Below are 356138 nucleotides of genomic sequence, written 5' to 3'. Positions count from 1 at the left end.
GCAAACATCGACTTGAGATCCTCATCAGTCATCTGACCGATCATTTGCCACGGCATCGGCGGGAGAATCTCGCGACCCGTACCGGTGTGTTTGCCGTTGCGCATCGCATTAACAAAGTCGTCTTCGGTCCACTTGCCAATACCCGTGTTCGGGTCGGGTGTCAAGTTGGCAGCGAACGAAACGCCCCATGGACCGGCCCACGCCGTGAAGTCGGCATTACGGCCCACGACCCAGCCATTGGGATCGGGCAATCCAGCCGCGGAATCGCTGCGACCGGCAGATTCGCTCTGTGGCCAGACAGCAAGATTGACGATCCGGTTCGGTCCCTTCGGGCCATACTTCTTGGGTGAATGGCAGTCATTACACGAGCCGGAATTTACCAAGTACGACCCGCGTTTGATCATTTCGTCCTTGGTGAGCGGCTTGTCGGCGCTGCTTTGGGCGCAATTGCAACAATCAAAGCTGCAGTAAGAAGAGAAAGTGATAGGACGGTTTTGACTTTGTCAGTCGCATTAGGTACTCCTTGTGAATATTACGGTCGTAATTTAGGAGCACTTATGGTTGTGTCAATAAATACAGAGCCATGGAGGCTATATTCGAGCAGGTTTTGATACTCGCGTTTACGAACAGATAGTCGAGTTTCTTGAAGTACGTTATTCCCGTCCCGGTCGATTTGCAGCACCGCCAGAATGCTTCCTGCGGTAATTCCACGCTGTCAATCTGCTTCATCTTCTTCTTACCCTCTTTTTGACGCTCGATCAGTTTGCGTTTACGGTGATGTCGCCGCCATAGCATTTTGCCGTGACGTTCTTGCGCATGGCGCGGACTGTCTCGCGCGCGACGACTTTGGAGCCGATTGCCGCCTGGATGATGACTTCGAACATCTGTCGCGGAATCAACTCCTGCAGTTTTGAGCAAAGTTTGCGGCCCCAGACTTGGGCGCGGTCCTGATGAATCAAACACGACAGCGCATCGACCGGTTCGGAATTGAGCAGGATGTCGAGTTTCTGCAATTTGCTGGTGCGCATTTCGAGGGAAATCGTAGTCGAGCGAAGCATATCCGCGCGAAATCGATTTGAGTTTGTCGTGGAAATCGAAGATGATCTCCGATAGTGGCAAATTAAATTCCAGTGTTGCACGCGCCGGATCGGGATAATGTGTAGCTTTGAATTCGCCGCGGCGTTCGGCGATAATCTTCATGATGCCGCCGATGTATTCCACCGGCGTGATGATTTGAGCCGCGACAAACGGTTCTTCGATATGGTCGATCAACATCGGTGAAGGCATCTTGGCCGGGTTATCGACCTTGACGATTTCGCTGTTCTTGGTGTAAACGTGATACTCGACGTTGGGCACCGTGTTGACAATCGTGACGCCGTATTCGCGTTCAAGGCGATCGTGCACAATCTCGAGATGCAACAGCCCAAGGAACCCGCAGCGGAAACCGAATCCCAATGCCAGCGACGATTCCGGTTCGAAAGTTAAGGACGCATCATTGAGTTGGAGTTTCTCCAGCGCTTCGCGGAGCTGTTCATAGCGTTCGGTGGTCGCGGGATAGATACCGGAAAAGACCATCGATTTAATTTCTTTGAAGCCCGGCAGCGGCGTTGGAGCACCATCTTTAGCATAGGTGATTGTATCGCCGACTTTGGCATCAGCAAGGTGGCGGATGTTGCAGACGATGTAGCCGACCTCCCCTGCGGTGAGTTTTTGGCCGGTTTGCGGTCGATGATCAAGTGGCCAACCTCGTCGACTTCGTATTCCGATTCCGGTGGAGAAAACTTGATGACATCGCCCTTCTGACTTCGCCATCGACGACACGCAAGTACGGAACGGCGCCGCGATAACTGTCGAACTTGGAATCGAACACCATCGCCTTCAGAGTTCCGTTGGGATCGGTGGATGGAGCCGGAATGCGCTGAACGATGGCTTCGAGAATCTCATGAATCCCGATACCCATCTTCGCGGAGGTGAAGGATATCTTCCTTCTTGCCGCCAATGAGATTGAGAATCGACTCGGCGACGCGCTCCGGTTCGGCGTGGGGAAGATCAATCTTGTTGAGTACCGATATGATTTCCAGATTCTGGTCAAGCGCTTTGTAGAGATTCGACAGCGTTTGCGCCTCGATTCCCTGAGAGGCGTCAACAACCAAGAGTGCGCCCTCGCAGGCGGCAATTGAGCGGGAGACTTCATAGGAGAAGTCGACGTGGCCGGGAGTATCGATCAAATTTAGGATGTACTTGTGCCCGTCATTAGTGATAGTGCATGCGGATCGCATGTGCTTTGATCGTGATTCCGCGCTCTTGCTCGAGATCCATATTGTCGAGCATTTGCTTGTGAGTGACGTTGATAGTGCGCGTCATTTCCGAGCAAGCGGTCCGCGATAGTTGACTTGCCGTGGTCGATATGTGCGATAATCGAGAAGTTGCGTATGTTCTTTACTAATTCCATCGGCCTATTTACGGTGCAAAGAGGGGTAATGTCAAGAGTTCGTGCTGTCTGATTGCGGTTTTTCGGGGAAGAATTTCGTTCGTTTCGGCGGCACGATTGGAGGCATCTTCGGTAAGTTTGACCTTGTCCTCAGAATATGCTACCAGCAGAAAAGCCAATAACTGCGAATTGGTGACGATATTGATACCGTAAGAAATCATCAGAAACAGGATCCCCAACACACCAATAGCGATGACTAATGCGGCGACTTGCTCGGTTCCGGAAACTGAAGAGAGCCAGTCGAAGTGCTTGAGGTTGTATACGATAGGCATTTGGGGGTCATAGCTGATGCACGAGCCGGGATACAGAGTCGTGAAGAAGCGAATCACGTTCTGGATTGGGTCGAGGGCGCTATAAGGCGCTGACGATGATGCTGTTTATCTTTCTCGCCGCCAAACCAGCCTGCAAGGAAGTTGGTTAACTGTAGAGCGCGAGCAAAGAAATAGCCGATCACAAAGATGCCAATTTTTGCGAGAAGCAGCCCGGAGATAGTCATTCCCAACCAGCGTAAGGGCTGCGTCCAGATGACATTGTAAATATAGAATGTCGCTCCGAAGGTTTCTTTCTCGCGGGCGACAATGATTGCCGGGAGTGTCAGGCAAGACGTCGCCAATCCAAAAGCAAGGAAGACGAGGAAGAGCGACCACAGAAAGAATGGTACGATGTAGAGCACTGCATAGAGAAGTTCACCGATTCCCGGAATCAGTGATACCAAGCTGACTACACCTTGAACCAGCGTTAAAACTGCTATCAAAAGCAGTACCAACTCCGCCTGAAACCCACATGGGCATCAAGTTGGAACGAGCGTCATTCGCTGCATCCCCTTCGAGAAGAAGTGGTTTCCGCGAAGATGCTCGGAAACCAAGCTTGGCTACTGTGAGGTTGCCGTAGTCATACTGACAATGAATGCGATAATTCCGACAATCCAAATTGCGCAGCTGTACCCAATGTTCCAAGCCCAAAGAAAGAACGGGAAAGAGCCTGAACTGGCTCCAGACTGAGGATAGTTGTTGCCCGTCGACTAGCAGGGCAAGGTAAGCGAACACGAGATAAGCGGCGTAGCCGAATGCCAGCGGCTGTGCCTGAGCAAGCAAGCACTTGCCGGACAAAGCCATACGTGGGGCTTTGAGAATGTCCCAGAAATCGTATCTCAGTTCAGAATTAGTAGCCATAGTGAATCATAAAGGTTAGGGATTTGGTGAATTTAAGTCAAGCGAATTAGGACAAGGTGAACTTGCAACTCTCTCGCGATGGTCAGATTAGGCAGTAAATGACAAAAATCGGCACTTATCAATTCGTAGAAATTGTGATAATCACCATATCAATTCGGGAAGTTGTGTTACATGCGGAATTTGATTTCAGTTATCGCGATTGTAGTGGCAGCATTGTCTTGTTCGAATGCGGTCGACAATAGTCGCGAGGTTGGTCAAGTAACCGGCAGGGTCTTGCTCGAGGATACGGAATTTCCGATTCCGAAGGTCGAGGTGAAGCTGGGTGATTACTCATTTACGACCGTAACAAATGGACAATTCAGCTTCTCTGTGGTTTCCGCGGGGGTTTATCAAATCTCAGCATACAAGTCGGGTTACCACCTGTATACTGATTCTTTGATTGTCTCCGGATCGACCGAGTACGAAGTCCGACTGTTTCGGGTAGGCAGTCCTAGGTAAGAAAAATTCCCTCGACTCCTTTCAGCTCATTTCAACCCCGCATAATTGACCGCTTTTGGGCTTTACTAAATTAGATTTAAGACTATATTATCAACGCTATTTCTTTAGATCTCTTACTCTGGAGTTACCTGCCATGAGAACCACGTTAAAATTTGTCACAATTCTAACTCTTCTACTGTCAACTGCAGCAATCGCCTCGGACCTTGTGAAAGTCACGCTCAGCAACCGGGATGACGCACAATTGCTCAGGAGTTACAGCCCCGATGCTGTACTCAAGACGAATTCCGGCTATCTGTTAATTGCAGAGCCTTCAACCACCGCACAACTTTCGGCATCTGGATTGAAAGTCGATACTGTAGCTTCAGCAGTCAACCGCGACGAGCTTGCACTTGACCTTCGTCTCGATAACTACAACCAGTCGAGATATTCAAGTGTCTTCTCCGAAGGCGCTATTCGCGTCTATCGGGTACCGGGTGGATTTGATCCGACTCGAGAGGATCAACCGACATTGCTCGCCTTGCCGCATCAGCCGCTCCGGATAGTTTTTGAAGAGTCGAGCTTGAAAGAATTCGTAGCACATGACCAGTCGTCGACTCCAGAGAGATTGTTAGGCACAATCCAGCAGGATTCGCTCTATTCATACACTGCTCGCCTGCAATCCTATTATCGCCGTGTTGCCGGTTCGTCAAGTATTTTCCTTGCAAGGGATTGGATCAAGGCTAAGTTCGAGTCGTTCGGATATGATTCGGTTTATCTCGATGGCTGGAGTCAGTATTTTAACGGTAAGACAAACCAGTGCTACAATGTCGTGGCGACCAAGGTTGGAACAGTATATCCGGAGATTGAGATTATTGTCGGCGCTCACTATGACGGAGTAACAACCTCGCCTGCCGGATGATAACGGTTCTGGGACGGCCGGAGTGTTAGAAATTGCCCGCGCTCTTTCCGGACACGCCGACAGAAGTCACAATCAAGTTCATTACTTTTGACGCAGAAGAATGGGGACTCTACGGCTCGTACCACTATGCCAATGCTGCGGCAGCTCGCGGTGATCAGATTCTGTTTATGTTCAATATGGACATGATCGCAAACATCTCAAACACGAATCGGGCGACAGTGTATAGTGGTGCCAACACGACATACGCCAGCATGTGGAACGGTATTGCTCAAGCAAGCTATGGTATCACTGGGTATCTTAGCGGCAACTCGAGCGGATCGGACCACTATCCATTTACGCAGAACGGGTATACAGCAGTCTTCATCATAGAATACAACTTCTCAAGCGTCTATCACTCAGCACGCGACAGCACCACATATATGAATTTCGAGTACATGACGCGGATGGTGCGCGCATCATTGGCGACAGTCGTCCAAGGCGCCAACTCAGGTGACTTTGATAACGACGGAGTTCTGAATGGTGTCGATAACTGCATTTATGTCGCGAATGCCTCGCAAGCCGACCCCGACCTCGACGCAGTCGGCAGTTCCTGCGATAACTGTCCTGATGTTTATAATCCGCTTCAGGAAGATGAGTATAATGACGGTATCGGCGACTACTGCGATGGCAGAGTGCACATTCTAAGCTATAATATGCCGCCAGCCTATCGGATGGAGAGTTACTTCTGCCAAATGGAAGCAATCGGCGGAGTTGGGTCTTACAGCTGGGCTTTCCTTGGAGGAGATCTTCCCTTTGGTCTGACATTCAACAGCCCCCCAAGGTACGCTCACAGGCGTTCCGACATTTAATGCCGATTACTACTTCACAATAACTGCGACGGACGCGGGTAGTCCAGCTAAATCAGACACGTTGAGCCTGCATATCGCCGTTACTGATGCACCGCCTCCAGACTATATTTGCGGTGATGCAGACAACAGCGGGTCGGTCAATATTTCCGACGTCGTGAGGATAATCAATTACATCTTCTCCGGAGGTACAGTGCCGGATCCGCTCGAATCGGCAGATGTTGATTGCAACTCGAGCGTGACGATTTCCGACGTAGTCTATCTGATCAGTCACATCTTTTCCGGCGGACCAGTGCCTTGTGCCGCGTGTCTGCCTTAGCACCAACAACAAATCGAATTTCGGATCACAAACATTAAGGGCGACCGGTTGGTCGCCCTTAGTGCATTAGCGGTAACTGAATGAATCGTTTACTATTGTTCGATAGGGTTACTCGCGATCATCATCATCGTCATCATCACGCTGGCGTCCGCGGGATGGTGCATTTCCACCCGGCAAATTCATGTCATAGTTGCGACGCTGTTTGTTGACCATGATGTGGGCCAAGCGCAATGGCTCGGAAGACGATATCCACGCAAGAGGTCGATAACCGTCTTGACTGCCGTCTCAACATCGATCTTGTGACCGGGGAGACAAAGAGCGGTTTGACATTTTCGCGTGATCTGATGGCGCGCCCGACTTCAATATTGCCAAGATAGATGGCAGCCGTCTCGCCGACTTCATTCCCAAGAGCATCGACCTTGCCGACAAGAATCTTTTTGGCGCAGCCGATCGTCGGCATCTCGAGCATCACACCCATGTGCGACGCCATACCGATACCGCGCGGGTGATCGATGCCGTGACCATCAAAAATAAAGACATCGGGCACAAATTTGAGCCTGCTCAGGGCTTTTGAGATGACGGGACCCTCTCGAAAGTAAAAAAGTCCGGGTACAAACGGGAAGGTGATTTCCGCTTGAGCGCGAACTTTTTCGAGTAGTTCCATCTCGGGTACTTTCATGACAACGACCGTGCAAAACGCGGTGTTGTCTTTTTTTGAGTAGGCGACATCAACTCCGCCTACGAGACGAAAAGAGGTCTTCCGGTTTAGTGCTCACCAAGGGAGCATGTTTTCTTGAAGACGCTCGGCCTCTTTTACATCGTCTGTCCAAGAATGTAGACGATTGAACTTCATTCCAATTCCTTCTACTGTACATTTTTTACTGCTCTGCAAGGGTGCGGCAAAACTGTGCTGTTGTGGGAAACAGGAGGCAGTCACCGTGGTACCACTTCATTCCAAATTGCCTGACCCGTTCGCAGTATACAAAAAGGTGGACAATATAGTACTCACTAATCTAACAGATTTCAAGGCCATAACAGTATTCTCCAAATGACTAAGTACCCGGGATCAACTCTCCAGGACATAATAGGCTGGGACATAAAGAACTGGAGCGTCGCGCTCAGAACGTGGGACAAGGTACTTTCTCAAGTCCTGCAAGGAGCCTCGGCGCTGGAAGTCGGCGCTCGAGAAGGAGGCTTGTCGCTCTACTTCGCACTCAAAGGATTCCGTGTAATTTGCAGCGATGTCGAGAACCCACGGGCGACAGCGGAGATTCGCCACCAGCGCCACGGCGTTTCTCATCTGATCAATTACGCTGCTGCCGACGCGACGCGATTACCGTTTGATAGTGGCCGTTTCGATGTAGTCGCATTTAAGTCGATTCTTGGTACCATTGGCCGCAACGACCAAATAAACCATCAGGCAAATGCTATCAGCGAAATGTACCGGGTTCTTAAGCCGGGCGGCATCCTGCTTTTTGCTGAAAACCTCGCCGGTACTGCACTTCATCGATTTTTCCGAAGGATGACTAAATGGGGAGGATATTGGCGCTATGTCACGATTGAAGAGATGCAGCAGTTTCATGGAGGGTTTTCTCACTTCAATTATGCGACTTTTGGATTCCTCGGCACGTTCGGACGCAATGAATTTCAAAGAAAGACTCTCCATCACATAGACAAAATCATTGACCCCATTCTGAAAGATCACCATAAGTACATAATATTCGGCCATGCAAGAAAGTGAAGGATGCCTGTAACGACTACCAGGCAATTGAGGAACAATTTTGCGTAACCGGTTACGAACATTCTTGCGATATTATCGTATAGCTAAACCATGTTAGAAACCACCGAGCAGAAACGTACCGACTTTACCGAAGGTTCCGTTGCAGCCTCCGTGCTGAAGATGGGGCTGCCGTCGATGATCGGGTTCCTGGCCCAGCATCTCTATTCAGTTGCCGACATGTTCTGGGTGTCGCGCCTACCGAATGGCGAAACCGGGGTTGCCGGTGTGACTTTCTTCATGAATCTGCTCTGGATGCTTTTTGCCTTCAACAGCCTCATTGGGCCTGGCTCTGTTGCGATAATCTCTCGGCGATATGGCGAAAAGGACTTCGACCGGACAGAAACAGCAATTAAGGAAACACTGATTCTGAAACTGTTCTTTGGGATACTGCTTAACCTCACAGGACTGTACTTCCTTCCGGACTTTCTCGAACTCCTCGGTGCAAAGGGGCAAGCATTAGAGATGGGAATAGTCTATGGCAGGATCATGATCATTGGTTTGCCGATTATGTATTCGGTTTACACGATTTTTACGGCCCTCCGCTGTGTGGCGAATCCGAATTTGGCGATGGCGCTGATGCTGGGGTCAAACATCCTCAACGTAATTTTGGCGCCGCTTCTGATGTTCGGCTGGATGGGTCTTCCGCAGTGGGGCATTGCCGAGCGGGTGGGCGACGGTGATCAGCGTCACAGTCACGTTTATTGTTGGCATTGCTCTGTTCTTCTCGAACAAAGTAAATGTCCGGCTCCACCTTCGCAGCAAAGTACCGATTTCGATTGCCTCTATGTGGACCATGATCTGGCTTGGCGTCCCGGCCTGGTTGGGCGAACTCTCATTCTCTCTATCCCGCTTGTTGATTACGCCGATCGTTGCCGGATTCGGCACGACTGTCGTTGCAGCCTATGGAGCGAGCATGCAAGTCATCGGGTTTGGGATGTCGATCATTGTCGGCATTGGACTTGGGCTGTCGTCTCTGATTGGACACAATATCGGCGCAAAGAAACTCGACCGCGCCAAAGCGACTGCCGACCATGCTGTTTTGTTATCGTTCGGAATTATGGCTGCGATGGGAATTCTGACCTTTGTCTTTGCGGGAGCGTACATGCGGGTGTTCTTTGAGAGCGAAGAAACGGTCCGCCACGGTGTTAACATTCTGCGTATTACGGCGATCAGTTTCCCGTTCTTTGGCGCATTCTTGATGCTTGAACAGATTCATCTTGGCGTCGGACTCAATGCGCCATACATTGTATTCAGCATTATCCATTCGTGGCTTTTCCAGGTACTACCTGCAGTCATGTTGACGCAGCTGCTTGGCTTCAATGAGACCGCCGTTTGGTGGGTTCTTACCGGCTCGGGAATTTTGACAACGATACTGTTCTACTTCTATTATCGCCGCGGCCGATGGTTGACGGCAAAGGTTTAGGCAGTTGATTTCCTATTCAGGCAACTTCGGTGATGATGTGTTGCAGTTTGATGTTGTAGGAGGTAGATTCATTAAATGACTTGGCGGCTGATCAACTTCTCAATCTGGTTTACGTTTGCCTGCGGTGTCTTCGCGCTGATGGTTCCCCACTTGATCGTCAATGATGCCCTGATTTCCCTGGGCGAACGTTCCGGCCGGATCGTAACCGACAGCACCTACTTCGTCGCTGTCAGCATTCTCCGCGTCGCAGGACTGCTGTTTTTGGCTTTTGCTATGTCGATGAAGATTCTAATCAAGCTAGGCTGGACGATGGAGAATCTCAGAGTGACACTGACAATTGTTGCCATCAACATTTTCGTCTGGGGCGGAAGCTTCATCTTCCTGATTTCAACGAAGAGCGCAGTGACACTGTCAGTGACAGGATTGGCGCTGTTGATTTGGCTGGTGATTCCGTTGTTGTTGCTCTTCGACTACAAGAAAACCGACTCGTGGCAGTCGGTGAAGTAGTAAACCGAAACTCGACTCATGAATCAAATCGGAGAGTGAGGGATTCGAACCCCCGGTCCCTTGCAGGACAACGGTTTTCAAGACCGCCGCATTAGACCGCTCTGCCAACTCTCCTGACGAGAATATATTCCTCGCACAGCCTCCGCGCAACCGAAAACCTATGCCCCAGAAATGTGATTGACGGCCAGCCACACAATGTCCATTTTACCCACGGATACTTTATGAACCTATAGACCGTTGCGACCAAGAGTCGTCGAGGAGACATTATGTCAGAAGGCTTCGTGCTGATTCGCACAATCGCAGACTTCGAAAATGGTGGAATAACGAATCAACAGCGACCCGGAAAATTCTTGGGGCTCTAACCGACGCCTCGCTAAGTCAGTCCGTCGCCAAGGACCACCGCACATTGGGTCGTATGGCCTGGCATATCATCCAGACTATGGGCGAGATGCCGACCCGCCTCGGTCTGAAAATCGACGCACCCGACGAACACTCTCCGGTTCCCACCAGCGCCGCCGCCATCCAGCAAGCGTACGACAAGGCCGCAACTTCGCTCTTGGCGACCATCAAGGCGAACTGGAATGACGAAACCCTCCTCCAGGAAGACGACATGTACGGCTCGATCTGGACGCGCAGCTTCACCCTCTTTGTTCTGATCGGCCACGAGGTTCATCACCGCGGCCAAATGACTGTGCTTATGCGTCAGGCCGGACTGAAAATTCCAGGAATTTACGGTCCATCGCTGGAGGAATGGGGCAATTACGGGATGCCGGCACCGGCGGTGTAGCGCACAAATCACGGTATGAGAAGGGGCAGGTTAGAGTGACCTGCCTTGTTGCTTTGTGAGTCTCACTTGCAGTCCGCGCAGGGTTGGGGTCCGCCGGCAAAAATGTAATTTATCAAGTGGAAGTAGTAAGGTTTTCCAAGATATGCGTCGGGACAAGACCGAGAATAGATGTGGAGCTTGCCGTCACAGAGGTCGCCCACGCCATCATAGTCTTCATCCCGCTGTTGAGAATTGCCAACGTTTGGACAATTGTCACACAGGTTGCCGACCGAGTCAGCATCCGAATCCTCCTGTTCGGGATTGCCTACTAACCAGCAGTTGTCGAGAGCATTGGCGATTGCGTCGGCGTCGGCGTCAGGATCGCAGGAATTGCCCAGCAAGTCGCCATCGACATCGCCCTGGTCAGAATTGGCAATTGCCGGGCAGTTATCGTCAGGACACTGATTGCCGGCCTGCTCTGGATCTCCGTATCCGTCGGAGTCACTGTCAACACAAGCAATCTGCGGGCCAAACGTTGTCACCCCGAAGACACCCCACTCGCTTCCCGAAGCAATTTTGCGCCACTTGTACCAATGCACGTTGTGATCCCACGTGTCATAGATGCCATATTCTTGCCGGGCTTCATCGTAGCCGATTGCGGTCACAAAGTGGTCAGTCCAGCCGTCGCCCTCAGTGTCCACCAAAAGCACCAGCGGATGGAGGAGGTCAATCTGATCTTTGAATAGTTCCCAACTGTAATTATCAAAAAGAAAGCTGCCGGCGTTGATGGTTGTTCCGGGGAGTCGATAGAGGAATTATTGCCGCAAAGACGATTCAACGTCATTGAACCAACTCCAACCGTAGTAGTTATAACTCGCGCTTCGGGAGGTGAGCATGAAATCCGCCAGGCAATTGTTGGCGTGCACCTGGCCGGTCTCAGAGCGATCCGGCTGCAAAGCTCCGGGCGAAGCATCAATCGGGCAGGAGTAGTCGCGAAAGTGATCCGATGCACTAATACCGCAGCCTTCATTTCCGCCGTCGGTCGCCATCATCTCGCTGACTTCAATAGTCTGTGTGTTTGCCGATCCCGAAATCAGGTTGGGAAATGCAAAGCCGTCCCAGAAGCCCAGCACCATACCGGCGGCTGTCGGGCCGCAACCGTGGTGCCAAATGTAGGATGGGACGCCGCCGATGACTTTGCGGGATTTGTCGGGCGGGCGCAGGCCACGGTCGATCCCTGCCGGCGAGAACGGTCCGCTTGTGCTCTGCTGGCCATAGACTTCACTCGTGGTGATGGCAATAATCACCGAGAATGTCAAAACAGCGGTCCAGCGCATCGCAAAACCTCCGCGTTCGGCTTGGGTAATAGACGTTATTATCCATATAATAAGGCCTTGGGTGCAATTTGTCAATATGCCAGTTTCTTCCGGGCAAAGGTCTAATCTTTTCCAAAGGAAACACCGGCATCGGGGCTGATTGACTTTGCGGTTGCCGAAGTGTATCTTTTCCCAGCACCTATCAAGTCCCTTGGACAAGACCGAGGGGAAAGGACAACGACCGTGGAAACGATGTGGGCCGGAGTAAAACCGGAACGGGCGGCGGGAGCCGATTTTCGTGAAGTCAAAATTCCTCAGATAAACGACAACCAGGTACTGATCAAGACCATTGCGTCTTCCATCTGCGGTACCGACAAGCATATCTACAATTGGGACAAATGGGCGCAGGGCCGCCTTAAACCACCGTTGATTTTCGGCCACGAATGTTGCGGCGAAGTTGTCGAAGTCGGCAAAAATATCCGCGGTCTCAAACTCGGCGACTTCATCGCCGCCGAATCACACATCCCCTGCGGTGTATGCAAACAATGCCGCATGGGCAACATGCACATCTGCGACAATCTCGTCATCCTCGGTGTCGACACCGACGGCATCTTTGCCGAATACGTCGCGCTCCCGGAAATCGTCTGCTGGAAAATCGACAAAGGAATGGACCCGGCAATCGCCTCGATCCACGAACCCTTCGGCAACGCGGTCTACACCACCATGTCCGCCAATGTCTCGACCAAGCGCATCGCCATCATCGGCGACGGCCCCACCGCGGCGTTTTCCTGCGGTATCGCCAAAGCCGTCGGCGCCGAACGAATCTACAATATCGGCATGCAGGATTTCAATCTCGATATCTGCAAGCAGATGGGCGCCCACGTCTCGATCAATGTCGCCAACGACAAGGATTTCAAGACGCGCATCTGGGATGAAACCTCCGGCGGCGTCGATGTCGTCCTCGATATGGCGGGCAACCAGAAGTCCGTCGAAACCGGATTTGAAATTCTCCGCAAAGCCGGTACTCTCGTGATGTTCGGTATTCCGCCCGATGCGGTGATGATCGATGTCAACAAAGCCATCATCTTCAAAGGCGCAACCGTGATCGGTATCAATGGCCGCAAGATGTTCGAGACCTGGTATCAGATGCAGGCGCTTCTCGATGGCGGCATGGTTGATCCGCGCCCGGTGATTACCCATCGCTACCCCTTCAAGAATTTCCTTGAAGCCGTCGACATGTTCGCCACCGGCAGTCAACCCTCCGCCAAGGTCGTGCTGATGATGGAGTAGGAGGATGTCAGGGCTTGAAATACTCGTGAATCTCGCTGGCGTGCTTGGGCTAGCTCTGAGCATACTTGTCTTCATCTTAACAAGGTGGGAAAGACGAAGAAGACTGACGCTTGTACTCGTGAAGGGTGACACCAGTAAGTTTCCAAAGGAAATTGAGGGCCGCGAAGAGGATCAAGAGTTGATCGTTTTGCAGATAGTAAATGAAGGCGCCAGACCGCTCATTATAGATGCTGAAAGTCTCCAAATCAGTGTGAATCAACGGAGCATCCGAAGGCATGATTGTGATTGGTTGGGAATCGATTCAATTCCGGTACCCCTAAACCCACGCACGAGCTGTAACGTAGCGCTGTACTTAGAAAGCTTTGAGGAGTTGTCTGGACTGATCGAGCACAGTGACTTGAGAAAGGTTGACAGCCCCGAAGAATGTGTCTTCATAGTGAAGGCGAGTGTCAAGAACATTGAAGGTAAGAAGTACGCCACGCGTCACGATTTTCAGTATAGCGCACTCGTTAGTGAGTTCTGGAATCGCAATGGATGAACAAAGCAACATTGTACCACACCCAAACAGTGTGCCCCACACAACGGGTTGGCTTGATGATTCGAGCGGCTCACTTCGATGCACCTGTACTCTCTCAAGTGCGCCTAAACTAAACCCACTTGGCGGGGGATTTGAGGTTTGCCACCAACAGCCAACCCTTCGCCAAGTTCGTGCTGATGATGTAGTAGGGGGCAGTAATAAAGATACGAGTTTCCAGTTTGCACACGTCCTAATTCTGAAAGGGAATTGAGATGATTCCTTCTTCGATTAAGATCAGACATATACGGTCGGCCATCGCGGAGATTGATGCGCAAGGAATACCTCGCAGGCGAAAATCCTATCGTTATGACTTGAAATACGGAGAGAGGCGTTATCCGCCGAAGCTCGTGATTTCAATTGCGGCCAAGTATTCAGAAGGCAAGGAGTTCAAACGTGGCTTCAATGCAGTTGAGGCGAAGAACTGGTTCAATCGGCACTCATTCGAAATCATCGAAAAATCTCACGGACGAGAAATCCACAGAATTCTAATCGCGGGAGAAAACGAGGAGTCCAATTTTGCAGAAGGACGCGTAAAGTACCGCATGCACCGTTCATTGGAAAGAGACCAATCGATAGTCCGAGCCGCAAAGCGAGAAAGAGTGAAGAAAGTTGGAGAGTTGCGTTGTGATGTTTGCGATTTCTCCTTTACAGAGAAGTATGGTGAGCTTGGCGCCGGCTACATAGAAGCACATCATACAGTTCCTGTCAGTTCAATTCGTGGAAAGCACAAGACGAGAATCTTGGATATTTCACTGGTTTGTTCAAACTGCCACCGAATGCTACACCGGTCAAAACCGATGAAGTCTATCATGGAATTGCGACGGGATATTACCGCAAATCAGTGATACTGTGATCGTACCCCACCCTGCGGGTGGGCTTGCTGATTCGAAGGGCACATGTGTCCCCCCCAACTGGTGGGCTTTTGATTCGCACGGCTCCACTCGAGGTGCCCGCAAACTCTCCGGCGATCCAAAGCCAATGCCGCTTGCGCTTCGCTGGGTACAGATTTTCCTATTGAGAAAGAGGCACACTTGTGGGCAAAAAGAATACTAAGGGAGAAGGTTCGCGTGAGCCTGCAAAGGCTGCATCACAACGAGTCAAAGCATGTCCAATGTGTGGGGCAGAAATACCGCAAAGCGCAAGATCATGTCGGTTTTGTGCTCACCAGATGGGAGAAGCCGCCAGAATTGCCTCTTGGGGAAATTTGTTTCTCACCCCGCTAGCATCTTTAGCAACGGTTATTATGGCGGCATTGACCCTTGTTATTGTCTGCGATACTTCCGAGCAGTTCAGGCAACAACAAGTACTTGTACAATCGCAGGTTGCTGCCAACCGACCGGACATTTCAATCACTTGTGAAGGAGAAGAAATCTATCCCTCATGGATTGACAGTCTTGGGAGTTACGGTCGTGTACTATCAATCTGTCTGAATATAGCCAACAATGGTAAGTCTCGTGCAGATTCATGCATCATTGTCGTAAGGCCAACTATTGTGAGGATTCTCAAGAACATGCCGTTAGATTCCAAGGGTCGAGCGGTTGAACTTGGTGATTTCCACGTTAGTCAACTCTACGTCGATCCGTTGTCGCCGAATGCCAAACAATCACCATGTATCTCTCTGGGCGAAGTTGCCAGTCGTATACTACAAGTTCCAGGTGTCAACTTTGCAGAAATCACATTTGAGTTGACATTTGACGTTTTCTGGGCAGCAGGCACGCTTTTGGAGTCAACTAACCAATTATACACACTCATTTGGGGACAATCCTCAGAGACAACTTGACGGTGATTTTGACTCACGTGCTTTGACTACCATACGAATTCCCCGTACTTGGTGAGGATCCTTGTAGTTGCGTCAGGTCTTGACTCGGACGCGACGCTGCGCCGCACTTAAGCTCTCACTCCCATCGCGAACGAGTTGTGACCTGACGCTGCAGTTAAGTAGGTCAGGAGCCCCGTGCTCCTGACATCACGCCTGTCCCGCGCTCTAGCTTAGTAGGTCGCGCCCTCTTAGCGCGTGACCTACAAGACTAATAGAAGCAGGTCAGCCTTCCCATCCCGCCTCAAACGGGAGGAACCCGACATTCCGATTGTGGGTCTGACTTCAGTCGGGCACTCTTCTTGCATCAGTTGGTAGGTCAGGAGCCCCGTGCCCTGACATTGTGTTGTACTGAACACACCTTCCGCTTCGCGACTGGTGCCGAAGTCCCAATCCCCAAAATGACAATAAAAGCGGATGTCATTCTCTATTTTGATTGACATTTTATGACCGAATAGTTGATTATCCGTAGAGGGCAATGTCATGAGCACAAGAATTACCTGCTCCAAATGCGGGGCGACAATCATCGAGCACCTACTCAAGCCGAGTGAGCAATCCGAGTGTCCGCGTTGCGGTCAAATGAACACCGTGCCGAATCACAGCGACACTACTGATTCGTCGTCATCTGGTCCGAACGCCAATTCCAAGCGTCGTGATGGAATCCCCAACTGTTCGCCATAATCTCGCGAACCCACTGAAGCGCCTTGCTGCCCAGTTGATCAATACAGCGGCGCTCATTGTAGGTTTTCCTGCTCGGGATGGTAACGAGCAAAGTTGCTGAATCGACTTATCCATTAAACTACTGGGTTCCTGCGATTATTCTCGTTGCTTTGCAGATCTACTTCTTGACAAGGGATGGTCAATCAATTGGCAAAAAGATTCTCGACATCAGAATCGTGATGAACGATAGTGGCGTCAACGGCGGATTTGTCCCCAATGTCCTGCTGCGTGTGTTTGTCAACACGATTTTTGCTCTTGTACCGTTGTATGGATTGGTGGACATACTTTTCATAGCTCGCCACGATTATCGCTGTATTCACGACTTGCTTGCGGGCACGGTAGTAATCGAACCAGTAAAGATACCGCCGGTAGGACAGTTCTGATATAGTTGTGGTTCTGTGCGCGGCAGCCTCTCCTCGTCTGCCCGACTCCCTCTCCCTTGGGAGAGGGCTGGGGTGAGGGCTTCGCGGGAGGTGAGGGCGGTTTTTCTGAAACAAAAATTCCATTGTGGATTTCATCCTCCGCAAATTAATTACCTTTAATGAATTGAAAGTGCTCGACAAAGGCGGCGAGCCGGCAATTAGAGTAAGGCGGTTGTATGCAGAATAATCAATGGTGGGAGCACCTCACTCCACTGCTCTACGTATTCGTCATCATTGCGGCTGCCGGATTGGTGATCAGCGCCACAGTTCACGTCTGCGGATTGGCAGGCTACGATATATCTGAAGGCAGATCCGAATACCTTTTCTTCGGGGTATTCGCAGTGTTTCTCCCCACTGTCTTAGTTACTAACGGAATGGCACGCGAGTTCAAACAAAAGGACTTGTGGAAGGCAGTTCTAAGGGGTTGTCCGCCTTGGATGAAGTACATCATCTACGGATGCTTCGCCTACGCGCTATTAAATTTTGCAAGATTTGCCTTGGGTCATGCAGTCGCTCCGGATGGTAGTACTCCAGAAACAAGCATCAAGGAAATCACCATGATGACGGGTCACATTCTGCCGTTTTATGCGATTGCTATGGGCACGCTTTATTCCGCGATTCAAGTTAGCAAAAGCGATCCGCAGCGACGTTGTTCCAATGGCCATCCGGTGTCACCATCAGCATCATTCTGCGACCAGTGCGGCGCAGAAGTCAAGCCAACACTCGCGCTTTTCAGCTCGACTTCGCCCCCCCCTCCTTGCGCCTGGACTCGGCAATCACAGAGAAGATTCTACTCGTAGGGGCGCGGTTCCCTCGCCCGTTTCCCCCTTTTCTGTCCGTCCTACGCCCCCCCGAGTTTGCGTCAGGTGCGGGTCGGGGCGGCGCCGCGCCGCACTTAAGCCCCACTTCCCGCGGGGGCGGTGGTGCCCGGACGCCGCAGTGCCTGTAGCCCGGCGCCCCTCGTGGGCGTTCAAGTTTCCTTTTCCCTTCTGGGGGGGGCAAAGCTGACCACAAAAATCTGTAGCTATCCACTCGACATTATTTTTCGCGCCAATAAGTGAAGGCACTGATGTTCGCTCAGAAGCGCCAGCTTTGCCGGCCCAACAAAGGCTTCGCAGTGAGTTCGCAACGGCCGTTGCGGTTCAACAATCTCGATCTCACGGCGAGCAATTGCCGGGGCAAGTCTGCAGTAGGTAGCCCCGCCTGCAGATGCAAATGGTCTCTGGTGCGAACACCGGTTTCGGTGATTAGCGTCAGCAATCCCGATTAACCCGGGTTACGCCGTTTTATTGAGTAAGTCACGTAGCGGAAACAGATTAGAATAGGAAACGATCACGAACTAAAAGAAATCAAATTCCAGACCTACAGAGTCGGATTAATTTCCACCACAAAGCAGGTAAGAAACTTACCCGATTCATGGAGAAGTGTAACCAAATTCCCATCTTCAGTGGGAACAATCCCTCTCTTTTTGTCAAAAAACCGGTTGTTCAAATCCTGTGCTCAATCGTTGCGCAAAAACCGCCTTCCTAAGATACGCCCCAGCAACGGCATATCTGGCTGTACCGAAAATGTAACGTGTTGAAACACTTTGGCCGCCCCTTTGCGATAGTTCCTCCCGAGGACAACTGGCACATTACCCGGGGTCAGCTCGACTCTGAAGGAGGAAACTTGAGGAGATCACCGCGTCATCTACTGTACGTTCCAGCACTATTGGCGCTGCTGGTCATCTCTTTGTCTCTGGTCGTTATTACCGGCTGTACGACCAACAGCATCGCCCCGACAACGGTCTCGACACAGGACAAGCTCGATTGGCTCAACGAAACGATGATCGACGACCAGCCCCAGCGCGGCGCTGGGTTCAATGTCATCGACTGTCCGATCCTGTTTGACACGACCTTGGTAAAGGAAGTGAGCCCTTACGGTTCGCAAATCGACATGGTGAACGGCGCCGAAAAGATCGGTTTCTCACTCCCCTACGCTGCAGTGAAAAGCCCGATTACTTTGACTATCCGAGTCACCAAGTACCAGGCGCCATTCGGCAAGTTCTGGATGCTTGAATGCGGTCCTGATGGAACGAAGTTCAAGTACCCGCTTTATGTTCAGCCAAACTCGCATGTTACGAGTACATCCAGCTCAGTACTTTTCTACTTCAATCCGGATTCAGAATTGTGGGAAGTTCAGCAAATCGAAGCCGAAGCCTCGCCGCAGTTGGCAATCGAACACTTCTCGAAGTACGGTATCAGCGAATAAGGGGGATCGAAACACCCAATCTGCGAGCCCCGAATGGTGTGCATTCGGGGCTTCTTCTTTGTATCTGCTTTTTCAGGATTCCCGATAGAATGTGATTGCCCGCCCAATTTGGCACCGCTATCAAGTACCGGTAACATCTTTGAACCAGCAGTGGAGGAAACAGAACATGTCTATGACTGACCGGGAAATCATCCGGCATCTACTGGCGACATTGGCATACCGTGCATCCAAAACTCTTCGCGGTGCGCCCGAGTCATTCGCCGACTTCAAAGCCAGCCCCAACGGCAAGACATCCTTACAGATTGTCGCACACATGGGCGACCTGTTCGATTGGGCATTGAGTATCTCAATTGGCGAACCCAAATGGAATCCCGCTGTGCCGCAGGGATGGCAGGAGGAGTGCAAACGCTTCTTCGTCAGCCTCAAGAAGTTCGATGACTACCTCGCCTCCGAATTGCCGTCCAATTTTGAACTAACCAAGCTGGTTCAAGGTCCTATCGCCGATTCCTTGACTCATACCGGACAATTGGCAATGATGCGCAGACTTCACGGCTCGCCGATGAAGAGCGAAAGCTATATCCGTGCCGACATCGTGATTGGCAGAGTTGGTTACGAACAAACTCCGGCAGAAACAAAGTACGAGTTTGATTAATACTCGCGATATCATATCTTGACTGGCGAAGGAGCACTATGACAAACGAAATTCTCGAACACTTTCGCCTGCTCGACACGCCAGTTTTACTGCATGCCGCAGCTTTTGAACTGTGCGAGTACTCATCGGAAGCGCAGGGCTTCCTGCGCGCAGCATTACTCGAACGCGGTGTCGATGAAACGCAGATCAGAGCCTACCGCCTCAAGATGTTCCCCTTTCCGACAATGGACGTTGACTGCGAAAAGTGCGGCGAGAAACTCACCATCGAACGTCAGGAACTCAACGAAGGTACTTTGACCTGCCCCGAATGCGGCACAACCCAGTTGGTACCATATCCAGAAGTATCCATCGATGATGAGGTCCATTCACTGACCGGGCGCCGAATTGATGTGAACGCGAGCCTTACGAATGATCCTGAACAAACTTCGGCATCGGAACTGGTGAATGATCCTCTGGCGAAAATGTATGGATATGGCGACAGCGTTCCCAACATCAGCCCCGGTGACAAACCGGAAGTCGAAGAGGTCCGCCTATTGGAAGAAGGTCTACCTGATACAGTCTGCGCCAAATGCGCTGTTGTTCTCGATCCGGAGCACACCTTCCTTGTTGACGAAGATTTCTTCTGTGAAACGTGTTTCAGCAAACTCGTACCTTCTGAATTGGAAGGCGGCGAAGAGGACGACAATTCCTGAGGAACTTTCACATCGCCTAGTGCCTAATCTGTGAGACTCTCGTGGCTATAAGCATATTTGACGACAAAGCACACCCGCCTCAAGAGGATGATCTCAGCGAGGTACTTGGCAAGACTTACAAACTTTGGTGCGCACTCAAAGATCACGTCATCGCAGAATACGCTCCGATCTCGCCGGAATGGGGATTCGCCAGCAAAAGCACTGGCTGGGGATTGCGCCTGAAGGGTGAAAAACGGGCAGTGCTCTACATGACACCCTGCAAGGGCTACTTCCTTGCATCATTTGCCCTTGGCGAAAAGGCGGTAGCGGCGGCACACGCCGCAAAATTGCCTGCTGCCATGCTCGAAGTGATCGACAAAGCGCCGAAATACGCCGAAGGTCGTGGCGTTCGCCTTGAAGTCCGAACATCCAAGGACGTAGATAGCATCAAAAAGCTCGCCGTTATCAAAATGGCACACTGATTCGATTGATTCTCACTCCTACAGTCACAGTCTCTGATTCACGCCAATCACAATTCTATGAGAGGCCAAAAGTGAATTTTTTCACAATAAAGAGGGACAAAAACGTCTTATTTGCTTGCCGGATTCAGGAGCGGTAGATATATTCTCGAAGACAACCTGAAGGCGATCTTACCCCTAATGTTGTGGAGGCGAGGGCGTGACTCATATCGGGAACTTCGAACAAACCTACAAATCCTTCGAATGGCAGCTCGCTGAACGCGAGTTGGACTATCAAAGTGGAAAAACGATTAATATCGGGGCATACTGCAGTGATCGAATCTGCAGTCTTGGCAAATCTCAGAAGACAGCTTTAATCTGGAAATCATTTACCGGCGAACGGCGAGACTATACGTTTGACCAGATGCGCAAACTAACCAACGGCATCGCCGCATTCCTCGGAAATCAAGGAATCAAGCCCGGCGAGCGAGTTTGTCTCTTTATGGACAAGATTCCCGAACTCTACTTCGGGTTTCTCGGTGTATTGAAGCTCGGCGCTATCTCCCAGCCGCTATTCTCGGCTTTCGGTCCCGAGTCGCTTTTTACCAGACTTGAAGATGCGCAGACAGCGGCGATTATCACCCAGCGCAAGCATGTTTTCAAAGTTCGCAAAATCTTGCCGGAACTGCCAAATCTGCGGTTGATCATCGTCGTCGACGATGACGGCGTCAAACCGTTGCAAGAACACGAAATTGCGATGCACATGAACGACTCGATGGCGCTCGACAGGTACGATGTGTATCCGTCTGTCGCTGAAACGCCTTCGGTGCTGCACTATACATCAGGCACGACCGGCAAGCCCAAAGGCGCACAGCATGTTCATTACTCGCTGATCTCGCAATACATCACGACACGCTACGCGCTCGACCTGATGGACGATGACATCTATTGGTGTACTGCCGACCCCGGCTGGGTAACCGGCACGTCGTACGGCATCATTGGACCGTGGTCTTGTGGAGTCACACAGTGCGTCCTTGATGAAGGCTTCAGCGCTGACAATTGGTATCAGTTCATTCAGGATTGCCGCGTTACCGTTTGGTACTCAGCGCCAACAGCGATACGCTCATTGATGAAAGAGGGCGAAGAGGCTGTTCGCAAGTACGACATGAAGAGTCTGCGGCACCTTGCTTCGGTCGGTGAGCCGCTCAACGCCGAGGCTGTCTTGTGGTCGCAGCGGGCATTTGGCCTGCCGTTCCACGATACTTACTGGCAAACTGAAACGGGAAGCATCGTAATCTCCAACTATCCAGGCATGAAGGTCAAACCCGGATCAATGGGAAAACCATTCCCGGGAATCACTGCAACCGTGCTGGACATGAAGACGCATCAGCCAATCACCCGCACCGGCATTGTTGGATTGATCGCACTCAAACCCGGCTGGCCGGCAATGATTCGCGGTTACTGGAACAACAAGGAAACCTACGACAAGAAGTTCATCAACGGCTGGTACATCTGCGGTGATCGGGCAAGCATTGATGACGAAGGTTACTACTGGTTCGTGGGTCGTGACGATGACGTAATCAACACTGCCGGACATCTCGTCGGTCCATTTGAGATCGAGTCTGCACTACTTGAACATCCTGCAGTCGCTGAGTCTGCCGTCGTTGGCAAACCGGATCCGGTCAACATGGAAGTTGTGAAAGCATTCGTTACGCTCAAGTCGGGGTTCGAAACTTCCAAGGAACTCGAACTCGAAATCATGAACTTTATTCGCAAGAAGCTATCCCCATTAGCGATGCCGCAAGAAATCGAGTTTGCACCTTCGTTGCCAAAGACACGCAGCGGCAAGATCATGCGCAGACTTTTGCGTGCGAAAGAATGGGGACAAGAAATTGGTGATACGTCAACTTTGGAAGATGATATGTAAGTGAGGAGAAGTGTATGTCTAATATCAAAGAAATTGTACTCGACTATGTGAAGCGTGAATACCTTGAAGATGAAGATCAAGTAATCGACTTCGACACGCCGCTCATTTCCGGCGGTATTGTCGATTCATTCTCGATGGTCTCACTCAAGGTATTTCTCGAAACCAGATACAAGATCCAGATTCCTGACGCCAAGGCGAGCCCGAAGGCATTTGATTCGGTAAATAAGATTGTCGCCCTGCTCAAGGAATTTAACGTGGAATAGGTGTTATATGGCATTTTCTGCATCAGTTCGCGATGCCTACCAGACCCAACTAAATGAAATCGTCTCGGCAGGTATTTTCAAGGAAGAACGCATTATCTGTGCGCCGCAAGGCTCGGACATTGAGGTCGAGTTTCCGGCGGGTTCAGCACATAAGCGCGTCATCAACATGTGCGCCAACAACTACCTTGGATTGTCCTCGCATCCAGAGGTAATTGCAGCCGCCCGCAAAGGTCTGGATGAACGCGGCTACGGTATGTCGTCGGTTCGCTTTATTTGCGGCACTCAAGATGTTCATAAACAGCTTGAAGAGAAGTTGACAAAATTCCTCGGCACCGAGGACACCATTCTGTTTCCATCATGCATGGATGCCAACGCCGGCGTGTTTGAAGCTGTCTTGACAGATCAGGATGTTATGATTGCCGATCGTTTGGTGCATGCGTCGATCGTTGACGGCATGCGCCTGTGCAAAGCGCACCAAGACACATACAAGCACTCCAACATGGAGCACCTTGAAGAGAAGCTTCAGCTTCATCAGGACAAGCGTTTCCGATTGATAATCACCGACGGATCGTTCTCAATGGACGGCGACTTGGCGCCGCTCGACAAAATTGTCGAACTCGCCGAGAAGTACAATTCCATGGTGTTCCTCGATGACTCGCACGCTTCTGGATTCATCGGCAAGACTGGTCGCGGTACACATGAGCACTTTGGAGTCGTCGGCAAACTCGACATTATAACAACGACGCTTGGCAAAGCCTTGGGCGGTGCTTCGGGTGGTTGCGTTTCTGGTCGGAAGGAGATCGTCGAAATGTGCCGACAGAAAGCTCGGCCTTATCTCTTCTCAAATACCATTCCTCCGGTGGTTGCCGTCGGAGCCAGTCGTGTCTTAGACTTGATTAGTCAAACAACCGAGAGACGCGACAAACTGGAACGCAATACCCTGTTCTGGCGCAAGGGCTTGACCGAAGGCGGCTTGATCATCAAGGATGGCGAGACACCTATCGTGCCAGTTATGTTGTTTAATGCCAAATTGTCGCAAGATTTCGCCCGTGAGCTGTTCCAAGAGGGCATTTACGCTGTCGGATTCTTCTTCCCGGTCGTTGCCAAAGGGCAAGCGCGAATCCGCACACAACTCTCTGCGGCGCACGATCAGCATCACTTGGATAAAGCCTTGGCCGCCTTCATCAAAGTAGGCAAGAAGTTTGATATTCTGCACAAAACCAAAGAGCAGATTATCGAGAAATACGGGCTTTAGTCGCAACTAACCAACTCAAGCAGGTGCCGGTTTCGCTCAAAGATCCGGCACCTGTTTTCTTAGGTGTATCGCCGATTCCACCCGCATCAAATCTACAAAAGCTGTTTACATACGCTGGGCAATGCTGTAGAATATGCCCCAACAAGGAGACTGTATGTACCAGCGTGCCAAGTATGACTTCAGTTCAGAGCTATCAAATATCCGCGATTCCGGGATCTTCAAGGAAGAACGGATCATTCGCTCAGCACAAAACGCTCACATCAGCGTTTCGTTGCCGAGACAACAAGAAGTTACTGACGTTCTCAATTTCTGTGCGAACAACTACCTCGGATTGGCTAATCATCCGGCGATTCTCGCCGCCGCCCACAAGGCGCTGGATGATTACGGATTCGGCTTGTCTTCCGTTCGCTTCATCTGCGGCACCCAAGATCTCCATATCCAATTAGAAAAGAGAATCACCGAATTCTATCAAACCGATGATGCAATTCTCTATTCATCTTGCTTCGACGCCAACGGCGGACTTTTTGAGTGCCTGCTCGGAGCCGAAGACTGCATCATCACCGACAGCTTAAATCACGCCAGTATTATCGACGGCATCCGACTTTGCAAAGCCAAGCGATACATCTATGAACACTCCGACATGGCCTCGCTGGAACGAAATCTGATTCGCGCCCGGGAAGGCATGGATATTTGGGATCATCCCGGACTTTCAGACCGCCCTCAGCCTTCGCGCAACATCTTGATCGCCACCGATGGCGTCTTCTCGATGGATGGCGACATTGCCAAGGTCAAAGACATTGTAGCTTTGGCAAGAAAGTACGACGCGATGGTTATGGTCGATGAAAGTCACGCCACCGGCTTCTTGGGAAAGACGGGACGTGGATCGCTGGAGATTAACGAAGTGTTGGGTGAAGTCGAGATTATCACTTCGACACTTGGCAAAGCTATGGGTGGAGGCTCCGGTGGATTCACAACGGGCAAGCGCGAAATCATTGAGTTGCTGCGGCAAAAATCGCGGCCGTATCTCTTCTCCAATACCGTAGCTCCGGCACTGGTGGCGGGAAGTATCGCCGCCTTCGATTTGTTGTCGAACAGCGACGATCTGCGTGAACGGCTGATGGCAAATACACAGTATTTCCGCAAAGAGATGAACGCGCGCGGATTCGATATTGTGCAGGGCATTCACCCGATTGTGCCGATCCTATTCCGCAGATTTGAGAACGACGCCGAGTTATCACAGCATATGGCGCGCGATCTCTATGATGAAGGAATCTACGTCGTCGGCTTCTTCTATCCGGTAGTGCCGAAGGGCGCAGCTCGCATTCGTGTACAACTATCCGCCGCCCACACGCAAGAGCAGATCGATCGGGCGCTGGCAGCATTTTCCAAAGTCGGCAAAAAGCACGGCGTGATTTCTTAAGGAATATTCAATGAGCAAGATTGCACTCATCACCGGAGCATCATCCGGTATCGGCGAAGCCACCGCACGCAAATTAGCAGACAGCGGCTGGGACCTAATTCTGGCAGCGCGTCGTTTCGAGCGGCTGGAGAAACTTGTCTCGACCTTCAAGGTCGAAACGCATCTCCTCCAACTCGATGTCCGCAATCGCGCCGCAGTTGATTCTGCTATCTCCGGTTTGCCGGAACGCTGGCGAAACATCGAATTGCTAGTGAACAACGCCGGACTGAGTCGACACCTTTTGAAGCTTCACGAAGGCGACCCCGTTGCATGGGATGAGATGATCGACACCAATGTCAAGGGTCTGCTCTATGTCAGCCGCGCCGTAATCCCTGGAATGGTGGCGCGTGGTCGCGGACATGTGATCAACGTCGGTTCAATCGCCGGCCACGAGGTTTACCCCAACGGCAATGTCTATTGCGCGAGCAAGTTCGCAGTCGATGCACTGACCAAGGGTATGATGATGGATTTGGTCGATACACCGATTCGCGTTTCGACAGTCGATCCCGGCTTGGTTGAAACTGAATTCTCGATGGTGCGATTTTACGGCGACACTGAGCGTGCCGAGAAAGTCTATCAGGGGCTTCGTCCCTTGACCGGCGATGATATCGCCGAGACTATCGAGTGGATTGCTTCGCGCCCGGAACATATTCAGATTGCCCAAGTCGTCATACTCCCCAAGAGCCAGGCCGGCGCAATGGTCGTCCACCGCAAACAATAATTTCCACGGAGCACATATGTCCAAAAAAGTAATTGCTACAGATAACGCCCCAAAAGCAATTGGTCCATACTCACAGGGAATCGTACTGACCGAGTGCAAGAATCTCATCTACTGCTCTGGTCAGATTCCGATCGATCCCGCCGTTGGGAAAGTGGTCGAAGGGGACATCACCGCCCAGACGCATCAAGTATTCAAGAACATCACTGCCATTCTCACAGCCTCCGGTTCCAGCCTCAAGAATGTAATCAAGACAACTGTGTTTCTGAAAAACATGGACGACTTCAAAGCAATGAACGAGGTCTATGCCGGTTACTTCGACGGCGAATTTCCTGCGCGCTCAACAGTCCAAGTCGCAAAGTTGCCGCTCGATGTCTCGGTCGAGATCGAAGTCATCGCCTACCTGGCATAATCAGAAGGCACCGTTTTTGCGGTGCCCGTGGAGATACATCAACTTCATACGATTGAGCTAATATGCTTCCAGTTACACTTGAATGGATCGGCGCAAAACAATTCGAAGCCACTAACATTGAAGATGTCAAGTTTCGAATGGATGTTAAGAAGAAGGGCGGCGGCGCAGGGATTTACGCATCTCCGACCGATCACTTGTTGGCAGCGGTTGGAGCTTGCAGTGGAATTGACGTCGTTGGCATTCTTGATAAAATGCGCCAAGAACTGACATCGCTGCGAATTGATGTCATTGGCGAGCAGGTCGAGGAGAATCCGAAATACTTCAGATCGATTAAGATCACCTACTTGCTTACGGGAACGAATCTCGACCGCGCCAAAGTCGAGCAAGCGGTCACGCTATCGCAGGATAAGTACTGCTCGGTCCGCGCGACTCTTAGCGACAAGTGCGTCATCACGACAGAGATCGTTATCAGTTAACGACCGAATTCCTTGTGTGCAAAAGGATGAACGCGATCATTCGGACCGATCGGCTTGGCATTGCGAATATCGTGTGCCAATGCTACCGATGGGCGAGCCGCCTCTAATCCAAATCCGCCACCACCAAGTATCTCCCGATAGACAACAGTGTGCAAATCGGTGAAGCCGCCCGAGAATTCAATCTCGCTGCCGTCAATCGTGATCGAACGAAACGTGGTTTGCTTCTTGGCAACGACATCGGCAGGCAGATCGTTCTTGTCGATTGACAGATACCAGCGCACCACCGCATTCTGCAGTTCGATAAATCCACACGCTTTTGTCGGATTGCTTAAATGAACTTCACTCTTCTGGACATCACCAAACAACCAGATCAACAAATCGAAAAAGTGGATGCCGATATTAGTTACCAAACCACCCGAACGCTCTGTCTGTCCCTTCCAAGAAACGATGTACCAGCCGCCTCGGGATGTAACATAGGTCAGATCAATCTCGCGCTTACGATTTGACGTTACCTGCATGATCTTCGACTTCAATTCGACGAGTGAAGGATGTACCCGCAGCTGAAGAATCGTAAACACGCGCCGGCCGCTCTCTTGTTCCAGCTCTTGCAAGGCATCGATGTTCCAAGGGTTGAGCACCAGCGGCTTCTCACAAATGGCATCCGCACCAACGCGCAATGCAAATCGCACATGCGCATCATGAAGATAATTGGGCGAACAAATCGTGATGTAGTGAACGCGCTTGTCGTCTCCCTGGCGGCGCAATTTCTCAATGTGGCGGTCGAATCGCTCGAACTCGGTGAAGAACTTGGCTTCATCAAAGAATGAATCGAGTATGCCGACGGAATCGTTGGGATCGACAGCGGCAACAAGAATGTTTCCGGTTTCCTTAATGGCTTTCAAGTGCCGTGGCGCAATGTACCCAGCGACACCAGTCATCGCAAAATTACGTGGCATAGCAAATCCTCATTTCCAAGTCTAATATTCCTGCCAGTTGCGTTCGGCGTTCGCTATGACGCCAAGAAAGATCCAACTGGTCAGCAGTGACGATCCCCCATAGCTGACAAATGGCAGTGGCACACCGGCCACAGGCAAGAGCCCGACCACCATTCCTATATTCACAAACATTTGAAACGCCAATGCTGCAGTCGCCCCGATTGTCACCAGCCCCATGAATTCGCTCCGGACTTTCAAGGCGGTCTGTAGTCCTCTGAAGAACAAGAAGCCGAACAACGCGATGATTATCACGGCCCCCAACATGCCAAACTCTTCGGCACCGACCGAGAAGATGAAATCGGTATGGCGCAGCGGCAAGAAATCCAGCTTGTTTTGACTCCCAGACATGTAGCCTTTGCCCAATAATCCGCCAGAGCCGATAGCAACCTTCGATTGAATAATCTGGTAACCGGCGCCGAGGGGGTCTTGCCCTGGGTCGAGGAAAATCTTGATACGCATCTGCTGATAGTCGTGAAGATGATTCCAGGCAATCGAGCTGAGAGCCCCGACGAATAGATTCAGGCTTACGAGAAGAATGGTAAATGTTGGAGACTTGCGCACAATCAACAGCGCGGCGACGATCAACAGCACGAAGAAAATGATCCAGGCGTACATGCTCGATGACGCGATCATGCTGATAAACGGCGTGTAGAACAATAACAGATAGCGCGCCGGTAAACCCGCCCAGAACATCATCGCCGAGAAGATCACGGTGAAGATAATCGACGAACCAAGATCGGGTTGACGCAAAACTAAGAATGTCACAAATCCGCACATCGCGGTAGCCGTGAATATCTTGCGCAAATTCGAGATCGGTCGCCGGCTGTAACTCAAGTAGCGGGCAAGCGCGAACAAGAATCCAACCTTAGCCAGCTCCGAATGCTACGAGGCCCAGTAACAACACACAGCCGATCGCATAGTAGACATAGCCAAAGATTTCATGAAATCGCATCGGTATGCGCAGCATGGCAATGAACACGCCCATACCCATTACCAGCCAAACGATTTGCTTTGCCCAATCATCACGAAGTCGCGGATCAGGCGAGTCGTGGTTGGCTGAGTACACGAGGAAGACTGATATGATCGTCAATAATGCCGCGGCGATGAATATCGTCAAGCTGCCTGAGTTGAATGTGTCCTTTGTCAGCAACTTCATAGTTGAACAATGTCCTCAAGCAACGGCGGCGGCGGAGGCGCCAAAAGTCCCGTTTTCTGGAAATAGCGGATGAAGACTTGTTGCACAATCGGTGCAGCAGCTACACTTCCGTGACCGGCATTCTCGACGATAACACAACCGACAATTGTCGGTTTATCAAACGGTGCAAACGCACAAAAAAGCGCGTGCTCGTTGCCGTGTGGATTTTGTGCCGTTCCGGTTTTGCCGCCCATTTCTATTCCCTCAATTCGGGACCGAGCGGCCGTCCCCGATCCACCTTGCACGACGCGGCGGCATCCTTCTTTGAGAATAGTCAGCGTCGATGCCGAAAACGGCAGTTGTCGCGAGATTTCCGGCGTCACCTGTGTCAACTCGCCGTTGGCGGACTCAATGTAACGCATTAGGTGCGGTCGATATATGCTTCCATTGTTGACGATGCCGCAGTAGAACTGCGCCAGTCCCAGCGGTGTCACGAGCAGCTCGCCCTGACCGATTCCAAGGTTCAACAGCACTGCCTTGGTCCAACCGTTCTTGCCGTATGCCTTGTTGTACCATTCTTCAGTTGGGACAAAGCCGGCGCGTTCTGCCGGAATGTCGATTCCAGTCAGTACATCAAATCCGCACTTCTTGGCCATGTCGCTGAAGTTCTTTAAGCCGAGTTTCAATCCAACTTGATAGAAGTAGGTATCACAAGAGACTTCCAGAGCACCGTATACATCCTGATTGCCGTGCCCGGACTTCTTGTGGCACTTGAAATAGCGATTACCGAATTGATAACCGCCATAACATGCTTTGAACGGCGTATGAGGTTCGATTAGTCCCAACTCCAGCGCCGCACCGGCCGTCAACAGCTTTGAAGTTGAGCCGGGCGGATATGTCCCTCGGATCACGCGATCCAGAAGTGGTCGACGCTCATCGGTAGATAGTTCTTGATAGGCGCCGCGCGGAACGAATCCGGAAAACAAATTGGCATCATAGTTTGGCTTGGAGACCATTGCCAGAATTTCGCCATTTTGGGGATTGATGAAAATCGCCGCGCCCGACAACGAATCTCCGAACAAAGAGTCGCACAGAATTTGCAGATCAAGATCGAGACTGAGTCCGAGTTCTGATCCGGGAATTGGGTCCTTATTCGGCTTCGATTGAAGCGGACCAAGAATTCGGCCGGTCGCGGATACTTCTTGGTAATCGACGCCGTCGATTCCGCGAATCGGCTGGTCATATTGCTTTTCCACACCGGCTCTGCCAATCATTGACCCGATTCGAAATTGCGTCTTGGTTTCCCGCTCATCAACTTCTCCGGTGTAACCAATGATATGTGCGGCGATGTTGCCATAGGGGTAGGTACGAGCGTGATCAAGCTGGTACATGACGCCCGGAAATAGTTCGTTCGATTCTTCGATGATGCAGACCGATGCAAACTCTATATCGCGCCTGATCGGAATCGGCTCGAACTTGCGCGAACGGCGCTCGTTGACTTTTTGCTCAATCGTCTTTCGCTCGAGGTCGAGCAAAGGAGCAAGCTCCTCAGAAAGTCGCGAGAGTTGCCGGACTTCAGAAGGTATTACGGAGACAGTGTAAGCGGGGCGATCGGTGGCGAGAGTTCTGCCTTCGCGGTCAACAATCTTGCCGCGCATTGCCGTTCTCGGCACAAGTCGGATGCGGTTTTCTTCCGACATCTGAAAATAGTAGTCATAAGAGACAACCTGCAATTGAATGAGCTTCCCGACCAGAAGCAGAAAAATGCAGGCCATGATTCCGGCAACAATCTTTCCGCGAATTGACTTGGTAGTCGGGTCAATCAACTTTCCTTCTCCTGACATCGACCTTGATTTCAAGATCGAGAATGAAGAATACCAGGAATCCTACTGCTGAAGTATATGCCAATGTCGGCAATGAGCTCTCGAGATATATCTGCATCACAGTACCTATATCGAACGAATGTGCCACTAACTGATACAGCAACTGAAAAACGGTTTCTGTTCCAATCAGCACATACATTCGACTGCTTAACATCTCAAGGTTCATTTGCTGTTTGAGCTCATATACAATTAACGCCAGCCCAAATCTGATAAACGCACCGAAACCGAAAGTCTCAGGATTCAACGCATCAACTATCAAAGCGACCATCAGTACCGCTGGAAATGCAATCTGGAAATCTTTTCTCAAGATGATCAGCAGGATGATGATCATCACAAAATCGGGTGCTATCCCGAGAATCGACGTTATGTTAGCCAGGATTGTATGGCAAAATGCCGTCAGGAAGCCGAGCAGGACAAAAAGGAGTGCGCTAAAAACCACCGGTTGTCGCCTCCAGTGGTTCCATAATCATCACGACGTCGAGTGCGCCGAAATCTACAAACGGCTCAACGCGAATTTGCTTGAAGAATGCTGAAGACGAGACTTCGATGGTGTCGACAACTCCAATGTTGATGCCTTCTGGAAACACTCCGCCAAGCCCCGAGGATACGATTGTGTCGCCTTGCTCGACATCGGCATCAAGCGAAACATCGTCAAAGTACAAGCCGCGACCTGAGTACCACTTGACGATACCGAGCGCCTGCGTGCGGGAATCGCGCGCTGCCACCCGGCAGTTGGGGCCGACCATGAGAGACACTGTTGCAACACGCCCGGATGAGCTGGAGACTTTTCCGACGATACCGTGCTCATCAACCACTGGCCGGAACCTCTGCAAGTCTTCGCCGGCACGAATTACCGCTGTCGAAAGCCTGCGCCCCTGGTCAAAGGCAACCACGTCAGCCGGTATAATTCGATAGCCGTCGCGGGGAACAACGGCGAGCATTTCGCGGAAGCGCTTGTTCTCTACGCGATCAAGCTCGTTGCGTTTTTCTTCGAATTTAAGCCGGACTATCTCAGCTTGCAGATCGACGTTTGCGTCGTAGACATCGAGAAGTGATGTGACCTTGTTTGAGACGGCCCAAAAGGGAGAATAGAAGAAACCGTGAATGATTGAAGTTACAAATGTCTTTTCACCAATCAGGAAAGCTGACAGCAAGAGCGGAATCAGCAGTCCTGATACTGTGAGCAGGAGCTTGCGATTGCGATATAAGCGACCGGTTGTCCATTTCATTGAACTTATTCAATCGTATCGATAATCTGGAGCAGCTCTCCGGGACTCTTTACTGTCATCAATTTCTCGCGGTTCTTTTCGGACTTCATCAAGTACGAGAGATGTGCCATTACTTTCAAGTGTGCACCGATTGCATCTTCAGGAGCCGCAATCAGAAAAAACAGGTGCACCGGCTGTTTGTCCATCGCTTCAAAATCAACACCCTTGTCCGAGCGTCCAAATGCGATCACGATTCCCTTGGTGGCTTTCGTCTTGGCATGCGGGAACGCAACGCCGTAGCCGACGCCGGTTGTTACCAGGTTCTCTCTCGTGACGATGTCTTTGAGCAACAGGCTCTTATCTTTGACCAGCTTCGAGCTGCCGGCCAGTTCAACGAGCTCTTCGATGACTTCGTTCTTGTTTGTAGCCGCCAGATCAAACGAGATTAGTTGTTCTTCACAGAACTTTGACAGTTTCATTTTATTCTAAACTCCTTGGATATGTACTCATTCGCAATCCCCGCTCCGGGTTTGCAGAAGGATGGGAATACCGGAATTGATGCGATATCGCGAATGGCATGATATGCATTCCAGCGAGTTGTCCGGTACATTGTGGCTCAAATTGCCCTTACACTTCGGACAAGCGCAAAGCGACAGTTGTTCGGGTGTAAATGTGCGGTGGACAGAAGAATCAGATTTCATCGTAGATTCCGATTGCCCGGAATTTCTCCAGACGCCGCCGCAATAGCTCTTCTGTTGATAGTTGCTTTAGTTCTTCAAGCGATGCAAACAGCTCGCCTTTGATGATCTGTCCGGCTAATTGATGGTTGCGGTGTACTCCACCGGTAAACTCAGGAAGAATCTTATCAATAACTTTCAATTGCATCAAGTCAGTCGCGGAAAGGCGCAGTGCCTCAGCCGCATCGGGTGCCTTGGCGTTGTCACGCCACAGGATCGCGGCACAACCTTCGGGAGAAATCACCGAATACCACGAATTCTCCAGCATCATGACTTTGTCGCCAATCCCGATACCCAATGCACCGCCCGAAGCGCCCTCACCAATAATGATGATGATAATCGGCACCTGCAGTTTGAACATTTCGAGAATGTTGCGGGCGATGGCTTCTGCCTGTCCGCGCTCTTCAGCCTCAACACCGGGAAATGCACCGGGCGTGTCGATGAAGATTACTATCGGACGTCCAAAACGAGCAGCAGTACGCATCAAACGGAGGGCTTTGCGATAGCCTTCAGGATGCATCATACCAAAATTGCGTTCAAGCTTTTGTTTAGTGTCACGACCCTTTTGCTGACCGACAATGAGGACTTTTTCGCCTTCCAATTTGCCGAATCCGCAGATAACAGCCTTGTCATCAGCGAAGCCGCGATCACCATGTATTTCCAGGAAATCAGAGAAAATCAACTGGATATAATCCATCGTATACGGGCGCTTCGGATGACGCGCCAATTGTACACGCTGCCAGCGCGAGAGCTTGGAGAATATCTCCGACTGGAGTTTCTCAAGCTTTCGCTCCAGAGAAATGATTTCGGAATTCAACTCGACGCCACCGCCGGAGGAGAATTCCTTCATCTCCCGGATTTTTTTCTCCAATTCTATGATTGGCTTTTCAAATTCCAAATAAAATCCGCCTGCAGCCAAAATTACCGCTCCTCCTTCCGGGATAGAAGCAGAAACCAGCCAGCTACAATGAGCATAAACAGCACCAATATAGAGAATACGATACGACGGTCAAATAGAAAAAGAGTAAATGCAAATATTTGCAGGGTTGCCGCTACGGCCCAGAACGTGAGGACTATCTTGAGCTTACCGACTCCGCGTGTTTGAAGCAGGTGAAATGAATGGCGCAAATCGCCTCGCGTGATCGATTTCCCCGTGAATAGGCGTCGAAAGAAGGTTAACACCAGTTCGGCAAGAGGAACACCCAAAGTTAGCAAAGGGACAAACATCGCTACAACCGTGTAGCTCTTAATCGGGCAATAAATTGCCGCAACCGCAAATACGAATCCCAGAGATTGGCTCCCAGAGTCGCCCATAAATGTTGTCGCCTTGGGAAAGTTGTATCTCAGAAACCCTAAGGTTACGGCTATTACCAGAATCGCCATAACCTTCACGACGAGGATATTCAGTGCGATGGCTGTGTAGAGCAGGCCAATTGCCGTCAAAGTCGCCAGTCCTCCGGCGAGTCCATCCATACCGTCCACGAAATTCATCGCGTTCATGATTAGAATCAGCCAGAGGGTCGTTGCCAAGATCGATAAAGGCCAAATCAGATCAATTGACCCATAGAAGGGAATATAGAAAGTGTGGATTTGCAGCCCCCCCGACCACAGAATCAATGCGGCAGTAATCTGAATCGCGAACTTAAATCGCGCACGAAGGGGAGTGAAGTCGTCAATGAGATTCCCGACAAATACAACCAAGTGAGCGGCGAATATCGGGAGCAGAAACGGCTGAAATTCCTTCGCGAATTCAGGCAGTGTCAGAAGCGCAGCGCCCATTCCCAGCCAGAATACTCCGAATATCACCCAACCGCCGACAAATGGCGTCGGCGCCGAATGGCGTTTGCGGCCCTTCGGTATGTCGAGCCAGTTTCTTCTTCGTGCCAGATCGCGCAGTGGCGGTGTGATCGCAAGTGTCAGAAGCAGTGCAGCACCGGCAATAAGCGACATCGTAAGTATCACTTATGACGACTCTCTTTGTTGACGAGTTGGCTCACAGTCACTAATAGGAGATTACCTGCAAGTTGCACTGCCAACCACAAATTGGCGAACTTCTCCGTCGGGTAATGTTTGCGGAAGTACTTCCAGATCGAGAGATGGTGGTGGTACTTCATCTTCAGCCGGTGCTGTTTTGTCGAAGCGCCCCAAATGTGATGAACGCTGATATCGCCCAGATACCATACCGTCTTGCCCAGATCATGGAATTTGCGGCACAAATCGGTATCCTCGACAAACATGAAATACCGCTCGTCGAAACCACCGACCTCTTTGAAAAGCTCGCGCCGCACCAACATGAAGGTCGCAGCCATAGCTTCGACCGGCTTACGTGAATCGTCTGCCGGAAGCGTATAGTCATCACCGCGCTGGATAAATGCTCCGCGCGAAGATTGAATATTCTTATGCGTCGGGAATCTGCGAATGGGCGAATGAGTCTGTCCATCGGGAGAGACGGTCCGCGCCGAGCAGGCTGCCGCATCCGGATTTTCATTCAAGAACTTGACCAGGCGCGGAATGACATTGGAGTCGATGCGGCAATCGGAGTTTGCAAACAACAGGAACGGATTCTCGCTCGCTTCCACTGCGGCGTTGCTGGCTCTGGCAAACCCGAGATTCTCCTCAGAGTCAATGATTCGCACAAAGACGTTTTTGCCGCCGACAGCGAACTTGCCGTTAGGTCTGCAGCCATTGTTGAAGACGATAACTTCGTAATCGATCTGGCGGGTGAATTCCTTGATTGAGTCTATCAAGGCTCGCACAAGTTCAGGCGTGTTGTAGTTGACGACTATAATCGAGACTTTTGTGGAAGGCTCATTCATTTGGCAATGCCAAAAAGTCTCTTCAGGCGATGCGGTATCGATTTGATTCCAAGAAACATGACCATGAACACGGCTTCGTAAATGATCTTCTTCGAGAACTTCGAGTGACCGGCTTCACGCTCGACAAAGATAATCGGGAATTCGCGAATCGTGAATCCCTTGAGCCAGGCGCGGAAGCTCACTTCGATTTGGAATGAGTACCCATTTGAGCGGACAGCCTCGAATTCGAGCGATTCGAGCACTTCACGCCGAAAACACTTGAAACCGCCGGTGGCATCCTTCACCGGCAAGCCTGTGAGGACGCGCGAGTAGAGATTGGCAAAATATGAGATCGCCCAGCGGGTCTTCGGCCAGTTCTCGACGCCTCCGCCCTTTACATAACGGGAGCCGAGCGAGAGATCGCAGGTTTCAATGTTCTTGAGATGGTCTGCCAGGTACTTTGGCTGATGCGAGAAGTCGGCATCCATTTCGAGGATGTAGTCATACTTCTGCTCAATTCCATATTTGAAGCCAGCAGGCCGGTGCCGTCGGGCGAGTTGTCATCAACAATCAAGATTTCGATGCGCGGATCAACCGCGACTATCTGACCGGTGATCTTCTCGACATTGTCTTTCTCGTTGTATGTCGGGAGCAGTACAAGTGCGCGTGCGCTCAAGCTGTCGTTCCTTTCTTGCGGCGTTCATAGAAGAGGCAGCCTGCCAGTCCTGCAATAGAGGCTAGCATTGTTACAATGGTCAGCATCCGTCCAGTCGCAAAGCGGGGCCAATGGTAGTGGAACACCACTTCGTGCGTTCCGGAATCCAATGATACAGCGCGAAACGTGTGGTTAGCAAGCAGCAACTTCTTGTCAACACCATCGACACTGACCTTCCATGCCGGGAAGTAATTTTCTGATACGTACAGGAGACCGGGCGAGTTGAGTGTAACACGATAAACCTGGCGTTCGACTCCGTGCTCGACAATTTCAACCGTTTCGGCAGTGCTCAAAGGCGAAAGCGCCGGTCGTATCTCGGGGTCTTCATAGAGAATCAACTTCTCGCGGAACGGAAACTCCGGGCTGAGCAATGTGCTCAAGTCATCCTGAGTTTGAGATCCGAGAATGTAATCGTGGAATATCACGGCTCTGGGAAGCACATCAGGAATCCGGTACATGACAACTTCATTGTCGTAGGTCTTGACGATGCCGCCCGTTTCGGGCAGTTTCATGCCGCGATCAAACATGGCATACTTCGTATTCGCCAATTGAAACGGCTGATAGTTGAGATTCTGGCCCTCGAACAGGTTCTTGAACGCGAGCCCGCCGATGAATTCATCGTACGTCTTCAACTGCGCGCCGTGATAGCCGACCAGAAGTTCGATTCCGTTCATCGGCAGGAAACTCCGCGAGGCAAAGGTCTGGCGGGTGAAATCCATGACCCGGAACGGTTCGGTCTCCTGCCGCAATTTCTGCACGACCGGAAGATTGGGCGGGAAGTAGCGATTGTACTCGGCAATATCGATGAAGCGGAAATCAACCCGCCACAGGTCCACCAGCGAAAGGAAGATCAATCCAACGACAGCGATTCGCCCAAGTCTGCCGGCAGAATATCCGCTTACCAGATACCAACAAGCCCAACTTATAATCGCAACCAGCCAGAACGAAACTTGAATCGTGCCGATCATGCCGGCCATTGCTTGATAGTTGTCGGGTGACATGTCGGAGTAGAAGATTGACCGGTACATCGACATCATCGACTCGCCGGCCATTGTCGCGAAGAGCGCTTTGACTGTAAATACCGCCGCGACGATGAGAAGCGCTTTGCCGAGTTTGGGGCCAATCGTCGCTTTCTTATCGGTGCGCAAGTTGGTCAAAGCGTCAATGGCAAATGCCGCCAGCAATGCAAATGAGAAACTGAAGAGGAACATGATCATTGAAGGTGCGCGCATCTTTTGGACATTGGGAATGATAGCATAGAATAGATGAAACATCGGCGTCGTTGCACCGAGCGCGTAGATAAGCGCAAACACTCCCAACCCCAATAGGAACCATGTCTCGCGTTTGCGCCACAAGGCGATACAGAGAACACCCAAGAGCAACGGCACAAAGCCGGAATATTCCGTATTGTCCTTAAACGCATTGCGTCCCCAATAAGCGCCGCCATCTTTGCCGTCGTCGACTCCCGCAAACAATGGAATGATTTGGCCGAATGCTTCTTCGGGATGCATTGACCACGAGGTTGCCCATTCGTAGCCGCTTCGTCCCTCGGCGCCCTCGCCGGCTCGCGGCGAAAACTCCGAGATGTATTTGTATCCCGGCCACATCTGAATCGCAGATCCCAGCAGTCCGATCACTACGGCACAAACAAACATCGTGGTAATCAGACCGGTCCGGACGACACCAACCTTGTCTTTGAACATGAAAATGATTCGATACAGCGCGAAGAAGCCCAATGCCCAGAGACTGAAATATGCCATCTGCGGATGGGGCGTGAGTATGATAAATGCAATCGTAAGTCCGAGTCCGAGGAAGTACTTCAACTGGGCCGTGGCAGTGCCGCGATTAAGCAGATGGAACGCCAGTGGGAACAGTGCCGTGACGAACATTTTGCCGTCGTGTCCTGGTGCAACCAGTGAAACCAGATAACCGGAGAACATATATGACACACCAGCGAACGCCGAAGCCAGTCGTGACAATCCAAAACCACGAGCGCACACGTAAGAGAACAATCCCGCCAGCCAAACATGCAGCATCAGGCCGAGTCCAAGCGCCTTGTGCAGCGGGAAGATCATCTTCAGGAAGAATGTCGGCAGATAGAATATGTCGCCGTGGAACGAGTCGACCGGAGGAATTCCGCCAAACAGATACGGGTTCCACATCGGCGGGTGAAGCGGCAGGAATGCGCCTTGATTCTTGAAGAAATCGGTTATGTATTCACGAAAGAAGACACCGGCTTGAATTGTGTCGGATCCTAACAGCATCTCCGACGAAGCTGAGAAAACGAATTTCCAGAAGAGGATGAGCGTGAAAAGAAGGGTGGCGCCGGCGTAGATCCAGAAGAAGTTATTGCTCTCTTCCAATTCACGCACAATGTCGTAGCGACTTTCAGAACGCTCCGATGCCTGTTTTCGTTTTACCATTTTCTCAATCTTTCTACTTTACTCGCCAAGCCAAGACAGTGCAGATAACTTCTCCGAGCATCGACCATAGTCGTGCACCGATGACCGCAATTCCTGCTCGATCAGCGCCGATTATCGGCGCCAACAGGATGATAAGAGCGGCTTCTCGCGCACCAATTCCCGCCGGCAGGACTATCGCCCAATAGCCGACGAGATACGCCAATGTCCAGGCGCCGATGATTTCGACTATACTGAAATCGTATCCGGGTAGGATCGACAACAGAAATAGATAGAAACTGACACCGTACAAATTCCAAGTGACAAAATAAAAGATCAGCACCTTCATTCCCACCTTTTTTTCGAGGCGGAAATCGACCGGTGTCTGCCGCATTAATCGTGTGGCAAAGTTGATGCAGGCGTGAAGCCAACGCGGCTGAAGAAACACCACCAGAAACGCAGCCATTGCGGCCACGCCAACCCAGGCAAATCCAATATAATCCTGGTACTTGGTCGCGGTTTCGAGTACGAACAAGTAGATTACCACAATCAACAACCCCGGGGGAGTCGCAAACAACTGGCTCAATATGAATGAGACTGTCGCTTCTTCCTTGGTGATTCCTTCTTTGGCGGCGAGATAGATCATTCCAAACAACTGCCAAATACGACCGGGAAGATAGCGTCCCAGTTGGGCGAGATAGGCGATCTTGAACGCTTTGTTGTATGTGATCGACTTGCCGAAAAATCCGACTATAGTTGACCAGATAGCTGACTGGGCATAAAGAACCACTTGCATCAGCAGGAGCGATGCAATCAGGAGCCAGTAATTGATCTTCCACTCAGAAGGATTGAACTTGCGAAAACTATCCGCGAATACCGGCGCCATGAAGTAGGCTATTACCGCCAGAATCACGATTTGTATGATTCGATTGAGGATCTTGCTTTTCGTCATAATTGCCACAACTGCTTGACCTTATACCATTTGGCGAGGCGATTGTCAAGCTCGTTGCACCCGACCTTCAAAACGAGTAACCGACCCTGATTATATGGAAGTTGATTCCAGAATTCGGACGTTTTATGCTCGCATTGGAGTGGTGCTGAAACATGTATGCAAAATCAATGAAGTTTGCTCGCCCAATCTCGAAACCAATTCCGGCATGATCGCCAAACTGGAAGTTTGTCGAGAGTACTCTGCGGCGCATCTGAATATCACTGATATAGTGCAAACCGACGCCGATTTCTAAGTACGGTCTGATTGTCTTGGAGCGGGAAGTCCCTTGCAGTCGCAAGATTGGAGTCGCAGAGAGATTGGTGATTTCGCGATCACCCTTCCACATTCCAAACGCCAGTTGACCGACACCAACGACCTCGATCTTGTCGCTTCGCCATAGTCGCGGTTGGAAACTCCATTGAGCGTCGAGACGCAGCAGTTTGGTGTTTTCTATTCCTGCGCCATAGCCGAATTCGACGGCGATCTCGCGGAATCGGAATACACCAGCTGAGCAGTCAGACCACAACGACGAGAGGAACATACTCATCGCGAGCAGCAACGCCGCAGGAAGGAATCGTCTTGACTTTTGCACTATTTAAGTCTATGTTATTCTTCGCAAACAAGCAACAATGCTTGCAACTGGTTTTGACGGACCAGCCGCAAATCTCCCTCACACCGGCGGCCCGAATACCATGGTGTACACCAACTTACACAGAATTACTCAGAACATAACGCGCGTCACTGTATTCCGGAGACGCTTCATGACCGAATACATTAGTTAGACATATTCTTGGAGGAGTTAATGCCCACAGCGACATCGTGGTTGAATCTACTTGGGAAGTGTTTTCATGGTGCCGGAATGGCGATTTTTGCCATTCTGTTAATGACAGGAGTTGCCCTGGGAACGGGTCAACCCGCCACCCAGATTAGCCAGACCAGTTCACCTTTCAGATTGGTCGAAGATAGCCCGACAGAATCGACTGCGAAGTTGCGTATCAGCCAGTCTGATTTTTTTGACCTGCGCTTGGGTGCTGTCGACAGATTCGTCGATGTCCCGGTGCGCGATGGTGAAATTGTCCGGCTGCGCATGGAGCGTTTCTCCATCGGTGCGCCTGACATCAAGTTCTTGATTGGTTCAAGTGCCGGTAGTATTGAAACCGAGCGACCGGACGTCATCATGTATCGCGGCTCTATTGAAGGTGAGCCGAACTCCCACGCCTATCTGGCATTCTCGTCTACCGGCATGTCCTCCGGATACATTCGTACCGGCAGTGGCGAGACTTTCTACATAGCACAAACTCCACAGGAAGCTGTCAAGGGTTGGAACGGCGAGATCATCGTCCATTCGCAGGCGGCCGGTATTGACCTCCCGGATGGCGTTGTTACTTGCGCGGTTGAGCCGCCGTCTGATTTCGAACCGCAGGGATTGGCGAAGCGGATGGCTTTTGCCGGTCGCGGAATGCGTATGGCGAGGATCGCGATTGACACTGATCAAGAGTATTTCCAGATTTTCAATGACCTCTCGTCGGCGCAAAGTTACGCTTTGATCGTCATGGGTGCGGTCAGCGATATCTACATTCGCGACTTCAACATGAAGATGCTCGTCAGCTACGTACGTATTTGGCCATCAGGCGGCGAACCATTCGAAGCTGATAATCTTGGCGGTTTCCGTACTCACTGGGAGTTCTCGGAAGATCCTTCACCATTCAACTACGTTCACCTATTCAGCGGTCGTCGCGACTTGTCATACGGCGGTGTGGCTTATGTCGGCGGCACTTGTTCAGGAAGCGCGACCTATGGAATCAGCGGATTCCTTAATGGCAGTTTCCCGACGCCGTTCAACTCGCCGCGCAATTCTAATTGGGATGTGATCGTCGTCGCGCATGAAATGGGGCACAATTCCGGAACATACCACACCCACAACGGCTATACGCCGACCATCGACGAATGCGGAAACGGCACGCCTTCGCGCGGGTCAATCATGAGCTACTGCCATACTTTTGCAGGATATACAGCCAACACCGACCTTTGGATGCACACCCGCGTCGAAGAAGTTGTCGAGGCTGAGTTTGATGCGCTGAACTGCTATAAATACGACTGCAACAATAATAACATCTCTGACGAAATCGACATCTTATCGGGCAGTTCGTTCGATACAAACAGCGATGGCGTTCCTGATGAATGTCAAGACTGCAACAGCAATTCGATTCTTGACCCGGTAGAGATCGCCGGCGGCGCTCCTGATCTTGATGCCAACGGCATTCCAGATGTTTGCGAAGCCGACTGCAATAACAATAACCGGCCGGATCACTACGACATCTTTCTCGGGTCATCGGCGGACGCCGATGGCAACAACGTCCCGGATGAGTGCGACCCGGACTGCAACAACAACAACGAAAACGACTGGGTTGATGTTGAGAGCGGGACATCCAACGATTTCGATCGCAACGCCATTCCCGACGAGTGTCAGGACTGCAATAATAATAGCATCTCGGACTGGATTGATCTCAAGCGGCAGTACAATCTCTTCGTAGCCGATCAGGTTCAACGCATTCGCGAATTCCACCAAGCAAGCGGATATCCCGTTCGCGACATTTTTCTTGGTGCCGCTACGGCGCCTTACGATGCCGTGTTCAACAACAGCAATCGGCTGTGGGTATCCGACTTCAACGGCAATCGCATCTTCCGAGTTGACGTAGATAGCGCGACCGTATCGACATTTGTAAGCGCTGGATTGGGATCGTTAAGCGCTCCAACATTCATGACCGTTCGGCCCTCGAATGGCAACTTGATCGTGTCATCAAGCGGCAATACCCGCGTCATCGAATACGATCAGGCAACCGGTGCGGTGGTCGCGACCTTGGTTACACCCTCGCATCCGGGTGGACTGTCCCAACCTTATGGCGTCTTGATTAGCCCAAGCGGCACTCTTGTGGTAGCGAGCAGCGGCAGCAATGCGGTGCTCGAGTACAACGCAACTACCGGCGTCTTTATCAGAGTGCTCGTCACTTCCGGTTCTGGCGGATTGAGCCAGCCGCGCGGAATTGCGTATCTGCCAAACGGCGACTTATTGGTGGCAAGTTTTGGATCGAACCAAGTGCTTCAATACAATGGCAGCACCGGAGCGTTCATTCGCGTTTTCAATGACCTGCAGGCGCCTTCAAGTCCATTTGGCGTCAAGGTCGGACCGAATGGAAACGTCTATGTTTCCGAAAACCAACTCGGCGGAAGTACGCCGAGAGTTATCGAGTTCCTGCCTACCGGTCGCTATGTCCGGCGCGTAGTTCGCGGTAATAACTCGGGGCTGGTGAATCCTGCAGGATTCGCATTCCGTCCGGGATCGAGTTTGGATTGCAACCGCAATAACCGCCTTGATGTCTGCGACATTGCGACTTTTGCTTCAGTCGACATGAACTTGAACGGAACGCCCGACGAATGTGAAACGGCTGACACGGATGGCGACGGAGTCGTTGACGGTCTTGATAATTGTCCGGCCCTTGCCAATGCGAGTCAGCAAGATTTGGATTTCGACGGAGTGGGCGATCCGTGTGACAATTGTCCGACAGTACAGAACAAGAATCAGGCAGATTCCGACAGTGACGGTATTGGTGATGCTTGCGACAACTGCCCGACAATTGCCAATCCGCTCCAGGAAAACGCCGATGGTGATTTACAAGGCGACGCCTGCGATGCTTGCGTGAACTCAGGCGATGTCGACATTGATGGTATCTGCGATGACATCGACAACTGCTCGTCGGTTGCCAACCCGAATCAGGCAGATTCCGATTCTGACGGAATGGGTGACGTCTGCGATGTCTGTCCGCTTGACAATGTCAATGATGTCGATGGCGACGGTGTCTGCGGCAACATCGACAATTGTCCTTCAATTCAGAATCCCAGTCAAGCCGATTTCGACAGCGACGGCAGAGGTGACTTGTGCGACAACTGTCCTGATATTGCCAATCCCGGTCAAGAAGACGCCAACAGCAACGGCGTTGGCGATGCTTGTGAAGCTCTTTGCGGCGATGTTGATGCCAGCGGCAGTGTGACGATTTCAGACGTGGTCTACCTGATCAACTTCATCTTTGGCGGCGGCCCGAATCCGGATCCGAATGCGGCTGATGTTGACTGCACAAACACGATAACGATCTCAGACGTCGTCTATTTGATCGCTTATGTATTTGGCGGCGGCCCCAGCCCATGTGCCTCCTGTCCATAGGTCTTGGAGTTTGAAATCTAAGTAATCATTTTATGGGCGGCCCAAGTGCCGCCCATTGGTTTTGTTGGAGCATTACTCAGGGAAGATCTTTTGCGGAAGTTCTCAAAGAAGACCGGCATACCATTGCGACGCGGCGAACGCTCCTTGCGTCCGAAATTGCCAGCGCCTTCTGTTGAGAACAAGGCTGGCCGACCGGTGCGGTCGCGCTTGGAAAAGTGCTGTGCGGAGTTTCTGGCGGAGCGTAACATCAAATTCATCTATGAGCCGCTGTTGTTACTCTCAGGAAAGCAATATCGCCCCGATTTCTACCTACCCGACTACGGACTCTTCATTGAAATCTGCGGATTCACCCACATGCCGTTTTACCGCGATCGCGTCGAGCTCAAGCAGAAGGTCTATACTGCCCAGGGACTACGCTGTCTATTCATCGAGGCCCGCTCGGAGAAATCGCTCAAGGATCAGCTCGCCACAGCTCTCTTTTCAGCTGCGCCACTTCCGACCTAAGAAAAACACTACAATTCATTAAACATTGCCGGCTCTTGCTCGTATTTATGTAAGTACTTACGTAAATAGATCTCATTGGTCGTACTGGGTTTGGCCTAGTTCATTTCGAGTGGAGGCAACAGTGTTTCGTTGGTTAACAGCTATTAGTTTGATTGTAGGGCTCTTCAGTTCGGTTGCGCTTGAGGCGGCTATTCACTCCGTACCAAGCTCTTATCCTACAATTCAGGCTGCGATAGACGCCTGCGGATTTCAGGACACGGTAATTGTCTCAGACGGCTATTACTACGAGAACATAAATTTCCGCGGTAAGCTCATCGTCGTCGCCAGCGAATTTGTGATCGACGGCGATCCGGCCCACATTTCCAACACTGTAATTGACGGCAGTCAACCGGCGCACCCGGACACCGGCAGTGTGGTTATCATTGGATCAGGAGAACTGGACGGGACAGCGTTGATTGGTTTCACTATTACGGGAGGCACAGGCACACTCTGGTTTGATATTTCCGACAGTCAGATTTACAATGAAGGCGGCGGCGTCCTGCTTGAGTCCAATGCGACCGTGATGTACAATCTCATCATCTACAACCAAGCGATTCACAAACCTGGCGGAACTACCGAGGCGGGAGGCGGCGGAATTCGCGCCGGCTTCGGCTCTCCGAAGATTCGCAACAATGCGATTATGTGGAATGAAGGACGCTATGGCGGGGGATTGGTGTGCTTTCACGCGGACGCCGTGATACAAAACAACGTCTTCTTTCGCAACTCGGGCGGCGAAGCATTTGGCGGCGCAGGAGTCTGGATATGGAACAATCCGGTTCAGTCAATACTTGAGAACAACACCATTGTCTATAATAGTTCCGCTTCGACCGGAGGCGGACTCTCGGTACAGGGAACAACGGTTCTGGCAAGAAACAACATTATCTATGGCAATACGGGAGGACAGATTGCCGGATCGCCGACCGTTTCTTTCAGTTGTGTTCAGGGAGGATTTGCCGGCACCGGGAATATCAATGCGAACCCGATGTTTATGGCACAAGGATTCTACCTTCAGAGTGGATCGCCTTGCATCGATGCCGGAAACTCAACGCCGACCTTTAACGATCCCGAACATCCCGACAGCACCGGAGTCGCTCTCTGGCCGTCGCGAGGCGGGCTGCGAAATGACATGGGCGCGTTTGGCGGACCGGCTCGCGCTGACCTGCCGTGGAACCTGACCGATCTCGATGTGGATGGCGCGCACGATCTCAATGACAATTGCAGACGATTGAGCAATCCCACGCAGAGCGATCAGGACAGCGACGGACCCGGCGATGAATGCGACAACTGCCCGGCAGTTGCTAATGCCAACCAGTCTGATTTAGACAGTGACGGCGTAGGCGACTTGTGCGATCCCGATGCCGATGGGGACGGATTGTCGAATGTCGATGACAATTGTGACTTCGTAGTTAACCCGGGTCAGGAAGATGGCGACGCCGATTCTACGGGTGATGTTTGCGACAACTGCATAAGCACCGCAAATGCAGAGCAGTTTGATGAAAATCACGACGGAGTCGGCGATGCATGTGACGGCCGATTGCATATTCAGAGTTACATGCTTCCAAATGGCTACAAGGGTGTCCCATACAATTATCAATTCACTGCAATCGGCGGCACGACACCGTACACATGGACTTTCTTTGGTGGAGACTTGCCGTTTGGATGTGTCTTCAATGGGGGTGCTGCGGGAACCGTATCCGGAACACCCACATTTAGTGCGACATACCTATTCGGTATCTCAGTTCAAGATGCTGGTGCAATACCCTTGAAAGACACGATCTTTGTTTCCGTGACCATAGTCGATCCGCCATACATCTGCGGAGATGCCGACAATAGCGGATCGGTCACCATTTCTGACGCAGTATACTTGATCAATTACATTTTCTCGGGCGGGCCGGCACCAAATCCGATCGATTCAGGTGATACAGATTGTTCGGGGCTGGTGACAATTTCGGATGCGGTTTACCTAATCAGTTACATTTTCTCAGGCGGGAGCGTGCCGTGTGCCGCCTGTCCATAGCGGGCAAGATTACTACATCTCGAGCTGATGTTGTGAGGACGTTGATCAGTGTCGAGACTAAGCCGGGCGGATCACAAGTCTGCCCGGTTCACTTTTGTGGGAAATGATGATTCTGGATTGCCGAGACTACTTGGCTTCCAGCTCCAGCAGTTCTTTCTTCGCCTTTTTGAGTTTCTTGTAAAGGTGATCAATCTGCTTGTGATCCGGCTGCGGTCGTTTCTGTGCCTGCGCGTATTCTGTTTCGAGATTCTCGATCTCGCGCTTTAGGGCAGCTATCTTGTTTGCCATTCTTGGCTCCTCTCTTCTATAGCACCGTCGGCCGGTGCGAATCTACGAGGCGTGACTTTCAATGTATTCTACGGCGCGACGAAGTCGTGCGACAACTCGTTCCTTGCCGATAGCTTCAAGCATACCAAAGAGCGACGGCCCTCCGGTCACACCGCTGGCTGCCAGTCGGGTCGGGTGAATCAAGACCGCGGGTTTTACGCCCAATTCTTCGGCAAGACTACGAAGGGCAGCTTCAGCCGAATCGTGCGTGAAATCGCTGATTGCTGCGAATTTCTCGGCGAGTTTTGTCATGTGAACCGCGGCGTCTTTTGTGAATGCCTTTTGGGCGCCTTTTTCATCATACTGGAAGTTGTCGACAAAGAAGTAAGTGCAGGCCGGCACGAACTCCGTGACAAGTTTGCAGCGCTCTTTCAGCATTCCCATGATCTTCATCAACCATTGCCAGCGAGTCTCCAAGTAATACTTCGTCGTGAGTCCGGCTTCGACTAACAACGGCGCGACCATTTCCGCCAGCTGATGATCGGTCTTCTCCATGATGTATTGGCCGTTTAGCCACGTCAGTTTTTCCGGATTGAAAATTGCGTTCGAAGCGTTAATGCCTTCGAGAGCAAACGCATCGATCAGTTCCTGTCGCGTCATCTTCTCGCGATCATCTTTTGGCGACCAACCCAGCAACGCCAGGAAATTCAGAATCGACTCAGGCAGATAACCCTCGTTTTGGTACTCATCAACACTCTTGTCGCCTTTACGTTTCGAGACCTTGGTTTTGTCCGGGCGAAGTATCAACGACAGGTGTCCGAAGATCGGCAATTGCCAGCCGAACGCCTGATAGATTTCTTTCTGCAGGAAGGTATTGGTAATATGATCGTTGCCGCGAATTACATGCGTAATGCCCATGTCGTGATCATCCATCACGACGGCAAAATTGTAGATCGCGTTGCCATCGGTCTTGAGGATGATGAAGTCATCGAGGTCGTGATAGTCTTTTTCCATTTTGCCAAGCACGACATCATCAAAATGCGCAATGCCGCTCAGCGGGAGCTTCAGCCTGATGACAAATGGTTTGCCTGCGGCGAGATTTTCAGCGACTTGTGATTCAGATAAGTCGCGGCAAGTGCGTTCATAGTGATAGTCAGTCTTGGCAGCTTGAGCGGCTTCGCGCTTGCGTTGTAAATCTTCGGCAGAGCAAAAACAGCGATAGGCTTTGCCCATTTCAACCAACTGATGAGCAAACGGACCGTAGGTGTGCAGACGAGTTGATTGGTAAACGATCTCTTCGTCCCAGTTCAGTCCCAGCCAACGCAATCCATTGAGGATGACATCGACAAATTCCGTTTTCGATCGCTCCTGGTCGGTATCCTCGATACGAAGGAGAAACTTGCCGCCGTGATGGCGGGCGTAAAGCCAATTGAATATTGCTGTGCGCGCAGTGCCGACGTGGAAATATCCGGTCGGCGAAGGTGCAATTCGCACGCGGACTTGATTTGAATTCATAGTCGATAATCCTGTGATGGTTCGGTTGGAGTCTGGTCGTCCGGCGGTTGAGTCGACGGCGGTTCCGGTTGTGGTGCGGGAGGAGTTGTCGGTATTGGCGCAGGGACTGGTGCGATTGGCGCCAGAGTGGTGGTCGACTCAATAATGGAAGCGAAGTCCAGTTCGAGTCCGCCCATTGTTCTTGCCGAGAAATTGTAAACGACCACCAGTATAAATGCGAAAATGGTGTTGATTATCGCGGCGAAGAAAGCAACGAAGAACGGGACAAATATCGCTAATACCCCGAACATACTGGACAATTGGTCAAACTCGCTGTCGCGAAATGCTGCCGAAGGCATTGATGAGATCATGAGCAACAGGAGGGCGTAGAAGCAGCCGACGATAAAGCCGAACACGAGGTTGATCAGGAAGGAGATCTTGATCGTCGCCCAGAGCGAAATTCGTTTTAGTTCCAGTTTCATTTCAACTCCTTGATAATCCGCACGATACGTGGTTTCGCCAACGCCAGCAAGCGGTTTTTGGCTGACGGGAACCAATCGGGGCATGCTCGATAGGCTTATGGAACAGGAGGTCAAGTTTCTTGTTAGAAGGGTGATTAGAGGTTATATTCCCACGCAAGGACGTCGAAGTATATGAATATGAAGAAAGTTGCAATGATAGCGGTTCCAAGCGTTGTGCTGGCAGGCGCCGGTTACGCTTACTACTATTTTATTGGTTGCCGAACGGGCACCTGAATGCTGACTTCGTCGCCGGTGGCGTCAACAGTTTATGGAGCAGTCTTCGGAGCCTTATTAGGTGCCTGGTTCAGCGAGGGAAAGGTTTAGCATGCCGATTTATGAATATTCCTGCAAGGAATGCGGTCGCAAGTTCGATTTGTTAGTTACGAGCGAACGATATGCGGATGAGCAACACTGTCCGCATTGTGCCTCAGATCGCCTGGAAAGACTTTTCTCGACATTTGCATCGGGTGGCAGTAAAGCGAAGTCCTCCGGTTGCGGATGCGGGAAATCCAAGTATTCCTGACAGTAAGAAATCAGCGGGCGGTCGCTCGCGTTACCAAGAGTATTGAAGCCTCGGTTAATGCCGGGGCTTTCTTATTTGTGGAGATTATGTCGTTGCTGCAATCGGGATACGACCGGTCGATTCGTGTGCCGTAGCCGGATCGGCGATTGGGACGGTAATTGTGATAGTTGCACCGGCATTCGGCTGGGAATCGACGACGATGTTTCCGCCGTGGTTACGGATGACCTTGCGAATAACTGTCAGCCCGAATCCGTGGCCATGCTCTTTCGTGGTGAATCGATCGCGGAACGCTTTCTGCAGATTTTCCTGGCTGAATCCACAACCATTGTCGACTACGACGAGGGCAAATTCGTGTTTTTCCTTGTCGTACTTGGTTGTGAGCTTGATTTGTCCGTCGCGCCTGTCGGCGCCGATGGCGTCAGCGGCATTATTGAGCATGTTGTAGAGAACTTGTTGAATCTGCGACTGATCGATCAAGACCGGCGGCAAGTTCAGATCGAGGTCGAGATCAATGATGATCTTTCCGAAGCGTTTCTGATGGCGCGCAAATGTGACGATTTCGTTAATCATGACATTCAGATCGGCGGTGTGCCTCTTCGTGTCAAGCTTGCCGGCATCCGAAAGCGAATTCGTGAACTTCTCGAACTTGCCAATATTTTTCTTCACGTTCTCCAGGTACTTCACTGAAGTTTCCGGATAGGTGCCAGCCGCCTTCATTTCGAACAATTCGACGTTGGAGAGAATGATCGCGATGAAGTTGTTGAGTTCATGGGCGATTTCAGAAGACATCATGCCTTGAGTAGCTGCGCGTTCGAGTCCGACGAGATGATCCTTGAAATCCTCGAGACGGCTCATGGCGTCTCGTGCCTCTTGCAGCAGGATCAGGTTATCAAGCGAAATGGAACTCAAACTGAGCAGTACCGTCAGCATCTGTCGATCCACTTCATTGACGGTCATCTCTGCATCAGTGCGGACCACCAGTATCAGTTTCAGTTTTTCGGTTGCAGGCAACGAGAAGAAGCAAAGAGTGCCCTTGCCGGCGCGCAGTGCTTCGCAAATATGGGAGCATGATTCATTGGAAGAAAGCTGCGAGAGAAATGGATGGCGATCGATGCTGCCGGAATATTCTGTTTCACCGCCTTCGATTAGATCACGCGGGAAATTGCTGATTGGAAAACCATCTATTGTAGCGTTGATGATGTTTCCGTCGCTCTTTCCCATCGTAATGCGCAGTTGGTCGGCGCCCTTGTTATGGAAGAAGACCAGGCCTTCCTGCAGACTGAAATGGAATAAGGCAAAACGAAGAATTAACCCAGTCAGAGATTCGGCATCGCCGGTGGTGTAGAGTGCACCCATCAATTCGGAGAGATGCTGGAGGCCGTTGGAACCCTGCTTCTTCTGAATCTCTTTGCGTTTGGCGTATGCGGCATTGACGGAATTGCGAATTTCGGGAAGCTCGAACGGCTTCATGATGTAGTCGTAAGCGCCGGTCGCGATTGCTTTCTTAGCGGTCTCAACATCGGCATAACCGGTCATGAAGAGAATCCCGATCTCCGGATCGGCCTCGAGCGCCTTCTTAGCCAGAGTGATGCCATCCATCTCCGGCATCTTAATATCAGTCAGAAGGAAATCAAATTTCTCCGAGCTGATCAGACGCAGAGCTTCCTTGGGAATAGAGGTAGACGAAATCGTATGCCCGACGGTTGAGAGAGCGTCGCTGGCAAAATGGAGTACAATTTCTTCGTCGTCTACAATTAAGATTCGAGCACTTTCGCTGGCGATTTTGTCGCTCCTTGCTTCGATGCGCTTTTTGAAGCGGCGATTTCTTCGACCCGCTGTAATACCGCTCGAAGTTCTGCCAAATCGAACGGTTTGCAAATGGTGCCGACGACAGCCTGGTTGAGTGTCGCGTGGCTTAACTTGTCTGGATAGCTGTCAGTAACGATTACGAATGTGGCCGGATCGGTTTCATGCACTTTCTTCGCGGTTGTGAGACCATCCTGCCGCGGCATATGCATGTCCGTAAAGACCAGATCAAAATGTTGTTTGGCAACCATCTCAACCGCTTCGATGCCATTGGTGGCCTTGTCGACCACATAGCCGTCGTTGCGCAGTACATCCACTAATAGATCGCGGATGATCTCCGTGTCGTCAACGACGAGAACGCTGCGAATTTGGCGGTTGCCGTGATTCATCATGATCCTACTGCCGCGTGCACAGCCTTTCGAATTTGTTCAATTGAAAAAGGCTTCTTGAGAAAGTCACTGGCGCCGGCCTGTATACATTCAGAGGCTGTCTGAAGCGAGGCGTAGCCGGTGACTACAATGACCTTAATTGACTTGTCAGTTTCCTTGATCTTTTTCAGCAGTGTCAAGCCGTCCATTCCGGGCATCTTGAGGTCGGTAATGACGAGCCCAACCGGGTTGTTGCTGATCATCAACAGCGCTTCATCGCCGTTATGTGCCCCAAGCGGCTCCTGCGTCGAAAAGACTTCGAGCAGGAACTCCCGCATAACTTCCTCATCATCAACGACTAAAATCTTTCTAGTGTCCGTCATGATTTATAGGTCCCTATTGAGCTAAGATGTAGCTTTTGCTGTTATTCTGGCTGTCTCTCTTACAATCGGTAAAACTACCGTGAAAGTTGAGCCCGTGCCGACAGTTGAATCGAGTTTTATGTCGCCGCCGTGATCACGGATGATTCCATAAGAAACAGACAGGCCCAGGCCGGTACCTTCACCCACCTTCTTGGTTGTGAAGAATGGCTCGAATATCTTGTTTCGGTTTTCCTCCGGGATACCCACTCCGCTATCGGTGAAGGAGATTTCGACAGCGCCGCTAAACTCTCCTACCGGCGGGTTGAAGCTTGTTGTCACTCTCAGGTCTCCGCCCGAAGGCATTGACTGCATGCTGTTTATCAGAATATTCGTGAATACCTGCTGGAGCAGATTGACGTTTCCGAGCACTCTTGGAAGACCCGGCTGAAGCGACACGTCAAGATGAATATCCTTCATACCCAATTGGTGCGAGGTGAAAACAAAGGTCTCTTCCAACGCCGAGTTGACATCGACTAGATCGAATTCCATTTTGTCGGACGAGCGGCTGAATTTTAGCAGATTCTTGACAATCATCTTACAGCGGCGCGCCTGTAGTTCGATGTCTGATAGATAGCGTTGGAAAGCGGTGAAATCTTTTTCCACCAATTGCCCACCGGCGAGTTTCTCAAGCGCAAACTGCGCGTAGCCGAGAATGCCACCAAGCGGATTGTTCAACTCGTGGGCAACACCTGCCGCGAGCTGTCCGACAGCGGCCATTTTCTCCGACTGAATGACCTGTTTCTGAACTTCTTCGAGCTTCTGTGTCCTCTCACGGACTTTTTCTTCCAATGTCTGATTGTGCAGCTCAAGTTCTTTCTGAGTCTTTTCGAGCGAGTCGCACATCGTATTGAACGCGAGCGCCAGTCGTTCAAGTTCGGCGTCGGTCTGAACATGAACGCGCTGGGACAAATCGCCCGCAGCCAACCGTTCCGTTGCTTCTACAAGAGTGTTGATCGGACTGGCGATCATCTTGACAAGAGTGACCGAGAGGAGAATACCCAGCATCACCAATAGCAGTGTGAAGTAAACGATCATTTGCCGTGTTTCAGCGATCTTTGCCTTGGTTTCGCCTGCGCTGATCGCGATGCGAACATAGCCAATAGTCTCGCCCCGTTGATTCGATTCCTTGGCGATGCTGGCCGATCCCAGTTCTTCTTTCGAAACTTCCGGCGTATGAGCGACGACTGTTGCGATGACTTCAATGCATTCACCGGCGTTCGGCAAGATCAGTTCGCGAGTTTCGACATTGTGTCCGTTGTTGCCGGAAGAGTCGCTTACAGCGAGAGATTCTTTGTCTGATTGAATGACGGAATCCGGGATGTTATCACTGAGCCCTTGCGCCAGTAGTACGGCATCGGAGTTGTATATCTGGGCAAACAGGATATCCGGTTCGGTTCGCATACCTTGAATCAAGCCGTCGAGCTCGGAGCTGATTTCCAGCATGACGCCAAACTCGGCGTTGTGAGCCAGGTTGCGTGCCAGCGAACTGCCCCGCTGCTTCAATCCATAAGTTGCTGTCTGAGAGAATTCCTCAAGCAGGAACATCGACAGCAGAAGCGAACTCACAACCAAGAGCGCGCTTACGCCGAGAATCAGCCGCCACTTAAGGCCCAGAGTGTCATGCAATGATCTAAGCAGTGACATCAGTAGGTCTCCTTGGCAACGCTGATCAACTCGGGTGCGAAGTCTATGTTAAGTAGTTTCCCCGACTTGAGATTCAAGTAGAGATAGACAACATCCGGAACCGTCGGCTTGATCGTGCTAACACTTTTTCCGTTCATAAGTGCCAACGCTAATTCGCCGGCCTGTCTCCCAATAAACTTGTAGTCAGCTTCCAGACAGAAGAGCGCGCCGTTTTCGACGAAATTCTGATTGAATCCCATAATCGGAATCTTGGCGCGAAGGGTCTCTACGAGAGTGTGGCGGATGAACTGTGGTGAGGATAGGAGCTCGTCAGCTATTGTCCAGATACCATCGGCAACGCGGCAGAGGCTATCGATCGCAGCCGGCAATTCCTTTGACGTGCCAATTTTGATTTCGACCAGTGTAAGCCCCAGTGTGGCGCAAGCCTTGCGGGCTTCTTCCACCAGTCGTTGCGAGTTGCTGGTGTAGACAACACCGATACGTTTGAGGCTTGGTATGACAGCTGAAAACTTCTGAATCTGTTGGAGAACGGGAATGTCGAGTGCAGCACCCGTAACATGGCCGCCGGGATTATCCCAGGACTTGATGAAGCCGGATTCAATCGGATTGAGCACCTTGGCAAACACAACTGGTATCGCCGGGAAATTCTTGTCAGCAAAAGCTGTTGCGGTGCTGCCGATGGTAATGAGAATATCAGGTTTCAGTGCGGCGACTTCGCTCTTCTGCTTTTCGTCAATGGCGGAAAGGTAGTGTTGGAACATCTCGCAAGGCGGGTCGCAACTTTTAAGCGACCACTCCAAGCCGGAGATAGTCCTCTGGGTATGCTTCGTCGAGTCTGAATAAAGCACAGCAATGCGCTGTCCTGCAATAACCGGCGCATCAACGCCGAAAACTGCAAGACAGAGCGAGCAGACGACTGCCGCTGCAATATGTCTCATGAGTTTACTCTCACTCGGAGAACAAACTTCGAGAAGATTGTCAGGTTCGGATTATGCTCACCCGGCGCTTTGTGCGCCATCCGGCACCCTCCTGGTGAAGGTCACTTGTTAGTCACAGAAGATAAATGAATGCATAACCTTACCGGTGCAAGGTTAACTCATTCGCACTGGCGATCCATCGTAGTGGCTTCTGCTCTAAGAATTTATCGGTAAGCAAAGATTCCCCTTAACCTTTATCAGAGAAGTTTGCACCGCTCTGAAACGAATAATCAGAAAAAAACTTGGTTCAGACCGCTTGGCCCCTAATCTGCATTCAACTTGAAACGCAAAGCAGCCGGCTGTCTGCCAAGATGCAGACCAGTCATAGTTTGTCGCTTCATCGATGTTTCATTCGTATTGCAAAAAACTCGAATTTTGTCCCTCCAATCGTTAAAAAAGGTTACGAGGTACCGATACATTCTGTGAGATCAGCAATCAGCCGAAGTCATCGGTGAATGTAATTCCTGCGACGACTCACATCTTTGATAAAGTATCCGATGACCCGACGCCTTCTGCGGGAGACTAACCGCAAACCAGCGCAAGAGAAATAGCTGATGTCGTTAACGAAAGCAACAGCCGGAGGTAGCTTGAGTAAGATTCTCAGACTCATATGTTCGCTCGGAGTCATTCTATTAGCGAATGGGGCTGCAAGTCTCGAGGCCAAGACGACGGGAAAAATCTCGGGAACCGTAACCTCGGCAGAAAGCGGCGAACCGCTTCCGGGTGCGACGGTGTCCATCGTTGGGCAGCCTATAGTAACGGTAACTGACCTTGACGGCGAATTCTATCTCCTAAATCTTCCGGTTGCTACCTATGATCTGGCCGTCGAATTGATCGGGCACAAGACCGAGATTCGCAGCGGACTCAAGGTACTTCTTGATCTTACCACTCCAGTCGAAATCGTGCTACAACCGGAAACCGTAAAACTTGATAGCGTTGTGACGGTATATGCCGAGCGACCGCTAATACAGAAGGACATGACTGCTTCAGTTCGCTCTATCAGCAGAGAAGAGCTCGAGCTTCAGCCGAACTCGCGGAACATCGGGCAAGTTATTCTAAGAATGAACGGCACCGTTGCCGACCGCGATGGCGGACTGCACGTTCGCGGCGGTCGATTCGGTGAAGTTACCTACTACTTTGACGGTATGCCGGTACAGGATCAATTCTCCGGCGGGCTCGGTACACGAATCAATCCGGATGCTTTGGAAACTGTCAGCTTGACGAGCGGCGGTTATTCATCGGAGTACGGTGAAGCACTATCAGGTGTTGTGAATGCTCTTACTCAAGAAGGTTCAAGCACCTATGCAGGTAAGCTGAAGCTGGCCGACGGACTCAGCAAACCATACAATGTCAGAACCGGCGAATTCGACAAGACCAGACGCACTGACAATTATTACGGCGTGTTCAATCTGTCCGGTCCGATTCCATTATTGCAAAATGATCGGGCGAATTTCTTCAATTCAATTGAGTACTGGAACAACGGCGGATACCTTCCGCATAACCAGGCCGAGAGCTGGACTCTTACCACAAAGGTAACGCTTCGCCCTCTGCAGAATCTCAAAGTCACAGTGTATTCCAACATCTACGAGCGCGAGCAAGAGCGTTATGAACATCGCGACGTAAACGGCTATTCATACGACTTTGCACTTCAAAACTCCGGACTAATCAAGAACGACGCCGCACGTTTTGGCGGCAGCGCCACGCTTCAACTGTCCACCAACACAGTTGTGTCGTTCAGGGCAGGTTACTTCGAGACCTCGACGAAGTTGGCGCCAGATCATCTGTTCGATGTCTATTGGGACAAGTGGCCCGGGTACTCGGTAGATGAAAATGGAAATTACAATGGCACAATTCAGGACAACTATGCAGTCGACTCGACTTACTACTATAGCGGTTACGTTAACGATACCTTGTTCTATCCGTACTACCTCTATCGTAAGTCATCGTACAAGTCGGCTGGATTCGATGTATTGTCGCAGGTTGATAAGTACCATCAGTTGAGCGTCGGCGGCGAGTTCCGCCAGAACCGCCTCATTTGGGACAACAAGCAGTTCTTCAATGTCCGGCCTTACGGAGAAAAGTACGATGTTGGGCCGAGCTATGCAGCGGCGTACCTGCAAGACAAGATCGAACTTGGCTACATGATCATAAATGCCGGATTGCGGCTCGATTATCTCAATGCAGAAATCGACTATTGGGAAGATCCAGGCACCAAGGAGAAGCGCCTTCGCTCCAAGAGCAAGACTCACATTTCGCCGCGAGTTGGTTTCTCACATCCAGTTTCCGAGAACACGCTGTTCCACGCCAACTACGGTTACTATTACCAGGTGCCGCAGTACCCGTTCATGTTCACCAACCTTCAGGCTGACTTGACAACCGGTTATCCGATTGTTGGTAATCCGGATATGGAACCGGAGAAGACGGTTTCTTACGAGTTGGGTATTACACAGAGATTGGCTGACGACATTCGTCTCAACGCTACCACTTATTACAAGGACGTCTCCAATCTCGTTTCGAGCCGTTCAATCGTAGCGCCTTCAGGAACCTACACGCAGTATTACAACGGCGATTATGGTTCGGTCAAAGGTCTGGATTTTGCTGTAACGAAGACCGGCAACCAGAATCTCAACGGATCAATCAACTACTCCTATATGGTTGCTGAAGGCAACTCATCCGACGCAAACGAATTCTATTACAACTACTTCACGCAAGGCGACGATGCGCCGGTGATTCCTGTTCAGGAATTCCCGCTCTCGTTTGATCAGCGCCATACGCTAAACATCAACTTGGATTTCCGGGTGCCGCGAAACCAGAAGATCACACTGTTCGGCGTCAACATGCCGACCGCGTGGGGACTCAACACATTCTTCACCTATGGATCGGGAATGCCGTACACTCGCACCGACGAACAAGGCATGCGTCTTGGCGGCTTAAACGAAGGCAGGATGCCCGCTACCTATCGGGTCGATATGCGCTTCGACAAGGACTTCTACCCGTTCAGTGGAAAGACGAGCAAGCTGCGGTTTTTCGTCGAAGTCAACAATCTTCTCGACCGGCGTAATGTCGTGAACGTCTATTCGCGCACCGGACTTGCTGACATCGATGGCTACAACTTCGGCTTAAGCTACGACCCGCCCGGAGATGCAACTCCCGAAGACGTCAATGATATTCGACGCCTCTTGGCAAAAGATCCGCAGAATTTTGATACGCCAAGAAGCATTCAGTGGGGGTTGGAATGGATATTCTAAACCGTGCGAAAGTGCAGAGGATGAAACCCATGCATAGTGGATTATCGATAGTCGCCGTTTGCGTTGCCGCTCTACTCGCGATTTCGGGCGGCGGGTTGTTTGCCGCCTCGGCGGGTTCGCAAGTTCCTGCTCCGGAATTGCAGGATCTAATCACGCATGACAAGGGCAATATCAGAACGACAGTTTCCAACTGGGGCACAATCGGCGGGTTAAGCCATCTCGGATTTCCTTCAGGTGAATGGCCGAAGGGCTCAGGACATGACTACCTTGCAGAACTGAAATACTGGATGGGTGCAAGTGTCGTGTCGGGCGATACGCTTCTGGCTGACTCAGACGATGACTACGCTCCGCTCACATCGTATGCGACCGCGACTGATTATCGTATCCGGCTTTCGACCGATTCGACTCGCTACGAATTCGACCGCGACGACACTACCGGTGCCGGGCGCGACAATCCTGCATACGGCTGGCGTCACTATGATCCGCAGACCGGTGAATGGGTATACAATGAAGTCTGGGATCCGCAGACGGAGAGCTTCTATTCCGGCGGACCATCATCATTGCAAGAAAGCATCTATCGTTTCAATGATGCCGGTCTCGGTTCGTCTTTGATGGGTCTGGAAATGGTCCAGACAATCTATCAGTGGAATTACAGCTACAACGAAGATGTTATGTTCGTTGTTCTCGATATCACGAACAAGAGCGATAACGATTACGAAAACTTCGCTTTTGGTCTCTACTGCGATTTCGACATCGGTGGGCCGGATGGTTCGGGAGAGAATGGCCGTCTCGGCGACTTGGTCGCTTCTGACACTTCTCAGAATTTGGCTTGGACTTACGATGCCGACGGATATGATCCGGGCTGGGGTCCGAGTGTTGTTACCGGTGTGATGGGTACACGCTACATCGAAACTCCCGACAACATCGGTATGACAGCATTTCGTACCGGCGAGTGGGAGCGAATCGAGAATACAAATGATCGCGAGAAGTATGCCTACATCACCGATCACATCTATGAAGAATCGCTGCCGCCGACAGATCAATACTATGTCCAGGCAACTTCGGGAATCAATCTCGAAAAAGGCAAAACCATCAGAATCGGATTTGCCATTATCGCAGGATATGATGAAGAAGATTTTCGCAACAAGTCCAAGATAGCACAGACTGTATACTCCAATCACTTTGTCGGTCCGACGCCGCCGAAGCCATCAAAGCTGACGGTGCTTTCTGGCAATAACGAAGCGCGTTTGTCATGGGACAATACCGCGCCAGAAAGTGTTGACCCGCTTCTGGGAGTCGCTGACTTTGCCGGCTACAAGCTATACCGCTCCACGGATCAAGGCGCCAGTTGGGGCCGTTTGGTCCGCAACAATGACGGCAGCCTCGGACCCGATTATGTTCCGTTGGCTATCTGGCGTGTTGAAGACGCTTCAGAGCCGATTCCTCACACCTATGTTGATACTGCGCTCGTCAACGGATTCGAATACTGGTATTCCGTAGTCGCATTCGACAAAGGCGATTCCAGCGCCGGCGTGGGACCGCTTCAAACCGCGTATGGCCGACCCGGTTCCGATGACAACGCCGGAGCGGCAGTGCCGAGATCTAATCCGGCGGGCTATGTTCCCGTCGAGAGTACATTGAGGCATGAGGTCGAAGGCGGCGCAACCGCATCCGATGGAAACGTTGTTCCAGTACTATTTGACGACTCGCAATTCAGCGGCGAGGAATATGAAGTTGGATTCAAGGAAGACATGTACACGACATCGTGGTATGTCGTGAATCGTACGACTGGAGATACTCTGGCAGTTGACATGACCGACCAGAGCGGCGACTTGGCACAAGCCCCTGTCGTCGATGGTGTGCAAGTATTCGTATTCAATGGCGAAAGAGAACCGCGTCACTTCAAGCAGGTGAGTTTCTCCGCAGGCGCCGACACGACGCTGGAACTCGGATATTCCTACGGTCCGATGGGCAGCGCATTTGGCTTCCCGATCGGCGGCGATGTCCACTTCCGTTCGACATATCAGTTGCGCTTTACGGCGACAGGATCACTCGGATATTCGTTCTATGACGATGTAACACCAATCAACTTGCCGTTTGAAGTCTGGAATACGACCACGAATCAGCAAGTGCTCGCCGAGATATATCACCTTGATGCCGACGAACCGGGCTGGGATCCGCGAAATCGCGATTACATCTCGATCGTCAATGTGCCATACGACAACCAATCGCACCCCGAGGCGTTTCCTTATGGACACTCGTGGTTCTTCCGATTGGACACAGCCAGCTACAACTACCGAGTTGGCGATGTTTTTGAAGTTGGCGGCGCTCCAGTAAACGGGGCAGACGACAAATTTGTATTCAACATTCCTTCCGTGAATAAGGAAGCGGCCTCGGCTGCTCTCGATCAGGTTCGCGTTGTTCCCAATCCTTACGTTGCGCGCGCAGCCTGGGAAACCGTGGAAGGTGAACGCCGGTTGGAGTTCGTCAATCTACCGGCTACCGCGACGATCAGGGTCTACACGCTCGCAGGTGATCTTGTGCAGACTCTCGAACATGACGGCTCCGGCACCTTTGTTTGGAACATGTTGACGAGTAACGGGCAAGGTATAGCGCCGGGTCTGTACTTCTATCATGTTGAATCACAAGTGGGCGAACGCGTCGGCAAGTTTGCGGTGATCAAGTGAGAGCCAAGGAGAAATCGAATATGCGCAAATTCAGTATCATAATCGGTGTCGCAGTCGCATTGTTCGCGGCTTCATCACTGCATGCGGACGAGTTCTCCAAAGTGGGAACGTCGGGAGCGCAGTTCCTGAAAATTGGAGTTGGCGCCCGTTATACCGCGATGGGAGAAGCTTCAGTCGCCAATGTCAGCGATGCCTATGCTCTCTACTGGAACCCGGCTGCGCTTGGCGGAATGACTCAATCGCATCTGGAGTTCACAACAATCTCCTATGTCTCCAATGTGAACCTGAACTACGTGGCATTTGCCAAACCTCTCAGCTTCGGCACCATCGGTGCGGCAGTGACAGCGTTGACCTCCGGTGACATGGAGATCACGACTATCGAAGAGCCGAACGGAACCGGCAAAATGTTCTCAACCTCCAGCTATGCAATTACGCTTGGATACGCGCGCCAATGGACAGAGTTCTTCTCGTTTGGTATGAGCGCAAAATATATCACTGAGAGAATATCCGAAGTACGCGCCAGCGGAATCGCTTTCGATTTCGGAACGTTGCTCCGGCCGGGATATCGCAATCTGCGAATCGGCATGAACATCTCCAACCTTGGCCAGGAAATGAAATTCAGCGGTCCTGAATTGAACTTCAACTACAACCCTTCCGGCGACAATGAAAGCGTCGACAATGCAAAGGGTGTTCTGGATGTTGATTCCTATGACTTGCCGTTGGTGTTTCGCATCGGCGCAGCTTACGACATCCAATACTCACCGAGCACTCGATTGACATTCAGCGTCGAAGCACGCGACCCATCGGACAATGAACAGCAAGGATCGTTCGGAGCGGAAGCCGCATTTCAGGAGACATTCTTTGTGCGCGGAGGATGGCAGCTCAATCAAGAGGAGCAATCGGCCACGGTGGGCGCCGGTCTCGCACTTAAGGTGTGGAATTCGACCGACTTAAGTCTAAACTATGCCTTTGCGGATTTCGGAAGATTAAATTCAGTTCATCGCTTCTCATTTGGACTCAGATTCTAAACACAGCATCAAGCCAACAGAATGGAAGAATGGGCGACCGATAGGTTGCCCATTTTTCGTTGTTTTATAGCGAATTGCTGTCCCCACAACTCCCAGAAATGTCTTTGCTACAAAGTCACAAGATTCGATATTATCTATTACCGAATACCGCGCAGGAAACTTTCCTGATTTGCCAGCGTTGTATTAAGAACATCATCGAAATGAAGGTATCTTTAATATGCAATCCATTGGAGGAATGATGAAATTTGTCCGTTACATTGCGGCTGGCGCTGCTGTTTGCTTTGTCGCCGCCTGCAGTCAAATGCAGAAAGAACCGACGGCACAGGTCTATGTCGAGCCCGCGGAAGTTCTGGCTGCAAATGATTCCGCCGAGGCTCTTGCTGCGGCGCTCGCCGATCAGGCGAAGTTTGAAGACTACAAACCAGTATATGAACACTTCATTGCCTTGAATCCCAATTCAACCGATCTGCACCGGGAGTTCCAGGCGTTGTTCAACGGTTTCCAGCGCACAGAAGAGAGAAATGCCTATTACAAAGCTTTGTATGACGCCGATCCGAAGTCCGCGATGGCGACCTATCTCTACGGTCGTTGCCTGGGTGGCATGGAATCGATCGAATACTTCAAAAAAGCTACCGAACTGGATCCTGACTATTTCTGGGGCAACTTTGGTATGGGCGCGGCCCTTGTGTCTGCAAATCCTCCCGATACTGCCAAATCGATCGAGTATTATCTCAAAGCGATGGCTTTGAACCCGTCATATCCGACAACCTATCCGCAGATCGCCGGAATCTACATGGCGCAAAAGAACTATCCCGAGGCACTGAAATACGCAAAGCTCTATGCAGTGACCTCGCCTGATCAGTATCGGCCTGTCGCAATGCAGTCTGATATTCTGAACTCCATGGGAGATAAGAAGGGGTCGGAAGAAGTGCTCGTGAAGTTTGCCCAGGCATATCCGGAAAACGGACAGGTTCGGAAAGACTTGGTCGAACTCTACAAGAAGCAGAATCGCTTCCCAGAAGCAATTACCAATCAACACGCTATTGTGGCTTCATCGACTAAGCCTGGAGACGCATTGGTTGAGCTTGGTAAGATATACGCGATGGCGAATCAGCCGGATTCCGCTCTCACTTATCTCAATCTGGCTGCTGACCAAGGGTATGGCGACTATCGCCGCCTGATGCGCAACGAGACTCTAGCGGCTGTTCGTTCCTTGGGAGGTTTTGACGATCTGATCAACCGACTCAAGGTTGCTTCGCAGGCTCAGCGCGAGAAGCGTCTTGCGCCGATAATGGCGGATGCTGAAGGTAATCGCATGAAGGCAGTGTCAGAGGTTCTCAGTACACCGGCTCCTGCATTTGCTTTTGTCAATCTTGAAGGCCAGACTGTCTCGCTGGAAAGTTTGCGCGGCAAGGTTGTCGTTATTGATTTCTGGGCGACCTGGTGCGGTCCATGCAGAATGACGATGCCGTTGTTACAGGAGTTCGTCGAACGCAAGCCGGAAGGCGTAGAATTCATTTCCATGGACGTTTGGGAAGACGACACCACCAAGGTTCGTCCGTATCTCGCCGACTATGGTTATACTTTCAATGTGCTCTTCGGCAATGCCGACGTCGCATCGCAGTATGAGGTCACTGGTATTCCGACGTTGGTCATCATTGATAAGGACGGCGTGATTCGCTATCGCCATGTCGGTTATGATCCGAGCGCAGACCAGGTATTGCTCTGGCAGGCTGAAGAGTTGGCCAAGAAGAACGCCCAATCGACGACCTAAAGTAGAAACGAGTTCGTAATTTCTAAGGGCAGTCGAGAGACTGCCCTTTTTGATTTTACTACTTTAAGGCTGGGCGAAATCGCAACAGATCACTGACCTGGCCAGAGTCTGCGTCAATCCCGATTCCATAGTTGTCGAAACCGAATTGATCTGATGTTCTTGCAGGTCGCAGCCAGGTTGTGTTGTTCTCACAGTCGGGCCGATTTGTGCGGGTTCCGGTGCTATCGGCGACATCCAAGTATTGATCAGTGCCGCCAATATCAATCAAGATACCGAATGATTGCGCATAAGAGATAAACGGCGCTGTAGGTCGGGGAGTCCGGTAGTCTTCGCGAAACGAAGCGTCACCCATTCCGTCTGTTCCCTTTGACAATTGATAGAGATCATCACCGCCGAGGTCGAACAGGAATGAATTGGAACGAATCTGTGCATTGGCGATGGAGATGATTTTGCCGGTGTAAGTGTCGTTGCCTTGCCAATCAGCCATCAGTGTTACTGCGAAGTCCCAGCCGAAAGACAATCCCGCGCCGGCGGTTTCAAACAGCTCGTGCCGGTCATTGCCCGACTCATCAAACACAGCGCCGATACAGTAGTGCGCTCCAGAAGCCTGCGTGAAGTAGCAGCTTCGATAAAGATCGTCGCCTTCGACATCGTAGAGAACCCCGATACCAAACCAGTAGCCGGTGCCGATACTCCAATTGCCTGAGTAGTATTCGTCGTTGCCGTAGCAATCAATCAGTGCTCCAAGTCCGCCTGCCCAACTATGGCCGTCGGAACCGTCACCGCGCCGACCACCGCCCCAGCCCTGAGCGTTGTTGGCATTGATCCTCATCTGCGAATGGTAATCCCCACGGTTAAAGACCTCCGCCAGCGGCTCGGCTTTGTAGTAGTCATTGCCGCGGAAATCGGCGAGTATGCCGATTCCTCCGCCAATTCCGCCAGCACCTTGTCCGTCGCCGGCGAGATAGTAGTTGTCGTCGCCGACGCGGTCAATCAGCATTCCAACTCCAAAGTAACCGCAGCCTTGTCCCGACACTTTCAGTTGGTAGTCGTCGTCGCCTTCAAAGTCTGCGACCATACCGGTGCCAAAGACGCCGATGCCTTGTGACAATCGGTTGGCAGCGTATTTGTCATTGCCGCGTGTGTCGATTACGATGCCGGTCCCGCAGACACCATACCCGAGAGTACGAGTGCTCAGGCTGTCGCCGTAGCTGTCGGCGCCGTCGAGGTCAATGATCGCGCTGATTGGAAGACCGGGTCTCGAACCGCCGCCATCGAGATAGACGTCGTTGCCGCCAAAGTCGCAGATCAGCAAGTAGCCGCCCGATCGGTAGGTCGAATTGCCTTTGTCGCCGATCACGATTTGCCCAAGGGGCGTATTGATGGTAATGGTCTTGAAGTTGTCTGGGACGGAGAGCTTCTGGAGCTTCTTGGCGGTCAGGTCGGAAGCTGCGATGGTCTTGAACGAAGAGTACACCAACGATTGCCAGTCGATTGTTGATGCGCAGTCGTCGAGTTGAGGATAGTAGATTTGACCGTCACCTTGTGTCGCATCAAGATTCTGAATCTGAAAGATTTCCTGGACAATTCGATGCGGAACGTTCCGGAATGCAAGTTGGTGATAGCTGTTGGCCTCGACAATATTCAGTATCCATAGCGCCAACACTTCTTTGATCGCTGGACTTAAGAGTGCGGTTTGTTCTTCCAAGCGCGAGCGAGAGATCTCAGATTCTGATTTCGCCCCGAATGTGCGGTATTCCAATTGCGAGCCGGTTGATTCATACAATTTCTCGATAGCGTCAAAGAGCGGCGATTCTCCGCTGACCGAGTCGATCAAGTTGGCAGAGTAACTGCGGAAGCCGCCAATTTTGCGCTCCCAGCCCAAATGATAAGAAAGCTGATAGAGAGCAGAGTTTGACGTATTGGAGAAGACCGAGTCTTCCATGTAATACATAAAGGAAGATTTCATTGACTGGCTGTAATCATAAACGCGCATCGGCTCGGCAAAGAGGTCATCAAATGCAGGGAGCTTGTGCGGTATCACAAATGGATAGCGATTCCAATATCCCTTGGGCTGATAGCCGAGATCGCCCCGGTCCTTACCGACCAACGATAGCGCCGAGTCAAGCAGATCCGTTGAATTTGCAGTTGTGTTAAAGACAGCAACTAATGTAAGAATCAGAATTAGGCATCGAATCATGGTTCCTCCCGAACTTAACGAAACGTATTGCGTCACTTGGCTTCGCGCAACTGCTATTGTCTCATGCCGTCGTTGACGAACATTCCGCTTTGGCAAACGGGTCAGTTTGAATATCTTAAGATAGTCAGGAGATTGAATGGCAGTACTCAGGAAGAAAATCATCGTCCGCTTGCACGACACCGATGCCGCAGGATTACTCTTTTTTGCGCAGCAGTTCTTCTATATGCATGATATCTATGAGGACTTATTGCACACAATCGGAGCGCCGATGGAAGATCTTGATTGCCAATGCCGATTTCTTCGTACCGATTGTGCATGCCGAGTCGCAGTATTTGCTCGGGCTAATCGTCGGCCAAGAGTTGGAAGCGAGTGTTGTCATTGCAAATCTCGGCAATTCGTCATATACGCTTGAGTATGAGTTGAAGAACACTGCCGGTGAGCTCGTCGGCAAAGCGAAAACGGTCCATGTAACAATCGACCGCAGTACCCGCAGGAAGATATCGATTCCGCAAGATTTCCGCGCCCGACTTTTGAAATTTCAATCGGCGCCGTAGACTTTCACTATCTGCTTAAGATTTTGCCAACTGTTCAAGTGCGGCGCGGTCAATTTTGTCTAGCGTGGTTCGTGGAAGTTGGTCTAAGACGATTATTCTATCCGGAAGTTTGAATTTTGCCAATTGGCAGGACAAGAATTTTGCGATGTCGCGCTCGTCAATGCTGTTGATGTTGGCGCTCTCGATGAACAACACTGGCCGCTTCCCCCAGTCGGCATTGTCGATAGCAATTACAGCCGCAGCCGTGACGCCGGGAAATCCAACAACCAGTCGCTCAATTTCTTCGGGGAAGATGTTTTCTCCACCAGAGATGAACATTCCATCTTTGCGTCCCAAAACTGTCAGAAAGCCATCTGCGTCGATAGAGCCAATATCTCCTGTTCGAAACCAATTGTCGTCAGTGAGCGGCAAGTTCGCATCACCGGTGTAACCGAGGCAGACAACTTTGCCGCGAACACAAATTTCGCCGACGGCCGAGCCTGGCCCGCTTTCGATTCGAATTTCACGATAGGGCAGAGCCCTACCGCTGGTGGCCAATATTTCTAAAGGGTCACCGAGCTTCGTTGCTGTAACTTGCGAAGCTGTTTCGGTCATGCCGTAGCTTACTATGACGGGAAGCCGCAACTCGCGTATGGTGCGGAGTAAGCTTTCAGAAACAGGTGCCCCGCCAAGGAGAATGGCCTTGGGTAATTTTGCGAAGCCGCGACCATTACGCTCACGCAGTAGCTGAGTCAACATTGATGGTACGAGCGAAAGGTGAGTGACGGCGCCGGCATCGATCAGGTTGTTCAATTCCTGTGTATCAAAACGGCGGCTCACGAATATTTGCGCTCCTGCCAAAAGACATCTGAACACGATTCCCAATCCGCCGACGTGGAACAACGGCAGCGACAGCAACCAGGTATCACCGGGTGCCAACGGCAGATTTTCGTTTGAGCCGAGGGCATTGTAATGGAGATTGCCGAAGCTCAGTCTCACGCCCTTGGCAGTCCCGCTTGAACCGGAAGTAAAGACTACGACGCAATCTCGACTCGGCTGAATGTCGATTGGGTCGCGAGTGACAATGCCTTTTGGTGCTGAATTGATCAGGTCAGAAATACTGATTGTCCGCGGATGGAGTTCGCTTGCAGTCTGCTGATTTGCTTCGTCAGTCAATACCATCGCGAAATCGATTTGATTTAGTTGTCGCTTAAGCTCGACGCAATGTAGCCGCGTGTTCAGGGGAACACAGATTGCGCCGATTCGAATCAGCGCCATCAACACAACAACATATTCGATCGAGTTGCCGCTGAGAATCGCGACATGACTGCCAGTGCGTACTCCTTGTTGCTCAAACTCGTGTGCGATTGACGTCACCAAGCGGTCAAACTCGTCAAACGTCAGCGAGCGATTGGCATCACAAATAGCCGGAGCGTTGGGAGAGGAAATCGCGGCTTGTCTAAGTGGGCAGTTAAGCAACTTCGATCTCGTTCAGATATTGGAGATTGTCAGGATGTTTCTCAAGTGCCACCCCAAGGCCGGGTCGGCTCGGGAGCGACAGATATCCCGCACTCAAGTCGCCGATCGAGTGGGTGAGCTGGCTTACAAACAACCCTGCCGTATCCAAGCCACAGGCGTCGCGCACCTGCAATGCACAGGCAATGTGTATGGCGGTAGTTACGCCGATTGCGGTGTCCAATGAAGACGTAACAACAATCTCCTTTCCCGATTGGATGAGTCGTTCGCAAAACTCAATCGCCTCGACGATACTTCCCATCTGCGATGGTTTGATTATGGCAACATCAAATGAATCGAGAAATTCCGGTGACAGTAGCTCGATGCGTCTGGTGTCGAGCGCACGATTGTAGATACTGATCAGAGTCTCATCAATGGCAATGGGAATTGGCGAGTTGCTGCGCAGGCGAGCGAGATTTGCCAAGGTAGCGTCTTTGAGCGGCTCTTCGATGTACTCGATATTGAAAGCCGCCAAATGTTGAGTCAGCATTGTAGCACTTTCAAAGTCATAAGCACAGTTAGCGTCGAGTCGCAGTTTGGCCGAAGAGCCGATCAACTCCCTTATCTCGCTAATTCTGCGAACGTCATCATCAATAGAAGTGCTTCCGATTTTGAGCTTGAACGTGCTGTAACCTTCGACACACTTAGCCTTGATGTCCGAGTCGGTTGTATTGCCCGCAATGACGGCATTGAGCGCTACTCGTTGCGTCGCGTTGGCTCGAATCCACTGAGCCATTGTGATACCGGCGGCCTGTGCACAAAGGTCAGCCATAGCTGAATCGAATCCGAAGACCACGCAGGGAGGAAGATCTTGCCACTTGCAACTCCGCTGCTGTAACTCTTGCGGAGAATCAGGAAGCTTGGAGTGTTGTAGTTCTCTTGCCAATGCAACAGCGGCGCCAGTGCAATCATCAATAGTCTCGCGACTGAATCCCGCGAGCGGCGCAATTTCGCCATAACCCACGAATCCGCCAGTTGCCGTGAGTTCAAGAATCAGTCCGCTTCGATTTTGCAGTATGAATCGCGATGTCACAAACGGGCGCACGAAAGGGATGTCATAGCGATAGATGCGAACCGCTTCAATCTTCATAACAGCCAGCCGATTGCAAACAGCGCAGAGTAAACGGCCAGCACTCGTCCCGTTCCAGCGAGCGCCGAGTTGAGAATGGCACCTTCTTCTTTGAGTACGAGCCGCATAACGGGAATTGCCGGAATGACTGCCGCAACGGCGATCATCGCGAGCCCATGCGATCTTGTGACTGCGAATGCTATCGCAGGATAGACCAACGCCGCCGCTACAAGAAGAAGGTACTGCACTTCAGAGAAGCGTCTGCCAAAGCGAACAGCAAGCGTACGCTTGCCGGTGACAGAATCGGTTTTGATGTCACGGATATTGTTAACCACAAGAATCGCCGTGGAAAGTAGCCCCGGCGACAAGCCGCAGAGAATGACTTCAGCCGTAACTGTCTGAGACATGACGTAGTATGTCCCGCCCACGGCGACCGGTCCGAAGAATATCAACACGAAGATATCGCCGAGTCCGTTGTAACCAAGCGGATAGGGACCGCCGGTATACAACACGCCGAACAGTATCGACAGAAGACCAATCGCTACGATTGGCCAGCCGCCGCGAAAGACGAGGTAGATTCCGATTGTGAACGCGATGCCAAATGCGAGTATCGTCGCATTGCGCATTTGCGCTGGCGTAACCAAGCCTGCCTGAGTAACTCGCAGCGGTCCGAGTCGTTCAGCGGTATCTACGGATTTCTTGAAATCAAACAGATCGTTGGCGAAGTTGGTGCCAATTTGGATGAAAATCGCACCAAGCAAGGCAGCGACTAACGATGCAATGTGAACAAAGCCGTCATCGATTGCAACGGCGGCTCCGATCACTACTGGAGCAACCGCAGCCCAAAGCGTTTTTGGCCGCGCCGCCAGAATCCAAATCTGCAGGCGCGAGTAGTTGGGGGATGGGCTGTTCATGGAAGAGATTACGGATTTCGTTTGAACTTCGAGAAGTCCGGCTTGCGCTTTTCGACAAAAGCGTTGCGACCCTCTTGTGCCTCGGGCGACATGTAATACAACATCGTCGCATTACCGGCCAATTCCTGGAGACCCGCCTGTCCATCGCAGTCGGCATTCAGTGCCGCTTTGAGACATCGCAGTGCCATCGGACTATTGCCGAGAATCTCGCGACACCAAGTCACGGTTTCTTGTTCGAGTTGATCGTACGGAACGACGCAATTGACAAGTCCCATATCGAGAGCCTGCTGAGCGTCATATTGACGGCAGAGGAACCAGATTTCACGTGCTTTCTTCTGGCCGACTAGTCGCGACAAGTAGCTTGCGCCATACCCGCCATCGAACGAGCCGACTCGTGGTCCGGTCTGGCCAAAACGCGCATTGTCGGCGGCAATTGTGAGATCGCACATAATGTGAAGCACATGCCCACCGCCAATGGCATATCCAGCAACCATGGCGATGACCGGTTTTGGCAACGTCCGAATTTGTCTCTGCAAGTCGAGTACGTTAAGACGCAGCACACCGCCATCATCCTTGTAACCGGAATCACCGCGAATCTTCTGGTCACCGCCCGAACAGAAAGCGTCTTTGCCCTTTCCAGTCAATATGACAACACCAATATCGGAATCTTCGCGGGCGTCAGCAAACGCGTCCGACATTTCTTTGACGGTCAGGGGCCGAAACGCATTGCGGACTTCGGGACGGTTGATCGTGATCTTGGCGATCCCATCTGCTTTGTGATATTCAATATCCTTGAAGTTCCCGGCGCTTTGCCAGTTTATGCTGCTCATTAGTATCTCAGTCTCCTTCTGTCGTTACGGCTTGTGAAGCCTCTCGCCAAAGAATCGCAGAATCGTGGTCGTGAACGCTTCCGGATGTTCGAGATGGGTATTGTGACCGGCATCTCCGATCATTTTCCACTCACACAGGCGAATTTGCTCTGACATAATACGATTGATTCGAGTGAACTTGTGATCCAATGCACCGCAAACAAGGAGCGTCGGAACAGAAATCTGTTCAAGTTTGTCCCAAAGAGAAGGCTGCCTTCCCGTACTGAGTCCCTGTAGCGCAGCCGCAAGCCCTTCGACATTATGTATGTGCCGGGAAGCTTTCAGGCGCACGAGTTTGTCTTCATGGCGATTCAGCGACTCAAATAGCGGCGCTTTGTACCAATCATCAAGGAACGTATCTAATCCTTGGACGCGAAGATGATATGCGCGATCATCATCCAATGCAGTTCGAACCCGGCGTTCGTATTCATCTTCAAGACCGGGACCAGTGCTCTCAAGAACCAGCGCTTGAACACGCTGTGGGAAGTGCAACGCTGTGTACAGGGCGACGCGTCCACCCATGGAGTAACCGACTACTGTGGCCTTGTCGATACCGAGTTTGTCAAATAGCGCAATGATTCCTTCGGCGACTGATTGAATTGTGATCATCTCCCTGCGTATCGGAAACCCGCTGCGGCCATGCCCCGGCAGATCGGGCATGATACAGCGATAATTCGACGCCAGTTGATCAACTACGTCTTGCCAGTCATCAGAGAGTCCCATGAATCCGTGTAGGAATAGAATCGGATGTTCGATCTGAGGTCCGCGTTCTTGATAGTACCAATCCATAGATTTGTGACCCGCCATATCTTTAGAATTGTTTTTCAATCTTGTTCCTCACCGCGTCCCAGAGCATTTGGTGCTGTCGGACATTTTCGTCGCGCGAGCAATGTACTTCAATCAGAGTCGACTTCTTCGACTTCAGACTGTGCCGATATACTGTCGCAAAGTCCTTGATGCTGGAAGGGTAGTGATACTTCAGACCAAACATCTCCGCCGCATTTCGGAAATCGCATCCATGCGGTGTCGCAAAGAACTTTTCAAAGTGACGCGAAGCCGAAGCGACCGGAAGCATCGAGAATATTCCACCGCCATCGTTATTGATCACGACCATAATCACAGGATAGCGTGATTCCCGTAAAAGCGCCAACGAGTTGAGGTCGTGCAATGATGCCAGATCGCCAATCAATAAAGTCACTGGTAAGGAGAGGCCATCAGAAAATCCTACCGCAGAGGCAATCGTCCCGTCAATTCCGTTCACGCCGCGATTTGCAGTAACGTGCAGCCGGAAGTCAGACTGTCGCGCAACGACATCGGCCTCGCGAATCGGCATGCTGGTTGCCAAGAAAACGCCGCGCTCTGCGTTATTGAGTCTGAATACTTCGCTGATTACTTGAAGTTCTGATAACTCTTTATTTGAGGCTGGATTCAGCTCTTTGAGACAAAGTTGTGCGATCTCGTCATATTTAACGAAGTCCGAAAGTAGCTCGGAATCGGGTATACCGCCAACGGTTGCTAGCTGCTCGGCGAACAGTACCGGGTCGGCGACAATTTGATGAGTTGCTTTGTGACCTGGGTCGACACGGTCGGGCCGGTCTGTAACAATCACGTAGCTCGCCGTTGCGCTGGTTGCAAACTGCATCAGTGATTTCGAGATTCCGGCTGTGCCGAATTGCAGGACGATGTCTGGAGCCAGGCGCGACCGAATGTCTGTGTGTCGGAGATATGAATCAGAATGACAGATGATGCAACTGCTTTTGATTCCCGTAAATCTTGTTCCTGAGCAGATGTCCGATAACAGCGGCCAATGCAGTTGTTCGGCCAATGTAACGATTGGTGATACGTCGCAGTGCGCCGCAAGCGTGCCTGCGATTATGACGCCGCGTTTTGCTGAACGCAGTTGCTCGATAATAATATCGATTGATGGCTGTGGGGCGACTTGTTCGCTGCTGTGATACGCCGTATGTGGTGATTGACCCATTCGCCATTTGTCGATCGATTTCGTGTACTCAGAGTAATCTTGTTCCGTCCCAAGCGGTGCGAGTGGTTCGCGAAACTGACAGTTGACTTGAACCGGTCCCGGAAATGAATGCAGTGACTTCTGAACTGCTATGCTTCGATAAGGGCCGGATAGAAATTGGCTACCGCAGTACCGGACGTGCAAATCAGCACCGCCGGGCGACCGGTCGCTTTCGCAAATCCCAGTGCGCGAAACGCGCTGCCGCGTTCGTCAAAATGTACAGTCGAATGTACATCGTCGCGTTCCGCTACGGCAATCGCCAATGGTGTCGAACGCGATCCGGGTGATAGGCAGAATTCCGATACGCCATTGCGGATAAGTTCTTCGACAATAAGCCGTCCCCAAAGATGATTCAGATTGCAAGCCTTCACGCATTCAGTCCATTTCCACTCATCAGAATGGAGTGCAGCTTGTCTTCAAGTTCTTGCCATTCTGCTTCCGGGTCCGATTGGCTGACAATCCCAGCGCCAGTGAAGAGACCTATTGATTGATTGCGAATCACGGCAGAACGAATGCCAACCGCCAGCTCGCACTGATCCGCACCAATCACACCTATGGCAGAAGCATACCAGCCGCGAGAAAACGACTCGATCTTGCGCAGCAACTCCCGCGCAGCCTGTTGGGGATTGCCGCAAACAGCAGCGGTCGGGTGAAGCGCTTTCAGTGCGCTGCCGGAGGTAGCATTGTCATTGAGGATAACTCGAAACTCGGATATCAGATGTTGGACACGAGCGAGCTTCATCACGGATGCCGAAGATGAAAATTCAATCTTCTCGCACAGCGGCTGAAGGGACTCCGTGATTCCTTCCACAACGATGCTCTGCTCGATCCGGTCCTTGACGTTGCTGCGGAGACGATTCTCCAGGGCGAGGTCTTCGATTTCCGATTCGCCGCGTCGAATTGTTCCAGCCACGGCTTCGGTACTCAACAACTTGCCGTTGCAATAGAACAACCGCTCCGGCGAAACGCTGACAAAGGCAGCTTCCCGATTTGGCGCGTACATGATGCGATAGCAGTTGGCGGCGCCTCCGGCAAATTGCGAAAGAAGTTGGATCGGTTCGATTCCACCCTTGACCTGAAAATCAGTACGACGTGCCAGGACAACCTTGTCAATCTGCCCGGTCGCAATTGCGTCCATCGAACTCTCAACCGCGTGTTGCCAATCTTCCCGGCACGGACTATCAATTCGCCCGGACAATTCCAGTTCGCAATTTTGGATTGAAGCGGAACCATCGAGTGTATTCAGCAATGTTGTGATTCGTCTCAGATTCGTATTTTGATCGTCGGTTGGATTGCGGAGAATAGTAATCAATGCAGTTGTCTGGCCATTTTCGGTGATGACAGACACCTCAGGAAGGTGAATGCACTGCTTGGGGAAACCCTTCCAGGTATCATCGAGCGGCATGTCGGAATCAAAAGTCTCACCGACGAAGGCGCGCAATGTTCCATCCTGATCAAACTTGCGAAGCATTGATTGGACTTCATCAAGTCGTCCCGCAAATGTCATTTCCCGCCAGTTGTATCCGCCAAGCAGGTCGCCAGTTCCGCCAAACTCAAAAGTTCGGTCGCGATTGCTCCAATAGAATCGTAGCGGCGAGGTGTTTGAATTTAGCCATGCGAGGATATCAAATCGATTAAGGGGAATTCGAATAATCAACGGAAAGAGTGATTGGGATTGATCCTGCAGACCAAAACGCGACTCTTCATTCGCGATCAGTTCGGCTATTTTGTCGTGGTCAAACAGGATGGAGGCGCTATTCATGCAGATCGCGATCCGAATTGTGATTGAAAAGCGACTGGCGAGCGGCAAATATCTGTCTTGCCCGGATAACCAGCGATTCAAATTGATCAAGATCAAGTGCTTGCTTGCCATCCGACAGAGCCTTGCTTGGCTCCGGATGAACTTCGATCATGATACCGTCACTTCCGGCAGCAATCGCGGCCAATGCGAGTGCTTCAACAAGATCAGTTCGACCTGATGCGTGTGACGTATCAGCAATAACCGGGTATGCCGTTTTAGCCTTTGCCAAGACCAACGCGGCAATATCCAGCGTGTGAGCAAACTCAGGCTCAAACGTTCGAATACCGCGTTCGCAGAGCAGAATCTGGTTGTTGCCGCCGCGACTCACATACTCAGCAGCCGATAGCCATTCGGACAGAGTCGCTGACATGCCGCGCTTGAGCAACACCGGTCGATTGACGGAGCCGAGCGCCGTCAACAACGTGTAGTTATACATATTGCGCGAACCGACTTGGAGAATATCGGCATACTCTGTCACAGTGTCGATCTGCGTGCGATCCATGACCTCGGTTATCACAAACATACCATGAGCGTCAGCCTGTTCGCGGAGAATTTTCAGTCCGGCGGTTCCCATACCCTGAAAAGAATCAACCTTGGTCCGTGGTTTGAAAGCACCACCACGGAGAAATTTCACACCAAGTCGGCTAAGTCGCTCGGTAATCGCTTGAACTTGTTCCGACGATTCCACAGCGCACGGTCCGGCGATAATAGTCAACTCGCGCCGATCAAGAATTTGATCATAGCATGGCAGTTCAGCGTGCCGAATCAAGTTGATGGACGAGCCCTGAATGCCGGCAGCTTTGATTTTGGAGTCGACTTCCGGCGTAATTCTGCCCAGCACCCGCACCACTGTTCGGTCGTGCTTGGACAATTCGAAATCGATTCCCGCATCATTCAGAATTTCCAGAAATGCGGCTGACTTATCGTCGGTATGGGCGAAGCTATAGATCAATTTTTGATTCCCGTGTAGAGTGAGACAATCCCAAGAGTCAACGGACGACATTGTACATCAGTAAATCCCGCCTTCTGCATCAATTCAACAAATTGTGCCCCGTGAGGATACGTCTCGATAGTCTTGTTCAGATAGCTATATGCATAGTTGTCGCCCGAGAGCCAGCGGCCAATAACAGGGAGTATGCGGCGGAGATAGAAGAGATGCAGCGATCTCAGTATTCTGTTTTTGGGCAGAGAGAACTCGAGCACTATGAGTTTGCCATTGGTGCGCAGCGTTCGTTTCATCTCACCAAGACAAAGCGAAGTATCGGGCATGTTACGAATACCGAACGCAATCGTCGCCGCATCCATGGAACCGTCGGCGACCGGAATGTTCATTCCATCGCCGCAAGCCAACAAGATTTGATTGGATAGTAGGCCGCGGGATACTTTGGAGTATGCCAGGGCAAGCATCTGCTCGGCTCTGTCGATTCCAATCACCTGTCGCCTCGTCGTTGCCTTAGCTGCGGCCATTGCAATGTCGCCGGTGCCACAGGCCAAATCGAGAACACGCAGGTGCTTCTCATTATCCAGCTCCCTGATGGCAACTCGACGCCAGTAAAGGTCCATTCCGAGCGACAACACACGATTGAGCAGATCATAACGCGTGCTAATCTTGTCGAACATGCGATAGACGTCGACGCGTGACGGCGACTCGATCGGGACCTTTATAGCAATCTCCTTCATCTCATTCCACTCTTCCGGCGGTGTCAGATTGCCGGATAGCTGTCTAATATACGTATCAAATGGTGCCGAAGCAACCGCTTCTCTTTAGGAGCTAAGCGTTTACTTCGCAAGATGTTATGCGGGAAACTGCCTGATTCGGCTTGGATGCGGAGACCTGAAATCAGGTTGTATTATGATGTTGGTGTTGAATGCAGATGCTGGCTATTTGCAACAGCTATCGAATTTTGGTCAGGAATGGGAAGGGTAACTGAGAATGTTGTGCCTTTGCCGACGGAGCTTTCTACAGTGATCTCTCCGCCAAAGGAGTTGATGATATTCTTGCAGATTGAAAGCCCGAGACCAGTACCATGAACTGCGTCCTTACCCCAAACACCCTTGGTCGAGAAGAACGGGTCAAAGATACGGCGCATGTTCTCAGGAGAAATTCCGGCACCAGTATCGCCGATCTTGATTGTGACGGTACTTTCGGTGCGCGATGCTGAGATGGTGATCACGCCGCCGTCTGTAATTGCCTGACTGGCGTTGATGATTAGATTCAAGAACAGCTGCTGTGCTCTATTAGCAGAGACCATCACTTTCGGCAGTTCCTCAAAGTGGGTCACAATTTCGACTCTCTTCTCAGCCAGTTCCTTGCCGGTGAAGCGCAGCGTCGATTGAATCACTTCCCAGAGGTCGATCAACTCAAGATCATTTTGGCGCTGGCGAGAGTAGGTGAGAAGGGACAGCGCGATTTCGTTCGCTTTTTCGCCGATGGCAATAATCTGCTCGAACGCCTCGCGTGCTTCTTCCATACCGTCAGGTTCTTGCAAGCAGTCCATTGCGAAACTTGCGTTTCCTATGATACCGGCAAGATAGTTCTTGAATTCGTGTGCAATGCCGGCTGCAAGCGTACCGATGGAAGTCAACTTGTCCGCTTCCATCATTCGCTCACGGCGATCGTAGTCTTCAGTCAAATTGCGGGCGATAATTGAGTACGATTCAGACCCGCCGACAAAGACGCGGCTTACAGACAATTGCAGCGGGAAATCACCTTGATCCGAATGACTTCCAACAGTCTCAAATGACAATCTCTCGCCTTTGGTTGGAAGCGAGCGCTCACTGAATCCTGGTACAAGTTCTTCGAAGCGCCTTCCGATAACCTCCGATGCCGGTCTGCCGAACACAGATTGAGCGGCGTCATTGAAGATCTGTACATTGCGATCACCATCTATAACGATAATGCCGTCGCCGGCGGAACTCAGAATTGCCTCCAGCCTGGCTTCGTTTTCGACAATGCGCTGTTCGGCAAACTTTCGTCCGGAAATATCTCGAAGAATGGCTACGTACTTAACGGTGTCGCCGAGTTGAAGCGGACTTATAGCAATGTCCATCGGGAAGACATAGTCGCCGGTTCGAAGTCCAAGCACCTCGTGTACACCGCGAAGCAGCGTGCTGGCGCTGTCGGAATCAGATTGCTGCAGGAGGTCAAGGTATCTGCTGCGGTGCGGCTCGGCAACGAGGTTGACAATGTTGGTGGCAATCAGTTCTTGTTCGCTTGTCTCAAAGATCTTTGTTGCGGCCGGATTGGCAGACTCGATGTACCCGTCGTGATCAGTCAGGACAATTCCATCGACCGCTGACGATACGAGTGTATTGAGCTGCATTAGACTGTCGCGCAATGCGCTCTCCATCCGGATTCGTTCACTGACATCGCGCACCGATGCCAGCACTATCACATTACCGGAAATAGAAAGTCTTTTCAGCGTAACTTCCGTGTCAATCTCCCTGCCGTCAGTGCGAAGGTGTCGCCATGTAAATGACTGTTCGTGCCCGGCTTCAGCAGCAGCCAAGTATTCCCGTGCTGCTTCCTCTGATAGGCGTCCATCCGGCTGGAACTCGGGTGAGTAATCAGCAGGAGTCAGCCCGACAATTTCCGACCTTCTGCACCCGAACATTTCAGCGCCGCGTTCATTGCAGTCCACGTAAAAATCTGCTATCAAGTACAACCCTTCGCCGGAGCTTTCAAACAGAGTTCGATAGAGGGCTTCGCTCTCGCGAATTCGTTCTTCATTGCGCCGCCGCTCGGTAACATCTTCCGCGATTCCGAAGAATTCTGAAGGTTCGCCCTGGTCGCCGGGAATCTCAACGACTGACAGTCGTGCCCAGATAGTTTCGCCATTCTTACGAATGTACCTCTTCTCAAAGTGTACACCCGAACTCGAAACTTCATGCGCATCAGCGACCAGACTTGCACCCATCTCAACATCGCCCGGATGCGTTATTGACGCCCAAGTCATGCCGCGTAATTCATCTGCGCTATATTGAAGCATTCTTTGGAACGCGGGATTGGTCTCGCGTATCGTGCCGGTGTGGTCGGTGCCGGCAATTCCAAATCCGGCTGAATCGAACAATCTGCGGAAGCGTTCCTCGCTAATTCGCAATTCTTCCGCAATCTGCCTTTGTTCGGTGATATCAACCAGCATTCCGTTCCAGATAGCAACTCCGTTTTCGCGGCTCTGCAGTAATGCTGAGCCTCTGATCCAGCGCTCTTCGTCTCTGACAATGCAGCGGAACTCATGGTACCAGTAATTGTCTGGAACCCGATAGTCCACCAATAATTGGTAAATGCCGCCAACATCATCGGGGTGAATGGCACTGAAAATTATTGCCGGATCAGCAGTTATCGTCTCGGGAGCCTGACCAAACACGTTGATCGCACTATCACTGATAAATGTGAAGTTCAGTGATCTGTCAGCACCGATGCAGCACTGGTAAATAACGCCGGGCAACCCCGCTGTCAATTGGCGAAGTTGATTGGCACTTTGTCGAAGTGCCTCTTCCATCTTCTTGCGTTCAGTGATATCAATGCCCACGGCCACTAATCCCGCACACGAGCCATCGAGTTTTCGGACCGGTGCCTTATGCAAAAGAATGTTAACTATCTCGCCGTTTGCAGTCGGGATAGCACCCTCCTCAACGATTTCGATTTGGTGCTCCATAAGGTCGCGATCACGCGCACTGATCCGGTCGCATTCAGAGTTGGGGAAGACTTCGTAAACCGATTTTCCAATGAGCTCTACTTCCTTGATTTCGAAATAGCGTTCAAACGCGGAATTACATCCCTGATATCGCAGATCCCGGTCCTTGTAGTACACTGGCAGAGGAATGGCGTTGAGCATTTCGTGTAACCGATTGTTGACCTCATCCAGTTCCAGTTCAACGCGTTTGCGGTCAGTAAGGTCGCGAATAATGCATGAAAGGTGCTCGAGTTCACCTTCGGCGTTGCGATGGGCCGTGAATACCAACGATGCGGGAATCTCCTTACCTTGATAGTTAAGTAATGTAGCTTCACCCTGCCAGATACCGTCGCGGATTACGGTTGGAAACGCAACGTTGCGGATGAGTTCAACAGACTCCGGTGTATAGTGCTTGCCAATATCCAACTTCGTTATCGGATGGGATGCGGTGTCGCCAACAAACTCGCTACAGGCGCGGTTCATATAAAGGTAATCATAGTTCGGATTGATGATTGCAACGATGTCCGTGGTCTGGTCAAATAGATTCTTGAAACGCTTCGATTCGTTAAGCGCCCTTTTCCAACTGCTGACATCCATGCCAAAGATGGCAACTCTGACTACTCTACCCCTGCCGTCCAAAATCGGGCGGAAGTAAACATGCGTATAATTGCCTTCAAACGATTGCACGAAGTCGCACTTTTGTCCGGTTTCCACAGTCTTGCGGAAATGCATCCAACTTTCATGGACCAACTCTTTAGGCACAATCTCGTAGCCTAGTTTGCCAAGTAACTCTTCTCGTCGAAGCCCGACACTTTTTGCTAATGCATTGTTGACTGCCAGCACGCGCCCATCGCTATCGAGCAACAATGCAACGCCCGGGCTGGCGTCTATCATGGCGCGCAGGGTTTCCTCGCTCTCGGCGAGATTGTCAACGGCCTTCTTGCGTGCCGTGATATCGAAAATTGCGCCATCAAGCCAAGTCGGTTTGCCTTTCGAATCGACAGCCACTCGGCCGCGTTCTGACAACCAGACGATTTCACCACTTGCATTGATAATGCGATACTCGAGGCTGTAAGGCGTTCCGTTCTTGAGAGCGGAATCCACCACAGAAGTCATTTTGTCAACGTCAGCCGGGTGTATGATACTTCCAAATCGACGAACGTTGTTGTTAACAAAATCCGAAGCCGGATAGCCGGTAATGCGTTCGACATTGTCGCTAATGTATTCGACCGGCCAGTCTTCAGCAATTCGTGAACGGAATATCACGCCGGGGATGTTGTCAACAACCGCGCGATAACGGTTTTCGCTTTCTGTCAGCATGGCGAATTGACGAGTGCGGTCGCGTTCTGCGTTCGAAAGATTTCTTGCCAAGACCAGTCCGAAGATCGCTAGAAATGCGACAACGACCAGCGAAACAGCGTTGATTGCTCCCTCTGTCGCTTGCCACTCTTCAAGTTGTTGATTGAATCGATCTGTATTGCGGCCGACGATGGCCATTCGTTCACTGCGAATTGCGTTGATAGCGGCAATGCAAGCGTGGAAGTTGCGTTCCCACCTGCCTTCGATGCCGATGAACAGTGAATCGGATTTTCTCCCATTGGAAAGGCTAGCCAGCGAGGGCAGCCCGTCCAGCGTGTCGATAGATTCGGACAGTCCAGCAAGCGAAGCGTATATTGGGCCGCACTCACTCGACGCAGTTGATGGCACTGGGAAGGACTGAAGTGCCTTGATCGATCTGCGAATGCGTTCAATATGCTTGCGGTATTCCAGCTCGGTCTGAACTGACTCGGCAATTAATTGGCCTGTGGTGTGTTGGAATCCGATTAAGTCAAGGGATGATCTAATGGAGTCTTCAGTTGAACGCCATGCGAGCCAACGATCGTTGAATTCGAAATTTGCTTTAGCGCCTTTTTCCATTCGTTCATCACCGAGATAGGTGATGGTCTTCACGACGGCTGAAAACACTATGACAATATAGAACAAGTAGAGCCAACGCTGACTGCTTCCAGTTCTGCGTTGCGATTGCGCTGCTGTTGATTCTATATTTGTCTCAGTACGCGCCAGATTCACTGCCTACAATGCCTTTCGCCAGATTGGCAAGCAGCCTCTCTTCGAACAAATGCCCGACGCGGCAGTCTTGCCTTTACCCCTTAGCTCATTCAACTCAACCAGCATGAGCTGATTCTCGCTCGACTGGTCTACTATTGTCTATCGGATAATCTCAGAAAACAATGAGGCGAACGAGGTTAAGTCGTAACGAAGAGTTTCAACTGTTTCACTGTGAATCAGTTAGCTGTGGTTCTGAGTCGAGTAATCGGGCGAACAACCGGGTATTATTGGGTATCGGGCGATGGGCGAGAACTCCGTCGTGCCACCGTTTGATAAACTCGGCATTATCGGAGATGTCTTCGAAATGTGAACTCGAGTATGCTTCTGCAGATCCAGTATAGGCCATTGGGACCAGAACATACGCGAGCCGCACCTTTTGATTATGCATAAAATTGAGCGCATGCTCAATCAACAAGATCTGTAGCTCATGGCGGTTGTAGTCGGGATAGAGATAGGGGCCGACAATTTCACACTCGCCGTATTCAATCGAGATACGCACGTAGCCGAAGGGCATGTGGTCTTCGAATCCAAGAAAGTAATGAGTCGAACTCTCAGTGGCATGTTCGCGAAGTTCACTGTAACTGTCTGTGGTGAGCAGAAGTGTGTCTTCACTAAGCTCGCGCTCTGCATTCTCGCGAATGTCAACGAGCAAGGTCAACGCGTGTTGACCGGCACGAACTATGCGTAGATTAGACATGGGCAAAGAGCAGCTTTATTACTCTGCTGGATGAGATAGGAATCACAACAATTGTCACTGGAGCATGGTTAAGGCGGTGTTTCACTTGAATTCGTATCCTGATGAAGTGCCCGTTTTGGCACGACAGGGACAATCAAGTCCAATCTAACTTGAAATCGTCTGATCCCGCTCCGGGCCGGTGGAGAGAATACTAATCTTGGCTCCGGTAAACTCTTCTATCTTCTTGAGATAAGCCTGTGCGTTGACATCTAACTCCGCGAATGACTTGGCGTTGCCGATTGGCTTTTTCCAGCCGGGCATTGTCTCGTATACCGGCTCAACATGCTTGAAGTGGAAGTTAGATTGAGGCGGCGTATCGCAGATCTTTCCAAAGAAGTTGTAGCCGACACAAACCTTGATTTCATCAAGTCCATCGAGAACGTCCATCTTCATAAGCGCGATATCGTCAACACCGTTGATCCGTACTGCATACTTGAGAAGCACAAGGTCAATCCAGCCGCAGCGACGCGGTCTTCCCGTAGTTGAACCGTATTCATTACCTTGTTCGCGCAGGCGGTTGCCGGTGTCATCCAGCAATTCCGTGGGGAACGGCCCGCTGCCGACACGTGTCTGGTATGCCTTGACGATACCGGTGATACGTCCGAGATGCTTGCAGCCGATTCCGAGTCCGGTCAATACACCGCCGATTGTCGTATTAGATGAAGTGATAAACGGATACGTGCCGAAATCGACATCGAGCAATGTGCCCTGCGCTCCTTCAAACAGAATCTTCTTACCTTTGTGAATCGAGTCATCGAGGAACTCGGCGACATCGCAGATAAGCGCTCTGGCTTCTTCACGCTTGGCTACGAAGGTCTCGAAAGTCAGTTCGATGTTTGGTCTTTGATCCGCCGGGAGTTTATCGAAGATGTGTTGCTTGAGATCGAAGTTTTCCTTGATCTTGCAGCGCAAGACGTGGTCGTCGAAAATGTCTGCGAACTGGATGCCGCAGCGTCCAATCTTGTCGAGGTAGGCAGGGCCGATGCCGCGCTTGGTCGTTCCCAGCAGTGCATCGCCGCGGGCTTCTTCCATCACAGCATCAATGATTTTGTGATACGGCATGACAAGATGTGCGCGCCCGGAAACCATGATCCGCCCCGCGACCTTGATGCCGCGATCTTCCAACTCCCGCATCTCTTTGAAAAGCTGAAACAGATCGAGCACTACACCGTTGCCGATGATGCAGATTTTGCCCGGATGCAGAATTCCCGAAGGGATAAGATGGAGTATGAACTTGTTGTCGCCAACTTTAACCGTATGTCCAGCATTGGCGCCGCCCTGACAACGGGCAACTATGTCATAGTCTTTAGACAACAGGTCAACAATCTTGCCTTTACCTTCGTCGCCCCATTGCAATCCGAGTACAACTCGATTCGTCATCTATTCTCTCCCATAGTCAACTTTCAAATTACTGATGCCACCCATTCAAGCACTCGCTGTTTGCCGTCGCCGACTTCAATCGAAAACGCGATCACCTGCTCTCGCGGGACGCTCAGGTCCTTCGCAAGATTGATGATCGCCTGCGCTCGCTTGCTGCTCGGCACCTTGTCGGCTTTGGTCAGAACATACAGATGATTCTTCACAAGCGGTTGAGTCCATTCGTGCAGCATGATATCGAGATCGGTTGCGGGATGGCGAATATCGATGAGATGTGCCAATCCCTTCAGTGCCTGGTTCTTCTCGAAATAATGCTCGAGCATCCTTTGCCACTTCTCGCGTTCGATCTTACCGGCGCGGGCATAGCCGTAGCCGGGCAGATCGACAAAATAGCAGCGCCGATCGCTGAGATAGTAATTGATTGATTGAGTCTTGCCGGGTGTTTGTGAGACCTTGGCGAGATTGCGCCGATTGAATAGCTTATTCAACAGCGATGACTTGCCAACATTGGAGCGGCCCGCAAACGCAACCTGCGATGGGCCTTCCAGAATTAATTGATCCGGCAGATAGGCAGTCCTATCCAGCGTTACCTGTGTCAGGAATTCACTCTCTTACTCTTAAGTTTCTACCGGTGAGAAAAGGTATGGAAATTACTTCGGGAAGGCAAGCGCTAAAACTTCGGAGGCGTTTTTTACATAGTGAATTTTCAACTTCGAAGTCAGGTCTTTCGGCAGTTCTTCGATGTCCGGTTGATTTGCAGCCGGAACGATCACATTCTTGATCCCTGCCCGCAGTGCCGAGATAAGTTTGGCGTTCAGTCCGCCAACCGCAAGTACCTCGCCTGAAAGCGTGATTTCGCCGGTGTAGGCGACACCCTTGGCCGGGAGTTTGACCAGAAATGCCGAACACAGTGCCACCAATATGGTTATGCCCGCAGATGGACCGTCTTTTGGGACAGCGCCTTCAGGGAGATGAAGGTGAACATCTGATGTCTTGAAAGACTCCTTCGGGATATGCAGCTTGTCAGCCTTGGACTTCAGGTAGGTAAATGCCGCGCGAGCCGACTCTTGCATCACATCGCCCAGTTTTCCGGTGAGTGTAACGCGACCGGTGCCGTCTGTTAATACGACTTCGACTGGCAGGATCTCTCCGCCAGCGCGAGTCCAAGCCAAACCAATCGCCTTGCCGGGTATCATTCGGCCCAATTCGGTTTCGTGATACTTGCGGACGCCGAGATATTTCTTGAGATCGGCTTTGGTAACCGTGAAGCTCTTCTTCTTGTCGCCCTTGGCAATTCGTTCGGCAATCTGGCGCATCACTGAGCCGATCTGCCGTTCGAGTTCGCGTACTCCCGATTCGCGAGTGTAGTCGCGAACAATGGCGAATGTTACCGGTCGAGCAATCGAGACTTTGTACTTCTCGAGGCCATTCTCTTTCTGCTGTTTTGGAATCAAGAACTTCTCGGCAATCTGGACCTTTTCAAGTTCTAGATAACCAGGGAGATCAATCATTTCCATTCGATCGAGCAACGGCCTGGGAATACCTGCCGTGGTGTTGGCGGTCGTAACGAAAAGAATCTGAGACAGATCAAACTCGCATTCGAGATAATGATCCTGAAATGTCGAATTTTGTTCCGGGTCCAGGACCTCGAGCAGCGCCGAAGCCGGATCACCGTGGAAGTCGGAGCCTATCTTATCGATTTCGTCTAGCAACAACACGGGATTGTTGCTCTTGACCTTCTTTAGCATCTGAACGATTCGGCCTGGCATGGCGCCGATGTAGGTACGACGATGTCCGCGGATTTCCGCTTCATCGCGCATTCCACCCAGCGACATACGTGCAAACTTGCGATCGAGGGCATGCGCAATCGACTTGCCCAGCGAGGTCTTGCCAACGCCCGGAGGACCGACAAGGCATAGAATCGGACCTTTCACGTTCTTGGATAGTTGCAGTACGGCGAGATGCTGGAGTATGCGCTTCTTGGCTTTTTCAAGTCCAAAGTGTTCGCCATCAAGTATTGTCTCGACGGCGCCGAAGTCTGATCTGTCAACGGTTCTCTCGTTCCACGGCATCGCCAGAATCCACTCCAAGTAGTTCCGGATAACGTTGGCTTCTGCCGAAGATGCGTGCATTCTGCTCAGACGGTTGACTTCTTCAAGAGCCTTTTTCTGTACTTCAGCCGGCAATCCCAATTTCTTGATCTTCTCTTCGTAATCGGTAACGTCCGCCGAATCATCGAACTGGCCGAGTTCTTCCTTGATGACCTTGAGCTGATGCTGAAGATAAAATTCACGCTGTGTCTTGTTCAGCGATTCCCGCACGCCGGTATCGATTTCCTGCTCCAGCTTGAGGATTTCAATTTCTGAGGAGAGATTCTTTGCCAGAAGCTCAAGCCGCTTGGTGACCGAGACGATTTCCAGCATCTTCTGTCGCACGTCGATTGGGAGTAAAAGATGCGCGGCGATAACATCGGCGAGTTTTCCGGGGTCACCAACTTCCGTGGTGTACGACAGAATCTCGTCCGGCAGCCGGCGATTTAGATTCACATATTCAGTAAATGATGTCGTGACGGTTCGCGCCAATGCCTCAATGCGAAGATCGTCTTTCTCAAGTATGTCGTTGACGACCTTGACATAGGCGCCGATATAGCCGTCGCTGGATGTCAGCCGCTTCACGCTGGCGCGGCCAATGCCTTCCATCAGGACTTTCATCGTACCGTTGGAGAGCTTCATCACTTGAAGCACGCGCGAAATCGTACCGAATGTATAGAGATCGGATGCTGACGGAATCTCCGTTTCCTTGTCGCGTTGCGCCAGAAGCAGAATCTGCTTGTCGCGTACCATCGCCTCTTGCAGGGCATCAACGGAGAATTGTCGTCCGACAATCATCGGATACACCATGTACGGAAACACAATGGTATCCCGCACCGGCAGCACCGGAAGGAACTCCTTGATTGTCAGTTTCTCCGAACCGTATTGATAAATCATGGGTTTGGTCAGGCGCTTTGCTTGCCTGACTTGGACGACCGCTCGATAATCGGCGGCGCTCCGGCAGAGATCGTTTCGTCAGTGATTACGATCTTGGATACATTGCGATAGGAAGGAGCTTCGTACATGATGTCGAGCATCTTCTCTTCAAAAATCGAACGCAGTGCACGTGCTCCGGTCTTCCGCTTGCGGGCAATCTTGACGACTTCCTTAAGAGCTTCCGGTGTGAACTCAAGCTCGATACTCTCAAGCTGAAACATCTTTGTGTATTGCTTGGTCAGGCAGTTCTTTGGCTCGGTCAGAATCTGCAGCATTGCTTCATCTGATAGCTCATCCAACACGGTAGCCACCGGCAAACGTCCGATCAACTCGGGAATCAAACCGTACTCCAGCAAGTCTTCTGTCTCAACCATGTGCAGCAGGGCGCTGGAATCATCGGTGCTGACATCACGGCGGTCGACCTTGAATCCAACTTGCTGTTTACCGACACGACGGGCGATGATCTTCTCAAGACCATCAAATGCGCCGCCGCAGATTAAGAGAATATTTTTGGTGTCAATATGCACAAATGGCTGTTCTGGGTGCTTGCGCCCGCCTTTCGGGGGGATATTCGAGACGGTGCCTTCAAGCATTTTCAGCAGACCCTGCTGAACGCCTTCACCGGAAACGTCGCGAGTGATTGAAGGATTCGCCGACTTGCGCGCGATCTTGTCGATTTCGTCAACAAAGATAATACCGACTTCGGTGCGCGATTTGTCGTAGTCAGCCGACTGATACAGCCGAACCAGGATGTTCTCGACATCCTCGCCAACATAACCTGCCTCGGTAAGTACCGTGGCATCGGCGATGCTGAATGGCACAGAAAGCATGCGTGCCAATGTCTGCGCCAGAAGTGTTTTTCCCGTTCCGGTCGGACCGAGCATGAGAATATTGGATTTCTCCATCTCAGTCTCGCCGATCTCGGTCTGGTTGAATATGCGCTGATAGTGATTATACACTGCGACCGATAGAGTCTTCTTGGCGCGATCCTGACCAATCACATACTGGTCGAGAAAGGCGCGAATTTCTTTCGGTTTGTAGATCTTTACCGGACGTTGGACCGACTTGCCGCGCGGCGTATCGTCGATCATTTCATGCGTCATCTCGACGCATTGATCGCAAATGAATGCGTTGTATCCGGAGAATAACTTCCGGACACTGTACGCATCTTTACCGCAGAATGAGCAACGCTCGACGCGCTTGGCGCCATTAGTCATAGCCTGATCCTATTAGGCTGCTGCGAAGCTAAGCCTTCTTAACGTAGAGTTCGTCGATAATACCGTAATTCTTCGCTTCTTCGGAAGACATGAAGTAGTTGCGGTCGGTATCGGATAAAATCTTCTCCAGCGGTTGGCCGGTGTGCTTGGAAAGCAATTCTGAAAGCCGCTGCTTGTGCTGTACTGCTTCCTTGACCTGAATCTCCAAATCGGTCACCTGACCCTGGGCGCCACCGAGCGGCTGATGAATCATGATTCGCGAGTGGGGAAGCGCAGCGCGTTTGCCCGTTTCGCCGGCGGCCAACAGGAATGCTCCCATTGAAGCGGCCAAGCCCATGCACAGCGTCGATACCTTCGGCTTGATGAATTGCATGGTGTCATAAATCGCCAAACCGGATGTGACAACACCGCCGGGCGAGTTGATATAAAGGAAGATGTCTTTGTTCGCGTCTTCAGCTTCAAGGAACAACATCTGTGCAATCACGAGATTTGCAACGTTGTCATCAATCGGCGTACCGAGAAAGATGATGCGGTCCTTGAGCAGGCGGGAGTAAATGTCGTAGGCGCGTTCACCGCGTCCAGTTTGCTCGACAACAATCGGAATCAGTTGGTTTCTCAAAGTAAATTCCTCCTTGAAGTCACTATCACGGCTGGATGATCGAGTCGACAACCGTCTCAACAGTCGAGCCGGCGATAATGAAGTCAATAACCTTGTTTTCCAGTATCGTTTCCTTAAGGTCGGCAATTCGACGATTTTCCGTAATCGTTTTGCGCGCCTCCTCCAGCGTCATCTTATAATTATCGGCAAAACGCTGCAGCCAGGTATCGATATCCGATTGTTCTACGCGGATATTCTCTTTTCAGCAATATCATGGAACAACAAATCCCAACGAATTTGGCGAATTCCAACAGCGCGATATTGTTCGCGAACTTCCGCTTCATCAATCGTTTCCTTGGAATTCTTACGCATATCCTCAATCAATCGTTCAAGATACCGCTCCACCATGGCTTCCGGCAGTTCGAAACGATTCTTGTCGATAACTTCCTTAATGGTCTCTTCGCGAAGCGAATCGTGCGATTCCTTGGATTTACGCGCCTGTATATCCGATTTCAACTTCGTCTTGAATTCGTCGACGGTTGTGATTGATTCGTCAAACTGCTTGAAGAACTCGGTGTTCAACTCGACGAGTTGGAGATGCTTGACGGCTTTCAGTGAAATCTTGAACCGAATCGTACTGCCCGAGAATCTCTTGTCGAAATGCTCTTCCGGATAGACGATTTCAATCTCGGTCTCGGCGCCGGCATCAAGTCCGCTGATCTGCTTGGCAAATTGGCTGGCGACGTCGCCCTCGACCAATTCCAACTGCACGTTCTCGAATTTCTTGGTGCCCAGGTTTCCAGCGCTGTCGCTGAGAACTTCAAGGTCGGCAAGAACGAAGTCACCCTTCTGTGCGGGACGTTCCACTGATTCCAGCGAAGAGTTTTTGCGCTGGACATATTCTAACAGGTCGTTGACTTCGGAATCTTTAACAGTGTCGTCCGGCTTCTTCAAGGTGAAACCGGTATACTTCTCTAATGTGATTTCGGGACGAATCTCAAATTCGGCTGTGTAAGTGAGCGCCTTGCCTTCTTCAAAATCAACATCAAGAATCTTCGGATAGTCGACCGGAGTCACGCCGGCTTGAGAAATAGCTTCCCGGTAAGACTCATCCATCAAGTCTTCGAGAACGTCACGCGCTGCTGCCGCTCCATAGCGGGCTCGAATTGTAGCAATCGGAGCTTTTCCCTTACGAAATCCCGGAAGTTCGACATCGTGTTTAAGTTTGCGGTAGACAGCGTCAAACTTCTCCTGAACGACATCCTGAGTTACCGTAATTTTGAGGGTGCGTTTGCATTTTTCCCCCTGAGCAAGTTCGAAATTTACGGGCAAGACGAATCCTTTCTTGCGATAAGTATGGTGCGAACGGGGGGACTCGAACCCCCACGGTTATTCACCACTAGATCCTTAGTCTAGCGCGTATACCAATTCCGCCACGTTCGCACGTAGTCTTTCCTGAAGAGCCACTCTATCGATACGGAGCAGTCTGGAATTGGACGACCAGTCCGTTCTTAGAAGCCAATTTGCGAAAGGGGGGACTCGAACCCCCACGGCCGAAACCACCAGATCCTAAGTCTGGCGCGTCTACCAGTTCCGCCACTCTCGCTCATGCGACAAGTCGGAAGCAACCAGTAAACACCGCTCTATATCCGACTCGACGAGCGCTCTAATGTATACGTCCACTCCATGAGTGTCAAGCGAATAGTAGACGTCGAAACTGATGAACATCGCAGTTCAACGCCTTACCGTACCATTTGTTAGCTGTCGACATCCGCAGCCAAAAAATCCTTGAAATTCGCGGCAGGATTCGTATAATAGTCTCTCTCCCAAGCGGGAGAAATTGGAAACTGCCGACTATGGCGCTATCGTCTAGTGGTTAGGACGGGTGGTTCTCAGCCATCAAACCGGGGTTCGACTCCCCGTAGCGCTACCATATAATGCTCAATGGCTCTGTATTCTTACAGAGCCATTTCTGCTTTTAATCACTGGAAATCTCTACTTTGTGAAGCTACCACAAATAAGAAGCCGCACCTGACCGAAGTCAGGTGCGGCTTACTTTATGATTCATCTGATATGAAAACTCACATCAGAATGTACTCACAAATTACGGGCAGAACGGAGCCGGACCACCGCCGAAGATGTGGGCGATCAAGTACACGGCGTCAGAAATGCTGATACCGCCGCTACCGTTGGCGTCGCCAAGACACGGCTGAGCCGGGGCTGGGCCACCACCAAAGATGTGGGCGATAATGAACACGGCGTCAGAGATGCTGAAGCCGCCGCTATTGTTGGCGTCACCGCAGAGACAGTTTGCGCAAGTGATGAGATTGTTGTCGCAAAGGAAGTCGTAACCGCCATCCACTACGGTATTAAGAGCAGTTGTATTGCTCGCAACACCAGCCTGAACACCAGCAACAATCACTGCGAACTTAAGCGAATCGCTGGTGGCGCCATTGATGACTTGGTCGCGTGCGAGAACGAGAGTCATGCTCAAGTCTTCCACAGCACCTGACGGCCACTGGTGGGCAGCCGCGGCAGTGAATGAACCAACGGTCAGAGCTTCCATCTTGTTCCACAGTGAGTCATTCTCCCAACCTACTTCAGGATAGATGTAGATCGGGTTGGAGACTACGAAACCGCCGACGACCGGGTTGCCGTCGTCACGAACGCCACCGAGGGCGCCATAGCGGATTTCGTTGTTAAGCGGAGATTCGAAGTCTGAACCAGCCTGGAAGACCATCGAACGGGTAGCGTCGCCGCCGCCACGGTTGTCGGAACCTGTGTCTGCCGGGATATCCCAGTCAGCATAGTAACCGACGGTAAGATTGTTGATCGTACCGGCCGGACCATTCGGGCCCTTCTTCAAGGTGAAGACGAGAGCGTAGAAATTGCAAGTGCCCGGATTCTTCGGGGCATAGTAATCGGATCTGAACTGAATGGTTGAGTCGCGGTTGTAACCTTGACCTGACGCGTATCTGTAGTTAGCAAACGTCGTCGAATCATAGGTCGTGGTCGGGCTCGCGGCATACAGGAATCCGTACGGGTTGCTGACGGTCGGAAGACCAGCAGAACCGGCACCACCAAATGTCGAGTAGGTCAAGTTGGTGGCACTGTTACCAAGAATAAGGAAACCGTCATACAGGTAGTCGGTAGCATCAGAGAAATAGCTGAATCTGCTGCCGTCAACGTTGTCGGCGATTTCAGAAGCCTGGTTGACATTCATTCTATTGCAGGAGGTGCGAATCGCTTGATCCACCGGCAAGTAGAAGTTCGTGAAGTTATACAGATCGACCGGAACATTGATAACCTTTGTGCCGGAATCGTACGTGAAGGTCACGGTTGCCTGGTAGAGACCCTGAGCTCCCGGACCAGTTGCACGAAGACCAATGTTTTCAGTGTTCGGCGAACCGACTGGGACTGTTCCAGCCGGAACCGGACCCTGCGTACCGCCGAATGCCAACCAACCAGAGCCACTGATGTAGCTGATCGCTGACGTGTGCGGCGACGGAATGTTGCCAAGGTTGGTCAAGAGAACAGCAGTGTCCTTGATGCCAGCCGGAGCCGTGTGGAACGGATAGCGAACTTCGGACGGGGCTGCTGAGAGTGACTGGAAGGTCACCATGTTGGAGCAACCAAGCGACATCGCCTTGATCGGGTTGTCGGTGGCAGCACCTTGAGTCTGAACGTTGATACCGGCATCGCGGTCCTCAAGGTAGAGGATGCGAAGCGAATCGGTAACATGCTCAATCGAACCAAGGTTGATTTCCGAACGGCAAGCGCCAGCGGCGCAATTGTAGGACGGTCCAGCCGCTCTGGTGTTGGTAAGGTTGGAGTCAGGACCCCAAGTCAAACCGGCGGTCGAAGATGCCTTGGCGAACAGGTCATAGTTAGCATATCCGCCCGTCGAGCAGTCGCGATAGACTTCAACGTTGTTCGCGTCAGTCACGTTAAGCTGCTTCGAGAAGATTGCATAGAGTTTGCCCTGGCATTCAGAAAGCGTGACCTTTGTAACGGTGCCGCTCTGTGCGAGACAGGAAGCAGTAGCATCGGAACCTTCGGTAACGATCGATGAAATATTGGAGCACTTGTCCCAGTGACGAATTCTGCCCGGGAAGTAGTAAACCGAATTGCCGAGCGTGTCTGATGCCCAGCGGCTCTGGAACAGAACATGCAAGCAACCGTCGGCGGCATAAAGACCGGAGGTCTCATAGCCGCGCTCAAATCCAAGGTTGAACATCGGATCCGGAGTGTTGGCAAAGTTGTAAATCGTGGTAATCGGACCCCAGGTTACGCCCAGGTTCGTTGACTCGCGATATACGACGTTGTCGTTGATACCGGAAGTATCCGGAGCGGAAACCCAGTGACGCGGTCTGGTGTAGACGATAGCGACGCGCTGGTCAGCCTGATCCGGATGAGCAATCACGGTAGCCGTGATGCCTGATACTGAGTCAATGAATGCACCAGTTGCAGCGGCAACCGGCTGGTGGCTGTTAGCCTGTGAGCGATTGTAGATGAGAGACTGATAACCAGTCAAGTCTGACGCAGCGACAATCGGCGACTCGTGAGAGACGACATGGGCGAACCAATCGCCATCAGCTTCACGGTCGACAGCGATACGCGGCCAGATGTAGTTACTGGTTTCCGAGCTAGCTGTGAAGATAGCCGATGAATCCGGATAGACGGTTGATGATGCATAGGCGGCAGCAGCGCAGCTAAAGTCGATACCGGCAAGGGTACCGCCGCTAGCAACTACGTGCCAAACACCAAAACCACGTCCGTCGCCGGCAACACCGAGATCCGGGGAAACCGCCACCTGGAGTGGAACCGGTACCGGTCGCAATAGCGCCACCCGGGATGTAAGAAGCCGCAGCGATGAAACGCGTTGCAGCCGGCTGAAGGTCAGCCCATACAGCGTGAACGTTTCCGGAACAACCAATGGCAATCTGGCGCATCTGGCTCTGGTTGCCGGGAAGATCGTAACGGGTGGTAACGCCAAGGTCAACAATACCATTGGCGGCTTGGAATCCAAGCGAACTGGTAACAGAAGAATTCGGTCTGCCTTCGCCGACACCACCGTAAGCATACGGATCGTCAGCACCGCCAACCGGCGCCGGTTTTGCGGCTTGTGCAGTAGCGACTTCATTGACAGCCGTGTTTGAGCCTACTTTGGCCTTGGCTGCGAATGTCGGGACGCTAAGCAGCGACAGAGCGAAAATTGTTAGCATTAAAAGAGTCGAGATTCTTCTCGTCATCTTTGTGCTCCTTTCAGAGTGAAAGATCGTTGCAACTTTAAGTAAAAACCGTGTCGTTTACTGAGAATGGACAATTCTGCCTGCCGGGCTACCACCTCCTCAATCCAATTTCGTCCTCAAGTAGGAGAAACAAGTTTCAGGACTCAAATTCATTTCCTATTTGTGCGTCTATGCAGCAAAGGCTTATTGGCACTGACGCGCTCCAACTAACACAAATGTGTAGGTGGAGCCGCATGAACTGTCAACGAACTACATCTTGTGAGGCTTTGATGCGGTTCTTGAACCAGACAGGGAGTCAGTGTCGAATGATACGTATTCCCAGTTACCAATATATAGATTTGGACCGTGATTTGGCAATAGGAATCTTGATGTTTTCTCACCATTTCGTCGGGCTAACTTGGTCTATGTTAAGGCGTTTGCATACGCACGACGACGTGACACCGAGCGCTTCAACACTTTGACTGTGAAGATAGGACGGACAATGGCGATATTTCGTCAAGTGATTCGACCTCAATTTTCATTACATGTTCCATAATCAGGACTTAATCCAACCTCATAATGTACCATATCGAAAAATAGCACAAGACAGTGGAACGCCAGCAAACTATTGACAGTCAAGCGATTGAGATTTTTAGAATTTTTGACGACGAATCAATATTGAGAAAAAATTCACAATATTGCGCTTTTTTCTCGTGACAATGTCGATGGAATTGAATAGGTTTGTGTCGAAAGTTCCCGGGAGGGACCGACTTGTGATGAGGACTGAGAGACTGTACCGTTCGGGTCCAAATTTGCCCTGATCCGCGGCTCTTAGATGTCAAATCCGAGAACGAAGCCCAAGGACAATAAAGTATGAGTGCTTCCGAATCTTTAGAAAAGTCAAAGTTTGTACTGCGAGTCGATCAACTTCAAAGCTTGATTGATTCACTTCGTACGCGCGGTTACCGAACTGTCGGGCCGGTTATCCGCGACTGCTCCGTCATTTATGACGAAATCGAGCATGCCGAACAATTGCCGCTTGGCGTTGCTGATGAGCAGGAAGCCGGATTCTATCGCGTAAAGAAGCGCAAAGAGGCCGGCTACTTCACGTACGTAGTAGGTGCACAAAGTTGGAAAAAGTACCTAATTCCTCCACGCTACACTCTTTGGAAGGCGGCGCAGGAAAACGGTGAAATGAAATTGCTCGCCGATGAACCGACGGAAATACCGCGCTATGCATTCTTCGGTGTTCGCCCCTGTGAAATTGCGGCAATCGCAATTCAGGATCGCGTCTATCAAGACGGGCCTTACGTCGAGAATCTCTACAAAGAGCGACGCAGCGCGATTGCGGTGATAGCCGTGAATTGTGCTCATCCCGGCGGCACTTGTTTCTGTGTTTCGATGAACACTGGTCCGGAAGTAAATTCCGGATTTGATTTGGCGCTAACTGAGCTTCAAGATTCCGCGCGACACATCTTTGTCGCAACTACCGGTTCTCCACTTGGTGTTGATATTGTCAAATCCCTCAAGCTTGATGCGGCAACTCCGGCGGACGTAGCTGATGAAGCTTCCGTGATTAAGCGCGCATCCGCCAAGATGGGACGCAAGATCGACACTAGTCACATCAAGGAATTGCTTCAGCGCAATGACGAACATCCGCGTTGGACCGATGTCGGCAATCGCTGCATGAACTGCTCCAATTGCACCATGGTTTGCCCGACTTGTTTCTGCATGACCGTCGAGGATACTACTGACATCACCGGCAAGACTGCCGAACGCACGCGTCGATGGGATTCTTGCTTTACAATCGAGTTCTCGCACATCCATGGCGGCGCAGTCCGCACATCCGCGTCGGCACGCTATCGCCATTGGATGACTCATAAATTGGCTTCGTGGCAGGACCAGTTCGGTGTTTCCGGCTGTGTCGGCTGCGGCCGTTGTATTACCTGGTGCCCGGTCGGGATTGACATTACCGAAGAAGCTGCGGCAATTCGGGCGTCATCTCGAGGAGAATGAAACAACTCTCTGTTTGATAGGAGAAGTCAAAATGGAAACACTTGAACCGATTCTTGCCGAGCACCCGTTTATTAAGGGACTCAAGCCGGAACACATCCAACTGATGGTAGGTTGCTCACGCAATGTGAAGTTCGATGCCGGCGAATTTATCCTGCGCGAAGGCTACGAAGCGAACGAGTTCTACATCATTCGTCATGGACAAGTGAATCTGGAAATTCACAGTCCCAAGCGGCACGCAGTAACGATTCATACAGTTCGTGAAGGTGATATCTTGGGCTGGTCCTGGTTATTCCCGCCCTATCTCTGGCATTTTGATGCCCGTGCGATGGAGCTAACTCGTGCGATCGCGCTTGACGCCAAGTGTCTGCGTACGAAATGCGAAAAAGATCCAAGTCTCGGCTATGAGTTGGCCAAGCGGCTGGCGCACGTTATCGAGCATCGGCTGCAAGGCGCGACACTGCAGTTGTTGGATTTATATAGCAGCACCGACTGAAAGGTTTCTTGATATGAAGACGACAGAAGCCGGCCCGATGGTGCCAACCATGGCGCGAGTCAATCGGATCCGGAAAGAAACACACGATACATTTACTCTTGAGTTGCACCCGGCGTATGGGCAGGAAGTCCACAACTTTGCCGCCGGACAATTCAATATGATTTACATTTTTGGATTTGGCGAAGTAGCTATTTCGATCTCCGGCGACCCGACGAATCCCAAGCCGCTGATCCACACGACGCGTGCGGTGGGAAACGTCACTAAAGCAATGGCGAAACTGAAGGCCGGCGACATGATCGGAATCCGCGGGCCCTTTGGCACCGCCTGGCCGGTGAATCACGCCGAAGGTAACGACATCGTGCTGGTTGCCGGCGGCATCGGACTGGCGCCGCTGCGCCCCGTAATCTATGAGATTCTCGCTAACCGCCGCAAGTACGGGAAGTTGATCTTACTGTACGGAACACGCACTCCGAACGACATCCTCTACCGCAAGGAGCTGGAAAGCTGGCGCTCGCGTCTAGATATGGAAGTCTATGTCACAGTGGATCGTGCTGCTGCAAATTGGCAGGGAAACGTCGGTGTCGTTACAACACTGATTCCTAAAGCTGGATTTGATCCGCAGCAGACGACGGCAATGATTTGCGGTCCCGAAATCATGATGCGCTACGTGGCGCTGGAGCTGCAAAAACGCGGTGTGCCGATGAGCAGCGTGTTTGCCTCGATGGAAAGAAACATGAAGTGCGGTGTTGGGTTGTGCGGTCACTGTCAGATGGGACCAACATTCATTTGCAAGGATGGTCCGGTTTATCCCTATGACAAGATTCGCGAACTGCTGCTGAAGAGGGAGATATAGTTATGACATCGCGTCCCAAACCAAAGGTAGCAGTCTGGAAATTCGCCTCCTGCGATGGTTGCCAGTTGAGTCTGCTCGACTGCGAAGATGAGTTGTTGTCCGTCCTTGGCGAGATTGAGTTATCTTATTTTCCGGAAGCGACACGAATGGTCGTTAAAGGACCTTACGATATCTCTCTGGTCGAAGGGTCGATAACCTCCTCGCATGACGCGGAGCGCATCCACAAAGTGCGACGTGCTTCCAAGAAGCTGGTTACTATCGGAGCGTGCGCAACTGCCGGAGGAATTCAGGCGCTGCGCAATTTTGCCGATGTGAAGGACTTCACTTCGATAGTGTATGCTTCACCGCAATACATTGAAACACTGAGCCACTCGACGCCGATCCAGAATCATGTTTTTGTAGATTTCGAATTGCGCGGTTGTCCAATCAGCAAGTCGCAGTTGCTCGAAGTCGTCAGCGCGTTTCTACATGGACGCAAGCCGGTGACTCCGCCGCATGCCGTTTGTCTTGCCTGCAAGCTAAATGGTACGGCTTGCGTGATGGTGGCACACGGCACACCATGTCTCGGTCCGGTAACTCACACCGGTTGCGGCGCCATTTGCCCGGCGTTCCATCGCGGCTGTTACGGCTGCTTTGGACCGAAGGAAACTCCCAATACCTCTTCGCTTAGCTGTCAATGGGAGAAACTCGGCGTCGATAGCGGCACTTTGATGCGCGCTTTCCGAAGTTTCAATGCCTATGCCGAGCCATTCCGAAAGGAGAGTGAAGCCCATGAAAGGAAGTAGAACCATCAAGGTCGACTACCTTGCGCGCGTCGAAGGCGAAGGCTCGTTGTTAGTGAAAATTACCGACGATCGGGTGACCGATCTGAAGTTCAAGATATTCGAACCGCCACGGTTTTTTGAAGCATTCCTGCGCGGACGCGACTTCCGTGAAGCTCCCGATATTGCGGCACGCATTTGCGGAATTTGTCCGATTGCTTACCAAATGAGCGCCGTTCACGCGATGGAAGACATCTGCGGAGTCAACATCGAAGGCCAATTGCGTGAACTGCGCCGTCTCATCTATTGCGGTGAGTGGATTGAAAGCCACGTCCTGCATGTTTATATGCTCCATGCGCCGGATTTCCTCGGATATGAAGACGCAATCCAGATGGCAAAGGACTTTCCCGATGCCGTCAAGACTGCACTTGCTCTGAAGAAAATCGGCAACGACCTGATGACTTTGGTCGGCGGCCGCGAGATCCACCCGATCAATGTCCGCGTCGGTGGATTCTACCGCGCCCCGGAGAAATCTGAATTCGCGGCAATTACCGAACGACTTAAGTGGGCACACGACGCCGCAGTCGGAATGATCAAGCTGGTATCAACTTTCGAATTCCCGGAATTTGAGCGGGAATACGAATTCGTTTCATTGCGCCATCCGAATGAGTATCCGCTTAACGAAGGACGGCTGGTTTCCAATCACGGATTAGACATTGCCGTTCGCGAATACGAACAGCATTTCGCCGAGGAACATGTACGTCACTCCAATGCTTTGCATTCGGTGATGAAGGGTCGTGGACCCTATTTCGTTGGTCCATTGGCGCGCTACAACCTCAATTTTGATCGTCTTAGCCCGGAGATTCAACAGGCTGCCCGCGAGGCCGGTCTTGAGTCGACGTGCTACAATCCGTTTAAATCGATCATCGTTCGTTCGGTCGAGACTTTGTACGCGATTAACGAAGCGCTGCGAATAATCGAAAACTATGAGAAGCCGGAACGGCCGTTCATTCACGTTGCGCCCAAAGCCGGAACCGGATGCGGATGCAGTGAAGCTCCACGCGGTATTTGTTTTCATAGATACAAGATTGACGATCACGGCATCATTCTGGATGCAAAGATTGTACCGCCGACCTCTCAGAATCAGAAGACGATCGAAGAGGATCTACGGCAGTTTGTGCCGAGATTCATTGACCTCAATGATGAAAAGCTGACCTGGCAGTGCGAGCAGGCAGTCCGCAACTACGACCCCTGTATCTCATGTGCCACGCACTTTCTTAAACTGAAAGTCGAACGAAGCTGAACCAAACTTTGGCGGCAGGTTACTTTGCCTGCCGCCAAAGGAGATAAATTGTGAAGCGTCTGTTAATTGGAATAGGCAATCCATTTCGTCGCGATGATGGCGTCGGAATTCACATTGTCGAGAAGATGCGTACCCTGCTTCCGCAAGGCATCGATGTTCTCACACAGTCGGGCGAGGGCGCAACATTGATGCAAAGTTGGCTGGACGCTGATCAGATCGTAGTCGTTGATGCAGTTCGCTCTCAATCAACACCGGGCAAGATTCACGAGATTGACGCTTCGACGCACCGCGTGCCGTCAGAATTCTTCCACTACTCTTCGCATGCTTTTGGAGTCGCCGAGGCGATTGAATTGTCGCGCGTTTTGAATCAGCTCCCGCGTCGGGTTGATGTCATCGGAATCGAAGGCAAAGACTTCTCTGAAGGGATTGGCTTGACAGCTGAAGTTGACGCCGCAGCTGAGCAAGCGATAACTAAGATCAGTTCCCTCCTCGGAGAAATGTGCTGATGAAGGAACGCCGAACGAACTCAATAGCTGCAGCCCATCGTTTGCTTATTAGGGTGTCGGGCGCTGTTCAAGGTGTCGGCTTTCGCCCATTTGTCTATCGACTCGCCCGCGATTTAGATTTGACGGGGTTTGTTGCAAACAATTCGCAGGGAGTAACTATTGAGATAGAAGGCGAGAGAAGCGTACTTGAAGAATTCAATCGACGATTCAGAAGAGAAACTCCTCCCCGCGCTGTTATCAATGAACTCTCGGAGCAATTCATTCAGCCGCTGGGTAGCGGTGAGTTCGTGATTGCACACTCCGATCAAGTCGGCAGCAAGACGACACTTGTTCTGCCTGATATCGCGACTTGTGATGAGTGTCTAAGCGAGATTTTCGATCCGCAAGATCGCCGCTATCTATATCCGTTTACGAACTGCACCAATTGCGGACCACGGTATTCGATAATTGCCTCTCTTCCTTATGACCGCGCCAACACAACGATGAACATTTTCACGATGTGCGAGAAATGCTCGGCGGAATACTCTGATCCTGCCAATCGCCGGTTTCATGCACAGCCAAACGCTTGCCCGACATGCGGTCCAAGCCTCGAACTTTGGGACAGCGATGGCAAGACGACTGCAACGGGACAAGACGTTGTCGATGAAGCGATCAAAATAATTCGCAATGGAAAGATCTTTGCACTCAAGGGGCTCGGCGGATTTCAACTGCTGATCGATGCCGCAAACTCCGACGCAGTTCGTGAATTGCGAATCAGAAAGCGACGCAGCAACAAGCCGTTTGCGTTGATGTATCCTTCAATCGATATGGTCAAGCAGGATTGCGAACTGACTCAGTTGGAAATCAATCTACTCAGCAGTCCGGAATCGCCAATCGTGATTTGCCGTAGACGCAGCTCCGTTCGCGAAATCGCTGCCGAAGTTGCGCCCGGCAATCCCTATCTCGGCGTGATGCTGCCATACACGCCATTACATCACATACTGATGCGGCAGTTTAATCGTCCGGTTGTGGCGACCAGCGGCAATCTGTCGGAAGAACCGCTGTGCATCGATGAACGCGAAGCGCTGCTTCGACTCAAGGGAATCGCCGATTGCTTTCTGGTACATAATCGACCGATTCGCCGCCATGTCGATGACTCAGTAGTGCGCGTAATGGCTGGGCGAGCGCAGGTGATTCGTCGTGCTCGAGGCTATGCACCGCTTCCAATCGTGCTCAATCAGGAATTGCCCGAGTCTGTCGCTGTCGGTGGTCACTTCAAGAACGCAGTTGCGATTGGCAAAGGACGACACATTTTCGTCAGCCAGCATATTGGCGATCTTGAGTCTCTCGAATCAAATGCGGCTTTCAAAGAGTCCCTGCGTGATCTTGCTGATCTCTATGAATTGGAGCCAACATACATTGGTCACGACCTGCATCCTGATTATTCATCTACTTTGCATGCAGCAACTCTCTCAGGGCAAAAGGTAAGCGTCCAGCACCACTATGCCCATGTGCTTAGTTGCATGGCCGACAACAATATCGATGCCCCAGTATTGGGAGTATCGTGGGATGGCACCGGTCTTGGCTTGGATCGGACAATCTGGGGAGGGGAATTTCTTGCCGTAGACGCTGTTTCATTTGAGCGCGTCGCCTACTTCAGGCCGTTAGCACTTCCGGGCGGTGACATTGCCGCCAAGGAACCAAGGCGATCGGCGGCTGGTGTTCTGTATGAGATCTGCCGCGACTCGATGGGAGATTGGCGCAAATTGCTTCCGAAGAATTCCTTCAACGACAACGAATCAGAAATCGTCTGGCGGATGTTGAGCCAGAGCCTCAATGCGCCGCGGACTTCGAGTGTCGGGAGGCTGTTTGATGCCGTCGCGGCGATACTCGGATTCTCGCACAAGTGCAGTTTCGAGGGCGAGGCCGCGATGATGCTGGAATTTGCTATCGGCGATGAAGACACTACGGCATATTATGAATTCGAACTGAAGGAGCTTCTTGCCGGATATGAGATTGACTGGCGTCCAATGATCGTTGCTATTCTTGAAGATCACAAGTCCGGGGTGAATGCATCTTTGATCTCTGCGAGATTCCACAACACTTTGGCCGAGATCATTGTGGCGATAGCATATAGAAACCGATTGAAGCGTGTTGTGTTAACCGGCGGCTGCTTTCAGAACAAGTACTTGCTCGAGCACTCGATATCACGGCTTCGGTCGAGCGGATTTACACCTTACTGGCACCGACAGGTTCCAACCAATGACGGCGGTATTGCCGTCGGCCAAATCGTCGCTGTTGCGCGAAGCGTGGAAAGGTAGCTCACGATGTGTCTGGCAATTCCCGGTAAGGTAACTTCCATCGAGGGCGACGACCCGATCATGAAGACCGGACGCATCGATTTCGGCGGTGTGATCCGCGAAGTGAACCTCTGCTACGTTCCCGAAGTCAAAATCGGCGATTACGTTGTCGTGCATGTCGGATTTGCTTTGAGCATTGTCGATGAAGACGAAGCCAACAAAGTATTCGAGTATCTTCGCCAAATCGGTGAAATCGAACTCCCGGATGAGTCTGAAGAATGAAATACATCGACGAGTATCGTGATGCCGAAGCCGCATTGGCGCTGGCTGCGGAAATAAAGAAGATCACCACTCGCGATTGGACGATCATGGAAATCTGCGGCGGGCAAACGCATTCCATCGTCAAACACGGCATCGACCAGTTGCTGCCGTCCCGTATCACGTTAGTGCATGGCCCCGGTTGCCCGGTTTGCGTCACACCGATAGAAGCTATTGATACTGCCTGTGAACTGGCAGCTCGGCCAAACATCATACTCTGCTCGTTCGGCGATATGCTTCGAGTGCCCGGCTCGCATACTGACCTGCTCAAGGTCAAAGCCGGAGGTGGTGACGTTCGAATAGTCTATTCACCTTTGGATGCGCTTGAAACAGCAAAGAGGAACCCCGAAAAGGAAATCATCTTCTTCGCGGTGGGATTCGAGACAACGGCTCCGGCAAACGCTATGGCGGTGTACCGCGCGGCCAAGGAGCACGTCACCAACTACTCGCAATTGGTTTCGCAAGTCACTGTTCCGGCAGCAATGGCGGCCATACTAGGAGACGAAGAGAATCTCGTAAACGGATTTCTCGCTGCGGGGCATGTGTGTGCGGTGACCGGCTATGACGAATACTATCCGTTGGCGGAGAGGTATAGCGTTCCCATCGTAGTGACCGGATTCGAACCTACGGATTTGCTTCACGGAATCTTGATGTGCGTTCGTCAATTGGAGGAGGGACGCCATGAAGTCGAAAATCAGTACTCACGAGCTGTCAGTAGATTGGGCAACCAGCCTGCTCAAGAAGTTATGCGCGAAGTCTACGAAATCTCCGATCGAAACTGGCGCGGAATTGGTGTCATACCGGGAAGTGGTTTGAGATTACGCGATAGATATGCAGCATTTGATGCTGAACGTAAATTCGAAATTCACTCCGTTCCAACCGCCGATTCCGCCGACTGCATCAGCGGGACAATACTCCGAGGTCAGCGCAAACCGACCGACTGTCCTGCATTTGGGACACGATGTACACCGGAATCGCCTTTGGGAGCTACAATGGTTTCGAGCGAAGGCGCTTGCGCGGCGTATTACCGGTACCGAGCAAAGTCTTAGGAAGTAGGTACGAGATTGACTGAGCCCAAATTCAACCTGTCCTGTGCCAGACCGCTTAACGACAGCGACAAAGTCCTGATGGCTCACGGCGGCGGCGGGACATTGATGCATCAGCTGTTGGAGCGCGTCATTGTAGCGCCGATTGACAATGCGTTGCTCGCTTCGCGGCACGATGCTTCGGTATTGCAGGTCGGTCAATCGAAACTCGCCTTCACAACCGATTCGTTTGTTGTCAGTCCGCTCTTCTTCCCCGGCGGAGATATCGGCAAGCTTGCTGTTTGCGGTACCGTGAATGATCTCGCTATGGCCGGCGCGAAGCCTCTCTATTTGAGTCTTGCATTGATAATAGAAGAAGGGCTTCCGATCGAAACACTGAGCCGCGTAATGGAGTCGATTCGTGCAACCGCAGCCGATTGCGGAGTGCAGATTGTTACCGGGGATACCAAGGTAGTCGAGCGAGGCAAAGGCGATGGGCTTTTCATTAACACTGCCGGAATCGGATTGGTAGAACATGATCAAGTGATTGCTCCATCGAAAGTGACAAGCGGCGATGTGATAATCCTCTCCGGGGATATCGGCAGGCACGGTATCGCGATAATGGCGCAACGCGAGAATCTGGGACTTGAATCGACAGTGGTGAGCGACTGTGCGCTATTACATCGCGAAGTGCTTGCGCTGTTGGCTGGCGGAATTGAAATACATTGCCTAAGAGACCTGACTCGCGGTGGATTGGCGAGTGCATTAGTTGAGATTGCCCAATCGGCAAGGATGGAAATCGAAATCAATGAGAGTTCAATCGCCGTATCCGAGCCGGTACGGGCAGCGTGCGAATTGCTCGGCTTCGATCCGCTCCACGTAGCAAACGAAGGTCGATTTTTGGCAATTGTACCCGGCAAAGCGGTTGACGAAGCTGTTAAAATTCTAAAGTCTCTGTCCCCTGAGAACTCGCCGCAGATAATCGGTACGGTGTGTAAGTCCAATGACTCGCAGGTGGTACTCGTTACGCCTTACGGAGGCAAACGAGTAGTAAATATGTTGTCCGGCGAGCAGCTTCCGCGCATTTGTTAACGGGTCTAACAGAAGCCGATCCCAATCCTAACACAGAATTAACGTCGACCCGTATAGATATCTTTTGCTTTGGAAACGTAATTATACTACTATCGCGTCGAAAGGAAGATGGAGTAATCATGGCGAAAGATAATATCCTGGTTATTGAAGACGAGGAAGATATTCTTGAGCTGATTAACTATAATCTCGGAAAAGAAGGCTATCGCGTAACCGGAGTGACATCCGGCGAGGATGGTCTCAAATCAGCCAGAAATAATCTCCCCAGCCTTGTTGTTCTTGACGTTATGCTGCCGGGCCTCGATGGTTTGGAAGTCTGCAAAATGCTCAAGAACGACGGCAAGACTCAGCACATTCCGATCATTATGTTGACCGCCAAGAGCGAAGAATCGGACGTTGTCACCGGTCTGGAAGTTGGCGCCGACGACTACATCACCAAACCTTTCAGCCCAAAAATTCTGATCGCCAGAATCCGCAATATCCTGCGCCGCAAAGCCAGAGAAGCTGACCGGGCAGTGACCACAATCAAGGTCCACGATATTGTGATACATCCGGGTCGTCATGAAGTCATGGTTGCCGGCAAGTCGGTTGATCTGACTTTGACGGAATTCCAGATACTACAATTCCTTGCCCGCCATCCGGGTTGGGTGTTTACACGATACCAGATCGTCAATGAGATTCGCGGTGATGAAACTATTGTCACCGACCGCTCAGTTGACGTACAAATAGTGGGACTGCGAAAGAAACTTGGCGACGCAGGCCAATACATCGAAACTGTGCGCGGCGTAGGTTACAAATTTCGGGAGTAATAGTGGCCCGTAAGCGGCTACTTTGGCAAATCTATCCTTCTTATTTGCTGATTACCGCAGTATCGCTTATTGCGGTAAGTTGGTATGCCTACCATTCACTGCGAGAATTCTACAAAGATCACATCATTGCGGACATGCAATCGCGGGCCGCACTCGTCGAGCGAGCAATTACGCCGCCTCTTATAGAATCTGACCTTCAACGCGTCGATGCACTTTGCAAGGAGTTAGGAACAAAGTCGGCAGTGTATTTGACGGTGATTGCTGCAAACGGCGTGGTTCTCGGCGATTCGCATGGCGATCCGGCCAACCTCGAGAGTCAGTCCGGCAGAGGCGAGGTCGAGTCAGCGCTTTCCGGTTCAATTGGAGTTGATCGCAGATTTGCAAGTCGCTTCAATTCGGAGATGCTCTTTGTCGCGGTGCCCGCCGTGGACAAGGGGAAAGTACTCGCAGCCGTTAGAATTGCCGTACCCGCATCATTTCTTGATGAAGCTTTAGACGGCGTATACTGGCGGCTTGGAGTCGGCGGTTTAATCGTCGCACTGTTTGCCGCGGCTGTCAGCGTTCTGGTAGCCAGGAATATCAGCAAACCGCTTTTGGAGATTAAGGCCGGAGCCGAGAGAATCGCACAGGGTGATCTCGAGAGTCGAGTCGCCGTTCCGGAATTCCAGGAAATCGCCGGACTGGCAGTTGCCATGAACCAGATGGCCGTGCAACTGAGCGACCGATTTCGAACCGTCCAGCGTCAGAATCTGGAGCAGGAAGCGATTGTCTCAAACATGCTCGAGGGCGTTATTGCGATGGACGCCGATCAGAAGTTGATTAGTCTCAATCGTGCCGCTGCCCGGTTTCTTGGTCTGGAAGCAGAAGATGCAATCGGAAAGAGCATTCTCGAGGTTATTCGTAACAGCGACCTGCAAAGATTGATCGCCAAGACTTTTGTAGTTGGTGAGCCGGTTGAAGGTGATGTCACTTTGACCGATCCGGTTCACGGTGAGAAATTCCTGCAAGCCCACGGTACGCTTATGCGAGATTCAGAGCGGGAAGTTATCGGAGCGCTCTTGGTGCTGAATGATGTAACTCGCACGAAAAAGTTAGAAAATCTTCGCCGCGACTTTGTGGCAAACGTTTCGCACGAGTTGAAGACACCGATCACGTCGATCAAAGGCTTTGTAGAGACTCTGATTGAAGGCACGACGATGAGTGTCGAAGAATCGCAGCGGTTCCTTCAGATTATAGCCCGGCAGGCAAACCGCTTGCACGCCATTATTGAAGACTTGCTGAAATTGTCTCGCATTGAGCAGGAATCGGAGCGAGGTGAAATCGCTCTTGAGTTGGAGCGACTTCACGAAGTGCTGCAAGCAGCGATAACTTCCTGTGAGCTGAAAGCTGCGACCAAACAGATCAAGATAACACTCAGTTGCTCCGAGACGATTCAGGCGCGCATTAACGCGCCGTTGCTGGAGCAGGCAATTGTCAATCTTATCGAAAACGCGATCAAGTACAGCGAGCCGAATACTGAGGTTGCGATTTCAGCGGGTATCAGCGATAAACTGCTGCTAATCAGCGTTCGCGATCAAGGCAACGGTATTGCCAAAGAACACTTACCCCGGTTATTCGAAAGATTCTACACAGTGGACAAAGCTCGTAGTCGCGCTCAAGGCGGCACCGGGCTTGGGTTGGCTATTGTAAAGCACATAGTCTTGTCGCACGGTGGCAATATTGGCGTTCAAAGCGAGCTTGGCAAGGGCAGCAACTTCACCATAAGTCTCCCTCGGGCATAGACTTCGGACCGCCCAAACGATTCCGTGACAATCAATTAATCAAATCCTAACAGAATCCTAACACAATTGACCTTTATAGTGTGTTCAATGGATGAGATAAATCTCAGGAGGACTATATGAGAAAATCACTTTTGACATTAATGTTTGCAGGAATACTCACGGTATCAGTCACAGCCGCCAACATCACAATGAAGGGCTCCGATACGATGGTTCGCCTTGGACAGCGCTGGGCTGAAGAGTATATGAAAAAGAATCCCGGCAGCGTGATCCAAGTATCCGGAGGTGGTTCGGGAACCGGAATTGCCGCCTTGTTTAATGGAACAACGGACATCTGTATGGCTTCACGCGACATGAAGCCAAAGGAATATGCTGATGCCAAAGCGAAGAATCTTGGTGTAGCGCGCATTGCGGTTGCACTGGATGGAATTGCTATCTTTCTGAACAAAGAGAATCCTGTGGCCGACTTGTCAATCTCTCAGTTGAGAGCGATCTATACCGGCGAGCTTACGAACTGGAAAGAGGTCGGCGGCCCCGATGCCACGATCATTCTCTACGGACGTGAGAACAACTCTGGTACCTATGCTTACTTCAAGGAACACGTCCTTCAAGAAGACGACTTTGCTGATCGTTGCCAGACTCTTCCGGGAACCGCATCAGTGGTTAACGCTCTCACCAAGGACACAAAGGGAATCGGCTATGGCGGTATCGCTTGGGCGACTACCGTCAAGCATGCCGGTGTAAAATCGACTGACACGAGCAAGGCAGTCCATCCCACGATGGAAGCGGTATCAAGCGGCGAGTATCCGATTTCGCGCGAGCTTTATTTCTTCCTTCGCGGCGAACCGACAGTCGAAGTAAAGAACTTCATCAATTGGGCATTATCGCCTGAAGGCCAGAAAGTCGCCGAATCGGCGGATTACATTCCATTGAAGGCCGAAGCTGCCAAAGCGAACGTGCTGAAGTAGGCCGGAAGGTAATAGGAAAAAGCCAACTCAATGGACGCACGCTATCAGTTCAAACCCAAGTCAAAGTGGCGGGAGAAACTTGGCGAGAAATTCATCGCCATCAATGCTTTCTCCGCGCTGATTGGAATCACGCTGATATTTGTGTTCATCTTCAAGGAAGCGATTCCGATCTTTACCAGCGCTGAAGTCCATGAAGAAGTCACATTCGACAAAATGTTGACTGCTCAGGTGTGGAAAGAGGGGCAAGAAGCGAAACATACCTGGCAGCCAAACTCCAATATTCCCAAGTACTCCCTGATGCCGCTTTTTGTCGGCACTCTCAAAGCAGCATTGATAGCAATGTTAATTGCCGCGCCGTTAGGAATTGGCGCCGCAATTTATTCGTCGGAGTTTGCATCGAAGCGAATGCGAGAGATAATAAAACCGGTTATTGAATTGCTCGCGGGAATACCATCGGTTGTGCTGGGGTTTTTTGCCTTAATCATACTTGCGACGCTCTTGCAGGACCTGTTCGGCTTGACTTATCGGCTAAACGCGCTCAATGCCGGTATTGCACTTGGCATTGCCATTATCCCGATCATCTTCACAATTTCCGAGGACGCGATGAACTCCGTCCCCAGTTCCTTGCGGGATGCCGCACGCGCGCTGGGCGCCAATCCGTGGCAAGTTTCCTTCACGATGGTCCTGCCGGCGGCAATGCCGGGGATCGCAGCAGGCATTGTTCTCGGCTTCGGGCGTGCAATCGGTGAAACAATGATCGTTTTGATGGCTTCGGGAAATGCCGCGATCTTGTCGGGCAGTTTTGTCGAGTCGATTCGCACTCTTTCTGCGACAATCGCGGCTGAATTGGCTGAAGTTGTGTTTGGCAGCCCACACTATAACGTGTTGTTTTTGATAGGGACCTTGCTCTTCCTCTTCACATTCGTTACGAATCTCGGCGGAGAACTTGTCCTTGCCAGATTGAAGACTCGCTTTCAGGGAAGGGCACGATGAGTCGCGTTCCTACCTTGCCAGAGCCAACTAGCTTCGTCTCCAAGTTAGAGTTCCAACCCAAAACACAGGGGTATTTCCCGCGTGGGCTCACGCTTGCGGCAACGATTATCGTTATTCTGATGTTAGTTGTCATCCTCGGTAATGTCATCTTTGGCGGTATCGGGACAATCAGCTGGGAGTTCCTTTCGCAGGCGCCCGAGCAGGGGCTTGAAGCCGGCGGAATCTTTCCGGCGATTATTGGCACCGTATTTCTTGTGATCTTGATGGTCATTACCGGTGTTCCGATCGGAGTGATGACTGCAGTCTACCTTCAGGAATACACCAGCCCCGACTCAAAAATCACTCGCTTAATCAGAATCGCAATCAACAACCTTGCCGGAGTACCATCGATTGTCTTTGGACTTTTTGGATTGGGGTTCTTCATCGGATTTATTGGCAACAACATTGACTCGCTCGTTCTCAATTCTCCAACACCAATCTGGGGACAGCCGGCTATCATCTGGGCTGCGCTGACATTAGCGATGCTGACTCTGCCGGTAGTAATCATTTCGACGGAAGAGGCGCTAAAAGTCATTCCGCGCGAGCTCAAAGATGCCTCTTATGCGCTCGGTGCGACCAAATTGCAGACAATTGTTAGAATACTCATACCGCAGGCGCTTCCCGGTATCTTTACCGGAGCGATTTTGGCAGTAAGCCGCGGCGCCGGCGAAGTTGCGCCGATTATGTTTACTGGTGCCGCATACTATCTACCCTACTTGCCCGACAAACTCACCGACCAGTTTATGGAACTTGGCTACCATGTGTTTGTCATGGCGACTCAGTCACCCGACGTCGACAAGACATTGCCGATTCTTTACGGCACCGTTTTGGTGTTGCTTGTTCTGACGTTTCTGCTAAATTTTGTGGCGATCATGATCCGATCGCGGATTAGGTCGCGGCGGGTCAGTGCATAGTTCAGAATTCGAAATCCAGTCGGAGGAGACTGTAAAGAAAATGCCTCCTGATACAATCGACAGCATCAAGGTCAAGATGGAAGTTCGCGGTTTGAACTTCTTCTACGGGACAAACCAAGCGTTGCGCGATGTCTCCATCGACATCGAAGAGAAGAAGGTCACCGCCTTTATCGGACCGTCCGGTTGCGGCAAATCAACGTTCTTGCGAACTCTCAATCGGATGAACGAAACAATTCCCGGTACAAAGATGAACGGTTCGGTGAAGCTCGACAATATCGATGTCTACAATGGTTTTCGCGATGTGTCGCAATTGCGAACCCGTGTTGGTATGGTCTTTCAGAAATCGAATCCATTTCCCAAGTCGATCTTTGATAACGTCGCCTATGGTCTGCGAGTTAATGGAATTAAGGACAAAGGTTTGATTGCCGAAGCAGTAGAGGAGACTCTCAAGAAGGCGTTTCTTTGGGAAGAAGTCAAAGACAAGCTAAACGTCAGCGCTTATATGCTTTCCGGCGGCCAACAGCAGCGCCTGTGCATTGCACGTGCTCTCGCGGTGCGTCCGGAAGTTCTTCTCATGGACGAGCCGGCATCGGCGCTCGATCCGATCTCAACTTCGAAAATTGAAGATCTGATTGGTGAATTGAAAAAAAACTATACAATTGTCATTGTGACTCATAACATGCAGCAAGCCGGTCGAATTTCCGACTCGACCGCGTTCTTTTATGAGGGTCATCTGGTAGAATTTGGACCCACCAGACAGATTTTCACTAAACCTCTAAAGAAACAGACCGAAGATTACATCACTGGCCGTTTCGGTTGATTTAGGAAGAAATTAGGTGTATGCAGCATTTACGTCGTGAAGTTGACAGACTCAAGAGAAAACTACTGGCGCTCAGCGCTTACGTGGAGGAGTCTGTTCAACGCGCGGTCAAATCTGTTTCAGAACGCGATGAGAAACTCGCTCAACGCGTCATCGACACCGATTTCGAGATCGACGAGATGGAAGTTGATGTTGAGGAGGATTGCCTAAAAATTCTTGCTCTTCATCAGCCGGTCGCAATCGATCTACGCTTCATTATCGCGGTTCTCAAAATCAATAACGATCTTGAACGCATCGGCGATCTCGCAGTTAACATCGCCGAGCGAGCAGTATCACTCTCCAAACGCGACAAGATTAACTCGCCCTTCGATTTCCAAACAATGGCCGAAAGAGTACAGAAAATGCTGCAAAAGGCGCTTGATGCACTCGTAAACGGCGATGCCAAACTCGCCCGCGAAGTGCTTGTTTCGGATGACGAGATCGATGAAATGAACCGGCAGATGTATGATTCAATCAAAATGGGGATTCGCCAGGACCCAGACAACGTCGACACGCTGATACAAGTGCTTGCTATTTCACGCAATCTCGAGCGAATTGCCGATCATACCAGCAATATCGCCGAAGATGTCATCTATATGGTCGATGGCGACATTATCCGCCATGGACATCGACAATACTAAGTTTAGCAGTTGCTAACCCGCCTTCATTTCCCGCTGTTATCGCGGACTATAAACTCCAATAAAATTGGTTGTTATTCTTGCAATCGCGGTCTAGTCCGAATATATTCTTCGCGGCGTAGATTATAACATCGGGAAGGTATCCCTATGACCGAATTGAGCCTGTTTGGGCGATTGCGCAAATTGCGTATTCTGCCGCCACGGGATGAAGAAGTGTATGCGATCTTCGAACAGATTGGCGATACGATCACAGAAGCGGCACTACTTCTCACAGAGCTGTTTAACCCCGACAATCGCAATGGCCAGGAATTGGCTTACCAGATAGAGAACTGCCTGACAAAATGTCTGCAATTGGGCGAGACAGTCGAGGACACGCTGGCGCGAGCGCAACAGCCGCCGTTCGCCCGGACCGAGATTGCTCAGTTCGCTAACAACTGCGTCCATATTGTCAAGTTCATCAACCATGCTGCCAATCGCTATGTCATCTATGACATTCCGTCTTCTGACAAGGAGATGAGAGAGCTGGCAGCGATCATACGCGAAGCCTGTGATCACATAGAGGGAGCTGTTAAGTCCTTGAGAAAGGACCGGCGAATCGAGCCGTTCTCGCGTGCGGTCGATCAACTCGAGACAAGAGCCGACGAAATCTATCACGGCGGATTGCATCGTCGCTTCCAAGAGATTCGCACAGACCGTTCAAACCTTGAGTCGAGAATTCAGGATACGCCGCCGACTGCCGAGCCGCAGGCAATACTGAATTTGATTTCGGCAAACGTCGAATATACCCGCCATGTGGCTGTGTTCTTCATTCTGCGCCAGGTGTATGCGGAACTCGAGCGCGCCATCGACTCTTGCACTGACGCTACCGACACGCTGAAGCGTATGGTCTCGGACAATGTCTGATCAGCTTCTCCTGATTCTGATTATTGCCGCCGCGTTGATGTACGACTTCGTGAACGGATTTCACGACGCCGCCAATGCTATCGCGACCACTGTATATACCCATGCCCTCTCGCCTCGTAACGCGATCATCATGGCGCGAACGCTCAACTTCGTCGGAGCTTTGACACATACCGCAGTCGCCTATACAATCGGCAAGGGAGTGGTTGACAGTAACTTCATTACCCTGCCGCTTCTGTTCGCCGCAGTGATGGGGGCGGTACTCTGGGGATACTTTACTTGGTATTTTGGTTTGCCTTCATCTTCGACTCACGCCTTGATTGGCGGCTTGGCTGGGGTTGCACTATTCGAGAACGGTTTCGACTTCTCTGTACTCATCGAGTCGGGCATGCGCAAGATTCTGATCGCGATGGTAATTTCACCGATCGCGGGGATTGTGATTGGATTGATACTCATCACAATTCTCAGTTGGATTGTCTGGCGAATGCACTATCGAACAACCGCAAAATTCTTCAAACGGTTGCAGGTCGTGTCAGCGGCCTTCGTGTCCACAACGCACGGCATGAATGACGCTCAGAACGCGATGGGTGTGATTGCGATTGCATTGATGTCTGCCGGCGCTATCACCGAGTTTCACGTGCCGATGTGGGTGCGGATTGCTTCAGCGTTCATGATCGGACTGGGAACTTCCGTTGGCGGCTGGCGCATTATGAAGACAATGGGGCGCAAGATGACGCGCTTGAGCGAACCAATCGACGGTTGCGCTGCCGAAACAGCCTCTGGAACAGTCATTTTGGTCGCATCGCTGATCGGTGCGCCGATTTCGACGACTCAGGTCGCTACTGGATCAATCGCCGGTACAGCCATGGCTTATCGAATTGGAAATGTTCGCTGGTCAGTAATGGCTAATATTCTGCTCGCTTGGGTATTCACATTTCCCGGCGCCGCGTTTTTTGGAGTGTTAGTGCTGTTACTTATGCGGCTTTTCACCGGCTAATTTATCCTGCTACTTGACAAACTAAACAAAGAACGATATCAAGCGTATCAATTGCTATGCGACTAGTCAACGGCTTCATAATTGCGATTGTCATTCTGTTTGCTTCTCCGGCGGTTCGCGGCGGGGATTTTCAGTATTTCATAACCGGCGGAGTGGCATACCCGGTCTACGACAAGGAACTGACCAATCTCTACAATGCCGGTTTGCACCTCGGCATTGGTCTCGGCTATACACTGACCGATCAATTGATGCTGTTGGGAAACATCCAGATTAGTAATCTTCCTCTCGATAAAGAGGCATACCTCAAGTCGATTGATGCATTCGAGAAGAACAATCAGGTGGAAGAGGGAAGCGCATCCGTGTTAACCGGATCGCTTAATCTCAAGTACTCGTTTTCGCGGGCAAGGTCGGGCGAGTCGCTGTTCCTGACGGGCGGAGCGACTGTGGCGCGATTTATTGCAGGGGATATTCTTTTCTCGGAAAGCGTGCAGAATGACGTTATCCAGACCGTGATCGACGGCAAGGGGCAATCGGCATTTGGATTGAATGCCGGCGCGGGATTCAATGTGCATCTTAGCTCCAAGAGCTTCCTATTTTTCGAAGCACGATACACCGTATTGTTCACCGATAAGCCGCGGGTGCATATTATCCCACTGCAGTTTGGTGTAGCGTTTCGATAGAATTCCGTATCATCTAACTCGCTAAATCTCATTGCGTTGCATTCTCTCAGAGCATGAAATCTCGCTTTGATGTCCCTTCAAAGTAGTCATTTCTCATTTCCCCCTTGATTTTTCCGCCGTCACCCTTATTATAAAGGTTCTCTTTTTGGAGGATGGGATGCTGAACGCTCTTAAGATAATTGCCGGTACGGCCAACCTGCCTCTCGCACAGAAGATTGCCCAATACACGGGAGTGCCGTTGACCGAATGCGATGTCCGGCGATTCTCTGACGGCGAAGTGCGGGTGCAGATCAATCAGAATATCCGTGGTTCGGATCTGTTCATTATTCAACCGACGAACCCGCCGGGTGAAAACCTGCTGGAATTGCTGATCATGATCGATGCCGCGCGGCGAGCTTCAGCCAAACGCATCACCGCTGTAATACCGTATTACGGCTACGCTCGGCAAGATCGTAAAGATCAACCGCGCGTTTCGATAACCGCCAAGCTGGTGGCGAATCTGATCACCACTGCCGGTGCCGACCGCGTAATCACGATGGACCTGCACGCTTCACAGCTGCAGGGGTTCTTTGATATACCGCATGACCACTTGTATGCGAGCCGGATATTCTTCGACTATTTCCGCGCCAAACGAATCCAGAATCTGGTTTCGGTTTCGGCGGATGTCGGCTCGATCAAGATGGCGCGCGCATTTGCAAAAGAGCTTCATTGCCCGCTGGCAATCATTGACAAGCGGCGCATCGAAGCCAACGAAGCCGAAGTCTTGAATATCATCGGCGACGTCAAGGACAAGAACGTCATCATCCGTGATGACATCGTTGATACAGCGGGCACGGTCGTTTTGGGTGCGGAAGCCCTCAAGAAGCAGGGTGCTCTTGATATATTAGTATGTGCTACGCACGGAGTTTTGTCGGGAAAAGCCATCGAACGAATTCAGGATTCGCCGATTACCGAGATGGTAATTACCGATACGATACTGCGCGACATCGACAAGCTGCCTTCCAAGTTCAAGGAGTTGTCGACAGCGGATATGTTCGGCGAAGCGATTCGCCGCATCTGGCACGAAGAATCAGTCTCGAAGTTATTTGATTAATTAATAGAGGAGTAACGATGAACGAGTTACATTTGGATGCCGAAGTTCGCTCCGGCGCCGGAAAGAGCGTGACGCGCAAAATGCGTACGGCGGGCAATGTCCCCGGCATTTTGTATGGTCTTGAAGACAAGCCGGTCATGCTGGGAATCAATAGCCGCACCCTGCACAAGATGCTGCACAGTGCTTCGAGCGAAAACGTGCTGGTCGATCTGGCTATCGGCAAGAGCAATGCCGTCAAGGTACTGCTCAAGGATGTTCAGCATCATCCGGTCACCAACAAAGTCGTGCATGTCGATTTTCAACGCGTCGATCTGACCAAGAAGATCATCATCGCGGTGCCGGTGCATCTTATCGGTGTTGCTGATGGTGTGCGCTCCGGTGGTGGTGTGCAGGAATTCATCATGCGCGAACTGGAAGTCTCCTGTTTGCCGACCGACATTCCGACGCACATTGAAGTCGATGTCAGCAAGCTGGGAATCGGCGATGCCGTGCATGTCGAGGACCTAAAGCTGGAAAAAATCGAAATCGTTTCCGGATCCGCATCGCACGATCGTCTCGGTACAGCCGCCGACTGTTTCGAAGTTGCCGGAAGCCGGCGAGGGTGTTGAAGGCGCTGAGACTGACGAAGCCAAAGAGCCGGAAGTTATCGCCGAGAAGAAGGCGGAAGAGCGTCAGAAGGAAAAAGACGACAAGAAGTAGTCTTAACTTCTCACCAATCTACAAACGGTCGACAGCAGTGTCGGCCGTTTTTTTGTTGGTGGACTGTTACGGAAGTGCAATGGCGATCAGGGATTCAATCATCGCACGGCTTTTCCAGGATTTGATTTCGCTTTCCCGCTTCATAGCTAATGAACGATCAGGAAACTGCTCCGTGTAGACCAATTGCCACGGTCGACCCGATTTGGTGGAGATTGAGCGTCCGCCATTATGCCGCTTCAACCGATCGTCAACATCGGCTGCGATTCCGGTGTAGAAGTGCCCGTTCTTTTCACTGCGAAGTATGTAGAGATATACTGCCATTTCCCCGGGTCAAAATCTGGGCAGTACTGGATTCGAACCAGTGACCCTCTGCGTGTAAAGCAGATGCTCTAACCAACTGAGCTAACCGCCCAAAGTCTATAGTCTTGTCCGGGTATTGAGCTCATCCAGTGACTCTCCCGATGAAGTCGGGATGCTCCAACCAACTGAGCTAACCGCCCGATGTTTGGCATTATACTAAATGAATTCTTGAAGGGCAACTGAAGAAGTTGATGTTAGTGAAACCGAGCTTCCGTTCTAGAAATTGTCTGCCTGTTTCCGGAGAGGAACCAGTGACTCTCCCGATGAAGTCGGGATGCTCTAACCAACTGAGCTAACCGCCCGATATTTGGCATTATACTAAATGAACTCTTGAAGGGCAACTGAAGAAGTTGATGTTAGTGAAACCGAGCTTCCGTTCTAGAAATTGTCTGCCTGTTTCCGGAGAGGAGCCAGTGACTCTCCCGATGAAGTCGGGATGCTCCAACCAACTGAGCTAACCGCCCTGAAGCTTTGATGTGTGTTAGCGAGTAATTTATGGCGGACCCGACCTCACTCTCTACATACTCTTGTGAGTTTCAGCTTTTCAGAGCGGTTTCACTATGCTCTAACTGACGGAAGACGTTGGAACACATTAGAGCACTGCTGATCAATCGATCCTATTTCGCTTGTTTTGATACCTTGATGTACTCCTGTAGCGCTTCGATATAGACCGCATAAGCCTGTCGCCCCACGGCCGTCAGAGTGAATCGGGTCTTCGGCTTTCTGTCCTCAAATGCTTTCACTACACGAACGTATTTGGCCTCTTCCAGTTTTTGGAGATGGGTACTCAGATTGCCATCGGTGGCACCGGTCGAATCTCGCAGAAACACAAAATCCGCCTCCCGAACACCGGCTAAGATTGTCATCACCGCCAATCGTAGGGGTGCGTGTATCATGAGATCAAGTGGCTCTAAGGATTTCATCGTCATTGAACGTCACTTTGCATTCAGGCTACGCGCGCTTCGCCACAGAAGGTATCCAGGAACTAAATAGCCCGGAATCACAATGGATGCCATTATTAGCGGATGGTATTTGTCGGGGAGTAGCATCATAATGACAGCTCCACACCACCAAGACAATCCACCCAACTTGAACGACAAGAGCCCCATGATGTGTCCCGAAGAGTAGACGGCAATTCCTGCCAAGAGAGAAATCAGAACGTACGTTGCTCGTGGCGGGAAATAGTGTACAATGGGATTGCCGAAGAGGATTACCGCGGCAGCTATCCCAGTGGCGAGCCACACACCATCGTAAGTGTGTTCCGCATAGGTCTGGACATGCGCACGATTTCGGTGCCGAATCGTTAAAACGCCACTGACGATGCCCCCGATCGGCATTAGGATCGCCCAGGGAAGCCAAATGTCTCTTCCCGGAGCCCTTAGTTCCAATATGTAGGTTGATATACATGCGACAAATAGCAGCGCCCCCCACACGAGGTAATAGGCACTTCTATCGACTACCGTGGACTTGGTACGCGCGATCATATCGCTTGCAATGGCCAGCATTTTGAGGGCGTCCGAATCTTGCTCTCGTGCGTTTTCCATCTTCTTCCTTTCTGTTAACAAAGTACTCTGTAAATCAAAGTACTTGGAACATACGTAACCTGCAAGCAGTTTGTTGCAAGAGACTCTAGTCCAACATTGATGTTTCAGTCACGGCGCGAAGATGACAACCGCCAAATCCGGGCTCGACTCCCGTTGATCGAGTGTTCGGACTCTTGAAGGCAGTTTAGGAGGAGAAAGTGATCTGGCAGCGAGTTTTCTGAGCGTGAGGTTAGCGGTTTTAGCGCTCGGTTAATTTATCGGGAGTTAAGAAGATATAAATGGCGGGGTCGACGAGACTTCCCGATAAATCGGGACGACCTTCCCGACGAGTCGGGACAGGCATTCTATTGATGTCAGGATTTATGGCGGGGTCGACGAGACTCGAACTCGCGACCTCCTGCGTGACAGGCAGGCGTTCTAACCAACTGAACTACGACCCCGTAAAACTAACTTATGTCTTCTCGGTCAGCGACCTTCCCGACGAGTCGGGACAGGCGTTCTAACCAACTGAACTACGACCCCGGCAAACTTGTCTTGTAGGCGCGCCCTACGCCGATTGATTTCCTTCTGCTTGAGCCGGCTTGTCCTTAATCATGATTCCAATCGGAATCAGGACACAGTAACCGAGCACGAGCAATATCGGCGCCAGCGTAATCGAACCGGAGGCGAGGGCAATGAATCCTAAGATGATCGACGCAAGCGCCGCACCAAGGATCATCCAGTTCTTCTTTCCAAACGGCAGCTCGTCACTTTGACGAGATGCTCTAACTTTCTTCAACTGCGCCATCGGGCCTCCACAGAGAAATGCAAATTACCATTAATTCGGCGTTCGTCAAGCTAATTTTTCCGCTCAGATGCAGACCAATTTCCTGCACCCAAAGTCATTCTTTATACGTCAATCAACGAACGCGGATTTCATATCACTTGCGGCACGATGCGAAAACTTATTAACTTCTTTGGAACAACGCGACTCCCGGGGCGAAACGACTGTATTAGCAGGAGTATGACTAAATGACTACATTTCTGGTTTGCGGCGCCGGACTGATGTCCAAGGCGCTCGTATATGATCTGATCAAGTTCTCTTCACCAACAAAGGTGATCCTTCTCGACATTGACCAAGCACGCCTCGACTCGATTAACGGCGAGAAAGTCGAGAAGCATCGTGGTGACCTATCCGACAAGGCGTTTTTCGAGCCGTTTGTCCGGGAGGCTGATATTGCCGCCGGCTCCGCCAGTTACAAGCTCAATCGTGCCTTGACTGAATGCGCAATCCGACACAAAACCCATTTCATCGACCTTGGTGGCAACAATTCAGTTGTCGATGCTCAATTTGCGCTTTCTGATCTTGCAGCAGCAGCTGGAGTAACAATTATTCCTGATTGCGGCCTGGCGCCGGGAATGGCTTCGGTCTTGGCGGCTGATGGCATTTCGCAGTTCGACAAAGTGGAATCGGTCAAGCTGCGTGTTGGCGGACTTCCTCAAAATCCGAAACCGCCGCTCAACTACGCTATATTCTTCTCGCCGGAGGGACTGCTGAATGAGTATCGCGAGCCGACAGTTGTGCTTCGCGACGGACAACTGACGAAGTTGCAGAGCTTGACGGAAGGCGAACGACTTTCGTTTCCGCCCAACTTCCCGGAACTGGAAGCATATCACACTTCCGGTGGCGCATCGACCTTGCCGTTTACTTTCGAGAAGAAAATCAGCGAACTCGACTACAAGACGATTCGCTATGTCGGTCATTTCGAGAAGATCAAATTCCTCTTCGAAATCGGCATGGCAGACGAAACCAAGTATGATGTCGACGGCGCAAAGCTGAGTCCTGACCAGATGCTGCGCAACGTGCTGCAGAGACATCTGCCGTCAAATGCTCCCGATGTGGTCTTGGTGTTTGTCGAAGTCGTCGGTATGAAAAACAATCGCCGCCAGACTGCTACATATTATATAGAAGACTACCTCGACAAAGCGACCGGCCATTCGGCGATGCAGCGCACGACGGCATACTCAGCCGCGATTGTGATGCAGATGATTGCCGAAGGCTCGATCAGTACACGCGGCACGCTTCGCTCGGAACAAGGCATCGATCACCGACGCTTCATCGAACATCTCGGCGAACGCGGAATCGGCGTGAAAATCGAGCTTAAATAGCAGTTCTCCAGCCATTCACTTATGGCGGATATGAGTCTCAATCCGCCATAAGAACCAATGCCCCTAATCATCCGGTGAAACTTCACAGCCGAAATCGCGTAACCACTATTGGTAATTCAATGTCGAATGATAATAAGATTCACTCATAAGGACTGATACATGAAGAAGGTAGTACTATCAGTATTGGTTGTCGCTATCGTGGCGGTAATTGTACTGGTGATGTTTAATCGCGGCGACTCCAGCAAGCAGACGGCTGCGAACGGAGTCAAGGTCGAGAAAGGCGAGATCATCGAAAAGGCGATGGCAATCGGAACGATTCAGCCCTACAAAGAAGTCCTCGTCAAGTCAAAGATCTCCGGAATCGTCAAGCGCCTTCATAAGGAAGTCGGCGATGTGGTTAGGGAAGGCGAACTACTGATAGACATTTCGCCCCAGCCGACGCCGCTTGAGTACACAGAAGCTCAGCGCTCCATCGACGTGGCGCAAATCAACTTCGACAATGCCAACACGGCGTTCAATCGTTCCATCGAGCTCTTCGACAAGAAATTGATCTCCAAACAAGAATACGATGACCGCAAGGTCAGTTTCGAGCAGGCGCAGTTGCAACTTAATCTCGCCAAAGAGCGGATGCAGTTGCTTGAGAACGGCGCCATCAAGACTGCCAATGTTAATGTCGAGAGTACGATCCGCTCCCCCATCACCGGGTCGGTACTTTCGAAAAACGTCAATGAGGGTGATCCGGTGGTGCCGCTCACCTCCTATCAGGACGGTACTGCTCTGATCACCCTTGCTGACATGACCGATTTGATCTTCCGTGGCACTGTCGATGAGATCGATGTCGGCAAGCTCACCGAAGGTATGCCCGTGACTTTGAAGGTTGGCGCATTACCGAAGGATACTGTCAGCGGCACATTGTGGCGGATTTCCCCGAAAGCGCGCAAAGAGCAATCGGCAACTGTGTTCGATGTTGAAGTGCGATTCAAAGACGTCGACCTTTCCAAGCTCCGAGCCGGTTACTCGGCTAATGCTGAGATCATCATCAAGGAAGCGCGCGACATCATCGTAATTCCAGAACGCCTCGTAGACTTCCGCAGTGATTCGGCATTCGTTCAGGTGCTGGACTCGATCGGCGGCAAGAAAGAGCGTGCCATTGAAACCGGGCTTTCGGACGGTGTGACGATACAGGTCACGACCGGATTAGCCGAGGGTGAGATGCTGGCGGAAAAATCGGGAACAGTGAATCCGTTCTAATATGCAGTTAACATCGCTGAAACTCTACATGAAGCAGTTCCTGCATGACTTGCGGGCACAAAAACTGCGCACATTCCTGACTCTGGTCGGATTGTCGTGGGGCACTGTGACGGTAATCTGTCTGCTTGCTTTCGGCTATGGATTGCAGAACAACCAGCAGGAACAGATGAAAGGGCTTGGCGACAATATCGTCATCATGTGGGCAAGCAACACCAGCAAACCGTATGCGGGTTATCCCAAGGGCCGTTGGTTTGGTTTTGTCCCTGAAGACATCAACATGATGCGGCAGAACATTCCAGAGCTTGAAGCCGTCTCGGGTGAGTTTCAACGCGGTAACATCACGATTCGCAATGGTAAGAAATCGAAACTCATCCAAATTTCCGGCGTTGATCCGGAGTTCGCACCGATGCGGACCATTGCTCCTGAGCCGGGCGGGCGATTCTTGAATGACATCGATGTCAACGACAAGCGTCGCGTTATCTTCCTGGGCAACGAATTGCGCGACGAAATATTCGGAGCAGAAATTGATCCGGTGGGACAAGCAGTGTTGCTCGACAATGTACCCTACACGGTTGTGGGCGTCATGGTGAAGAAGAAGCAGGATTCGTCTTACTCGGGCCGCGACAAGGATAAGGGCTTCGTTCCGACGACAACATTCCAGACTGCGTATGGCGACAGATACCTTGACAACATCGTATTTCGCGCGAAAACACTGGAGATTCACAAACAAGCAGTTGACCGAACTTATGAGGTCTTTTCCAAGAGATACAAATTCGATCCGACTGATCGCGAAGCATTGGCAATGTGGGATACGGTCGAAGACAATGGCTTCATGGTGTTCTTCGTCGCGATGAGATTATTCGTCGGTTTTGTCGGTTTCATGACGCTCATGGTCGGCGGAATCGGTTTGGCTAACATCATGTATGTAGTCGTCGAAGAACGAACCAAAGAGATCGGTATCAAGATGGCGCTTGGCGCCAAGAAGGGCTTTGTGCTGTTCGGATTCATTTTCGAGACATTCATCTTAACGACGATAGGGGGCGGCATTGGCTATGGAATTGCCCAGATAATCATTTCAGTCGCGCCCATGTTTGACATCAAAGACTATGTCGGTACTCCGACTTTGTCGCTACAGGATAAACTTGCTGTTGTCGTGATTCTGGGATTCATCGGCCTGATGGCGAGTTTCTTCCCGGCACGTCGAGCTGCCAACATGAACCCGGTACAGGCGTTAAAGCTGTAGTATGATCAACTCTCTGCTGTTCGTCAGGTTGTTCTGGCGCGACTTGCGCGCCAACAAGAAGCGCATGACGCTTACGCTGATTGCGGTGCTGTGGGGTACATTGTCAATCGTACTGTTGCTGGCATTTGCAGAAGGCCTCAAGGCGCAATTCGCCGAGAATAGCAAAGGACTTGGCGAAGGCATCCTGATAATTTGGGGTGGCCAGACAACGGTTCCATACGAAGGTCTTGGCAAGGGACGGCGAATTCGATTCTACCCCGAAGACTTGCAAGAAATCCAGCGGCAGATTCCCGAAATCGAAAAGGTCGGAGCTGACTACTTCAATTGGGGGACATCGATCAGCTATGGAAAGAAGACCATCTCTGGAAGAACCAACGGACTATTCCCAAGTTTCGAAACGATGCGGGCACACTATCCGATGCCGGGTGGACGCTTCATCAATGAACTGGACATGAGCAAACGCCGCCGAGTGGCATTTCTGGGCGATAAGATGGCGACGGAGCTGTTTGGGATTGAGGACCCTGTCGGCAAGATTATCACAATCGACAATATGCCGTTTACCGTTATTGGTGTGCAGGTCAAGAAACAGCAGATGGGTTCCTATTCCGGTCCCGACAACAACAAAGTTGCAATTCCCGCGACTACACATTCGGCAATCTGGGGCAATCTCCGGTATAACAACCTTGTGATCAAGCCGCGCGATGTAAACCAATCGGAGTTTGTTAAGTCGCGAATCTACGAGGTCGTCGGCAAGCGGCAGAAATTTGATCCGAAGGACAAGGCCGCAATGTCGATCTGGGATGTAATCGAGGGTCAGAAAACGATGGACAAAATCATGCTGGGACTTCAAGTGTTTTTCGGCGTGATGGGTTTCTTCTCATTGTCGATTGCCGGAGTCGGAGTCGCCAATATTATGTATGCTGCCATCAAAGAGCGTACTGTGGAGATCGGTGTCAAGATGGCCCTCGGCGCCAAGAAGCGCCAGATTATGGGACAGTTTATTCTTGAAGCAGTTCTGATTTGCGGTATCGGCGGGCTCATCGGAATACTGGTGGCGCAGGGCGTATGCGGGTTCTTTGAAAGAGTAGACCTCAACAACGAGGCACTGACATGGTTAGGGAAACCGACTATTTCGATGACAATAGGTTTGGTAACAGTTACGATTCTTGGATTCATCGGCCTGATTGCGGGGTTCTTCCCGGCGCGAAGAGCGGCTTCGGTGAACCCGGTTGAATCGCTGAGATACGAGTAAGCACGAGGTAATGACACAATGATAAAGATGAACGGCATTAGAAAACTCTACGCCACCGGCAAGGTCGCAGTTGAAGCTCTCAAGGGATTGGATCTTGAACTAAAGGGCGGCGAATTTGTCAGTATTGTCGGACCGTCCGGTTCCGGCAAATCGACTCTGATGAATATCGTCGGGTGTCTGGATACGCCATCCGAGGGTGAATTCTTCCTCGATGGCGAGCGGGTAGACCAATTCAATGGTAATCAACTTGCCGAAGTCCGGAACAAGAAGATTGGATTTGTATTTCAGAACTTCAACTTGTTGCCGTATGCGACTGCTTACGAAAATGTCGAATTGCCGATGATCTTCGCCGGTGCATCCCAGAAAGATAGAAAAGAGACTGTCACGCGGTTGCTTACTCGCGTCGGGCTCGGTGACCGTATGGACCACAAGCCGACAGAATTGTCCGGCGGTGAAATGCAGCGCGTGGCGATTGCTCGTGCGTTGGCAAACAGCCCAAAACTAATCCTCGCAGACGAGCCCACAGGCAACCTCGACTCCAGATCTGGAGCGGAGATTATGAATATCTTCGAAGAGCTGTGGAAGTCGGGAACGACGATACTGATGATTACCCACGACCCTAATGTCGCCAAGCGGACCAAACGGACGATCATGATCAAGGACGGCGTCATTGTGCAGTCCCTTAATGGCAACGGAAACGGCTCATCCGAGCAACATTAGGGCGGTAAATTGGGCAATCTGCGCCCTAATTGCCTCAAAATTCTGGTCATTCCTCACTAAACACATTAGTATAAGTCTTGATGGCGAAACTGCATTGTCTGGATCTGGTCAAGACCTATCGCAAACGCAAGGTCGTTAACGAAATCTCGATCGAAGTCAACCAAGGCGAGGTTGTTGGACTTCTCGGACCGAACGGCGCCGGCAAGACAACGACATTCTATATGGTGATCGGATTCATCCGTCCGCAGTCAGGCAAGGTTCTGCTGGATGACCGGGTTATCACCGGATTGGCTATGTATCGCCGCGCCCGATTGGGTATAGGCTATCTAGCGCAGGAACCATCGATTTTCAGGAAATTGACCGTTTGGCAGAATGTCATGGCGGTTGCGGAAACGCTTAGATTGCGCAAGAAGGAACGTGTCGAGCGGGTTACTGGGATATTGGAAGAACTGGATGTTCTGCGTCTCGCCAAGTCCAAAGGATATCAGCTTTCGGGTGGCGAACGTCGCAGGGTCGAAATTGCCCGCGCGTTGGTTCTAAGGCCAAGTTTCTTGCTCCTGGATGAGCCATTTGCCGGAATCGACCCAATTGCAGTAGAGGATATTCAGCGTATAATAGATACCTTGAAGAACAAGGGACTCGGAATTCTAATTACTGACCACAATGTACGCGAGACATTGCAAACAATTGATCGGGCTTACATCATGTGCGATGGCAAGATACTTAAGGCTGGAACGGCGGAGTATTTGGCATCAGATCCGGAAGCCTGAAAGATTTATCTGGGCGAGAGTTTCCGGTTAAATTGACCGCGAGATTAGCCGATAACTGAAGTAACAGATAGCAGGAAGCGTTAACATCATACAGGGCAACTAGATAATATGCGATTGGAACTGACTCAGAAACTCTCACTCAAGCTCGCTCCACAGCTCATTCAATCGCTGAAAATGCTCCAGATGCCGATCCTCAAGCTCGAGCAGGTGTTGCGCCAAGAACTCTCGGTCAATCCTCTCCTTGAAGAAATCGAAGTCCAGGAACTCGAACTCGAGCAAGACAAAGCTGCTACTGATCTCGTAGCCGAGACTCCCGCCAAAAAAGACGATGAGAAGATTGACTGGGATGAATATCTCCGCGACAATGAAGACTACAATTATAAAGAATTCAAGACCGGTGACGGCGAAGAGATGCCGGAGTTTAGCGTTGCCGGTGAAAAGTCTCTCTATGAACATCTGCTTGAGCAGTTAACCTATCTCAAACTTACGGGAGATGATATCGAAATCGGCGAGTTTATCATTGGTAATATCGATGAGGCCGGTTATCTCTCCTGTTCGATTGAAGAATTGGGCGAGCAGCTCAAGGTCGATCCGGAAAAGGTCGAGCGGATACTGATCAAGATTCAGCGTTTTGACCCGCCCGGTGTCGGTGCGCGCGACTTAAAAGAGTCGTTATTGCTGCAGTTGCGTGATCGCCACATCGATAACAATCTGGTCTATCGAATCGTCGAAGAGCATCTCGAATCACTCGATAAGAAGAGCTTCCAACAGCTATCGAAATCAATGGGCGTTTCGCTCGAGCGGGTGCAAGAAGCAATGGAAGTCATCAAAGGACTTTCGCCGCGTCCGGCTTATGGCCGTTTCTCGCGTGCCGCCGCCGCAGTTGTCCCAGACTTGATTGTCGACAAGGTCGGTGATGAGTGGGTGATTTCGCACAATGACCGCAACATCCCGCAACTGCGCGTTAACGCCGGTTACAAGGAACTGCTCAAACGCGGCAATAATACACCCAAAGAGACAAAGGTATATGTCCGCGAGAAACTCGAACAAGCTCGCTGGCTGTTGAATGCCATCAACCAGCGTCGCAACACAATGATTCGCGTCATGCATGCCATTGTGACAGAGCAGATGGAGTGGTTTGAGCGCGGAGTAGAGCATCTTCGCCCGCTCACTATGGAAGACATCGCCACCATCGTCGAAATGAATGTGGCCACGATTTCGCGTGTATCCTCCGACAAGTACGTGCAGACTCCGCACGGCGTCTTTGAGATAAAATACTTCTTCAACTCCGGTGTGAAAATGCAGGATGGCGAAGAGGTAGCCAAGCGTTCGGTGAAGCAGCTAATTGAGGAAATCATCGCCAAGGAAGACGCGGCCAAACCGTTGTCGGATCAGGAGATATTCCAGATGCTGACCGAAAAGGATATCAAGATCGCCCGGCGCACGGTCACCAAATACCGCGAAGAACTCAAAATCTTGCCGGCGCGTTTCCGCCGCCGTGCAACCTAAAAAGTGATCGCGCCGGCAGAGGCGCTTTCGGACCCGATTGGCATTTTTTGATAGAAGAGCACATGGTCCTCCAGAATCAACTTTCTTTTCTTTCGAAACCCCGTTTAACATCATATATACAGCGCTGACCCATGGATAGAAATATGGCATTGGAAATGGTGCGGGTGACTGAGGCGGCAGCGCTTTCCTGTGCCCAGTGGATGGGGCGCGGCGACAAAGACTCAGCCGACCGGGCTGCTGTCGAGTCGATGCGCGAACGCTTCAATGCCCTCGATTTCAATGGCACAGTGGTAATCGGCGAAGGGGAACGCGACGAGGCACCGATGCTCTATATCGGCGAGAAGGTCGGCAAAGGCACCGGCAAGGCGATGGATATTGCCCTTGACCCTCTGGAATGCACCGATTCTTGCGCTTATGGCCGCCCGAACGCCATGTCGGTCGTGGCCTTGGGACCGAGCGGATGCTTCCTGCACGCTCCGGATACCTACATGGAGAAGATCGCTGTCGGGTATCAGGCGCGCGAAGCTATCGACCTCGACAAGCCGTTTGAGACCAACCTCCAGCAGATTCGCGAAGCCAAGAAGATGAAAATGGAAGAGTTGACGATTGCCGTCCTCGACCGGCCGCGACATAATGATTTAATTGCACGAATTAGGAAACTTGGAGCCCGTATCCGGCTTATATCAGATGGGGACGTTTCGGCAGCAATTGCCACTGCCCGGCCCGATACCGGCGTAGATGTATTGATGGGTATCGGCGGCGCCCCGGAAGGCGTTTTGGCTGCGGCGGCATTACGATGCCTCGGTGGAGAGATACAGGGCAAATTGCGCTTTCAGAACAACGAAGAGCGCGAGCGCGCGACCAGAATGGGTGTCAAAGATCTGGACAAGATTTACAAGTCCGACGAACTGGCGATGGGACACGATGTGATGTTCTGTGCGACCGGCGTCACCGACGGCGAACTGCTCGATGGAGTACGGTTCAGCCGCGAAGGCTCAAACACCCACTCGGTGGTGATGCGCCTGCAAACACGCACGATCCGTTTTATCGAAACATTTCACCACTATCACAGTGGACCTGAATAAACTTTTTCGAAGGATAATATCCTTCAGTGGGAAAGGAGCCGTTTATGCAAATCAAAGTCACCGGACGGCGTTATGAAGTGGAGGACAAGATCAAGGCGCGGGCAATTAGTGAAATCGAGAAGTTGGATAAGTTTTTCGACAACATTATTTCCGCCAATCTCGTGCTGTCGCAGGACGCGTTTCGCTGCGAGGGCGAGTTGACCATGACGGTCTCAAAATCGAAATTAGTGTCGAAGGCTTCGACTGAAGATATGTTCGCAACTATCGAAATGGTGACAGATAAGATGGCTGCGCAACTGAAGAAGCACAAAGGCAAACTCAAAGAGCGCGATCAGAAGGGTCTTTCTGAGAAGAAAGCCAAGGTTGACCTTTCAACAAAGGTTGACGAGGTCGAGTACTAAGCGCTGATTCTGAAATTGTATCCAGAAATAACGGCGGTGGGAAGCGATTCCTGCCGCCGTTTTGTTGTCTAAACCGAGCGCAAATGAAGCAAGAAGTCTGTGGGTCCGACTTCAGTCGGACATTTGCATTGACCACCATGAACAACGCACAGCAAACATCGGCGTCTGTTACCTGCCTGTAAGCCTACTGGAGTTTCTCAAGTCCTCTCTTGAGGTCATAGTCGGGAGTACTGGGATCGAGAGGAAGCACCTTTCTCAGCTTCGAATGTAGAAGCGGAGGTAGCGGAGGCGGGAATTCGATTCCGTTTTCGTTACAAACACGTTCCAGCGCCGGCCAGCCGACCATCGTGAGAGCGCGTCTCTCGATTATGTTTGCTGAATCAGGCTCGACAATTGTGGAATCCTTTTCTAACCGGGCTCTGAACGGCTCAGAAAGTTGGAAGAGAAAGATAGAGATTGCCGTAATGCGTATTCCGAATTCAGACACAAACTCCGGGTCATACTCGTCCGAATTGACGTATCTTACAAACACCGAGTCAAATGATTGTGTCGATCGGCCCTTGGTCTTGTAGCCGAGTCCCGTGATGAACTTGATCAGCGCAGTATCGTCCTTCCATCTGCGCAAGGTATTCATCACTTCAAGTGCTTTGCTTTGAGTAGAATCGTGAACCGCTGTCGAGGTTTTCGCCATTGTATCGGTTACAGGCTGCGATGTGACATTCTTGTCCTGAGCTTGCGCGTCTTGGCACAAGCCCAGTGCGACAAGAAATAGAATGACAGCCAAAGGTCGTATCATTTCAATAGTCCTATTTCACCTTAGTCGAAACGAGTATGTACGTGACGTCTGCCGACCACGGACTATCCCACCGCAAGCGGTGGGGCACCTGTCTCTGACTTGACTTCTGGGACGGCCGATGGGCGTCTGCCACCCACGGAGCCTCATCCGTCCTGCTCAAATCTATATTATTTATTGCTTTTCACATTCAAGCGCATAGATTGACTTCCGAGGAAAGCAATTATGGCCGCACTTACCGTTGAAAAATTAATGAAAGAACGTCGAGAGATTCTCGACATGACGCTACTTGCCGGCGCCGAAGGCGTCGACCGCGCAATCCAAACCAACGAAATCTTCCGCCCAGGTCTGGCGTTGGCAGGTTATACCGACAGATTTGCCTATAAGCGCGTGCAGGTATTCGGTGAAACCGAGCTGACATATCTGACTTCGCTGTCGCCGAAACAGCGCACCGAATCGATGGAGAAACTCACTTCGTTTCCGGTGCCGGTTTTGGTTGTGACCAAGGGAATCGCTCCGACAAAGGAAATGATGGAAGTTGCCGACCGCGCCAAAGTGCCGCTATTGTCAACGCGGATGTCGACAACCGACTTCATCACGCGCCTTTCGACAATTCTCGATAACATCTTCGCGCCATCAATAACCAAGCACGGCACGCTCGTCGATGTGTACGGCGTCGGCCTGTTGTATACCGGCAAGTCGGGAATCGGCAAATCGGAATGCGCACTCGACTTGGTCGAGCGCGGACATCGCCTGGTCGCCGACGACATGGTCAAGATCACCCGCAAAGCGCAATCGACAATCATCGGGCAGAGCAACGAACTGCTGGGGCATCACATGGAAGTGCGCGGCATCGGCGTAATTGATATCGAGAAGCTGTTTGGTATTCGCGCTATCCGTTTGCAGAAGCGCGTCGAGGTTGAGGTCCGGCTCTCGGTCTGGGAAGGCGGCTCGCAGTATGAACGCCTTGGATTGGAAGAGCGCTACACGACGGTGCTTGGCGTTGAAATTCCGGTCGTCACGATTCCGATTTCGCCCGGCAAGAATATCACCGTCATTTCCGAAGTGATCGCGATGAATCATATGCTCAAGGTCTATGGTGAAAACGCGGCGGAAGCGTTGTCCAAGCGCCTGTCGGAACGCATCCACCGCCAGCAAATGACGATGGACTATCTCGAGTCGGATTTCGAATAGCTGAATCACCGTATCCCGTTGATATGATGTGCCTTCCCGGCGGCAAGCTCGCCGGAGCGTTCCGATTTCTGGAACTGTAACTCCCCCAACACCGTTTAATGTATCGAATCGAATTCGCTGGTGAACTTACCGGCGGGTTGCGTATAATGTAGCGATATGACGCAGGTAGAAGCGTCGCTTGAAGTGAAAGTGATGGAGGTTTTGAAATAATGAACACAATGAAAACGACCTTCCTGATGGCCTTGTTGATGGTATTGGCTGTCGGGATTGGTTACGCGCTGGGCGGTCAAGGCGGAATGGTAATCGCCTTCGTCTTCGCGCTGGGAATGAACTTTTTCAGTTATTGGTTCTCGGACAAGATCGTCCTCAAGATGTACAAGGCGCAGGAAGTCACCGAAGCCCAGCAGCCGCGTCTTTACAATATGGTGCGCGAATTGGCACAGCGGGCAGAGTTGCCGATGCCCAAGGTTTACATCGTTCCGAACGACACACCGAACGCATTCGCGACCGGTCGTAATCCGGAGCACGCGGCGGTAGCTGTCACGCAGGGAATCATGCGCATTCTGACCGAGCCGGAACTTCGCGGTGTGCTTGGCCACGAGCTGGCGCATATCAAGCATCGCGATATTTTGATCGGCACCATCGCGGCAGTGTTTGCCGGTGCGATTTCGATGCTGGCCCACATGGCGCAATTTGCGGCGATTTTCGGCGGCGGACGATCCGACAACGATCGCGGCGGTTCGCCGATAGCTGTCATCGCGATGGCGATTATCGCGCCGATTGCGGCGATGATGATTCAGATGGCAATTTCGCGTTCGCGCGAATACTTAGCCGATGCCGGCGGCGCCAAGTATCATGGCAATCCCAATGATTTGGCGAATGCTCTGCGCAAGCTGCATACAGCGGCGCAAAAAGTGCCGATGGATGCCTCCCCAGCGACGGCGCATATGTTCATCGTCAATCCGCTCTTTGGCCGCGGCGGGATCACCAGTTTGTTCTCAACGCATCCGCCGATGGAAGAGCGCGTCAAGCGGCTTGAGCAGATGAGATTTGCATAATACAGTATTCGTAAGTATGTGAAATGGTGAGCGGCAGATGGCAACGTCTGCCGCTTTATTATTGTGGCGGATTGTGACCAGGATATCGTCAAAAATATCCCTAACCACCCCACCCAACAAAACCATACATTTTCCCACCAAGAGCATCTTAACCGCAGATTCGCGGAGGAATATTATGTCATCGCTTCGTTACAAAAAATCGACTTCTTCATATCTCTTAATCATCGCGTTTATCATCGCATTGGCTGCGACACTGACCGCACAGGAATCACCACAACCGCCGATGGCGACCAAAATTCCCAAGGCCGACACGACTCTCGGTGATGTGCGCATCGACGACTACTTCTGGCTGCGCGACAAATCTGATCCCGACGTGATGGACTATCTCGACGCTGAGAACGACTACACAGTCGCGATGATGAAAGACACTGAGGCATTACAAGAAAAGCTCTATAACGAATTAGTGGGCCGAATCAAAGAAACGGATTTGAGCGTGCCGGAACGCATTGACGACTACTACTATTATTCGCGCACCGAGCAGGGCAAGGACTATCCGATCTATTGCCGCAAGAAGGGTTCGCTTGATGGCGCCGAAGAAATTCTTCTCGACCAGAATGTTCTCGCGGCAGGCATCGGCTACTTTGATGTCGGCGGATTCTCGGTTAGTCCCAATCACGAGCTGTTGGCATACACGGTTGATACCACTGGATCGGAAGTCTACGAATTGCATGTTAAGAATCTGGTGACTGGAGAATTGCTTCCTGATCGTATCCAAAATGTCGGCACCAGCATTGCCTGGGCTAGCGACAACGCGACATTTTTCTATGATGTCATTGACGAAACGTATCGGCCGTACCGTGTCTATCGTCACGTGCTTGGCACAGAATCGACCGCGGACGTGCTGGTCTTTGAAGAACTCGATGAGCATTTCTTCCTCGATGTCACGCGCACGCGGGACAAGCAGTGGATATTAATCAGTCTTGGGAGCAAGACCTCAGCCGAAGCGTGGTTCATCAGCGCAGCGACACCGCTTGCGGAGTTCAAGGTAGTCGAGCCGCGTACAGGAGAACTGGAATATTATGTTTATCCGCACGGCGACACGTTCTTCATTTTGACCAATGACAATGCGGTCAATTTCAAGATCGTTGAGGCGCCTTCTGCAAATCCTGCAAGAAGCAACTGGAAGGAATTCATTCCTTACGACGACAAGATCAAGATTGATGCTATCTACTCATTTGCCAACCATTTGGTAATCCAGCAGCGTCAGAATGGCCTTCAGGAAATGAAAGTGGTCAACCTGAAAGACAAGACCGCTCACAATGTGGAATTTCCAGAACAGACCTACTCAATTGCCGGTGACGCCAATCCGGAATTCAACATAAGTCTGCTGAGATTTAGCTATCAATCGATGACGACTCCCAAGACCGTTTACGATTACGATATGGAGAAACGTACACGCGTGGCACTCAAGACCACCGAAGTCCTCGGCGGGTTTGATCCGGCCAACTATCAGTCGGAAAGAGTATTGGCGACAGCGCCGGATGGAGTGCAAGTTCCAGTCGCGGTCGTTTATCGCAAAGACAAGTTCAAGAAGGACGGGACGAATCCGCTCTACTTGTATGGCTACGGTGCTTATGGTGACCCGCTTGATCCGTGGTTTTCGTCGAATCGTATCAGCCTGCTCGATCGGGGAATGGTGTTCGCCATCGCACAGACACGCGGCGGCGGCGAGATGGGACGTCAATGGTATCTTGACGGCAAGCTGCTCAAGAAGAAGAACACCTTCACTGATTTCATCGCCTGTGCCGAACATCTGATCGCAGAAAAATACTGCGCCAAAGACAAAGTCGTAGCGAATGGTGCTTCCGCAGGCGGTTTGTTGATTGGTGCGATCACCAACATGCGTCCCGACCTCTGGAAGGCGACAATCGGGGACGTGCCGTTTGTCGATTTGATCAACACAATGCTCGACCCGACGATTCCATTGACAGTCACCGAATGGGAAGAGTGGGGCAATCCGGCAGAAGCCGATTACTACCCCTACATGAAATCGTATTCGCCGTATGACAATGTTGTCGCGAAGGACTATCCACACATTCTGATAACGACAAGTTTGAACGATCCGCGTGTTGCTTATTGGGAGCCCGCGAAGTGGTGTGCCAAGTTGCGTGCCAACAAAACTGATAGTAATTTACTCTTGTTCAAGATCGATCTTGATGCTGGACACGGCGGAGCGTCGGGTAGGTATCAACAATTCCGGGAGATCGCGTTCGAATATGCGTTCGTACTCAAGGTCTTAGGAATAACAGACTGAAGAAGCCCGATATCAATCCGTAACGGCTTTGTACCGAGTGCAGACTTGGTCCGTATAACACTATGAACAAAAAGGGATTAGGCGGCTAAGGGAGTGCCTGCCTTTACCGATAATAGAATAGAAATATTCTCGATCGGGTGAAGGCGCATTGACTCAGTCTATAAGAACACTCTTTCCACGCTTGGAAAACATCTATATCGGCTCGCGGGCTATTACTGCAGCTGCGGTAGTTGCCTGGATGCTGTCGACTTCGACAGCAAACGAGGTCCAGCGCGAGATTTCTTTTGCGTTGGTGATATTTGCGCTGCATCTCTCGATCTTCTCGTTGATCTGGAAGTACAAGCCGAAGATCATCTCTGAGGTTTTTACTTACTCTTTGATCTTCGATGTCATCTTCGTCACATACTTGATCAAGTTCACCGGCGGCGCTGAGTCCAGTTTCTATCTCCTGTATTACTTGAACATCATGTTCTCGGCATACTATTTCAATTTGAATTTCTGTGTCGGCATTTCGATTGCGGTAACCACGTTGTATATGATCAGCAACCCGGAGCTGTTAACCCAAGTGTCACCAGTAGAACTTGGACTGCGTCTCGGTTTTGCCTGGTTCTTTGCTTATGCAGTGGGTTTTGTGTCGCGGCACATGAAGCAGTCGGAATCCAAGTTGCTCAAGTTGCTCGACTCGCTAAATGAAAGCACGACTGAACTGGAACGATCGCAGGCGCGCGTCGAAAAGATTTACGAAACTTCGCGGGTGCTTGGCGAAATTCACGATGACCAGGAAATTACGCACAACGTGTTCCACATCGTCGACTCGATTCTCGGCTTCGAAATGTGTTCGATTCAGCTCTGCTCGCCGGATCTCAGCTACCTGTATGAACGCGGTCGTCTCGAGGATGGCCTGCGAAAGACCTCGCATCTGCGCGAGATAATCGCATTGGACGGTCTTGTGGGCGAAGTTGTTCACACAGCCGAATCGAAAAGACTGATTGATCTTGACCAAAACGAGGGCTATATTCCGACTATCAAGGACGCCAAGAGTGCACTAATTGTGCCGATGATCTCACATGGAAGGGTGATTGGTATTCTTCAAGCCGAATCTACACGAGTGAATCGCTTCAGCGATATCGACCAAAAGGTTGCTTCGATTCTTGCAGCATCTGCAGCGATGGCGTATGAAAACAGCCGCCTCCACAACGAACTCGAAAAGATGGTCGTCATCGACGACCTGACCGGAGTATACAACTACCGTTATTTCTCCGACCGGCTTGCCGACGAAATCAAACGCGCCACCCGCTACCGTCAGCCGCTGTCGCTAATCATGGTTGATATCGATTGGTTTAAGCGCATTAACGACACCTATGGGCATGAGTGCGGAAACGTTATCCTCAAGGGTATTGTCCGCGTCGCCGCTTCCAACATTCGCGATACCGATACGCTGGCGCGGTACGGCGGTGAAGAGTTTATCATCATCCTGCCTCAAACAGATCACGATGATGCACGGACCATTGCCGAGCGTATACGCTCCGAAATCGAACGGTCGACATTTGGCGACGGTATCAAGCATCCCAAATTGAACGCCACCGTATCAGTCGGTATCACGACATATCCCGACAACGGACATGGCGAAGATGAACTCGTGCAGCTGGTCGACCGGGCCATGTATCTCGCCAAAGGCAGCGGAAAGAACGCCGTAGTCACAGTCTAATGAGCGAACTTCGCCGCCAACTGGGCTCATTGATCGTCTGCGGTTTCGACAATGCTGTACTTCCCGCAAATCTGAATTCGCTTCTCGAGCAAGGCAGCTTGGGCGGAATCATACTCTTCGCCCGGAACTATGTCTCTTCTTCCAAGCTAACCAGTCTTACCAAGACAATCTCAGCAGTTTCAAATGGAAGAGCCTTTATCGCTGTCGACCAGGAAGGCGGTCGTGTCGTGCGTTTTGACGGCGATTTTCCGGTGTTTCCGTCACCCCTCCATTTCGGAAAACGCAATGACCTTGAAGGATTGTTAAACGGGACAAGTGTTACTGCGAAAGCACTGCGCACGCATGGAGTGAATTTGAACCTCGTCCCGGTATGCGATTTGGATCCCGAGGATTCGGCTCATGTACTTCATTCGCGGGCTTTTTCGCACGATGTTAAGATTGCCTCTGATTGCGCCAAAGCTCAAGTTGAAGTGCTCAAAGCAAACAACGTAATCTCCTGCGCCAAACATTTTCCGGGACTCGCATCCGCAACCGGCGATCCCCACTTCCAGGTGTCGTTTTCAGCAAGGACACTTGAGGAGTTTCGCAAATCCGACTATGAGCCGTTTCGTGCGGCAATTGCTGCCGGAGTCGATATGATTATGCCGACACACTTGCGCGCGCCGGCACTTGACGAAAGCAACATCGTGACTTTCAGCCACAAAGTGTTGCAGGACGAACTGCGCGGACATCTTGGATTCACCGGGCTGATCATAAGCGACGACTTGCAGATGCTTGGCGCACTTGAAGGTGTTAGCCAAATTGAAGCGGGGAAGTTGGCGCTCGCAGCCGGATGTGATTTGCTAATCTATGCTAATCTGCAAGAAACGATAGAGAGTCTTCTTGATGGTCTGGAAGCTTGCGCTACCGCTGACGACAAGCTGCGTGAGCGAATTTCCGAAAGCTATCAACGAGTCGTTGCGTTTCAGAACAATAATCCGCAATACTTCTCCGCATGAAATCGCTGTCGTTGGAATCACTTCTCCGGAAAGAAACCCGCATGACGTTGGGTTTGATGTCCGGCACCTCAGCGGATGGTCTTGATATTGCGTACTGCGAGGTCAACGCACAAAAACGCTCACTCAAGAATCTCGCGAGCGCGACAATATCTTATCCCGTACCGCTTCAAGAGACGGTTCTCAAAATTGCGCGCGACGCGAGCGTGAATCTATCCGAGTTAATCGGACTCTCATATTATCTCGGCCATTTCTACGCAGATGCGATTGAGCAATTCTGCCGCGAACACGACCTCCCTACAGACAAGATTGATCTCATCGGAAGCCACGGTCAGACCATTGCGCACTTATCAATGCCGATTCAATTTCTTGACCGCAAAGTTTGCGGCACGCTTCAGATCGGTGAAGCCGAAGTCATTGCAAAGCGACTTGGTGCGGTCACCATCTCCGATTTTCGCAGTGGCGACATTGCCGTAGGCGGGTCGGGGGCGCCTTTGGCGCCAATATATCATCAGGCAATTTTCGCCCGTGAAGGTGAAACTAATGTCGCTGTCAACATCGGCGGGATCGCGAACATTACAGTCCTCAAGAGCAATGGCGAGTGCGTTGCATCCGACACCGGTCCGGGAAACTCTCTCCTCGATACTGTCGTTAGGCAACGAACGGGAAAGCACTTCGATGCCGACGGCGCATTGGCGTCTTCTGGAGCAATTGATGCAAAGTTGCTGGATGAGTTGCTAAGGGCTGAAATTTTCCAGCGCAGACTACCGGTATCGCACGATCGAGGCGAGGTATTGCGTATTCTTGAATATCAGACAGTCGCGTCGCAACTTGCAAATCTCGACACTCAATCAGCACTTGCAACATTAAGTGAAATGACTGCGCTATCAATTAAACACGCAACAGAACATCTGCTCGACGGAGCAAGAGCAACATCTGTCATAGTCTGCGGCGGCGGTGCGCACAACCGATTCCTGATGTCGCGTTTGCGGCATCATTTTGAAGGTGTGAAAGTGGAAGGCGCAGACGCATTCTCATCGAATGTTGACTTTGTGGAAGCTGAAGCATTTGCGTATCTTGCCAACCTGACGTTGAACTCACAGACCGGCAATTTGGCACAGGTCACCGGTGCATCGCGAACGGCAATCTTGGGAAAGATTTCAATGCCATGAAACTGAAGATACTTCTGATACAGATCTGCGCAATGTTGCTTGTGTCATCATGCGCCCGGATGAACTATGCACTACGACAAGAGGGCTACGATAAACTCAAGCAACCGATTATCCGAGTGCGGGTCCTTCATACGAAGAACGAAGTTCAAGTCGGTGCCAAAGGTGATTGCGTCGTACGCACCTGGAACATCAATGACGAAAAGTCGGCGTACTATTCGGCTGTCAATGTCGCGGTGAGGCCGGAAGGTCAATACCTCGCGCTGTATGATCTCAAAGGCAACCGGCTTGAATCCAAACTTCGCCGCGTAACTGTCGTTGCTGAGAAGAAGAGCTGGCTGTGGCTCGACAAACGAAAATTCCGTGGCATCTTCGAGTTCTACTCCGACGGTCACGATACGATGTATGTTGTCAACGTGCTGCATGTCGAGGACTACCTTCGCGGCGTATTGGCGCCGGAGATCGGCAGGCGCAAGCCGGAGGAGATTGAGGCGGTGAAGGCTCAAGCGGTCGCGGCAAGGACTTATGCCTTGGCGACACGCAACAAGTATCCGGACAAGGAATATGATCTTGTTAACGAAATTCTCGATCAGGTGTACACCGGCGTCGAGGGCGAATTTCGCCTTTGCGACAACGCACTCAAGCAGACACGTGGGGAAGTGATGAAGGCCGACGGCAATCTCATCGATGCCTTCTATCACTCGACTTGCGGTGGTCATACTGACAACATTGAAGACGTGTGGGAGAAGAGCGCGAAGTCATATCTCAAGAGTGTGGAGGACGACACTTTCTGCAACTGGTCAAAGTACTACACGTGGGACGAAGAGTTTCCGGCAGCGACACTGCTCGGCAATGTCCGCAGCTATCTGAAGTCCACCGGGAGGACAAGCTCGCGCCTTGGCAGCCAACTGCAGGATCTGCAAATTGAGTCGCGTTCTATTGGCGGCCGTATAGCTTCGTTGAATATTGTCACCGAAGCAGGTAAGACGAATCTTGGCAAAGATATCATTCGCTGGGCATTTGCCCGTCCCGGATTACCGGGCATTCTCAGATCATCGGACTTCGAACTGGACCTAAAGCGTAACGCCAATGGCCGAATTTCGACCGTTTCGATTCATGGCCGAGGCTACGGGCACGGTGTCGGTATGTGTCAATGCGGAGCAATTGGTCGTGCGCGAGCGGGTCTGCCATACGACCAAATCCTAACCCATTACTACACCGGCGTACAGATTCAAAAATTGTATTGAACAAGATCAAACAACTTTCATATCTAAGGGGGATGCGAAAGTATGTTCTGATTCTATGTGTTGCCGTAACGGTTGCTTTCTGCGTAAGCGCCGAACTGCAAGCCAGTATCAAAAACCGCCCCTTTTCGTTACAGCTTGTTCTGAATGGAATCCAGCCGGCACTTAACGACTCCGCCCAAATCTGGCTATTCAGTCCGTACTGGGGCGCCGATGTGCAGTACATGGTTTCACAACAATTCGCGATTGTCGGCGCATTTCGCAGCGGCAAGATCTACAACGACTCTGTCAGCACATCACTCTTTAAGTTCAACAATGATCGCGCCAATCGACGTTGGTCGCTCACCGGAATTTCTCTTGGTCCAAAATTCTATCTAAATCAACGCGGGCATACGACGCCGTATGCTCAGGCTCGATTTGAAATGCTACTCTGGAACATCAAGTCACATCCTGCCAATGAAGCAATCGTCGTAGAAAACACCGACGGCAATGCCCGAGATTACAAGGCAACCGAGTTTGGTATTACAATTGGACTGGGGCTGGAGCAGCTTCTCACTGATCGCGTCGCGTTCTCTCTGGGAGCGGAATACACGCACTTTGCCGGCATCGGCGCTGACTTTGCACAGTGGGTAAAGAACTCGCGTTCTCGCGCCATTCTCCAATTCGGTATCGGGGTTTCCATCCACTTCGGCGGCAAGGGCCGGAGTATGCTTGAAGAAGCCGAAAAGAAACCGCAGAATCCAAATCGCATCAGTCGCAAGGTCTATGAAGAAGATGCAGATGAAGAGAAAGACACTGTTATAGCTGTGCCGCCGCCTGTGCCGGTGCGAGTTGATACGGTGCAATCGGTACCGGCTCTTGTGGCTCCGCCTGATACCGACAAAGATTCTGATGGTGTGGTCGATCTGCTCGACAAATGTAAGAACACACCAATCGGCGCAATCGTTGATCGCGATGGTTGTCCGCTCGACTCCGATAATGACAAGATTTTTGACGGAATCGACCGCTGTCCGCAGACATTGCCGGCTGATGTTCGACATGTCGATAGCACGGGATGTGCTCCTGACTCAGACGGCGACGGAATTGCCGACCATCGCGACTTGTGTCCGAGTACGGCCAAGGGAGTCGCCGTCGACAGCAACGGCTGTGTCTTGGACTTAGACAATGATGGCGTGGAAAACTCGATAGACAAGTGCCCTGATTCTTCAAAGGAGCTTCCAATTAATCAGGATGGCTGTCCCGATCTGGTGAAGATATTTGAGAAGCAAGTCTTCCACAAACTCTTCGATGCCGGTGAGGTAAAAATTAGATCTGATCAGACTGCGGTGTTTGATTCCATTGTGAAGATGCTGAAGATGTTTCCCGAAGTCTCGGTAATGGTCAATGGGTACACGGACGACGTCGGTCCTGATGACGGCAATTTGCAGCTATCACAGAAACGTGCCGACGCTGTGAAGAACTACCTGGCAAGTGCCGGTGTGGCAGATAGCCGAATCACATCTATTGGACGCGGCGAAAGCAATTTCATGGCTTCAAACAGAACGAGGAATGGACGCGAGCAGAATCGTCGCATCGAGCTTGAATTCAAATTCTGAGTAGTCTGACCGCTATTGTACAGCAACAGCTTCAGCGACGACTGGAGATTTCCTGCGGAATACTCTGATCACGATTGCACCAACGCCCACTGACCACGCCCCCAGATAAATGAACCATCCAAGCACCGGTATCTTGAATAAGAGCGCGAGAATGAGCATGCCGAGTACCAACGACCAACCCAGTGAGACCTTCTTGCCTTTGCGAATGAGTCCGATGAGAAATGCACCGAGTGCAATCGAGGCGAAAACTTTTCCAATGAAGAAGAGAAGGGCATAGACGGTAAATCCGGCTAGCGCGACCGGCAGTCCGAGCAGGGTAATCCCGGTCAGTACAATCAACACCGGCATCAGTGCAATGATCGCGAGTCCAAGGAACCCGGACACCGCGCCGTTCGTGCGTATCTCATCGACAACCGAATAGACTGCTCCACGACTAATGACAATCACGAGAATCCCCGTCAGGATCGAGCCGACGAGAAACACTATCGACCAGAGTATCCCTCCCGGCGGTGGTATCCAATCGGCAATCCCGCCGGATTCGCCATCGCTGGTGCGTTTCTTCCACCGCGTTTCGCCGAGAATCTGTGACTCCGCAGAGACCTTTGCTTTTGTCTTCGATTCATAATTGAAATCGCCGCCGATGTAGGCACCGGGAGCGATTGATATCTTGTTGGCCTCGATCTTGAGGTTGCCCTCGATACGGCCAGTCACAGTCACAATGTTGGCATATACATAGGCGTCGGATCCGATGGTGCCATCGAGAAAGACTTCCGTTCCAAAGGCTGCGATATCGCGGCCGATTTCGGCATCCGATCCGAGAGTCACTTCACTTGCGAACGCAACTACATCACCTTCCACACGGGAGCTGATGTTTACCGACTGCGCAAATGCGCGCAAGGAACGGCAGATTTCACCGTTCACGGCGATGCGCTGACCGACTGCATTCAAGTTACCATCGATCATGCCGTCAAAAGAGAGGGTCCGTGATGCTGCCAGCAGATCGCCATACAGGTTACCGTCGAAGTTGACGGTACCGGCGGCCAACATCAGGTCTTCCTGAATGTCGCCGCTCAGATATATTTCGTCAGATGATTGGAATCGAAATGCAAAAAGGGGACTGCTAACAACGAGTCCGATGATTACGGTAATGATGATATCGCGAACGCAAAGTAACCGCACTAATTGATTTCTCCCTTAGTTAATATAACGATAACAATTCCGCGAGGTTACCTTAATCTTCAATCTTTCTGGTCGGGCTTTCGCTTGGCTTCACGGGCAACTGTGGGGATAAACGGTCCCGTCCGTTCAACCGTGGGGATACCAAGTATGGTCCGGGCATGATTCAGCGAGTCATGCAGATTGGCGTGAACATTATCATCGCCGATGGCTTTGATCAATTCGGAGCTAGTCAGCGCGAACAGTGGTTGAGCATGAACGCCGGAGAGAATCAGCGAAATCTTGTGTTTGCGGCAATTCTTAAGCACCTGTTCTAATGCGTGAATTCCGGATGAGTCTATGACCGGCACGTTGCGCATACGCAGTATCAGCACCTTGGGCGGTTTTTCGATGATCTTGATCGACTCCTCGAATTTGTAAGCTGCGCCGAAAAACAGCGGACCATTGATTTCGTATACTTCCACACCAGCCGGTACCTGCTGTTTGTTGATAGCGAGCGGGTCGTCGGATTCCTCGACGTCATCTTTGAATTCTCTGGTGATAACTCCGATGTTGGTCACTTCGGACATGCGCTTCATGAACAGAAACGCCGCGAGCACCATGCCGACTTCGATAGCGACGGTCAGATCAATCATCACTGTCAGTCCAAAGGTTGTTAGCAGTACCACGACATCGCTTTTGGGACCGCGCAGCAGACCGAGGAATGATCGCCATTCGCTCATGTTGTATGCTACTATGACCAAAATCGCGGCCAATGCTCCCAAAGGAATGAGCGACACCCATCGGCCAAAGAAAAGCATAATCAGCAAGAGCACAACTGCATGAGTCATTCCGGCGATTGGTGTACGGCCGCCGTTTTTGATGTTAGTTGCGGTACGGGCAATCGCTCCGGTGGCGGGAATGCCGCCGAAAAGCGGCGAGGCGATATTGGCAACACCTTGCGCTACCAATTCCATGTTGGAGCGGTGCTTACCTCCAATCATACCATCAGCAACAACAGCCGACAGCAATGACTCGATACCTGCCAGAATCGCGATTGTCGTCGCCGGACCAATGAGATTCTTCACGGTTTCAAAGTCGATCTTGGGAAATGTCGGAGTCGGCATCATCGACGGAATTTCACCGAAACGGCTGCCAATTGTCTCGACCGGAAGATTGAAGAGCTGAACCACTGCAGTCGCGCCGATTAGGGCAACCAAGGTTCCGGGAACGCGATGAGTGATCTTTGGCCAGATCATGATTAACAACACTGTTCCCAAGCTAATCGCAAGAGTGGATGGGTTGATCGTGTCAAGATGAAGGGGGTAGGAAATCCATTTCTCAATGAAATCGGTAGGGACATCTCCCATTTGAAGGCCGAAGAAGTCTTTTACCTGAGAAGAGAAGATAATGACGGCAATTCCCGAGGTGAACCCCACCACCACCGGATGTGGAATGAATTTTATCGCCGATCCAAAGTTCGCCAGCCCCATGATAATCAGAATGATCCCAGCCATGATTGTCGCAATCATCAACCCGTCAAGGCCATACTGAGCGACGATGCCATAGACGATTACTACAAACGCACCGGTGGGACCGCCAATCTGGACCCGGCTGCCGCCGAGCGCCGAAATCAAGAACCCCGCGATGACTGCTGTGAAAAGACCTTTTTCCGGAGAAACGCCGGAGGCAATCGCAAAAGCAATCGCAAGCGGCAATGCAACTACGCCGACTATGACCCCGGCGGTCAAGTCAGCGGTGAACTGCTGGCGGTTGTAGTTTCCTAATGTGGTAAAGAGCTTGGGTCTTAACATATCAATTCCAAGGGCGCCAAGTTATAGTACCATAAAGGCCCATGAAAGAGAAAAATGTCGCTGAATTCATTCTGCTCTTTTTTTGAACCGCCTTCTCCCGCTTTCGACAGTTAGAGCGAAGGATATGATGGAAACTGAGATTATGATGAATCCGCTTGAACAGCACAATTCCCTTTACCAGTTGGCGTACAAGAAGTTCATGAACAATGAAATGGAATATGCACGCCAGTTAGCACTCGAAGCGGTTTCTAAAGCGCATGAATTTTATCTCGATAAGCACCTGTCGGTGCCGGTAGATAAATTCAGTTGCAGGGCGCAAAGCCTTTTGGAAATGATTGAAGAGCGTTCTCAGGTGGCCAAGAAGTGAACGCTTGGGATAGGGTCGGCGGATGGCCATGGGCCTCGAGCAAACCGTCGACCCGCCCGATCCGATAAATCGCGTCCTAAACTCCACTCTCCCACACGAAGCCGAATGCCCGATTCGGCGAGAAGCGGTCCGCCCCCGACGGACCGCTTCTCTATTGTATAGCCACAATTCACATGCTGGGAAACGTATTACCTTACAGAGCAAAGGCAATCTTGACAGATTCGCTAAGGATTGTTATTCTGCCTTTCAATTAATAGGAGACCGAATTGGCAATTTCGACACGAGGACGATATGGCGTAAGAGCGCTTTTGGCGATTGTAAAAGCCAACGGTCCGCTCTCAACTGCCCATATCTCCAAATTAGAAGATATTTCGCTCCCATACTTGGAGCAGATTTTTAACAAACTCAAACGAGCCGGAATCGTTCGCGCCAAACGGGGCGCCCAGGGTGGATACCTGCTTTCACGACCTGCTGAGACAATCTCGGTAGGCGAGATCATTGCTATACTTGACGGTCCCGTAAAGTTCAGCCAGTGTCACCATCCGGACCACGAGGAAGAATGCGAGAAGAAGGACATTTGTGCGTCCCGTCGCTTTTGGTCCGATTTGGAAAACGATGTCAACAGCAAGCTACACAAGACCTCTCTGCAAGATCTCAAGAATATTGAAACCGGCCTGATCGAACAAGTGCAGGCGCACGACAGTGAAGCGAATCTACTTCGATCATAACAGCACCACGCCTCTCGATCCTCGTGTTCTTGATGCAATGATGCCGTATCTGCGCGACAACTACGGCAATGCCTCATCGGTGCATTCGGTTGGTCAGTCGGCACGTGCTGGTCTGGAGCAATCGCGCGAAAAGCTTGCGTCGTTGCTTGGCTGTCGACCGGAAGAATTGTATTTCACATCCGGAGCTACAGAGTCGAACAATATCGCCATCAAGGGTGTCGCCGAAGCACTCGCTCACAAGGGCCGTCATATCATCACGACAAAGACGGAACATCAGGCAGTGCTTGAACCGTGCAAGTATCTCGAAAAGCACGATTACGAAGTTACCTATCTCGATGTGGACTCGCAGGGCTACGTCGATGCCGACCAATTGAGTTCGTCAATTCGCAACGACACGACTCTCGTCTCGATCATCATGGCGAATAATGAAACCGGGACGTTGCAGGATATCGCAAAGTTGGCGAACATCGCCAATGAACGGAATGTGTACTTCCATACGGATGCTGTACAAGCTATTGGCAAGATGCCAGTCGACCTGAATGCGCTTGGAGTTAGACTCGCATCCGGCACAGCGCACAAGTTCTACGGACCGAAAGGAGTGGGATTTCTGTACGCGAAAGTCGGCACTCGTTTTCTGCCGCACACTCATGGCGGCGCGCACGAACGCGGCAAACGCGGCGGCACCGAGAACGTCGCAGGAGCAGTAGGAATGGCGACTGCGCTTGAGTATAGCCTGAAGGATCTCGACAGCATCTCATCACGAATTTCAATACTTGCCGAAAAGCTGACTCGTGGAGTACTCTCGACAATTCCTGATTCGCGTCTTCACGGCGACCCAAAACGTGGCAACCAGGGAACAATGTTCTTCACGTTTCCGGGTGCTGATGGCGAAGCCATCATTCTATCGCTTGATATGGCGGGAATTGCCGTGTCATCGGGTTCAGCTTGTACTTCCGGCGCTACCGAACCGTCGCATGTTCTCGTCGCGATGGGAGTTCCTCCACAGGAAGCGTCTTCCGCGATCAGATTCTCTCTTGGCAAAGACAATACCGAAGAGGAGATTGACTTTCTTCTTGAGACACTGCCTCCAATTGTAGAGCGCCTGCGTAAGATGTCACCACAGTATGTTGCGAAGTAAGAAGCGATATCATCAATGACCGATAACTCCAAAACACTCGTTGCAGTTGCCATGTCGGGCGGAATCGACAGCTCGGTAGCCGCTGTGATGCTGAAACTTCAAGGCTACAATGTTATCGGACTGACGATGAAATTGTGGGACTTCGCCGAGGTCGGCGGCGAGGACAAACAAGTCTCGCGCCGGTGTTGTTCGCTCGAGATGTTTGATGATGCCCGCAGTGTCTGCTTCAAGTATGGCATACCGCACTATGTTCTCAATATGCACAAGGATTTCCACGACACGGTGATCAACGACTTTGTCTCGGAGTATGTTCAGGGACGCACACCGAATCCCTGCGTCGTCTGCAACTACAAGATCAAATGGGAACTGCTCGAGAACAAAGTCAAGCAACTTGGCTGCGACTATCTCGCGACCGGCCACTATGCGCGTATCGAGCACGACGAAACGAATGGCCGCTACCAGATTCTCAAAGGCATCGACCCGACCCGCGACCAGTCGTACTTCCTATGGGGACTCAAGCAGGAATCGCTGGCGCGGACAATGTTTCCTCTCGGCGATCTGCACAAGACGCAAGTGCGCGATCTTGGCCGCGAATATGGGTTGATCAATGCTGAACGCGAAGAGTCGCGCGAGATTTGTTTTGTGCCCGACAACAACTACTCGCGACTGGTCGAGAAGAAACATCCCGAGCTTGCCAAGCCGGGCAACATCCGCGACACACAGGGCAAGGTCGTCGGTACGCACGAGGGATATTTCCACTACACGATCGGCCAGCGCAAGCGGATTCAGATCAACACCACCGAGAAGAAGTTCGTCACCGCGATCGATGCCGCGAACAATGAGATTGTGATCGGCGACGAGGATGATCTTTTGGTTGAGACCTTCGAGGTCAAAGAGGTCAACTGGGTGGCGAAAAACCCGACCGGAAATGGCGAGTCGTTTGAGTGTCTGGTGCGCATCCGCTATTTGCACAAACCGGTGCCGGGCACCGTCACACTCTTGACAAACGGCAATGTAGAAGTTAAACTACATGATAAGCAACGCGCGGTGACTCCCGGTCAAAGTTGCGTTTTCTACGATGACGACATCGTGCTGGGAGGCGGCAAGATCGCGTAATTACAAAAGGAAGCGTTATGTTCGCAGGCGGGATTCTAAGGGTTGGCATCTTCACACTGATTATCTCCACGACATTATTAGCAGAGTCGATACCGTTTGACTATTGGTATGGGCGGATTATTGGTGGACACCAGACGACACTTGAGTACAACGAGACCGAATGGGATCGTTCGATAATGCAGTTTAGTCATCGTATTGGCGATCGAGGTGACTTTGACGCCGCCGCCAACAGGTTCTTGAGAGTTTGGCCCGATTGGAGCGCGTCGCCAACTGCATTTGAGCCGCGTTTCTCCGGAAAGCTGCAGCTATCCAAATCAGTGCGCATTGATTTACCAACTGTCGATTACAACTGGTCGCAATGGACCAGAACTTACAGATCGGGCAGGAAAGTGTATGATTCGACCTCTGCGGATGTTAAAGTAGGGCTGACCTATCTCCAAGATGGCGGGATAAGATATGATGAGGAGAGGTCATCATTCCTCTACCTTGAGGGACCATTTCTGACAAAGGGGCAAACCTATGTGTCAGGGACGGCACGATTCAAAGGCAGAGACAAGTCGATCTATGAGCGTTCTCAGGTTCCATTCGTCAGGCTTGGCTCAGCTCAGAATCAGGACTCTGACAAGCTATACGTCTTGGACGTTACAGCGCACCGCGGCTATACTGAGAACATCGTTCTGGGAATCTCAGGACACTACAAGCGGACAACGAGAAACGAAGACATGTCAGTACTCGAATTCCGGATTAGTGGAGAGGACTTCGTAGACACAAGTGTATATACGAGGTCAGACAAAAGAACCGGAAACGAAGCGCGGTTCGCTTTTGATGCACAGTACTTGCTTAGCCCCAGCGCATGGTTTCTCGGGTCTTTTCAATATCGCCATGATGCATTCGTGCAAACTCACAAACGCGACGAGAATTGGCCTTCGTTCGAGTCTGGATACGAAGTGATGCACGAATCGTTTGGCGCTGATCTGGATCTGCGATTCAACTATTTTAGTAAGACTCCAAAAGTTGAACAACAGAAGATACTGGACAACTTCTCCGGCCATTACGACAACCAACTTGATGCCGGGACGTGGTCTCTTGAGGCTACTGCAAACTGGTCTGTCACAGAACTCCAATCCAACTACTCTACGCTCCTTGCGCTCAACACCAGTTTGGTTCGAGACATGAATGACATCAGCGTAGCCGCAAATCTCACTTATCATACTTTGCCAAACCTGCATTTCGAAGCAGGCCTATCCTTTAGAACGCAGACTGATTCCGTATTCAACTTTGCCAATCCCACGCAGTTCCAGCAACTGCGTTCGAAGTTTGCCGCGACATATCAATCGTACACATGGAACCCTCAACTTCATCGCGACATCTCCTGGGATCAAGTAAACGATTTCGACTATGTGCTGGGACCGCAGCTCAGAAGCGGCGACTGGCGAGTCTCCGCCTTCGTGTTGCCCCGTACAAGAAATCGAGTGAAACCAAGGACTGGGGTTGGCTCCCCGGAAGTTCGCACTTGACCTGGAAGGACGATTGGGAGACTGGGCTTGATGTTGCGGCGGGCGTGGTGCGCGGAATGGAGGCGGGAATGCGGATTAGATGGAATCGATCCGAGTATGAATACCCGTGGTTTTCAAGTTACATTGAAGAGCTGACTATTACGCTCGAGTGCTTCGCTTCAAGTGAAGCGCTTTCCTTCGCCTTGCCGGATTCTTCGAGAATCACTATCAGCGAGAGATTACACAATATCATAGGTCGGGTGGCTCCCCCGGGATTGGTCGCTGGCACTTAAGACTGATGTCTTTTTCTGATAGAAATCCTTCCGATTTGCCGCAATAGATACGAGGAATTGGGTGTCATATCCTTGACACCGGCGAACATCGATATTATTATAGACATAAGAATCTACATGCTCTCGACACAAAAAGGAGAATGCCATGATCGGCAAGAGAAGATTTCTCATTGGGCTAACTTTCGCGCTGTGCTTCTTCGCGCAAGCCGAAGCCGATTCGATACCGTTTGACTATTGGTATGGGCGGATTATCGGGCGCACGCAAATACAGTCGATACATGACGCCTTCAATGACGAGCGCGGGACATTGACGACAAGTCTCAGAACCGGCTATGGAGATGCGTTGAGCATAAATCTCGGGCCATTGTTAGTACTTGGTCCGACTAGCGAGTCAAACGTTTTTGAGTTGGAGTTTTTGCGTCCACAGTTGAGCGCAGTCGTCGGACTGGGACCGAGAATGCGATTGAATACTGATAATCTTGATTGGCAGGATGAATCTGAATTCGCGAGAAATGGAGTGAATTTCAATTTCACCAAACAATCACAGTTTGTCTCGGACCAAACCTTGCGAATGCTTCACAAGGATGTCGAGTATGATGCCGAACGTTCCCTCTATCATTATGATGCAGGGATTCTCATGCAGCCGGGAAATTGGAGTCTTGATGTAAGGCTGCAGACATCCATTAGTGATTACTCGCGGAACGGTCAGGGGATGCTTTATTTCTATCAGGGTGGCGATATGTTTCAGAAGGTTGTAGAGGAAAATGATTCGCGAACCTGGATAGCCCGCGCGGTATCAAGCTATGGTGTTAGTCGCAAGCTTCAACTTACATGGGGGCTGGAACACAACCATGGCAACAATCCTGTATACCGCAATAGTCATTTGTATGAGCCGAGCAACCTTGACTCGCTTGTGGCGAACTCGACAGAAGAGCGAGAGACTAAGATCCGCAATAGCGAGATATTCATCGAGCCGGTGTTTCTTCAGAGCAATCACCACTGGGCAAGTATCATGCTGGCTTACCTAAACGATAGCCGAACGGTCGTCACCGAAGCAAGGAATGGAATCAAGACTGAGAATCCGGTCACAGCGCTGACCACTAGCGCTACTGACAATGACATCTATTCGATATCGTCAAAGCACACTTGGATATCCAAGCACACTCCAATTGCTCTTCAGCAAATCCTCGATGATCACGGCGCATACTACAACCATCGGCTTGCGCCCGGAACCTTCAGGGTGAATTCATCTCTTGCCCTCAACCTCGAGCGTCGCCACTCGAAGTTGGAACGCGAACGAGTCGGAAGTCCCGTTCGCGAAGTCAGATCATATTTCACACGCGTTGACCGAATCGCGGCATGGAGCGAAGCTACCTATTTTTCGAAATACAACCTCGATCTGAAACTGCGATTTACGCTGAATCGCGAGGCAACTGGTGGCAATGAGATTGGAAACGTGGTGGCAGACTATCACACTCAAACACATAGTTTCGATTTGCAGTTGGCGTATTATTCGTTTCGTTGGAGTCCGGACAAGCGACAGTCGATCGGCTGGGAGAAGGTCAGTGACATTGACTATCTCTTAGGTCCATTGATGCAGCCGGGTGACTGGAGTGCTTCGTTATCAGTCAGGCCGCCTACACATCGTTGGACAGCGAGCTATTCCGACAATAATGTCTTCAATTTCTTCAAAGGCGAATCTGACAACAGGTGGAGCGTGACGCAAACGAGCGCTTTCGGGGTATGCGAAGGCGTCGAACTCGGACTGGATGTCTACTATCAGCAGGAAGTAAGTTCCTACGAGGATGAGACTGAACTACGGAGCGACTTCCAGAGTTGAAGTTTGGGTTGTCGAACCGCAATTTCAATGGCAGCCGGGGACACACTTCAGAGTAAATTTCAAAGCCAGCGAAACATATATAGATGAAGATCATGCTGTTTGGTACGGCGGCTCAGAAACACGGGAGCATCAATACCGCCATTACTGGGCAATGCGGGTCGTCTACACCATCCTCATTTGAGATTTCGGTGATTGACAGCATAGGTCGAATCGCTTAGAGTAGTGCTTTGTGAGTAACAATCCTTGAGCGAGGTATACGTATGGTCAAACTTACCTATCATGGGCATTCCTGTTTTGAGATATCAGACGGTCAGCACAACTTAATCATTGATCCGTTCATTACCGGCAATCCATTTGCGAAAGTCAAGGCGAGCGACATTCATACAAACTTTGTCATCGTGACGCACGGGCACGGCGATCATTGGGGCGACACGGAACAACTCGCCAAATCCAACCACGCGACGGTGATCTCGAATTTCGAGTTGGGCGACTATGCCGCAAGGCAGGGATGCACGAATCATTCACTGCATATCGGCGGCAAAGCGAACTTTCCGTTCGGGTGGGTGAAACTGACAATTGCGCATCACGGCTCGACGCTTCCCGATGAGATCAGTTATGGCGGCAATCCCGCCGGAATCCTGCTGAACATCGGCGGGAAGACAATCTACCATGCCGGTGACACCGGGCTGTTTCTCGACATGAAGCTGATCGGCGAGATGAATGCCATCGATCTGGCATTGCTTCCGATCGGTGACAACTACACGATGGGGCCAGTCGATGCAGCCAAAGCAGTGGAATTCCTCAAACCGAAGCAGGTTGTGCCGATGCACTACAACACATTTCCTCCAATCAAGCAGGATCCCAACGACTTCGCCAAGCTGGTGCGGGCACAGGGGATAGAGTGCGTAGTAATGACATCGGGAGACACGCTCTCGATGTAGTTTCCGCCTCAACGAACGGCCGCCAGTTTTTTGTACTGACTCCTGTCCAATGATTCGTATGTTGAACGCACCGGTGCGTCGCGAATCAGACATAAACGAACTTGAGTTATTAGCCAAGGTCGCCCAAGGGGATAGGACTGCCTTCAAAGCGCTGTTCGATTCCCACTCGAGCTATGTCTATAATGTATGCTATCGCATGCTTGGCAATGCTGCCGACGCCGAAGAAATCTCCCAGGACGTGTTTCTGACATTGTGGCAGAAAGCCAAGAGTGTTCGCGGCGATGCCAAGATTTCAACGTGGCTACACCGGGTCGCAATCAACAAGTCGATCAACCACCGCAAACGCGGCGGCGTATTCAGTAGAATCAAACAGATTATGTCTATCGATACCGAAGAAGTCTCATTAGCTGAACAGCTTCCCGCGCCGGAATCCGAGCGTCCCGATATGAAACTGGAGACCCGGGAAGCCGGTGAGCAGCTGGCATCGCTGATGGCGGAGCTTCCGGATCGACAGCGGGAAATCTATTTGCTGCATAAACTTGAGGGGCTTAGTTATAAGGAAATTTCCGAGGAAATGGAACTCTCGCTCTCGTCGGTAGAGTCGCTAATGCACCGGGCCAAGCAGAACTTGCAGAAAGTGATGCTCAAGCGCTTCAAAAACAAGCGCAAGTAAGTTGCGGATGCTAATGTCCAAATTACGAATGATGGAGGATACACTTGAATAGATGTAGTGACATAGAAAGCAGATTGATGGAGATCCTGGAAGGGGACCTCAATCAGGCAGATTCCGCGGCTGTTGCAGAACACCTGCGCGAATGTGCCGACTGCCGAAGTCTGGTCGCGCAGTATCAGCCCTTATTCAAAGCTGAAGTCGAGACTGTTCTTCCCGTACCGGAAACTCTCTGGCGCGGAATTCAGAATACCCTCAACAAGCTCGAAGAGGGCCGTCAGTCACAGCCTACCCTGTTTCCCAAACGGCGGCCCTTGTTCGGCTTTGCTATCCAGGCATTCGGTGTCGCGACGGCTATTGTCGTTGGAGTCATCCTCGGCTGGACGCCGGAAACACAGCAGGCGACTTATGAGGATGAGTATGCCTCATACTATGCCGGTGCTTTGTCCTCCTCCGCTGAGCCGATCGCTGAAGTTTATCAACAGGTGAGCGAGAGCGAAGGGGAGAACCGATGAAGATCCGCACATTAGTCTATCTGGTGATTCTCCTTCTTGCGGTAAACGTCGCAGCCATATCGACAATCATCTATTATCGAGTATCAGCACCACGGGGCGAAATGAGAATGCCATTTGTCCCTGGAGATGGTCCGCCGCCGGGAGAGATGCCGAATCTATCGAAGGAAGAGATGAAGATCATGATTGAATCGCGGAAACAAGTCGACAGCATGGTTGCGCCATTTGTCGATGAGATGAGTATTCATCGCCGCGAATTGATGGATGAACTGAAAAGTGACGATCCCGACACTGCCCGGGTTTTTCAACTGATAGAGAAGATTGGCGTACTGCAGGGCGCCATCCAAAAACAAATGGTGGAGCAGTTTCTGAATGACCGCGATTCGTTTCGCCCTGAACAGCGCGCGCGGCTCCTTAAGATGATTGAGGAGCGCAGCCGTTGGCAGGAGCGGAGACAAATGTGCGGTCGAAAGATGAATCGTGATCGTTAGGTGAGTGAATTTCGAAAGGAGCAAATTATGAAATGGAAACTCGCAACAATTATCGCCGTGCTAACCCTGGCACTGGCAGTAGCGCTTCCGCTTTTCGCACAAGAAGCCGATGAAGTGGAAATCGAAGACGATGATATTGTCTGGGCCGGCGGATGGGGACACGGCGGCGGCCATGGTGACGGACCGGGCAAGGCGATGATGGAAGAACTGGCGCTGACCAAGGACCAACTCAAGAAAATGGACGAAATGCGTTCGACACATCGCAAAGAGATGATTCCAATTCGCGCCCAACTGCAAGTCAAGCAGATCGAGTTGAACGAGCTGTTTACATCCGATGCCGCAATCGGCACAATCAACAGCAAGATCGACGAAATCAGCAAGCTGAAGACCGACATGGCCAAGAAGAAAGCGGCTCACCGTGTTGCAATGCGCCAACTTCTCACGCCGGAACAGCGCGAGATTTGGAACAGCATGCCGGGTATGAGAGGTAAGATGGGCGGTCATGGCAAGGCGATGATGGAACGCGGAATGAAAATGAATCGGATGGACTGCGATGAACGCGGACCACGCGGCGGCGGAAGAGGTCGCGGACTCTAAAAGCGTCAACCTAACCTCCTGTGGAGCGGGCACAGATACCGCTCCATTTCATAGGCCGGTGGTTTCCCCGAGTAGGAACCGCCGGCGTTTTGTTGATATCTGAATCTTAGTGCTGTCGGCGATACAGCAGGTGAGTCTTCTCCGAAGCGGGACCGTCGTAGTCAATCTGCAAGTAACGTTCGCGAAGCAACTGCGAATTCAATATTGCCTGCGAGGTTGGGTAGTCCCGCGCAATGAATATCCAATCGGCTCGAACAGAGTCAGCAAATGCCAGCTGTTCGTTCCTGCGATTGTATTCGATGACTTGCGGCGAGACCAGACCATCACGATCAATTATCTTCCCGCGAAAGTGATAACCAAAGTGCCCGATATCTTCCGCGAGCACGGTGTCGTTGGCGTCCACATGGGCGTTCAGGTATTCTGCTGCGGCTATGTGGTTGGATGAGTACCAGGCCATCTCGCTGTTCAACGCGGAAATCTTAGCGTATGAAACGGACGCCAAGGAAATTGCAATCGCAATCGAAATGTAGAGCATGATACCCTGAAGTTTGAATCTCCGTCCGAGCATCGCACTACATCTCGCGAAAACTACAAAAATCAACGGTAGCGCAGGCGCACCATACCAATAGAAGATTCTCGGCGAGAAGATCGCCAGACCTGCCACCAATCCGATGGCAGTGAGTGCGACCCAGGCAATCCGGTCTTGCTTCATCGCCAGCCAGATTGTTAAGCAAATCAACACTCCATAAGCAATTAGTCCCAGATCCGGACCGAGAGTCATCAATTCGCCGACCCGATCGAAAACATCAGTCCCGGCTTTTTGGTATAGTACCGCTTTTGCACTTAGTGAATTTGGTATCGCTGTCCCGAAGTAGGAATAAGCGAAAACGAGCCAGCCGCTGATGAGCGCAATCGGTAATGCGAAGGCTCGCCAGATGCGCGGCGCGCGCTCCACAAATGCGACGAACATGACGACTGCGAACAATCCGATTCCCTCGGGGCGCGTTAGTGCTGCGACACCAGCAGCTATGGCTGCTGTTTGGTAGTGTCGTCGAATTAGTTGATACAATGTGAGCACGATCAACATCGTGAACAAAGCCGTCTCGAGTCCGCTGATGTCGCTGATCAAACTGCGCGGATATAGCGAGTACAATATCGCAGGAAGAAACGCGGCCGGCCCTGCGCAACTTTCTTGCCCGAAACGAGCGAGCGCAAATGTGGTTACACCGGCGCAGATGATTGAGATTGTGATAGCTGCACTCGGAACTGGAATGCCTAATACGGCAAGACCTGCGAGCAGAAGAGTAAACAAGGGCGTCGTTGTTCCGCAAACTCGCTCTCCTATATTATAGACGAAACCATTTCCTGCTGCGAGGTTCTCGGCATAACGAAACGTGATCAGCGCATCATCGACCTGATAGTTGGTAACAAAATACACGACAACTCGCGCGAGTACAGCTAACGCTACGAGTGCGAAGACTGCCGTGGTGTTATTGCGGTTCGGTGTGTTCATGGATTCTGCTCAATAGATAGCGTCGAGCTTCGGGCAACGATTGCTGAAGGCGATACTTCGTGAAGCCGCCATTAAGCTGCTGTTCGCTTAGATTCCACGCGTCCATGATAACCGGATCAACGATCAGGTGCTCAACGCCTCGCGAGTCAGCGTAGCTTTCGAGAAACGATATCGACTTATTCCCTCCAGCAGCGCGGTCAGCGCCCCACCATGATTGAATGATGAAGTTGCCTTGTTGCATGAAGACAAAGTCAAATGGCGCCATTACCAATGAGGCTGGCTGCATTTCCTTTGCCATTATCGCATTCACTTCAATTTGATTCACTTGTTTAGGGATGGCTTCATAAACAAGCGCGAAACATCCATAAGCTATGAATAGCACTGACCATACTCGGAACGCCGTAGCGGCATGACGTTGCCAATTCGACATTGGATTTGAAATCGCGAAAGATACTTGAGCGATAATGATCGCCATGAACGGTACAATCGGAATCATGTAGCGAGTGAACTTCGGCAGCGGCGAAGCTGCAAGTACAATGGCGGTGACAGTTAGGTAAATGAACAAGAAGCGGTTCTTGCGCCAGACGTCGCCGCGCACAAAGGGAAGAGATAATAAGAACAAGACGGTCAGTCCGATCACTTCCGGTTTGCGCAAGATTCGTTTATGCTCGGTCAATAGGTTAACGAGCGGTTGCCACCAGTCGAAGCTGAGAGCGGTCGTCATCAGCGGATTGTGAATGGTCTGTTCTATGAACAATTCACGATCGGTGAAGTAGCCTGAGGCATAAGGAGAAAACCCGATCACGCCAAAAACCAATACGAAAACTGCCGCTGTCAACTTGCGGTCAATCAGCAAGGCGACAAATCCGGCAATCACAAAGACAAATCCGAACGCATGAGTCAGCCCCGCGAACCCGGCAAACAAACCAGCAAGCGCATAGTAGGCAAGATTCTGAGTCTGCCTTGCTTTCTCGATAGTGAAATAGCTTAACACCCCGAATAGCAGGAGGAGCGACTCTGGGCGGAATTCGAGCATTTGGAGCCAAAATACCGGAGTGAGGAGCAAGATTGCGACCACCTTCCAACTCAAGACCCGATCCTGTCCTTGCCTTAACTGCCAGAATAGAATTGCCAGCGATAACAAACCGGCGAGAAAGGCAATACTGCGGAGTTGATAGAGTCCCCAACCGGCGATCTGTGACGCCCCTAATCCGCTCCACACCAATAGCTTATGATACACGACAATCTCTTGGTCCAATGGGGGGCAATCTCGAAAAAGCTCAGATTCGATGTGTCCGGTCTGATCCAAACTCCAGATCTGCTGACCGATCCAGGCCTCGTCATTGTGTATCTGACGGCTCCAAAACGCCAAAATCAGCACCAAAATAGCCAGTAAACACAGGGCTAAAGTGAGCCGATGCCGGGTAATGTCGGATATTTTGTTGTCTGCCATCTACTGGGAAGATACATTTTAACGGTCAATTTACAAGAAAACCGACTGGTAAACGGGGCTAAATTGCCCTTGATTGTCGTAATTGGGCGAGATTTGCCCATAATTCAGCACATAAAATTCGGAAAAACTGTTGCAGTTTTTGCGGTTGGGTTGTATAATGTGCATGAGGTTCGCCTCAGTTGTGTATCGACAGGGGAAGCGCTTGACTGATTCCATTGGGTGTATCAGTGAAGTAGGAGAGGACTGCTTCCCCTCGTTGATTTTTTTTAAGGGGTCAGAATTAATCCAGAAGTTGAAACAAGAGCAAAGACAGAGTGAAATTCTGCGTTCGGTCGGTTTATCTGCGCCGCACTTACCTGAATCGATAGTAGCTGTACATGTGATCGAAGATAGGCAACCGATTTGTCGGGCTGTACCAATCGCCGACTTCCATTAACTTGGCACCCATCTTTGATACCACCGGAATCATTCCAAAGGGATTGAACATTCCGCCGGATTTGAAGAATCTATGCTGCAATTCGAATCCGCTTTCGCCGAGAATCTGATCAAGTCGCTTTCTGCTAATGAAGTTGAGATGCTGAGGTGGACAGTACATGTGCCAGCGTTTTCCGACTGCGTCAATTAGCTTGCGTTTGAGACATTCCCTCGTTGGAATCATAATCGCAAGTACGCCACCCGGTTTAACCAATTGCGACAGCTTTGCAAGAAATGCAGACGGAACCTCTAAGTGCTCAATCACCGCATAACAGGTAACCACATCAAACGACTTCTCGAATTCAACTTTTTCCAGATAGTTCTGATGAATCACCAAACCGCGCGATTGTGCAACCTGTGCCGACCGCGTCGAAAGTTCTACTCCCACTCGGAGAATATCGGAGGGCCAGTGCATCAAGAAATCACCGGTACGACAGCCGACGTCAAGGACGGACCTGGGAGGCGAACTTGCGTACTCCTTTATTACTTGCGTTTCGCGTAGCCAATAGCGGGACTGCTTGAAAGTCCCTTCATAGATTTCCGCCTTGGATCCGGCTACTTCAGCATAGAGTTTTTCGAGATCGACCGCATGTTGATGCAGGTCAAAAAATGCCGACGAGCAGCCGCGACATTCGTATAGTGCATACTCGAAGTCAAAATGCGGACTCTTGACATTCTGGATAGATTCGACCTGCTGTGAACCGCAGAACAGACAGATCACTTAAACAGCTCTGATGCCTTGACGATGACGATATCTTCCGGCAGGAGCTTCAGGTCGAGACTCTTGATCTCATCGTTTATCGACTTTAGTTCACCCTCTTCCGAGCCTGAAGGCAGTTCCAATACAGTGTCCAGCGACAACAACTGTTGTTTGGCGAGTTCACCGTTTGAGACCACGGCCACAATCAGCACACTTTGAGGAAATAGATTGTCAAGCGCCACAGTTTGCAGTTCACTGCGCGGCACTCGATTGATATTGTGCTTGAACTTGTCAACAAACTCAGGGAGATTATACCATTTTTCATCGAGCCGCATCCCGAGTTGCCGGTCTGGAGTCTCCATCAAGAAGGCAAAGTTATTGGCAACGTAATCCTTGGTGCGATCAATCTCTTCAGCAGCCAGCGGATTGGTTGTGAGCTTTGTCATTTCAGATAACATCAATTTAATACAGAACTCAAAGTTCGACTCTTTGGGGTAGGTCCACATCTGGAAATACTGATCATTGCGGACAATTCCATTATCCATCAACTTCGACCAACCCAGCGGCCTAAAGTGCTCGATGTAAGCGTAGGCACCATAGGCCAAGCCTCTTTCAGCGCGGACAGTCCGGAAAAGCCGGCCGAACATCTCACGATGTTGGCCAAGATAGCAACCGAGCAATCGCATCGGATAGTACTGCGGTGACGTACGGTTGTCCTCCAACACGTGGCCAATTCTCAGATGCGACTGAGTGCGATTTTCCTTCTCGACCAGAATCACCTTCGGCGTCTTGGCAAGTTTAGGAGCGACATCTGATCGCAGAACTCTTCCTGCCGGAAAATTCCCGAGGTCGGTTTTGAAACGTTCGATAAGCGAATCATCCACATCTCCGCCAATACCGGCCAGCACATTGCCGCGGACGAAGTTGGCGTGATAGAATTCGACGGCGTCGCGGCGATTGAAATTGCGTACAGCTTCAACGGTACCTTGCACTGCATGACCATAGCGATGGCCCTCGAATGCGGCATTCTCGAATACGGTCTGCGACAACAGCGCGTCATCTTCGCGAATTCGACCGATCTCTTCAATCTGCTTCGCGGTTGCTTTTCGAACCTCATCCTCTGGGAATGCCGGTTCCGTCAAGATTTCGCGAAAGATGCTATAGAATTCACCGGCGTTTTCGGACAATGTTCTTCCGGTTATGACGACGACTTCTTTATCCACGGCGATATTGATTTCAGCGCCAATCTGATTCAGTCTGCGATCGATTTCAGCGCTCGAGAGATTTCGCGTACCTTTGTCAAGGAGCTTGGCAGTAAAGTATGCCAATCCCGGTTGGTCAGCCGGATCAAGCGCCGAACCGGCATTTATCATGACCCGGTAGTAAATCACCGGCAGTCCCGGTTTCTTCAGAACAACAATCTGATCATCTGCTACTGTACCGCATCCAATTGAGAAACCGGCCAATACCAAGACGATAACGGCAAGGAATAGCGCCAAACCAGTCTGAAAACTACGGCTGGATCGACGGAGATTACTCTTCGAAGCATTTTCGATCTTTCTCATGGTCACTCCTTAAATCCCGCTCTTTGGCACAAGCGTTACTACTGTTCTATTGGTTGGCGCGAAGACTTCCGAAGCGAGACTGCGTATTTTCTCTGCTGAAACGGAAGCATACAACTCGAAGAGCTTCATCAAAGTGCGATAGTCGTCGTTGATAACCCGGTGTACACCCAATGATGATGCAATACGTGACGGGCTATTGAGACCGAAAATCATACGAGCACGCGAGTTGTTCCTGGCGCGATCCAATTCCTCGTCAGAAATCGGAGTTGAACTTATGACGCGCAAGGCACTGTAAACAGAATCAATCACGGCCGTAAGGGATGCGCCTTTTCGCAATCGTGCAGAGATAACTTCGATGCCGGGGTCTTTGCGCATTTCGCCGTCTCCGCCAATCGATTCGACGAGCAACAGTTCATCCTTCAGCAATCGGGTGAGCCGTCCGGAGTTGGAGAAGAGCACCTCATTGATCAGGTTGATCGCCGCAAGGCTTTCCAGATCTTGTTTGGTGGATGGCAAATGGAACGCGATTCTCATCAGCGGCGAAACCTCGTCATCCTTCCAGGTGAAGCTCTTAGTTCGCTCGCCTGTTTGTGCAGGCTCGGGCAGCACAAGTGACGTGTATGCTTCACCCTGCTTCCAGTCGCCGTAGTATTTCTCGACCAACTTCTTGGTCTCTTCGACGACAACATTGCCGGATATCACCAAAATGCAATTGTTGGGCACGTAATGACGATTCTTGAATTCAAGTCCGTCGTCTGACGTCATGTTTTGTTCAAGGTCTTCTTCCCAGCCAATTACCGGATGGTGGTAGGTGTGAATCGTATAGGCGAGCCGCTCCAATTCAACACTCAAGAAGCCATCCGGATCATCGACGACTCCGCGACGGCGCTCTTCCTTGACAGGCCCAAGTTCGGTGCGAAATGTCTCATTAGTGAAGATCAAATTGCGGATTCTGTCGGATTCGATGTCCAGCATCTTGTCAAGGAAACGAGATTCAGCGTTCAAGAAGTACGCTGTATAGTCGTTGGTCGTCCAGGCATTGGTTTCGGCGCCCAGCGGAGAAACGGCATCAGAAAACATCGGATACTTCTCCGTGCCGCGAAACATCATGTGTTCGAACACATGCGCCAACCCGGTGACTCCGGCGCGGTCCTCATCGCGCGAACCGGCATTGACAAATGTGAAGACGCTGACTGTAACAGCCGTTGTGTCTGGTGCGATCAGCACTGTTAAGCCATTACTGAGTTTGCTTTCGTCGACTGCGAGGTCAAAACCTGCCGCCATTGACTGAGCGAAAGCTGTCAGTAGTAAACCGGTTAATATTGCCATGAGTAGGCGCATCTGCGTTGCTCCGTTCGATAAAAGAGAATAATTGCCTTAAGCTAAATCGTACCGGCTCGTCGGTCAAGCATTAATGGGCTCACTTTCCCTTGAACCCGCCATTCAGATGCTTCAAGCCGCCAGATTCTGGACTCCTGCGTCGATTTGAAAGAAAGGCAGCCGTGGTTTTGACGAGAATTTCGAGCCCAAAGTGAGCCGCCCCGCTTTCGTTTTTCATGGTAGAATCGTATACTATTCTTGTGAAAGTCATTTCCCTCCTAATCGCGATCGTTCTTACTGCAGCGATATCACTTCAGGCAGCTACCTTCCGGTTCACGCCGGCTGTTGATTCGCAAGACAAGGAAATGCGCCTGGTTCTGGAGGTCGCGGCTTTGCGACTTGCCAAAATGCTGGGTATATCCTTCAATGACACGATTGACATTGCAATAGTCCAAAGCCAGGAGGAGTTCGACGCCCTGGCCGGCGGCAAGATCCCCGAATGGGGCGCAGGCGCGGCAATACCTTCGCGTAACCTGATCATTCTGCGTCAGCCAATGATGAATCGCTATCCCGGCAACACGGCAGACCTACTGCAACATGAGCTGGCGCACATCGCTTTGAGTCGGAAGGTCAATACGGCGCGTCTCCCCAGATTTATCGATGAAGGATTTGCCTCGTGGTTTGCCGGTGAGTGGACATTTGCCCACGTCACCACTGTTGCTTCCGCGCAGATAACGAAGTCAATCCTGCCGTTACGCGATATTGATGACGTGAATCGGTTTCATCAGGGCGAAGCGAATCTGGCGTATGCGCAGAGTTATTTAGTAGTCAATTTCATATTCACTCGCTACGGCGAATTGGCATTTCTCGACCTGCTGGACGCCTTTTCTGCCGGTCAGAATATGAGCGAGGCGTTTCACAACACTTTCGGAGTTTCGTTCTGGCGATTCGAGTCCGACTATCGCAAATTCCTGTCGGACAATTACACGTTGTTTGCTATAATCTCCGACATGTCGGGACTCTGGATCATACTTGCTTTGATTGTCGTTTTCGGGTGGATTGTCATTCGCAAGCGCAAGAAGACGGCTATTGATCGCTGGAAAGAAGAAGAAAAGTACCAAAGCACCGACTTTGACTATTCCGGATCGGACGATGAGCCATGGAAAGACTCTGAAGAAGATTCAACACGTTATTGAGTATTTGTTTGTCCGCGCCTTTCACCTGCTTGTCAACTTAACGCCGGACAGATTAAAGAAACCCTTTGCCGGCTTTCTTGCTGGTGCCGCACGATTACTTACGACAAGTCGTGTCGAAGTAGCCCGTCGAAATCTGAATCTGGTGTTTTCCGAGTCGACTCCCGCCGAGTTCAAGCCGATTATTCGTGCAGTCTATCAAAACATTGCAAACAACGCCTTCGATGTAGCGGACGCCAAATCGGCATTGGCGCGGATCAATACACCGCCACATGCACTTTCTCAACTTGAAGCGATTAGGACCATATTGTCTACTGGTCGTCCAGTCGTGTTTGCGACTGGTCATATCGGGAATTGGGAGATCCTCGGCCAGCACATCGGTCGCGAATTCAAAGAGTGCCGCTTCGTTGCGCAGGAACAGAGCAACAAGCTGGTAGACCGCTATATCAACCAGTTGCGCATTGCCCAAATGGAGAATAACACCATCATCCATAGCCATGCTGCAGCGAGAGAACTTCCGCGTGCTCTCAAAAACGGCGCCCCGATTCTCTTGGTAGCTGACCAGGATGCCGGAACCGAGGGAGTGATTGTCGACTTCATGGGTACACCGGCATCATATCATCGCGGAATTGCATCTTTCAGCTACCATTATAATGCGCCTTTGGTACCCATATTTCTAATTCGCAATGGCGAGAAACTGAATCTAACAATTCCGGCTATTGTCGAACCGAATCGAAGCGCTCCACGAGAAGAGGAGATAAGCCGGCTACTCGGTGCCTTCTCTGCACATCTTGGCGATGCTGTCAGACGTTATCCCGGGCAGTGGCTCTGGACGCATCGACGCTGGAAGTCCACAATTGGCAAATACTGAGAAAATCGGACGGTTCTCACGTACGTCTGAATTGGACTTGACAGCCCGCCCAAACTGATCAATATTCGTGAATAACATTACACTGTCATACCAAGGAGGCAACAGAGTGAGTATGAATAAGAAATCCGAATTGTCGCGCCGCCTGATCATCGTGGGTCTATCAAGTCTGATGCTGATTGCGACCCTCGTCGGTTGTGGGAAGAAAACTGAATCGACGCTTCCGCCCGTTAACGAGGAAGTCAAGGCACAGGATGCGGCAAAGCAGTCTGATGCGGCTGCCGGTGCGGCTTCCGATGCAGCCGCCGCAGCGGAAGAGCAGTCGTCATCCGGATGGGTGATTAAGGATCTAATTAATGTCCGCAGCAAACCCAGTACGACGTCAGATGTGGTGGCGCAATTGCCGCGCGGCACCGAAGTCAAACTTGTCGAGTTGACGGACAAGTGGTGGAAAGTGCAACTTGCCGATGGCCGAACCGCTCATGTTTATGAGACGCTCCTGACTACCGAGCGTTATGTCGATCCGTGGACGAGATTCAAATTTGACGCCAGTCGCGTCGATCCGGCGCTTAAGATCATTTCGGGCGTTGCCGGCATTGATGGGGAATCCCCTTCTGCTGCAATGACGGTATCTGCTGATGAATGGAACTCCCTCGCGGCTGAAGACCAGCGCAAGACTGCGGTATCAGCATTCAACTATTGGAACGATTGCCTCAAGAAATGCGGATATGACCCGAAATCGGCGGTCATCGTCTTCCGTGATGCTGCAGCAAAGGAACTTGGCCGAGTTCAACTGGCAGCAGGCAAAGCTGAGTTTAAGGCTGCGCAGTAACTATCGCCCTTGAAGGCTCTTGTATAGATCCATCATTTGGCGAGCGACAGTCTCTTCACGGAATTTCTGGGCGTGTGTGTAGCCCCCGGATATCATCTTAGCCCGCAAATTTGAATCGCCGAGGACTTTTCGCAAGGCCTCGGCGATTTCTTCTGAGTTTTTTGAATTAACATAGATACTCGCCGGACCACCGGCTTCGTTGAAACAGCCGCCTTCTGACGTTATTACCGGCGTTTTGCTCCATAGTGCCTCAAGTATCGGATTGCCGAAGCGTTCAAAATGCGAAGGATATACCAATGCTTGCGCCATCTGGTAGATTGCGGGAAAGTCAGAGAAGGCGACGTCGGATCTGATCTGAATGCGGTCGCTCATGCCGGAGGATTCCACGAATCGTTCAACTTCTTTTTGATAAGCAGTGCCGCGTCCAAGCGCGACCAGAAACAAGTCGTGTGTTTTCCTAAGGGCGGCGATTGCCTTGACCAGCCCGAGGAGATTTTTGCGCTCTTCAATCGAACCAACGTAGAGGACGAATTGCGAGGGAAAATTGTAGCGCGAACGCACTGCGGACTTTTCGTTTTCGCCAACAGACTGCGAAAAACTCTGATCGCAGTTTTGGTAGATGACGACAATCTTCTTTGGATCCGTCTTGTAGAATTCCACGATGTCGCTTTTGGTTTGTTCACTAACTGCGACAATAGCATCCGCCACGCGGCAGGCGTAGCGAGTCTTGATGTCATAGATTCGGCGGTCCAGGCCCGGATAATACTGCGGGTAACGCTTGAAGATCAGGTCATGAACCGTGACGATCTTCGAAGTTCTGATTCGACCTATGCCAAACGGCAGTTCGTTGCTGAGCCCGTGGAAAACGTCAATTTTATCGCGCTTAATATCACTGCAAACTCCGAACGACCTCCAAATGCCGCTAAGTGTTCCAGCATAGATCCCTTTCGGAACCGAGATTGTCGCGTTTGGGGTGTTCTTGAGGAAATCCAGTCGAGGATTTTCACTCAGCCCGGGAGAATACAACTTGAATACATCTTGCGGGTATTGGACAGCCAGCGTCCTGATCAGTGTTCGCGAGTAGTTGCCCAGGCCGGTCATGTTGAAGACCGCCCGTTTTGCATCGAATCCGATTTTCATAATCGTCATATGATATCGATTCGCACGAGCCAAGTCAATCTTCCAAGACGTTGCTCCCGGTCTTGATATTGATTAGATTTGATTGATGTCAACGAAGCGAGTTCGAAAGATTTCCGTAATCGGCACAATCAACCGCGACACAGTTGTTCGCCCCGATGGATCGCGCTCGCAGGGATACGGTGGAATACTCTATAACTTGATTGTTCTGTCGCGGTTGGGAGGGGATAGGCTGATCATCGTGCCGGTTGCGAATATCGGTCGCGATCACGACAAGAAAATTCGAGCAATTCTGCAGAAATTGCCGCAGTTACAACCATTCGCACTTCGAACAGTAAATGCTCAGAACAATCATTGTCTGCTCAAGTATCAAGATGCTTCCAATAAGACAGAAAAACTATCTGGCTGGGTAGGTGGTGTGAGCCGGAGTCAGTTGCGAAGTGCTGTTGACTCGGACTACATCTTGGTCAACTTCATTTCCGGAAGTGACATTTCAACTTCGAATCTAGCTTGGCTCCGCAGCGAATCGACAGCACAAATATACATAGACTTCCACTCGCGCACTCTCGGTCGCCACGCCGATGGTACGCGCTACCTTCGGCGACCAAAGGATTGGCGGGATACAGTTCGGTGCGCAGATTATCTGCAGATGAATGAACTTGAGTTTCGGCTGCTATCGAGCCTGACGCCATCCTCCGAAAATTGCCGTCGATTCATGACCGAAGAAATGGCCGATACAGCGAAAGCGCTTCCTGGTAACACTTGGAAGTGACGGCTGTATCGCGAGTTGCCGACGAGGCTCTCGAATTGTCTCGCGACGGGTTGAACCGAAAACTCGAAGCAAGGTAATCGATACTACCGGATGTGGCGATGTGTTCGCGGCGGCATTTTTGTCGGCATCGTCTGCAGGGTTAACGATAATGAAGGCGGCAAGGATTGCTGTCGATGTCGCAACGTTCCGGGCAGAAAATAGCTCGGTTGACGATATCGATTTTGGCCGATTTCGAGCCGTGACATAGCTATGACAGTTTCAGCTTGAGACAGTATTGATGTAGATTCTATCGTATCAAATGCATCCTCTCGATGAAACTTATAGTGCCGCAATTCGTAATTATATCCGGGTGGCGGATGTCAAAACGATTCGCTGTGGAAGGACACAAATTGTGAGAATTAGAAGTACAGTCAGCATTTTCGGAATCGCCCCGGCGGCGCTGGTCGTTCTTGCTTTAGCAGTAACGGTATCAGCTGAAAGCGTCCAATTTGTCAAGGTGCGCGATTTTCGAAAGGGAGAGCTGTACTGCAAGGGATTTGAAGTCAAGAAACCAACCTCAATACATATTAGTGCAATTGGCGCAGCTTCCAGCAATGATCAATACCTGTCTGCATACGCGTGGATAATTCCGGCTGGGAACCTTGAGCCAGTATGGATCATGGATGACAGCAATACCGATGAAGCCGAAGCCGATGACCGGCTGCGTGAATATGACCGAAATCTTGAGCTTGAACCGGGCCAATATCAGGTCTACTACTACGCAGGACCAGTCAACAGCTGGGACGGGGTGAATTTCTCACTCGATTGGGATCAATTTAAACAAGCACTCGAGGATGTAAAAAAGGAGCTTGGCAATAAGGCGGAAGATCTGGCCAAGCTTGAGAAGCAGTTAAAGGAAAATAATTGGAATGTGACTATCGATAGTGATTGGTCTCATGAGATGGAAGAGCTGCTTGCCGAGTATCGGCTGGAAATCAGCGGCGACAACAATGATATCCGCAGCACTACATGTTCCTTTACTTCTGACCGCGTTATAGCCGAAATACTTCATCCTGATCACGAGCAATATACTTCTGTGGGATTCTCGCTCGCTAAGCCGATGGACATTGAGGTCCAATGCATCGGCGAGATTCCCGACTGGAGCGATTCCTACGCCGATTATGGCTGGATCGTCAATGCTGACACAAGAAAGCGCGAATGGTCGATGTCAGACGAGCATCTTCGCTGGGCAGGCGGCGGCGAGAAAAACAAGATGGCGCGCCGGACCTTCCGTTTGGACAAGGGTAACTATCTACTCTACTACGTAACTGACGATTCACACGGCTATGATGATTGGAACTGCCCACCGCCCTACAATCCTGAAGCTTACGGTGTACGTGTAACCGCTGTCGCCAAGAGCGATTTGGCGTCGGTCTCGACTTATCGAGAAACGACTTCGCAAATGGCTCTGCTTTCGATCGTTCGTGCGGGCGACGACTTCATGGAGGTGAAGCCCTTTCGCGTCAAACAAGATTGCGATGTTCGGGTCTATGCCCTTGGTGAGTACAGTTCAGGCAGCGGCGATTTTGCTGATTATGCGTGGATCGAAAGACTCGGTGACTCAAGACCATTCTGGCTAATGCAGGAGCGTAATACGGAGTCAGCCGGCGGAGCCAAGAAGAACCGCCTGGCTGATGAAGTCGTGACTCTTCCAAAAGGCGATTATGTCTTGGGGTATGTCACAGACGATTCACACGCCTACGGCGCGTGGAATGCCGGGGCGCCTTATGACCAAAAGAATTACGGTGTTACATTGTTCGCTGCCAACAGCTCTTTCGATCGTTCGTTGATATCAGAACTTCAGGAGGAGGCTGAGTCGAAAGACGTTTTGGCAAGAATTGTCCGGGTTGGCGATGATGCCGACGAAACCACTTCGTTTACATTGGACAAACCCACCCGTGTCCACGTAGTCGCGATGGGCGAGGGCTCAGACGATGACATGTACGACTACGGTTGGATAGAAAACCTACAGACCCGCGACATCGTATGGGAAATGACCTACCGCAAAACAAGTTCTGCCGGTGGCGCTGACAAGAATCGAATTGCCGACACGCAAATCTATCTCGACGCCGGGACCTATCGACTGCACTACGTTTCGGATGGATCACACTCATTCGGAAACTGGAACGCAACAAAACCAAGGAATCCTCAGTATTGGGGAATTTCCGTTATGCGCGCCGAGTAGGTAACGCTTTACACAGCAGCAGTTTATGGTGAGTTGTTGCTGTCGGGACGCTTCGCTGATTCCTAACGATTCTATTACTTCTGCCGATAAACCTACTATGTACAAATCCATAAATGGTGGCTAGGAATGTATCTATGACGCAAGTTCTGAGTCAAGCGGCAGTGACTCCATTTGGAGTCCTCAAGACAATTCGATACATGGTAAACTCGACCCCGGAGTTTCTCGAGGTAATCCATACTGTCAACGGTATCGTTGGAACCGCGAACCGCCCCGAAGATGTTGAACTGATTCAGCAGCTTGCCGTTTTTTCTGTCATTCCGTTACCGCATTCACAGTCTAAGTTCATTGCATGTTTCGAGATTCCCAGTGATCTCCTCGGACACAACAGCTCGCGGAAAGCTGTTCAACTCGACTATTCCGAGTATGCCAACAAAGGGCACTTGCCGCAGATCATCAATAAGCAGCCCAACGTACTGTTCATTTACAATGTCAAGACGCTCTTCGACATCAACTTCTCGCTATACCAATTCGAGGCGACATTAGCCCCGACCATACCGCAATCGCAATGGATGCGAGTTCGTCGTTCCACTTCGATTATGGTAAGCCCCAGCGAGGTTGTAGGTACGCCGTTGCGTATGGTCATTGCCGCCGAAGCCAATCCGGCTTTGCCGATAGTGCCACCGGCAAGCTGATAAAATCGACCACATCGTCTCTTCAATCCCTTGGAAAAACCAGATATTTCCAACACTTCATTTCGTATAGATGTATATTCCCGTCAGGCGAATCTGTTCGCAGACGCGATAGGGCACCAGCTTCGGCGTACGACAATCAGGAGAGACGAGAAATGACATCGAAATTAGAAGAACTATACGCAAATCTGATCACTCACATCGGAGAAGATCCCAATCGTGAGGGCCTGAAAAAGACTCCTGCTCGCGCTGCTCGCGCCTTTGAATTCATTATGAAGGGCTATGGCGAAGATATCGGCGCCATTATCAATGATGCATTGTTCGAGTCGGATACGCGCGAACTCGTCGTTGTCAAAAACATCGAGCTCTATTCAATGTGCGAACATCACTTGTTGCCGTTCTTCGGAAAATGCCATGTCGGATATATCCCTGACGGAAAGGTGCTCGGGCTATCAAAGGTTGCCCGCGTAGTTGACGTCTTCGGCAGAAGGTTGCAGATTCAAGAGAATCTCACCCGCCAGATTGCAAACACGATCCAAAGATACACAGGCGCAATTGGCGTAGGCGTGGTCATCGAAGCGCAACACCTTTGTATGATGATGCGTGGTGTCGAGAAGCAAAATTCGGTAATGGTCACATCGTCAATGCTCGGGGAACTTCATGAAGATCCAGCTACAAGAGCCGAGTTTCTACACTTAATCGGTCGTTAGACTCTAAAATAGGACTCAAAGTCCCTCCAACGGTTCAGTCCTTCTTGTTGAATCCCAAACAACTTCGCCATTATTTGTCTCACATTATACCGTGACTTTGTGAAATATTTCTCTTGACAGTCACCGGCAAAGTCGATTATTTTCATCGTCGATAAAAACATCGACGATGAGCCCGAGTTGCAATGCCATCCAGTTGACTCCACGGCAATCCTCGTCGATGCTACCCTCCGATTTTGAGTACTTATATTTTTTGAGGTCGTATGACTGAAGCAATCAAGGCCTTCTCGCCGTCTGAGTCCGAGTTGCGTGCAGCATTCTGGGGACAGGTAGACACCTTTCCAGATGGGCACAAGATCAAGAAATGCCTCCAATGCGGAACCTGTACCGGTGCCTGCCCAGTGTCTGAATTCATGGATATCACGCCTAGACAGACCGTGGCGATGTTCAGGGCTGGGAGGTTAGAGGACATCCTTCGGAGCAAGACGATCTGGATTTGCGCTTCCTGCTATTCATGTACTGTCAGATGCCCAGCCGGCATCAAAGTCACTGACACAATGTATGCTCTGAAACGAATCGCCATGCAGCGAAACATTTATCCGGAAAACTTTCCCGTCCATAGCTTGTCATCGACATTCATGAACAATGTCTACAAGTATGGGCGCAATTATGAGCTCGGTCTCGGCGTGAAGTACTTTATGCGGTCACAGATTGTGAAATTATTCACGACGGCCGGCTACGGGCTGGCAATGATCAAGCGCGGGAGAATGGGGTTACTTCCCAAGCGAATCAAGCGCGTGAATCAAATTCAAGCCATCATCAAAAAAGCTAACGAATTTGGAGATATGTGATGCCAGAATATGCCTACTATCCCGGGTGTAGTCTCGAACACACTGCAAGTCCGTACGACAAGTCAACTCGCGCCGTGTTCAAGGCACTGGGAATCGGTCTGAAGGAAATCGAGGACTGGAATTGTTGCGGTGCAACGATGTACATGTCGGCAAAGAAAATCGTTGGTTACTCGATCAGCGCTCGCAATCTCGCCTTGGCTCAAGAAATGGGCCTTGAGATTTGTGCCCCGTGCAGCAGTTGCTACACGATTCTAAGAAAGACCAACAAGCAAATTGCCTGGAATCCCAAAGAAGGCAAGAAAATCAACGAGGCACTTGCTGCCGCTGGACTCTCATACACCAAGCCGGTCAAGGTGCGGCATCCTCTCGATATTCTAATCAATGACATTGGAATCGAGACAATCAAGAAATCGGTTAAACGTCCGCTAAGGGGACTCAAGGTTGCTCCTTACTACGGCTGTCAGATTGTCCGACCTGACGGTTATTTCGACGACAAAGACGATCCCCAGACGATGGACATACTAATCCGCGCCCTCGGTGCGGAAGCAGTGAACTACCCTCCAAAGGTGCGATGCTGCGGCGGAATGTTGATGACAACTAACGAGCAGATTGCCGAGAAGCTTTGCCACGAATTGCTGTTAGCAGCGGCAGAGAACGGCGGCGAGATCATAGCAACTGCCTGTCCGCTTTGCCACGTCAACCTCGAAGGGTTCCAAGGCAAGATCAATACGCGTTATTCAACCAGCTTCAATATCCCGGTGATCTACTTCACTCACTTGGTCGGAATTGCTTTGGGTTTGTCACCTGAGGAATTGGGACTCGACAAATTGCTAATTGAGCCCACCAAGTTGATGGCAATGAAAGATGTGGTGACCGTATGAACCAATCGCAAAATGGATCAGAAATCCGTGTTGGCGTCTATGTCTGCCACTGCGGAAACAACATTGCCAAGATGGTTGATGTCGGCAAAGTCGTTGATATGGCTTCAACGCTGCCCGGTGTGGTAGTCTCCCGCCAATACAAATTCATGTGCTCGGAGCCTGGCCAAGAGTTGATTCAGAAGGACATCAGAGAACTCAAGCTGAATCGCATTGTCGTCGCAGCCTGCAGTCCGCTTATGCATGAACCGACTTTTCGCAAGGCGTGCGAAGGCGCAGAACTCAACCGCTACCTTTTCGAAATGGCGAATATTCGCGAACAAGTCAGTTGGGTGACGCTTGATCCCAAAGCCGCAACCACCAAAGCGATTGCACTCGTCAGGGCGGCAGTTGCGCGAGTCCGACTTCATGAGCCGCTCGAAATGCGCCGCGTTCCGATCAAGAAGCAAGTACTGATTGTCGGCGGTGGTATCGCCGGGATTGAAGCCGCTCTTCAGATTGCCGACGCCGGATTCAAAGTGATCCTTGTCGAGAAAGAACCGACGATCGGCGGACACATGGCGCAATTCGACAAGACATTCCCGACACTCGATTGTGCGGCTTGTATTCTGACTCCGAAGATGGTCGCTGTTGGCAAGCATCCCAATATCCGACTTCTCACCTGGACTGAAGTTCAGGAAGTCTCTGGATATCTGGGCAATTTCACAATCAAACTCAAGAAGAAACCGCGATACGTTGACGCCACGAAATGCAATAGTTGCGGCGCATGCTTCGAGGCTTGTCCAAGCGTTCCGACGCCGACGCGCCGTCGCATGATGCTGGGCGATCGAGTTTACCGAGAAGGACGTTTGCTTGATGTTCAGGACAAGTGGCGGATGGGACCGAAACATGATCTTTCAATTCTGACCTCGGCTCAACCGATGCCAGAAATCGATCTACTGCCGGCGGAGGTGAAACAGTCATGACGACTATGATTAATACCGAGCAGGAAGGCTACGATGTTCAAGAAGCGATTGATCAGATTGTCGCAGAGTACGGCGCCAAGCCTTCGGCGCTCATAATGATATTGCAGGACATTCAGAAGCATTACCGATACTTGCCGGAGTCCGCTCTTCGGGCTGTTTCAAAAACGATGAAACTACCGCTGGCTCAGATTTATGGTGTGGCGACGTTTTATCGAACATTCAGTCTCAAACCCAAAGGCAAGAATCACATTTGTGTATGCACCGGTACCGCGTGCCACGTTCGTCAAGCGACCGTCATAGTTGATAAACTCGAGCGCGACTTGAAGATCATGCCCGGTGAGACCACACCAGACGGCGAAATCAGCCTTGAAACCGTCAATTGCCTCGGCGCATGCGCACTTGGGCCACTGGTGACTGCGAATGAAGTCTACTACGGCAACATGACCGTATCGAAAACCGAGACAATGCTCAACGATGTTCGCGCCGGGCGGGTTCGTAAACCAGAGGAGGCGAAGTGATGTTGGAAATTAAGCTTCAATCTCCTAAGGACTTGGCAAAACTGCGCGAGAAGATTCGCAGTGATCGAAATGCGAACAAGACGGTACTAACAGTCTGCGCCGGGACCGGCTGTCTGGCATGCGGCTGTGCGGCAGTAACAAAGGTGTTTCGTGAAGAGATTGCCAAGGACCACATGGAAAACGAGGTCGAGATCAAGACCACCGGTTGCCATGGTTTCTGCGAGCGCGGCCCATTGGTTGTCGTTCAACCCCAGGGCATCTTTTATCAGAAAGTACGTCCGGCTGATGCGAAACTGATCTGGGATCAGACAGTCAAGGGCGGGCATCTGGTTAACAAACTTCTCTATCGCGATCCGCAGTCGCAACAGGTCATAAAGCTTGAGAAGGATATTCCATTCTACAAAAAGCAGATGCGCCTGATTTTCGGGCGGAACGGATTTATGGATCCGACGTCAATCAATGACTACATCCTGCTTGGCGGCTATCAAGCAATGGTTCAGGCGCTGACGCAAATGAGCCCGGAGCAGGTAATTGATGAAGTCAAGAAATCCGGATTGCGTGGTCGCGGAGGCGGTGGCTATCCCACGGGCAGAAAATGGGAGTCGTGTCGGCAGGCCAAAGGCGAGCCGAAGTATATCATCTGCAACGCTGACGAAGGCGATCCGGGCGCGTTTATGGATCGCTCGCTACTCGAGGGCAATCCGCATATGGTCATCGAAGGGATGGTCATTGGCGCGTTCGCAATCGGTAGCAGCGATGGATTCGTCTATGTCCGCAACGAGTATCCGCTTGCCGTAAAGAATCTGACCATTGCCATGCACCAAGCACGCGAGTATGGACTGGTAGGGCAGAACATCCTCGGGACCGGGTTCAATTTCGAGATCGAAATCTCCCGCGGCGGTGGAGCGTTTGTCTGCGGCGAGTCAACTGCGCTGATGGCATCGCTGGAAGGAAAGGTCGGAGAACCGCGCGCGAAGTACATCCACACCGTCGAGGCCGGGCTCTGGGAGAAACCGTCCAATTTGAACAATGTCGAGACGTGGGCGAATATCCCAGTCATCATTGAAAAAGGTGCAGAGAAGTTTGCTGCCATTGGCACAGCCAATTCGAAAGGTACAAAGGTCTTTGCACTGACCGGCAAGATCAACAACACCGGTCTTGTCGAAGTACCGATGGGAATCACGCTGCGCGAAATTCTCTACGACATCGGCGGCGGTGTCCCGAACAAGAAACGATTCAAAGCTGTTCAAACCGGCGGGCCGTCCGGCGGCACTCTGATTGTGGAAACATCGGAATCCTCTGTTCACGCCAGCATGGTTGCCCACGGCGATATTCGGGAAGAGGATGAACCAGTGAGCCTTCTCGATTTGCCTGTGGACTTTGATGAACTCACCAAAGCCGGTTCGATGATGGGATCCGGCGGCATGATCGTGATGGATGAAGATTCCTGTATGGTCGATGTCGCGCGTTACTTCCTGAAATTCCTGCAGGAAGAATCTTGCGGTAAGTGCGTCCCGTGCCGCGAAGGCATTGTCGTTATGCTCAACATCCTCAATAAAATCTGCGAAGGCAACGGTACGATGGAAGATATCGAATATCTCGAAGAACTCTCGCAGGTAATCATCGATACCAGCTTGTGCCAGCTCGGAGGTTCGGCGCCAAATCCGGTGCTTTCGACAATCCGTTATTTCCGCCAGGAGTACATCGCGCACGTTCGCGATAAGCGGTGTCCGGCGGGTGTCTGCAAGGAACTGGTGGCTCACGCCATCGATAACACTTGCACTGGCTGTCATGCTTGTGTCAAGCCGTGTCCGACCAATGCGATTGTCGGCGAGCCCAAACGTCTGCACATGATCATTCAGGACAAGTGCATACAGTGCGGCGCGTGCTATCAGATTTGTCGCTACAACTCGATCAAACGCGTCAAGCGCGGAGAGGGCGACAAGATTCAGCAGCGCGCACGGGAGATTTGGCAGCCCAAGGAAACCGCGAAACAACCTTCGGGCGTGGCATAGGAGAAGATGATGACAACAGTTAAGATCAAAATAGATAGCCAGGTGATCGAAGTCGAAGAAGGCTCCTATGTGCTTGGCGCTGCACAGTCGCTCGGAATCGAAATTCCAACCCTGTGCTACTATCCGCACATGAGTCCTTACGCGGCTTGCCGAATCTGCGTGGTCGAGGCACGAAACGGAAAGGGCTGGAGCAAGATTGTAACCGCCTGCAATTATCCGGCATGGGAAGGTCTCGAAATCTACACCGATACTCCGCGCGTGATCAATGCACGACGCACGAATCTGGAAATGCTGATGGCAAATTGCGCCCCGGTGCCGCTACTCGAACGTATGGCGACGAAGTTCGGTGTCAAGGTACCGCGCTGGGGACACGGGACCTATACCTGCATTCTTTGCGGCTTGTGTGTTCGCATTTGCGACGAAGTAGTCGGTGCTCATGCATTGACATTTGTCAATCGCGGCCGCGACCGGGATGTATCAACGCCGTTTCATCTCAACTCCGAGGCCTGCATTCTTTGCGGCGCATGCGCCAAGCACTGTCCGACCGGACATATCAAAATGCAGGATATCGAAGAAAGAGCAATCAATCACCGCGAGTTGGGACTTGGCCCGAACGCGGCAATCACTCTGCCGTTCCGTCAAGCAGTCCCGAACGTGCCATACATCGTTCGCGAGAACTGCATCCACTACAAGACCGGCGGCTGTATGATTTGCGCCAAAGTCTGCCCAAAGGACTGCATCGACTACGGCGACCGGGCCGAGATTGAGGAAATCGAAGTTGGCGCCGTCGTGCTGGCAACCGGCTTCGATGATTTCGATCCAACGCCAATGAAACAGTACGGTTATGGAAAATACCCGAATGTCGTTTCTTCAATTGAATTTGAACGAATGAACAATGCTGCCGGTCCAACCGGCGGAAAGATCTATCTGGAGAATGGGGAAGAGCCGCGCCGAATTGCGATCATTCACTGCATTGGGAGTCGCGACGAAAATCACCACAAGTACTGCAGCCGCGTGTGCTGTATGTACGCGCTCAAATTCTCGCATTTGATCATGGAGAAGACCAAAGCTGACGTCTATCAATTCTACATTGATATGCGCGCCTTCGGCAAGGGCTACGAGGAATTCTATCAGCGCATTCTCGACGAGGGCGGCAATGTCATTCGCGGAAAGGGCGCGGAGGTTGCACCGGCGAGTCAAGCACAGAAAGCCGACGGTGCATTGATTGTTCGTTGCGAAGACACAATGATCGGCAAGTATCGCGAAGTACCGGTCGACATGATTGTGCTGTGTACCGCGCTGGAGGCACGCGCCGATGCAAAGGAGATGGCACGTCGGTTCAATATCTCCACCGGCGCTGACGGCTGGTTTATCGAATCGCATCCAAAACTGGCTCCGGTGTCAACTTCGACAGAGGGCATTTTCCTTGCAGGTGTGTGTCAGGGCGCCAAGGATATTCCAGATTCGGTTGCGCAAGGCTCGGCTGCTGCTGCACAAGTGATGAAGCTTCTGTGCCAAGGCGAAGTTTTAATGGATGCTACCTATGCGGAAGTGCAGGACGAGTTATGTTCCGGCTGTAAGATCTGTAACGACATGTGTCCGTATCACGCCATCGACTTCGATCCCGAAAAGAAGATCAGCCATGTCAATTCCGCACTATGCAAGGCTTGCGGCACCTGCGTCGCCGCCTGTCCTTCAGGTGCAATCAAGGGACGTCACTTCACCGATGAACAAATCTATGCGCAGATCGAGGGGATATTGTCATGAGCTTTGAACCAAGAATAGTCGGCTTTCTCTGCAATTGGTGCAGTTATACCGGCGCTGACTTAGCCGGCACTGCGCGAATGCACTATCCGCCCAACGTGACCAGCATCCGTGTCATGTGCTCAGGTCGAGTCGATCCAGCGTTCATTCTGGACGCTTTCCGCCGCGGAGCCGATGGGGTGTTGATTTGCGGTTGTCATCCCGGCGATTGCCACTATATCGAAGGCAACTACAAGTGCATGCGTCGGATGCCGCTTACGCAGTTGTTGCTTCAGCAATTGGGTATCGATCGCAATCGCATGCGCCTTGAGTGGGTTTCGGCCTCTGAAGGCGGTCGATTCCAGGAAGTGATTACGGAATTCACCGAACAGATTCGTGCCTTGGGACCATTGGAACTGCACGACTACCATTTCGATCCCAATGCCGAGGAGGTGCATCAACATGTCTAAACCTAAACTGGCAATATATTGGGCTTCCTCCTGCGGCGGCTGCGATATCGCGATTCTTGATATCGAGGAGAAGATCCTCGCTGTCGCAGATTTCTTCGACGTCGTTTTCTGGCCCTGTGCGATGGATATCAAATACGACGACGTCCGTGCTATGGAAGACAAGTCGATAACGCTGACTTTGTTTAACGGCGCCATTCGTACGAGCGAGAACTATGAACTTGCGGAACTGCTGCGGCAGAAATCTGTCGTATTGGTGGCTTTCGGAAGTTGCGCCGGTGAGGGGTGCATCCCAGCGCTGGCAAATTTCTTTAATAAGGAATCGATTCTCGATTACGTCTATCACAAATCACCATCCCTCGCCAATGGCGGCAACGTTGAGCCACAGCCCGAAGTGCAGGTTCCGGAAGGTACAATCACCATCCCGAAATTCTGGAATACCGTGCGGTCACTTGATCAAGTAGTGGAAGTCGATTATTATATTCCCGGCTGTCCGCCGCAATCAGATCAAATTGTGAATGCCGTATTGGCGGTGATAGATATTCTCCAGAACAACAAGCCGCTTCCCCCCAAGGGAACGGTGCTCGGCGCAACTGACAAAAGCTGTTGCGACGAATGTCCACGCGAACGCAATATCAAGAAAATCAAATCCTTCACTCGCCCATTCATGAAGGTCACTGACCCGAACTTGTGCCTGATGGAACAGGGCATCGTCTGTCTCGGACCGGCGACGCGTTCCGGCTGCGGGGCAAAGTGCGTTAAGGCCGGGATGCCGTGTCGAGGGTGTTACGGTCTACCGGCAAATATCAACGACCAAGGTGCAAAAATGGTCACCGCGTTGGCGAGCGTAATTGATTCGACTGATCCGGAAGAGATCGAGCAGATCATCAACACCATTCCCGATCCGCTTGGTACATTCTATCGCTTCAGTATGGCCGGATCACTTCTGCGGAGGGTGCAAGTATGAAGAGCATTGTCATAGATCCGATCACGCGCCTTGAAGGTCACGGCAAGATTCACTTGTTCGTCAATGACGATGGCGAACTCGCCAATTGTTACTTTCAAGTTCCGGAACTTCGCGGATTCGAGAAATTCTGCCAAGGTCGTCCGGTAGAAGAGCTGGCGCGCATCACGACGCGCATTTGTGGTGTCTGTCCAGATGCGCATCATATGGCTTCTGCCAAAGCCGCAGACGCAGTATACGGCGTCACGATACCTTCAGCTGCGCGCAAACTACGCGAGTTGGTGTACAATGCATTTTATGCCGGCGACCACACGACGCACTTCTATGCGTTGGGAGGACCGGACTTTGTCTGCGGTCCTGATGCCCCTAAGGCAGAGCGGAACATTCTCGGTGTGATTGCCAAGGTCGGACTTGATGCCGGCAAGAAAGTGATCGCCCAACGCGCCCGCGGTCAGCGCGTCATCGAGATTATCGGCGGGAAGAAGGTCCATCCCGTAACGGCAATCCCGGGCGGGATGAGCAAGCGAATCAGCAAAGAAGAACAGCAGGAGATCATTAAGATCGGCGAAGAGATGGTTGAGTTTGCTAAGTTCACAATTCAAGTGCTGAATGATGTCGTACTCGCGAACAAAGCCTACCTGGAAATGATCCTATCAGATTCGTACGCACATCAGACTTACAACATGGGATTGGTTGATGCCAACAATCACGTCACCTTCTACGACGGCAAGGTCCGCGTAACTGCTCCCGACGGCACCGAACACGCCAAGTACGAACCGAAGGACTATTTGCAATATGTTGAAGAGCGTGTCGAACCATATTCCTATCTCAAGTATCCTTATTTGAAGAAGATAGGCTGGAAGGGATTCGTCGACGGCATGGACTCCGGCGTTTACAAGGCGACGCCTCTTGCACGGCTTAATGTCGCCGAAGGCATGGCGACGCCGCTCGCGCACGCTGAATACGAACGTTATTTCGAAACGCTCACCGGAGATCGAACTGGCAAGACACCGGTCAATTCCACTCTGGCAACACACTGGGCGCGTGTGGTCGAGTTGATGTTTGCCTGTGAGGCGACACTCGAACAGGCGAAAGATGAAGAGATCACTTCGGATCATGTTCTTGATCCCCCGACAAGTATCGTCGGAGAGGGTGTCGGTATCGTCGAAGCGCCGCGCGGCACATTGACGCATCACTACAAGACTGATCAGAATGGTATCGTCACCGAGGCGAATCTCATCGTCGGCACCACCAACAATAATGCGCCGATTACGATGTCGATTAAACGCGCCGCAGAAGGACTCATCAAGAAGGGAACTACTATCACTGACGGCGTTCTCAATCGGATCGAAATGGCGTTTCGTGCTTATGATCCTTGCTTCGGTTGCGCCACTCATTCACTGCCGGGCGAGATGCCGCTGGAAGTCGTGGTTCACTCAGCCGAAAGCGGCGAAATTATCAATGTCGTCAGGAGACAATGCTGAAACCAATTCTCATCCTCTGTCTCGGCAACGAAGTGTTGTCGGATGACGCTTTTGGCCCGACGATTGCCAAGACGTTGATTCAGCGGCAGCGCGAAGATGATCATGTCGAAGTAATCTTCGCGCCGGTCGCAGGATTCAGCCTCTTGGATCTGCTAAGCGGCAGGGATAAGGCGCTCATCATCGACAGCATTGTGACTGGGAAAGAGCCAGCAGGAACACTGCACTATTTCCCGTTGGGTGACTTGACACCTTCTCGCAATCTCACCACCAGCCACCAAATGAGCCTGCCGACAGCGATGGAGTTAGGGAGGCAGATGGGATACCAGATGCCGGAACAGATAGACGTTCTCGCTGTCGAGGTCGCTGATGTAACGACGTTGAACGAAGAGATGACAGAACCTATCAAAGCCGCCGTCGCACCGGCGATTGTTAGGATCGATAAATGGTTGTTCAACAACAGAATCAGGGAAACCAATGTCAACCGAAGAACGCAAGTCGCCCTCTAACGAGGGCCCTCCGAAAACCTGCCCTGAATGCCTTGGTCGCGGCTGGGTCGATAACAGATGTCTCACGCCGAATCACGCCCACGTCTGTCTGTACTGCTTCGGTAAGGGGCAGGATGCTTCCGGCAAAAATTGTTACGCGTGTGGCGGCACCGGATTAATTGAAGTCCGGCAGTCCGACAAGAACCCATGCCCGTTATGTGCCGGTGCCGGCGTGTATCCGGTACCGGAGTCGATGAGCATGAGGGAGTTTGCATTCAGGCCGCACCGCACGTGAATCCTATCTGACTCCTATTGACTTTCCTGACTTTAGACTTTATTCTGACTAACTTCGACAGCGCCACCATCCGGCGCCATGGTTGTCAATTTGCGGAGTAGTTAGTTGCCAAGAGCCTCGTTACATACGCTTGGATGTCGGCTCAATCAAGCCGAAACAGCTATCATAGCCAACAGTCTCGCTTCGCGCGGATTCGAGATCGTCGAATTCGGCGAACCCGCCGACGTGACCGTTATCAACACCTGTACAGTCACCGAGCAGGCGGATTCCAAATGCCGGCAAGCTGTTCGCGCGGCGTTGCGAATCAATCCAACGACCTTTGTCGCAGTTGTCGGCTGTTACGCCCAGAGTGGTGTTGAAACCATCAGCGGCATCCGCGGAGTTGATTTGATAATTGGCAATGAACATAAACTTCGAGTCGGCGAGTTTCTCAATGGGCTGAACAAAAACCATTCGCCGCAAATCATTCATTCGCCGAAACTGCCCGATAAAGAATTCACCATCGAAACCAGCGGGCTCTATACATTCAATACTCGCGCGAACCTGAAAATTCAGGATGGCTGTAACTACTTCTGCTCGTTCTGCATCATCCCCACCGTGCGGGGCCGTGCCCGCAGTCGCAATTTCGACGATATCATTCGCGAAGCTGAAGCGCTGGTTTCCGCCGGCCATCGTGAACTTGTCCTCACCGGTGTCAACATTGGAACCTATAAAAACGACGGGAAGAACCTTCTCAAGGTAATTGAACGCCTCGAAGCAATCGACGGTCTGGCGCGTATTCGAATCAGCTCGATTGAGCCGACTACGATTGGCGCTGAACTGGTGCGCTATATGGCGTCTTCAGAAAAGCTTTGTCACTACTTGCATGTTCCGCTGCAAAGCTGCGATGACAAGATTCTTTCGTCAATGGCGCGCAAACATACTATCAAGCCGTTCGCGAAATTCATTGAGTGGTCGGCCAAGCTGATTCCCGATATCGGTCTTGGTACTGATATCATGGTTGGGTACCCGACTGAAGGCGAGACCGAATTCCAGAATACTCGCGATGTTTTGACTGACTTGCCCTTTTTCTATTTCCACGTCTTCACCTATTCCGATCGTCCCGGTACGCCCTCCTGGGATTTGAAGCCAAAGGTCCCTCATCAGGTAAAGAAGGCACGCACGCGCAATTTGATTGAGTTGTCCGAGCGCAAACGACGAGCATTTTACGCAGCGCATGTTGGACAATCAGTCAGTGTGCTGTTTGAGACGCAGGAAGATGGCTACTGGACGGGCTATACGGAAAACTATATGCGAGTGCACGTCAAGTCGGAGCGTGCTTTGGAGAATCAAATAGTATCGGTACAGCTTTCGCATCTTGAGCACGACCGCTTGATTGCTGCTCCGACGACGAGCAAAACGCTAATTGTTGCGTAGCGCAAACTAAACTACTCCCCGCCATTCGAGTTCAATTGGTGCAATAACGATGTCGCTTCGTCACGTCGATAGTTGACATCGATACAGCGTTGAAGCGCCGATCGGGCAGCGTCCCTGTTTCCAACTTCTGTATACAACACAGCCAATTGCATTGTGACCTGATACTGATCAGGAGCGAGCAACGCCATGCGCTCGTAGACAGAAATTGCCCCTTGCAAGTTATTGTTCTTGATTGCGTCCGAAGCCTCCAATGTCAGTAGTTGAAATTGCGCCTCGGTGTTTGCTTTGTCGAGCCCGAGCATTTGGTTGAAAACCGATTTCGCAGCCACAGTATTCTGAAGTCGCAGTTGTGCGGTTCCCAGCCCGCCGAGCAGTTGCAGCCGCTCCGATTTGCGCAGCGTTGGCAATAGCAGCGTCGGTTCGATAACTGAAATCGCATAGCGCTGTTCGTCGCGATTCGCAAAGTATGCTGCGAGTGCGCTCGAGAGCGATGGTTCTCGGATCGCATTGACCATTCTGATAGTGCGGTTGTACAGTCGGTCTGCTTCGGATTGATCATGACTTGTTGCTGTCTCGGCCGCAGCCAAGCTGTAAACTGCGTACATCAGCGCCTCCTTGGGGTCGTACAGCGCAGGTGGATTCTCGAAATCGACTTGTGGTTCGATTCGCGGCAGTTGAATTGTGGAATCCACAACGTAAACCAAATCTCGAGCGATGAGGCCCTCGCGAATTCGCGGGAAGTCGTTGTCGAAATTCATCAATTCGCGCGCCATTACAACGGGACGCGTATCGGAACTGATGGCATGACTCAGCAAGTCGGGGAAGTTCGTCCAATCGCCTTCAAACTGATACCCCAGTTCTCGCTGCAAATGACTCATCGTCGGCAGGTGACCGTACACGCTACAGTCACTTCGGAAATTCTCAACGTAGCGCAAGTAGAGCGTTGAGAACATTGAGTTATCGCTTCCACAGAATATGACGCCTCCCGGTGGAACGTTCTCGAATAGGTCCTTTGCATAGAGTTCAGATTTGGTGCGATCCGAAAGATCGGAGCGGTCGAAGTTACCGACTGTGGCAACGACGGCAATAGCCGATGCAATCACTGCCGCACCTACTGCGGCGATTCGCCCGAAGTTGATCAGCCAGACAAGAAGTTCAAACAGCCAGATCATCGCTACGATGATCGTGGGCAAGTAATAGGGTGCAATGTCGCTGATCGTGTAATTGAAATTGAGTGCGCAGTTTGCAAGTACAATTGAAGCGAGAATGACGGTGACTCTTGGCTCTCGTCGAGTTTGGATGACAATTCCACCCAGCGCCAACGCAATGAAAGGAAGCACCAATTCACTTCCGAATTGGCTCCACAGTCGGTGAAAATAGGGAATCAGATCGGCAAAGTCAGGAGAAGCGACGAACCGTTGATAAGTCTCGGCAAACATCTGCTGTTTGAGGCCGGTTAGTCTTTGCGGATTGTACCAACTCATCACGAGATCGAATTTGGCGCGGATCATCAGATAGGCATACAGAGTGCCGGGAATCACACCGACGACAGCCGCCACGAGAATCGTCCGCAAGTTCAAGATCGAACGCTTGGTGAAAGTCGCTACTGCAAACGCCGGCAACAAAGCGAGTAACGACAGGTGATTAGTCAATGACAGTCCCAGCAGATATGCTGAAAGTAGGAAAAACCGCCGCTCGCCGTTTTGTACGAAGCGAATCAAGGAGAGAATAATGGCAACGGCGAAGAATGCCGCCAACGCATAGACCTCGAAACCGGTCGCAGTCGCCCACATGGTTCGGCTTGCAGCAAATGCAACTGTAACAGCAAGGGCAGCGACATAGATTGCGATTCCGCGACCTGAGACAAATCTCAATAGCAGAATGTAGAGCATTCCACAAGCTGACGCGGCAAACACTGCACTCAACAAATTGAGCGCAACTATGGGGCGCATGAAGAAGAACGCTTCGCTCCAGATACGCCCGACGATTGTCAATAGTGGGTAGCCCGGCGGGTGCGCAATCTGGAGCTTTGCGGCAGCAAGCGCGAGTTCCGGCGCATCGCCTATCGGTATTCCACGGCACACAGTTGCCAGATAGAGACACAGTGGCAACGCGAAAGAAAGCGCCGCGAAATACTTCTTAGTTTGCGGAGTGCTGATCACGCAAACAATATACACGCAATCTTGGAATTGAAAATGAGAGACTGAATTCTAATTGAGCAGAAAGTTCTATCGAATAGAAGAAGTCTTTGAAGTCTTAGTGTTCGTTGCCGGCTGGGTGTCGAAGACTGATGAGTTAAATGCCTGAGCAATCGACTTTGCCTTCTTGCCGCCAATGCCTTTAATCTTGGCAAGTTCAGGCTCGGCAGCAGTCGCGATAGCGCGAAGAGTACCAAACTTGGCTATCAATGCCTTGGCGTCTTCTTCCTTGATACCTGGAATCGCCGACAGAACCTGCATTTGAACTTCGGCATCGATTTCTATAGTCGAATCGTCCGGTGTTTCTTCGGAGTCATTACCCATCTTCTCGGCAGTCGACGCGAACGCCACCTGCTTCATCATTAGAGCAAGGTACTTTCCGGTTTCTTCGGGAGTGCTGGAGAAAATAATCGGAATACGATTTACAAAGGTCAGATAGGTCACACCGGAGCGGCCATGTGTTGTCGATGATATTGTCGATGCGGGTCTGTCGCCTTCAACGATGTAAAGCGGGTCAGGGAAGGTCCTCTTGAATTCCGGCGCGGTCCGGTACACCAGCTTGTTGGACAGATCATCCATGAATGCCGGAACTGTGCGACGGATAACCGCAATTCGTCCGGCAATCAGATAGTCGATTAGCCGCAGTGCTGTGTATCGGATGTTGATTCCTTCCTTTTCCAGGAAGGCGGTAACTTCCGAGCCTTTTTCTCTGATATTGGCGATGAGTATATCACTCGCACCGGACACGTAATCCTCCAAGCGGTTGCATTGTAATGTGTGGCTTCATTCTCTATCAACGTGCGGACAACCAGATTGCCTGCAAAATCTGCGCTTACGCGCACTGACGACATTCTAAGAGATGCTGGGTATTTAGCCGTCTATCCGACCTGTTCAGGTCAGCGAAGATAGTAATATCTAACGAATGCTGATTCGAAAATCAAGAGAATTATTTCACTATCACTATCTTGGACAGTAGCAGTGAGTTAAGTCTTGCGTTCTTTCTTCTTAGCAGCCGGGAATAGGATGTTGTTGAGTATCAATCGATATCCGGGCGAGTCCTTGAATAACTCCAATTGGGTCGGCGGATCACCAACCATGTGCTGGTAATCTTCCGGATCGTGCCCGCCAAGAAAAGTAAAAGTTCCTTTTCCGTAGTTGCCGTGAACGTAGCGGACCTCGTCTTGTCCATCTACTTCTGCAAGAATCGTCACGAACTTTTTCAGAAGCGACTTACGAAAAGCTGTGGACTGTCCCATGAATCCTTTGACCACACCAACATGGTCCTGGACCAGCATCGTCGGCACCGGGTCGAGCTTTGCGGAGAAATCGAACAATTGAAAGTAATCAAGTTCCGGAACCGCAGCATACTTCTGTCGGTCGGGATAGGTGTCGATATCAGAGTGCTTGTACTCAAGCGGATTCACTGACAAATCAAAATTCTCGAACGCCATGCACTTGCCAAAATCAAGTTTGCCCTCGTAGCCCGGATCAATTGCATCGCCGTCAAATTCCTTCGGAACAATGTCGGTGTTTTGAGCCGCCAGCGCGATATCGAATGTCTCCGGCGCCGAACACATCGAGAACATGAAACCGCCGCGGGCGACGAAGTCTTCGACCGCCAATACAACGGCGCGCTTCATATCGGAAACCTTGCGGTAACCGAGCGTTCGTGCTGTCTGTTCGTTTGTCGCGACTTCTTGCTGGTACCATAGAGTATTGCGGAACGAGTTATGGAACCTGCCATATTGCCCGGTGAAATCCTCGTGATGAAGATGCAGCCAGTCGTACTCTTCCAACTTACCGTCCAGAACCTCTGGATCCCAGAGAGTCTTGTACTCGATCTCAGCATACTGGAGAGCCAGTGTCACGGCATCGTCCCACGGCTCGTTGTTTGGCGGACTATAGATCGCCACTGCCGGCGCTTTCTCCAGCAATACCGCTTCCATGTTGTTCTCTTCGATAGTGGCACGCAGAAGCGCCTCATCGCCGGCGTCAATTGTCGTTGAAGCGACGCCGCGCAGAGCGCATAAATTCTTAATACCTTCGAAATCATCCAACAGGAATGAACCGCCGCGATAATTCAACAACCACTCGACGGGACGATTCTGTTTAAGCGTCCAGAATGCGACGCCGTAGGCCTTGAGGTGATTCGTTTGTTCGCGATCCATGTAGATCAAGATCTTATTGGCAAAGGCGTGCGAGCAGATTATTGTCAATCCAATGAGCGAAATTATTAGAAATCGAAATGTCTTCATAAGTCCCATGTTTGTCTATTTACATCTTGATTATACAGGGTAGTTGCAGTTTCGCCCAAGTCGTCGGTACGATTATTTTCTACCCTGTTCGCGAGCTTTCTTCCTGATTTCTTCCCAGTATTCGAGCCGTTCCTTGATCTTCTTCTCGATCCCAAACTCCGACGGTTCATAAAAATCCCGCGTCTTGAGCTGGTCGGGAAGATCTGATTGGCCAGTTATGGCATTGTCAACGTCGTGCGCATATTGATAACCTTTGCCATATCCGAAACCCTTCATCATTCCAGTAACGGCATTGCGGATATGGTACGGCACTTCGTATGCCGGTTCTTCTTCTACGGTTTTCATTACTTTCTTGTACGCCCTATATATTCGATTGGACTTAGGGGCGGCGGCAAGATAAACGACTGCCTCAGCAATCGCGAGCTCTCCTTCCGGCGTGCCGAGAAAGTGATAGACCTCCTTGGCATTCAAAGCGACTGCCATTGCTGTCGGATCCGCAAGTCCAACATCCTCGACGGCAAATCGCACCACACGTCTGGCGATATAGAGCGGGTCCTCTCCGCCGGCGAGCATCCGCGCCAGCCAATATAGCGACGCATTCGGGTCAGAGTCGCGCATCGACTTGTGGAGCGCTGAAATCAAGTTGAAGTGCTCTTCGCCTGACTTGTCGTATAGTAGTACTTTCTTCTGTTGCACCTCAGTGATTCTCTCCAAAGTGATATCAGCTGAGCCCTTTTCCCAGTTGGGATCGGCCTCGCAAGCCAATTCCAAGAGCGTCAAAGCGCGTCTGGCATCGCCGCCGCTTACTTGTACGATGTATGATTTGGCATCGTGACTGAGTTCGACCTTCTTGGCGCCAAGGCCTCGTTCTTTGTCAGACAATGCGCGGGTGATAATCTTCTCCAGGTCGTCGGAATCAAGCGGTTTGAGCAGATACACTTTAAGTCGTGACAAGAGCGCGCCTACAACTTCAAACGAAGGATTTTCTGTCGTCGCCCCGAGAAGGACGATTTTCCCCGACTCGACGTACGGCAGGAAAGCATCCTGCTGGCCCTTGTTGAAGCGGTGAATCTCATCGATGAACAGCACTGTGCGCTGGCCATACAGTGCTTCAGTCTTCTCAGCTTCCGCCATCACCTCTTTGATTTCTTTTATTCCCGAAGTCACTGCAGAGAAGAAAATGAACTTGAGATTCAGAGTCTTGGAGATCAAATAGGCAAGAGTGGTCTTGCCGGAGCCGGGTGGTCCCCAGAATATAGCCGAGTGGATTCTACCCTTGTCGAGCAGTACGCGCAGGGGCTTGCCGTCATCCATCAGATCGTGCTGTCCGACAAACTCGTCGAGCTTTTCCGGGCGCATTCGCTCAGCAAGCGGCGCATTGCGCTTTTTCTTCAGCGGAACATCATCTTCAAACAAATCGCTCACCGGTTACTTCCTTGTTTTTGCACACTGCCAGACTGAGGCGCCAATCAATATACCGATAAACTCAACCGGGTGCAATCGTTCCCTCGGCACAAATCAGCAATGAGATGATGAGCTAGCGTGTTATCCGCCTTGAAGATATCTCCGGTGCGAAAAATGCCCAACAATCATCACTAAAGTCGGTCCAACTGCTTCCGATAACTTGTGGGACAGCGCAAGGTGGTATTAACCCGGACATTGTGGATTCATTTGATAAACATCTTGGCAATGTACTATGGAGATTTCCCTGATGTCGAGAAACTCTATAGCCGCTTTAACCGAGGCTTGAACAAGATTAAGGTCGTAGTTGATGTCGACGAGAACAGCGATTGTTCACGAGAAAGCTTTCTTGACCTCTACCGCTCGATGGCGGGCATCTTCCCTTCCATTTCCAAACATTCTTGCTGTGAAGGCTGGGAATCAGCGCCACTTTACGCTGCCAGCGAACAGGGAGTCGCAGTGAAGCGAATCGGCGAACTGGCAGATTTCCCGCATCTCCTTGAACACTTGATGGTGGATGTACAGTGCAATGTCGGCCAAATGCCAAGTTGCTCAGGCATCACCTGCGGTTGGAAAAAGCCCGAGAGCCGTTTCGATCTATTCGTCGAATGCGCCGATCCTCGCATCGGCATCTTTGCCGCCTGCTTCGCGGCCAATCTGATGAACAACTTCATCGCCGGCAACCCGATTGAGGACGACGCGCATCTCCTTCTTGAAGTCGCGAGTATGATCTCAGTATTCCCGGAAACCAAGGAAGAAATCGTCAAGCTCGCTTCAGCATTGAGCGAGTCGGTCGAGAACATCAGTTCAGCGATCGACCAGCTTGCGCACTTCCACTACTTTGACAACGGAGCCCAAAGTGTCTGACAATAAAATCCTAAAGCAAATTCATCCGAAGCACCCGGTGGTCCTCAAGACAGACACAGCTCGTTGCGATCTCGACAATCGCGAAGGCTATCGCATGGTGTTTTCGTGCAATCACAACGAATTGAAAACAGGCAGCAAGGCGCAAACGAACCCTCGTTCGTGACCTTGTATCATCTCTAAACCCCATCTACAGGAGGAACCATGTACTGGTTCAACTTCAACGATTTCCGTTTCTTTGAGCGCCCGGTCTCTTCGCCGCGCCAGTTGAACGAAGGCATCACCGCCCTCGTGTTCAATTCCATCAACACCCGCGCCAAAGTTGAAGGCGTCAATCCGGAAACCGGCGAGTATCGCATTGTCCTTCAGGGCACGCTTGATCTGGACCGCGGCTGGAACACCGACCGCTACTAAGCTTGTCGCGAAAGTCGTAAGCAGGGAGGCACCACATCGGGGTAACTGGCAAGGATGATATTCTGCCCCGCGAGTAGGAACAGTAGATGCTGATCTGGCACAAATGTTCAGACAGCCACATGTAGTAACATTGTTTACAGGAGATTGACCAATGAGAAAATTCAGCGTCACAGACGTCAATTCGATCGAAAAGGCCCCAACCTCACCGGCCAAGCTTCAACAGAAGTTCACTGAAATCCTGCTCAACTCGACCACCTGCCGTTGCAAGGTCGAGACCGTCAATCCGCAGACCGGCGAGTACCGCGTAGTCCTCTACGGTACTTTTGACTGCGGCACCGAAGAAGGCTTCGGCGGCGGCAACTAAATTCTGATTATTCCGAATACAGATACATAGTCAAAGAGCCGGATTCTCATTGAATCCGGCTCTCTTATTTTCGTTGCCCGGCTATAATGTCAGTCTTCGATATGAATCGTCTTCGGCAGCGGCAAATCGACAGCTTCACCGCGCAGGCGCACCATTCGCGCCGGACTACCGACAACCGTTGCGTCATCAGGAATATCACACATGTAGATAAATGAGTTCGCGCCAATCCTCACCCGATTGCCGATCTTAACCGGACCGAGAACCACAGCGCCTGTGCCGACAAAGACCTCGTCGCCGAGCGTCGGGTGGCGTTTGCCTTTGTGTTTTCCGGTTCCGCCCAGGGTAACGTTGTGGAAGAGCACGCAGTCCTTGCCGATCTCAGCCGTCTCTCCAACAACCAGAGCCATGCCGTGGTCGATGAAGAGTCCTTTGCCGATTGTTGCTCCAGGATGAATTTCGATACCGGTCAGGAAGCGCGAGGTCTGAGAGATGACTCGCGCGATGAATCGAAATCCCCATTTGTAGAAACGGTGAGATACTCGATGAAAGAGAATCGCGTGAAGACCGGAGTACAGGACCGGTTCAATTCCGCGTGCCGCTGGATCGTTGCGGTAAATTGCTTTGATATCTTCGAATGCCATAATCAGAATGTAACAAAGGTTGAGGACAAAAGAGTAGTTAATCTTTCTGTCGCACTGAAACGACACGAATTGTGGGACTGCCGGTCGGACCATTTGATCGGAATGCCGCCCACTTCGGTTGCTTTCCACCGCTGAGATCGCGGAATTCAGGCAATGATTGCAGCACCTGGGCATCATCCTTTGACAACTTCCGGTTAATCAACAGGTCAGTCATTCCATCTTGAGTAATCGTGCCTTCGATGGAATACTCAATGTCGTCAGAATCAAATTCCAGTTGATTGAACCGAAGGGTTTGATCAGCAAAGTCAAAGTTGGCAACAAGATCATCAACTTGCCCCTTGTCAAACGCCTTGATTCCAAGGAAATCCTCAAATCTCTGCGAGAATTCGAAGGCTGAAATTTTGCCGTCTTCAATTATGACTCTGCCCTTTACATTCAGTGTCGGGCGACGTGTTTCCACTGTGAGTCCGCGGCCGCGAGCGACGAATTGGATATCCATATCCCCGGAGAGTGTCTCGCCAAAAGTGGTACAGCGATTGAGAATCTTCGCAGTCGAGATATTCTTTCCGCGAAGGTCCAATTCGAAGTCTGGATTCAAGAGCTCGTTGAAGTCATAGATGATTTCGCCGTTCATTGTGCCATCGAAAACCTGAACATTCAAGGTATCGCTGTAGACAATCCGGTTTGTTACGGAAACATGCGATTCAAGCGACTCAAAATCGACTTCTCCCGCGCGTCCGGCCATAACACGGATTTGTCCGCTGGCGTCGAAATCGACGAGCTGGTCAACGAAGCGCATGACTGCACTCGTGTCATTTGCGTTGACAGCGCCCTTGTTGAACGATGCCAACGTGTCAAAGTCAAAGTAGTTGCTGGAGAGACTGAATTCAAAACGAGGACGCTTGCGTGCCTTGCGGCTTTCCGTCAACACCAGCGGGAAGTCGGTCACGTTGCCGTACACTTGGAGTCGGTTCGATCCGATACTCAAGTCGAATTGCGGTATCTGCACATAGTTTCCGCTGAAGTGCATTTCGGTATTCAAGGTATCCAGCGACCAACCAGCGGCAGAATCTGCTACCGACATTCCCGTTATCACCATTGAACCGAACACGCGACCCTGGTCTGGCGCGGACGGCTTGACGAATCCGGACAGATTGGTTTCGACAAGTCCAGCAAACGCGAGTTCGGGCTTTGCATTGAGGATTCGAGCCAGAGTTGCGGCATCGCTTGTCAGATTGATTTCACCGGAGTATGTCGGGTCGTCGTAATTGTCGACAGTAAACCGGAACGATGCCGGCGATGAGCCGATGGATCCCGCTTCCGTGAAAAGTGAGAGCGTCTGTTCATTGAAATTTGCCTCGAGCAGCTTCATCCGCAGATCAATACTCTTCTCCGGCAGAATACCGGTGAAATCTGTAACCGTAACCTTGCCGCGAAGACTGCGGCTCTCAGGTATTCCTGCTTTCCCGGAATAGGCGACATCGACTCGAATCTGCCCGCCGAGATCAAGATCGCGAAGAAATGGTATCGCCGCCAAGACGCGAGAATCGGCACATCCGGCAAGGTCCGTCCGCTCCGATAGAACTCGAAGATTAACGGATGGGGAAGAAGTGACTCGCCCGACCGAGCCTTCAAGCCGCCCGGCGAACTTGTCGAGCCGCCACTCGCATCGCCGCAGGGAAAGGGAATCTTTCGACAGTGAATAGTAGCCCAGCCAATTGGCGGAAAGTGCTTTCGGCTGGATCAGGAAGTTGCCGGCGCCTGCCCAGACAAACATCGAGTCGATCTCCAACTGGCCCGAAATTTCAGACTGCCTCTCACCAAGAAGATCGTAGTTGAGCTTAACATTGCCGAACAGCAGTCGAAATCCGGTCGAATCGTCCCTGACCAGAAGTCTGCCGTTGTCCAGTCTGAATTTGCGGCAGAGCGGCTCCTCAAATTGTTGTTGTTCATTCGGCAACATCGCCCGGGCTGAGAAGAAATCGTAGTTAACGGATCCAAGAGAATCCTTGAACAAAAGCATCTCCCAACCGTGGATCGTGACTGACTTAACTTTAATCCGGCCCAACAAAAGCGGAAGATATTGCAGATTTGCATCGATACGTTCAATCGTCGCTAACGGACGACTCGCAAACGGTTCCTTGTTGGCGATGGTGACATCGGCTATACGCACACCAATAGGGAACAGTCCCAGCTCCGCCTTGCCGATCTTGACCTCGCGATCCAGCATCGCCGATATTTTCGGCACAATTGCCTGACTTATCGCAGCGGGTGAAACGAGCAGCTTCACCGAAATCAACGCAACTACGATGACTGCAAAAAGTGAAATTGAGAAGATTATAAGAAGGCGTTTCCAGTTCATACTTGTCCAAGATCAGTTGTTTGCGCGTTTGAAGCAAAACTATAATTGCCAATCGTCATGGCGTTTTCGCGTATCTCACCATTGTCACTCAGGAGCGATTCCGTATTTCTTGAGCCGATAGAGCAGAACATGACGCGGGATAGCGAGCAATTCAGCTGCCTTGGTTCGATTGCCATTGCTCTTTTCCAAAGCGCTCAGTATGAGACTCTTCTCGGCTTCGTGAAATGTGACAGTCTGGGGTGTTTCAGTCTTTTCCGGTTCTACTGAAAAATCCTTCGGCAAATCCGATTTTGTCAGCATATCGCCGTGACGAAGTACAACCATCCGTTCTATGAGATTTTCCAATTCGCGAACATTGCCCGGCCAGTGGTGCCTGGTCAGAATCGTCATTAACTCCGGGTCTATTCGAACATCCGATCTTGGCGCATGACGGTTCAGAAAATGGCTCGCCAGCAGAGGGATGTCTGATGACCGCTTACGAAGACTCGGCACGTGAATGGGAATGACATTGAGTCGGTAAAACAAGTCCTCCCGAAATTTGCCGTCGCTCACACGTTTTTTCAAGTTCAAGTTTGTCGCTGCGAGGATGCGAACATCGATTTCGCGGCTTGTTTCGCTGCCGACCGGGGAAATCACCCGCTCTTGTATGGCGCGGAGAAGCTTTGCTTGCAGATCAATTGCGAGTTCGCTGATTTCATCCAACATCAACGTTCCACCGCCTGCGATTTCAAACTTCCCGCGTTTGTCTTTCGCGGCTCCGGTAAATGCACCTTTGACGTGTCCGAACAACTCGGATTCGAGCAAGTCCCTCGGCAAAGCCGCGCAGTTTACCGCCACCATTTGCGAACTCGCTCGTGGGCTCAGTGCGTGAATTGCTCGCGCCACCAGTTCCTTGCCGCTACCCGATTCGCCGGTAATCAATACAGTCGCGTCGGTTGGAGCGACTTGAGTGATGATCTCTTTTAGTTCATGCACCGGTTCCGAGTCGCCGATGATCTCATTTAATCCCGAACGGAAGTTTAACTCCGCCTTGAGGCGCGAATTTTCGTCCTCAAGTTTCTTGAACTTGAGTGCCTTGCCGATTGTCAGAAGCAATTGCTCGTCATCGAAGGGCTTGGTCAGGTAGTCGAATGCGCCAAGTTTGACCGCTTCTACTGCCTGCGGTACCGTTGCGTAGGCGGTCATCAGAACTACCTTTAATGTCGGCTCAAAATTGCGCACTTTCTCAAGAAGCTCAATTCCCGTCAGTCGAGGCATGCGAATGTCGGCTAGCAGAAGGTCATAAGAATGAGCTTTGACCTGTGACAATGCTTCCTCGCCATCAGCGACGGTGGTAACCTCAAAGCCATTCTTCTTCAGTTTGAATTCCAGAACGCGCCGCAATGCAGCATCGTCGTCAGCCAAAAGAATTCGCATCATCTCAGCGAATCACTTTTCTGAGGCAGTTCAACGGTCACTGTGGTGCCCGATAGCTCTTTGCTCTGAATCTCGATGCTTCCGCCGTGTGCATCGACAATTGACTTTGCTATCGCAAGCCCAAGCCCACTTCCGGAAGCTCGCGTTGTAAAGAACGGCTCAAAGACTCGTTCAAGGTCACTCGGACTGATTCCTTGACCTTGATCGCAAAATGTCATTTCGACACTATTGGCGCGGTTGCGCAAGCGGACACTAATCTTCGTGTCGGCTTTTGATGCTTGAATTGCATTCAAGACGATATTGAGAATTAGTTGATGCAGCTTCTCTCGATCGCCCTCAATCACAACGCCTGTCTCGACTTCATCAGCGATATGAATTGAGTCCTTGGATGCTTGTGTTTCGAGTTGTCGCAAGCTTGACAGAAGCAATTGAGAGAGATCAATTCTCTCCAATCGCGTTGGCTTCGGGCGAGCGAACTCCAGGAACTCGGTAACGGTTCCGTCCATTCGTTTAATCTCACGAAACAGAATTTCTCGAAATTCAGAGCGATCATTCTCTGCAGTGTTCGCGTCGCTGATGATCTCAACAGCGCCCTTTATCGACGCCAGCGGGTTCTTGAGTTCGTGGGCGACACCGGCAGCAACTTGTCCGACCAATGACAATTTCTGCGAACGCTCAAGTTGGAGCTGCATCTCTTGTTGTCTGCGTCGCGCACGCCACTCGCGATCTATTAGTGCACCGATTAGCAACGCCAGTGCGAAGTAGAATACGATCTCAACTAATTCGCCGGCGAAGTTGTGTTCACTTGATCTCGACCCGAAAACATAAGGCAGAACCGTGATGGTTATTGCTGTGGCTGTCCAGATTCCACCGCGGAGCCCAAACCAGGCGGCAGCGATGACGATGGGGATATAACAGAAGCGGCTATGGACAGCGTGAATCCAATGGGCGTCGCCGAAAATCGGCTCGAGCACGAATCCGTAGTGGATTGCCGTGGTCAACACAGTGATCGCTGCAATGATTGCTATTTTGTAACGCTTGTCGTCGATACTGATCAAGACAGTTCCTCTCAAATGCTGAATCAAAGCAACACCGATGCCGCAATTTAAAAGCGGACCAACGCCGCTTCCAAGTCGATGTTGGAGAACGATTCAGCCAACTTTATCCGACAAGATTCTACGTAAATCGACCTGGCGAATTGGAGAATATTCTACAACGATGGAGATTATTCTACAATCTTTGCCTACAGGAGACCATCATAATTCGATGTAACAACCTGATAGACAACGACTTATGACTACTGGTACAATTTTTGTTATGTAAAGGGTGTGAGCCGAATTCTTGCAAACATAATTATCGCGGTCTGTATTCAGGCCAGCGTTCTTGGTGCGGAGTCGCGCGCCTCCACCGAGCCATCCGATTCAACGATTGTGTTTGGCGTCGATTCGACTGCGACGCTTGACACCTACATCGGGATTGCACTCAAGAACCGCAGTGGTTTGAAGTCAAGCCATGCAAAGTGGCAGGAATCACTCGCGATGAAGGGTTCTGCCGGAGCACTCGAAAATCCGATCTTGAGCTACTCGTACGGTTACAACAAGTTTTCTGAACCGGTCGGACCGGATCGACAGAAATTCGGAATCATGCAGCCGCTTCCGTGGTTGGGTCTACTCGGAGCGAGGAAGAACGCTGCAGCGTTGAATGCCGATGCTGACTATCAATCTTTTCTCGCCGAAGAGCTGGCAACGGTCTATGCCGTCAAGTCAGCCTATTATGAGTACTACTACGTCGCCAAGCAGTTGGCTTTGACTTCCGAGAGTTTCAATCTGATGCGACAGTTCGAAGAGGTCATTCGCACGCGTTACCAGGCCGGACTGGCGATGCACCCTGATCTGATCAAAGCTCAACTGGAACTTGGACAGATGGAAGAGATGATCCGCAGTATGGAGCAGATGCTTCTTCCGGCAAAGGCGCGCATTCTGGCATTGCTGAACTTACCGCAAGACGCGAGACTTCCCGAGCCAATCGCTCCGGCTATCTCGGAAGTCCAGTTCTCTACTGATTCGCTTGTGAGTGTCGCTGAAAGAAACAGTCCGAGTCTGTCATCGATTTCCAAACAGATCGAATCGCGACAAGCCGAAGTTTCTGTCGTCAAGAAGATGAGTTATCCGGAGCTGATGCTCGGTATCGAGTACGAGAGAGCCACCTTGTTGAATGATATGACCTTTGAAGAAGAGACGATGAACGAGTACATGCTCACCGTTCAACTTTCGTTGCCGATCTGGTTCGGCAAAAATCGCGCTATGCGTGATGCAGCGCGTGCGCGTGTAAGAATGAGCGAGTTCATGCACCAGGAAGAGCGAAACGAGATCGCGTCGATGATCGCAATGGCAAACTTCGAGTATGCGGATGCATTGCGAAAACTGCGCCTCTATCAATACGGTCTGATTCCAAAGGCGAAAGAGGCTCTCGATGTTTCGATTACTTCCTACCAGTCAGGGCAAATTGACTTCCTGATGCTTCTCGATGCGCAGCGTCAATTGTTCGATTTTGAGCTAACAGCGGAACGCGCCAAAGTCGATGCAGCCACGAAGATTGCAGAATTGGAAATGATCACCGGGACAAGATTAGTATTAAACAGTAACAAATAAATATCCACGGAGGAATCTCATGACATTACGCAAAATCGCATTAGCGATCATCACGCTCACGGTCGTTGCGGCCTTTTCGGCGTTTGGTGAAGACGCCAAGGTCGAATCCAAGGGTGAACCGGCTGTCACTCGACTGTTTATACCGATATTCAAGGACAGCGCGTCTATCACTGCTGTCCAGCCTGCATTCCCAAGATCAAGGCCGAGCCGGATAAGTACTTCAAGAAGTCCGCTGCCGAAGGAATAGTGTTCCAGAATATCCAGACCGCCTGTCCGGTCTCCGGAGATTCACTCAAAGGCAAAACGATCTTCTCCGATTTTGAAGGACGCCGTGTTTACTTTTGCAGTGACAAGTGCAAGAGCATGTTCACCGGCAAAGAACAGCAGTTCCTGAAGAAGCTGGATGAAATGACCCCGGCCCCGAAGGAAGAGAAAAAGCAGCCGACTGGACATGAAGGTCACAATCACGGTTAGTCCGAACAAAAACCTAATGGGCGGAGCCAACAAACTCCGCCCGTTGCAAAGAGCATCAAATCAACGCAGGGAGTTTGAAAGTCATGAGTGAGTCCAGCAGTCGAGGAAATCTTGTCAGGCAACCGGCATTCTGGATTGCCATTGCTGTCGTGACGGTTGTTGCATTCGCTCTTGGTGCTTTGATTTCAGGCGGCAAGTCCGGCGCGACCGAAGGCAGTGAATCGGCGGAGACAGCCAAGGCGCCGGAAGTCTGGACTTGTTCAATGCATCCCCAGATTCAGCTTCCCAAGCAAGGCAAGTGCCCGATCTGCTTCATGGACTTGATACCCGTCGACGCGGCGGGAGGTGATGACCTTGGTCCGCGCCAAATCAGAATGTCCGAGTCGTCGATGCAGCTTGCTCAGATCACCGTGTCTCGAGTTGTGCGCGGCAATGCACAACAACAGCTAAGACTCTTCGGTAAACTCGCAGTCGACGAAACCAGACTCTCTCGCATTTCTGCACGAGTCGGCGGGCGCATCGACCGACTCTACATCAATACCACGGGCCAGCAAGTGAAGCTCGGTGAGACGATGCTGGAGCTGTACTCGCCGGAATTGCTGTCGGCACAAAAGGAGCTCATTGCAGCAAAAGCGTCACTTGCCGGAATTGCACAATCGAATAGCGACATTCTTAAGAGCACCGCTGAGTCCAACGTTCGTGCTGCCGTCGAGAAGTTGCGCCTGCTGGGATTCACGAATGAACAGATTGCCGGCATTGAAACGCAGTCCGACGTTTCCGAACACCTGGCAGTGAAAGCTCCCGAAAGTGGAATTGTCATCGAGAAAATGGTAGTCGAGGGTCAATATGTTGAACCCGGCATGGACTTGTTCAGAATTGCCGACCTCTCCAAGATGTGGGCGGTTTTTGAAGCCTATGAATCCGAGATTTCGTTTCTCTCTGTCGGCGACGAAATCCGTTTTGTCGTTGAGTCATTTCCCGGTGAACAATTCACTGCAAAGATCGATTTCATCAATCCAACTCTTGATCCGATGACTCGCACAGTGCAAGTAAGAGCAATCGTTAACAACACAAATCGACAGCTGAAACCAGAAACGTTTGCAACGGCGATAGTCAATACGACTACAGCATCTGATGATGCTTCTGCTCAGTCGCTCTTGGTGCCTGCGACGGCAGTGCTGTTCACTGGGACACGCGCCGTCGTGTATGTGCAGCTGCCCAGCGAAGAAGGCCCGTTGTTTGAGGGCCGCGAAATCACCATCGGCAAGCGTGTCGGGGATCAATACATCGTAGTCGAAGGATTGAATGAAGGAGACATGGTGGTCACCAACGGTGCGTTCAGGCTCGACAGCGAACTGCAGATTCAGGCGAAACCGAGCATGATGTCAGCGCCGGATCGTTCAAGCTCTGTCTCCACCGGTCACGATTCACAACTTCATGCGGTTGCTGAAACACCTGATGACAATGTCGTTTCGACATCCGCACGCAACGCACTGACTCCCCTTTACAACGACTACTTCAAATTCCAAATGGCGCTGGCAGACGATGATCTCGATGCCTCGCGGAAGCATGCCAGTCAACTTGAAAAGACAATCGCGAGTGTCGATATGTCGTTATTCTCAGGCTCGGCACATGACCAGTGGATGAAACTGTCAGCACAGATGACAAAGTTTTCAGAGATTGCTGCGAAAGCCACTGATATTGAAGGCGCACGCGATGCGTTCTTCCATCTTTCCAACGCGGTCATTGATCTACACAAAACTTTCGGTCACGGTAGCGATATGAACTACTACCTGACATTTTGCCCGATGGCTCGCAATAACAAAGGCGCCTATTGGCTGCAGACTGTCGACACGGTATACAATTCTTTCTATGGCGACATGATGTTGCGTTGTGGCGAGATCAAACAGGCGCTCAAGCCAGAGAACTAATCGATGAACGATCCCTATCAAATTCCTGATCCGTCCAAGATGTCGTTGATCGACCGCATCATCGCCTTCTGCCTCGACAACAAGCTGGTTGTCCTGTTAGTGACGTTGGCTGTGCTCGTCTGGGGAGTGATAGTAGCGCCGTTCGATTGGGATATTGACTTTCTTCCTCGTGATCCGGTTGCCGTCGATGCCATTCCCGACATCGGCGAGAATCAGCAGATCGTCTTCACCGAGTGGGATGGCCGCTCAGCACAAGATATTGAAGATCAGATCACATATCCGCTAACCTCGGCATTGCTGGGTCTACCCGGCGTCAAGACTGTTCGCAGCTACTCGTATCTCGGGTTTTCGACGATCTACATCATCTTCACCGACGATGTTGAGTTCTATTGGTCGCGAACGCGCATACTTGAGAAGCTAAACTCACTGCCCTCTGAAGTTCTCCCACCGGGTGTGAAGCCGACTCTCGGACCAGATGCAACTGCGTTGGGGCAGGTCTTCTGGTACACTCTTGAAGGTCGCGACCCTACTGGCAAGGCAACTGGCGGGTGGGATCTGCACGAACTGCGATCGATTCAGGATTGGTCCGTGCGCTATACTCTGCAATCAGCGGAAGGTGTTGCAGAGGTTGCTTCTATTGGCGGTTTCGTTAAAGAATATCAAGTCGATGTCAATCCCAGTGCCTTGCGCGCCTTCGATGTGATGCTCGAAGACGTCTTTGAAGCAGTGCGCAAATCCAATATCGATGTCGGCGCCGGAACGATCGAGATCAACAACATCGAGTACACGATTCGCGGCGTCGGATTTCTCAAAAGTGTCGCCGATCTCGAGAATTCAGTAATTAAGCAAACCAACAATCTACCGGTTCGCATCAAGGATGTTGCGACAGTCTCGCTTGGTCCAGCGATGCGCAGGGGAATTCTCGACAAGGGCGGGGCCGAAGTCGTCGGCGGTGTTGTGGTCGCGCGATTCGGAGAGAATCCGCTGGCGACAATCAAGAACGTCAAGAGCAAGATTGCCGAGCTATCCGCCGGATTGCCGCAGAAAACCTTGGCTGACGGCACAATCTCAAAAGTCACAGTTGTGCCATTCTATGACCGTACCGGCCTTATCTACGAGACCCTCGGCACACTCAACTCTGCTATCGTAGATGAGATCATCGTCACAATAATCGTTGTGCTGGTGATGGTGATGCACCTTCGCAGTTCGCTGCTGATATCGGGGCTGCTGCCGGTGGCTGTGTTTGGGTCATTCATCGGAATGAAGCTATTCGGTGTAGACGCAAACGTCATGGCGCTTGCGGGAATTGCGATTGCCATCGGCGACATTGTCGATATGGGGATTGTCATCTGCGAAAACATATTGCGCCACTTTGACGAAGCTCCTCCCGGAACGTCGCGACGCAACATTATCTTTAGAGCAACTTCAGAGGTCGGTTCAGCAGTTCTTACAACCATTGCAACCACGGTGGTTTCATTTCTGCCGGTCTTCACGATGATTGCCGCCGAAGGGAAGATGTTCAAGCCGCTGGCTTACACCAAGACATTCGCCCTGGTCGCATCGGTCGTTGTCGCGCTGACTATCGTTCCTGCGCTTGCGCACTTGATGTTCAGCAACCCCGGCAAGCAGAAACGAAGTTCGCGACTCATACCAATTGGGCTCGGCGTGGCGGGAATTGTATTGATTTCAATGTGGTCTCTTTGGTTGGCAGGATTGATGCTGATTGCAATCGCGGGTTACATGATCTCCAAACCAATGCTGTCCGACTCGCTTCAGACCAAAATGCCAATGTACATCAACTATGCTCTCGCGCTGTTTGTGGCGTCGATCCTTGCAAAGCACTGGATGCCGCTCGGAGTCGGCACCGGCGAATTCTTGAATTTTATTTTCGTCGTCTTGGTTGTAGGCGGAATACTTGCACTATTCCTATTGTTCATCAAGGCTTACCAGCCGGTACTGCGTTGGTGCTTGAACAACCGGCTATTGTTTCTCTCGATGCCGACCGCGTTGACGATTGTCGGATTTATCATTTGGCTCGGATTCGATTCCATATTTGGATTCATGCCGAACTTCATTCGTTCATCCTCGCCTTATGTAGCCGTGAACCACGCCTTTCCCGGAACCGGCAAGGAGTTCATGCCCGACCTCGATGAGGGCTCTTTCCTGTATATGCCGACGACAATGCCACACGCGTCGATTGACGAGGCGCTCAGCATACTGCAGCTTCAAGACAAATCCTTCGAGAGTATTCCGGAAGTCGAATCAGTAGTCGGCAAGTTGGGACGCGTCGAATCCTCGCTTGATCCTGCGCCAACGTCGATGATCGAAACCGTCATCAGCTACAAATCCGAGTACCTCAGCGATGAAGACGGTAACCGCCTCAAGTTTCGATTTGATGAAGACTCGAATGCCTTTGTCCGAGACCCAAGCGGCGAGCTGATTCCAGATGATGATGGCAAACCGTTTCGCCAATGGCGCGAACATATCCGCTCGACCGACGATATCTGGAAAGAAATTGTGGCCGCTGGAAAATTGGTCGGTGTCACGTCAGCGCCAAAATTTCAGCCGATTGCGGCACGCATTGTCATGTTGCAGTCTGGCATGCGCGCACCAATGGGAGTCAAGATCAAGGGGCCGAATCTCGAAACTGTCGATGCTGTAGGCTTGGAAATTGAGAAACTTCTCAAAGAAGTTGGCTCGGTAGAGCCTGCGACAGTCGTCGCCGACCGTATCGTCGGCAATCCATATCTCGAAATCGAAATTGATCGCGACGCGATTGCACGTTACGGTTTGACAATTCGCGATGTGCAGGATGTCATCGAGGTTGCTCTTGGCGGCATGCCGATTACTACCACCGTCGAGGGCCGCGAACGCTATCCGGTGCGGGTACGATATCAACGCGAGTTGCGAAATTCGATCGAGGAAATTGCTCGCGTACTGGTGGCAACATCAGATGGCAAACAGATTCCTTTGATCCAGTTGGCGAGCATCAACTACGTTCGCGGGCCGATGATGATCCGTTCCGAGGATACATTCCTCACCGGATATGTCATCTTCGACAAGAAACCCGGAAGTGCTGAAGTTGATGTTGTCGAGGAAGCCGACGAATTTCTGAAAGCGAAAATCGCTTCCGGCGAGTTCGTCATTCCGTCCGGTGTGAGTTATAGCTTTGCCGGAAGCTACGAGAACCAGATACGTTCCGAGAAGACACTTCTCATTGTGATCCCGCTCGCGTTGTTCATCATTTTCATGCTGATATATTTTCAGTTTCGGGACGTGCCGGTTACGATGCTGGTCTTCACCGGAATCTTTGTAGCGTGGTCGGGTGGATTCCTGATGATGTGGTTCTACGGGCAGGAATGGTTCTTCAACTTTTCGCTCTTTGGCGAGAATGTCCGCGAATTCTACAATATCAAGATGTACAATCTGTCCGTCGCAGTCTGGGTCGGTTTCCTCGCGCTTTTCGGCGTCGCTACCGATGACGGCGTTCTGATATCTACTTACATCAAGCAGGTGTTCAAGGACAAGAAACCAACCTCGCCGGCAGAGATACGTGAGGCGATAATCCTCGCCGGCTCCAGACGAATCCGTCCGGCATTGATGACCGTGGCGACAACTCTGCTGGCACTGATACCGATATTGACAGCTTCCGGCAAAGGCTCTGATGTGATGATTCCTATGGCGATACCGTCATTTGGTGGCATGACCATTGCAATCATCACAGTGCTAACCGTGCCGGTATTGCACAGCTATGTGGCGGAATATCGGCTCAAACGCGGCCAAGAGTTGTAGTCGCCATTGTTACAGGAAATTCAAAGGGGAGATTAGTAGCGAAGGCCGGGACTATCCGGTCCCATAAGAACAGTGAACTCGCGCAACAGTTGCGGGTCAAAGTTGTTTTTCATTCCATGCATCAACTTCAAAGCAGAAAATGTCTCAATAGCTGATTGGTAGACTCGCTCCGTAGTAAGTGCATCGAAGACGTCGGCGATGGCAACTATCCGGCTGTAAGGGTGCATGTCCGCCTCGACCAGCCCGAATGGATAGCCTGAGCCGTCGATTCGCTCGTGGTGATGCAGGACCGGGTAATAGGATTCCTCGTGAATCAGATCTGTTTCCCGCAAGATGTCGCCGCCCCAACCGGGATGTTTCTTCATGATTTCAAATTCAGAGCGATTCAGCGAAGTGCGCTTTGTGAGTATCCGTTCCGGTACCTTGCTCTTGCCGACATCATGCAGAAGCGCTCCGGTTCCGAGCACAGTAAGTTCGTTTCGATCATCAATTCCGAGTTGTCGAGCCAGCGCTAACGAGAACGTCGCCACGTTTACTGAATGCGTGTACGTGTAGTAGTTGAACGAAGTGATCTTCATCAGACTCAAGAACGCATCGCGCCCCTTGAGAATGTAGTCGATAGTATTCTCGACCAACCCCTGACTGCGTTTGATGTTCTCGGAGTAAGTCGGATTGGCGAGAACGTCCTTAATCAGCGCTTTCGACGTGTCGTAAAGAATCTCAGCTTTTTTGACTTCTTCTATCTTGGGGTCAGATAGGATGTCCGACATGTTCTCTTCGATGTACCGTTGGTATGCCGCTTTGGAATCGTGGGCGATGTAGATATGCTGGACATTGTTCTCACGCAGTCGCTCGAGGTTTTCATAGGTAAAGGGAAGCGTTTGCGAGCGATACAAAACCAGTTCACGGCCGACGTAGATGTAGATATCGAATCCCAGTATCTTGTCGATTCGCAGCGATTCGACATGAATGGGGATAAACGCCGGCTGACCAGCCTCCTGGCGCTTCTTCAGCAAATGTTCTGATTGCGAGAGCATCAAGAGAAGTATCGACAAAGGGTTACGGTTACTTGAAACCAAAAAAAACCGGCCCTGCACTTGGCAGGACCGGTCCACAGAAAGGGAGGGGCCAACAGGCTACACTAAAGAGGAGGAATTTGTCAGCTGCCGTAGCTCTTGACTAACATCATGACCGACTGCAGCGAGGTAGTAATATTGGTGAGGGCTTTTGAGTATCTTTTCAACAGCTCGGAGTACTGCCAGCGCATCGAAAACGCCTTTTCCGGAAAATCGAACAGATCCAGCAACGTTTTGCGGTAGATCTCGTCGAGATAGCGCACGACATCGTAGGTGTATTCCGGCAGATCGTCGTCGGTGGCATTGCCTTTGCTGAGTTTATCGCGATAGGCTTCGACCTTCTCGAGTACGACAGTACCGAAGCACCAGGGTGACATTACGACGCCGAAATTGTTGCCTTCGCTGTAGAAGTCATACACCGTGCGGAGAAGAACTTCGATGACCTTTTTCCGGGCATAGAGATAAGCATGCAGTTCATTCTGGTGCGGCTGCAACTCAGACAGTTTCACTTTGACATCTTTAAGGTCTGCGAGGGCGCGTGTTTCAACTTGTTCCAGGAATCCGTAATAGTCCTCGAAGTAGACCTTTACATTTTCACTCAGGGTGTAGATGAAGTAACCTCCATCGTCCTTCTTCACTCGCGGCTCAACGCTCTTCTCGAAGCGGTTTGCGGCGAATCCTCTCTTCATGTCTGTTGCTATCATTGTAGTGTTTCTCCTTCCCTCTCTATCGTTCACGAAGACACTCTTACGCAATAGCTGTGCCGAGCGCGAATTTCCGCCAACAGACGCAGGGAGGTAAGGAATTGTGTTGAGGATAAAGGGGTTACGGGCGCCAGGCGAAAAAATGCCCGAAGAAGCTGCAATGCACACTATGCGCGCGATTGCACTTTCATCTGCAGACTATGCAATGACGTGAACAAAGATTCAGAAGCAGTTTACTTGGGAACTCGAAGGAGTAGGAAAAGTCCCAGCACAAAGAACACAGCATTAGTGCCCCAGGCAGCAACCAATGGCGAGATAATCCCGTTGTGTCCCATCTCAATAGCGACTTTTACCATAGTGAAAAACACGAACGAGATTCCCATCGACAATCCGAAACTGATACCAATGCCCGCACGGCGCGGATTTGACGCCAATGCCACACCTATAAGAATGATGATCACATTGATCAGTGGGAACGAAGTCTTATTATAGAGGTCCACCGTTTGCGGTGTGACATCTTTACCGAGTGCACGACTAACAGCGATAAACCGCTGCAGTTTGAAGTAATCCATCGAGTAAGCATCCTGCCGGGTGAACCAATCCTCAAAGAAACCCGGCTCTTCGCGAAATCCGATGAATGTCATCGAATCGTGAGTAATCGACATAATCGGTTGGCTTGCCGAATCAAGATCGCCTATCTCCTTGACTGCCACACCTGTGCCAACCCAAACAGAATCACGCCATTCGAGCTTTTGCGCTGTGATGATCTGCTTCAGTGATCGACCGGCAAAAGTCTGAATCAGCACATCCTCGCCGGTGGCCGATTTGGACACGTAATTGCCAAACTGAAAAATACGTCCGTCGAGACCCTGGAACAACTGATTGCGATAAACTCCGGCGCTTTCGCTTTTGCGTCGTTCAATGCGTTCAGTCTTGATGATGTTCTTTTGATGATTGGCCTCCGGAAGAACCAGCTCGCCAAATACCCACAGCCCGCCGGCAATCACGAAACCGGCCGTCATAAGAACAACGGCAATACGATAGATTGAAATGCCGGCCGCTTTCATGGCAGTCAGTTCATTTGTCTTTGCCAACAAACCTATTGAGAAAATCGCCGCCAGAAGCGTCGCTATCGGGCAGGTCAGAACTACAATGAATGGGGTGAAATACAGATAATAAAGCGCAATATCCGACGCCTTCGCGCCGGACTCAACATACTTGCCGATATTCTCAACTAGATTGACGAGGTCGAAGATCAGAATAAAGCAGGCTATAGCGACAAAGAATGTCAGGAAGAAGCGCCTGAGCAGATATCGGGCGAGTATGCTCAACTGCGCTTGCTCCGCCAGAAGATCGTCTGCAGTGCCGCCAGAAAACTTTTCTCGCTTCGCACCCAGTAGATAAGAATCAACCCGACGCCTACCATCAGAATGTTTGCCGTCCACATTGCCACCCACGCCGGAATCACCAATCTATCTGCAAGCTGTTCACCGCCGATGAGAAATGCCCAATAGACTGTGAAGAGACCGATTGAGATACCAACTGAAAGCGCCATACCGCCGCCGCGACTTACGACACCAAGTGGCGCGCCAATCAGGATAAACGCCAAACAAGCCGCCGGAAGTGAGTATTTCTTATGAATCTCCACTGCATACTTGGAGATCAGTTTGATGTTCGTCGCTATTTGTGTTCGCCGAGTCTTGAACAACCGCGTCATTTGAACAATCTTGTTATAGGACTGTCCGACGGCGTAGGTGAGCCACTCGCGGGCACCGCGATTGTCACCTTCGACGAACTTTGCCGGCGCGCTCAATACAGTCAAGAGTGAAGAATCAGTGTCGAGTACTACGGCATTGCGATAGTCGGCAATTTCCTTTTCCCAGGCGTGCACCTTCTCAAGCATCTGCGGCGCCGACATCTCGCGGTCACCGCGATAGTCCTGCTGGGTTTCTTTCAATCGCGTGTCGAGATTTCCAACTTTGAATGTTTGCGAACGAAAGGCAGAGATTCGATAATCACGGGCGTTGTCGCGATCCTGTTCGTGTACTTGTCCGCTCATTAGATGAAACGTGATCATTTCGTCGCGAGGAGAGAATTCAACTGTTCCGGAATCGGCGGTTATCGTGCGATTTAGATTCTGATTGGTGCGGTCATATATCACCGCACCCTTGATCCTAGATGTCTTGTGGTCAATGTCTTCCACTAAGACGATGTATCCGGGGATGTCATCCACGAAGACGCCGGGTTGAATCTGAAGAGCAGGGCGTAGCCTGCCAATGTCGCTTCTCAAATTCGATGCCATGTGATTGGCTTCAGGCAAGACATCGTTGTTAAACCAAATCAATCCGCCGCCAATCAATGAAGCCGCAACTACGACCGGGATCATCAGCCGGAAAATGTCTATTCCCAGCGATTTGATAGCGAGTATTTCTTTGTCGCCAGTCATCCGGCCAAAGGCCATCAATGTTCCTACCAATACAGCCATCGGAACTGCCAATGCCAACATCCAAGCGAGATTCAATACGAGAAACTTGACAACGGTCCAAGTTGACAAATCCTTGCCGATAATCAGTTCCAGCATGCGCGGGATGAAATCGATAATCAGGACAAATGTAATAATGAAGAAGGCGAATAAGAAGGGACCGAGATGCTCCCTAAGGATGTAGCGCGTTAGAATCCACACAGAACATTCTACAACTGTCGCTTAGGCATCGGCAAGGGAAATTGTTGCGCTCAATGAGAGTGAGAGCTCAGTCCGACCAACAGCGCCATTGCTGCGACCCCAAGTATAATGCAGATAAACTGACCAACCGAATTGGAGAGCTTAACGTCGTGCTGAAGCTCTGGAATCAAGTCGGAACCGGCAATGTAAAGAAATCCACCGGCAGTAACCGGAATCATCGCTTCAGTAAGATGCCCGATACTCGGTCCAAGAGACAGCACGGCTATTGCCCCGACCATGGCAACAGAAGCTGACAGGAAGTTAAAGATCAAAGCGCGCCTAACCGTCATGCCGCTGTGAATTAGAATGCCGAAGTCACCAATTTCCTGAGGAATCTCATGGAGTACTATTGCTACTGATGTGGTCAGCCCCAGCGGTATACTCACCAGGAATGTCGAGCCGATCAGCACGCCGTCGATTAGATTGTGCAGGGCATCGCTGACAATATTCAGCGTAGCCATTGGATGTGTATGCTGATGCGAAGTCACGTGGCAATGCCGCCAGCGAAGAAACTTCTCCAAAACGAAGAAGATCATGATCCCGACAACTATCAGCAGCGACGTGGTTATCGATGACTCGCTGTGATGGAAGGCCTCGGGAAGCAGATGAATAAACGCATTGCCGAATAATCCGCCGACCGCAAATGCTACAAGATAGAGCGTGATTCGTTGGAGTCGATCGCGTGATAGCGACATCGTAAAGACGCCAACCAGCGAAATCAAACTCACCACTGCGACGCTGACTAAGGTATATGTCCAGACTTCCAATGAATCTCCTGTTACACACCATTCCGGCAAACTTGCTTGATACTTATAATGTGATCTGTCGGAGGCATCGCCAGTGTACAGCAGATGTCGGTAGCCGTCAAGCACAAACATATCAGTCAGACTTCGAGTAGAATCTCAGTTATGTCCCGCACACCAATTAGACCCGACAGTGCCCCAACCATTCGAGCATTATTACTTCGTTGGTTTGCTCGAAACAAGCGACCCGATCCGTGGCGTCTCAATCCCACACCATATTCGATTTGGGTTGCGGAAGTTATGCTTCAGCAGACCGTTGTTGCGGCAGTCATACCTTTCTATACTGCCTGGATGAGGAAGTTTCCCGACGTTCAAAGTCTGGCAGACGCTCCAGAGAAGGACGTTCTGCGTCAATGGGAAGGTCTCGGCTACTACTCACGTGCGCGCAATTTGCGCAAAGCCGCGCAGGTATCTGGTTGAGCAGTACGACGGAAAATTGCCACAACAATTCGATGAACTTGTCGGTCTTCCCGGAATCGGTGACTACACGGCATCGGCGATTATGAGCATCGCCTTCAAGAAGCCATATCCGGTTCTCGACGCAAATGTACGTCGAGTGGTAAGTCGCATTCTCGCAATTCAAACAGAGGACCACGCGACTTCACAGAAAATCCGCGAATTCCTTCAAGTCGTGATTTCCAAGAAGAAGCCGGGTGAATTCAATGAAGCGATGATGGAACTCGGCCAGACAATCTGCCGGGCGCGAAATCCGATCTGTGAGCGATGTCCAATCAAGAGCAAGTGCCGAGCGAATGAACTCGGTATCCAATCGGAAATTCCGATGAAGTTGTCAAAGGCAACAATTGAGAGGCGATCACTGGTGTTCATACTTCAATACAGGGACAAAATCCTACTTCAAGAAAATCTCAGCGGTCTGTTTGCCGGAATGAAGTCTCTGCCGCGGATTGCTTATTCTGGGAAGTCGCCGAAGTTTGCGGCCAGCAAATTCCTGCACTTAAGAGGACACGATAAGTTCGAAATCATAGGAAGACTTAAGGTTAGGACACACAAGTATACCAAATACTCTGATCGGCTCACGCCAATAGTTGTCGAACTTCAAGGCAAGATTGGACTCAAGATGGGCAATGTTTCTTGGGTTATGCTGAATAGTCTGGATGAACACCCGCTTCCAGCAATCGATAGGAAAATTGTCGCCGATTTCCTGAATCTGGTCAAGTCTAATCATAGAATAAATCATCAATTATTTTAATTCCCACCTTCAAGATTTCCTTTTGGTGAAAGCAACTTTCGTGTAAATTGCTTCGTTCCTGCGGCGCTTGCAAAACGCGACCGTCTGAAACGTTTGAAGTCACTGACTTCGACACAAATGATAAGGTTGGTTTAAAATGTCACCGTACAAAACACCCGATGGTAAAGTACTAATCACCCTGATTCCCGGCGACGGTATCGGACCTGAGTGCGTTAACTCGGCGAAGAAAATGATCGAAGCTACAGGTGCTCCGATTGCCTGGGAAGAGCGCGCTGCCGGTGAAAGCGTTTTTAAGCAGGGTATCCCTTCCGGCGTTACTCCCGAAACGATCGAGTCGATCAAGAAGACGCGCCTCGTATTGAAGGGCCCCCTTGGCACGCCGATCGGTTATGGCGAGAAGAGCGCAAATGTCACACTGCGCAAACTGTTCGAAACCTACGGCAACATTCGTCCGGCGAGAGAAATTCCGGGAGTCACGACTCCATACACTGGCCGTGGCGTTGATCTTATTGTTGTTCGTGAAAATGTCGAAGATCTTTACGCCGGTATCGAGCATATGCAGACACCGGGCGTCGCTCAGTGTCTCAAGCTGATTTCGCGCAAAGGTTGCGAGAAGATCGTCCGCCTTGGATTTGAAGTTGCACGCGCCGAAGGCCGCAAGACCGTTCATTGCGCCACCAAAGCCAATATCATGAAGTTCACTGAAGGCACGCTTAAGCGCGCATTCGAGGCGATCGCACCAGAGTATCCGGATATCGAATCGTACCACATCATTATCGATAACTGCGCTCACCAGCTCGTTAAGAAGCCGGAACAGTTTGATGTCATCATCACGACCAACATGAATGGCGACATCATCAGCGACTTGAGCTCTGCATTGATCGGTGGACTTGGATTCGCCCCGTCGGCAAATCTCGGCACCGATATCGCCATCTTTGAAGCCGTTCACGGATCGGCGCCGAAGTATGCAGGCAAGAACGTCATCAATCCGACCGCGGTCGTGTTCTCCGCAGTGATGATGCTTCGGTACATGGGATTATTCACCGAAGCCGCAACGATTGAAAACGCCGTGCTCTTCACACTCGAGGAAGGCAAAGTCATGCCGCGCGATGTCGTCGGCGACGCCAAGGCTGCTTCGACCACTGCTTACACTGACGCGATCATTGCCAACTACGGCAAGAAACCGTCAAAGGTACAGATCCGCGACCATAAGCCGATCAAGATGCCCGATGTTTCCTCCAGACCAGATTTCGTGGTTGCCAAGACGCGCAAGGTCGTCGGACTTGACCTCTTCGTCGAATGGGGTAAATCAGTAGACGCACTCGGCAAAGGTATGGAAGCCGTCCTCGAAGGCACTCCGCTCAAGCTGAAGATGGTCTCCAGCCGCGGTACCAAGCTGTATCCTTCAATGGGAACGATCACCGACACGGTTGATGCCTTCACTTGTCGTATCTTAATGCGTGATGCCGGCAAGGACATGACCGACGAGGTACTCGCCGCGATTATGCAAAAGATGAGCGGCAAGTTCACATGGGGACATATTGAGAAGCTGCAAATCTTTGACGACAAGGATGGCTTCACCAAGGCCCAAGGCGAAGACTAAACTTCGTACCGTCCTCTTAATAGAAGATTGGATAGATATGCGGCGGGAAGCAATTCCCGCCGTTTTCTTTGGTTCACATACGCAACGATCAATCTGTTTCCCGCCCGTCAGTCTCTTTAAGTTAGTGACGGTTCACCGATTCTCCCTTTAGTCCATAATCGACAGCACCGGCCCCGTAACTTGTTGCCCTAAATGTTGAAACAATGTATCTTCTTAGTCGATGATTGAATATGGACTCACTTTCACTACCGAAACCGGGATTTAGTTAATAGTGCCAATAGACGATTCAGACGACAAGACAAGAGCTCACGTTGCTCTGACAAGCGGAACGATGATCTCGCACTACCGGATCATTGAGAAAATCGGTGCCGGAGGAATGGGTGAAGTCTTTCTCGCCGAGGATACCAGACTCAAGCGAAACGTCGCACTGAAATTTCTGCCATCCCATCTTGTGTTACATGAAGAAATCAAGACCCGGTTTTTGCGAGAAGCACAAGCTGTTGCCAAGCTGAATCATCCTAACATTGTCACGATCTATGATGTAAGCGAATTCAACGGCAGGCCATTCTTTGCGATGGAACATGTCGAAGGGAATTTACTTCATCACTTCGCCCACGAAAAACCGTTGCCGCTCGACACGGTTGTGGATTACGCCATTCAAGTGTGCCAGGGAATCGGCGAGGCGCACCGCGCCGGCGTAATTCACCGGGATATCAAAGCCACCAACATCATCGTTGATATCAAGGGACGGGCTCGATTGCTTGATTTTGGTCTGGCAGCCGTTGCCGGGGACGACAAGTTGACGAAGACCGGCTCTACGCTCGGCACCGTAGCGTACATGTCGCCGGAGCAGGTTTCAGGACGAGATATTGACCAGCGATCAGACCTGTTTTCCTTTGGTGTCGTTCTTTATGAATTGCTCGCAGGGCGCACGCCCTTCCGGCGCGACAGCGAAGGCGCAACTCTTAGGGCAATAATGCAGGATACACCGGAACCACTAGGGCGCTACAAATCGGACATCCCGCAAAAGCTTCAGCAAATTCTCGACAAGCTGCTTGAGAAAGACCGTCAGATGAGATATCAGACGGCTGAAGATATCATTGCTGATCTGAAACGGCTCGCTTATGACTCACAGCAGACCGGAAGTCACCCTCCGCCCAAAGCGGTCAAATCACACCTTAAAGTGTATGTCGGAGCGGCGATAGTCGTTGTTGTGGTAGTTTTGGCCGTCTACTTGATCCCGCGGTCTCAATCGAGTCATTCAGAGACAACCAATGCCATGCCGATGATTGCGGTTTTGCCATTTGAGAACTTGGGAAGTCCCGATGACGAATATTTCGCGGATGGCATGACTGAAGAGATCACTTCCCGCCTGGCCGGTATTGAAGGTCTCGGCGTGATTTCCCGTACGAGTGCGATGCAATACAAGAAATCTGGGAAGAGCCTAAGTCAGATCGGAAGCGAGCTTGGAGTAAATTACGTCCTTGAGGGAACTATACGATGGGCAAAGTCAGGCGGACAGACTAAGGTCAGAATTACGCCACAACTTATTCGAGTGTCGGATGATCGCCACATGTGGGCTGACAACTACGAGCGAGCATTAATGGAAGTATTCGCTGTGCAAGCGGAAATCGCCTCACAGATCGTCGACCAACTTGGATTGACGCTTCTTGAACCAGAGCGTGAAAAACTCGCGGATAAACCGACGAGCAATGAGCGAGCATATGAGTATTACCTTAAAGGAATCAGCGGCTACCGACAAACCGACCAGGGATTTAAGGCGAGGACAACCTACGCGGCTTATTTTGACAGTGCTGTGATGCTGGATCCCGAGTTTGCTTTGGCTCACGCGGAAAGATCAATTGCCTATACTTGGCTCGGTTATGAATTGAGCTCGCCGGAGAAGAAAGCAGTAGCACGTCAGGCAGCCGAAAAGGCGTTGCAGCTAAATGCAAAGCTTCCTCAAGGTCACCGCGCACTCGGGACCTACTACAATGTAATCGAAACTGACTACAATCAGGCGCTGGCAGAATTTGAGATTGCCAAATCGGAACTCCCCAATGATCCCGAACTCTTAGCCGGCATAGCGTTCGTTCAGATGCGCCAAGGTAGATTCTCGGAATCGCAAAGCAATTATCGCCGTGCCGCCGAGCTTGATCCACTTGAAGCGCGAAGGCATATGGAGTTGGCTGGTTGTCTCGGTCTTACCCGCTCCTTTGACGAGGTGGAAGCATCAATCAATCGCGCCATTGCGCTAGAACCAACCAGGTCTTCCCACTATACTTCAAGAATCAATTACTACGGGACACGCTATGGCGACCTGGACAAGATGGAGCAACTTGCCCGGCAGACCCTTAAACACGTTGATACTCTGAGTCTGTTTTCGGAGAATTCGTGGCTGTTTTTCCGACGTCTTCCTGATCTACCCATTGATTCACTCTTTGCTCGCCATCTGCGCGAACTTCGAAACGAAGCAAAGCCCCAGGATTTTCACCTGAGCGTGAGCTTTATGTACCGATTACGCGGTGATTCGGCGCTGTCTCTCGCGCATGCCGATTCGGCCAGACAACTTCTTGAAATTGCCATTGATGACCAGCCCGATGACCCCCATCTTGTTTCTCCTCTCGGAGGGGTGCTCGCAATATTAGGGGAATGCGACCGGGCAGTTGAAATGGGGCATCGAGCCATGGACCTTCTCTCAGTTGATAAATGCCACTGGTGAGGACCTTCAATGGTCATGGTCATGGCCAATGTTTACGTGATGTGTGGACGGTACGAAGAGGCAATCGAAAGACTCGACTATCTCCTATCAATTGAATCAGGTCTCACGACAAATGACTTCAAGTTGAACGAGGAATTCAAGCCGCTGTGGGATCTTCCAGCTTATCAGGAAATGATCCGCAAGCACGCCACCTCCAACCTGCCGTAATACTCCCGGTTCGCAATTGGCTGAATAGCCAGGCCATTTGCGGAGTATGACGCGGAGACGTCGCTTTTGCTTTTACTTCAGACTTGCTGTTCTGTTGACTTGGGAAGAATTACGCGGACCTTTTCGATTCGCTGGCCACCGACGCGTTCGACGACGAACTCAATCCCATCGGAAGCGACTTTCTGACCAACATCCGGCAACGAACCAACGAGGTCGTAGATGTAACCGCCAACCGTCTCGAATTCTTTTTCCTCCAGTTTCAGATCGAGTTGATCGGACAAATCATACATCGAAAGATTCGCAGATACCACATACTCGGTATCCGAGACCTTGACAATGTCAGCTTCTTCCGAGTCGTGCTCATCTTGAATGTCGCCGACAATCAATTCTAACAAGTCCTCTAATGTCACCAGTCCAGCTGTGCCGCCGTATTCATCGACGACAATTGCCATGTGAACCTTTTGGACTTTAAACTCTTCGAGCAGTTTCGACAATTGCTTGCTTTCGGGAACGAATAGTGCCGGTCGTGCAATTTGTGTGACGTCCGTATCAAGAGAAGGCAGCGGTGACTGTTTGAATAGATCCTTCACATGCAGTATTCCCACGATGTTGTCGATTCCGTTTTTGCATACCGGCAGGCGTGAATAGCCGGTTTCAGCTACGACTTCACGAACTTCGGCGAAACTAGTGCCCGTTTCAAGGAACTTGATCTCAATGCGCGGAATCATGACTTCGCGAACTTCCGAATCCGCAAGGTCGAACACGTTGACGATCATGTCGCGGACGCTCTCTTCCATAGCCGGTTCGTCGATACCCGCCGAATCAGCCAGCTCTTCGATGGCGCGCTCGACGATTTCTTCCTTGCGTTCATCGAGGTCCTGCTGGTCAATCAAGCTGCTTTTGAATTTAATGATTGACGACACTGCCGGTGAGGCCAAGGTGACAAAACTATAGAGCATCCATGCCTTTGATGCGATGATGTCGAGTTCACGTTCTTGCTTGAGATTCGGAGCGATGACTGCAACAAGCGTAGTGTAAACAAACCAGCCGATGACTATCAGGGCAATCTCGATCGCATACTTTTGGATGCTTGGTACTTCGAAGCTCGAGCCGATGAGGAACCATAGTATGGTTGAGACGATCAATGATCCCGACTGGATCAGTGTCGCAGTCACCACCAGTCGCTTGGGATTCGTCATGAGTTTCTGAACGGTTTGCTGTTTCTTTTCCGGAAGCGATTCGATGAATTTCTTTTCATCGTGGTCGGACAAATACAATCCGCCGGCCGCGACTGCAAACACATACGACAAGTAGTACAAAATCAGGATCGCAAAAAACGCGGCAACGAATATCATCGCTTGCTCCTCGCATCCAGCATTGCCAGATACTTGTCTTCCTTGGCGGCCATGATCGCGCGTTTTTGTTTTGTCGGATGGTGTATGCCTTGCAGGTGCAGCAATCCGTGGCAGAAAAGCTTGTGTATCTCTTGTGTGGGAGTGATTCCATACTCAGCGGCATTGCGGCGCGCCTCTGGAATCGAGATGTATATTTCGCCTAAGAGCGGGTCAGAATCGTCTTCCATAGCAAATGACAAAACGTCGGTTGTTTTCTCCTTTCCGCGAAACTCGCGGTTGAGTTCATACATACGACTGTCATCGACAAAAATCAAGTTCACATTTTTATTACATCGCTCGCCCTTGAGCACCATCTGCGCCAACTGCGTCAAACTCTTGCGGGGTATGCGGGTATTGGAAACGCTGTTGTGAATTGTGATGGTCGGCATCAAGCGGGCTTTTCTTCTTCGCGCGTGGGATAATCAACGCGACTGTGGAATGCCCCCATCAACACCTTGGCAAACGCATCCTCGATGCCTTGAAGGTCATTTAGGGTAAGCGTTGACTCCGAAAGTTGTCCTGATTGAAACTTGTCGGTAATCAACCGCTTAATCAAGTTGCGAATGCGCGCCGGTTTCGGATCATCCAACGTGCGAGATGCTGCTTCTACCGAATCGGCGAGCATTAGGATCGCCGTCTCGCGCGACTGCGGTTTGGGACCGGGATACCGGAACTCAGCGTCAGAGACTTCTTCATCGGGACGAAGTTCTTTAGCTTTGTTGTAGAAGAACGACATCAACGACGTGCCGTGGTGTTCTTCAATGAACGCGATAATTCGATCGGGCAAATCGTTTTCTTCTGCAAGTTCTCTTCCGCGCGTGATGTGCGACTTAATCACAATTGCCGACATTGTCGGCGACAACTCATCGTGTTTGCTGCGCAGTCCCATCTGATTTTCAACGAAGTACTCAGGGATTTCCATCTTGCCGACATCGTGATAATATGCTCCGATTCGCGCCAACAGTGAATTCGCGCCGATTGATTCCGCTGCTGCTTCGCATAAGCTACCGATCACAAGTGAATGATGATAGGTGCCGGGTGATTCGAGTGCCAGCCTCTTGAGAAGCGGATGATTCATGTCGGACAATTCCAGCAATGTGATGTTTGTCGTGAACGAGAAAAAGACTCAAACAACGGCAGTACAGCCATCGCAATAAACGAAGACGCCGCAGCGTTAATCAGCGAGTATCCGCATTGCTGAAGTACAAAGTCGCCCGACGCAAACTTCAGCGACTCCAGCAGGTACGCTGTCGCTGCCAAAGCCAGCGATATGTACAGCGCTCCGCGATAGAAGTCCGACCGCTTTTTTACTTTCTGCATCGTAAATGCTGACACCAAACCGGAAACGACGATCACAAAGCTGATTTCAAAATTGAATTGGAAGAGAATTCCAAATAGCACTGCTTCTGTGAGCGTGACCAGAATCGCGGTCGAGAAGTCGTAGAGAATAGTCACTAATATGATTCCTGCAGTGACCGGTATCAGATAGTTGGATATGCCAGCCTGTTCAGTAATGAGATATGCGGCGACAACCGTTACAAGAATCACCAAAAGCAATGGGAAGATTCGAATCAATACGAAGTCATCTTTGCCGCGCATAGCGCGATACGCAAAGAGGAAGCTCATGAACACAAATGCGACAAACAGGAATCGGGCCAGTATTGGCAGCAAATATTGCAGCAGGCCGGCCTTGGCGCCTGTTACAGAACGATGTTCTGCCAGTGCATTCAGCCATTCCAGATGCGTCTTGGTAACCGGTTCATTCTTGGCAATGATTCGCTGTCCAGCTTTGAACCATACTCGTTCTTGCGATACAGCGGCCAACGCTTCTTCTCGTTTTTGAGTGGTCTCTTCCGGCGAGTAAGTCAGATTCGGCACCAAGAATTCAACAGCGATGTCATAAAGCCAACCGGCGCGGACATTTGCATCTTCCGCGTGAAGGCTCAAATCGGCTTCCAACTCCTTACGATTTTCCGCGAGCCCGCGAATTTGATCGGCGGCATACAGTGAAGCACGGGATTCTCGATTAATCTGTGCTGTCTGGTAGTTCGATGGTACGGCGGTATCGGCAACCGCTACGCCGACAAGGTAGCGATCTTCAAGTGCCTTGCGGATTACCCGCTTCTTCTGCTGAAGACTGTCCGCGGCTACCAGTCGACGCAGTACGCTTTCCTCGATTCGCGGGTAGAACAGGCGCAGCCGATCGGCTCCGCGCTCGACGTTTTTGATCCGTTGTTTGACGCTGTCGGCGAGGAAGAACAATCGATCCAATGCCCGAAATGCAGAGTCGACCTTTGTTTCGTCATATGACATTACGGCCGGTAGCGAGCCGATGACTTCGCGTCTTTCGAACTCTAACTCAGCTTCAGTCTTGTAAACGGGAAACTCGAACGGGGCGATGATATCATCGGTGGCGATGTCGCCAACTTGCGGAGTCGACGGCGGCGCGAACACATGCGCCATGGGAAACAAGAACGATGTGAAAACAATGGCGAATGCGATCACCAACACCAGCCAAAAACGGCTGGCGCCTGATGGCCCGTGCGTCGCCCGCTCCTGCGGATTCGTCGACGCACCTTCCGCATGCCTATGCGGAGGAGATCAAACATAGATTATTTCTGCCCGGTCTCGTAACGATCGAAAGCGCGGATGATTTGCTTCACCAGGCGGTGACGCACTACGTCCTTGTCGGTCAAGTAGGAGAACTTGATCTCGGGAATGTCCTTGAGGATTTTCTGAATGGCAACCAATCCTGATAGTCGCTTTCTGTCGAGGTCGATTTGTGTGACGTCGCCGGTGATGACTGCCTTGGATCCTTCACCTATGCGCGTTAAGAACATCTTCATTTGAGCGACGGTGGTGTTTTGCGATTCGTCCAAAATGACGAACGCCGTATTAAGAGTCCGTCCGCGCATGAACGCCAACGGCACAATCTCGATTACACCTAATTCCATCAGCTTCTTTATCTTATCGGCAGGAAGCATATCATGTAAAGCGTCGTAAACCGGGCGAAGGTACGGGTCAACCTTGGCGCGGATATCTCCGGGTAGAAATCCCAATGATTCTCCAGCCTCCACAGCAGGACGAACAAGGATGATTCGATTGTAGAGCTTGCCTTTAAGTCCGGCAACTGCTTCTGCAACAGCGAGATAGGTCTTTCCAGTACCGGCGGGACCGATTCCGAAAACGATATCGTGCTTCTCGATTGCCTCAATATACTCACGCTGACCGATCGTTTTGGGCGAATATCGGCTTTCACGATACTTGAAAGCGCCGAGGAAATATCCAGCTCGGTCGCCGGTCCTGACCAGATTCCTTTATCTGCGAGATCGCATAGTTCAGGTACTGGTCAGAGATTTCGCCTTTGCGCTGAAGTCTTTCGAACAAGTCAAAGAACAAGGTCTCGGCCTGCGCGGCTTCCGGTCCGGTTATGGTAATGGCGTCTCCACGGGCGACGACTTGGACATCAAAACTGGCTTCGACTGTTCTGAGCAGGTTATTATTGCCTGTAAACAGGGTGCGGGGATCGACACTCTTCAGTTCGATCTTTTTTTTCTATGGGGTCACTCAAGCGGTTTTTCGTACCTCGATTTCTCGAAATTCTGCCCTAAACACGTTGTCACGTCCTTATCGAACGTGACCAACGAGAATACGTTCCTCAAATAGATTCTGTCAATTGAGGGCGCTAAAATGTATCTGATTACTTCTTCTTGTCAATACTTATCGCAAGCGACAGCTCTGCCAGCTGCTCCGGTTCGATTTCGGTCGGCGATCCGTCCATAAGTGACTGTGCTGCAGTCGTTTTCGGGAACGCAATCACATCCCGAAGGGACTCTGATTCCGTCATAATGCCGACAATGCGATCCAAACCGAGACCCATTCCACCGTGAGGCGGGGCGCCGTACTTGAGCGCTGTCAAGCAGGAATCCAAACATCCGATCGGCGCGGGCATCATCCATTCCCAAGATATTCAGGATCTTCTTCTGCATATCGGAGCGATGATTGCGAATGCCGCCGGAGGCAAGCTCGAATCCATTGCACACCAAATCATACTGATTCGCTCGCACTTTTGCCCATGGATGATTCGGGTCACTCAAAGGTGTCGACGTAGTGAAGCCTTCTTCCAAGAGACCCATATCAGCTTCGCGTGGCGAGGTCACTATATTGTGCATCGCATCAAATCGGCCCAGTTCAGAATGGTACTCGAACAATGGAAATTCGGTAACCCAGAGGAACGAGTACTTCGACTTGTCAATAAGTCCGAATTTCTTACCGCAGTAACTGCGAACACGCCCAAGTATTCCTTCGGTTGGCAGCTTCGTACCAGCGCCGAGCATTAACAGGTCGCCGTCCTTGATATTGCCGATTTCGCGAAGTTTCTTCACGACATCATCAGTCAGGAACTTCTTGATCGGCGACTTGATTTCTTCAGCAAATGCAATCCAGGCGAGACCTTTTGCACCGGCGAGCTTCGCCTCGTCTTCGATTTCTTCCAGTTGCTTGCGTGATAGACCGGCTTGACCCGGAGCAATCACGCCCTTGACAACTCCGCCAGTCGCCAACGCTTCGGCGAACACTTTGAATTCGGAACCGGCGAACGCTGTCGAGAAATCAATCAGCTTCATTTCGAATCGGCGATCCGGTTTGTCGGAACCATATTCGCTCATGATCTGATCGTAGGGGAAGCGCGGGAACGGCGTCTCGATCTCGACATTCAATGTCTCTTTGAACGAGTACTTCATCATCCCTTCGACCATTGTGAAGATGTCGTCCTGTGTGACGAAGGACATCTCCAAGTCGATTTGCGTATGCTCCGGCTGGCGATCGGCACGCAGGTCTTCATCACGCAGGCATCTGGCAAGCTGAAAATAGCGGTCAAAACCGGAAATCATCAGGATTTGCTTGAACAATTGCGGCGACTGCGGCAATGCATAGAACTTGCCGGGATGGACGCGCGAAGGCACAACATAGTCCCTTGCTCCTTCGGGAGTCGAGCGCATCAGTAGCGGTGTTTCGATTTCAAGGAATTTCTCGCCATGCAGATACTGCCGAACTGCAAATGCGAAGCGATGGCGCAATTCAATCTTGTCGGCAAGGAATCGCCTGCGCAGGTCAAGATAGCGATAGGTTAGGCGCAGGTCTTCGTTGGCGGCGGTGTCTTCTTCGATTTCAAAAGGCGGAGTTTCTGACTCGGCAAGCAATTCGAAGTCTCTGGCGTCGACTTCGACATCACCGGTGGAGAGATTGGCGTTAATCATGCCTTCCGGACGTTTGACAACGTTTCCGGTGACACTGATCACATATTCGCCCCGCAGGCGCGAGGCGATTTCCATTTTATCGGCAGAAAAGTTATCAGGATGGAAGACTACTTGTGTCACGCCATAGCGGTCGCGCAAATCAACAAATAGAATGCCGCCGTGATTGCGGTATCTCTTTACCCAGCCATTAAGAGTGATGCTTGAGCCGGCGTGCTCTTTGCGAAGTTCCCCGCAGGTATGTGTGCGTCGTAATTGCGAAAACGGTTTCATCCTCAGACCTATCAATCAATGCCAATTGGTTTCCAGCGGACGAAACGTGAACTATCCAGCGCATTTCACGCAGCCGCTGATTGGCGAAGATAACAAAATCGGGCGACTTTCAAAGGGAAAATCCGCGCAGCTGTACCCCCGTACTGTCTGGTGGAAGCGAACATTTTGGGTTTCCTTTTCGATATGCTATGCTATAATGGAGCGGCATGACAACAATCGAATCAACATACAAAGGCTCAGGCGTTTGAATCTGCTTTCCATCATTTGCATTGCCATAGCACTGGCGATGGATGCGTTCGCCGTTGCTATTGCTGTTGGTTGCCGCATTCCCAAGCTGACGTATAGGCATTACTTCCGCTCTCATTCCATTTCGGGCTGTTTCAAGCACTTATGCCGCTTCTGGGCTGGTATCTGGGCACCAAGGTCGAGCACTTGATTGTCAACATTGATCACTGGGTTGCCTTCGGTTTGCTGGCCATAATCGGGGCAAAGATGATTCAGGAATCACGCTCGCACAAAGACGAACTGAACTCCGCTTTGAAAGATCCGACTCGCAAGTGGTCCCTGATGCTTTTGTCAATTGCGACGAGCATCGATGCTTTCGCGGTCGGTTTGAGTATGGCGCTTATGAATGTTGAAATTGTGACGCCAATAATCATAATTGGCATTGTCGCGTTGGCGTTCACAATCGCCGGAATGATCTGCGGCAGACGCCTTGGCGGTTATCTCGGTCGGAAAGCCGAATTGATCGGCGGACTAATTCTAATTGCCATAGGCATCAAGATTCTCATTGCTCATTCGAGCTAAAATCACCCCCGAATTCGTATTCGCATTTAACATATCGGTGCCAGGATTCGTAGACAGAGTATTACGACAGGAGAATCAATGGACTATTATCAAATTTGGTGCAATCTAAAGGAGTCCCACAAAGACCTCGAATTTTGCGAACACGTCTCGAGTTACCTTGGCTACCTTCAGAAACAGGGGAAACTCAAGGGATTTACCATCGCCCGACGCAAACTGGGATGGGGACCTGCAGAACTGGGAGAGTTCAACATAACAATAATGACCGACAATATGGCTCAATTGGATGAGGCATTCCAGCACGTCGCAACTCGCGACGGCGAGGTTGAGCGATTGCATCGAAATGTATTTGCGGAAGTGACCGATTTCCGGTCGGCGCTCTATCGCGATTTTCCCGACAGTGTCCGGTCCAAGGGATAGGTCATAGATCCGATCGTCTCAATGCGGCGGGAATCGGAAGAAGGTTAAGAGACGGCCTTGATTCGCGCCGCTCGGCTTATTATAATATCGCAGACGTTCTCAAAGAGACTTAACGTGTTTCACGAGGAGATACATCAATGTCGAAACAAGCCATGACTGAACTTAAACAGATCATGAACGAGGTTTCATTGATTGGCTCGACAGCCGCACTACTGGGCTGGGACGAGCGAGTCAATATGCCACGTAATGGTTCCGCTCACCGTGCCAATCAGCTTGCCTATATGGCTGGACTCTTGCACGAAAAATTCACCGCTCCCAAAGTTGGTGACTTGTTGAAGACCGCAGAGGGCAGCGCTATAACCAAGGATCCGCTGGCTGCGGACGCTGTTATTGTACGCGAGTTGCGTCGTGTCTATGACAAGAGGACCAAGGTACCCGGGAAATTGGTTGAAGCCATTGCTCACGCCGAGACTACCGGTCAGAGCGTCTGGGTGAATGCCCGCCGCGACAATGATTTCAAATCGTTCTTCCCGCATCTCGAGAAGATGATCGATCTCAAGCGTCAATATGCCGAAGCCGTCGGATACAAGGACGTGGCTTATGATGCCTTGCTCGACGATTACGAACCCGGCGCAACAGCAAAATCGATCACCGTTGTATTTTCGGAGTTCCGTAAAGGAGCTTGTCGACTTCGTGACGAAGATTCGCAATGCCCCGAAAAGACCTGATGTTTCGATTGTCGAGCGTGAATTCTCGATCGATCGCCAACGCATCTTCGGCGAGACAGTTGCCGCAGCGATAGGATTTCCGTTTAGCGAAGGCCGGCTTGATGTCACAGCTCATCCGTTCTGCTCAGGTATCGGCCCCGGCGATTGCCGCATCACCACCCGCTATAATCCCAAGCATCTTGGTCAGGCGCTTTTCGGCACTATGCACGAAGCCGGCCACGCGCTTTATGAACTCGGACTGCCGCGAGAACACTTCGGTACACCGATGGGCGAAGCGGTGAGTCTCGGCATCCACGAGTCGCAGTCGCGCATGTGGGAAAATATGGTTGGCCGCTCCAAGCCGTTCTGGAAATTCTTCTTCCCGCTGGCACAGCAGACTTTCTATGAAGCCTTGGGCGATGTCGCGTTTGATGACTTCTATTTCGCTATCAATGATGTGCAAGCTTCATTCATCCGCGTTGAAGCCGATGAAGTGACTTACAATCTGCACATCCTGCTCCGCTTCGAGATAGAGCAGGGAATCTTTGACGGTTCGATTAAGCCGAAGGATCTTCCGTCCGTGTGGAATGAGAAGTTCACCAAGTACTTTGGAATCACTCCGAAGTCTGATTCTCAGGGTTGCTTGCAGGATATCCACTGGGCAGCGGGTCTGTTCGGTTATTTCCCGACCTATGCCCTGGGCAATCTTTACGCTGCGCAGTTCTTCGCCAAAGCCAAGAAGGACATTCCTGATTTAGATGAGCAGTTTGCCGCAGGTAAGTACCTGGCACTGCTTGATTGGTTGCGGAAGAACATCCACAGCCAGGGTCAACGCTACCATGCCGAGGACCTAGTTAAGGTCGTTACCGGCAAAAAGCTTGATCACAAACCGTTGATGGGTTATTTGGAGAAGAAGTTCAAGCCGCTATACGGCGTGAAGTAGATTCAACATTCAATCTATTTAGTGAGGGACGTGGAACACTGCGTCCCTTTCGTTTTTGTTGATCAGAATCTTAAGGGGACGTGAGAAATCACCCAGCGGAACTTACCCGACGATGTTCGTGAGATATCATCGACCGTCTCAACACGGATCTTCACCTGTTCGCCGAGTATGTCCTGCAGCGACTTTCTAACTGAAGTCAATTCTTCCTGCCTAAAATCACTTCTGGGGACTAACCGAAGTACGATGTTGTGAGGGTCTTCCTGGACAATCTGGAGATGCTCGACAGAAACGAGGTCTTTGGTGGCAGTTCCCAGAGCCGATGGTGACAAATATCGGCCATCCGGTGTGGTGACTATATCCTCATCCCGAGTTGTGACATCGTGAATTCGCGGGAAAGGTCTGCCGCATGGGCACGGCTCTTCGTAGGCAGAGGACACGTCGCTGGTGCGGTAACGGATCAAAGGTTGGGCATAATTGTGAAGTCCGGTTGCGACTATTCGACCAAAGCCTTTACTATGGGGTGCTTCCCCGTCTCCGACGATTTCCGTATAACCGAAGTCAGTATCAAGATGTTTGCCTTCGTGGTGACTGCACTCGGTGGCAAAAATCACGCGCTCCGACATGCCGAGGAAATCGAACACCTTACAGCAAAACGCCTTCTCGATCGCTTCTCGCTGAGTTGACAGCAATGGCTCTGCAGATGTGAATACCGCTTTGACTGGAAAAGTCTGCCCGTGTCTATTTAGGTAAGAGGCAACGAACGAAAGCGTAGATGGAAATCCCTCGATTGCTTTGGGGCGAAACTTTGCAAGTTTATCCAGATAGAATCCCATGTTCTTATGCGCGAGATGGAAGGCTGAGAAGAACAGATGGTTCAGTACCCAATTGTGTCTCCAATATGGAGGACGCTTGACGGTCGCCGGTACAATCTGTCTGCCAATGAAGTAGGCGATCCGATCAAACGGCTCAATTCCGCCTTGTCGTTTCTGCCGCCAATCAACAACGGTCTTCATCAGACAGACCTTTTTGTCCCAGACGATTCTGACCGGGTTTGCGGTCGTTCCTGAAGTATAACCTACGATTATATCGGATTTCCTGTAATTGCGCGCTACCAAATCTTCGCTATTGTCCGCCATCATTCGGCGAGTGAGTATAGGTAGTTTCTCGAGGTCGCCGGCGTCTCGGATGTCGGCAGGGGAAAGACCTCGATCCGACATAACCCGTTTGTAATAGGGGACATTCTCGTAACAATGCTTGATTAGTGATTGGGTTTGTTCTGCCTGGTAGGCTTCAAGCTCCGCTGGGGTAATTGGGCATGGGATTCGAATTCGCGCAAGAGAGTCCGAAACTCTTTGCCATACTCGCGAAAATACAATTTGGCGCCATAGAGTGAAACCGCCAAGACTTGTATAAGCCAGGGGCTCGCTAAGTATAGATTGTGGAAGACTCCTGCCAAGTACTGATACCCTCATCGCAAATTGAATGAAGTAAATGCCGCTGCTTATCGATCGAATATGCTTGTTAGCCTACTTTCAAAACATATCCATTCCGTCGCTTGTTCCCAATTGGCTCTATTTCGATTGTCGGCATCGATACATTCGCAGTTAATCAGAGATTGAATTTATCCACAAATAAACGCAATTGTACACAGAGAGATTACTGGCAGTACCCAAATCGGCCTCACTTTTTTCTTGACCTTTCCGCCGTCCGTGCCTATCGTTTTTCGACACTACGTGGGAGGGTCATGGATTATTCTGCCCAGCAGACAAGTAATCGCATTTCCGGGGTGGAAACTGGTTCCGGTGCAACGGTCAAACCAGGATACGACTTCGCGCGCCAGGCGGAGAAAATGATCGCCGCTGGACAACTCGATGAAGCCTACAATCTGCTTCAAGCGGGCATTGGCGTATTTGGCGATTATCCGTCTGGATTCCAGATACTGGGTGATCTGTATCACCTTCGCGGCAATCAGGTGGCGGCGACTTTTACCTATTTCGAAGCCTTACGGCGCGAACCAGACAATCCGCGTACTCTGCTGAGCTTGGGGGACGTCTTCCGAGCAGAAGAAGGCAATGTTAACGAAGCGCGGAAGTACTATCTTCAGGCGGCGGCGTTGGAAGCAGACTCCGAGACGATAGCCGCCCGAATGAAAGACATCGGCTTCTTCGAGGTTGAACAACCCGAATTGGAGCACGATTTTCTGGCTACCGAAACCGCTGCCGATCTGTTCCGCATGCAGGGGTACTTCGACAAGGCAAAACAGATTTACCTGCATCTGCTTAAGGAAACGCCGGCAGATCAACACCTACACGACAAACTCAAACTTTGTGGATAAGGAAAACATGCAAGTTAGAATTAAGAAGCTTCAGGCGCTGATAAAAAGCCTCAATCTCGATTGCCTGTTGGTAACCGAGTTGTCGCAAATACGCTACCTGTGCGGCTATACCGGCTCCAACGGTATTCTGGCAGTGTTCGCGAATGAAGCGCATTTCGTGACCGATTTCCGGTACAAGGCGCAAGTTGGCAAGGAAGTCAAGAGCGCGAAGATCATGATCGCTCAGCGCGATCTGTACACCGAACTTCCGAAGATCAAGCCATTAAACGCCCCGAATCTCCGTATCGGATTTCTCGAAGCGTATATGTCGGTCAAGAATCTGGGTATGCTCAAGGCGTTGCTTCCGAACGCGCTGTTTGCGCCAACCACCTTCATTGTTGAAGCAATGGCTTCGGTGAAGGACAATGATGAAATCAAGAACATCCAAAAGGCGGTAGATATTGCCGATGTCGCGTTTGCTCGAATTCTGCAAATCATCAAGCCGGGTATTCGCGAAACAGAGGTTGCGGCTGAACTTGAGTATCAGATGAAGATGCTCGGATCAGAGGACCCGTCATTCGAGACGATTATCGCCTCCGGCTACCGTTCCGCGTTGCCGCACGGGCGCGCCTCGTACAAAATCATTAAGAAGGGGGAATTCGTAACCCTCGATTTCGGCGCCATTTACGCCGGATATCATTCCGACATCACCAGAACGGTGGTTGTCGGCAAAGCCTCTGCCCAGCAGAAGAAAATCTACAATCTCGTTCTTAAGGCACAAATTGCTGGAACTCGCAAAGCCAAGGCGGGTTTAAAAGGCTCTGCTGTGGATAAGCACGTTCGCGACATCATCGCCAAGGCTGGCTACGGTAAGAATTTTGGACACGGTTTAGGGCACGGAATCGGATTGCTGATTCACGAAGAGCCTCGCCTTAGTCCGCTGTCAGACACAGTGTTACAGCCCAATATGGTCGTTACGGTCGAGCCGGGTGTATACATTGATGGCTGGGGCGGCGTCCGAATTGAAGATGATGTGGTAATTACCAGAAACGGCTGCCGGGTCATGAACAAGGCCGATAAGTCGTTGCTGGAGCTATAGTTTTTGCAAAAACATTCGATAATCAGGAGTAGGGTTGATTCAACCCGGTCATAGAAACTAATGAACGAAGAAACTATCCGGAAACTGGTGAAGTTGGTGGAATCGTCGGACATTGAATCGCTAACTGTCAGAAATTCGCTGTGGTTTAGCAACGTGACGATCGTGAAGCGCAGTCCCGAAGTCAGCAATGGCTCGAACGGCGGCTCGCATGGTCATATCTCGATTGCCAAATCGCACGTAGTTCCGACTATGCCGACGATTGAGGTGGCTGCCCCTGCTCCTGCTCCGCAGCCTATGCAGGCAATGCCGCAACCACAACCTGTAGCGCCGCCTGCGGTCGCTAAAGGTAAGGAGATCAAGTCTCCGATGGTTGGAACGTTTTACATCTCGCCCGAACCGGGTGCGCCGCCTTTTGCCGAAATCGGCACGCGCATCACCAAGGGTCAGACGATCTGCATCATCGAAGCAATGAAGCTGATGAATGAGATCGAGGCGGAATTTGACGGCGTTGTCGTCAAACGCATGGTGGAAAACGCACAACCGGTGGAGTTTGGTCAGTCGTTGTTCATCGTTGAACCGACCTAAATCCTGAGCTACTAACTCATCGGTCTGGTTTCCGGAATAACCGAAGGAGAGACCGATGAATCTGCGTGACATGCTGGTAGAGATGCAGCACCTCGCTGCATCCGACCTGCACCTGCGTGTTGGTATCAAGCCCACTTTGCGCGTGCACGGCAAGCTCATTGCCATTAACACCGATCCGATCTCAAAGGAAGCGATGACGGAAATCGTATCGCAGATCCTTTCCCCTGAACAGCAGAAACGCTTCGCCGCCCGCAACGAAATGGACTTGGCGCTCTCCGTCACCAAGCTCGGCCGTTTCCGTATCAACATCTATCGGCAGCGCGGCACGCCCGGTATCGCGATTCGTGCGGTCAATACGCTGGTGCCTTCGTTTGAAGATTTGAATCTGCCCGACGTAATCACTGATCTTTGCGATGCCCGCCGTGGTCTGGTGATTGTCACCGGCACCACCGGTTCCGGCAAGTCAACCACGCTCGCCGCGATCATCGAGCATCTCAATTCGAATCGCGCCGAGAACATCGTAACTATCGAAGACCCGATCGAATACATCTATAAAGACAAGAAATCTATCATCTGCCAGCGCGAGGTCGGCGCCGATTCGGAGAATTTCGCCGCCGCATTGCGCCACGCGTTTCGTCAGGATCCCGACGTCATTCTGATCGGTGAAATTCGAGACGCCGAAACGATGGGTATCGCCCTCGCCGCCGCCGACACCGGACATCTGGTGCTGACGACTCTGCATACGATGAACGTGGTCGAGACAATCACGCGCGTGATTTCATTTTTCCCGCCGCACCAGCACCAGCAGATTCGTCTGCTGCTTGCCGGCACACTCAAGGCGATCGTCTGTCAGCGTCTTCTGCCGCGCGCAGACACACCGGGCCGAGTTCCGGCGGTCGAGGTTTGTGTTTCGACCGGCGCCATTCGCGATGCCATCATCGATCCGATGAAGACCTCATCGATTATCGAGTTCATCGAGGGCGGCAACGTGCAGTATGGCATGCAGTCGTTCGACCAGTCGATCATGAAACTGTATCGCGGCGGGCATATCACTTACGAGGATGCCATGCGCAACGCCAGCAACCCGGATGACTTCGATCTGCGCATCAAGGGAATTACCGGTTCGTCAGAGACTGCCTGGACGGCATTCTCGGCGGGACAACACTAAGAGCTTTCCCCAACAGCTTGTTTCATCAACGGTCCGAATCGAAAGGTTTGGACCGTTTTGCTTGGTCCCCCACCGCTCAGGGACTGTTGAAAACCCATCCCGTGTCATTCGAACCGCACGCGGGGAATCTGTGTCTTGCTAGCAACACGAACAGATCTTCCGGGGAAGAGACTTTCTCAACAGCCCCTGGGTTGGCGCACTTCAAGGTCGTGTTGCTGTTGAATAGTCTGTTTTGTTTTCGATCTGATTCCTTTTCTATATCGTTCTTTCAATAAATCGGCATAGCGCGCGCTAATCGGCACATCGCAATGTGACCGAACCCGATGTTCCCTTCAGAGTCCATTTGCATCTGCAAGCGGGGCTACCTCTTGCAGACTTGCCCCGGCAAGGGCTGACAGCGAGATCGAGATTGTTTAACCGCAACGGCCGTTGCGAACTCGCGGCTCACACTTGTTGGGCCGGCAAAACTGGCTCACTGACGAAACATCAGTGCCTCTACCCTTACCGACAAAAAGAAATCTCGACATAGTAGCTACAGATTTTTTTGGGGAGGGTGGGTTGTGAAGTGTCAGGCGGAAAGTCAGGAGCACAGGGCTCCTGACCTACTTGGCTAAAGCGCGGGACAGGTCGCTGCGAACCCGACCTACGGACTATGAACGGGGAGATGTCACAATTCCGAACCGCACTTCGGACACTTTGACTTGAAGCCGTTACACTTTTCGACATCGTTTACGCCTATTCCGATTCCTACTCGCGAATTGCATTGTGGGCAACGAAACTTTGCAGTCACAATAGAGATGAATAATGCCCATAGGAACCCTCCCCAGGCAAATGCTTCATGTATGTAATATGCAGCGATAACGAACGCCGCCAACCCAATCGGAAGCAACACGAACGAGAAGATGAATCTCTTACGCTTCAATTTGCCCACAGTTCTACCTCCACACAAGTTCGTAGGTCCGAACCCATGTGGTTCGGACACTCCCTTCAATCGCAATCACCGTCGTTGACATTTATGATAACGCGATTGAATATGATCATCAAGTGCCTTAAATGTATCTCGACACGATGGGCTTCACAAGACGTCCGAACCACAGGGGTTCGGACCTACTCTGCTCGACATAGTAGCTACAGATTTTTTTGGGGGAGGGTGGGTTGTGAAGTGTCAGTTTGGTAGGTCAAGCGCTCTCGGCGCTTGGCCCTTACAATTTTGTCAAGCCCCAAGAGGGCTTGACCTACGAACTCTACATAGTCAAAAGCGAAAAACTAATCCCATTGGAAATACTATTCAAGAAGGCTGTTTCAGTTTCGTTAAGGTCAATACCTATGCCTGGATTGTCGGTCTCAATCCATATCAAGAAACTGACACTAAAGCGAGCATCTTCTTTGTATCTCTTCAAGATTTCTATCTTAGGCAATAGAATAGATTTGAGAAATTCGATATGGTGACCAATTGGGGGAGAATGCTTGGAAGTCACCAAGTCCCCTTTTCTGAACGACCGGTCAGGAAGCATACCAAGTTCGTCAGAAATTGTGTCCAAATCAATCTCGTGCGAAGTAATAGCAAATTCTATAAACGTTTTGAATGTGGAGCAATCTTTTTCCATACTCTTAACTCTCAAGGGTAAATAGTCAAACAAGTTTCCAATGACCTCTCCCGTATGCGGGTTGCGTAAATCGCCATTCCCCATAATCTTAATATGAAAGTTTGGTAGGTCAAGCGTTCTCGGCGCTTGGCCTTTATGACTCAGTCAAGCCCCAATAGGGCTTGAGTTACGGACTAACAACTCCCTAACTCTTTCCATAGAGTTCGTCATTTAAGTGGTCGCAATAGAGGGTCCGCTCTATAGAGCGTCAAGAGCGTAATCACTCTGACCTACCTTACATAGTCAAAAGCGAAAAACTAATCCTATTTGACACACTATTCATAAAAGCTAATTCAGATTCACCTAGATCAAGACCGATAGCTGAGTTATCGGTCTGAATCCATATCCAAAAGGCGACACTAAATCGAGCATCCTCCTTATATCTCTTTAGTACATCTATCTTAGACAAGAGAATTGACTTGAGATATTCAATGTGGTGGCTGATCGTCCCATCTTTAGCTTCATAAGATTGCGACTGGATCGCCCAAAGAGAATAGGGCTTTTTGCCTACTCGGGGAGAATGCTTGGAAGTCACCAAGTCTCCTTTTCTGAACGACCTATCTGGGAGAATTCCAAGTTCGCCTGAAATGGTGTCCAAATCAATGTCTGGCGAAGTGATAATGAAATCGATACTCGTCTTGTAAACAAAGCAATCTTTTTCCATACACTCCCTTCATTCGCAATCACCGTCGTTGACATTTATGATAACGATTGAATATGATCATCAAGTGCCTTAAATGTATCTCGACACGATGGGCTTCACAAGACGTCCGAACCACAGGGGTTCGGACCTACTCTGCTAGCCTATACGCTTCCTGTAGAACCACATCTTTGGAAAGCAGGAATGAATGCGAACTGAATTTCCGAGCTTCATAATTGGAAAGTTGACTACTGTTGTCTCCGGAATCGCTGAATTCGCATTTACTCGACCACCACCCTCGTCGCACTCCGGTTGGAACATGACGAAGTGAGTAGAGTAGAAGCTGTAGTGACGGTATCCAATATCGCCAAATCGAAATGTCCCCGTATCGACGAATACTTTTCCTCCACGACTTCCGTACTTGCGAACATAAGTAGTATCAGAGTATAAAAAGAGGGAGTCATACACCGCTGACCCAAAATTCGCCTCGTAGGCGCCTATCACATCTTCAAAACTCATCTGCTCGGACATCACGCCGGGCCCTCGCACGAAACGACTATGAGACTCATCCCCAAAATTACCAGTATTGCGCTTAGTTTGATCATTGGAGTAAAGTAGCTCGAAACACCTATTTTGAGCAAGTCAATTCATACAAGACATTTCGAGGGGTTTCGACAATCGCGGTACGAGTTTCCCCTCCGTGAGGACGCAACAAGACGTCCGAACCACAGGGGTTCGGACCTACTTTGCTGTCAAGCCCCAAGAGGGCTTGACCTACAAACTACAAACTTCTGGTCGCCCCCCTACCACTCATCCGGCCTGCCATCTCGATACCACCGCGACCACTCCAGCCGCCGTGTGGAACTGCATTCCGGTATCTCGCGACAAAGCCGACAGGGCGCTGCGTTTTTCTTCGGGATCGCCAACCCACAGCACATTGATCAGCATCCGCACCACGATCTTGTCGCGATTGCGAGACAGATAACCGCGCAACTGCGCGGCGCGCTCGGCTTTGGTGGGCGTCTCGAAACGAACATCCAACGCGGGCGCTCCCGGTAGAATCGACATCAGGGTCTCGTCATAGTGCCGCGCAACCAGATTCGAAGCACCGGCAATCTTGTCAATCAGCCTTGTCCAAATTCGCAGCGAAGAAATCTCTTCGACGACATCAACGCGCGCAGTGTCAGACCACTTCTGCCACTGAATACACGCCTCACGCATCGCCGTTCGATCGTGGGAATTGACCCGCAATGGTGTAGCTCCTGAGACAGCATCAAGATAGGTTAGCATCGCCGACCACGTCTCTGTCTGTGTGGTGTCGGTCAAGGTCGGCATCCAATCCACCACAGCTCTTGCGACGTTCATGCTGGGGATTGCCGAAATCGGCAGATGCAAATCCGGCGGGCAACTTCTCAATACCAGGAGATCAAATTGAAAAATCGGCGGCAGTTCACTATAGATCGCGGTATTCTCAAGCGAACTGCTGAGCAGCACGAAATCGCATTCGGGAATGCCCCGCATAAACGAAAACGGCCAGTGGTTGCGGTCTGCCTGAGCGACAGTAATGTACTTGGCATTTTGACCGGAGTCCGATTCCAGTTCGCGCAAAATCGAAGTCGCCATAAGAGGTTTGCCGTAATATGCAGGCAACCTCCGATAGAGCAATGGCGCGTCGAAAAACGCGATGATACTCTCGTCAGGATGCAGACTTCGATAGTCACGAATGTTCTCTGCAAGACGAACAGCATTGGTCGAGTCCGCCGTGAAATCTCCGCCGCAGTGACTTGGCATCGGCACAATCTCAAACTCGACATTATTCCACCACGCATCGCGGACCTTGGCGGCTTTGAGGCGATGGCGAACATTGCCGAGTCGCCAATAAAATTCCAAATCAGCAGTCGTGAATGACGAATCGCACATATTCGATGCTATCGCGATGTCGCGATAGTCCCACGATTCCATGTAGTTGTTGGCACGATTCAGAGAGAGCGAATCGATGTTCAGAATCAGCGTTATCTTCTCAAGCCCGCGAAGTACTGTGTCGAATCTGTCGGTTCTTGCCTCAGACCAGTAGTCGAGAAAATTGGCGATGGTCAGCCGAGACAATTCTGGAAATTCTTGCTGATCGGCGATGAACAGCAAATCGCCTCTGGACAAATCGCGTGCAATCTGTGCGTTGATGTTGCAGCGGGTGGTGTCGGCATCGTCTCCGAATTCAATGCCGAAGGAGTTGCTTGAACTGCCATTGCGAAAAGTCACAATGAGAAGCAATACGGCTATTGCCAAAAAGAGCGACAGGAAAGCAATTACGAAATGAAGATGGCGCCTTTTCATTACATCAAGTCTCCGCCCTTTGTGGGTCGTCTTGTCGATGTTGGAGTTTCAAGATACTCCAAGGACTGCGTCGAAGCAAGCGAGAGATGCAGTTTTTTGGTTTGTGAAAACGAGACTCGTAGAACGCTCGAAAGAGGCTATGCAGTTACCAAACGAATTTTGTCTCTTAGTTCAGCAATGTGCTTTTCGGTTAAGAAGAAGTAGTTTACGCTCTTGTCGCCCGCTTTTCGCACACGCAATGACTCACCGTCGTACCAGAGAATTTGATAACCGGAATCGCGGAAAATCTGTGTGACCTTGGCTGCGTCGCTGTCCGGTTCGTCTGGATTCGTAGAGAATTCGATCAGCCAGGAGGGTTTCGATTTCGCAATAACCTGCTCGGCGCTTCGAACCGCGGACAGCTCGTGTCCTTCGACATCGCACTTTACGAATTTCACCAAACCAATCACCGATTCAAGTACAGAATCGAGCCGGCGCGCTTCAGCTTCAATTTTTGGAGTGTTGTCATTTTCCTCGTCAGTCACGATGCGCGCCAGATAGTGGGATTCTCTGCCGTCGGGATAGGTTGGGATTTCCATTCTCAAGCGGCCCTCTTGGCTGGAAATCGCGAAATTGAAGCTCTTCACATTTGTCAGCTTAAGGCGGCGAATGCTCGAAGAGAGAATCTCGTAGGTATTTGGCACTGGCTCAAAACAGTATACTTTGCCATCGTGACCGACAAGGTCGGATAGGATCTTGGTGTAGTCGCCGATGTTGGCTCCAATATCGGCAACGATGTCAGATGGCTTGACCAGGTGTTTGAGAACCGCGAAATCCAGTTCGTCGGTTTCAGAAAGGGCGCGCAACTCGCGGGCGTAGTAGACTTTCTTGGCGTATAGATAGAGCCCGCTCGGCAATATCTTGCCTACAGCACGACCACACTTCTTTATCAGAGAATTCAGACACTACCTCCTGCGGGTTCGATACCTGGAATTGAGACAGGCGACACCGCCGTCCGCCATTCCGGATCAATCCGACAAAATTCGACCCAATTTAGCGTGAAACATTTCGCTACGCACCAACTTTTCGAGGTAAGTCAGAATTTAACTTCGTTCACGAACATGTCCCTACTTGGCAGTTCCTGCGAGTGTCCGCAAGTACGGCAATTGTCCCGCCAATCCGAGTTTGGTCAAATATTCAGTATCGGCATGGGTGAACTTAGGATCGCGATCGGGTAAGTTCTGATCGTGATCGAAGGCATTGGCAATATGCACTGATGCCAAAATATTGACCATCGGACAAGTGCTCTTTGCCGGAGTGTCGTGGAGTGTGACAGCTTCGAGAATGAGGTCCGATAGCCCCCAAAGCGAAAGCAAGTGTGCGCCGATTTCGCAATGACTGACACCCAGAACCTGCTTCTCAGCAGCGTGCATCGGAATCTTCTGTTGTTCGGCGATCTGTATTGACTGGGAAAGCTCTTCCCGGAAATTCGTCATCATCACTAACTTACCGATGTCATGCAGCATTCCCGCCATCAGAGCGTCTTCGGCTTGTTTGCGGCCAAGGCCAAACGCGTTGGCATAGTGGCGGGCACTTGTTCCGACTGCGAGGCTATGGTTGTAGATAGATTCAATCGAGAAGCCGGGAAGGCCGGGATCATCAAATTGGCTGAATACTCCAGCGGTAAGAACCAGACTCTTGACCGTGTCCATACCCAACATATTGGCAGCTTGCAGAGGGTTTTCTACTCGAGTCGATACTCCGAAAAACGCGGAATTCGTCATCTGCAATAGTTTGGCGGTGATACTGACATCTTGCTTGATCAGATTGGCGACCTTCTGCATTGATGCCGTTTCTGACTGCATTTCTGCGACCAGTTGGTTGTAAATGCTGGGCAGAGTCGGAAGCGTTCGGATTTGGGAAATCCGCGCGTGAAGCTTGTCGTCGGTCAGAACGGTTCTGAGTGCCAGCGAATTGCTGATCTGCATCCGCAGTGTTTCGATTTTGATCGGTTTGGCAATGAACTGATGCGACTGCGCGACAGCCCTGAGAATACGCTCGCGATTGTCATCTGCCGTCAATACAAATCGAACCGCCCCGGGTTGTATCTCTCGTGCTTTGGATAACAGATCCGACGCTTCCATATCGGAGAGCGACAGGTCGGTGACCATCAAATCATAGTTCTTATCCTGCAGTGCAGCCAGCGCTTCGCCGCCATTGGCGACAAAGTATAAATTCCAGCCACTATCTGGTTTGCCCAGCCCAAAGCGAAGATCATCTGCTATATCCTGTTGTCCGACAATGAGCGCATTCTGAGATGACATCTGGAGGCCTTTCGTCTGGATGTAGTTCACCGTGAATGCTGATGCCTTGCAATTTCTGGCAACAGCCGATTCGCCAAATTGACTGTAATTTGAGCTAGGGTAACCGGGCGCAAGCCCCACCAGACTGCCGTTTGGCAGCCGAGGTCGCACCGCTTAGAATAGTTATCGGGTGAAGAGCGTGATTCTTAAGGGCAGAGTGGTTCGGAACCGCCTAAAAGTAGATATCTCAAGAGAGTCACGGCATCGGAAACGGTAAGGTAGAGGTTGCCGTCCGCATCGCCATTGCTGAGTGTTTGCGGTGCTGTTCCGCCGGAGAATATGTGGTCTACCAACAGAACCACATCAGCAAGATCTATTGCAGCGTTTCCATTCGCATCACCACAAACGATGTTTCTTACCGGAACCGTAAACGAGTACTCGATTATCGGCGCGTCGTCCTGATTTCTGCCGCTCCAACTAACGCTAATGGTTGAATCGCCATCGTCTGAGACGGTCATTAAGCCGAAGTGGCCGCGCCCAGCAAAAGCGCCGTGGCTGTATGGTCCTCCTTTAATGCTGCCGGTCTGATCAAGTGCCGCGGCATGAAAAACAGGAAATGCTGCCCTTTCTGAAGTTGAATAATCACTGTTGGTTCCATCGTCAATTGCCAGCATATGTGCGTCCCCGGAAAGCATACAAAGGCCGCGAATGTCGTTGTCAGCGATAAAATTCGCTATCTCCCGCCGTTCATTGGTATACAAGTACCATCCATCATCGCCGGTATTGCCAATCCAGGGAAGCGTATTTACCCAGACAATTAGCGGATACCGACCATTGGCAACCAGTAGTTGCCTCTTGAACCACTCCTTTTGCGAAGCTCCAAGCATTGTCTTTGTCGGATTGTCAGTTGAAAATGCAGGGCTCCTTGCCGAGCGCATATCACAGACTATGAAACGCACACGACCAATCGAAAACGCGTAGTTTATCGGGACATTTCCTTCGCCGGAAGAAAGTGGATAATGGGGCAGGTGCTCCCGGTAAGCCAATCTCGCTGCCGATTTGCTGGCGGAAGTTGAATCTGAGTTGTTGGGACCATAGTCGTGATCGTCCCAGATATAGGCTATCGGTATGTCGCGATAGAGCGCTGCCTGAGGTGGCGAGGCCATTACGCTCTCGAAGGCGTTTCGATACAGGTTGATATTGTTTGCGGCTATGTTTTGATAATGCAGGTCGCCCAAATGAAGGAACAGCACAGGATCATGCGATCTGATTGTATTGAATACCTCATGTGTCGAGCCGGTCTGCGCACAGGAAGCCAGTGCAATTGTAAACGAGTGCGGCCCATCTGCAAAAGTCCTTGATCGGCCGTATGCAGTCGTGTCTTTGACTCCGTCGATCTCGAATCCATAGTAGTAGTCAGTGCCGGGTAACAGACTGTCGATGCGTAGCTTAACTATCCGGTTGTTCTTGATGCCGAGAGCGGTATCAAGCGAAGAATATGTTGGTGAACTCAAGTCCGAATTGAGGCTCACGATCAGGCGAACAGCCACGCTGTCGACAGATGTCCGTGCATTGACTCGGAATGAAGATTCTGTAACTGCACCTGACCACGACCAGTTGACCTGTGCCGATTGGGCGATTGCACTGAAAATCGGCGTCATCAACAGGATCAGAATCAGTGGATGGGAATAGCGGAAATTGCGCGAAAAGTGCTGGCTGCAAATTTGAGATATTATCGATTCGAACAGTTTATTTATCATTCAGAACAATATCGTCCGAATGGCCGAAAAGGCAAGATTATTGAGTCTGATAGCCCCGGAACCTGCCCAATTATCAGGGCAGATAAAGCCATTAAATCACCTTGCTTAGTTTTTCAGAATCTCGTACTCTATCCGGCGTAAGACGCCGTTTAGCGCTACGACTATTGGTCAGGAGAAGGAATTGTTCAAGAAAATCCTTATTGCCAATCGCGGCGAAATCGCCCTTCGCATCATTCGCGCGTGCCGTGAATTAGGTGTGCCTACAGTCGCCGTCTACTCGGAAGCCGACATTGATTCACTGCATGTCCGTTTTGCTGACGAAGCAGTTTGCATTGGTCCGGCAAAGTCCGCCGAGAGTTACCTTGATCCCAAACGAATCATCGCTGCTGCTGAGATTACCGGCGCGGTAGCAATTCATCCCGGCTACGGATTTCTCTCCGAAAACGCCGCATTTGCACAGATCTGCAAAGAGTGTGGAATAACATTTATTGGTCCGGCGCCTGACGTGATTCGTCTTCTCGGCGACAAGGTGCAAGCCAAGCAGACTATGATCAAAGCCGGCGTTCCAGTAGTGCCCGGGAGTGACGGGGGTATTGCGGATGTTGACGATGCATTGAAGATTATCGCTGAGATTGGATATCCGGTTATTCTCAAAGCTGCTGCCGGCGGCGGTGGTCGCGGCATGCGCATTGTTAAGCAAGCTTCAGAATTGGAATCAGCGTTTCGAACCGCACAGATGGAAGCCCAGGCTGCTTTCAACAATCCGGAAATCTACCTTGAGCGTTTTGTTGATCGTCCACGACACGTTGAGTTTCAGATACTCGCCGACAACCACGGCAATGTAATTCATCTCGGCGAGCGCGATTGCACGGTACAAAGACGGCATCAAAAACTGATTGAAGAATCACCTTCGCCAGTCATGACTCCGGAATTGCGGAAGAAGATGGGTGCCGCGGCAGTTGCCGGCGCCAAATTCGCTGGATACCAGAATGCCGGAACTATCGAGTTCCTTGTAGACGGCACAGGTAATTTCTATTTCATGGAAATGAATACCCGCGTTCAGGTCGAACATCCGGTCACGGAAGAAGTCACCGATATCGATATCATCGTCGAGCAACTTCGCATTGCCGGCGGCGAGAAACTCTCCTTCACGCAGGAGCAGGTCATATTCTCGGGCTATGCCATTGAGTGCCGCATCAACGCCGAGAATCCCGACAAGAATTTTGCACCATCCCCGGGGTTGATTACGTCATTTCATGTGCCGGGCGGCCACGGTGTGCGGGTTGACACCCATGCCTATGCCAAGTATGTCGTTCCACCGCACTATGACTCGATGATTGCCAAGCTGATCGTCAAAGACAAGAACCGGCAAGATGGTTTGCGTAAGATGCTGCGGGCATTGGATGAATTTGTGGTCGAGGGCATTTTTACGACCATCGATTTTCAGAAAAAAATCATTGCAGACCCGGTATTTCAATCGGGAATGTTTGACACTAGTTTCGTAGAAGATTATTTTAAGCGCTCCAAAGAAGGGGCGCAAAACAAAGACAAAGTTGTTTAGTCTGGAGGAGCCATGGTAGTCCCGGAAGGCCTGAAGTATACAAAAGAACACGAGTGGATCAAGGTCGAGGGTAACGTTGCAACCATCGGTATCACCGATTTCGCCCAGGGCGAACTTGGCGACATCGTTTTTGTCGAATTGCCCAAAATCGGACAGGCGCTTAAGCAGATGCAGGCGTTTGGAACCATAGAGGCCGTAAAGGCTGTCAGTGAGATGTTTGCGCCGGTTTCCGGCACCGTTAAAGAGATTAATTCAAACCTTGAAGCGGATTCATCAGTTATAAATAAGGATCCGTATGGCGCCGGCTGGATGATCAAAGTCGAGAATTTTCCGGCTAATGAGATTAATGCCTTGCTTGACGCCGCTACTTACAAGAAGCTGTTAGAGGACTAATATGACTTACGTTCCCCACTCCGATAATGAACGACAGCAGCTGCTGAAGGCCATCGGAGTCAGCCGGTTTGAAGAACTGCTCGAGGGTGTTCCGGAATCGGTCCGGCTAACACAGAGGCTCAATCTTCCCCGGGCACTATCCGAATTCGAAACGCTGAAGATATTGGATGGCCTCGCTGCCAAGAATCACATCGGCCCAGAGTATGCCAATTTCATGGGCTGCGGTGCTTATGACCACTACATCCCTTCGATTGTGGGACATCTTGTCGATCGCTCGGAATTCAAGACTGCCTACACTCCGTATCAAGCCGAAGTTGCTCAAGGTACGCTGCAGGTTATCTATGAATTCCAATCTTTGATTTGCCGGTTGACCGGCATGGAAGCTGCGAACGCTTCGATGTACGACGGCGGCTCAGCTACTGCTGAAGCAGTGCTGCTTGCGCTCAGCGCCACCAAGCGCCGGAAGGTCGTTGTTTCTTCGCTTGTGCATCCGCATTACCTCGATTGCGTTAAGATCTATCTTGGCGGCAATGATATCGAAGTAGTCAGAGTGAAGCATGATAAGGGAAACATTGATCTTGATGATTTGCGGAGCAAGATCAAGGACGCTGCTTGCTTCGTTTTCCAGAATCCAAACTTCTATGGTTATATCGAGCCGACCGAGAGCCTTCCTCAAATCGTTAAGGATGCCGGAGCGCTTTTGATCGCGGTGACATCTCCGATTTCGTTGGCATATCTCAAAGCACCATCTGAGTACGATGCTGATATCGCGGTCGGCGAGGGTCAAGCACTCGGCAACAGCCTGATGTTTGGCGGGCCATATTTTGGTTACTTCGCGACCAAGAAGCAATATCTGCGTCAAATGCCGGGAAGACTTGCCGCAATGACCAAAGATCGCAATGGCAAACGCGGTTACTGCCTGACTCTGCAAACCCGCGAACAGCATATTCGCCGCGACAAGGCAACCTCCAATATTTGCACCAATCAGGCTCTCTGTGCTCTTGCCGGAACCATCTATATGGCGACGATGGGCAAGGAAGGTCTCAAAGAGGTAGCCAGCCTCTGCGTGAATAAGTCTCACTACTTGAAAAATTCACTTTGTTCTGTAGATGGTGTTTCTATCGCATTCGATCGACCATTTTTCATGGAATTCCCGTTGCGGCTGCCAGAACCGGCTCGAGACATATTCGACCGGCTTCTCACCAAGAAGGTGTTTGCCGGTGTGCCGACCTCGCGTTTCCTTTGGGAAGAGGATCTCCTGATCGTCTGTGCAACTGAAACACGCACAAAGTCAGAGATGGATAATTACCAACATGCACTAAAAGAGGTGATGGTCAAAGATGCCGTTCTGCCCCAACTGTGAGACGGAATATAAGGGACACGTATCGGTGTGCCCCGAATGTGGCGAACATTTGGTCGAGATGACCGAGGATGAAGAGCTTGATGAAGAACTGGACGGCGACGAAAGCGAACAAATCTTGCTTTACCGCTCGCCCAGTCCGGAAGTGACTGACGAGTTGACTGATGCCCTGCGCGATGCCGGCATTGCGTTTGACTTCCGTCCAGTCGTTGGCCGCGGCAGTGTTGCCGGAAGCGTTAAGTCCCTCTATCGCGGTCAAAACATCGACGGCGAATTTTACGTAGGTGAAGATGACATCGATGCGGCGAAGGAAATAGCCGAATCGATCATCGGCGATATCGAAGAGGATATCGTCTAAGACAGTAATCCATTTGTAGTACTCTCCATCAATAGAAGGTTTTGTATGGCAAAATCACGTGGCAAGAAAGATGATGAAGAGCGCTCGAGCAAGGCTCCCAGGGGCCGAAAGAGCAGTTCTGAGCCGATTACTGAAGAAGCACAACAGGAAATGGATGATTCCGATTCTATCCTGTTGCTGAAAACAGACAATTACCTGCAAGCACAATTCCTGATTGGCGCCCTCGAAGAGGAAGAGATTCCTTTCGTTGCCAAGCGCCTCAGCTCCACCGATCCAACTCGGGGTGCAATTACGCATGTCGCTTATGACGCCCCCGGCTCCGCCGAGATTTATGTCAGCTCCGAAGATTACGACCGTGCCAAGGATCTACTTGAATCGCTTGAAGGCGACGGCATCGCGAACTTCGATGATGACGATGATGAAGAAGAGGAGTCAGAGGAGAATTTCTTCGAGGACGACGACGAAAGGTAATCTATGAAACTCCTGGGTACGCTTCTGCTATTGCTGACTATGTGCGCGCCGCTCGCGGCGACGCAGAAGATTGGCGATATCGTTTTTCAGACGAACTTCGATTCGCTGATGCAGACATCCCATGATCAGAATCAGACGATACTGATCAAGTTTTATACCGAGTGGTGAAAATGGTGCAAGGTTATGGCGGACTCGACTCTGCCTGACACCTACGTTCAGAAGTTTCTGAAGAATTTTGCACCAGCAGTTATTAACGCCGAGGTCGATACGATCACAGCAAATCGCTATGGAGTCAAGAGCTACCCGACGACGCTCATACTGAATCGTCAGGGCCAGGAGATTGACCGTCTGGTTGGCTATTTTCCACCAGAAGAGTTTGTTGCCGGTGTCACAAACGCACTCGCTGGAATTGGAACCCTTGATGACTTATTGCGCAAAAGCGAAGCTGAACCGGTGGTTGACAATATCTACGAAGTCGGGCAGAAGTACCGCTGGCGCGGCGAATATGATCAAGCCGCCAGTTTCTTCAATAGAGTGATGGCTATGGACCCAACAAATGCATCCGGTAAGTCAGCTGAATCGGCATACAATCTTGGTCACATGAAGTACAAACTCAAAGATTACCTTTCGGCAGTTGAACTTTGGAAGAAAATGGTCGCCGCATATCCGTCCGATGAAATCAGTATCGATGCCGAATTGATGACTGCATACAGCTACCAGAAAGCTGGCGACTTCAAGAACGCACAAAAAGAGTATAAAGCCTTCTTAAAGAAGCATCCAGATACAGAGGAAAAGGAGTGGATTGAAGAACAATTCACTGCCATGAAATCAAAGAAGTAGGAATTATGAATTATAACGATGGCGCAACCATCTTCGAAAACTCCCGCCCCGGCCAAAAAGGGTATACACTTCCAAAGTGTGATGTCCCCGAACTGCCGATGGAAACGACACTCGGCAAAGCGAACATGCGCGCCAAGGATGTCGCCTTTCCGGAAGTTGCCGAAAACCAGGTTGTGCGGCACTACATCCGTCTGTCGACTCTGAATCATCACATCGATAAGGCGATTTATCCGCTGGGTAGCTGTACCATGAAGTACAACCCCAAGGTGAATGAAAAGGCCGTTTCCAACCCGGGTTGGGCGCAGATGCATCCATTCCAGCCGGCACGCTCGTCACAGGGCGCACTCGAGTTGATGTACAACCTTGCTCGCATGCTGGCGGAAATTTCCGGTATGCACGAGGTCACTCTCCAGCCGACTTCCGGTGCACAGGGCGAGTTCTGCGCTATCCAATTGGCGAAAGCATACTTCACGCATAAAGGCGAAAATCGCCACAAGGTTTTGCTCCCTGACTCAGCGCACGGCACAAATCCGGCATCAGTGATGATGTCCGGCTGGCAGCCGCACGAACTCAAATCAAGCGATCAGGGAATTCTCGACCCGCAAGTGCTTGAAGCAGCTCTCGACAATGAAGTTGCGATGATCATGCTCACCAATCCCAACACCGTTGGCTTGTTCGAACGCGAGATTCTTCGTATCGCCGAATTGGCGCACGCCAAGGGTGCGTTGGTCTATATGGACGGCGCGAACTTAAATGCACTTATGGGCATCGTTCGCCCCGGTGATATGGGCTTCGATATGCTTCATATCAATCTGCACAAAACATTCAGCACTCCTCACGGAGGCGGGGGACCGGGCGGCGGCGCAGTTGGCGTCAAAGATTTCTTGTCGCCGTATCTGCCAATTCCAGTCGTCTCTCGCGACGAGAAGCAATACTTCTTTGACTATGATCGCCCGCTGACGATTGGACGTATGCATTCATTCTATGGCAACTTCGGTTCGATGGTGCGGGCGTATACCTACATTCTCATGAACGGCGGCGAAGGATTGCGACACATTTCCGAGACCGCGATTATCAATGCCAACTATCTGCTCAAGCGTCTGCGCCCGAAGTACAAAGTCGCATTCGATCATGTCTGCCAGCACGAGTTCGTGTTGTCGGGAGACTATCAGAAGAAGCTGGGCATCAAGGTGACCGACATCGCCAAGCGCATGCTTGATTTCGGTGTCCACGCGCCGACGACTTACTTCCCGTTGATTGTCAGCGAAGCGTTGATGATCGAACCGACCGAAACCGAAAGTATCGAGTCGCTTGATTATCTCGCCGATGTGTTGCTTAAGATCGCCGAGGAAGTCGAAACGAATCCCGACATCGTCAAGAACGCACCGCATACCACACCGGTATCGCGTCTCGACGAAGTTGGCGCCGCCAAGGAGCTGAACATCAGCTATCCGGTGGCGTAGACCGCAGAATCTTCTCCATCGCCTTGCCTTTGGCGAGTTCGTCAATCAGCTTATCCAAGTAGCGTATCTTCTGCATCAGCGGATCTTTGACATCTTCTACACGAACGCCGCAGACTACACCCTTGATAAGAGCTATATTCGGATTTATAGCTGGGGCTTGCGCAAAGAAGGTCTTGAAGTCGTTTTCCAGTTTGATTTGTTGCTGTAGTCCCTTCTGGTCATATCCGGTCAGCCAACAAATAATCTGGTCAACTTCTTCTTTGGTGCGGTTCTTGCGTTCCGCTTTTTGAATGTAATGCGGATAGACTCCTGCGAATTTCATCGCGAAAACTCGGTCGTTGTTCATAGTAATTCCTCCTGCGTAAGGGCCGGTAGCCCACCCGGAGCGAAGCGCAGGGTGGGAATGTTTGCTCCGAGTCCATCTTCAATCTTATCGATTTGAGGCACAAATTCCAGCGACAAGTTGACCCAGTCACGAAATATCGTGGTGTCGAGGACTGCACATCTCCGATCGAGAAGGGAGTATGTAGCGGCGTCAGGTCACATCCCGGACGGTCGTCTGTCGATTTCTGCCGGGCTCTTCGGCGTCCGGGACAAGACCTGACGCAACAACGGAAAGCGGGCAGACGGGGACATCTGCCGCGCACAAAACCTGGATTCCCGCTTTCGCGGGAATGACAGCATAGAGAGATCCCTGTATTCACATGCAGCGTGGGCAAACGGGGACGTCTGCCGCGCACAAAATGGCAGACACTCCATCATGATCGTTCACCCTTCATCACCCCACGATCTCCACGATTTCAGTTGCGCCAAAGCCGCCGAAACGCTTAATTTCAGCCGATGCGGGGCGATTTTGCGTTCGAGCGAGATAGCAGATATTCTTTGAATCTGTAGGCGAATAAGGAATCAATCGATGAAAGTTACTTCACACGGAAGCAGTAAGACCTTGGAAGAACTGGGTCTCAACAATCTCGGTAATGTGTACTGGAATGCCACGACCCCGCAACTCTACGAAGAAGTCGTCCATCGTCACGAAGGCTACATTGCCCATCACGGCGCGCTCGTAGTCCGTACCGGTCAGCACACGGGGCGTTCCCCCAACGACAAATTCATCGTCAAGGATTCCATCTCCGCCGACAAGGTCTGGTGGGGCGAAGTCAATAAGAGCTTCGAGCCGGAGCAGTTCCATACGTTGTTTCATCGCTTGCAGGCATACCTGCAGGGCAAAGACATCTTCATTCAGGATTGCCACGCCGGCGCCGACATGAAGTTCCGGGTCCCGATCCGTGTCATCACCGAAGATGCCTGGACCTCGATTTTTGCCCGCAACATGTTCCGCCAAATTCACGATCCGGGCGAGCGCGATGCTCACGTTCCGGAGTTTACAATTCTGGCAGTGCCGCGCTTCCGCGCCATTCCCGAATTCGACGGAACCCGCAGCGGCGCGTTTGTCATCTTGAATTTCGAACGCAAACTGGTGCTCATCGGCGGAACGGCCTATGCGGGCGAGATCAAAAAATCGGTATTCACGATTTTGAATTACTTGCTCCCACATCACGGCGTGATGCCGATGCACTGCTCGGCGAATATCGGCAAGGCAGGTGATTCGGCTCTGTTCTTCGGACTCTCCGGCACCGGCAAAACGACGCTCTCAGCCGATCCGGAGCGGATGCTGATCGGTGATGATGAACACGGTTGGTCCGATACAGGAATTTTCAATTTCGAGGGTGGCTGCTACGCCAAGGTAGTACGACTTTCGGCTGAGAATGAGCCGGAGATTTATGCCGCGACCCGAACATTTCGGGACGATTCTCGAAAACGTCGGATTCAACATCGACACGCGCAAAGTCGATCTCGATGATGTCGGTCTGACGGAAAACACGCGCGCAGCATATCCGCTGAGCCACATCAGCAACTCGGTTCCGTCTGGTGTCGGCGGACATCCCAAGACTATCATCATGCTGACGTGCGATGCATTCGGCGTACTTCCTCCGGTCGCCAAACTGACTCCCGAACAAGCGAGCTACCAATTCATCTCCGGATACACCGCCAAAGTCGCCGGTACCGAAATGGGGATGGGCAACGAACCGAAGGCGACATTCAGTACTTGCTTCGGCGCGCCGTTTATGGCGCTGCCGCCGTCGGTTTATAGTTCGCTCTTGCGCGAGAAGATTGCCAAACACAAAGTCTCATGCTGGCTGGTGAACACCGGCTGGAGCGGCGGCGGATTTGGTGTCGGCAAGCGCATCAGCTTGCCGCACACTCGCGCGATCATTCATGCTGTGCTTTCTGGCGAACTCGACAAGGCTCCGATGGCGATGGATCCGGTGTTCGGAATTAGCGTTCCGCAATCTTGTCCCAACGTCCCGACTGAAATTCTCAATCCGCGTAACACGTGGAAGGACAAAGCCGGATTTGACAAGCAGGCACAGGACTTGGCGATGATGTTCCACAAGAATTTCGCCAAGTACACTGAAGGCGTTCCCGAAGAAATCAAGTCTGCCGGGCCGACCTTCAAGGGTTAGAATAAGTCGTAGAAATTGACGTTCAGGGCAGGATTACTCTGCCCTGAATGATTAAGGGGTCAATAGCTTCTGAGCATATAACCGGTAAGCCGTTTGATAGTAGGCGATCGCGTCCAACAGCAATGTCGAATCGGATTCTATTGGCAGTGCTGTGAACTTTCCATCGACCGAATCGCGGTCCCAAAGCCCGTTCTCCATTTTGATTCCCAATAACGCGAGCCGATTGTTCCGCAATAATGCCACATCGCGGTTATGCGATAATAATGCGAAGTCGTTGCCTTGATGTGGTTCGAGGAGTGAGCGGCCGAAGAACTTGCTTGAGTAGCTGAAATTCAACACATCAAGCAAAGTGGGTGCCAGATCCATCTGCGAACCCAATGTCTCGACTCGCTGTCCAACAGGAATCAAGTGCCGGGCAATAAAAGAGTATAGGAATCCCGTAGGAATCCATCGGAATCTGTTGCCAACCATACACCCGGGGTCCGTGATCGCCAAGAAATACAAAGATCGTGCTGTCAAAAAAATCATGCTCTTGTGCTTTGCGAACGAAATCGCCCATCGCGAAATCAGCATAGCGGACAGCGTGCAATCGTTCCTGCTTCTTCGGGTCGAAAGGAATCTTTCCTTCCGGGTAGAGATAGGGCTTGTGGTTGGAGACGGTTATCATTGTGGCGAAAAATGGTTTGCCAACAGAGTGGAGCGAATCGAATACGGACAAGCTATTGTCGAAAAGATCCCCATCGCACACGCCCCAGATTGTCTCAAAACTCACGTTCTTGAAATCACCCTGATCGAAGATTTGGTCAAAGTTATTGCTCGACGCGAATTGCTGGAAGTTATCAAAGTACGATCGACCGCCATATAGGAATATGGTTTGATATCCGTTCTTTTTCAGTACTGATGGTAGACTGAATAAATTTTCATTAAGCGGCCTCTTTACAATTGACTGGCCGGGAATTGGCGGAAAGCTCAAGAGGCTCGCTTCGACGCCTCGGACAGTTCGATTCCCGGTAGCGTAGATGTTGGTGAAGAAGAGACCTCTTGCAGCAAGAGAGTCGAACTCCGGCGTGCAAGCCGGTCCTTCCGGATGCAAGCTGCCGACGAATTGCGAACCAAAGCTTTCTTCGAGGACCAGCACAATGTTGAACTTGCTTAATACTCCCGGATCGATGATTTGACGAGTAATGTTGAGACTATCAATATGATCACTGAAGGTCGCATTCGCTGCCGTCAATTGCGAGCGGAGTAGGGCAGTTGCATCGCGATCTGAAATCCGGGAATAATAAACATCGTAATCGAGGTGGTTGGTGAATGCTGAATAGAAAAAGGAATACACTCCGTTTGCAGTAATCTCGTTCAAGACGCGATTGGTCGAAACCTTCGAAAAATTGATATTCAGCCCCAAATATCCAATACCAATTGCCAGAGTGTACAGACCTATCAATTTAAGCCGTGCAGGGACTGACTTTGAAGTACTCCATGCTTCCCGCAAACGAGGCGTCGCCCAATAGGTAACCAGGCAGGTTATCAAGAACACGACGATCAGAATTTCCAGAACTGGATATGAATCCCAGATATTTACGAATACTTCATGTGGGTAGAGAAGGTAGTCGACGGCAACGTAGTTGAATCGAGAGTTAAATTCGTCGAAGAAAAATAGCTCGACTACTGCCAGATAAATCGTCCCGTAAGTGAAAATGAAGAATCCGAACACCAGTAGCCAGCGCACCGGTGCCCATTGCAGGAATCGCTTGGGGAGAAAGCGCGAGAAATAGGGCAAGCAAAGCAGTCGCGCAGAAGGCGATAAACACATCATACAAGAATCCCGTCAGCAGGGACAATGGACTAATCCACAAACTGGAATCAATTTGCGACCAATAGTAAATCACCAGAGCTAGTCTGGTAATCTGGGAGATTGCAAGTATCAACAAGACTGCAATCTTGAGCTCTGCCCAAGGGTTTGCCAAGAGCCATACTAATATTGACCGAATTGAATTGTTCTTCAGAAAGTTCGCCTTGAGAAAAGATTGACGAATCGAGTATATCTAACTCAACGATATCCGAAAAAACTATCTCGCTAGAAATCTAGATTAGCCTCGTCCACTGTCGGGAACTTCTGGATGAGCATGGTGTTATCATCCGTAGATTCGGTGAATGAATACAAAACCAGTCTATTTACGATTGTTTATTAATTGCAGTAAATCAAAGTACCTCACAACTCAGGAGATCTAATGAATCGTGTCGCAACACTTCTCGTCGCTGCTTTACTCACCTCGACCTCGCTGTTTGCTCAGACTTGGGAGATCGATAAAACCCATTCGAACGTCGGATTTACCGTTACGCATATGGTAGTCAGCAAGGTCAGAGGCAATTTCAATACGTTTAGTGGAACCGTCAACTTCGACGGCAAGGACTTCGCCGCTGCTTCGGTTGATGTGACCATTGATCCGAAGTCGATCGACACCGGCAACGAACGCCGCGACGGCCACTTGAAGAGCCCCGATTTCTTCGCTGCCGACTCACTGCCCGAAATGAAATTCAAGTCGACCAAGATAACCGGTCTCGGTGAGAAGAAGTTTGAAATGGTCGGTGACTTGACGATGCGCGGAGTCACGAAATCCGTCACTCTCACCGGCGAATTCCACGGCACAGTCGCCATGAAGGAAGGCGCCAAAGCCGGTTTCTCGGCTTCCGGTAAGATCAATCGCCAGGATTGGGGCGTTTCCTGGAGCCGCAGTCTCGATGCGGGTGGATTGGTTGTCAGTGATGATGTAGAAATCGTTCTCGAAATCGAAGCCGACAAAAAGATGTAGCTTCGAAAGCTGTATAGCAATTAAAAGGCCGATGGAACACGTTCCGTCGGCCTTTGCATTTACAATGTTAAGTGGTCTGTGACTTACCAGCCACGATCCTTGCGCAACCCCATAATTTGACCGACGTGGTTCTCGCCGTGACCAGCATAGATTCTCAAAAAGTCTTCGAGTACCATTTCGCCGTTTTCCGGATGATATGCCGTTCTGCCCCATGCTGATTCTGGCAACGAATCGAGCAAACCACACCAGCGCTCATGAAGACCGGAGATGATGTTAAGCGATGCCTGAATCGGGTATTTGCTGGCTTCGCGCGTTCTCGCCCATTCGTCTTGTTCGTATGCCTTGATGGTGGGATGATTTTCGGTCAATACCAATTTCATTCGAACGAATGCATTCATGTGCGAATCGGCGAGATGGTGAACGACCTGCAAGATTGTCCACTTGCCCGGACCATAAGGAGTATTCAATTGTTCATCGTTCAGCCCTTTTAACCGCCTCACGTACGAGCGATGGCAACGCCCTGATCTTGTCAATCATCTGTTTTCTGTCTTTGTCTGTGAGCATCGCATTCGGCATTACTTGCTTCTCCTCGTTTTCTTCCTGGCTGCAGCTACTGCTTTCAACATCCACTCGCGCAAGAGCTGGTTATCTTCAATAATCCGCTCCGGCACGGAATAGTACTTCATTGAATAGGAATCTTCACCAAACGGACGAAATGGCTCCATCTGTTCAGACTCGTAATCCTTACGATTCTCATTATTCACTTTGAAATATAGAGTGTCATTATCTATTAACGCAAAAAAAGTTATATCGAAATAGATACCCACTCCGCCAAACATGCGCCGAGCGGTCACCGCTCCAACGGTCCCCATTCTCTCAAGAACGTATTCTAGATAACTGTTACTGACGGCCATTTGTGCCTGCCCAATTGGAAGTTACACTTCTAATTACGCGCCCGGTGGTCGTTCGTCAAATCAGTGTCACAAACCGCATATGACGTCGTATGGAACGAGCCGTTCCGAGCAGTCCTGTCGATTTTTCTGTAAAAAAATCTAAAAAATCCACTTGACGAGTCGATACAGTAATAGCATATTGACATGCGATTAGGTTGTTATGATATCGAAGACTGGAATACATGCCCTCGCGGCACTCACTAAACTGGCGACATTGACAAATGGCGACTATGCAGGCGCGTCCGATATCGCAGACGATATCGGTGCTCCCAGAAACTACTTGGGGAAACTACTCAAGACGTTGGCAAGTAATGGATTACTTGTCTCGCAGAAGGGCTTCAATGGCGGGTTCCGGCTCGCGAAAGACGCCGACGATATCTCGCTTTTCGATGTCATCGAGCCGATCGACAAGGTAAGTCGTTGGGGAAACTGCTTTATGCGTTCCGGGTCCTGTTCCGAGGAGAGCCTTGCGCCGTCCATAGCAGATGGAAGATCATCAGGGAAGAATACCTTGGATTTCTTCACGAAACGTCCATCGCTGATCTGGCATCGAAGAAGGTAACCCTTTAATGCCTTTCATTTTGCCAATAATCAGATATGTGGATGTGATTTATTCTATTTCGCAGCAGATTGAACTAGTTGATATAATTGTAATCCCGAGGAGGGAAAAGTGAGACCTACACAAATACTAAGCAGCGAACATCGAGTAATCGAGGTCGTCCTCGATAGTCTCGAACAAATGGTCATCCGCAGTCGCGGAACTTACACGCTTGATCGTGCGCTCGCTGAGCAATTCGTCGATTTCATTCGGACCTTTGCTGACGGCTGTCATCACGGCAAAGAAGAGAATCATCTGTTTACAGCACTCGAAGAAAAAGGCGCTTCTCGCGAGAATGGACCCGTGGGAGTAATGCTGCATGAACACACTCTCGGTCGGAATTTCGTCGGGCAGATGTCAGCAAATATCAAGGCGGCCGCACTGGGAGACAAAGTTGCATTGCAGATATTTCTGATCAACGCGGAAGGCTACATTCAGCTTCTTCGCGCCCACATTCTCAAAGAAGATCAGATTCTATTCCCGCTTGCAGACAGTCTCTTCACCGACGAAGACCAGATTCGCATTGGAGCGAGTTTTGACCACGTCGAATCGCATCACATGGGAGAAGGCACGCATCAGAAGTATCTGGATCTCGCCAAATCATTGGCTGATGAATTCGGCGTAAAGGCCGACGCACTTCACGGCTTGGTCTCGTGTGGTTGCAGCCATTCCAAGAAACAGCAATCCGTTAACCAAACTCAGGCAGTTTAACCGGTAGAGCCGGGTGGAGAATTGAAATGAGAAAACTATGGATGGCTTTTACCGCAGTAGTGTGTCTCTCATTCGCAGTACTGGGGTGGGCAGGATTCAAAATCTATCAGGAGAAACCTCCGCTTCCTGATCAGGTGATAACAACCGACGGCACCGTGGTTATCGACCGCGGCGTCATAATGGAGGGGCAGAATGTCTGGCAAGCGATGGGAGGTATGGAGATTGGCTCGATCTGGGGGCACGGAAGCTATGTAGCTCCCGACTGGACGGCTGATTGGCTTCATCGCGAAGCTGTGTTTATACTCGAAGAATGGTCAGCGACCGACTTTGGAGTCGGGTTTGATCAGCTTGATGTTGAACGCCAGGCAGCATTGACAGCACGACTTAAGAAACTGATGCGGACAAATACTCACGACAAGAGTAGCAACAACATTGTCATTGATCCGATTCGTCAGCGCGCGTTCGAAGCAAATCTCACGCACTACAGCGACATATTTGCAAATGGCAATACCAAATACGCCATTCCCTCAGGGACTGTATCCGATCCGAACAAACTACGACAGATGGCTTCGTTCTTCTTTTGGACATCTTGGGCGGCATCCACGAATCGTCCCGATGATGTGATGTCGTACACGTCTAATTGGCCGCATGAACCGCTGGTCGACAACGTTCCGACCAGCGATGCAATCATCTGGACGGGCTTCAGCATAATCATGCTGTTAGCAGGCATTGGAATGATGGTCTGGTATCACGCATCGCAGAAGAAAGAACCGATTGCCGAGAAACTGCCGGAACAAGATCCGCTCTTCTCGTTCAAACCAACTCCGTCGCAATTGGCAGTAGTGAAGTACTTCTGGGTGGTAGCGGCATTATTTTTGGTTCAGATGATGATGGGAATTATCTCTGCCCACTATGGTGTCGAGGGTGACGGATTCTACGGCATCCCGCTCGCGAAATGGCTGCCCTACGTCATTACCCGAACGTGGCATACCCAGTTGGGCATCTTCTGGATAGCGACAGCCTGGCTTGCAGCCGGATTGTACATCGGGCCCGCGGTTGCGGGCAAGGAACCTAAGTTCCAGCGCCTGGGAGTCAACATCCTGTTTGGCGCGCTGATCGTCGTCGTTGCCGGTTCAATGACCGGCGAATGGCTCAGCGTCATGGGCAAAATGACCGGCGACAATTGGTTCTATTTTGGTCATCAGGGTTACGAATACGTTGACCTTGGCAGGATTTGGCAAATCGGCCTGTTAATCGGACTCTTTCTCTGGGTATGGCTGGTCGGCCGCTGCATCTTGGTTGCTATGCGCAAGGGCGGCGACCAAAAGCCGCTGATGACGATGTTCTTGATTGCATCGGTTGCGATTGGCGCATTCTATGCCGCCGGTCTGATGTGGGGTAAAGGCACGCATCTTTCGATGGCAGAATACTGGCGCTGGTGGGTGATTCATCTTTGGGTCGAAGGCTTCTTCGAAGTCTTTGCGACTGTCGTAATTGCCTTCCTATTTGCAAGGCTGCAGCTAATTCGCCTCAAAACGGCAAACTCTTCGGTGATTTTCGCCACGACCATATTCTTGACCGGCGGAATTATCGGAACGCTGCATCACCTCTACTTCTCCGGCACACCGACTGTTGTCATGGCACTTGGAGCAGTGTTTAGCGCCCTTGAAGTCGTTCCTTTGACAATCATTGGTTTTGAGGCCTGGGATAATATTCGACTGGCGCGAGCAACACCTTGGGTGATGCGATATCGCTGGCCGATCTACTTCTTTGTCGCTGTGGCGTTCTGGAATATGGTCGGAGCCGGATTGTTCGGTTTTATGATCAATCCTCCCATTGCCCTGTACTATATGCAAGGATTGAATACGACACCGGTACACGGACACACCGCGCTCTTTGGCGTGTACGGTATGCTCGGAATCGGTTTGATGTTGTTCTGCCTGCGAGTCCTCTATGTCCGCCAAGACTGGAAAGACAATGTCATAAAGTACGGCTTCTGGGCGATAAATGTCGGCCTGTTGGCGATGGTGCTTCTGAGCCTCCTGCCGATTGGCTTTATCCAGACCTGGGCATCGGTAGAGACCGGGTATTGGTACGCCCGCTCGTCAGATCTGCTGTATTCGCCAGCTGTAGAGGTGTTTAAGTGGTTGCGCGCCCCCGGGGACACTATCTTTGCAATTGGAATTGTAATCATTGTGCTCTTTATTTTCGGCCTTCGGACTGGCCATTCGCTCAAAAAAGGAGCCCAATTGGACGAGCCGAAGAGATAATTCCTAACTGACTGAACAGCACCAGGGCGGGTCAATAAACCTGCCCTGGTGATTTATTCTCCTGCTAACTCAGAATTTACGCTTGACGTATATTCAACACAGCGTATCTTATTAGAGTAGACAACAGCCAAACAACAGATCTGAATTACTGATTTCGATGACACGGTTTTTTTCCGCCACGGCGGAACGACTCAAATTTTCTTGAGTCGAGTCGAAACTTTAAATAGCGGACATTGTTTGACTGTAGTGAGAGGAGGAAAGGCTGTGACAGCAAAGAAGATGGGTGCGATGACTTTTTGGGTGATCGCAGCAATGGTGGCCGTTGTGTTGATGGCTGTGCCGGCTTCAGCGGGTCCCAATGACAAGGATGATCTCTATGCTACTGGAATCACCAGCGGCAAGACGAAACCAATCCTCGACATTGAGAATCGCATCTCGCCGCCGACTAATGATCGACCGATCAAGAAGGTCGACCCTACTCGCCGACTTGTTACCGACACCACGAAGACAATCGAAGACGCTTCGCGATATCAGCTCTATATTGAGCCGATATATCCGCGCCAAGCTCGATTGGTAAACAAGGAAGCCACTGTTGAGGTCAACATCACATTCGACAAGAAGGGCAAGATGAAAGACGCTCGCGTCGTCAATTGCACAACTCCCGGTTGGGGATTTGAGCAAGCAGTACTTGCCGCCTCGTTGGAATCGAAGTTGTCCGGACATGGCGAGCGCGAGATTACGGTCAAGGCGACACTGAAGTTCAAACTTCAGAGCAAATAAGACATCACGAATTAGTTCTTGTTAGCCCGATTTCGTTGAGTGAGTTTACAGCTCAATGAAACCGGGCTGTTTTATTGGCGCTGAATTTGCAATCACATACAAGAGGATCTGATACAAACGAAAATGGCTCCGAAGCACGGAGCCATTTTCATTAAGGTCGTATCGTAGGCGGTGTTACAAACACGCGGCGCACGGCGCCGGTCCACCTGAGAAGATGTAAGTAATCATGTAGACCACATCGGATATCGTCATTGTACCGCTGCAGTCGGCATCACCGTGGATAAGCGTTTCCGGAGCAGTACCGCCTGAGAATATGTAGGCGATTAGGTACACAGCATCGGAGATACTTAATGCATCACTGCCGTCGGCATCGCCGCACTGAATTGCGCGGATCGAGAATGGACGGTCGTTCACCGCAAGCGATTGATCTTGAACTCGTGCCGTGAAGTCCATCGTTCCTGCGCTCAACGGTGTTCCCGATACCAGACCGCTCGTCGAAATCGCCAGACCGGTTCCCGAAAGATTGTCACCGAGATCAATCCACGTCTTCGTACCGGTGCCGCCGTCACTGCTCAATTGCTGGGAGTATGGTACACCGACCTGACCATTCGGCAGGGAAGTGGTGGTAATCACAAGCGGATTTGATTGCGGCGGGAAGACTACCAAGTCGACCCATGCCTTGTCACTGCCGCCGGTTTGTGATCCGTCTTTTTCATATTTCCAGAGGAATGTACGCGTTCCCGGAGTAACCGCATAGCTGGCTTGTGTCCATGCCACTGTCCCTGACCAAGCGCCTTTTTCGACTCCATCAATATAGAATCGCAGCCAGTCCCAATTGGCTTCAGAAGATACCTTATAATAGAACGAAATGTTGGTCGAAGACGTCACTTGCTGAGTGACCGACATCGTTGAGGATTGACTGTTGCCAATAGCTCCGCTTGCAGCGGAGTAATTGCCTTCATATTGTCCGGTAGAGACTATTGTCCATGGCAGATTGCCGCCCATGATCCAACTATAGGCAGTGAAGTTGCCGCTCTCAAAGTCATCAACCGACTGGCCGACGATGAGCGAGAAGAATGTCGAATCAACATATCCGCCATCAGCAGTTACATCGACCCGGAAACTGACTGAATGGTTTTGCGGGCAAAGCGGCGAAACGTCGAATGCATAATTGCTATTCGACTGAGCCGTACCGCCCATTTCCGCGATCATTGGGTACGTTGAAGTATTCTGTGTAATGGTAACATACGAATCGGCTGTGCTGATAACTCCCTGAGCATTGACTGCATCGCCGCCGCCGTCGTTTCTCAATGTAAGCCTCATGGTGACATTGTCGCCAGCACTAATCGCGGCCGGCGCGTCGTCGTCGACATAATAGACGATCGGAATCTGCGGTACAGGCTGGAGTTGTGCATTGACTGTCACAGAACCGCTAATCGAAGTTACAATACCAGAAACAGTCTGCGATACATAACCCGGCGCGCTGAATCGAAGCGACCAAACGCCCGAAGCAATCATTCTATGGTAGTTGCCGTGAGTGGGATCGGAGCGAACTTCACTCGAGTCCTGATCGTGTCCAACAACTGTTACAAAGGCTCCTAACGGAAAGCCAGTTTGAGCATCGGTGATCACGCCCTTGATGCCAAACAGCGCCTGTTCAAGGTAGCGCAGAAACGAGAGGCGGTTGTAATTCCAAAGTGCTGGAAGTTGGGCCGCCGGAAGAAGTTTGGTGTTGGAGATTTCGATGGTGACCTCGCGGCAACCGCGCCAGTAATTCATAAAGTCTTGGCGCCCGCCTTCGACTTCATACCAATCATAACCGTTGGTAATTCCGTCATTGTAGCCGTTAATATAGGCGGTAGGGGCTGCAGCGACCTGACAAGTGTCCGCATATTGATGCGAAATTGTCTGCCACCAAGAATCATCAGGATGGCGTCTTACCCAAGTATCCCAAGGATAGTTTACAACTTCTGTTCCGCCGTGGAAATTTGCTGAAATCACGAAGCTACGGGCATTCGCAAAATTCATCATAGCAATCGTTTCCACCTGATAGACTTCACCATCCGGATGCGGCCCGCCCTTGGGATCCGGGAAGTTGCGGTTCATATCAACGCCATTCGCATTTCCGCGCCAAGCTCCCGATACGGTCGTATTGCCGCTGCGATACGTTCCGTCCGGGTTCGCCAGTGGGTTAATATAAATTTCCATGTTGTTGACCATATTCTGAATGCGGGAATTGCCGGCGGTATAGCCGACCATTAAGGAATCAATTAAGCGAAGCATCAACACATAGCCGGTCGTTTCGTCACCGTGAATTGACGATGTGAAAAAGACTTCTGGCTCGTTTTCTTCTGTAGTTACGTTGTCGGAAACCTTAATTGCGAGCAGCTGCCGACCCTGATTAGTCGTCCCGATCGTAACCAACTGGCATAGTGTCGGATAATTGGTTACGAAGTCGTTCATCATCTGGACGTAAGCAGTATAGGTCGGGTAGACATCCCATGCCATCGCATCCCGCGAGTTATCGCCCATAGCGACTTCGCCGACGTCTCCCGGATTGGGCAACAATTCGTATTGATAGCCCAGGGTTTTGAAGAGTTCGAACTGCTTGTCGTTTGCGTAGGCGTATATGAGTTTGCCGTCGACTGGACCGCACTCATCTAATGAGATCAATTTCGTAAGGGTGGAAATCTCTTTGCGATCCTGAATTTCGAATCGGAAGTAATACTGATGCAATTCAGCGGCTTGTAAACAAGATGCAAAGAGTATCAGACTTAGCAGGCCAAGCTTAAGCGCTTTGAACATGGATTCTCCAATCATCGGTGCAAGTAGTCCTCACGTAGATGAAGACGCGGATTGTGGTACTAGCTCGACTGCTAAAATAGCCAAATTCAACGATTTAGCAAGCGAAAAAGCGGCTTCGCACCGATCGATACACTCCGCATTTTACTGTTTACTCTTTGTTGTGCAACTACTTCAATCCGGCGCTTGATACTTGAGAAATTATTCACATTTACGAGACGCAATTGAAACCTTATCCACTCATTCGCAGTTTATACTAGGACATTTCGGCGCTTTCTCGTATTAAAGAAAGCGATTGACGGCAGGTTAACTTTACATAAACTATGGGCACGTTATGAGCGAATTCAAGACAGGAAACGTCGATCTTTCAGCACTGAAGATCGACAAGACAAGCAAATCCGGCGCACCTGGCAGAGGCCGTAAGTGGCTGCATCTGTTGTGGTTGTTATTGCCGGTTGTTGTGTATTTTGGGTATCAAGTTGCTATCAAGCAGGTAACTCCCGCGACCAAAGTCAAAGTTGCGACTGCACAAATGTTGACTGGCAGCGAAGCTTCCGCCGAGCTTGTCGCGACCGGATATGTTGTTGCGCAAGTCAAGGCAGCCGTGGCATCCAAGGCTACCGGTAGACTTGAAGTGCTTAATGTTGAAGAAGGCGACATTGTCGAAGCTAATCAGATTCTGGCCATCCTCGATAACGATGACGTAAAAGCTGATCAGGCGCGGGCGATTGCCAATCTTGCCATGGCGCGTGCTGATTCGGCTGATGCCGCAATCAAGCTCAATCGGGCAAGTGAACTAATCAAGAGCGGTTCGACGACGCAGGATGTCGTTGATGCCTCCAAAGCTAACTACGATCGCGCAACAGCATCGGTCAGCGTGGCACTTGCCGGCGTTCGTTATGCCGAAGTCGCGGTTGAGAACACGATTATTCGCGCTCCATTCGACGGCACAGTGCTATCGAAAGATGCCGATGTCGGAGAAATGGTCGCTCCTTTTTCATCGGCCGGTTCTTCCCGAGGCGCAGTGGTGACACTGGCGGATATGACCTCACTCGAAGTCGAAGCCGATGTCTCAGAGTCGAACATATATAAGGTCAAGGTTGGTGCGCCCTGCGAGATCATTCTCGATGCGTACCCGAACGTTAAATATCCGGCTGCGGTCAAGAAGATCGTGCCGACGGCGGATCGCTCGCGTGCGACAGTCATGACCAAAATCGCGTTTACAAAGATAGACGAAAAAGTGTTACCGGAAATGTCGGCGCGGGTGAACTTCTTGCCCGAGAAATCGCCGGCCGCCGAAGTCCAGCAACCAGCCGTCATCGCCATTCCCAAGACTGCAATTACGACCCGCGAAGGGAAGAAAGTTGTATATACGCTAGTCGGTGAATATGTTCAGGAAACTGCCGTCCAAATTGGCCGTGAATTAGGTACTTTCACCGAGATTTCCACTGGAGTCGCCGTTGGTGATCGAGTAGTTCTTTCTCCGGCGGGCGGAATGAAGTCCGGCGACAAAATCGAAATATCACAGTAGTTGGCATAAAAGGAATCCTATGGCACAGACATTGGTTCAAGTTCGCGGTGTATCCAAATCGTACTACCGCGACTCACTCGAAATACCCGTATTGCGCAATATCAGTTTTGATATACCGGAAGGCGAGTTCCTTGCATTGATGGGACCATCCGGGTCAGGCAAGACGACATTGCTTAACTTGATCTCTGGTATAGATCAACCCAGCGGCGGCGATCTCGTCGTAGCCGGGGAGAATATTGCTAAGATGAGCGAAGGCCAATTAGCAAAGTGGCGTTCACAGCATATTGGGCTGGTATTCCAGTTTTATAACTTGCTGCCGGTGCTGACCGCGTTCGAGAATGTCGAACTGCCGCTGCTGCTTTACAAGCTTTCCAAAGCTGATCGCCGCAAACGAGTGGAGACCGCACTGAATATCGTCGGACTCGGCGATCGTATGGATCACTATCCGCGCCAGCTCTCCGGCGGTCAGGAACAGCGCGTTGCAATCGCCCGCGCCATCGTGACCGATCCGACATTGCTGTTGGCAGACGAACCGACCGGCGACTTGGACAAAGTCTCGGCTGAGGAAATCATGACATTGCTCTCGCGGCTCAACAAGGAATTCAACAAGACCATCATCATGGTCACGCATGATCCTCGAGCTGCCGAGAAAGCACATTCGATTCGTAATCTCGATAAAGGCGAATTGGCGTAGGTGCGGCGATGTTACTAAATCTGATTTATCGCAATTCATTCCGGCATAAGCTGCGGACGATACTCACCATCGTCGGACTCGCTGTTGCTGTAATGGCGTTTGGGTTAATCCGCACAGTCGTCGATGCTTGGTACGCTGGTGTAGAAGCCTCCGCTCCTGACCGGCTGATAACGCGCTCATCCATTTCGATTACCTTCACGCTCCCGCTCTCTTACAAAGAGCAGATTGAGAAGATCGAAGGGATCAAGGCCGTTACCTATGCGAACTGGTTCGGAGGAGTTTATGTCGATGCCAGCAACTTCTTCGCACAGTTCGCCGTCGAAAAAGGCAATTACTTCAAGGTGTTTCCCGAATTCATCATTCCCCCTGACGTGATGGACGCTTTCAATTCCAACATCAAAGCCGTTGTCGTCGGTCAGAAACTTGCCGACCGCTTCGGCTGGAAGGTTGGCGACCGGGTCACTTTGATTGGCACCATCTATCCCGGAAACTGGGATTTTGATGTCGTCGGCATTTACAAAGGCAAGGATCAAACTACGGACGAATCAACCTGGTTCATGCGCTGGGATTATATTGATGAAACAATGAAGCAGCAGATGCCGGGTCGTGCCGGCGAAATTGGCTGGTATGGTCTGCAACTCGCAGACCCCAACAAAGCCGCAGAGGTCTCCGCCGCCGTCGATGCGCGATTCAAAAACTCATCTGCTGAGACATTGACCGAAACCGAAAAGGCATTCCAGATGAGTTTCGTTGCGATGTCTGGTGCAATACTCGTGCTTCTCACCGTGATGTCATGGCTCATTATCGGCGTTATTCTGATGGTGCTGGTCAATACAATGGCAATGACCGCGCGCGAAAGAACATCGGAATACGCCTTCATGAAGTCGATGGGCTTCCAGGGTTATCACTTATGGGGCATGATCTCCGGCGAAGCGATTGTAATCTCCCTAACCGGCGGACTGCTTGGTTTGGTGTTTCTCGCCGGAATCGTTGATGTCATGAAAGCCGGCCTCAGCGCATGGTTCCCGGTATTCAAAGTCCAGCCGCTGACGTGGATTCTGGTTGTGTCGCTGGCAATCGCCATCGGGTTGATTGCTTCCGCTTTCCCGGTACTAAAGGCGATGCGGATGCGAATTGTTGATGGCCTGCGAGTAGTGGATTAAAGAGGTGAAATGATGATTCCTGCAAGTTATACATTTAGAAATGTCACGAAGCACAAGGTCACCTCGACTCTGACAATCTTCGGTGTCGCGTTGGTTGTGTTCGTTTTTGCGGCGGTATTGATGCTGGCACACGGCCTTCTCACTACATTGGTATCGACCGGAAGTGATGACAATATTGTCATTATCCGCAAAGCTTCCCAGTCGGAAGTTACTTCGATTATTATGCGCGAGCAGGCCGATATCGTCTCGACGTTCCCCGAGATCAAACTTGGACAAGACAACAAACCGCTCTTCACCAATGAGCTGTATGTCCTGATAAGTCTCGTGAAGCGAGACGATGATGGCAGTTCAAACGTTACAGTTCGCGGCGTTACTGAGAAATCACTTGAAATGCGTCCCGACATCAAAATCACGGAGGGCCGCATGTACAAGCCCGGCACTGCCGAGATCATTGCCGGCAAGTCGATTGCCAATCGTTTCAAGGGTTGCCAAGTTGGCGAGACTGTGCGTTTCGGTTCACGCGACTGGACAGTGGTTGGATTGTTTGATGCACAAGGCTCTGCATTCGACTCAGAAATCTGGGGCGACATCGAGCAGATGATGGATGCCTTCCGCCGTCCGGTTTACTCATCGCTGACGATGAAACTTGCGGATCCTTCGAGTATGTCCGCAGTGACCTCGCGCATCGATGCCGATCTGCGATTGCAGCTTGAGGCAAAACCGGAGAAGGAGTACTACGCGGCACAATCGACAGCGACAACGCAATTCATTACTTATGTCGGTGTTGCGATCTGCGTGATATTTAGCTTCGGAGCAATTGTCGGCGCGATGATCACCATGTATGCCGCTGTTGCGAATCGTACCAAAGAGATCGGCACCCTGCGTTCACTTGGCTTCAGCCGGTTGAGTATCTTGATGACATTCCTGTTTGAAGCGTTCGTCATCTCACTAACCGGTGGTATATTGGGACTGGTCGGCGCCAGTTTCCTGCGTTTTGTCGAGGTCTCAACGGTGAATTTCAATACGTTCTCTGAACTGGCATTTAATTTCCGATTGAACATCCCGACGATGGTGGTTTCCATACTATTTGCAGTCATAATGGGCTTCTTGGGCGGTTTCTTGCCGGCAGTTCGGGCGTCACGCCTCAAAATTGTCGACTCGTTGCGCGCAACTTAGTCCACTTTTTTGCCGATATTAATCCTGTTGACACTCATTTCGCAGGATGATATATTCGATTAGGATTTCACTGGGACATGGTGAAATGGTATCACAACTGACTCTGGATCAGTTTTTCGGGGTTCGAATCCCTGTGTCCCAGCCAATTAACTCCCCTTCAATAACTTAGCAATTCAGATCTCGCCGGTACTACTTGAAAGTTGGAGATGTGATGCTGTTTGTTTGCTCACTCACTTTGTGTTTGAAGACGTTTCCTTAGATCGGGCGATCTCCTTTTTATCGCCGCCAAACTGAATTCCGATCCCTTTTAGAAATTCATAAGGCGGCTCACCGCCTGCAAACACAAAGACATAGTCGTTCACAAGCGCGAGTTCACCAGATTTTGTCACGAGTACGACTTTGTCGGTGCCAATCCGTTTGACTTGCGAATCGAACACCGCTTTGATTTTGCCGCTTTGAATCAACTTGGTAACGGCGGTCTCGTTCTTCTTTTTTATTCGATAGAACGCGTCGCGACGATATGAGATAGTGACGCGATTGTTGGGCTGGCGAGCCAGTCCGACTGCTGCTTCGATAGCCGAATCTCCGCCACCAACAATCAGTAAATCGCGACCATTGTATGATTGGGCATCGACCAACTGATACATCACTTTGGGGAGTTCTTCGCCGTCGACATTCAATTGGCGCGGTGTGCCGCGACGACCAATCGCAATCAGAACATTTGAACAAGAGTAAGTAGAGCGATTGGTTGAAACCGCGAAGCCGATTGGATCCGAAGCAACACCAATCAGCTTTTCGTTACTGTGAAAACTATCAGCGATCTTCGTCCGCAGTTGATCCCAGAGATCAATGAGAAATTCCTTGCTATACTCGTCCTTCTTGAGCTGACCGTATATGGGCAAATCCAACGGCTGTGTCATCACCAATTTGTTGCGCGGGTAATGACGAATCGCTCCGCCCAGATCATCTTGATCGATTAACAAGTAGCGCAGTCCAAGCTCCTGCGATCGCAGAGCTGCAGTAATTCCGGCTGGGCCGGCGCCAACAATCACAACAGCGTATTCACTTCGCATTCCCTGGGTGCGCACTCGATCCGCAATTGTATCAATGACCAGCTTGCCATGACTCACGGCATTTCGAATCAGTGAAATTCCGCTTAACTCGCCCGCAACGAAAATGCCGGGAACCGTTGTCTCCATCTTCTTGCTCAGTATCGGAATATCAGGACGGCTGCGGACATCGCCGAGTCCGACCTTAATGGCTCCAACCGGACACTCCTTTTCGCAGGCGCCATGTCCAACGCAGCGTTCTCCATTGATAATTGTGGCGACTCCGTGTACGATGCCGATCACGTCGCCTTCGGGACACACCATTGTACATGTTCCACATCCGATGCAGAGGCTGGAATTTATGAACGGGAATTGGGAACGTGGTCGATCAATTCCCAAAGCGCGAGCTTCCGCCTTGCGTTCGGCAGCAAGCTTGCGTTCGATCAAGAACTTGCGGACGTACACGCCGATGATGATCGAAGAAATCGCAATTGTTATGACCCATGTATAGACTGATTCCACGTTAACCCTCAATCACTTCCGAATCAAAAACGTCTGCCGATTTCGGCGCGGAAAGTATACCCGTCTGTGTCGTCGCCGGAATTCTGCTGAAACAGCAGATCCGCATACCAATTTCGAATGGCTTCAAGGCGAAGAACTCCTTCCCACCATTTATTGCTGCGGGAATCCCCGTTCAAGCTAAGATCATATCGATACAGTCCATTTGCTGCTTCCAGAGTCAGCACCTCCCCGAATCGTTGCGCCACCCGGATGCTGTAATTGTAGCCGTCGTTTGTCGGACCGTTGAACTTGGAGTAGCGTGCGCTGATCCGAGTTTGAGATGTTGGAATTCCCGACTTGCTCGCATAGAAAACCAACGATACGGTCGGATCCGGGTCATCAGCTGCTTTGCGGTATCCGATCTGCGAATTAAAATTGAGCTGGAACGGCAGGTTGAGATACAGGTCCGCTCTTGCACCGCGCCGCAGTTGATCGTCAAATAGACTGTCAGCAATCGATTGTTGGACGTATGTCCAGTAGTTGCGGCGTGTATCGTAGGACGATCCAACTGTAACTTGCTTGCTGATACGCCAACGTGCACTCAAGTACACACTTGATACTTCCAATCCAGCACCGCTTCGCTCTTTCCGCCAGCCGCGATTCAAGTCGACTTCAAACTGGTTGCTGAACCAAAGGCCTCTTCCAACTTTTAATGAGCCTTGCAAATGCAGTAGTTCGCGGCTGATACTGCTGCCGTGATACTCGCCGGCGAAGGCTGCATATTGTTCAAACTGCGTGGCATTGTTACTGCGGACTTCGTAGCCGACATAGCCGCCATATTTCTGAAGCGTAATTTCGTCGGATGAGTACTGCCAACGCGGTTTGACTCCGCCCGATAGTCCGATATGCCAGCCCGATCCAACATGTCGATCAATTGCGGCGCCATCGACATAGCCGACGCGAGTCAGATGTCGCGGCAGGATTCTTCCGACTTGGAAGGAAGTCGTATTGTCGACACCGTCGTAGGACAAAGACAACTCATATATGCGGTTGTCCCATTCGCTATTCGAAGCGCCGGAGGAATAACTTCTCGAGCGATCGTCATATTGCCCGCGCGTGCGAATGACCAGCGTCATCGGTTGAGACCATAAATTGTTGGCACGGAGATTGAGGCGCATAGTCGATTGGCTGAAGTCAAGGCCGCCGCCAGACTCATCATGTTGCTTCATCCACTGAAGCGCAGCCGAACCATACACGCGGGTAGCCTTGTTATCGCGTTTGGTCCGAGTGGTCGTTGTTAATGGTGCGGTACTTGGGATAGTCGCGGTACTGGTCGCATCGCTGTCGGCGGGCGCCGTTTCCACGCGCTCCACCCGACTGACCACTACAAGAATCTGACCCGTCTTGAGTTCTGCTTCTCCGCTGATGATCTTGCAAGAAGCGGAGTGATCGGATGCATAAGCAACTTCCAAAAGGACGACAAGACTGTCACCGAGATACAACCCTACCCGGTCACCTTGCACAAGGCCGTCTGCTTTGCCGCCCTCAAGATACACTCGATCAATTGAACGGTATTTAACTCGGTACTCGGTTGGAAGTGGCGTAGCCTGTGAGTAACACTCAGTCGAGTGCGAAAGCACCAAAGTGACAACGGCAAATAGTATGGCGTTCCAGATTGATCGGCGCGCCATCTATTCTCTACCGTCCGGATGGCAATTTAAGCAGGCTGCACTTTGCCAGGAATATCCGGGGCGTCCACGATGTTTGTCGTTCATTTCCGTCTGATTGTGTTCATGGCAGAAGATACATTCAAAGACAGCATAGTTGTTAGGGTTGACGTGGCAGTCATTGCAGTTATCCCATGCCTCACGATGCTTGCCCGAGTAGATGGGGAAGTACTGGGAATCGTGATCCCAATCTGCCGGCGTCCACGCCGTCGTTGAGTGACAGGTTTGACAGTCAGTCGGGAAGTTTGCTGCAGAGTGACTCGGTGTCGTGGTGCCATTGTATGTATCCTGATGACAGGAGAAACACAAAGTCGGCGTTGCAACATAACCGCCCGAGTGGCAGGCGATGCACATGAGTCCGACATGTGCGCCCGTAAGCGGGAAGTTGGTCGTGCTGTGATTGAAAGTCGCCGGCTCCCAGGCAGTGGTCGTGTGACACTCTGTGCATAGATGCGAAAAACCGTTCGTGACGTGATTGGGGTCCGTCACCGCCGCAAAATCGCCCTGGTGACAGCTATAACAATCAGCCGGAGTATTGGTATATCCCGCGGAATGACACGCGACACACTGCAATCCGGTGTGCCCGCCCGTCAGAGCGAACCCTGTCGTGTTGTGATTAAACGTCGAGGGAGCCCAGGCGGAAGTCGTGTGGCAAGTCACACAGTTATGGTCAAAGTTATTGGTCGCGTGGTTCGGATCTGTGACGCCTTCAAAATCGCCTTGATGGCAGGAGTAGCAGGCCGCGGAGGTGTTTGTGTATCCCGATCCATGACATGAGAGACACTGCAGTCCGGCGTGCCCGCCAGTCAACGGGAATTGAGTAAGATTGTGGTCAAATGTCGCCGGAGTCCACGCTGTGGTACCATGACAATTTGTGCAAAGCTGATCAAAGTTATTCGCCACGTGGTTCGGTTCGGTAACTGCCGTGAAGTCACCGGAGTGACAGCCATAGCAAGTCTGGCTGGTTCCGACATATGTTTGCGAGTGGCAAGAAATACACTGAAGCGAAGTATGTGCGCCGACCAACACAAATCCGGTTGTCGTGTGGTTCCAGTTTGCCGGCTCCCAATTAGTGGTCCCGTGACAGGTCGAACAGTTATTGTCAAATCCAGCACTTGTATGATTCGGATTGACGGCGGCAGTAACATCGCCCTGATGGCACGAAATGCAAGTGTTCGGAGTATTGACATACCCGGAGGTGTGGCACGTTATGCAGTCAGTCGTAGCATGCGCCCCGGTCAACGCAAATCCAGTCAAGCTGTGATTGAAATTGCTCGGTTCCCACGCTGTGGTCGAGTGACACGTGACGCAGTTGTGGTCAAAGTTGTTCTGTTCGTGATCCGGATCGGTCGTGCTGGTGAAATCGCCACTGTGGCAATCAAAGCACAAATTCGGCGTACTCACGTAACCGGAAGAGTGGCAAGAAATACACGCGAGCGAAGTGTGAGCCCCTGTCAGTGCGAAGCCGGTTGAGCTATGATTGAAATTGCTCGGTTCCCACGCTGTTGTCGAGTGACACGTGACGCAGTTGTGGTCAAAGTTATTCTGTTCGTGATTGGGGTCGGTCGTACTGGTGAAGTCGCCGCTGTGGCAGTCAAAGCACAGACTTGGAGTGTTAGTGTAACCGGTTGCATGACACGAGATACATGCCAACGATGTATGCGCACCCGTCAAATTGAATCCTGTTTGGTTATGATCAAAGTCGGCAGGCTCCCAAGCTGTTGTCGAGTGGCAACCTGTGCAATCATTCGAGAAGTTGTTCTGCTCGTGGTCCGGATCGGTCGTCCCTGCAAAATCCCCACTGTGGCAGTCGATGCAAAGTGACGGGGTGTTGGTATAGCCAGCGGAGTGACACGAAATGCAGTTGGCGGATGTGTGCGCTCCAGTCAAGATGAAGCCCGTACTTGAGTGGTCAAATGACGAAGGCTCCCAGGCCGTCGTCGAGTGGCAACCTGTGCAATCATTGGAGAAGTTGTTCTGCTCGTGATCCGGATCGGTCGTCCCCGCAAAATCCCCACTGTGGCAGTCGATGCAAAGTGACGGGGTGTTGGTATAGCCAGCGGAGTGACAAGAAATGCAGTTTGCCGATGTGTGCGCTCCGGTAAGGATGAAACCCGTAGTTGAGTGGTCAAATGACGAAGGCTCCCATGCCGTCGTCGAGTGACAACCTGTGCAATCATTGGAGAAGTTGTTCTGTTCGTGGTCCGGATCGGTCGTCCCTGCAAAATCACCGCTGTGGCAGTCAATACAAAGTGTCGGCGTGGTGGTGTATCCGGCCGAATGACACGAAATGCAGTTTGCCGATGTGTGCGCGCCGGTAAGAATGAATCCCGTGGTTGAGTGGTCAAATGACGAAGGCTCCCATGCCGTCGTCGAGTGACAACCTGTACAATCCTTGGAGAAGTTGTTCTGTTCGTGGTCCGGATCGGTCGTCCCTGCAAAATCCCCACTATGGCAGTCGATACAAAGTGTCGGAGTGTTGGTATAGCCCGTCGAGTGGCACGAAATGCAATTTGCCGATGTGTGCGCGCCGGTCAGGATGAAACCAGTGGCTGAGTGGTCAAATGACGAAGGCTCCCACGCTGTTGTGGAATGGCAACTTGTGCAGTCGTGGTCAAAGTTGTTTATCACGTGGTTCGGATCTGTTGCTGATGCAAACGCTTCGCCGTGACAATCGAAACACTGTGTGCTTGTCCCAACATAACCCCCGCTATGGCAGGAGATACAAGCCAATGGCTGGTGCGCGCCCGTCAATGCAAATTGGGTCTGGTTGTGGTCAAATGTCGCCGGAGTCCAGGCCGCGTTTGAATGGCAGGAAAGGCAGTTGTGATCAAAATTGCCGCCTTCGTGATCCGGATCGTCCGCCTGTGCGAAATCGCCGGAATGACAAGAAAAGCACTGTGGCGAGGTGTCGGCGTATCCGCCTGAGTGACAAGACTGGCAATCAAGTCCAACGTGACCGCCTTCGAGAGGGAATCCGGTAAGTGTGTGATCATAACCGCGCGGATCAACCGGTACCCAGCCCGCCGTTGTATGACAACCGGCACAGTCGTGGCCAAGTCCGTTAGTTACGTGATTAGGGTCGGTTGCTGCCGCAAATGACATCTGATGGCAGGAGTAACAATCGTTGACTGTATTGGCAAAGCCGCTACTGTGGCACGATTGACATTCCAGATCGATGTGTGCACCGTTAATAGCAAAACCGGTTTGATCGTGATCAAATTCCGCAGGCTCCCATGCTGTCGTGGTGTGACACTGCTGACAATCGTGACTGAAGTCCGCTGCCTCATGGTCGGGATTGTCGGTTGCGGCGAAGCCGCCGCCATGACACGAATAGCAGTCTGAAGCAGGTATTCGTGTAGCCGTCGCTGTGGCAGTTCTGGCATGCCAATGTCGTGTGTGCGCCGGTAAGGGCGAAGCTCGTCGCACTATGGTCGAAATCGGCCGGCTCCCAAGCGTTCATATTGTGGCATGTCGTGCAGTCGTGATCGAAATTTCCCGCCGTATGATCGGGCTCGTTTGCGTCAGCAAACGCTGAACTGTGACAACTGAAGCAATCACTTGCCGTGTTTGTATAGGAACTGCTGTGGCAATCCTGGCATTCGACTTTTGTGTGCGCACCTTCGAGTGCAAAGCTGGTCACGTTGTGGTCAAATGTTGCCGGTGTCCACGCAGTCATCGTGTGACAAGTACTGCAATCTTGTGAAAAATTCGCGGCTTCGTGATCTGGGTCTGGTGCACCGAGATAATCGGCGCTGTGGCAAGAGTAACAATCAGTCGGCGTTCCGGCAAACTGGGTCGCATGACACGAGGCGCAGTCAAGACCCTGATGCCCGCCTTCAAGTATCGGGGTTGGGGGATGGTCGAATCTTGCCCCTTCCCAAGTAACTGCAGATGAACGATGGCATTGTACACAGTCGCTGTCGAACCCCGCCAGCACATGGTTGGGATCGGTAGTTGTGTTGAAGTCGCTCTCGTGGCAAGATTGACATTCCGCCGAGGTGCCGGCATACTGCTCGCTTAGTTGACCCTGATGGCAGGACTGACAATCGACAATGGCGTGAACTCCCATTAATGGAAATCCGCGCGTTGCGTGGACCTCGAAAACTTCTTGCTCGTTCTGCCATCCGCGAGTGGTGTGGCAATTCTGACAGGTTGATCCTAATTGCCCGTTGTGCGGATCAGCATGGCATGAAGCGCATTCATCTGGAGTTTTCGCGAAGGTGAGATCGTTATGGCAGGCAATACACTTTATCTGTTTGTGTTTACCGGACAAGGGAAATCCTGTTTCGTCGTGACGGAACTTGGTGTCTGTCGGAATCTCTTTCCAGTTTCCGGTTGAGTGGCAGGTCGCACAATCGAACTTGATATCGCCGTGGGGGTTATCACCCTGGGCGATCGCAAGAATTGTGAGGCCGGCGGCGAAAGCAATTGTCAGGCAGACTCTTAAGAGAGTCATCTTGACACCATCCAGATTTAGAGTTTGCCGGTCTTTGTATCGTGGCAGTCTTTACATTCAGTACCTAATGGCTTGTATCGGACCAAAACAGTCGATTCTTGAATGACATTTCCATGACATTGGTTGCATGGCACTTTCGCATGCGCACCATCAAGACGATACCGCGAGTCTCGGTTATGGTCAAATTTCGAGGCCTTCCAGTTGTCAGTCTGGTGACAACGGTCGCAAGCAGTCTGTTCATTAACAACAAACTGCCCGCCATGAATATCTTTATGACATTCGTTGCAGATTCTTGGCAGTAGCTCGAAAGTCAGAAGTGATACATTAGTTTTATCATTTTTGTTCCCGTGACAATCGAGGCATTTGACACCTTTATGCCGCCCGGTGAGCGGGAACTTGGTCGAGTCATGCGCAAAAACTGATTCCTTCCAGCTCTCGACATTATGACAGCTTTCGCAGCCGCCGCTGCCTACCCACTTGTCTACCTTGCCATTGTGAGGATCCCTATGGCATGATTTGCAAGCAACATCATTGAAAGCGAATTTGTACTGCCGTGATGTCTTGCCCGTTGGCGTAGTCACATGACAGCCATCGCAAGGAACCGCAATATGTGCGCCTCGAAGTGGATAGTCGCAACTATCGTGTTGTTCAATAGTAAATATTCCGGGACGAAATCCATCCACATTGTGACAACGTTCGCATTTGGCTCCGCCGGGACTTTTCACGAATGCGCCTTGGTGGAAGTCAGCGTGGCAATCGCTACAGTTCGAATAGGCTAACATTTTGCGAGGTTCTTCCTGCTTGTGGCACTTCGCACACTGCAGCGGCGCATGCCGTCCGATGAGTGGGAATCGCGTTTTGCTGTGATCGAATTTGCTATTGTTAACCGTTCTCCAGCCTCCGGTATTATGACACCCGGCACAATCCGGTCCAAGGCGATTGGCGTGCGGATCCTTGTGACAGGAACTACATTCGGAGTAATTGAGGCCCGTAAACTTCTGGTACGATGTGTCAGCAACCACCGACTTATCGCTAAGAGCAGGATGGCACTTCGCACACTCGACCTTCTGGTGCTGGCCCGAGAGTGGATACTTTGTCATCTGATGATCGAAAGAAATAGCTGGTTTCCATGCCGTGTTAGAATGGCAGGATTCACACTTTTCGGAAACCTGGCCGCGATGTTCGTCAAAGTGGCAGCTCTTGCACTGCGTCGAAAGTCCGAGAAAGGTCCGGTTCGGATCTTTCCGCACATCACCTTCCTTCAAGTCAGGAACAACGTTCTTGGCTATATGACATTGCCGACACTGTAGCGGTTTATGCGCTCCGCTTAGTTCGTATCCCGTAAGCGAATGGTCGAAAGCAGCTTCACCGTCTTTCCAATATATCAAAGCAAATTCACGACCATGGTGCTCGACATGGCACTCTTCACACACTCTGTATTGATTGGTGCCGTGGAGGCCGTCGAGTTCGTTGAGTTGTTTCTGGATTAGTGTGTGGCAGGTCAAGCAATTCGGACTAATCTGTTTTCTGTCGGAACCGTGGCACGCGCGGCAGTTGTCGAGACCCTCGAGGTGACTGTGTGCCTGCGAAAGGTCACCCGGAGATAATTGTGCAAACGCCGAGGCTGACATTAAGATAGTGACGGCCACAATTACTCGCCAACAATTGAGCGATCTCATGCTTTACGATAACCCTGCAAATCCTGTCCAGAAGGCAATTCCGATGTGAACACCCATAATCAGGTACATTATTATAGCAAACGGCTTGTGAACGACATGCCAATAGTGAAACACTTCGCGTGTTCTGTCCAGCATCTCAATTCGTCGCGCAAGCGAGGCGCGCTCGAGAGCGAGCCGGGCAAGTTGCTTTAGTCCGCGGTCAACAGAGGCAAACGATCTCTTCATCTCGGACATTAGACGACGTGCAAGCATCGGTCGGGTGATGTCCGCGATGATTGCCCCAAACAGAAGCCTGACAAACGAGCCTTCAGTTGAGATTAGTCGTTTCGCCAATGTCTCAAGCTGAGCCAATTGTTCCGGCGCCAGTCCATATTTGTCCCTCAATACCTCTGTCGTCAACTGCATCTGTTTGTCGATTTCGGCCATTGTCAATTCGTCCCCCTCCTGATTGCGGGGAATAAGCTGATACAGATACCGACCTACGTAACCACTCAAAGCAACGGCGATCATTGACCAAAACGCCACAGCGATCAGGCCTTGCACCTTGAATGACGAATGAAGAATGATGAACAACGGCCCGCAGACGCCAAGATAAATATGTAGTTTCAGCCAATTACGCAGCGTGACGCTCTTGCCGAGCAGCTTGGTGCGCTTTCGAAGAGAGTAGGTTAACATCAATATCATCATTGCCGAGCCGACATAGCCAAATACTATACCAAGACTTCCTGCCGGTCGCAGCGCACGATAGTCCTCGTGATGCGGACGCTCAATGTAGGGTGTGCCGTAATAACTCGAACCGGAGGCGAGATAGTAGACAATCGACAGCAAGGTCAGGATATACAGAATGATTAAGAATCTTTTCATCGGCTCCAAACTCGTGTAAACATTCTACGTTAACGGCAATGTGATGCGTTTTACACGATTATCGGCTGTTTGGACCATAAAAATGAACCGGCCCAAGAAATTTGCACAAAGAGACCAAGTGACTTAGAGAGGGCTGTGTGGAATCATCGTGATTCATCGCGAAGGCGTTGAATCTGATCGACTACTCGATTGTGCGGAGCCGGTATCCGATTCCCGGTTCTGTGGCGATTAGATCTTGCGGAATCGACGCCGAATCTAGCTTCTTTCTCAACTGCCCAAAATACACTCTCAAATATTGTCGCTGCTCTACAGCGGATGGCCCCCAAACCTCTCGCAAAATCTGAGTGTGCGTTACGACTCTTCCGGCATGGCGGGCAAGAAGCCGCAAGAGATTGTACTCGGTGGCTGTCAGATGCACCATCTCGTTATCCACTGTTACGATGCGGGCAGCGAAGTCAATTTTGAGCGGACCCGATACAAACACTGACGATTCTTCACCGGGATGTGCATGTCTAAGCGCGACTCGTACCCTTGCCAGCAATTCCGCCGTGCTGAACGGTTTGGTCAAATAATCATCTGCGCCGGCATCAAGGACTTTGACTTTATCGACGTCATTATCTCTGACTGTCAGGACGATAATCGGAATCGAGGACCATTCGCGAAACCGACGGATGAATTCATCGCCGCCCATGTCGGGCAATCCGAGATCGAGAATGATGACTTCGGGCTTGAATGCCACTGCATCGCGAAGACCGTCGTTTGCTGTCGCTGCATCAGCAACATGATATCCGTCCGCTTCAAGACAGACTCGCAGTAGTTTGCGAATAGCCGGCTCATCATCAATGACGAGGACTTTGATTTGGTTGCTCATAGAGTTGTCTCCCCGGAAAGACCCGACGGTTGGCTCTTCGTCGGCAAGTCGATTGTAAACTCGGCGCCGCCGATACTGCGATTGGCTACTCTAATTCGACCTTTGTGCAATTCGACAATATTCTTTGCAAGCGAAAGCCCGAGCCCGATTCCACCGGAAGGACTATCGGGAAGCCGCCGAAACTTCTCAAAGACGTTTTCTAGCTCTGAGGACGGAATACCAGGTCCCTGATCCGCTACGGCGATAGACAGATACTCCTCAGAAGTCGTCGCGGAGATCTTGATGCTGGAGTTCATGGGCGAGTACATCGCTGCGTTGCGCACAAGATTGGAAAGCGCATGCATTAGCAAACCGAAATCTCCATTGAGTAGAATTGAATGTTCATCAGCTTGGACCTTTATCTGGCGCTCAACTAACAGACTCTGATTTTGCTCCACAGTTTCCTTGATCAACTCTTGAACGTCAAACCACTCGAGATTCAACCTGAGTGTTCCTGATTGCAGTCTTGACATGTCGAGTAGATTCTCGATCACATGGTTGAGTCGATCGGCCGAGGCCATGATTTCTTCAGCCAGTGTGTCGCGATTTTCGCTATTCGATTGCAGCTTCGGGTCGCGCAGAGCCGCGGCAAATCCGATTATGGAAGTAAGCGGTGTGCGCAACTCGTGCGAGATTGAGTTAAGCAGAGTCTGATGAAGTTTTTCGGATTCCTCCAAGAGAGCCAGGTCGCGATTCTGCAACTGAAGAACCTCACGTTGGACAACGACTGCAGTTTGGTGGCACAATGCGTAAAGCAGATCGTTCTGATCGCGGGAAAGTTCAGTCGGTTCAATCGGGCGGAACAGAAGTACTCCAAGTTTTTGTTCACCTACCTGCAATGGAATACACAGCGAGCGAACTTGCGAGAGCGTTTCCGTCGACCAACCGGCCGGTTTGCCATTTTCGAAGACCCATGCTGCGACGGCCCAGTCGTTGACGTCCATCTCAATAGCATTTGTACGAGTTGTTCTGTCCAATCTCCCACTCTTGATCTTGGGAATCAATAGGCACGATCGCGCTTGAAACAACCGTTGCGTTCGGCGGTCAACCTCTTCCTCAATTTGCTCCATCCCCTGAATTTCGACCAGAGACCGGACGAAATCGAAAAGCACCTGCGTCCGCATTTCACGTTGGCGCAACAATCTCTCATGATTGATCCCACGCGCAGTCAATACACCGGTGATAGTGGCGACCACAAAATATGCTGTGAACATCATGAAGTCTTCCGGTGCGCTGATTGAAAACGTGAATCGCGGCGGAATGAAGAAGAAATTCCACATTATCGCGCTGAGCGTAGCGGCAGTGAACATCGCCGCGAGAGAACTGCGAAATGCCAAGAACAGAATTGCCAGCAAGTAGAAGAAGCCTACTGCGCGATATCCGATAAGCGGCGCAAGAAACCAGTTCAATACCGACACTCCCGCTACAGTGGCGAGCGCTGTCAGAATTGGTGCGAAGTCTACGCGTGGTGGCGCGATGATCGGTTTGCGCAGCGACTCGCTTATCTCAAGATGCGGACGGATAACATGAATATCGATGTCGAGCCGGAGACGCACAAGTCGATCGAGAATCGTTCCGCCGCCAAAGAGATCGCGCCAAAAACGACGGTCGGGCCGCCCAACGATGATCTGCGTGGTGTCGCGCTCGCGAGCGATTCGCGCAATCGCGGCAACAGCATCCGGGTCGGCGGTTGTTACAACTTCGGCGCCTAACTCCTGCGCTAACCGCAGATTCTTAAGAAGTTGCTCTTGATCTTCATGAGAAAGCGTTCTTCCGGTTTCGACATTGAGAGCTACCCACGGTGCGCGCATCGCGCTTGCATGGCGTCGCGTCGCACGAATCAGGTCTTCAGAAAACGGACTGTGACTGACAGCTACCAGCAGTCGCTCAACTGTATTCCAGCGGCCGGAAATGAGCAGGCTTTGGCGAAGGCTCTGTAGTTCATTTTCGACACGCTCGGCGGTTGCCCGCAATGAGAGTTCACGCAATGCGGTGAGCGATTCCTCTTTGAAGAAATTATCGGCGGCAGCTTGCTTGCGTTCTCCTAAGTAAACCTTACCTTCGCGAAGCCGTTTCAACAACTCTGCCGGAGAAATGTCAATCAATGTAATTTCATCAGCGCGTCGAACCACGGAATCAGGCACGGTTTCCCGCACCGTCACGCCCGTTATGCGTCTAACGACATCATTCAGGCTGTCGAGATGCTGAACATTCAGCGTCGAGTATACATTGATGCCGTGTTCGAGCAGCTCCAGAACATCCTGATACCGTTTGTGATGTCTTGATCCGGGAACGTTGGAGTGTGCAAGCTCATCAACGAGCACGAAGGCTGGCTTTCGTGCAATTATCGCATCAATGTCCAATTCTTCAAGTTGCGTTCCCTTGTAATCAAGGACGCGGCGCGGAATAACGGCAAGTCCAGTCAGCAGTGCTTGTGTCTCAGCCCGGCTATGAGTCTCCACAACTCCAACGACGACATCGGCTCCGTTAACATGAAGCTCTTGCGCGGCTTTCAACATGGCGTATGTCTTGCCGACACCGGCGGACATACCAAAGAAAAGGCGCAGTTTACCTGCGCGCTCTCTGGCTTCATCGTTTTGCAGCGCCGTCAGAATGCGCTGTGGATCTGGTCGATCGTGGTCTGTCATTTTCTTACGCTTAAGAATAGCGAATCAACAGCAAGATTCAACAGGAATACATTCACACGTGGCTGACCTATAAATCCGAAACTATAGGGTTCAACTCGCATTTCAACCAACTGCTGAAGCTGTGCCAGTTTCTCGGAACTGAGTCCGCGCACTCTCGCAACACGGTCAATCTGGTAGCGGGCAGCTTCAGGCGAGATATGCGGATCGAGTCCACTACCTGATGCCAGTAGCAAATCGTCCGGTGGTTGTGCGCCGCCGTTCGCCTCGGTCAATAGCGCCCGACGGGATGTTATCTGTTCAAGTAGAGCCTTGCTTGTCGGGCCAAGATTTGTGCCGCTTGATGGTTGGGGATTATAGCCGATTCCGGAGGGACGTGGCCAAAAGTACGAAGAATCGGCGAACTCCTGAGCAATAAGCTCCGATCCAATCAACTTTCCACCAGAGTAAGTCAGGCTTCCGTTGGCTTGATGAGGGAATAGTGCCTGCGCTGCCCCCAGCATGATCATGGGGTAGAGCACGCCGGTCACAACTGTCATTACGATGATCAGTTTTGCTGCTATGATAAACGTCTTCATTGAAAATCCACTCTTAACAAGTTATGAGATTAATCCCAATTGGGTAACAATAATGTCGATGAACTTGATTCCGACAAACGGTGCAATCAAGCCGCCCAATCCATAAATTAGGAGGTTCCGTCGCAGTACGGCAGCCGCTCCCATGGGCCGATACTTGATTCCTTTCAAGGCAAGCGGAATCAGAGCCACGATAATCAGCGCATTGAAAATCACGGCGCTAAGAATTGCGCTCTGCGGTGACTCAAGCTGCATGACATTGAGCTGTGCCAAAGGTCCAACCGATCCGGCAGTAGCATACAACACACTGAACATCGCCGGCACGATGGCAAAGTACTTGGCCACGTCATTGGCGACGCTAAATGTCGTTAATGCTCCGCGCGTCATAAGCAACTGCTTGCCGGTTTCCACGACCTCTATCAACTTGGTGGGATTCGAGTCAAGGTCAACCATGTTGCCGGCTTCGCGCGCGGCCTGCGTTCCTGTATTCATCGCCACGCCAACATCGGCCTGTGCAAGGGCCGGGGCATCGTTGGTACCGTCGCCGGTCATGGCAACCAGATGTCCGTTTGCCTGCTCTTCGCGAATGCGATTGAGTTTGGCTTCGGGACTGGCTTGCGCCATGAAATCGTCAACGCCCGCCTCCGCAGCGATTGAAGCTGCCGTTAGTGGATTGTCTCCTGTCACCATAATTGTGCGAATGCCCATGGAGCGTAATTGTGCGAATCGCTCCTTGATTCCGCCCTTAACGACATCCTTGAGATGCACCACGCCGAGAACAAAGTGTTCTTCGGAGACTACCAGCGGTGTGCCGCCGGACTTTGAAACGGCCTCTACAATCGGATTGATCTCCGAAGGCCAAGTGCCGCCGTTGCTTTCGATGTGATTCTTGATCGCGTCGCCCGAACCCTTGCGCAAAGTGCGTACCGGTTCGTCGCTTTCCAGCACATCAACACCGCTCATGCGCGTCTGCGCACTGAAAGGAACAAAACGCGCAAGATGCGGCGGCAGATTCTCTGCACGCAGACCGAATTTCTCCTTTGCCAATACGACAATCGATCTGCCTTCTGGAGTTTCATCGCTCAATGAAGCCAACTGCGCCGTTTCAGCAAGGGTCTGTGCCGGCACTCCGGGCACTGGTATGAATTCCGTTGCCATGCGATTGCCAAAGGTGATCGTACCTGTCTTGTCCAGCAACAGCACGTCAACATCGCCAGCTGCCTCAACAGCGCGGCCACTGGTGGCGATAACGTTCTTTCTGATCATGCGATCCATACCGCTGATTCCAATCGCGCTAAGCAGTCCGCCGATAGTCGTCGGGATAAGACACACCAGCAGTGAAACCAAGATCGGAAGCGTTACAACCGCCGACAAATCCTGGGCCGCTTCATTGCCGCTGTAGTCCGCGAACAATTTGAGCGTAGTGACAGCAAGCACGAAGATTATGGTAAGCCCTGATAACACCAGGCTCAGCGCGATTTCGTTCGGCGTTTTCTGCCGACGAGCGCCCTCGACAAGGCCAATCATGCGGTCAAGGAAACTCCGGCCCTGCTCTGCCGTTATCCTTACCACAATACGGTCGCTGATTACGCGCGTTCCGCCGGTCACTGCGCTGCGATCTCCGCCCGATTCACGAATCACCGGCGCTGATTCACCGGTAATCGCCGATTCATCTACCGACGCGATTCCTTCGACAACCTCGCCGTCACCGGGAATAACATCGCCTGCCTCGCACACTACCTGATCGCCAAGTTTGAGAACTCCTGCATTGACCTTTTCCTCGCGGCCACCGGCGGTGAGTTTTCGCGCAATGGTTGCCGTCCGCATGCGTTTCAGGCTTTCGGCTTGCGCCTTTCCCCGGCCTTCGGCAACTGCTTCGGCAAAATTCGCGAATAGCAGGGTAAAGAACAGCCACAGGCAAATCTGTAGATCGAAGCCCGAGTAGTTTCCCTTCATCACATTCACGACAAAGCTTATCGCCGTGAGTATCGTTCCGATAAGAACGACGAACATCACGGGATTTTTAATCTGCGCCTTTGGATTCAATTTACGAAAAGCATCAATTGAAGCTTGTCGCAGTAGTGCGCCGTCTAACAGCATATTTGATTTCGTTGTTGTAGTCACTTTCCACCCGCCTAAAAAGTAGTGCCCGAGAGCATTAGTAGATGTTCAAGTATTGGCCCAAGCGCCAGTACCGGGAAGAATGTCAATGCGCCGACAATGAGAATGGTTGCAGTCAGAATCAATCCGAATGTCATTCCTTCAGTAGAGAAACTCCCCGCCGTCAGCGGTGTCGCTTTCTTTCGCACCAGACTTCCCGCGATCACCAACACCGGCAGGATGACACCGAATCGTGCTAATAACATGCAGAGTCCCAGTGCGACATTGTAGAATGGCGTGTTGGCATTCAGTCCAGCAAATGCGCTGCCATTGTTGCCGCTTGCCGACGAGAATGCATAGAGAATTTCACTCAGCCCATGAGGACCGCGATTTGCGAGACTGCTTAAGCCCATTGACGTTGAGGAGGCAAGCGCCGCTCCGATCAAGATGAGTGCGCATGGCAAGATGATTGCAATTGTCGTCCAGCGCATTTCCAAGGCTTCGATCTTCTTGCCGAAGTACTCCGGTGTCCTGCCGACCATCAGCCCGGCCAGAAACACCGCGAGCAGCACGAACAATATCATCCCGTACATTCCGGCCCCGACGCCGCCGAAGATGATCTCGCCCAGCATGATGTTGAACATCGCGATACCGCCGGTAATCGGCGACATGCTTGAGTGCATGGCGTTCACCGAACCGTTGGACGCTACTGTTGTGAAGTTGGACCAGATGATGCTGTTCACGATTCCGAATCGCGTTTCTTTGCCTTCGAGGTGTGCGACTCCCAGCGCGCTGTTGTTCGAGAATTCGGCGTATGCAGAGAATCCGATAAATGCAATCAGCATTATCATCATCACACCATACAATACCCAGGCATGCTTACGAGAGCCGACCATCAAACCAAAAGTGTACACCAGCGCCGCCGGAAGCATCAGAATCGCCAATACCTCGAACCAGTTGGATATCGGCGTTGGGTTCTCGAATGGATGCGAACTATTAGTATTGAAGAATCCACCACCGTTGGTGCCGAGTTGCTTGATTGCAATTTGCGAAGCTGCCGGTCCCATCGGCAAAATTTGTTCTTTGCCTTCGATGGTCGTCGCCATTTGGTAGCTGTCGACATTCTGTATTACACCTTGTCCGACGAGTACCAATGTCCAGACGATTGCAAGCGGCAGGAGGATATGCACGGTCGACCGTGTCATGTCGGTCCAGAAATTGCCCAGTGTGCCAGATGTTTTTCTCGAAATCCCGCGTGCCAAAGCAGCCAAAACCGCAATGCCGGTCGCAGCGCTGACAAAGTTCTGCACCGTCAACCCGATCATCTGAGTCAAGTAGCTGAGCGTCGTTTCCCCGGCATAAGCCTGCCAATTTGTATTGGTCGTGAAACTGATAGCAGTATTGAATGCGAGATGCCATGACGTCGCCGGAAGATTCTGCGGGTTGAGCGGCAACAAGTGCTGCAGCATCTGGAGCAGAAACACGATGACAAATCCGCAGAGATTGAATAGCAACAGCGCCGAGGCGTATTGCTTCCAACTCATCTCTGCTTTGGCGTCAATGCCGCTTACTATGTAGGTCAGATTCTCTAACACCTGAAATGGTCGAAGGTACTTTGCTCCCTGTCCGGTCAGGATGTTGTAGCAGAAACGCCCAAGTAGGGGAGTCAGAATGATCAGTGCCGCGATTAGAGCGGCAATCTGCAAGAAGTCATTGGTAATCATGTGCTACATCTCCTCAGCCTTGAACAGGCAATACACGAGGTAGATCAGAAGCAGCACCGCTACAATTCCACCTAACCAGAATTCCATAATTGTCACCCGAATAATTTAGAAATACAAAGGTTGGCTTTCGAGACCTTCTCGAAAACTCAGTGTTATTAACGACGATTAAAAATTACTCGATAGTAAAGACACTACTTGGAAGCGTAAAGAAATCGTAAAGTAAATCTGCTTAAGTCGGTGTGGAAAAGAACAGGGAGTTGATTGCCTGCTATCCTATTGCGTTCTCGCGATATGACATCACGCGAAGCATCGTGCTGACAATTTTGAAGGAATTGGCTGAGGCTACTTTGAGGTACTCGTCGAAGTCATCGGTCGCGCCGTCGCCGCCGGTGTCGGAAATCGTTCGCAGGATCGCGAACTTCACATCGTTGACAAAGCAGGTGTAACCGACAGCGGCACCTTCCATCTCAGTGGCAACCGCGCCGAATTCGCGCTGTAACCAATCAATATCGCGTCGGTCCGTGATGAACTTGTCTCCGGAACAAATCGAACCAACGATTAAATGCGGAGCGTTCTTGTCATTCTGGAAGATATCGTCATAAGCATAGCACATGAATTTGATCAACTTCGGATCCGGCTCGAGCAATCGACCGATATCCGGCAGTTCACCGTGGCGGCGGCCAAACGCGGTCAAATCGAAATCATACTGCACGACATGATTCGCGACCACTAAGTCGCCGCGCCGCAAGTTCGAAGTCAGTGCGCCGGCCAGCCCCGTGAAGATGATCATGTCGATATCAAAACGATCGATCAGTATCTGCGTGCTGATAGTGGATTTCACTTTGCCGATTCCTGCCTGCAGCAACACAACTTCCTGCTCGTTTATCGTTCCGACATTGTATTCGGTTCGGGCGTAACTGTAGGTTTTCTTGATCTCCATGTTCTGCTTGAACAATTCGATCTCTTCCGCCATCGCTCCAATGATACCAATCATCTTGATTCAAACCCTGCGATTACGGTTCTGGCATACTCAATGGCCCCGAAAAGGGAATGGTCGCGATAATTTCCGCATTCCTTGGCGGTCGTTGCCGGAACATCCTCCCAAGCTGTGGCAGTTACACGCTTGAGCGAATTGACTAACGCCGTCTCTACCCGCTTGCTGTCGACTTCGCCCCAGACCGTCAGGTAGAAACCGGTGCGACAACCCATCGGCGAGAGATCAATAATGCCGTCGAGATATTCGCGCATGTAAGTTGCCAGCAGATGCTCCAAAGTGTGCAACGCGGCAGTGGGAATCGCATCTGTATTCGGTTTAACAAAACGCAGATCGAATTTCGAAATGATGTCACCTTTGGGACCAGTTTGGTGCCCCGCCATACGTACTTGCGGAGCGGGCATACTCAAATGATCAAGCTGGAACGATTCAACCTTATTCGCCATAGTAGCTCTTTCGGCTAATTTGGTGAGATATTGATTTGGGCGCTCAATTCGATTCAGCGCCTCACAGCGTGTGCGCGATCCACACCTAAGTCTATGATAGAGGTCTTTTTACGGCAGTCTAAAATACCCGCTTTGAGTCCTTGACTTCACCCGAATATCTGGCCTTCTTTCGAAGCGTTCTCCGCCGCCGGGCGGAAAGAAAGGAACTGCAATGAAACGCTTCGAACTTAAGGTTGACCCACTCACCAACGAGATTTACTACGCTGTTCCGCATAAGGGAAACGCGCTGGTCTCTGACCCACTTTTGAATAAAGGCAACGCCTTTTCCAATGTCGAACGGGCCGAATTTGATCTGGTCGGATTGTTTCCCGATCGGGTTGGTACGCTCGACGAACAGCTAACTCGCAACTATGATATATTCAAAACCAAAGCAACGGATTTAGGTCGCTATGTATCACTGCTGGCGCTTCTCGACCGCAACGAGACAGTGTTCTATTCAACGCTGTTGAAGCACCTCGAAGAGATGCTGCCAATCGTCTATACACCAACTGTCGGTCAAGCTTGTCTGACTCTGTCACACATCGTAAGACGCTGGCGCGGAATCTTCGTCTCGCCGCGCAACGTTGATTCCATTGAACAGATTCTCGAAAACGTCGGACTGCCGAACGTATCGCTCATCGTAGCAACCGACGGTGAGAGAATTTTGGGACTCGGGGATCTTGGCGCCGATGGCATGGGCATTCCAGTCGGCAAAATCTCGCTCTACGTTGCCGCTGCCGGAATTCATCCGGCATCGACTCTGCCGGTTATGATTGATGTCGGCACCAATAATGAGCGACTCCTTGCTGATCCGCTTTATATCGGCTTGCGTCAGCCTCGGCTCACAGGAGATGCCTATTACGAAGTTATTGAACGATTCGTGCAAGGCGTGAAGCGTGTATTCCCGCGAGCACTCTTGCAGTGGGAAGACTTCGGCAAACAACATGCTGCAACTCTTCTCGATCGTTACCAGAAACGGATTCTGAGCTTCAATGATGATATTCAGGGCACCGGCGCTACAGCCGCTGCCGCACTTCGAACTGCGTTTAAGACCACTGGTCGTGCACTCAAGGACGAGCGGATCGGAATCCTCGGTTTCGGTCAAGCCGGGAGCGGTGTTGCAAACGCGCTGGTCTCACTTTTGGTTGCTGAAGGTGGAATGTCACAGGCTGAAGCCCGCCGCAACATTTACGCGGTCGATATCAATGGACTACTCATGGAAGGCGACAAGGCTGATGAGTATCAGTCAAATTTCCTCCAACCGAGCGATGCCATTGCAAACTGGCCGGTTTCAAAAGACCGCAATCCCAACCTCGCCGAAGTCGTCAAGCACGCTCGAATAACAACTCTCATCGGTCTTTCGGGTCAGAGAGGTGCATTCACCGGCGATATTCTCAGCGCGTTGGCAAACAACTGCGAGCGCCCGATTGTACTTGCTCTCTCAAATCCGACTTCTTGTTGCGAAGTCCTTCCCGAAGAAGTCATGGCTGCGACCAATGGGAAAGCGTTGATGGCGACCGGCAGTCCGTTCAAGCCGTTCATTATCCCGGATGGTCGCGAGGTCATAATTTCCCAATGTAACAATCTCTATGTCTTCCCCGGAATGGGACTCGGCGCCATTGTCAGTCAGGCACAACATGTCACTCACACGATGTTCTATGCCGCGACATGCGCGATTTCTGAAATGGTAAGCTCTGAAAACAGGGCGAAGGGTGCCCTCTTGCCGCCGTTGACTGACATCCGCAGTGTCTCGTTCACCGTCGCATTGGCGGTCGCTAAACAAGCGCGGGATGAAGGAATAGGCATGAATGTCTCTGACGAACACCTAGCAGGCTTGATTCAAAGTGCCATGTGGGTTCCGAGATACTACCCATATCGCTACTCAGGTCGCTAATCGAATTAATTTCGATTTTCAGTAGTTCTGCTCAATTCGCAGGACTACTGGAACCCCCGCCGGTATTCATGTACGTGAGAATTAGAGCAATGGTGTTCTTGTAGTGACTGATTCGAATGTAGCTACTTGCGCTTCATGTATTTCCAGTGGCTTCCCGTGCTGAGTTGGCTCATGAATTTCTCAAACATGGCAAACGCCTGCTTGTCTCTCTTCAATGTTTTCAAGAAGTCCCGGACTTTGACTTTTGCGTGCTTCCCCCCCCGTTGAAGCCTTCTTTGTCAGTGAGTGCTTTCTGTCGCTGGGGAGATCAGGTGCTCGTCCCTAGGCCGCTCGGGCCTGTTTGGACTCGGGGCGGGAGAGTGCGAGTCGGCTTGGCAAAATCGCCGACTGATATCTCCCTTGGGTCTTTGTCACCTCAACTCAATTGGTGCGCATCCAGCCGATCTTGTCGCCTTCCTTGATTCCAACTCGATCGCAGTATCCTGCGTTCACTTCGAGCACAAACTGAGCCGGGCGGGAGGAAGGATACTGTGTCTCCGCGTACGGTGTCGTATTCTTATGAATTGTGACAATCTCATTGCTGGAATTTATGAAGATCATGTCCAGCGGCAGAATTGTGTTCTTCATCCAAAACGACTGCTGTACGTCAGTCGGCCAAATGAAGAACATGCCCTGATTATCTTCCATCGACGTACGAAACATCAGCCCCAAACGGCGCTCTTCGAAGGCCTCGGCAAGTTCAATATCGATGGTCGTAATATACGTGCCATTTGCCGAATAGAAGGATAGCAATCCTTCCTTGAGAAACTCCAGCCGCATCAGCGATTGGTAGCTGCCTTCGCCGGCATCAGAATTCTGCGTTGTGCTCGAGTTTTTGCTATCGCGTGTTAGAAAAATCGCTGCCGCGATACCCACGATGGCTATTATTCCGATGATTATCAGTCGTTTCAGCCCCGAGCGCTGGTTGCGAGTTGTTGCCGGGGACGACTTCTTACTTTTTCGTTTTGGTGCTGCCAATGTTGCCTTCCAGTATTAGTTACTTCGAACATTGATACGCCCTGGTCTTGGCACAGGACGAATACAATATAATCAGAAGGCTGGCAGTTGTCTAAACTACTTTACGCGTTGAAAAACGAAATCAATGCCCGATTCCTTGCCTTTGCGCAGTCCTTCAATGCGGGCATGCAACGAATCGGCAGTGGGATGGCGATAGATAATGCGCGTTGGAAAATCGTGTTTCGGGTTCTCCCAGACTGTCGTAACGGAATCCTGACGCGTCATTTTAAAGTATACCGGCGCCGGATTGTGTGAGACATCAGATATGTAGAAGAGTCCTGAGTCCGTTGCGGCAATCAGCAGTTTCTCGGAGATTGCGGTGTCCTTGCCATTGATGCTAAATCCCATGCCCTTGAATCGGTTTTCTGAATCGATTTGCCATGATTCATACGCCGCATTTCCACCTATAGAAGCTTTCCAGCTTCCGATGAGCCAAGAAAGGCGCTTCATGGCATCGAGAGACGCTTTGGCTGTTGCTGCCTTATCCTCCGAATGGGCCGAAGAAAAAACAGTAAGAATGACGATCAGACAAAAACTCGCGAATCGCATTTGCTGCTCCTTGAAAGTGCTACAACTCTTCAATACTTATCGTACAAGCTATGACGAAATTACGACACATTGGTTTCATGGAAGAGCGTTTTTTTGGAGGAATGATGAAAACTATGATTCTGGCCATTGGTTTGGCCGCTATTCTGGCAGTCCCGTGTTTTGCGGCGATCAAGAACGAAGTAGTCGAGTACAAGCAGGGCGACACTGTTTTGGAAGGATATCTCGTATATGACGACGCCATTTCCGGTCCGCGGCCCGGCATCATCATTATTCATCAATGGCTGGGGCTTACCGACAATGAAAAAATGCGGGCCAAGATGCTTGCCGAGCTCGGATACGTTGCCTTCGCGATCGATATCTACGGCAAGGGCGTACGTCCCAAAGATGCCGGTTCTGCCGGTGCAGAGGCCGGCAAGTATCGCCAGGATCTGCCGCTGTTCCGCGAACGCATCAATGCCGGGCTTCAGACGCTTCTCAAGAACAAAAACGTTGACCCGAAGCGAGTAGCTGCGATTGGTTACTGCTTCGGTGGTGGGGCGGCTCTCGAACTGGCACGCAGTGGAGCCAATATCGCTGGAGTCGTTTCCTTTCACGGAAGTCTAACAACTACCATGCCCGCAGCAGCCGGCAAAGTCCCTGCCAAGATTCTGGTATGCCACGGAGCAGATGATCCATTTGTACCGATGAAGGATGTAGAAGGATTTTTGAACGAAATGAGAGCAGCAGGCGCCGATTACCAGTTCATCGCTTACAGCGGCGCCGTCCATGCCTTCACGCAAAATGAAGCCGGCAACGACAATTCCAAAGGCGCTGCCTACAATGAAAAAGCCGACAAGCGTTCCTGGCAGGCCATGAAGGATTTCTTCGCCGAGATATTCTAAGTCCAATTGCGGTGGACCGCCGGTTCCGGCGGTTCTGCCGATTGACAAATTACCAAAATAGACTATGTTGGTACAGGATACTTGCCTAACGGGCGTTCTGTGCCGAACTATGTATCAAATGAGGAAATTTATCAATCGCTTCCAGCACATCACGCTACTTGCGATATTCACCTGGCTCATATCGTCCGGCAGTCTCAGCGCCCAATTCACCCGTGAGACTAACCCCTTTCCTATCGTTATCGGCGCAGATACGCTTGATTATCCCTTTTGGGGCGGTATCAACAACCCCAAACCTTCTCTTGTCGATTTCGATGGCGACTCACTGTTTGACCTGTTCATTGGCGAAACTAACGGTAAGCTCAATTATCTTGGGAATATCGGCACGTTGACAACACCTATTTGGTCGCCGATTGCAGATCGATTTGCGCAGATCAGCATCGGTACCTGGCATCGTTTTGTCGATCTCGACGACGATGGCGATTTCGATCTTCTTTGCGACAACAACAGCAACGGCGTGATGTTTTATCGCAATCAAAGTGTCGGCAATGTCATTAACTTCGTTCTGGTGAATTCATCATTTGAAGGCATCGTCACCGGCGTCAACAACACTCCCGCTTTGACCGACATTGATAGCGATGGCGATTTCGATTTCTTCATAGGTGATCCAGGGGGACAATTGGTGTTCTACCGAAACACCGGCTCCGCAACGACGCCGACCTTTACACTGGAATCGACTTTCTACGACAGCATTCTTGCCTTTCCGGGTGGCGGCGGAGGTTTCAACAGGCCGTCCGATCCCCAGCATGGTTTCAGCGCTATCAATTTCGTCGACATTGATGATGATTCCGATCAAGACATAATGTGGGGCGATCTTTTCAACACCAATCTCTATCTCTTTGAAAATGCCGGCACAGCATCACTATCCGATTTCGTTTATCAAACGGATACTTTCCTTTCGCCGGCATACTCGACTCTCGGATTCAATCACGCTCCGCTTGCCGATGTCGACAACGATGGCGATCTCGACATGATTCTCTCGCCTGCCAATGGCGAATTCATCGACAACCTAAAATTTCTGCGCAACACCGGCACAGCGGCGAGCGCCAATTTCGTACTCGAACAACAAAATCTCATCGATAATATTGATGTCGGCCGCAGCGCATTTCCGGACATGGCTGATCTTGATGGCGATGGCGACCTCGACCTGTTAGTCGGCGGCGGTGACGGCACTATTGCCTATTTCCAGAATGTTGGTAGCCGCACAGCACCGAAGTTTGTTCGTATCACATCCAGCCTCGCCGGAATCGACGTTGGTTTTTCGGCTATGCCCGCCTTCGTCGATTGGGACAACGACGGCGATTTGGACATTCTCATAGGAAATGAAAACGGATTCATTCAATACTGGGGCAACAACGGCGATGAGTGCACGCCAAACTTCGTAAACATCACCAATCAGCTTGCCGGGATCAAGACCGACCAATTGGCCGTACCTGTGCCGGTCGATCTCGACAACGATGGCTTGAAAGATCTAATCGTTGGTGAGTGGGACTTTAATGGTCTCGCGAACATCCATCTATATGAAAACACCGGCACCTCCGGTAGCCCGGCACTTACGCTAATCACCAAATTCGTCATCAAGAAAACAGCGCGCGACTTCACGCTGCCATGCGCCGCTGATTGGGATGGCGATGGCAAGATTGACCTGATAGTTGGTGGTCGGCTGATGGGTCTGACGTGGTTCCGTAATACGGCGCCTGGCGGTGTCTTTCCCGATTCGTTAACTCTGATTGCTCAACCCGACATCATCGCCGGCAGCGACGTTGGCTGGCGCGCGGCAATGACCTTCGGAGATATCGACTCAGACGGCGACCTCGATCTTCTTGTTGGCGAGGAAGACGGCGGCGTCAATTTCTTTCGAAGAGATGGCGGCGACCAATTCCTGATCGGCGACGCGGACAATTCTGAGTCGATCAGTATCTCCGATGTGGTACGGATAATCGGCTACATTTTCGGCGGCGGTACTCCTCCTGACCCGCTTCTTAGCGGTGATGCCAACTGCACTGGTGGATTGAGCATCTCCGATGCCGTGTTCCTGATCAGCTACATTTTTGGAGGCGGTCCGGCTCCATGTGCGTCATGCACTGGTACTTAACAAGAACCGGTTGTCTTCGTATATCTCGGTAGAACAATCATCATATTGGAGTTGAGAATTGATGCGTTATACAGCTTGGTTTGCAGTACTGATAACGGTCTTGATGCTGATGACCGGATGCAGCGACAAAGGAAATGATACGGAAAATCCAGTCCTCGGTCCGGATGGCAAACTCTACGTGCTCAATCAGGCCGACGCGACCATTTATGTCTACGACACTGAGACAATGACCAAGGTCAAGACAATCGATACTCATATCGCCAAGCCGCACTACATTTCCTTTACACCGGATGGACAGTATTACTTCGTAATGACCGTCGACCTTTCCGGCAAGATTGCCAAATTCAGTGCCGCGACCGACGAGTTCATTTCGGAGTTTGACTTAACTGCCGCTGCGCAGGCAGTCTATCCGAATCAGCGCAGCGTGATTCCGGCCGGCATGTGCATCACCGGTAACAGCCAATACGGCTACATGTGCGATTACACTGCCGGCTCTGAACGCGGGCACATCTACAAAGTCAACCTTGCGACAATGGCAGTTGAGAAGAAAATCCAGTCCGGCGCTCAGACCCACGAGCTTTTGAGCACTACTGACGGCAAGGTGATCGTTGCCTGCAATCTCCGCTCTGATGACATCACTCTGGTCTATACCGACGAGGACTCCGTCACGTTCGTGCCGATAGACCCCGCTCAGCAATCCGATCCTTCTAATCCACGCTATGGACCATATTGCGTAGCTGTCGACCATCATTTGCAAAAAGCATACATCTCATGTCTCTATGCCAACCAAGTTCGCATTCTCGATATCTACTCGCGACAGATCATTGACTCGATCGAGATTCCGGTGACAGCAGGAATATCCACCTCTGGTCCGGCGATGATACACCATTCGCACAATGGCAACTATCTTTTTCTCACCACTCGTTGGGGTAACACCGTTGTGATTGTTGACCTTTTCCAACGCCAGGTAGTCGCCGAAATTCCCATCGGTGTCGGCCATCCCTTTGGCATTGCCATGTCCGATGATGACAAACGGATTTACGTTGCGGCGTCAGGTCAACCGCCGAATCACGGTTACATGTATGAGATTGATGTCGCTACGTTGAAAGTTCTCGACTCAACCGAGGTTGGCGTCGATTCGTGGGGAATTGGCTGGAAGGCTGACTAACTACAATCGAAGGCCGACTAACGATTGACTCGTGCCGAGTCAATCATCTGGCGCATTTCTTCGAGTCCCGGGAAATTGTGATCAATTGCGTCCGCCGTGTCGAGATAACTCGCTGCACGCATCAAGTCGTTCGTTTGATAGTAAACTGAAGCAAGATTGAAATAGGTTGCCGGATTTCCCGGCTCTTGTTCCCGAACAAAACCAAACTCGCGGAGAGCTTCTTCAATGCGCCGCTGACGGGCGTATACCTGGCCGAGATTGGCACGCGCCGCTACCGAGTTTGGCGCGTACTGCAAATATCTCTGAAATTCTTCTTCAGCTTCTTGGCGCATATCAGCCATCAAATAGACCTCAGCCTTAAGGAATATGGCTTCAATATTGGTCGAGTCGGCAGCGAAGGACTTTTCATAGATATCTGCCGCTTGAGTAAATTCGCTCAGTCTGACATGAAGTGACGCATATTCATTATAAGCCCAATTGGCTTTTGGGAATTCTTTTATCACTCGAACGAGTACATTATTCAACTCTGCAAGTTTCTGTTTTCGCTTCATTAGGTTGACAATATTCTTTAGCGGCCGGTCATCGCTTGGATCAACGGCGACGGCGCGATTGTAGTAGACAATTGCCAACGAATCATTGCCCTGCTGAGCGAAAATCGAGGCAAGACTGCTGTACGGTCGCGGCGATCTTGGATCTATGCGCAATGCAGCATCATAATTTGTTTTGGCTTCTTCCAACCGGTTGGCTGTCAGATGGGCATTCGCGGCAAACATCCTTCCTTCAAACTCAGAATCAACAGTTGGTATCAATCCGGGGATCTTTGCGACGCCGTTGACGATAACCACCGCGGCAACCAAGATCGATAGCCAGGTATAGAAACGACGGAATTCCTGCTTCTGGTATAAGCCCACCAATCCCCAGAATCCTGCCGCTGACCAGATGATAATGAACGGCACGAACAATATCCGTTGGAATGCGAATGGGGCTAGCAATAGCGATACTAACACCAATCCTGTCGCCGACCATACCAACAGAAGCTGTTTTCGATTGTTATGTCTAACCGCCAAGAAAGCGAGGAATGCGAAAGGCAGTATCAGTCCGAAAGGAATCGACAAGAACTTGTCAAACAACAAAACTTGAAGAGGCATATTTTGACTGGCAAAGTAGTAGATCGGTCGATCTGTCGAAATTTCGTAGCCACTAATCAAGCAGGCAAGCTTGCGCAGTTCCAATCCGAGCCAGTCAAGCGGATGGCTGAATATGTACCCGACAGCTTGACCCAGCCAAATTCCGCCCATTTCAGATGCGGAAAATTCACTCACCTTGGTTCTCTGAGTGGCTTCGAGCGCATTAGAATAACTCTGACCCAGTTCTCGAACTCCGTTGGGTAGTATGAAGTCCCTCCCTGTAGCGCCCTCCTGATTGGCGATCGCCATCCTCACACCGATATCAGTGAGGTAAGGGACTTTTTCACCGCCGAGCGTGTTGTTGCGAATCGCAAACGGTACCGTGACCACCACAGCGGCGATCAACATTGCTAACGTGTGGCTGAGACGGAATTTCTTTTTGCCTGCACCGTCTCGATAAATCCAGAATCCGGCCACTGGCACAAGTACTAGAGTCTCTGGGGTTGCGGCGCCGGAAAGTGCCAACGTAATTCCCGCAGCCACTGCGAGGAAAACTCGGTGGCCTTCTTCGTACTTCATCAGCAGGTATGTTGCGAGCAAGATTAGAAACACCGTGAAACTAACGGGAAGCAGCTCAGCATCGAAGAATATTAACGTACCGTAGAGAGCCGCAATCAACCCTGCCGTGATTGAAATACGTTGCGTGTAGAAGCGGACCGAAATCAGGTATATCAATATGGCGGAGATCGAGCCGAGAATGCACTGTATCACGAAAGACTGGAAGATTGGATTGCTGACCATTGAGTAGATTTGCGACAACACCAGTGAATAGAGCGGAGCCTTAAATACAGCTTCGTGCCCTAGCTGTGAATCCTGAAATATTGAAACAGCGAGGTTATGGAATTGCAGCAGGTCAAAGGTCAAGAAGCCGAAGGTCGGCGTGCCGGCGGCTGCATTGACGTAGATCAGCCTTGCCGCCAATGCAACGACAAACACGACAATCGATCCCAGCAGACGATCCTTAGATGTAACTGTCGTATCTTGAATTCGCTTCGCCATCGCCTACAATAATATCGAATCTGAGTTTCCCAATCAAGATGAATCGCTATCAGCCGAACCATCCTATTCTACGCCGTTTGTCCTTTCCACGGTCGGCCGATATCACTATCTTGCGGCAGTGAAACTCTCGTGTTACGTTCATGTGCCGTTTTGTGCACGTATCTGCACCTATTGCGATTTCTATCGAATCGTGCATGATCCAGTATGGGAAAAACGATATATCGAGGCGATCTGCACCGAGATGGATATCCGGTTTGAGCAGTTGCAGAAATCGCATCCCGGCGAAGAAATTCTGCTCGATACGATATTCTTCGGCGGCGGCACCCCTACGGTACTTTCAAGCGACTCTTGGTCGACAATCGTTTCGCGACTCAAGCGATATGCCGGTTTCTCGCCCGACATAGAATTCACTTCAGAAGCCAATCCGGAATCTTCCACAGTCGAGAAGCTCTCGTTGTTGACTTCGCTTGGAGTGAACCGGACTTCTTTTGGAGCGCAATCTTTCAACTCTGCGAATCTCGAACGACTGGGGCGATTGCACAACGCCGAACAGGTCGGCATAGCGGTAGCGAATGCTCGACAGGTTGGAATTGACAACATATCAGTAGACCTCATGTACGGACTACCCGACGAAACGGACGCTTCTCTTGAATCAGATCTACGCACTGTGGTGAGCCTCGAACCGCAGCACATTTCATTCTATTCGCTCATGCTCGAGGGAAATGTCCCGCTGAGGTATCAAGTGGAGCGCCGCGAAGTTCCGTTGCCGCCTGATGATCTGATTGCCGATCGCTACCAGCGAGCCGTAGAATTCCTTGCGCAATCCGGCTACGATCATTACGAGATTTCCAACTACGCTCGCGACAATCAGCGTTGTCGCCACAATCTTGCGTATTGGCTTCAGCGCGATTACATCGCATTCGGACCCGCGGCAGTCGGCACGATCGGAAGTCTCCGCTACAAGAATGAACCTGACATTTTTCGATACGTCAAGAACCTCGCCGTGAACAAACTGCCCGTTGCCGATGAAGAAGAAGTCACCTCTCCTAAGCGCTTAATCGAGTCGATTATGCTGTCGTTGCGCCTAAGCAGCGGCCTGAACACAGACATTTTGAAATCGGAGTTTGGTTACGACATCTCAGGAGTCCGCCGCAGTCTAATCGATGGACTCAAGTCGGCTGGGGACATTATCGAAGAGCATGACCATCTCCTGTTGACCACCAAGGGCATGTTTCGCGCGGACATGATCGCATCTTCGCTTCTGCCTGATTTTGTGTGACAACAAGTTCATCAATCGGTAGAAGTTCCGTCTGCTGGCAGTCCTAAGTATCGCGATAATCCTCACGGATTGTTGAGCATCGCCCTTGACAGGGATTGCCGCAAAGAGTATAATTGTGTCGAGTTTTGTAAATCAAATGGGCGGGTAACACAGGACTTCACTGCAATTCGCAGCTCTTGGACAAGTCTGGGTTGACCGGATGTAGTTATATGTGTGTAACGCGGTTCATAAGCTGGAGGGGTAATCCTAATGGATGATGAAAAAGCGGGCAAACGAAAATTTGTTCATGATTGGGATCATTGGGAGCGACTGATTGATTCAGCCACTGAGCCCGTCGCCGTGGTTGATGCTGAGTCCATTGTTCACTACTGCAATCAGCACTTCAGGGAGCTTGCGCCCGGGCTTGATTCTGGCAACAACTTTCTAAAGCACCTGAACCCGATCAATCAGGAGACTCTGCAACAGTTTCACCATGCATACTCGGGGCACAAAATCCACTACATCCAGCTGGCTCTCCGTGGTGCGGAAGGTGTACGCTGGCTCCGCGTTCGGGTACTTCCAGCATCAACAGACGGTGTCCCTGCCCGCTACTTTGTCCACTGTAACGATGTCACCGATATTGTCAGCCACGACGAAGAGTTGCGTCGCCGCGATGCTATGCTGCAAAAAGCCGAGCAGCTTGGAAGTCTGGCAAGTTGGAGTTGGAACGTTAAAGAGGATCAGGGATACTGGTCAGACAATCTTTATCGGATGACTGGGTATGAACCGCAAAGTCTCGTTCCAAATTACGATTTGTTTCTCAAAGTTGTGCATCCGGATGATCGGGAGATGTTGCTGAAGCATTTTCAGGCGGCTCTCGAGCCTGACCAGAGCACATTGATTAGCGACTACCAATTGGAGTTTCGCCTCGTCAAAACTCAAAGCGGACACTCGATGGTACATGGTCGAATCGAAGTCGAACGCGATGTATTGGGTAATGCGGTAAACATGTCCGGTGTCTTGCTCGATATCACCGATCGCCAACAAATACAGGAAGAGCTCCGCATCAGCAAGGAACGTTGGCAGTTTGCGCTCGAAAATGCCGGTGACGGTGTTTGGGACTGGAATCCGCAAACCGAGAAAGTCTTTTTCTCCAAACGCTGGAAATCCATGATCGGATTTGAAGACCATGAGATCGGAACTTCGCGGGATGAATGGTCAAAACGTGTTCATCCTGATGACTTGCCCCGCTGCTTCACGGATCTCGAAGAACATTTCTCGGGCAGAGTGCCGTTCTACCACAATGAGCATCGCGTCCGCTGCAAGGACGGCAGTTATAAGTGGATTCTGGCTCGCGGCAAAGTCGTCGAACGCAATACCGATGGATCTCCCAAGCGAATCATCGGAACCCACACGGACATGACTGATCGGCGTAAAGCGGAGCAGGATCTTAAGCAAAGCGAAGCCCTCCTTGACGCCGCCGGGCGAATGGCCAAAGTTGGCGGTTGGGAAGTCGATGCCAAGACGCTTCAAGTGGCTTGGACAAAAGAGACCTACCGCATTCATGAGGTGCCGTTCGATTACAAACCGCGCGTGGCGGATGCTATCAACTTCTACCACCCCGATGACAGGCCCATAATCGAGCGTGCTGTGGACAACGCGATCAATCACGGCGTACCATTCGATTTGGAACTTAGATTCATTACCGGTAAGGGCAGAGAGCTGTTTACCCGCGCTATTTGCACACCAGTTTACGAAGACGGCAAGGTGGCCAAGCTAATCGGCAATTTTCACGATATTACAGAGATCAAGCAAATGGAATTGGCACTGATTGCCGCCAATGAAAAGCTCAAACGCGATCATCAACTGCTTGAAGAACAAAATATCGCGATGCGCGTGGTGCTTTCGCAGATTCAGGAAGAAAGCAACAAAGTCAAACAGCAAATCGCGCAAAACATGGATCGAATCATCAAGCCGGCTCTGGCAAAACTGCGAGCCTCAATCGGCGATCGCGGTCGTCCTCAACTGGATGCTTTGGAAGCTGCGCTCACCGAGGTCACATCGCCGTTCGTATTCGAAGTGGAGCGGCAGTTCATCAACCTTACTCCCCGTGAGATGGAAATCTGCAACCATATCAAGAATGGCCTGCGCTCAAAGGAAATCGCGGATCTCCTCAATATCTCGGTACAGACAGTCGAAAAATTCCGGCAAAAGATCCGCAAAAAGCTAAAGATCGAAGGCACGTCAGCCAATCTCTCCAGTTTCTTGAGGTCGCTGAAGAGCTAACACAGGACTCCCCGTGGACATTGTTGTCAGCTTAAAGCAAGTTACTCGATACGTTCCGACCGGAAAACTTGCGAATCTGAATCAAACGTGAGTACCTCTGCTCCGCAAAACTCTTTTGCGCCATAATTACTTAGCCATCCCCCGAGATTACAGAAGTGGACTTGTCTGCCAGTCCCAGTTGAAAATGCCGGAGCGCCTTCCAATCCGCCAATTTGCCACGAAATCGGTCGATGGGTGTGACCAAAAACTAAGCGGTTCGGATTATCGGTTAGTTCTGGTTCAATTTCCTTCAATTCTGCGCAACACGAACGGAAGTAGCGTTTGAACCGCTCTTGCACGTGTGCCTCATGCACGAACTTTTCGTTGAAACGGGTCGGTTCAATTTTCAAGATGGTATCAATGATTCGTGACCTAAGCTGTCTTAACAGCGCATCAGTCACGATCTCGTCAATCACGTACCTACCTGGAATCAGTTTGTCAATCCTGGCGAGAATACCATCCAAGTATCGTTCGATTCGCTTTATGTCCCGACTCCGGGCATCGCGCTGAAGAGGAAGTATAACGTTCCTCGTCAATGGACCGGCTTGGCCCGCACCACTGCAAGCCAACTGGTTGAACGGGAAGTTTATCTCGACCAATTCCCGAATTGTCGGAATGCCTGTGATTCCCATGTCTTTGCCAGCAATTTCTAGTGCCCACTCTCCGAGCATCGACCAATACTCTTCAAGGTAATGTCCGTGAGTGAGCAGTACTGAACCTTGATCTGTGAGCAGGTAGAGATTGGGGTACGCCAGAGCAAAGTTCAACACTTCACCAGTACATGATTCATCACTTTGCGACTCCAAGGTGATGCTGTCGATGAAGGTCCCGCCGTAGCCGTAGCGATAATTGGGTGACGGTTTGATTCCATGCAATCGGAATTGCACGCCAGGCGTTTTGCTTCTTCCATCAAGGACACCCGGGACGGAATAGAGGAAGTCGTGTGCGTTTTTTCCGGCAGCTATTCGCCGAATGACGTTTACTTCATACTCGTATAAATGCCAGACATCGGCATCGTGATTTCCGGGAACGTAAATGATGCTTTGGGCAATTCCATCCTTCTGAATCTGCCTGAAGAACGTCCGGGCAACTTCGAAAGACTCGCGATAGCTGCAAACGGAAAAATCGAGAATATCGCCAAGCACGACTAAGAAATCGTTGTCTTGTCCCGCGGCCTGTCGAAACTGCTCGTACCGCGAACCGATTATTGGATCGCTTCTGCTTGATAGATCCTTGAATGTTGCGAGCAGACAATCGGGGTCGCCAAAATGAGTATCTGAGATAACCGCCAGCTTCATGGTAACAAGTATTTACTCCTTTCTTGGTTACTTAACAAGGTGCCTCCATAAATACCTCCCGAAAAAAATCTAGACATAGTTTGTAGTTGTCGAAGTCTCAATAGCCGGATAGATTGACCGGTATGCTGGCATTAATTGATAAATCCAAGGTCTCCACTCCAGAGCAGGAGATTTACCTCGCTAAACGCTATGTTGCCGGCCAAACCGATGTCTACCGGCAAGTTGACAATTGGATTAATCAAGTAACGCGGCTGTCAATTTGGCACTTTGTCGAAGAAACTGAGGACACCAATTCGGTGGTTCACTTAAAGCTGTTTTCTTCACTCAAGGCTTCTAAATTCCGGGGAGAATCGACATTTCGAACCTATGTACAGCGTATTGCCCGATACACTTGCATCGATCAGGTTCGCAGCCAACGCGTTCAACGCGATGCAGATCCGGAAGATTTGCCAGTGCCAAGCGAATCTGAAGCCCCCGACATCATCCACGAGCGTTCGGTTGAATACCAAATTTTCCAGAAGATATTCCGCTCTATTGATCCCGAATGCCAGAAGCTGTGGCGAATGGTCTTCTCTGAGTCGTTGAACTACAAGGAGATAGGCGGAAAACTCGGACTGCCGGAGGGTACTGTCAAACGCAAGGTTCATGAATGTAAGAAGACGGCCATGGAAATGAAAGAAAAGTTGATTTAGAATGAACCGCAGCAAGCTCCTCTCGACAGTTCTCTTTGAAAGGAGAACTCGGCGATGAGTGTCAACAACGAGATTATTGAAATGATACCTCTGCTCGTGCAGGGTAAACTTAGCAAGCCAGAGACCGAACGAATTGAGGCGGAAATCTCCAATTCCAAAGCTCTACAAGCTGAATACTCGTTTTGGCAAGGTATCTATGCGATCCGTCGCTCAATGCCGAAATTCGACTTCTCCAACCATCCCGCTGTCGAAGCTCTCGACCGTTTCGCGCTTGGTCGAATCAATCAATTCTCTTCTGAGTACACAGAAGTTGCCGTGCATCTTCAGCAGTGTCCGTCTTGCAGCAGCGATATTGAGCTTCTGCGATTGGCAGTCAAGTCTCTTCCCGAAGATCCTGGCACCGAAGCAGTCAGTGAAAAACGAAGCTGGCTGTCTCAACTTATTGGATCGGCGGCGATCTCGAAGATTGTCGCTCCCATCGCGCTGACCTTGATTCTTGTTCTCAGTGCTGTGGTAATGTTGAATCGCCCGGGAGAAGAGTCCCTGCTTGTTCGCGTCTCGCTCACCATGCAGAATGAAAAACGCTCCATTGCGGATGAGGGACAGGTACCTGAGATGCAAGTGGCTCTGCAAAAGAGCACTCGCGAACTCATATTCGCATTCCCGACAGATCGGGTCGAACTCCCTGACTATCACTACAGCATAGATCTCAACCGTCGCGGGGGCGGCACGCACAATCTGGAAAACCAACAGCTTGAGTGCCTTCCGACGGAGTTACTAAATCAGTGCGAACTGAAAGTCACCGATAGGGACGTCCTGAACGTGTTGAAGGAAGGCGGAAGTTTCTCGCTTTCAATTAGAGAAGAGTTCCCTGAAGGCGTTAGCCTCGTGCCGGCTGAATATGAATTCTACTTCAATGTCTCGGTGAGCGAATAACAGGCGCTGCGATTCTCGTCATTTCTCGATTCCCCTTTGATACTTAGGCTCAAGCAGCCAACTCAGTAACGGGTGCTCATCTCCAGTGCCTTCTTAAGATCAAGACACAAGTAGGATCCCACACCTTTCCCACGACGTTTAGCAGTCTGCTCAAGAATGTACTTGATGCGATCATGCCTCAATGAGGCGTCGCTGTCGTTCGCTACCATCAATGCTATTGCGCCAGCTACCCGTGGCGCAGAGAAGCTGGTGCCTTCTTCCATCACGAAGTACTCGTCTCGCAAAAGCGTTTTTCTTCGTCGGGGGTCATTGACTTGAATCATCACATCTTTGGAAGCTGCAACTTTGATCCATGCGCCTTCAGCATAGATGTCCGGCTTGTTGACTCCCGCCTTGGTAGGACCCCGGCTTGAGAAGTGAGAAATCTCGGCAGGATCATAGCACGTTGTATAGTCGGTAGTGGAACCAAAAAGATCGCGCCACGAAACAACGCCGTTGTTTATTGAGCCCACGGTCACCACATCGCTAACATTGCCTCCGGATCGTATTTTGAACTGATTCGTATGGTCCTTGCGGCTGATTGCCTTTGTTAGCTCCGGTGGATTCAAGTATGTAACATATCCGTGCCAAACTCCGGAATCGCCCATCATCTCTACTTGCCATGCACCGCTTCGTAGGTTGCCGGCACTGCCTGTTTCTGAATTCAGGGTGTCATTGTCGCGCAGGATAATCCGCACCGCTCCCCATTTCTCCATGCGATTGCGATTGTTGGATATCATCACAAAGCCGTCATCGCTGACTTGCCGCAACGTACGCGCATCTGGTGAAATCGGACCGAATTCCGTGCCTGATGGCGAAGTCAGTTTCACAGTGTATGCGTTTTCGACCGGATACCACAATTCGAGGATACAGGCATCGTCAGCGGGTTTGTCTTCCGTAGTCTCGATCTCGAGCTCAAACGATGCAGTCCCAGCTTTGTGCACGTGCATCCGGTTGTTCTCATCGCGGCACGGATTGTCTTCCTCATAGTTCTCGTTTCCGGCAACAGCAACAATTCCCTTTAGTAATCCACCTCCGAGATTGGCATCAAGTTCGCCCTTCAGAATCTGTGCCAAAATGCCTGTCTCGCCATCTTTGGCGCCGCCCTTTGGTAAGTATGACAAGGAGATGATGTAGGGCTGTTGTCGTTCTTCTGCTATCTTCTTGATGAAGTCGATGCCATACGCCAGCATCATTTCATCAAAGTTGAAGTAGTCGACCTTGACCACCACCAGATCGGCATCGGGAGCCGCGCCGCAGGTATTGCCCGCTGCAACCGAAGCAACCATTGTTCCGTGGCCGTCAAAGTCGTGCGATGCACAATCTCTGGAGTTGATTTCTGCGCCTGTATAAACCGAGCCGAGCACGGAACCGTCTTCAAATCCATAGTTGTTGCGGGACGAGTCGAGTTGATCCCATAACGCAATGATCTTGTGTCCGTTCTGGCGGCGAAACTCCGGATGAGTGAAGTCAATACCGGTATCAATCAAGCCGATAATGACGCGCGAATTTGCTACCGCACCTGCGGAATCAAGAGATTCTATTTTTTTTTTACGCTGTTATCTTGGGAGGGTAATTGCGTGGTGGCACGCGCTGCGTAACCATCCGGCACAACCGGTTCGATGCGCTGAACAAAGTTCAGGTTTTCGATTTCGGGAAGCTGCAACAAATTGATTCGAGCGGCAAGGATATTGCCGAACTTAGTCAAGGAGCGAACGTCTTTGGACTTGAGTTGATCCAGATCAGCAGATTGAGTAGAAGATTCAGTAGTTATGAACACCTTCACCCAAAGTGTATCGCCAAGAAGTTCAAACTGTATGGCGTCGCGATATGAGCGGATAACATCAATGCCGGATTCGTCAGCCAAGTACGAATAGTACAGATCGTCGAGATTGTTCAACGACTTCGTGAGACGTACTGAATCAGCTTGAGCCGACGCTGCGAAAAGCAACGCTATCAGAATGAATGTCATGAACTTGCTAGTCATCTGGACCTCAAGTAGTTTGAGTTGGAAAATAAAGTCAAGATGAATGCTTTGATTAACGAATTTCTAACAATTCACTAACGCAAGGTACACGCAAATCGACGTTAGCGCAGCGATTCACCCAAAGTGAGCCTAAATGGAGACCAGTAGTAGGGGTGACGGTGGCGTAGTCGGGGAGATGCTATCATCTCTAGTTTGGCAGACCGAAGAGCCTCGGCATAGCCCTTATTGATATTCTCGTAGAAAGTTTTCATAAACGTCGCAGTTGTGAAGTCCTCGACCTCCCAGAGCGAGACCAGCATGTTTCTTGCTCCGGCTTGCATAAATGCCTTCACAAAGCCCTCGATACCTTCGCCAATGTCGAGTTTGCCGCCGCCTGATTCACACGATGACAAAACCACCAAGTCGGCAGACAGATTGAGCTCGCCTATCTCTGCCAGGGTAAGTGCATTCCCAAAGTCAGTAGAGAGCGTATCAGTCGAAAGCCAAATCTTTGATCGGCGCGGATTGTTGTAGTTGATCGTTGAGTGCGTTGCAACATGGACGATGTCGTAGTCCGACAATCTCAGTTTCAGTAATTCTGATTTGGTGGCATCGGCGGCAGTCAGAATTGTGCAGTTGGATTTGCCAAAAATGTCGCTGATCCAATCGACTTCACGGACGCTAAATGGCAACTGCTTCTGCTGTGTGTCGTTTCTTGGATCGGCGAGCGCCAATAGTCTGCGGCTCTCTTGCGCAGTCGTTTTGCTATTCGTCGAGCTATACAAGAAGAGCGACGGAATCGAAGCGACTGACGCATATTCAATCAGATACTTGCTATCGCGTCGAAGTGCTTCAAACGGCAGCACGTTTAGTATTCCGTCAGCAGATACCAGGATGTGGTCATAGTCGCCGAAAGGAAGCACGGAGTCTGGCAGAAGCGGTTCACCCAGGACGTCAGCAATGATCAAAAGGTTATCCAGCAGAGATTCGTCTTTTATTGATGTTTGAATCAAGCGGGCAAACTCGGAAACCAAGTTGGTGATCTCGCTTCGTCCGGCAATCTTGTGTACAGCAATCTGTTTCTGGTCGATCCGAACGACATAGCCGGCATCCGGCGCCAATAAAAATGACATCAATGCGGTACGCGCATCCGGGAGAGTCTTCTGGATCTTCCGAATCGCCATCGGCGACGGCGCAAAGGATCTCTCGGACCCGGGATCTGCAAGACTCTGCTTCAGGCGCAGGTTTGCCAATTGAAGTTCCAGCTCTTGCAGCGAAGCAAGTTTGCGCTTGATTGATTGGCCATCCCCATCGTCTGCAAGAGTCTGCTCAATCTGTTCCAGCGAGCGCAATAGGCGCAGTTCCTCTTTCTTCAATTTCGTCTCTGCCGGAGACGCGGGAATCTCGTCGTTGCTTCCCAATGCATCGAGAAGTCCACGCGACTTCGCTTTTTCGATGTAGACAAGAAGTGAGTCCTCGGCGCCGGCAAGTTGTCCAGACTCTCGCAGATGGTAAAGCGCTGTTACCATTTGTTCGTAGACAAAGCGAGAGCGACCTTGAAAACTCGTCCGCAATTGCGGATCGGGTATGCTTCCACGCGATTGTTCGGAACGCGCTATGACTCCGGCAAGAGTGTGGAATGCAGACAACCACTGCTTTTGGTCTGCGGCAAGTGCCGCGTTGATTATCTCAACGCGCTGAACATTGGAGTAAGTCGAACAGGAGTCGAGAAGTGACTTAGCTTCTGCGAGATACTTGCTTGCTGCCGTTATCGAACGATTCTGTCGTGAAAATTCCGCCCGCAAACAGAGAAAGTCGATTCTGCGCTGAACAGATTGTGATTCGGAGCCAATTGATTCGGCACTATCAAGGGCACTCATTGCGCCGCTGTGGTCTCCTTGCAGTTGACGTAAGTGCGCCAGGTGCGTGAGTGATGATGCGAGCCGCCGATTGTCGCCGGCAAGTTCTGCGATTTGCAACGCTTGGCGAACGTAAACTTCGGCAGTCGCCAAATCACCGGTTGTCATGAATAGTTCTGCGAGATTACTCAGTGTCTCAGCAGATTGAATCCGCATCGCAAACTGGTTGCGGATTTCCAATGCCCGACGATAGTAGTCGCTTGCCTGTTCGAGATCACCGAGCCTTTGGTGCAGCGAACCGAGATTGTGGTAGATTGTCGCCTGTGCGATGCGATTGCGAGTGGACGCCGCCATCTCTTGAGCGGTGACGTAATGACTCATCGCCTCCGTGAACCGACCCATTGCCGACTCAAGGGATGCGATGTTCTGCAGTATTGCCAGCGCCAATCGGGAGTTCTGCGACTTGCGTGTCATTTCAAGCGCGGTCGAGTATTGGCTCAAGGCGCTATCGACTTCACCCTCAAGTTCGGCGACAACGGCGGAGCAATAGAGGAAACGCTCGTTTTGTTGTTGTGACAATTGCCTTTGCGAGAGCTGTCGGGCTTCACTTAGCCACTCTCGCGCAGTCGAAATGGAAACGTCGCGAGCAAACGCCGGAATAATCATTAACAGTGATTGGATTACCTTAGTCGAATCTCCAATTTCGCGCCGCAACTGCAAAGCTTGCTCGGCAAATCGAAGGGAGCTCGTCTTGTCACCAATCGAGAGGTAGACTGAGGCGATATTGAAGAGCGCGTCCGAAGTACCTGCACGATCGCCAAGTTCGGTCTTAATGACACGCGCCGAGTCGAAATAGTCGCCGGCTTTGAGGAATTCCCCTCGTTGCTCGTGAAATCTACCAACAAGACTGTAGCCCCGCGAGAGTCCATCCTGATCCCCGATCATACGACTGACAGTAATTGCCTTGTCCAACAGTTGTTTCAAACTCTCAGCGCCGGACATGTCGGTACTCGAAGCTCCGGCAAAATGCCAGCAGTTTACTGCGGAGGACGAATCGCCAAGTGCGAGAAAGCGTTCTGCCAACTCGCGCATATCGGCAACGAACCGATTGCGTTCCTTGGGTTCGCCTCCGAGTCCCATCTGATTCGTAGTGAATTCCAATTTCAGCTGTTGTCTTGCCGACCACTGCTTGCTGCGCCAATTGCTGAATTTTGCGCACTGCCGAATGTAGAAGTCATCTCCAAGTCTGTCGAACACGAATTGCGCGGCATTATTCAATTCCAGCAACTGAGCTGAGTCGCCACCGTCGAAGTATTCTTCCAACCCGCGCTGGAGATAGCGGTAAAGTTCAAACCGACTTTCAAATTCGAGTGAGTCGCTTTTCAGCGAATCAAGTTGCACGTTACTCTGTGCCAAGATTGAATCACAAAGAAACACTGCCAATAGAAACAGCAGGCAGACAGTTCGCCCGACGTAAACCAAAGTCAATTTCATGTTGCGTACCATCATCGAAGGCAATCTATATCGCATTTGTCCGATGAACAAGCGCCATGCAACACGCAAAAAAATCAACGGTTTTATCCAATTTGTCTCAAAAACACCTTTAATCTTGGCAATCCTATCCTTATATTTTGTGTCAGCAGGCGTTTGGTAACATTACCAATCTTTCTACATTCTTAGAGCCTGCATACAGGAGCATAAATGACGTTTGAGAATAATGAACGGTTCTCCGGAAGTTACGCGCTTTTGAAAGTCCGTGATCGCCAGGAACGATTGAAAGTAATTCAAACTATCGCAGATTTTCGGCAGGTCATTTCGGCCGATGCAGTTGATGGCGAGTATGATATCGTACTTCTCATTCGAGAACTGCCCGGTGCCAGCATCGACCAGTTTGTCAGGAACACAATTCACAGTATCGACAAGGTCGATTCCGTCGAGGTCTGTCATGTTGAATTGACAGTCGATGGTGTCAACGATGACGACACCAAGTCTGCCAAATCCGCTAAATCCTATGCGGAATGCTTCCTGTTTCTCGAGACAGACCGACAGCACTTTGAGGACATTTTCAGCGCCATAAGTGTATTAAGCGCTGTAACTTCCTGCGAAGTTGCCAGTGGCCAGTTCTCGCTCGTTTTGCGAATGGAAGCCGCTACATTCGATACGCTTGAGAAGATCATAAATGAGAGAATCCGCCCTCTTCCCGGTGTTCTTCGTGCAAAAGAAAGCCGCATCATAAAGCTTGCTGGTGTCTAAGCCGACACTAATACAAGATAAATTGACTCAGAAATCCATGAATGGGATGGAAAATATCCATAAACCGGACGATTTTGCTTGCGATTTTTTTCACAAAGAGATAGCTTTGCCAAAGGGAACGCTTACCGACCGACACCATTTGGAATTAGCGGTGTGATCGTCTCAGCGCTCTACATTAGGAGATAGATTGATGGAGACGAAAGACAAAGAATTCAGACCATTTAATATCGATATCTGGAAGCACGATGGCCACGCGGGAGCCTTAATCCCGTTGCTCCAGTCGGCACAAGACACTTACGGTTATGTATCCGAACGTGCAATCGACTATATCAGTCATGTGACCGGAATTCCCCCGGCAGAGATCTATGGCGTAGTCACATTCTATGCGCAGTTCCGCACAAAGCCTCTTGGTGAAAAAGTTATCAAGGTCTGTAACGGTACGGCATGTCACGTCAACGGCGTCAAGGAAATCGCAAATACGCTCAGCGACGAACTCGGAATCAACTACGAAGAGACAACCGAAGACGGCAAATTCAGCATGGTCTCCGTCGCGTGTCTCGGTTGTTGCTCATTAGCACCAGTAGTTATGGTTAGCAATGAGACATTCGGACGTTTGACACCTCAGAAAACGCGCAAGCTTGTGCGCGACCTGAAGCGGAAGTAGGGAAGGCGAAGCTAATATGGCAATAAAAACAGTAATGGTAGGGCTGGCAACTTGTGGCATCTCTGCCGGTGGCGAAAAAGTATTCGAGGCTTTCCAAAAAGAACTTCAGGAAGGTGCAGATTTTCTCCTGCGCGAGACCGGCTGCGTCGGCATGTGCTATCGCGAAGTGCTGGTTTCGATTTCCAATGGAAATCAGGAATCATACTTGTACGGCGAAGTCACGCCTGATCGCGTCAAGCGAATTGTCGCTGAACACATACAGAATGATACTCCGATAGACGAATGGCTCGTTTCCGGCGTCGACCGGGAAGTCGGCTTCTTCGATAAACAAGTGCGCATTGTCCTTCGCAACTGCGGCGTGATCGATCCAAGCTCATTGGAAGAGTATCTCCAAAGCGGCGGCTATAAGGCAGTCGAAAAAGTTGTCAAAGAGATGACACCGGAACAGGTCATTAAGGAAGTTCAGATTTCCGGACTTCGTGGCCGCGGTGGCGGTGGCTTCCCTACAGGGAAGAAGTGGGAACTGACCCGCGCGAGTGTCTCTGAGAAGAAGTACATCATCTGCAATGCCGACGAGGGCGACCCTGGAGCGTTCATGGATCGCTCAGTTCTCGAGGGCGACCCGCATTCTGTCCTAGAGGGAATGATGATTGCCGGATTCGCAATCGGCGCTGACGAAGCATACATCTATTGCCGGGCAGAGTATCCGAAGGCCGTCGCCCGTTTGCGACTGGCAATCTCACAAGCGAAAAAGCAGGGACTGCTTGGTGCAAACATTTTCGGAAGCAGCTTCAATTTCGATATCAAAGTTAAGGAAGGCGCAGGTGCTTTTGTCTGCGGCGAAGAAACTGCGCTGATTGCCTCGATTGAAGGTCGCCGCGGCATGCCGCGATTCCGGCCGCCATTCCCGGCACAGCAGGGCCTTTGGGGCAAACCGACGAACATCAACAACGTTGAGACATTTGCGAATATCCCCTGGATAATTCTTAACGGCGGTTCTGCTTATGCTGCCTACGGCACCGATGACAGCAAAGGCACCAAAGTCTTCGCTATGGCGGGCAAAGTCAAGAGGACCGGTCTGGTCGAAGTTCCGATGGGGATGAGTATCAATGATATCATCTTCAAGATCTGCGGCGGTATCGTAAACGACAAGAAATTCAAAGCTGTTCAAATGGGCGGACCGTCGGGTGGTTGCATTCCCGCTTCGCTTGGCGAGACTCTGATTGACTACCAGCAAATTAACAAGACCGGAGCGATCATGGGCTCCGGCGGTATGGTCGTGATGGATGAAACCACCTGTATGGTGGATGTCGCGAAATTCTTCCTCGCCTTCACGCAGGCAGAGTCGTGCGGCAAGTGTACGTTCTGCCGAATTGGCACCAAACGCATGCTCGAAATACTTGAGCGCATCACCGAGGACAAGGGCAAGGAAGAAGACCTTGTCACGCTTGACCAACTTGGCGAACAGATAAAGATCGCATCCCTCTGCGGGCTCGGACAAACCGCGCCAAATCCGGTGTTGTCAACTCTGCGATATTTCCGCGACGAGTACGAGGCGCATATTCGGCAGAAGAAATGCCCGGCGCATGTCTGCTCGCCGCTGCTGACCTACACGATTGACCAGGAAAAGTGCAACGGCTGTATGCTCTGTCCGCGCTCTTGTCCGACCGATGCGATTATTGGCGAGAAGAAGCAGCCGCACAAGATTCTTCAGGAACTGTGTATCCAGTGCGGCAAATGTTTCACCGTCTGCAACCAGGACGCGGTTATCAAGGATTAAGGTGAATTATGATTACGATTACAATTAACGGAAAAGAAGTCACCGCTGATCCCGGCAAGACAATTCTCGAAATCGTCCACGATCAAAAACTTGATTCAATTCCGACCCTGTGTTACGACAAGAAGCTCGAACCGTTCGGATCATGCTTTTTGTGTGTTGTCGAAGTTGAAGGTATGAGCAAACTCGTACCGTCCTGCGCCACCAAACCGTGGAATGGAATGGTACTCAAGACTCGCTCACCCAAGGTTGTCGATGCCCGCAAGACTTGCCTGGAGCTGCTGGTGTCCAATCACCATGCCGATTGCTTCGGTGCATGTCGATTGAATTGCCCTGCCGACGTCGACATTCAGGGATATCTGTCGTTGACGTATCTGGGCAAGTATCACGAGGCAGTCCAGCTCATCAAAGAAAAGAATCCGTTCCCATCGGTCTGCGGTCGTGTTTGCACTCGCAAGTGCGAGTTGTCATGCCGAAGAAAATTGATTGACGATGCCGTTGGGATCGACTATCTGAAACGATTCTCCGCCGACAAAGACCTTGATGACATGTGGACGCCGGTTCCGAAGCCGCGCAATGGTAAGAGAGTCGCCATTATCGGCGGCGGTCCCGCCGGATTGACTTGCGCCTATTACCTTACGCTTGAAGGTTACGAGCCGACAGTGTTTGAAGCATTACCCGAACTCGGCGGCATGTTGCGCTACGGAATTCCAGAGTACCGACTGCCCAAGGAAATTCTCGATAAAGAAATCAAGTGGATCACGGATCTCGGCGTCGAAGTACACACCAATACCAAACTTGGACGGGATATCACGATTGACGCGCTATTCGAGCAAGGATTTAAATCGGTGTTCGTTGGACTTGGCGCCCAACTCGCCAAGAGTATGGGTATCGCTAATGAGCAGGTGAAGAACGTGCTCGGAGGCGTGGATTTCCTCCGCGATGTTACAATGGACAACGCTCCGGCTATAAAGGGGCGAGTCGTTGTTGTCGGAGGCGGCAACACTGCCATCGATGCGGCGCGAACCTCATTGCGTCTCGGTGCTGACGAAGTCGTACTTCTGTATCGCAGGACACGCAAAGAGATGCCGGCAAACGAAATGGAAATCGTCGCTGCCGAAGAAGAGGGAATCGTATTCAAGTATCTTGCGGCGCCGACCAACATCAATTCCAAGGATGGTGTTCTTCAGTCGATGGAGTGCATCGAAATGGAATTGGGCGAACCGGATGCTTCCGGTCGTCGTCGTCCGGTCGAGAAAAAGAATTCCAATTATACGCTTGAATGCGACTTTGTGATTTCAGCCATTGGACAAGAGGCCGATCTCGCCGGTGTCGATGGTGACAAAGAAGATGACAATCACATCGAACTGAGCAAGTGGCACACAATCATTGCCGCTGAAGGCACTTTCAGGACCAATCGTCCCGGTGTATTTGCGGGTGGTGATGTCGTCACCGGTCCCGCTGACGCTATTGATGCTGTCGCTGCCGGGCGAATGGCTGCGTATGCCATTGAGCGCTTTATCGAGACTGGCCATTACGAACGGCTCAAACCGCTATTCGCCAGCCGCAAAGATAATCTCAAGGCGTTTACGACCGAAGACTTCTGCGATCCGCAAACGAGCGAACGAATACACATCAAGGAATTGCCCGTCGCTGAAAGAATTCATTCCTTCAAGGAAGTCGAACTCGGACTTACGGAAGACCAGGCAAAGTTCGAAGCCTGCCGCTGTATGGAATGCGGCTGTCAGGTCGCGCTTGAATGCAAGTTGCAGGATTACTGTGGTGAGTATGGAGCTGATCAAAAACGATTCGTGGGCGAGTTTAATCGGTACAAGGTAGATACGCGTCATCCGTACATCACACTCGACTCCAATAAGTGCATCAACTGCGGACGCTGTGTGCGTACTTGCGCCGACATTCTTGACGTCTCGGCGTTAGGGTTCGTTAATCGCGGATTCCGTACCATGGTCAAACCGGCGCTTGAAAAAGCTCTCGCCGACACGAACTGCGTTTCCTGCGGCAATTGCGTCGATGTCTGCCCGACTGGCGCGATAGTCAATAAACTGCCGTTTGGCCGTTCAGGACCCTGGGTCATGAACCGTGTCAAGAACGTCTGCAACTTCTGTTCAATCGGCTGCAATGTCGAAATCAATGCCAAGACCGCCGACTTGTTCTTTGTCTCCGGCTCTTTCGAAGGCGAACCGAACTTCGGCGAACTTTGTGTTCGCGGTCGTTATGGATATCAACAACTGCTCGGCAATGAACGACTCCGCAAGCCATACGTTCGCAAGGGTGGTGATCTGGTTCCGGCCACTTGGGAAGAGGCCTGGGAGCGGATTGAACAAGGCTCGAAGGACCTTCGCCTCGAATACGGACGCAAGGCAATGATGGTATCAGCGTCGCCCAAACTTACTGATGAAGAGTTGTACCTTGCAGGCAAGCTCGCTCGCGTCACACTCGAGACCAACTCGATTGGCAGTTTCCAGCATCTGGCGGCCGAGGCTGACTTTCATGCTCTCGACAGCGTCATGGGTGCAACTGTGTCGACTTGCGGCACGGCTGAGTTGGAAGCAGCCGACTTGATATTGTTGGTCAATTGCGATCCATTCATAGAAAATCCGGTTCTCGGTTTCCGACTCAAACGCATGCTCAAGAAGGGCAAGCAGGCGATCGTGATCAACTCCGCTGATATCGGCATCAATCGCTTCGCAACGCAATGGCTTGACCCGCGTCGCGGAACGGCAACGTTGCTTCTCAACGGACTGATGGCTGAAATTGTGCGTCACGGTGGCGACGATAAGCCATATCTCGAATCGCGCACGAAGAACTATGATCGTTTCCGCCGCTACATCGAAGTTATAAATACCGATGAAGTCTCTTCGGTCACTGGCGTTCGGACTACTAAGATTGAAGAGTGCGCAAAATTGCTTTCAGCGAAGAACAAGAAAGTCGTCGCAATATACAATCACGATAGCCGCCGCGATCGTTCATCAAATGATCTCAAGGCGCTGACCTCGCTGATGCTAATGACTGGACGTATCGGTACTGAAGGCAACGGCATGATCTTGCTGACCAGCCAGGCAAACACACGTGGAATGCATATCGCAGGGTTTGACCAGAAATTGCTTCCGGGTGAAACGCTGATCACGCCTGAGTCTTTCTCCAATTTGTCGGCATTGTGGCACAATGATCTCGAGTGCTTGAAAGAATGGCAATGGCAGGGATTTCCGTACAGACTTTGAAAATGGCAGTATTAAAGGCGCGGTCATACTCGGTGAGAATCCGGCAATTGACTCTGCGTGGTACAAACGTATTGAGAAACTTGAGTTCCTTGTGGTCGCCGATTTATTCATGACCGAGACTGCGAAACTTGCAGACGTTGTCCTTCCTCTCAATAGCTATGTCGAGGATGAAGGCACGATGACAAACTGGGAGGGATTGCGTCAACCGCTGAAACCGCTCAGCAAGCCGCTCACCGGCCACAGCAACATTGACGTTATCGCCCGAATCATGCAGTCAGCCGATGGCGGCGTCCACGGTGTGACCTACTCGCATGAGTTCCTTGCCAAAGAAATGCACCAGCTGATTCCTGAACGCAATCAGAAGGTTGATAATGCGGCGAAGTTCCGGCAGCGTTTTCCGACTGTCGATGGATTGGCGAGTTTCGAGATATATCCGACGCAAGTCAAGGCGACCGATGTCAAGTACCCCAATGTATTGGTGCTTGACGAACGCACTGACGCCAAGTTATCACAGGTGTTCGGAGATAAATAAATTCAGGTGAGAGGGAATCAAGGTGCGGCAGTCGAGCGAGACTGCCGCACTTCTGCTTTTCTGGCGGGAACTTACGACTTCTTTTCCACTTTGTTGGATTTGAGAAGTTCTTCAATTTTGCCGGTAATCTCATCTCCTGTCGGTTCGACCTTTGAAGGCCAGCGCGCCACGAGATTGCCGTGTTGATCGATGAGAAACTTGCTGAAATTCCACCCAATCTCACCCGGAATTCCGGAAGACTCCGTCAGATATTTGAACAACGGGTGAATGTCGTCACCTTTGACACTGACCTTTGACATCATGGGGAATGAAACGTCGAATTTCGTGGAGCAGAATTCCTTGATCTCTTCGTCAGTCCCCGGCTCCTGGCCGCCGAAATTGTTTGCCGGGAATCCGACGACAACGACTCCCTGCTCTTTGTACTTGTCGTATAGCGCTTCGAGTCCAGTATATTGCTTGGTGTAGCCGCATTTGCTGGCCACATTCACTATCAGCACAACCTTGCCGTCAAACGCACTCAGATTGGTTGTTTCGCCATCAATTGTCTTGAAGGGAACAACTTTGTAGTTTCCTGCGGCTTGGTCGGTCATCAATTTCTCCGTTTTAGCTTCTTTCTTCGCGATTTGTGACGGTGTTCCAGCCAACGCCAGACCAGCCAACAAGATTGCGGCCACGCCTATTGTAGTCAATTTTCTCATGTCAATCCTCCGTGTAATATTAAAGTTACTCGTTTATACGTTCGAAGGAGCGGCGATAGTGGTATCGACAGCAATAATCGGTGATTGACAAATTGGAGTATATCGAACTATTTTGCAGTGAAAACTACACTGCGGAGGATAGGTATGGCAGCCAAAAGCAAGAAGCACGACTGGTCGCAGTTTGTTCTGCGGGTTTATATCAACGCCAAGCCCGAAAAGGTGTTCAAAGCTTGGACCGATGACAAGGTCGTGTCCAAGTGGTTCACCCAGAAGACAGTCATTGAGCCGCGCAAGGGAGGACGCCTCTATTTCGAATGGCTGGCTGGGGACAAACTCGAAACCAAGGTCAAACAGATTCTGAAAGACAAGAAATTCATCTTCCCGTTTGGTAACGATGGCACAGAAGTTTCAGTGACCTTTAAGAAAGACGGAAAAGGCACTCTCTGCGAGTTGAAGCAGTACAACATGAAAACTGATCCCGAATCAAAGTGGTCGATGCACAAGGGCTGCACACAAGGCTGGACCTTTTTCTTGACCAATCTCAAGAGTTATCTCGAACATGGGATCGATTTGCGCAGCAATGATGTCAAACGCAGCTATCGCGACGACTACGTAAACAGTTGAGCGACAATCTCTAACCAGCACCGCGTCCGTAGAGCGAAAACTCGCAATTTCGACTGCTTAGTTCATTTCAATATCGTATAATATTGCGATGAAACGATTCTACTTGTTGTTCGTGACAATCATCGTGTCGGTCGTGGTGATTGTCTCTTGCGGCGCGGACTCTACAGAGACTCCTCAGGACAAGACCACCGTCATCGACGCGCCGGATCAGATAATGACCAATTCGGAAATCTATCTCACCAGCGGCGGCAAGCGCAAGGCTACAATCAAATCGGATACGTTGATGACCTATGCTCGCATCGACACGACCTTACTATACAAGGTCGAGGTGCTGTTTTTGACAGCTCCGGCACTCACACTTCAACACTTACGGCAGACTCATCGCGGGTAAGTCAGCGCGCCAGCACTATGTCAGTGTTTGGAAATGTCAAAGCCTGGACGCAGGATAATCGTCGTCTCGTCGCGGACTCGCTCCGCTGGAATGCCAAGACCGAACTGATTGAGACAGAAGGGTACGTCGAAATCTACCGGGGCGAGGACATGATCTCCGGGTATGGATTGGAGACCGATCAGCGCCTGGAGCACACTACAATCAAACGCCAACCCAAGGGAACATTCAGTGAACCGGATTAGCATTGCAGTAGTTCTATTTATCTCATTTGCACTTTTCACTGTTTCAAATGCCGAGGACATTTCCCCTGACCAGTTTCGGCGTATGGTCGGCGATGAGATAAAGGCCAACGGCTCCTCCGGAGACTCTATTGGTACAGTGATGCGCGTAAGCGGATATGGTGAGAAGAACAGGGATTTCTTGATTGTTCCCGTAGTTCGAAATGGATCGCTGGTTTCAGTATACCGCGACGATCCGAAGCGGAGTTCAATTACTGAGATCTGTTCAAAGTCTAATGTAAAGGCTCTTAAGTTGACACTCTTCTCAATTGAGGGCGCCAAGCGCGAATTGGATAAGCAGGGAGTAGTTGACCCGGTGCCGAAGCTAATCAGCGTCGGGCCAATTTCATTCTTGGGAGCACTGTCGGCCGGTTGGTATCACGACACCGGCGAATCGTTCGTCTTCTTGTCGTTGTCCGGGCGACTCGTTACCGAATCTGATATCGCCCGCTACTGGCCCGAACATCTCGAAGACTTGCGCGCTGTCGGTCGTTAAGATCGCTATTCGGGAACTCCGACGGATGCGACTACATAATTCTTCGTATCGAAGTACTTCTCCGCAACTCGTTTGACATCTGCCGGCGTGACTGCTTTCATCGCAACTATCAGATCATCCTCGACATCATACTTACCGACGAGAAATTGATTCACAGCCATGTAAAAGCTTGGTTGATGCGCGACAATCTTGCCGTCAGTTGCGCCCCCCAAAGTGAATTGACCGAGCGCTCAAGTTCTTCAGCAGAAACGTCAAACGTGCGCATTGAATCAATGACTTGAAGTATACCGGCTTTTGCGACGGCGTAGTTCTCAACGCCGGTTCCCATAGCCGCCGAGAACCAACCGAAATCGCGATCAAAACCGACACCGGCGCCGACTCGATAGGCAAGTCCTTGTTGTTCGCGCAGTACTTTGCCTAAGCGAGTCGAAAGAATATCCGTTGCTACGCGCAGAACAACAGCATCCGGGCTCGAAGCGCCGCAGACTGCATTGCCGATGTACATGTAGGCTTGCTTCTTTTCCATCGGCTTGTTCTGTTTCATTTCGCCCGATACCGTTACCGGCGCTACAGTCGGCACTATCCCAAGATCGACCTTCGGCATGTCTCCGAACGCAGCCTTGATTTTCGCCAGCATCTGTTCAGGCTCAAGGTCGGTGCAAATCGACAATATGATGTTATTCGGCGCATAGAACTTTGCATAATGCGCGCGTAGATCTTCAGCAGTGAATCCACCGACAGACCGCATATCTCCGGTCTCCGGACTGGTGAAGCGGGTATTCTTGAACAACATGTCATAATATAGATTCTTGGCCACATCAGACGTCGAACCTGACTGCATTCCCAGAACGCCCATCACTTCGCCGCGCACTTGTTCAACTTCACTCTCCGGGAATGTCGCGTTCTTGACCATTTCCGCAAGCAACTCCAAACCTTTGTCGGTAAAATCCGAAATCGTTTCGAATTTCAAGAATGAGAATTGCCGCGATGTGTAGCGGTCATCATAGGGAATATAGGGGTTGTCGTTCGTCGTCAGGTTTGCGCCAATCGCCGCAAGCGCCCGTGACATCGATTCCGTCGAGTAGTTCTTGGAACCGTGGGTCAGCATGCGGTTGACGAAATCGGTGATGCCTTCCTTGCTTTCGGCTTCCATTGCCGCGCGGTTCTTGCCGAGCACCATGAATGCCTGCACCTGCGAGTATGGATTGGACTTGATGATAACTTCCAGACCGTTCGGGAGCGTTTCGTGCGCATACTTGCTCTTGATCTGTGATGCCGAGGAGGTTTTTGACTCGGCAGGCGGAGTCACGACTGTCGCGATATAATTGAACGGTTTGAAGTATCTTGCCGCCACGCGTTTGACATCGGCGGGCTTGACCTTTTCCAAATTAGTAGTCATGTTATCAATGAAGTCGTAGCCGGTTGCGACCATCAAAGGAGCAATCTGGAAGCCGTAGTAGTGCAGCTTCTCCTTCATGTATATTTCACTCGTCTTGGCCGAAGTGATTACCGACTTGATGTCCGCTTCGCCGGGTTCCCATGTTGCAACAGTCTGCTCCATCGTCAGATTCAACGCGTCGATTACTTTCTGAACGTTCTGAATCGAATCGGTCTTGATCGAAATGTCGTAGGTGCTGAAATCTTTCTGCGTATTGATCCCTGCTGAAACTGACTGAGTGAGACTTCCATCAGTGCCGGATAGTGCATTCAACAATGGCGAAACACCTTGAGTATTGAGGAGTTCGTTCAGAACATAGAACGCAAAGTAATCAGGATCGGACCAAAGCGGCGCGCGTGAAGTGAAACTCAGGTAACAACTCTTGGTCTCCATCTCCTGTTTCACAATCCGCTTTTCATTGGGAAGATTTACAGAGAATTGCGGCACCGGAGGAATCGCCTTTGCCGGAGTGGTACCGAAATACTGTTTGTACTTCTGGATCATGTCGGCGGTGTTGAAGTCGCCGATTACCAGCGCCACCATGTTGTTGGGAGCATAGTAGGTCTGGTAATAGTCCAGAATCTCTTCGCGAGTTATCGTGTTAATCAGATTCTCGTACCCCAGTACCGGGCGCGCATAGGGTGTCCCGGCGAATGCAACTGACTGATGCAAGTCATCGACGATGTCGTCGATACGGTCATGCGCTTGACGAATTTCTTCGTTGACGACCTTACGTTCCTTCGGGAACTGCTCTTCGGGAAGTATCGAGTTGAACAGCTGATCCGACTGGACATCAAGACCCTGATCGATGTAGTCGGTCGGCATCAACACTAAGTAAGCGGTCAGATCCTTGCGCGTAAAGGCGTTGATGTATCCGCCGTGCCGCTCGATTAAATCGTCCAGCTCCGATTGCGATTTGGTCTTCGTTCCGTCAAACAGCAGATGCTCCAAGAAATGCGTCGCGCCATTATTGAACTGATTCTCATAACGTGCGCCTGCATTGACAAATACAATTGATGTGATCATCGGGGAGGAGTGATTCTCCACGAAGATCGCCTGTAAGCCATTATCCAGAGTGACCTTTGTAGAAGGCAACCCGGCATAGGCTGTTACGGACAAAATTGAGATAAGCAGTGCAACTGCCAGATAACGAAACGACATTGATTCCTCCGAAGAATTAGACCTTATGACCTTGCAATCAACCTCTGCGACGAGTCTAAGTCAAGAATATTGATGACGGCGTCGGCATTGTCACTGCGAAGTAACAAAGAAAAGCGCCCGACTTACGCCGGGCGCTTGAAATTGCAAGATTCGAGGTTACATGAATGTGTTTAGCTATTGACGAGATTGACAAACTCGTCAATACGTGCTGTCGCACGAAGCACTGCCGAACGCCAGAACTCGTCCTTGGTCAAATCAACATTCAGGTGCTTCTTTGCCACCTGTTCAGTCGTCATCTTGCCGGTGTCTTCGAGCATGCTCCGATATTTCTTCGCGAAGCTCTTGCCTTCTTGTTCGGCGCGTTCGTAAACACCGCCCGCAAACAAGAATCCCATCGTGTAGGGGAAATTGTAGAATGGCGAGTCGGTGATATAGAAGTGCAGTTTTGACGCCCAGAAGCGCGGGTGATAACCTTCCTTTGGGTCCAGAATATCCCCAAATGCTTCCTTCTGCGCCGCCAGCATCATCTCATCGAGTCGACTCACGCCGACAATGCCGTCTGCCCGTTCTTCGTAGAAGCGCTTATCAAACAGGTAGCGGGCATAGATGTTGCAGAAGAGGATCAATGTCCCTTGTAAGTCCTGATCAAGCAGCATCAGCTTGCCCTGCTTGTCGCTGACTTCCTGCAAGGCTGCACTGCCTACGCGAAGTTCATTGAAAATGGAAGCGGTTTCCGCCAGTCCCATCGGATACTCAGTTGCCAGTTGAGGCGTATCTTTGAGCACCCACTGATGGTAAGCGTGACCGAGTTCGTGCGCGAGTGTCGACATACTGCTGTAATCATCGGAGTAAGTCATGAACACGCGCGATTCGCCGCGAAGATTCAAACCTGTGCAATAAGCGCCATCGGCTTTTCCTGCGCGGTCTTCCGCCTCAACCCATCGTTTGTCAATTGCCATGCGAGAGAATGTCGCCATCTCTTCGGAGAATGAACCAAGGTGCCGGACAATGAATTCGACCGCCTGATCAAAGGTGAATTCGAGATCGAGATGCCCGACCGGAGCGAATTGGTCGTACCAGCAAAACTTGTCCGTGCCCATCAGTTTCTTCTTGGCATCGGTGTAGCGCTTCAAATCCGGGATCACCGACTTGACCGCGCTCCACATTGCGTCGAGAGTCTCTTGCTGGCTGCGATTAAGCATCAACGGTTCGACTAAAGCGTTCTTCCAGCCGCGATTGCGGTATAGTGCAAGACGAAATCCTGCTTGAGAATTCAGTGCTGAAGAACAAACGCCGGTTTCTTTTGCCCAGGTCTTTTCGAATGTCTCAAATGCGCGGCGCCGGATATCGCGATCCGGATTTTGGAACTTGTTCGAAAGCTGGCCGATCGACATGGTCTCAACTGTGTCTTTCTCAGCGAATTCGACGGAGATTTCGCCTGAGACTTTGTCATACAACCGCGCCCAGCCATGGTAGCCGTTTACCGCGAGTTCTTGAGCCAGCGCTTCCAATTCCGGGGACATTTTGTGTTTCGCCATGCGGCGCATTTCATCAAGCGGGAATTTGATCTCGACGACCTTCGCATCCGCAGTGAGTTTCTCCCACTCTCCGTCGGACTGTGCGGCGAAGCTGGACTCAAATCCGGTGCGTAAATTCAGCCACGACGCTATGTGGGTGTCGATTTCAGCTTCGAGCGTTTGCGCGTTATCATCCTTGACGTTCTGGGTCGCAAGGCAGTGGGCAAACGACCGCGCCATTTCGAGATGTGCGCCAATCCGCTGAAATTCGAGGATAGCGCCGATCCATTGTGCGCGGCTGGAGTCGTTAAGTTGTACCGGAAGTGTCTTCACACTTTCCGCAAGCTTGGCCAAATCGGCACGAACCGCGTCGCAGAATTTCCGGAATTCCGGCGATGAACTGCCGCCGGCAAATATCGAATCGAGGTCCCATTTCGGCGAAACCGCCTTGGACTTATTCGAAATGTCAACATTGGACATAGTGGTTCTCCTGAACTGATGTAGAATTACCGAACGGAGTTCGGTAAGCGGTTACTTAATTTTCAAAATTAGCATTATTGCCACAGACTGTCAAGAGTCATTATGGCGCTATAAGTGTTCGAGCTCAATTCGTTTGGCGCGCGGCAGCATATTCTTGACGTGACCATCCTGAAACAGCCCGCAGCCAAGCGCATAGCGGTCATAGCGAAGCAGGATATAACCATGCGTCGCGTCCACAATATCTTCGTCGCCCGGTTTGATATCGAGCCCTTGAAGATACTTCAAAGTCTGGTTTCGCGAAAGTGTAATTGTATTGCGCGTCGCCAGAGCCCCAAAGATTTGCAGGAGATTGGTGGTTGGTTTCACGCTCTTATGGACCCGTGCAATCAGAAGCCCGGCAGTGTCGGGCACAATTGTCTCATCGTACTGCTTTGGACCCACAATCACCCGGCCCTTTGGACCGGCATAGAATCCAAAATCATCGAACAGCTTCTTCGACAAACCGAAGCGCAATTCAAGATAATCGAAGACCAGCTCGCGAGTTTCCGATTCGCAAAATTCGATCATTTTCGCACCTTTGCAAGGAAGAATCCGCCGGTATCGTGGAAGTGTGGGAAGATGCGCTTGGTCAACGCCATTTGCGGGTCAAAGTCCTTGCCCTGCCACGAGGTCAGTCCGTTGGTCATGGTCAGACCGGGAATTTCAATCTGCTCAAGTTCGGCTGGCCGGTTGTCCAGGAGATGCTGAATTGTCTCTTCGTTTTCTTCCGGCGCGAATGTGCAGGTTGAGTAGATCATGGTCCCGCCGACGCGCAACAGGTCAAATGCTTTAGTAATCAACTGCCGCTGACGATTGGCGCTTGCAGGGATTCGCTTTGCCGACCACCAAGTGAACAACTTGCGATCTTTGCGCATTGTGCCTTCGGAGGTGCATGGTGCATCGAGCAGGATGATGTCGAATTCTGTCTGCGGGAAATTTCGTAAATCGTAATTCGTGACAACAGTGTTGAGCGCACCGGTCTTCTCGAGATTGAATTTCAGTGCTCGAATGCGGTCATACTCAAGATCGTTTGCGACGATGGTGCCGCGGTTGTTCATCAAAGCCGCCAACTGCGTCGTCTTCGAGCCCGGCGCCGCACAGGCGTCAAGCACCGAGGTTGCACTCGCCAACTGATTGCGAACCAATAGCGGCGGCAACATTGAGGTCAAGTCCTGAATGTAGATTGCGCCGATGAAATGTTCCAGCGTCGCGCCGAGACGAACATCATCGGAACTGAAGGCATGCTCATACCACGGACAATCGTGAAGCGGAATGCCGTAACCGGCAAAGCGCTCGCGAACGTGGGCGACTTCAGCCTTGAGAGTATTGACCCGACAAGACCGCGGCAATGGCCGCAGCAGAGCATCAAAGAATTTCTCGGGCTGATCTGAAAGAGATTCGTAGCGCTGGCGAAATTCAGCGGGTAGTTCAAATTGCATTGTTGGATGATACCGCTAATCACCGCGATTGTCAACCGCAGCGAAGTCGGCTGAGGACTATGCTGCGGGAATAGTTGCTCGATTGGCGAAGTACCTGCGGCGGAAGTACAACGCCACGCTGACAAGTCCAATCAGTGTCGGAACTTCCACCAGCGGGCCAATCACTGCCGCAAAAGCCGCCCCGTGATTCACGCCGAACACAGCAACTGCAACCGCAATTGCCAGTTCGAAGTTGTTGCTTGCCGCGGTAAACGACAAAGTCGCAGCTTTGGAGTAGTCAGCCCCGACGCGTTTGCCCATATAGAAGCTAACCAGAAACATCACGACGAAGTAGATCAACAGCGGTATCGCAATTCGCACCACATCGAGCGGAATCTGCACGATCATGTTCCCCTTAAGACTAAACATCACGAGTATCGTGAACAGCAGTGCAATCAACGTGATCGGACTGATTTTGGGAATGAACACGGTGTGGTACCAATCCCTGCCTTTGGCTTTCACCAGAACATATCGAGTAATCATTCCGGCGAAGAACGGGATGCCGAGATAGATCATCACGCTTTCGGCAATCTGCCCCATTGATACCTCGACCACACTGCCTTGTAGTCCGAACCACTGCGGCACCACAGTGATGAATATCCACGCGTAAACACTGTAGAAAAGTATCTGAAATATCGAATTGAAAGCGACCAATCCCGCCGCGTAGTCAGTGTCACCGTCTGCAAGTTCATTCCAGACAATCACCATCGCTATGCAACGCGCCAAACCGATCATGATCAACCCGGTCATGTACTCGGGATATCCGGCAAGGAAGATGATCGCCAACACGAACATCAGAATAGGTCCGATGACCCAATTTTGCAGAAGCGACAATCCGAGAATTCGCCAGTTGCGAAACACCTTGCCCAGCTCTTCGTAACGCACCTTCGCCAGCGGCGGGTACATCATTAAGATCAATCCGATTGCGATTGGAATATTCGTCGTGCCGGTCTGAAACTGGTTGATGAATCCTTCAATGCCGGGATAGAAGTGACCCAAGGCCACACCGATTCCCATAGCGAGGAAAATCCAGAGTGTCAAGAAGCGATCGACGAAGCCGAGCCGCTTTGTCGGGTTGCATTCAACTGGCAACGAGCATCTCCGGCAAGGTCAGGATGTAATCGCGGATCTCGTCGCGAACGCGGCGATAATGGCGCAGAGCTTCTTCTTCGGTCTTGGCGCCTTCTGCCAAGTGCGGCGGGTCGTCGAAACTGCGATGGATAACTTTGGCTTTTCCCGGAAACAACGGACACGACTCGCGCGCGTTGTCGCAGACAGTAACCACATAGTCGAATTCAATGTTCAGAAGATCAACGACATTCTTGGAATGGTGACCTGAGATGTCTACTCCCGCTTCCGCCATCGCTTTCACTGCAAGGGGATTGAGTCCCTGCGCCTTTGTCCCGGCCGAGTAGGCGTCCATCGCAAAGCCCTTTAGATTGCGAGCCCAGCCTTCCGCCATTTGCGAACGGCAGGAATTACCGGTGCATAAGAAGAGAACTTTCAGCTTCACGATCTGATCCTGCAGCAAATGACTTCAAGGTCCGTCGCAAGGATTTCGCGCAACTTGCGGTCATCCTCGCGGATTTGAGGGGAGCGAATAAGCGTGTCCTGCAGCCAGTGCAAAGCCTGTGCCGCCGCGGAATTTTCATCCGGCTCGCTCAGGCGATAGTACACCCAGCGGCCCTCTTTGCGCGTCTCAACCAGTCCTGCTTGTTTGAGAATCGCCATGTGTTTGGATACTGTCGAAGGTGCGAGGTCGAGCAGGTCAATGAGTTGACAAACGCAAAGTTCCTGCTTGCGCAAAGACATCAGCGCCCGGACGCGACTGCCGTCAGACAGTGCCTGTCCGATTTCCGTGAGATTGTTCAATTCATCACTCATAATTCGTTATATGGCGAAATATAGCAGTGAGTTTCGTGCTGTCAAATGTTTTTAGAAAATAGTTATCCCGAAAATGTAGGCCAGACTCAGGTAAATCCCGACAATCAGGAACGTTACACCGGTAATCAATCGCGCCCATTTCTCGATTCGCGTCAACTGGTTGAACAATCCGCCGATTGATCGCGCACTCACGCCCAATACAACTCCAAGGATCATCACCGGCAACGCAGTCCCGATCCCATAACCAAGCGGCAACATCACCGCAGACTGTTGCTCGATTGAAAGGGGAATCAGACTACCGAAGAACAATGCTGCCGAGATCGGGCAGAATGAGAGCGCAAAGAGCATTCCCAACGGCACAGCACCCCAAATGCCCATAGTGCCGATTTTCTTTTGCAAGCGCTCGCCAGTTGCTGAGCCGGCACTCGTGAAGCTGATCAAATTTAGCAAGAACATCCCAGCGACAATAAGCAAGGGGCCGAGAATCTGATTCATATACTTTTGTAGAAATCGCGAAAGCTCCGGCACCGAAAGTGCGCCGCCGACCAATATTGCTCCGAGTCCGACATATGCTATCGTTCGACCAAGCGTGTAGAGTACGCCGGAAGCGACCACCAATGATGGCCGGTCAAGCCGGCGTCCAATAAACGACACTGCGGCAATATTGGTCGCCAAAGGGCAGGGGCTGATCGAGGTCAATATCCCCAGCCATAGCGCTGTGGAAATCGCGACAAAGAACGAGTCCATTACGACGCGCTCAAGTAATTGCGAATTTCTGTTTCGACATAGCCGCGAAACTCAGCTTCGGTTCCGATCAGTTCCCAGATTTGGTCGAGATTCTTCCACTTGGTCATCTTGCCGGACTTCATGTCCACGAGGACAATCGACTGCGACACGAGGCTGAAGTCCGTCTCGAAGTGCTCATTGCCTTCGCTTTCGATGTTGACTACGCGCAGTTCCAGCTTTTTCGAACCAAGCTCCTCGGCGAAGCTTTGATGGACTATCTCATGCGCCAGCGCTTCAATCCGGTTACACGTCGGACAGCGTTGTGTGCGGTGGAAGTAGTAAGCAATCACCTTGTCGCCCTCGACAGCGGCGGCTGAATCACCCTGCGAGCCGACGGCAGAGTCTGATGTGTTCCGCATGACAACTACGGTGAGGCTGACTGCGACGAACAACAACAACGCAACTGTGACTATTGATTTCAGTTTCATAAACATATCTCCAAGAGTTTCCTGTGTACTACTGAATCATTGCCTTAATCTCATCGAGCGAAGGCACACGCCCCGATACCTTGACCACGCCATCAACCGCCAGCGCCGGGGTCATCATCACGCCGAAGTTCATTATAGCGTTTATATCCGTGACTTTGAGCACTTCGCACTCGAGGTCGGCTTCTTTGGCGGCTTGCCTGGTCATCTCTTCGAGCTTCTTGCACTTCGGACAACCTGTGCCGAGTACCTGTATAAGTTTCATTGATTACTCCTATCTGTAAATTGAACCAAAAATCATTCCAGTGATCGTTGACATCACAACAACCAGTAGCACATAGACGACAGTCTTCTTTGTTCCCATGATGCCGTTGAGAACCAGCATGCTTGGCAGCGATAATGCAGGTCCTGCGAGCAATAGCGAAAGTGCCGGTCCTTTGCCCATTCCAGAACCAATCAGGCCTTGCAAAATCGGTACTTCGGTAAGTGTTGCGAAGTACATGAACGCACCAGCAACCGACGCGAACAAATTTGCCCAAATCGAATTTCCACCGACTGCAGAATTGATCCACGCCGGCGGGATTAGCGCCTCCTCTCCCGGGCGACCGAGCAGAAATCCTGCGACTAAAACACCGAAGAACAACAACGGCAGTATCTGTCGCGCAAATCCCCAGGTCTGCGCAAACCATTCGCCGCCCTCGCCTTTGTCGGTCGCTGTGATGATTGAGATCACGAATACACCAGTCACAAACGCTATCAACGGCTGTTCCCGAAACACCAACACTGCGGCCAATACCAACGCTCCACCCGCTGCGATTTTCCAAAGTGCAACCTTCATCCAGCGCACCAACACGATACCAAGGCCGACGGCGGCGGCTCCCGTCAACAGCCACTTGACGGAGTAGACTGTCGCATAAAATCCGCCGGCTTCTATGGGTGCACTCCAAGTTGCGAAGACGAGAATGAAGATTTGCAGTGCAAAGAACGTCGCCGTTTGCCAAAGCGGGCGAGTTGATTGCGACTCCGTCAATTGCATCGGTACATTGTTGCGGACAGCTTCTTCATTGCGGAAGATGAAATGCATTGCCAACCCGATAACGATGCTGAATACCACGGCGCCGATTGCCCTTGCTATTCCAAGTTCCAGGCCGAGCACTCGCGCGGTCATGATGATCGCCAGTACGTTGATCGCCGGTCCGGAATAGAGAAATGCGCTGGCCGGGCCAATCCCCGCACCCATCCGATAAATTCCGGCAAACAACGGCAGGACAGTGCACGAACACACTGCCAATATCGTTCCCGAGACCGATGCCACGCCGTAAGCCAGTATCTTGTTCGCTTTCGCGCCGAGATACTTCATCACCGATTCCTGCCGGACAAATACGCCAATCGCTCCGGCTATGAAAAACGCCGGTATCAGGCAGAGCAGGACGTGTTCGCGGGCATACCACTGTGTCAGAGCAAGGGCTTCCTGAAGCGACTTTCCGACTCTTGGTGCGTCGATGGGAAGGAAGTAAAATGCCGCAAACACTGTAGCGAGCAGTGTCAGCATTTTCCATTCAGATTTCCACGAAACAGTCATAATTGTCGCCTAACTGAATCCTCGTTGTCTGTCATTTGGCCAAATCGCCAAAGGATTCTTCAAAAAAATACTACTTCACCAGTTGCATCTGATCGCGCGCCGTCGATTTCAGTACGCCTTCGACACAACCGAAGAAATTCAAGATACATGGAACGCGAAGTTGATAAAACACCTGCGCGCCGCGTTTTTCCATCGATACGATTCCAGCATTTCTGAGAATCGAGAGGTGCTTCGAAACTGTCGAGGTATCCGCTCCAATCATTGCAGTCAACTCGCAGACGCAGCGTTCGCCCTTCGACAGTTGGTCCACCATAAACAGCCGCGTCGGATGGCCCATCGCCTTGATTACTTTGGCGCGTGCTTCGAATAGTGCTTGAGTTTTCTTATCCATCACTTCTCCTCACCTAAACAATATCGGTCATTTGGCCAAATAGCCAAGTGTTTTTTTGAGATTTTCTCAAAATAATTCTGATATCTCGGCTGGAAGCTATGTTGGTAATGCGTTATCGTCCAACGCTTTACTCATCAGCACGCTGCGGTAGTTCGTGACCTCCCATTGCTGGTGGCCGACTATCTTGTAACCAAGTCGCGAGTACCACTCGATCAGATGTATCGCCGGTTCGGCAGTATCGAGGGCCAATTCCTTCATCCCCCGTGAACGCCCGAAGTCTTCGGCGTGCTTCATCAAATAGGTCGCGATCCCGAGTCGCGAGAGCGCCGGCTCGACTGCCAGCTGACCGACGTGCGCGACGCCTTTCTTCTTGTAATAGTCGCATCCTGTCTTCCGACTCGGCTCATAGTAGCAGATTGTGCCAACGACCTTGCCGTCAAGCTCTGCCACAAAGCAATGCCCGGAGGAAACGCGGCTCTTGGTAGTGTCGACATCTTGATAGGTGGCAAGAAATCGCAGACCCATATCGGCGAGAACGCGATATGCCCGATGCAGCATATCGGTGAGATCTTCAAGCGAGTCCGACTCAGCGAGTGGTCGAATCCGCAATTCGTCTTTGAGATTAATGGTCATAGAGAGAACAAGTATTGCCAAATGAGTATCGTGCGTCAAGACTAACATTCGCCTTTGTCGAATGCTGCTTGAGTCTACGATGACCGGAAACAAAAGCAGTTGTCGAAACGTGCGCCACGGGTTATCTTACTGCCCAAACTGACAACGGAATAATATCATACTTGCGCCGCAGATTCCCAAAGCGGCATCATAAAGGAATACCCATGAACCACAACACGCTCAAATCGCTGACTTTGGCGGCAATATTGCTGCTACTGACTGCGAACCTGCTCGGAGCCGGTTATGCCGATCTCAAACCGGATCAACAGCTTGCGCAGTTCCGTACGGAGTGCATTTACGAAAATGAAGCCAAGGTCGCAATCGGCGCTCGTTTCCGACACATTCCGTCCGGATTTGTCGCCGACCTCTTCACGATTCAGTCACTGCCTCAGGCCTTCATGTGGTTCAACACAATTCCGCCATCCGATCAGGGCGAACCACATACTTGTGAACATCTTTTGCTCGGCAAAGGCACCAAGGGCCGCTATGTCGCCTCGATGGAAGATATGCTGCTTGGCGAGAGCTCGGCCTTTACGATGCAGCTTCAAACCTGCTACAGCTTCAACTGCGGTTCCGGCACTGACAATTTCTTCAAGCTGTTCGAAACCAAGCTCGATGCACTGGTTCACCCCAACTATTCAGATGAAGAAATCCGTCGCGAAGTCTGCCACGTAGGACTTACAATTGACCAATCAACCGGCACAGTCGGACTCGAAGAAAAAGGCACTGTCTACAATGAGATGGTGCGCTCGTTCGAAAGCCCTTGGGGCGAGCTGCTCCTGCAACTGGCGCGAATGGTCTATGGTCCGAATCATCCGCTCTCTTTTGAATCGGGCGGCCATCCACCGGCAATTCGTACAATGACACCGGCTGATCTTCGCCGCTTCCAAGAGGGCGCTTATCACATCAACAACATGGGTGCTGTAATCTCGATTGCTGATGATATCTCGGTTGAAAGCTGCCTTGAAAAACTCTCCCAGATTCTTAGCCGCATCGAGCCGAACACTTCGGTACAGAATGATCCTGCATCACTCAATGATCGCTTACCGGCACCAGTCGCCGCAGAGGTCGGATCAATCTCGGTCGTCGATTTCCCGGCGCAACTTCCCAGCGATCCGGGACTTCTTGTATACTCATGGCCCGCACAATTTGATCTCAACAACAATCATCGATACTTGCTTGAGTTGCTTGTAGAGAACCTCTCTGGTGATCAAACATCGCGTTTGTATAGCCGTTTGATCGATTCGCAGACGCGCCTGATGGACGTGGGGGCTGCCGGAATCGGGAGTTGGGTAAGCAATGAAAAGGGCAACCCGATTCATATTTACTTCGACGACATCAAGCGGGAATCCTGCACGCCGAAAATGATCGACTCGATACGAGAAGTCATCCTGTCCGAAATCAGTCAAATCGCTAACCTCGCCGATGGCTCTCCCGAACTTCTGGAGTTCAACCAGCGTGCACTTGAGCGCGTGACATCGCGTGAAAGAGCAATGCGCACCTTCCTGAACTCACCGCCGAGATTCGGCGAACGCAGCTCCGGCGCTCAGTGGATGACCAGTACACAGCGACTTCACGCCACTGGCGGATTCCGCCGCTCATTGGCATTTGCTGATGAGATCGCCTTTGCCCGCCAACAACTCGGCAAGAGTCAGAATGTCTGGCGTGACTATCTTGCTGCGTGGCGATTGGTGCAAAGTCCGCCATACGCAGTCGCCGCAGTCGCAAATCCGGAACTCATCGGTCGTCAGGAGAGCGAACGTCAGGCGCGAATCGATGCGTATGTCGCTAACCTCAAAGTCATTTACGGTGCAGCTTCCGACCAAGATGCGATCCAACAATTCAAAGCCGAGTATGACGCCCAAACCGCTGAGCTCGACTCCGTCGCTGCAACTATCAAGTTGCCGGGATTCGTCGAAAATCCGCCGATGACCCTCGACGATCCGCTCAAATTTGTCATTGATACAATTGCAGGTAAGGTACCTGTAGTTGCCTCGAAGTTTGAGAATGTTACCAACGCAACTGTTGGCCTTGCATTCAATCTCAATGTCATTCCCGAAAGCGATCTGCACTACATCGCCGCGCTTCCAATCATTCTGACTGATATCGGTGTCATCTCCGATAGTGGGAAGTTGTCCTTTGACCAGATGCAAAGCCGTTTGCGCACGGAAATCTCCGGACTTCACGCTTACACAAGCGTCAACTATCGCACCGAACGCGCTGAACTTGTGCTGCGTGCATCCGGAAGCACTCAGGCTGAAGGTCTCAAATCGCTTGATTGGCTAGATGACGTTCTCTTCGATACTTATCTCGAACCGGAGAACTTGCCGCGTATTCGCGATGCTATCGACTACTCACTCGCTGGTATTCGCAGTACCATGCGTGGTTCGGAGGAATCGTGGGTCGAGGGTCCAGCCGATGCCTATTGGCGGCAGTCCAATCCGCTGCTTCTGGCCACCGACTGTTTCATGACCAAGTCCTTCAATCTCTATCGCGTCAAGTGGATGCTCAAGGACACCGGTGATCCCAACAAGCCCGAGAGCTTCGTCAAGTTCCTTGAGGCGCTTGCTGCCAAAGGCGCCGGGCTTGATCGGAAACAGCTTGGCGATCTGCTGGCGACTCTTTCAGGAGATTCGAAATTTGCCTGGGCTTCGGCAATCGTCGTCGATCTCACTGCCAAGTACCTGATTGCCGATTCGCGAAACGCTGGATTGATACAAGATGTCGCCCGTGATCTGCAGCGAGTTCTCAGCGACATCCCCGATGCGTCGTTGGCGACCGACTGGCAATTCCTTTGTTGGCAAACGGCGCGCGACGCTTCAATGGATTACAACACTGCGCTCGCTCAGATTCGTGATGTCCTTGTCAAATTGCGCCACACGGACAATGTCCGTGCATTCATGATTTCAAGTACGCCGACCAAGGATGCCCTGATGCCGCGATTGACCGGAATCATCGGCAAGCTCGACCCGAAACCATCAGTGCGCCAGAAGTACAGAACGGAGCCATTGGTAGTTAATCGCCTGCGCGAGCGCGCACCAGATACCGGCGCTCCGATCTACGTGGGACTTGTAAACGAGAATACCCGATCGGGAGTATTCGTCATTACCGCTGACTGTGCACACTTCGCTAACCATACGCCGGAAACGCTGATTGATTTTCTTGCCGCACGACTCTATGGCGGTGGTGGTGCGCACAGCATGTTCATGAAAACCTGGGGCGCCGGCCTTGCCTACTCCAACGGCTTGCGTAGTCGTGAATCAACCGGGCGAATTGTCTATTACGCCGAACGTTGCCCCGACCTTGCCCAAACAATGCAATTTGTTGTCGGTGAGCTAAAGAAGGCGCCGCACGATCCGGCGCTGGGAGCCTACACAGTCGCACAGGCGTTCAATGCCAATCGCGCAGGAATGACGTATGAAACCCGCGGCGAGTCGATGGCGCGTGATCTGGTTGATAACATCTCTCCGCAAAGCGTTCGCCGATTCCGCCAGGGGATTCTCGAACTTCGCGGTCGTCCCGATTTCTACGACCAGGTCCAAGCTCGGATGGAAGCTGTCTACGGTCTCTTACTGCCGGACTATGGTCCTAATGGCACGGAGTCGGTGGCAAAGAGCAATGCCGTGAATTTCGTCATCGGACCGGAGAAGCAGTTTGAATCGTACGAACGCTACTTAGAGAGCGTTGAACCGGGTGCGAAGCTCTACCGTCTCTATCCTCGTGATTTCTGGATGGTAAGCAAGTAGCAAACCCACCAATAAGCAGAAAGCCCTGTCGACTCATTGGCCGACAGGGCTTTTGTTCCCCGCCTCAGTTTAGTCTGATCTCTTATTCCTTTTTATCGCCTTGTTCGTCGCTGCTCTGTTCACCATTTCCATGGCCGTTTTTCTTGCCGAACATCCGGCGATACCACTTCGGATGGTGATGCTTCACTGACTCTTCTGTCACGCGACCGGTAATCCATGCAAAGGACATCGGGTACTGCTCCGGATGGAATATCACGAAGAAGAAGTGGAATACGGCAATTGCCAGCGTTGCCAGCCAGGCTTCATAATAGTGAATCGTTTCTGAAACCTTGACCACCCAAGGCGGCAAGAAGCCGGTGAAGAACGTCGGGAACCAGAGTACAAATCCGGTCAGAACCATTGCAATCGTACCCCAAACGAGTGCCCAGTATTCGGCTTTTTCCGTGTAGTCATACATATCGTACTGCGGACGCTTGTCAGTCATTCCAAGATGGAATTTGAGATTCTGGAAGATGTCGGTGAGGTCCTGTTTAACCGGCATCAAACCGCGCAATTGTTCCTTGCCGCGCTGTGACAGGAACAAGAACAAACCATGATGAATCGAAATGTAAATTAAGAACACGGCCGCTATTCTGTGAATGATACTGCGCGCGTCCTCGTAAATGCCGAATATGTTGAGTATCCAGACCCACCACGAGTCAGGGAATCGCAATGCAAACCCGGTGATGACCAATGTTATGAACGCAACGGTCAAGACAAGATGTTGGAATACCATATTGCCCGTGAAACGCAACACCGTCGGCTGTGCCTTGTTTTGACGATGCTTCTGTATGACAAAAGCTCCAATGATGATACCGTTATGGGCAAGCATTCCGCCAATGACAACTACGATCGCCAGTATGTAGATGAGGCGCACCCAGCGGTCGATTGGATTGAACTCCTGCTGCGCCGTCCTGTGCGTATAGCTCGTTGCAAAAGCAAGATTCGCGCGCGGGTGGCAAGTCTGACAGGTTTCAACGATGTTCTCTTTGCTTACCGATGATGCCGGATTTGTGGACGGCAAGATATCATGTGCCCGATGGCAGGAGATACAATTTGCTGCCTTAATTGATCCGCCGCGTATTGCCAAGCCGTGGTAAGAATCTTGGTAAGACGTGAATCTTCCTTCGGTAAATCCGAATTTCTCCATCAATTGCGGATCGTTGTGACATTTGCCGCAAACATAATCAGCGAGATTCGACTGATTGACCGGTGAATCCGGGTCGCCGATGCGACGGATTTCATGTTCACCGTGACAGTCGGTGCAGTTGGGCGCATCCAGAATTCCAGCTTCAAGCGCTTTGCCGTGTATACCGCGGAAGTATTGGATGCTGATGTCATTATGACACTTTGCACACGTCTTCGGGAGATTCTGCTTGTTGACCATTGAGGTCCGGTCGGAAGCCTTCTTGATATCGTGTGTACCGTGACAATCATTGCACGATGCCGCCGAGCCGATTCCTTTTTGAATTCCCTCGGCATGAATACCGCGAATGTAACGGTCAAACGAATCGGCAATTCTAATGTCGGTGTCTGATTTTAATGCTATTCGGTGATGGCACGTCGCGCAGGTGTTCGGAAGATTCTTCGCCGAGGTCGCTGAAGCGGGATTCGACTGCGGCAAGATACTGTGACTGCCATGACAAGATTGACAGGTCGGAGAATTAGGGTTATCCAGCGCCAATCCGTGCGCCGAACTCATGAATATCGTATTGACGTCTTCATGACAGGTATTGCACTGCGCCGGTTTCAAAGCGTCCTCATGTGGAAAATCAGTAACGCCTGCCAAGTCAGTGTGACAATCGACGCACTCGAGGCCGCCGTGCAGAGATGCCGCCAGGGAATCGAGGTGCACAAACATACTGACTTCGGTACCGTCACGATGTGCGCCAGTCAGCGTATTGTCCGAATGGCACTCCATGCAGGCATCATTGCTTGATGCTGCGAGAATTACTGGAAAGCACACCAACAAACCAATGGCAATCAGCACCTCTTTTATCAGAGGCCGCTTTCCTGAAAATCGCCTACTCTGTTTCACGATAACTTCTCCATATAAATGAAAATATACAAATTCGACCCATATTGCAACTTATCAATTCTCTCATCATGCTGTCAAATGCCCCAGAATAATCAAGAAGAGCAGGAAGAATCCGGTAAGGAGCGCGATTGTTCCCCAAACATATGAAATGATGGACAATACCAACCCCAGCGGCTTTTTCTGATGTTGTTCAAGTTCGCCGGCTTCGCGTAGTCGTTCGTACTCCAGCGGGCGCTCTTCCATGAGTTCTTTTTCCGAAATGCGGCCAGTATAAACCGATACATCCATCGGGAACTTGCTGGCACGTAAGTGCGTGTTGAAGAAATGAACGATGAAGATAAATGCCGTTGCCAGCAGAGCTTCTTCCTTGTGGACAGTGTCGGCAAGGCTAATGACGCCGCCGCCAAGCAGATTCCCGAAGAATTCTTCCTTCCATCTCAATAGGCCTGAGAGCCCGATCACAAACACACCCCAGAATACCGCGAAGTAGTCAAACTTCTCCCAGTACGTCCAGCGGTCAAACTGCGGATGCTTGCCTTTGTTGAAGAACCATTTCAGATGCGCCATAAAGTCGCTCAGGTCTTTCATTCGGAACATCAACGTATTCGGACCAGTCAGCATCTCACGAATACTCGACTTGCGCAGTTTGAAGGCGAGGAAGATGAGATGCGCAAGGAAGTAGAATCCGGTAACCGCAGCCGCAATGTAGTGAAGCGTCTGCGCCGATTGCAGTGACATGACATTGCTGAACATCCACTTCGCCAAATCTGTGTGAGCGTATGATTGCGGTAATCCGGTGAAGGCCAACGTCAGGAAGCTAATGTTGACAAGTATGTGTAAGAAGCGATGGAAGCCGTCAATGCGGCCATAGTAGGTTTCCTTCTTCACCACTCGAGTTCTGATGCCGCGCTGGAACCACAGCATCGTGTGGAAACCAAATGCACCAAGTACCGCGATCAACAGCACTGTCATCATTCCCGTGACAAGACTATTGAATTTGCCCCAGCCTCCGGTGACTTGCCTGTTTTCGTCCTTGGTGTCGCGCTCGAGCGAAGTTAGGACACTGTCTTCGCGCGCACTCGCCAGACCCGCCTGCAATTCCTCGGCGCTTGGTTTGACCGGGTGAACCAGGTATGACACGAACCGATCATTGGCGCGTGGATGACACTGCTTGCAAGTTTCGACGATATGCCCGCGCGCTACGGACGACGAAGAGTCTGCCGGCTCCTGAATCGAGTGAGAACCGTGGCAGTTTGTGCAGACTGCAAATTTGACCTCGTCCGTACCGGTCTCAAAAAGCTTGCCGTGATAGGTCTCCTTGTAGCCTTCAACCACATAAGGATTGGTCTGGAACTTCAGCATCTTGTCCTTATCGGAATGGCACTTGGAACAAACCGCCACGATGCCTTCGGGTGTGAACTGCTCTTTGGTCTTCTTGATGTCAATCTCACCGTGACAATCGGTACAGGTCGGCGCCTCGAGAATTCCCTGTGCGCGTGCGCGCCCATGAATGGACTGCTTATATTGGCGGTTTTCTTCGGCGTGGCAGTTAATGCACTCTGTACGGCGATGTTTAACCGCTTCGTTGTCGAGTCCGGGAAGATTCCAGTGATAAGTATGGCACTTCGTGCAGTTCGCTTCCGAGCCGTCGGCGTTGAGCATCATCAACTCGCCGTGGGCAAGATTCTCTTTGGTATGCCGCTCACCCGAGTGGCAGATATTGCACTGATTGGCAATTCCGCCCTCTTTGAAAATCGACTCATTAATTGAAGCCATATCCGTCTGGTGTCCGGTATGACACGATGCACACGATATCGACCCCGGATCTATGCCGGGCTCGCGGTGAAGACTCTCTTTATGCCCGGGGTGGCAATTGTTGCAAACATCGGAAATCTGACCGGCGCCAACGCGCGATTTCGGATCGGACGGCTTGCGGATGTCATGCTTCTCATGGCAACTGGTGCAAACCGGCGCTTTAGTGTTGCCGCCTTCCATTTCATGAAAGTGCCGCGAGTGAACGTAAGTCTCAATGTCTCGTTGGTGGCACTTGGAGCAAATATCGACGATCTCCTGCTTGTACTCCGTTTCAGTCATGACCTCTTTTTCGATTTGAAGTGGGCATCATGACAGGTCGTGCAAATGGGATAATTACGATTGTCTTCCTGATACTTCTGGAAATGGTAGCTCTGCTTGTATTCGGCAGCCTGCTTCGGGTGACACCGCTCGCAAACGATTTTCATGCTTAGTTCTTTTTGAGCGTTGTGCGTGCCATGGCATTCTTTGCAATCGGGAATGTTCTCTTTCCCTTTTCCCTTAAGCATCTTGTAGAAATATTCCATCCAGGTCGCGCTGACAACCTTATGACAGGGCTCGCACTGCACCGGCTTGTATTCGGTGAAGTGCGGCACGTCTTCGAAATTGGCGCCTTCCTGGTTGTGGCAGTCGACACAAGCCATTCCTTTATGGACCGAACTATGGAGGCTGTCGCCGCTAACAAATACAGACTTGCCGGATTCCGACTCAAGTGTGTTGTCCGAATGACAATCGAGGCAAAGCTGGTTGTCCGGTTTCTTTGATTCTTCTTCCTGTGCATAAACAAATGCCCAGGCACTCAGTATCAGAGCGGCCATTGCCAATATTGTCGTTGACAATAGGCGAAAGGGGCGACTTGCTGTTTGATTCACTGACATTGCCATATCCTCATTCAAGATTATCATTTTCGGGGAAGACTGCGGCAAAGGCCCGCAGCAAAGATCGGTACATTGTTGGCTACAATCTCGTCGCACCGGTAAACTCTACCCTGCGAATTCTTCCACAGAGTCAGGCCGAGGGCACAGTCAAACACCATTCCCATGAAACAGCGCGCTGTGATTTCGGTGTTCGAATCGGAAATCAGTCCTTGTGACTGAAGGCGGTCGAGTTGAACCTGAAGGAACTTTGCGTGACGGCCGCGAATTGCCTGATAGACAGCCTTGGCTTTGGCATGACCGCCCAAGGCGGAATAAAGCAGAAGACGATAGACTTCCTGGTGCTTCTGCGAACATTCCAGCAGTTGGGTGGCCAAACGCGCCAGCAATTGCTCGATATCATTTTCGGTCGCTAATTCCGGGTAGATATCGTCGCACTGAAGCCGGCTTTCGAGTGAGTCGAGTACAGCTTCATAAATCAGTTCCTTGGAAGCAAAGTACCGATAGAGCGCAGGCTCCGTCACGTTGCACGCTGCTGCCAATCGCTTAGTCGTTACCTTGTCATAGCCTTCAACTGAGAATAGCTTGGTTGCCTCTTCCAGTATCTGATGGCGTCTGTCTTCTGCCGCTAACTTCATCTTTCCTCCATCGTCCCCGGCTAAACTTGACTAAGTGGGCGACGTTGTAGTTAACACTAACTAACAGGTTCGGCAGTGTCAAGCGAAAACTGAGTGATTTTGTTACTTTTTTCACAATCTCGGACTTGACAAGACCACGATTGCGAGCGTAGTTTATTGGTTAACTTAAAGATGGAAAGAGAGATAGCGAATAGTGCGATTGTCTTCGAGATGCCGTTTTTCGTAAGCAGTCTGTATCTTCAGGAGTTGATTTTCCGTTGAACTGCCATATACATCGTCTACTTTGTCAACTAGCTGCGCGCCGCAGTTAGTGACTACTTTTTGAGTGTAGGCGAACAGATTCGGCTCATCAGTTTTCAGGTGGATTAACCCGCCGGGGCGCAGGATTCTCCTGTAAAGACTGATGAAATCAGGGGAAGTCAGCCGTTTCTTGGCGCGGCACTGGCTCAAAAATGGATCGGGAAAAGTGATCCATATTTCGGCCACCTCGTCGGTTCCGAAGCAGTCCGCTATCCTCTCAATCGGCATGCGCAGGAATGCAACGTTGGCAAGTTTGAGATTCAGCGCTGCTTTCGCCCCAGTCCACATCCGGGCGCCCTTGAGATCGACTCCGACAAAATTGCGTTCAGGATACATTTGCGCCATGGCGACGGTGTATTCGCCTTTACCGCAGGCCAATTCCAGCGTTATGGGGTTGTCATTGTGAAAGAAGTCACGATGCCAGCTTCCGCGCAGGTCCGTGAGCATCTGGATTACGTGAGGGAATGTGGCTATTTCGGCGAATCTTTTCAGCTTCTTCTTCGGCATCAGTGCTTCCTATTCCTGCTCTCACCCGTTGGGGTCTGCCAGAATAGGGGAGAATTGGCTGATTGTCAAGTAGCCGCTCTGATCTGAAGCTTTGACAGGGCGCAAAAAAAACCGTGTTGAAGCTCCCCAACTTAGCTCCAACACGGACGGACCTTATCCCCTTTGAACATGAGACTTTATATCATCTCAAGTATCCCCTTTTGATGCTCTTGTCCCTACCTATTGCAATTCTCGTGCCATAGTTCAGAATACTCAATCACCTTCCATATTCGCTTAAACGACAACAGCCTGCCGCAATCGCGCGACAGGCTGTTGATCCGCTTGGTCCGTTCGTTTTATCGAATCGGAACTACTATCGAAACAGCTGTTTCAATTGGCACTGAATTCCGTGTACGTCGGCGTCGAAAGATAACGCTCGCCGGTGTCACAAATGAAGGTTACGATCAGCTTGCCTTTGTTTTCCGGTCTCGAAGCAACTTTCACTGCCGCCGCGATATTCGCTCCTGCCGAAATGCCGAGAAGAATGCCCTCTTGCCTGACCACTTTTCTGGTCATATCGATCGCCTCCTCATTCTCAATCGTGAGAATCTCATCAGCCAAATCGATATCCAAAACATCCGGCTTAAATCCGGCGCCAATCCCCTGAATGGGATGCGGCCCTTTTGTGCCTTTCGAAAGGAACGGCGAAGCTGCCGGCTCGACGGCAACGACTTTCAGCCCCGGTTTGCGCGATTTGAGTACCCGGGCACAGCCCGTGATCGTTCCGCCCGTGCCGATTGCTGAAACGATTACGTCAACTCCACCATCAGTGTCTTTCCAGATCTCCTCAGCAGTGGTCTTGGCATGAATATCTGGATTTGCCGAGTTCTTGAACTGCTGCGGCATGAAATAGCGCGAATCGCTTGCAACAGTATCTTCGGCGCGTTTCAGCGCGCCTGGCATTCCTTCGCTCCCCGGTGTCAATACTAACTCAGCGCCAAACGCCTTGAGCAGGTTCCTTCGCTCGACCGACATTGTTTCCGGCATAAACAGCATCAACTTGTAGCCCTTCATCGCGCAGACGAATGCCAACGCAATGCCGGTATTCCCAGAGGTCGGCTCAACAATGATGGTGTCCTTAGAAATCTTACCCGCTCGCTCGGCTGCTTCAATCATAGCCAGGCCGATTCGGTCCTTGACAGATGAGCAGGGGTTGAAGGATTCAAGTTTGCCTACGACACGCCCCGGCAAATTGCCGGCAACGCGATCAAGATAGACCAACGGCGTATTGCCAATAAGGTCGGTAATGCTTCCAGCGATTTTCATATTTCACTCTCCTCGCAATTCAAATCCAATACATTTCAGCTGCTAATCCGGACGAACGAATAATATCTGCCAATGTCGTAGCTGCCAGGTTACGGTGCAAGAGGGCAAACTGCTCATTCATGATCTTGACAAGCGACTTTCCAATCGGGTCGTCCGGGCCGACTCGCTCGGTTACTGTGCTTGGCAGCACAAACTCGCTTGATCCCTCGCATACCGAGATTACCTCGGCCAAGGTAATCTCTTGTGGTACTCTCGCCAACTGATAGCCACCGGCCGCTCCGCGAGTTGACTTCACGATGTCAGTGGCTCTGAGCCGCGAAAACACCAACTCCAGAAACCTGATCGGCAGATTCTGTCTGGTGGCAATTTCCCCGGATTCCGATGAATTTGCCTTTCGAATTTACTGCCAGATAAATGAGCGCGCTAATGCCATAGTACGACCGGTTTGTTATCATGCTTTAATTATCCTACAATGATTGTCTTCTTTAACTATGGTATATACGCAAAATCCTATAGGATATTGCGAATTCATAGCAAAGATAGCCCGACTTTATTTGTAGGGCTCGCGTGGTGGTGAGAATGCAGGATATTTTCTCATTCAAAGTCTGATTTTGTGGTACTCGATAGCTCTGCGATAGAGCTTTGTGAAATTCTGATTCCTGCTTATACTGGAATCTGAATGAAAGTATCATTCGCGCTCGTTTCAATTAACGATAACGATGGATAACCAAGAACAAATGCGCTCTGCCTCAGTCTTTCTCCACGGTTCCTATCCTACGGAACAGGCCGAATTCTACCGCCGTGCCATTGTTCACAATCGCGAAGGGCGTTTAGTAATCGCCGCCGACGGCGGACTCCATGCTGTTCGAGTCTCTTGGACTCAAACCAGACCTCATAATAGGCGATTTTGATTCTGTCGATCCTACGGTATTGCAGAAGTACAATGAAATCGAGATGATCCGCTACCCGGAAAGAAAAGACGCAACCGACGGCGAATTGGCCATCCGCGCAGCATTAGAGCGGGGCTGTGATGATATTGAGCTGTACGGTGCTATCGATACGCGTTACGAGACAGATCACCTTCTGGCAAATCTGCTTTTGCTCAAACTTGCCCGAGGATTGATGAAAGACCCGGCAACTGCCAGAAGCGTTCGTGCAGTCGACCATCGCCAGCACATCTACTTGGTGGAAAATGAGAAATTGCAGTTGGCAGGGAAGTCCGGCGACTTCGTTTCGATCATTCCATTGAACGAGAAGATCGCTGTCTCAATCATCGGTGTAGAATGGGAATTGGATAAGAGCGAAGTCACAATGGGGTCGACGTGGACACTTCGCAATCGCTTTGCTTCAAGCAGCGCAGATATTGCCATTGCAGGCACTGCGCTGGTCGTCCATCGCCATTCTTAGTAGAGACTGCCTCGCAGCTACATTCCGAGACTGCCAAGACCGGGAATATTCAACCCGCCGGTGAGACCCGACATCGTCTCTTGCTGAAGCGCGTTAGCATCTGCCTGTGCCTGGCTAATCGCTGACACGATCAACTCTTCAAGCATCTCCACATCGCCTTCTTTCAGGACTTCCGGATCAATCTTGATCTCCTTGAGATCACCCTTGCCGGTAACGACCGCGCGAACCATACCGCCGCCGGCGGTTGCCTCGACGCGCTTATTATCAAGCTCTTCCTGCAGTTCCATCATCTTGGCCTGCATCTTCTGAACTTGCTTCATCATATCGCCAAAACCTTTGGCCATTGTTCACTCCGTTTCTATCTTCAGTTGCTTTTCTTGCTCGTTAACTGGGCCGCAATACAGATGCGCTTATCTTTCTTTCAACTCGCGTCGAGCGATGATCTCCGCATCGAAAATCTCGACTGCCTTTGCCACCAGCGGATGGTCCTCGCGTTCTCCTTCGGCAAGCTGCCCTCCCGAATTTCCAGAACTGGCCTCCGGTTTCGGTGTCCATTGTGCATCTACAAAGAAACTAAATCGCAACTCGCGACCCGTCGCCTCGCGGATGATGCCCTCGAGCGTTTGTTGCTGCGCGCGGTCCTGGAAATACCGTACGTGCACTTCGCCATGCCGGTCAAATGCCACCGCCAGTTTGTTTCCTTCAATCGAACGTGCCTGAGCCATTGAAAGTTTGATCTGGAGATTCCGATGTTGTGATTTCAGAGCCAACATGAACTTCTGCCAGATCTCTTGAACGTCGGTATCAGTCGCAGGAGTTGGAACTGGTTGCGGTTGCGTTGTCGGAATTGAAGCGGTTTTAGGTGCCGGCTCAGGTGCCGGACGAGTCAATTCGAGTTTTTTTTTTGACTCCGCCGGTGCTGCGGATGTTGGTGAAGTAGTTATTGGCTCTCCGCCGGCCAAAGATCGCAGTGCCGATTCAATCGAGATTGTGCTCTCCATCTGCATCAGCTTCAGGAAAGCCAATTCAATATTGATCACCGGATCGAATCCGTCGCGAAGCTTCTGTTCCAATGCGACCAGAAGATTCTGAATTCTCAATAGATCATTAAGCGAATAGCCTTGTCCGATTGACTTGTACTCGGCCGCTTCATCAGTTGTAATCCCGTATTCTCCGCTGATATCCGGCGCCGCCTTGAGAACCAACATCATGCGGATCTCTTCCTGGAATCCGCGAATGAACTCCGCTGCGCCGACACCGGCCTTGAGCACGCTGTCAATCTTATCAATTATCCCGGCCGCATCCTGCGAACGAATCATCGAAATCAGCGCCCGGTACTCAGATCGCGGGAGAATTCCCAACGCATCCGAGAGCAACTTGACATCAATGACGTCATGCTGCCACGAAGCCACCTGATCCAAAATCGAAAGTGAATCACGAAGTGAACCGTCGCCACGCTTCGCCAATTCGGCGATGGCATCGTCGGTGATCTTGAGATTCTCTTTAACAGCAATTCCACTAAGAGCGCTGCGAAGCTCCGATTCAGGGATTCGTTTGAAATCGTAGCGCTGACAACGCGAGAGTATCGTTTGGGGAACTTTGTGGACTTCCGTCGTTGCGAAGATAAACACCGCATGTGCCGGGGGTTCTTCCAGCGTTTTCAACAAGGCATCAAATGCCGATCCGCTCAAGCGATGGACTTCGTCGATGATGTAGACTTTGTGCTTGCCGCCGACTGGAGCATACTTGATCGCTTCGCGCAATTCGCGGATATCGTCAACTGACGTGTGCGATGCCGCATCAATTTCGAGAATGTCAAGAGACCTGCCTTTAACGATACCTATGCACGAATCGCATTGGTCGCATGGTTCGACACCCTGAGGCGAAGCACAATTCAGGCGTTTTGCAAGAATGCGCGCCACCGAAGTTTTGCCCGTGCCGCGCACACCACAGAATAAGTATGCCTGACTGACACGGTCAAACTCGATGGCTTTGGTCAGAGTCTCAGTGATGTGTTTTTGGGCTAATACATCACCGAACTTCTGCGGGCGATACTTGCGTGAAAATACGAAATAGCTCATCAGCAGATTCTGTTGCAGTCTGCCCTCTTTCGGGCAGCTTTCAATTTTGTTGGTTCGGTCCATTCACAGAGGGAAGGAAACAGACCAGGCTACCCCGCGGCACATGAAGACGGTTACCTACCGTTGCTACCTTCCGGTCCTGGCGGGGTTCGGTACGCTTGCATTGCGCGGGACCTGGTCTGTTTCAAACTCCCCCAATGAGATTCGGGTTGCCTTTGTCAGACCAGCGCGCGATCCCAACGCGCCGGAGGATAATAGTCGCAATTTCCTGTCGAGTCAATCCCTATTTTTCTGCCCCCGAAGTGTGTCAAGATGGAGAATAAAGGGGCTAATATGTCCTTGATATCATTCAACAGTTTGCCTATCGTGTTTTTCAAGAATGTGCAGGCGGTACAATGCCGCCGATTTGAAATCATAAGTAGAGGAACATAGTTATGGAACAGCCACGTCTGCCGCGATTAGCATACAATTGGATCAGCTCTCTCGGAGCCTTTGTCGCCATTTCGATGGCCCTGGTCATAGTTGTCATGCTGATCATCAACTTCACAATGGAGCAGACGAGCGCCTACTTCGGAATCTTCCTTTACATGGTACTTCCGGGAATCTTGATTTTCGGCCTGGTCCTTATCCCGATCGGTATGTACCGCCAGTGGCGGCGCTGGAAGCGCGGTGAAGATCTATCTGCTAACAAGTGGCCGTTAGTCGACCTGAACAAGCCGGGACACCGTAACGCCACGATCATTTTCGTCGTTGGGACAGTGCTCTTTCTGACCATATCTGCTGTTGGAAGTTATCAGGCATTTCACTATAGCGAGTCAGTGCAATTCTGCGGCGAAACCTGCCACGATGTCATGGAGCCGCAGTATACCGCCTATCAACAGTCACCTCATGCACGCGTCGCTTGCGTCGAATGTCATGTCGGTACCGGCGCCAGTTGGTACGCCAAATCCAAATTGTCCGGCGCCTATCAGGTTTACGCTGTCATGGCTGATGTCTTCCCGCGTCCCATCCCGACTCCGATTGCCGACCTTCGTCCGGCACGTGAAACCTGCGAAGAGTGCCACTGGCCGGAGAAGACCTACGGCGCTGAAATGCGTTCATTCCTTCACTATCAGTATGACGATAGCAACCCAGTCTGGACTACCGACATGTTGATTAAAACGGACACTGGTGAGCCGCATAAGGGTCAAAAGGCCGGTATCCATTGGCACATCAATCCGGATATCCAGATAGAGTACATTGCCCGCGACCGGGAACGACAGGACATCCCCTGGGTAAGAGTGACCGACAAGACGACCGGCACGGTGACGTTATACGAGAATGAAGAGCAGCCTCTTGAAACAGTGCAGCTTGATTCGCTGGAAAAACGCGTCATGGACTGTATCGACTGCCACAATCGCCCGAGCCATATTTATCGTTCACCCGACTACGCCGTCGACCGCGCTATCCAGTCAGGATTCATTGATGCATCATTGCCCGCAATTAAGCGCCTTGCCGTCGAAGCAATGGCCAAAGAGTATGCCACCAAGGATGAAGCCAGAAGCGGCATTGCTTCTTCAATCACCGAGTACTATCAAGAATCCGGTCTCCTCAATGACCCGGAGAAACGCAAGACGATAGAGCAATCAATTGCCGGAGTGCAGCTTGCTTACTCGCAGAATATCTTTCCGGAAATGAAAGTCCAATGGACCGCCTATCCGGTCAACATTGGCCACTTCAATGATGTCGGCTGTATGCGTTGCCACTCGGGGACACACAAGTCTTCTGCCGGCGCAGTAATCACCCACGACTGCAATGCCTGTCATACCATAACCGCACAGGGAAATCCCGGCCAGATGATGCGCGACAGCACAGGGCAGGGGCTTGAGTTCCACCACCCGGTCGATATTGACGAAGCCTGGAAGGAAACCGGCTGCTACGACTGCCATTCCGGCGTGCAGCCGTAGTTTTCAGTCGCTGAGATTACTGTCCCAGCGCTTGTCGAAGACTCCGATCTCGGGACGCTGGGACAATGGACACTTGAATTTCACTATTCGCAAAATTCCGGCGCAACCACAAACAAATCCGGGAACAAAATCCCACTTCCAATTGTCTTTAGATTGAAGAGACAACGGTCGAGCTTCTGGCTCGCCAAAATCACACAAAACCGGGCATCAACATCACGATATCCTCACTAATCGTGTTGCAGATGTTGGATGGGAGGAGATTATGTTGGGAAACAGAGACAGTGAGGCTCTTGCCGGAACGCTTTACCTGAAGCGAGCTTATCGGCGTAACTTCATCGTAGCGGAAACCTCAATTATCATTGCCATCGGATTTGCCATTGCGATTGCGGCATTGGTATGGGACGGAACTACGATTCCACTGCCTGACAATGGCCGCGTCACGATCGGACCAAGTGATTTTACGCCGCCACCCCGGATCTTCCGACCGGAGACGGAAGTTATACACGGTGCACCACCACCTCCTCCGGACTTCAACGGAGTCGAAGCTGTCGACGACACTCTTGTCCCGGATGACCGCGTCATGCCATCAAGGCAGGATTATTCCGACTACTACAGTCTTGGTGACACCGGATTCGCAGAGGGCGCTGTACTCGATGGCTCCGTAAGCAGCGTTTCAGAAATCATCCCATCGCCCGACAGCTTTGTCGCGGTCGATGAACAACCCAAGGCGCTTCAATTTCCGGCAGTAAAGTATCCTGAGATTGCGCGGAAGATGAGCGTCGAAGGGAGTGTCTGGCTGAAGGTACTTATCGATACTGAGGGCAATGTCGTTGACGTCATCGTTGCGATTCCTTCGAAAGCCAATGTCGGCTTTGAAGAAGCCGCTGTAGCGGCAGCACATGATTCGAAATGGCGTCCTGCCATGCAGAACAAACAGCCAATCATGGTCTGGGTTAGTTACGAGGTAAGATTCAAACTGAAGTAGGCTCTATGCCGTCTTCCTGACGCGCATACGCTCGATCCGAGGACCCTTCACCGCCGTTATTTCGAATTGCAGTCCGTCGACCGAGATCTTCTCACCCTGTTTCGGCACGCGGCCAATGTGGTCAACCACGAAACCGCCCACTGTGTCGGCAGTCTCGTCGCTTAACTCGACTTCGAACTGCTTATTGAAATCCTCAATCGGGTATTGTCCCTGAACCTGGCAAAGTCGGTCATTGACTAACAGGAACGGCTCAAGTTCGGTATCGTGCTCGTCGCGAATCTCGCCGACGATCTCTTCGAGTATATCCTCAAGTGTAATCAATCCGGCCGTACCGCCAAACTCGTCAAGCGCAATCGCCATGTGCTGTTGATCGCGCTGAAAATCGTGCAGCTGCGCCGAGATCATTTTTGAATCGGGTACAAACGACAGCGGCCTGATCAAGTCGTGAATTATGATCAGCTTTCCTAACACGAGCACGCTAATGACGTCCTTGGTGTGAATGACTCCCTTGATATTGTCCAGCGAGTCTTCATATACCGGATAGCGCGAATAGCCCTCTTCCGTGATTCGCCGCAGTATTTGTTCGTGATCGAGACTCAAATCCAGCCCGACAATCCTCGTCCGCGGTGTCATTGCCTGACGAACGGTCGTATCGGCGAATTCGAATACGCCTTCGATCAAATCACGTTCAGCTTTGTCGAAGTGTCCTCGATCGTGTCCTTCGCTAAGTATCAGATTGATTTCTTCATCAGTGTGCGCGGATTCGACGCTGCGATCGACCAGGCCAAACGGCTTCAGGATTATCCGCACCATCCCGCTGAGCACCTTCGCGGGTACATAAGCCATTTTGGCAAAGATTGAAACCGCCGGAGCTACCCCTAGCGCCAGCTGTTCGGGAAAACTGACCGCCAAATATTTCGGCACCAACTCACCGATAACGAGAAATAGCGTCGAAAGCACGACTACAACCGCAGTGACCGCCAAGTTCTCTGAAACTTCGACTGTCGCACCCATTTCCTGAAAGACCGGCATCAGGAGCGGAACAATCGAACTGCCGCCCATGACCGAAGCGAGAGTCCCGGCGACCGTTACGCCGACCTGAATCATCGCTATGAATTCTTCCGGCTGTTCTAGTAGCTTGGCAATCCTCTTGGCAGAACGATTGCCCTGCGAAATCAGATTGCGGAGCTGGCTTTTGCGGACGGACAGGATCGAGATTTCCGAGCCGGCAAAGAAACCGTTCAGCAAGATCAGAGCGGCAATGCCGATCAGCTCAAGGGTAACCTGATTCATAGCTTTGGATAACCGTCGCGCGTGTCAGACACTTGACACCGCACCGGGTTGGGAAATGAGTCTGTCATCAAATCCCAAAATAGTAATCGATCACCTGCAGCGCAAGCGATCTATCGGGTTCTTTGAGTCTGGAAAGGGAGTGAGTTCTACAGCGGCGTGAAAAGTCGGTCGGCGCGAAGTCGCGTTCCTAAGTTCGCAACATTGTACCAAGCGGACGAAAACAAATCAAAAACATACGGTGATTCGATTGTCGGTGCATTCGGATCCGGCGCCCAACTGAAATAGATGAACAGCGCCTTGCCTTTGATTCGACTCTTGTCAAGGAACCCCCAGAATCGTGAGTCCTGACTGTCATCACGATTGTCGCCCATCACGAAATAGTGATCGGCAGGAACCTGCATCGGTCCGAACTGGTCGCGCGAAGAGAACAGTTCCGGCAGTGTGTCGGGATCCGAGTGGAACATCCCGGCCATCATCGGAACAACCTGGCCGTCGATCATCAGTGTCTTGTCCTTGACTTCGACCATTTGTCCCGGTCCGGCGACAATGCGCTTGATATAGTCTTTGGTCGGGTTCATCGGGAACTCAAAAACGATGACATCATTCACCTGCGGTTCGGCAAATCGATAGGCGAACTTGTTGACGAATAAAAAATCGCCTTCAAGGAGAGTGTACTCCATCGAGCCGGAAGATACCCGGTACGCCTGCACCACGAACATGCGCAAGATGACTGCGATAACGACCGCAATCAAGATCGCTTCAACATATTCCTTGATATGGGATTGACGTTTCCGCCGCATTGCCCGCGCGGCGCCGATGGTAGTAATCTCTGTTGCCATGTACACCAGTTATATCGGCTTTTCAGAGCAGTATTTGAGCAGTAAAGAGTAATTAAATGTGCCTGTTCCGCTTTGAAACGGAGGAAATTGCACAAAAAAAGCGCCCCGCTTCCGGGACGCTTCAATCTTGTCTCTCTGTAAATCGAGAGTTACGGTAGAACGTGAACGACTCTGCGATCGCGGCCTTTGCGCGCGTACTCAACCACACCTGTGATTGTGGCGAACAGCGTGTTATCTCTGCCGACACCGACATTGCGTCCGGCAAGAATCTTCGTTCCGCACTGACGGACAATAATCGTCCCGGCAAGAATCGCTTCACCGCCGTAGGTCTTCACGCCGCGTCTTTGACCATTCGAGTCGCGGCCGTTCTTTGACGAACCTAAACCTTTTTTATGAGCCAAGGTATCCTCCTAAAAATCAAATTCAATTATCCGACCTGCGTCGGGTAGTTGCCTAATATAACTTTCCGGCCCTAACCGTCAAGCGGAATTTTGCGGTATACGACAGAAGCCAGAACGCAGGATTGATGCGCTCCGTTGCCTATCTATGGGCATGCACTGCAAGGGCTTAGGCCGCCGGAGCATCGGGTAGCCCGCCTGAAGCGATACCTGATAGTAGTACTCCTTGCGGTTGCAGCAAAGACAGGCAATGGGAATTCGCGGAAAAGGCGAATAACGTAAGGTGGGATGTCGTCGGTCTGGACCACACCGAAAACTTCGTGCATATCCCACCCTCCGCTCCGCTCCGGGTGGGCTATTGGGTAGCAGAAAAGAACATCAACAAAAAAACGCGGCCGGAATCTCTTCCGACCGCGTCGTATCACAATCTAACTCGAACTAATTACACTTTCGCGATCTTGCGCGACTCCGTCGAAGAATTGATCCGGAACACGAGCTTATCCGCATCAGGTCCCATGTCGACCTCGATCTGGCAATCGCCGGCGAATTGACCCGCAAGGATTTCCTCGGCCAACGGATCGTCCACATACTTGTGAATCGCACGCTTGAGATGACGCGCGCCATAGAGCGGGTCAAAGCCTTTCTCGGCGATGAACTTCTTGGCGGCATCCGTGACATGAATGCTCAAACCGCGTTCGGCAAGACGGGTAGCCATCTCTGCCAGAAGAATATCCACGATTGAAACGATATGCTCCATCAACAACGGATGGAAAATAATCGTCTCGTCGATACGGTTGATCAATTCCGGATTGAAGATGCGCTTCATTTCGGTCATGACCGACTGCTTCATCGTATCGTAATCATCCTCGAGTTTGCTCGAACCGAATCCGAGCGTCTTGCCCGAGCGAATGTCGCGAGTACCGGCATTCGACGTCATGATCACGACCGTGTTGCGGAAGTCGACCTTGCGGCCGTACGAATCGGTCAGGCTGCCGTCGTCGAGAAGCTGCAGCAGGATATTGAAAACATCCGGATGGGCTTTCTCGATTTCGTCGAGCAACACAACAGAGTAAGGGTGACGGCGAACCTTCTCGGTCAGCTGTCCGCCCTCTTCGTATCCGACGTATCCCGGAGGCGCTCCGATCAAACGGCTGACCGCGAACTTCTCCATGTATTCCGACATATCGATACGAATCAGAGCATCAGCATTCTCAAACAAGAACTCCGCCAACACGCGCGTTAACTCGGTCTTGCCCACGCCGGTCGGACCAAGGAAGATGAACGAGCCGATCGGGCGATGCGGATCTTTGAGTCCCGCACGAGCGCGACGGATCGAACGGGTGAGTGCCGTGATGGCCTCTTCTTGTCCGACGATCTTCTTGCGCAGTTCTTCTTCCATGCGCATCAGGCGCTTGGATTCTTTCTCTTCCAGACGGAAGAGCGGGATTCCGGTAATCTTGGCGACGATCTCGGCAATATGTTCTTCGCGCAGAGTGATCTTCTCGCTCTGGCGCTGAACTTCCCAGTCGCGCTTCATTTGTTCGTATTCTTCTTTTTTCAGTTTCAAGTCATCGCGCAGTTTAGCAGCCTTCTCGAATTCCTGATTCTTGACAGCGTCTTCCTTGCGAATCGAAACTTCAGCAATCGTCGCTTCCATGTCGCCGAATTCCTTCGGCTTGGTGTAGGTCGACAAGTGCGCGCGCGAACCCGCTTCATCGATGATGTCGATTGCTTTATCCGGCTGGAACTTGCCGGTGATATAACGATTCGACAAAACCACCGCCGCGCGGATGCCTTCATCCGAAATCAAAATCTGGTGGTGCTCTTCATAGCGGCCTTTGAGCCCTTGAAGAATCTTCACCGTGTCTTCCTGCGAAGGTTCTTCCACCATCACAGTATGGAAGCGACGGTCAAGTGCGCCATCCTTCTCGATGTACTTGCGATATTCGTTCAGCGTCGTGGCGCCGATACACTGCAATTCGCCGCGTGACAGAGCCGGCTTGAAGATGTTGGACGCATCCAACGAACCTTCAGCACCGCCTGCGCCGACGATCGTGTGCAATTCGTCAATGAAGATAATCACGTCCTGTGAGTTGGTGATCTCGTCCATCACCGCTTTGATGCGCTCCTCGAATTGGCCACGATACTTCGTGCCCGCAACCAGCGACGCCATGTCGAGCATGACAATGCGGCGATTTTCCAGCACGGCCGGCACCTGACCGGTGACGACGCGCTGCGCCAAGCCTTCGACGATTGCCGTCTTGCCAACGCCCGGCTCGCCGATGAGCACCGGATTGTTTTTCTTGCGGCGCGAAAGAATCTGCGACACGCGCTCAATTTCGTTGTCGCGTCCGATGATCGGATCAAGCTTGCCTTTGCGGGCAAGTTCCGTCAGGTCACGTCCGAAATGATCAAGCGCCGGAGTCTTCGATTTCTTGCGCTTCTTGCCGTACGATGACGGTTGGCCGCTCGAGATGTTCTTGAGTTCTTCGTAAACATCCTTGTAGTCGATGTCGAACATCGACAACACTTGCGCAGCTACGCCTTCTTCATCCTTGAGCAAGGCAAGCAGTATATGCTCAGTGTCGATTTCTTTCGATTTCAGAGCGCGCGCTTCCTGGCCTGCGACTTCAAGCGTCTTTTTGGCGCGAGCCGTCAGTGGAAGCTGACCCATCGTCATTGTCCCGCCGGCAGGCTGAACCACGTCTTCGATTGACTGGACCAACTCGCTTAGGTCGAGGCCAATATTCGAAAAGACCTCGCAAGCGCGTCCTTTACCGAGACGGATCAAACCCAGCAACAGATGCTCGGTACCGATGTAGTCATGGCGCAGTCTGGCCGCTTCGTCGCGAGCGTATTCGATTGCTTTGCGGGCCAGTTCGGTAAACATCTCGTTCATCTATACCTCCGCATGAGATAGTATGCTAATCCAATTAAGCCAGTGTCTCACGAACAAGCGTGGCTCTGGCGATATCACGATCGGAAGGGCTTAATACCCGTCCCACATGTTTCTGCAAGTGCGCCGGCTGGCTGAGGATCAACATCTTGTTGACCGATTCCATCGACACCTCGTTGAGAATTTCTAACGCTATGCCCAACCGCACCGCACTCAAGAGGTTCATCACCTCTTCTGTAGTTAATACGCGCGCATGCTTCAATATTCCATAGGCGCGCCAAATTTTATCTGAAATCTCGTCCTGAGCTTGACTCACCAGTTGTTCCCGCGCTTGATTCTCAAACTCAATGATCTGACGAGTAATTTTCTGCAATGCCTCTGTTATATCAGACTCTGATCGACCCAATGTCGTTTGATTTGATATCTGAAACAAATTGCCCCAGACATCGGAACCTTCACCGTAAAAACCGCGAACAACGAGTCCAAGCTTGGTAATATGGTCAATCACCGAGTCAATCTCCTTGGTCAGGACCAATCCGGCGAGGTGAATCAATATCGACGCCCGCAATCCCGTTCCTACATTAGTAGGGCAGGAGGTAAGAAATCCGAAATCAGTGTCATAGTCGAAATCCAGCGTCCGTGCCAGGTCATCATCGATGCGCATCGCACGAGCAAGGGTGTCGGTCAGGGTTAGACCGGAACCCATCGACTGAATCCGCAGGTGGTCTTCTTCATTGACCATGATTGCAATCTTCTCGTCCGGCGATATGAAGATACCGCTGATCGTGTCCGGGCGCATAAACTCGGGCGAAATCAAATGACGCTCGATTAAGAAACTGCGATCGAGATCATCGATAATCTCCGAGCGATGAAATTCACCGCGCTCCAGCTCACGGCTCTTCTGCAATGCCGTTTCGACGAAATCGACTACCTTTTCGCGACAATCGTCGTCGGCGTAGGGCGGGAATGTCAATCCCTTGATGTTCCGCGCCAAGCGAACGCGCGAAGACAACACGATTCCAGCTTCGGCGCCTTCCGCCGTCAACCAGGAACTCAGCCGTTCGGTCATGTTATCGAACATCGCTCATCTCCATCTTCGCTTGTATGTCCTTAATCAGGTCGCGTATCTGGGCTGCGCGTTCAAAATCTTCATTAGTAATTGCCGACTTCAATTCTTCCTTCAGTCGAGCTTCTTCTTTCAGCGTGTCCATTCCTTCAGCCGTCGAACTTTGTCTCTTGCCGCGATGCAAGTTTGATCCGTGAATCTTGCGCAGCAAATCTGCAAGCGGCTGCCGGAAAGTATTGAAACACTCGCCGCAACCGAGTCGACCAGTCTTGGCGAATTTATCGTAGGTCAAATTACACGAGGGACAACTAAGTCCCATCATCTCGCTATCCGGCTCGGCAATCGAGCCCGATACCATCGAAGTCAGGAAATCGGCCAACGGGAAGGGGATATTCTTCAGCGGGTTTGAAAATCCGCGGCGTTTGGCGCACGTTGAGCACAAGTTGAGAACAATCTTCTGATTGTTGACGACTTGCTTCATATGCACGGTCGCATCCTGCTTGCGGCAATCTTCACATAACATAACTAGCTCGTTTCTGCCAGATGACCATCTGATAAGCGGTACCTACGCGACGCGCGATCTGCCAGCGACAGGTCATGTGTCGCGACAATGATCGTCATCTTTTTTTGCTCGTTTAAGCGCGTCAAAAGTTCGTGGAGAGTTTCTGCCGTTTCGTGATCGAGGTTGCCGGTCGGTTCATCCGCTATCAAGATCTCCGGCGCTCCTGCCATCGCTCTTGCAACCGCCGCTCTCTGACACTCTCCTCCTGAGAGTTGCGTCGGTCGATGGTCTATTCTCTGTCCGAGTCCGACCTCGTCAAGCAGTTTAACCGCTATGTCATGACAATTGTTCCGCGATTCGCCTCGAACGAGGAGTGGCATCATCACGTTTTCAAGCGCGTTAAACTCTTCCAAAAGATAGTGATACTGGAAGACAAAACCACACTTTTTGTTGCGGTAATCCGAGAGCTGGGCCTCAGTTAGGTTGTCGATTCGTTGACCGGCAACTGTCACGCTTCCCGATGTTGGTAGGTCGAGTCCGCCAAGTATGTGCAACAATGTGCTTTTTCCCACTCCTGATGCGCCGGTAATAGCGACAAAATCTCCTCGCGAGACGCCAAAATTTAGGTCACTGAGGATCTTCAGTTCGCCGCCGATTGTTACAAAGCTCTTACTTAAGCTCTTTGTTTCCAAAATTAGCTCTTCCAAAGCTTGCCTACGACTCCTGTCTCAAGTTTATTGTCGCCACAAACGGGGGTTTTCTTAACCCCAAATCAATGATAAACTTATCCATGACGAAGAATGTCAGAAGGGAACAGCCGCGCCGCTCGCCGTGATGGATAAAGCGTTGCCAGAAATGATATTATCACACTCGCACCAGCGATAATTGCAAACTCAACCAGCCGCATGTCGATAGGGAGACTATTGATGAAATAGATTTCTCCCGGTATTGATACAATATTGAAGGTTTGTTGCGCCCAACAGAGCACAAACCCCAGCAATGTACCGGCAATCGTTCCGACAAATCCCAGCAACGTTCCTTGGAACATGAATATCTTCATCACTTGCTTGCGATTTGCTCCCATTGACTTAAAAATCGCGATATCCTTGCGCTTTTCGATCACCAGCATAATCAAAGTCGTCACAATATTGAACGCCGCCACAGCGACAATCAATCCGACAACTATCGACATCCCATACTTTTCCAATGTCATCCAGCCAAATAGATTTTTGTGCCGCTCAGACCAATCAACTGCATAATACGGGCTGCCAACAATCTCTTCGATTTCGCGAGCGATCTCTTGTGATTTGTAGAAATCTCTAACCCGCACCTGCAATCCAGTGACCAAATTGTCGAGTTTGAACAGGTCCTGCGCTACTGGAATCGAGATGTAAGCCAGATTGCCGTCGTATTCGTTCATCCCGGTCTCGAAAATCCCGGTGACAACGAACTTCTTGTACTTCGGCTGAAGCGTCAGCGTCATCTTCTTCTGCTTCAATGATGCCAGAACGACTTCGCCGCCAAGCTTCACATTCAGAATGCCCGCCAGTTCGCGACCGATGACGATTCCCGGCAAACTGTCAGCCGTCTCTTCAAGATTGATCTCGCCCGCGACAATATTCTCGCGCAGTTTTGACACTTCGAATTCGTAGTTCGGATCAATACCCTTTACGAAAACTCCGTCATTGGCGTCGCCCGAACCAATTACCGACTTATAGAAAATGTTCGGTGCTGTTGCGACAACGTCAGGAACTGCATTTACTTTTTCAGCAAGCGACTTCCAGTTGTCGAAACCTTCTCCGGCATAGGAGTAAACAGTGATATGCGCGGTCGTGTCGATGATGCGCTGGCGGATTTCGGTCTCGAAACCGTTCATCATCGCCATGACGAAATTTAGGGTAGCGACACCGATTGCCACTCCCACAATTGAGATAAGAGAAATGAAGGAGATGAAATTTTCGCGGCGACGGCTCCGAAGATACCGTCGCGCGATAAACAGCTCAAAGCCCAAGTCTACTCCGGTTTCATCTGCGGGAAGAGAATCACGTCGCGGATTGAATGTTGATTCAACAGCATCATGCATAGCCGGTCAACACCAAATCCAAGACCGCCGGTCGGCGGCATTCCGTGTTCAAGACAGAATATGTAATCCTCGTCCAGCACTGCGGGCGCTTCCTCGTCGCCGGCTTTCGCCAATTCGACAAGTTTCTGGAAGCGCTCTTTTTGATCGATGGGGTCGTTCAGCTCACTGAATGCGTTCCCCATCTCCATTCCACCAATGAAGACCTCAAATCGTTCCGTCAATCCTTCTTTGCTCCGATGCGGCTTTGCCAGCGGCGACAGTTCTTTCGGATAGTCGGTGATAAACGTCGGTTGAATCAACTTGTGTTCGAGCTTTTCGCTGAACAACTCGTCAATCAACTTGCCGCGCCCCACCAGCCCTTCAGTCTTGACTCCAATTTCACCGCAGAACTTGCGCAACGTCGGCTCGTCCATTTGGGAAATGTCGCGTCCAACCGCTTCGCTGATTCCATCCAGCATCGGCAGTACCCGCCATTCGCCGCCCAGTTCGATCTGATTTTCGCCGAATGTAATTGTCGTCGTGCCCAAAACCTTGGTCGCAACCGTTGTGATCATCCGTTGATACAACTTCATTACATCTTGATAATCCGCATAAGCCCAATACAATTCAATCATCGTGAATTCGGGATTGTGATTGCGGTCCATCCCTTCGTTGCGGAAGTCTTTGCAGAACTCCCACACCTTTTCGAATCCACCAACGATAAGTCTCTTCAGGTACAGTTCATCCGCCACGCGCATGAACAGATCGACATCGAGCCGGTTGTGATGCGTGATAAATGGACGCGCCGCCGCTCCGCCATAAATCGGCTGCAATACCGGCGTCTCAACTTCGACAAATCCCTCGCCGTCGAGAAAATCACGCAGTGCGCGGACAATCAGGCTCCGCTTCTTAAAGACTTCCCGCACTTCCGGATTGGCGATCATGTCAAGATAGCGCCGGCGATATCGCGTCTCTTTGTCTTGAAGCCCGTGCCACTTTTCCGGCATCGGCCTTAAACTCTTGGCTAACAATGTCACTTTGCTGACATGAACGCTCTTTTCACCCATCTTCGTGAGGAACAAATATCCTTCAACGCCGAAGATATCTCCGAGATCCGCTTTCTTGAATACTTCGAATTCGCCTTCAGCGACTGCGTCCTTCTTAACATAGATCTGAATTTGTCCGGCGTCATCCTGCAAGTTGGCAAAGATCGATTTGCCCATCGAACGGATTGTCATCAATCGTCCAGCAATACTGACTGTCGTCTGCGCTTCTGCGAGGGAATCAAAGTTCTCGACAAGCTGCGCCGAGTCGTGAGTCTTGCTATAGCTATAGGCAAAAGGCTCAACTCCGGCTTCGCGGAGCGCCTGCAATTTCTGGATTCGTACTTGATGCTGGTCGGTGGCATTCTCTGTCACGCGGATTCCTCCAAATATTTGTCTATGATACTGTGGCCGACGCGGGGCTTGACCATTGACGGGCAAATGCGCAGCGATTGCTTCTGCCGCACAATCGACTCTCTATCTACTTATTATGTCCGAACTTTTCTCTCAAGTGCTTCAGCACAATTTCCGGCACCAGATCGTCGATCTTGCCGTCATGCTTGGCGACTTCCTTGATCGTATTCGAACTCAAATATACGTATCTCAGCGACGGGACCAGGAATACGGTCTCCGCTTTGGGCGAAAGTTTGCGATTCATCAGCGCCATTTGAAACTCGTATTCAAAATCGCTGACTGCGCGCATGCCGCGAATAATCGCACAACAATCTTGCTGCTCCACCAAATTGGCAAGCAGTCCGCGAAACACTATCACCCGCGAGTTGGGAATGTCCTTCAGCGCATCCACCGCCATATCGCGTCGCTCGTCGTGCGTGAACAACACCTTTTTGTTGGGATTGTCCGCTACGGCCACGACAACTTCATCAAACATCACCGCCGCACGTCTGACCAAATCAACATGCCCGAATGTGATCGGATCAAAGCTTCCGGGATAGACTGCTCGTCTCAACTAAACTCTCCTCATTATCCAAACGAAGGTAAACCCGAATCGCTTGGGGCGCAAAACCTCATAGCCGGTTATGTCCAGATCTGCCATCTCTTTGCGCGACATCTCCAGCGACAGAAGTCCTTCCGGTGCAAGCAGATCGACAGTTCGCAAGTGATTCAAGATGCGCTGGCCGAATCCGCCTTCGTAGGGCGGGTCCGCAAAAACTAAATCAAATTGCATCCCGCGCGCAACCGTTTTTCCCGCTGCTTCGAAGTCTGCCAAGGCAAACTTGCAGCGATCGCCAAAACCCGTCTTCGCAAGATTCTGTTCGATCACTTTCGCGGCGCGTTTGTCGCTATCAATCATCAGCGCCGATGCAGCTCCGCGCGAAACCGCCTCGAATGACAAGGCTCCCGACCCGGCAAAGAGGTCAAGCACACGGGCGTCGTGAATGTGCGGCGCCAAAATGCCGAACAGCGATTCCTTGACTCGGTCGAGTGTAGGGCGAAAACCCTCGTACGTAGCGGTCTTTAGGACAAGACCGCGTTTTTCTCCGGCGATGATGCGCATTTCTGGCTCATATTATAAGCATAACAGAGCGAAAGAGGGGAGAAATAATAATGCAATTGCTGAGGAGGCAGCTTTCCGGGGAATATCTTCAGTTTTTCGAATGACAAATCATGAAGCTCAAACTCGTACGGCAACGTTTGAATCATTGATTCACTGACACTCGAACGTGACGCATCTCCAGCTATGAGAAGCGTTACCTTGCGCTTCAACGGACGACCGCCGAAAACTGACATTAGCAGAATCCCGATCTCGTCCAACAGGGTTTCCGCCCCTGAATCAGAGTCGCCGTTGGACGCGTTCAAGACTTCCATCGAAACCAAATGCCCGTGGCGGTACATTTGCAGACTCGTGACCCGCTTCTCGACTTGCATAAACACCGCACGATCAGCAGTCGCGAGTGGCTTGATACATTGGCGCGACGCTTCCGGTTCGAATATCATCTTATCCAATGTCAGGTGTCTCTTCCCAAACATCTCGCCAATCTGCCGAAATGTCCTGCGATTGATCGACAGGCACTCAATATGAATCCCTTTGTCTGTCGGCTTGAGCGTCAGCATCGAGTAGAGATAGTTATCAATCTTGTCTGCCGACGACCGTGACAATTCCCACATGAACTGCTCCGGGTCCGACGCTGCCAAATCATCCGCCAGATACAACCGCTTGCGATGATACTCCGAGCGATTGATTCCGTAGACACACTTGCAGCCCAACAGAGGCAGAAAATGCGAATCGTCGGCCTCGGAGAGACCGAATTCACCCACTGCACATACCTCAATGCCGATACCTTTCGGTATTGCTGTAACATAGCGCAGTTGATTGTCGCAAATGACAACGCCGGCTATTTTTCCGCTGTAATCAAGCACATGTCGAATCTGGAAAGTTTAAGGCTATTGCGCAAGCACAGGCTCGGCAGTGAGGAATCACTTCAGCAAGCGCAGACTATTGAAGATCACCAAAAGCGAAGCGCCCATATCTGCCGCCACCGCCATCCAGATATTGGCGAATCCAAGCGCTGCCAACACCAGGAACACCGCCTTAATCGCAAATGCCGCTGCGATGTTCATCTTGATCGTTCCCAGCGTCTTCTTGCCGAGTTGGATGACCTTTGGCAGGGGAGTGAGAGTGTCACCGTAGAATATTATATCCGAATGTTGCGCCTGAATGTCGTTTCCGAATCGCGCCAACGAGATCGAAACATCCGAACCTGAGAGCGCCACAACATCATTTATGCCGTCGCCGACCATGACAATACCTTCGCCTAAAGCCGTCAATTTCTCATATTTCTGATCGGGCATCAGATTGCCATGAGCAAAATCGAGGTTCAATTCGGCTCTTACCCGCTCGACATTCGCTTGCTCGTCGCCGGACAAAATGCCTACCTTGTCGATTCCAATTTCGCGCAAGCCATTTACCACTGATCTCGCTTCTTCGCGAATCTCGTCCGCAAACTTGAATATTGCCAGCGTTTGCTTGTCTCCCATCAAAGCCACCGACTGCGCTAATCCAGTATTACCCTTAGGGTCTGAACTGCGAAGGTGATACCCAATTCCGCCAATTGTTCCTTCAACTCCGACTCCAGCAATCGCTTTCGGATTCTCGACAACGAGCATCGACAAATTGCGTTCTGCACAAGCCGCAGTCAGCGAACGCGCTATCGGATGTTGTGATATTTGCTCAAGCGACCCCGCTATCTGCAATAGCTTTGCCTCATTACCCACAGCACAATTCTCGGTTTTGACCAATCGAAGCCGTCCCGTTGTCAGCGTTCCGGTCTTATCAAATGCTACTGTGTTGATTGTCGCCAACCGCTCCAGCGCGTCGCCGCCCTTGAACACGGCTTTCATTCGCGAAGCCGCCGCCAGCGCTGTCGTAACCGCAATCGGCGTTGAAATCACCAGCGCACACGGACAGGAAATAACGAGCAACACCAGCGCCTTGTATATCCACTCAGTAAACGAAGCATCAAACAGCAGGGGAGGGATGACCGCAACAAGCACAGCCACGAGCACGACTATCGGCGTATACACCTTCGCAAATCGATCAACGAATCGCTCAATCTTAGCCTTCCGGGCCGAAGCTTCACCGATCAACTTGAGAATCTTGCCCATGCGCGAGTCCCCGGCAGTCGACATAACGGCGACTTCCAAGTAACCATCCAGATTGATTGTTCCAGCGAACACATCGTCGCCAACGCCAACTGATCGTGGTTGGGACTCGCCGGTCAAACTTGCCAGATCAATAAACGATTTGCCGACAACGACTCTTCCATCCGCTGGAATTCGCATTCCTTCCCTGAGAACGATCGTATCTCCGGGCGCCAAAGACTCCGGCGGGACCGGTATTGTCCTACTACCTCGCTTAAGTAGCGCTTGCTCTGAGGTGAAATCAGATAAGCTCCCCAAAGTCTTCGACAACCGCCATAGCGAATAAGACTCAAGCATATTCGCCAGCCCAAATAGCAATACTACGACCACCGCTTCATGGAGATCGCCCAGGATAATCGCGCCAATTATCGCAATTGTCATCAGTGCGTTGATATCCAGCCGCCTATGCTTGATTCCGATTATCGCGCGCCGGAGAATGTCCCAGCCGCCGACTGCCGTTGCCAAATAGAAAAATCCGCGGCCGAAAAACACTTGGTCAAGTCCGTAACTTAGAACCGCTCCACACCCGTACAGTATTGCTGATGCCAACAACGTCCAGCCCAACCAAGGCGAAATCGGCGACGTCCCTGAGGTCGATCTTGATTCGTCTATGAATTTGAAGTGTCCAAGTTTTTCTATCTGCCGGCGTAATTCCTCGGCACTTGTCTTCTCTGAATCGAAAGCGTAATAAACCTTAGCATTCAATAGGTCCACACGCGCGCCCGCCACGCCGGAAATCTTCTGAATCTCCTCCTCGGCGGTCTTCGCGCAATTGGGACAGTCTATTCGCGTTGTTCTTGCTTCTACATTGGCAAGTGCCATTGCTACTTCGCCCTTTCTTCCGCGTGTTCCATGCCCTGTTTGATTAGCGCTGTGACATGGGCATCATCCAACGCATAAAACGCCATCTTGCCGTCGCGACGAAACTTCACGAGCCGAAGCGACCGCAGCAATCGCAGTTGATGGGAAATCGCAGACTCCGATATGTTCAACATCGCAGCCAAGTCACAAACACATAACTCGGCTTGTGACAAGAAGATGCATATCTTCAGTCGAGTCGGGTCTGCCAATACGCCAAAGATTTCCGCCAACCTCTCGATGGTTTGCGGTTCTTTCAGCGATTTTTTTAGCCGACCAACCGTCGATTGGTTCACAAACTTTACTTGGCAAATGTCTTCGTTTTCAATCATTCTTTCACCTCAACGTATGAACAACTGCTCATATGTTATACGATATCGGCGGCTTGTC

General features: G+C 51.1%; 311 protein-coding genes, 7 tRNA genes, 1 other RNA gene and 9 pseudogenes. 168 read left to right on the top strand and 160 right to left on the bottom strand.

Annotated elements, in window-relative coordinates:
• The 5 genes and pseudogenes from IPH59_16180 to IPH59_16160 form a co-directional block, all read right to left on the bottom strand.
• The coding region (locus IPH59_16180) for a diheme cytochrome c-553 (GenBank protein MBK7093223.1) at positions 1 to 404 on the bottom strand (404 nt) is incomplete at its 3' end.
• Between the two features lie 151 nt (positions 405 to 555).
• Positions 556 to 2452, bottom strand: a pseudogene (gene lepA, locus IPH59_16175) (elongation factor 4).
• An 8-nt stretch (positions 2453 to 2460) separates the two neighbouring features.
• Complete coding sequence (locus tag IPH59_16170) at positions 2461 to 2820, bottom strand: hypothetical protein (GenBank protein MBK7093222.1); 360 nt, start codon at positions 2818 to 2820, stop codon at positions 2461 to 2463.
• Positions 2817 to 3206 carry a hypothetical protein gene (locus IPH59_16165; GenBank protein ID MBK7093221.1) on the bottom strand — a complete coding sequence of 130 codons (390 nt, stop codon included), beginning with the start codon at positions 3204 to 3206 and terminating at the stop codon, positions 2817 to 2819. Before IPH59_16165 ends, IPH59_16170 begins: the two co-directional genes overlap by 4 nt.
• Positions 3178 to 3663, bottom strand: coding sequence for a hypothetical protein (locus IPH59_16160; protein MBK7093220.1), 486 nt, complete (start codon positions 3661 to 3663; stop codon positions 3178 to 3180). Before IPH59_16160 ends, IPH59_16165 begins: the two co-directional genes overlap by 29 nt.
• A gap of 171 nt (positions 3664 to 3834) precedes the next feature.
• Between IPH59_16160 and IPH59_16155 the strand changes: the two genes are divergently transcribed.
• The 4 genes from IPH59_16155 to IPH59_16140 all read left to right on the top strand — a co-directional run bounded on the left by IPH59_16155 (position 3835) and on the right by IPH59_16140 (position 6223).
• Positions 3835 to 4161, top strand: a complete 327-nt coding sequence (locus IPH59_16155; GenBank protein ID MBK7093219.1) for a carboxypeptidase regulatory-like domain-containing protein — start codon at positions 3835 to 3837, stop codon at positions 4159 to 4161.
• Between the two features lie 133 nt (positions 4162 to 4294).
• Positions 4295 to 5059: a hypothetical protein gene (locus tag IPH59_16150; GenBank protein MBK7093218.1), complete on the top strand. Its 765-nt coding sequence runs from the start codon at positions 4295 to 4297 to the stop codon at positions 5057 to 5059.
• A 419-nt stretch (positions 5060 to 5478) separates the two neighbouring features.
• On the top strand, positions 5479 to 5907 hold the full coding sequence (locus tag IPH59_16145; protein ID MBK7093217.1) for a thrombospondin type 3 repeat-containing protein: 429 nt from the start codon (positions 5479 to 5481) through the stop codon (positions 5905 to 5907).
• 61 nt (positions 5908 to 5968) lie between these two features.
• The gene (locus IPH59_16140) at positions 5969 to 6223 is read left to right on the top strand and encodes a dockerin type I repeat-containing protein (GenBank protein ID MBK7093216.1); all 255 of its coding nucleotides are present in this window, start codon (positions 5969 to 5971) and stop codon (positions 6221 to 6223) included.
• Positions 6224 to 6407: 184 nt separating this feature from the next.
• On the opposite strand, the pseudogene IPH59_16135 reads toward IPH59_16140, so the two are convergent.
• Positions 6408 to 6980 (bottom strand): annotated as a pseudogene (locus IPH59_16135) (endonuclease V).
• Positions 6981 to 7271: 291 nt separating this feature from the next.
• Between IPH59_16135 and IPH59_16130 the strand changes: the two are divergent.
• The 3 genes from IPH59_16130 (at position 7272) to IPH59_16120 (ending at position 9933) form a co-directional block, all read left to right on the top strand.
• Positions 7272 to 7964, top strand: coding sequence for a class I SAM-dependent methyltransferase (locus IPH59_16130; GenBank protein MBK7093215.1), 693 nt, complete (start codon positions 7272 to 7274; stop codon positions 7962 to 7964).
• 90 nt (positions 7965 to 8054) lie between these two features.
• Entirely contained in the window at positions 8055 to 9122 is a 1068-nt protein-coding gene (locus tag IPH59_16125) for a hypothetical protein (GenBank protein ID MBK7093214.1), read from the top strand.
• 379 nt (positions 9123 to 9501) lie between these two features.
• A complete protein-coding gene (locus IPH59_16120; GenBank protein ID MBK7093213.1) occupies positions 9502 to 9933 on the top strand; it encodes a hypothetical protein in 432 nt (143 codons plus the stop codon).
• Between the two features lie 29 nt (positions 9934 to 9962).
• On the opposite strand, the gene IPH59_16115 is transcribed toward IPH59_16120, so the two are convergent.
• Positions 9963 to 10047, bottom strand: a tRNA-Ser gene (locus IPH59_16115).
• Positions 10048 to 10162: 115 nt separating this feature from the next.
• Between IPH59_16115 and IPH59_16110 the strand changes: the two genes are divergently transcribed.
• Positions 10163 to 10720: a DinB family protein gene (locus IPH59_16110; GenBank protein MBK7093212.1), complete on the top strand. Its 558-nt coding sequence runs from the start codon at positions 10163 to 10165 to the stop codon at positions 10718 to 10720.
• Positions 10721 to 10782: 62 nt separating this feature from the next.
• Here the strand turns inward: IPH59_16110 and IPH59_16105 are convergent, their stop codons facing one another.
• Both IPH59_16105 and IPH59_16100 read right to left on the bottom strand, forming a co-directional pair.
• Positions 10783 to 11400, bottom strand: a complete 618-nt coding sequence (locus IPH59_16105; protein MBK7093211.1) for a thrombospondin type 3 repeat-containing protein — start codon at positions 11398 to 11400, stop codon at positions 10783 to 10785.
• Between the two features lie 114 nt (positions 11401 to 11514).
• Positions 11515 to 12036 carry a hypothetical protein gene (locus IPH59_16100; GenBank protein MBK7093210.1) on the bottom strand — a complete coding sequence of 174 codons (522 nt, stop codon included), beginning with the start codon at positions 12034 to 12036 and terminating at the stop codon, positions 11515 to 11517.
• 222 nt (positions 12037 to 12258) lie between these two features.
• Here IPH59_16100 and IPH59_16095 point away from each other — a divergent pair, with 222 nt between their 5' ends.
• From IPH59_16095 to IPH59_16010, 18 genes are all read left to right on the top strand, one after another.
• Entirely contained in the window at positions 12259 to 13305 is a 1047-nt protein-coding gene (locus IPH59_16095) for an alcohol dehydrogenase catalytic domain-containing protein (GenBank protein ID MBK7093209.1), read from the top strand.
• 4 nt (positions 13306 to 13309) lie between these two features.
• Entirely contained in the window at positions 13310 to 13843 is a 534-nt protein-coding gene (locus tag IPH59_16090) for a hypothetical protein (protein ID MBK7093208.1), read from the top strand.
• Between the two features lie 638 nt (positions 13844 to 14481).
• Positions 14482 to 14727: an HNH endonuclease gene (locus IPH59_16085; protein ID MBK7093207.1), complete on the top strand. Its 246-nt coding sequence runs from the start codon at positions 14482 to 14484 to the stop codon at positions 14725 to 14727.
• A gap of 188 nt (positions 14728 to 14915) precedes the next feature.
• Entirely contained in the window at positions 14916 to 15662 is a 747-nt protein-coding gene (locus IPH59_16080) for a hypothetical protein (GenBank protein ID MBK7093206.1), read from the top strand.
• A gap of 519 nt (positions 15663 to 16181) precedes the next feature.
• Positions 16182 to 16379, top strand: coding sequence for a hypothetical protein (locus IPH59_16075; protein ID MBK7093205.1), 198 nt, complete (start codon positions 16182 to 16184; stop codon positions 16377 to 16379).
• A gap of 77 nt (positions 16380 to 16456) precedes the next feature.
• Positions 16457 to 16801, top strand: coding sequence for an RDD family protein (locus tag IPH59_16070; GenBank protein ID MBK7093204.1), 345 nt, complete (start codon positions 16457 to 16459; stop codon positions 16799 to 16801).
• A 215-nt stretch (positions 16802 to 17016) separates the two neighbouring features.
• Entirely contained in the window at positions 17017 to 17640 is a 624-nt protein-coding gene (locus IPH59_16065) for a hypothetical protein (protein MBK7093203.1), read from the top strand.
• 868 nt (positions 17641 to 18508) lie between these two features.
• The gene (locus tag IPH59_16060; GenBank protein ID MBK7093202.1) at positions 18509 to 19090 is read left to right on the top strand and encodes a hypothetical protein; all 582 of its coding nucleotides are present in this window, start codon (positions 18509 to 18511) and stop codon (positions 19088 to 19090) included.
• A 166-nt stretch (positions 19091 to 19256) separates the two neighbouring features.
• A complete protein-coding gene (locus IPH59_16055) occupies positions 19257 to 19742 on the top strand; it encodes a hypothetical protein (protein ID MBK7093201.1) in 486 nt (161 codons plus the stop codon).
• A 38-nt stretch (positions 19743 to 19780) separates the two neighbouring features.
• Positions 19781 to 20434: a hypothetical protein gene (locus tag IPH59_16050; protein ID MBK7093200.1), complete on the top strand. Its 654-nt coding sequence runs from the start codon at positions 19781 to 19783 to the stop codon at positions 20432 to 20434.
• A 41-nt stretch (positions 20435 to 20475) separates the two neighbouring features.
• Positions 20476 to 20895 (top strand): DUF3788 family protein, encoded by a 420-nt coding sequence (locus tag IPH59_16045; protein MBK7093199.1) that lies wholly within the window; start codon positions 20476 to 20478, stop codon positions 20893 to 20895.
• Between the two features lie 196 nt (positions 20896 to 21091).
• Positions 21092 to 22798, top strand: coding sequence for an acetate--CoA ligase (gene acsA, locus IPH59_16040; GenBank protein ID MBK7093198.1), 1707 nt, complete (start codon positions 21092 to 21094; stop codon positions 22796 to 22798).
• A gap of 14 nt (positions 22799 to 22812) precedes the next feature.
• Positions 22813 to 23061 (top strand): acyl carrier protein, encoded by a 249-nt coding sequence (locus IPH59_16035; GenBank protein MBK7093197.1) that lies wholly within the window; start codon positions 22813 to 22815, stop codon positions 23059 to 23061.
• Between the two features lie 7 nt (positions 23062 to 23068).
• Positions 23069 to 24316, top strand: a complete 1248-nt coding sequence (gene kbl / locus IPH59_16030) for a glycine C-acetyltransferase (GenBank protein ID MBK7093196.1) — start codon at positions 23069 to 23071, stop codon at positions 24314 to 24316.
• Between the two features lie 154 nt (positions 24317 to 24470).
• Positions 24471 to 25736 carry a glycine C-acetyltransferase gene (gene kbl, locus IPH59_16025; protein ID MBK7093195.1) on the top strand — a complete coding sequence of 422 codons (1266 nt, stop codon included), beginning with the start codon at positions 24471 to 24473 and terminating at the stop codon, positions 25734 to 25736.
• A 10-nt stretch (positions 25737 to 25746) separates the two neighbouring features.
• A complete protein-coding gene (locus IPH59_16020; protein MBK7093194.1) occupies positions 25747 to 26496 on the top strand; it encodes an SDR family oxidoreductase in 750 nt (249 codons plus the stop codon).
• A gap of 16 nt (positions 26497 to 26512) precedes the next feature.
• Complete coding sequence (locus IPH59_16015; protein MBK7093193.1) at positions 26513 to 26905, top strand: RidA family protein; 393 nt, start codon at positions 26513 to 26515, stop codon at positions 26903 to 26905.
• Positions 26906 to 26967: 62 nt separating this feature from the next.
• Positions 26968 to 27381 (top strand): OsmC family protein, encoded by a 414-nt coding sequence (locus IPH59_16010; GenBank protein ID MBK7093192.1) that lies wholly within the window; start codon positions 26968 to 26970, stop codon positions 27379 to 27381.
• Here IPH59_16010 and IPH59_16005 read toward each other — a convergent pair.
• The 14 genes and pseudogenes from IPH59_16005 to IPH59_15940 form a co-directional block, all read right to left on the bottom strand.
• The gene (locus IPH59_16005) at positions 27378 to 28337 is read right to left on the bottom strand and encodes a Gfo/Idh/MocA family oxidoreductase (GenBank protein ID MBK7093191.1); all 960 of its coding nucleotides are present in this window, start codon (positions 28335 to 28337) and stop codon (positions 27378 to 27380) included. The two genes, IPH59_16010 and IPH59_16005, sit on opposite strands and share 4 nt — an antisense overlap.
• Before the next feature lie 21 nt (positions 28338 to 28358).
• Complete coding sequence (gene rodA, locus IPH59_16000; GenBank protein ID MBK7093190.1) at positions 28359 to 29231, bottom strand: rod shape-determining protein RodA; 873 nt, start codon at positions 29229 to 29231, stop codon at positions 28359 to 28361.
• Between the two features lie 10 nt (positions 29232 to 29241).
• A complete protein-coding gene (locus tag IPH59_15995; protein ID MBK7093189.1) occupies positions 29242 to 29532 on the bottom strand; it encodes an FtsW/RodA/SpoVE family cell cycle protein in 291 nt (96 codons plus the stop codon).
• Complete coding sequence (mrdA, locus tag IPH59_15990; protein ID MBK7093188.1) at positions 29529 to 31337, bottom strand: penicillin-binding protein 2; 1809 nt, start codon at positions 31335 to 31337, stop codon at positions 29529 to 29531. The genes IPH59_15995 and mrdA overlap by 4 nt, the downstream gene beginning before the upstream one ends.
• Positions 31330 to 31833 (bottom strand): hypothetical protein, encoded by a 504-nt coding sequence (locus IPH59_15985; protein MBK7093187.1) that lies wholly within the window; start codon positions 31831 to 31833, stop codon positions 31330 to 31332. The genes mrdA and IPH59_15985 overlap by 8 nt, the downstream gene beginning before the upstream one ends.
• Complete coding sequence (mreC, locus tag IPH59_15980) at positions 31823 to 32623, bottom strand: rod shape-determining protein MreC (GenBank protein ID MBK7093186.1); 801 nt, start codon at positions 32621 to 32623, stop codon at positions 31823 to 31825. The genes IPH59_15985 and mreC overlap by 11 nt, the downstream gene beginning before the upstream one ends.
• A gap of 5 nt (positions 32624 to 32628) precedes the next feature.
• Complete coding sequence (locus IPH59_15975; protein ID MBK7093185.1) at positions 32629 to 33081, bottom strand: PTS sugar transporter subunit IIA; 453 nt, start codon at positions 33079 to 33081, stop codon at positions 32629 to 32631.
• A 211-nt stretch (positions 33082 to 33292) separates the two neighbouring features.
• The gene (locus tag IPH59_15970; GenBank protein ID MBK7093184.1) at positions 33293 to 34258 is read right to left on the bottom strand and encodes an acetyl-CoA carboxylase carboxyltransferase subunit alpha; all 966 of its coding nucleotides are present in this window, start codon (positions 34256 to 34258) and stop codon (positions 33293 to 33295) included.
• Between the two features lie 2 nt (positions 34259 to 34260).
• On the bottom strand, positions 34261 to 35301 hold the full coding sequence (locus tag IPH59_15965) for an undecaprenyl/decaprenyl-phosphate alpha-N-acetylglucosaminyl 1-phosphate transferase (GenBank protein MBK7093183.1): 1041 nt from the start codon (positions 35299 to 35301) through the stop codon (positions 34261 to 34263).
• On the bottom strand, positions 35298 to 36155 hold the full coding sequence (locus tag IPH59_15960) for a glycosyltransferase family 2 protein (GenBank protein MBK7093182.1): 858 nt from the start codon (positions 36153 to 36155) through the stop codon (positions 35298 to 35300). Before IPH59_15960 ends, IPH59_15965 begins: the two co-directional genes overlap by 4 nt.
• Positions 36152 to 36810, bottom strand: a pseudogene (locus IPH59_15955) (polyprenol monophosphomannose synthase). The gene IPH59_15960 and the pseudogene IPH59_15955 overlap by 4 nt, the downstream one beginning before the upstream one ends.
• Complete coding sequence (locus IPH59_15950; GenBank protein MBK7093181.1) at positions 36807 to 39272, bottom strand: hypothetical protein; 2466 nt, start codon at positions 39270 to 39272, stop codon at positions 36807 to 36809. Before IPH59_15950 ends, IPH59_15955 begins: the two are co-directional and overlap by 4 nt.
• 13 nt (positions 39273 to 39285) lie before the next feature.
• Positions 39286 to 40200, bottom strand: a complete 915-nt coding sequence (locus tag IPH59_15945; GenBank protein ID MBK7093180.1) for a flippase-like domain-containing protein — start codon at positions 40198 to 40200, stop codon at positions 39286 to 39288.
• A gap of 67 nt (positions 40201 to 40267) precedes the next feature.
• Complete coding sequence (locus IPH59_15940) at positions 40268 to 40831, bottom strand: acyloxyacyl hydrolase (GenBank protein MBK7093179.1); 564 nt, start codon at positions 40829 to 40831, stop codon at positions 40268 to 40270.
• A gap of 210 nt (positions 40832 to 41041) precedes the next feature.
• Between IPH59_15940 and IPH59_15935 the strand changes: the two genes are divergently transcribed.
• The 3 genes from IPH59_15935 (at position 41042) to IPH59_15925 (ending at position 47018) form a co-directional block, all read left to right on the top strand.
• Positions 41042 to 44458 (top strand): thrombospondin type 3 repeat-containing protein, encoded by a 3417-nt coding sequence (locus IPH59_15935; protein MBK7093178.1) that lies wholly within the window; start codon positions 41042 to 41044, stop codon positions 44456 to 44458.
• Between the two features lie 90 nt (positions 44459 to 44548).
• Positions 44549 to 44962, top strand: coding sequence for a hypothetical protein (locus tag IPH59_15930; GenBank protein MBK7093177.1), 414 nt, complete (start codon positions 44549 to 44551; stop codon positions 44960 to 44962).
• A gap of 121 nt (positions 44963 to 45083) precedes the next feature.
• Positions 45084 to 47018, top strand: a complete 1935-nt coding sequence (locus tag IPH59_15925; GenBank protein ID MBK7093176.1) for a thrombospondin type 3 repeat-containing protein — start codon at positions 45084 to 45086, stop codon at positions 47016 to 47018.
• Between the two features lie 126 nt (positions 47019 to 47144).
• Here the strand turns inward: IPH59_15925 and IPH59_15920 are convergent, their stop codons facing one another.
• The 3 genes from IPH59_15920 to IPH59_15910 are packed head-to-tail and all read right to left on the bottom strand — an operon-like array spanning position 47145 to position 49261.
• Positions 47145 to 47306 (bottom strand): hypothetical protein, encoded by a 162-nt coding sequence (locus tag IPH59_15920; GenBank protein ID MBK7093175.1) that lies wholly within the window; start codon positions 47304 to 47306, stop codon positions 47145 to 47147.
• A 42-nt stretch (positions 47307 to 47348) separates the two neighbouring features.
• Positions 47349 to 48800 carry a glutamate--tRNA ligase gene (locus IPH59_15915; protein ID MBK7093174.1) on the bottom strand — a complete coding sequence of 484 codons (1452 nt, stop codon included), beginning with the start codon at positions 48798 to 48800 and terminating at the stop codon, positions 47349 to 47351.
• Positions 48797 to 49261, bottom strand: a complete 465-nt coding sequence (locus IPH59_15910) for a DUF3566 domain-containing protein (protein MBK7093173.1) — start codon at positions 49259 to 49261, stop codon at positions 48797 to 48799. The genes IPH59_15915 and IPH59_15910 overlap by 4 nt, the downstream gene beginning before the upstream one ends.
• Positions 49262 to 49625: 364 nt before the next feature.
• Between IPH59_15910 and IPH59_15905 the strand changes: the two genes are divergently transcribed.
• Positions 49626 to 49823: a zinc ribbon domain-containing protein gene (locus IPH59_15905; GenBank protein ID MBK7093172.1), complete on the top strand. Its 198-nt coding sequence runs from the start codon at positions 49626 to 49628 to the stop codon at positions 49821 to 49823.
• Positions 49824 to 49907: 84 nt separating this feature from the next.
• Here the strand turns inward: IPH59_15905 and IPH59_15900 are convergent, their stop codons facing one another.
• From IPH59_15900 to IPH59_15885, 4 genes are all read right to left on the bottom strand, one after another.
• Positions 49908 to 51701: a response regulator gene (locus IPH59_15900; GenBank protein MBK7093171.1), complete on the bottom strand. Its 1794-nt coding sequence runs from the start codon at positions 51699 to 51701 to the stop codon at positions 49908 to 49910.
• 316 nt (positions 51702 to 52017) lie between these two features.
• Positions 52018 to 52380 carry a response regulator gene (locus tag IPH59_15895; protein MBK7093170.1) on the bottom strand — a complete coding sequence of 121 codons (363 nt, stop codon included), beginning with the start codon at positions 52378 to 52380 and terminating at the stop codon, positions 52018 to 52020.
• A 21-nt stretch (positions 52381 to 52401) separates the two neighbouring features.
• Positions 52402 to 54063, bottom strand: a complete 1662-nt coding sequence (locus tag IPH59_15890; GenBank protein ID MBK7093169.1) for a HAMP domain-containing protein — start codon at positions 54061 to 54063, stop codon at positions 52402 to 52404.
• On the bottom strand, positions 54063 to 55001 hold the full coding sequence (locus IPH59_15885; GenBank protein ID MBK7093168.1) for an ABC transporter substrate-binding protein: 939 nt from the start codon (positions 54999 to 55001) through the stop codon (positions 54063 to 54065). The genes IPH59_15890 and IPH59_15885 overlap by 1 nt, the downstream gene beginning before the upstream one ends.
• A gap of 626 nt (positions 55002 to 55627) precedes the next feature.
• On the opposite strand from IPH59_15885, the gene IPH59_15880 reads away from it, so the two are divergent.
• The 4 genes from IPH59_15880 (at position 55628) to IPH59_15865 (ending at position 63777) form a co-directional block, all read left to right on the top strand.
• On the top strand, positions 55628 to 58288 hold the full coding sequence (locus IPH59_15880) for a TonB-dependent receptor (GenBank protein ID MBK7093167.1): 2661 nt from the start codon (positions 55628 to 55630) through the stop codon (positions 58286 to 58288).
• A gap of 29 nt (positions 58289 to 58317) precedes the next feature.
• A complete protein-coding gene (locus IPH59_15875; GenBank protein ID MBK7093166.1) occupies positions 58318 to 60975 on the top strand; it encodes a hypothetical protein in 2658 nt (885 codons plus the stop codon).
• Between the two features lie 20 nt (positions 60976 to 60995).
• Positions 60996 to 62003, top strand: coding sequence for a PorV/PorQ family protein (locus IPH59_15870; protein MBK7093165.1), 1008 nt, complete (start codon positions 60996 to 60998; stop codon positions 62001 to 62003).
• A 235-nt stretch (positions 62004 to 62238) separates the two neighbouring features.
• On the top strand, positions 62239 to 63777 hold the full coding sequence (locus IPH59_15865) for a redoxin family protein (GenBank protein MBK7093164.1): 1539 nt from the start codon (positions 62239 to 62241) through the stop codon (positions 63775 to 63777).
• Positions 63778 to 63835: 58 nt separating this feature from the next.
• Here IPH59_15865 and IPH59_15860 read toward each other — a convergent pair whose 3' ends face one another.
• Positions 63836 to 65977 carry a hypothetical protein gene (locus tag IPH59_15860; protein ID MBK7093163.1) on the bottom strand — a complete coding sequence of 714 codons (2142 nt, stop codon included), beginning with the start codon at positions 65975 to 65977 and terminating at the stop codon, positions 63836 to 63838.
• Positions 65978 to 66213: 236 nt separating this feature from the next.
• Between IPH59_15860 and IPH59_15855 the strand changes: the two genes are divergently transcribed.
• Entirely contained in the window at positions 66214 to 66531 is a 318-nt protein-coding gene (locus tag IPH59_15855; GenBank protein ID MBK7093162.1) for a hypothetical protein, read from the top strand.
• Positions 66532 to 66546: 15 nt separating this feature from the next.
• Here IPH59_15855 and menE read toward each other — a convergent pair whose 3' ends face one another.
• From menE to IPH59_15750, 21 genes and pseudogenes are all read right to left on the bottom strand, one after another.
• Entirely contained in the window at positions 66547 to 67989 is a 1443-nt protein-coding gene (gene menE / locus IPH59_15850; protein ID MBK7093161.1) for an o-succinylbenzoate--CoA ligase, read from the bottom strand.
• Positions 67982 to 69115 (bottom strand): o-succinylbenzoate synthase, encoded by a 1134-nt coding sequence (menC, locus tag IPH59_15845; GenBank protein MBK7093160.1) that lies wholly within the window; start codon positions 69113 to 69115, stop codon positions 67982 to 67984. The genes menE and menC overlap by 8 nt, the downstream gene beginning before the upstream one ends.
• Positions 69112 to 70008 carry a 1,4-dihydroxy-2-naphthoate polyprenyltransferase gene (locus IPH59_15840; protein MBK7093159.1) on the bottom strand — a complete coding sequence of 299 codons (897 nt, stop codon included), beginning with the start codon at positions 70006 to 70008 and terminating at the stop codon, positions 69112 to 69114. The genes menC and IPH59_15840 overlap by 4 nt, the downstream gene beginning before the upstream one ends.
• Before the next feature lie 8 nt (positions 70009 to 70016).
• Positions 70017 to 70838: a 1,4-dihydroxy-2-naphthoyl-CoA synthase gene (gene menB / locus IPH59_15835; protein MBK7093158.1), complete on the bottom strand. Its 822-nt coding sequence runs from the start codon at positions 70836 to 70838 to the stop codon at positions 70017 to 70019.
• Positions 70839 to 70862: 24 nt separating this feature from the next.
• On the bottom strand, positions 70863 to 71705 hold the full coding sequence (menH, locus tag IPH59_15830) for a 2-succinyl-6-hydroxy-2,4-cyclohexadiene-1-carboxylate synthase (protein MBK7093157.1): 843 nt from the start codon (positions 71703 to 71705) through the stop codon (positions 70863 to 70865).
• Positions 71689 to 72858 (bottom strand): hypothetical protein, encoded by a 1170-nt coding sequence (locus tag IPH59_15825; protein MBK7093156.1) that lies wholly within the window; start codon positions 72856 to 72858, stop codon positions 71689 to 71691. The genes menH and IPH59_15825 overlap by 17 nt, the downstream gene beginning before the upstream one ends.
• A 128-nt stretch (positions 72859 to 72986) precedes the next feature.
• Complete coding sequence (locus IPH59_15820) at positions 72987 to 73268, bottom strand: hypothetical protein (protein ID MBK7093155.1); 282 nt, start codon at positions 73266 to 73268, stop codon at positions 72987 to 72989.
• Positions 73265 to 74659 carry an isochorismate synthase gene (locus tag IPH59_15815; protein MBK7093154.1) on the bottom strand — a complete coding sequence of 465 codons (1395 nt, stop codon included), beginning with the start codon at positions 74657 to 74659 and terminating at the stop codon, positions 73265 to 73267. The genes IPH59_15820 and IPH59_15815 overlap by 4 nt, the downstream gene beginning before the upstream one ends.
• Entirely contained in the window at positions 74652 to 75701 is a 1050-nt protein-coding gene (aroF, locus tag IPH59_15810) for a 3-deoxy-7-phosphoheptulonate synthase (protein MBK7093153.1), read from the bottom strand. The genes IPH59_15815 and aroF overlap by 8 nt, the downstream gene beginning before the upstream one ends.
• The gene (gene ubiE / locus IPH59_15805; GenBank protein MBK7093152.1) at positions 75647 to 76378 is read right to left on the bottom strand and encodes a bifunctional demethylmenaquinone methyltransferase/2-methoxy-6-polyprenyl-1,4-benzoquinol methylase UbiE; all 732 of its coding nucleotides are present in this window, start codon (positions 76376 to 76378) and stop codon (positions 75647 to 75649) included. Before ubiE ends, aroF begins: the two co-directional genes overlap by 55 nt.
• Positions 76379 to 76548: 170 nt before the next feature.
• Positions 76549 to 81444 (bottom strand): PAS domain S-box protein, encoded by a 4896-nt coding sequence (locus IPH59_15800; GenBank protein ID MBK7093151.1) that lies wholly within the window; start codon positions 81442 to 81444, stop codon positions 76549 to 76551.
• A gap of 205 nt (positions 81445 to 81649) precedes the next feature.
• Entirely contained in the window at positions 81650 to 82180 is a 531-nt protein-coding gene (locus IPH59_15795) for a hypothetical protein (GenBank protein ID MBK7093150.1), read from the bottom strand.
• Positions 82181 to 82324: 144 nt separating this feature from the next.
• Positions 82325 to 83599, bottom strand: a complete 1275-nt coding sequence (locus IPH59_15790; protein ID MBK7093149.1) for an adenylosuccinate synthase — start codon at positions 83597 to 83599, stop codon at positions 82325 to 82327.
• 23 nt (positions 83600 to 83622) lie between these two features.
• The gene (locus IPH59_15785; GenBank protein ID MBK7093148.1) at positions 83623 to 84195 is read right to left on the bottom strand and encodes a YihA family ribosome biogenesis GTP-binding protein; all 573 of its coding nucleotides are present in this window, start codon (positions 84193 to 84195) and stop codon (positions 83623 to 83625) included.
• Between the two features lie 18 nt (positions 84196 to 84213).
• Positions 84214 to 86583 (bottom strand): annotated as a pseudogene (gene lon / locus IPH59_15780) (endopeptidase La).
• An 8-nt stretch (positions 86584 to 86591) separates the two neighbouring features.
• A complete protein-coding gene (gene clpX, locus IPH59_15775; protein MBK7093147.1) occupies positions 86592 to 87839 on the bottom strand; it encodes an ATP-dependent Clp protease ATP-binding subunit ClpX in 1248 nt (415 codons plus the stop codon).
• 28 nt (positions 87840 to 87867) lie between these two features.
• The gene (clpP, locus tag IPH59_15770) at positions 87868 to 88446 is read right to left on the bottom strand and encodes an ATP-dependent Clp endopeptidase proteolytic subunit ClpP (GenBank protein MBK7093146.1); all 579 of its coding nucleotides are present in this window, start codon (positions 88444 to 88446) and stop codon (positions 87868 to 87870) included.
• 37 nt (positions 88447 to 88483) lie between these two features.
• The gene (locus IPH59_15765) at positions 88484 to 88690 is read right to left on the bottom strand and encodes a hypothetical protein (GenBank protein ID MBK7093145.1); all 207 of its coding nucleotides are present in this window, start codon (positions 88688 to 88690) and stop codon (positions 88484 to 88486) included.
• On the bottom strand, positions 88681 to 89769 hold the full coding sequence (gene tig, locus IPH59_15760) for a trigger factor (protein MBK7093144.1): 1089 nt from the start codon (positions 89767 to 89769) through the stop codon (positions 88681 to 88683). Before tig ends, IPH59_15765 begins: the two co-directional genes overlap by 10 nt.
• A gap of 25 nt (positions 89770 to 89794) precedes the next feature.
• A tRNA-Leu gene (locus IPH59_15755) sits at positions 89795 to 89880 on the bottom strand.
• Between the two features lie 81 nt (positions 89881 to 89961).
• A tRNA-Leu gene (locus tag IPH59_15750) sits at positions 89962 to 90043 on the bottom strand.
• 252 nt (positions 90044 to 90295) lie between these two features.
• Between IPH59_15750 and IPH59_15745 the strand changes: the two genes are divergently transcribed.
• A tRNA-Glu gene (locus IPH59_15745) sits at positions 90296 to 90370 on the top strand.
• 171 nt (positions 90371 to 90541) lie between these two features.
• On the opposite strand, the gene IPH59_15740 is transcribed toward IPH59_15745, so the two are convergent.
• Positions 90542 to 93250 (bottom strand): dockerin type I repeat-containing protein, encoded by a 2709-nt coding sequence (locus IPH59_15740; protein ID MBK7093143.1) that lies wholly within the window; start codon positions 93248 to 93250, stop codon positions 90542 to 90544.
• On the bottom strand, positions 93180 to 93689 hold the full coding sequence (locus tag IPH59_15735) for a hypothetical protein (protein MBK7093142.1): 510 nt from the start codon (positions 93687 to 93689) through the stop codon (positions 93180 to 93182). The genes IPH59_15740 and IPH59_15735 overlap by 71 nt, the downstream gene beginning before the upstream one ends.
• Before the next feature lie 852 nt (positions 93690 to 94541).
• Here IPH59_15735 and IPH59_15730 point away from each other — a divergent pair.
• The 22 genes from IPH59_15730 (at position 94542) to IPH59_15625 (ending at position 115587) form a co-directional block, all read left to right on the top strand.
• Entirely contained in the window at positions 94542 to 95684 is a 1143-nt protein-coding gene (locus IPH59_15730; GenBank protein ID MBK7093141.1) for a 4Fe-4S dicluster domain-containing protein, read from the top strand.
• A 31-nt stretch (positions 95685 to 95715) separates the two neighbouring features.
• Positions 95716 to 96177 carry a cyclic nucleotide-binding domain-containing protein gene (locus IPH59_15725; GenBank protein MBK7093140.1) on the top strand — a complete coding sequence of 154 codons (462 nt, stop codon included), beginning with the start codon at positions 95716 to 95718 and terminating at the stop codon, positions 96175 to 96177.
• A gap of 13 nt (positions 96178 to 96190) precedes the next feature.
• Positions 96191 to 97030: an FAD/NAD(P)-binding protein gene (locus tag IPH59_15720; GenBank protein MBK7093139.1), complete on the top strand. Its 840-nt coding sequence runs from the start codon at positions 96191 to 96193 to the stop codon at positions 97028 to 97030.
• Positions 97031 to 97032: 2 nt separating this feature from the next.
• Positions 97033 to 97815, top strand: coding sequence for an oxidoreductase (locus IPH59_15715; GenBank protein MBK7093138.1), 783 nt, complete (start codon positions 97033 to 97035; stop codon positions 97813 to 97815).
• Positions 97802 to 99094 (top strand): Ni/Fe hydrogenase subunit alpha, encoded by a 1293-nt coding sequence (locus IPH59_15710; protein ID MBK7093137.1) that lies wholly within the window; start codon positions 97802 to 97804, stop codon positions 99092 to 99094. The genes IPH59_15715 and IPH59_15710 overlap by 14 nt, the downstream gene beginning before the upstream one ends.
• Before the next feature lie 47 nt (positions 99095 to 99141).
• Entirely contained in the window at positions 99142 to 99600 is a 459-nt protein-coding gene (locus tag IPH59_15705; protein MBK7093136.1) for a hydrogenase maturation protease, read from the top strand.
• Positions 99600 to 101900, top strand: coding sequence for a carbamoyltransferase HypF (hypF, locus tag IPH59_15700; protein MBK7093135.1), 2301 nt, complete (start codon positions 99600 to 99602; stop codon positions 101898 to 101900). The genes IPH59_15705 and hypF overlap by 1 nt, the downstream gene beginning before the upstream one ends.
• A gap of 6 nt (positions 101901 to 101906) precedes the next feature.
• A complete protein-coding gene (locus IPH59_15695) occupies positions 101907 to 102161 on the top strand; it encodes a HypC/HybG/HupF family hydrogenase formation chaperone (protein ID MBK7093134.1) in 255 nt (84 codons plus the stop codon).
• Positions 102158 to 103246 (top strand): hydrogenase formation protein HypD, encoded by a 1089-nt coding sequence (gene hypD / locus IPH59_15690; protein ID MBK7093133.1) that lies wholly within the window; start codon positions 102158 to 102160, stop codon positions 103244 to 103246. Before IPH59_15695 ends, hypD begins: the two co-directional genes overlap by 4 nt.
• Positions 103247 to 103324: 78 nt before the next feature.
• Positions 103325 to 104314: a hydrogenase expression/formation protein HypE gene (gene hypE / locus IPH59_15685; GenBank protein ID MBK7093132.1), complete on the top strand. Its 990-nt coding sequence runs from the start codon at positions 103325 to 103327 to the stop codon at positions 104312 to 104314.
• 119 nt (positions 104315 to 104433) lie between these two features.
• Entirely contained in the window at positions 104434 to 105120 is a 687-nt protein-coding gene (locus IPH59_15680) for a response regulator transcription factor (GenBank protein ID MBK7093131.1), read from the top strand.
• Between the two features lie 2 nt (positions 105121 to 105122).
• Complete coding sequence (locus tag IPH59_15675) at positions 105123 to 106901, top strand: PAS domain-containing protein (GenBank protein ID MBK7093130.1); 1779 nt, start codon at positions 105123 to 105125, stop codon at positions 106899 to 106901.
• A gap of 116 nt (positions 106902 to 107017) precedes the next feature.
• Entirely contained in the window at positions 107018 to 107866 is an 849-nt protein-coding gene (locus IPH59_15670; protein ID MBK7093129.1) for a phosphate ABC transporter substrate-binding protein, read from the top strand.
• Between the two features lie 30 nt (positions 107867 to 107896).
• A complete protein-coding gene (gene pstC / locus IPH59_15665; protein MBK7093128.1) occupies positions 107897 to 108859 on the top strand; it encodes a phosphate ABC transporter permease subunit PstC in 963 nt (320 codons plus the stop codon).
• On the top strand, positions 108856 to 109812 hold the full coding sequence (pstA, locus tag IPH59_15660; GenBank protein MBK7093127.1) for a phosphate ABC transporter permease PstA: 957 nt from the start codon (positions 108856 to 108858) through the stop codon (positions 109810 to 109812). The genes pstC and pstA overlap by 4 nt, the downstream gene beginning before the upstream one ends.
• A gap of 40 nt (positions 109813 to 109852) precedes the next feature.
• Positions 109853 to 110632, top strand: coding sequence for a phosphate ABC transporter ATP-binding protein (locus tag IPH59_15655; protein ID MBK7093126.1), 780 nt, complete (start codon positions 109853 to 109855; stop codon positions 110630 to 110632).
• 20 nt (positions 110633 to 110652) lie between these two features.
• On the top strand, positions 110653 to 111312 hold the full coding sequence (gene phoU, locus IPH59_15650) for a phosphate signaling complex protein PhoU (GenBank protein ID MBK7093125.1): 660 nt from the start codon (positions 110653 to 110655) through the stop codon (positions 111310 to 111312).
• Positions 111313 to 111456: 144 nt separating this feature from the next.
• A complete protein-coding gene (locus IPH59_15645) occupies positions 111457 to 112212 on the top strand; it encodes a DUF47 family protein (protein ID MBK7093124.1) in 756 nt (251 codons plus the stop codon).
• On the top strand, positions 112205 to 113206 hold the full coding sequence (locus tag IPH59_15640; protein ID MBK7093123.1) for an inorganic phosphate transporter: 1002 nt from the start codon (positions 112205 to 112207) through the stop codon (positions 113204 to 113206). The genes IPH59_15645 and IPH59_15640 overlap by 8 nt, the downstream gene beginning before the upstream one ends.
• 56 nt (positions 113207 to 113262) lie before the next feature.
• Positions 113263 to 113886, top strand: coding sequence for an outer membrane beta-barrel protein (locus IPH59_15635; protein MBK7093122.1), 624 nt, complete (start codon positions 113263 to 113265; stop codon positions 113884 to 113886).
• Positions 113887 to 114043: 157 nt separating this feature from the next.
• Positions 114044 to 114979, top strand: coding sequence for a ribose-phosphate pyrophosphokinase (locus IPH59_15630; GenBank protein MBK7093121.1), 936 nt, complete (start codon positions 114044 to 114046; stop codon positions 114977 to 114979).
• A 17-nt stretch (positions 114980 to 114996) separates the two neighbouring features.
• The gene (locus IPH59_15625; protein ID MBK7093120.1) at positions 114997 to 115587 is read left to right on the top strand and encodes a 50S ribosomal protein L25; all 591 of its coding nucleotides are present in this window, start codon (positions 114997 to 114999) and stop codon (positions 115585 to 115587) included.
• Positions 115588 to 115744: 157 nt separating this feature from the next.
• On the opposite strand, the gene IPH59_15620 is transcribed toward IPH59_15625, so the two are convergent.
• The 6 genes from IPH59_15620 to IPH59_15595 all read right to left on the bottom strand — a co-directional run bounded on the left by IPH59_15620 (position 115745) and on the right by IPH59_15595 (position 118369).
• A complete protein-coding gene (locus tag IPH59_15620; GenBank protein MBK7093119.1) occupies positions 115745 to 115999 on the bottom strand; it encodes a GIY-YIG nuclease family protein in 255 nt (84 codons plus the stop codon).
• Between the two features lie 17 nt (positions 116000 to 116016).
• Positions 116017 to 116090: transfer RNA gene (locus tag IPH59_15615), tRNA-Val, on the bottom strand.
• A 565-nt stretch (positions 116091 to 116655) separates the two neighbouring features.
• Complete coding sequence (locus IPH59_15610) at positions 116656 to 116961, bottom strand: transcriptional regulator (GenBank protein MBK7093118.1); 306 nt, start codon at positions 116959 to 116961, stop codon at positions 116656 to 116658.
• A 12-nt stretch (positions 116962 to 116973) separates the two neighbouring features.
• Entirely contained in the window at positions 116974 to 117582 is a 609-nt protein-coding gene (locus IPH59_15605; protein MBK7093117.1) for a hypothetical protein, read from the bottom strand.
• A 363-nt stretch (positions 117583 to 117945) separates the two neighbouring features.
• Positions 117946 to 118022, bottom strand: a tRNA-Asp gene (locus tag IPH59_15600).
• Between the two features lie 107 nt (positions 118023 to 118129).
• Entirely contained in the window at positions 118130 to 118369 is a 240-nt protein-coding gene (locus IPH59_15595) for a hypothetical protein (protein ID MBK7093116.1), read from the bottom strand.
• Between the two features lie 224 nt (positions 118370 to 118593).
• Between IPH59_15595 and IPH59_15590 the strand changes: the two genes are divergently transcribed.
• From IPH59_15590 to raiA, 9 genes are all read left to right on the top strand, one after another.
• Positions 118594 to 119730 carry a saccharopine dehydrogenase NADP-binding domain-containing protein gene (locus IPH59_15590; protein ID MBK7093115.1) on the top strand — a complete coding sequence of 379 codons (1137 nt, stop codon included), beginning with the start codon at positions 118594 to 118596 and terminating at the stop codon, positions 119728 to 119730.
• 159 nt (positions 119731 to 119889) lie between these two features.
• Positions 119890 to 120981, top strand: coding sequence for an efflux RND transporter periplasmic adaptor subunit (locus tag IPH59_15585; GenBank protein ID MBK7093114.1), 1092 nt, complete (start codon positions 119890 to 119892; stop codon positions 120979 to 120981).
• Between the two features lies 1 nt (position 120982).
• The gene (locus IPH59_15580) at positions 120983 to 122224 is read left to right on the top strand and encodes an ABC transporter permease (protein MBK7093113.1); all 1242 of its coding nucleotides are present in this window, start codon (positions 120983 to 120985) and stop codon (positions 122222 to 122224) included.
• 1 nt (position 122225) lies between these two features.
• The gene (locus IPH59_15575; protein ID MBK7093112.1) at positions 122226 to 123476 is read left to right on the top strand and encodes an ABC transporter permease; all 1251 of its coding nucleotides are present in this window, start codon (positions 122226 to 122228) and stop codon (positions 123474 to 123476) included.
• Positions 123477 to 123494: 18 nt separating this feature from the next.
• On the top strand, positions 123495 to 124196 hold the full coding sequence (locus IPH59_15570) for an ABC transporter ATP-binding protein (GenBank protein ID MBK7093111.1): 702 nt from the start codon (positions 123495 to 123497) through the stop codon (positions 124194 to 124196).
• A gap of 80 nt (positions 124197 to 124276) precedes the next feature.
• Positions 124277 to 124966, top strand: coding sequence for an LPS export ABC transporter ATP-binding protein (gene lptB, locus IPH59_15565; protein MBK7093110.1), 690 nt, complete (start codon positions 124277 to 124279; stop codon positions 124964 to 124966).
• A 108-nt stretch (positions 124967 to 125074) separates the two neighbouring features.
• Positions 125075 to 126475 carry an RNA polymerase factor sigma-54 gene (rpoN, locus tag IPH59_15560; protein MBK7093109.1) on the top strand — a complete coding sequence of 467 codons (1401 nt, stop codon included), beginning with the start codon at positions 125075 to 125077 and terminating at the stop codon, positions 126473 to 126475.
• 131 nt (positions 126476 to 126606) lie between these two features.
• Complete coding sequence (glpX, locus tag IPH59_15555) at positions 126607 to 127560, top strand: class II fructose-bisphosphatase (GenBank protein ID MBK7093108.1); 954 nt, start codon at positions 126607 to 126609, stop codon at positions 127558 to 127560.
• Between the two features lie 44 nt (positions 127561 to 127604).
• The gene (gene raiA / locus IPH59_15550; protein MBK7093107.1) at positions 127605 to 127961 is read left to right on the top strand and encodes a ribosome-associated translation inhibitor RaiA; all 357 of its coding nucleotides are present in this window, start codon (positions 127605 to 127607) and stop codon (positions 127959 to 127961) included.
• 184 nt (positions 127962 to 128145) lie between these two features.
• Here the strand turns inward: raiA and IPH59_15545 are convergent, their stop codons facing one another.
• A complete protein-coding gene (locus IPH59_15545) occupies positions 128146 to 128757 on the bottom strand; it encodes a hypothetical protein (GenBank protein MBK7093106.1) in 612 nt (203 codons plus the stop codon).
• A 222-nt stretch (positions 128758 to 128979) separates the two neighbouring features.
• Here IPH59_15545 and hprK point away from each other — a divergent pair, with 222 nt between their 5' ends.
• The 8 genes from hprK to IPH59_15505 all read left to right on the top strand — a co-directional run bounded on the left by hprK (position 128980) and on the right by IPH59_15505 (position 140031).
• The gene (gene hprK, locus IPH59_15540; GenBank protein ID MBK7093105.1) at positions 128980 to 129948 is read left to right on the top strand and encodes an HPr(Ser) kinase/phosphatase; all 969 of its coding nucleotides are present in this window, start codon (positions 128980 to 128982) and stop codon (positions 129946 to 129948) included.
• 209 nt (positions 129949 to 130157) lie between these two features.
• On the top strand, positions 130158 to 131006 hold the full coding sequence (htpX, locus tag IPH59_15535; protein MBK7093104.1) for a zinc metalloprotease HtpX: 849 nt from the start codon (positions 130158 to 130160) through the stop codon (positions 131004 to 131006).
• 175 nt (positions 131007 to 131181) lie between these two features.
• Positions 131182 to 133320: a S9 family peptidase gene (locus IPH59_15530; protein MBK7093103.1), complete on the top strand. Its 2139-nt coding sequence runs from the start codon at positions 131182 to 131184 to the stop codon at positions 133318 to 133320.
• Positions 133321 to 133468: 148 nt separating this feature from the next.
• Complete coding sequence (locus tag IPH59_15525) at positions 133469 to 135028, top strand: sensor domain-containing diguanylate cyclase (protein ID MBK7093102.1); 1560 nt, start codon at positions 133469 to 133471, stop codon at positions 135026 to 135028.
• On the top strand, positions 135028 to 136026 hold the full coding sequence (gene nagZ, locus IPH59_15520) for a beta-N-acetylhexosaminidase (GenBank protein ID MBK7093101.1): 999 nt from the start codon (positions 135028 to 135030) through the stop codon (positions 136024 to 136026). Before IPH59_15525 ends, nagZ begins: the two co-directional genes overlap by 1 nt.
• Positions 136027 to 136067: 41 nt before the next feature.
• Entirely contained in the window at positions 136068 to 137195 is a 1128-nt protein-coding gene (locus IPH59_15515; GenBank protein ID MBK7093100.1) for an anhydro-N-acetylmuramic acid kinase, read from the top strand.
• On the top strand, positions 137192 to 138439 hold the full coding sequence (locus tag IPH59_15510) for a SpoIID/LytB domain-containing protein (protein MBK7093099.1): 1248 nt from the start codon (positions 137192 to 137194) through the stop codon (positions 138437 to 138439). The genes IPH59_15515 and IPH59_15510 overlap by 4 nt, the downstream gene beginning before the upstream one ends.
• Before the next feature lie 32 nt (positions 138440 to 138471).
• The gene (locus tag IPH59_15505) at positions 138472 to 140031 is read left to right on the top strand and encodes an OmpA family protein (protein MBK7093098.1); all 1560 of its coding nucleotides are present in this window, start codon (positions 138472 to 138474) and stop codon (positions 140029 to 140031) included.
• 12 nt (positions 140032 to 140043) lie between these two features.
• Here the strand turns inward: IPH59_15505 and IPH59_15500 are convergent, their stop codons facing one another.
• Positions 140044 to 141210, bottom strand: coding sequence for a hypothetical protein (locus tag IPH59_15500; protein MBK7093097.1), 1167 nt, complete (start codon positions 141208 to 141210; stop codon positions 140044 to 140046).
• A gap of 59 nt (positions 141211 to 141269) precedes the next feature.
• Complete coding sequence (gene sulP, locus IPH59_15495; protein ID MBK7093096.1) at positions 141270 to 143000, bottom strand: sulfate permease; 1731 nt, start codon at positions 142998 to 143000, stop codon at positions 141270 to 141272.
• A gap of 124 nt (positions 143001 to 143124) precedes the next feature.
• On the opposite strand from sulP, the gene IPH59_15490 reads away from it, so the two are divergent.
• The 12 genes from IPH59_15490 (at position 143125) to IPH59_15435 (ending at position 153189) form a co-directional block, all read left to right on the top strand.
• Positions 143125 to 143367 carry a hypothetical protein gene (locus IPH59_15490; protein MBK7093095.1) on the top strand — a complete coding sequence of 81 codons (243 nt, stop codon included), beginning with the start codon at positions 143125 to 143127 and terminating at the stop codon, positions 143365 to 143367.
• A gap of 266 nt (positions 143368 to 143633) precedes the next feature.
• Positions 143634 to 144095, top strand: coding sequence for an Rrf2 family transcriptional regulator (locus IPH59_15485; protein MBK7093094.1), 462 nt, complete (start codon positions 143634 to 143636; stop codon positions 144093 to 144095).
• Positions 144070 to 145233: a cysteine desulfurase gene (locus IPH59_15480; GenBank protein MBK7093093.1), complete on the top strand. Its 1164-nt coding sequence runs from the start codon at positions 144070 to 144072 to the stop codon at positions 145231 to 145233. The genes IPH59_15485 and IPH59_15480 overlap by 26 nt, the downstream gene beginning before the upstream one ends.
• 15 nt (positions 145234 to 145248) lie before the next feature.
• Positions 145249 to 146349 (top strand): tRNA 2-thiouridine(34) synthase MnmA, encoded by a 1101-nt coding sequence (gene mnmA, locus IPH59_15475; GenBank protein MBK7093092.1) that lies wholly within the window; start codon positions 145249 to 145251, stop codon positions 146347 to 146349.
• Between the two features lie 17 nt (positions 146350 to 146366).
• Positions 146367 to 147866: a hypothetical protein gene (locus IPH59_15470; GenBank protein MBK7093091.1), complete on the top strand. Its 1500-nt coding sequence runs from the start codon at positions 146367 to 146369 to the stop codon at positions 147864 to 147866.
• A complete protein-coding gene (locus IPH59_15465; protein MBK7093090.1) occupies positions 147863 to 148138 on the top strand; it encodes a hypothetical protein in 276 nt (91 codons plus the stop codon). Before IPH59_15470 ends, IPH59_15465 begins: the two co-directional genes overlap by 4 nt.
• A 145-nt stretch (positions 148139 to 148283) precedes the next feature.
• Positions 148284 to 149978, top strand: a complete 1695-nt coding sequence (locus IPH59_15460) for a hypothetical protein (protein MBK7093089.1) — start codon at positions 148284 to 148286, stop codon at positions 149976 to 149978.
• A gap of 260 nt (positions 149979 to 150238) precedes the next feature.
• The gene (locus IPH59_15455; GenBank protein MBK7093088.1) at positions 150239 to 150919 is read left to right on the top strand and encodes a metal-dependent hydrolase; all 681 of its coding nucleotides are present in this window, start codon (positions 150239 to 150241) and stop codon (positions 150917 to 150919) included.
• A 49-nt stretch (positions 150920 to 150968) separates the two neighbouring features.
• On the top strand, positions 150969 to 151592 hold the full coding sequence (locus tag IPH59_15450; GenBank protein ID MBK7093087.1) for an RNA polymerase sigma factor: 624 nt from the start codon (positions 150969 to 150971) through the stop codon (positions 151590 to 151592).
• A 44-nt stretch (positions 151593 to 151636) separates the two neighbouring features.
• Complete coding sequence (locus IPH59_15445; protein ID MBK7093086.1) at positions 151637 to 152104, top strand: zf-HC2 domain-containing protein; 468 nt, start codon at positions 151637 to 151639, stop codon at positions 152102 to 152104.
• Positions 152101 to 152592: a periplasmic heavy metal sensor gene (locus tag IPH59_15440; protein ID MBK7093085.1), complete on the top strand. Its 492-nt coding sequence runs from the start codon at positions 152101 to 152103 to the stop codon at positions 152590 to 152592. The genes IPH59_15445 and IPH59_15440 overlap by 4 nt, the downstream gene beginning before the upstream one ends.
• A gap of 27 nt (positions 152593 to 152619) precedes the next feature.
• Complete coding sequence (locus IPH59_15435; GenBank protein ID MBK7093084.1) at positions 152620 to 153189, top strand: periplasmic heavy metal sensor; 570 nt, start codon at positions 152620 to 152622, stop codon at positions 153187 to 153189.
• A gap of 106 nt (positions 153190 to 153295) precedes the next feature.
• Here IPH59_15435 and IPH59_15430 read toward each other — a convergent pair whose 3' ends face one another.
• The 5 genes from IPH59_15430 to IPH59_15410 all read right to left on the bottom strand — a co-directional run bounded on the left by IPH59_15430 (position 153296) and on the right by IPH59_15410 (position 160235).
• Complete coding sequence (locus IPH59_15430; GenBank protein ID MBK7093083.1) at positions 153296 to 154702, bottom strand: hypothetical protein; 1407 nt, start codon at positions 154700 to 154702, stop codon at positions 153296 to 153298.
• Positions 154680 to 156155 (bottom strand): glycosyltransferase family 39 protein, encoded by a 1476-nt coding sequence (locus IPH59_15425; protein MBK7093082.1) that lies wholly within the window; start codon positions 156153 to 156155, stop codon positions 154680 to 154682. Before IPH59_15425 ends, IPH59_15430 begins: the two co-directional genes overlap by 23 nt.
• A 352-nt stretch (positions 156156 to 156507) precedes the next feature.
• Positions 156508 to 157350: a class I SAM-dependent methyltransferase gene (locus tag IPH59_15420; GenBank protein MBK7093081.1), complete on the bottom strand. Its 843-nt coding sequence runs from the start codon at positions 157348 to 157350 to the stop codon at positions 156508 to 156510.
• Positions 157347 to 158894 carry an insulinase family protein gene (locus tag IPH59_15415; protein MBK7093080.1) on the bottom strand — a complete coding sequence of 516 codons (1548 nt, stop codon included), beginning with the start codon at positions 158892 to 158894 and terminating at the stop codon, positions 157347 to 157349. The genes IPH59_15420 and IPH59_15415 overlap by 4 nt, the downstream gene beginning before the upstream one ends.
• A 9-nt stretch (positions 158895 to 158903) precedes the next feature.
• Complete coding sequence (locus IPH59_15410) at positions 158904 to 160235, bottom strand: insulinase family protein (protein MBK7093079.1); 1332 nt, start codon at positions 160233 to 160235, stop codon at positions 158904 to 158906.
• Between the two features lie 239 nt (positions 160236 to 160474).
• Here IPH59_15410 and IPH59_15405 point away from each other — a divergent pair, with 239 nt between their 5' ends.
• The 3 genes from IPH59_15405 to IPH59_15395 all read left to right on the top strand — a co-directional run bounded on the left by IPH59_15405 (position 160475) and on the right by IPH59_15395 (position 163107).
• The gene (locus IPH59_15405) at positions 160475 to 161410 is read left to right on the top strand and encodes a hypothetical protein (protein MBK7093078.1); all 936 of its coding nucleotides are present in this window, start codon (positions 160475 to 160477) and stop codon (positions 161408 to 161410) included.
• Positions 161367 to 162278, top strand: coding sequence for a hypothetical protein (locus IPH59_15400; GenBank protein MBK7093077.1), 912 nt, complete (start codon positions 161367 to 161369; stop codon positions 162276 to 162278). Before IPH59_15405 ends, IPH59_15400 begins: the two co-directional genes overlap by 44 nt.
• Before the next feature lie 112 nt (positions 162279 to 162390).
• Entirely contained in the window at positions 162391 to 163107 is a 717-nt protein-coding gene (locus tag IPH59_15395; protein MBK7093076.1) for an SH3 domain-containing protein, read from the top strand.
• Here IPH59_15395 and IPH59_15390 read toward each other — a convergent pair whose 3' ends face one another.
• Positions 163108 to 164280, bottom strand: coding sequence for a glycosyltransferase family 4 protein (locus IPH59_15390; GenBank protein MBK7093075.1), 1173 nt, complete (start codon positions 164278 to 164280; stop codon positions 163108 to 163110).
• Between the two features lie 52 nt (positions 164281 to 164332).
• On the opposite strand from IPH59_15390, the gene IPH59_15385 reads away from it, so the two are divergent.
• From IPH59_15385 to mtaB, 16 genes are all read left to right on the top strand, one after another.
• Positions 164333 to 165016, top strand: coding sequence for a hypothetical protein (locus tag IPH59_15385; protein ID MBK7093074.1), 684 nt, complete (start codon positions 164333 to 164335; stop codon positions 165014 to 165016).
• Positions 164979 to 165263 carry a hypothetical protein gene (locus IPH59_15380; GenBank protein MBK7093073.1) on the top strand — a complete coding sequence of 95 codons (285 nt, stop codon included), beginning with the start codon at positions 164979 to 164981 and terminating at the stop codon, positions 165261 to 165263. The genes IPH59_15385 and IPH59_15380 overlap by 38 nt, the downstream gene beginning before the upstream one ends.
• A 144-nt stretch (positions 165264 to 165407) precedes the next feature.
• Positions 165408 to 167240, top strand: coding sequence for a hypothetical protein (locus tag IPH59_15375; protein ID MBK7093072.1), 1833 nt, complete (start codon positions 165408 to 165410; stop codon positions 167238 to 167240).
• A gap of 565 nt (positions 167241 to 167805) precedes the next feature.
• Positions 167806 to 168639, top strand: coding sequence for a GTP cyclohydrolase I FolE (folE, locus tag IPH59_15370; protein ID MBK7093071.1), 834 nt, complete (start codon positions 167806 to 167808; stop codon positions 168637 to 168639).
• 260 nt (positions 168640 to 168899) lie between these two features.
• Positions 168900 to 169487: a 4Fe-4S dicluster domain-containing protein gene (locus IPH59_15365; GenBank protein MBK7093070.1), complete on the top strand. Its 588-nt coding sequence runs from the start codon at positions 168900 to 168902 to the stop codon at positions 169485 to 169487.
• On the top strand, positions 169487 to 170368 hold the full coding sequence (locus IPH59_15360) for a CoB--CoM heterodisulfide reductase iron-sulfur subunit B family protein (protein ID MBK7093069.1): 882 nt from the start codon (positions 169487 to 169489) through the stop codon (positions 170366 to 170368). Before IPH59_15365 ends, IPH59_15360 begins: the two co-directional genes overlap by 1 nt.
• Positions 170365 to 171330, top strand: a complete 966-nt coding sequence (locus IPH59_15355; protein ID MBK7093068.1) for a CoB--CoM heterodisulfide reductase iron-sulfur subunit A family protein — start codon at positions 170365 to 170367, stop codon at positions 171328 to 171330. Before IPH59_15360 ends, IPH59_15355 begins: the two co-directional genes overlap by 4 nt.
• Positions 171327 to 171848 (top strand): NAD(P)H-dependent oxidoreductase subunit E, encoded by a 522-nt coding sequence (locus IPH59_15350; protein MBK7093067.1) that lies wholly within the window; start codon positions 171327 to 171329, stop codon positions 171846 to 171848. Before IPH59_15355 ends, IPH59_15350 begins: the two co-directional genes overlap by 4 nt.
• On the top strand, positions 171848 to 173863 hold the full coding sequence (locus tag IPH59_15345; protein ID MBK7093066.1) for an SLBB domain-containing protein: 2016 nt from the start codon (positions 171848 to 171850) through the stop codon (positions 173861 to 173863). The genes IPH59_15350 and IPH59_15345 overlap by 1 nt, the downstream gene beginning before the upstream one ends.
• 6 nt (positions 173864 to 173869) lie before the next feature.
• Entirely contained in the window at positions 173870 to 175630 is a 1761-nt protein-coding gene (locus IPH59_15340) for a 4Fe-4S dicluster domain-containing protein (GenBank protein MBK7093065.1), read from the top strand.
• The gene (locus IPH59_15335) at positions 175627 to 176076 is read left to right on the top strand and encodes a hydrogenase iron-sulfur subunit (protein ID MBK7093064.1); all 450 of its coding nucleotides are present in this window, start codon (positions 175627 to 175629) and stop codon (positions 176074 to 176076) included. Before IPH59_15340 ends, IPH59_15335 begins: the two co-directional genes overlap by 4 nt.
• Positions 176069 to 177040, top strand: a complete 972-nt coding sequence (locus IPH59_15330; GenBank protein MBK7093063.1) for an oxidoreductase — start codon at positions 176069 to 176071, stop codon at positions 177038 to 177040. Before IPH59_15335 ends, IPH59_15330 begins: the two co-directional genes overlap by 8 nt.
• Positions 177037 to 178521 (top strand): Ni/Fe hydrogenase subunit alpha, encoded by a 1485-nt coding sequence (locus tag IPH59_15325; GenBank protein ID MBK7093062.1) that lies wholly within the window; start codon positions 177037 to 177039, stop codon positions 178519 to 178521. Before IPH59_15330 ends, IPH59_15325 begins: the two co-directional genes overlap by 4 nt.
• Positions 178515 to 179027 (top strand): hydrogenase maturation protease, encoded by a 513-nt coding sequence (locus tag IPH59_15320; GenBank protein ID MBK7093061.1) that lies wholly within the window; start codon positions 178515 to 178517, stop codon positions 179025 to 179027. Before IPH59_15325 ends, IPH59_15320 begins: the two co-directional genes overlap by 7 nt.
• Positions 178996 to 179301 (top strand): hypothetical protein, encoded by a 306-nt coding sequence (locus IPH59_15315; GenBank protein ID MBK7093060.1) that lies wholly within the window; start codon positions 178996 to 178998, stop codon positions 179299 to 179301. Before IPH59_15320 ends, IPH59_15315 begins: the two co-directional genes overlap by 32 nt.
• Before the next feature lie 105 nt (positions 179302 to 179406).
• Positions 179407 to 180717, top strand: a complete 1311-nt coding sequence (gene mtaB / locus IPH59_15310; protein MBK7093059.1) for a tRNA (N(6)-L-threonylcarbamoyladenosine(37)-C(2))-methylthiotransferase MtaB — start codon at positions 179407 to 179409, stop codon at positions 180715 to 180717.
• Between the two features lie 11 nt (positions 180718 to 180728).
• Here mtaB and IPH59_15305 read toward each other — a convergent pair whose 3' ends face one another.
• From IPH59_15305 to IPH59_15290, 4 genes are all read right to left on the bottom strand, one after another.
• Complete coding sequence (locus IPH59_15305) at positions 180729 to 182879, bottom strand: DUF2723 domain-containing protein (protein ID MBK7093058.1); 2151 nt, start codon at positions 182877 to 182879, stop codon at positions 180729 to 180731.
• Between the two features lie 66 nt (positions 182880 to 182945).
• Complete coding sequence (locus IPH59_15300; GenBank protein MBK7093057.1) at positions 182946 to 183662, bottom strand: hypothetical protein; 717 nt, start codon at positions 183660 to 183662, stop codon at positions 182946 to 182948.
• A 236-nt stretch (positions 183663 to 183898) separates the two neighbouring features.
• Entirely contained in the window at positions 183899 to 185170 is a 1272-nt protein-coding gene (locus tag IPH59_15295) for an asparagine synthetase B (protein MBK7093056.1), read from the bottom strand.
• Between the two features lie 72 nt (positions 185171 to 185242).
• Positions 185243 to 186529: a replication-associated recombination protein A gene (locus IPH59_15290; protein ID MBK7093055.1), complete on the bottom strand. Its 1287-nt coding sequence runs from the start codon at positions 186527 to 186529 to the stop codon at positions 185243 to 185245.
• A gap of 282 nt (positions 186530 to 186811) precedes the next feature.
• Here IPH59_15290 and IPH59_15285 point away from each other — a divergent pair, with 282 nt between their 5' ends.
• The 4 genes from IPH59_15285 to IPH59_15270 all read left to right on the top strand — a co-directional run bounded on the left by IPH59_15285 (position 186812) and on the right by IPH59_15270 (position 188273).
• Positions 186812 to 187498: a hypothetical protein gene (locus IPH59_15285; protein MBK7093054.1), complete on the top strand. Its 687-nt coding sequence runs from the start codon at positions 186812 to 186814 to the stop codon at positions 187496 to 187498.
• Positions 187491 to 187661: a hypothetical protein gene (locus tag IPH59_15280; GenBank protein ID MBK7093053.1), complete on the top strand. Its 171-nt coding sequence runs from the start codon at positions 187491 to 187493 to the stop codon at positions 187659 to 187661. The genes IPH59_15285 and IPH59_15280 overlap by 8 nt, the downstream gene beginning before the upstream one ends.
• Before the next feature lie 38 nt (positions 187662 to 187699).
• The gene (locus IPH59_15275) at positions 187700 to 187909 is read left to right on the top strand and encodes a hypothetical protein (GenBank protein ID MBK7093052.1); all 210 of its coding nucleotides are present in this window, start codon (positions 187700 to 187702) and stop codon (positions 187907 to 187909) included.
• 151 nt (positions 187910 to 188060) lie between these two features.
• On the top strand, positions 188061 to 188273 hold the full coding sequence (locus IPH59_15270) for a hypothetical protein (GenBank protein ID MBK7093051.1): 213 nt from the start codon (positions 188061 to 188063) through the stop codon (positions 188271 to 188273).
• Positions 188274 to 188362: 89 nt separating this feature from the next.
• Here IPH59_15270 and IPH59_15265 read toward each other — a convergent pair whose 3' ends face one another.
• The 4 genes from IPH59_15265 to IPH59_15250 form a co-directional block, all read right to left on the bottom strand.
• Complete coding sequence (locus IPH59_15265; GenBank protein MBK7093050.1) at positions 188363 to 188914, bottom strand: serine acetyltransferase; 552 nt, start codon at positions 188912 to 188914, stop codon at positions 188363 to 188365.
• Positions 188915 to 188951: 37 nt separating this feature from the next.
• On the bottom strand, positions 188952 to 191276 hold the full coding sequence (locus IPH59_15260) for an AsmA family protein (GenBank protein MBK7093049.1): 2325 nt from the start codon (positions 191274 to 191276) through the stop codon (positions 188952 to 188954).
• A gap of 84 nt (positions 191277 to 191360) precedes the next feature.
• Positions 191361 to 192695, bottom strand: coding sequence for a sigma-54-dependent Fis family transcriptional regulator (locus tag IPH59_15255; protein MBK7093048.1), 1335 nt, complete (start codon positions 192693 to 192695; stop codon positions 191361 to 191363).
• Complete coding sequence (locus tag IPH59_15250; GenBank protein ID MBK7093047.1) at positions 192692 to 193750, bottom strand: hypothetical protein; 1059 nt, start codon at positions 193748 to 193750, stop codon at positions 192692 to 192694. The genes IPH59_15255 and IPH59_15250 overlap by 4 nt, the downstream gene beginning before the upstream one ends.
• A 270-nt stretch (positions 193751 to 194020) precedes the next feature.
• Here IPH59_15250 and IPH59_15245 point away from each other — a divergent pair, with 270 nt between their 5' ends.
• The 5 genes from IPH59_15245 to IPH59_15225 all read left to right on the top strand — a co-directional run bounded on the left by IPH59_15245 (position 194021) and on the right by IPH59_15225 (position 201540).
• Positions 194021 to 195343, top strand: a complete 1323-nt coding sequence (locus tag IPH59_15245) for a TolC family protein (protein MBK7093046.1) — start codon at positions 194021 to 194023, stop codon at positions 195341 to 195343.
• Positions 195344 to 195362: 19 nt separating this feature from the next.
• Positions 195363 to 195590: a hypothetical protein gene (locus IPH59_15240; protein ID MBK7093045.1), complete on the top strand. Its 228-nt coding sequence runs from the start codon at positions 195363 to 195365 to the stop codon at positions 195588 to 195590.
• Positions 195590 to 195817 carry a hypothetical protein gene (locus IPH59_15235; GenBank protein MBK7093044.1) on the top strand — a complete coding sequence of 76 codons (228 nt, stop codon included), beginning with the start codon at positions 195590 to 195592 and terminating at the stop codon, positions 195815 to 195817. The genes IPH59_15240 and IPH59_15235 overlap by 1 nt, the downstream gene beginning before the upstream one ends.
• An 83-nt stretch (positions 195818 to 195900) precedes the next feature.
• Positions 195901 to 197748, top strand: coding sequence for an efflux RND transporter periplasmic adaptor subunit (locus tag IPH59_15230; protein MBK7093043.1), 1848 nt, complete (start codon positions 195901 to 195903; stop codon positions 197746 to 197748).
• Positions 197749 to 197751: 3 nt separating this feature from the next.
• On the top strand, positions 197752 to 201540 hold the full coding sequence (locus tag IPH59_15225) for an efflux RND transporter permease subunit (GenBank protein MBK7093042.1): 3789 nt from the start codon (positions 197752 to 197754) through the stop codon (positions 201538 to 201540).
• A gap of 32 nt (positions 201541 to 201572) precedes the next feature.
• On the opposite strand, the gene IPH59_15220 is transcribed toward IPH59_15225, so the two are convergent.
• The 5 genes from IPH59_15220 to IPH59_15200 all read right to left on the bottom strand — a co-directional run bounded on the left by IPH59_15220 (position 201573) and on the right by IPH59_15200 (position 206920).
• Entirely contained in the window at positions 201573 to 202577 is a 1005-nt protein-coding gene (locus tag IPH59_15220; protein MBK7093041.1) for an HD-GYP domain-containing protein, read from the bottom strand.
• A 122-nt stretch (positions 202578 to 202699) separates the two neighbouring features.
• A complete protein-coding gene (locus tag IPH59_15215; GenBank protein MBK7093040.1) occupies positions 202700 to 203320 on the bottom strand; it encodes a hypothetical protein in 621 nt (206 codons plus the stop codon).
• Positions 203321 to 203553: 233 nt separating this feature from the next.
• Entirely contained in the window at positions 203554 to 204651 is a 1098-nt protein-coding gene (locus IPH59_15210; GenBank protein ID MBK7093039.1) for an LptF/LptG family permease, read from the bottom strand.
• On the bottom strand, positions 204648 to 206003 hold the full coding sequence (locus IPH59_15205; GenBank protein MBK7093038.1) for an LptF/LptG family permease: 1356 nt from the start codon (positions 206001 to 206003) through the stop codon (positions 204648 to 204650). Before IPH59_15205 ends, IPH59_15210 begins: the two co-directional genes overlap by 4 nt.
• A gap of 50 nt (positions 206004 to 206053) precedes the next feature.
• Positions 206054 to 206920 (bottom strand): ZIP family metal transporter, encoded by an 867-nt coding sequence (locus tag IPH59_15200; protein MBK7093037.1) that lies wholly within the window; start codon positions 206918 to 206920, stop codon positions 206054 to 206056.
• Between the two features lie 165 nt (positions 206921 to 207085).
• Between IPH59_15200 and IPH59_15195 the strand changes: the two genes are divergently transcribed.
• The 5 genes from IPH59_15195 (at position 207086) to IPH59_15175 (ending at position 212587) form a co-directional block, all read left to right on the top strand.
• The gene (locus IPH59_15195; protein ID MBK7093036.1) at positions 207086 to 207265 is read left to right on the top strand and encodes a hypothetical protein; all 180 of its coding nucleotides are present in this window, start codon (positions 207086 to 207088) and stop codon (positions 207263 to 207265) included.
• Positions 207266 to 207281: 16 nt separating this feature from the next.
• Complete coding sequence (locus IPH59_15190) at positions 207282 to 208055, top strand: hypothetical protein (GenBank protein MBK7093035.1); 774 nt, start codon at positions 207282 to 207284, stop codon at positions 208053 to 208055.
• Positions 208056 to 208191: 136 nt separating this feature from the next.
• Positions 208192 to 209658, top strand: a complete 1467-nt coding sequence (locus IPH59_15185) for an NADP-dependent isocitrate dehydrogenase (protein MBK7093034.1) — start codon at positions 208192 to 208194, stop codon at positions 209656 to 209658.
• Between the two features lie 271 nt (positions 209659 to 209929).
• The gene (locus tag IPH59_15180) at positions 209930 to 212380 is read left to right on the top strand and encodes a protein kinase (GenBank protein ID MBK7093033.1); all 2451 of its coding nucleotides are present in this window, start codon (positions 209930 to 209932) and stop codon (positions 212378 to 212380) included.
• A gap of 9 nt (positions 212381 to 212389) precedes the next feature.
• On the top strand, positions 212390 to 212587 hold the full coding sequence (locus IPH59_15175) for a hypothetical protein (protein MBK7093032.1): 198 nt from the start codon (positions 212390 to 212392) through the stop codon (positions 212585 to 212587).
• A gap of 77 nt (positions 212588 to 212664) precedes the next feature.
• Here the strand turns inward: IPH59_15175 and IPH59_15170 are convergent, their stop codons facing one another.
• The 6 genes and pseudogenes from IPH59_15170 to aspS all read right to left on the bottom strand — a co-directional run bounded on the left by IPH59_15170 (position 212665) and on the right by aspS (position 219509).
• Positions 212665 to 213942 (bottom strand): HlyC/CorC family transporter, encoded by a 1278-nt coding sequence (locus IPH59_15170; protein MBK7093031.1) that lies wholly within the window; start codon positions 213940 to 213942, stop codon positions 212665 to 212667.
• Positions 213939 to 214370: an rRNA maturation RNase YbeY gene (gene ybeY, locus IPH59_15165; protein MBK7093030.1), complete on the bottom strand. Its 432-nt coding sequence runs from the start codon at positions 214368 to 214370 to the stop codon at positions 213939 to 213941. The genes IPH59_15170 and ybeY overlap by 4 nt, the downstream gene beginning before the upstream one ends.
• Complete coding sequence (locus IPH59_15160; protein MBK7093029.1) at positions 214370 to 215059, bottom strand: HDIG domain-containing protein; 690 nt, start codon at positions 215057 to 215059, stop codon at positions 214370 to 214372. The genes ybeY and IPH59_15160 overlap by 1 nt, the downstream gene beginning before the upstream one ends.
• Positions 215056 to 216486, bottom strand: a complete 1431-nt coding sequence (locus IPH59_15155) for a hypothetical protein (protein MBK7093028.1) — start codon at positions 216484 to 216486, stop codon at positions 215056 to 215058. Before IPH59_15155 ends, IPH59_15160 begins: the two co-directional genes overlap by 4 nt.
• Before the next feature lie 107 nt (positions 216487 to 216593).
• Complete coding sequence (locus IPH59_15150; GenBank protein ID MBK7093027.1) at positions 216594 to 217292, bottom strand: PhoH family protein; 699 nt, start codon at positions 217290 to 217292, stop codon at positions 216594 to 216596.
• Positions 217293 to 217681: 389 nt separating this feature from the next.
• Positions 217682 to 219509: pseudogene (gene aspS / locus IPH59_15145) on the bottom strand (aspartate--tRNA ligase).
• Positions 219510 to 219753: 244 nt separating this feature from the next.
• On the opposite strand from aspS, the pseudogene IPH59_15140 reads away from it, so the two are divergent.
• From IPH59_15140 to IPH59_15130, 3 genes and pseudogenes are all read left to right on the top strand, one after another.
• Positions 219754 to 220316, top strand: a pseudogene (locus IPH59_15140) (manganese efflux pump).
• A gap of 78 nt (positions 220317 to 220394) precedes the next feature.
• Positions 220395 to 220733: a hypothetical protein gene (locus IPH59_15135; GenBank protein ID MBK7093026.1), complete on the top strand. Its 339-nt coding sequence runs from the start codon at positions 220395 to 220397 to the stop codon at positions 220731 to 220733.
• A gap of 137 nt (positions 220734 to 220870) precedes the next feature.
• Positions 220871 to 222383 (top strand): annotated as a pseudogene (locus IPH59_15130) (carboxypeptidase M32).
• Between the two features lie 62 nt (positions 222384 to 222445).
• Here the strand turns inward: IPH59_15130 and IPH59_15125 are convergent.
• Complete coding sequence (locus IPH59_15125) at positions 222446 to 223600, bottom strand: phenylacetate--CoA ligase family protein (protein MBK7093025.1); 1155 nt, start codon at positions 223598 to 223600, stop codon at positions 222446 to 222448.
• A 527-nt stretch (positions 223601 to 224127) separates the two neighbouring features.
• Between IPH59_15125 and IPH59_15120 the strand changes: the two genes are divergently transcribed.
• From IPH59_15120 to IPH59_15105, 4 genes are read left to right on the top strand one after another with little or no spacing between them, the layout of a single operon-like run.
• The gene (locus IPH59_15120; GenBank protein MBK7093024.1) at positions 224128 to 224718 is read left to right on the top strand and encodes a hypothetical protein; all 591 of its coding nucleotides are present in this window, start codon (positions 224128 to 224130) and stop codon (positions 224716 to 224718) included.
• 7 nt (positions 224719 to 224725) lie between these two features.
• Positions 224726 to 225796, top strand: a complete 1071-nt coding sequence (locus IPH59_15115) for an aminopeptidase P family protein (GenBank protein MBK7093023.1) — start codon at positions 224726 to 224728, stop codon at positions 225794 to 225796.
• 60 nt (positions 225797 to 225856) lie between these two features.
• The gene (gene accB / locus IPH59_15110; protein ID MBK7093022.1) at positions 225857 to 226381 is read left to right on the top strand and encodes an acetyl-CoA carboxylase biotin carboxyl carrier protein; all 525 of its coding nucleotides are present in this window, start codon (positions 225857 to 225859) and stop codon (positions 226379 to 226381) included.
• Between the two features lie 55 nt (positions 226382 to 226436).
• Entirely contained in the window at positions 226437 to 227549 is a 1113-nt protein-coding gene (locus IPH59_15105; protein ID MBK7093021.1) for a PilT/PilU family type 4a pilus ATPase, read from the top strand.
• A gap of 1244 nt (positions 227550 to 228793) precedes the next feature.
• Here the strand turns inward: IPH59_15105 and IPH59_15100 are convergent.
• From IPH59_15100 to IPH59_15070, 7 genes are all read right to left on the bottom strand, one after another.
• Positions 228794 to 229156: a hypothetical protein gene (locus tag IPH59_15100; protein ID MBK7093020.1), complete on the bottom strand. Its 363-nt coding sequence runs from the start codon at positions 229154 to 229156 to the stop codon at positions 228794 to 228796.
• 274 nt (positions 229157 to 229430) lie between these two features.
• Positions 229431 to 229859: a DUF4279 domain-containing protein gene (locus IPH59_15095; GenBank protein MBK7093019.1), complete on the bottom strand. Its 429-nt coding sequence runs from the start codon at positions 229857 to 229859 to the stop codon at positions 229431 to 229433.
• Between the two features lie 135 nt (positions 229860 to 229994).
• Positions 229995 to 230366, bottom strand: coding sequence for a hypothetical protein (locus IPH59_15090; GenBank protein MBK7093018.1), 372 nt, complete (start codon positions 230364 to 230366; stop codon positions 229995 to 229997).
• Positions 230367 to 230645: 279 nt separating this feature from the next.
• Positions 230646 to 232169 (bottom strand): hypothetical protein, encoded by a 1524-nt coding sequence (locus IPH59_15085; protein MBK7093017.1) that lies wholly within the window; start codon positions 232167 to 232169, stop codon positions 230646 to 230648.
• A gap of 137 nt (positions 232170 to 232306) precedes the next feature.
• Complete coding sequence (locus IPH59_15080) at positions 232307 to 233065, bottom strand: FkbM family methyltransferase (protein ID MBK7093016.1); 759 nt, start codon at positions 233063 to 233065, stop codon at positions 232307 to 232309.
• Positions 233066 to 233275: 210 nt separating this feature from the next.
• Positions 233276 to 234472, bottom strand: coding sequence for an HDOD domain-containing protein (locus tag IPH59_15075; protein MBK7093015.1), 1197 nt, complete (start codon positions 234470 to 234472; stop codon positions 233276 to 233278).
• A gap of 185 nt (positions 234473 to 234657) precedes the next feature.
• The gene (locus tag IPH59_15070) at positions 234658 to 236211 is read right to left on the bottom strand and encodes an alkaline phosphatase D family protein (protein MBK7093014.1); all 1554 of its coding nucleotides are present in this window, start codon (positions 236209 to 236211) and stop codon (positions 234658 to 234660) included.
• A gap of 181 nt (positions 236212 to 236392) precedes the next feature.
• Here IPH59_15070 and accC point away from each other — a divergent pair, with 181 nt between their 5' ends.
• Genes accC through gcvPB form a run of 8 tightly spaced genes read left to right on the top strand, consistent with a single transcriptional unit; the run spans position 236393 to position 242657 of the window.
• Positions 236393 to 237772, top strand: coding sequence for an acetyl-CoA carboxylase biotin carboxylase subunit (gene accC / locus IPH59_15065; GenBank protein MBK7093013.1), 1380 nt, complete (start codon positions 236393 to 236395; stop codon positions 237770 to 237772).
• 12 nt (positions 237773 to 237784) lie between these two features.
• Complete coding sequence (gene gcvH / locus IPH59_15060; protein MBK7093012.1) at positions 237785 to 238165, top strand: glycine cleavage system protein GcvH; 381 nt, start codon at positions 237785 to 237787, stop codon at positions 238163 to 238165.
• A 1-nt stretch (position 238166) separates the two neighbouring features.
• Complete coding sequence (gene gcvPA / locus IPH59_15055) at positions 238167 to 239528, top strand: aminomethyl-transferring glycine dehydrogenase subunit GcvPA (GenBank protein MBK7093011.1); 1362 nt, start codon at positions 238167 to 238169, stop codon at positions 239526 to 239528.
• 49 nt (positions 239529 to 239577) lie between these two features.
• A complete protein-coding gene (locus IPH59_15050) occupies positions 239578 to 239883 on the top strand; it encodes a hypothetical protein (protein MBK7093010.1) in 306 nt (101 codons plus the stop codon).
• Between the two features lie 45 nt (positions 239884 to 239928).
• Positions 239929 to 240354, top strand: a complete 426-nt coding sequence (locus IPH59_15045) for a DUF2007 domain-containing protein (GenBank protein ID MBK7093009.1) — start codon at positions 239929 to 239931, stop codon at positions 240352 to 240354.
• 3 nt (positions 240355 to 240357) lie between these two features.
• Positions 240358 to 240522, top strand: coding sequence for a hypothetical protein (locus IPH59_15040; protein MBK7093008.1), 165 nt, complete (start codon positions 240358 to 240360; stop codon positions 240520 to 240522).
• 15 nt (positions 240523 to 240537) lie between these two features.
• A complete protein-coding gene (gene bamD, locus IPH59_15035) occupies positions 240538 to 241194 on the top strand; it encodes an outer membrane protein assembly factor BamD (GenBank protein MBK7093007.1) in 657 nt (218 codons plus the stop codon).
• Between the two features lie 5 nt (positions 241195 to 241199).
• A complete protein-coding gene (gene gcvPB, locus IPH59_15030; GenBank protein MBK7093006.1) occupies positions 241200 to 242657 on the top strand; it encodes an aminomethyl-transferring glycine dehydrogenase subunit GcvPB in 1458 nt (485 codons plus the stop codon).
• Here gcvPB and IPH59_15025 read toward each other — a convergent pair.
• Positions 242638 to 243003: a DUF2200 domain-containing protein gene (locus IPH59_15025; protein MBK7093005.1), complete on the bottom strand. Its 366-nt coding sequence runs from the start codon at positions 243001 to 243003 to the stop codon at positions 242638 to 242640. The two genes, gcvPB and IPH59_15025, sit on opposite strands and share 20 nt — an antisense overlap.
• A gap of 567 nt (positions 243004 to 243570) precedes the next feature.
• On the opposite strand from IPH59_15025, the pseudogene pckA reads away from it, so the two are divergent.
• Positions 243571 to 245182, top strand: a pseudogene (gene pckA / locus IPH59_15020) (phosphoenolpyruvate carboxykinase (ATP)).
• Between the two features lie 51 nt (positions 245183 to 245233).
• Here the strand turns inward: pckA and IPH59_15015 are convergent.
• Both IPH59_15015 and IPH59_15010 read right to left on the bottom strand, forming a co-directional pair.
• Positions 245234 to 245548: a hypothetical protein gene (locus tag IPH59_15015; protein ID MBK7093004.1), complete on the bottom strand. Its 315-nt coding sequence runs from the start codon at positions 245546 to 245548 to the stop codon at positions 245234 to 245236.
• The gene (locus IPH59_15010; protein ID MBK7093003.1) at positions 245523 to 246998 is read right to left on the bottom strand and encodes an LTA synthase family protein; all 1476 of its coding nucleotides are present in this window, start codon (positions 246996 to 246998) and stop codon (positions 245523 to 245525) included. The genes IPH59_15015 and IPH59_15010 overlap by 26 nt, the downstream gene beginning before the upstream one ends.
• Positions 246999 to 247413: 415 nt before the next feature.
• On the opposite strand from IPH59_15010, the gene IPH59_15005 reads away from it, so the two are divergent.
• Entirely contained in the window at positions 247414 to 247995 is a 582-nt protein-coding gene (locus IPH59_15005) for a YceI family protein (GenBank protein MBK7093002.1), read from the top strand.
• Positions 247996 to 248078: 83 nt separating this feature from the next.
• Here the strand turns inward: IPH59_15005 and IPH59_15000 are convergent.
• Positions 248079 to 248571 (bottom strand): annotated as a pseudogene (locus tag IPH59_15000) (putative metal-dependent hydrolase).
• Positions 248571 to 248909, bottom strand: coding sequence for a TfoX/Sxy family protein (locus IPH59_14995; protein ID MBK7093001.1), 339 nt, complete (start codon positions 248907 to 248909; stop codon positions 248571 to 248573). The pseudogene IPH59_15000 and the gene IPH59_14995 overlap by 1 nt, the downstream one beginning before the upstream one ends.
• 199 nt (positions 248910 to 249108) lie before the next feature.
• Between IPH59_14995 and IPH59_14990 the strand changes: the two genes are divergently transcribed.
• From IPH59_14990 to IPH59_14975, 4 genes are all read left to right on the top strand, one after another.
• Entirely contained in the window at positions 249109 to 249510 is a 402-nt protein-coding gene (locus IPH59_14990) for an Rrf2 family transcriptional regulator (GenBank protein MBK7093000.1), read from the top strand.
• Between the two features lie 108 nt (positions 249511 to 249618).
• On the top strand, positions 249619 to 250257 hold the full coding sequence (locus tag IPH59_14985) for a hemerythrin domain-containing protein (protein ID MBK7092999.1): 639 nt from the start codon (positions 249619 to 249621) through the stop codon (positions 250255 to 250257).
• A 26-nt stretch (positions 250258 to 250283) separates the two neighbouring features.
• Positions 250284 to 252527, top strand: coding sequence for a nitric-oxide reductase large subunit (locus IPH59_14980; GenBank protein MBK7092998.1), 2244 nt, complete (start codon positions 250284 to 250286; stop codon positions 252525 to 252527).
• A gap of 264 nt (positions 252528 to 252791) precedes the next feature.
• Positions 252792 to 253307 (top strand): TonB family protein, encoded by a 516-nt coding sequence (locus IPH59_14975; protein ID MBK7092997.1) that lies wholly within the window; start codon positions 252792 to 252794, stop codon positions 253305 to 253307.
• 174 nt (positions 253308 to 253481) lie between these two features.
• On the opposite strand, the gene IPH59_14970 is transcribed toward IPH59_14975, so the two are convergent.
• Positions 253482 to 256112, bottom strand: coding sequence for a hypothetical protein (locus tag IPH59_14970; protein ID MBK7092996.1), 2631 nt, complete (start codon positions 256110 to 256112; stop codon positions 253482 to 253484).
• Positions 256113 to 256443: 331 nt separating this feature from the next.
• Here IPH59_14970 and IPH59_14965 point away from each other — a divergent pair, with 331 nt between their 5' ends.
• From IPH59_14965 to IPH59_14945, 5 genes are all read left to right on the top strand, one after another.
• Positions 256444 to 257640, top strand: a complete 1197-nt coding sequence (locus tag IPH59_14965) for an efflux RND transporter periplasmic adaptor subunit (protein ID MBK7092995.1) — start codon at positions 256444 to 256446, stop codon at positions 257638 to 257640.
• A 19-nt stretch (positions 257641 to 257659) separates the two neighbouring features.
• The gene (locus tag IPH59_14960; protein MBK7092994.1) at positions 257660 to 258334 is read left to right on the top strand and encodes an ABC transporter ATP-binding protein; all 675 of its coding nucleotides are present in this window, start codon (positions 257660 to 257662) and stop codon (positions 258332 to 258334) included.
• An 8-nt stretch (positions 258335 to 258342) separates the two neighbouring features.
• Positions 258343 to 259497 carry an ABC transporter permease gene (locus tag IPH59_14955; protein ID MBK7092993.1) on the top strand — a complete coding sequence of 385 codons (1155 nt, stop codon included), beginning with the start codon at positions 258343 to 258345 and terminating at the stop codon, positions 259495 to 259497.
• Positions 259498 to 259506: 9 nt separating this feature from the next.
• Positions 259507 to 260673 carry an ABC transporter permease gene (locus tag IPH59_14950; protein MBK7092992.1) on the top strand — a complete coding sequence of 389 codons (1167 nt, stop codon included), beginning with the start codon at positions 259507 to 259509 and terminating at the stop codon, positions 260671 to 260673.
• Between the two features lie 71 nt (positions 260674 to 260744).
• A tRNA-Gln gene (locus tag IPH59_14945) sits at positions 260745 to 260818 on the top strand.
• A gap of 85 nt (positions 260819 to 260903) precedes the next feature.
• Here IPH59_14945 and IPH59_14940 read toward each other — a convergent pair.
• Genes IPH59_14940 through IPH59_14930 form a run of 3 tightly spaced genes read right to left on the bottom strand, consistent with a single transcriptional unit; the run spans position 260904 to position 267379 of the window.
• On the bottom strand, positions 260904 to 262244 hold the full coding sequence (locus IPH59_14940; GenBank protein ID MBK7092991.1) for an NAD(P)-binding domain-containing protein: 1341 nt from the start codon (positions 262242 to 262244) through the stop codon (positions 260904 to 260906).
• Between the two features lie 23 nt (positions 262245 to 262267).
• Positions 262268 to 263914, bottom strand: a complete 1647-nt coding sequence (locus tag IPH59_14935) for a hypothetical protein (GenBank protein ID MBK7092990.1) — start codon at positions 263912 to 263914, stop codon at positions 262268 to 262270.
• Complete coding sequence (locus IPH59_14930; protein ID MBK7092989.1) at positions 263915 to 267379, bottom strand: hypothetical protein; 3465 nt, start codon at positions 267377 to 267379, stop codon at positions 263915 to 263917.
• Positions 267380 to 268522: 1143 nt separating this feature from the next.
• Between IPH59_14930 and IPH59_14925 the strand changes: the two genes are divergently transcribed.
• Entirely contained in the window at positions 268523 to 268711 is a 189-nt protein-coding gene (locus tag IPH59_14925) for a hypothetical protein (protein MBK7092988.1), read from the top strand.
• A gap of 501 nt (positions 268712 to 269212) precedes the next feature.
• On the top strand, positions 269213 to 269719 hold the full coding sequence (locus tag IPH59_14920) for a hypothetical protein (protein MBK7092987.1): 507 nt from the start codon (positions 269213 to 269215) through the stop codon (positions 269717 to 269719).
• Between the two features lie 372 nt (positions 269720 to 270091).
• Here IPH59_14920 and IPH59_14915 read toward each other — a convergent pair whose 3' ends face one another.
• The 9 genes from IPH59_14915 to IPH59_14875 all read right to left on the bottom strand — a co-directional run bounded on the left by IPH59_14915 (position 270092) and on the right by IPH59_14875 (position 280346).
• Positions 270092 to 270952, bottom strand: coding sequence for a hypothetical protein (locus IPH59_14915; GenBank protein ID MBK7092986.1), 861 nt, complete (start codon positions 270950 to 270952; stop codon positions 270092 to 270094).
• Positions 270953 to 271133: 181 nt separating this feature from the next.
• Positions 271134 to 271823: a response regulator gene (locus IPH59_14910; GenBank protein MBK7092985.1), complete on the bottom strand. Its 690-nt coding sequence runs from the start codon at positions 271821 to 271823 to the stop codon at positions 271134 to 271136.
• A complete protein-coding gene (locus tag IPH59_14905) occupies positions 271820 to 274510 on the bottom strand; it encodes a sensor histidine kinase KdpD (protein MBK7092984.1) in 2691 nt (896 codons plus the stop codon). Before IPH59_14905 ends, IPH59_14910 begins: the two co-directional genes overlap by 4 nt.
• Positions 274507 to 275085 (bottom strand): potassium-transporting ATPase subunit KdpC, encoded by a 579-nt coding sequence (gene kdpC, locus IPH59_14900; protein ID MBK7092983.1) that lies wholly within the window; start codon positions 275083 to 275085, stop codon positions 274507 to 274509. Before kdpC ends, IPH59_14905 begins: the two co-directional genes overlap by 4 nt.
• Before the next feature lie 21 nt (positions 275086 to 275106).
• On the bottom strand, positions 275107 to 277182 hold the full coding sequence (gene kdpB, locus IPH59_14895; protein MBK7092982.1) for a potassium-transporting ATPase subunit KdpB: 2076 nt from the start codon (positions 277180 to 277182) through the stop codon (positions 275107 to 275109).
• A gap of 35 nt (positions 277183 to 277217) precedes the next feature.
• Positions 277218 to 278906 carry a potassium-transporting ATPase subunit KdpA gene (kdpA, locus tag IPH59_14890; GenBank protein MBK7092981.1) on the bottom strand — a complete coding sequence of 563 codons (1689 nt, stop codon included), beginning with the start codon at positions 278904 to 278906 and terminating at the stop codon, positions 277218 to 277220.
• Positions 278907 to 278909: 3 nt separating this feature from the next.
• Positions 278910 to 279002 (bottom strand): K(+)-transporting ATPase subunit F, encoded by a 93-nt coding sequence (gene kdpF / locus IPH59_14885; protein ID MBK7092980.1) that lies wholly within the window; start codon positions 279000 to 279002, stop codon positions 278910 to 278912.
• Between the two features lie 172 nt (positions 279003 to 279174).
• Positions 279175 to 279900, bottom strand: coding sequence for a 5'-methylthioadenosine/adenosylhomocysteine nucleosidase (locus IPH59_14880; protein MBK7092979.1), 726 nt, complete (start codon positions 279898 to 279900; stop codon positions 279175 to 279177).
• Positions 279897 to 280346: an S-ribosylhomocysteine lyase gene (locus IPH59_14875; GenBank protein ID MBK7092978.1), complete on the bottom strand. Its 450-nt coding sequence runs from the start codon at positions 280344 to 280346 to the stop codon at positions 279897 to 279899. Before IPH59_14875 ends, IPH59_14880 begins: the two co-directional genes overlap by 4 nt.
• A gap of 211 nt (positions 280347 to 280557) precedes the next feature.
• Between IPH59_14875 and IPH59_14870 the strand changes: the two genes are divergently transcribed.
• Entirely contained in the window at positions 280558 to 282279 is a 1722-nt protein-coding gene (locus IPH59_14870; GenBank protein ID MBK7092977.1) for an NAD-dependent malic enzyme, read from the top strand.
• Between the two features lie 420 nt (positions 282280 to 282699).
• Here the strand turns inward: IPH59_14870 and IPH59_14865 are convergent, their stop codons facing one another.
• Entirely contained in the window at positions 282700 to 283296 is a 597-nt protein-coding gene (locus tag IPH59_14865; protein MBK7092976.1) for a DUF192 domain-containing protein, read from the bottom strand.
• A gap of 96 nt (positions 283297 to 283392) precedes the next feature.
• Positions 283393 to 283884 carry a hypothetical protein gene (locus tag IPH59_14860; GenBank protein ID MBK7092975.1) on the bottom strand — a complete coding sequence of 164 codons (492 nt, stop codon included), beginning with the start codon at positions 283882 to 283884 and terminating at the stop codon, positions 283393 to 283395.
• A gap of 104 nt (positions 283885 to 283988) precedes the next feature.
• Between IPH59_14860 and IPH59_14855 the strand changes: the two genes are divergently transcribed.
• The 3 genes from IPH59_14855 to IPH59_14845 all read left to right on the top strand — a co-directional run bounded on the left by IPH59_14855 (position 283989) and on the right by IPH59_14845 (position 288085).
• Positions 283989 to 284765 carry a dienelactone hydrolase family protein gene (locus IPH59_14855; protein MBK7092974.1) on the top strand — a complete coding sequence of 259 codons (777 nt, stop codon included), beginning with the start codon at positions 283989 to 283991 and terminating at the stop codon, positions 284763 to 284765.
• A 118-nt stretch (positions 284766 to 284883) separates the two neighbouring features.
• Positions 284884 to 286917, top strand: coding sequence for a VCBS repeat-containing protein (locus tag IPH59_14850; protein ID MBK7092973.1), 2034 nt, complete (start codon positions 284884 to 284886; stop codon positions 286915 to 286917).
• A gap of 61 nt (positions 286918 to 286978) precedes the next feature.
• Entirely contained in the window at positions 286979 to 288085 is a 1107-nt protein-coding gene (locus tag IPH59_14845) for a beta-propeller fold lactonase family protein (protein MBK7092972.1), read from the top strand.
• A 17-nt stretch (positions 288086 to 288102) separates the two neighbouring features.
• Here IPH59_14845 and IPH59_14840 read toward each other — a convergent pair whose 3' ends face one another.
• Positions 288103 to 290271 (bottom strand): tetratricopeptide repeat protein, encoded by a 2169-nt coding sequence (locus IPH59_14840; protein ID MBK7092971.1) that lies wholly within the window; start codon positions 290269 to 290271, stop codon positions 288103 to 288105.
• 118 nt (positions 290272 to 290389) lie between these two features.
• Here IPH59_14840 and hemW point away from each other — a divergent pair, with 118 nt between their 5' ends.
• Both hemW and IPH59_14830 read left to right on the top strand, forming a co-directional pair.
• Complete coding sequence (gene hemW / locus IPH59_14835) at positions 290390 to 291550, top strand: radical SAM family heme chaperone HemW (GenBank protein ID MBK7092970.1); 1161 nt, start codon at positions 290390 to 290392, stop codon at positions 291548 to 291550.
• Between the two features lie 249 nt (positions 291551 to 291799).
• A complete protein-coding gene (locus IPH59_14830; GenBank protein MBK7092969.1) occupies positions 291800 to 293815 on the top strand; it encodes a PAS domain-containing protein in 2016 nt (671 codons plus the stop codon).
• 41 nt (positions 293816 to 293856) lie between these two features.
• Here IPH59_14830 and IPH59_14825 read toward each other — a convergent pair whose 3' ends face one another.
• Entirely contained in the window at positions 293857 to 295152 is a 1296-nt protein-coding gene (locus IPH59_14825) for a metallophosphoesterase (GenBank protein MBK7092968.1), read from the bottom strand.
• 122 nt (positions 295153 to 295274) lie between these two features.
• Between IPH59_14825 and IPH59_14820 the strand changes: the two genes are divergently transcribed.
• Entirely contained in the window at positions 295275 to 295844 is a 570-nt protein-coding gene (locus IPH59_14820; GenBank protein ID MBK7092967.1) for a sigma-70 family RNA polymerase sigma factor, read from the top strand.
• Positions 295845 to 295898: 54 nt separating this feature from the next.
• Complete coding sequence (locus IPH59_14815; protein ID MBK7092966.1) at positions 295899 to 296780, top strand: hypothetical protein; 882 nt, start codon at positions 295899 to 295901, stop codon at positions 296778 to 296780.
• A gap of 62 nt (positions 296781 to 296842) precedes the next feature.
• Here IPH59_14815 and IPH59_14810 read toward each other — a convergent pair whose 3' ends face one another.
• The 3 genes from IPH59_14810 to IPH59_14800 form a co-directional block, all read right to left on the bottom strand.
• A complete protein-coding gene (locus tag IPH59_14810; protein MBK7092965.1) occupies positions 296843 to 298309 on the bottom strand; it encodes a S8 family serine peptidase in 1467 nt (488 codons plus the stop codon).
• 50 nt (positions 298310 to 298359) lie between these two features.
• The gene (locus IPH59_14805; GenBank protein MBK7092964.1) at positions 298360 to 298806 is read right to left on the bottom strand and encodes a hypothetical protein; all 447 of its coding nucleotides are present in this window, start codon (positions 298804 to 298806) and stop codon (positions 298360 to 298362) included.
• 101 nt (positions 298807 to 298907) lie between these two features.
• Positions 298908 to 302174 (bottom strand): CHAT domain-containing protein, encoded by a 3267-nt coding sequence (locus tag IPH59_14800; GenBank protein ID MBK7092963.1) that lies wholly within the window; start codon positions 302172 to 302174, stop codon positions 298908 to 298910.
• A gap of 171 nt (positions 302175 to 302345) precedes the next feature.
• Between IPH59_14800 and IPH59_14795 the strand changes: the two genes are divergently transcribed.
• The 5 genes from IPH59_14795 to IPH59_14775 all read left to right on the top strand — a co-directional run bounded on the left by IPH59_14795 (position 302346) and on the right by IPH59_14775 (position 309112).
• On the top strand, positions 302346 to 302897 hold the full coding sequence (locus tag IPH59_14795) for an Lrp/AsnC ligand binding domain-containing protein (protein MBK7092962.1): 552 nt from the start codon (positions 302346 to 302348) through the stop codon (positions 302895 to 302897).
• A 190-nt stretch (positions 302898 to 303087) separates the two neighbouring features.
• The gene (gene nuoE / locus IPH59_14790; GenBank protein ID MBK7092961.1) at positions 303088 to 303561 is read left to right on the top strand and encodes an NADH-quinone oxidoreductase subunit NuoE; all 474 of its coding nucleotides are present in this window, start codon (positions 303088 to 303090) and stop codon (positions 303559 to 303561) included.
• Between the two features lie 16 nt (positions 303562 to 303577).
• Positions 303578 to 305341: an NADH-quinone oxidoreductase subunit NuoF gene (locus IPH59_14785; GenBank protein ID MBK7092960.1), complete on the top strand. Its 1764-nt coding sequence runs from the start codon at positions 303578 to 303580 to the stop codon at positions 305339 to 305341.
• 8 nt (positions 305342 to 305349) lie between these two features.
• Positions 305350 to 308580: an FAD-dependent oxidoreductase gene (locus tag IPH59_14780; GenBank protein MBK7092959.1), complete on the top strand. Its 3231-nt coding sequence runs from the start codon at positions 305350 to 305352 to the stop codon at positions 308578 to 308580.
• Between the two features lie 10 nt (positions 308581 to 308590).
• A complete protein-coding gene (locus IPH59_14775; protein MBK7092958.1) occupies positions 308591 to 309112 on the top strand; it encodes a molybdopterin-dependent oxidoreductase in 522 nt (173 codons plus the stop codon).
• Positions 309113 to 309183: 71 nt separating this feature from the next.
• Here IPH59_14775 and IPH59_14770 read toward each other — a convergent pair whose 3' ends face one another.
• Positions 309184 to 309702, bottom strand: a complete 519-nt coding sequence (locus IPH59_14770) for a glutathione peroxidase (protein MBK7092957.1) — start codon at positions 309700 to 309702, stop codon at positions 309184 to 309186.
• 252 nt (positions 309703 to 309954) lie between these two features.
• Between IPH59_14770 and IPH59_14765 the strand changes: the two genes are divergently transcribed.
• The 3 genes from IPH59_14765 (at position 309955) to IPH59_14755 (ending at position 311599) form a co-directional block, all read left to right on the top strand.
• Positions 309955 to 310434, top strand: a complete 480-nt coding sequence (locus IPH59_14765) for an SRPBCC domain-containing protein (GenBank protein ID MBK7092956.1) — start codon at positions 309955 to 309957, stop codon at positions 310432 to 310434.
• 147 nt (positions 310435 to 310581) lie between these two features.
• Entirely contained in the window at positions 310582 to 311067 is a 486-nt protein-coding gene (gene lptC, locus IPH59_14760) for an LPS export ABC transporter periplasmic protein LptC (protein MBK7092955.1), read from the top strand.
• Positions 311054 to 311599 carry a hypothetical protein gene (locus IPH59_14755; protein MBK7092954.1) on the top strand — a complete coding sequence of 182 codons (546 nt, stop codon included), beginning with the start codon at positions 311054 to 311056 and terminating at the stop codon, positions 311597 to 311599. The genes lptC and IPH59_14755 overlap by 14 nt, the downstream gene beginning before the upstream one ends.
• A 5-nt stretch (positions 311600 to 311604) precedes the next feature.
• Here IPH59_14755 and IPH59_14750 read toward each other — a convergent pair whose 3' ends face one another.
• The 14 genes from IPH59_14750 to IPH59_14685 all read right to left on the bottom strand — a co-directional run bounded on the left by IPH59_14750 (position 311605) and on the right by IPH59_14685 (position 323413).
• A complete protein-coding gene (locus IPH59_14750) occupies positions 311605 to 311760 on the bottom strand; it encodes a hypothetical protein (protein MBK7092953.1) in 156 nt (51 codons plus the stop codon).
• Positions 311751 to 314198, bottom strand: coding sequence for an insulinase family protein (locus IPH59_14745; GenBank protein ID MBK7092952.1), 2448 nt, complete (start codon positions 314196 to 314198; stop codon positions 311751 to 311753). Before IPH59_14745 ends, IPH59_14750 begins: the two co-directional genes overlap by 10 nt.
• A 170-nt stretch (positions 314199 to 314368) precedes the next feature.
• A complete protein-coding gene (locus tag IPH59_14740) occupies positions 314369 to 316195 on the bottom strand; it encodes a M3 family oligoendopeptidase (protein MBK7092951.1) in 1827 nt (608 codons plus the stop codon).
• A gap of 108 nt (positions 316196 to 316303) precedes the next feature.
• Positions 316304 to 316762 carry a hypothetical protein gene (locus IPH59_14735; protein ID MBK7092950.1) on the bottom strand — a complete coding sequence of 153 codons (459 nt, stop codon included), beginning with the start codon at positions 316760 to 316762 and terminating at the stop codon, positions 316304 to 316306.
• A complete protein-coding gene (locus IPH59_14730) occupies positions 316759 to 317673 on the bottom strand; it encodes an RsmB/NOP family class I SAM-dependent RNA methyltransferase (protein MBK7092949.1) in 915 nt (304 codons plus the stop codon). Before IPH59_14730 ends, IPH59_14735 begins: the two co-directional genes overlap by 4 nt.
• 57 nt (positions 317674 to 317730) lie before the next feature.
• Entirely contained in the window at positions 317731 to 318729 is a 999-nt protein-coding gene (gene arsB / locus IPH59_14725) for an ACR3 family arsenite efflux transporter (GenBank protein ID MBK7092948.1), read from the bottom strand.
• A 64-nt stretch (positions 318730 to 318793) separates the two neighbouring features.
• A complete protein-coding gene (locus tag IPH59_14720; GenBank protein MBK7092947.1) occupies positions 318794 to 319228 on the bottom strand; it encodes an arsenate reductase ArsC in 435 nt (144 codons plus the stop codon).
• Complete coding sequence (locus tag IPH59_14715) at positions 319222 to 319596, bottom strand: winged helix-turn-helix transcriptional regulator (GenBank protein ID MBK7092946.1); 375 nt, start codon at positions 319594 to 319596, stop codon at positions 319222 to 319224. The genes IPH59_14720 and IPH59_14715 overlap by 7 nt, the downstream gene beginning before the upstream one ends.
• A 51-nt stretch (positions 319597 to 319647) precedes the next feature.
• The gene (locus tag IPH59_14710; GenBank protein MBK7092945.1) at positions 319648 to 320343 is read right to left on the bottom strand and encodes a sulfite exporter TauE/SafE family protein; all 696 of its coding nucleotides are present in this window, start codon (positions 320341 to 320343) and stop codon (positions 319648 to 319650) included.
• Positions 320343 to 320810: a hypothetical protein gene (locus IPH59_14705; protein MBK7092944.1), complete on the bottom strand. Its 468-nt coding sequence runs from the start codon at positions 320808 to 320810 to the stop codon at positions 320343 to 320345. The genes IPH59_14710 and IPH59_14705 overlap by 1 nt, the downstream gene beginning before the upstream one ends.
• Positions 320811 to 320838: 28 nt before the next feature.
• Positions 320839 to 321072, bottom strand: a complete 234-nt coding sequence (locus tag IPH59_14700) for a TM0996/MTH895 family glutaredoxin-like protein (protein MBK7092943.1) — start codon at positions 321070 to 321072, stop codon at positions 320839 to 320841.
• A gap of 9 nt (positions 321073 to 321081) precedes the next feature.
• Complete coding sequence (locus IPH59_14695) at positions 321082 to 322389, bottom strand: permease (protein MBK7092942.1); 1308 nt, start codon at positions 322387 to 322389, stop codon at positions 321082 to 321084.
• Between the two features lie 70 nt (positions 322390 to 322459).
• Positions 322460 to 322780: a winged helix-turn-helix transcriptional regulator gene (locus IPH59_14690; GenBank protein MBK7092941.1), complete on the bottom strand. Its 321-nt coding sequence runs from the start codon at positions 322778 to 322780 to the stop codon at positions 322460 to 322462.
• 96 nt (positions 322781 to 322876) lie between these two features.
• Positions 322877 to 323413, bottom strand: coding sequence for a GNAT family N-acetyltransferase (locus tag IPH59_14685; protein ID MBK7092940.1), 537 nt, complete (start codon positions 323411 to 323413; stop codon positions 322877 to 322879).
• Between the two features lie 203 nt (positions 323414 to 323616).
• Here IPH59_14685 and IPH59_14680 point away from each other — a divergent pair, with 203 nt between their 5' ends.
• Positions 323617 to 327198 carry a hypothetical protein gene (locus IPH59_14680; protein ID MBK7092939.1) on the top strand — a complete coding sequence of 1194 codons (3582 nt, stop codon included), beginning with the start codon at positions 323617 to 323619 and terminating at the stop codon, positions 327196 to 327198.
• Positions 327199 to 327280: 82 nt separating this feature from the next.
• Here the strand turns inward: IPH59_14680 and IPH59_14675 are convergent, their stop codons facing one another.
• The 7 genes from IPH59_14675 to IPH59_14645 form a co-directional block, all read right to left on the bottom strand.
• Complete coding sequence (locus tag IPH59_14675) at positions 327281 to 329275, bottom strand: cytochrome c3 family protein (protein ID MBK7092938.1); 1995 nt, start codon at positions 329273 to 329275, stop codon at positions 327281 to 327283.
• A gap of 66 nt (positions 329276 to 329341) precedes the next feature.
• Positions 329342 to 331369: a hypothetical protein gene (locus IPH59_14670; GenBank protein ID MBK7092937.1), complete on the bottom strand. Its 2028-nt coding sequence runs from the start codon at positions 331367 to 331369 to the stop codon at positions 329342 to 329344.
• Positions 331366 to 331965, bottom strand: coding sequence for a hypothetical protein (locus IPH59_14665; GenBank protein MBK7092936.1), 600 nt, complete (start codon positions 331963 to 331965; stop codon positions 331366 to 331368). Before IPH59_14665 ends, IPH59_14670 begins: the two co-directional genes overlap by 4 nt.
• 23 nt (positions 331966 to 331988) lie before the next feature.
• Positions 331989 to 332600, bottom strand: coding sequence for a TetR/AcrR family transcriptional regulator (locus tag IPH59_14660; GenBank protein MBK7092935.1), 612 nt, complete (start codon positions 332598 to 332600; stop codon positions 331989 to 331991).
• 165 nt (positions 332601 to 332765) lie between these two features.
• Positions 332766 to 333407 (bottom strand): tRNA (guanosine(46)-N7)-methyltransferase TrmB, encoded by a 642-nt coding sequence (gene trmB / locus IPH59_14655; GenBank protein ID MBK7092934.1) that lies wholly within the window; start codon positions 333405 to 333407, stop codon positions 332766 to 332768.
• Positions 333408 to 333776: 369 nt separating this feature from the next.
• Positions 333777 to 334712, bottom strand: a complete 936-nt coding sequence (cysK, locus tag IPH59_14650) for a cysteine synthase A (protein ID MBK7092933.1) — start codon at positions 334710 to 334712, stop codon at positions 333777 to 333779.
• Between the two features lie 19 nt (positions 334713 to 334731).
• Complete coding sequence (locus IPH59_14645; protein ID MBK7092932.1) at positions 334732 to 335112, bottom strand: Rrf2 family transcriptional regulator; 381 nt, start codon at positions 335110 to 335112, stop codon at positions 334732 to 334734.
• A 458-nt stretch (positions 335113 to 335570) separates the two neighbouring features.
• On the opposite strand from IPH59_14645, the gene IPH59_14640 reads away from it, so the two are divergent.
• The gene (locus IPH59_14640) at positions 335571 to 336119 is read left to right on the top strand and encodes a thiamine diphosphokinase (GenBank protein ID MBK7092931.1); all 549 of its coding nucleotides are present in this window, start codon (positions 335571 to 335573) and stop codon (positions 336117 to 336119) included.
• 17 nt (positions 336120 to 336136) lie between these two features.
• Here the strand turns inward: IPH59_14640 and IPH59_14635 are convergent, their stop codons facing one another.
• From IPH59_14635 to ffs, 3 genes are all read right to left on the bottom strand, one after another.
• Positions 336137 to 336463, bottom strand: coding sequence for a YbaB/EbfC family nucleoid-associated protein (locus tag IPH59_14635; GenBank protein MBK7092930.1), 327 nt, complete (start codon positions 336461 to 336463; stop codon positions 336137 to 336139).
• Positions 336464 to 336529: 66 nt separating this feature from the next.
• The gene (dnaX, locus tag IPH59_14630) at positions 336530 to 338200 is read right to left on the bottom strand and encodes a DNA polymerase III subunit gamma/tau (GenBank protein ID MBK7092929.1); all 1671 of its coding nucleotides are present in this window, start codon (positions 338198 to 338200) and stop codon (positions 336530 to 336532) included.
• Positions 338201 to 338279: 79 nt separating this feature from the next.
• Positions 338280 to 338380, bottom strand: an RNA gene (gene ffs, locus IPH59_14625) — signal recognition particle sRNA small type.
• Positions 338381 to 338634: 254 nt separating this feature from the next.
• On the opposite strand from ffs, the gene IPH59_14620 reads away from it, so the two are divergent.
• Positions 338635 to 340146: a NapC/NirT family cytochrome c gene (locus IPH59_14620; protein ID MBK7092928.1), complete on the top strand. Its 1512-nt coding sequence runs from the start codon at positions 338635 to 338637 to the stop codon at positions 340144 to 340146.
• A 262-nt stretch (positions 340147 to 340408) separates the two neighbouring features.
• Entirely contained in the window at positions 340409 to 341131 is a 723-nt protein-coding gene (locus tag IPH59_14615; protein ID MBK7092927.1) for an energy transducer TonB, read from the top strand.
• Between the two features lie 3 nt (positions 341132 to 341134).
• Here IPH59_14615 and IPH59_14610 read toward each other — a convergent pair whose 3' ends face one another.
• From IPH59_14610 to IPH59_14545, 14 genes are all read right to left on the bottom strand, one after another.
• Positions 341135 to 342424: an HlyC/CorC family transporter gene (locus IPH59_14610; protein MBK7092926.1), complete on the bottom strand. Its 1290-nt coding sequence runs from the start codon at positions 342422 to 342424 to the stop codon at positions 341135 to 341137.
• A gap of 146 nt (positions 342425 to 342570) precedes the next feature.
• The gene (gene lepB / locus IPH59_14605) at positions 342571 to 343224 is read right to left on the bottom strand and encodes a signal peptidase I (GenBank protein MBK7092925.1); all 654 of its coding nucleotides are present in this window, start codon (positions 343222 to 343224) and stop codon (positions 342571 to 342573) included.
• Positions 343225 to 343412: 188 nt separating this feature from the next.
• A complete protein-coding gene (rpmA, locus tag IPH59_14600) occupies positions 343413 to 343664 on the bottom strand; it encodes a 50S ribosomal protein L27 (protein MBK7092924.1) in 252 nt (83 codons plus the stop codon).
• 439 nt (positions 343665 to 344103) lie between these two features.
• Positions 344104 to 346560, bottom strand: a complete 2457-nt coding sequence (locus IPH59_14595; protein MBK7092923.1) for an ATP-dependent Clp protease ATP-binding subunit — start codon at positions 346558 to 346560, stop codon at positions 344104 to 344106.
• 34 nt (positions 346561 to 346594) lie between these two features.
• Positions 346595 to 347638 carry a protein arginine kinase gene (locus IPH59_14590; GenBank protein MBK7092922.1) on the bottom strand — a complete coding sequence of 348 codons (1044 nt, stop codon included), beginning with the start codon at positions 347636 to 347638 and terminating at the stop codon, positions 346595 to 346597.
• Positions 347628 to 348146: a UvrB/UvrC motif-containing protein gene (locus IPH59_14585; protein MBK7092921.1), complete on the bottom strand. Its 519-nt coding sequence runs from the start codon at positions 348144 to 348146 to the stop codon at positions 347628 to 347630. Before IPH59_14585 ends, IPH59_14590 begins: the two co-directional genes overlap by 11 nt.
• Positions 348147 to 348148: 2 nt before the next feature.
• Positions 348149 to 348832 carry an ABC transporter ATP-binding protein gene (locus IPH59_14580; GenBank protein ID MBK7092920.1) on the bottom strand — a complete coding sequence of 228 codons (684 nt, stop codon included), beginning with the start codon at positions 348830 to 348832 and terminating at the stop codon, positions 348149 to 348151.
• Between the two features lie 77 nt (positions 348833 to 348909).
• Positions 348910 to 350208 carry a lipoprotein-releasing ABC transporter permease subunit gene (locus IPH59_14575; GenBank protein MBK7092919.1) on the bottom strand — a complete coding sequence of 433 codons (1299 nt, stop codon included), beginning with the start codon at positions 350206 to 350208 and terminating at the stop codon, positions 348910 to 348912.
• On the bottom strand, positions 350139 to 351605 hold the full coding sequence (gene lysS, locus IPH59_14570; GenBank protein ID MBK7092918.1) for a lysine--tRNA ligase: 1467 nt from the start codon (positions 351603 to 351605) through the stop codon (positions 350139 to 350141). Before lysS ends, IPH59_14575 begins: the two co-directional genes overlap by 70 nt.
• A gap of 106 nt (positions 351606 to 351711) precedes the next feature.
• Entirely contained in the window at positions 351712 to 352197 is a 486-nt protein-coding gene (gene coaD / locus IPH59_14565) for a pantetheine-phosphate adenylyltransferase (protein ID MBK7092917.1), read from the bottom strand.
• Positions 352198 to 352746, bottom strand: a complete 549-nt coding sequence (gene rsmD / locus IPH59_14560) for a 16S rRNA (guanine(966)-N(2))-methyltransferase RsmD (protein ID MBK7092916.1) — start codon at positions 352744 to 352746, stop codon at positions 352198 to 352200.
• On the bottom strand, positions 352707 to 353609 hold the full coding sequence (locus IPH59_14555; protein ID MBK7092915.1) for a hypothetical protein: 903 nt from the start codon (positions 353607 to 353609) through the stop codon (positions 352707 to 352709). Before IPH59_14555 ends, rsmD begins: the two co-directional genes overlap by 40 nt.
• A 57-nt stretch (positions 353610 to 353666) precedes the next feature.
• A complete protein-coding gene (cadA, locus tag IPH59_14550; protein MBK7092914.1) occupies positions 353667 to 355712 on the bottom strand; it encodes a cadmium-translocating P-type ATPase in 2046 nt (681 codons plus the stop codon).
• Between the two features lie 2 nt (positions 355713 to 355714).
• A complete protein-coding gene (locus IPH59_14545; GenBank protein MBK7092913.1) occupies positions 355715 to 356080 on the bottom strand; it encodes a helix-turn-helix transcriptional regulator in 366 nt (121 codons plus the stop codon).
• Positions 356081 to 356138: the final 58 nt, after the last annotated feature.

Source organism: bacterium (assembly GCA_016708315.1).
In the GTDB taxonomy this organism is placed as follows: Bacteria; Zixibacteria; MSB-5A5; order CAIYYT01; family CAIYYT01; genus JADJGC01.
This window is presented reverse-complemented; position numbering and strand designations above follow the sequence as displayed.

Bases quoted from the DNA above. Each gene is read 5' to 3' on its own strand.
- IPH59_15040 (MBK7093008.1), top strand. From the start codon at position 240,358: ATGAAACTCCTGGGTACGCTTCTGCTATTGCTGACTATGTGCGCGCCG.
- IPH59_16020 (MBK7093194.1), top strand. From the start codon at position 25,747: ATGAGCAAGATTGCACTCATCACCGGAGCATCATCCGGTATCGGCGAA.
- gcvPB (MBK7093006.1), top strand. From the start codon at position 241,200: ATGAATTATAACGATGGCGCAACCATCTTCGAAAACTCCCGCCCCGGC.
- ubiE (MBK7093152.1), bottom strand. From the start codon at position 76,378: ATGAAGGAGATTGCTATAAAGGTCCCGATCGAGTCGCCGTCACGCGTC.
- IPH59_14665 (MBK7092936.1), bottom strand. From the start codon at position 331,965: ATGTCAGTGAATCAAACAGCAAGTCGCCCCTTTCGCCTATTGTCAACG.
- IPH59_14965 (MBK7092995.1), top strand. From the start codon at position 256,444: ATGAGCGAATTCAAGACAGGAAACGTCGATCTTTCAGCACTGAAGATC.
- gcvPA (MBK7093011.1), top strand. From the start codon at position 238,167: ATGACTTACGTTCCCCACTCCGATAATGAACGACAGCAGCTGCTGAAG.
- kbl (MBK7093196.1), top strand. From the start codon at position 23,069: ATGGCATTTTCTGCATCAGTTCGCGATGCCTACCAGACCCAACTAAAT.
- IPH59_14660 (MBK7092935.1), bottom strand. From the start codon at position 332,600: ATGAAGTTAGCGGCAGAAGACAGACGCCATCAGATACTGGAAGAGGCA.
- IPH59_15290 (MBK7093055.1), bottom strand. From the start codon at position 186,529: ATGCGCCCGGAAAAGCTCGACGAGTTTGTCGGACAGCACGATCTGATG.
- IPH59_15950 (MBK7093181.1), bottom strand. From the start codon at position 39,272: ATGGTAAAACGAAAACAGGCATCGGAGCGTTCTGAAAGTCGCTACGAC.
- IPH59_15400 (MBK7093077.1), top strand. From the start codon at position 161,367: ATGAGCCATGGAAAGACTCTGAAGAAGATTCAACACGTTATTGAGTAT.
- IPH59_14875 (MBK7092978.1), bottom strand. From the start codon at position 280,346: ATGGCGAATAAGGTTGAATCGTTCCAGCTTGATCATTTGAGTATGCCC.
- IPH59_14745 (MBK7092952.1), bottom strand. From the start codon at position 314,198: ATGTCGTTTCGTTATCTGGCAGTTGCACTGCTTATCTCAATTTTGTCC.
- cysK (MBK7092933.1), bottom strand. From the start codon at position 334,712: ATGAAAATCGCTGGAAGCATTACCGACCTTATTGGCAATACGCCGTTG.
- menC (MBK7093160.1), bottom strand. From the start codon at position 69,115: ATGAAGATTGAAGCGGTTCGCATCTATCGCTATGACATCCCTTTCGTG.
- dnaX (MBK7092929.1), bottom strand. From the start codon at position 338,200: ATGAGCTATTTCGTATTTTCACGCAAGTATCGCCCGCAGAAGTTCGGT.
- IPH59_15720 (MBK7093139.1), top strand. From the start codon at position 96,191: ATGAAGACGACAGAAGCCGGCCCGATGGTGCCAACCATGGCGCGAGTC.
- IPH59_15635 (MBK7093122.1), top strand. From the start codon at position 113,263: ATGCGACTAGTCAACGGCTTCATAATTGCGATTGTCATTCTGTTTGCT.
- IPH59_15125 (MBK7093025.1), bottom strand. From the start codon at position 223,600: ATGTCGGATCGAGGTCTTTCCCCTGCCGACATCCGAGACGCCGGCGAC.
- aroF (MBK7093153.1), bottom strand. From the start codon at position 75,701: ATGTCGTCCGTTGACTCTTGGGATTGTCTCACTCTACACGGGAATCAA.
- IPH59_15960 (MBK7093182.1), bottom strand. From the start codon at position 36,155: ATGAATGAGCCTTCCACAAAAGTCTCGATTATAGTCGTCAACTACAAC.
- sulP (MBK7093096.1), bottom strand. From the start codon at position 143,000: ATGTTAAGACCCAAGCTCTTTACCACATTAGGAAACTACAACCGCCAG.
- IPH59_15415 (MBK7093080.1), bottom strand. From the start codon at position 158,894: ATGAGAAAGATCGAAAATGCTTCGAAGAGTAATCTCCGTCGATCCAGC.
- IPH59_14820 (MBK7092967.1), top strand. From the start codon at position 295,275: ATGCTGGCATTAATTGATAAATCCAAGGTCTCCACTCCAGAGCAGGAG.
- IPH59_15680 (MBK7093131.1), top strand. From the start codon at position 104,434: ATGGCGAAAGATAATATCCTGGTTATTGAAGACGAGGAAGATATTCTT.
- IPH59_14980 (MBK7092998.1), top strand. From the start codon at position 250,284: ATGAGAAAACTATGGATGGCTTTTACCGCAGTAGTGTGTCTCTCATTC.
- IPH59_14905 (MBK7092984.1), bottom strand. From the start codon at position 274,510: ATGACAGACCACGATCGACCAGATCCACAGCGCATTCTGACGGCGCTG.
- clpX (MBK7093147.1), bottom strand. From the start codon at position 87,839: ATGACTAATGGCGCCAAGCGCGTCGAGCGTTGCTCATTCTGCGGTAAA.
- IPH59_15865 (MBK7093164.1), top strand. From the start codon at position 62,239: ATGATGAAATTTGTCCGTTACATTGCGGCTGGCGCTGCTGTTTGCTTT.
- IPH59_16100 (MBK7093210.1), bottom strand. From the start codon at position 12,036: ATGCGCTGGACCGCTGTTTTGACATTCTCGGTGATTATTGCCATCACC.
- IPH59_15425 (MBK7093082.1), bottom strand. From the start codon at position 156,155: ATGGCAGACAACAAAATATCCGACATTACCCGGCATCGGCTCACTTTA.
- IPH59_15825 (MBK7093156.1), bottom strand. From the start codon at position 72,858: ATGGGTCAATCACCACATACGGCGTATCACAGCAGCGAACAAGTCGCC.
- IPH59_14950 (MBK7092992.1), top strand. From the start codon at position 259,507: ATGATGATTCCTGCAAGTTATACATTTAGAAATGTCACGAAGCACAAG.
- IPH59_15005 (MBK7093002.1), top strand. From the start codon at position 247,414: ATGAATCGTGTCGCAACACTTCTCGTCGCTGCTTTACTCACCTCGACC.
- IPH59_15075 (MBK7093015.1), bottom strand. From the start codon at position 234,472: ATGTCATCTCAGAATGCGCTCATTGTCGGACAACAGGATATAGCAGAT.
- IPH59_15320 (MBK7093061.1), top strand. From the start codon at position 178,515: ATGCTGAAACCAATTCTCATCCTCTGTCTCGGCAACGAAGTGTTGTCG.
- IPH59_15295 (MBK7093056.1), bottom strand. From the start codon at position 185,170: ATGAAGACATTTCGATTTCTAATAATTTCGCTCATTGGATTGACAATA.
- IPH59_15570 (MBK7093111.1), top strand. From the start codon at position 123,495: ATGATAAAGATGAACGGCATTAGAAAACTCTACGCCACCGGCAAGGTC.
- IPH59_14635 (MBK7092930.1), bottom strand. From the start codon at position 336,463: ATGGCCAAAGGTTTTGGCGATATGATGAAGCAAGTTCAGAAGATGCAG.
- IPH59_14615 (MBK7092927.1), top strand. From the start codon at position 340,409: ATGTTGGGAAACAGAGACAGTGAGGCTCTTGCCGGAACGCTTTACCTG.
- IPH59_14995 (MBK7093001.1), bottom strand. From the start codon at position 248,909: ATGGCCGTCAGTAACAGTTATCTAGAATACGTTCTTGAGAGAATGGGG.
- accB (MBK7093022.1), top strand. From the start codon at position 225,857: ATGAACGAAGAAACTATCCGGAAACTGGTGAAGTTGGTGGAATCGTCG.
- IPH59_15430 (MBK7093083.1), bottom strand. From the start codon at position 154,702: ATGAACACACCGAACCGCAATAACACCACGGCAGTCTTCGCACTCGTA.
- IPH59_15815 (MBK7093154.1), bottom strand. From the start codon at position 74,659: ATGAATAGCGCCTCCATCCTGTTTGACCACGACAAAATAGCCGAACTG.
- IPH59_15275 (MBK7093052.1), top strand. From the start codon at position 187,700: ATGTACTGGTTCAACTTCAACGATTTCCGTTTCTTTGAGCGCCCGGTC.
- IPH59_15225 (MBK7093042.1), top strand. From the start codon at position 197,752: ATGAACGATCCCTATCAAATTCCTGATCCGTCCAAGATGTCGTTGATC.
- IPH59_14800 (MBK7092963.1), bottom strand. From the start codon at position 302,174: ATGCGATATAGATTGCCTTCGATGATGGTACGCAACATGAAATTGACT.
- IPH59_14695 (MBK7092942.1), bottom strand. From the start codon at position 322,389: ATGACTGTTTCGTGGAAATCTGAATGGAAAATGCTGACACTGCTCGCT.
- IPH59_16160 (MBK7093220.1), bottom strand. From the start codon at position 3,663: ATGGCTACTAATTCTGAACTGAGATACGATTTCTGGGACATTCTCAAA.
- IPH59_15910 (MBK7093173.1), bottom strand. From the start codon at position 49,261: ATGAAACTGGAACTAAAACGAATTTCGCTCTGGGCGACGATCAAGATC.
- IPH59_16125 (MBK7093214.1), top strand. From the start codon at position 8,055: ATGTTAGAAACCACCGAGCAGAAACGTACCGACTTTACCGAAGGTTCC.
- IPH59_14585 (MBK7092921.1), bottom strand. From the start codon at position 348,146: ATGTTATGTGAAGATTGCCGCAAGCAGGATGCGACCGTGCATATGAAG.
- IPH59_15200 (MBK7093037.1), bottom strand. From the start codon at position 206,920: ATGTTTGTGCTTGACGGCTACCGACATCTGCTGTACACTGGCGATGCC.
- IPH59_14765 (MBK7092956.1), top strand. From the start codon at position 309,955: ATGGCAGCCAAAAGCAAGAAGCACGACTGGTCGCAGTTTGTTCTGCGG.
- mreC (MBK7093186.1), bottom strand. From the start codon at position 32,623: ATGAAATGGACAACCGGTCGCTTATATCGCAATCGCAAGCTCCTGCTC.
- IPH59_15010 (MBK7093003.1), bottom strand. From the start codon at position 246,998: ATGATGTGTTTATCGCCTTCTGCGCGACTGCTTTGCTTGCCCTATTTC.
- IPH59_15790 (MBK7093149.1), bottom strand. From the start codon at position 83,599: ATGACGAATCGAGTTGTACTCGGATTGCAATGGGGCGACGAAGGTAAA.
- IPH59_15515 (MBK7093100.1), top strand. From the start codon at position 136,068: ATGACGTTGGGTTTGATGTCCGGCACCTCAGCGGATGGTCTTGATATT.
- IPH59_16050 (MBK7093200.1), top strand. From the start codon at position 19,781: ATGACAAACGAAATTCTCGAACACTTTCGCCTGCTCGACACGCCAGTT.
- arsB (MBK7092948.1), bottom strand. From the start codon at position 318,729: ATGGGAATCGGTGTGGCCTTGGGTCACTTCTATCCCGGCATTGAAGGA.
- IPH59_14715 (MBK7092946.1), bottom strand. From the start codon at position 319,596: ATGAGTGATGAATTGAACAATCTCACGGAAATCGGACAGGCACTGTCT.
- IPH59_15510 (MBK7093099.1), top strand. From the start codon at position 137,192: ATGAAACTGAAGATACTTCTGATACAGATCTGCGCAATGTTGCTTGTG.
- IPH59_15015 (MBK7093004.1), bottom strand. From the start codon at position 245,548: ATGGATCTGGCACCCACTTTGCTTGATGTGTTGAATTTCAGCTACTCA.
- IPH59_15875 (MBK7093166.1), top strand. From the start codon at position 58,318: ATGCATAGTGGATTATCGATAGTCGCCGTTTGCGTTGCCGCTCTACTC.
- IPH59_14700 (MBK7092943.1), bottom strand. From the start codon at position 321,072: ATGAAACTTATACAGGTACTCGGCACAGGTTGTCCGAAGTGCAAGAAG.
- IPH59_14545 (MBK7092913.1), bottom strand. From the start codon at position 356,080: ATGATTGAAAACGAAGACATTTGCCAAGTAAAGTTTGTGAACCAATCG.
- IPH59_15460 (MBK7093089.1), top strand. From the start codon at position 148,284: ATGATCGGCAAGAGAAGATTTCTCATTGGGCTAACTTTCGCGCTGTGC.
- IPH59_15855 (MBK7093162.1), top strand. From the start codon at position 66,214: ATGAGGACTTATTGCACACAATCGGAGCGCCGATGGAAGATCTTGATT.
- IPH59_14805 (MBK7092964.1), bottom strand. From the start codon at position 298,806: ATGACTAGCAAGTTCATGACATTCATTCTGATAGCGTTGCTTTTCGCA.
- IPH59_15585 (MBK7093114.1), top strand. From the start codon at position 119,890: ATGAAGAAGGTAGTACTATCAGTATTGGTTGTCGCTATCGTGGCGGTA.
- nuoE (MBK7092961.1), top strand. From the start codon at position 303,088: ATGGAGACGAAAGACAAAGAATTCAGACCATTTAATATCGATATCTGG.
- IPH59_15070 (MBK7093014.1), bottom strand. From the start codon at position 236,211: ATGATAAATAAACTGTTCGAATCGATAATATCTCAAATTTGCAGCCAG.
- IPH59_14860 (MBK7092975.1), bottom strand. From the start codon at position 283,884: ATGCGATTCGCGAGTTTTTGTCTGATCGTCATTCTTACTGTTTTTTCT.
- IPH59_15440 (MBK7093085.1), top strand. From the start codon at position 152,101: ATGAAGATCCGCACATTAGTCTATCTGGTGATTCTCCTTCTTGCGGTA.
- IPH59_16155 (MBK7093219.1), top strand. From the start codon at position 3,835: ATGCGGAATTTGATTTCAGTTATCGCGATTGTAGTGGCAGCATTGTCT.
- IPH59_15895 (MBK7093170.1), bottom strand. From the start codon at position 52,380: ATGACGGACACTAGAAAGATTTTAGTCGTTGATGATGAGGAAGTTATG.
- IPH59_14705 (MBK7092944.1), bottom strand. From the start codon at position 320,810: ATGAAACTGAAATCAATAGTCACAGTTGCGTTGTTGTTGTTCGTCGCA.
- hypE (MBK7093132.1), top strand. From the start codon at position 103,325: ATGGCTCACGGCGGCGGCGGGACATTGATGCATCAGCTGTTGGAGCGC.
- IPH59_15505 (MBK7093098.1), top strand. From the start codon at position 138,472: ATGCGAAAGTATGTTCTGATTCTATGTGTTGCCGTAACGGTTGCTTTC.
- IPH59_15670 (MBK7093129.1), top strand. From the start codon at position 107,018: ATGAGAAAATCACTTTTGACATTAATGTTTGCAGGAATACTCACGGTA.
- kbl (MBK7093195.1), top strand. From the start codon at position 24,471: ATGTACCAGCGTGCCAAGTATGACTTCAGTTCAGAGCTATCAAATATC.
- rsmD (MBK7092916.1), bottom strand. From the start codon at position 352,746: ATGCGCATCATCGCCGGAGAAAAACGCGGTCTTGTCCTAAAGACCGCT.
- hypF (MBK7093135.1), top strand. From the start codon at position 99,600: ATGAAGGAACGCCGAACGAACTCAATAGCTGCAGCCCATCGTTTGCTT.
- IPH59_15105 (MBK7093021.1), top strand. From the start codon at position 226,437: ATGAATCTGCGTGACATGCTGGTAGAGATGCAGCACCTCGCTGCATCC.
- IPH59_14855 (MBK7092974.1), top strand. From the start codon at position 283,989: ATGAAAACTATGATTCTGGCCATTGGTTTGGCCGCTATTCTGGCAGTC.
- IPH59_16015 (MBK7093193.1), top strand. From the start codon at position 26,513: ATGTCCAAAAAAGTAATTGCTACAGATAACGCCCCAAAAGCAATTGGT.
- IPH59_14935 (MBK7092990.1), bottom strand. From the start codon at position 263,914: ATGGCGCGCCGATCAATCTGGAACGCCATACTATTTGCCGTTGTCACT.
- IPH59_14960 (MBK7092994.1), top strand. From the start codon at position 257,660: ATGGCACAGACATTGGTTCAAGTTCGCGGTGTATCCAAATCGTACTAC.
- IPH59_15410 (MBK7093079.1), bottom strand. From the start codon at position 160,235: ATGCGCCTACTCATGGCAATATTAACCGGTTTACTACTGACAGCTTTC.
- IPH59_16120 (MBK7093213.1), top strand. From the start codon at position 9,502: ATGACTTGGCGGCTGATCAACTTCTCAATCTGGTTTACGTTTGCCTGC.
- lepB (MBK7092925.1), bottom strand. From the start codon at position 343,224: ATGCGGCGGAAACGTCAATCCCATATCAAGGAATATGTTGAAGCGATC.
- IPH59_15595 (MBK7093116.1), bottom strand. From the start codon at position 118,369: ATGGCGCAGTTGAAGAAAGTTAGAGCATCTCGTCAAAGTGACGAGCTG.
- IPH59_14850 (MBK7092973.1), top strand. From the start codon at position 284,884: ATGAGGAAATTTATCAATCGCTTCCAGCACATCACGCTACTTGCGATA.
- IPH59_15230 (MBK7093043.1), top strand. From the start codon at position 195,901: ATGAGTGAGTCCAGCAGTCGAGGAAATCTTGTCAGGCAACCGGCATTC.
- IPH59_16070 (MBK7093204.1), top strand. From the start codon at position 16,457: ATGGTAACGAGCAAAGTTGCTGAATCGACTTATCCATTAAACTACTGG.
- IPH59_15795 (MBK7093150.1), bottom strand. From the start codon at position 82,180: ATGTCTAATCTACGCATAGTTCGTGCCGGTCAACACGCGTTGACCTTG.
- IPH59_15655 (MBK7093126.1), top strand. From the start codon at position 109,853: ATGCCTCCTGATACAATCGACAGCATCAAGGTCAAGATGGAAGTTCGC.
- pstC (MBK7093128.1), top strand. From the start codon at position 107,897: ATGGACGCACGCTATCAGTTCAAACCCAAGTCAAAGTGGCGGGAGAAA.
- IPH59_16090 (MBK7093208.1), top strand. From the start codon at position 13,310: ATGTCAGGGCTTGAAATACTCGTGAATCTCGCTGGCGTGCTTGGGCTA.
- IPH59_15840 (MBK7093159.1), bottom strand. From the start codon at position 70,008: ATGAACAGCCCATCCCCCAACTACTCGCGCCTGCAGATTTGGATTCTG.
- IPH59_14770 (MBK7092957.1), bottom strand. From the start codon at position 309,702: ATGACCGACCAAGCCGCAGGAAACTACAAAGTTGTTCCCTTCAAGACA.
- IPH59_14870 (MBK7092977.1), top strand. From the start codon at position 280,558: ATGAAACGCTTCGAACTTAAGGTTGACCCACTCACCAACGAGATTTAC.
- IPH59_15735 (MBK7093142.1), bottom strand. From the start codon at position 93,689: ATGACGAGAAGAATCTCGACTCTTTTAATGCTAACAATTTTCGCTCTG.
- IPH59_15890 (MBK7093169.1), bottom strand. From the start codon at position 54,063: ATGTCACTGCTTAGATCATTGCATGACACTCTGGGCCTTAAGTGGCGG.
- IPH59_14970 (MBK7092996.1), bottom strand. From the start codon at position 256,112: ATGTTCAAAGCGCTTAAGCTTGGCCTGCTAAGTCTGATACTCTTTGCA.
- IPH59_15385 (MBK7093074.1), top strand. From the start codon at position 164,333: ATGTCAACGAAGCGAGTTCGAAAGATTTCCGTAATCGGCACAATCAAC.
- IPH59_14880 (MBK7092979.1), bottom strand. From the start codon at position 279,900: ATGATTGGTATCATTGGAGCGATGGCGGAAGAGATCGAATTGTTCAAG.
- IPH59_15365 (MBK7093070.1), top strand. From the start codon at position 168,900: ATGACTGAAGCAATCAAGGCCTTCTCGCCGTCTGAGTCCGAGTTGCGT.
- IPH59_14735 (MBK7092950.1), bottom strand. From the start codon at position 316,762: ATGATCGAATTTTGCGAATCGGAAACTCGCGAGCTGGTCTTCGATTAT.
- IPH59_15630 (MBK7093121.1), top strand. From the start codon at position 114,044: ATGCTGAACGCTCTTAAGATAATTGCCGGTACGGCCAACCTGCCTCTC.
- IPH59_16150 (MBK7093218.1), top strand. From the start codon at position 4,295: ATGAGAACCACGTTAAAATTTGTCACAATTCTAACTCTTCTACTGTCA.
- IPH59_15340 (MBK7093065.1), top strand. From the start codon at position 173,870: ATGATGACAACAGTTAAGATCAAAATAGATAGCCAGGTGATCGAAGTC.
- IPH59_15945 (MBK7093180.1), bottom strand. From the start codon at position 40,200: ATGACGAAAAGCAAGATCCTCAATCGAATCATACAAATCGTGATTCTG.
- IPH59_14590 (MBK7092922.1), bottom strand. From the start codon at position 347,638: ATGTTCGATAACATGACCGAACGGCTGAGTTCCTGGTTGACGGCGGAA.
- IPH59_15270 (MBK7093051.1), top strand. From the start codon at position 188,061: ATGAGAAAATTCAGCGTCACAGACGTCAATTCGATCGAAAAGGCCCCA.
- IPH59_15330 (MBK7093063.1), top strand. From the start codon at position 176,069: ATGTCTAAACCTAAACTGGCAATATATTGGGCTTCCTCCTGCGGCGGC.
- IPH59_16075 (MBK7093205.1), top strand. From the start codon at position 16,182: ATGAGCACAAGAATTACCTGCTCCAAATGCGGGGCGACAATCATCGAG.
- IPH59_15710 (MBK7093137.1), top strand. From the start codon at position 97,802: ATGAAAGGAAGTAGAACCATCAAGGTCGACTACCTTGCGCGCGTCGAA.
- IPH59_14620 (MBK7092928.1), top strand. From the start codon at position 338,635: ATGGAACAGCCACGTCTGCCGCGATTAGCATACAATTGGATCAGCTCT.
- IPH59_15045 (MBK7093009.1), top strand. From the start codon at position 239,929: ATGGCAAAATCACGTGGCAAGAAAGATGATGAAGAGCGCTCGAGCAAG.
- IPH59_15395 (MBK7093076.1), top strand. From the start codon at position 162,391: ATGAATAAGAAATCCGAATTGTCGCGCCGCCTGATCATCGTGGGTCTA.
- IPH59_14815 (MBK7092966.1), top strand. From the start codon at position 295,899: ATGAGTGTCAACAACGAGATTATTGAAATGATACCTCTGCTCGTGCAG.
- IPH59_15355 (MBK7093068.1), top strand. From the start codon at position 170,365: ATGAACCAATCGCAAAATGGATCAGAAATCCGTGTTGGCGTCTATGTC.
- bamD (MBK7093007.1), top strand. From the start codon at position 240,538: ATGGCGGACTCGACTCTGCCTGACACCTACGTTCAGAAGTTTCTGAAG.
- IPH59_15455 (MBK7093088.1), top strand. From the start codon at position 150,239: ATGGTCAAACTTACCTATCATGGGCATTCCTGTTTTGAGATATCAGAC.
- IPH59_15265 (MBK7093050.1), bottom strand. From the start codon at position 188,914: ATGGCATTCGAAGATATCAAAGCAATTTACCGCAACGATCCAGCGGCA.
- IPH59_15530 (MBK7093103.1), top strand. From the start codon at position 131,182: ATGTCATCGCTTCGTTACAAAAAATCGACTTCTTCATATCTCTTAATC.
- IPH59_15255 (MBK7093048.1), bottom strand. From the start codon at position 192,695: ATGATGCGAATTCTTTTGGCTGACGACGATGCTGCATTGCGGCGCGTT.
- IPH59_14795 (MBK7092962.1), top strand. From the start codon at position 302,346: ATGACGTTTGAGAATAATGAACGGTTCTCCGGAAGTTACGCGCTTTTG.
- folE (MBK7093071.1), top strand. From the start codon at position 167,806: ATGGATGCGAGTTCGTCGTTCCACTTCGATTATGGTAAGCCCCAGCGA.
- kdpB (MBK7092982.1), bottom strand. From the start codon at position 277,182: ATGCTGTTAGACGGCGCACTACTGCGACAAGCTTCAATTGATGCTTTT.
- hprK (MBK7093105.1), top strand. From the start codon at position 128,980: ATGGCCGCACTTACCGTTGAAAAATTAATGAAAGAACGTCGAGAGATT.
- IPH59_15115 (MBK7093023.1), top strand. From the start codon at position 224,726: ATGCAAGTTAGAATTAAGAAGCTTCAGGCGCTGATAAAAAGCCTCAAT.
- IPH59_15090 (MBK7093018.1), bottom strand. From the start codon at position 230,366: ATGTCCGAGCAGATGAGTTTTGAAGATGTGATAGGCGCCTACGAGGCG.
- IPH59_15315 (MBK7093060.1), top strand. From the start codon at position 178,996: ATGTCAACCGAAGAACGCAAGTCGCCCTCTAACGAGGGCCCTCCGAAA.
- raiA (MBK7093107.1), top strand. From the start codon at position 127,605: ATGCAAATCAAAGTCACCGGACGGCGTTATGAAGTGGAGGACAAGATC.
- IPH59_15625 (MBK7093120.1), top strand. From the start codon at position 114,997: ATGAACGAGTTACATTTGGATGCCGAAGTTCGCTCCGGCGCCGGAAAG.
- IPH59_15995 (MBK7093189.1), bottom strand. From the start codon at position 29,532: ATGAAGTTGCTGACAAAGGACACATTCAACTCAGGCAGCTTGACGATA.
- nagZ (MBK7093101.1), top strand. From the start codon at position 135,028: ATGAGCGAACTTCGCCGCCAACTGGGCTCATTGATCGTCTGCGGTTTC.
- IPH59_14610 (MBK7092926.1), bottom strand. From the start codon at position 342,424: ATGAATCAGGTTACCCTTGAGCTGATCGGCATTGCCGCTCTGATCTTG.
- mnmA (MBK7093092.1), top strand. From the start codon at position 145,249: ATGACCGATAACTCCAAAACACTCGTTGCAGTTGCCATGTCGGGCGGA.
- IPH59_15545 (MBK7093106.1), bottom strand. From the start codon at position 128,757: ATGATACGACCTTTGGCTGTCATTCTATTTCTTGTCGCACTGGGCTTG.
- IPH59_15975 (MBK7093185.1), bottom strand. From the start codon at position 33,081: ATGAAACTGTCAAAGTTCTGTGAAGAACAACTAATCTCGTTTGATCTG.
- IPH59_15260 (MBK7093049.1), bottom strand. From the start codon at position 191,276: ATGAACTGGAAACGCCTTCTTATAATCTTCTCAATTTCACTTTTTGCA.
- IPH59_15100 (MBK7093020.1), bottom strand. From the start codon at position 229,156: ATGGAAAAAGATTGCTCCACATTCAAAACGTTTATAGAATTTGCTATT.
- IPH59_14785 (MBK7092960.1), top strand. From the start codon at position 303,578: ATGGCAATAAAAACAGTAATGGTAGGGCTGGCAACTTGTGGCATCTCT.
- IPH59_16130 (MBK7093215.1), top strand. From the start codon at position 7,272: ATGACTAAGTACCCGGGATCAACTCTCCAGGACATAATAGGCTGGGAC.
- phoU (MBK7093125.1), top strand. From the start codon at position 110,653: ATGCAGCATTTACGTCGTGAAGTTGACAGACTCAAGAGAAAACTACTG.
- rpoN (MBK7093109.1), top strand. From the start codon at position 125,075: ATGCGATTGGAACTGACTCAGAAACTCTCACTCAAGCTCGCTCCACAG.
- IPH59_14640 (MBK7092931.1), top strand. From the start codon at position 335,571: ATGCTGTTCGAGTCTCTTGGACTCAAACCAGACCTCATAATAGGCGAT.
- IPH59_14955 (MBK7092993.1), top strand. From the start codon at position 258,343: ATGTTACTAAATCTGATTTATCGCAATTCATTCCGGCATAAGCTGCGG.
- kdpA (MBK7092981.1), bottom strand. From the start codon at position 278,906: ATGATTACCAATGACTTCTTGCAGATTGCCGCTCTAATCGCGGCACTG.
- IPH59_14740 (MBK7092951.1), bottom strand. From the start codon at position 316,195: ATGTCCAATGTTGACATTTCGAATAAGTCCAAGGCGGTTTCGCCGAAA.
- IPH59_14690 (MBK7092941.1), bottom strand. From the start codon at position 322,780: ATGGATAAGAAAACTCAAGCACTATTCGAAGCACGCGCCAAAGTAATC.
- IPH59_15135 (MBK7093026.1), top strand. From the start codon at position 220,395: ATGGACTATTATCAAATTTGGTGCAATCTAAAGGAGTCCCACAAAGAC.
- IPH59_15170 (MBK7093031.1), bottom strand. From the start codon at position 213,942: ATGATATTCGTTGCCGCGTTTTTTGCGATCCTGATTTTGTACTACTTG.
- hypD (MBK7093133.1), top strand. From the start codon at position 102,158: ATGAAATACATCGACGAGTATCGTGATGCCGAAGCCGCATTGGCGCTG.
- IPH59_16055 (MBK7093201.1), top strand. From the start codon at position 19,257: ATGTCTATGACTGACCGGGAAATCATCCGGCATCTACTGGCGACATTG.
- menB (MBK7093158.1), bottom strand. From the start codon at position 70,838: ATGAGCAGCATAAACTGGCAAAGCGCCGGGAACTTCAAGGATATTGAA.
- IPH59_14845 (MBK7092972.1), top strand. From the start codon at position 286,979: ATGCGTTATACAGCTTGGTTTGCAGTACTGATAACGGTCTTGATGCTG.
- IPH59_14750 (MBK7092953.1), bottom strand. From the start codon at position 311,760: ATGGCTGTGAATCAATTTCTCGTCGGTAAGTATGATGTCGAGGATGAT.
- IPH59_15610 (MBK7093118.1), bottom strand. From the start codon at position 116,961: ATGAAATCCTTAGAGCCACTTGATCTCATGATACACGCACCCCTACGA.
- IPH59_14830 (MBK7092969.1), top strand. From the start codon at position 291,800: ATGGATGATGAAAAAGCGGGCAAACGAAAATTTGTTCATGATTGGGAT.
- IPH59_14685 (MBK7092940.1), bottom strand. From the start codon at position 323,413: ATGACCATTAATCTCAAAGACGAATTGCGGATTCGACCACTCGCTGAG.
- IPH59_14595 (MBK7092923.1), bottom strand. From the start codon at position 346,560: ATGAACGAGATGTTTACCGAACTGGCCCGCAAAGCAATCGAATACGCT.
- IPH59_15095 (MBK7093019.1), bottom strand. From the start codon at position 229,859: ATGGAAAAAGATTGCTTTGTTTACAAGACGAGTATCGATTTCATTATC.
- pstA (MBK7093127.1), top strand. From the start codon at position 108,856: ATGAGTCGCGTTCCTACCTTGCCAGAGCCAACTAGCTTCGTCTCCAAG.
- IPH59_15220 (MBK7093041.1), bottom strand. From the start codon at position 202,577: ATGCTCTCGCAATCAGAACATTTGCTGAAGAAGCGCCAGGAGGCTGGT.
- IPH59_15360 (MBK7093069.1), top strand. From the start codon at position 169,487: ATGCCAGAATATGCCTACTATCCCGGGTGTAGTCTCGAACACACTGCA.
- IPH59_15215 (MBK7093040.1), bottom strand. From the start codon at position 203,320: ATGATAGCAACAGACATGAAGAGAGGATTCGCCGCAAACCGCTTCGAG.
- IPH59_15905 (MBK7093172.1), top strand. From the start codon at position 49,626: ATGCCGATTTATGAATATTCCTGCAAGGAATGCGGTCGCAAGTTCGAT.
- IPH59_15620 (MBK7093119.1), bottom strand. From the start codon at position 115,999: ATGGCAGTATATCTCTACATACTTCGCAGTGAAAAGAACGGGCACTTC.
- IPH59_15160 (MBK7093029.1), bottom strand. From the start codon at position 215,059: ATGAATCATCCGCTTCTCAAGAGGCTGGCACTCGAATCACCCGGCACC.
- IPH59_15885 (MBK7093168.1), bottom strand. From the start codon at position 55,001: ATGAGACATATTGCAGCGGCAGTCGTCTGCTCGCTCTGTCTTGCAGTT.
- IPH59_15640 (MBK7093123.1), top strand. From the start codon at position 112,205: ATGTCTGATCAGCTTCTCCTGATTCTGATTATTGCCGCCGCGTTGATG.
- IPH59_16035 (MBK7093197.1), top strand. From the start codon at position 22,813: ATGTCTAATATCAAAGAAATTGTACTCGACTATGTGAAGCGTGAATAC.
- IPH59_16065 (MBK7093203.1), top strand. From the start codon at position 17,017: ATGCAGAATAATCAATGGTGGGAGCACCTCACTCCACTGCTCTACGTA.
- IPH59_15120 (MBK7093024.1), top strand. From the start codon at position 224,128: ATGGATTATTCTGCCCAGCAGACAAGTAATCGCATTTCCGGGGTGGAA.
- IPH59_14840 (MBK7092971.1), bottom strand. From the start codon at position 290,271: ATGGCGAAGCGAATTCAAGATACGACAGTTACATCTAAGGATCGTCTG.
- glpX (MBK7093108.1), top strand. From the start codon at position 126,607: ATGGATAGAAATATGGCATTGGAAATGGTGCGGGTGACTGAGGCGGCA.
- IPH59_16010 (MBK7093192.1), top strand. From the start codon at position 26,968: ATGCTTCCAGTTACACTTGAATGGATCGGCGCAAAACAATTCGAAGCC.
- IPH59_15580 (MBK7093113.1), top strand. From the start codon at position 120,983: ATGCAGTTAACATCGCTGAAACTCTACATGAAGCAGTTCCTGCATGAC.
- IPH59_15085 (MBK7093017.1), bottom strand. From the start codon at position 232,169: ATGAAAAGGCGCCATCTTCATTTCGTAATTGCTTTCCTGTCGCTCTTT.
- IPH59_15470 (MBK7093091.1), top strand. From the start codon at position 146,367: ATGTTCGCAGGCGGGATTCTAAGGGTTGGCATCTTCACACTGATTATC.
- IPH59_14710 (MBK7092945.1), bottom strand. From the start codon at position 320,343: ATGGACTCGTTCTTTGTCGCGATTTCCACAGCGCTATGGCTGGGGATA.
- htpX (MBK7093104.1), top strand. From the start codon at position 130,158: ATGAACACAATGAAAACGACCTTCCTGATGGCCTTGTTGATGGTATTG.
- IPH59_14925 (MBK7092988.1), top strand. From the start codon at position 268,523: ATGACATTGGTTGCATGGCACTTTCGCATGCGCACCATCAAGACGATA.
- IPH59_15590 (MBK7093115.1), top strand. From the start codon at position 118,594: ATGACTACATTTCTGGTTTGCGGCGCCGGACTGATGTCCAAGGCGCTC.
- IPH59_15345 (MBK7093066.1), top strand. From the start codon at position 171,848: ATGTTGGAAATTAAGCTTCAATCTCCTAAGGACTTGGCAAAACTGCGC.
- IPH59_15695 (MBK7093134.1), top strand. From the start codon at position 101,907: ATGTGTCTGGCAATTCCCGGTAAGGTAACTTCCATCGAGGGCGACGAC.
- IPH59_15025 (MBK7093005.1), bottom strand. From the start codon at position 243,003: ATGAACAACGACCGAGTTTTCGCGATGAAATTCGCAGGAGTCTATCCG.
- IPH59_15450 (MBK7093087.1), top strand. From the start codon at position 150,969: ATGATTCGTATGTTGAACGCACCGGTGCGTCGCGAATCAGACATAAAC.
- IPH59_15490 (MBK7093095.1), top strand. From the start codon at position 143,125: ATGATGGAAACTGAGATTATGATGAATCCGCTTGAACAGCACAATTCC.
- kdpC (MBK7092983.1), bottom strand. From the start codon at position 275,085: ATGAAGACGTTTATCATAGCAGCAAAACTGATCATCGTAATGACAGTT.
- IPH59_15645 (MBK7093124.1), top strand. From the start codon at position 111,457: ATGACCGAATTGAGCCTGTTTGGGCGATTGCGCAAATTGCGTATTCTG.
- IPH59_14730 (MBK7092949.1), bottom strand. From the start codon at position 317,673: ATGCAATTTGAACTACCCGCTGAATTTCGCCAGCGCTACGAATCTCTT.
- IPH59_14780 (MBK7092959.1), top strand. From the start codon at position 305,350: ATGATTACGATTACAATTAACGGAAAAGAAGTCACCGCTGATCCCGGC.
- IPH59_14680 (MBK7092939.1), top strand. From the start codon at position 323,617: ATGAACCACAACACGCTCAAATCGCTGACTTTGGCGGCAATATTGCTG.
- IPH59_14825 (MBK7092968.1), bottom strand. From the start codon at position 295,152: ATGAAGCTGGCGGTTATCTCAGATACTCATTTTGGCGACCCCGATTGT.
- IPH59_16145 (MBK7093217.1), top strand. From the start codon at position 5,479: ATGAATTTCGAGTACATGACGCGGATGGTGCGCGCATCATTGGCGACA.
- IPH59_14575 (MBK7092919.1), bottom strand. From the start codon at position 350,208: ATGCATGATGCTGTTGAATCAACATTCAATCCGCGACGTGATTCTCTT.
- lptB (MBK7093110.1), top strand. From the start codon at position 124,277: ATGGCGAAACTGCATTGTCTGGATCTGGTCAAGACCTATCGCAAACGC.
- ybeY (MBK7093030.1), bottom strand. From the start codon at position 214,370: ATGCCGACCATCACAATTCACAACAGCGTTTCCAATACCCGCATACCC.
- IPH59_15195 (MBK7093036.1), top strand. From the start codon at position 207,086: ATGCTTCAGCAGACCGTTGTTGCGGCAGTCATACCTTTCTATACTGCC.
- IPH59_14670 (MBK7092937.1), bottom strand. From the start codon at position 331,369: ATGACTGAAACGGAGTACAAGCAGGAGATCGTCGATATTTGCTCCAAG.
- IPH59_15185 (MBK7093034.1), top strand. From the start codon at position 208,192: ATGTCACCGTACAAAACACCCGATGGTAAAGTACTAATCACCCTGATT.
- trmB (MBK7092934.1), bottom strand. From the start codon at position 333,407: ATGCCGAAGAAGAAGCTGAAAAGATTCGCCGAAATAGCCACATTCCCT.
- IPH59_15935 (MBK7093178.1), top strand. From the start codon at position 41,042: ATGCCCACAGCGACATCGTGGTTGAATCTACTTGGGAAGTGTTTTCAT.
- IPH59_16005 (MBK7093191.1), bottom strand. From the start codon at position 28,337: ATGCCACGTAATTTTGCGATGACTGGTGTCGCTGGGTACATTGCGCCA.
- IPH59_15730 (MBK7093141.1), top strand. From the start codon at position 94,542: ATGAGTGCTTCCGAATCTTTAGAAAAGTCAAAGTTTGTACTGCGAGTC.
- IPH59_14990 (MBK7093000.1), top strand. From the start codon at position 249,109: ATGATATCGAAGACTGGAATACATGCCCTCGCGGCACTCACTAAACTG.
- IPH59_15240 (MBK7093045.1), top strand. From the start codon at position 195,363: ATGACATTACGCAAAATCGCATTAGCGATCATCACGCTCACGGTCGTT.
- gcvH (MBK7093012.1), top strand. From the start codon at position 237,785: ATGGTAGTCCCGGAAGGCCTGAAGTATACAAAAGAACACGAGTGGATC.
- IPH59_15715 (MBK7093138.1), top strand. From the start codon at position 97,033: ATGACATCGCGTCCCAAACCAAAGGTAGCAGTCTGGAAATTCGCCTCC.
- IPH59_15325 (MBK7093062.1), top strand. From the start codon at position 177,037: ATGAAGAGCATTGTCATAGATCCGATCACGCGCCTTGAAGGTCACGGC.
- IPH59_15915 (MBK7093174.1), bottom strand. From the start codon at position 48,800: ATGAATTCAAATCAAGTCCGCGTGCGAATTGCACCTTCGCCGACCGGA.
- IPH59_15605 (MBK7093117.1), bottom strand. From the start codon at position 117,582: ATGGAAAACGCACGAGAGCAAGATTCGGACGCCCTCAAAATGCTGGCC.
- IPH59_15575 (MBK7093112.1), top strand. From the start codon at position 122,226: ATGATCAACTCTCTGCTGTTCGTCAGGTTGTTCTGGCGCGACTTGCGC.
- IPH59_15725 (MBK7093140.1), top strand. From the start codon at position 95,716: ATGGAAACACTTGAACCGATTCTTGCCGAGCACCCGTTTATTAAGGGA.
- cadA (MBK7092914.1), bottom strand. From the start codon at position 355,712: ATGGCACTTGCCAATGTAGAAGCAAGAACAACGCGAATAGACTGTCCC.
- IPH59_15435 (MBK7093084.1), top strand. From the start codon at position 152,620: ATGAAATGGAAACTCGCAACAATTATCGCCGTGCTAACCCTGGCACTG.
- IPH59_15175 (MBK7093032.1), top strand. From the start codon at position 212,390: ATGGTCATGGTCATGGCCAATGTTTACGTGATGTGTGGACGGTACGAA.
- IPH59_14915 (MBK7092986.1), bottom strand. From the start codon at position 270,952: ATGAAAAGATTCTTAATCATTCTGTATATCCTGACCTTGCTGTCGATT.
- IPH59_15350 (MBK7093067.1), top strand. From the start codon at position 171,327: ATGACGACTATGATTAATACCGAGCAGGAAGGCTACGATGTTCAAGAA.
- IPH59_15860 (MBK7093163.1), bottom strand. From the start codon at position 65,977: ATGATTCGATGCCTAATTCTGATTCTTACATTAGTTGCTGTCTTTAAC.
- IPH59_15335 (MBK7093064.1), top strand. From the start codon at position 175,627: ATGAGCTTTGAACCAAGAATAGTCGGCTTTCTCTGCAATTGGTGCAGT.
- IPH59_14910 (MBK7092985.1), bottom strand. From the start codon at position 271,823: ATGAGCAACCAAATCAAAGTCCTCGTCATTGATGATGAGCCGGCTATT.
- IPH59_15870 (MBK7093165.1), top strand. From the start codon at position 60,996: ATGCGCAAATTCAGTATCATAATCGGTGTCGCAGTCGCATTGTTCGCG.
- IPH59_15920 (MBK7093175.1), bottom strand. From the start codon at position 47,306: ATGGCAAACAAGATAGCTGCCCTAAAGCGCGAGATCGAGAATCTCGAA.